We start from the raw sequence: 457,588 nt of genomic DNA on the forward strand, positions 1-457,588 counted from the left end.
ACTCGTCCATGCCGGCGCCGCGGGCGGGCATCACGGCATGCCCATCACGGTGGCCGACCGGCCGCAAGTGTTCCTCACCCTTACCGCCCCCAGCTACGGGGCCGTTCATGCGGCCACGCGCGGTGGCGACGGCAAGCGCGGCATGTGTCGGGATCATCACCGCATCGGTGGCTATCGCCGCTGCCCTCATGGAAAACCGTTGTGGTGCAGCACCGTCCATGATCATGGCGAAGGCCGTGTCGGTCAGCCGCTCTGTAGCGAGTGCTACGACTACGTCGGGCATGTGCTGTTCACCTGGCACCTACCTGAACTGTGGCGCCGCTTCACCATCACCCTGCGACGCGCCCTACACAAAGAACTGAAAGCCACAGGTGTGGATCCGGACGGGGTGCGGGTCAGCTTCATCAAAATCATTGAACTGCAAGTCCGCGCCATCCCGCACATCCACGCCCTGATCCGCCTCGATCCGCACGAGAACGGTGACGACCCGGATCAGACCGATTGGGAATCACCCACCAGTGCAACCAAACTTGCCGCCATCATCGAGCACGCGGCCCGCACCGTGACGCTCGCCCTGACCGATCCCACCACCGACAGCGCCGTGCGGAGGATCAGGTTCGGTACGCAGATCGACACCCAACCCCTCACCGCATCCTCGGCTCCCGAGAAAACGGGTTCGGCTGAGCAGAATTCAGGTATCGCCGGGTCACTGTCAGGGAGGCGGGTGGCGCGCTATCTCGCCAAGTACGTCACCAAGTCCCTGGCCGACCTCGGAATCAGCGCACGACGCCTCTCCACCGAAGCGATCGGCGACCTGGACGTGTCCGAGCATGTGCGTGCCATCCTGACCACCATCAGCGCGCTCGCCGACAAAGGACTCAGCGGGATCAGACGGTGGCTGCACACTCTCGGGTTCCGCGGTCACATCACCTCCAAGTCCCGCCGCTACTCCACCACCATGACCGCCCTACGGCAACGGCGCGCCACCTGGACCCGCGAACAACAATCGAAGAGCACTGCACAACACCCTGATCAGAGACCGTATAGGGGTTCCAGCGGCGCTGTTGACGATGACGATCTGGTCGCGTGGGAATTCGACCGCGCGGGGCACGCGAGCCTCGGCGAACGCACACTGATCATCAGCGCCTCACTACGCCGCATCCAGCAGCGTCATACCGCGCGCGAGGCAAGACAGCCCCGCCGTGGCGCTCCTGTCGAGGTGCTCGATGGTTAGCCCACAACCCCACACCGCCAAGAATGTCCGAGACGAAAGATCGTACAGCCGTGAAGAGTTCACCGAATGGCTCACGGAATCGTGCGAACGCCAACAGGTATCGGTTGCCGTCACCAACCCCACCGTGCTGGCTGACATCGCGATGTTGCTGCGGTAAACCACGAGTAGTCGATCCCGCCGAGCATGACGAAGCGCCTATATGGCACTGTTCTTCTCCTGGATGCAAGAACTCCAAGCTGAGTTGTGACGGGTGATGTCAACGCCAGCGCCGCGTGCGGGCGAACCACGGTTCGAGCCTTGACATCACCCGTCACGACCCGCACCGTCGCCTGCGACCAGAGAAGACGAGGGGACGGTTGTTGTTGTCGTCGATGTAGTGCTTTATCGATGGTCTCGGTCCGGCGGCGACATCAGGAGTCGTCGGGGAGAGTGGAAACCGACGTCGATCTGTGACGCTGGGCGTCAGCTGTTCTCGCCGCGAATCTGAGGGCGGTATATCCCTGGGAGACGACCTGCCGGCCGCACTATTGAGGGCAGTAAGTGCTGCGGTTCAGCCTGCGATGACTCGGCGCACGTCGCTGCTCGTCGAGCTGTTTGGTGCCCGATTCCGGGCATTGTCACTGCGAGCGGCTTCGGTGATCGGCACCTCACCTTCCGTCCCGTCCGCCGCCGTAGTCGGCGCGTAGACGTCGACTTCGGGGAAGCGGTGGCGTAGCCGCGTGATGAGGAACTGGGCCCGGTCGATGTCGCGGCGAAGCTCGGCGGTGACCGAGCGCATCTCTTGTGCCCGTGCCGGGTGGTGCCCGCAGGCCCCTTCACGCTCGGCGACCGCCAGCCTCCGTGTCATGTCGCGAAGCTGCTCGTTGATGGCGGTGATCAGCAGCGCGGCCTGAGCGACATTCGGATCGGTCATGAGGATTATCGTGTCACTTCTGCGGTGACCTGGTGTGCCAGCGGACTACCTTCGCCGGCCGTCTGAGGTTCATAGTTCTGTTGGTTGACGGCGATCGGACTGGACATGGATCCTGGTGGCCGATGATCGAGATTGCCGAGCAGACGGTGTTGGCCGAGGTTGAGCGCAGACTGATCCAGGAGTTTCCCGGGGTCACGTTGGCGGATGTTGATGCTGCGGTCCGTAAGGCTCACGCTCGGTTTGATGCGAGTCCGATTCGAGATTTCGTTCCGCTGTTCGTCGAGAAGCACGCGCGCAGCCATCTTGCACAGCATCACATGGCAACCAGCGCCTAATTCCGCTTGGGTCGAGTCGCCCCCTGCCGTCAAGACCGGGGGGCGGAGCCATGCGGACTCTGATCGCTTACACCTATTTAGCCCAGTTAACAGCAACGGCCGCGATACTCTGCCGGTTGACGTTGCCGTCAATCGGAAGGTGATCAGTGGCAGGGTTCGATGACAAGTTCCGCAGCGACCTTGCTGCGCATCTCGCGCGCTTCGCCGCTGCGCCGATCCTGTTCGCTGGGTCGGGGGTTTCGCGGCGATATCTCAACATGCCGGACTGGCAGTCACTGCTGGAAATGCTGGCAGGCATGACCGACCGTGAGTTCAGTTACTACAGGTCGACCGCCAGCGAAGACCTGCCGAAGATTGCCGAGCTACTCGTGGAGCCGCTCAAGGACAGGCTGTGGACTGCCAAGGAGAAGCCGCTGCGGAATAAGCACTCCGACAAGCTGATTCGACCCGACAGCGCGCTCAAGATCTATGTCGCCGAGGTTCTGAAGGACATAGGTTTAAAGAGTTCGATTCCCAGAGCGCTGAGGTCAGAGGTCGATGCACTGAGTAACGCCAAGGTCGACGCGATCATCACGACGAACTACGACCCGTTCCTTGAGACGGTCTTCCCCGACTATCGTGTGTTCGTCGGGCAGGATGAGCTTGTCTTCTCCGATCCGACTGGAATCGCCGAGATTTACAAGATCCACGGCAGTCTGGACGACCCGAACAGTTTAGTCATCACAGAGTCCGACTACGCAGTGTTTCGCGACCGCAACGCCTACCTCGCGGCGAAGCTCCTGACGTTCTTCGCCGAGCATCCGGTGATCTTCATCGGCTACAGCATGACCGACAGCAACGTCCAGTCGATCCTTGGAAGTCTTGCCAGTTGTCTCACCGACGAGCACATGTCGCGGTTGCAGGATCGGTTGCTGTTCGTGAACTGGCAGGAAGGTAGCCAGCATTCGATGGTGCCGACGGTTATTGGTGCCAATGCCCACAACGTGCCCGTTCGCGCGATCACCGTGCCCGACTTCCAGGCGATCTTCGATGTCCTAGCCGCTCTCGATCAGAAGATTCCGAGGCGGACCCTGCGCCAGATCAAGGAGAAACTGTACAAGCTCGTACTCGACAGTGAGGCTCAGGACAGGCTCCTGCACGTGACCGACCTCGACGCAGTTGTTGACGACGATGCAGAGTTCGTCGTCGGAGTGGGAGTTATTGCCGCGGTTCAGAAGCGTGGATACAAGATGGTCGCCCGCCAGGATCTCTGCCACGACGTGCTGCACGAGACAGCGGAATTCGATTCTGACTTCGTGGTGAAGATGACGCTGCCCGAGATGATGAGTCGTGCCGGCAATTTCCCGATGTACAAGTATCTGAGGGCGGCGGGGTATCTCGACACCAGCGGGCACATCAAGGACGACCAGGACATCTCACCAAAGTTGCTGAAACGCATTCAGGACACCAGCAACCTGCGGCCCAGCACCAGCATTATGCGCAAGGCGAAAACTCTTGCGCAGACACATAAGTCGCTCAAGGGGATGATCCAGTACTGCACGACCGATGAGGTGCTGGCACACTTCGGGGCGTTCGCGCACACCGCAATAGAGCCTCGGGTGCTCAAGAACTTCCTAATCGAATGTGAGAATGAATACACCGACGAGGACGGCAAAATGACCTCACAGTTCACGAAGGCGGTGTGCATCTACGACCTACTCAAGTACGGTCCCAAGGCGGACTGGACCGCTGCGTGAGTCCGATCTCGCCGGCTCCGGAGACCGTGACCATCTCCCATGGTTCTGCGGCAGTGGTGTCGTTGGGCTGGGAACTACAGCCGCGTAATTCCGCAGGTAGAGGGCCCGGTATCGACACTCCGACCTTCATGTGTGAAAATCGCACACATGGACCACGTAACGCTTGGACACCGTGTTGCCCGAGCGCGAGAAGACGCGGGCATCCCTCAGAGCAAACTCGCTGAGCTGGTCGACATGGAGCGCACGGCGCTGGTTCGTGCCGAGAAGGGCGAACGCAAACTCGCCATGACCGAGATGGTCGCCATCGCAGAGGCGCTGAGGCGTCCGCTCGCCTTCTTCGTCAACGAGCCGCTGCCAGCAGTGGTCAGCCGCCGGTCAGACAGCGCCCGACCCGATGAGACCTCGCGGGCCCTCGACGACGAGATCGAGTTGTTCGCCAGCGATACGCGGACGCTGCTCGACATGGGCCTGCTTCATCCCGTCAAGCGGGACCAGGAGGCACGTACCCCGCACACTCACCAGGATGCCGAGCAATTGGCGAGGCACGTCCGAGACCAGCTCGATATCGGCAATGAGCCCGTACACCACCTCGCGCACGTGTGCGAACGATTGGGGCTGTACACCTATGCGGCGTCGCTGGGCGAGAACGGACCTGACGGTGGGTGCGTTGAGGTCAGCCACGGCGTGGCGGTTGCCGTTGTCAACGGGCACGTTCGCTCTGGTCGACGGCGTATGACCCTCGCGCATGAACTCGGGCACTGGCTGTGTGGCGACGCCTATGACGGGTCACCAGGTGATGATCACGAGAAGATGATCATGTCATTCGCCATCCACTTCCTCGCTCCTCGTGCAGGAGTGGTAAAGGTCTGGAACGAACACAGCGAATGGAGCACCCGTGACCGTGCACTCGCTGTCGGAGCACAGTTTCGGCTGAGCTGGAAGGCGGCGGTCGGTCAGTTAAAGAACCTGGACCTCATTTCATATGAGGTGTTTCAGTCTCTACTGGACCATGAACCCCGCCACGGGGATTACGTTCGGCTGGAACTATCCTGGGACGACGAACCGAAATGCCCTTATCTTTCACCAGGGTTCGCCGCCGCATGTGTAGAGGGCTACACATCCGGTCGATTGACCGCCGCCAGGACAATCGAACTGCTTCGCGCAACGATGACCCGCGACGATCTTCCAGAGCGGGAAACGGAATCTCTCGCCAGCCTACGAACGCTGTTCGCGGTCGGTGGGGACTGACCCCGCCGCGCAATGGGTGATGGACACCAGCACATTCACCCATTTCTGCCGCGCCGGTCACAGCGGTGTCCTTGAGCGCTTGGCTCCTCAGGGCATCGTGCTGGTGCCGCGCGAGGTCGAAGTGGAGATCGACAAGGCAAGAAACCTCCATCCTGGTGTGCCTTCTGTGGATTCGGCAGCGTGGGCAGAGCGGATATTCATGAATGACGACGAACAATGGACAGCACTGCACGTCAAAGTGGTGCTTGGGGGCGGCACTGGTGAGCACATGGGCGAGTGCGCCGTCATCGCCTGTGCCAAACATCGTGGACTGGTTGCAGTTCTCGATGAACGCGCGGCAGTGGAACAAGCGAAACTGCGCCACATACCGTTCATCGATACGATGCGGCTGGTCGCGCAAGCTCACACCGAGATCTTCGACCGAGACCAAAACCAGACTATCGCTCTGATCGATGCCCTACTCGCCACAGATATGCGCCTGCCCGTGAGATCCGGCGCTGAGCTGTTCAGGTGACCCGGTTTCACACTGCCGGTCAGGTGTCACTCATGGCTGATCATGGCGCACCGGTCGCCAGGACTGATCTGCACAGTGCGCCCTCTGTGATCCGATGCTAAGTCGGCAGCGCCTGTCGCCGTTGACCAGGACGCCTGGCATGAACGACGAAATAGCAAGTCGGACACCAGCCGGATTGTCACACGGGTCCAATCTGGAACAGTTTGCGACAGTCGTGCCTGCGCGACAGAAGCGCGATCTACACACGCCAAACTGGCTGGACGCGGTTGATGTCGAGGCCGCGGGAGCCGGGGGTGCCGGGTGCGATGACGGCGTGGTCGAGTACTGATTTGATGATGGCTTGTTGGCGGTCGATGTCGAGGCCGTCCCATTGGCCGCGTAGCGCGTTGCCGGTGCCCACGAGGTCCACTATTGAGCTGGTGTCGGTGGCTTTTGCGATGTCGCGGCGGGTTTGGGTGATGCGGTTGGTGATGGGGTCGCGGGCAGCGATCCATTCCCGTGCGGTCACCGCGCCCTCGGCATAGAGTGCGGCGAGCTCGTCGAGGCGGGCCTGGTCGGCTTCTAGCTGCGCAGCGAGCGCGGCGACATCAGCGTCGACTCTGGCTTTCCCGTTCAGGGCGTCGGCGAGCTGCGGGGAGTCCAGTCGGGTCAGTACCGCGTCAGTCAACAGTTCTTCGACTGGTTGCGCGACCACGGTGAGTCGGCCGCAGCCGCCGTGGTCGGGGCCTTTGAGGCAGACGTAGCGGCGGACTCGGTTGGTTGGATTGTTGTGGCGGGCTTGGGAAAACAAGCGGTTCCCGCAGCGTCCGCAGCGCAGCATCCCAGACAGTAGGTAGGTGCGTGGGGCGCGGGTCTTGGTCACTGAGCGGGCAGTCATCCGGGCGAGGATGCGGTCCCGCTCGGCGGGGGTGATGATCGCCGGCCACGCCGCGGGACCGATCACCTCCCCGTGATGCTCGCGCAACCCGGCAATCCGTCCTGAGGCCAGGATGTGGCGGACGGTGGTGGTCTGCCACGACGTGGACGCGGGCGGGGCGATCCCGGTGTCGTTGAGCCAAATCGTCAACGATCGGATCGATGCCCCGGCCAGGTAGCGGTCCACCATCTCCCGAACGACTTTCGCTTCGTCGGGGCGGAGGGTGATTTTGTCGGGTTCGTAGCCGAACGGCCGCGCTGGGCCGTGCGGCAATCCTTGTTCGGCGTTCTGCAGCATTTTGCGGCGGATACGCGCGGATTTGCGGCCGGATTCTTTGGCGGCGAACGCGGCGAAAATCCGGGCCATGAACAACCCGTCATCGTTGCCGAGATCGATGTCGGCGGTCACGGTGGCGACATCGCGCACGCCCGCCACTTCACACAGGGTGACGAAGTCTTCCAACTCGACCGGGCGACGATGCAGACGGTCGAGGTTGTAGACGATCACCGCATCACGCGCACCGGATTTCAGGTCATCCAACATCCGGGCGTACTCGCGACGCGGCTTGCCCGAGTAGGCCGATACATCGTTGTCGACGTACTCATCGCCGACCTGCCAGCCCCGATCAGCGGCGAGCTTGCGGCAGTCCTCCAACTGACGTGCCACTCCCAGCCCGGTGCCCTCCACATCGGCGGAGATCCGGGCGTAGATCGCCGCCGACCGCACCCCGACGCGTTGACCGGGAGTTCTCGGTTTCGCCATGAGGGTAGTTTAGCGACATTTGAGCTTGTGCAGCTCGGTGGGCCCGCCGTCCTCCCAGTGCTGCAGGTGGTGGGCGTGCAGGCCGCGGGTGGCGCCGCAGCCGGGCACCACGCAGCAGCGGTCGCGGTGTTCCAGGGCGCGGCGCAGCCGCCGGCTGATCTGGCGGGTCTCCCGCCCGGTGCCGATGAGCTGTCCGTCGCGCTGAAACCAGGCTTCCCAGGTGGCATCGCAGGTCAGGTATTGGCGTTCGGCCGCCGACAGGAGTGGCCCCAGGTGCAGGGCGGCGGCGGGTTTGTCGAGGTCGAGGTGCACGATCACGGTGGTGTGCTGGGCGTGCGGGCGCCCAGTGGCTTCGGTGTCCCAGTCGGCCTTCACCAGACTCAAGAACGCCTCCAGGGTGTCCGGCAGCGGTGGCGCCTGCCCCGCATCCCGGTCGGCGTGGTCGCGTTTCCAGTCGCTTACCAGCGCATCCAGGTGCGCCTGCAGGGCGGTATCGACGATGGCGGCTTCAGCATGGGGCAGGGTGATGCGCCAGGTGGCCGTTTGCTCGTCGGAGGTCTTGGAGATCGCGCGCTGCGGACCCGGGCGGGGCTCGGGTTCGGGGCGGGGTTCGAGTTTGATCGCGGTGCGCAGCTGGGTGACCGTGGCCACGGCGGCCAGCTCGGCGTAGTGCTCATCGGAGCCCTCGGCGGCGCGTTCGGCGATCACCCCGACCTGATCCAGCGAGAGCCGACCGTCGCGCAGCCCGGCGGCACACTGCGGGAATTCCTCGAGGCGGTGCGCGACCGCCGCCAGGGTGTGTGCGTTGGCCGGTGACATCCCCGTGCGCCAGGCCACCAACGCCGAGACCGACCGTGCGCCGGTGGACCCCCACAGTTCGTCGCGCTCGATCTCGGCGACAATCGCCACGATCCGACCATCGATCGCATTACGCTGACCGGTCAACTCCGCCAACTCCTCAAACAACCCATCCAGGCGCTCAGCAGGAGTTACCGCCACGGCAGGCGATGCGCTCGAAGACATGACCCCAGCAAAGCAGTGAGGTCCGACAACCCGGCCGAGCCGCCAGGACGTCAGCGCGGGGAGACGAGCCCGTGGTCGTAGGCGTAGACGATCGCAGCGGCGCGGTCACGCAGGTCGAGCTTGCCGAAGATCCGCCCGATGTGACTTTTCACAGTGACGCCGGAGATGCAGAGTTGGTCGGCGATCTCGTTATTGGACAACCCTTTTCCGATCAGGGTCAGCACGTCGAGCTCGCGTGCGGTGAGTTCGCTGATGTCGCCGCCGACCGGCCCGGTTGCGGCCTTGCGGTAGGTGCTGAGCACGCGGGAAGTCACCGCGGGATCCAGGTAGCTGTCGCCGCGCGCGACGGCGCGCACCGCGCGGATCAACTCCTCGGCCGAGGAGTCCTTGAGCACGAAACCGGCCGCACCGGCGCGCAGCGCCCCGGAGAGCAGGTCGTCCTCGTTGAACGTGGTCAACGCCAGCACCGGCGGGGTACCGCCGAGTCGCCGGGTCGCCGCTATCCCGTCGACGCGGCGCATCCGCAGATCCATCACCACCACGTCGGGCCGGTACCGGGCCACCGCGTCGGGCACCTCGTCGCCGTCGGCGCATTCGGCGACAATCACGAAACCGTCCTTGCGGCGCAGGATTCGGCGCAGTCCGGAGCGCACCAGATCCTGATCGTCGACGAGCAGCACCCCGATCTCGGGGGGTTCTTCGATCATGAGAGCCGACACCAGCGCGGCCGCCAACCGGTGCTGCCCTCGTCGAGCGGGATCTCGGCGTTGACCGACCAGCCGCGCTCGGTCGGGCCGACATCGATTGCGCCGCCCAGCAATTCGACGCGCTGGCGCATGCCGCGCAGTCCCCGCCCTTCGGCCGGCCCCTCATCGGTCCGCCGGGCCGCAAGCTTGACCGGCAGCCGGCTGTCCACCGTCAACCGTACTGAGTGATCCGAAAAATCCAGCGCGACGAGTGATTCGGAATCGGCAGCATGCTTGGCGATGTTGGCCAGCGATTCCTGCGCGATTCGATACAACGCCAGACCCACCGCGGGCGACACGTGGTCGGGGGAGCCCTCGACGCGCAGCGTCACCTGCAAGCCGGCCCGCGCGAAATCGGCGACCAGGCCCCCGATGTCGTCCACCCCGGGCTCCGGCGCGGTGTACGCCGCCCGGGCGCCGGGCCCGCTGTCGAGCAGCCCGACGGTGCGGCGGATATCGGCCATCGCCTGCCGGCCCAGTCGCTCGGCCTGCTCGAGCGCTTCGACCGCATCGTCGAGTTCGGCAGGGTCGCGGTCGTGCTGCAGCGCCCGCCGCGCGCCCGTCACATGCAGCAGGGTGACCGACAACGAGTGGGCGATCACGTCGTGCACTTCGCGGGCGATGCGGCGCCGCTCGTCGGCCGCGGCGTGCTCGGCCAGTGCGTCGCGCGCCTCGAGCACCTCCGCCAGCAGCCGCCGGTGGGTGTACATCAGGAAGCCGATCAACCAGGCCCCGGCGATGAAGCCCAGGTATAGCGCGATGTTGTCGAGTCGGTGCAGGGCGGCGGCGGTGAGCAGCAGCGCCGCGGAGGACAGCGCGGCCAGCAGGCCGCCCACCGCGGCGCTCAGTGTGCCCACCGCGCCGACCGTCACCATCAGCAGCCCCGGTGCGAAATCACCGCGGATCGGAGTCGACGTGGCGAACAGCATGATCGCGGTCGTCGACGTCCATGCCGCCCACGTCGAGAGCGGGCTGAGCTTAAGATTGAAGAAGAAGAACACGATGGCCGGGGTCATCATGATGGCGAAAGCGGCCAGTTCGACGGGCAGGTCCGCGGCCGGCCGCTGCAGCATGGACAGCACGGCCCCGCACACCACGAGGGTGTCGATGACGATGATCGACGACCACGTGACGCCCACCGGCAGCAACTCGCTGCGCCGGTGGATTTGCTCCCGCACGTAGCCCGCCGCGGCATCCAACATTCGTCCCATCGTAGAAGACGGTGGGCGTCGGCCACATCATGCCGGGGTCGGTGCCGGTCTCCTACCGCGGTAGGAGACGAAGACCGTTCTCGGGCACGACGCGCGGCGGCGTTGGCGTTCCTAGCGTTTGAGTCATGACATGGACACTTCTGCACCAGCGCATGGCTCTGATGAACGAACTGATCGGCCTCGCCGCCAGCGATCCCGAAGCGGCATTGGCACAGCTTGCCCAACCCGACCGCGCAGCCGAGGTCGCCCGGCTGTTCGGCGATGAGGAGGGCCTGCTGTTGTCGCTGCGGCAACGCTGGGTGACGGCGCTGTCGGCGAAATTGGATCAGGCCGACTACGAGGGTATTTCGGCCGAGCAGGCCAGGGCCGACCTGGCCGCCGCGCGGCCGGGGCTGCGTGCGCTGCTCGACGCCGCGGGCCGCCGCTCGCTGCGGCTGCGCGCGCTGGCCGGCGGCGAGCAACGCGTGGTCGACCTCTTCCTGGGGTCGATGGTCGATCGGCTGACCGTTGCCTGACGACGGCGTCGACCCCGGCATCCTCGACCGGCTGCTGCACCGGCTCACCGGCCCGGCCGCCGTGCTGATCGTGGGAATCTGGGTGGTCGCCGCCGCCGCCGGTAACCTGCTTGTGCCACAACTGGAACGCGTGATCGACAATCACTCCCGGCCGTTCATGCCCGCTGCGGCGCCGAGCTCTGTCGCCGCCGCCCGCGCCGCGCAGCTGTTCGGGGAAACCCCCAGTAACAACTTCGTCTACGTCGTGCTGGAACGAGGCGGCGCCCTGACGCCGAAAGATCACGGCTTCTACGACGCGCTGACGTCGAGCCTCAAAGCCGATGCGCGGCATGTCTATTCGGTGACCGACCTGTGGTCGCAGCCGGCCACCGCCGCCGGCGCACAGAGTTCGGATGGTCACGCGGTGACCCTGATGGTGCGATTGGCCGGGATGCTGGGCACCTCCCAGGCGCGTGACTCGGTGAACTCGGTGCGTACCGCCGCCACCGCCCTGTCACCACCGGCGGGCCTGACCGTCCACGTCACCGGCCCCGGCGCCACCATCGTCGACGAGTTCGCCGCCATCGACCGGCAGATGCTCGGAATCACCGCCGCCACCGTCGTTCTGATCCTGGTGCTGCTGCTGGTGGTGTACCGCTCGCCGACCGCAGCGGCTATCCCGCTGATCTCGGTGGGGCTGGGGCTGGCGGTTGCCCGGTTCATCGTCGCGGCCCTGGGTTCGTCTGACAGCGTTGAGGTTTCGTTGTTCTCGGTAGCGCTGATGGCCGCGATGACACTCGGTGCGGGCACCGACTACGCGATCTTCCTGATCGGCCGCTATCACGAAGGCCGCCGCCGCGGCGTCCCGGCCACCCGCGCGCTGCTGCAGGCGTATCGCGCCGTCGCGCCGGTGGTGATCGGGTCGGCGCTGACGGTTTCGGCGGCACTGTCCTGCCTGGCCTTCGCACAGGTGGGAATGTTGCGAAGTGCCGGAATACCTTGTGCCATAGGCATTCTGGTGACTATGCTGGCGGCGCTGACGCTGACGCCGGCGCTGATGGGTCTGGCGATCCGGCGGGGATACCTCGAGCCCCGGCCGTCGGCGACGGCACGACGCTGGCGCCGTGTCGGGACATCGGTGGCCCGTTGGCCGGGACCGGTGCTGGTCACCGCGGGCACGTTGACCATGCTGGCGGCGCTGCCACTGGCGGGTATCGAGGTGGGCTGGGACGAGCCCGCGGCCACGCCCTCGGACACCGATTCGGGCCGCGGGTACGCTTCGGCCGGCCGGCACTTCCCGTCCGACGCGCTGCTGCCCGACGTCGTCACCATCCAGGCCGACCGCGACCTGCGCAACCCGGCCGCGCTGATCGCCGTCGAGCGGATCAGCCGCCAGATCATGGCGATCCCCGGCGTGCGGGCGGTGCAGTCCGCGACCCGGCCCGACGGCAAGGTACCCGAGCAGGCGACGCTGAGTTTCCAGGCCGGCGAACTGGGCCGCCGCTTCGGCGAGGCGGTCGACTCGCTGACCGCGCGGCTGGACCGCGTCTCCGAACTGGACCAAGCGCTGGCACAGACGCAGGCTGCGGTGAACCGCATCGGCGGCGGCCTGCGCGGCGGCAGCGCGGGCCTGGCCGACATGTCCTCGGCCGCAACGGATATGCGGGCCGGTGTGGACGGCGTGCAACGCACCGTGACCACGGTGTCCGGATACCTCGACCCGCTGCGTGACTTCGTCGCGCGAACCCCGGACTGCGCCGCGAACCCGTTGTGCGCGACCGTCGACCGGGTACTGGAACCCATTGACGGACTGCTGCAGACGTCGACCCGCATCGGCGACGGCGCGGCGAAGCTGACCCGCGGCTCGACCACCGCAGCCGACGCGCTGGCCGGGCTGCCGCAATCCGTTGCCGCGATGAACGACGCGCTGGGACAAGCCCGTTCGGCCACCCGCGAATTGCTCAGCCTGCGCGACTCGATCGGGCCGCAGCTGCGACAGCTGACCGACTACCTCAACGAGATCGACACCCAGTTCCAGGGCAGTGCTGCGGCGGGCTTCTTCCTGCCGCAGCGGGCGCTGTCCGACCCGCGATACCGCGAGGTGCTGAACAGGCTGGTCTCCCCGGACGGCCATGCCACCTTCCTGTTGGTGTACGGCGACGGCGGCGAATGGGGCGCCCCCGGAGCTGCGCGGGCGCAGCAGGTGCGAGCGGCGGTCCAGCAGGCCACCAAGGAGGGCACGCTGACTCCGACCGGGATCGACCTGGCCGGTGTCGGACCGGTGACCTCCGATCTGCAGCGCGCGGTGGGCCGCGACACCGCGCTGCTGGTCGCGGCGGCGCTGGCGCTGATCTTCCTGATCGTCACGACCATGCTGCGCAGCCCGGTGGCCGGTCTGGTGGTGGTGGGCACCGTCGTCGCCTCATTCGCATCGGCGCTGGGCGCCAGCGTGCTGATCTGGCAGTACCTGTTGCATCAGCCACTGCACTGGGCCGTCGCGCCCATCGCGTTCATCGCGCTGATCGCCGTCGGGGCCGACTACAACCTGCTGTTGGCGCTGCGCGTCAAGCACGAGGCGCCGGCCGGTCTGAAGACGGGCATCATCCGCGCGTTCGGCGGCACCGGTGGGGTGGTCACCACGGCGGGCATCGTCTTCGGGATCACCATGCTGGCGCTGTTGTCCAGCAGTGTGCTGTCGATCGCCCAAATCGGTACCACCGTTGCGGTCGGACTACTGATCGACACCTTGGTGGTACGAGCGTTCGTGGTGCCGTCCATCGTGGCCCTGCTCGGCCGCTGGTTCTGGTGGCCGGGCATCGTTGGACGTGCAGTGAAAGCAGTTTCACTGCAATCCAATTCGGAGCGACATCGCGCACGGTCATTGCTCAACACCACGTAGTCGCGGCGCCATCCGCCGCTATACCGATAGGGTCTGCCGGTCCGGTGTCTGGTGAGGTGCGGTAGTGGTTCGCAACGGCCGGGTGCGCACCCGTTGCGGCCACCAGAACCAGCGGCCCAGCAGCGCGGCGATCGCCGGTGTCATGAACGACCGCACGATCAGCGTGTCGAACAGCAGGCCCATCCCGACGGTGGTGCCGAACTGTGCGAGCATCACCAGCGCGCTGGCACCCATCGAGATCATGGTGAAGGCGAACACCAGTCCGGCCGAGGTGACGACCGCGCCGGTGCCGGCCATCGACCGGATGATGCCGGTCTTGATTCCGGCGTGGATCTCTTCCTTGAATCGGGACACCAGCAGCAGGTTGTAATCGGATCCGACCGCCAGCAGGATGATGACGGCCATCGCCATGATCATCCAGTGCAAGTCGAATCTCAGGATGTACTGCCAGATGAGTACCGATAGCCCGAACGACGCGCCGAGTGACAGCAGGACCGTCCCGACGATGACCGCCGCGGCAATGACGGCGCGAGTCAGGATCAGCATGACGATGAAGATCAGGATCAGCGCACCGATTCCGGCGATCAGCAGGTCGTAGGTGGAGCCCTCTTTCATATCCTTGGCGGTGGCCGCGGTGCCCGCGATGTAGATGCGGGCGTTTTCCAGCGGCGTTCCCTTGATGGCTTCGAACGCGGCGTTGCGTATCGCGTCGATATGGGCGATCCCTTCGGGGGTGGCCGGGTCACCGAGGTGAGAGATGATGAAGCGCACCGCTTTTCCGTCCGGTGAGATGAACATGTCCATGCCGCGTTTGAAGTCGGGATTGTCGAACACTTCCGGCGGCAGATAGAACGAGTCGTCGTTCTTGGACGTGTCGAAAGCCTGACCCATCGCGTTGCCGCCCTTGCCCGCGGCGGCCGCCTGCTGGTCCTGCATCCCGGCCATCGTGGAGTGCATCGACAGCATCATGGTGTGCATCGACTTCATCATCCCGACCATCGGCGTCATCAGTTTCAGCATCTCGGGCATGATGACGTCGAGCTTTTCCATCTGCGGCATCAGGTCGCCGATCTGTTCGCTGAGCTGGTCGATGCCGTCCAGAGCATCGAAGACCGACCGCATCGTCGCGCACACCGGGATGTCGAAACAGTGTTTCTCCCAATAGAAATAGCTACGGATCGGCCGGAAGAAATCGTCGAAGTCGGCGATCTTGTCGCGCAGGTCGTTCATCTCGGCCACCATGGTTTTCATCTGTCCGACCATGGTGTGCATGACGCCGGTCATCTCTTTCATGATCCCGAGCATGGTCTCCATGGTGGTGATCATGGTGGCCATCTGATCGGCCATCACCACCATCTGATCCATCTGCGACTGCATGTAGTCGCGCGTCAACTGCTGGCCCACGCTCTGCATGCCGATCTGATAGGGGATGGAGGTGTGGTCGATCGGGGTGCCCAGCGGACGAGTGATGGTTTGGACGCGGGCGATACCCGGAGTGTGAAAGACGTTGCGGGCAATGTGTTCGACGATCAGCATGTTGGCGGAATTGCGCAGATCCTGATCGGTCTGGACCATCATGATTTCCGGATTCATCCGGGCCTGGGAGAAGTGCCGGTCGGCGGCGTCGAACCCCTGCATCGCCTGGATGCTTCTGGGCATGTACTTGCGGTCGTTGTAGCTGGTCTTGTAGCCGGGCAGCGCGATCAATCCGATCAGCGCCAGCGCCAGGGTCGCCGCCAGGATCGGACCCGGCCAGCGGACCACGGCAGTGCCTACCCGACGCCAACCACGTGTCCGAGCAGCACGTTTGGGCTCGAAGAGCCCGAATCGACTGCCGACCACCAGTGCCGCCGGTGCCATGGTCAGGGAGGCGAGCACCGCCACCGTGATGCCGATCGCCAGAGGAACGCCCAACGTCTGGAAATAGGGCAGCCGGGTGAAGTGCAGGCAGAACGTCGCGCCGGCGATCGTCAGTCCCGAGCCGAGGATGACGTGGGCGGTGCCGCGATACATTGTGTAGAAAGCGGTTTCGCGGTCTTCGCCGGCGCCGCGCGCCTCGTGGTAGCGGCCCAGGACGAAGATCGCGTAGTCGGTCCCGGCCGCGATACCCAGCATGGTCAGCAGGTTCACCGAGAACGTCGACAGCCCGATCACGTTGTAGTGCCCGAGGGCGGCCACTGCACCCCGTGCGACGGCGACTTCCAGGACCACCATCGCCAGGACGAGCAATACGGTGCGGACGGAGCGATAAACCATGAACAGGCTGAGCAGGATGACCACCATGGTGATCGCCGTGACGAGCTTCAGACTCTTGTCCCCGACCTTGTGCTGGTCGGCGGTCAGCGCGGTTGCGCCGGTGACGTAGATGTGTACGCCGGCCGGCGGTGGTGTGCTGGCGATGATATTGCGGACGGCCGCGATGGAGTCGTTGGCCCGTGCCTCGCCTTGGTTTCCGACCAGGTTGAGTTGTACGTAAGTGGCTTTGCCGTCGCCGCTTTGGGCTCCGGCCGCGGTCAGTGGGTCTCCCCAGAAATCCTGCACGTGCTCGATGTGGGCTTTGTCGGCCTTGAGCTTGCCGACCAGGTCGGCGTAGAAGCGGTGCGCCTCGTCGCCGAGCGGTTGGTCGCCTTCGAGCACGATCATCGCCGACGCGTCGGAGTTGGACTCGGCAAAGACGTGTCCGATGTGTTTCATGGCTGCCATCGAGGGCGCGTCGTCCGGGCTCAGTGACACCGAGTGTTCCTGGCCCACCTCCTCCAGGGAGGGCACCGCCACATTGAGCAGCACGGTCAGCGCCACCCATCCCAGCAGCAGCGGAATCGCGCACGGGTGGATGAAGCGGGGAATGAGCGGTCGGGCGCCGGTTGCGTTCATGCCGACTTCACCTGGCAGAAGGTGAACGCGTCCACGCCCTCAGCGGTCTTCTCGTCTTTGACCTTGTCGTCGACGGTGATCCGACAGGTGATGGTCTCGGAGTTACCCTGCGCCAACAGGATTGGGCTGGTAGCCGGCGCTGTGGTGGTGAGCGTGAGCGTCCAGGGGAGGGGCGCCTGTTTGATGCTTTGCGGATTCGCCGACAGGTCAAGGTAATTGATCGTGGCGACCGAGCCGGCCGGCCCGAACACTTCGTAGGTCACTCGCTTGGGGTTGAACGGCTTCGCGTCGTTGGCTATCCCCGATCCCTGGCGGGTGATCTCGTTGTCGGATCCGAAAACCCCGCGCATCCGGTAGACCACGAACACTCCGATCGCGAGCGATACCAGCACCACCCACATCAGCCAGTACCGGCTGAGCTTCCTCGCCATGCGAACCCTCGTTTCGATTGGTCCCGATCACTGTGTAGATCAATCAATTTCATGCTCAGCGGTGAGATAGGCCAAACACATCCGGGCGATCTCGTCGGCCCACTGCCGCCAGGTCAGGCCGTCGGGCCACCACGGTGATGCGGCAGCGCGGTGCGCCCCGGCCGCGATGACGCTGCGGAACGCGATGTCCAGCGCCGTATCTGGATCGGGGTGGCGGATCTGTTCGCGGTGGGCGGCGGCGGCGTCGAGGAACCGTCGCCGCAGCGCGTTGACGGTGCGCAGGCCGTCCTCCGGCGGATCGACCCGGTGACCACCGGCGAGCACCGCGGGAATGACTCGGCCACTTTCCTCGAGAGTTTCGCTCAGTGCGGCAGCGAACGCGTTGACGACACCCTGCAGGGACGGCGGCGCGGTGTCCAGGCCTTCGGCCACCGCCAGCTCGAGTCGTTCGGCGAGGTCTCGGCGGATCGCTTCGATCAGATCTTCCTTGCCGGCGAAGCGCCGGTAGACGCCGCCGACGGAGACTCCGGCGTGTTCGGCGACGCGGGCGATCGTGAACTCTTCGAATCCCTCGTTGACCAGCACCTCTTCGGCGGAGGCGAGTAGCCGTTGCAGCGCGGCCCGACTGCGCGCTTGCTGCGGTGGGCGGAATTGGGACTTCGCTTCCCCGGCTTCCCCGACCATTCGCGGCTTCCCCTCGGGTAAACATGGTGGCCAGTCCGCACGCGTGTCGGTGCAAAGGCCAAAAACGTTCGTATAACTGATATTCAGGCTGGCTTGCGGCGCGGTCCGACAACCAGCGACTGGCCCTTCCTAATGTGAATGCGAATATCGGTTCCGAATGTTAACACGCACGGGAAGGTCGTGGCGGGAATTGTGAAATCCGGCTGGGACAGCCGGTACAAGTCGGTCGGCAAGGTGCCGGTGACGAATTCAGCGACAGCTGAATCAGAGCCGTTGGATGGCTATATTTCTGGCCCGTTTGTGATCGTAGGCCGATTCGGCTGAGAAGCGATCAGCCGCGGGTGACCTTGCCAGCCTTGATGCACGAGGTGCAGACGTTGAGCCGCTGCTTGTTGCCGCCGGGGCGGGTCACGGCGTGCACGGTCTGGACGTTGGGGTCCCACCGGCGGCTGGTGCGCCGGTGGGAGTGCGACACCGACTTACCGAAGCCGGGGCCTTTCCCGCAGATATCGCACACAGCGGCCATGGTTCTAACTCCTCAAGTCTGTTGCTGGGGTCCGGCGACGCCCGTCGGGTCGGCCGGCCTGAGCCGGAAGTAGCCCGGGCTGACCCAGGCCGTCCCACAATACCGACTTCAGTAGGCATTATCCAAAACGGCCGGCGCCACCTCGACCGACGGTGACCAGTGCTGTCGGCCCGGCTGGATAGGCTTTCGGCTGGCTCACGGGCCGGCGGGCCCGAGGTTACGCTAGCGCGCATCGGGGCCTCGGAAATCGCCCGGTCAAGCGCGCTTGAGCACCGTCAAGCCCAGTCGAGCACGGCGGAGGAGGTGGGGTCGGGTTGGTCAACGAGGATCTGGGCCGGGATCGGGACCGGGACCGCCGGCTGGACGGCCCGGCCCTGCGGGACTGGGCGCACACCGTGGTGAGCGACCTGATCACCCACATCGACGAGATCAACCGGCTCAACGTGTTCCCCGTCGCCGACTCCGACACCGGTGCAAACATGCTGTTCACCATGCGTTCCGCGCTGGCCGAGGCCGATGCCGAAGCCAGCCGCGGCAGCCGGGACGTGGACCGGGTGGCGGCCGCGTTGTCGGCGGGCGCGCTCAACGGCGCCCGCGGCAACTCGGGGGTGATCCTGTCGCAGATCCTGCGCGGTCTGGCCGACGCGACGGCGCACGCGGCCGCCGGGGGCGCACTGGCGGCGATCGACGCGGAGACCCTGGCGGCCGCACTGTGGCGCGGCGTCGAACTGGTGGTCACCTCCATGGGCGGCGACGAGGTGCCGGGCACCATCGTCTCGGTGCTGCGGGCGGCCGCCGGTGCGGCCACCCAGCGTGCCGCCGACGGCGAAAGCCTGGGTCGCACCGTCGTCGCTGCCTGCGACGCCGCGGTGGTGGCGCTGGAGAAGACCACCGAGCAACTCGACGTCCTGGCCGACGCCGGCGTGGTGGACGCCGGGGGGCGGGGCCTGTTGGTCCTGCTGGATTCGCTGTGTTCGACGATCACCGGCGCAGCGCCCGCCCGGCCGGTCTACGAGCCGGCACCGCGATCGGCGGCCGTCGGTGGGGCGGTCCGCCGCCGGGCGCCGCAGTTCGAGGTGATGTACCAGCTGACCGGTGCCGACGAGGCCGCGGCGGACACCCTGCGGGAGAGGCTGGCGGAGTTGGGTGACTCGGTGGCCATCGCCGCCGCGCCGCCGGACAGTCACTCCGTGCACGTCCACACCGACGACGCCGGCGCCGCCATCCAGGCCGGCATCGCCGCCGGCCAGTTGAGCCGGATCGTCGTCTCGGCGCTCAGTTCGGGGGCCACCGGCCTACCCGCAGGCAGCTGGACCCGCGAACGTGCGGTGGTTGCCGTCGTCGACGGCGACGGGGCCGAGGCGTTGTTCGCCGGAGAGGGCGCCTGCGTGCTGCGGCCGGCCCCGGAGGATCCCGGTGCGGGCATCAGCGCCCACCAACTGGTGCGCGCCGTCGTCGACAGCGGCGCCGCGCAGGTCATCGTGCTGCCCAACGGCTACGTAGCGGCCGAGGAGCTGGTGGCGGGATGTACCGCGGCGATCGGCTGGGGTGTAGACGTGGTGCCGGTGCCCACGGGTTCGATGGTGCAGGGGCTGGCCGCGCTGGCCGTGCACGATCCCGGCCGCCAAGCCGTCGACGACGGCTACACCATGGCCCGTGCCGCCGGGGCGGCCCGGCACGGATCGGTCCGGCTGGCCACCGAGAACGCGCTGACCTGGGCCGGGCCCTGCAAGGCAGGGGACGGGCTGGGCATCGCCGGGGACGAGGTGCTGATCGTGGCCGGCGACGTCGCCGCGGCGGCGATCGGCCTGCTCGATCTGCTGATGGCGTCCGGCGGGGATCTGATCACCGTGCTGGTCGGCACCGGTCTCGGCGACCAGCAGGCCGCTGTCATCGAGGAGGTGCTGGAACGGCACATGCACGACCACCACCCCGGCAGTGAGCTGGTGGTCTACCGCACCGGCCACCGCGGCGACGTGCTGCTGATCGGGGTGGAGTAGTGGTCTGCCTCGACGATCGTCTCGACCTCGCCATCGGCGGCAAATCCGCCGATCGGCTCGACGAGGTGTTCGGCATCCGCACCGTCGGCGACCTGCTGCGGCACTACCCGCGCAGCTACGTGGAGGGCGCCCAGGTGCGGGGCGCCGCGGACGAACGCCCCGAGGCCGGCCAGCACATCACCATCGTCGACGTCATCTCGGACGCGGTGACCAAGGAGATGAAGAACAACAAGACGAAGAATGACGACCCGAGACAGAAGCGCAAGCCGCAGAAATTTCATCGCATCACCGTCGGTACCGGCCGCAACAAGGTGACGGCCACATTCTTCAACGCAGGCTGGATCAGCACCCAGCTCACTCCCAAGACCAGGGTGATGCTGTCCGGCGAGGTTGGCTACTTCAACGGGGTCATGCAGCTCACCCATCCGGCCTTCCTCATCCTCGACTCGCCGGACGGCAAGAACCACGGCACCAGATCGCTGCGCAACATCGCCGACGCATCGCAGGCCGTCAGCGGCGAGTTGGCGATGGAGGAGTTCGAGCGGAGCTTCTACCCGATCTATCCGGCCAGCACGAAACTGCAGACCTGGGACATCTTCCGCTGTGTGCGCCAGGCGCTGGCCGTGCTGGATCCGGTGCCAGATCCGCTGCCCGCGGATCTGCTTGCCGCGCATGGGCTTATCTCCGAGGACGAAGCGTTGCGCGCGATTCATCTCTCCGAGGACAAGTCCCTGCGCGAGCGTGCCCGGCAGCGGTTGACCTTCGACGAGGCCGTCGGGCTGCAGTGGGCGCTGGTGGCCCGCCGGCACGGCGAGCTGTCCGAATCGGGCCCGCCGGCACCACCTCGCGCCGACGGCCTGGCAGCGGAGTTACTGGCACGGTTGCCTTTCGAGCTGACCGCGGGGCAGCGGGAGGTGCTGGACGTGCTGTCCGGTGAGATGGCGTCCACCCGCCCGCTGAACCGGCTGCTGCAGGGCGAGGTCGGGTCGGGCAAGACCATCGTGGCGTTGCTGGCCATGTTGCAGATGGTCGACGCCGGCTACCAGTGCGCGCTGCTGGCTCCCACGGAAGTTCTTGCCGCACAACATCTTCTGTCGACCAGCGCAATGCTGGGGCCGTTGGCGATGGGCGGTCAGCTGGGTGGTGCGGAAAACGCCACCCGGGTGTCGCTGCTCACCGGGTCCATGACGGCGGCGCAGAAGAAGCAGGCGCGGGCCGAGATCGCGAGCGGGCAGGCCGGCATCGTCATCGGCACTCACGCGCTGCTGCAGGAATCGGTGGAGTTCCACAAGCTGGGCATGGTGGTGGTCGACGAACAGCACCGCTTCGGTGTCGAGCAGCGAGATCAGTTGCGCGCCAAAGCCCCTGCCGGTATCACCCCGCATCTGCTGGTGATGACCGCGACGCCGATACCGCGCACCGTCGCGCTCACCGTGTACGGCGACCTGGAGATCGCGACGCTGCGGGAGCTGCCCCGGGGGCGGCAGCCGATCACCACCCGGGTGATCCTGGTCAAGGACAAGCCGGCCTGGCTGGACCGGGCCTGGCAGCGGATCCGGGAAGAGGTCGCCGCGGGGCACCAGGCCTACGTGGTGGCGCCCCGCATCGACGAGGACGACGAGTCCTTCCAAGCCGAAGACGGTGGCCGGCAGACGACAACCGCCGTAGGCATGTTCGCGCGGCTGCAGCGCGCAGAGTTGGCGGGGTTGCGGCTGGGCCTCATGCACGGTCGGCTCTCGGCAGACGAGAAGGAGGCCGTCATGACCGCCTTCCGCGCCGGCGACCTCGACGTGCTGGTGTGCACCACGGTGATCGAGGTGGGCGTGGACGTACCCAACGCCACCGTCATGTTGGTGCTCGACGCCGACCGGTTCGGCATCAGCCAGCTGCACCAGCTGCGCGGCCGCATCGGCCGCGGCAAGGACGCCGGCCTGTGCCTGCTGGCCAGCTGGACCTCGCCGGGATCGGTTGCGGCGCAACGACTCAACGACGTAGCCGGCACGCTGGACGGATTCAAGCTGGCCAACCTGGATCTCAAAGAACGCAAGGAAGGAGACGTGCTGGGCCGCAACCAGTCCGGTCGCCCGATCACGCTGCGCCTGCTGTCGCTGGCCGAGCACGAGGCCTACATCGTGGCCGCCCGCGACTTCTGCGTCGCCGCCTACGCCGCGAACCCCGCCGACGCCGGACTGGTCTCGCTGGCAGCGCGTTTCACCGACACCGATCAGATCGAGTACCTGGACAAGTCATGACGCGCAAGGTGCTGCTGTGGCTGGCGGCGGTGGCCGCGCTGGCGCTGGTGGTCGCGTACCAGACGCTGGGATCCGCCGCGTCCCGGCACGCCGACGAATTCGCCGCGCGCGCCGACGTGCCGACCGTGCAGCCCGGCGAGGACGTGCTGGCCGGCATCGCAGTGGTGCCGTTGCGGGTTCGCCGGTACGACTACCTGCGGGTCGCATACGGCCCGGCGTGGGACGACGACAACGACGCCCCGCTGGGCCACAACGGCTGCGACACCCGCGACGACATCCTCAACCGCGACCTGGTGGACATCACCCATGTGTTCACCAAGCGGTGCCCCGACGCGGTGGCCACCGGGACCCTGCACGACCCGTACACCAACACCGTCGTCGCCTTCCAGCGCGGCGCCAAAGTGGGCGAAGCGGTGCAGATCGACCACATCGTCCCGCTGTCCTACGCCTGGGACATGGGCGCCTACGCGTGGCCGGCCGCCGAGCGTAAGCGCTTCGCCAACGACCCGGCCAACCTCCTGGCCGTGCAGGGGCAGGCCAATCAGGACAAGGGCGATTCGCCGCCGGCGCAGTGGATGCCGCCCAATGCGGCGTTTGCGTGCCAGTACGGCATGCAGTTCATCGCGGTACTGCGCGGTTACGGGTTGCCGGTGGATCTGCCGTCCAGCGTGGTGTTGCGTCAGGCCGCGGCCACCTGCCCCGCCGGCTGACCCCGCCGGCCGGCCCCCGTCCGGCCGACCGTCCGGCCGTGAGTGAATTCAACGACGTGACGCGCCGGTGGGGCGTCGCGCCGTTCACCGTCGGCGAGGACAGATCGGCGGAAAAAAATCAGGCTCCGGCGTAGGTGTCCGGGTCCGGACGGAACCGGGTGCCGTCGTCCAGCCCGTTCAACGCGTCCATGTGCTCGGTGGCCAGTTCGAATCCGAACACGTCCAGATTGCTGGCGATGTGCTCGGGCTTGGCCGACCGGAAAACAACCGAATTGCCCAGCTGCACGTTCCACCGCAACAACACCTGAGACGGTGTCTTGCCGTACTCGGCCGCGATCGAGGTGACCGTCGGGTTGTCGTTCAGCTTGCCCAGGGCCAGCGGCGTGTAGGACTGCGTCACCACCTCGTGCTCGGCATTCGAGCCGCGCAGCTCCTGCTGGTTGAGCAGCGGGTGCAGCTCGATCTGGTTGACGGCCGGCGTGACGAACGTCAGGTCGATGACCATCGACAAATGCTCGGCGGTGAAGTTGGAGACCCCGATCGAGCGGGCGTGCTCGTTGCCGCGGGACTGGATGAGCCCGCCGAAGGAGTCCACATATTTGCCCAGCGATGCGGCCGGCCAGTGAATCAGGTAGAGGTCGACGTAGTCCAGGCCGAGCCGTTCCAGGCTGCGCAGGCAGGCGTCCTGCGAGCTCTGGAAACCCTGTTCGGCGGTGGCCAGCTTGGTGGTGACGAACAACTCGGCGCGCGGAATGCCCGAGGCCGCGATCGCGCGGCCCACCGCAGCCTCGTTGCCGTAGGCGGCCGCGGTGTCGATGAGCCGGCAGCCCACCTCCAGCGCCGCGGACACCGCGCGTTCGGTCTCGTCCTCCGACAGCTCCGCGGTACCAAGACCGAGCACCGGCATGGTGTTCTCGTCATTGAGGGCTATCGAGGGGATCGAAGCGGCGCCCGACTCGCCAGTCAACGTCATCACCTACCTATTGAATTCGAACCTATGAAAATTGACGGTTTTTCAGATCTAGACCAAGACGGCGTTGCACTGGTGGCCGACTCGGGCACCACATACTACCGAGTTGAATACGCCACCTAACCAATGCGTCGCTACGTGTCCGTACAGTTGTCGCGGGGTACGGGACCCGAGGGCGGGTAAGCCAATTTTCGAGGGAGTGGCCGATGACCAAGAGTCTGCCAGGCGCGCCGGACCTCCATCCGGGAGCTACCGGCGAACAGAACGGCTGGATAGGTCGGGTGCAGCACACCGTCACCGCCGCGGGCGTCAAGGTCATCCCGTGGATTCCGGTCGGTGCCAAGCGGCTGCTGACCCGCGGTCGCTCGGTCATCATCGACGGCAACACCCTGGACCCGACCCTGCAGCTGATGCTGACCGGGTTGCGGGCCGTCGGCGTCGACGGCCTCGTGGTCGACGACGACGTCGCTGCCTCGCGGGCATTCATGCGCCAAAGCATGGCCGACATGCCGGGTCCGCAGATTCACGTCGAGGTCGAAGACATCACGCTGCCCGGTCCGGCCGGGGCTATCCCGGCGCGGCACTACCGCCCGCCGTCGGACGCGCCGACCCCGCTGCTGGTCTTCTACCACGGCGGTGGCTTCGCCCTCGGCGACCTGGACACCCACGACGGCCTGTGCCGGCTGACCTGTCGCGACGCGGGCATCCACGTCCTGTCGGTCGACTATCGGCTGGCACCGGAGCATGCGGCGCCGGCCGCGATCGACGACGTCTACGCCGCGTTCCGGTGGGCCTGGGAGCACGCCGAACAACTCGGCGCCATCCCCGGGCGGGTGGCGGTGGGCGGGGACAGCGCCGGCGGCAATCTGGCCGCCGTGGTCAGCCAGCTGGCCCGGGACAACGGCGAACCTGCCCCGGTGCTGCAGTGGCTGATCTATCCGCGGACCGATTTCACCGCGCAGACCCGCTCGCTGAGCCTGTTCGCGCGCGGCTTCCTGCTGACCAGACGCGACATCGACTGGTTCACCGCGCAGTACCTGCGCAACTCCGGCATCGACCCGACGGATCCGCGGGTATCGCCGGCGCGGGCCGAGTCGCTGTCCGGGCTGGCGCCCGCGTTGATCGCGGTCGCCGGATTCGACCCGCTGCGAGACGAGGGTCAGGACTACGCCGCCGCGTTGCGTGCCGCCGGAACCCCGGTGGACCTGCGCTACCTGGGTTCGCTGACGCACGGCTTCGCCAACCTGTTCCAGCTCGGCGGTGACAGTTCCGCGGCCACGACGGAACTGATCTCGGCGCTGCGAGCACACCTGAGCCGGTCCTGACCTGTGCCGGCAGCCGCGTCGGTACTCTAGAAGCGCCCGCTCAGCGGGTGCCGCCAACGAACGTGAGGAACCTGTGGCCGACAAACCAAAGCGCCCCGCGCGACTCGACCTGAAGTCCGCCGACGGCAAATCCGGCCGCCTCATCCAGATCGCCGGCACCGCGATCGTGGTGATCTTCGCGGTGGCCCTGGTCTCCTACATCGTCATCTCCAAGCAGCACAAAAACGGGCCGGTCGACGCCAACGGCGCCGTCGTCGTCACCTCGAGCAAGCTGGTCACCGACAACGGCAAACCCAAGGCCGAGATCCAGTTTTTCGAAGACTTCCTGTGCCCGGCGTGCGGCAACTTCGAGCGCAGCTTCGGGCCCACCGTCTCCAAGCTGATTGACATCGGCGCGATCGCCGCCGACTACACCATGGTCACCATCCTGGACAGTGCGCACACCCAGAACTATTCGTCGCGGGCGGCCGCGGCCGGCTACTGCGTCGCCGACGAGTCCATCGAAGCGTTCCGCCGGTTCCATGAGGCGCTGTACAGCCAGGACATCCAGCCGTCCGAGACGGGCACGAAGTTCCCCGACAACGCGCGGTTGATCGAGATCGCCCGCCAGGCCGGCGTGTCGGGCAAGGTGCCGGACTGCATCAACAGCGGCAAGTACATCTCCAAGGTGACCGGTTTGGCGGCCGCCAACAACATTCAGGGAACGCCGACGGTCAGGATCAACGGCACCGAGTACCAATGGTCGACGCCGGCGGCGCTGGTCGACAAGATCAAGGGAATCGTCGGCAACGTTCCCGGTATCGACGAGGTCGCCGCGGCGGCGAAATCCTGAGGACCGTGTCCGAAGAACCAGCCGCACCAGCTGAGGTAACCGGTGGGCCGGCGCTTTTCGTGCCCGTGCTCAGCGCGTGGTGGGTGCTGATCGGCGGTGTGATCGGGTTGATCGCCTCGGTCACGCTGACGATCGAGAAGATCGAGCTGCTGCGCAATTCTTCGTACGTGCCGTCCTGCAACATCAACCCGATCCTGTCGTGCGGTTCGGTGATGGTGACACCGCAGGCTTCGCTGCTGGGTTTCCCCAACCCGCTGCTGGGCATCGCGGGATTCACCGTCGTAGTGGTTACCGGGGTACTGGCCGTCGCGAAAGTATCGCTGCCGCAATGGTATTGGAGTGGACTGGCGGCCGGGCTGCTGGTCGGCACGGGCCTGGTGCACTGGCTGATCTTCCAGAGTCTGTACCGCATCGGGGCGCTGTGCCCCTATTGCATGGTGGTCTGGGCGGTCACCGTGACGTTGCTGGTGGTGGTGCTGTCGATCCTGGCGCGTCCGCGCGCCGACTCGGGTGCCGTGCCGCGGTTGCTTTTCGGCTGGCGGTGGTCACTGGTGACGTTCTGGTTCACCGCCGTGTTCCTGCTGATCATGGTCCGGTTCTGGAATTATTGGTCGACGCTCATCTGAGTTAGGGTCGGGCGTGATCTCCAAAGTGTTGGTGGCCAACCGCGGCGAAATCGCGATCCGCGCCTTCCGCGCCGCCTACGAACTGGGTGTCGGCACCGTCGCCGTCTACTCCTACGAGGACCGCAATTCGCTGCACCGCTTGAAGGCTGACGAGTCCTATCAGATCGGCGAGCCGGGACATCCGGTGCGGGCCTACCTGTCGGTCGACGCGATCGTCGAGACAGCGCAGCGTTGCGGTGCGGACGCGGTCTACCCCGGTTACGGATTCCTTTCGGAGAACCCGCAATTGGCCGCTGCGTGCGCAGCGGCGGGCATCACCTTCGTGGGGCCGGACGCCGAGGTGCTCAAGCTGACGGGCAACAAGTCGCGGGCGATCGAGGCGGCGCGGGAGGCGGGCCTGCCGGTACTGCAGTCCTGCGCGCCGTCGGCCGCGGTGGCCGATCTGGTGGCGGCTGCCGACGATATGCGATTTCCCTTGTTCGTCAAGGCGGTTGCCGGTGGCGGCGGCCGCGGGATGCGCCGGGTGACCGAAAAGTCCGCGCTGCCAGAGGCGGTCGAGGCCGCCAGCCGCGAAGCCGAGTCGGCGTTCGGCGACCCGACGGTCTATCTGGAGCAGGCGGTGCTGCGCCCGCGCCATATCGAGGTGCAGATCCTGGCGGACACCCAGGGCAACGTGATCCATCTCTACGAGCGCGACTGCAGCGTGCAGCGCCGCCACCAGAAGGTGATCGAGCTGGCGCCGGCGCCGAACCTGCCGGACGAGCTGCGCGCGAAGATGTGCGCGGACGCGGTCGCGTTCGCCCGGCACATCGGATACAGCTGTGCGGGCACGGTCGAGTTCCTGCTGGACGAGAACGGCGAGTACGTCTTCATCGAGATGAACCCGCGAATTCAGGTGGAGCACACCGTCACCGAGGAGATCACCGACGTCGACCTGGTATCCAGCCAGTTGCGGATCGCGGCCGGTGAGACGTTGCAGGACCTGGGGCTGACCCAGGACGGCGTCCGTCCGCACGGCGCGGCGCTGCAGTGCCGCATCACCACCGAGGATCCGGCCAACGGATTCCGTCCCGACACCGGCCGGATCAGCGCGCTGCGCACCCCCGGCGGGGCCGGCATCCGGTTGGACGGCAGCACCAACCTGGGCGCGGAGATCAGTGCGCACTTCGACTCCATGCTGGTCAAGCTGACCTGTCGTGGCCGCGATTTCAAGACTGCGGTCAACCGTGCCCGACGGGCCATGGCGGAGTTCAGGATTCGCGGGGTATCGACGAATATTCCGTTCCTGCAAGCGGTTCTGGATGATCCCGATTTCCAGGCCGGCCGGATCACCACGTCGTTCATCGACGAGCGGCCCCGGCTGCTGACTGCCCGCACGTCGGCCGACCGCGGCACCAAGATCCTGAACTATCTGGCCGACGTCACCGTCAACCAGCCGCACGGCGCCCGGCCGTCGAAGGTGTACCCGCAGAACAAGTTGCCCGAGATCGATCGGGAGGCCGAACCGCCGCACGGGTCGCGACAGCGGCTGCTGGAACTGGGTCCGGAGGGGTTCGCGCGCTGGCTGCGCGAGTCAAAAGCGGTGGGCGTGACGGACACGACGTTCCGCGATGCCCACCAGTCGTTGCTCGCGACCCGGGTGCGCACCAGCGGGCTGATGATGGTGGCGCCGCACCTGGCGCGCACGGTGCCGCAGCTGTTGTCGGTGGAGTGCTGGGGCGGCGCGACTTACGATGTGGCGCTGCGGTTCCTGAAGGAGGACCCGTGGGAGCGGCTGGCCGCGCTGCGCGAGGCGATCCCCAACATCTGCCTGCAGATGCTGCTGCGGGGCCGCAACACGGTGGGTTACACGCCGTATCCGGAGATCGTCACGTCGTCGTTCATCGAGGAGGCGACGGCCACCGGCATCGACATCTTCCGGATTTTCGACGCGCTCAACAACCTGGACTCGATGCGTCCGGCCATCGACGCCGTGCGCGAAACCGGTTCTGCGATAGCCGAAGTCGCGATGTGCTATACCGGCGACCTGTCCGACCCGGGCGAGCGGCTCTATACGCTCGACTACTACCTGCGGTTGGCCGAGTCGATAGTGGCGGCCGGTGCGCACGTGCTGGCGATCAAGGACATGGCCGGGCTGCTGCGCGCGCCGGCGGCGCACACCCTGGTTTCGGCGTTGCGCAGTCGCTTCGACCTGCCTATCCACGTGCACACCCACGACACCCCGGGCGGGCAACTGGGCAGCTATGTGGCCGCCTGGCAGGCCGGCGCCGACGCGGTCGACGGGGCCGCGGCGCCGATGGCCGGGACCACCAGCCAGCCGGCGCTGAGTTCGATCGTGGCGGCCGCGGCGCACACCGACTACGACACCGGACTGTCGCTGTCGGCGGTATGCGCGCTGGAGCCGTACTGGGAGGCGTTGCGAAAGGTGTACGCGCCCTTCGAATCCGGGCTTCCCGGCCCGACCGGGCGGGTGTATCGTCACGAGATCCCGGGCGGGCAGCTGTCGAATCTGCGCCAGCAGGCGATCGCGCTGGGGCTCGGTGACCGGTTCGAGGAGATCGAGGAGGCCTACGCGGGCGCTGACCGGGTGCTGGGCCGACTGATCAAGGTCACCCCGTCGTCGAAGGTGGTCGGCGACCTGGCGTTGGCGCTGGTCGGCTCGGGGCTTACGGCCGACGAATTCGCCTCCGATCCAGCCCGATTCGACATCCCGGATTCGGTGCTGGGCTTTCTGCGCGGTGAGCTGGGCGACCCGGCAGGCGGGTGGCCGGAGCCGCTGCGGTCGCGGGCGCTGGAAGGGCGCGCGTCGGCCAAGCCGGCCCCGGAGTTGACCGCCGACGACCGGGCCGCGCTGTCGGTGCCCGGCCCCGACCGCCAGGCGACCCTCAACCGGCTTCTGTTTCCCGGCCCGACAAAGGAATTCGAAGACCATCGGGAACTCTATGGCGACACCTCCCAGTTGTCGGCCAACCAGTTCTTCTACGGCCTGCGGCAGGGCGAAGAGCATCGGGTGAAGCTGGAACGCGGGGTGGAGCTGCTGATCGGGCTGGAAGCCATCTCCGAACCCGACGAGCGTGGCATGCGGACGGTGATGTGCATCATCAACGGCCAGCTGCGACCGGTGCTGGTGCGCGACCGCGGCATTGCCAGCGCGGTGCCGGCCGCCGAGAAGGCCGATCGCGGCAACGCCGGGCACGTCGCCGCTCCGTTCGCCGGGGTGGTCACCGTCTCGGTATCCGAAGGGGACAAGGTCAGTGCGGGGGAGACCATCGCCACCATCGAGGCGATGAAGATGGAGGCGCCGATCACCGCGCCCGACGACGGCACGGTGGAACGGGTGGCCGTGTCGAGCACCGCGCAGGTGGAGGGCGGCGACCTGCTGCTGGTGCTGAGTTCGTCCGGTCGGTGACTCTTGACCCGCATCATCGGTGGCGTAGCGCGGGGCAGACGCCTGGTCGTGCCGCCGCGGGGGACGAGACCGACCACCGACCGGGTCCGCGAGTCCCTGTTCAACATCCTGACCGCACGCATCGACCTGACCGGTCTGGCGGTGCTGGACCTCTACGCCGGATCGGGTGCGCTCGGATTGGAAGCCTTGTCGCGCGGCGCGGCGTCGGGGCTGTTCGTGGAAGCCGACGCCCGGACCGCGGCCGTGCTGGCGCGCAATATCGACGCGGTGGGCCTGCCCGGTGCGACGGTGCGTCGAGGTGCGGTGGCGGCCGTGCTCGCGGCTGAGCCGCGGTCGCCGGTGGACCTGGTGCTTGCCGATCCGCCTTATGAAGTGGAGACCTCCGACGTCAACGCCGTGTTGTCGGCGCTGCACGACTGGACCAGGGAGGGAACGGTGGCGGTGGTGGAACGCGGCGTCGGCAGTGCGCCGCTGACCTGGCCGGAGGGCTGGGCGGTATGGCCGGAACGGGTTTACGGCGACACCCGGTTGGAGCTGGCCGAGCGGGTCTGAGCCGGCGTGTAGCGTCATCTCCCATGAGTGGCGCGGTATGCCCGGGGTCGTTCGACCCGGTCACGTTGGGTCACATCGACGTTTTCGAGCGCGCCGCGGCCCAGTTCGACGAGGTGGTGGTGGCCATCCTGGTCAATCCCGCCAAGAAGGGCATGTTCGACCTGGACGAGCGGATCGCGATGATCGAGGAGTCCACGGTCCACCTGCCGAACCTGCGGGTCGAGGCCGGTCAGGGCCTGGTGGTCGACTTCGTCCGCTCGCAGGGGATGAACGCGATCGTCAAGGGTCTGCGCACCGGCACCGACTTCGAGTACGAGCTGCAGATGGCGCAGATGAACAAGCACGTCGCCGGCGTCGACACGTTCTTCGTGGCGACCGCACCGGAGTATTCGTTCGTGTCGTCGTCGCTGGCCAAGGAGGTCGCCATGCTCGGTGGCGATGTGACCGCACTGCTGCCCGAGCCGGTGAACCGCCGGCTGCGGGAGCGGATCAATCGGTGAGCTGCAGGTAGTTGTCCGGGTCGACGGTGGCCTCGCCGGACCATCGGTAGGCGGTCAGTTTTCCATCCTTGGCCGCGCTGAAGTCCACGCACGCGCAGTGCTGGGTCCAGTCGCGCAGCTGCTTCGGGTCACCCTTGCGCCAGTAGTGGCCGAAGAACACCGGCACGGTGTCGGTGTAGACGTACGAACGCTCGTCGGCCGCCACCTCTATGTCGGGCAGCGTGGGATACGGCTCGTCGGTGTCGGTGGTCAAACCCGTTGCCATTTCCGCTATTTCGCGCAGTGTCGCGGCAGTGGCGTCCCACCAGCGGATCCTCGCTTGGCGGCGAACATGGCCGTCTTTGTCTTTGAACGGCGGTTGGCCGTGTTTCACCAGGCTGATCTCCGGACCCTTGAGCAGGATCTCGACCGCCGTGAACAGTTCGTCACCGGGCGTCGAGGATCGCACGAACTGATCCAGCGAGTTGAACCGATCCGAACCTAGTTGGCTTTCAACGTATTTCATGGACACTTCATGCCAGCACGCGTGAACCACCCGGATGTCGCCGAGGTCGAGCCACAGCGGCAGCGTGGCGAACCAGTCCAGGTAGTAGGTGCGCTGCCCGTCGGTGAGCTGGTCGAGAAACTCCCGGTGCTGGTTGGTGTTCTTCTCGTTCTGCGGGCGTAAGTATTTCCCGCTGCCGGAAGGATATTCGATGGAGTAGCAGATCGCGTTGAACTCGTGGTTGCCCATCACGACCTGCGCGCTACCGGCCTCGACCATCGCCTTGACGATCTGCAGCACGCGCAGTTGCTCGGTCCCGCGATCGACCAGGTCGCCGACGAAGATCGCCTGGCGCTCCGGATGCAGGTAGGCGCCATCGCCGGCCCGATAGTCGAGCTTGGCCAGTAGCCGCTCCAATTGGCCGGCACAGCCGTGGATGTCGCCGATGATGTCGTAACCCTGCATGAACCGATCTTCGCACCTGGGTTCGGCTGGCCTAGGACCGACACCGTCGCTCTCGCGCAGGTCCGATACCTGTTGGCGCACAACATCGTTAGGCCGCTGTTGCGGGTGTTCACCGCGCGGATAGGTGGCAACCGACGGTCGCGGCGCTGCTCGAGGTCTAGCGCGGTCTTCATCACGTGGGTTACGGTCCCTCTGTGGCGGAGACCGTGCTGATCACCGGGGCCTTCGGCCTGGTCGGTTCCGAGGTTGTCCGGCGATTCGCGCTCGACGGTTGGCGGGTGGTTGCGACCGCTCATCGCACCGTGGCCGCGCTGCCTGCCGGCGCGGAACCCGTGCAGGTCGATCTGACCGACGCCGACCAGGTTCAACGGGTGGTCGCCGAGGTTTCCTCGGACGTCATCGTTCACCTCGCCGCAGTCATCCCGCCGCTGATCTATTACAACGGTCGCCTCGGCCGCCGGGTGAACGTCGACGCCACCGCCGCACTACTGCAGGCCGCGGAACGATTACCGAATCCGCCGCGATTCGTGCATGCGTCCAGCGGTTCGGTGTACGGGTCGCGAAACCCTCATCGGCATCCCGAACCGGTCACCGCGGACACGCCCACGCGTCCGTGCGAGCTGTACGGCGGTCAGAAACTGGAAGCCGAACAACTGGTGCGGGCGTCGAACCTGGACTGGGTGATGATGCGCCTCGGCGGTGTGCTCAGCGTCGACCTCTCGGCCACCCCGTTCACCAAGGACACCCTGTATTTCGGCAGCGCCATGCCAGCCGACGGCCGGGTGCATTGCATCGATAGCCGGGACGTGGCAACCGCTTTCGCGGCGGCCACGGAAGCCGATGTGGTTGGGGAGACGCTGTTGATCGCCGGCGACGATTCGCACCGGCTGCTGCAGGGCGGGATCGGCTCAGCCCTGGCGGCCGCACACGGAATGCCCGGCGCGATGCCGGCCGGTCTGCCGGGGAACCCGGACAGCGACGACGACTGGTATCCCAACGACTGGATGGACACCGCCCGCGCGCAGCAGTTGCTGAAATTCCAGCACTATTCGTGGCCCGACATGCTCGCCGAGATACGGGATCGGGCCGGCTGGATGCGCTACCCGCGGCGGGTCATCGCACCCATGGCGCATCAGTTCGTCAAACGTCAAGGGGCATATCGCAAGTCGCCCAGAACGCACGCGGACGTGTGGGGTGCGCTACGAGCCAGGTTCGGTGAGGTGGCGGTCGACACGGCTGGCGCCGAATAGCTCGTCGGGTCAGTCAGAAGACGATTGTCTGATTGTCATGCACGATGACGCGGTCCTGACAGTGCCATAGCACCGCACGCGAGAGCACGGCGCGTTCGACGTCGGCCCCGAGCCGCACCAGGTCGTCGACGGTATGAGTGTGGTTCACGCGCACCACATCCTGCTCGATGATCGGGCCTTCGTCGAGCACCTCGGTGACGTAGTGGGCGGTCGCACCGATCAGTTTCACGCCGCGCTCGCGGGCCCGCTTGTAGGGCGCCGCACCGATGAAGGCCGGCAGGAACGAGTGGTGGATGTTGATCAGCGGGCACCCGACGGCGTCGAGGAACTCCGGGGTGAGGATTTGCATGTAGCGGGCCAGTACCACCAAATCGACGTTGCCGGTGAGTAATTGGAGCTGACGTTGCTCGGCCTCGGCGCGGGTGTCGCGGGTCGCGGGGATGTGGATGAACGGCACTCCGAACGGGCGGACGCGTTCGGCGAGGTCGGGATGGTTGGCGATGACCATCGCGATCGACATCTGCAGTTCGCCGCGACGATTGCGCCACAACAGGTCCAACAGGCAGTGGTCGTCCTTGGAGGCCATGATGGCGACCCGCTTGGGTTTGGCGGCCTCGGTGAACCGGTAGTCCATGGCGAACCTGTCGGCGACCGCAGTGGCGAATTCGTTTTCCAGTCCGTCGAGCGCGGCGGTCAGCCCGGGCAGGTGAAAGATGGCCCGCTGCAAGAAGGTTCCGTCTTCGGGGGCGGTGGAATGCTGGTCCAGGGAGATGATGTTGGCGCCGGCCTGAGTCAGGAAGGTGCTGACAGCGGCGATGATCCCGGGGTGGTCGTCGCAGCGCAGCAGCAGCCGCCCGATGTCGGCGGGCGGCGGGGGGCCGGCGGGCCGCTGGGCGAAGCTGCCCGCCTCGTTCGGCGTCGCGGTATTCGCGATTAGGAGCTCCTTCTGCAAGGCCGTTGCGGAAAATTCGCTGGCCAGGATATAACGGCCCACCGCCGAACGGTGGGCATCGCCGACAACCTCGCGATGATGCAGCGGTTGGGCGTGCTGGGCTGAAGCTACTCGGGCTCGTCGTCTTCGGCGGGTGGGTAGCGGCGTTCGGGGTGGTGGAAGGTGTTGATGCGGGGTTGGCCGTGGTCGAGGTGGGTGGGGGGTAGCCATTGGGTGAGGCCGCGGCTGGTGGTGTGGGTGGTCCAGCCGTGTTCGGCGAGGCGGTTGTGGATGCCGCAGGCCAGGGCGAGGTTGGTGATGTGGGTGCTGTGGCAGGTTTGCCAGGCGGTGAGGTGATGGACCTGGCAGTGGTAGGCCGGGGTGGTGCAGCCGGGGCGGGTGCAACCGCGATCGCGGGCATACAGGATCAGCCGCTGTGCCGGGTTGGCCAGCCGCTTGGTGTGGTAGAGCGCCAGCGGTGTGGCGCCGTCGAACAGGGCGAGGTAGGGGTGCGCGGCGCCCGACCAGCGGATCACATCGGACATCGGCACTAAACTGCCGCCGCCGGTGCGGGCTGTGCCGGTGCCGGCTTCCAATTCGGTCAGGGTGGTGGTGACGATCAGGGTGACCGGCAACCCGTTATGGTGGCCGAGTTTGCCGCAGGCCAGCAGCGCCAGCAGCCCGGCCTGCAGCCCATCGTGCTGACGCTGAGCCGTGGTGCGGGTGTCGCGGCGGACCGCCTCGGGGTCGGGCTCGCCCTCGTCGATGTGGGGCAGGTGGTCGTCGGGGTTGGCGATGCCGGGGGCGGCCAGTTTGGCCCAGGCGGCTTGCAGGGCGGCGCGCAGCGCGGGGGTGATCCAGCCGGTGAGTTTGGACATGCCGTCGGGGTCTTGTTTGCCCAGACTCAGGCCGCGCTTGCGGGCGCGTTCGTCGTCGGAGAATTCCCCGTCGGGGTGCAGGTAGGTCAGTAGTGCGGTGGCGTAGTCGGCGACCTCGTCGGGGCGGGTGCTGGCGGCTTGGTCGGCCAGGTCGGCTTCGGCGTGTTCGCGGGTACCGGCGTCGACGTCGGCGGGCAGGTGTGTGAAGAAGTCGCGGATCTCCGCCACGTGCTCACTGCCGATGCGGCCGCGGCGTTGGGCGGCGGCGGTGGCTTCCAGCTTCGGGGGCAGCGGCTCCCCCGTCAGCGACATCCGGGGACCGAGGTCGGCGGCGTCGGCGATGCGCCGGCTGGCCTGGGCGCGGGTGATGCGCAGCCGGTCGGCCAGCGTATTGCGCAGGGTGTCGCCCAGCTCCTCTTTGGTGGCGGTGCCCAACTGGTTGAGCAGCTGATGCTGCGGCACCGGCAACCGCCGCGCCACCGTCTCCAAGCGCTCCAGGATCGCCATCCGCTCCGGGGTGGTGAGTACCTCAAAGCTCGACTCGCACAACCGCTCGACGGCCGCATCGCACGCGTCGAGGACCTCGACGATCTCCGCACGCGTGCTGGCTGTCATGCCTCGGATTCTACGAACACCCACCGACAACCCGGGGCCAGCAAGGACGCCGAAGACAAAGCCAGGCAAGAACTTTCGAGAATGGAACCCAACGCGACCTCGGTGCGTCTAATCCCTTGGGACCGCTATACGGTCAAGAATTTCCGTACCCCGTCAGTAGCACTCGTGCCCACTGTGCTCGGCATCCGGGGAGCCGCCCATCATTTTCAGCATCGGTAGTCCACCGCTGGTGAAGAACCGCACAACCAACACCGCCGCAACAACCAGAAAGGCGATGTTCAACCACGTCGTGTAGTTCCACGAGATCCCGGCCGACATGACCATCGCATTGCGCTGACTCGGTATGAGACCGGCTGCGCCGAAAGCCAATTCGACTACGTAACCGGCCACCACCATCGCGGCGTAGAACGTAGCCAGCAGGGTCAGCATCATCCGGGTGCCGTAGTACTTACGGTAGATGTTCAGGATCGGCAGGATCAGCAGGTCGGCGAAGATGAACGCGATGACCCCGCCGAAGCTGATCCCGCCGTTCCACAGCACCGCGGCCAACGGCACATTGCCAATCGAGCAGACGAACGACACGATCGCCACGAACGGCCCGACGAGCGGTCCCCAAATCGCTGACCAGGTCGGATGATTCGTCAAAAAGAAGTTCTGCCAAAAGGTTTCGGGCACCCACGCCGCGATCGCGCCCGCAATGAACAGACCGATGACCAGATCGCGCAGGATCGCGAGCCACTCCATCACGAAGACGTGCGACACCGAGGTGAGCCCCTGTCCCGAAAACAGGCGGCGCCAGAAGGAACCCTCACCCTTGATCGACATGTCCATTGCCGCATGGCCTTCCATGGATCCGGCGATACCCTTGTCGGCCTGCTCGCGGGCGGCTTCGACGAGCCGCGAGCGCACGAAGATCCGAAACAACACGGCGAGCACGAGGATCATCAGCGGTCCGCCCACGAACTCGGCGGCGGTGAACTGCCAGCCCATCAGCAGCGCCAGGATGATGCCCAGCTCAATCACGAGGTTCGTCGAACCGATCTCGAAGGCCATCGCGGCAGTGAAGTTCGCGCCCTTGCGGAACAGCGATCGGGCCAGGGCGACCGCGGCGTACGAGCAGGACGACGATGCTGCGCCCAGGCCGGCCGCCACCGCCAGGGTCCGCGGCCGGTCGTCGCCCAGCAGCGCCACGATGGTCGAACGACGCACCACCGCCTGGACCACCGCCGAGAGGGCGAAGCCGAGGATCAGCGCCCAGAGGATCTCCCACGTCATCGAACCGGTGAGCGCCAACGCGTGGCCGACCGCCGATAACACCTTGTCCATCGCGGGAACCTCCGCCCGGTCGGCAACGGGACATCAGCAACCTATACCCCATAGGGGTATAGGTCAAGCGGGCCGGGTGAGAGTCGCGCGACGGGGATCAGCGAGCCCTGATGCGCTTGCTCCCAGCTGCGCCATTGCCCAGTCCACCCGCCCGCGTGCTGCGCGGCGGGTGGAGCTTGTCGACGATGCGCCGCCGACACGCCGGCGGCGATAGGCTGGTAGCAAACCACGTGCTTGCGAGTGGTCTGCGGGACCGCAACCGAAATTCGAGCCCGACACACCGGCGTCACCACCGCCGTCACAGACGTAACACCAGGCACACTGGTAACAACCAGGATTGTTTGCAGGACGCCAGGAGGGTGTGGCCGTGTACCGAGTCTTTGAAGCGCTCGACGAATTGAGCGCCATCGTCGAAGAAGCCCGTGGCGTGCCGATGACGGCGGGCTGCGTGGTGCCTCGCGGCGATGTGCTGGAGCTGATCGACGACATCAAGGACGCCATCCCCGGCGAACTCGACGACGCCCAGGACGTGCTGGACGCCCGCGATTCGATGCTGCACGACGCCAAGTCGCATGCCGACTCGATGGTGTCGTCGGCCACCACCGAGGCCGAGTCGATGATCAACCACGCCCGCGCCGAGGCCGACCGGCTACTGTCCGACGCCAAGGCCCAGGCCGACCGGATGGTCAGCGAAGCGCGCCAGCACAGCGAGCGGATGGTCGGGGAGGCGCGCGAGGAAGCCATCCGGATCGCCGCGTCGGCCAAGCGCGAGTACGAGGCCAGTATCAGCCGCGCGAAGTCCGAATGCGACCGGCTGATCGAGAACGGCAACCTCTCCTATGAGAAGGCCGTGCAGGAAGGCATCAAGGAGCAGCAGCGCCTGGTGTCGCAGAATGAGGTGGTCCAGGCTGCGCACGCCGAATCCACCCGTCTGATCGACACCGCGCACGCCGAAGCCGACCGGCTGCGCGGCGAATGCGACATCTACGTCGACAACAAGCTCGCCGAATTCGAGGAGTTCCTCAACGGCACCCTGCGTTCGGTCGGGCGCGGTCGTCACCAACTGCGCACCGCGGCCGGCACGCACGACTACGTGACGCGGTAGGCCGCGTACATCCACGCATGTCGTGGAGCCCTCGGCCGGGAGCCGTAGGATTCCGGTATGGCCAAGCGGCACAGCCAGACCACCCATCGACCCGCAACCGGGCCGATGGCGATCGATATCGCCCGGTTGGGCCGACGCCCCGGCGGCACGTTCACGGTGCGCCAGACCGTGGACAGTCCATTGCGCATCGGTGTGGAGCTGATCGCGATCCAGTCCGGCGCACCGCTCGAGCTGGATCTGCGGCTGGAATCGGTGTCCGAAGGTGTGCTGGTGACCGGGACGGTGGCCGCGCCGACCGCCGGCGAGTGCTCCCGCTGCCTGTCGCCGATCGAAGGACGGGTGCAGGTCGGGCTGACCGAGCTGTTCGCCTACCCGGACAGTGCCACCGAGGCGACCACTGAAGAAGACGAGGTGGGCCACGTCGTCGACCAGAGGATCGACCTCGAGCAACCGATCATCGACGCGGTAGGCCTGGAACTGCCGTTCTCTCCGGTGTGCTCGCCCGACTGCCCGGGTCTATGCCCGCAGTGTGGGGTGTCGCTGGCCGCCGAACCCGGCCACCACCACGACCAGATCGACCCGAGGTGGGCCAAGCTGGCCGCGATGCTGCCCCCGCCGGAAGGCGAACAACGGTGAGTCCGTCGCCGCAGCCGCTGCTCGATGCGCTCGGTGTCGACTTGCCCGACGAACTGCTCTCGCTGGCGCTGACCCACCGCAGCTACGCCTACGAGAACGGCGGTCTGCCCACCAACGAACGGCTGGAATTTCTGGGGGACGCGGTGCTGGGGCTGACCATCACCGACGAGCTCTACCACCGCCATCCCGACCGCTCCGAAGGGGACCTGGCCAAACTGCGGGCCAGCGTGGTCAACACCCAGGCGCTCGCCGACGTCGCCCGCAACCTCACGGAGCAAGGGCTGGGCGTCTACGTGCTGCTGGGCCGCGGCGAGGCCAACACCGGCGGTGCCGACAAGGCCAGCATCCTGGCCGACAGCATGGAATCGCTGCTGGGCGCGATCTACCTGCATCACGGCATCGAGGTGGCGCGCGAGGCGATCCTGCGGTTGTTCGGTCCGTTGCTGGACGCGGCCCCGACCCTTGGTGCGGGGCTGGACTGGAAGACCAGTCTGCAGGAGCTCACCGCGGCGCGCGCGCTGGGCACGCCGTCGTACCAGGTCACGTCGACCGGGCCGGATCACGATAAGGAATTCACCGCGGTCGTGCTGGTGATGGAAACCGAGTACGGGTCGGGGATGGGCCGTTCCAAGAAAGAAGCCGAGCAGAAGGCGGCATCGGCCGCCTACAAGGCGCTCGAGGCGGCCGAGGTGCTCGGTTCGGCGGGGAAATCGACCGCCTGATGACCCGCTGGACCCGCGGCCCCCGCCGGGCGCCGGCCCGGCCGCGCCGCCGACTGTGAACTTTCCGCCTGCCGTGCGGCGGGTCGCGTCGCAGGCTTCACGCTCGGCACTGAAGGGGGCCCGCTGAATGCCCGAGCTGCCCGAAGTCGAGGTGGTGCGGCGCGGACTGCAGGCGCACGTCGTCGACAAGGCGATCACCGCGGTCCGCGTCCACCATCCCCGTGCGGTGCGCCGCCACGAGGCCGGCCCGGCCGATCTGACCGCGCGGTTGCTCGACGCCCGGATCACCGGGACCGATCGGCGCGGCAAGTACCTGTGGCTGCTGCTGGACAAGCCCGCCGACCCCGACATGGCCCTGGTCGTCCACCTCGGCATGAGCGGGCAGATGTTGCTGGGCAAGGTGCCGCGCGCCGAGCACGTGCGCATTTCGGCGCTGCTCGACGACGGCACCGTGCTCAGCTTCGCCGACCAGCGGACCTTCGGCGGGTGGCTGCTGGCCGACCTGGTCGAGGTGGACGGCAGCGTGCTGCCGGCGCCCGTGGCGCATCTCGCGCGTGATCCGCTGGACCCTCGGTTCGACGCCGAATCGGTGGTGAAAGTGTTGCGGCGCAAGCATTCCGAGATCAAGCGCCAGCTACTGGACCAGCAGGTGGTCTCGGGCATCGGCAACATCTACGCCGACGAGGCACTGTGGCGGGCCAGGGTCAACGGCGCGCGGGTGGCCGACACGCTGTCCCGTCGTCAGCTCACCGCGGTATTGGACGCCGCCGCCGAGGTGATGCGCGAAGCACTGGCCAAGGGCGGCACGTCGTTCGATTCGCTGTATGTCAACGTCAACGGCGAGTCGGGTTACTTCGACCGGTCGCTGGACGCGTACGGTCGCGAAGGCGAACCCTGTCGTCGCTGCGGGACGGTGATGCGCCGCGAGAAGTTCATGAACCGGTCGTCGTTCTACTGTCCGAAATGCCAGCCCCGGCCGCGTCGGTAGATCGATAGAAAGGGAACCATGACCGAACTCTGGGTCGAACGCACCGGCACCCGGCGCTACACCGGACACAGCTCGCGGGGAGCGCAGGTCCTGATCGGCAGCGAGGACGTCGAGGGCGTGTTCGCCCCGGGCGAGTTGCTCAAGATCGCGCTGGCCGCCTGCAGCGGGATGTCCAGTGACCAGCCGCTGGCCCGCCGGCTCGGCGACGAATACCGCGCGACCGTCCGGGTGTCCGGGGTGGCCGACCGCGAGCAGGAGCGCTATCCGCTGCTCGAGGAGACGCTGGAACTGGACCTGTCCGGCCTGAGCGCGCAGGACAAGCAACGCGTGCTCACCGTCGTGGAACGGGCCGTCGACGCGGTGTGCACGGTCGGTCGAACGCTGAAATCGGGCACCACGGTCAACTTCGAGGTCGCCGATGTCGGCGCCTGACCAGGTGCGGTTGACCGCGTGGGTGCACGGACGTGTCCAGGGTGTCGGTTTCCGCTGGTGGACCCGGTGCCGGGCGCTGGAACAGGGGCTGACCGGATATGCGGCCAACCAGGCCGACGGGCGGGTGCTGGTGGTCGCCCACGGTCCGCGGCCGGCAGCCGAGCGGCTGCTGGAGCTGCTGCGCGGCGGCGGCACACCGGGCCGGGTGGATAAGGTTGTCGCCGACTGGTCCGAGCCCACGGAGCAGTTCAGCGGATTCGTCGAGCGGTAATCTGGCCCCTCGTGTACCTCAAGAGTCTGACGCTGAAGGGCTTCAAGTCCTTCGCCGCGCCGACGACTCTGCGCTTCGAACCGGGCATCACCGCCGTCGTCGGGCCCAACGGATCGGGTAAGTCCAACGTGGTCGACGCCCTGGCCTGGGTGATGGGCGAGCAGGGCGCCAAGACGCTGCGGGGCGGCAAGATGGAGGACGTCATCTTCGCCGGCACGTCCTCGCGCGCGCCGTTGGGCCGCGCCGAGGTCACCGTCACCATCGACAACTCCGACAATGCGCTGCCGATCGACTACTCCGAGGTCTCGATCACCCGCCGGATGTTCCGCGACGGTGCCAGCGAGTACGAAATCAACGGCAGCAGTTGCCGTTTGATGGATGTGCAGGAGTTGTTGAGCGACTCGGGCATCGGCCGCGAGATGCACGTGATCGTCGGGCAGGGCAAGCTCGACGAGATCCTGCAGTCGCGCCCCGAGGACCGCCGCGCGTTCATCGAGGAAGCCGCGGGCGTGCTCAAGCACCGCAAGCGCAAGGAAAAGGCGCTGCGCAAGCTCGACGCGATGGCGGCCAACCTGGCCCGGCTGACCGACCTGACCACCGAGTTGCGCCGGCAGCTCAAACCGCTGGGCCGCCAGGCCGAGGTGGCGCGTCGTGCCCAGACCATCCAGGCCGACCTGCGCGACGCCCGGCTGCGGCTGGCCGCCGACGACCTGGTCAGCCGTCGTACCGAGCGGCAGGCGATCTTCGACGCCGAGACCACCATGCGCCGCGACCACGACGAGGCCGCCGCCCGGCTGGCGGTGGCCGCGGAGGAGCTGGCCGTCCACGAACAGGCGCTGGCCGAGCTCTCGCAGCGTGGCGAGGCGATCCAGCAGACCTGGTTTCGGCTGTCGGCGCTGGCCGAGCGGGTCGGCGCGACGGTGCGGATCGCCACCGAACGTGCCCAGCACCTCGACACCGAGCCGCTGCGCGCCAGCGACACCGACCCCGACGCGCTGGAGGCCGAGGCCGACGAGATCGCCTCGTTCGAGCGTCAGTTGCTCGAGGAACTGGCGGAGGCGGGCACCCGGCTGGATGCCGCCCGCGCCGAGTTGGCCGAATGGGAACGCCGTGCCGTCGAGGCCGAAAAGGCCCACCTGGCGGCCGTGCGGGCCGAAGCCGACCGGCGCGAAGGGCTGGCGCGGCTGGCCGGGCAGGTCGAGACCATGCGTGCGCGCGTCGAGTCGATCGACGACAGCGTCGCGCGGCTCACCGAGCGCATCGAAGAGGCCGCCGCCCGCGCCCAGCAGACCCGCGCGGAGTTCGAGGGCGTGCAGAGCCGCGTCGGCGAACTCGACCAGGGCGAGGTCGGCCTCGACGAGCATCACGAACGGACGATGACGGCGTTGCGGCAGGCCGAGACGCGGCTGGCCGAGCTGCAGGCCGCCGAACGCGGCGCCGAACGTCAGGTGGCGTCGCTGCGGGCCCGCATCGATGCGCTGTCGGTGAGCCTGGAACGCAAGGACGGCGCGGCCTGGATCGCCGAACATCACAGTGGTGCAGGGATTTCGGGTTCGGTAGCGCAGTTGGTCAAGGTGCGCTCCGGGTACGAGGCGGCGCTGGCCGCGGCGCTGGGTTCGGCCGCCGACGCGCTGGCCGCCGACAGCCTGGGTGCTGCCCGCAGCGCGGTCGCCGCGCTCAAGCACGCCGACGGCGGCCGGGCCGCCCTGGTGCTCAGCGACTGGCCCGCGCCAGCTGACGCGCCGCATCCGGTCGCGCTGCCCGACGGGGCGGCGTGGGCGCTGGACCTGATCGAGGCGCCGCCGCGGCTGCGCGGCGCGATGGTCGCCATGCTGTCCGGGGTCGTGGTGGTCGACGACCTGGGTGCGGCGCTGGACCTGGTAGCCAATAGGCCGCAGCTGCGCGCGGTCACCCTGGACGGCGACCTGGTGGGCGCCGGTCGGCTCAGCGGAGGATCCGACCGCAAGTTGTCCACGCTGGAGGTCGCGTCCGAGATCGACAAGGCGCGCGACGAACTCGCCGCCGCCGAGGAACAGGTCGCGCAGCTCAGCGCCGCACTGTCCGGCGCGCAGGCCGAGCAGACCGCCCGCCAGGACGCCGCCGAGCATGCACTGGCCGCGCTCAACGAGTCCGACACTGCGATCTCGGCGATGTACGACCAGCTCGGCCGGCTGGGCCAGGACGCCCGGGCCGCCGAGGACGAGTGGAACAAGTTGCTGCGCCAGCGCGAGGAGTTGGAGACCGGGCGCGCCCGCACCGTGGCGGAAGTCGTCGAACTCGAGACCCGGTTGCGCAACGCGCAGCAGATCGAGCTGGTCAGCGAGGCCGAGGCCAACCCGGCCGAAGCCCGGCAGGCGATCGCCGCCGCGGCCGACAACGCGCGCAGCTTCGAGGTGGAGGCCCGGCTGGCGGTGCGCACCGCCGAGGAGCGGGCCAACGCGGTGCGCGGGCGCGCCGATTCGCTGCGCCGTGCCGCCGCGGCCGAACGCGAGGCCCGGGTGCGGGCCGAGCAGGCGCGCGCCGCCCGGGTGCGCGCCGCCGGGATAGCCGCCGCGGTCGCGGAATCCGGGCGGCTGCTGGCGGCGCGGCTCAACGGGGTGGTGGATGCGGCGGCGCGCCGCCGCGATCAGCTGGCCGCCGAACGTCAGCAGCGGTCGGTCGCGCTGGCCGCGGTGCGCGAGGAGACCAACACCTTGAGCGCGCGGGTGGCCGCCCTCACCGATTCGCTGCATCGCGACGAGGTTGCCAACGCGCAGGCGGCGATGCGCATCGAACAACTCGAGCAGATGGTGCTCGAGCAGTTCGGGATGGCGCCGGCCGACCTGATCGCCGAGTACGGCCCCGACGTCCCGCTGCCGCCCACCGACCTGGAGATCGCCGAGTTCGAGCAGGCCCGCGAACGGGGTGAACAGGTGGTCGCACCCGCGTCGATGCCGTTCGATCGCACCACCCAGGAACGGCGCGCGAAACGGGCCGAGCGGGAACTCGCCGAGCTCGGCCGGGTTAACCCGCTAGCCCTCGAAGAGTTTGCTGCGCTGGAAGAACGCTACAACTTCCTGTCCACCCAGCTCGAGGACGTCAAGGCCGCCCGCAAGGATCTGCTGGACGTCGTCGCCGAGGTCGACGCGCGCATCCTGCAGGTGTTCAGCGACGCATTTTTCGACGTGGAACGCGAATTCCAGACGGTGTTCACCGCGCTGTTCCCCGGCGGCGAAGGCCGGTTGCGGCTGACCCAGCCCGACGACATGCTCACCACCGGGATCGAGGTGGAGGCGCGCCCGCCGGGCAAAAAGGTCACCCGGCTTTCTTTGCTGTCTGGCGGCGAGAAGGCGCTGACGGCGGTGGCGATGCTGGTCGCGATCTTCCGCGCCCGGCCCTCGCCGTTCTACATCATGGACGAGGTGGAAGCCGCGCTGGACGACACCAACCTGCGCCGGCTGATCAGCTTGTTCGAGATGCTGCGGGATCGCTCGCAGCTGATCATCATCACCCATCAAAAGCCCACCATGGAGGTTGCCGACGCGCTCTACGGCGTGACGATGCAGGGCGACGGCATCACCGCCGTCATCTCGCAACGCATCCGCGGCCAGCAGGTGGATCGGCTGGGCGCGGCAGCGGGCTGAGTCACTTCGGCCCGCCGCGGGTACTGGTGGCGTTGCGCGGGTACAAGGTGGCCTTGAGGGTGAACCGAGGGCGTTGCGGGTGAAGGCAGGGCGTCGACTGTGTACCGGCGGCGGGACTGCAACGATTTTCCCGCCCGGACTGCACCGCCGACGCCCAGGTTTCACACTCAACGGCCGGGCTGCACGCTCGTCGTCCGGGATGCGCGGGAGAGGCGCGCCGATGGGCGATCCCCGCTGACGCTGTCCCGGCAAGCCGTCGCTGACCCCGCCCGCTGATCCCCCCTCAACCCGCCGAGTGCCGGATGCCCCCCGGCTGGAAGGATTGTCAGCGTGTCCGAAGGTCTGTGGATCGCCATCGCGGTCGTTGCCGCCCTGCTCATCATCGTGGCGCTGGTCGTGGGACTGGTCCGCTACCGCAGACGCCAGATCAGCCTGGCCAAACCGCACACCGAGGCCATCGACCGCTCCGGCGGTTACACCGCCTCCTCCGGCATCACGTTCAGCCAGACACCCACCCTGGACGCCACCGGGCTGCCCGCCGTCGGCGACGACGCGACCATTCCGCGGGACGCACCCAAGCGGCCGATCTCCGAGGTCCAGCTGCCCGCCGTCGAGCCCGACATCGAGGTGCCGCCCACCGCGCCGCCGGAGGTGCCGGCGGTGCCGGAGGTGCCGGACACCCCCGAGGGCCTGGACATCCTCGAGGTCCTCGAGCCGGAGACACCCGAGCCGCCCCAGCCCGAGAAACCCGAGAAGCCCGAGAAGCCCGAGAAGCCCGAGAAACCCGAGGCGGCCCAAACCCAGCCCGAGGCGCCCGCGGTCGAGGAGATCGCGCCGACCGAGGGACGGCTGGAACGCCTGCGCGGCCGGCTGGCCCGCTCGCAGAACGCGCTCGGGCGCAGCATGCTGGGCCTGCTCGGCGGCGGCGACCTGGACGAGGACTCCTGGCAGGACGTCGAGGACACCCTGCTGGTCGCCGATCTGGGACCGGTGGTTACCGAGTCGGTGGTCACCCAGCTACGCGCCCGGCTGGCCAGCGGCAACGTGCGCACCGAGGCCGACGCCCGCGCGGTGCTGCGCGACGTGCTGATCAAAGAGCTGCACCCGGACATGGACCGCTCCATCCGTGCGCTACCGCACGCCGACCACCCGTCGGTGCTGCTGGTCGTCGGCGTCAACGGCACCGGGAAGACCACCACCGTCGGCAAGCTGGCCCGGGTGCTGGTGGCCGACGGCCGCCGCGTGGTACTGGGGGCCGCCGACACCTTCCGGGCCGCGGCCGCCGACCAGCTGCAAACCTGGGCGTCTCGGGTCGGCGCGGAAGTGGTCCGCGGCGCCGAGGGCGCCGACCCGGCCTCGGTGGCGTTCGACGCCGTCGACAAGGGCATCGCCGCCGGCGCCGACGTCGTCCTGATCGACACCGCCGGCCGGCTGCACACCAAGGTTGGCCTGATGGACGAGCTGGGCAAGGTCAAGCGGGTGGTCACCCGCCGCGCCGCCGTGGACGAGGTGCTGCTGGTGCTCGACGCCACGATCGGCCAGAACGGACTCGCCCAGGCCAAGGTGTTCGCCGAAGTCGTCGACATCACCGGCGCGGTGCTGACCAAGCTGGACGGAACGGCCAAGGGCGGCATCGTGTTCCGGGTCCAACAGGAACTCGGGGTACCGGTGAAGCTGGTCGGACTGGGTGAGGGCCCCGACGATCTGGCGCCCTTCGAGCCGGCCGCATTCGTCGACGCCCTGCTCGGTTAGCACTTCTTACACACCAGTTTCTACGTTAATTTCCACGAAACATCGCTGCCCCATCCGCGCAACAACTTATGCGCATGGTTCTGGATCAGGTCACCAGTCAATCCATCTGGGGCCCTCCCGACGCTGACTGGAGGTGATAGCGAGTGAGTTTCCCGATGATGGGCCAGCCCAATACGGGCGATACCGCCTGGATGCTGGCGAGTTCCGCGCTCGTTTTGTTGATGACGCCGGGCTTGGCGTTCTTCTACGGCGGCATGGTGCGTGCCAAGAGCGTGCTCAACATGATCATGATGAGCATCAGCGCAATGGGCGTCGTCACCGTGCTGTGGGTGCTCTACGGCTACTCCATGGCATTCGGCACCGACACCGGCAACGTCGTCGGCAGCCCGACCGAATACTGGGGACTGAAGGGTCTCATCGGCGGCAATGCGGTCGCGGCCGATCCGACCAAGACCCCGCCCGTCTCGGCGACGGATATCCCGCTGGCCGGCACCCTGCCCGCCACCGTCTTCGTCGCCTTCCAGCTGATGTTCGCGATCATCACCGTCGCCCTGATCTCGGGCGCGGTCGCCGACCGCCTCAAGTTCAGCGCCTGGATGGTGTTCTCCGGCCTGTGGGCCACCCTGGTCTACTTCCCGGTCGCGCACTGGGTGTTCGCCTTCGACGGCTTCGCCTCGGAGAAGGGTGGCTGGATCGCCAACAAACTTCATGCGATCGACTTCGCCGGCGGCACCGCGGTGCACATCAACGCCGGTGTGGCCGGCCTGGTGCTGGCGATCGTGCTGGGCAAGCGCAAAGGCTGGCCCACCACGCTGTTCCGCCCGCACAACCTGCCGTTCGTGATGCTCGGCGCCGGACTGCTGTGGTTCGGCTGGTACGGGTTCAACGCCGGTTCGGCCACCAGCTCCAACGGTGCCGCCGGGTCGACCTTCATCGCCACCACGGTCGCGACGGCCGCGGCGATGCTGGGCTGGCTGCTCACCGAGCGCATCCGCGACGGGCACGCGACGACGCTGGGCGCGGCGTCGGGCATCGTCGCCGGGCTGGTCGCGATCACGCCGTCCTGCTCGTCGGTCAACGTGCTGGGAGCGCTGGTGATCGGCGTGGTCGCCGGGGTGCTGTGCGCGCTGGCGGTCGGGCTGAAGTTCAAGCTCGGCTTCGACGACTCGCTCGACGTGGTAGGTGTGCACCTGGTCGGCGGTCTGGCCGGCACGCTGATGGTCGGCCTGCTGGCCGCGCCGGAGAGCGTCGCGATCAACGGCGTCACAGGTGTGTCGAAGGGCCTGTTCTACGGCGGTGGTTTCGATCAGCTGGAACGCCAGGCGGTCGGTGCGTTTGCTGTTCTGGCCTACTCGGGCATCGTCACGCTGATCCTGGCCCTTATCCTGAAGTACACCATCGGGTTGCGTTTGGGTGCAGAGCAGGAATCGACCGGCATCGACGAGGCCGAGCACGCTGAGAGTGGCTACGACTTCGCAGTTGCCAGCGGTTCGGTTCTGCCCCGCGCCAGCCTGCCGGACACCCCGAACGGCCTCGACGCGCGTTTGGCCGAGAAAGTGGAGGCGGAATAGAAATGAAGCTGATCACCGCGATCGTCAAGCCGTTCACCCTCGACGACGTCAAGACCAGCCTGGAGGACGCCGGTGTCCTGGGCATGACGGTCAGCGAGATCCAGGGCTACGGGCGACAGAAGGGCCACACCGAGGTCTACCGGGGTGCGGAGTACTCGGTCGACTTCGTGCCGAAGGTCCGGATCGAGGTCGTCGTCGACGACTCCATCGTCGACAAGGTCGTGGACAGCATCGTCCGGGCCGCACGGACCGGCAAGATCGGCGACGGCAAGGTCTGGGTCAGCCCGGTGGACACCATCGTGCGGGTCCGCACCGGCGAACGCGGTCCCGACGCGTTGTGACGATGCAGCCAAGACGGGCCGGGCGGGTGTGACACCCGACCCGCCGGGAACCTCGGAATCGGAAGTAACGCAAGCAGGAAGCGCCGTCGCGGCAGTCGATCTGGCTGCCGCGCGGCGCGAACTGCTGTCTGGCGACCTCACCGGCATGGCGCCCGCCGAGCTGCGCAAAGCGGTGCTGGACCTGCACGAAACCTGGCTGACCCGCAAAGCCGCCGAGATCGGTATCACCGGCGACAGCGGCTTTGCGCTGGTGGGTGTCGGCGGCCTGGGCCGGCGTGAACTGCTGCCGTATTCGGACCTGGACCTGGTGTTGCTGCACGACGGCAAACCTGCCGACGTGCTGGGCCCGGTTGCTGACAAGCTCTGGTACCCGCTGTGGGACGCCAACGTCCGGCTCGACCACAGCGTGCGGACCGTCAGCGAGGCGCTGAGCACCGCCAATGCCGACATGACGGCCGCCCTGGGCATGCTGGAGGCCCGCCACATCGCCGGCGAGGAGCGGTTGTCGGCCGAACTGATCGACGGCGTGCGACGGCAGTGGCGCACCGGAATCCGTTCCCGCATGGACGAACTCGTGGAGATGACGCACGCCCGCTGGCTGCGCCTGGGCCGCATCGCGCATCGCGCCGAGCCGGACCTGAAGTCGGGTCGCGGCGGCCTGCGCGACGTCCAGATGATCAACGCGCTGGCGCTGGCCCAGCTCATCGACAGACACAGCATGTCGCGGGCCGACAACCCGGCCGGGTCGCTGGACGACGCCTATCTGACCCTGCTCGACGTGCGCACCGAGCTGCATGTGGTGTCGCGCCGCGGCCGCGACCAGGTGCTGGCGCAATTCGCCGACGAGATCAGCGCCGCGCTGGGCGTCGGCGACCGTTTCGACCTGGCCCGCATGCTGTCCAGCGCCGGCCGCACCATCGCCTACCACGCTGTCACCGGCCTGCGCACCGCCGCCAACGCCCTGCCGAAGCGGGGGCTGGCCGCGCTGGTGCGCCGGCCCAAGCGGCGACCGCTGGACGAGGGTGTGGTCGAGTACGCCGGTGAGATCGTGCTGGCCCGCGAAGCCCAGCCCGAACACGACCCCGGCCTGGTGCTGCGGGTGGCGGCGGCCTCGGCCGACACCGGCGTGCCGATCGGCGCGGCGACGCTGAGCCGGCTGGCCGACACCGCGCCCCCGTTGCCGACGCCGTGGCCGCGCGAGGCGCTGGACGACCTGCTGGTGGTGCTGCTGGCCGGACCCACCGCCCTACAGACCATCGAAGCCCTCGACCGCACCGGGTTGTGGGGCCAGCTGCTCCCGGAGTGGGATTCGATCCGGGACCTGCCGCCGCGCGACGTGTCGCACAAGTGGACGGTGGACCGCCACGTGGTGGAGTGCGCGGTCAATGCCGCGCCGCTGACCACCAACGTGGCCCGCCCGGACCTGCTGGCGCTCGGCGCGCTGCTGCACGACATCGGCAAGGGCAGGGGCGTGGACCACTGTGTGCTCGGCGCCGATTTGGTGGTCCCGATCGGCGAGCGGCTGGGCCTGCCGCCCGCCGACATCAACACCTTGTCCCAGATGGTCCGGCACCACCTGCTGCTGCCCATCACCGCTACCCGTAGCGACCTGAACGATCCCAAGACCATCACGGCCGTCTCCGAGGCGCTGGGCGGGGATCCGCAACTGCTCGAGCTGATGCACGCCCTGTCCGAGGCCGACTCGAAGGCCACCGGGCCCGGGGTGTGGAGCGACTGGAAGGCCTCCCTGGTCGCCGATCTGGTGCGACGCTGCCGGCTGGAGATGGCCGGCGAACCGCTGCCGCAAGCCGAACCGACTGCGCCGCACTACCTTTCGCTCGCGGCGCAGCGAGGCGTGCATGTCGAGATCAACGCGGGGGACGGCGAGCGCCTGCACGCGGTGATGGTCGCGCCGGACGAGCGCGGACTGGTCTCCAAGGCCGCTGCGGTACTGGCGCTGAACTCGCTGCGCGTGCATTCGGCGTCGGTCAATGTGCACGAAGGCGTCGCGATCACCGAGTTCGTGGTGTCGCCGCTGTTCGGCTCGCCGCCGGCGGCAGACCTGTTGCGGCAAGCCTTTGTGGGTGCCCTGCGCGGTGACGTCGACGTGCTCTCGGCGGTGGAGAAACGCGATGTCGAGGCCACCAGTTCGGCGACCGCCCGCGCCGGTGAAGTACAGGTCGGGGTGCCGGTGACGCGCTCGACGGCGCCGCCGCGCATCCTGTGGCTGGACACCGACACCCCGGGCCAACTGATCCTGGAAGTGCGCGCGATGGACCGGGTGGGCCTGCTCGCACTGTTGACCGGGGCGCTGGAGCGGGCGCACACCGACATCGTCTGGGCGAAGGTCAACACCTTCGGCTCGACGGCGGCCGACGTGTTCTGCGTGACGGTCCCGCCCGAGGTCAATGCGCGCGCCGCGGTGGAGAGGAACCTGCTGGAGGTGTTGGGCGCCCCGGCTGTGGTGATGGTCGACGAGCCGGTGGGGGAGTAGGGCTCCCCGCCCCGACCCCCTTTGCCCCGCCCCGACTGTGGACTTCACGACGGGACACGCCCCGGTGGAGCGTCGGCAGTTTCACACTGGGGGGCGCGGTCGGGCGGGGGTCAGGACTGCTCGGCGTTGAGCCGCCGCACCGCGTCGATGCGCTCCTTGAGCTGATCTCGCGTCGCGGCCGCGATCGGCGGGCCGCCGCAGCGGCGGCGCAGCTCGTTGTGGATCCAGCCGTGCGGCTTGCCGGTGCGGTGATGCGCGATCGACACCAGCGCGTTGAGCTCGCGGCGCAGCTCGCGCAGCTGCCCGTGGGTGGTGATCGGCACGGCCGCTCCCTGCCCGGTCGCGGCTCGCTTCTGCAGCTGCTCGTCCTGGCGGCGGTGCAGCAGCGCCCGCATCTGTTCGGCGTCGAGCAATCCGGGGATGCCCAGGTAGTCGGCCTCTTCGTCGCTGCCGGCGGGGGTGGCGGTGCCGAACGACGAACCGTCGAAGATGACCTGATCCAGCTCGGCATCGGCGCCCAGTGAGACGAAACCCTTGTCGGGTTCGCCCGGCTCGTTCTGCTCCTTGACGGCCGGATCGTCGAGCAGCGGATCCTCGAGCGATTCGCGGTGCGGTTTGCCCAGCACGTGGTCGCGCTGGGCCTCCAGCTCGCTGGCCAACTGCAACAGATTGGGCACCGACGGCAGGAAGATGCTGGCCGTCTCCCCGGGCCGGCGGGAGCGCACGAACCGCCCGATGGCCTGGGCGAAGAACAACGGGGTCGACGCGCTGGTGGCGTAGATGCCGACCGAGAGCCGCGGCACGTCCACCCCCTCGGAGACCATGCGCACCGCGACCAGCCACCGGCTGGTGCCGGCGGAGAACTCGCTGATGCGGGCCGACGATTTCGGGTCGTCGGACAGCACCACGGTCGGGTCTTCACCGGTCAGCTTTTTCAGCAGCGCGGCGTAGGCGCGGGCCGCGGTCTGGTCGGAGGCGATGATCATGCCGCCCGCGTCCGGGACGTGCTCGCGCAGCTGGCGCAACCGGCGATCGGCCGCGGTGATGACCGCCGGCATCCACTCGCCGGCCGGATCCAGCGCGGTGCGCCACGCCCGGGCCGTCTGCTCGGCCGACAGCGGCTCACCCAGCCGGGCCTCGTGCTCTTCGCCCGCGCTGTCCCGCCACCGCGCCTGCCCGGAATAGGCCATGAACACCACAGGGCGGACCACGCCGTCGGCCAGCGCCTCGGCGTAGCCGTAGGTATGGTCGGCCCGCGAGCGCAGCACGCCCTCGGCGTCGGGCTCGTACTCGACGTAGGGAATGGGGCAGTCGTCGCTGCGGAACGGCGTGCCGGTCAGCGCAAGCCGGCGGGTGGCGTCGCTGAACGCCTCGCGGATGGCGTCACCCCAGGTCTTGGCGTCCCCGCCGTGGTGGATCTCGTCGAAGACGACCAGCGTCTTGCGCTGCTCGGTGCGCACCCGGTGCAGTGTCGGGTGCGCGGCCACCTGCGCGTAGGTGACGACCACCCCGTGGAACTCCGGCGAGGTCTGCGGGTTGGAGTTGGAGAACTTCGGGTCCAGCGACAGCCCCTGCCGGGACGCGGCCTGCGCCCACTGGATCTTCAGGTGCTCGGTGGGGACGACGACGGTGAGTTGCTCGACGGCCCGATGGGCGATCAGCTCACCGGCGATGCGCAGTGCGAACGCCGTCTTGCCCGACCCGGGGGTGGCGACGGCCAGGAAGTCGCGTGGCTCGGTGCCCAGGTACTTGACCAACGCGCGACGCTGCCAGCCGCGCAATGCTCGCGTCGTGTCAGCGGGGAAGTGCCCGACCGGCTGCAACGACAACAGTTCCCCCATAACTGGCTGAGCTGAGGCACCATGCGTGGTCGGTGCTGGGCTGTAAAACATAGCATGGCAACGCTTTTCGGGCGCGCTCGCGAGGTCAGCTTAGCGCGGCGCGTCGCGAGATTCGAGCCAAGACCGGATACGTGCGGCGACGTCGGGCCACCCGGGTTCGAGCATCATGTTGTGGCCCATGTCGAAGAATTCCGGCTCGGTCCGGTAGGCGCGCGCGGTGGCCCGGACGTCCCCGGTGCTGACGAAGCCGTCGTGCTCGGCGCCGAGCACCAGCATCGGCGTCGTAATCAGCTTGGTCTTGACGCCACGAATCATCGGGTCGACGGCCGCCGCGCGCAGGCTCTCGGGTCCGGCTTGCGATCGGCACGATTCGACGATCGCCGCTGGCGTCTGGGCACAGAACAGGTAGTCGCGCGCCAGTTGCGGGGTGTCGACGAATTCCAGCAGTGTGCCACCGGTGAAGCCCCGGATCGCGATCAGCGGGTGCTTGCGCCAGACGCGCGTGGCCAGCCGCAGATAGCCCTTCGGCGGCACCGACCCCACCAGCACCGCCCCCGGCGCGCGATGGGTCTCCAGGTAGCGCTGCACGGTGAAACCGCCCAGGGAGTGCCCGATCAGTACCGGCTGGCCACCGAGGATGTCCACGGCCGTCCCGACGTCGTCGATGTAGTCGGCCATCGAGCAGCGGTTCAGTGGCTTGGCGGTGGCGCTGGCGCCGTGTCCGCGCAAGCTCATCGCCACGGCCCGGTAGCCCGCATCGGCGAAGTAGTTCAGAAAATTCTCCCAGCACCACGCGCCGTGCCAGCCGCCGTGCACGAACAGCAGCGGCTGGGCGTCCGGGGAGCCTTTCTCGATCATCTCCAGCATCAGGGTGCGTCCGTTTCCCTTCCCTTTATCAATCGCTTGCCGGTCCGTCGTTCTTTTCCAGTCCGTCGTTGCCGTCGCAGAAGATGCAGGGATCGCCGCGCTCGCTGCCGTAATCGGCGTACTGCGCGACGGTGCCGACGACGGCTGCTGCGGTGGCGGGATCGAGCGCCGGCTCGTCGGCGAGCCTGTCGGCCCACTTCAGCGAGCCGATGCCGGCGATCAACGGGGCCGGATGGTCGGGATCGCCGGTGACGTCGCCGACGGCGGTCCCGTCGATGAACAGCGTGTAGAGGTCGTGTGCGGGAAAGTCGTAGTTGACTCGCAGCACCCACCACTGCCCAGATTGTCGCGCCGCATACGGGAAGTACCGGTACCCCGTCCGCATCCAGCGAGGCCGCGCGTGCAGGTCGACCCCGGACGTGTCCGGCATCTGCGAATGATAAATCCGGCTGCTTGCTGGCGGTGACGAAACAGCGGCGCGCAATGCCGGGAATCTGCAACCGGGGCGCTGGGCTGTCGCGGACGATCGCGGCCGTAAAACCGTGTAACCCGGCCGGCGCTGGGTGCTGCGAGTTCGCGACGGCAGATCGCGCCCGGCGGCGCCGGACCCACGGCAGCCATTAGGCTGGCCCACGTGTTTGAATCGCTGTCCGACCGGTTGACCGGTGCCCTGGCGGGGCTGCGCGGCAAGGGCCGCCTCACCGACGCCGATATCGAGGCCACCACCCGCGAAATCCGGCTCGCGCTGCTGGAAGCCGACGTCTCGCTGCCCGTGGTGCGGGCGTTCGTCGCCCGTATCAAGGAACGCGCCCGCGGTCACGAGGTGTCCGGCGCGCTAAACCCCGCGCAGCAGGTGGTCAAGATCGTCAACGAGGAGCTGATCGGCATCCTCGGCGGGCAGACCCGCGAGCTGCACTACGCCAAGAACCCGCCGACGGTGATCATGCTCGCCGGCCTACAGGGCTCCGGCAAGACGACGCTGGCCGGCAAGCTCGCCTACCGGCTCAAGAACCAGGGGCACACGCCGCTGCTGGTGGCCTGTGACCTGCAGCGGCCGGCCGCGGTCAACCAGCTGCAGGTCGTTGGGCAGCGCGCCGGAGTACCGGTGTTCGCGCCGCACCCCGGCGCCTCACCAGAGTCCGGCCCGGGCGACCCGGTCGCCGTCGCGGCCGCCGGCATCGCCGAGGCCAAGGCCAAGCACTTCGACTTCGTCATCGTCGACACCGCGGGGCGCCTGGGCATCGACGAGGAGCTGATGGCGCAGGCCGCCGCCATCCGCGACGCCGTCGACCCCGACGAAGTGCTGTTCGTCCTGGACGCGATGATCGGCCAGGACGCGGTCGCCACCGCCCAGGCGTTCGGCGACGGCGTCGGCTTCACCGGCGTGGTACTGACCAAGCTGGACGGCGACGCCCGCGGTGGCGCCGCGCTGTCGGTGCGTGAAGTCACCGGTGTGCCAATCCTTTTCGCCTCCACCGGGGAGAAGTTCGAAGACTTCGACGTCTTCCACCCGGACCGGATGGCCAGCCGCATTTTGGGCATGGGCGACGTGCTGAGCCTGATCGAACAGGCCGAGCAGGTCTTCGACGCCCAGCAGGCCGAGGCGGCCGCCGCCAAGATCGGGGCCGGCGAGCTCACCCTGGAGGACTTCCTCGAGCAGATGCTCGCGGTGCGCAAGATGGGCCCGATCGGCAACCTGCTGGGCATGCTGCCCGGTGGCGCGCAGATGAAGGACGCGCTGGCCGAGGTCGACGACAAGTCGCTGGACCGGATCCAGGCCATCATCCGCGGCATGACCCCGCAGGAGCGCGCCGACCCGAAGATCATCAACGCCTCCCGCCGGTTGCGCATCGCCAACGGCTCCGGCGTCACCGTCTCCGAGGTCAACCAGCTGGTGGACCGCTTCTTCGAGGCCCGCAAGATGATGTCGTCGATGCTCGGCGGCATGGGCATCCCCGGGATGGGCCGCAAGTCGGCGACGCGGAAGTCCAAGAGCGCCAAGGGAAAGAAGGGCAAGAAGGGGGCGCGCGGCCCGACGCCGCCGAAGGTCAGGAGTCCGTTCGGCGCCGGGATGCCGGGCATGCCGGCGGGCTTCCCGGATCTGTCCCAGATGCCGGAGGGCCTCAACGAATTGCCGCCCGGCCTGGCCGATTTCGACCTGTCCAAGCTCAAGTTCCCCGGGCAGAAATAGCCGCGCCGTGCGTTTGCACGTGCGCGGGCTGAGCCTGCCCGGTGAGGTCGCCACCGACCTGTGGATCGTCGATGGCCGCCTCAGCACCGAACCGGTGGCGGGCGCCGACACCGTCTTCGACACGGGCTGGATTCTGCCCGGGCTGGTCGACGCGCACTGTCACGTCGGGCTCGGTAAGGACGGCGGCGTCGAACTCGACGAGGCGATCGCCCAGGCCGAGGCCGAACGGGAGGCCGGCGCGCTGCTGCTGCGGGACTGCGGCTCGCCGATCGACACCCGTAGCCTCGACCACCATGCGGACCTGCCCCGGATCATCCGCGCCGGACGGCACCTGGCCAGGCCCAAGCGCTACATCCCCGGGTTGGCCGCGGACCTCGAGGACGAGTCGCAACTTCCGGATGCGGTGGCCGAGCAGGCTCGCCGCGGCGACGGCTGGGTCAAGCTGGTCGGCGACTGGATCGATCGGGGGATAGGCGATCTCGCGCCGCTGTGGTCCGACGACGTCCTCAAGGCCGCCATCGACGCCGCGCACGCCAACGGTGCCCGGGTCACCGCCCACGTCTTCGGCGAGGACGCGCTGCCCGGCCTGATCAAGGCGGGCATCGACTGCATCGAGCACGGCACCGGGCTGACCGACGACACCATCGCACTCATGGTCGAGCACGGCACCGCGCTGGTGCCCACGCTGATCAACGTGGAGAACTTCCCGGGCATCGCCGACGCGGCGACGCGTTACCCGACCTACGCGGCGCACATGCGCGACCTGTACGAGCGCGCCTATCCGCGGGTGGCGGCGGCGCATGAGGCCGGGGTGCCGGTGTACGCCGGCACGGATGCCGGCGGCATGATCGCGCATGGGCGGATCGCCGACGAGGTCGAAGCCCTCAAGGGCATTGGCATGACCGGCGACGAAGCGCTGGGCGCGGCGTGCTGGGACGCCAGGCGGTGGCTGGGCCGGCCGGGTCTGGACCATGGGGCGTCGGCTGACCTGTTGTGCTACGCCGAGGACCCGCGGCGCGGACCGGCGGTGCTGAACCGTCCCGACCTGGTGATTTTGCGCGGGAGGGTGTTCCGACCCGGCTGACCTCCGGGCCAGATGAAAGATTGCGAGTGATCGCTATCTATGTTAGGTTCACGGTCAGCCCGCGACCCTGGAGGACCTGTGACCTACGACGTGATCATCCGCGACGGACTGTGGTTCGACGGCACCGGCGCCCAACCGCAGACCCGCACCCTGGGCATCCGGGACGGGGTGGTGGCCACCGTCTCGGCCAGCCCGCTCGATGAGACCGGCTGCCCCGAGGTCATCGACGCGGCCGGCAAGTGGATCGCGCCCGGCTTCATCGACGTGCACACCCACTACGACGCCGAGATCCTGCTCGACCCGGGGTTGCGCGAGTCGGTTCGGCACGGCGTCACCACGCTGCTGCTGGGCAACTGCTCGCTGTCGACGGTCTACGCCGACTCGCAGGACGCCGCCGACCTGTTCAGCCGGGTCGAGGCGGTGCCGCGCAACTTCGTGCTCGGCGCACTCGAAGACAACCGCACCTGGTCCACACCGCAGGAGTACATCGAGGCCATCGACGCACTGCCACTCGGCCCGAATATCAGCTCGATGCTTGGTCATTCGGACCTGCGCACCGCGGTGCTGGGCCTCGACCGCGCCACCGACGCCGCGGTGCGTCCCAGCGACGCCGAGCTGGAAAAGATGGCGCGACTACTCGACGACGCACTGGAAGCCGGAATGCTGGGCATGTCCGGCATGGACGCGCCGATCGACAAGCTCGACGGGGAGCGCTTCCGCTCGCGCGCGCTGCCGTCGACCTTCGCGACCTGGCGCGAACGCCGGCGGCTGATCGAGGTGCTGCGCAAGCGTGGCCGGATCCTGCAGAGCGCCCCCAACGTCAACAGCCCGCTGTCCCCCCTCATGTTCTTCCTCACCAGTAGTCGAATCCTGAACCGCCGCAAGGGTGTTCGAATGAGCATGCTGGTATCGGCGGACGCCAAGTCGATGCCGTTGGCAGTACACGTGTTCGGGCGCGGCACCCGCCTGCTGAACAAGGTGCTCGCATCCAGTGTGCGGTTCCAGCACCTGCCGGTTCCGTTCGAGTTGTATTCCGACGGAATCGATCTGCCGGTGTTCGAGGAGTTCGGTGCGGGCACGGCGGCCCTGCACCTGCGTGACCAGCTGCAGCGCAACGAACTGCTGGCCGACGAGGCGTACCGCCGCCGCTTCCGGCGCCAATTCGACCGCAAGAAGCTCGGCCCGTCTTTGTGGCACCGCGATTTCCACGACGCGGTTATCGTGGAGTGCCCGGATAAGTCGTTGGTAGGCAAGAGCTTTGGTGCCATCGCCGACGAGCGTGGGCTGCACCCGCTGGACGCGTTCCTGGACATCCTGGTCGAGAACGGCGAGCGCAACGTGCGCTGGACCACCACCGTCGCCAACCACCGGCCCAAGCTGCTGGACAAACTGGCCGCCGACCCGAGCGTGCACATGGGCTTCTCCGACGCCGGGGCGCACCTGCGCAATATGGCCTTCTACAACTTCGCTCTGCGACTGCTCAAGCGGACCCGGGACGCTGAACGGGCAGGCGCCCCGTTCCTGAGCGTGCAGCGGGCGATCTACCGGCTGACCGCCGAGGTGGCCGAGTGGTTCGGCATCGACGCCGGCACGCTGCGCGAGGGTGACCGGGCAGACTTCGTGGTGATCGACCCCGCGCACCTAGACGACTCGGTGGACAGCTACAACGAAGCCGCGGTGCCCTTCTACGGCGGGCTGCGCCGCATGGTCAACCGCAACGACGCCACGGTGGTCGCCACCGGGGTGGGCGGTGTCGTGGTCTTCCGCGGCGGCGAGTTCCGCGACGGCTACGGTTCGACCGTGAAGTCCGGCCGTTACCTGCGCGCGGGTGCCCGGCACGCCGTGAGCGTGCCGGCCTGAGATGGCCAGGACCCAGCAGCAGCGCCGCGAGGAGACTGTCGGGCGGCTCCTGCAGGCCTGCATCGACACCATCGTCGAGGTCGGCTACGCGCGGGCTTCGGCGGCGGTGATCACCAAGCGCGCCGGGGTGTCGGTGGGCGCGCTGTTCCGCCACTTCGACACCATGGGCGACTTCATGGCCGCCACCGCGTCCGAGGTGTTGCGCCGTCAGATCGAGACGTTCACCAAGCAGGTCGCCGAGATACCCGCCGACCGGCCCGCGCTGCAGTCGGCGCTGACGATTCTGCGGGACATCACCGCCGGCCCGGCCAACGCCGTGCTCTACGAGCTGCTGATCGCCGCCCGTACCGATGAGAAGCTGAAAGTCACTCTGCAACACGAGCTTTGGCAATACCGGTCGAAGATGTACGACGCCGCGCGGGAGATGCCCGGGGCGGATTCGTTCCCCGACGACACATTCCCGGTCGTGGTGGCGTTGCTGACCAATGTCTTCGACGGTGCCGCCGTGGTGGAAGGCGTACTGCCGCAGCCCGAGATCGCCGAGCGGCGCATTCCGGTGCTGGCCGGATTGCTGGGCGCGGCGTGGCCGCGCGATTCCTAGAGCGAGCCGATACCCGGCTGCGAACCCTGCGCGAAACCCCAGTCGAACAAGTTGCCCGCCTGGTCCCAGTACGTCGGGCCACCCGCCCTGACCAGGCCGTACATCATCGAGATCACCAGCCGCCGGCCGCCTCGGGCAGCCGCTCCCACGAACGTCTTGCGGGCGGCGTCGGTGAAGCCGGTCTTGCCGCCGATCGCACCCGGATAGCGGGACAGCAACTCGTCCTGGTTGAGGATCGGTTGATCGCCGTTGTCGCCGGGAAACATCGCCGACGGCTCGGCGGTGATGTGGGCGAACGTCGGGTTGGCCATCGCCGCGCGGAAGATGACCGCAAGGTCGTGCGCCGTCGACGCACCGGGGCCGTCGGGCCCGTCCAGTCCGGACGGGGTCGACGCGTGGGTGTTGTTCGCGCCCAGCGAGGCGGCCTTGGCGTTCATCTTGCTCACCGCGGCGCCCTGGCCGCCCAGCATGTGGGCCAGGGTGTTGGCGGCGTCGTTGCCCGACACCAGCAGCAGGCCGTCCAGCAGTTGGCGCGCGGTGTAGCTGCGGCCCGCCTTGACCCCGACGCAGTTACATTCGACGGCGGTGTCGGCGGCGTCGGCGACCACCGAGGAATTCAGGTCCAGCTCGTCGAGCACCACCAGCGCCAGCAACACCTTGATGGTGCTCGCGGGCGGATGCGCGACGTTCTGGTCACGGCCGGCCAGCACCTGTCCGGTGTCCATGTCGGCGACGATCCAGGTCTGCGCCGGGCCGTCCGGGACCGGCACCGATCCCGCCGCCTGCTGCACATCGGTGTCGGCTGCCGCGCCGGGCGCCGCGACCAGCGGGATCGTGAGCAGCGCGGCGGCTGCGGCGATGAGCTTTCGCATGGGCGCAGAGTTTAACGCCGCAGCCTGCGGGTCGGCTATTCCGCGATACCGCTGCGGTGTTGAATCGAGGCATGTTGAGCCTGGCAGAGATTTCCGACCGCCTCGAGATCCAGCAGCTGCTCGTCGACTATTCGACCGCGATCGACCAGCGCCGGTTCGATGACCTGGACCAGATCTTCACCCCGGACGCCTTCATCGACTACACGGCGCTGGGCGGCATCGCCGGTCAGTATCCCGACGTCAAGAAGTGGCTGTCGGAGGTGCTGCCGAACTTCCCGGTGTACGCGCACATGCTGGGCAACTTCTCGGTCCGCGTCGACGGCGACACGGCATCCTCGCGGGTGATCTGCTTCAACCCGATGGTGCTCGGCGGCGACAAGGAACAGATCCTGTTCTGCGGGCTCTGGTACGACGACGAGTTCGTGCGTACCGCGGCCGGCTGGCGGATGACCCGCCGGGTGGAGACCAAGACCTTCCAGAAAGTCATGTAGACCAGCGGCGACCGGCGGTAGCGTGGACGCTCATGAAGCACCGCATCGCCGGGGCGGCCGCGGCTGCCGTGCTGATGGCCGGCGGGCTCATCGCCGTGGCACCGCCGGCGCACGCCGGCTGCGTGTACGGCGGACCCGGCATCCTCGGCAAGTGCGACGGGCCTGTTCAGCCCGATGGCACCTGGCAACGTTGCGTGGCCTTCGCCAAGTGGGTGCCCAACGGGGCCAGTTCCTATGTGATGCCCGATCAGCACTGCGACGTGATGGGTCCGGATCAGCGCCCGGGCGATCCCGCGTTCGCCGACCCGCCGGCACATATCGACGACTGAGCGCCGGGTGGCTTTTCCCCTCGCGAGCGGCCCCATATGTACGGTAAAACGCCCCCACAACCGCCATTTCGAGGCCTGTGGCGTAAGGGCGAATTTCGTTCGCCGGGCCTCGATCTGGCACAATGGGCCGCTGTCCGGCCCGCGATCACGATCGCCCGTCGGTCACACACGCGAGGCAAAACCGGACCCGGGCATCCCGCCCCGGTCGCTGAATTGCAGCGTGACACACACAGGAGTTCCACTATGGCTGTCAAGATCAAGCTCACCCGGCTTGGCAAAATCCGCAATCCCCAGTACCGCATCGCCGTCGCCGACGCGCGCACCCGCCGCGACGGCCGCTCCATCGAGGTCATCGGCCGCTACCACCCCAAGGAAGACCCGAGCCTGATCGAGATCGACTCCGAGCGCGCGCAGTACTGGCTGTCGGTGGGCGCCCAGCCCACCGAGCCCGTCCTCAAGCTGCTCAAGATCACCGGCGACTGGCAGAAATTCAAGGGCCTGCCCGGCGCCGAGGGCCGCCTGAAGGTCAAGCCGGCCAAGCCCAGCAAGCTCGAACTGTTCAACGCCGCGCTGGCTGCCGCCGACGGCGGCCCCACCACCGAGGCCACCAAGCCGAAGAAGAAGGCGGCACCGAAGAAGGCGGCCAAGGGCGACTCCGAAGAGGCCGCCGCCGAGGCCACCCAGGCCGCTGAGCCCGCTGCCGAGGCCGCCGCAAGCGGCGCCGAGTCGACCGAAAGCTGACGGGCACCATGAGCACCGTTGTGGTCGACGCCGTCGAGCACTTGGTCCGGGGCATCGTCGACAATCCCGACGACGTGCGGGTCGACCTGGTGACCAGCCGCCGCGGCCGGACCGTCGAGGTACACGTGCACCCCGACGACCTGGGCAAGGTCATCGGTCGCGGGGGACGCACCGCCACCGCGCTGCGCACCCTGGTCGCCGGCATCGGCGGCCGCGGTATCCGCGTCGACGTGGTGGACACCGACCAGTAACGCTCGCATGGAGCTGATCGTCGGGCGGGTGGCCAAGGCCCACGGCATCGCCGGCGAACTCGTCGTCGACATCCGCACCGACGACCCCGACGCCCGGTTCGCGCCGGGCGCCACGTTGCGCGCGCGCAAGCCGCGCGACGGGAGCCCGGCGCGCAGCTACGTTGTCGAGGGCGTCCGCCCGCACGGCGCCCGGCTGCTGGTCCGGCTGACCGGCGTGACCGACCGGGACGGCGCCGACGCACTGCGCGGCGCCCTGTTCGTGATCGACTCCGACGAGCTGCCCCCGATCGACGAGCCGGACACCTATTACGACCACCAGTTGGAAGGACTTAGGGTATCGACCACGGCGGGCCGGCAGGTCGGCGTCGTCACCGAGGTGCTGCACACTCCGGGCGGGGAGTTGCTGGCCGTCAAGGGCGACTCCGGCGAGGTACTGGTGCCGTTCGTCGGCGCAATCGTCACCTCGGTGTCGCTGGACGACGGCACCCTGCTGATCGAGCCACCCGACGGTCTGTTGGATCTGGACGGTTAGCCGTGCGCAGCCCATGAAGATAGACGTGATCACGATCTTCCCGGCTTTTCTGGATCCGTTGCGACAATCGTTGCCGGGCAAGGCGATTGCCTCCGGTCTGGTCGATTTGCAGGTGCACGACCTGCGGCGGTGGACGCACGACGTGCACCACTCGGTGGACGACACGCCCTACGGGGGCGGTCCGGGCATGGTGATGCGGGCACCGGTGTGGGGCGACGCGCTCGACGAGATCTGTTCGGCCAAAACATTATTGGTGGTTCCGACGCCGGCGGGCCGGCTGTTCGACCAGGCCACCGCGCGACGCTGGAGCGCCGAAGGTCACCTGGTGTTCGCCTGCGGCCGCTACGAGGGCATCGACCAGCGGGTGATCGAGGACTCGGCGCGCCGGATGCGCGTCGAGGAGGTGTCGATCGGCGACTACGTGTTGCCCGGCGGCGAGTCCGCGGCGGTGGTGATGATCGAGGCGGTGTTGCGGCTGCTGACCGGTGTGCTGGGCAATCCCGCGTCACACCAACATGATTCGCATTCACCGGCCCTGGACGGATTGCTGGAGGGGCCGAGTTACACGCGGCCGGCGAGCTGGCGTGGCCTGGACGTCCCGCAGGTCCTGTTGTCGGGTGACCACGCGAAGATCGCTGCGTGGCGCCGCGAGGTGTCGCTGCAGCGCACCCGGGAACGCCGCCCGGAGCTGCTGCAGTAACAGCTCAGATGCGGCCGGTGGGGAAGATGGTCCGCACGGCCTGGGTGATGGTCTCGCGCGCGGTCGCGTCGTCGGAGGGCTGCAGCGACTCGATGACCATGATGTAGCGGCGGTCGGCGCCGATCACGCCGGTGGACAGGTGCATCCAGTCAGCCCCGATGCAGCACATCCAACCCTGTTTGACCGCAACGGGTTCGGCGTAGAGCCCCTCGGGGATGCCGAACCGCTGCGGGTAGCCGTCGATCCCGGTGGGGGTGGACTGCGCCAGGTCGTCGACGATCAGGCGGGAACGATCGCGGGGAAGACCACCCGATCCGTCGAGCAGCCCCTCGTAGTAGTGGATCAGGTCTTCGGCTGAGCTGATGGTGTTCCACCACCGCCCGTCGCTGGGGGGCGCGGTCGAGGTCAGCCCGTACCGGCCGGCGACCCGCGTGATGATCGCGTCGCCGCCGTCCTCACCCCAGAATCGCTCGGCGGCGCCGTCGTCGGACGACTGCAGCATCACGTCGAGGGCCTGATGGTCGTCGGCGGACAGCACGGCCTGACCCTCGGCCTCCCGCAGCAGCAGTTCGTCGGCGATGAACAGTTTCGCCACCGATGCGGTGGCGATGATCTGGTTGTTGCCGTTGGAGACCAGTTGGTGGGTGGCGCGGTCCAGGATGGCCACCGCCAGTGTCGCGCCGGCCGCCGCGGCCTGCTCGGTGGCCCGCTGGACCCGCTCCTGCACTCCGGCCAGGCTGCTGACCTGCCGAGTCGGTACGGGCATCGGGGCGCCGTTCGGCGTGATCGACCGGAGTAGCAACTCGACCAGCTGCGGCTGCGGCTGTTGCTGCTGCTCGGCGGGCCGCTGCTCGGCGGGGTTGGTGGCCTTGGCGTGCACCGTCGCCTCGCAACCCGCGACCACCGCCATCGCCACGGCGGCCACCGCGGAGAGCATGGTCAGCGGTCGGGCTCGCATCGGCTCTCCTTCCGGCATCCGGTTCGGCGCTGGGCAGGCCGCGGCCTGTTGGGTGCGGGGGCGGTTCGAACCCCGTTCATATGTACCACTTGCAGGCGGTTTAGGGCGGGCGTGAACCACCACAGATTCCTGTGATTTTCGCTGCACGCGGACCATCTGGCACAATTGAGCGGTTGTCTCCAGCGGTCGTTGGCCGGCTTCCTGCCTGCCGCCTGTTGCGAGATGCGACTCTTGAGCCCGTACCCATCGGCTTGGTGACCGCCGCACAGTCCTGTGCGGGGGTTATCGGACCGCGAACCTTGAGGAAGTGTCTTTCCAATGAACAGGCTGGACTTCGTCGACCAGGCGTCGCTGCGCGACGACATCCCCGCCTTCAACCCGGGCGACACGATCAACGTGCACGTCAAGGTTATCGAGGGCGCCAAGGAACGCATCCAGGTGTTCAAGGGTGTGGTGATCCGCCGGTCCGGTGGTGGCGTCCGCGAGACGTTCACCGTGCGCAAGGAGAGCTACGGCGTCGGCGTCGAGCGGACCTTCCCGGTGCACTCGCCGAACATCGACCACATCGAGGTGGTGACCCGTGGCGATGTGCGCCGCGCCAAGCTCTACTACCTGCGTGAACTCCGTGGCAAGAAGGCCAAGATCAAGGAGAAGCGCTGATCCCGGAGCGGGTGCGGGCGCGCCGTGCGGCCCGCGTGGCCGTGTCGCATACGCAACCCGTGAGCTGGCTACGCTGATCTCGTGACTGACACCGAAGACTCTCCGTCGGAAGACTCTTCTGCGGAGGTTTCTGCTGCGGAGGCTGCTCAGTCGGAGCCGACTGCGGCCCGCGACGCTGACACACCGGCCGAGGATCCCAAACCGGAGCCGGAGCAGGCCAAGAAGCGCTCGGCGACGCGGGAACTGGCCTGGCTGGCCGTCATCGCGATCGGGATCTACTACGTCATGCTGACGTACGTCGCGCGCCCCTACCTGATCCCGTCGGAGTCGATGGAGAGCACCCTGCACGGCTGCCCCACCTGTGTGGGCGACCGCATTCTGGTCGACAAACTGACCTACCGGTTCAGCTCACCCGAGCCCGGTGACGTCGTCGTGTTCAAGGGGCCGCCGTCGTGGAACACCGGGTACAAGTCGATCCGCTCGCACAACACCGTGGTGCGCTGGATCCAGAACGCGCTGTCGTTTCTGGGATTTGTGCCTCCCGACGAGAACGACCTGGTCAAGCGCGTTATTGCGGTCGGTGGACAGACCGTGCAGTGCCGGGCCGACACCGGGCTGACGGTCAACGGCAAACGGTTGCAGGAGCCTTACCTGGACCCCAACGTCATCAAGGTCGACCAGACCGCCTACCCGCCGGCCTGCCTGGGCAACGAGTTCGGCCCCGTCACGGTGCCGGCCGGACGCCTGTGGGTGATGGGCGACAACCGGACCCACTCGGCGGACTCCCGCGCGCACTGCCCGATGCGCTGCACGGGGGACTCGACGGCCGGGACGGTGCCGGTCGCCAACGTCATCGGCAAGGCCCGGTTCATCGTGTGGCCGCCGTCGCGATGGGGTGGTGTGGGTTCGGTGAACCCCCAGCAGGGTCAGTGATCGTGGCCTCGATATGAACCGGGCTGCGAACCGGTCCTGGCCGCCGCGCACGGTGATCCGCAAGTCCGCCGGTCTGCGCACGCTGGAGTCCGCCCTGTACCGCAACGGCCTGGGCCCGGTGGCCGGGGTGGACGAGGTGGGCCGCGGCGCGTGCGCCGGGCCACTGGTGGTGGCGGCCTGCGTGCTCGGCCCGGGCCGGTTGGAAAGCCTTGCCGCCCTTGATGATTCGAAGAAGTTGACGGAGAAGGTGCGGGAACAGTTGTTCCCGGTGATCCGTCGCTACGCGCTGGCCTACCACGTGGTGTTCATCTCCTCGACCGAGGTGGATCGCCGTGGCGTGCACGTGGCCAACATCGAGGGCATGCGGCGCGCGGTGGCCGGCCTGTCGGTGCGGCCCGGATATGTGCTGAGCGACGGATTCCGGGTGCCCGGCCTGGCGGTCCCGTCCCTGCCGGTGATCAGTGGCGACGCCGCGGCGGCCTGTATCGCCGCGGCCAGTGTGCTGGCCAAGGTCAGCCGGGACCGGTTGATGGTCGCCATGGACGCCGAGCATCCCGGCTACGGCTTCGCCGAGCACAAGGGATACAGCACGCCCGCACACAGCCGCGCCCTGGCCGAGTTGGGTCCGTGCCCGCAGCACCGCTACTCGTTCATCAACGTGCGGAGGCTGGCGAACGGGACGCTGGTCGGGTCCGGAGGTCCGGGCGCGCGCGTCGATTACGAGTGCGGAAAGATGGGGCAAAGGTTCGAGGATGAAGGACGTCTGAGCAGATGAGCGCTGAGGATCTCGAGAAGTACGAAACCGAGATGGAGCTCTCGCTGTACCGCGAATACAAAGACATCGTCGGTCAGTTCAGCTACGTCGTGGAAACCGAGCGCCGGTTCTACCTGGCCAACAGCGTCGAGATGGTGCCCCGCAACGCCGACGGCGAGGTGTACTTCGAGCTGCGCCTGGCCGATGCCTGGGTGTGGGACATGTACCGTCCGGCCCGGTTCGTCAAGCAGGTGCGGGTGGTGACGTTCAAGGACGTCAACATCGAGGAAGTGGAGAAGCCCGAACTGCGGCTGCCCGAGTAGCCGCCGCGTCGGCTAGGAACTCTCCTCGGAGGTTTCCAGCACGCCCCTGGTGTCGATGACGCGGCGGGCCACGTCGGCGAGCTTGATGTTGAGGCTCTGCGAGTGGCGCCGCAGCAGATCGAACGCCTCGTCCTCGGTCATCTCGTGCAGCATCATCAGCATGCCGACCGCTTTGCCGATCTCGCGGTTGCTCAACAGCCCCCGCCGCAGGCTGGATGCGTCCTCGCCGTGCGCGATCGCGTTGATGGCCACGCTGGCGAAGGACGCCAGCACCGCCGCCCGCCCTGCGGATTCGGAGTCGAACACGTTGGGTTGCTCGCTGAACAGGTTCAGCGCGGCGCCCTTGCGTTTGTCGATCAGCAGCCGGAACCCCATCGCCCCGCGCACCGGGGTGTCGGCGAGCAGCTTGGCGGCGAACTTCGGCCACTGCGTCGGGGTGCGCAGGTCGGATTCGATCTGGGGCGTCTCTTCCTCGATTGCGTCGATGCACGGGCCGTCGCCGGCGCGACGTTCCAGCTCGTCGACGCGGTGGGCCAGGCTACTGCTGGCACCCACGGTGACATACCGGTCACCGCGTTTGATCATCAGGCTGGCGTGATCACACCCCGGGACCACCAGGGTCGCGGCCACACAGATCGCGGCGTACATCTGGTTGGCGTCCGAGCCCTGGTAGATGATCTCGGCCAGGGCGGCGAACACCGTCGCCGGATCGGCGGTGAGTGGGCCCGGAGACGGGTTCTCGGGTTCGTTGGCCACGTCGTTGCCTCCCTTCGGCGCTGCGTTCTGGCCGTACCTTAGTCCGGCCGTCATCGCGGTCACACACCGACGGCGCGTTCGAGATCTTTCAGCGACGTGTCCAGATGGCTGAGCATGCGTTGCAGGTGGGGCACGCTTCCCCGGGCCCCGACCAAGCCGAAATCGAGATTATCGGCGTTGTTGGTCACCGTGATGTTCATCGCCTGCCCGTCCAGGGTGATCGACAACGGGTAGTTGCCGACCATCTGCGCGCCCCGCCAATACATTTTCTCTTTGGATCCCGGCACGTTGGAGATCACGATGTTGAACGGTGGCGGCGCGGTGCGGATGAATCCCGGGATCAGCCCCAGGAACAGCCCGCCGGTCAGGAAAGCGGACAACGCCAGCTGCTGAACCTGCGGGAGTTGGTTGAACAACTGCTTCTGTTCGGTCATCGACGAGTTGATCCCGCGAAGACGCTGGCCCGCGTCCTCGACGTCGGTGTTGAGGTTGCACAACACGGTCCCCACCGAGTTGCCGCTGCCTTCGGTGCCCTCTTTGCGCAGACTCACCGGAACCATCGCGATCAGCGGCGCGTCCGGCAGCGCGTTCTGCTCAATCAGGTAGGTGCGCAATGCGCCCGCGGACATCGCCAGCACGACGTCGTTGAAGCTGACGTCCGCGGCCTTCTTCACCTCGAAGATGCGTTCCAGCGGCCACGACTGCGCCGCTATGCGCCTGGCCCCGCCGATCCGGACATTGAACATGGACTTGGGCGCCCGGAACGGGAAGGTGAGCTGTTGTTCGAGCAGCGCCGCGCGTGCCAAGGACAACGTCGACGGAGCCAAGCCCGCCGCCGACCCGAGCGCGCTGGTCAGCGACCGCAGCGCCGAGGAGTCGCCATCCCGGTCCGGCTTGTGCCGCGGTTTGAGCTCCCACGGCACCCGGATTTCGTCGTCGTTCGGGTCGGCGGTGAACGCGCGCTGCATCAGGCGCATCGCGGAGACACCATCCATCAGCGAGTGGTGAAACTTGGTGTAGACCGCGTAGCGCCCGTCGCTGAGGCCCTCCACCAGGTGCGCTTCCCACAGCGGGCGGTGCCGGTCAAGGAGGCTGCCATGCCAGCGTGAGCAGACTTCGAGCAGCTCACGCACCCGGCCCGGGCGTGGCAGCGCCGACCGGCGGAAGTGATAATCCAGTTCGACGTCACGGTCGATCGCCCAGGCGAGGTTGGTCACCGGACCCACGAACGCCGGGTGCTTGCGGAACGTCGGCTGGATGTCGGTACGGCTGAGCATCGACTCGTACGCCTCGGTCACGAAGTCCTCGTCGGCGCCCTCGGGTGGCTGGAACAGTTGCAAGCTGCCCACGTGCATCGGGTGCTCACGGGATTCACCTAGCAGAAACATCGAGTCGGCAGGCGCGATCAACTTCATGTACTTACCCCTCTGCCCGAAATCAGACCCGCAAATGGCCGCGGTAGTAATAGCCAACTGTGGCGTCTCGCACACATTTGGTGACTTATCTCGTCGAAGCGTTTGGTAGTCGCCGGCGTCGGGAAGCTGACCGGGGGTGGGGCTAACTGTCGCGGTCACCGGGCCGACGGGCGAGATCGGGATCTCGGCCGTCACCGCCCTGGAACGCGAACCGGCCGTCGAGCGGATTCTCGGGATGGCCCGGCGGCCGTTCGATCCGCTGCGACAGGGTTGGGCCAAAACGGTGTATCGGCGCGGCGACATCCTGGACCGCGGCACGGTCGAGGGTTTGGTGGCTCACGCCGACGTGGTGATCCACCTGGCCTTTACCCATGCCGATTCGCCCGAGGACAGCGAACGGGCCAACCTGCAGGGGACCCGCAACGTCTTTGAGGCCGCGGTCGCCGCGGCGGCATCCTCGGAGCGTGCGCGTCGGCTGGTCTACGTCTCTTCGGCCGATGCCTACGGCTACCGCGCGGGCAACCCCGCGCTGCTGACCGAGGACGTGCCGGCGCGCGGTTCCGGCGGCCACCATTATTCGACGCAGAAGTCGTTGTCGGAGGCGGTGCTCGCCGAGGTGACTGCCGGGTCCGGGCTGCAGGTGTTCGTGCTGCGCCCGTGTATCGTCGCCGGTCCGGCCGCTCCGGCGCTGGCCGCGGCGATGCCCTGGAACCAGCTGCCCGCCCCGCTGCGCGCGGTGTCGCGGCTGGTGCCTGCGCTCAAGCCGGTGGTGTGCGATTCGGGACTTCCGCTGCAACTGGTGCATCACGACGATGTCGCCTCGGCCATTGCGCTGGCCGCGGTCAGTCCCGCACCGCCCGGGGCTTACAACATCGCCGGCAACGGGGTGGTGACGGTCAGCGACGTCGCGGTGGCGCTGGGCGGGCGGCCGGTCAGGATGCCCGCGGCCGCCGCCACGGCTGCCTCGGCCATCGCGCATCTGCCGTACGTGCCGTCCCTGCTGCACTGGCTGCACGTCACCCGGACTTCGGTGGTGGTGGACACCACCCGGGCCAAGCGGCACCTGGGCTGGCGTCCGACATACACCTCCGCGGAGACCCTGGCGGCGCTGGCGGCCGGGGGTGTGCCGCCACGCCCGGTAATCTGACGGCCGTGATAACCGCGCCAGCCGAACGGCTCCTGTGGGGCACGTAACGGCGCGCCGCCGGGTCCGGCATCTGGCCGCCGACCACGCCGGCGACCGGCCCGAGGCCCTGGCCGTCGAGGAGCCGCTGGAAATCCGGGTCAACGGTGCGCCGGTCATGGTGACCATGCGAACGCCGGGCTCGGATATCGAACTGGCGCAAGGGTTTCTGCTCACCGAGGGGGTCATCGTCCGGCGGGCCGACGTGCAGACCATTCGCTACTGCGAGGGCCGCGACACCGACGGGGTCAACAACTACAACGTGCTCGACGTGACGTTGGCGCCCGGCGTCGCGCCGCCGAGTCTGGATGTGACCCGCAACTTCTACACCACGTCGTCGTGCGGGGTCTGCGGCAAGGCGTCGCTGGACGCGGTCCGGCTGCTCAGTCTCTACGCGCCCGGCGACGACCCGGTCACCGTGGGCGTCGCCGTCCTGCAAGCGCTGCCGGACCAAATGCGGAGCGCGCAAAAGGTTTTCGCGGCTACCGGCGGGTTGCACGCGGCCGGGTTGTTCGGAGCGGACGGGACCATGCTGGCCGTGCGCGAGGACATCGGTCGGCACAACGCGGTCGACAAGGTGATCGGCTGGGCGCTGGAACACGAGCAGGTTCCGCTGACCGGCTCGGTGCTGCTGGTCAGCGGTCGGGCCTCGTTCGAGCTGACCCAGAAGGCGTTGATGGCCGGGATCCCGGTGCTGGCCGCCGTGTCGGCGCCGTCGTCGCTGGCCGTGTCGCTGGCCGAGGAGTCGGGGATCACCCTGGTGGGGTTCCTGCGCGAGGACTCGATGAACGTCTACGCCCGCGTGGACCGGGTCACGCGCTGACCCGCCGCGGGCCTGTGGATGAAGCATTGACTGGGGATAACCAACCGCCGGCCAGGCCATTCGGGGCGCAGCCGCGCCGCCGGTGTCGGGGCGGGCTGGCAGCTTGGCTGCATGACGACGTTGACGCGGGCCCAGCTGGGGGCGCTGGGCGAACAACTGGCTGTTGACCATCTGAGCTCGCTCGGCTTGGCGATCCTGCACCGCAACTGGCGCTGCCGCTACGGTGAACTCGATGTGATCGCCTGCGACACATCAAGTCGCACTGCGATTTTCGTGGAGGTCAAGACACGCACCGGCGACGGCTTCGGCGGCGTGGAGCAGGCCGTTACCGAGGCGAAGGTGCGTCGGCTGCGCCGGCTGGCCGGGCTGTGGCTGGCCGGTCAGGACGAAAGCTGGGCGGCACTGCGCATCGACGTGATCGGGGTGCGGATCGGGCGGCGCCCGGTCCCCGAACTCACCCACCTCAAGAGCGTCGGCTGATGGCGCTCGGGCGTGCGTTCTCGGTGGCCATCCAGGGACTCGACGGGCACCTCGTGGAGATCGAAGCGGACATCACCTCGGGGCTGCCCGGAGTGCATCTGGTGGGTCTGCCCGACGCGGCGCTGCAGGAGTCGCGCGACCGGGTCCGCGCCGCCGTCACCAACAGCGGCGACAGCTGGCCGATGTCGCGGCTGACCCTGGCGCTGTCTCCGGCCACGCTGCCGAAGGTCGGGTCGGTCTACGACATCGCGCTGGCGGCCGCGGTGCTCTCGGCGCAGCGCAAGAAGCCCTGGCACCGGTTGGAAAAGACCGTCCTGTTGGGGGAGTTGTCCCTGGACGGGCGGGTGCGGCCGGTGCGCGGGGTGCTGCCCGCGGTGCTGGCGGCCAAGCGTGAGGGGTGGCCCCTGGTCGTCGTCCCGACCGCCAACCTCGCCGAGGCCGGTCTGGTCGACGGCATCGACGTCGCCGGTGTGCGCACCCTGGGGCAGCTGCGGAACTGGCTGGACGGCTCCGTCCGGCTGGACGAGCCGGGCCCTACCGCGGACGCCGTGGCCGAGCCGGTGGTGGACATGGCCGACATCGTCGGGCAGTCGCAGGCCCGCTACGCCGTCGAGGTCGCCGCGGCCGGGGCACACCACCTGTTGCTGACCGGGCCGCCTGGGGTCGGCAAAACCATGCTGGCGCAACGTCTTCCGGGGTTGCTGCCGCCGCTGACGCACAGCGAGGCGCTGGAGGTCACCGCGGTCCATTCGGTGGCGGGTCTGCTGTCCGCAGACACGCCGCTGATCACCCGCCCGCCGTTCGTGGCGCCGCACCACAGCTCCAGCGTGGCCGCACTGATCGGCGGCGGGACGGGTATCGCCCGCCCCGGCGCGGTCAGCCGGGCCCACCGCGGGGTGCTGTTCCTCGACGAATGCGCCGAAATCGGCGGGCACACGCTGGATGCGCTGCGCACCACCCTGGAGGACGGCGAGATCCGCCTGGCCCGCCGCGACGGGGTGGCGTGTTACCCGGCCCGGTTCCAGCTGGTGATGGCGGCGAACCTGTGTCCGTGTGCCCCGGCCGACCCGCAGGATTGTGCGTGTCCCGCCGCGGTGCGGCGGCGCTACCTGAGCAAGCTGTCGGGTCCGCTGCTGGACCGGGTCGACCTACGGGTGCAGATGCACGTGGTGCGGGCCGGTGCGTTCGCGGTGGCGGACGGCGAGTCCACCGCGCAGGTGCGCCACCGGGTGGCCCAGGCCCGGCAGGCCGCGGCCCAACGCTGGGGACCGTACGGCTTCAGCACCAACGGCGAAGTCAGCGGCGCCCTGTTGCGGCGCAGGTTCCGCCTCGGCGCCGCCGCGATGGAACCGCTGCGCAAAGCCGTGGAGCGCGGCATCCTCAGCATCCGCGGGCTCGATCGCACGCTGCGGGTCGCCTGGACGGTGAGCGACCTGGCCGGCCGCACCTCCCCAGGGGTCGCGGAAGTCGCTGCGGCACTGAGCTTTCGGCAGTCGGGAGCGGCACGATGAGCGCCGCCGACCGGCGACTGGCGTGGGCCTACCTGTCGCGGGTAGCCGAGCCGCCCTGCGCGGAACTGGCCGCGCTGGTGGACGCGGTGGGGCCGCAGGAGGCCGCCGACCGCATCCGGGGCGGTGCGGTCGACGACGATCTGGCCCGCCACACCGAGGCGCGCCGCCGCATCGAGCAGGCCGAGGCCGATCTGCGGCTCCTGGACAGCCGTGGCGGGAGATTGATCACCCCCGACGACGCGGAGTGGCCGGTGCTGGCCTTCGCCGCTTTCGGCAACACCGCGGTGCGCCCGCGCGGCGGGCCGCCGCCGGTGTTGTGGGCGCTGGGCCCGGCCAGGCTGGACGAGGTGTCCTACCGGTCGGCTGCCATCGTCGGCACCCGGGCCGCCACCAGCTACGGCGAGCACGTCGCGGCGGACCTGGCGGCGGGGCTGGCCGAACGTGACGTCGCGGTGGTCTCCGGCGGGGCCTTCGGCATCGACGGCGCGGCACATCGGGCGACGCTGGCGGCGGACGGGACCACCATGGCGGTGCTGGCCGGCGGAATCGACGTCCCCTACCCGGCCGGGCATTCCTCGTTGCTGCACCGAATCGGCCGGACCGGCCTTTTGGTCACCGAATATCCGCCGGGGGTGCGGCCGGCCCGGCACCGGTTTCTGACCCGCAACCGGCTGGTGGCCGCGGTGGCCGGCGCGGTGGTGGTGGTCGAGGCGGGCCTGCGCAGCGGCGCCGCCAACACCGCGGCCTGGGCGCGGGCACTGGGCCGGGTGGTGGCCGCGGTGCCCGGACCGGTGACCTCGTCGGCGTCGGCGGGGTGTCACGTGCTGCTGCGCGACGGCGCCGAATTGGTCACGCGTGCCGACGACGTCGTCGAACTCGTCGGGCACATCGGCGAACTGGCCGAGGACGAGCTGCGACCCGCTACCGCGCTGGACGGGCTCGGCGACGCCGAGCGGCGGGTACATGACGCGTTGCCGGGTCGCGGCGCCGCCACCGTCGACGAGATCGCCGTCGCGTCCGGGCTGGCGCCCGAGCAGGTGCTGGGGCCGCTGGCGTTGTTGGAAGTAGGCGGGCTGGTGGAGTGTGAGGACGGGTGCTGGCGCATCGCTCGACGCCGTAGTGAACGACCACGGCTCGTATAGTCGAGTGGGATCGGGGTTCTGACAGGAGGATTCAGTGGCAGGTCGGCCTCTGCAGGCGTTCAAGGTGGTCGGTACCGAGCAGCTCACGCCGCACATGATCAGGGTGGTGCTGGGTAGCGACAACTTCGACACCTTCGTCCCCAGCAAGTTCACCGACTCCTACGTCAAGTTGGTGTTCGTCGCCGACGGCATCGACGTCGCGGCGCTGCCGGAGCCGCTGACGCTGGACAGCTTCGCCGAACTGCCGCCCGAGCAGCGGCCCGCGGTGCGCACCCTGACCGTTCGCCGCGTCGACGAGCAGGCCGGGCAGATCACCCTGGATATCGCCATCCATGGCGAGCACGGCGTGGCCGGCCCGTGGGCCGCGTCGGCCCAACCGGGCCAACCGGTCTACCTGATGGGACCCGGCGGCGCCTACACCCCCGACCCGGCCGCCGACTGGCACCTGCTGGCCGGCGACGAGTCGGCGATCCCGGCCATCGCAGCGGCCCTCGAGGCACTGCCCGACACCGCGGTCGGCAAGGTGTTCATCGAGGTCGCCGGACCCGAGGACGAGATACCGCTGCGCGCCCCGGAGTCGGTCGAGGTGAACTGGGTGTACCGGGGTGGCCGTGCCGACCTGGTGCCCGAAGACCGGGCCGGTGATCACGCGCCGCTGATCGAGGCGGTCACCACCGCATTCTGGCTACCCGGCCAGGTGCAGGTGTTCATCCACGGCGAGGCCCAGGCCGTCATGCACAACCTGCGGCCCTACATCCGCAAGGAGCGCGGCGTCCCCGCCCAGTGGGCGTCGTCGATCTCGGGTTACTGGCGCCGCGGCCGCACCGAAGAGTCGTTCCGGCAGTGGAAGAAGGAACTCGCCGACCAGGAGGCCGGGTCCCGGTAGTGCCGGGCTGAGATCGGCGACGCCGTTCTGAATGCCATTCTGAACGCATGGCATTCGCGGATTACCAATTCGAGATCTACCTGCAGGGCCTATCCGGGGTGACGCCGGAGCTGCCGATGGCCTACGCGGAGCTGGAGGCGCGGGCCGCGACGGCGATGCCGCCCTCGGTGTGGTCTTACGTCGTCGGCGGCGCCGGTGACGAACGCACCCAGCGGGCCAACCGCGATGCCTTCGACCGCTGGGGCCTGATGCCGCGCATGTTCGTCGGCGCCGCCGACCGCGACCTGTCGGTGGAGCTGTTCGGGCTGAAGCTGCCCTCGCCGCTGTTCATGGCCCCGATCGGGGTGATCGGGCTGTGCGCCCAGGACGGACACGGCGACCTGGCCACCGCCCGCGCGGCGGCACGTACCGGTGTCCCGATGATGGTCTCCACGCTGACCGCCGATCCGCTGGAGGACGTCGCCGCGCAATTCGGGGACACCCCCGGGTTCTTCCAGCTCTACACACCCAAGGACCGCGACCTGGCGGCCAGCCTGGTGGGGCGCGCCGAAGCGGCCGGCTACAAAGCGATCGTCGTCACCCTGGACACCTGGATCCCCGGCTGGCGCCCTCGTGACCTGAGCACCGCCAACTTCCCGCAGCTGCGCGGCCACTGCCTGAGCAACTACACCAGCGACCCGGTCTTCCGGGCAGGCCTTGCCAAACCGCCTGAAGAAGACCCGCAGGCCGCCGTGCTGCGCTGGGTGCAGCTGTTCGGTGCCCCGTTGACCTGGGCCGACCTGCCCTGGCTGCGCTCGCTGACCGATCTGCCGCTGCTCATCAAGGGCATCTGCCACCCCGACGACGCCCGGCGCGCCAGAGACGGCGGCGTCGACGGCATCTACTGCTCCACCCACGGCGGGCGGCAGGCCAACGGCGGCCTGCCCGCCCTGGACTGTCTGCCGGGGGTGGTGGAGGCGGCCGACGGGCTGCCGGTGCTGTTCGACTCCGGCATCCGCAGCGGCGCCGACGTGGTCAAGGCGCTGGCCCTGGGCGCGACCGCGGTCGGTGTCGGCCGCCCCTATGCCTACGGCCTGGCGCTGGGCGGCGTGGGCGGCGTCGTGCACGTGCTGCGCATGCTGCTGGCCGAGGCCGACCTGATCATGGCAGTCGACGGCTATCCGGCGCGCAAAGATCTCACCCCGGACACACTGCGGCGCGTCACCTGAACCAGCGCCGCGCGATCTGCCAGCGTGGGGGAGTGCCGGTGACCGCTGAGGTGATCCTCGAGGAGTTCGACGAGTACCTGCACCTGCAGTGCGGCCGCTCGGCGCACACCCGCCGGGCGTATCTGGGCGACGTGCGCTCGCTGCTGGATTTTCTGGCCGACCGCGGCGCCGACCTGCAGGCGCTGAGCCTGCCGGTACTGCGGGCCTGGCTGGCCGGCGCGGCCGGCGCCGGCGCCGCCCGCACCACGCTGGCCCGGCGCACCTCGTCGATCAAGGCGTTCACCGCGTGGGCGGTCCGGCGGGGTTTGCTGTCCACCGACCCGGCCGCGCGGCTGCAGGTACCCAAAGCCCACCGGACACTGCCGGCGGTGCTGCGCCAGGACCAGGCGCTGGCCGCCATGACGGCCGCGAAATCCGGCGCCGAGCAGGGCGATCCGCTGGCGCTGCGGGACCGGCTGATCGTGGAGCTGCTGTACGCCACCGGCATCCGGGTCAGCGAACTGTGCGGCCTGGACGTCGACGACGTCGACACCACACATCGGCTGGTGCGGGTGCTGGGCAAAGGCAACAAGCAGCGCAGTGCGCCGTTCGGGCAGCCGGCCGCCGAGGCGCTGCGCGCCTGGCTGTCCGACGGCCGCCCGGCGCTGATCACCGCCGAGTCCGGGCCGGCGCTGTTGCTGGGGGCGCGCGGCCGGCGCCTGGACGTGCGGCAGGCTCGCACGGTGGTGCATCAGACCGTCGCCGCGGTCGACGGCGCGCCCGACATGGGACCGCACGGGCTGCGCCACAGCGCCGCCACCCACCTGCTCGAGGGCGGCGCCGACCTGCGGGTGGTCCAGGAACTGCTCGGCCATTCGAGCCTGGCCACCACCCAGCTCTACACCCACGTGGCAGTCTCCCGGCTGCGGGCGGTGCACGACCAGGCCCATCCGCGCGCGTGACGCCGGGCCGCGGCTGCCGCGGGACCGCGCTGGACGGTGACACCGCATCCCGGGCCCGCTCGCGACTGCGCGGGGTGTGGTGCGAGTGGCTTGAGCCGCACCGGCGTCGACTCCAGCAGGCCCAACGGGTCGACGTAGTCGGCGCGCGCCGCCGGACCCCACATCGCGCCCCAGTGCAGGCAGGCCGCGGCCGGGCAGCCGGCGTGCCCTGCCTGCAGCGCACCCAGCGTCGCCCCTGCCGTTACGAACTGACCGGCCCGCACGACCGCGCGCACCGGCTCGTAGCTGGTGTGCAGCCCGCCCGGATGGGCCAGCGACACCACCGGCCGGCCCGCCAGCAGCCCGGCGAACACCACCGTCGCGTCGCCGGCGGCATAGACCGGCTGTCCCGGATGCCCGGCCAGATCGACTCCGCGGTGCCCGGCCAGCCAGCGTTGCGACGGCGGGTCGAAGCCACGCAGCACCGCCGGTGCCGGCCGTAGCGGCCAGCCCAGCCGACCGCCGGCGGCGTCCGCCGGCGGCGCGTTGAGCAGCACCCAGCCCAGCAGCAGCACCAGCAACACCCATCGCACCTGCTCAGTGCACCGCTACGGCGAACGTCCGGCCAGTCACCAGCCGACGGCTGTGGACGAGGGGAAAAGCACCCGCCGATTCCGTGTAAACTGCTCCACGCAGCTCGCATCAGCGGGCTGACTTCGCGCGTCTGCACCGCGACCCAGTAGTTCAGGGATCCGCATCAGCATGCCGAGCGGTCCCGCCCCAGGGCGGGTTCGGCACCGCAGCAGACGCCAGGGCCCGGCTTCACCCGACGCCGGGCGGCAACCGAATGGTGGTGGCCCGCTGCCGGCTTCTTAGTCGTGCCAGCCGATCACCGCCGCGACACACGAAAGCTGGGCACAGTCATGGCTGTTGTGACCATGAAGCAGCTGCTGGACAGCGGCACCCACTTCGGGCATCAGACCCGTCGCTGGAATCCCAAGATGAAGCGGTTCATCTTCACCGACCGCAATGGCATCTACATCATCGACCTGCAGCAGACGCTGACCTTCATCGACCGGGCGTACGAGTTCGTCAAGGAGACCGTCGCCCACGGTGGCACGGTGCTGTTCGTCGGCACCAAGAAGCAGGCGCAGGAGTCCGTCGCCGCCGAGGCGACCCGCGTCGGCATGCCGTACGTGAACCAGCGCTGGCTGGGCGGCATGCTCACCAACTTCTCCACCGTGCACAAGCGGCTGCAGCGCCTCAAGGAGCTCGAGGCGATGGAGCAGACCGGTGGCTTCGAGGGCCGCACCAAAAAAGAGATCCTCGGGCTGACCCGCGAGAAGAACAAACTGGAGCGGTCCCTGGGCGGGATCAGGGACATGGCCAAGGTGCCGTCGGCGGTGTGGGTCGTCGACACCAACAAGGAGCACATCGCCGTCGGTGAGGCGCGCAAGCTGGGCATCCCGGTCATCGCGATTCTGGACACCAACTGCGACCCCGACGAGGTCGACTACCCGATCCCGGGCAACGACGACGCGATCCGCTCGGCCGCGCTGCTGACCAAGGTGATCGCCTCCGCGGTGGCCGAGGGCCTGCAGGCCCGCGCCGGCCTGGGTCGCGGCGACGGCAAGCCGGAGGCCGAGACGGCCGAGCCGCTGCCCGAGTGGGAGCAGGAACTACTGGCCGGCGCCGCCCCGCCGGACGGTCCGGCCGCGGCCGAATCAACCACAGAAGCATCCTAGGAAAGGCTGAGCATTGGCGAACTTCACCGCTGCCGACGTCAAGCGACTTCGGGAGCTGACCGGTGCAGGGATGCTCGACTGCAAGAACGCGCTGGCCGATTCGGACGGCGACTTCGACAAGGCGGTCGAGGCGCTGCGGATCAAGGGCGCCAAGGACGTCGGCAAGCGGGCCGAGCGGGCGACGGCCGAGGGCCTGGTCGCCGCCAAGGACGGCGCCCTGGTCGAGCTGAACTCCGAGACCGACTTCGTCGCGAAGAACGCGGAGTTCCAGGAGCTGGCGAACCAGATCGTCGCGGCTGCCGCGGCGTCCAAGGCCACCGACATCGAGGCCCTCAAAGCCGCGAGCGCCGGTGACAAGACGGTCGAAGAGGCCATCGCCGCGCTCTCGGCCAAGATCGGCGAGAAGCTGGAACTGCGTCGCGTCGCCAATTTCGACGGGACCGTCGAGACCTACCTGCACAAGCGGGCGGCCGACCTGCCGCCGGCGGTGGGCGTGCTGGTCGAGTACACCGGCGACGGCGCCTCGGCCAAAGAGGCCGCGCATGCGGTGGCGTTGCAGATCGCCGCGCTCAAGGCGCGCTACCTGTCCCGCGACGACGTGCCCGAGGACGTGGTGGCCAGCGAGCGCCGCATCGCCGAGGAGACCGCCAAAGCCGAGGGCAAGCCGGAGCAGGCGCTGCCCAAGATCGTCGAGGGCCGGCTCAACGGCTTCTTCAAGGACGCGGTGCTGCTCGAGCAGCCGTCGGTGTCCGACAGCAAGAAGACCGTCAAGGCGCTGCTCGACGAGGCCGGCGTGACGGTGACCCGGTTCGTGCGTTTCGAGGTCGGACAGGCCTGAGCCGTCCCGGGGTCCGCGTACCCGCGTATCCGGTGGCGACGCCGGATTGACGGCTGAGAGCTCAGTCGGAGCCGAGTGTTTCCAGCATCCGCTTGAACTCGCGCTGCTGCGGCTCGGTCAATTTGGCCAGAGTCCGTGCGTCGGCGGCGTGCACGACTGCCTCCGCGCGCTTGAGCAGGGCTCGGCCCTGGCTGGTCAATGCGGCCGGCAGCGCGCGCCCGGAGGACACCGACGCGGGCCGCGACACCGCGCCGATGTCTTCCAGGCTGCGCAGCACCGTGTTCATTGCCTGGGGCGTGACGGCGGCGCGCCGGGCCAGCTCCGCGCTGGACGAGCCCGGTGACCGGGACAGGATGCGCAGGCAGACGAACTCCGGCAGCGTCAAGCCGAGCGGTGCCAGCGCCGCGGTCGCCCCGGGCCGCAATACGGACATCACCCGGTACAGCAAATAGCCCAGCGGGGCGTCCTGGGCCTGTTCTCCCTGACTCATATCAAGGATATTGACATATAGTGCGGCCGGACGTTGCCGAACGAGGTGTTGAACGCGCTGACCGTGGGGCGGAACATCTACGAGATAATCCAGTTCCGAATGCTGGCAGAACCTTTCACCGCCCACCGTCGGCAACGAGTGGACACCCGGTCCAATCGAGAACCGCTGCAATGGTATTGGGCCGCGGCGGGGGCGGAGTACGGTAAGCCCGTCGATGTTCTTGTCCGACTGGCCTATTGGGCGATTCGTTGGGAACATCTGCCGGTGTCCGCTTGCGGGACAGCGGCGTACGGTGGAATGTACTGGCGCTGAACTGTTTCTAATGGTGAGAAAGTGGCGCGAGTTGATCGGCGAATAAGATTGTGGCGCAGATCAATTTCGCCGTGTTCGCGCAGCTAGGCAGCCTGCACAAGGCAATTGGCCTACTCGGCTGTCGTTTGAGGCTGTGGCCGTTGGGTAAGCGATGAATGCGCGGTTGGCTCGCTTCAATGCTGCCGACTGCTTTAGAACGACACCAACGGAAAGGAATTCAGCGTGAAGTTCACCAAAACGACTGCGAAGACGGCCCTCGGTGCTGCCGGGATTGCCGCGATCAGCCTCTTCGGGGCGGCATCGGCTTCGGCGGCTCCCACCATTGTCGAGGGGCTCGGAACCCCGGAGACGCTGGTTGACGGCGCAATGTCGACTGACTACACGGTCAGCGGCCTGCAGCCCGCCAATGTCACCATCCCGGGTTACACCCCGGCCGGCCAGCTGTGGCAGGCCGACGTGCACGTGAAGGCCAACTCCGGCGTCGTGACACCGGTGGTGTCCAACTTCAACGCCAGCGCCGGTGAGCAGAGCTACCGCGTGATCAGCGCTCCGGCCGCCCCGCAGGGCCTCAGCCCCGCGCCGATCGCCCAGGGTGGCACCGCGACCGGGAAGATCTACTTCGACGTGACCGGTGCGCCTCCGACCCGAGTCGCCTACAACGACGGTGCACAGGACGTGTTGGTCTGGGAGAGCAGTGCGGCCGGTAACCCCGCGCCGAACTCGATTCCGGGTCAGACCGCTCCGGGTCAGACCATGCCGGGCCAGACGGCCCCGGGCCAGACCATGCCGGGTCAGACGGCCCCGGGTCAGACCATGCCGGGCCAGACGGCTCCGGGTCAGACCATGCCGGGCCAGACGACCCCGGGTCAGACCAACGCGGTTCCTGGCGCCGACCAGGAGCCTGAGGTGGCACCCAACTCGCCGGTGCACAGCAGCTAATCGCAGCTAGCCTGCCTCCCCGCGCCACGGCCATGGCGCGGGGAGGTTTGCGTTTGACAGGAGCGATCTGGGTACCCGGTCGGTATGACTCAAATTGACCACCGTCCCCCCGAAGTCCAAGACCAAGCGCAGCAGCACGCCGAGCGGGCCCGGGAGGCCATGGCCGAAAAGCGCGAGAAGCTGGACGGCGGCGTCAGTGGCTGGGTGGCGGAGCGGGCCGGGCAATGGGACCTCGACGGGCAGAGCGAGGCCACCATGCACCGGCAGAAGTTCTTCTGGAACGCGCTGGTCGACTACTGGTTCCGAATGGAGATCGACGGCTGGGAGAACGTCGGACCGGCACCGGTGTTGTTGATCGGCATCCACTCCGGCGCCCCATTCGTCTGGGACGCGTGGACCGTCGGGTTGCAGTGGTGGCGACGGTTCGGTCCGGACCGCCCGTTGCACGGCACGGCCCACGACGCGCTGATGGCGATTCCCGGCATCGGCCGGTACTTCCGCGCGATGGGTGTGTTACCGGCGGCTCCCGACGCGATCGCGACGGCACTGGCCGAGGGCCGCGACGTGGCGCTGTGGCCCGGCGGTGAAGTGGATTCGCTGCGCCCCTGGGCAGAACGCGATCGGGCCACCCTGGCCGGACGCAAGGGGTTTGTGAAGATGGCGATCCGCGCCGGAGTGCCGATCGTGCCGATCGCCACCGTGGGCGGCGCCGACGCGATGCCGGTGCTGATCCGTGGCGATCGCCTGTCACGGGCCCTTCGGCTGGATAAGGTGCTGCGGCTCAAGGTATTTCCGTTGGCCATCTCGCTGCCGTGGGGTATCGCGCCGGCCGCGCTGCCGCAGCTGCCGCTGCCTGCCAAGATCCGGACCCGGTTCATGCCCGCGGTCGAAATCGACCCCGATCCCGCCCGCGCCGAGGACGACGACTACATCGACGCCAAGTACCACGAGGTGGAGGACAGCATCCAGCAGGGCATGGATGCGCTGGCCCGCAAACGCGCGCTGCCCGTCTTCGGATAGCGTCCTGAACGGATTATCGTGTCAACGAATCGGGTTGCCGCACACCGGTTTCCGATACCCATGCCGGACTGAGCACCGGCTCTGAGACGATCCAGCGCGGTTGCGGCGGCGTCACCGCCATGTAACCCACACCGCGCACGGTGTCCACCATCGACTCGTGCCGCGGACCCAGTTTGGCGCGCAGCCGGCGCACGTGCACGTCAACGGTTCGGACCCGGCCGTTGCTGTCGTAGCCCCACACCTCGTGCATCAGCCGGGTGCGGCTGAACGCCCGACCCGCATGCTGGACAAGGAAATTGAGCAGCTTGAACTCGGTCAGCGTCAGGCCCAGGTCGGCGCCGTCCAGCGACGCGGTGTAACTGGCCGGGTGCAGAACGAGGTCACCGAACTGCAGCGTGCTGCCGACGGCGTTGCGCCTGCGGGTGATCGCCAACCGCAACCGAGCCTGGAGTTCGGCCGCCCCGGCGGCGGGTAGCAGCACGTCGTCGAAGTTCCAGTCGACGTCGACGGCCACGAAGTCGGCCGGCGCCACGACCGCCACCACCGCCAACCCGGGCGCGCTGGCGGTGAGCCGCCGGCAGGTGGTGCGGGCTGCCACCAGGTCGGTTCGGGCGTCGATGATCGCTACGTCGGCACCGCTGACCGCGCCGTCGGCGCCGTCCCTCAGGGGTGCGCTGCGCACCGTCAGCGCGAACGAATCCAGCTCCAGCACGGATTCGAAATCGGCCGCATCGGTAAGCAGTAGAACGTCCAACCGCCATCTCCAAACCTTATGAGGGTGATGCCCGCATAACCCCACCCGTCGCCGCGTCCGTGCAGCCACTCCCGCGGCCCCGGCGCAGCGCTGGATACCCCACCCGGAGGGCGATTATTCCAATAATTTGTTACCGCCGGTACTGCCAATGTCGGGCCGGAGATATTCGATGGGCCCGGCCCGTTGACACGGACCGGGCCCATCCTTCCACCAAGTCTTACTGGTTGGCCTTCTGGCGCTGCTCGGCGACGTCTGCCGCGGCGCGGGCCGCTTCGGCCTGGGCTTCCTTCTTGGCGGCGTCGCGCTGTGCCTCCGCCTTGTCCTGCTGCGCTTCGCCCTCGTTGATCAGGTCTCCGTCGCCGGTCACCGTTCCGATGGCTTCCTTGGCCTTGCCCTTGACGTCCTCGACGACACCCTTGACCGCTTCCACGGGTCCCGAGTTGCTGTCCGCCATGAGTTCCTCCTCAGTTAACCGCGATGGATGGGGCGCTCAGATTGACTGAGCCCGACCGAAGAAACGGCCGGCGCGGCATCGAGCGGTGCGATCCTTCTCCTCAAGACCGCGGCCTCGCCGCCGCGGACAGCGGATTCCCAAACCCGGGAATCACCAAACCTGCCGGAGGCTCACACCGACCCCGCCCACGTCAGAGCGCGGCGATGAGGCAGGATGAGGGCGGCCGTTTCCGGGTATTTGCCATGATGGCCCCGGGCGGACGGGAATGGCCGGGGAGACACCTGTCATACGAGGAGACTGATGGCGGAGTCCGACATCGCCGGTTCGGCGGCTCCGGGGCCGAACGCAACCAGCGGCGCGGTGACGGGATCGCCGTCGAAGTACTCCCGGGTGCTGCTCAAGCTTGGTGGCGAGATGTTCGGTGGCGGCCAGGTCGGGCTGGACCCCGACGTCGTCGCACTGGTGGCCAGGCAGATCGCCGAGGTGGTCCGCGACGGCGTGCAGGTGGCCGTAGTGATCGGTGGCGGCAACTTCTTCCGCGGCGCCCAGCTGCAGCAACGCGGCATGGAGCGCACCCGGTCGGACTACATGGGCATGCTCGGCACCGTGATGAACAGCCTGGCGCTGCAGGATTTCCTGGAAAAGGAAGGTATCGCCACCCGGGTCCAGACGGCGATCACGATGGGGCAGGTGGCCGAGCCGTACCTGCCGCTGCGGGCGGTGCGCCACCTGGAAAAAGGGCGGGTGGTGATCTTCGGCGCCGGCATGGGTCTGCCGTACTTCTCCACCGACACCACCGCGGCGCAGCGGGCCTTGGAGATCGGCGCCGACGTGGTCCTGATGGCCAAGGCGGTCGACGGCGTGTTTGCCGAGGATCCGCGGGAGAACCCGGACGCCGAATTGCTGACCGCGATCAGCCACCGGGAAGTCATCGACCGCGGCTTGCGGGTGGCCGACGCTACCGCGTTCAGCCTGTGTATGGACAATGGCATGCCGATCCTGGTGTTCAACCTGCTGACCGACGGAAATATCGCTCGGGCGGTCGCGGGTGAGAAGATCGGGACGCTGGTCACCACCTGAGGGGGATTGGCGCAGATGATTCGCGCTGGCGACGATGCAGAGCGTAGCGATGAGGAGGAGTGGCGCAGATGATTCGCGCTGGCGACGATGCAGAGCGTAGCGATGAGGAGGAGTGGCGCAATGATTGACGAAGCTCTGTTCGACGCCGAGGAGAAGATGGAGAAGGCGGTGTCGGTGGCCAGGGACGACCTGTCGACGATCCGCACCGGTCGCGCCAACCCGGGCATGTTCTCCCGGATCGTCATCGACTATTACGGTGCGACCACCCCGATCACGCAGCTGGCCAGCATCAACGTCCCCGAGGCGCGCATGGTCGTCATCAAGCCCTACGAGGCGGGCCAGCTCGGGGCCATCGAGACGGCGATCCGCAACTCTGACCTGGGCGTCAACCCCACCAACGACGGCACCATCATCCGGGTGGCCATCCCGCAGCTCACCGAGGAGCGCCGCCGCGATCTGGTCAAGCAGGCCAAGGCCAAGGGTGAGGACGCACGGGTTTCGGTGCGCAACATCCGCCGCAAGGCGATGGAGGAGCTGCACCGCATCCGCAAGGACGGCGAAGCCGGTGAGGACGAGGTGAGCCGGGCCGAGAAGGATCTGGAGAAAGCCACCCACCAGTACGTCGCGCAGATCGACGAGTTGGTCAAACACAAAGAGGGCGAGCTGCTCGAGGTCTAGCGGCCGACAGCAGCCGAGTCCATTGAAGTCCGTGGCCACCACCGACGCCGAAGCCGGCAGCCCGTCCGAGGAGCCGGTCGAGACGCTGCCGGGCGAGTCGGCGTCGCCGGCCGAACAGAAGCCGCCGGCCGAGACCGGAAAGAAACCGGGCAAGAAGAAGTCTCGCGCCGGACGGAACCTGCCGGCCGCCATCGCGGTCGGTGTCACCATCGGCGCCGTCCTGATCGCGACGCTGCTGTGGTTTCCGCGGTTCTGGGTGGCACTCTGCGCCGGGGCGATTCTGCTGGCCAGTCACGAGGTGGTGCGCCGGCTGCGCGAGGCCGGCTATCTGATCCCGGTGATCCCGCTGCTGGTCGGCGGGCAGGTGACGGTGTGGCTGACCTGGCCGTACGGCGCCGAGGGGGCGGCGGCCGGGTTCGGCGGCGTGGTGGTGGTCTGCATGATCTGGCGGTTGTTCATGCAGGACAACCGCGAAGCCGACAACGTCGAGGGCGCACCGCCGCCGAGCAATTACCTGCGCGACGTGTCGGCGACCGTCTTCCTGTGCGCCTGGGTGCCGCTGTTCGGCTCGTTCGCCGCGATGCTGGTCTACGACCCGCAGCACGGGCCGGCGCGGGTGTTCTGCATGATGATCGCGGTGGTGTGCTCCGACACCGGCGGCTACGCGATCGGTGCGTTGTTCGGCAAGCATCCGATGGTGCCCAAGATCAGCCCGAAGAAGTCGTGGGAGGGTTTCGCCGGCTCGCTGGTCTTCGGCATCACCGCGACCATCCTGACCGCGACGTTCCTGGCCGGCCAGCCGCCGTGGGTGGGCGCCCTGCTCGGTCTGCTCTTCGTGCTCACCACCACCCTCGGTGACCTGATCGAGTCGCAGGTGAAGCGCGATCTGGGCATCAAGGACATGGGCCGGTTGCTGCCCGGCCACGGCGGTCTGATGGATCGGCTGGACGGCATCCTGCCGTCATCGGTGGCCGCGTGGGCGGTTCTGACGCTGTTGCCCTGATACTGGACTGGTCATGGTCCAGCAGTTGGTGTTCGAGGAGCCGCCGCGGCGCGGCTCGATTCGGCGACCGCCGCGCCACCTGGCCGACCTCGACGCGGCCGGCCGCGCGGCCGCGGTCGCCGAGTTGGGGTTGCCGGCGTTTCGGGCCAAGCAGCTGGCCAACCAGTACTTCGGGCGACTGATCGCCGATCCCCGCCAGATGACTGACCTGCCGGCGGCGGTGCGCGAGCAGGTCGCCACGAGCATCTTCCCGACGCTGCTGACGCCAGTGCGCGAGGTCACCTGCGACGCCGGTGAAACCCGGAAAACGTTGTGGCGCTGCGTCGACGGCGCCACCGTCGAGTCGGTGCTGATGCGTTATCCGCAGCGCAACACGGTGTGCATCTCCTCGCAGGCCGGCTGCGGCATGGCCTGCCCGTTCTGTGCCACCGGTCAGGGCGGGCTGACCCGTAACCTGTCCACCGCCGAGATCCTCGAGCAGGTGCGTGCCGCGGCCGTGGCGCTGCGCGACGGCTTCGGCCCGGATCCCCAGCGGCTGTCCAATGTGGTGTTCATGGGGATGGGCGAGCCGCTGGCCAACTACGCCCGGGTGGTGGCGGCGGTGCGCGGCATCATTCAGGCGCCGCCGTCTGGGTTCGGGATTTCGGCGCGTTCGGTGACGGTGTCGACGGTGGGTCTGGCCCCGGCGATACGAAAGCTGGCCGACGAACGGCTCGGCGTGACGCTGGCGTTGTCGTTGCACACCCCCGACGACGAATTGCGGGACACCCTGGTTCCGGTCAACAACAGATGGAAGGTCAGCGAGGTGCTGGACGCCGCCCGCTACTACGCCGAGGTGACCGGCCGTCGGGTGTCCATCGAGTACGCGCTGATCCGGGACGTCAACGACCAGCCGTGGCGGGCCGACCTGCTGGGCAAGCGGCTGCACCGCGCGCTGGGTCCGCTGGTACACGTCAACCTCATTCCGCTCAACCCGACGCCGGGCAGCCAATGGGACGCCAGCCCCAAACCGGTAGAGCGTGAGTTTGTCAAACGTGTTCGCGCACAAGGTGTTTCGTGTACTGTGCGGGACACCCGCGGTCGGGAGATCAGTGCGGCGTGTGGGCAGCTGGCCGCCGAAGGTTGAGCGCTTGGTGAACCACGGGTGTGGGTAAACCGTGACTCCAGGCAACCGCCTAACGAAAAGGTCCCATCATGATTCGTCGTCTCTTGCGCCCGGTCAAGCTGCCGGTCGCCGCTCTTGTCGCCCTGATCCTGCTCACCGGTGTCGTCTCGGCGCCCCGCGCCCTCGCCGCCGACGACCGCCTGAACTTCACTGGAACCACCCTGTCCGGTGCCCCGTTCGACGGCGCCAGTCTGCAGGGCAAGCCCGCGGTGTTGTGGTTCTGGACGCCGTTCTGCCCGTTCTGCAACGCCGAGGCGCCGGCGCTGGCCCAGGTCGCCGCCGCTCACCCCGCGGTGAGTTTCGTCGGCATCGCGGCGCACTCCGACGTCGGGCAGATGCAGGGCTTCGTCTCCAAGTATGGCCTGAACTTCACCAACCTCAACGACGCCGACGGCGCGATCTGGGCCCGTTACGGGGTGCCCTGGCAGCCGGCGTGGGTGTTCTACCGCCCGGACGGCTCGTCGACGTTCGTCAACAACACCACCTCGGCGATGTCCCAGCAGGAGTTGTCCGGCCGGGTCGCCGCGCTGACGTCGTGACCGGGTGAACCAGTCTCTGATCGGCTTGGCTTTCGCCGCCGGACTGGTGGCCGCGGTCAACCCGTGCGGGTTTGCGATGCTGCCCGCCTACCTGGTGCTGGTGGTGCGCGGCGCCGGTGCGACCAGGACGCCGCTGGTCGCGGTCGGGCGGGCGCTGGCCGCCACGCTGGGCATGGCGCTCGGTTTCGTGACGGTGTTCGGCGTGTTCGGCGCGCTGACCATCTCGGCGGCCGCCACCGTGCAGCGCTACCTGCCGTACGCGACGGTGCTGGTCGGCGTCGTGTTGATCGGGCTCGGCGGTTGGCTGTTGGCGGGCCGCGAACTCGTCTCCGTCCGGCCGCTGGGGCCGCGCTGGGCGCCAACCATGCGGCTGGGTTCGATGTACGGCTACGGGATCAGCTATGCGCTGGCATCGCTGTCGTGCACCGTCGGCCCGTTTCTGGCGGTTACCGGCGCCGCGCTGCGGACGGGTTCGGCGCTGGCCGGCGCGGCGGTCTACGCCGCCTACGTCGGGGGTTTGACCCTGGTGGTCGGGGCGCTGGCGGTCGGGGTGGCGACCGCGAGTTCGGCGCTGCTGGGCCGGCTGCGGCGGGTGCTGCCGTTCGTCAACCGGGTGGGCGGCGGGTTGCTGGTGGTGGTGGGGCTCTACGTCGGCTACTACGGGCTCTACGAGGTGCGACTGTTCACCGCGAACGGAAATCCCGACGACGCGGTGATCGCCGCCGCGGGCCGGGTGCAGGGTCAGCTGGCGGGCTGGGTGCACCAGCACGGGGCGTGGCCGTGGCTGGCCGGGGTGGTGCTGGTGGCGGTCGGCGCGCTGGCCGCGGTGCGGTACCGGCGACATCGTCGTGACACCATCCCACTTGCAGATGACACCACAATGGTGTCATCATGACGTTATGGATTTGCAGCCATACGTCGACGTCGTCCGTCACGAACTCACGCTGGCGGCCGCCGCCGCCGGGCCCGATGCGCAGCAACTGGCCGAGCGGCTGAGCGCACCGCTGGACTCGGCGCTGCGGCTGGCGCTGTTGGAAGCGCTGTCCTCGGCCACCGAGGAGATCAGCGGCGAGTTGGGATCCGGTTCCGTCGAGGTCCGGCTGCGCGGCCGCGACCCCGAATTCGTCGTCGACGTGCCCGACGACTCAGCCGAACCGGCAGAGCCGCTCGTCTACGACGAGGACGGCGGCGCCACCTGGCGGATCACGCTGCGGCTGCCGGAGGGGCTGCGCGCGCCCGTGGAGGCGGCGGCCCGGCGCGACGGCACCTCGCTCAACGGCTGGCTGGTGCGAGTCGCCGCCAAAGCAAGCCAGGGACCAAATCACCACGCGCGCAAGAACTCTCACCGGGTAACCGGCTGGGTGCGCTGAACCGCCATCGAAGGAGATCGCCAATGCCGACATTCGCCACGCCCGAGCCGATCAGCGTTCGCGTCACGGTCGGTGCGGGATCGGTGCGCCTGGTCGCCGCCGACCGCGCCGACACCGTCGTCCAGGTTCGCCCGCACGACCAGACCCGGGAATCCGACGTCCGCGCGGCCGAGCAACTCCGCGTAGATCTGCGCGACGAGCGCAAACTGACGGTGGCCGCGGCCAAGCGAGGTATGCCCCGCACCGGGGCCGTCGAGATCGAGATCGAGCTGCCGTCGCAGTCTCGCATCCATGCCGAGTTGGGCTCGGCGTCCCTGCGCGCCGAAGGGGAGTTCGCCGACGTCCGCATCAGTGCGGCCGGCGGCGACGCCGAGATCGACACCGTGACCGGACGGATCAAGGCCGCCAGCTCGTCCGGCTCGGTCACCGTGCGTTCGGTCGTGGGGTACGCCTCGCTGGCCACGGCGTCGGGCACGCTGCGGGTGCACGACCTCGACGGCGACGTGAAGTTCTCCTCCGCCAGCGGTTCGGTGTCCGTCGACACCTTGCGCGGCAACCTCAAGGCACGCACCGCCTCGGGCTCGGTGATCGTCGAAGCCGCGGTGCGCGGCAGCGTCTCGGCCCACACCGGCAGCGGCGCGGTCGCGGTCGGCGTTCCCGACGGCACCGCGGTGCGGATGGACATCGTCGCCGGGTCGGGCGCCGTCACCAACCACTTACAGCCGGCGGACGGCCCCGAACCCGACGACGAAACCCTGGCACTGCACGTGCGCACCGGTTCGGGCGAGGTCCATCTGCACCGGGACCCGGCGGGCGAGCTGACCCGGCAGTCCGCTACCTGAGCCAGCCGCGGCGGCGGCCCCAGATGTCGCGCACCAGGATGAACAGCACCAGCGCGGCGAAGCCGACGCAGAAGATGTCCTCGACGTGGCCCACGTGGTTGCCGCGCAGAAACGCCAGCAGCAGAACGAAGATGAACGCGCCGACGCCGTACCAGGTGCGGTAGTTGATCCTGCTCCAGCCCCACCGCGCGGACGGCACCTCAGCTTCGTCGACGCCGGCGAACGGCTCCACCTCAGTACTGGCCACGGCGATCCCTCCGGTCGGACTGGACTTGAGACCCTGACATTCTGGCACAGGCCGTCCGCCGCAGGGCAGGTCCTATGACGGCGGCATCAGCACCGTGTCGATCATGTAGACCGTTGCATTGGCCGTCGTGACCCCGCCGCACACCAAGCCGGCGTTGTTGACCCGGATGTTGTTGCCCTGCCCGGTGACGGTCAGGTTGGCGCCCTGCAGCGTCTTGTGGGTGCCGGCGACCATGTTCGGGCTGGTCTGGCCCGGCACCACGTGGTAGGTCAGGATGCTGGTCAGCAGGCCCGAGTCGGTCTTGAGCTGATCCACGGTGGCCGGCGGCAGCTTGTTGAAGGCGGCGTCGGTGGGCGCGAACACCGTGTACTGACCGCTGTTGAGGGTGTCGACCAGGTTCACCTGCGGGTTGAGCTGGCCCGACAACGCCGCCGTCAGCATGGTCAGCATCGGGTTGTTCGCCGCGGCCTCGGTGACGGGCACCCCGGACATGCCCTGCACCGACGCCGGACCCGACGGATTCATCGCCGCATAGTTCGCGCAGCCCGGACCCACCAGGTCACCGGCCGCGGCGGTCGGGGCGACGGCCACCGCGCCTGCCGCCAGTGCAGCCGCGAAAAGTGTTGTCGCCGTTGATTTTTGCAATTTCATTGTGCTCCTCCTTGTGCGTGCCGGGATGGCTGGTGCCACCCCGCTGACATCCCGTCAGTGATTCGGAGCGGGCCGGGTGCCGGACGGCAATTCAGCCGAAAGTGAAGGAGAAGACCTGCAGTCCCTTGCTGGGCCGCACCTCGACGGTGGCCGACGTCTGCTGGTCGTCGGCGACGATCTGGCGGTTGTTCGGGGGCCCGCTCACCGGCATCGTCGTGGATGTCCCGTCGCGGGTCACGGTGAGGGTGCCGGTGCCGCCGACGACGACGAAGACGTTCTTGGCGTGGTAGTTCAGCTTGATGGCCGAGTCGTCGCCGTCGGCGGTGGCGCCCTGGTGGTCCAGCGTCCAGCGGCCGCGCAACGCGAAGCGGTCCGGCGCCAGGGTCGGCGGATACTCGAAGGTCGCCGACCCCTCGTCGTAGTGCCCGCCGCCGCCGTAGTTGTCCGCTTTGCCGACGGCGAAGTAGGTCTCGGACGTCAGCAGGCCGGTCGGGGTGAGGTCGGGCGCGTCCACCGGCGGCGGCAGGGCGACGCCCGGTTTGGCATCGGCCAGGAGTTGCCGGATCAGCCGTTCGGTGACGTCGTACTCGCCCTCGCCGAACTTGACGTGCCGGACCGTGCCGTCGGCGTCGATCAGGTACTCGGCCGGCCAGTACATGTTCTGATAGTTCGTCCAGGTCGAGAAGCTGTTGTCCAGCGCGACCGGGTATTTGATGCCCAGGTCCGCGGCACCCTTGGCGACGTTCTGCGGCACCTTCTCGAACGCGTATTCCGGTGTGTGCACCCCGATGACCACCAGGCCGTCGTCCCGGTAGGCCTCATACCAGCCGACGACGTGCGGGATGGCCCGCTGGCAGTTGATGCACGAGTACGCCCAGAAGTCGACGAGCACCACCTTGCCGCGCAACGAACTCAGCGTCACGGGTGCACCGCCGGGTGTGTTCAGCCACCCGGTGATCCCCTTGAGATCAGGTGCGGGCCCGCAGTCCTGCAGTCGGGTGTCGACATTGCTGCAGCCGGACAGTCGGGCGTTGGGATCCCTCGGTCGATGCCCGAGGCCGTCCCGCAGTGCGGTCGAGTCGCCGACGCTGCGTTGCAGCGAGCCGGTGTAGTCGGGAATGGCCCGCTGCAGCGCGGCCGGTAGGTCGAACACCAGCGCCACCGCCAGCAGCAGCGCCACGATGCCGGCGACCACCCGGATTTCGCGCTGACGCCGCCGAAACGCGTTCACCCGCTGGGCGATCCGCTGACCGGCCAGCGCGAAGAACAGCAACGGCAGCGCGTTGCCGAGCGCGAACGCGGCGGTGAGCACCACGGTCGGGGCGCCGATGTGTGCGGTCGCGCCGGCCACCACGATCGCGGCCAGCACCGGCCCCGCGCACGGGACGTAGAGCACCCCCAGCGCCAGGCCCAGACCGAAGCCGTTGCCCCGCAAGGAGATCTGGCGCTGCGGCAGGCGGGCGAACGGCTTCTCCAGCACCTGTTCGAACCGCGGGAAGATCAGTCCGAGGCCGATCGCCACCAGCGCGGCCAGCGCGACCCAGCGGATCGCGTCCTGCGGCAGGTGCAGCGCCGACAGCAGCGCCGAGCCGATCAGGGTGACCACGCTGAAGCTGAGCACCAGACCGCCGATCACCCGATAGGGGCGCAGCGTTTCCGACCGGGTCGGCCGGGTGGTCACCGTGACGCCGCTTCCCGATTCGGGTTCGGCGACGGTTCGGTTCGCGCCGGAGAGCAGGATCACCGGCAGCACCGGCAGGATGCATGGCGATATTCCGGTGACCACGCCGCCGAGGAAGCCGACCAGCGCAAGAGTCCACATGTCAGATATTCGTCACGATGCCGGGTCCGGTTTGGTTCATGCGGGCACTGACGTACCCAGGCGGCACAATGGACGGGTGACATTTTCCGGTGGCGGGTCCGCTGCGGGCCGGGTGCGGGTGTTGGTGCTGGGCAGCACCGGGTCGATCGGCACCCAGGCGCTGGAGGTGATCGCCGCCAATCCGGATCGCTTCGAAATCGTCGGGCTGGCGGCCGGCGGCGGCAACCTGGACACGCTGCTGCGCCAGCGCGCCGAGACCGGGGTGAGCAACATCGCAGTCGCCGACATAGCCGCCGCGCAGCGGGCCGGCGACATCCGGTTCCAGGGTCCCGACGCCGTCACCCGGCTGGTGCAGGAGACCGACGCCGACGTCGTGCTCAACGCGCTGGTCGGAGCGCTGGGCCTGCGTCCCACCCTGGCCGCGCTGGAAACCGGGGCCCGGCTGGCGCTGGCCAACAAGGAATCCCTGGTCGCCGGCGGGCCACTGGTGCTGGCCGCGGCGCGACCCGGCCAGATCGTGCCGGTCGACTCCGAGCACTCCGCGCTGGCCCAGTGCCTGCGCGGCGGCACCCCCAACGAAGTCGCCAGGCTGGTGCTCACCGCCTCCGGCGGGCCGTTCCGCGGGTGGTCGGCCGCCGACCTGCAGGACGTGACCCCCGAACAGGCCGGCGCCCACCCCACCTGGTCGATGGGCCCGATGAACACGCTGAACTCCGCGTCACTGGTCAACAAGGGCCTGGAACTGATCGAGACGCACCTGCTGTTCGGCGTCCCCTACGACCGCATCGACGTCGTTGTGCATCCGCAGTCGATTGTTCATTCGATGGTCACCTTCACCGACGGGTCGACCATTGCCCAGGCCAGCCCCCCTGATATGAAGCTACCCATCTCGCTGGCGCTGGGCTGGCCGCACCGGGTGCCCGGCGCGGCCGCCTGCTGCGACTTCGCCACCGCCTCGACCTGGGAATTCGAGCCACTGGATAGCGAGGTCTTCCCGGCTGTCGAGCTGGCCCGCCACGCCGGTGAGACCGGCGGGTGCATGACCGCGGTCTACAACGCCGCCAACGAGGAAGCCGCGGCCGCGTTCCTGGCCGGGCGGCTCTCGTTCCCCGGGATCGTCGCCACCATCGCCGACGTGCTGCACGCCGCAGATCAATGGGCCCCGCAATTGGGCCACCCACCGGCTACCGTGGATGACGTACTCGATGCCCAGCGCTGGGCCCGTGAGCGAGCGCAACATGCGATCGAGGCAGCCGGCGTGAGAAAGGTCGTAACAGGCTGATGATGTTCGTTATCGGCATAGTGCTGTTCGCACTGGCCATCCTCATCTCGGTCGCCCTGCACGAGTGCGGCCACATGTGGGCCGCCCGCGCCACCGGCATGAAAGTGCGCCGCTACTTCGTCGGCTTCGGCCCCACCCTGTGGTCCACCCGGCGCGGCGAGACCGAGTACGGCATCAAGGGCATCCCCGCCGGCGGGTTCTGCGACATCGCCGGCATGACCCCCGCCGAGGACCTCGCGCCCGACGAGCAGGACCGCGCCATGTTCAAGCAGAAGACATGGAAGCGGGTGGCGGTGCTGTTCGCCGGTCCCGGCATGAACTTCGTCATCTGCCTGGTGCTGATGTATGTCATCGCGGTGATCTGGGGACTGCCCAACCTGCACCCGTCCGACAAGGCGATCGTCGGTGTAACCGGTTGTGTGGCAGCCGATATCGACAAGAACAAGCAGGGTCCGTGCGAGGGCCAGGGGCCCGCGGCGCTGGCCGGGATCCGGCCCGGCGACGTGGTGGTCAAGGTCGGTGACACCCCGGTGTCCACCTTCGCGCAGCTGGCCGCAGCGGTGCGCACCCTGCACGGCACGGTGCCCGTCGTCGTCGAACGGGACGGCCGTCAGGTCACCACCAACGTGACGATCCAGCAAACCCAGCGCTACGACCCCACCGCGAAGGACAAGGACCACCTGGCCACCGTCGGTGCCATCGGGGTGGGCCCGCCCCGCAACGAGCCCACCCGCTACAACGTGCTGACCGCGATACCCGGCACCGTCGTCTTCGCCGGCCAGCTGACCGTCGAGGTCGGCAAGTCGCTGGCTGCGATTCCCACCAAGGTCGGCGCTCTGGTCAACGCGATCGGCGGCGGCGAGCGCGACAAGGACACCCCGATGAGCGTGGTCGGTGCCAGCATCGTCGGCGGCGACACCGTCAACCACGGCTTGTGGGTGGCATTCTGGTTCTTTTTGGCCCAGCTGAACCTGGTGCTGGGCGCGATCAACCTGCTGCCGCTGTTGCCGTTCGACGGCGGCCACATCGCGGTCGCGGTGTACGAGAAGATCCGCAACTCGATCCGGTCGGCGCGGGGCAAGGTGGCCGCCGCCCCGGTGGACTACTACAAGCTGATGCCGGCCACGTACGTGGTGCTGCTCTTCGTGGTGGGCTACATGCTGCTGACCGTCACCGCCGACGTGGTCAACCCGATCCGCATCTTCCAGTAACGAGAGAAGGCGAAGTTCAACGTGTCCATTGGCCTGGGAATGCCGGCACCCCCGGCGCCCACGCTGGCCCCCCGGCGGAAAACGCGTCAGTTGATGGTGCGCGACGTCGGGGTGGGTAGTGATTATCCGATTGCGGTGCAGTCGATGTGCACCACCAAGACGCACGACGTCAACAGCACCCTGCAGCAGATCGCCGAGCTGACCGCGGCCGGTTGCGACATCGTCCGGGTCGCCTGCCCGCGCCAGGAGGACGCCGACGCACTGGCCGAGATCGCCAAGCACAGCCAGATCCCGGTGATCGCCGACATCCACTTCCAGCCGAAGTACATCTTCGCGGCCATCGACGCCGGCTGCGCGGCCGTGCGGGTGAATCCGGGAAACATCAAGGAGTTCGACGGGCGGGTCGGCGAAGTCGCCAAAGCCGCCGGCGCGGCGGGCATCCCGATCCGGATCGGCGTCAACGCCGGATCCCTGGACAAGCGGTTCATGGAGAAGTACGGCAAAGCCACCCCCGAAGCGCTGGTCGAGTCGGCGTTGTGGGAAGCCTCGCTGTTCGAGGAGCACGGCTTCGGCAACATCAAGATCAGCGTCAAGCACAACGACCCGGTGGTCATGGTCGCCGCCTACGAGCAGCTGGCCGCCCAGTGCGACTACCCGCTGCACCTGGGCGTCACCGAGGCAGGTCCGGCCTTCCAGGGCACCATCAAGTCGGCCGTCGCGTTCGGCGCGTTGTTGTCGCGGGGGATCGGCGACACCATCCGGGTGTCGCTGTCGGCTCCACCGGTCGAGGAAGTCAAGGTCGGCACCCAGATCCTGGAGTCGCTCAACCTGCGGCCCCGCGGGCTGGAAATCGTGTCCTGCCCGTCCTGCGGACGCGCCCAGGTCGACGTGTACACGCTGGCCAACGAGGTGAGCGCCGGACTTGACGGCCTGGACGTGCCGCTGCGGGTGGCGGTAATGGGGTGCGTGGTCAACGGACCCGGGGAGGCCCGCGAAGCCGACCTGGGCGTGGCGTCCGGCAACGGCAAGGGGCAGATTTTCGTCAAGGGCGAGGTGATCAAGACGGTGCCCGAGTCGCAGATCGTCGAGACGCTGATCGAGGAAGCGATGCGCCTGGCCGAGCAAATGGTTGACGAATCGGAAAAAGATCCGGGGACGGCAGCGAGCGGTTCGCCTATTGTGACCGTAAGCTGATGAGGGCCTGACTCACCGGCCCTCGATCGCAATACGGGTTCGCACCACAGAGAGTTATGAGATGTCGGCTCCGCCCATCTTGCGCCTGGTTGGCGAGAGACGGGTGTCCGTGGTGCGCGACGCCGCCGCGGTCTGGCGGGTGCTGAACGAGAATCCGGTCGAGTCCTGCATGGTGGCCGCACGGGTCGCGGATTACGGCGTCGAGCCGAATGCGATCGGCGGAGAACTGTGGACCCGCGGCGGCGTGGACGAGTCGCTGTGCTTCGCCGGGGCGAACCTGATCCCGTTGCGGGGCAACCTGATCGACCTGAACGCGTTCGCCGACGAGGCCAAGAGCACGGCGCGCCGCTGCTCGTCGCTGGTCGGCCGGGCCGACCTGGTGCTGCCGATGTGGCAGCGGCTCGAATCCGCCTGGGGTCCCGCGCGCGACGTGCGCGACAACCAGCCGCTGATGGCGATCAACAGCCACCCGAACTGCACGCTGGACACCGAGGTGCGGCAGGTGCGGCCCGAGGAGCTGGATGCCTATCTGGTCGCCGCCGTCGACATGTTCATCGGCGAGGTCGGGGTTGATCCCCGGCTCGGTGACGGCGGTCGTGGCTACCGTCGCCGGGTGGCCAGCCTGATCGCGGCGGGGCGGGCGTGGGCCCGCTTCGAGCAGGGGCAGGTGGTCTTCAAGGCCGAGGTGGGCTCGCAGTCTCCGTCGGTCGGTCAGATCCAGGGCGTCTGGGTGCATCCTGAGCGACGTGGGCTGGGGCTGGGCACCGCGGGCACCGCGACGCTGGCCGCGGTGATCGTCGGCAGCGGGCGCATCGCCAGCCTCTACGTGAACAGTTTCAACACCGTGGCCCGGGCGGCCTACGCGCGGATCGGGTTCAAAGAGGTCGGCACCTTCGCGACGGTCCTGCTGGACTGAGGCTTCGCTTGGCCTTCCAGCCCGCGAGTGCGACCACACCGTGAAATCCGGGGCGGAATTCGGCAACCAAGTGGCCCGCGCGGCGAGGCGCACAGGCATAACGGTTCGGTCTCGGTGTGTCGGCACCGATGTCACGGCTGAAGTTCTTAACATCAGCATCGATGGTCACTAGAGCAACATTAGCCCCAGTTGTCACATGCCTGCTCGTCGCGCTGGTGGTGCTGCCCGGCTGCACACCCAAGCCCGAGGGGCCGAGTCCGGCGGCACAGAAGTTCCTGGCCGCGCTGTCGGTCGGCGACACCGCGACCGCCGCGCAGCTCAGCAACAACCCCAACGAGGCCCGCGAAGCGCTGAACGCGGCGTGGGCCGGCCTGCAGGCCAGCCACCTGGACGCTCAGGTGCTCAGCGCGAAGTACGCCGAGGACACCGGTACCGTCACCTACCGGTTCACCTGGCATCTGCCCAAGAACCGCACCTGGACCTATGACGGGCAACTGAAGATGGCCCGCGACGAGGGACGCTGGCAGGTCCGCTGGACTCCCAACGGGCTGCACCCCAAGCTCGGCGAGCACCAGACCTTCGCGCTGCGCGCCGAGCAGCCGCGGCGCGCCTCGGTCAACGAGCTCGGCGGCAGCGACGTGTTGGCACCCGGCTACCTGTACAACTACTCGCTGGACGCCACCCAGGCCGGACCCGAGCTGATCAACACCGCGCACGCGGTGATCGACGCCCTGCACCCGTTCAACGACCAGCTCAACGACCCGCAGCTGCTCGCCGAAACGGCCAGCTCCGGTACCCAGCCCGTGGACCTGGTCACGCTGCTGCCCGACGACAACAACCGGGTGTTCCCGGCGATCGGCACGTTGCCCGGTGTCGTCGTGACGCCGCGACCCGAACTGCTACCCACCGATCCGCACTTCGCGCCCGCGGTGATGGCCGAAGTGAAGAAGGCGGTGGTCGACCAGCTCGACGGTCAGGCCGGCTGGCGCATCGTCAGCACCAACCAGAACGGCGTCGACGTCGCGGTGTTGCACGAGGTCGAAGGCGCGCCGGCGCCCTCGGTGTCCATCACGCTGGACCGGGCCGTGCAGAACGCCGCCCAACACGCGGTGGACACCCGCGGCGGCAAGGCGATGCTGGTGGTGATCAAGCCATCGACCGGGGAGATCCTGGCGATCGCGCAGAACGGCGGCGCCAACGCCGAGGGGCTGCTGGCCACGACCGGCCTCTACCCGCCGGGATCGACGTTCAAGATGATCACTGCCGGCGCAGCCGTCGACCGCGACATGGCCACCCCGAACACCATGATGGGCTGCCCCGGTCACCTGGACATCGGCCACCGCACGATTCCGAACTACGGCGGCTTCGACCTCGGCGTGGTGCCGCTGTCGCGGGCGTTCGCCAGTTCCTGCAACACCACGTTCGCCGAGCTGAGCAGCAAGCTGCCGCCACGCGGGCTGACCCAGGCCGCCAGCCGCTACGGCATCGGGCTGGACTACCAGGTGGAGGGGATCACCACGGTGACCGGCTCGGTGCCGCCCACGGTGGATCTGACCGAGCGCACCGAGGACGGTTTCGGCCAGGGCCGGGTGCTGGCCAGCCCGTTCGGCATGGCCCTGGTGGCCGCCACGGTCGCCGCCGGCAAGACCCCGGTGCCGCAGCTGATCGCCGGTCGTCCGACGACGGTGAACGGCGACAACACCCCGATCACCCCGAAAATGGTCGAGGCGCTGCGGCCGATGATGCGGCTGGTGGTCACCAATGGCACCGCCAAGGAGATCGCCGGCTGCGGCGAGGTCTACGGCAAGACCGGTGAGGCCGAGTTCCCGGGCGGATCGCACTCCTGGTTCGCCGGGTACCGCGGCGACCTGGCGTTCGCGGCGCTGATCGTCGGTGGCGGCAGCTCGGAGTATGCGGTCCGGATGACCAAGGTGATGTTCGACTCGCTACCGGCTGGCTACCTGGCTTGACGGTAAGTTTGCGAGGGTGGGCGCCGAACTTCAGAGCACGCCGTGACCGACGGGGACATGGCGTTGCGGGTGTCCGACGCCGACCGCAACGGCACCATGCGCCGCCTGCACAACGCCCTGGCGCTCGGGCTGATCGACCTCGACGAGTTCGAGCAGCGGTCCCGGCAGGTGTCCTATGCGCGCACCCGTAACGAACTGGACAGCCTGGTCGGCGACCTCCCCGGGCCGGGTGCCGTCGTCACCTCGGCCACCGACCGGGTGGAGCTGCGCGGCTGGGCGGGCTCGCTCAAGCGGCACGGCGAGTGGACGGTGCCGACCCGGCTGTCGCTGGTGCGACGGTTCGGCTCGATCGACCTCGACCTCACCAAGGCCCGGTTCGCCGGGCCCGTCGTCGTCATCGAGATCGACATGAAGTTCGGCAACCTGGATCTGCGGTTGCCCGAGGGTGCCAGCGCCTCCATCGACAACGTCGAGGCCTATGTGGGCACCGCCGTGGATCGGCGTAAAGACCCACCGGCGGAAGGCAATCCGCACGTCGTGTTGTCCGGTCAGTTGGTGTTCGGTTCGGTGATCATCCGCGGTCCGCGGCGGGCGTTGCTGCGTCGTCCCAAATTGTTCTGAGACCCGACGCGCTGATTAGACTGGCGGTCATGCCCACGCGTACCGCGCTTTCCCCCGGCGTGCTGTCCCCGACGCTGCCGGTGCCGAAGTGGATCGCTCGTCCGGAATACGTCGGCAAGGACACCGCCAAAGAGGGCACCGAACCGTGGGTGCAGGAGCCCGAGGTGATCGAGAAGATGCGCGTCGCCGGACAGATCGCCGCCCGCGCACTTCAGGAGGCCGGCAAGGCCGTCGCCCCCGGCGTCACCACCGACCAGCTTGACCGCATCGCGCACGAGTACATGGTCGACAACGGCGCGTATCCGTCGACGCTGGGCTACAAGCATTTCCCGAAGTCGTGCTGCACGTCGCTGAACGAGGTCATCTGCCACGGCATTCCCGACTCGACGGTGATCGAGGACGGCGACATCGTCAACATCGACGTCACCGCGTACATCAACGGTGTGCACGGCGACACCAACGCGACCTTCCTGGCCGGCGACGTCTCCGAGGAGCACCGGCTGCTCGTCGAACGCACCCACGAGGCGACCATGCGGGCGATCAAGGCCGTCAAGCCGGGCCGGGCGTTGTCGGTGGTCGGCCGGGTCATCGAATCCTACGCAAATCGGTTCGGGTACAACGTGGTTCGCGACTTCACCGGCCACGGCATCGGCACCACCTTCCACAATGGGCTGGTGGTCCTGCATTACGACCAGCCGGCCGTCGAGACGGTGATCCAGCCGGGCATGACGTTCACCATCGAGCCGATGATCAACCTGGGCGGCCTGGACTACGAGATCTGGGACGACGGCTGGACCGTGGTCACCAAGGACCGCAAGTGGACCGCGCAGTTCGAGCACACCCTGTTGGTCACCGACACCGGCGCCGAGATCCTCACCCTGCCGTGATTATCCGGGCTGCCGGCCGCGGTGGTTTCCGGTAATTTGCGAGGGTGTCCCCGATGATGACCACCCTGGACGGTTTCGCCGTCCCGGTCGGTGTTGCCGGCCCGCAGAACGGCACGGTCGTGGTGATACTGGCCGCCGAACAACGCGCGCCGGCAGCGTATGACGCGGTCTGCGAACGGCTGCACAACGCGTCACTGCGCACCGTGGTCATCGGCGCCGACCCGAGACTGACGCCCAAATCGGTGATCGGCATCCTGGACTCGCTGGGCATCTCGTGGGCGGTGGTGGTCGGCGACCGCGACGGCGCCGAACTGGCCTGGGAACTCGCGGCGACCAGACTGGGCCGCTTCGTGGGGCTGGTCGTCATCGACCGCGTCCATCCCCGGCTGTCCAAGGCCGGCGACGAGAACTGTCCGCCGGTCGAGATCGCCACCACCGTGCTGGTGAGTTCGCCGGCGCTGCGCGACGCCGCCCGCGCCGGCCAGCGGCTGGTCTTCGGCGACTACCGGGTGGTGGACATGCTCGGCCGGCGCAACGCCACCGAGTCGACCGCGCAGCTGGCCACCGAGATCATTCTGCGCACTAGCGGTTGGTAGCGGTCGTCGACATGTTGTCCGAGGCCGAACTGGCGGCACTGGTCGCCGACGGTGACATCGACACCGTCATCGTGGCGTTCACCGACATGCAGGGCCGGCTGGTGGGCAAGCGGGTGGCGGGTCGCTTCTTCGTCGACGAGGTGGCCGGTCACGGCGCCGAATGTTGCAGCTACCTGCTGGCCGTCGACGTCGACATGAACACGGTGCCCGGCTATGCCATGTCGAGTTGGGAAACCGGCTACGGCGACATGGTGATGACCCCGGACGTGGCCACGCTGCGGCTGGTCCCGTGGTTGCCCGGGACGGCGCTGGTGATCGCCGACCTGTCCTGGGCCGACGGGAGCCCCGTCACCGCCGCGCCGCGGGCGGTGTTGCGCCGCCAACTCGACCGGCTCAGCGGGCGGGGTCTGGTCGCCGACGTCGCCACCGAACTCGAGTTCATCGTGTTCGAGCAGTCCTACCGGCAGGCCTGGGCGGACGGCTACCGCGGCCTGACGCCGGCCAGCGACTACAACATCGACTACGCGATCCTGGCATCGACGCGCATGGAGCCGCTGCTGCGCGACATCAGGCTGGGCATGGCGGGCGCTGGTCTGCGCGTGGAGGCCGTCAAAGGCGAATGCAACAACGGCCAGCAGGAACTCGGCTTCCGCTACGACGAGGCGCTGGTCACCTGCGACAACCACGCGGTTTACAAGAACGGCGCCAAGGAGATCGCCGACCGGCACGGCAAGAGCCTGACGTTCATGGCGAAATACGATGAGCGCGAAGGTAACAGCTGTCACATCCACCTGTCGCTGCGTGACGCGCAAGGTCCGCTATTCGCCGAAGCCGATGCGCCGCACGGCATGTCGGCCTTGTTTCGCCACTTCGTCGCCGGCCTGCTGACGTCGCTGCGTGAGCTGACGTTGTTTTACGCCCCGAACATCAACTCCTACAAGCGATTCGCCGATGGCAGCTTCGCCCCTACCGCGGTGGCCTGGGGGCTGGACAACCGCACCTGCGCGCTGCGGGTGGTCGGGCACGGACCCGGCATGCGGGTCGAATGCCGGGTCCCCGGCGGCGACGTCAACCAGTATCTGGCCGTCGCGGCGCTGATCGCGGGCGGCCTGTACGGTATCGAACAGGGCCTGGAACTCGGCGAGCCCTACACCGGGAATGCCTACCAGGCAACCGATGTCGAGCGGCTACCCGCCACCCTGGGCGAGGCCGCCGGGATTTTCGGGGCATCTGAGCTGGCCCGGTCCGCTTTCGGCGACGACGTGGTCGACCACTATCTGAACAACGCATGCGTGGAAGTGGCGGCGTTCAACGCGGCGGTCACCGATTGGGAGAGGAAGCGTGGTTTTGAACGGCTCTGACCCCGGTGGCGACCCGCTGCGTCCGGCTGCGCCGCACTTGCGATCGCCACGGGAGCCTGATGGTGGCGACCCGCTGCGTCCGGCTGCGCCGCACTTGCGATCGCCACGGGAGCCTGATGGTGGCGACCCGCTGCGTCCGGCTGCGCCGCACTTGCGATCGCCACGGAGCCGTCCGGTCGTGGGGCTGACGACGTATCTGGAGCAGATCCAGAGCGGCACTTGGGATGTCCCCGCCGCCTACCTGCCGTCGGACTACTTCGAAGGCGTGGTGCTGGCCGGCGGCGTCCCGGTACTGCTGCCCCCGCAGCCGGTGGCCGCCGACACCGTCGAGGGACTGCTCGACAGCTTGCACGCCCTGGTGATCACCGGTGGCTACGACCTGGACCCGGCCGCCTACAGCCAAGAGGCGCACCCCAGCACCGACCAGCCGCGCACCGATCGCGACGCCTGGGAGTTCGCGCTGCTGCGGGGGGCGTTAGACCGGGGCCTGCCGGTACTGGGCATCTGCCGTGGTGCGCAGCTGCTCAACGTCGCGTTCGGCGGCACCCTGCACCAGCATCTGCCCGAGGTCATCGGGCATTCCGGGCACCGGGCCGGCGGCGGCGTGTTCAGCCGGCTGCCGGTGCGCACGGTGGCGGGCACCCGGCTGGCCGCGCTGATCGGCGAGGGCATCGACGTGCCGTGCTACCACCACCAGGCCATCGACAAGGTGGGCGACGGGCTGGTCGTCGGGGCGTGGGACATCGACGGTGTGGTGGAGGCCGTGGAGTTGCCCGGCGACGCGTTCGCCGTTGCGGTGCAATGGCATCCAGAACAGTCGCTGGACGACTTGCGGTTGTTCACCGCCTTGATCGACGCCGCGAGATCGTACGCGGCCCGATGACCGCCGCCGAGCTGATCAACCCCGCCACCGAGGAGGTGCTGCGCACCGTCGAGCATGCCGACGTCGCCGCCGTCGACGACGCGGTGGCCCGCGCGCGGGCGGCGCAGCAGCGCTGGGCGGCACTGGCCCCGGCCGAACGCGCGGCCGGGCTGCGGGCTTTCGCGGCCGCCGTCGACGCCCACGTCGACGAACTGGCCGCGCTGGAGGTGGCCAACTCGGGGCACCCCATCGCGTCGGCGGAATGGGAGGCCGGCAACGTCCGCGACGTGCTGCAGTTCTACGCCGGCAGCCCGGAACGGTTGTCCGGCAAGCAGATTCCGGTGGCCGGCGGCATCGACATCACGTTCCACGAGCCGCTGGGCGTGGTCGGAGTGATCACGCCCTGGAACTTCCCGATGGTGATCGCGACCTGGGGGATCGCGCCGGCACTGGCCGCCGGCAACGCGGTGCTGGTCAAACCCGCCGAGTGGACACCGCTGACCACGCTGCGCCTCGGTGAGCTGGCCGCCGAGGCCGGCCTGGAACCCGACCTGCTGCAGGTGCTGCCCGGCCGCGGCGCGGTGGTGGGGGAGCGTTTCGTGACCCACCCGGGAGTGCGCAAGGTGGTGTTCACCGGGTCCACCGACGTCGGCAAGCGGGTGATGTCGGGGGCGGCGGCACACGTCAAGCGGGTGACGCTGGAACTGGGCGGCAAGAGCGCCAACATCGTCTTCGCCGACTGCGATCTGGAGCGTGCGGCGGCGACCGCGCCGGCCGGGGTGTTCGACAACGCCGGCCAGGACTGCTGTGCCCGCAGCCGGATTCTGGTGCAGCGCAGCGTCTATGACCGATTCATGGAGTTGCTCGAACCCGCCATCAAGGCGGTCGCGGTGGGCGATCCCGGGTCCCGGGACACCGAAATGGGCCCGCTGGTCTCCCGCGCGCACCGCGACAAGGTCGCCTCCTACGTGCCCGACGACGCCCCGGTCGCCTTCCGCGGCGCCGCTCCCGAGGGTCCCGGATTCTGGTTTCCGCCAACGGTTCTCACCCCGGCGCGCACCGACCGCAGCGTCACCGAAGAGATATTCGGGCCGGTGGTCACCGTGCTGGCCTTCGACGACGAGCACGATGCGATCACGCTGGCCAACGACACCGAGTACGGCCTGTCCGGGTCGATCTGGACCGACGACCTGTCCCGTGCGCTGCGGGTGTCGCGTGCAGTGGAATCGGGCAACCTGTCGGTGAATTCGCACTCCTCGGTGCGGTTCAACACCCCGTTCGGCGGGTTCAAGCAGTCCGGGCTGGGCCGCGAGCTCGGCCCGGACGCGCCGCTGCACTTCACCGAGACCAAGAACGTCTTCATCGCGATCAAGGAGGAGCAGTGATCGACCTGACCCAGCGGCTGGCCGGCCGGGTGGCCGTCATCACCGGCGGTGCCAGCGGCATCGGCCTGGCCGCGGCGCGTCGGCTGCACGCCGAGGGCGCCACGGTGGTGATCGGCGACATCGACGCCGACGCGGGCGGCGCGGTCGCCGAGCAGCTCTCCGGTTTGTATGTGCCCGTTGATGTTTCCGACGAAGACTCGGTGAACAAACTGTTCGACTCCGCGGCGCACGCCTGCGGCTCGCTGGACATCGCCTTCAACAACGCCGGTATCTCGCCGCCCGAGGACGACGTGATCGAGAACACCGAACTGGCGGCATGGCAACACGTCCAGGACGTGAACTTGAAGTCGGTGTACCTGTGTTGCCGGGCGGCGTTGCGGCACATGGTGCCGGCCGGCAAGGGTTCGATCATCAACACGGCATCCTTTGTCGCGGTGCTGGGTTCGGCGACCTCGCAGATCTCCTACACCGCCTCCAAGGGTGGGGTGCTGGCGATGTCGCGCGAACTCGGGGTGCAGTTCGCCCGCCAGGGCATCCGGGTCAACGCGCTGTGCCCCGGGCCGGTGAACACACCGCTGCTGGCTGAGTTGTTCGCCAAGGATCCCGAGCGGGCCGCCCGCCGGTTGATCCACGTGCCGCTGGGCCGGTTCGCCGAGCCCGACGAAATCGCCGCCGCCGTAGCCTTTCTCGCCAGCGACGACGCCTCCTTCGTGACCGCGTCGACGTTCCTGGTCGACGGCGGTATCAGCTCGGCCTACGTCACCCCCCTGTAGTGCGCAGGGCGGAGACGAACAGGTGCGTCGGGGAGGCGCCGTCCAGGCCCGGCACCGGCGCGCGGCCATAGCGGACCATCAGCTCCTCGGACGGCGTCGCCGTCACCTCCCAGCCGTGGCGGCGCAACCAGTCGCCGACGTCCTCGCGTTCTTCGAAGTACCACAGCTCGTCGGTGCTGGGCACCACCAGCTTGGAATCGGTACGGGCCAGCAACTCGCGGATCCGGTCCATCCGCTCGCGGCGCTGTGCCCGGCCTTCGGGGTCGGCGAACTGCGGGCCCAGACCCTCCACGGCCAGCCGGCTACCGGGGGCGGCCAGGGAATGGATACGTTCGAACAACAGGTCCTGTGCCGCCGCCGGCAGATACATCAACAGCCCCTCGACCGACCACGCGCTCGGCAATGACGGATCAAATCCGCTGTCCCGCAACGCCTTAGGCCAGTCCTGGCGCAGATCGACCGCGACGGCGACCCGGTTGGCCCGCGGTTGCGCGCCGTGCTCGAGCAGCGTCGCGGCCTTGAAGTCCAGCACCTTGTCCTGGTCCAGCTCGTAGACCGTGGTGCCGTCCGGCCACGGCAACCGCCACGACCGGGCGTCCAGACCCGCGGCCAGGATCACCGCCTGACGGATGCCCGCGTCGGCGGCCTCGACGAAGCTGGTGTCGAAAAACTTTGTCCGCGTGGCGAAATAATCGACCAGTGCGCGCATCCGCGCCGGCATGTCGGGTTCGGCCTCGACCACCTCGGCGGGCAGTTCGGGAGCGCCGTACCAGTTCCACACGCCGTCGCCGACGGTGTCGAGGAAGATCCGCGCGTACGGGTCGTCGATCAGCGGGTCGTCGCTTTCGGTGTCGGCCGCGCGCGCCGCGGCCACGCCAAGTGCCGTCGCGCCGACGCTTTCGGTGATTTCCCAGGTGTCATCATCGGTTCTCGCCACGGCTGCACCCTACGTGAACCGGTCATGGGCAAGAATTGCGGTCAATGGACTCCCAAGCAGACTCCGAGACCCACGAGCAGCCCGAACCGGTATCGCGGCGACCGCACATCGTGCGGCTCGCCGTTTTCGCGGCCTTTCTCGCCGTGATGTTCTATCTGCTGGCCGTGCGGCACCTGGTCGACATCCAGGACGTGCGCCGCGTGGTCGCGGCGGCCGGTCCGGCGGCGCCGCTGGCCTACATCGTGGTGTCGGCGGTGCTCGGCGCGATCTTTGTGCCGGGACCCATCCTGGCCGCCAGCAGCGGGTTGCTGTTCGGGCCGCTGCTGGGCGTGTTCGTGACGCTGGGGGCGACGGTGGGCACCGCGGTGGTCGCGAGCCTGCTCGGCCGGCGAGCCGGCCGGGACAGCGCCCGCGCGCTGCTGGGGGCTGCTCGCACCGAGCGGCTCGACGCGATGATCGAACGCGGCGGCCTGTGGGCTGTGGTCGGTCAGCGTTTCGTTCCCGGCTTGTCCGACGCGCTGGCGTCCTACGCCTTCGGGGCGTTCGGGGTTCCGTTGTGGCAGATGGCCGTCGGCGCCTTCATCGGTTCGGTGCCACGGGCTTTCGTCTACACCGCGCTGGGCGCGTCGATCGGCGACAAGTCGCCGGTGTTGGCGTATGCGGCCATCGGCGTGTGGTGCGTGACCGCGGTGGTGGGCGTGGTGGTGGCGCGCCGCGGGTTCCGGCACTGGCGCGCGCACCGGGTCGAGGCCGGGGAGAACGGTGAACTCTCGGATTGACGGCTCGGGCGGGTTGGGTCGCGTCGCCGACCTGGTACCCGGCCGAGGCCGCCGCGCACGGCCTAGCCGATGGCGATCAATGGGATCGCCAGCTCCGCTTCGGTCGCCGCGCCGTGAAAGCCGATGAGCCGGGCCGTCTCCGGTGGTTCGTGGCCGGTGGCCAGAATCGCCGCGTCGCCGGTGCAGGTCACCACCACGTCGCCGATGCGGGGCAGATTGCGCGGCGACACGGTGCCGAACATCCCGGAGCCGACGGCCTCGTCGCGGGTGCGCACGTCGGCGCGGCCGGCCAGCAACTCGGCCCAGGTGGCCACCACGTCGGCGGTCGCGCCGGGATCGGTGTGCAGGTAACGCACCCGAGGCTCGCCGGCGACCACCCGCACTCCGGCCGTCAGCCGCGGGTCGGCGTCCATGTCGATACGGGCGTCCGGGGGCACGTTGAGGCCGCCGTGGTCGGCGGTCATCAGCAGGGCCGCGCCGCCGGGCAGCGCATCGACCACCCGGGACAGCAGCGTATCCACCCGCGCCGCCGCATCATGCCAGTGCGGCGACCCGATACCGAACACGTGCGCGGCGGTGTCCAGGTCGGCGGTGTAGCCGTACACCAGCCCCGGTTCGGCGCGCAGCTGATCGGTCAGCCGGCCCGGGTAGTCGTCGTCGGCGCGGGCGGCGACGAATTGCGCACCGCCGTAAGCGGCTTCGGTCAGCCCGCTGCCGATGAACCACTCCGGCAGCACGGCGCGGGCACTGATACCGGCGTCGTGGAGCCGCCGGAACCACGTCGGCAGTGGTTGCCACTGTGCGGGCGGCGGGTCGTCGCGCCACCGGATGTGGTTGAGCACCCGGTCGGCACCGGGGACGGTGAGGGTGAAGCCCAGGACGCCGTGCTCGCCGGGCTGCGCGCCGGTGCCCAGCGACACCAGGCTGGTCGGCGTGGTGGACGGAAACGTGCAGTCCAGCCGCTGCAGCCGGCCGGCGCGGCCGGTCAGCACCGACGCCAGCAGCGGCGCGTCGTCGAGCAGGTCGGCAAGCAGGTGCCAACCCAGACCGTCCACCAGTACGACGCAGATGCGGTCGACGCGTCCCGTCCAGTCGGCGAGCCCGAGCGTGTCGGCTACCCCCGCCACCCCGAGCAGGGCGGCCACGCTGGGCAGCACGTCACAGATGGAACCGGGCACGCGGTCAGTCTGGCACGGAATCAGACGTGTGCCAGTCGTCGGCTGGTGAGCAGCAGCTGGCGCCGGGTGCTGTCCTCGAGCGCACGCACCTCCGTCGGCGCCAGCCGCCCGCACAACCGCGACCAGTGCACCGCGACGTCCTCGCCGGGGGAGACGTCGGGCACCGCGCAGTAGCCGTCGGTCCACAACTCGAGCCGCCGCGGTGCCGGATCGGACAGCGTCAGCGCGCGGCCGTCCCAGACCAGCCGCCGGCAGCTGACTTCGACGACGTCGTCGGTCCGGGAAAGCACTGTGCCCCAACTGATCCGGCAGTTGTCGAGCACATAGAGCGGATGCTCGACGGCGGTGGGGCCGCCGCGTCCCAGAAACCTCGACCAGGGGTACACGCCGAACACGTGGAAGCAATGATTTCCGGCCGCTTCGCAGGCCAGCTCGGGCGTCAGGTGCGACCAGTAATGTCCCGCCCGCGGTCCGATGATGGCCAGCAGTTCGTCGTAGAACTGCTCGGGAGCCAGGTTCGCACCCACCCCGCCACCGAGCCAGTACGACTGCACCAGCCGGTGATCAAGCGGGTCGGCGATACCGGTCAATTGCGCCAGCACGCGCAGATACGGCCAGGCGCCGGAGAACGTGCGGGCCGCGGCCCGCACGTCGTCCTCCGAACCGTCCCGCAAGGTGGCGCCCAGCGGGGGACCGCAGAAGCCGAGGGCGTTCGGGGCATAGGCATACCGCGCGAACATCTCGGCGCCCTCGGTCATCTCGACCGCTAGCCGGCGCTCAGCCCGGCCGCCGGGCCGGCGTCACCCCGACCCATCAGCTCCAGCCCGGCCATCGCCTGCTCGGCTCCGGCCCGATCGGTCTTCTCCACCACGAAACCCATGTGGATGATCACCCAGTCGCCGGCCGAGAACGTCTCTTCGGGCAACATGGCGACGTTGACTCGGCGTTGCTCACCGATCACGTCGACCAGGGCCAGTTGGCCTTCGTAGCCCTCCAGCATCCTGATCACTCGCCCCGGGATACCCAGACACATGGGTCAGTGCCCCTCCGGTGCTGAACACCGCAGTGCCGCAACGATTTTGCGAACCGCGTTGACCGCCCGGGGGACGGCGGCGGCCACCGGTCCGGTCAGGCCCATGCCCTCATCGACGCTGCCGGCTTCACACCCGACGATCACCGTGTACGGCGGGCTGCCTCCCAGCGCCCGCACACTGGCGAACACCGTCTGCGGATCCATGCTGTGTGCGTCCAAGCCGACGGCACCGCCGTCGGCGTCGTGGTCGGCCTGAAAGACGTGCAGGGCACCGGGATTGCCGCGGTTGGGTATCGCGTCGATCAGGACCAGGCTGTCCCATTCGTCGAGCAGGTCGTAAGCCAGGTGCATGCCGCCGATCCCGTAGTCGACCACCCGCACGTCGGACCCGTGCTGCGGCATCGCCGGGTGCCGCACCACCTCCGAGCCGAACCCGTCGTCGCCGAGGAAGATGTTGCCGATCCCGGCTACCAGAATGCGCGTCGCCATAATCCTGCCTGGATGCGCCTCACATGCGCCGAAGGCGTAGATAGCGTTTGGCATCGGGCAAGGAGGCGACGCCGATCACCACCGCCACCACCAACACCACCGCGATGAGGACGGCGAAAATCCGACCTAGGACATCCATGGCACATTCCTTTCGACTTGTTCGGCGCCTGATTGTTCGGCGACCGGCTCGATCTCGTCGGGGGAGAAGTACAGGTAGCGCCCGTACCAGTCGTGCAACTCGGCGGCCGGATCGTCTTCGACCACCACGCCGACGTGCCTGTTGCCCTCGACGTCTTCGTGCACCGACGCGACCCGCGCGGTCTTGCCGGCGACGAAGATGTCCTGTGCGTCGGCGTTGCGCCGCGGCCGCAACACCACCCGGCTGCCGCGGGCCACCCGGGTGCCGTTCACCAGCACGGCGTCGATCTCAGGGCGAACCGCGTTGTCGGCCCGCGGATCCCACCAGTCGACACCTTCGGGGATCTCGGGGATCAACCCCGATGCGGTGTGCGGGTCGCGCAGCACCCCGTGCAGGCGGGCCATCGCCTCGGGCGACATGGCGTCGCAGTGGTCGATGAGCTGCGCGGCCCGCGGATCGGTGGCGCGCGCCTGCGCCTTCTCCTCGTCGGTCATGGTCATCACCCGCAGCGTCAGGATCTCGTCGATCTCCGTGCAGTCGTACAGCGCGGTGCTGCTCTGTTCGGCCACTTCCGGGTGGTCGTAGAGGATGATCGGCGACACCAGCAGGATGTCGTGCGCCCCGGGCGGCCCGGCCAGCACCGGGAAACACCGGTGCTGGCTGCAGCGTGCGGCCGCATCGGCGGCGCCGGGCGGCGGCTCCAACAGCGAAACGAACGCCCCGTCAACGACTTCGGCGATGAGGTGGCTGCCGATCATGGACCGGGCGGTGGCGTCGTCCTTATCCGACGCCGTCGCACCGGTATTGGCCAGCCGCAACGAGATTCGCAGCAGCTCCCCGTCGGGTTCGGCGCGCAGCGTCAATTCGCCGCGGATCTCCTGGCGTTGCCGGACCAGGCGCCCGCCCGCGACGGGTTCGACGTCCGTTCCCGCTGGCGCCAGGACCGGCAGCGTCAGTGGAAATTCGTCGAATCGCAGTGATCTGAAAGCTATTTCGCACTCCACCGCTTCGTCCCAGGTCAGCCACAAGCCCGACGGCGTGGTCAACTCGTCGGCGGGTTCGAAGCCGGTCGGGGTCTGGCGCTGAGCCTGGCGGCGCTGCAGCTGCAGGAACCGCACCACCACGGTGAGTGCCTGTCCCGACTCGACCAGGAACTGCGTCGCCAGCGAGTCGTCTTCGCCGAGCCCGGCGTCGGCCGCTCCGGGTGGGCCCAGAACGCCGAATTGCCAACGTGATCGGTTCTTGCTAGACGTCCCGCGGTAGGGGTACAGCAGGTAGCCCTCGTAGAGCACCGCGTCGGCGACGGCGCGGGCGCGGTCCCAACCCGCGCTCATGGCGCCACCTCGCGCTGCGCCGACTCGGTCAGCAGCGTGCTCACCGCGTGATCGAGGTCGAGCATCCCGCGGGCCGACTTGTAGCCGGCCAGCGCGCAGACGGTTTCGTGACGCAGCCGCACCCAACCGGTGTTGGGGTAGTGCAGCGCGATCAGATCGTGCCAGACCCGGATCGGCATGTCGTAGCGGTCCTCGCAGTCCCAGGACACCTGCTGCACCGAGAATCCGCGTTCGGATTTGACGAAAATCGTTCCGCTGAACAGGAATTGGAGGGGAAGCGCACCATCGCTCAACGCATGCAGGTACTTGGCGGCGGTGACCTCGAAGTCGTAGGTGCAGTCCAGCGGCAGCGCCACCGTGGTGGTGCCGGCGAAGCCGGGAACCATTGCGCTGCAATGCTGCCACAGGAAAGTTCGCTGGGTGGTGGCCCACCGGTCTCGGGTGCCGAACAGGTCGGTCAAACCGGCGGCCTCGGCGTCGGTGTAGTTGCGGCGCAGCGGTTCGATCCGGACCTGGCAGCGCAGTGCGATGGCGTGCACCGGGTCGTCCGGGTCGGCGCAGACGCCGACGCGTGCCGTCAGCACCGGGGTGACGGCGTACGGTTCGGGCGTCACGTCGAGCACCGCGAAGCTCACGTCGATCGGCTGCTCGGTCATCGCGGCACCTCCCGCGCCCGCCCGGCGACCCGGGCGAAGAAGTCGTCGATGAACTGCCGCGCCTGCTGGCCGCCGTCGAACCCGCGCCACAACATCCGCAGCCGCCCGACGAACTCGTAACAGGCGTCGATCGGCACCAGAAACGTCTGCGGCGCGCCGCCGTCTGGACCGTCCGGGTTGTCGGGGACCCGCACCAGCAGCGCCTCCACGTCGTCGGCCAGTATCTGCACCCGGGGGTCGGCGGCTCGGATCGAATTCCACAGCTCCAAATCCAGCTCGGACTCGCACGCACCGGCCGGGCCGGGATAGAACGCGACCGTGCGGCCCAGGTCGGAGTTGGTGAAGAAGAACGCCACGCCGACCGGGATCTGCAGCGCCTCCCAGGCCCGGCGGTCCAGCGCGAACCGCGGAAACACCAGATACCGATCGGGAACGGCGCGGTAGCGCAACGCGGCGTGCGGGTCGGTGAACAGCAGATAACAGGCGCGGCACACGCACATCAGTTGCCGCCCCGCCACATTCACCACATGCTGGTGCTCGTCGGCGATCGACTCGGCGCACATCTCGCAACGTTCACCGGCGGGCTGCGGCTGCCGCCGGTTGGTGATGCGGGTCAGGACGTCGTACGGGCCGGTCACGCCGGCGCCCCCAACACCGGCAGCGCCACCGACAGCACCCCGTCGCGGGGCAGCAGCGGCAACGGCTCGAGATGCGCCCCATCCGGTCCAACGCCCGCCCGTACGACATCGAATTCCGTTGTGCAACGCGGACATTGCAGTGAGTTGCCGGTCAACCGCGCGCCGGCCAGCGAGTCGAGGCAGACCGGGCAATGGTCGCGGTAGGCCAGCGTCCGCTCGCCGACCCGGCAGGCCAGCACGCCGACTCCGGCGATCCAGAAACCCGCCACCTCGCCGGCGGCCAACAAGGCCAGCTCCGGCGCCGGCTGCCACGAGCCGCTCGAATGCACCCGCGACAGCAGCGATTCCGCCGCGATGACATGGGTGGGCGCGGTCGTCACCACCTCGATCGTGGCGATCTCCGGAGCGGCGGCGCGGACCGCGTCCTCGACGGCCAATTCCAGCGTCACCGCCGACGACGGGCACGATTTGCAGCTGCCCTGGAACGCCAGCCGCACGGTACTTTCTCCCGGTCCTTCGCCGGGAACGATCTCCAGCAGATCCACGTCGCCGCCGTGCGAACCGAGGTAGGGCCGCACTCGGTCCAGCGCGTCGCTCACCCGGCGGTGCAGGTCATGCGGATGCAAACCGTGCACCAGGAGCAGGCTGGCCACCAGGTCGTCGGTGGCCAGCCGCTCGGCTAAATCGGGACCGGCTTGGGCAAGAATCCGTTCGAGCGCGGCCCCGTAGAGCCCGACCACCTCGCGGACCAACTGCGCGGCCCGTTCGTAAGTCGCCGTCCCGCCGGCCGCGCAGGAATCCAGCAGGGTCTGGATCCGATCGCCCGCGGTGCGCCACTGCGCGTCATCTGCTGAAGCCTGCGGGCGATCCGGCCGAGTCATACCGGGCTCTACTCCCCGACCGGCGACTGGGTCGGCGTGTGCAGTCTGTCCAGGGTCTTCCCCTTGCCCAGGTACATGTGCACGCCGCAGGGCAGACACGGGTCGAAGCTGCGCACCGTGCGCATCACGTCGATGCCCTTGAAGTTCTCCCGGTCGTTCTCCTCGAAGATGGGCTGACCCTGCACCGCGTCCTCGTAGGGCCCCGGAGTGCCGAAGCTGTCCCGCGGGTTGGCGTTCCACGGAGTCGGCGGGTAGGGGTGATAGTTGGCGATCTTGCCGTCCCGGATCACCAGGTGGTGGCTGAGCACGCCGCGCACCGCTTCGGTGAACCCGCAGCCGATGCCCTCGTCGGGGACTTCGAATTTCTCCCACGTCTTGGTACGCCCGGCGCGGATCTCTTCCAGCGCCTTCTCCGCGAAGTACAGCGCGCAGGCCGCCGCGTAGGCCTGGAAGTAGGTGCGGGCCCGATCGCGCTCGATGGTGTTGCTGCCGAACTTGGGCACCTTCCACTCGAACTCCACCGGACCCTTGAGTGCGGTCTTGGGCAGGTTGATCTGGACGCTGTTGCCGGTGGCCTTGACGTAGCCGATGTCGACCAGTCCGGCCAGCGCGGTCGCCCACAGCCGGGCCAGCGGGCCGCCGCCGGTATCCAATGCCAGGTGGTCCTTGCCGTCGAACCAGCGCGGCGACATCACCCAGCTGTACTTGCCGCCGTCCATCTCGCGCTTCTGCGGATGGGGGTTGGTGTGCTGGTTCCACGGGTGCCGGCGATCCACCGGGTTGCCCAGCGGGTCGCGGTGCACGAACATCTCCTGATCGGTCCAGTCGTCGTAATACGAACTGCCCAAAAGGATCCGGATGCCGAGGTTGATGTCGACCAGCGAGTGGGTGACCAGCTTGCCGTCCACGACCACACCCGGGGTGACGTACATGGCGTTGCCCCAGCGTTCCATGTCCTTGTAGGCGAAGTTGCACACCTCGGGGTCCTGGAACGAACCCCAGCAGCCCAGCAGGGTGCGACGCAGGCCGACCTTCTCGTAGCCGGGCAGGGCGTCGTAGAAGAAGTCGAACAGGTCATCGTGCATCGGCACAACCTTTTTCATGAACTCGACGTAGCGCATCAGCCGGGTCATGTAGTCGGTCATCAACTGGATGGTCGCCACGGTGCCGACGCCGCCGGGGTACAGCGTGGACGGGTGTACGTGGCGGCCCTCCATCAGGCAGAACATCTCACGCGTCCAGCGGCTGACTTGCAAAGCCTCCCGGTAGAACTCGCCGCTGAACGGATTCAGCGAGCGCATGATGTCGGCGATCGTCTTGTAGCCGTGCGCGTCGGCGTGCGGGGCAGCGGTCTTCTCAGCCTTGGCCAGCACGCCGGGGTTGGTCTCGGCGACCATCTTCTCGCAGAAGTCCACGCCGACCAGATTCTCCTGAAAGATGTTGTGGTCGAACATGTATTCTGCGGCCTCGCCCAGGTTGACGATCCATTCGCCGAGGTGCGGCGGCTTCACACCGTAGGCCATGTTCTGCGCGTAGCAGGAGCAGGTGGCGTGGTTGTCGCCGCAGATGCCGCAGATCCGGCTGGTGATGAAGTGGGCGTCGCGCGGGTCCTTGCCTTTCATGAAGATCGAGTAGCCGCGGAAGATCGACGAGGTGCTGTGGCATTCCACGACTTCCCGGTTCTCGAAGTCGATCTTGGTGTAAATGCCAAGGCTGCCAACAATTCTGGTGATGGGGTCCCACGCCATCTCGACGAGTTGACCGGGCTCCCGCTTGGATGTCGACGGCTCGGGGATGATGGTTGTCATAGCGAATACTGCTCTCCGCCGCATACGGCTTTGAAGGGGAAAAGCACGGGGCACCTACCAGGTGCGGCGCGCTCCGGTGGTCAGTTCGGTGCCCTTGTGCCGCCAGCGCGGCTCCTTGTCGAGGGTGTGCTCGGTGATGTGCCGCAAGCCGCGGATCACCGAGCCGTACAGACCAGACGTGGTGCTCGACAGTTTGCCGCCCGGCGGTTCGTCCATGAACGGCATGAACTTGTCCGGGAAGCCCGGCATGGTGCAGCCGATGCAGATGCCGCCGACATTCGGGCAGCCGCCGATGCCGTTGATCCAGCCGCGCTTGGGTACGTTGCACTTCACCACCGGACCCCAACAGCCCAGTTTGACAATGCATTTCGGTGACCCGTACTCGGTGGCGAAGTCGCCCTGCTCGTAGTAGCCGGCCCGGTCGCAGCCCTCGTGCACGGTGTTGCCGAACAACCACTTGGGGCGCAGCGCATCGTCGAGCGGGATCATCGGCGCCTGACCGGTCGCCATGTAGAGCAGGTAGGTCAGCGTCTCGGAGAGGTTGTCCGGGTGGATCGGGCAGCCCGGCACGCAGACAATCGGGATGCCGGCCTTGCTCTTCCAGTCCCAGCCGAGGTAGTCGGGCACGCCCATGGCGCCGGTCGGATTGCCCGCCATGGCGTGGATGCCGCCGTAGGTGGCGCAGGTGCCCACCGCGACTATCGCGGTGGCCTTGGGTGCGAGCCGGTCCAGCCATTCGCTGGTGGTCATGGGCTGGCCGGTGGCCGGGTCGTTACCGAACCCGCACCAGTAGCCCTCGGCCTTGATCCGCTCGTTGGGGATGGAGCCTTCGACGACGAGCACGAACGGTTCCAGTTCGCCGCGGTCGGCTTTGAAGAACCACTCGAGGAAGTCGTCGGCGCCCCCGGTTGGTCCGCACTCGAAGTCGATCAGCGGCCAGTGCACGGCGACTTGTGGGAGCCCGGGCAGGGCCCCGAGGGCGATTTCCTCGACGCTGGGCTGGGTGGCGGCAGTCAACGCCACCGAGTCGCCGTCACAACTGAGACCAGCGTTGATCCACAACACATGGATCAATGTTTGTTCTGCTTTGACTGCCGCTTCTGTTGGCATGCTGCAGCTTTCCGGGGCCCGGGCGGTGGCCCCTGCGCCGCCGGAGTCGACCGTCGGCCCACTTGCGCGGCGCTGTTTTTGGGTCTACCCCCGCGGCTTGGCGTTGTCAACGGCTGCCGCGTGAAATTCGGTGGGAGGTAGGGGGATTCCAATTGCGAACGGTTTGCAGGTGAATCCCGCTCGCTGCGAAGCTATTTCACGTCACGTCGAGCGATGTCACCAAGAATTCGTTGCCGCGCACCACCTCGACGTCGGGACTGTCGCACGCCGGACACCAGATCGACCACGCCGAGGTAATCTCCGACTGCTCTCCGCAGGCCCGGCAGCGCACTTCAGCGCTCACGAGTTCCAGTTCCAGCTCCGCGTCGGGCATGGCCTCCCAATCCCGGACGAGCGTCCAGCAGAACGACAGCGAATCCGGCACCACCTGCCGCAGCGCCCCCACCCGCACCCGGACCACCTCGACGTGCCGTCCGTCGGCGTGGGACCTGACCACACCGGCGATCGCCTGACACAGCGACAGCTCATGCACCGGCGGTCACCCGAGTCCCGGAATGCCCATGGGCACCGTTCTACACCGCTCTGCCCGCTCTACACTGCCGAGTCGGGACCGGTAGCGCTTATTCGGGATTGGTTTCGGCGCCCCATCTTTCTTCGATGCGCCCGTACCGCCAGACCAGCAACGCCACGGCCCAGGTGAGAACGAACATCGCGACGACGACGAACCCGACGGTGTTCAGGTTGAGCCCGGCCAGCCAGTCCCAGAACGGACCGTGCCAGCGCAGTTGGTCGGCGAACAGGCCGAGCAGCTCCACCGTCCCGATCAGCAGGGCGACGGCCACCGACAGCGTGGTCACGGCGATGTTGTAGTAGATCTTGCGGATCGGGTTGGAGAAGGCCCAGCCGTAGGCGAAGTTCATGAACGAGCCGTCGATGGTGTCCAACAGGCACATGCCGGCAGCGAACAGCACCGGCAGGCACAGGATGGCGTACCACGGCAGCCCGGAGGCCGCGCTGGTTCCGGCCAGCACCAGCAACGCGACTTCGGTGGCGGTGTCGAATCCCAACCCGAACAGCAGTCCGACCGGATACATGTGCCAGGACTTGGTGATCGACCTGGTGAAGCGGCCCAATAAGCGGTTGACCAGTCCGCGGTTTTCCAGCTGGCGTTCGAGTTCGCTTTCGCTGTAGTGGCCGCGACGCAATTTCGCGAACACCCGCACGATGCCCACCAGGACGACGACGTTGAGCAGCGCGATCAGGTACAGGAACACGCCCGAGACGCTGGTGCCGATCAGCCCGGTGTAATGGTGCAGCCGCGACGAGTCGTCCTCGACCGGGCCGGAGATTGCCCGCACTCCCGCCGCCAGCAGCAGTGCCAACACGAACACCACGGTGGAGTGGCCGAGGGAGAAGAAGAATCCGACTGCCAGTGGGCGCTGCCCGTCGCCCATCAGCTTGCGGGTGGTGTTGTCGATGGCGGCGATGTGGTCGGCGTCGAAAGCGTGCCGCAGGCCCAGGGTGTATGCGGTAAGCCCGATGCCTATGCCAAATGCCTTGCCGTCCAACCTCAAATGGGCCGGCTCGACCACTATAACCAGGGTGACCCAGCCGATCAGGTGCAGCGCGGTGATCACCGCGAGCATCAGTGCCAACCGCCTCCACTCCGCCGTCGACAAGGCGTCGCGTAGGCGGGACCGGTCGAGCAGGCCGCTGGCCATCCGGGTCCTTCCCACGAGCGAGAGACGCACCGACTGTAGGTTCGCCGACAAGCTGAGTGCAAGTGACTTGCAAGTACTGATCCGTCTGCTGGCCGCGCGCGCTGGCAATCCCGGGCCGTCGGCGCGACACTGGGCGGGTGACCACCGAATCGGCGGGATTGGACCCGGCGGCCGCCGAACGCCTGGGTGAATTCCTCCGTGCCCGCGGGTTGCGGCGGATGCCGTCACGAATTCAGGTGCTGGCGGTGCTCGAACCGTTCAACGGGCATCTGTCGGTGGCCGAGATCCGCGAGCGGCTGCCGGCCCACTTGGCCGGGGGAACCCCGCTGCCCGACCTGGCGACCATCTACCGCACGGTGACCATGCTGGTGGACCAGGGTGTCCTGCATGCGCTGACCCTCGACGGCGGCGTCACCACCTACGGGATGGCCACCGCCCCGCATCATCATGCGGTGTGCACCCGGTGCGGCTCGATCATCGAGGTGCCGGCCCGTCAGCTCAGTTCGGCGCTGGAGCATGCGATGGCGGGCAGTTCCTTCGCGCTCTCGGAGCGGGCCGGTCTGACGCTGCACGGTCTGTGCCCGCAGTGTCAGGGCAAGGATCGTCCGGCGCGGCCCTAGCAGGATTGGTGGCCGCGGGAATTGGCGGTTCGGATGACGTCCCCGTCAAATAATGACAAACTGCACGTCGTTAGTGCTGGGGATTATTCCCGGGGAGCGGGAGACGGGTCGGGGGCGAGTCGATGGCATACCTGGGTGTGCACCCGGACTTGTTGGCAACGGCCACAACCGATTTGGTGGATATTCGAACGGCTCTCGGCCAGGCCGGTGCCGCCGCGGGGGTCCGGACGACCAGCCTGGCGGCGGCGGCCGCCGACGAGGTCTCGACGGCTATCGCGGCGCTGTTCGGCTCATACGGCCAGGATTTTCAGGGGATCTTCGCCCAGATCACGGCATTCCACGACGCCTTCGCGCAAAAGCTGGCCACCGGTGGGCTCGCCTACGCCGAGGCCGAAACCGCCAACGCCGTGCGGGCGCAGCTGGACTCCGTGGTAGCTCCGATCCGGTCGTTGTGGGGTGGTGCTGCGAGCACGTCATCGGCGGGGTCGCTGGTGTCGGCGCTGGCCGGAACGGGCCCCGCGCTCGTGGATCCCGTCGCGCTGGTGATGGGCGGCAGTGGCATGCCCACACCTACGCAGGCCTACATCGACGTCGTGCTGAAGTACGTCGCCTTTCCCTACACCAGCTCCCGGGGCGTGTTCACACCTGAGGGTCTGTATCCGCTCACCGGCCTGGGTACCCTGACCCTCAACGAGTCGGTGGCGCGTGGCGTGTCGCTGCTGAATTCTGCTATAGCACAACAGATTACGGCTGGTAACAACGTCACGGTGGTGGGTTATTCGCAGAGCGCCATCATCAACTCGTTCGAGTTGCACAACCTGCTCGCGGCGGGAAGCCCCTACCAGAGTCAGATCACCTTCACCCTGTTGGGCAACCCGGTGAATCCCAACGGGGGTTTCCTGTCGCGCTTCCCCGGCCTGAGCCTGCCGAGCATCGGCCTGGATTTCTACGGTGCGACGCCGTCGAACACGCCGTACCCCACCAATGTGATCACGCTGCAGTACGACGGTTACGCCGATTTCCCGCGGTATCCGATCAATTTCCTCGCGGACCTGAATGCGGCCGCGGGCATTCTGTTCGTCCACGGCGCGTACGCCGGGCTCGACCCGAGCAACCTGCCGGGCTTCGCGCACCTGGTCCAGCTGCCGGTCTCTTCGAGCGACGTGGCGACCAATTACTACATGATCACCTACCCGAACCTGCCGCTGCTCGAGCCGCTGCGCGCGATCCCGATCATCGGCAACCCGTTGGCGGATCTGGTGCAACCGGACCTGACGTACCTGGTCAACTGGGGTTACGGCGACCCCCACTACGGCTACTCGACCGGGTTTGCCGATGTGCCAACCGGATTCGGGCTGTTGCCGGCGATCAATCCGATCAGCTTCGCCGGCGATCTGGTGTCGGGGGCCGGGCAGGGTGCCGCGGCATTCGTCAACGACATCACCTTTGGGCAGTTCTCGCCGTTGTTGTCGCCGTTGCTGCCGTCGATGGCCGGCGTCGCGCAAACACCAAGCGCGCTGGCCTCCGTCACGCCGCCCACGCTGACGATCCCGTCGGGGACTTCGGTGTTCGACAGCATGCAGGCGGCTGCCGTCACCGGTGTGCCGGTGCTGACTCCGTTGGTGGATCTGGCTGCGGCGGCTTTCATCTCGGTTCCGCAGTACGACCTCGCGCTGTTCGCGGACGGAATGCAGCAGTTGTTCGCCGGCGATCCGATGGGGTTGGTCAACGCGATCGGAAACCCGATTGCGGCCACTACCGGCGTGTGGACGATTCTCGGCCTCTGGGCGCTTTCGTCGATCCTCTAGCGCCGGCCGCGGTCGCGTTGTCAGGGGTCGCTGTTCACTCAGCGCAGTCCCGGGTCGCCGCGGCAACCCTTAGGCACGCGACAACACTTGTGTAGTGGCGGTTTTCCGGCTCTTCGTAATTCAGAGTGCATCGACCAGTGAGTGCAAGGCGCCACTGTGTAGCAGTGAGCGCCATCGGTAGTGGGTGAGATTTCGGAAGCCAAGGGCGTTGCGGCGCAGGGCTTCCAGGCGGCCGTTGATGGCCTCGGTGGGCCCGTTAGAGGCGCGGTGGTCGAAGAACGCCAGGATGTCGGCGCGGCGGCGGTGCAGGGTACGGCCGAGTTGGGCCAGTTCGGCGAGGATCGCGGGGACGCCGCGGCGTAACGAGTTGATGATCGCGGTCATCATGGTCTTGGCGCGGCGTCGGTCGGGGTGGCTGTAGGCGGCGATGATGCGCTGATAGACGCTCCAGGTCACCATGACCCCGAGATGATCGTCATCGGCGAACACCGCTTCCAATCGTGCCCGTTGCCGGGCGCTTGGCAACGGCACCCGGGTGCGCAGGGAGCGGCGTACTCCGTAGAGCGGATCGCCGGTGCGACCCCGGTGCCCGCAGGTCAGCTGCTGGATGCGTTGGCGGCACAGATCCAACTTCAGGCCCGCCAGCGCGACGACGTGGAACGGATCCATGACCGCGGTGGCGTCGGGCAGTTCCTCGGTGGCGGCGGTCTGTAGCCGCCGAAGCCGTCCATGGCGATGACCTCGACCTGCTCGCGAAACGCCGGCAGCTGATCGGCCAGCCAAGCCTTCAGTGCTGCAGCGGAGCGCCCTTCGACAAGGTCAAGCAGCCGTGCTGGCCCGGTGCCGTCGCGGACCGGGGTGAGGTCGATGATCAACGTGACGAACCCTGCGGTGCCGCGTCGCCGTGGAGCCAGCGGTGCTCATCGACCCCGATGACCCGCACACCGTCAAGCCGATCGGGTCCGGCCGCGGCGATCACAGCCGCAACGGTGCGCACGGCGATCGTGCTGACGGTATGCCAGGACACCCGAGTTCGCCTGCGATCGCCGAAATGGTCGTGCGGTCGATCATTAACCGCCGCAATACATATCGGGCACACCGACGGGTCGTCGACGAGCGTGGGGCGGCAAGTTTGTCGAGGTTCTGGTTGAACACCGCCCGCCCGCACTGTGGTGTGAGACAACGGTAGCGCGGGATTGCGACCCTGAGCACCAGGAGGGCAGCCGGCCACCGGCAGATCGGTCAACGGCCGCACGACCGTGTCGCGATAGCGGCCGTCGTGGCCACAGTCCGGGCAGCGGGGATCACGGGCCACCGGCGTGCAAAAGATCGTGGTCTGCTTCTCGTCGACTGCGGCGTCAGTGATCGTCACCCCCAACTCGATGGTGCGCATGATCGTGTCGGCAACAACAGACGGCGAGCAGGCAGTAGCCTCAGGCACGGGTTCCCTCGGTGTGGTGGTTGTGGCAGGTGTAGGAACCCGAATCGTCACCCGCCGAGGGCCCACCTCAGCTCACCGACACGACAACATTCCCGGCAATCCGCCGATCACCGACGCACTCTCGTTCACGAAGAGCCCGAAAACGTCGTACTTGACAAGAAGTGTGTGGATCAATCCCTGGTGACATGAGATCGATCCGGAAATCTACGTGGGCACCTTTTTTGACCCAGTTGAACCATTCATTTTCCATTTATTTGTAAGTGGGGTCATTGAAATGTTCAGCTTGTCGGGCGATGGCAGCCAGGGTTTTGGCGTTGCGCAGCGACACCCCGGTGCGCCAGGGCGCCAACGCCGCGATCGAGCGCCGCCGGTGGCCCCCCGCAGCCCCTCACGCTCGATCTCAGCCACGATCTGCACCACCCGCCCATCGATGGCATTGCGCTGCCCGGTCAGCTCCGCCAACTCCTCAAACAACGCCTCCGAACGCTGCGCAGGCGAAACCGCCGCAGGCTCAGCAAGGGTGGACGAAGACATAACCCCATCAAAACAGCGGGCACCGACAACCCCGCCGAGCCGCGCTCACCACGCCTTTCCAGCTCGCCGGGTAATCACAGGCATCCCAGCCCCAACAAGGCGTTTTCGACCACCTCGGGCAGCGCCGGGTGGATCCAGTACTGGCCGCGGGCCATCTCCGGGGCCGTCAACCCGAAGCTCATCGCCTGGATCAGCGGCTGAATCAGCGCCGAGGCCTGATACCCCATGAAGTGCGCGCCGAGCAGCTGACCGGTGCCGCGGTCGGCGATCAGCTTGACGATGCCGGTGGTGTCCTCCATCGCCCAGCCGTATGCGACGTCGCCGTAGTCCTGGATCTTCACCGTCACATCGAATCCTTGTGCGACGGCTTGGTTTTCGGTCAGCCCGACACTGGCCAACTGAGGATCGGTGAACACCGCCGACGGCACGAACCGGTGGTCGGTGACAGCCATCGACTTGGTGTCGTCCCAGTCGCACAATAGATTTCGTTGCACCACCCGTGCCTCATGGTTGGCGACGTGCTTGAGCTGGTACGGCGACGAAACGTCGCCCAACGCGAAAACCCCACGGGCCGTGGTTCTCTGATATTTGTCGACCATCACCCGGCCGTTCTCGACGGCCACCCCGGCCTGCTCGGCGTCCAGCCGGTCGCCGTTGGCCACCCGTCCCGTCGCCACCAGCAGTGCGTCGGCGTCGAGGGTCGAGCCATCGTCCAGCGTCAGCGACACTCCGGCAGACGGGCCGCCGCGGTTGCGGGCGGCGACGACATTGCGGTGCGTCCGCAGCTCCCACTTACCCGCGGCGATGCGGGTGAACCGCTCGCAGATGGTGTCGTCACAGTGCCGCAGCAGGCAACCGCCCCGGATCACCAACGTCACCCGGGTGCCGAGCGCGGAGAACACATGCGCGAATTCCGCTGCGATGAAGCCACTTCCGACGATCACCAGATGCTCGGGCAGCTCGGGAACCCGCATGATGGTGTCGCTGGTGTGGTACCGGGCACCGGATTTGGCGATGGCCGCCGGAATCGTCGGCCGTGAACCGGCCGCGATCACCACCTGCTCGGCGGTGAACTCGTCGCCGGCCTCGGTGCGCAACAGATAGCGCCCATCGGCCTGGACCGGCCCGAAACGGGTGTGCCGATCGTAGACGTCGACGTTCTTCGCCGAACGCCGGTACTCTTCGCCCCCGGCCGCGATCGGGTCGATGCGCCCGAATACCCGCGACACGATGTCGCCCCAGCGCACCCCGTCGATGTGCGCGTCCACCCCGTAGCGCGCCGCACCACGGATCGTCTTGGCCACCTCGGCGGCGTAGACGAACATCTTGGTCGGGATGCAACCCACGTTGAGGCAGGTGCCGCCGAAGATGTCCTGCTCGCAGATCGCCACCCGTTTAGTGGCGTAGCGTTCGTCGACAATGCTGTTGCCCGAACCGGTTCCGATAATGGCCAGGTCGTAGGTCTCCATTGAATCAGCCTTTCCCCGACGGTGCCGAGGCGCCGGTGTCGTTCAGTTCGTCCAGGTAGTCGTCGAGCCAGCGGTCGAGATGGTGGTAGGCCAGCTTGCGTGGCTGCGGCAGCGACAAGAACACGTCGTGTTTGGCGTCCGGCACCGGAATGATGTTGCTGCGGTTGCCGATACACCCCGCCCAGCGGGCGATCTGACGAACGTCGAGAACCGCGTCGCCCTGTTGCAGCGCGGCCGGCCCGGCGTTCTCGTCCACAGTGTGGTCCGAACGCAGTATCAGGTTCGGCACGCCGACGTCGAGTCCCCGGTGCAGTCGGGCCTGGCCGCGACGCACGGCGTGCAGCCAGCCGAAGGTAACCGGGAAGCCGCCCAGCGGTTTCCACTGCAGGTTGTATTCGAACTCGCCGTGATAGTCGCGGTGCAGGCTGGAGCCGTAACCACCGGTGCCGCTGGCCCGCGCGACACCTCTGCTGCGCACCCGGGACAGCGCGGCGATGGTGGCCGAGGTGACGCCGAGCCGCAGTACCGCGGGGCCGTGCAGGTCCAGAAACGGGCTGTTGAGGACCAGCCCGTCGATGCCGGTCGGCGCGAGCAGGCGCCGCTGGCGCAGCCGGTCCAGCCACAGCGACACGATCAGCCCGCCCGCCGAATGCCCGTACATCAGCACGCTGACCCGCGGGGAGCCTTCCCGGATCAGGGCGATCGCGCGGTTCAGCTCGTCGTCGTACTGGGTGAGTTTGGTGGTGAAGTGGGGCGTCTGTTCCGGCTGCCGTGAGCGGCCGCACTTCCGCAGGTCCAGGGCGTAGAACCCGAAGCCGCGGCCGGCGAAGTGATCGGCCAGCTCGGTCTGGAAGAAGTAGTCGGTGTAGCCGTGGATCGCCAGCACCGCGCGATCACCGGCCGGCTGGTCGCCACGGCGCACCAAAGTGGCCACGACATCGCCCTCACCGTCGGGGTCGGGTCCCAACGGGATCGTGTACTGCCAGTACCCGGGGAGGACGTCGGGCATCCAGCCAGTCACGAGGGCCAGCTTAAAGCGTGGTCGCCGGGACGCGGCCATCGACGGGCGCCCACGCCCCAGAAGTCGTGACGGCCCAGCCGCTCGCGATAGCCTGGGACCGGCGCAGGCCGGCAAGGAAGGATCAGGGACCCGGTGGCAGAGCGATCCACGACCGACGTCGTGTTGGTGGGCGCCGGAATCATGAGCGCCACCCTGGGCGCGTTGCTGCGGCGGCTGGAACCGGACTGGTCGGTCACCGTGATCGAACGGCTCGACGCCGTCGGCGCGGAAAGCAGCAGTCCGTGGAACAACGCCGGCACCGGTCACGCGGGCCTGTGCGAGCTGAACTACACCCCGCAGCGGCCCGACGGCTCGATCGACATCACCAAAGCGGTGCTGGTCAACGAGCAGTTCCAGGTCACCCGGCAGTTCTGGGCGTACGCCGTCGAGAACGGCATGCTGACCGACGTCCGCGGGTTTCTGCGGCCTGTGCCCCACGTGAGTTTCGTGCGCGGCGCCGACGGCGTCGACTATCTGCGTCGGCGGTGCGCGGCGCTGGCGCACAACCCGTTGTTCGCCGCTACCGAGATGATCGACGATCCCGACGAGTTCGCGCGCCGGTTGCCGTTCATGGCCGCCGGGCGGGACTTCGCCGAACCCGTCGCCTTGAACTGGGCCGCCGACGGCACCGACGTCGACTTCGGTGCGCTGACCCGGCAACTCCTCGGCTACTGCGTGAGCACCGGCGCCACGGTCCTGTTCGGTCACCAGGTCAGCCGGCTGTCGCGAAAGTCCGACGGCAGCTGGACGTTGACGGTCGTTAACCGCCGCACCGGCGAAAAGCGGAAGCTGAACACCAGATTCGTGTTCGTCGGTGCGGGTGGCGATGCGCTGCCGCTGTTGCAGAAGGCGGGGATCGAGGAGATCAAGGGTTTCGCCGGCTTTCCGATCGGCGGCCGTTTCCTGCGTACCGCCGAACCCGCGCTGACCACGGCGCACCGGGCCAAGGTGTACGGCCGCCCAGCTGCAGGTGCGCCGCCGCTGGGTGCGTTGCATCTGGACCTGCGGTACGTCAACGGCAAACCGTGGCTGGTGTTCGGGCCGTATGCCGGCTGGTCGCCGAAGTTCTTGAAGCACGGGCATTTCAGCGACCTGCCCCGCTCGATTCGGCCCGGCAACCTGTCGTCGGTGCTCGGCGTCGGGGTCACCGAGACGAAACTGCTCAACTACCTGCTCGGTCAGCTACGCCTGCCCGAGCCGGGCCGGATCCGCCAGCTGCGCCAATTCGCGCCCAGCGCAACGGGTTCCGACTGGCAGCTGACGGTGGCCGGACAACGGGTGCAGGTGATCCGGCCGAACCGGCGCCGCGGCGGCGTGCTGGAATTCGGCACCACCATCGTCGGCGCCGCCGACCACAGCATCGTCGGATTACTCGGCGGATCGCCGGGTGCCTCGACCGCGGTACCCGCAATGCTGGAAGTGCTGGAGAATTACTTCCCGGGTAGCTACCAATCCTGGCTGCCCACCCTCAAAGAGATCGTGCCGTCGCTGGGCGCGCAACTGTCCCGCGAGCCGGCGCTGTATGAGGAGTTGAGGTCGTGGACGGCGCGGGCACTGCAGTTGGGAGAGCGCCGTTGACTGAAGCTTTGCGCCGGATGTGGTCCAAAGACCTGGACGCCCCAACGCTTTACGAGCTGCTCAAGCTGCGGGTGGAGGTGTTCGTGGTCGAGCAGGCGTGTCCCTATCCCGAGCTGGACGGTCGCGACCTGCTCGCCGAGACCCGGCATTTCTGGCTGGAAACCTCACCAGGAGAAGTGATCTGCACGCTGCGGCTGATGGAGGAACACCCCGGCGGCGAGAAGGCGTTCCGCCTGGGCCGGCTGTGCACCAAACGCAGCGCTCGCGGGCAGGGCCACACCACCCGGCTATTGCGCGCCGCCCTGGCCGAAGTGGGCGACTACCCGTGCCGGGTCGACGCGCAGACCTACCTGGCCGACATGTGGGCCAAACACGGGTTCGTGCGCGACGGCGACGAATTCATCGACGGCGGCATCCCGCACGTCCCGATGCTGCGACCCGCTTCCGGCCCCGCGGTGGGGGCGCAGCGGTGAAGCCCTACCCGTTCAGCGCGATCGTCGGGCACGAGCAGTTGCGGCTGGCCCTGCTGCTCTGCGCGGTGCGTCCGGAGATCGGCGGGGCGCTGATCCGCGGCGAGAAGGGCACCGCGAAGTCGACGGCGGTGCGCGGTCTGGCCGCGTTGTTGTCGGCGGCCACCGGCTCGGACGGTGCCGGGCTGGTCGAAATGCCTTTGGGCGCAACCGAAGACCGGGTAGTGGGGTCGCTGGACCTGCAGCGGGTGCTGCGTGACGGCGAACATGCCTTCGCGCCGGGTCTACTTGCCCGAGCGCACGGGGGCGTGCTCTACGTCGATGAGGTCAACCTGCTGCACGACCACCTCGTCGACATTCTGCTCGATGCCGCCGCGATGGGCCGGGTGCATGTCGAACGGGACGGTATCTCGCACACCCACGAGGCCCGCTTCGTGTTGATCGGAACAATGAATCCCGAAGAGGGCGAACTGCGTCCGCAGTTGCTGGACCGGTTCGGCCTCACCGTCGACGTGCAGGCATCGCGCGACGTCGACGTGCGGGTGGAGGTGATCCGGCAGCGGATGGCCTACGAGGCCGACCCGGACGCGTTCGCGCAACGCTACGCCGACGCCGATGCCGAGCTTGCCCGCCGGATAGCTGCCGCACGGGCGGTGGTCGACGATGTGGTGTTGCCGGACAACGAGTTACGGCGTATCGCGGCGCTGTGCGCAGCATTCGACGTTGACGGGATGCGGGCGGATCTGGTGGTGGCCCGGACTGCGACCGCACACGCGGCCTGGCGCGGCGCGCACACCGTGGCGGAACAGGACATCCGGGTGGCCGCCGAGCTCGCGTTGCCGCATCGCCGTCGCCGCGACCCCTTCGACGACCACGGCATCGATCGCGACCAACTGGACGAGGCGCTGGCCAAGGCCGCCGAATCCCAAGCCGAATCCCCGGGCGCCCCCGAGCCGGACCCCGACCCGCCCGGCGGCGGCCGGTCGGCGGATGGCGCCGCAGACACCGAGGCGCCACCACAACGACCCCCCGCCCCGCAACCGCCGCGCCCCAGCGCAGCGCCGTCGCAGGTGTTCCGCACCCGGGCGCTGACCGTCCCCGGCGTCGGCGAAGGCGCGCCCGGCCGGCGATCCCGCGCCCGCAACGCCTCCGGCAGCGTGGTCGCCGCCGCCGACCCCGCCGCGCCGGACGCCCACGGCCTGCACCTGTTTGCCACCCTGCTGTCCGCGGCCGAGCATGCGTCCGGGGCCGGCCGGCTCCGGCTGGGCCCGGGCGACGTGCGACGCGCCGTGCGGGTGGGCCGCGAGGGCAACCTGGTGATCTTCGTCGTCGACGCATCCGGGTCGATGGCGGCCCGCGACCGAATGGCCGCCGTCGGCGGCGCCACCCTGTCGCTGCTGCGCGATGCCTACCAGCGGCGCGACAAGGTCGCGGTCATCACCTTCCGCCAGCACGGCGCCACCGTGCTGCTGCCGCCGACCTCGTCGGCGCACATCGCCGGGCGGCGGCTGGCCCGATTCGACACCGGGGGCCGGACCCCGCTGGCCGAAGGTCTGCTGGCGGCGCGAGAACTCGTGCTGCGCGAGCGGGTGCGCGACCGGGCCCGGCGACCGCTGGTGGTGGTGCTCACCGACGGCCGCGCCACCGCGGGCCCGGACCCGTTGGGCCGCACCAGGATCGCGGCAGCGCGGCTGGCTGCCGAGGGCACCGCCGCGGTAGTGGTCGACTGCGAGACATCCTTTGTGCGGCTTGGCCTGGCCCCTGCTCTGGCCCGCCAGCTGGGTGCGCCGGTCATCCGGCTCGAGCAGCTGCACGCCGACCACCTGACCCGCGCCGTACGCAGCGTCGCATAAGCGCAAACAGGTAATCGACTATGCCACAGGGTAATCCGATCGAAGTACCCGACGACGGCCTGACCACCCGGGCGCGGCGGCACACCCCCGTGCTGGCCGTGCACACCGGCGACGGAAAAGGCAAGTCGACAGCCGCATTCGGAATGGCGTTGCGGGCCTGGAACGCCGGCCTGAACGTCGCGGTCTTCCAATTCGTGAAGAGCGCGAAGTGGAAGGTGGGGGAGGAAGCGGCGTTTGCGCACCTCGGCCGGTTGCACGACGAACACCACGTCGGCGGTGCGGTGGAATGGCACAAGATGGGCGCCGGCTGGTCCTGGACACGCAAAGCCGGCAGCGAGGTCGATCATGCGGCGGCCGCCGCCGGCGGCTGGGCGGAGATCGCGCGTCGGCTGGCCGCCGGACAACACGACTTCTACGTGCTCGACGAGTTCACCTACCCGCTGAAGTGGGGCTGGATCGACGTCGACGCCGTGGTCAGCGCTTTGACCGCCCGGCCCGGCCATCAACACGTGGTGATCACCGGGCGCGACGCTCCGCCGCGCCTGATCGAGGCCGCCGACCTGGTGACCGAGATGACCAAGGTCAAGCACCCGATGGACGCCGGCCGCAAGGGGCAGAAAGGCATCGAGTGGTGACCGCGGCCCCGACACCGGCCGTCGTCATCGCCGCGCCGGCTTCCGGCAGCGGAAAGACCACTGTCGCAACGGGTTTGATCGGGGCGCTGAACCGGTCCGGTCACCGGGTGGCGCCGTTCAAGGTGGGCCCGGACTTCATCGACCCCGGCTATCACGCGATGGCCGCCGGGCGCCCCGGGCGCAACCTGGACCCGCTGCTGGTGGGGGAGCGGCTGATCGGCCCGCTGTACCGGCACGGCACCGTAGGCGCCGACGTCGCGGTGATCGAAGGTGTGATGGGACTGTTCGACGGACGGATCGATTCGGACGCAGCGGGCCCGGCAGCGGGTTCGACCGCGCACGTCGCGGGTCTGCTGGGCGCTCCGGTGATCCTGGTGGTCGACGCGCGGGGTCAGAGTCACAGTATTGCCGCTCTGTTGCACGGCTTTTCGACGTTCGATCCGCACACTCGGGTCCGCGGCGTCATCCTCAACCGGGTCGGCACCGACGGGCACGAACAGGTATTGCGGCAGGCGTGCGAGCAGGCCGGCGTCCCAGTGCTGGGCGCCATTCCGCGCGCCGCCGAATTAGAGCTTCCGACAAGATATCTGGGACTGGTGACGGCGATCGAGTACGGCCGGCACGCCCGGCGGGCGGTCGAGGCGATGACCGATCTGGTGGGCCGGCACGTCGATCTGGCCGCCGTGCTGGCCGCCGCCTCGTGCCGTGTCGAGGACCCGGCGTGGGATCCGGCGGCCGCGGTGGGCCCGCCGATCGCACGGCGCGCCATGGTCGCGGTGGCGTCGGGCAAGGCGTTCAGCTTCGGCTACCCCGAGCATGCCGAGCTGTTGCGGGCGGCCGGCGCCCAGATCGCCGAGTTCGATCCGCTGTCCGATCTGCTGCCCGACGGGGCGGGTGCCGTGCTGCTGCCGGGCGGATTCCCCGAGCAGTTCGCCGCCGAGCTGTCCGCCAACGCCGGCCTGCGCCGCCAGATCGGCGAGCTGGCCGCGGCCGGAGCCCCCGTGCACGCCGAATGCGCCGGGCTGATCTATCTGGTGTCCGACGTGGACGGGCACCCGATGTGTGGCGTGCTGGCCGGATCGGCGCAATTCACCCAGCGGCTCACCCTCGGCTACCGCGACGCGGTCGCGCTGGCCGACTCGCCACTGCACACCCTCGGCGAGCGGGTGGTGGGGCACGAATTCCACCGAACCGCAATCACTTTCGCCCGCTCCTACCAGCCCGCCTGGGCGTATCGCCAGGCAGGGCGGGGCCGGCCCGGTGGCGAAGGTGCCGTGCACCATGGCGTGCACGCGTCGTATCTGCACACCCACGCGGCGGCCATACCCGGGGCGGTGGCCCGGTTCGTCGCCCACGCCGGCGCACTGAGCCCGCGAACGTAACGGCCGCGACTGTCGCCGCGTAACGGCACCGCGAAATTCAGCACCGCAATCCGCGGCGCGGTCGCACCCGCAATCGCACCCGCAGTCATACTCGCGGCCGAACGCCCCCGGCGGCCGAACATTAAGCTTGCCCGGTGACCGAGAGCCCCTACCTCGCGGGACTGCGACTGGCCGGCCGCAAAGTCGTCGTCGTCGGCGGGGGCAGCGTCGCGCAGCGCCGGTTACCGCTGCTGATCGCCAGCGGCGCCGACGTGCACGTCGTCTCGCGCAGCGCCACCCGCTCCGTGGAGGCGATGGAAGGCATCACCCTGTCGGTGCGCGAGTACCGCGACGGCGATCTGCAAGACGCCTGGTATGCACTCGCAGCCACCAATGATCCGCAGGTCAACGCCGCCGTGGTGGCCGAGGCCGAACGCCGGCGGATTTTCTGCGTGCGGGCCGACATCGCCGTGGAGGGCACCGCGGTCACCCCGGCAACGTTCAGTTACGCGGGCCTTTCGGTGGGAGTGCTGGCCGGCGGCGAGCATCGCCGTTCGGCGGCCATCCGCTCGGCCATCCGTGAGGCGCTGCAGCAGGGGCTCATCAGCACCGAAAACTCCGGCATCGAGAACTCCGACACCGAGCCCGGCCGGGTGGCGCTGGTCGGGGGCGGCCCGGGCGACCCGGAACTGATCACGGTGCGCGGTCGCCGGCTGCTCGCCCAAGCCGACGTGGTGGTCACAGACCGGCTCGCGCCGGCCGAGCTGCTTGCCGAGCTCGGCCCGCACGTCGAGATCATCGACGCGGCCAAGATCCCCTACGGCCGGGCCATGGCCCAGGACGCCATCAACGCCGTCCTGATCGAGCGGGCCCGGGCCGGGAAGTTCGTCGTGCGACTCAAAGGCGGGGATCCGTTCGTCTTCGCCCGGGGATTCGAGGAGGTGCAGGCGTGCGCCGAGGCCGGGATTCCGGTGACCGTGGTGCCAGGTGTGACAAGTGCCATAGCAGTACCGGCCGCGGCGGGTGTTCCGGTCACGCACCGGGCCGTAAATCACGAATTTGTGGTGGTCAGCGGGCACCTGGCGCCCGACCATCCCGAATCGTTAGTGAATTGGGATGCTTTGGCAGCAATGACCGGAACGATCGTGTTGCTGATGGCGGTGGAACGCGTCGAACTCTTCGCCGCGGCGTTGCTGAAAGGCGGCCGACCTGCGCAAACACCCGTCTTGGTGGTGCAGCACGGCACCACGGCGGCACAGCTGACGCTGCGGGCGACATTGGCGGACACGCCGGAGAAAATCCGTGCGGAAGGCATCCGACCTCCCGCGATCATCGTTATCGGCCCCGTCGTAGGCCTGCAAATGGCCTCCGGGCCGGCTGGGGTTTAAACAATTCTTAAGATTACTGTAAGGTAACCCGCTATGACGGCTCTCAACGAATCCGAGCGGACAGTCCACACTTGGACTGATGGACGCTCAGAACGTTCGGCCCAGGAGCGTCCCACGCGATCGGTGGAGACCGCTTTGCAGCGCATGAGCAGGTATTACCCGACATGGCTGCCGTCGCGCCGGTTCATCGCCGCGGTCATCGCGATCGGCGGGATGCAGCTGCTGGCAACGATGGACAGCACCGTCGCGATCGTGGCGCTTCCTAAGATCCAGAACGAGCTCAGCCTGTCCGACGCGGGCCGGAGCTGGGTGATCACCGCCTACGTGCTGACCTTCGGCGGGCTGATGCTGCTCGGCGGTCGCCTCGGCGACACCATCGGCCGCAAACGAACGTTCATCGTCGGCGTCGCGCTGTTCACCATCTCCTCGGTGCTGTGCGCGGTCGCCTGGGACGAGGCGACCATGGTCATCGCCCGGCTGTCCCAAGGCGTGGGGTCGGCGATCGCATCTCCCACCGGACTGGCCCTGGTGGCGACCACATTCCCCAAGGGCCCGGCGCGTAACTTCGCCACCGCGGTGTTCGCCGCCATGACGGCGATCGGCTCGGTGATGGGCCTGGTCGTCGGTGGCTTCCTGACCGAATACTCCTGGCGGCTGGCGTTCCTGGTGAACGTGCCGATCGGGCTGGTGATGATCTACCTGGCCCGCACCGCGCTGCGAGAGACCAACCGGGAGCGGATGAAGCTCGACGCCACCGGCGCCATGCTGGCCACGCTGGCGTGCACCGCGGCCGTCTTTGCCTTCTCGATCGGCCCGGAGAAGGGCTGGATCTCGGTCACCACCATCGGCTCCGGCCTGGTCGCCGGGGCGGCTGCCATCGCGTTCGCCATCGTCGAGCGCAAGGCCGAGAACCCGGTCATCCCGTTCGAGCTGTTCCGTGACCGCAACCGGCTGGTCACCTTCGTGGCCATCCTGCTGGCCGGCGGTGTCATGTTCAGCCTCACCGTCTGCATCGGCCTGTACGTGCAGGACATCCTCGGCTACAGCGCGCTGCGGGCGGGCATCGGCTTCATCCCGTTCGTCATCGCGATGGGCATCGGTCTGGGCATCTCCTCGCAGCTGGTGTCCCGGTTCTCGCCGCGGGTGCTGACGATCGGCGGCGGCTGGCTGCTACTGGGCGCCATGATCTACGGCTCGATGTTCATGCACCGCGGCGTGCCGTACTTCCCGAACCTGGTGATGCCGATCGTCGTCGGCGGCATCGGGATCGGTATGGTCGTCGTGCCGCTGACCCTGTCGGCCATCGCCGGCGTCGGATTCGACCAGATCGGACCGGTTTCGGCGCTGACGCTGATGCTGCAGAGCCTGGGTGGCCCGCTGGTGCTGGCCGTCATCCAGGCCGTGATCACCTCCCGCACCCTGTTCCTGGGCGGCACCACCGGCCCGGTGAAGTTCATGAACGACGCGCAGTTGCGGGCGCTCGACCACGGCTACACCTACGGGCTGCTGTGGGTGGCCGGCGCGGCCGTCATCGTGGGCTGTGCGGCGCTGTTCATCGGGTACACGCCCGAGCAGGTCGCGCACGCGCAGGAAGTCAAGGAAGCGATGGACGCCGGGGAGCTTTGATCCTCCTAAGCTTGGCCGCATTGCCAGGCCGGTGGCCGGGTAGCTGCTGAGTCTCCGGCCGCCCACTCCCATCGACACGCAGGGAAGGCCGCAAAGCGACCACCGCCGTTCTCCGCGCTTATAGCAGGTGAAGCCTGGGCTTTGAGTGTGAAGCCTCGGCTTTCGGTGTGAAGCCTGGGCGGGAATTCTGCAAAAAAGCCGCCCTGCCTTCACACTCAACGCCCTAACGTCACACTCAACGCCCTAACGTCACACTCAACGCCCTGACTTCACACCCAAAGCCCTGCGTTCACACCCAACGCCCTGCCTTCAACGCAAACCGCCTGGCGCAGCCACCAGCTGACTCCTCGGCGGCCCGTCCCTGGCCACCAAGCTAGGCTTGCCGCCTGTGATCACCCGGATGTCCGAGCTGTTCCTGCGCACGCTGCGCGACGACCCCGCCGACGCCGAAGTGCCCAGCCACAAACTGCTGATCCGCGCCGGGTACGTCCGACCCGTCGCGCCGGGCATGTACAGCTGGCTGCCGCTGGGCCTGAGAGTGCTGCGCAACATCGAACGCGTCGTCCGCGAGGAGATGAACGCCATCGGGGGCCAGGAGATCCTGCTGCCGGCGCTGCTGCCCCGCGCGCCCTACGAAACCACCAACCGCTGGACCGAGTACGGCGACGGCGTGTTCCGGGTCAAGGACCGGCGCGGCAACGACTACCTGCTGGGCCCCACCCACGAAGAGATTTTCACCCTGACCGTCAAGGGCGAGTACAGCTCCTACAAGGACTTCCCGCTCACGCTGTACCAAATCCAGACCAAGTTCCGCGACGAGGCCCGCCCCCGGGCCGGGATCCTGCGCGGCCGCGAATTCGTGATGAAGGACTCCTACTCCTTCGACATCGACGCCGCCGGGCTCAAAGCGTCCTATCACGCCCACCGCGAGGCCTACCAGCGCATCTTCGACCGGCTGCAGGTGCGCTACGTCGTCGTATCGGCGGTCTCCGGCGCGATGGGCGGCAGTGCCTCCGAGGAATTTTTGGCCGAGAGCCCGATCGGCGAGGACACTTTCGTCCGCTGCCCGGAATCCGGATACGCCGCCAATGTCGAAGCCGTCGTCACCGCCCGCCCGGAGAGCCGGCCCACCGACGGATTGCCCGAGGCGCAGGTCCACGACACCGGCGACACCCCGACCATCGCCACCCTGGTCGACTGGGCCAACGCGGCGCTGGACCGCACCGTCACCGCCGCCGACACCCTGAAGAACGTCCTGGTCAAGGTTCGCCAGCCGGGCGGGGAGTGGGAGCTGCTGGCCATCGGCGTCCCAGGCGACCGCGAGGTTGACGACAAGCGGCTGGCCGCCGCGCTGGAACCCGCCGAGTACGCGCTGCTCGACGACGCCGACTTCGCCCGGCACCCATTCCTGGTAAAGGGCTACATCGGCCCGAAAGCGTTGCGGGAGAACAAGGTTCGCTTCCTCGTCGACCCCCGGGTGGTGGACGGCAGCAGCTGGATCACCGGCGCCGACGAACCCGGCCGCCACGTCGTCGGCCTGGTCGCCGGGCGCGACTTCACCGCCGACGGCACCATCGAGGCCGCCGAGGTACGCGAAGGCGATCCCTCGCCGGACGGCGCCGGGCCGTTGGTCATGGCGCGCGGCATCGAGATCGGGCACATCTTCCAGCTCGGCCGCAAATACGCCGACGCGTTCACCGCCGACGTGCTCGGCGAGGACGGCAAGCCGGTCCGGCTGACCATGGGCTCCTACGGCATCGGGGTGTCCCGGCTGGTCGCCGTCGTGGCCGAACAGCACCACGACGAACTCGGGCTGCGCTGGCCGTCGTCGATAGCGCCGTTCGACGTGCATCTGGTGATCGCCAACAAAGACCCCGAGGCTCGGCTGGGCGCGGAGAAGCTGGCCGCCGAACTGGACAAAGTCGGTGTCGAGGTCCTGCTCGACGACCGTCAGGCATCCCCCGGGGTGAAGTTCAGGGACGCCGAACTGCTCGGCATGCCCTGGGTGGTCGTGGTCGGCCGGGGCTGGGCGGACGGCCGGGTGGAGCTGCGCGACCGGTTCGCCGGACAGACCACCGAACTGGGCGTCGGCGACTCCCTGGCCACCGACCTCGTCGCCGCCATGAGCCGCTGACCTACTCCGAGCCGCCCGGGAACGACGTGGTGATGGGCCAGCCGCCCAGCACCTTGTTCCAGCGGGCGGCCAGCACCGCGCTCTGGGTCAGCGCGGTGGAGGCGAACGCGCGGTCCTCGGCGGTGTCGGCGTGCTCCACGACCGCCCGCCACGCCGTGGCGCCGTCGTTTTCCATCCGCGCCGCCAGCCGGGCCGCTTCCGAGGGGCTGGCTACCGGCGAGGGCAGCTGGTAGCCGGCCGCGGCCACCGGCACGCTGGCCTTGCGTGCGGTCAGCATCGCGATCACATCGTCGCGCCGCTGCCGGTGCTGGTTGAGCGCCTCCACCACCAGATCGTTGACGCTGGGCGGCGACATCGCCGACACGATGCCGTAGCCGTAGATGGTGGCGTGTTCGACGGCGAGCGCCTCGCCCAGCGCCGCCACGTCCGCGTCCTTTCCCGCCGGCGCCCGCTTCGGGCCGGTCATATCGACGGTCCCCCCGGTACCAGGGCGACGGTGGCCGACGCGGTGCACGACGCTGCGATCGATCCGAGCAGCCCGGCCCGGTAGCCCGACGAGCTCGCCACCAGTCGGTTGGCGTCCTCGGCCGACTTGCGCAGCGAGTCGATGACGTCCGAGACGGCCGGTGGCGGGGGTGGCGGTGCCTCCGGCTCGCCCGCCGGGCTGGCGCTGCTGCTGCTACTGCTCGTCTCGCTCGTCGAGGAGACCAGCTTGCCCGCGGCGCGGGCGATCTCGGTGGACAGCGCCCGGGCATGCGCGGCGCGCTGGGTGGCGACCACGCTCAACGCGGCCGCAATCTGGGGCGGGCTGCCTACGGCTCCGGCGGCCGCGCTGGCCAGCGCGCTGTCGTGCCGGGCCTGTTCCAGCGGACCCAGCAACTCCTCGACGACGGGCGGCTTGGGCGCCGACTCGCCGCAGGCGGTGATCACCCCGAGCGCGGCGAGTGCCGCACCGCCGGCCAGCACACCCCGCCGACTGATCACCGGCACTGCTCTGGACACGCCCCACATCCTGCCATCACCTCACCGTGGCCGACGTCACGGCAACCGGCGGACACATCGGCAGTCGGGGGCAGGCGTAGCCCGTCGGGCCCGACGACGTGATCAAGGCGTCATTGCTCATTCCTGGCGTATCGTTGTGAGCTGGCCGCAAGTCTGGGTGGCGACCCCGCCGGGGGACCGTCGAACGACCACAACTCAAGATCAGGAGCTCGCCGTGACCATCGGGCTACCTTCGCAGGAGCAGGTGATCGAGCTGCTCAGCGCTGAGTTCGCGCGCGCCGGTTACGAGATCGAAGACGTGGTCATCGACAGCCGCTGCCGTCCGCCGCGCATCACCGTGGTCGCCGACGGCGATCAGGCCCTGGATCTGGACACCATCGCGGAGCTGTCCCGCTCGGCGTCGAACCTGCTGGACGGCCTGGACGGCCTCGACGGGTCGGCCGGCGCGAACCGCGGCGGGACGGACACCTACATCCTCGAGGTCAGCTCTCCGGGTGTGGAGCGTCCGTTGACCAGCGAAAAGCACTTCCGCCGGGCGCGCGGGCGCAAAGTGGACGTCACGCTGGCAGACGGATCGCGGTTGACGGGCCGGGTCGGCCCGATGAGGGACGACTCGGTGGCTCTGGTGGTGCGCGCCGGACGAGACCTGGCGATACGCGAAGTCCCGCTCGCCGAGATCGTCAAAGCTGTTGTGCAGGTTGAATTTTCGCCGCCGGCACAAGCCGAGCTGGAATTGGCGCAGGGGATGGAGGGCGGAACGTGAACATCGACATGGCCGCGCTGCACGCGATCGAAGTGGACCGGGGTATCTCGGTCAACGAACTGCTCGAGACGATCAAGTCCGCGCTGCTCACCGCGTACCGGCACACCCAGGGCCACCAGACCGAGGCGCGTATCGAGATCGACCGTAAGAGCGGTGTGGTGCGGGTGATCGCCTGCGAGACCGACGACGAAGGCAACCTGATCAGCGAGTGGGACGACACCCCGGAGGGTTTCGGCCGCATCGCCGCCACCACCGCGCGCCAGGTGATGCTGCAGCGTTTCCGGGACGCCGAGAACGAGCGCACCTTCGGTGAGTTCTCCACCCGGGAGGGCGAAATCGTCGCCGGGGTCATCCAGCGCGACAGCCGGGCCAACGCCCGCGGGCTGGTGGTGGTGCGGATGGGCACCGAGGCCAAGGCCTCCGAGGGCGTCATCCCAGCCGCCGAGCAGGTCCCCGGCGAAAGTTACGAACACGGCAACCGGGTGCGCTGCTATGTCGTCGGCGTGAGCCGCGGCGCCCGCGAGCCGGTGATCACGCTGTCGCGCACCCACCCCAACCTGGTGCGCAAGCTGTTCTCGCTGGAAGTGCCCGAGATCGCCGACGGATCGGTCGAGATCGTCGCGGTGGCCCGCGAGGCCGGCCATCGCTCCAAGATCGCGGTGAAGTCCAACGTCGCGGGCTTGAACGCCAAGGGCGCCTGCATCGGTCCGATGGGTCAGCGGGTCCGCAACGTGATGAGCGAGCTGTCCGGGGAGAAGATCGACATCATCGACTTCGACGAAGACCCGGCCCGCTTCGTGGCCAACGCGCTGTCGCCGGCCAAGGTCGTCTCGGTGCAGGTGATCGACCAGACCGCCCGGGCCGCGCGCGTGGTGGTGCCCGACTTCCAGCTGTCCCTGGCGATCGGCAAGGAAGGACAGAACGCCAGGCTGGCGGCCCGGCTGACCGGCTGGCGCATCGACATCCGCGGTGACTCGCCGGGTCCGTCCGGAGACCAGCCGGAGCAGGGGGCCAGTCACGGAATGGCGCACGAGCACTAATCGGCCGGGCCGCGGACCACTGCTGCCCGCCGGGTGGTTCGGAGCAGTACTTCGGTGACGCTAGACTGAGCCGTGATCCAGCGCGAGCCTCCGGCATCAGCGCACGGACGTCCCGATAAGCCCAGTGGACCGGTGCGGACGTGCGTCGGATGCCGGAAGCGAGAGTTGGCCGTCGAACTGCTGCGCGTAGTGGCTCGGTCGGACGGGAATGGCGGGTACGCCGTGATCGTTGACCAGGCTGCCAGCCTGCCGGGGCGAGGTGCATGGCTGCATCCCGACCCGCAGTGCGTACAACTGGCGATTCGGCGGCGAGCTTTCACCCGAGCGCTGCGCATCACCGGTTCGCCGGACACATCCGCGGTGGTCGAGCAGTTCAGCTCGTCCCACCGGGCAACAGAACAGGTAGCAACGAACATGAGCACACCGTGAAGTCCCGATGACCATGCGTCATAGCTAATAACCGAGGCGCGGCCCACCACTGTCGCCTCATAGACAGGAGATGTAGTGGCAGGTAAGGCCCGCGTACACGAGTTGGCAAAGGAACTCGGTGTCACCAGCAAGGAAGTGCTCGCCCGGCTTAATGAACAGGGCGAATTCGTCAAGTCCGCGTCGTCGACGGTGGAGGCGCCGGTAGCCCGGCGGCTACGCGAGTCGTTCGGCGGCGGCAAGGCGGCACCCGCGAAGGGCGCCGCGCAAAGCCCGGCGGCCAAGGCACCCGACAAGGTCGCGGCCGGCGCGAAGCCGTCGGACGCCGCCCTGGACCGGGCGCTGGACAAGGCGGTCGGCAACGGGACGACGTCACCCGCCGTCGCCAAGCCGGCAGACCCCAGCCGCGCGGCCCGTCCGGCCGCTGCGGCCTCGGCAGCTCCGGCAGCTCCGGCAGCTCCGGCCGCCTCCACCGCGGCGGCCACCCCAGCTGCTCCGACGGCTCCGGTGGCCAAGCCCACCGCGCCGGCCCCGCCGACCCCGGGCCCGCAAGCTCCGGCTCCGGGTCAGCCGCCCAGCCCGCAGGCACCGCAGCCGGGCATGACACCCGGCCCCCGGCCCGGACCCGCGCCCAAGCCGGGCGTTCGCACCCCGCGCGTCGGCAACAACCCGTTCTCGTCGGCGCAGCCCGTCGATCGGCCCATTCCGCGGCCGCATCCGCAGGCTCCGCGACCCGGTGCGCCCCGTCCGGGTGCACCGCGCCCAGGCGGTGCCTCGCCCGGCAGCATGCCCCCGCGTCCCGGTGGTGCCGGCGGTCCCCGTCCGCCGCGTACCGGTGCGCCCCGCCCCGGCGGCGCCCGTCCCGGGCCCAGTGGCGGTCGGTCCGACGGCGGCGGCGGTAACTACCGCGGCGGTGGTGGCGTCGGCGCCGCTCCCGGCGGCGGTGGCGGCTTCCGCGGCCGTCCCGGTGGCGGTGGCCCCGGCGGCGGTGGCGGCGGCGGTGGCCGTCCGGGCCAGCGTGGCGGTGCGGCCGGTGCATTCGGCCGTCCCGGCGGCGCGCCCCGGCGTGGCCGCAAGTCCAAGCGGGCCAAACGCGCCGAGTACGAGAACATGCAGGCCCCGGTCGTCGGAGGGGTGCGGCTGCCGCACGGCAACGGCGAGACCATCCGGCTGGCCCGCGGCGCCTCGCTGAGCGACTTCGCCGACAAGATCAACGCCAACCCGGCCGCGCTGGTGCAGGCGCTGTTCAACCTCGGGGAGATGGTCACCGCCACCCAATCGGTGGGCGACGAGACCCTCGAGCTGCTGGGCAGCGAGATGAACTATGTGGTCCAGGTGGTCAGCCCGGAGGACGAGGACCGCGAACTGCTGGAGTCCTTCGACCTCACCTACGGCGAGGACGAGGGCGGCGAGGAGGAACTCGAACAGCGTCCGCCGGTCGTCACCGTGATGGGTCACGTCGACCACGGCAAGACCCGCCTGCTGGACACCATCCGTAAGGCCAACGTCCGCGAGGGCGAGGCCGGCGGCATCACCCAGCACATCGGCGCCTACCAGGTCAGCGTCGAGCACGACGGCAACGAGCGACTGATCACCTTCATCGACACCCCGGGTCACGAGGCGTTCACCGCCATGCGTGCCCGCGGCGCCAAGGCCACCGACATCGCCATCCTGGTGGTCGCGGCCGACGACGGTGTGATGCCGCAGACGGTGGAGGCCATCAACCACGCGCAGGCGGCCGACGTGCCGATCGTGGTGGCGGTCAACAAGATCGACAAGGAGGGCGCCGACCCGGCCAAGATCCGCGGTCAGCTCACCGAGTACGGCCTGGTCGCCGAGGAGTTCGGCGGCGAGACCATGTTCGTCGACATCTCGGCCAAGCAGGGCACCAACATCGAGGCGCTCGAGGAGGCGGTGCTGCTGACCGCCGACGCCGCCCTGGACCTGCGGGCCAACCCCGACATGGAAGCCCAGGGTGTGGCCATCGAGGCGCACCTGGACCGTGGCCGTGGCCCGGTGGCCACCGTGCTGGTGCAGCGCGGCACGCTGCGGGTGGGCGACTCGGTGGTCGCCGGCGACGCCTACGGCCGGGTTCGCCGGATGGTCGACGAACACGGCGACGACGTCGAGGAGGCGCTGCCGTCGCGTCCGGTGCAGGTCATCGGCTTCACGTCGGTGCCCGGCGCCGGTGACAACTTCCTGGTCGTCGACGAAGACCGCATCGCCCGCCAGATCGCCGACCGGCGCAGCGCCCGCAAGCGCAACGCGCTGGCCGCCCGCAGCCGTAAGCGGATCAGCCTGGAGGACCTGGACTCGGCGCTGAAGGAAACCAGCCAGCTGAACCTGATCCTCAAGGGCGACAACGCGGGTACCGTCGAGGCGCTGGAAGAGGCCCTGATGGGGATCGAGGTCGACGACGAGGTCGCCCTGCGGGTCATCGACCGCGGTGTCGGTGGCATCACCGAGACCAACGTGAACCTGGCGTCGGCGTCGGACGCGATCATCATCGGCTTCAACGTGCGGGCCGAGGGCAAGGCGACCGAGCTGGCCAACCGCGAGGGTGTGGAGATCCGCTACTACTCGGTGATCTACCAGGCGATCGACGAGATCGAGAAGGCCCTGCGCGGCATGCTCAAGCCGATCTACGAGGAGAACCAGCTCGGTCGCGCCGAGATCCGCGCGATCTTCCGGTCCTCCAAGGTCGGCATCATCGCCGGCTGCATGATCACCTCCGGGGTGGTGCGCCGCAACGCCAAGGCGCGGTTGCTGCGGGACAACATCGTGGTCACCGAGAACCTGTCGATCAACTCGCTGCGCCGGGAGAAGGACGACGTCACCGAGGTTCGCGAGGGCTTCGAATGCGGTCTGACCCTGGGTTATTCGGACATCAAGGAAGGCGACATCATCGAGTCGTTCGAGTTGGTGGAGAAGCAACGTGGGTAGGAGTCTGCGTCATGGCTGACCCCGCCCGGGCGCGCCGGCTGGCCAAGCGGATCTTCACCATCGTCGCCTCGGCGATCGAGTACGAGATCAAGGATCCGGGCCTGGCCGGGGTGACCATCGTCGACGCCAAGGTCACCAACGACCTGCACGACGCGACCCTGTACTACACGGTGATGGGTCCCACGCTCGACGACGAGCCGGACTACGAGGCAGCGGCCGCGGCGCTGGAGCGGGCCAGGGGCGTACTGCGCACCAAGGTCGGAGCCGGCACCGGGGTACGCTTCACGCCCACCTTGACGTTCATCCGGGACACCACGGCCGATTCGGTGAACCGGATGGAAGAGTTGCTGGCTCGCGCCCGCGCGGCGGATGCTGATCTGGCGCGGGTGCGGGTGGGTGCGAAGCCGGCCGGGGAGGCCGACCCGTACCGTGACAGTGGGACGGCGGCCGAACCGTCGACCGCCGGGGGACTTGGCAGTGCGAGTGGGCTCGAAGCTGAGGACACCGATGACGACAACCGATCGCAAGATCGACCTGAAGACTGAGCTGACCAGCATGCCGCGCCCTGAGGGGGCGCGCGTCGACGCCGTCGGCGCCGCCCAGTTGTTGTCGGATGCCGGTACGGTCGCGGTGATCTGTCACGTCCATCCGGACGCCGACACCATCGGGGCCGGCCTGGCGCTGGCCGCGGTGCTCGACCGGTGCGACAAGCGCGTCGAGGTCAGCTTCGCCGCGCCGGACGAGCTGCCCGAGTCGCTGCGCTCGCTGCCCGGCGGTCACTTGCTGGTCAGCCCTGGCCAGCTGCACCGCGACGTCGACCTGGTGGTGACGGTCGACGTGCCCAGCCCGCACCGCCTCGGCAGCCTGCGTGAGCTGGCCGGACCCGGCCAGCAGCTGCTGGTGATCGATCACCACGCCTCCAACGGCATGTTCGGCACCGCGAACTTCGTCGACCTGACCGCGGATTCGACCACGATGATGATCGCCGAGATCCTCGACGTGTGGGGCAAGCCGATCGACATCGACGTAGCGCACTGCATCTATGCGGGGCTGACCACCGACACCGGGTCGTTCCGCTGGGCCAGCGCCCGCGCCCTGCGGTTGGCCGCCCGGCTGGTCGACCTCGGGGTGGACAACGCGTCCATCAGCCGGTCATTGATGGACAGCCACCCCTTCGCCTGGCTGCCGATGCTGTCCCGGGTGCTGGGCTCGGCCGAGTTGTGTCCCGACGCGGTCGGGGGCCGCGGCCTGGTCTACGCCGTGGTCGATCACCAGGAATGGCTCAACTCCCGCTCCGAGGAAGTCGAGAGCGTGGTGGACATCGTGCGCACCACCCAGCAGGCCGAGGTCGCCGCGGTGTTCAAAGAGGTCCAGCCGCGGCAGTGGTCGGTGTCGATGCGCGCCAAGAACGTCGACCTGGCTACCGTGGCGTCCGGGTTCGGCGGCGGCGGCCACCGGTTGGCCGCCGGCTACTCGACCAGCGGTTCCATCGAGGACGCCGTCGCGTCGCTGTGTGCCGCGTTGGGCTGAGCGATGACGGCACCGGCCGGCGGCGGTGCCAGTGGCCGGCGGATCGCCGCGCTGGCCCTGCCCGCCCTGGGGGTGCTGGCCGCCGAGCCGCTCTACCTGTTGTTCGACACCGCAGTGGTCGGTCGGCTCGGCGCGGTGTCGCTGGCGGGTCTGGCCATCGGCAGCCTGGTGCTGGGCCTGGTCGGATCCGGATCGACATTTCTGTCGTACGGGACGACCGCGCGCTCGGCGCGCCAGTTCGGAGCCGGCGACCGTGCGGCTGCCGTCCACGAAGGGGTGCAGGCCACCTGGATCGCCGTGGCCCTGGGCGTCGTGACCATCGCCGCGGTCCAGGTCGTTGCGGTGCCGGCGGTGTCGGCGATCGCGGGCAGCGCCGCGGTCGCGACGGCCGCCCTGCCCTGGCTGCGGATCGCGATCCTGGGCGTGCCGGCCATCCTGGTCTCGCTGGCCGGAAACGGGTGGATGCGCGGCGTGCAGGACACGGTGCGGCCGCTGCGCCACGTGGTGGCCGGATTCGCGTTGTCGGCGCTGCTGTGCCCGCTGCTGGTGTACGGCTGGCTGGGCTTGCCCCGGCTGGGGTTGGTCGGGTCGGCGGTGGCCAACCTGGCCGGCCAGTGGCTGGCGGCATTGTTGTTCGCCGGCGCGCTGCTGGCCGAGCGGGTGGCGCTGCGGCCGGACCGGCCGGTGCTGCGCAACCAGCTGGTGATGGCCCGGGACCTGATCGTGCGGACGCTGGCTTTCCAGGTCTGCTACGTCTCGGCGGCCGCGGTGGCAGCCCGGTTCGGCGCCGCCGCGCTGGCGGCGCATCAGATTGTGCTGCAGCTGTGGACGTTTCTGGCGCTGGTCCTGGATTCGTTGGCCATCGCGGCACAGTCGCTGGTGGGCGCCGCTTTAGGGGCCGGCGACGTCGCGCACGCGAAATGGGTGGCGCGGCGGGTGACGTGGTTCTCGCTGCTGGCCGCCGCGATCCTGGCGGTTGGGCTGGGGGCGGGGTCGGCGGTGCTGCCGGGACTGTTCACCGACGACGCATCGGTGCTTTCGGCGATCGGTGTGCCGTGGTGGTTCCTGGTGGCCCAAATGCCGGTCGCCGGAATAGTTTTCGCGTTGGACGGGGTGTTGCTAGGCGCCGGTGACGCCGCGTTCATGCGCACCGCGACGGCGACCAGCGCGCTGCTGGGCTACCTGCCGCTGATCTGGTTGTCGTTGGCTTTCGGGTGGGGGCTGGCCGGCATCTGGTCGGGGCTGAGCCTGTTCATGGTGCTGCGGTTGATGTTCGGCGGGTGGCGGGCGCTGTCGGGTCGCTGGGCGCGGTAGCGTCTGCGTTCCCGGCCCGCTCCCGCGGCCCCCCCGCCCCGCCCCGCGGCCCCCCGCCCCGCGAGCGTCACGCCAGCGTGTCTCGCGTCGCCGGGCGCTGCGCTGGCGTGACGTTCGGCGGTAACGGCCCGGCGGGTAGGCGAGCGATACACTGCGCCGGTGACGACCCCACGTCCACGGCTCCGGTCGCGTCGGGACTACGCACTGTTCGTGGTGTTGGTGGGCCCCAACCTGGCCTTGTTGTCGTTGTTCATCTACCGGCCGTTGGCCGACAACATCCGACTGTCGTTCTTCGACTGGAACATCTCCGACCCGCGGGCGCAGTTCGTCGGGTTTTCCAACTACGCCGAGTGGTTCACCCGCGCGGACACGGCCCAGATTCTGCTCAACACCGTGGTGTTCACCGTGGCCGCGGTGGTCGGTTCGATGGTGTTGGGGCTGGCCCTGGCCATGCTGCTCGACCAACCGCTGCGCGGACGAAACCTGGTGCGCTCCACGGTGTTCGCGCCGTTCGTCATCTCCGGCGCGGCCGTTGGCCTGGCCGCCCAGTTCGTCTTCGACCCGCATTTCGGTCTGATCCAGGACCTGCTGCACCGCATCGGGGCCGGGGTGCCCGATTTCTACCAGGATGCGCACTGGGCGATGTTCATGGTGACCGTCACCTATGTCTGGAAGAACCTCGGCTACACCTTCGTCATCTATCTGGCCGCGCTGCAGGGGGTGCGCCGAGATCTGTTGGAAGCGGCCGAGATCGACGGCGCCGGCCGCTGGACCACGTTTCGCCGGGTATTGCTGCCGCAGCTGCGTCCCACCACCTTCTTCCTGTCCATCACCGTGCTGATCAATTCGCTGCAGGTGTTCGACGTGATCAACGTGATGACCCGTGGCGGCCCGGAGGGCACCGGCACCACCACGATGGTCTTCCAGGTGTACGTGGAGACCTTCCGCAACTTCCGCGCCGGTTACGGAGCCACCGTGGCCACGATCATGTTCCTGGTGTTGCTGGCCATCACCTACTACCAGGTACGCGTGATGGATCGCGAGCAGCGACAATGACTTCCGATGCGCTCCGGCCCGCTCGCCTGCTCGGCTACGCGGCGATGCTGCTGGTGATCCTGTTGATCGCCGGTCCGCTGACGTTCGTGTTCTTCACGTCGTTCAAGCAGCAGCCCGACATCTATTCCCAACCCACCACCTGGTGGCCGCCGCACTGGTATCCGCAGAACTACCGGACCGCCACCCATCAGATCCCGTTCTGGACATACCTGCGCAACTCGGTGATCATCACAACCGTTCTGGCGCTGGTGAAGTTCGTGCTCGGCGTGCTCAGCGCGTTCGGCCTGGTTTTCGTGCGGTTCCCGGGGCGCAACGCGGTGTTCCTGTTGATCATCGCCGCGCTGATGGTGCCCAACCAGATCACCGTGATCTCCAATTACGCGCTGATTTCACAGCTGGGGCTGCGCAACACCTTCCCGGGCATCATCCTGCCGCTGGCCGGTGTCGCGTTCGGAACGTTCTTGATGCGCAACCACTTTCTGTCGCTGCCCGCCGAGGTCATCGAGGCGGCCCGGATGGACGGCGCGCGGTGGTGGCAGCTGCTGCTGCGGGTGGTGTTGCCGATGTCGGGACCCACCATGGTCGCCTTCGGCATCATCACCGTGGTCAACGAGTGGAACGAATACCTGTGGCCCTTCCTGATGTCCGACGACGAATCGGTGGCCCCGCTGCCGGTCGGCCTGACCTTCCTGCAGCAGGCCGAGGGCGTGACCAACTGGGGTCCGGTGATGGCGGTGACCCTGCTGGCGATGCTGCCGATCCTGCTCATCTTCGTCGCCCTGCAACGCCAGATGATCAAGGGCCTGACCTCGGGCGCGGTGAAGGGGTGAGCATGGTTGCACCAGAAACCTTGAGCCGCAGAAGGTTTCTGTCGCTGACCGCGGCCGCCGGGATGACTGCCGGCTGCGCGGCGATGGGCGGACCCAGGCCCGTCAAGTCCGGCAGCGGCCCAATCGCGTTCTGGTCCAACCACCCCGGCCTGTCGACCGCGGTGGAGAAAGAGCTGATCAACCGCTTTCAAGCGGAGTTTCCGGGGTTGCAGGTCAAGTTGATCGACGCGGGCAAGGACTACGACGAGGTGGCGCAGAAGTTCAACGCCGCCGTCATCGGCGCCGACGTGCCCGATGTCGTCGTGCTGGACGACATCTGGTGGTTCCATTTCGCACTCAGCGGGGTGATAGCCCCACTCGATGACCTGTTTCGGCAAGTAGGGGTTCAGACCTCGGACTATGTCGACTCGCTGTTGGCCGACTACGCGTTCGACGGCCACCACTACGCGCTGCCCTACGCGCGCTCCACGCCGCTGTTCTACTACAACAAAGCCAGGTGGGAACAGGCCGGCTTGCCCGACCGCGGCCCCAGTTCCTGGAAGGAGTTCGACGACTGGGGCCCGCGGCTGCAAAGGGTGGTGGGACAACGCAATTGGGCACACGGCTGGGCCAATTCGGAGGGCATCTCCTGGACCTTCGAGGGGCCCAACTGGGCGTTCGGTGGCGCATATTCGGACAAGTGGGAGCTGAGGTTCACCGACCCGCAGACCATCGCGGCGGGCACGTTCCTACACGACTCGATTCATGTCAAGCGTTATGCGGCCGTCGCCAACAACATCGCCAACGAGTTCGCCACCGGCATCCTGGCCTCGACGGTGGCGTCGACGGGCGCGCTGGTCGGCATCACCGCGCAGGCCCGATTCGACTTCGGGGTGGCGCCGTTGCCCACCGGCCCCGGCGGTGCGCCCGCCTGCCCGACGGGTGGGGCCGGGCTGGCGATCCCGGCGAATCTGTCTGAGGAGCGAAAACGCAACGCGGTCAAGTTCATTGCCTACCTCACCAACCCGCAGAACACCGCCTATTTCAGTCAGCGCACCGGATACCTGGCGGTGCGCAAGTCAGCGGTGGACGATCCCAGCCAGCAGCAGTATCTGGCCGACAATCCGCGCGCCCGGGTGGCGTTCGACCAACTCCCGAACACCCGACCGCAGGACTACGCCCGGGTGTTCCTGCCAGGTGCCGACCGCGTCATCTCGGCCGGGCTGGAGTCCATCGGGCTGCGGGGAGCCGACGTGCGCTCGACCTTCACCGACATCCAGCGACAATTGCAGGTCATCTACGACCGGCAGATCAAACGGAAGCTGCCCGACCGTGGCTAGCGTGCAGTACCGCGCCGTCACGCACCGCTATCCGGGCGCCGAAGCCCCGTCGGTGGACCGGCTTGATCTCGACATCGCCGACGGCGAGTTCCTGGTGCTGGTCGGCCCGTCCGGTTGCGGCAAATCCACCACGCTGCGGATGCTGGCCGGCCTGGAACCCGTTGCAAGTGGCAGCATTACGATCGGCGACGTCGATGTCACCGCGCTGCCGGCGCGGGCCCGCGACGTGGCGATGGTGTTCCAGAACTACGCGCTGTACCCGAACATGACGGTGGCCGGCAACATGGGTTTCGCACTGCGCAACGCCGGAGTGTCGCGCGCCGACACCAAGCGGCGCGTCGAAGAAGTCGCCGCGATGCTGGAGCTGACCGAACTGCTGGACCGCAAGCCGTCGAAACTGTCCGGCGGGCAACGTCAGCGGGTCGCGATGGGTCGGGCCATCGTGCGCCGGCCGCGGGTGTTCTGCATGGACGAGCCGTTGTCCAACCTGGACGCCAAACTGCGGGTCAGCACCCGCTCGCAAATCTCGGGCCTGCAGCGCCGTTTGGGCACCACCACCGTCTACGTCACCCACGACCAGGTGGAGGCGATGACGATGGGGGACCGGGTTGCCGTGCTCAAAGACGTTGTGCTGCAACAGGTCGACACGCCGCGCGCGCTGTACGACGATCCGGTGAACACCTTCGTCGCGACATTCATCGGGGCCCCGTCGATGAACCTGCTGGAGGTCGCAGTGGCCGACGGGACGGTGCGCTCCGCCGGCTTGGGCATCCCGGTGCCACGGGGCGCATCCGAGCGGGTGCTGATGGGTGTCCGACCGGAGTCCTGGGATGTCACGCCCGCGGGCACACCGGGTGCGCTGTCCGTGCACGTCGAACTGGTCGAGGAACTCGGCTTCGAATCGTTCGTCTACGCAACGCCATTGGGCAACGAAACCGGCAACCAGCGCATCGTGTTCCGCACCGACCGCCGCACCGCGGTCGGCGTGGGGGAGACCCTGGCGATCGTGCCGCACCCGCACGAGGTGTGCTTCTTCGACAGCGAGACGACGCACCGCATCGGCTAGGCCGCGGTCACCTACCGGCGGGCAGACCGGCCATCCACACGCCCACCGAGACGCCGTAGGTCACGAGGACGATTCCCAGACCCGCGGCCGGCCAGATCCACATAGGAGACCGCCGGGCCGCCGCCACGGCGATTCCGGTACCGGCCAGCAGCAGGGCGACCACGACCCCGCCGCCCGCGACGGCCGCCGCGGTAAGTGTCTGGTGCACAAAGTGATCGACTTGCGGACTGTCGCAGTTGTCACTACAGATCGGCATCATCAACCACAGCATCAGCGCCGCCGCGGAAACGACCGCTACCGCCGAGGCCACCGCCTGCGCAATCGACAGCACCACCGTCGCCCCGACATCCGTGCTGCTGCGCCGCGGCGGCGGCCAGTAGCCCGGCTGCTGCGGGTGCATGCGATCAGCGCACCTGCGAACGTCCGCGCTGCAGCACCGCGGCGCGGTTCGCGGCGATGTCGTCGCCGCTGGTTTTGAACTGCCGGGCCGCTGCGGCTTCCAGCCACAGGCCGCCGCCGATCTGCGCGTCGTCGATGTGGTGGTAGGAGGCGAGCAGCGCGCGCACCGCGTCCTGGTTGTTGCCGACGATGGAGGCCGCGACCTGACGAGCGGTTGGCAGCAGCTGGTCGTGCGGGACCACCTCGGTGACCAGGCCCGCGCGCAGCGCGTCGGCGGCCGAGATGTAGTCGCCGGTCATGCTCATCCGGCGGGCCAGGCCCACGCCCACCTTCTGCGGCAATCGCACGCTCAGGCCCCAGGTGGGCAGCAGACCGACCCTGGCGTGGGTGTCGGCAAACCGCGCCTGCTCGGAAGCGATCAGGATGTCGCAGTACAGCGCCAGCTCGAGCCCGCCGGTGACGGCGGCGCCGTTGATCGCGCCGATCACCGGTTTGGTCAGGGCCGGCCAGCGCGGGGAGATGTCCGGCAGCGCCGTCTGATCGCCGAGTTCCTTCAGGTCCAGCCCGGCGCAGAACACCGGGTCGGCGCCGGTGACGATGACGACGTCGACGCCGTCGTCGGTCTCGGCGTCGGCCAGGGCGCCGAAGAACTGGTCGCGTAGTGCCGCGGACAGGGCGTTGCGGGACTGCGGACGGTTCAGGGTCAGGGTGCGCACTCGTGCGTCGGTCTCGATCAGCAGGATGTCGTCGGTCATGGCCTTCACCGTAGCCGTCGCCCGGGTGCGCATCTGGCGACGGCAGCTGGCCGAGCACGTCGGCACCATCGGCAACCCCCGTCCACACACCTTCGCGTAGTTGCCGCCCCGGCTTATGGTGGACGCCATGTGCCGCAACATCACCGAACTGCGCGGACTCGAACCGCCGGCCACCGCCCAGGAGATCGCCGCGGCCGCGCGGCAGTACGTGCGCAAGGTCAGCGGCATCACGCACCAGTCGGCGGCCAACGCCGAGGCGTTCGAAGCCGCCGTCGCCGAGGTCACCGCGACCACGGCGCGGTTGCTCGAGGCGCTTCCGGCCCGACGGCAACCGCCCCGGACCGTACCGCCGCTGCGCCGCCCCGAGGTGGTGGCCCGGCTCGCCAGGTCACAGTGACGCCCGCCCTGAAGGAGTGGAGCGCGGCCGTGCACGCGCTGCTCGACGGGCGCCAGACCGTCCTGCTGCGCAAGGGCGGCATCGGTGAGAAGCGTTTCGAAGTCGCCGCGCAGGATTTCCTGCTGTTCCCGACCGTGGCGCACAGCCATGCCGCGCGGGTCCGGCCGGAGCATCGGGGTTTGCTCGGGCCGGCGGCGCAGGACAGCGACGACGAACACGTGACGGTGCGTGCCGCTGCGAAAGTCGTTGCCGCAGTTGAGGTCAACCGGCTGGAAGGACTCAGCCAGATCGAGGATCTGCACATCTGGACCGCCGATTCGGTGCGCGCCGACCGGCTGGACTTTCGGCCCCGGCACAAACTCGCGGTGCTGGTGGTCTCGGCCCTACCGCTGGCCGAGCCGGTGCGGCTGCCCCGGACTCCCGAATACCGGGGTTGTACCAGCTGGGTAGAGCTGCCGGTGCGGCCGAGCCTGGCGGCGCCGGTGCACACCGAGGAGGCGTTAGCCGGCGTCGTCGCCCGCGTCCGCCGGGCGGTCAGCTGATCCGCGCCCGACCGGCAGCAGCAGGCGGGATTCGCCGAAGTGCACCGAATGCGTCGCCGGCTTGTGCTGCCGCGCGGTCAGCATCGGCTCCTCGGTGCCCAGGTTGCGCGCATAGCGGGGGAACCAGCTGCCGGTGATCAGCACTCGGACGCGTGAGCCGGCCGCGAAGCGGTGCGCAACGGCGTCCAGTTCGATGCGGACCCGGTGCGTGCCCGGCTCCAGCGGCCCGAGTCGCCGGTAGCCGTCGCTGAGGTTGCGGGACCTGCCCTTCGCGTCGACCTCGCTGACCCGGACGAACAGGTCGACGTTGGGGTTGTCGGCGCTGTGCTCCAACTCGATGACCGGGTTGCCGTACACGAACAGGTCGTGGGTGAGGGTGGCCCCGGTGAAGCTGAGCACGTCGTCGCGCATGGCGAGTTTGGTGTCGTCGCGGTAGCCGCCTTTCGGGGAGAGCAGCGGCCCGCCGATCGTCGGCGTGGGGTGGGCGGGGTCGTAGTGGAAATTGGCCGGCCGGGTCTTGGTGGTCGGCGGCTGGTCACCCAGGTGGCCGTAGGGCTGCAGGTAGAGCGCGTGTTCGGTGGTGGCTGGGGGCCAGTCCGCCAGGTGACGCCAGCCCTGCCCGGTGACGAAGATGTGCGCCGGGGACGGCCGGCGCGGCGCCGTGGCGCCGCCCAGGTGGGTATCGAGCCAGTCCAGGGTTTCCCGGGTACAGGTCGCCAGACCCTTGGTGAGCATCTGGGTGTGTGTCCAGGGACCGATCGTCAGTCCCACCTCGATGCCCCGGTCGCGCAGGTGCCGGTATTGCTGCAGCGTCTGCCGCAGAAAAATGTCCTGCCAACCGCTGAGCAGCAGCACCGGGACGTTGACGCGGTCCAGTGCGTCGGGGAAGCGCAGCTGGTCCCAGAACGGGTCGCCGTGGTGGGTGTCCACCCACGATTCGAACCAGGGCGCACCCTCGCCGAGCAGCGCACGGGCCGATTTGCCCATCGGCACCTCGGCGAGTGCGCGCGCCACTTTGCGGGGCCCGCTCAGCTGGCGGATGCCCGCTCGCAGCAGGCCGGGCTCCTCCTGGCGGGCCACCATCGCGCTCCAGCCCAGAAAGTCGTTGACGGCGAATGTGCCGGTGCCCCAAACGGATTCACGGAAGTCGTGCGGCCCCACCGTGATGACGGCGGTGGCCAGCTCCGGCGGCGGATCCTGAAGCAGAGCCCATTGGGTGAAGCCGAGATAGGACAGGCCGATGGTGGCGAAACTGCCGGTGAACCAGGGCTGCTCGCGCAGCCACTGCACCGTGTCGGCCCCGTCAGCGGCTTCGTTGACCATCGGTTCGAACTGGCCTGCGGATCCGAACGTGCCCCGCACGCTCTGCAGCACCACGTGGTAGCCGCGGGCCGCGTACAACCGGGCGAAGGCCAGCGAGAACGGGAACCGGCGGCCGTAGGGGCCGCGGGTGAGCAAGGTGCCGGCGGGCTTGGGCGTCAGCGGCGCATAGTGGTCGGCGACCAGGTGCACACCGTCGCGCATCGGTACCTGAACATGGTGCCTGGTGTAGCGCGTCGTGGCCCGGGGCAGGTGCAATGCCCTGCCCAGCGCGCCCAGGGCGACGCGGCCGCTCACTCCGGCTGCGCGGTCACGCAGCTTCAGGTCGTCGTGCTCGGTCGATGTGGTACTCACTTTTCCCACACTAGGGAAGGGCCGAAAGGCGCGTCGGGCGGGCTAGAACTTGTACATGGGTGCCAGCTCGTTGGCCCGCTGCAGGTTGGTGGACGGGCAGTCGACGTCGGGCTCGGAGTAGACCGTGGAGTAGAACAGCGACTGCTGGATCACCCCGTAGCTCGTCTTGAACGTCACCATGCAGGAGATGTACCAGTAGCTGTTGTGATACGTCGGCTTGAGCACCCAGTACTGCGCGGCGCGATGCCCCTGGACGGTGGTCTCGATGGCGTCCGGCGGCAACGTCTGAGCGTAGGTGCGCCAGACGATCGGCTCGACCGCCAGCTGGTAGTTCCCGGCGTCGAACTGGCAGCGCAGCCCTTCCTGGGGCTCCGGCGGGGTGAAGGCCAGGCCCAGCCGCTGCACGGCGTCGAACGGGATGTCGGTGCACGGGTCGAACGGGCTGGGATTCTGGGTCTCCACGATCGGGCTCTTCATCGTGGTTTCCATCGGCTGGGCCGTCGACCGCAATTCGACTACGCCTCGGTGTCCGGGAACCGGGCCGTGCTGCCAGCCCGCCACTCCCACCACGACGGCTGTGACCAGCGCACCGAACGCTGCGGCCAGACGCACCTTGGCGAACACGACACCCCCTGCTGTTGGCGGCCCTATTGCCGGGAGTGTACAAGTCGCGTCCGCGCAGTCACAGCGAAAACTGGAACTCGTTCTAGCCCCGCTCCGCCAGGCGGCAAATCGTGTCATCGGCGCCGGGTCGTTAGGGTGGTTAATCGTGACAGGGCATGAAGCGACCGGACAGCCGACGCTGTGGGCTGTCTCGGATCTGCACACCGGTCACATGGGCAACAAGCCGGTGACCGAGTCGCTGCACCCGTCGTCGCCGGACGACTGGCTGATTGTCTGCGGTGACGTCGCCGAACGCACCGACGAGATCCGCTGGGCGCTGGACCTGCTGCGGCGCCGCTTCGCCAAGGTGATCTGGGTGCCGGGCAACCACGAGCTGTGGACCACCAACCGTGATCCCATGCAGATCTTCGGCCGCTCCCGCTACGACTACCTGGTCAACATGTGCGACGAGATGGGCGTGATCACCCCCGAGCACCCGTGGCCGGTGTGGACCGAACGGGGTGGGCCGGCCACCATCGTGCCGATGTTCCTGCTCTACGACTACAGCTTCCTGCCACCCGGGGCGGCCAGCAAAGCCGAGGGCATGGCCATCGCAAAAGAACGCAACGTGGTCTGCACCGACGAGTTCCTGCTCTCCTGCGAGCCGTATCCCACCCGGGACGCCTGGTGCCGCGAGCGCGTCGCGAAAACCAGAGCTCGTCTGGAACAGCTGGACTGGATGCAGCCCACCGTCCTGGTCAACCATTTCCCGCTGGTGCGCGACCCCTGCGACGCGCTGTTCTACCCCGAGTTCTCGCTGTGGTGCGGCACCACCAAGACCGCCGACTGGCACACCCGCTACAACGCGGTCTGCTCGGTCTACGGCCATCTGCACATTCCCCGCACCACCTGGCACGACGACGTGCGCTTCGAGGAGGTGTCGGTCGGTTACCCGCGGGAGTGGCGGCGCCGCAAGCCCTACAGCTGGCTGCGGCAGGTGCTGCCCGACCCGCAGTACGCGCCGGGCTACCTCAACGACTTCGGCGGTCACTTCGTGATCACCCCGGAGATGAAGGCACAGGCCACCCAGTTCCGGGAAAAACTGCGGCAGCGGCAGAACCGGTGACGGCCGGCATGCTGGTGTCGGCGCTGCTGCCCGGCACCCTGATCGACGACATGGCTTACGCCGAGCTGTATTCCGATCCGCCCGGGCTGCAACCGATGCCCGAAGAGGAGCCGTTGATCGCCAAGTCGGTGGCCAAGCGGCGCAGCGAATTCATCACCGTGCGGCACTGCGCCCGGATCGCGCTCGGTGAGCTGGGTGTCGAGCCGGTGCCAATCCTCAAGGGAGACAAGGGCGAACCCCGCTGGCCCGACGGGATCGTGGGCAGCCTCACGCACTGCACCGGTTACCGTGGTGCGGTCGTGGGACGCAGCGAAGGGGTCCGCTCGGTGGGGATCGACGCCGAGCCGCACGATGTGCTGCCCAACGGTGTGCTGGACGCGATCAGCCTGCCCGCCGAGCGCAGCGAGATTCCGCGGGCACTGCCGGCCGGCCTGCACTGGGATCGAATCCTGTTCTGCGCCAAGGAGGCAACCTACAAGGCGTGGTTTCCGCTGACCAAGCGGTGGCTGGGGTTCGAGGATGCGCACATCACCTTCTCGGCGGATTCGGAATCGGCGGGCCGTTTCGTGTCCCGCATCCTGATCGACCCGGCCGCCGTGTCGGGTCCGCCGCTGACGTCGTTGGCCGGGCGGTGGTCGGTGCAGCGCGACCTGGTGCTCACCGCGATCGTGCTGTGAGCGGTCTCGGGCCGGGACTGGTGGTCGTTGACAAGCCCGCCGGGATGACCAGCCATGACGTGGTGGGCCGGTGCCGGCGGATCTTCGGCACCCGCCGGGTGGGTCACGCCGGCACGCTGGATCCGATGGCCACCGGGGTGCTGGTGATCGGTATCGAGCGGGCCACCAAGGTCCTCGGCTTGTTGACCGCGACGTCGAAGTCGTACGCGGCGACCATCCGGCTGGGTCAGACCACCTCCACCGAGGACGCCGAAGGTGAACTGCTGCAGTCGGTTTCAGCTGCGCACCTCACCGAGGAGGCGATCGAGACGGCGGTCGGCGGGCTGCGTGGCGACATCAGCCAGGTGCCGTCGGCGGTCAGCGCGATCAAGGTCGCCGGCCGGCGGGCCTATCAGCTGGCCCGTGCCGGTGAGGTGGTCGAGCTGGCGGCAAGGCCGGTGCGCATCGACCGGTTCGAGGTGTTGGCGGTGCGGCGGTCGGACGGGCTGGTCGACCTGGACGTGCGGGTGGATTGCTCGTCGGGCACCTACATTCGCGCGCTGGCCCGCGACCTCGGCGATGCGCTGGGAGTGGGTGGACATCTGACGTCGCTGCGGCGCACCCGGGTCGGCCGCTTCGACCTGAACCACGCGGTGACACTCGACGAGCTGGCCGAGCGCCCGCGGCTGAGCCTCAGTCTGGACGAGGCCTGCCTGCTGATGTTCCCGCGTCGCGAACTCACCGCCGAGGAAGCCGATGCCGCGGCCAACGGCCGGGCTCTGGCTGTGGCGGGTATCGACGGTGTGTACGCGGCCTGCGCCGCCGGCGATCGGGTGATCGCGCTGCTGCGGGACGAGGGGTCTCGCACCCGATCGGTGGTGGTAGTCCGCCCGGCGACGATGCAGTCCGGTACGGACTGAGGAGGAGCCGGGCAATCCGATTCCGCCCGGCGACCCTCTAACCACCCGCGGGGCCCGCGAGCGTAACGTCACTGCGAAATCCGCCCTTGAATTTTCGCGGTGGCGTTCACTCGCGAGGCCGGGCCCACGGAAGGGGACAAAGTTGTCCAGCAAGGTGTCCAACAAGTCAGCCAACAGGGTCTACGTCGTCGGCGTGGGCATGACGAAGTTCGAGAAGCCGGGTCGCCGCGAAGGCTGGGACTACCCGCAGATGGCCAAGGAATCGGGCACCAAGGCGCTCGAAGATGCCGGGGTCGACTACAGCGAGATCGAGCAGGGTTACGTCGGCTACGTGGCCGGCGATTCCACCAGCGGCCAGCGTGCTCTCTACGAGCTGGGCATGACGGGCATTCCGATCGTCAACGTCAACAACAACTGCTCGACCGGGTCCACCGCGCTGTACCTCGGCGCCCAAGCCATCCGCGGCGGCCTGGCCGACTGCGTGCTGGCGCTGGGCTTCGAGAAGATGCAGCCCGGGTCGCTTCAGGTCGGATCCCAGGACCGCGAGTCGCCGCTGGGTAAGCACGTCCAGGCGCTGGCCGCCATCGAGGAGTTCGCATTCCCGGTGGCGCCGTGGATGTTCGGGGCGGCCGGACGTGAGCACATGAAGAAGTACGGCACCACCGCCGAGCATTTCGCGAAGATCGGCTACAAGAACCACAAGCACTCGGTCAACAACCCGTATGCACAGTTCCAGGAGGAGTACTCGCTCGAGGACATCCTGGGCGCCAAGATGATCTCCGACCCGCTGACCAAACTGCAGTGCTCACCGACCTCGGACGGCTCGGCGGCGGTGGTGCTGGCCAGCGAGGAGTACGTGGCCAAGCACAATCTGGCCGGACAGGCCGTCGAGATCGTCGGACAGGCGATGACCACCGACTTCGAGTCGACCTTCGACGGCAGCGCCGCCAACATCATCGGCTACGACATGAATGTGCAAGCCGCTCAACGTGTCTACGACCAGTCCGGGCTGGGCCCGGACGACTTCCAGGTGATCGAGCTGCACGACTGCTTCTCGGCCAACGAGCTGCTGCTGTACGAGGCGCTGGGCCTGTGCGGCGAGGGCGAGGCGGCCAAGCTGATCGACGACAACCAGACCACCTACGGCGGACGCTGGGTGGTCAACCCCTCGGGCGGGCTGATCTCCAAGGGTCATCCACTGGGGGCGACCGGTCTGGCGCAGTGCTCGGAGCTCACCTGGCAGCTGCGCGGCACCGCCGACAAGCGCCAGGTCGACAACGTCACGGCCGCGCTGCAACACAACATCGGCCTCGGCGGTGCCGCCGTCGTCACCGCCTACCAGCGCGCCGAGCGCTGAACCATGTTCGAGTGGTCCGAAACCGACCTGATGGTGCGCGACACCGTGCGCCAGTTCATCGACAAGGAGATCCGGCCGAATCTCGACGCGCTGGAGACCGGTGAGCTATCGCCGTACCCGATCGCGCGAAAGTTGTTCAGCCAGTTCGGCCTTGACGCGCTGGCCGCCGAGTCGGTGAAGAAGATGCTGGAACGCGAGCGCGCCAAGCAGAACGGCGAGCAGCTCGAAAAGGGCGGCGGCTCAGACGCGCTCGGCGGCATGGGAGGCGCGCAGGGGTCGATGGCGGCGGTGCTGATCTCCGAACTCGCCGGGGTCAGCATCGGGTTGCTCTCCACCGCGTCGGTGAGCCTGGGCCTGGGCGCGGCTACCATCATGAGCCGCGGCACCCTGGCGCAGAAGGAACGCTGGCTGCCCGACCTGATGACGCTGAAAAAGATTGCGGCGTGGGCGATCACCGAACCCGACTCAGGCTCGGATGCGTTCGGCGGGATGAAGACCTACGTCAAGCGCGACGGGCAGGACTATATCCTCAACGGGCAGAAGACGTTCATCACCAACGGCCCCTACGCCGACGTGCTGGTCGTCTACGCCAAGCTGGACGAGGGCGACCCTTCGATAGCGAAGCGGAACCGCCCGGTGCTGGTCTTCGTCCTCGACGCCGGCATGGAGGGCCTGACTCAGGGCAAGCCGTTCAAGAAGATGGGCATGATGTCGTCGCCGACGGGCGAGTTGTTCTTCGACAACGTCCGGCTGAGCCCGGACCGGCTGCTCGGGGAGAACGAGCAGCACGACGACGGCGACGGCCGCGACAGCGCCCGCGCCAACTTCTCCACCGAACGCATCGGCATCGCGATGATGGCACTGGGCATCATCAACGAATGTCACCGGCTCAGTGTGGATTACGCGAAGAGTCGCACCCTGTGGGGCAAGAACATCGGGCAGTTCCAGCTGATCCAGCTGAAGCTGGCCAAGATGGAGATCGCCCGAATGAACGTGCAGAACATGGTATTTCACACCATCGAGCGTCAACAGGCCGGTAAACCGCTGACGTTGGCCGAGGCGTCGGCGATCAAGCTGTACTCCTCGGAGGCGGCCACCGATGTCGCGATGGAGGCGGTGCAATTGTTCGGCGGCAACGGCTATATGGCCGAATATCGGGTGGAACAGCTTGCCCGCGACGCGAAGTCGCTGATGATCTACGCCGGCAGCAACGAGGTGCAGGTGACGCACATCGCCAAGGGGTTGCTGAGCAACTAGCCGCGCGAGCGTAACGAAGCCGCGAAACTCGCCCCGCCGCCGATCGCGGCCCCGCCGCCCTCGGACCGGGCTTTGAGCAGAGTCAGGCAACCACCCAGATCGCGCACGCCGCCGGGCTGCCCAGGTCCACCGTCGTCGCGCCGTCGTCCGACTCGACCGCCACCGAGACCATCCCGGCGAACTCGCGTCGGGTCAGCACCCGCAGCCGCGAGTCCAGGTTGATCCCGACGCTGTCGAAATACCGCAGCATCTGCGGGTCGGCGTCGGAGATGCGCGCCACCGTCCCGGTGTCGCCGTCGCCGCAGTCCCACAGTTGCCGCGCCGGCGGTGTCGGGACCTGACCGTCGGTGGCCGGAATGGGGTCGCCGTGCGGGTCGCGCTGCGGGAATCCGAGCTTGGCGTCGATGCGGGCCATCAGCCGATCGGACACCGCGTGCTCGAGCACCTCGGCCTCGTCGTGCACCTCGTCCCAGCCGTAGCCGAGTTCGTTGACCAGAAAGGTTTCCAACAGCCGGTGCCGGCGCACCATCGCTAGCGCCGCGCGCCGGCCGGATTCGGTCAGGGTGACCGCGCCGTACTTGGCGTGATCGACCAGGCCCTGCTCGGCGAGCTTGCGGATGGACTCCGAGGCGGTGCTGGCCGACACCCCGAGCTTCTCGGCCAGCATCTTGGTGCTGACCCTTTCCCGGGACCATTCCTGGGCAGTCCAGATGACTTTCAGATAGTCCTGGGCAACCGCGGTGAGTCCACCAGGCTCGTCGTCCGCCCTCACATGCCAAATCTTAGGCAACCCACGCCTAATCCGTTGCCCTGAGATTGCCGGGACGCCAAGCGGGACGATTAGGCTTGCGGTCGTGCAGCGGTGGCGCGGCCAGGACGAGATCCCAACTGACTGGGGTCGATGCGTGCTGACCATAGGGGTTTTCGACGGTGTGCACCGTGGGCACGCCGAGTTGATCGCGCATGCGGTGAAAGCGGCCCGCGCCCGCGGAGTGCCGTCGGTGCTGATGACATTCGACCCGCACCCGATGGAGGTCGTGTATCCGGGCAGTCATCCGGCGCAACTGACCACGCTGACCCGGCGTGCGGAGCTCGTCGAGGAACTCGGTATCGACGTCTTCCTGGTGATGCCGTTCACCACCGACTTCATGAAGCTCACCCCCGAGCGGTACGTGCATGAGCTGCTGGTGGAGAACCTGCACGTGGTGGAAGTCGTGGTGGGCGAGAACTTCACCTTCGGCAAGAAGGCGGCCGGCAACGTCGAGACGCTGCGCCGGGCCGGCGAGCGGTTCGGTTTCGCGGTGGAGTCGATGTCGCTGCTGTCCGAACATCACAGCAACGAGAACGTGACCTTCTCGTCCACCTATATCCGGTCCTGCGTGGACGCCGGCGACGTGATGGCGGCCACCGAAGCGCTGGGTCGTCCGCACCGCGTCGAGGGAGTGGTGGTCCGCGGTTACGGCAGAGGCTCCGAGCTGGGCTATCCCACCGCGAACGTGGCGCCGCCGATGTATTCGGCCATTCCCGCTGACGGTGTGTACGCCGCCTGGTTCACCGTGCTGGGGCACGGGCCGTCGACCGGCACGGTGATCCCGGGGGAGCGATACCAGAGTGCGGTGTCGGTCGGCACCAACCCGACGTTCTCCGGGCGCACCCGCACTGTCGAGGCTTTCGTCCTGGACACCGAGGCCGACCTCTACGGCCAGCATGTGGCGCTGGACTTCGTCGCCCGAATCCGCGGCCAGCAGCGGTTCGACTCGATCGACGAGCTGGTCGCCGAGATCGCCGGCGACACCGAGTGCACCCGCAAGCTGCTGAGCTGACGGGTCTCGTCCAGCCTGCACGCGCGGAACCGGACCTGATAACCCTGCTAAACTGCCCGACGACATCGGCGTGTGCTGCGGTTCGCGGTGGCCGCGCCGGAAAATCCTGATCGCGGACCTATTGATGGAGATGTTTTCGTGGCGCTTACCGCCGAGCAGAAAAAAGAAATTCTGAAGTCCTACGGGCTGCACGAGACCGATACCGGGTCTCCGGAGGCGCAGATCGCGCTGCTGACCAAGCGGATCGCGGACCTGACCGAGCACCTGAAGGTGCACAAGCACGACCACCACTCGCGTCGTGGCCTGTTGCTGCTGGTGGGCCGGCGTAAGCGCCTGGTGAAGTACCTGACCCAGATCGACGTGGAGCGCTACCGCTCGCTGATCGAACGGCTCGGTCTGCGCCGCTGACCCTGGGCGCTCTGCGCGCCCTGATCACCGGGGCCGTCCTGGCCACGATCGGCGGCGCATTGACGGGATGTTCGGTGCGGCCCAGCGGGCCCGACCTCGCCGACGTCAAAGTGGGGGACTGTCTCAAACTCGCCGGCACACCCGACCGCCCGCAGGCGACCAAGGCAACGTGCGGCAGTCCTGAGTCCAATTTCAAGGTCGTCGCCCTGGTCAAGGGTGGTGACCGGGCGAAATGTCCGACCGACGTCGACTCGTCCTACTCCACGCACAACGCGCTCAGCGGCTCGGACTCCACCCTGTGCCTGGACGTCGACTGGGTGATCGGCGGTTGCATGAGCGTGGACCCGCACCACACCGTCGATCCGGTCCGCGTCGACTGCGGCGACAGCGCGGCACCGCATCGGCAGCGTGCCACCGAGATCCTCACCGACCTCGACCCCCCGGTCGGGGTCGACCAGTGCGGCAGCGGTTTGGGCTACACCTACGCGCAGCGGCGGTTCGCCGTGTGTGTCGAAAATGTCAACGCCGGACCCCGGACCTGACCCCCCGACCTAGAGGTTTGCTCAATCCGCCGCGTAGGCCGGTGTAGAGTGAGGGCGTTCTGGGCCCCTTAGGCCCGGACGACATGGTGCGGTTCACGCAGATCCGCGGGTTCCGTTCCAGCGAGTCACCACGCATTCGCCAGAGCTGCTCAGTCTGCATCGGGCGGTCTTCGGTAGTGGCTGCCGGGCTCCCCGGATCTGGGGCAGGTCGGCCGCTTCGATCGATGGCCGTAGCCGCATCCGGACTTCGCTGGTTCTAGAAGGGCGCCTTCGCGCGTGACGACGCGAAACAGCTGAATAAACCAGAGAGGCCGCACCGACGTCATGTCTGCGACTGAAATTGAAGAAGGCGTTTTCGAGGCAACCGCCACCATCGACAACGGGAGCTTCGGCACCCGCACCATCCGCTTCGAGACGGGCCGCCTGGCCCAGCAGGCCGCCGGCGCGGTGGTCGCTTACCTCGACGAAGAGAACATGCTGCTGTCGGCGACCACCGCCAGCAAGAACCCCAAGGAACATTTCGACTTCTTCCCGTTGACGGTCGACGTCGAAGAGCGGATGTACGCCGCCGGCCGCATCCCCGGCTCGTTCTTCCGCCGTGAGGGCCGCCCGTCCACCGACGCGATCCTGACCTGCCGGCTCATCGACCGGCCGCTGCGTCCGTCGTTCGTCGACGGCCTGCGCAACGAGATCCAGGTCGTGGTGACGATCCTGAGCCTGGACCCCAACGACCTGTACGACGTGCTGGCGATCAACGCCGCGTCGGCTTCCACCCAGATCAGCGGCCTGCCGTTCTCCGGCCCCATCGGCGGGGTGCGGGTCGCCCTGATCGACGGCACATGGGTCGCGTTCCCCACCGTGGAGCAGCTCGAGGGCGCCGTGTTCGACATGGTGGTGGCCGGCCGCGTAGTCGGCGGTGACGCCGAAAAGGACGTGGCGATCATGATGGTGGAGGCCGAGGCCACCGACAAGGTCATCGAACTGGTCGAAGGTGGCGCGCAGGCGCCGACGGAGACCGTGGTCGCCGAGGGCCTGGAGGCCGCCAAGCCGTTCATCGCCACGCTGTGCGCCGCGCAGCAGGAACTGGCCGACGCAGCCGCGAAGCCCACCGGCGACTTCCCGGTCTTCCCGCCTTACGAGGAAGACGTGTACTACTCAGTGGCCACCGTGGCCACCGACGAGCTGGCCGCCGCGCTCAGTATCGGCGGCAAGGCCGAGCGGGACGCGCGCACCGACGAGATCAAGGCCCAGGTGCTCGAGCGGCTGGCCGGCACGTACGAGGGCCGCGAGAAAGAGATCAGCGCCGCGTTCCGGTCGCTGACCAAGAAGCTGGTCCGCCAGCGCATCCTGACCGACCACTTCCGCATCGACGGCCGCGGGATCACCGACATCCGTGCGCTGTCGGCCGAGGTCGCAGTGGTGCCCCGGGCGCACGGCAGCGCGTTGTTCGAGCGCGGGGAAACCCAGATCCTGGGGGTGACCACCCTGGACATGGTGAAGATGGCCCAGCAGATCGACTCGCTGGGGCCGGAAACCTCCAAGCGGTACATGCACCACTACAACTTCCCGCCGTTCTCCACCGGTGAGACGGGCCGCGTCGGTTCGCCCAAGCGGCGCGAGATCGGCCACGGCGCGCTCGCCGAGCGGGCGCTGATCCCGGTGCTGCCCCCGGTCGAGGAGTTCCCCTACGCGATTCGCCAGGTGTCCGAGGCGTTGGGCTCCAACGGCTCGACGTCGATGGGATCGGTGTGCGCGTCCACCCTGGCGCTGCTCAACGCCGGTGTGCCGCTGAAGGCGCCGGTGGCCGGCATCGCGATGGGCCTGGTCTCCGACGAGGTGGACGGCGAAACCCGGTACGTCACCCTGACCGACATCCTGGGTGCCGAGGACGCGTTCGGCGACATGGACTTCAAGTGCGCCGGCACCAAGGACTTCGTCACCGCGCTGCAGCTGGACACCAAGCTGGACGGCATTCCCTCGCAGGTGCTGGCGTCCGCGCTGGCCCAGGCCAAGGACGCCCGGGTGACCATCCTCGAGGTGATGGCCGAGGCCATCGACGGCCCCGACGAGATGAGCCCGTTCGCGCCCCGGGTGACCACCATCAAGGTCCCGGTGGACAAGATCGGCGAGGTCATCGGGCCCAAGGGCAAGGTCATCAACGCCATCACCGAGGAGACCGGGGCGCAGATCTCCATCGAGGACGACGGCACCGTGTTCGTCGGCGCCACCGACGGCCCGTCCGCGCAGGCGGCGATCGACCGGATCAACGCGATCGCCAACCCGCAGCTGCCGACCGTGGGGGAGCGGTTCCTCGGAACCGTGGTCAAGACCACCGATTTCGGCGCGTTCGTGTCGCTGCTGCCCGGCCGCGACGGCCTGGTCCACATCTCCAAGCTGGGCCGCGGCAAGCGCATCGCGAAGGTCGAGGACGTGGTCAACGTCGGCGACAAGCTGCGCGTGGAGATCGCCGACATCGACAAGCGCGGCAAGATCTCGCTGGTCCTGGTGGCCGAAGACGACGCGGCGGCCCCCGCCGAGGCCGCGCCGGCCGAGCCCGCCGCGACGGCCGGCAGCTGATCTGACGGGTGGCAACCAACGCTGAGCCCGCCGGGGCGCTCCGACCTGGCGGCGTGCGTCGTAGCACGCTGCCAGGCGGCCTGCGGGTGGTCACCGAACACCTGCCCGCCGTGCGTTCCGCGTCGGTCGGCGTCTGGGTCGGCGTCGGGTCCCGCGACGAAGGCGCCACAGTGGCCGGGGCGGCGCACTTCCTCGAGCATCTGCTGTTCAAGTCGACGCCGACGCGTACTGCCGTCGACATCGCCCAGGCGGTGGACGCCGTCGGCGGCGAGCTCAACGCCTTCACCGCCAAAGAGCACACCTGTTATTACGCGCATGTGCTGGACAGTGACCTGGAGCTGGCCGTTGACCTGGTTGCCGACGTGGTGCTCAACGGCCGCTGCGCGGTCGAGGACGTCGAACTGGAACGCGACGTGGTGCTCGAGGAGATCGCGATGCGCGACGACGACCCCGAGGACGCGCTGACCGACACGTTCATGACGGCGCTGTTCGGCGACCATCCGGTGGGCCGGCCGGTGATCGGCAGCGCGCAGTCGGTGTCGGCGATGACGCGCTCGCAGTTGCATTCGTTCCACGTGCGCCGCTACACCCCGGAGCGGATGGTGGTGGCCGTCGCCGGCAACGTCGAGCACGACGAAGTGGTGCGCCTGGTGCGCGAGCACTTCGGATCGCGGCTGGTTCGCGGGCGCCGCCCGGCGGCTCCGCGCAAGGGTGCCGGCCGGGTCAACGGTCGTCCCACCTTGCTGCTGAGCAACCGCGACGCCGAGCAGACCCATCTGTCGCTCGGCCTGCGTACCCCCGGCCGCGGCTGGCAGCACCGCTGGGCGCTGGCGGTGTTGCACACCGCGCTTGGCGGGGGGCTCAGTTCCCGGCTGTTCCAGGAGATCCGCGAGACCCGCGGGCTGGCGTACTCGGTGTATTCGGCGCTGGACCTGTTCGCCGACAGCGGGGCACTGTCGGTGTACGCCGCGTGTCTGCCGGAGCGCTTCGCCGACGTCATGAAGGTGACCAGCGCGGTGCTGGAATCGGTTGCGCGAGATGGGATCACCGAATCCGAGTGCCGGATCGCCAAGGGGTCGCTGCGGGGCGGTCTGGTGCTGGGTCTGGAGGATTCCGGGTCCCGGATGAGCCGGATCGGCCGCAGCGAGCTCAACTACGGTGCGCACCGCAGCATCGAGCACACCCTGAGGCAGATCGACAGGGTCACTCTCGACGAGGTCAACGCGGTGGCGCGGCGCCTGCTCGGCAATCCCTACGGCGCCGCGGTGGTGGGCCCGTACCGGTCGAAACGCTCGCTGCCACAACAACTTCGCGCGATGGTAGGTTAGCCCGGTGGTATTGGGCTTCTGGGATATCGCGGCGCCCATCGTGGGTGCGCCGATGGCCGGTGGCCCGGGGACCCCGGCGCTGGCCGCCGCGGTGTCGAATGCCGGTGGGCTGGGTTTCGTCGCGGGCGGCTACCTGAGTGCGGACCAGTTCGCCGCCGATATCGCTGCCGCGCGTGCGGCCACCACCGGGCCGATCGGGGCCAACCTGTTCGTGCCCCAGCCCAGCGTCGCCGACTGGCTGCAATTGGAGTACTACGCCGAAGAACTCGAAGAGGTGGCCGACCATTACCACGTCGAAGTCGGGCACCCGGTGCACGGTGACGACGACGACTGGGAACGCAAGCTCGACGTGGTGGCCGACGTGCGCCCGGAGATGGTGTCGTTCACCTTCGGGGCGCCGCCGCCTGACGTGGTCCGGCGGCTCAGTGCGCTGGGACTGTTGGTGTCGGTGACGGTGACGTCGGTCTACGAGGCCGGGGTGGCGGTCGCGGCGGGTGCGGACAACCTGGTGGTGCAGGGTCCGGCCGCGGGTGGGCATCGCGGCACGTTCGCCCCCGACATGGAGCCGGGTGCCGAGTCGCTGCATCAGCTGCTCGACAAGATCGGCAGCGCGTATGACGTGCCGTTGATCGCGGCGGGCGGGCTGGGCACCGTCGAGCAGATCGCGGCGGTGTTGCGCCGAGGCGCGGTCGCCGCGCAGGTCGGCACCGCGCTGCTGCTCGCCGACGAGGCCGGCACCAATCCGGCGCACCGGGTTGCGCTGAAGAATCCACTGTTCGACGCCACCGTGGTCACCCGGGCGTTCTCCGGCCGCTATGCGCGCGGGCTGGCCAACAACTTCACCCGGTTGCTTGATCACGTTGCCCCACTTGGCTATCCCGAGGTCAACCAGATGACCAAGCCGATCCGGGCGGCGGCGGTTGAGCAGGAGGACCCGCACGGCACCAACCTGTGGGCCGGGGAGGCCTACCGGGAGGCGCAGGCGGGTCCGGCAGCCGACATCGTCACGGCCTTGGCGCCCTACATCCGGTAGGGCACCCACACGGCAGGCCGGGTCAGTTCAGCAGGCTGGCCGGGTCGGTGAACGGCAGGTCGAGGTCGTGGGCCACGTGGTCGGCCAGCAGCGCCCCAGCGTGCGTCGAAAGGCCTTTGGCCAGAGCGGGATCCGAGCGGCAGGCCGCACGCCAGCCCTGGTCGGCGAGTTTGAGCAGGTACGGCATGGTGGCGTTCGTCAGCGCATACGTCGACGTCTTGGGAACCGCGCTGGGCATGTTGGCCACGCAGTAGAACAGGGTGTCGTGCACCGCGAACGTCGGTTCGTCGTGGGTGGTGGGCCGCGAGTCCTCGAAGCAGCCACCCTGGTCGATCGAGATGTCCACCAGCACCGCACCCGGCTTCATCTGTGCGACAAGAGAATTCGGAATCAAACTGGGCGCCTTCGCGCCGGGCACCAGCACCGCCCCGATCACCAGGTCGGCACGTTTGACCGCGCCCACCAGCTCGTAGGTCGACGAGTAGCGGGTGCCGATGCGACCGGCGAACTCCGCGTCCAACAGCCGCAGTTTGCCGAGGCTGACGTCGAGAACCATGACCGAAGCGCCCATGCCGCTGGCGACTCGGGCCGCGTTGTATCCGGCGGTGCCGCCGCCGATCACGACGACGTCGGCCGGCTTCACCCCGGGCACCCCGCCCATCAGGGCGCCGCGACCGCCCTGGGTCCGCATCAGGTGATACGAGCCGACCTGCGCGGAGAGCCGGCCGGCGACCTCGCTCATCGGGGCCAGCAACGGCAGTGCACCGTCGGCGGTCTGCACCGTCTCGTAGGCGATAGACGTTGCGCCCGAAGCCAATAGCGCATCGGTGCACGAACGGGAGGCGGCCAGATGCAGGTAGGTGAACAGGATCTGTCCGGAACGCAGGTAGCCGTATTCGGCCGGCAGCGGCTCTTTGACCTTGAGCACCAGTTCGGCCTCGGCCCAGACCTGCTCGGCGGTGTCGGTCAGCTGCGCGCCGGCCGCCTTGAACTTTTCGTCGGCGATGGCCGACCCTTCTCCCGCGCCGGCCTGGACCAGCACCTCGTGGCCCCGTTGGGTCAGGGTGGCCACGCCGGCGGGGGTGATGGCGACCCGGAATTCGTTGTTCTTGGTCTCGGTCGGGATTCCTACACGCATGTTCGGGCCTCCTGCCGAGTTCGGTTCCGGGGATACTTCGATTGTCAGAAAATTCCGCGGTCAGCGCTATTCGGGGCATCGGCGCGGCGCTGATCGGCGCCCGGGTTTGTCCGCTGAGGTGCTGGTTATGATTTTTCGATGACCGCGCCTTCCGCCACCGCCACCGTGCAGATCGACGCGAGCCCCGAGGCGGTGTACGGCTTGATCACCGACCTGCCGACGCTGGCTTCGCTGGCCGAGGAAGCCGTGAAGATGGAGCTGCGCAAGGGTGCGGCCGTCACCGAGGGTGCGGTGTTCGTCGGTCACAACGAGAACGGCGGCAAGCGCTGGACCACCAAGTGCACGGTCACCGATGCCGATCCCGGCCGTGCTTTCGCGTTCGACGTGCGTGCCGCGATGCTTCCGATCGCCCGCTGGAAATACGACATCGAGGCCGCCGCGGACGGCGGCTGCCGGGTGACCGAGAGCACCTGGGATCAGCGTCCCGGGTGGTTCCGCAAGGTCGCCGGGCTGCTCACCGGCGTCCCAGATCGCGACGCGGAAAACGCCAAGAACATCGGGCTCACGTTGCAGCGGCTCAAGCAGCGCGCCGAACAAAGGTAGTACCGCGGGTATCGCATACTCCCGCGCTTCAGTAAACTACCTGGCGGTTCGGTAGACGCGAGGCGCGAGGCGCGGGGCACGAGGCGCGATGCAAGGGGGCCTTGATGAGCACAGTCGACGACAGGGCGGTGGGTCCGCATTCGTCGGACACTGCCGATCATGAGCGGCTCGTTCTCGAAGCGCGCAACGTCGACTTCGACTGGACGAAGCTGCCGTTTCACTACGTGCCCAACGAGCCGCTGGCCACCCACGTGCTCAACGTCCTGCACCTGCTGCTGCCGGCCGGCGAGGAGTTCTTCGTCGAGGTGTTCAAGAAGACGCTGCCGCTGATCAGAGACGACCAGCTGCGCTTGGACGTCCAGGGTTTCATCGGCCAGGAGTCCATGCACTCCCAGGCGCACTCCGGGGTGCTCGCCCACTTCGACGCCCAGGGCATCGACGTGACGCCGTTCACCGACCAGGTCCGGTGGCTGTTTCAGACTCTGCTGGGGGAGAAGCCGTGGCGCAGCACCCGGCGGCAGCACAGTTGGCTGCTCGAACAGGTGGCGATGATCGCGGCGATCGAGCACTACACCGCCGTGCTGGGCGAATGGGTGCTGGACTCGCCGGCTCTGGACGCCGCGGGCGCCGACCCGGTGATGCTGGACATGCTGCGCTGGCACGGGGCCGAGGAAGTCGAGCACAAGGCGGTCGCGTTCGACACGATGAAGCACCTGCGGGCCGGTTACTGGCGACAGGTGCGGGCGCAGCTGGTGGTGGGGCCGGTGTTGCTGCTGTTGTGGATTCGCGGGGTGCGGTTCATGTTCTCCGTCGACCCGTACGTGCCGCCGGGCAGCAGGGCGAGCTGGCGCGGCTACCTGCGGGCGGCCCGCCGCGGACTGGTGCCCGGCCCGCTCCGGCTGATCCGCGTCGTAGGGTCCTACTATCGGCCGAACTTCCACCCCTCGGAGCTGGGTGGGCTGCAGCGGGCTGTCGACTACCTGGCGGTGTCACCGGCGGCCCGGGCGTCGCACTGACCATGAGGACGGTCTGATGACGACGATCCGCGCCTCCGACGGTGTCTGCCTGGCAGTGCACCGCTACGGCGAATCGGACCCGAAGCTGCCGACGGTGCTGGCGGTGCACGGCTACCCCGACAACCACCGGATCTGGGATGGCGTGGCCCGGCAGCTGGCCGGTCGGTGCAACGTGTTCGCCTACGACGTTCGCGGCGCTGGTGAATCCTCTTGTCCAACAAGCAGGTCCGGGTACCGGCTGACGCAGTTGGTGTCCGACATGGGCGCGGTGATCGACAGTCTGGACGCTGACCGGGTACATCTGCTGGGGCACGACTGGGGTTCGGTGCAAGGCTGGGCGGCGATCACCGACGCTTCGCTGGCCGGCCGGATCGCCTCGTTCACGTCGATCTCGGGTCCGCACCTGCCGTATGCGGGCAGGTTCGTGCGTTCGGCGCGCACGCCGCGGGCCGCGCTGTCGGTCGCCCGGCAGGTGTTGTGCTCGGCGTATCTCGCGTTCCTGCTGTGCCCGGGGGTGCCGGAGCTGGCTTTCCGGTCCGGAATCGCAGTGAAAGTCGTTGCGGCGCTGGAACGTATCGGGCAGTCAGGCGGTATCCGCGGCCATGCGCCGCGCGGGATCGCCGACTACGTCAACGGATTGGAGCTCTACCGGGCCAATCTGCCCGGGCCCCTGCTGTCGCCCGGTCCGGCGCCGGCGCAGACCCCGGTCGCGGTCCAGGTGCTGGTGCCACGGAAAGACATCTTCATCACTCCCGCGCTGCAGCGGTACCTCGGCGCCATTCCGCGGCGCGGCAGGGTCGTTCCGGTCGAGGGCGGGCACTGGGCGGTGACGTCGCACCCCCGGGAGATCGCCCGTCTGACCGCTGACTGGGTCGACCAGGTGTCGGCCGGGTTCGAGCCGTCAGACGAGGCGGCGAACGAGGCCGCGGATACGGCCGGGAATGCGGCCACGGATGTCGCCGCGGACCTTCCGAAATGACCGAGCCGCAGAGCATTTGGGCCAGCAGGCCGCCCGACCTGTACGGCCGGCGGGATCGGGACCGGTTCCTGACGGCGCTGTGCGGTCTGCGTTCGATGATCGGCGGGTTGTCGGCGGCGTCGCGGTGGACCCCGTCGCGGGTGCGGCCGGTGCGGCGTACCCACCACGCGACTGTCGTGGGACGTGAACTCGTCGCGCCCGACGTGGTGGCCCTCACCCTCGCCGATCCGCATGGCGGGTTGCTGCCGTCGTGGACGCCAGGCGGGCATATCGACGTGCAGCTGCCGTCCGGTCGGCGCCGGCAGTATTCGCTGTGCGGACCGCCGGGCCGGCGCACCGAGTACCGCATCGCGGTGCGGCGCATCGCCGACGGCGGCGGCGGTTCCATCGAAATGCACGAGGCCTACGACGTCGGTGACACCTTGGTGTTCGAAGGCCCGCGCAACGCGTTCTATCTGGGCTCGGCCGAGGGTGAGGTGCAGTTCGTGATCGGCGGCATCGGTGTCACGCCGATCCTGCCGATGCTGCGGGTGGCCGCGCAGCGCGGAACCGATTGGCGCGCAATCTATGCCGGGCGCAGCCGGGAGTACATGCCCTTTCTCGACGAGGTGCTGGCCGTTGCGCCGGAGCGGGTGACGGTGTGGGCCGACGACGAGCGCGGCGGCACCGCATCTGTCGAGGAGCTGTTGGCCGGGGCCGGTCCGGCGACGGCGGTGTACGTCTGCGGGCCCGCCGCCATGCTCGAAGCGGTGCGGGTGGCCCGCGACGGGTACGCCGACGCGCCGCTGCACTACGAGCGGTTCAGTCCGCCGCCGGTGGTGGACGGGACACCCTTCGAACTGGAACTCGCGCGATCCCGCGAAGTGGTGTCCGTTCCGGCGAATCGCTCTGCGCTGCAGGTGATGCTGGACCGCGACCCCACCACCCCCTACTCCTGCCGGCAGGGCTTCTGCGGCACCTGCAGGGTCAAAGTGCTTGCCGGACAAGTCGATCACCGCGGCCGCGCCGCCGAGGCCGACGGCGAAATGCTGGTGTGCGTGTCGCGGTCCGCCGGCGGCCGGATCGTCATAGACGCCTAACAGACCCCGCGCGTAGCAGACCCGCGCCTAGAACACCCCCGCGTCGGTCAGGACATCGGCGTACGTCGCAAGGTCAGCGGCGAACAGCGCGGGCTGTTCGAAGGCGGCGAAGTGGCCGCCGCGGTCCTGCACCGAGTAGTGAACGAGGTTGTAGCGCGCCTCGGCCCAGGCCCGTGGCGTCTGCATCAGCTCGAAGGGGTACACGGCGTATCCGGTGGGCACGTCGACGCGACCGGTCCAGTCGTCCAGCGCGCTGGTGCCGGCGCGCGCCGCTTCGCAGTAGAGTCGCGCGGCCGAGGTCGCGGTGTTCGTGAGCCAGTAGAACATCAGGTTGTCGATCAGCCGATCCATGCTGATCGGCATGCCCTCCCGGGTGTCACACCAGGCGTGAAACTTCTCGAGAATCCAACCCGCCAAGCCCAGCGGTGAGTCGTCGAGCCCGAAACCCAGCGAATGCGGGCGCGTCGACTGCAATTGCAGGTAGGCGGTGCCGTCCTTGGTTCGTTCGCTACTGGCCACGAGTGCGGCGAGTTCGGATTCGGTGATGCGCGACAACAGTTCCTGATCGCTCTGGTCCGGCGGCGCGAACAGCATGTTGGTGTGAATCGCGGCCACGCGGTGCGCGTAGTGCTCACCGAGATAGCGGGTCACCAGCGCGCCCCAGTCGCCGCCCTGGGCCACGTAACGTTGGTAGCCCAGCTGGCCCATCACGTCGTCGACCGCCGCGGCGATGCGGGCTACGTCGACTCCCCGTTCGCGGGTGGGCCCGGAGAACCCGTAGCCGGGCATCGATACGGCCACCACATGAAAGCGCTTCCGCAGCAACGGAAGCACGTCGAGGAACTCGACGACCGAGCCCGGCCAGCCGTGCGTGATCGCCAGCGGAACGGCTTGCGGATGATCCGATTTCGCATGCAGAAAATGCACGTGTTGACCTGCCGCTTCGGTGCGGAAGGAGCCGGCGGCATTGACCTCGGCCTCGGTGGCCCGCCAGTCGTAGCGGTGCAGCCAATGCTCGACCACTTTTCTCAGGAACGTCTGCTCGGTGCCGTAATCCCAGCCGGCCCCGTCGATTTCGGCCGGCCAGCGCGCCGCGCTGAGGCGCCGACGCAGGTCGTCGAGGTCTGCTTCCGGGACGTCGAGAACGTAGGGTTGCACGCGAATGTGGTCCGCGGTCATGTCCGCGCCGATCGATACAGCCGGTAACCCACATGCGGCACGCTCACGCCGGGCAGTGGTTTCCAGCTGAACGTGCGGTCGTCCACATCGAACCCCTTCTTTTCGTAGAAATCTCGTGCCTTGCGGTTCTTCTCGGCGCACCACAGGATCATGTCGTTGTCCGGATACTGCTCGAGCGCCTTGCCCAGCAGTTCGCTCCCGACACCGGCGCGTTGACTTTTCTCCACCACATAGAGCGCGTCGATCTGAATGAGGTTGGGATTGGACAGGTCTGGGCCGAGGAGCATCATCCCGAGCAGTTGGCCCCTGGACTCGGCCATCCACATGCCCCAACCACCACGCTTCAGGGTCGTCGGATAGGAGGTCTCGACCCAGATCTTGGGGGTGACGATCATGTCCAGCACGTGCGGGGCGACGATGCCGTCCCACGACTGCCGCCACACCGGGTAGTGCATCGCCGCTACCCGCGCGTAGTCCTTCGGCTTGGCTTCGCGGATCCGGATCTCGCTGGATCTCACGTGGGCACCTCCGTTGGCTGCGGCTGGCATGGTCGATCACCCAGCCTAGAGCTGTGCTCCGGGGCCGGGGTGTTGTTGTGGGGTGCTCACGGTCCGGCGCGTTCGTCGTCGTTGTCGCGCAGCATCCGTTCCGGATGGTGATAGGAGTTGGTGCGAGGCTGGTTGCGGTCGAGGTGGGAGGGCGGTGTCCAGGCGGTGCGATTATCGCGCCGTTTGCTGGTTGTCCAGCCGCGGTTGAGCAGTTTGTGGTTGGGTCCGCAGGTCAGGGTCATCCTGTCGACGTCGGTGCGGCCGCCGGCGGCCCATTCGTCGATGTGGTGGACCTCGCATTTGTCGGCGGGGACGTCGCAGCCGGGGAAGGTGCAGCCGCGCTCGGCGGCGAACAGGGTCAGCCGTTGGTCGGCGGTGGCGATGCGCCGGCTGCGGCCCAGGTAGAGCGGCCGGTTGGAGTGGTCGTCGAAAACGGCGAGGTAGTGCAACGCTTTGCGGCTCATCCGGATTAGATCGCGCATGGGCAGTTGGACCCCGGAGGCGGTGATGCCGTGCCCGGCGGCGTCGGTGAGTTCGCGCAGCGTGGTGGAGACCACGACGGTCACGGGCAGTCCGTGGTGCTGGCCCAGGGCGGGATCGCCCAGCTGGCGTGCCACCAGGTAATTCAGGGCGTCGTGCTGGCGTTGGCGGGGGGTGCGGGTGTCGGCGGCGGCGGCCTGCTCGGTGGGCTCGGCGTCCACACACGGGTTTGTATCGGCAGGATTGGCCATCCCGGGGGCGGCGAATTTGGCCAGCCACGCATCGAAGTTGGCCCTCAGTTCCGGGGTGGCGATCAGGGTGCCTTCGCTCATCCCGTCGGCGCCTTGCGGTTTCCAGGTGAAGCCGCGCTTGCGGGCACGATCGTGCTCGGAGAACTCGCCGTCGGGATTGAGGTGGCAGGCCATCCGCTTGGCCAGCTTGTCGAGTTGGTCGGGACGCAGCTGCCTGGCCTGGGACGCCAAGGTTTCCTCGGCTTCTTCGACGACGTCGGAGGGAAGATCTTGAGGCAGCTCATCGACGAACTTCTGAATCACCTTCAAGTGTTCAGCATCGAGCATGCCGTTGCGCCACTGTTGGGCGGTGGCGGGCAGTACGGGCGGCAACTGCTCGCCGGTCATCGTGACCCGAGGGGCCAGCTGCGCGGCGTCGCGGATGCGGCGGCGGGCTTCGGCGTAGCTGAGGCGACACCAGTCGGCGATGACTTGGTGGGGCGCGCCGCCGAGCCTGGAGATTTCCTCCTGGGCCAGGGTGTAGATGATGTCGTGGCTGGTCACCGCCTGACGCCGGCGCGAGGTTTCCAACCGCTCCAAAGCGCGCAACCGGACCACCGGGTCCAAAGCGGCGAAGTCGAGCTCGCGCAGCGCGGCGACGGCGGCGTCGAGGGCCTCCAAGCGGGCCGCGACGTCGGCCGGAGCAGCGATCGCACACATGTTCGAATTCTATCGCGAAATCGGTAAGCGGCGGTCGGGCGCGAGCCGACACTGTGGATAAACCGCCAACTGTGAATAAGTCGATCATTCGGTCCGGGCCCGCTTGCGGGCGACGCATACCGACCGGTCCCAGCCAAGATCGCGAACAGTAGGCTGCAAGCCATGCGGGTAGGCGTGCTGGGGTCCAAGGGCAAGGTCGGCGCGACGATGGTGGGTGCCGTCGAGGCGGCCGACGATCTGACGCTGTCGGCCGCGGTAGACGCGGGCGACGAGCTGAGCCTGCTGACCGAGGGTGGCACGCAGGTCGTCATCGACTTCACCCATCCCGATGTCGTGATGGACAATCTGAAGTTCCTGATAGACAACGGAATTCATGCCGTCGTGGGGACGACGGGTTTCACCAGCGAGCGCCTGGAGCAGGTGCAGGAGTGGCTTGCCGCCAAGCCCGGCACCTGCGTGCTCATCGCGCCGAACTTCGCCATCGGAGCGGTGCTGTCGATGCATTTCGCCAAGCAGGCCGCCCCGTATTTCGACTCGGTGGAGGTCATCGAGTTGCATCACCCGCACAAGGCCGACGCGCCTTCGGGTACCGCCACGCGCACCGCCAAGCTGATCGCCGAAGCGCGAAAAGACTTGCCCCCCAACCCGGACGCCACCAGCACCAGCCTGCCCGGGGCACGCGGTGCCGACGTCGACGGCATTCCGGTGCATGCGGTGCGGCTGGCCGGGCTGGTCGCCCATCAAGAGATCCTGTTCGGCACCGAGGGTGAGACGCTGACCATTCGCCACGACAGCCTGGATCGCACGTCCTTCGTGCCCGGCGTCCTGTTGGCGGTACGCCGCATCACCGAACGCCCCGGCCTGACCATCGGCATTGAGCCCCTGCTCGACCTGCAATGACGGACGCCGCACGCACGGTGCGCACCCAGGCGCTCATCGCCTTCATGTGCGTCGCGATGCTGGCCTACTTCGTGTTGCTCGGCCGCGCCGCGTTGATAATGATCGGTTCGGGGCGCCCCGCCGCCGTGGCTCTGGGGGTTGCGGTGCTGGTGATGCCGTTCCTGGGGCTCTGGGCGATGGTCGCCACCCTGCGCGCCGGCTTCACGCACCAGAAGCTGGCCCGGCTGATCGCCGAGGACGAAATGGAACTCGACGTCAGTGCGCTACCGCGACGAGCATCCGGTCGCATCCAACGCGACGCCGCGGACGCGCTGTTCGCCTCGGTGCGAACAGAGTTGGAAGAAGATCCGGACAACTGGCGTCGCTGGTACCGCCTGGCGCGCGCCTACGACTATGCGGGGGACCGCAGGCGGGCCCGCGAGGCGATGAAAACGGCCGTTCAGATGCAGGCACACCAATGACGAAGACACTCTTGGTGATTCATCACACGCCGTCGCCGCACTGCCAGGAGATGTTCGAAGCGGTCATCGCCGGGGCCACCGACCCCGACATCGAGGGTGTGGAAGTCTGCCGACGGCCCGCCCTCACCGTCTCGCCGGTCGAGATGCTGGAAGCCGACGGGTATGTGCTGGGCACCCCGGCCAACCTGGGTTACGTATCGGGCGCTCTCAAGCATGCCTTCGACCAAAGCTATTACCAGATAATGGATTCGACGCGTGGGCGGCCCTTCGGGTTGTGGCTGCACGGGAATGAGGGCACCGAGGGAGCCGTGCGTGCCGTGGACGGGATCACCGCCGGGCTCGGTTGGGTCAAGGCGACCGATTACGTCGTTGTCTCGGGAAAGCCGACCAAGGCCGACCTCGAGGCGTGCTGGAACCTCGGAGCCACGGTCGCAGCGACGCTGATGGATTGACTCCGCGGCCACAGCAGCTTGAGGCGTTGATATGGCGCCAAAGCCGCTCAGGGCGAAGGTGTTTCGCCGGCTTCCCGTGGCCGCACTCGCTGCGCACCCGGACGGGTGAACAGCGATCGCGGCGCTGGCTGCGGCGACGCAGTGGGCTGGACGCGATTCATCGCGCTGCGAAAAGGCGATCCCACCTCAGCGCGCGCGGCTGCCTCCGTTGGGTGGAGTGAGGCCGGGTGGGATTGCTCGTGGGGTCCGTGAATCCGGTCAATCTGATACCCGAAGTCGTTGCCGGGCGCAATCGGTGCCGACGGGTCCCCGAGCGCGGCGCGCATTGCCGCCAGGTCGGAGCCGGTGCTGCTGATCTGGCTCAGGGAATAGCTGCTGGGCGGCAGATCCACCGGCGGCGGCCACGTCGGGCCCGATCCCTTGGCGGTGTCGTCCGGCGGGGCGCCCTTGCTGGCGTTGTCGTCGGCGGGCGGGATCGGCACATCAGGCGGACGGTAGTGACCGGGCGCCCCGGGCACCCCGGGCCCGTTGGCGGGCGCCCCGGTCGGCGAAGGCCCGTTGGCGGGCGCCCCGGTCGGCGGAGCCGCATTCGGCTGCCAAGCAACCGATGTCGGCGCCGGCGCTGCGCCGGTCGCCGACTCCAGGAACTGCCGCCAGGCCTGCAGGTAGCCGAACAGTTGCTGGCTGTAGTCAGCCGGCGCTGGTGGCACCGCAGCGCTGGACGGCATAGAAGGCATGGGCGGCCCGTAAGGCACGAACGGCGCAGCCGCCGGCATGGGCGGGGCGACCGGGAACCCCGACCCGGCCGTCATCGCCGTCCACTGCTCCAGAAGCTGTCGCCCGGTCTGCAGATAGTTGAGCAACTGCTGGTTGAAGTCGTTGAAAGGCATGGACATTGGTGGACCTCCCGCGAAGGTAGGGGACAGGGGAAACGGGACTGGCGAGTCCAGCGGATGCGGCAGTGACTGCTGGCAGAGTTTCGAGTCGAGCGTGCGTAGCGCACGGGTTTCGGCGGGCTCGCGGTTTTCGATGTCGAACACGTAGCAGTAGTCGCCGGCCGAGGTCGGCAGCCGAATCGGACTCGACAGGCCTTGATCGAGGAAGCCGAACGGAAACTTCCAGTCCAGAGTGGTCTTGTCTCGGCGATCGACACCGCCTGACTCGACCCAGATGTAATGGTCGAGAATGGCATTCACGGCGTGGCGTCCCGACTCGCACGCGGCCTCCATCGAGGTGACCCGGGTGAACGTCTTGTTCCAGGTGCCCGCGAAGACCACCGAATTGTTGTGCACTTGATAGCCGCCGTGGCGGGCCTGCCAGACGTTGCGTTGCTGAAGATCTTCGAGCCACCAGTCCTCGGACGGTGCGCTGCTCCACGACGATCCGTGCGGGTTCCACGGGTCGCTGCCGGGGCGATTGTTCCAGTCGCCGACGATGGGAACCAGGTACGGTGACTCGTTGCGGACCACGCGGCCCCGGCCCTGTCCGGGCCCGTCAGCCATGATCAGACTTCGATCGAGCGCGTACCACACGGGCCACGGCATCGCCTCTTCCCCGACGGATCCGGCGCAACTGGTGAGTGCGCAAACGATCTGTCGCCATACCTCCGCGGCGATTTCGTCGGCCGTGCAGTCGCGAGCCGCCTTGCCCCGGCCGAACTCGTCGACGAGATGACTGGAGGGAGTGTTGAAATCTGCGATGTCGACCGACAGCACGGAGACGTGTCCGTCGCGGTCCAGACTTGGCCGCTTCTCCCAGAATCCGGTCTGGTTGATCGACGACAGCGCCCACTCTGTGCCGCTGAACAGCATATGTCCGCGGAGTAACTGAAATTCCGTGTCGAAGTAGTACTGGATGCCGCACAGCGTTTGGAACCGATCCCACGGCACCCGCCCCATTTGATCCATCGAGTAGGGATCCCGTCGCTGGCGCGGCCGGGTTGTCTCAGGCTGCAGGGGACCCTCAGGTGGGGGAGGGATGGTGGCGTAACCGTCCAGCCTCGCCACGGTGCCGCCGGTGCCCGCTGCGCGCAGCGCGGTGGTGACATATTCGGCTGCCGGGGCGTCGACGGCGACGACGATGTAGTCCGGAGTCACCTGCGTACCGTCGGCGAACGTGACCCCGGCACGGGGCCGCAGATGGGGTGGCTGACTCGAATGAAAGGCCGGCGGGTCGAGGCGGGTCACCTTGTTGTGGACGAAGCCGACGCCGAGCGAGACCAGGTGGCGGTACCAGTGGTCCAACCACGATTCGGTGGTGGGACCGTTGAGCACGCCGTCGGCCTTGTTGTCGCGGCGGTCCATGCTCAGATACAGCTGCAGATACGTGCTGAGGTTGGTGCGCGCGTCGCCCCACTGCGAGTCGAGGGCGACCAGGATCCTTGGCATGTGGCGCAACAGCGCATCGCAAGGGGGCGTGTAAAAGAACTGGTTGATCCCCGTCGTCCGGTCGTGCCCGACCAAGAAGTCGTAGGCCGACATGTTCTGCAGTTCCCGGGCGCGACGCAACGGACTGGTGGCGAGGTAGCGCAGCATCCTCAGCTGAAAGGTGGTGATATCGCCGGGTGTGAAGCTCAATGTCGCGAACTGGCTGAGGATTCCGAGAAATTCGGCGAAGCTGCGTGGTAGTTCGCTGGGAAAGACGAGCGACGGCTGGCCCTGCACCGTCGTGCCCTTGGTGACCACCCGCCGGACGTTGTCGTAGACAGTGCGTGAAGTTGCCGTCCAGCGGGCCGTCCCGTCGGCCGTCTGGGTGAGCTGATAGACCGGAGTGCGTTGGAACAGGTCCCAGATGTGCAGGTAGTAAGCCGGGAAGAAGCGGAAGCCATGTTCACCGGCAGCCGCTCGCCCCGGATCACGGGGCTGACCCCGACGGCCCGGGAAGGGGCGCAGCTCAGCTTGGCTTCCGTCGTGCGTGCCCACCGTCGAATACTGCGAGGCGGCCAGCCCGCCGAGCTTGACCGGAGGGTAAGTTCCGGGCGGCTCGGTCCCCAACCCGTTGCGTTCATCGCGCCGTGCCTCGTACACCGTGACGACGAAGCCGCGCTCGGCGAGCTCATGCGCCGCGGTGAGTCCGGCGATGCCCGCCCCCAGCACCGCCACCGTGGGACGTGGTTTGCGTGACGCCGGTGTCGTTATGCACTCGCTCATGGCGCCCCCGCGCGAAGCTCAGTCAGCAGTACGGGCAGCGAGGGCGCCCGGACCGCGGCATGGACGTATGCCCGCAGCGAGTCGTGAGCACGCTGGACGTCATCGAGGGAACCGTGAACGCACACCGCCCCCGCTTCCACGGCCTCACCCAGCCCGACCCGCGCATCGAGCAGATCGAGGATCGCGACTCGCGAGGTGGCGATCCGGGCATCGCCCGGCTGCGCCGCACCTTCGGACACTCGAAGCCGATCACCGCCGCGCAGTGTGAACACCTCACCGTCGACGTCGATTTGTACCACCAGCGGGCCGAGCTCGCTGACCAGCAAGCGGTAGCTGTCGGGCACCTCGTTCTCCAGGTGCTCGACCGAACGCCGCAATAGCGACGAAACCCGTTCAGCCATGTAGGAACTCGAATACACCGGTACCGGCGAAGTCGATGTTTTCGCCGTTGATCGTTCCGCTGGCTCGGGCGCTACCGTCTGTTTCGCAGAGCACGGTCGATCGATCGAGACATACTTCGCTCGGCTGCGCCAGGCGGGCATAACAGCGCGAACGGAACTCGATGTGCACCGTATCGGCGCCCCGGGTTGCGGTGACGTCGAGGCGCTCCGGGACGCTTGGCACCTCGCCGTCGAGCAGCAACCGCATTTGGGGCGGCAAGGTGCAGTCGGCCGCGCGGCTGAGCAGACCGTCCGAGCGCGTCTGCACCGCCGCGTGCCGAAACGTCGCGGCAGGCTCGTCGTGATGCCACACGTAGAGCGCACGCGACAGGCAGCGCAGCCGACTGCGGTCGGTCATCTGCACTACTACCATCGACCACGGGTTGCCGGGTTCGGTCGGCAAAACGGTGCCCCACGTCCAGCCGAAGTCGTCGCCCCACCAGAAGCGGCCCCAGTTGTGGTCGTGATAGGCAAGGTCGTTTTCCATCCGGTACTCCCGGCCGGCGATACGTAGCCATCCGTCGGCGCGCAGCCGAGGTACGAAGAGCCAGCTGATTCGGCCGTCTCCCACCGGTTCGTTACGAACCACGACTGGCCTGCACCCGGAGGTGAAGTGCAGTTCGCCGCGAATCCCCTTGTCGGGCAGGTCGATTGACACGCGATAGCCGTCGGGTAGCACGGAGACCCGGCTGTCGCCGATGGTGAGTTCACCCAGATCGGCCGAGACGTTCAGCGCGCGCTCGTCGAACCGCTCGATGGCCCCCGTCCAATTCTCGTCGCGCGCGATCACGATCGCGCGTGGCGTAAGGCGGACTTCATCTGTCCCGAACGCTTCATTGGTGAGGCTGAAGTTGATCAACAGCCGCAACCCCCGACCGTGGACCACGAAGTGGTGCCACTCCTTGAAACCCGCCGGCCGGGCGGTGGCCAGCACCGGGGCGCGGAGGAAGTCGCTGCGCGCGAGCAGGGCACTCATCGCAGCCACCGCGTGCTCGGTGCGACGGGCAGCGTTGCGTCGGCTGTCATGTTCTGCTGTGCGGCAACTGGATTGGCGAGCCGCTCGATCCCCGCACCGATACTTGCCACCCCGAGCAGGACATGCACGAAGTCGTCTGCTTCGCAGGGACTTTCAGGTCGGCGGCCGACGTCGTCGGCCAAGGTGTGAACCACCCGGGCCAGCCCGGCGATGCCGACCAGGTAGCCGATGAACTCGCTCTGGTCGGCGAGCGCTTCGCGGGGATCGGTGAGCGTCATGCGAACCCCTCGGGCCGCAGCCGAGCCAGGACGGAATCGTCGAGCCCACGCCCGATCAAAGCGTCGGCCAGCAGGTCTGCCCAGGCGTTCGGGACGCCGCTGGGCGCGGTGGGACCGTCCAAAATGTTGAGGCTCACCATCTCCCAGACGCGTCGCAGGTTCTCCACTGCTTCGGAGGCGACCAGCGCGTCGCGCAGCCGCGTCCCACGGGGGGTGCGTGCATAGCGGCGGCCTTCGGCAACAAGGAGATCGTGCATGCGTCGGGCGGCCGCGGGATTGCCCAGGACGGCACGACGCAGCCCGACGAGGACGTCGAAGACGGTTCGCTCCGTCCCGTCGGCCTCATCCGGAGGGGCCGGACGCAACTGCGGGGTCTGTTGTTCGATCAGGTCGAGGGTGAGTTCGCGGATCCGCTCGAGTTCCGCGAGCATGCCGATCAAGCCTTCGGGGTTCATCGGGTCCGCCCGTGCACGTAGTCGACCAGGTCGGCGAGCACGTCGCGGTGGCGGCTGCGCGGCAACCAATTCAGGGTGGCAAGAACTTTGGCCGCCTCCCGTGCCTGCCGGGCGGCGATGTCGCGGGCGTGCTTGAGTGAACCGACGCGGTGCATCAATTCGTAAAGCCACCGAATGTCGTTGAGGGTCTTGGGCTCTGAGGGATGCTGCCCCTGCAGCCGGGCCTCGATCTCGGCCCGGCCCGACTGGGACAGTTGCCCGCGAGCGGCGAGCCGGTCCAGCAGCTCGCTCAGCCCCAACTCGTCGTCCGGGCTCGGACGGCGCTTGGCCAGAATCCGCACGGCCTGATCCCGGTCGTTGGGCTCGGCAGTGCGCAAGGCGTGCAACAACATCAGCGTCCGCTTGCCCTCCCACAGGTCGCCGCCGATCTCCTTGCCGTATTCCTGCGGGTCCGCCCGCAGGTTCAGCAGGTCGTCGGTGATCTGGAAGGCCGCGCCGAGATGTCGGCCGAGGGACTCCAGCGGCGCCAACCGCTCGGCTCCCGCGCCGGCGGCGATCGCGCCGGCCTGTAGCGGCGTAATGAAGGAGTACCAGCTGGTTTTCAGTTCCACCATGTTCAGGTAGTCGGCGTCGTCGAGCCGCCAGGCGTTGGACCGGACCCATTCGAGTTCCACGGCCTGGCCGTCCACGGTCAGCCGGGTCATTTTCGCGATGGCACGCAGGATGCGTAGCGCGGGCCCGAGGCCGATGCGCTCGACGTTGTCCAGCAGCGGCTGCAGCGACATCGACAGCATGGCGTCGCCGACGTTGACCGCAATCGGCACGCCGTGGTCGACGTGCAGCGTGGGTTTGCCGCGCCGCCACCAAGATTCGTCCTCGATGTCATCGTGGATGAGGAACGCATTGTGATAGAGCTCCAGCGTCGCGGCGGTCGGCAGTATCGCCTCGAGGTGGCCACCGAGCCCGAGGCAGGTGGCAATGCTCAGTGCCGGCCGCAGCGCTTTTCCGCCACGCATCGGGTAGTCGAGGATCATTTCGTGCAGACCGCTCGAGTGAGCGTCACCGGGACCGTAGAGCCGCTTGATCTCGCCGAAGCAAGCGTCCTTGCATACAGCGAGATAATCCTCGAGCGGGCTGAGCGCCGTCGGTACCGGCCGCGCGTCAGGCAGCGTGGCTGTCATCAGACGGTGAAGGCAACGAGGCCGCCTTCATCCTTCACCCTGGTGGCGTATGCGATGCGGACTCTCAATTCGATTGTGTTAGCGGCCACTTCGCCGACGACTTCCAGGCTGGGAGGAATGCTGACGGCGATGTCCACCGCTTCTTCACCCGCCGACGCGTCCGCTGCGCCTGCGGGCGCAATTCGCTGGCGCCGTCCCAGCAGCCACCCGCGGACATCGGGGTCGGTCGCGAGCGTGTCAACCCGCTGCAGGGAGTTGACGTTCGCCGGAGGTAGCAGCACGTCCGTTCCGGCGTAACCGTTCGCGATCGTGCTCGCGGCGAGCGCCATCACCCCGAACGTGTCGGTGACCAGACACGACGGGGCACGGTATCCGTTGTTCTCTACCTGCGCGCGGGCCGCGATCAGCGCAATCAGGAGATCCGATGCGGTAATTCCGCCGACCACCTGCTTGGGTGTCGTCCCCGTCAGCAGCGCCGGGAATACGGCGGTGTCGAAATCTGCGGCAAGCTGGACGGTGCTGGCGATCACGTTCGCCAGCAATGTGTCGGCAGTCGGGGCGACAACCTCGGCCAGCGTCAGCGTGAATGAAACGACGTGCGCTGGGGTGAGCGACAACAGGTTGATCGGCGGGGTCAAGTTGTCTTGGGACACCGCCGTCTGGCTGGGGTCGCCGGTGTCCCAGTGCGGGATGGCCTGCCAGGCGACGCTGGTCTGCTCGAAAGTCTCTCGGACTGTTTGGTTGGCCAGGGCCAACCGCTCCGCACTCAGATACATGTCTGACACTCCTTGCCGGCCCCGACTGTCGTTCAAATCATGGCAGACAGAATCAACGTGTGCGCAATTAAATTGCCGAGGTTCAAAAGTGAAGTAGTGCGCTACTTGGTCATCAGGGCTATTTCTTGACCAGGGGTCAGCTCACCGCGTGCCACCGCGTCGCAGTGCGCCAGATGCAGCGGTGCTACGGGATCCTCGGGCAACAACTCGCGGCATCGTTCGAAAGCGGCGCGCGCCCCCTCGACGTCGCCCGCGTCGAACAATGCGAAGGCCTCGTCGAACGCGGGTTGCGCCGCGCGCTTTGCGGCCCGCAGGGGAGCCGAATCCTCTTCGTACACTTCGTAAATCGTCACCGGTCGACGTCGGTTGACCACCATCACGCGCTCCATGCGCCGGATGTCGAATTGCTCGGACGACGAGAGGCGCTGATAGGTGCGGTCGGAGATGAGCAACGCCGAGCCGTAACGCTTGTTGGTGCTCTCGATACGTGCGGCGAGGTTCACCGCGTCGCCGATGATGGTGAGCACCATCCGGTTCACCCCACCGACGAGCCCGACCGCCACCGCGCCTGTGTTGATGCCGATGCCCGCCCGCAGCTCCTCGGAGCCGAGTGCTGTGCGTTCCTGGTTGTGCTCGCGCAGCGAGCGCAGCATGGCCAATCCCGCGCGGATGCCGTCGGACTCGGACTCGAACACGGCGACGATCTCGTCCCCGCGCACGTCTTGAATCATGCCGTGGTAGCTGATGATCGGCAGCTCGACAGCCCGCAGGAAGCCCATCGCCAGGTTGCCCGCCTCGGCGACGTCCATGTCCTCGATCATGGTCGTATAACCCCGGATATCGCTGATGAGCACGGTCATCTCGCGTTCCACCCGGTAGCCGCTGCGGACGCGGCGAAGGTCGTCGATGTCGAGGATGCGCAGCAGTTCATTGGGCACAAACCGGGATTGCACGTCGATCAGGGACTGTCGGTGCTCGTCGGCGGCCCGCAGGCGTGCCTCGAGCTGGAAGTTCCACAGGGGCGCGGCGGCCTGGGCGCTTAAGAAGGCGACCGCCTGTTCGTGGTCGGCGGTGAAGCTTCCGCCGGATTCGTCCTGCTCGGCGTAAATGACGCCGATTATTTTGTCCTGCAACGTGATCGGAACGACGAGCACGGACGGGCCCGGATGCTGTTGACCGCGTCCCGGTGACCGGCCACCCGGTTGGGCGGGCTCGGCGGCGACGATCATGGGGGAGCCGGTGCCCATCGCGCGGCGCACGATGTCGGCGTCGTAGGGCACTTCGGTCCAGGGGCCGTCCACGATCGAGATGTCGCCGTGTTCGTGGATGGCGCGGACCGACAGATTCTCCGCTGCACCGGTGAGGAACAGGACGCGGCGCGCACCGGTCGTGTCCGCCACCGAGCCCAGAATGATGTTGGCCAAGCCGTCCGGGGTCCGGGCGCCCGACAGCGCGTGCAGCAGCTGATGGGCGCCAACCGGGTCGATCCCGGCCGCATCCGTCTTGAGATCGCGTCTGAGCAGCCAGGGATGTTCCCGCGCCAGCCAGTCGGTACGCACCTTGAAACCCAGGTTCAGCCAGCGCTGATAGGCCGATCGCAGCATATGGTCGCGCAGCGTCGTCCGGCTGGTGTCGGCATAGAGGGCGGCCGCCTCCTCCTGGGCTCGCGCACTGATCATCGGCAGCTGATTTTTCTCGGCGAGCTCGATCGCCCTGTGCAGGTGGCGCTCGGCCTTGGCGTGTTGCCCCCGCGCTCGCGCCCATGCGCCCCGGATCAGGGCATAGGGCGCTGCGTAGTTTTCCGGTGCCTCCGTCGCCCACTTGCGGTGCGACGCCAGCGTCTGGCGGACGAAACGCGCCGTCGAGCGATCCCGAGGCGCGCACCGGATCATGCTGAGCGCGGCGATGAGGTGGACAAGTTCTGACACCGCGGTGCCGGCCAGACCCCCGAGGTGCTCGATTGCCTCCGGGGTGGCGGCGACCGCGCCGGCGTGGTCCCCGCACCAGAAGTGCAGGCCCTGCTTCATGGCTGCGGCGACACTCAGCGACACCTCGTCGCCCTCCCGTCGGGCGGCTGGCAGCACCTCTCGCTCGTCGTATCCGCTTTCGCCGGCGAGGAGGACGGGATCGGCGCTGCGGCCCATCAGGTTGAGGCAGAACTGGTGCATGGCCTGGCATAGCGAGCTGTGCACCGGCTGGGAACGGATGTGCGGGATCAGGGAGCTGGCGATTGCGTCGATCTCCGCGAGCGGACGACCGACGCAGAACGACTGCGAGAGCAGGACGGCGACCAGGCTTGCAGCGCTCTCCTGGTCGCCCTGGTCGAGCGCCTCCTCGATGGCGTCGCGAAGCTCGCTCAGGCCGTCGCGGAGCGGGTGGCGCCAGTGCTGGATGAAGTCCAGGTGCATGAACAACGTCTGCGGCCGCGCGTCCCGGAATTCCGGTCGCTCGGCAAGCATCATGCCGACCTCGCCGAAGCGCTGGCTGCCGGCATGGTCACCGAGCAGTACGAGCACAATCCCGTAACCGCCGATCACCACCGGCGAGGAGGGTGTGTGGCCGTGGGCCAACATCAGATCGAGTTGCTTGCGTACCAGCAAGGGCAACAGGTTGGGCCGGACGAGCACCGACAACCTGCACAGTTCGGCGAGAATCGGCTGGATTTCGATGACCCGCCGGTCCGCACAGTGCGGCAGGTCCAGCAGTCGCTCGCTACTCCAGCGGCTCATCGTCAGTCGCATCCGGACGATCGCATTGCCCATCCGCGGCTTGCCCGCCTCGCTGGGGATCTTTTCGCCGAGTTCGTCGAGGGCTTGCAGCCCGATTTCGAGCGCCTCCTGCAGGCGGTTCTCCGCGACCCGGCCCTTGAGCCGTAGATAGGCCAGGCGCGCGCGGTCCGGCGGTTCGTACAGCATCTGCTCGGCCTCGTCGAGCAGCGCATTGAGCACCGGTATGTCACCAACCAGCAGTGCGGCCTCGGCGGCGTCGAGCTGCAGCTCCCGGGTCAGCGCGAAGTGGGCGGCCCAACGTTGCCCGCCAAGCAGATCCAGAGCATTACGGCAATACCCGAGGGCCAACGGGAACGAAGCCTGCGCCCGGGCCTTGCGCGCCGCCCGCCGCACCACCTCGACGAAACCGGTGCGTTCGACCTCGTCGGCCAACCCCAGCCCGCCGATCCCGACGTGGCGCGCGGCCTCGAACACCCGATCGTCCCCGAGCGTGACCAGTCGCCGCCCGATACGCAGGTGCACGGCGCGCATCTGATCGGCGGACATCCCGGCGCGCGCTGCCTCGGCTACCCGGTCGTGGCTGAACCGGTAGCGGGCGTCGCGGCTGATCGCGTTGGTAATCCGCTGGCCACCGCCGTCGAGGGCCTCGACCAAACGAAGCTCGAGGCACACCCACAGCGCGTGGGCCACGACGTCGGGAGACCGCGCGGCCGCTGCCGTCGCGTCGTCGAGGTCGAACTCGGTGCCGATACACGACAACGAACTCAACACCTCCCGGTCGGTCGGGCGGAGCTGATCGAGGTAGCGCCCCAGGAACTCCGCGGCGGTGGCGGAGACCTCGATCGAGCTGAGTACGCGCAGATCCCAACTCGGGCGGCCGCCCGGGCCGGCCGGGTTGAGCGCGCCTTCGCGTTGCGCCCGATAGAACAGCTGACGCAGCTGCAGCGGGTTGCCGCCGGTCCGATGGTGGAACTCCGCTGCCACGTCGCGCATCTCCACGCTGCGACCGCACACCTCGGCGAGCAGCTCCTCGACATCATCGGCGGCCAGCGGTTCGAGCTCGATCGTCTTCAGGCTCTGCGCTCTGATGCCCGCCGCGGTCGCATCGAACGCACCCGAGCGGTACGCACCGACGACCAGGACGTTGCGCAGCGACACCGTCAAGAGTTCGGCCAGCAGCAGCAGTGTGTCCCGATCGGCCCACTGCAGGTCGTCGATCGCCAGGACCACCGGCCGATAGGACGCCGTGGCGGACAACAGCCGAATGGCGGCGCGGTGCAATTGGCGGCGCGAGTCCGCCGCATCGAGGTCGACTTCGTCCGAGGGGCCGCCCAGCACCGCCGCCAGGTCGGGCACGAGTTCGCCGAGAATGCCCGCAAACCCCGACATCTCGCTGACCAGATCGGCGCGCCAGTGCTCGCATTCGGGCGGCCCGGTGACCTGCATGCTGCGCACCAGCGAGCCGAGCGCGTCCGACAGCGCCGCGTAGGGGGCGGCGGCGCCGTCCCGGCACCTGCCGTACGCGAACACGCAGCCACGTTCGGACACCTCGACGCCGAAGGCCTGCATGAGCGTCGACTTGCCGACTCCCGGTGTCCCGCTGAGCAGCAGGCACTCACCGCCGACACGTCCCGCCGTTTCCACCGCGGCCCGAAGTTCGGCGAACTCCTGCTGCCGGTTGATCAGCCGGCCGTCGAGGTCGAGCACCGGGGTCGTCACGGCGCAGGGCACACCGGGGTGGGCGCTGCCGGCCGGACTGCGCAGTACGGGAAAGGGGTCCGGAAAAGGAGTAGCGGTGTTAAGTGAATGCGCATGGCCGGTTCCCCTCCAAGGGAATGTCCACCCGTCGTAGTGACCGTCCGCCCGCCACCCGAGACGTGCGGATCCGGTCGCGGCTGATGGAGCGTCAGCATAACCCAAACGCCGCACCCGGGCCGAGGTCTGGCAGCCCGGTGGCGTTTCGGCTAAGTGAACATCGGTTTGAATGCCTCGGCGGGCTGCGCCAGGGCCAGCGCCGAACTGGTGCCGATCGGCCCGTGCTGGTCGAACAGGATCGCGCTGCCGGTGGCCACTCCGGCGGCTGCGTAATGACTCTGGGCGGCCAACCCGACGTACTCGCCCTCCGGCAGTCGGCTTGCGGTGACCGTGTAGTCGGCATTGATGTACCGCAAACCCCCTGTGCCCCAATGGGTTAGCGAGCTTGTCACATCCCCGACGAACGCCAGCCGGGTGAACGGGGTCAACGGAAAGCCCTCCACCAACGGACGGAAAAGCCTTGTCCAGGCGAATTTCTGGGAGTGTGTCTGCTCCCACTCGCCGGCCGCGATACCCGGGCTGCCTGCCGAAGTGGCGCCGTACCCCCAGATGTGGAACGGCATGTCGTCCGGAAAACCCGCCGAGCCGGCCGGAAGGGGCGGCATCTGCACTGCTGCCGACCAGACTTCGCCCTCGGGATGGTCGCCGCGGCGCAGAAACAGCGCGCTGGCCCGCGCCACGGTCTTCCCGTTCTGCACCAGCGTGCCGTCGACGAGCCTGAGACGACGACCTGCGCGCTGCACCGAGGTATGAATCTGCACCGGCTCGAGCAGCGCCGGCCGCAGTAGGTCCACGGTGAGCCGGGCGGGCTGAAAATCCGCGTCGATACCGGATTGTTCGATACCGGATTGTTCGATTCCCCAACCCAACAGACCGCCGACGATCTGACCGCCCATCGTCGCGCCCCAGGGACCCCGCGTCATCTCACCGGGCAGGTAGAACTCGCCGTCGACCGTGAAGAACGCGTCGAGTGCGGGCGTGGAGTCGGCGGTCGTCATCGAGGACAGACTAACCGGCGATTCAGGACGTAAGTCCCTGGCCATCGGTCCCCGATGCCAGCAGGCTGAACACATGCCCACCTACCGAAATCCACACGTCCGGGACGCGGTCCGACAACTCAACAAGCGGGTGACCAACCCGCTCAGCATGGCCTTGGCGGGCCGCCGCTATTGGTATGCGTCGGTGATCCGGCATACCGGCCGCAACTCGGGACGGCGATACCAGACTCCGGTTGTCGTCATCACGACGCCGGACAAGATCCTGGTGCCGCTGCCCTACGGCACCGGTGTCGACTGGCTGCGCAACGTGCTCGCCGCCGGATCGGCGACCGTAGTGACCAAGGGGCGCACCGTCGAGGTCGTGCAGCCGCGCGTCATCGACGCCGCCACCGCCGAGCCGCAGCTGCCGGGGTGGTGGCGCTGGATCACGCGCACCGTCGACGTCGACAACTTCCTCGAAGCCGATTTGCAGACCTGATCTGCTGCGCCGATCTGGACCATGGGCCACGCGGCTCCTACGGTGTGAGAGGCATGCTCGATCGGGCGGCGGAAGGAGCCACGGCCATGGCGGAAATCGTCGAGATCCCCCGGGACGGCAACCCTTTCCCGCGGACGGGGGTTTCCTTCGGCCGCAACGGCGTTCCGCACTATGACGACATCCCGGCCACCCTGCTGGACATGCTCGCCGAGCACGTGGACGCGCGCCCGGACAGCGAGGCCGTCGTCGAACTGGGCGGGCAGCGATTGACTTACCGGCAGTTGTGGGACCGTGCGGCGCGGGTGGCCGGCGGTCTGCGGGCGGCCGGGCTCAAAGCCGGTGACCGGGTGGCGATTCGCCATCATGCGGGGGTCAATTGGGTGCTGGCTTTCTGGGGCACGGTGCTGGCCGGAGGCATTGCGGTGGCGGTCAATACGCGTTCGGCTCAGCCCGAGGTGGACTTCGTCCTGGCCGACGCGGGAGCGCACGTCGACCTGGCGCCGGATGCGCCGCTGCCGGACGGGCGGCCCTACGTGACCGAGCGGGCGCAAAGCACCGACGTCGCCGCGCTCTTCTACACCTCCGGCACCACCGGGCATCCCAAAGGCGTACCGACCACGCACCAGGCCTTTGTCACCAATACCGAGAACGCGGTGCGGTGCCTGCGGCAACCCCGGGACATCGCCGAAGCGCTGCGCACCCTCATTTCGGTGCCCTTGTTTCATGTGACGGGTTGCAACTCACAGCTTCTGGCGGCGCACCGGCTCGGCGGCGCGGCGGTGATCATGCCCGTTCTCAACCTCGACGAGTTGGTGAGCGCATTGAGCGCCGAGCGCATTTCGGTGATGGTGACCGTTCCCGCGATCTACGCACTGTTGTTGCGGCACAAAGGTTTCGCCGCCGCCGACGTTTCCGGTGTCCGCTGGGCGGGCTACGGTGGCGCCCCGATCGCGCCCAGCTTGGTGCAGTCGGTGCAGGTCGCGTTCCCGTCAGCCCAAGTGTTCAACGGGTACGGCATGACCGAGAGCGCGTCCCTGATGACCGTGCTACCCGACGCGGACGCGGTCGAGCACGCGGACTCGGTCGGATATGCCGTTCCCTCAGTCGATCTCGGTGTGATCCCGATGGGCGGCGACTCCGCTGACTCCGGTGACCTGGTCGGAGAACTCGTGACCCGGGGCGCCAATGTCACCGCCGGTTACTGGAACCGTCCGGACGCCACCGCCGCGACGATTGTCGACGGATGGTTGCACACCGGCGACGTGGTGCGTGTCGATGCCGCCGGCCGCGTGCACATCGTTGATCGGCTCAAGGACATCATCAACCGGGGCGGCGAAAACGTCTCCAGTGTCGAGGTGGAAGCGGTGCTGCTTTCGGCTCCCGGGGTGGCCGATGCGTGTGTGCTCGCGGTGCCCGACGAGGTGATGGGCGAGAAGGTGGGGGCGGTGCTGGTCGGAGAACAACTGGATGTGACGGCGGTGCTCGAGCACTGCCGCACGCAACTGGCCGACTTCAAGATTCCGCAATACGTCTCGGTGGCGACCACGCCGCTGCCGCGCAACGCCGGCGGAAAACTACTCAAAGGCGCGCTGCGCGAACAGGTCCGGTGGGGGCCGGCGCTGCGCTGAGCCGTCCCGCAGGCCGCCCCGACCATCGGGATACTCAGCGCGCCGGGCTTGGCCATGGCGGCAGAGGCGGGCCCGGATACGCCGGGTCGCGATACGGTTTGCAGCCCGTCGTGCTGCGCAAAGTCGCCGCGTGAGCTGCTTGTAAACGGTGGCTATGACGGACTCCCGGGAAAATGACAAGAGTCGGGTTCTATGAATTCCGTATGTCTGCTAACCGGTCGAATCCCGTCTTCACGAGGCTCTGACCAGCCACGATACAACGACGGCGGCCGCACCCGTGCGGATGCGGGGTATCGGCGATTCAGGGAGCATGCAGAGAAATACGGAGTCAACTCGACCGGCTTACTGCGACCGGTCTGGCAACGAGTGGGGGGTTCGCCGAGCGCACGCGTACCGGCGGTGAGCTTGATCGGACAAACGGCCTGTTGGGCGGGAGCGCCGGTACCACGGCCCGCCGGAGAACGGATACAGATTGGATTTCGGGGCACTGCCTCCAGAGGTCAACTCGGCGCTGATGTACGCCGGCGCCGGGGCGGCGCCGATGCTGGCGGCCGGGGCGGCGTGGAACGGTGTGGCCGCCGAGTTGAGCGCCGCCGCGTCCGATTTCGAGGCGGTGATAACCAGGCTGACCACCGAGGAATGGCTGAGTCCGGCAGCGCGGGCGATGGCCGCTGCGGCGCAGCCCTTCTCGGTCTGGCTGAGCTGCACCGCTGACTGCCTGGCGTTCGCCGGGGAACAGGCCCGGGCGTCGGCGGCCGCTTTCGAGACCGCGTTCCGGGCGACGGTGCCGCCGGCCGAGGTCGCCGCCAACAGGGCGCGGTTGACGCAACTTACGGCGACCAACACATTCGGGCAGAACGTGTCGGCCATCGCGGCCGCCGAGGCGCGCTATGGCGAGATGTGGGCGCAGGACGCCGCGGCCATGTACGGGTACGCCGCGTCCTCGGCGGCGGCAGGGCGACTGGATGCGCTGCGCAGCCCGTCGGCGGTGGCCGACCCCGCCGCCGCGCCCGCGCAGCAGACCGCCCTGGCGCATCTGGTCGACAGCGGCCCGAACGCCGTACTGAGTCTGGCTGCGCCGGCCGCCTCGACCTCGCCGGCAGCGGTGGGCGGGATCGGGGGGATCATCGGGCTGCTTGCCTGGATCGACGGCATCGACCATCCGATCTTCGAGGTCGTCAACCACGTCAAGGCCGTTTACGCCGACTTCGGTGCCAATTTCTCGAACATCGCCATGCCGGCCAACGACGACGACGACGATTTCGCCGATATCGCCGCAGCGAAGGTTGCGGCGAGGGCCCGGCTGGGTGCGCCCGCGGTGCCGGCGGGTGCGACACCGGTGGTGGCCGCCTCGGGTGCGGCGTCCTCGGTCGGTCGCCTGTCGGTGCCGACGGGGTGGTACGTCGCGGCGCCGGCCCGGGCCGGCGAACCGACGTCGGTCGGCACCGGCTGGGCGGTTCCCGGCGCGGACGATCCGATGGACGTGCTGCCGGGCGCACCCGCCGTCGTCGTGGACGGCGCCCGACCGGTGTCGGGGCCGCGTTACGGCGTGCGGCCGACGGTGATGCCCAAGCACGGCGTCGTCTGATCTGGCCCGTACGCTAAGCGCTATGCGGCCGGCAGCGCGCGAACGCGAAACCACTCTGCTGATTGCCAATCGCGGCGAGATCGCTCTCCGAATCATCCGCACCGCAACCGAACTGGGCATGAGTACGGTCGCTGTCTACGCGGACGACGACGCCGACAGCCCGCACGTACACGCCGCCGACGAGGCGATCAACCTGCCGGGCAACGGTGTCGCGGCCTACCTCGACCAGACCGCGGTGCTGGTGGCCGCGAAATCGGCCGGCGCCGCGCTGATCCACCCGGGCTACGGGTTCCTCAGCGAGAGCGCGCAATTCGCCCGGACCTGCGCGAACGCCGGGTTCGTGTTCGTGGGTCCGGCGGCGGAGTCATTGGAGTGCTTCGGCGACAAGTCCGCCGCCCGCGGCGCCGCGGTCACCGCCGGCGTACCGGTGCTGGCGGCCACCGACGGACCGGCCAGCGTGGACGAGGTGCGCGCCTTCTTCGCCGTCCAGGACGGCGGCATCATCATCAAGGCGCTGGCCGGGGGAGGCGGGCGGGGCATGCGCCGGGTGGACAGCGCCGACCAGGTTGACGATGCCTACCGGCAGTGCGCCGCCGAAGCCCGACTCGGCTTCGGTGAGTCGGCGGTTTTCGCCGAAGCGCTGCTCGACGACGCCCGGCACATCGAGGTGCAGATCGTGGCCGCGCCGGACGGGGAGCGGATGCGGGCTATTGCGCTCGGCGATCGCGACTGCAGTGTCCAGCGGCGTTATCAGAAGGTCATCGAAGTCGCTCCCGCGCAACAGCTTTCCGACGAGTTGCGGCGCGCACTGCACGGTGCCGCAGCCCGGTTGTGCGCCCAGGTGGGTCTCCGCGGCCTGGCAACCGTGGAGTTCCTGGTTCGCGGTTCCGAATTCGTCTTCTTGGAGGTGAACCCGCGGATTCAGGTCGAACACACCGTCACCGAAGAAGTCACCGGCACCGACCTGATCGCAGTGCAGTTGGCGATTGCCCGGGGTGCGGGCTACGGGCAGCTGAGCCTGCCGGCCGGAATCACCTCGGACGGAACCGAAGTGATCGGTCAGCCGATAAAGCCGCACGGCATCGCCGTCCAGGCGCGGGTCAACATGGAAACGTTCGCTCCCGACGGATCCGTCCTGCCCACGTCGGGAACCCTCAACGTATTCTCGCCGCCCACTGGCCCGGGGGTGCGGGTGGACACCTACGGTCGTCCGGGCCTGACCCCGAGTCCTAGGTACGATTCGCTGCTGGCCAAGGTCGTCACCCATGTGCGGGGCGCGTCATTTGCCGCCGCAGTCCGCAAAATGCACACCGCGCTGGGCGAATTCAGTATCGAGGGTGTCGGCACCAACCTGGAGTTACTGCGAGAGCTGCTGTCCGACAGCGACTTCCAGTCAGGTGTGGTGACCACGAGTTTTCTGGACAGCCGGCTTCCCGGGCTGGCCGCCGCGGCCACGTCGCACCAGCGCCGGCAGCAGGCCCACGTCGAGCTCTACCCGGGGGAGGAAGCGTTGCGGGCACAGCTCGCCGGCACGGTTATCGAGGTCGCGCCCGAGGGCACCAACGTCGAGGCCGGCGGGCAGCTGGTGGTGCTCGAAGCGATGAAGATGCAGCACGTGCTGGTTGCTCCGGGCGCCCTGCGCACCACCCGCAACCTGGTCATGCCCGGCCAAGTCGTCGGGACCGGCGACCCGCTGGTGGTCTACACCCGCACCGGATCCGAGTCCAACGACGAAAACACTTCGGGTTCAATCGATCTCGATGCATCTCGCGCCGATCTGGACGAGGTGCGGCGGCGCCACCTGATCACCCTGGACGAAGGCCGACAGGCGGCGGTCGCCAAGCGGCACCAGCGGGGCCGTCGCACCGCCCGGGAGAACATCGCCGACCTGGTCGACCCCGGCAGCTTCGTCGAGTACGGCGCGCTGGCGATCGCAGCGCAGCGCAGCCGCCGCTCCGAAGAGGACCTGATCGCCAACACCCCGGCCGACGGCCTGGTCGCCGGCCTGGCCACCATCGGGGCGCACCGGTTCGGGCGCGATGCTGCCGAGGCGGTGGTGGTGTCCTACGACTACACCGTGTTGGCCGGTACCCAGGGCATGCGCAACCACGCCAAGACCGACCGGGTTTTCGACCTCGCCGTCCGGAAGCGGCTGCCGGTGGTGCTGTTTGCCGAGGGTGGGGGCGGGCGGCCCGGCGACACCGACGTCGGCGGTCATGCCGGCCTGGACGTGCCGACGTTCGCGGCGCTGGCGGGCTTGTCCGGTCGGGTGCCGTTGGTCTCGATCGTCTCGGGGCGGTGCTTTGCCGGAAACGCCGCGTTGGCCGGGGTGTGCGACGTGATCATCGCGACACCGGACGCCAACATCGGGATGGGCGGCCCGGCGATGATCGAGGGCGGCGGGCTGGGGGTGTATCCGCCGGAGGCGATCGGTCCGATCGATGTGCAACGGCGCAACGGCGTGGTGAGCCTGGTGGCGCGCGACGAAGCCCACGCGGTGGCCTTGGCCAAGCAGTACCTGTCCTATTTCCAGGGCTCGCTCGGAAGCTGGGAGGAGCCCGATCCCCGGCTGGCTCGGCATGTGGTGCCGGAGAACCGGTTGCGCGCCTACGACGTGCACCGGGCGATCGAGTCGATCGTCGACGTCGGCTCGATGCTGGAGCTGCGACCCGATTACGGGGTAGGCATTGTCACCGCGCTGGTACGGGTGGAGGGCGAGGCGTACGGGCTGATCGCCAACAGCAGCCACCATTTGGGTGGGGCGATCGACGCCGAGGCCGCCGACAAGGCGGGGGACTTCCTGGCGCTGTGCGAATCGTTCCGTCTGCCGGTGGTGTCGCTGTGCGACACACCAGGATTCATGGTCGGGCCTGAGACGGAGAAAGAGGCGGCGGTCCGCCGGTTCGGCCGGATGTTCATCGTCGGTGCACAATTGACCGTCCCGTTCGGAATGATCATCTTGCGCAAGGGATATGGCCTGGGTGCAATGGCGATGGCCGGTGGCTCGTTCCACGCGCCGCAGTTCACCGTCGCATGGCCGACCGGCGAGATCGGCGGCATGGGTTTGGAAGGTGCTGTGCGGCTTGGCTTCAGCAAGGAGCTGGCGGCCGCCGCGGACGACGCCGCACGACAAGCGTTGTTCGACAGGCTGGTTGCCGCCGCCTACGAGCACGGCAAGGCGTTACGCGCTGCCACGACTTTCGAACTCGACGATGTGATTGACCCGGCAGAGTCCCGGACCTGGATCACCAGGCTGCCGGGACACTGACGGGTTGTGGATAACGGGGTAGTGGTGTTTTGCGTGGGAACCGAATCAGCCGTGGCCGGTGCCGCAACCGACGCCCGGAAGACAGCCTTCGCCGCCCGGCACGCCACCCGGACCGGCGAACTGGCCGCCGCTGCCGCAGATTCCGCCTACGCAGCCCTGGCCGCCGGGTCCGCCGCCGGGGCCTTGGTTGACACCGCCCGAGCCGCAGTTTCCGTTGGCGTCGCAGCCGCTGCCACCCGGGTCAAGGGGTGCGAAATGCGTGATGCCGGTGCTGGGAGAGCCCGGCACGGTCGCGGCAACGTCTGCAGAGGCCATTGGCGCCGCGGCAATCGCTGTAGCGACAGCCCCGGCCACCACCAGTGGTTTCATAAAATTCAATTTCGATAACATGCATCTCGCATACCACGTGTGCGCGCATTCAAACCTTGCCCCAAAAAGTCTTTCACCACTTTTTACAGACAGCAGGCTGACATCATGACCTCACTCGATCTGACCGGCCGCACCGCCATCGTCACCGGCGCCTCACGCGGCATCGGGCTGGCGATATCGCAGCAACTCGCCGAAGCGGGCGCCAACGTGGTGCTCACCGCACGCAAACAGGAGGCCGCCGAGCAGGCTGCCGCCCAGGTCGGTGAGCGGGCGCTGGGCGTCGGTGCGCACGCGGTGGACGAGGACGCGGCGCGGCGCTGCGTCGAGCTCACGGTGGAACGGTTCGGACGGGTGGACATCCTGATCAACAACGCGGGCACCAACCCGGCGTTCGGACCGCTGATCGAGCAGGATCATGCGCGGTTCGCGAAGATCTTCGACGTCAACCTGTGGGCGCCGCTGCTGTGGACATCGCTGGTCGTGAAATCGGGAATGGGCGAGCACGGCGGTGCGATCGTCAACACCGCTTCCATCGGCGGCCTGCACCAGTCGCCGGGGATGGGCATGTACAACGCTACGAAAGCCGCGCTGATTCACGTGACCAAGCAACTGGCCCTGGAACTTTCACCGCGTATCCGGGTCAATGCCATTGCCCCGGGCGTGGTGCGCACCAGGCTCGCCGAGGCGCTGTGGAAAGGCAACGAGGATCCGCTCGCCAAATCCATTGCGGTGGGCCGCATCGGTGAGCCCGTCGACGTGGCAGGTGCGGTCGCGTTCCTGGTGTCGGACGCGGCGAGCTGGATCACCGGCGAAACGATGGTGATCGACGGCGGCCTGCTGCTCGGCCCCGCGGGCGGTTTTCAGTCCCGGTAAGTGACGCTCAACGCAGCGCCGAGGCGAACGTCTCCGCCATCGCCGCCCAGTGCCGCTCGGCGGCCGCGGCGTCGTAGGGCGCATTGTCGGGCACCGCGAACCCGTGCCCGGCCTGGTACCACTCGATGGTGTGCCGGACCCCGGCCGCGGTCAGTGCTTTGCCCAGCTGCTCGGCGTGATCGGCGGTGAACGACGGGTCGTTCTCGGCGCCGCCCACGTAGATCACCGCGTTCATCCGGTCGGCCAGCAGGTGCGGGCTGTCCTCGTTGTCGCTCACCAGGCCGCCGCCGTGGAACGACGCCGCCGCGGCGACCCGCTGTGGAAGGCGCCCGGCCAGCAGCACCGAGATACGTCCGCCCATGCAGTAGCCGCAGACGCCGAACCGCTCGCCGGTGACCTCGGGGCGCCCGGCCAGGTAGTCGAAGAGCGCCTCGGCGTCGCGGGTGATCCGGTCCGGCGTCAGGGTACCCATCATGAACATGATCCGGGCTCGCTCGTCGGCGTCACCGAACACGGTCGCCATGTCAAACGGGGCCCAGTCGCCCTCCCGGTAGTACACATCGGGAAGCAGTACCGCGTAACCGAATCCGGCCAGCTTGGCCGCCATCTCGTCGAACGTGTCCCGCACGCCGCCGGCGTCGGGGATCATGACCACCCCGGGCCAGGGGCCCGTCCCGTCCGGGGTGAACAGTGCGACGTCGCAGCTGCCGTCGGGGGTGGTGACGCTGTCGGTGATTTTCGGCATGCCCTTCGTTCTACTCCGCCCCGTTCCCGCTCAGCCTTGCTACCCCGCGAATAAAACCGCACCGTCAAACCAGCGCCCGGAAAATCGCAGTCAGTTCCCACTAGCGGTGCCAAGCGCGACTAAGCTGGCCGGGTGCCGATCGCGACGCCGTACGAAGACCTGCTGCGCTTGGTTCTGGACACGGGAACGGCGAAATCCGACCGCACCGGCACCGGCACCCGCAGCCTTTTCGGCCGGCAGATCCGGTATGACCTGTCGGCCGGATTCCCACTGCTGACCACCAAGAAGGTTCATCTCAAGTCCGTGGTGTATGAACTGCTGTGGTTCTTGCGCGGTGACTCCAACATCGGCTGGCTACACGAGCACGGTGTCACCATCTGGGACGAATGGGCCAGTGAGACAGGCGAACTGGGGCCGATCTACGGGGTGCAGTGGCGGTCCTGGCCGACCCCGAGCGGTGAACACATCGACCAGATCAGCGCCGCGCTGGAGCTGCTGCGCACCGACCCGGACTCGCGGCGCATCATCGTGTCGGCCTGGAACGTCGGCGACATCCCGCAGATGGCGCTGCCGCCGTGCCACGCGTTCTTCCAGTTCTACGTCGCCGACGGACGCCTGAGCTGCCAGCTTTACCAGCGCAGCGCCGACCTGTTCCTCGGGGTGCCGTTCAACATCGCCAGCTACGCGCTGCTCACCCACATGATGGCCGCCCAAGCCGGCCTGGAGGTGGGGGAGTTCGTCTGGACCGGTGGTGACTGTCACATCTACGACAACCACGTCGAGCAGGTGACGTTGCAACTCAGCCGAGAGCCCCGGCCATACCCGAAACTGGTTCTGGCGCATCGAGATTCGATCTTCGAATACCGCTACGAGGACGTCGTGGTGGAGAACTACGACCCGCACCCGGCGATCAAAGCCCCAGTAGCTGTATGACGGGCCTGGTGTGGGCCCAGTCGACGTCCGGGGTGATCGGGCGCGCCGGTGACATCCCCTGGCGGGTGCCCGAGGACATGGCCCACTTCAAGCAAATCACGCTGGGACACACGGTGGTGATGGGGCGACGCACCTGGCAATCGCTGCCGGCGCGGAACCGGCCGCTGCCGGGCCGCCGTAACGTGGTGCTGACCCGGCAGCGGGATTTCGTCGCCGACGGCGCCGAGGTGGCGGGATCCCTCGACGAAGCGCTCACCGACCCGGACGACACCTGGGTGATCGGTGGCGGAGAGATCTACCTGCTGGCGCTGCCGCGGGCGACGCGCTGCGAGGTCACCGAAGTCGACGTGGTGCTGCCACGTGACGACGGCGACATCGTCGCCCCGCTGCTGGACGAGACGTGGCAGGGTGAGGTCGGGCAATGGCGGGTCAGTCGCTCGGGGTTGCGCTACCGGTTCCACAGCTACTCTCGAGCGTGAGGGGCGTGGCCGCGCCCGCTCGACGAAATGCCAGGCGTTTCACAAGGGGGAATTCGCAGTGAGAACCGAACCGGGGAAGACGTTCCCGCGCATGTTCCGGGGTTACGACCCGGCCGCGGTGGACGCTCGCATCGAGATGCTGACCGCCAAGGAGCAGCTGCTGCGCGACGACGTGGAGAGCCTGCGGGCCAGGTTGAAGGAGTCCGCCGACGAGGCCGCCGCGCTGCGCGCAGAGGTCGCCCTGCTCGCCGACACCTCGCCGTCGCCGCATGCGGTTCAGCATCGGATGGCCAAGATGATGCGCCGCGCGGTCGACGAAATCGCCGAGATGCAGGCCGAAGCACGCGCCGAGGCGGACGCGTTGATCGAATCCGCGCGGGCCGACATCGCCGACGAGCAGCGCCGGCACGAAGAACAGTTGGCCAACATGCACGCACAGCGCGAAGCCTTGGCAGCCGAATGCGAGGAAACCAGGAAAAACCTGGCCGCGGAGCTGGCCAAGATGCGGGCCGACACCCAATCGACGATCGAGCGGGAGACCCAGCAGGCTCAGCAGGAGCGGGAGCGACTCATGGAGCAGGCGCGGCGCGCGGTGGAGGAGGCCGCCGAGCGGCGCATCCGGATCCTGGAGCAACTCGCGGAGGTCTACCGCGATCTGGATTCGATTCCACCGGCGTTGGAAGCCGCCTACGGCGAACGCGACCGGGAGTCGGGCGCGGTGACGCCGTTGGATCAGAAAAGAAGGACCGGCTAGCCTCGCGGTCGCGGAAGGCCGGCAGGCCGGTATTCTCGGCCCGTGGCGCTGCGGACTCCCAGGCTGACCGCCGCCCAAGCCCGGCGGATAGCCGTTGCGGCTCAAGGGTTTAGCCAGCCGCAGCCGGCCGGTTCGATATCCCGGGCGCACCTGCGGCGGCTGATTTCGCGAATCCAGGTGCTGCAGTTGGACTCCGTGTCGGTGGCGGTGCGGGCGCACTACGCGCCGGTGTTCAGCCGGTTGGGGCCCTACGACCGCAACGTGCTCGACGAAGCGGCCTGGGGTCCGGCCCGCAATCGGCTGTTCGCCGAGTACTGGGCGCACGAGGCCGCGCTGATGGCCGTCGACGATTGGCCGCTGCTGCGCTGGCGGATGCGTCAGTACCGGCACGGCCGGTGGGGCACCCACATCGTCAAGGCCAATCCGCAGCTGGCCGACGACATCGTCGCCGCGGTGACCGAGCTCGGACCCAGCACGGCCGGGCAGATCGAGGCCTACCTGGAAGCCGAACCGCGCGGCGCCACGGGGCCGTGGTGGGGGCGCAGCGACACCAAGTGGGTGGCCGAGGCGCTGTTCGCCGCCGGTGTGCTCACCACGGCCACCCGGGTCGGCTTTGCCCGGCACTACGACCTGGTGGAGCGGGTACTACCGGCGCCCGTGCTGGCTCGGCAGGTCGACGACGACGAGGCGGTACGCGAGCTCGTGCTGCGCGCGGCCACCGCGTTGGGGGTGGGCACCGAGGCGGACATCCGCGACTACTTCCGGCTCTCCGCGCAGCAGACCAGGCCGGCGGTGGCCGAGTTGGTGGCCGGCGGTGCTCTCGAACGCGTCGACGTCGAGGGGTGGCCGCCGGCCTACCTGCGCCCCCGAACCGTGCCGCGCGTCGATCGCGGGACCGCGCTGCTGTGCCCGTTCGACCCGCTGATCTTCTTCCGGCCCCGGGTGGAGCGGCTGTTCGGCTTTCATTACCGCATCGAGATCTACACACCCGCGGCCAAACGCCGCTACGGGTACTACGTATGGCCTTTCCTGCTGGACGGCCGACTGGTGGCGCGAGTCGATCTCAAATCCGACCGGGTTGCCGACGAGCTGCAAGTGGTGGGGGCGTTCGGCGAAGCCGGGATCGACCGGCGCCGGGTTGCGTCGGCGCTGACCGGGGAGCTGGAGTCGATGGCCTCGTGGCTCGGCCTGGGCCGCGTCGGCGTGAACGACCGGGGGGACCTGGCGGCGGATCTGCGCAGCGCCGTGATCAAGCGGGCCGGCTGATGGACGGCAGGCTGGGGCATCACCTGGAGTTCCGCGTCGGGCAGGCGTTGCCGGCGATGACGGCCGACGGGTGTTTTCCGGTCTACGGTGCCAACGGCGTCATCGGGCGCACGAGAGAGTCCAATGCCCGTGGCCCGATGATCGTGGTGGGCCGCGTCGGCTCGTGCTGCGGCAGCGTGCAGTACTGCCCCGGCGATGCGTGGGTCAGCGACAACGCGATGGTCTGCCGCGCCAAAAACCCGGCAGAGACGCGATACTGGTACTACCATCTGAAAAGCTTTGAGCTCAACAGGTTTCGCGCCGGTTCTGGTCAACCGGTGCTCAACCACCGCGTGTTGGGCAGCGTCCCGATCAGCGCGGCGGACCCTGCGGAGCGGCAACCGATCGCTGGTCTGCTGGCCGCCCTCGACGACAAGATTGCCGTCAACTGTCGGGTCGTCGAATCCGCCGAAGCGTTGATGACGACGCTGGCCGGGAGAGTCGCCGAGTACACGACACTGGCGAATGTGGCGCAAAGGTCTTCTGCGAGCATCCAACCCGGCAAGCTGGCGGACAATGTCGCGCTCTACAGCTTCCCGGCATTCGACCATGACCAACGTCCAATCATGTTGGATGCCAATGTGATCAGAAGCGTGAAATTCTTGGTCGAGCACCCGTGTGTGTTGTTCGCCAAACTGAATCCCGGCACCCCGCGGATCTGGAATATCCCGCGCCCGGGTGCCGAACCAGGTCTGGCCAGCAGTGAATTCGTGGTGCTGCGGCCGATCGGAGTGGACACTTCGGTGTTGTGGTCGGCACTTCGGCAGCCGGAGGTGTCGTCGGTGCTTGCCCGGCTGGCTGCGGGGATGACGGGCAGCCGACAACGCATCCGGCCGCGCGAACTGCTCGATGTCCGGGTGCGTGACGTGCGCTGTCTGGATTCCGGGTCGGCGGCGACGATCACCACGCTCGGCGCGGTCTGTGAGCAGCGTCGCGCCGAATCCGCCGCGTTGGCGGCGATGCGCGACCGGCTGCTTCCGTTGCTGATCAGCGGCGCCGTGCGGGCAAGGGACCACTTCGTCGCGACTTCTGCCCCCGATACCGGAGACTAGGAGGCCGCATCGATGCCGCCTCACAGACAGCCTGAGCCTTCGACCATGAGGGAACTCAAGGACACGCTGTGGAAGGCCGCGGACAAGCTGCGCGGATCGCTGTCGGCCAGCCACTACAAAGACGTGATCCTCGGTCTGGTGTTTCTGAAGTACCTCTCGGACGCGCTCGACGAGCCCGGAGTGTTCGTGGTGCCTCCGGCCGCGCGATGGAAGTTCCTGGCGGACAACGCTGCTGAGGGCCGGCCCGGCAAGAACATCGGTCAGCTCGTCGACGAGGCGATGGACGCCGTGATGATGGCCAACCCGACGCTGGGCGGGACGCTGCCACGTGTGTACAACCGCTACGACATCGACCAGCGCCGGCTCGGCGAGCTGATCGGCCTGTTCGACAGCGCCCGGTTCAGCCGGCAGGGTGCGCACCGAGCCCGCGACCTGATGGGGGAGGTCTACGAGTATTTTCTGGGCAATTTCGCTCGCGCCGAAGGCAAACGGGGCGGCGAGTTCTTCACGCCACCCAGCGTGGTGAAGGTGATTGTGGAGGTGCTCGAACCCGCCGGCGGCCGGGTCTATGACCCGTGCTGCGGGTCGGGCGGCATGTTCGTGCAGACCGAGAAATTCATCGCCGACCACCACGCGGACGCGAAAAGCATTGCGATCTATGGCCAGGAGAGCATCGAGGAAACCTGGCGGATGGCCAGGATGAACCTGGCCATCCACGGGATCGATCACGCCGGGTTGGGCCGGAGGTGGGGTGACACGCTCGCGCACGATCAGCACACCGACGTCAAAATGGACTACGTGCTGGCCAATCCGCCGTTCAACATCAAGGACTGGACCCGTCACGAGGCCGACCCGCGCTGGCGGTTCGGCGTGCCGCCGGCCAACAACGCCAACTTCGCGTGGATCCAGCACATCCTGTCCAAGCTCGCGCCGGCGGGCAAGGCCGGGGTGGTAATGGCCAACGGCTCGATGTCGTCGAAATCGAACGGACAGGGCGACATTCGGGCGCGGATCGTGGATGCCGATTTGGTGTCGTGCATGGTTGCGCTGCCGACACAGTTGTTCCGTAGTACCGCAATCCCGGTGTGCCTGTGGTTCTTTGCCAAGGACAAGACGGCAGGTGAGCAAGGTTGCGTCGACCGTTCCGGTCAGGTGCTTTTCATCGATGCCCGCGAGTTGGGTTCCCTGGTGGACCGAACCGAGCGCGCACTGAGCGACGACGACATCGCTCGGATCGGTGACACCTACCACGAGTGGCGGGGTACGCCTTCGGCAGCTGCGAAAGGCATTACCTACAAGGATGTTCCGGGGTTCTGTAGGTCGGTGACACTGGCGGAGATCAAGGCCGCGGACTATGCATTGACCCCTGGTCGGTATGTCGGCGCGGCCGCGGCCCAGGACGATGGGGAGCCGATGGGTCAGAAGATCGCGCGCTTGAGGACGGAATTGCTGGCGGCGTTGGACGAGTCGGCACGGTTGGACAATGTGGTCCGAGAGCAGCTGGAGCGGATCGATTCGGGGCCTAGAAATCCTTTGCGGCCCTTACGCTGATCCTTTTCGTCGACCAGTCGCAGGCCGGGTGAGGTCGTTTGCCGTTAAGTTCCCAGCCGGCCTGGTGCGCGATGATGAGGGGCATTGACGGCGCAACAGAAGTCAGTGCAATGGTCCGTCCGGCTAGAGAAGCGGTTCTGCGACGTGTGCGGGACGCCCGTCACGCGACGACAGCGGACAGGCGAACACAAGCAAGTCACCGTCTTGTTTGCCGACGTTGTCGGTTCGGTGAGGCTCGCTGTGTCGTGCCCTCCGGGCGTGATCAATTCGAGGTGGCATGGCGCGTCGAGGTAGCTCGGTGCGTAACCCGCCCTACCGGCCAAGAAACTGTCAGCCTCCCGGCTGCGTGCAAAGGTGCGCGAAGCGATGAAGACGACCGATGGTGCGGCATCGGTGGCGACGGGCTTCGCTGCTACCGCGGGACGACCCACGGCGCTGACCTCGTGGAGCAAGTTGTGCCTGGCCGACGCAGTAATTGACCGAACCGGTGCAGCGCGATACCGGCAGTGGCCGCGCGGGCTAAGGTGAGCGCCGTGGCCGAGACCGCGCCGCTACGCGTGCAACTGATCGCCAAGACCGACTTCCTGGCGCCCCCCGACGTCCCCTGGACCACGGACAGCCCTGACGTGCAAGGGGGCTCCGCACTGGTCGAGTTCGCCGGTCGCGCCTGCTATCAGAGCTGGTCCAAACCCAATCCTCGGACCGCGACCAACGCCGGCTACATCAAGCACATCATCGACGTCGGGCATTTTTCGGTGCTCGAGCACGCCAGCGTCTCGTTCTACATCACCGGCGTCTCCCGCTCCTGCACCCACGAACTGATCCGGCACCGGCATTTCTCCTATTCGCAGCTCTCGCAGCGCTACGTGCCCGAATACGAGTCCCAGGTCGTGGTCCCGCCCGGCATGGAGGACGACCCCGAGCTGCGGGAGATCCTGACGGCGGCCGCAGACGCCAGCCGCGCCACCTACACCGAGCTGCTGACCAAGCTGGAAGCCAAGTTCGCTGACCAACCCAACGCGGTGTTGCGGCGCAAACAAGCCCGCCAGGCCGCCCGCGCGGTACTGCCGAACGCCACCGAAACTCGGATCGTCGTGACCGGCAACTATCGGGCCTGGCGGCACTTCATCGCCATGCGGGCCAGCGAGCACGCCGACGTCGAGATCCGGCGGCTGGCTATCGCCTGCCTGCGCCAGCTGGTCGACGTCGCGCCTGCGGTTTTCGCCGACTTCGAGATCACCAGGCTCGCGGACGGCACGGAAGTCGCCACGAGTCCTTTCGCGACCGAAGCCTGAGGCCGCGTAGCGGGGGAAGGCGTAGGGAGCAATCGGGTTGTGTGACCGAAGCCTGAGGCCGCAGGTCTGACCCCCTAGGCGGTTCAGCGCTAAAATAGCGCTGTGGCGACCATACAGATCCGGGAAATCCCCGAGGATGCCTACCTGGTCATCCGAAATCGTGCCCGCGCCGCGGGGCGATCGCTGCAGTCGTACATGCGCGACTGGGTGGTCGATTTCGCCAACCGCCCCACTCCGGCTGAGGCGCTGGAAGAAATGGCGGCGGCACGGAAGGCGGGCGATACTCCGGCCGCCACAACGGAATCCATCCTCGCCGATTTGGCCGAAGACCGGCGGTGAAGGACTTTGTCATCGATGCGTCGGCATTAGTGCTGAGCCTGGTCGGTAAGACCGCCGCAGCGGACGCGTTGCGGCAGCGGCTGCCTCAGATGCGCCGACATGCGCCGCACCTGATCGACGCGGAGGTGGGAAATGTGCTGCGCCGTCACGAGCGGGCCGGGCTCATAAGCGCCAGAGAAGCTGAAACGGCGCTGCGGATGCTCGATGCACTGGTAGACAACCGCTACCCACATGCCGGGATGTTGGCTCGCCGAGCGTGGGAAATGCGGCACCACGTCAGCTTCTACGACGAGCTTTATGCAGCCCTTGCCGGACATCTTGACATCCCGCTACTCACTGCGGATGCCCGCCTCGATCGCGCGGCAGGCCTGGCATGTCGCGTCGAAGTGGTCGGATGAACCGCCGGACCGTCCGCGGCGATACCAATCGGCTTGCCGTAGCCAGGTAATCTGGTCAACCGTGAGCACCGTCGGATTCGATGCCCCAGCGCGGCTGGGAACCTTGCTGACCGCGATGGTGACACCATTCGACGCCGACGGCGCCCTGGACGCCAAGACCGCGGCCCGGGTGGCCACGCACCTGGTGGATCAGGGGTGCGACGGGCTGGTGGTCTCGGGCACCACCGGTGAGTCGCCGACCACCACCGACGACGAGAAGCGCGAACTGCTGCGGGTCGTTCTCGACGCGGTGGGGGACCGGGCCCGGATCATCGCCGGTGCAGGCACCTACGACACCGCGCACAGCATCAAACTGGCCAAGGCAGCGGCGCAAGAGGGCGCGCACGGACTCTTGGTGGTCACTCCGTACTACTCGCGGCCGCCGCAGAGCGGGCTGCGGGCCCATTTCACCGCCGTCGCCGACGCCACCGACCTGCCGGTCGTGCTCTACGACATTCCGCCGCGCTCGATCGTGCCGATCGAGCCCGACACCCTGCGCGCGCTGGCGGCCCACCCCAATATCGTCGCGGTCAAAGACGCCAAGGCCGACCTGCACGGCGGCGGGCAGATCATCGCCGAAACCGGTCTGGCCTACTACTCCGGCGACGACGCGCTCAACCTGCCCTGGCTGGCCATGGGCGCCACCGGCTTCATCAGCGTGATCTCCCATCTGGCCGCGGGTCAGCTACGAGAATTGTTGTCCGCCTTCAATTCCGGCGACATCGCCACCGCCCGCAAAATCAACGTCGCGCTGGGTCCGTTGTGCAACGCGATGGCAAGGCTGGGCGGAGTCACGCTGTCCAAGGCCGGTCTGCGGTTACAGGGCATCGACGCCGGCGGCCCACGGTTGCCCCAGGTCGCCGCCACCCCCGAGCAACTCGACGCGCTGGCCGCGGACATGCGCGCGGCGTCCGTTCTCAGGTGAGCTGGCAGTGAACGAAGAACTCGCCCCACCAGGTCCCCTGCCCGCGGGCGGGCTGCGGGTCACAGCGCTCGGTGGGATCAGCGAAATCGGCCGCAACATGACGGTTTTCGAGCATCTCGGCCGGCTGCTCATCATCGATTGCGGGGTGATGTTCCCCACCCACGACGAGCCCGGCGTCGACCTGATCCTGCCCGACCTGCGTCACATCGAAGACCGCCTCGACGACATCGAGGCGCTGGTGCTCACCCACGCGCACGAGGACCACATCGGGGCGATCCCGTTCCTGCTCAAGCTGCGTCCCGACATCCCGGTCGTCGGCTCCAGATTCACCCTGGCGCTGGTTGCCGCCAAATGCCGGGAGCACCGGATCAAGCCGGTGTTCGTCGAGGTCAAGGAGGGGCAGAGCAGCCGGCACGGCGTGTTCGAATGCGAGTACTTCGCGGTCAACCACTCCATTCCCGACGCGCTGGCGATCGCCGTCTACACCGGTGCGGGCACCGTGCTGCACACCGGCGACATCAAACTCGACCAACTGCCGCTGGATGGCCGACCCACCGATCTGCCCGGCATGTCACGCCTCGGCGACGCCGGCGTCGATCTGTTCCTGTGCGACTCGACCAACGCCGAGCACCCCGGCGTCGGGCCGTCGGAAAGTGAGATCGGCCCGACTTTGCACCGGTTGATCCGCGGCGCCGACGGGCGGGTGATCGTGGCATGCTTCGCCTCCAACGTCGACCGGGTGCAGCAGATCATCGATGCCGCAGTGGCTTTGGGCCGCCGGGTTTCGTTCGTGGGCCGATCGATGGTGCGCAACATGGCCATTGCGCGTGAGTTGGGCTTCCTGCGGGTCGCCGACACCGACCTGGTCGACATCGCGGCGGCCGAGATGTTGCCACCCGACCAGGTGGTCCTGGTCACCACCGGTACCCAGGGTGAACCGATGGCGGCGCTGTCGCGGATGTCGCGCGGCGAGCATCGCAGCATCACCCTGACATCGGGGGACCTGATCGTGTTGTCCTCGTCGCTGATTCCGGGTAACGAGGAGGCGGTCTACGGCGTCATCGACGCGCTGGCCAAAATCGGGGCTCGTGTCGTCACCAACGCCCAAGCGCGCGTGCATGTTTCGGGCCATGCTTACGCCGGGGAACTGCTCTTCCTGTACAACGGGGTGCGGCCGCGTCACGTCATGCCGGTGCACGGAACCTGGCGGCACCTGCGAGCCAACGCCAAGCTGGCCGCCAGCACCGGCGTGCCCCAGGAGTCGATCCTGTTGGCGGAGAACGGCGTCAGCGTCGACCTGGTCGCCGGCAAAGCCGTGGTGGCCGGCGCGGTTCCGGTCGGCAAGATGTTCGTCGACGGCTTGATCACCGGCGACGTCGGCGAGATCACGCTGGGGGAGCGGCTGATTCTGACCGAGGGTTTCGTCGCGGTGACCGTCGTGGTCAAGCGCGGCACCGCAAAGCCGGTGGTGCCGCCGCATCTGCATTCGCGCGGGTTCTCCGAAGATCCGAAAGCGCTTGAGCCGGTGGTGCGTAAGGTCGAAGCGGAGCTGGAATCGCTGGCGGCCAACAACGTCGTCGACCCGATCCGGATCGCGCAGGGTGTGCGCCGCACGGTGGGCAAGTGGGTGGGCGAGACGTATCGCCGTCAACCCATGATCGTGCCGACCGTCCTGGAGGTTTAGGTCTTCTCGGCGTATGCCGACCATTCGATCTGGGAAGTCGCCAGTTTGCGCCCGGTGGGCGCGACGTAGCGCTCGCTGAGTTCGTCGGGCCCGAGTTGCTCCACCAGTCGCCAGCCGTATTCGTTCAAGAACTGCGCGACTTCGTCGGGATCAAGACCGAAGTGCCACAACTTCTTTCGTCCACGGACCGACCGGTACAAGGTGCGGGTTCCGTATCGGTTGGTGCCGTCGATGAAGTCGCGACGGACGTAGGTGAACACCAGGCGGCTGCCCGGTGCCGTCGGGCGCAGCCCCTCCAACGTGGTGCGTACCGCTTGCTCGGTGAGGTATTGGGTGACTCCCTCCCAGATGAAGAACGCCCGGTAGTCGGGGAGGTAGCCGTGCTCGGCCAGTGCGGTCAGCAGGTCGTCGCGTTCGAAGTTCAACGCCACCAACCGAACCGAGAGTGGCAGTTCGCCCAGCACCCGTCGTACCGTTTTGGCCTTGCGGGCGATGTTGACCGGCAGGTCCACCTCGAAGACAGGCTTGCGGACCTGGCGGTTCAACCGGTACGCCTGGGTGTCCAGGCCGGCGCCGAGGATCACCACCGCGTCGATATCGTCGAGAGCCTCGGCGAGTTTGTCGCCGATAAATCGTTTGCGGCAAGCGATATTGGCCCATAGCCCGCGGCCGGTCCACTCCGAGGCGCGGATCAGCGCGCCGCGGACTGTCGGCCAGTGTGTCGTGGCGACGAGCAGGCGCATCGGTATCGGCAGAAACAGTTCGGCGAGATCATCGTCGATCAGCCTGCGATCGGCCGACTCGTTCTGCTCGACGGCGGCCAGCACCATCGGCCCGAATGCGGTGCGCGCGGCGGGGTTTCGGGACATACGCCTACCTCTTGTTCACCGAACCCGCGTCAACCGGCAGCGTGACCCCGGTGATGTAGCGGGCCTGGTCGGACACCAGCCAAGCTACCGCGTTGGCGATGTCGTCGGGCTGCAGAATCTGCACCGGCAGTGCATTGGTCATTCCCGGGGCCGAACCCGATTCGGCGACCATGTCGGCCAGCCACTGGCGGATGAACTTGTTGTTGATCATCGGTGTGTCGACCCCGGACGGATGCACCGAGTTGACCCGAATGTCATGTTTGGCAAGCAGATTGGCGTACAAGCGCATCAGTCCGACCATCCCGTGTTTGGCGGCGGCATAGCCGATGGAGCCGGCGTCGGCGCTGCCGACGCCGGCCAGTCCGGCGGCCGAGCTGATCAGCACGATCGAACCTCCGTCGCCGTGCGCGACCAGAGCAGGAATCGCGACGTCGACGGTGTGGTAGGCGCCAGTGAGGTTCACGTCGATGACATCGCGCCAGCCGTCTGCGGACTGCATCGGCGCGATACCGGCATTGGCTATCACGATGTCGAGCCGGCCGAACTCGTCCAGACCTTCTTGCAGCGCCGCCGCCAGCGCGTCGCGGTCCCGGACGTCGGCTTGGCGGGCCACGATGCGCGCACCGGTGTCCTCGACCTGCTTGACGGTGACGGCCAGATCCTCGGCGGTGCCCAGCGGGTAGGGGACGCTGTCGATCTGGCCGCACAGGTCGACCGCGATCACGTCGGCGCCGTCGGCGGCCAACCGGACCGCGTAGGCACGGCCCTGGCCGCGCGCGGCGCCGGTGACGAAGGCGACCTTGCCTTCGAGCGCGCGACTCATCAGGAGCGCAGTTGGCCCTTGTCGGGGTCTCCAGCGGGAAGCGGCTGCAACATCTTGATGTCGGGAGCCCCGGCCAGGTGATCGCCGACGGCGGCGAACATCTTGCCGATCGCGGGGGCGGTGCTGTGGGTCTTGAGCGCCTCCTCGTCGGCCCACTGCTCGACGAAGACGAAGGTCTCACCGGTCTGGTGCAGCGAGTACAGCTGGCAGCCGGGCTCTTCGTGCACCTCGCCGGCGGCGCCGGTGAGAATGTCGCGGACGGTGTCGACCGATTCAGGCTTGACGGTCATGGTGGCGACGACGACGACGGGCATGGTGAGCCTCCTGGCGACTTTGGCGGGTTCAGGCGTGAACTTTCGGTGGTGCGCCGCGGCACAACCGCGGCCGGTTGTCACCCTACTCACACCGGTCAGGTCACGAGGCGGGCACATCGCGGCGACGCGGTCGTTACCAGTGTGGCGGATGGTGCAGATGTTGTTTTTGCGACTAGGCTTGCGATCATGGCAAGTAAGACCGTCGCTGGCTCCGGAACCCGAACGAGCAGGTCAAAGGGTTCTCCGCGGACCGGAGCCCGAGGTGGGCGAGCCGCAGCAGCTGGCACATCGCAGGCCAAGCGTGCAGCCCGGCCGGCCAAACGCCCGACCCGGGCCGCCAAGCGTCCCGCCCGCCCAGCCAAGCGCCGCAATCAGTCGCTCCTGGTGCTGGCGGGAATCGCCGGGGGCCGGGCGGCCCGCGCCACCTGGATGATGGCCGCCCGAGGCACCGGCACCGCCGCACGGTCGATCGGCCAGGCTCGCAACATCGAACCCGGCCACCGACGCGACGGCATCGCGCTGGTGCTGCTCGGTCTGGCCGTCATCGTCGCCGCCAGCTCGTGGTTCGGCGCCGCCCGGCCGGTCGGCGCGTGGGTGGACGCCGGATTGCGCACCTTCATCGGTTCGGCGGTCGTGCTGCTGCCGCTACTGGCCGCCGCCGCGGCGATCGTGCTGATGCGCACCGAACCCAACCCCGACGCGCGGCCGCGGCTGATCCTGGGATCCAGCCTGATCGCCCTGTCTTTCCTCGGGCTGCGCCACCTGTGGTCGGGATCGCCCGAGGATCCCGAAATGCGCCGGCGGGCGGCCGGCTTCATCGGCTTCGCCATCGGTGGTCCGCTCTCGGACGGGCTGACGCCGTGGATCGCGGCCCCGCTGCTGTTCATCGGCGCGTTGTTCGGGCTGCTGCTGCTGACGGGCATCACCATCCGCGAAGTGCCCGACGCCCTGCGCAGCATGTTCGGCACCCGGATGTTCCAGCGCGACTACGACGACTACGACGACTTTGCCGCAGACGACTTCGCCGGCGACGACGCGGACACCGTCGAAGTGACGCCGGCCGAGGACTTCTCCGACGGCTACTACGACCAGTCCCTCGACGACGTCCCCAAGGCGTGGCCGTCGGCGCAAGCCCCGCAGACCCCGGGTCCCGAAGTCCAGGAGCCCGAAGACTCAGTCGATTCCGAGGCTCCGACGGAGCCCGTCCTCGGGCGGTCGCGGCGGCGCGGCGGCAAAGCCGAAAAGCGGGGCGATCAAGCGCTCGACCGCGTCGTCGAGGGCCCCTACACGCTGCCGTCGCTGGATCTGCTGGTGGCCGGGGATCCGCCGAAGAAGCGCAGCGCCGCCAATACGCACATGGCCAGCGCCATCGGCGAGGTGCTCACCCAGTTCAAGGTCGACGCCGCCGTCACCGGATGCACCCGCGGTCCCACGGTCACCCGCTACGAGGTCGAACTCGGACCCGGCGTCAAGGTGGAGAAGATCACCGCGCTGCAAAAGAACATCGCCTACGCGGTGGCCACCGAGAGCGTGCGCATGCTGGCCCCCATCCCGGGCAAGTCCGCGGTCGGCATCGAGGTCCCCAACACCGACCGCGAAATGGTGCGGCTCGCCGACGTACTCACCGCGCCGTCCACCCGCCGCGACCACCACCCGCTGGTGATCGGGCTGGGCAAAGACATCGAAGGCGACTTCATCTCGGCCAACCTGGCCAAGATGCCGCACCTGCTGGTCGCCGGCTCCACCGGATCCGGCAAATCCAGCTTCGTCAACTCCATGCTGGTGTCGCTGCTGACCCGGGCCACCCCCGAAGAGGTCAGGATGATCCTGATCGACCCCAAAATGGTGGAACTCACGCCCTATGAAGGCATTCCGCACCTGATCACGCCGATCATCACCCAGCCCAAGAAGGCCGCCGCCGCGCTGGCGTGGCTGGTCGAGGAGATGGAGCAGCGCTACCAGGACATGCAGGCCTCCCGGGTGCGGCACATCGACGACTTCAACGCCAAGGTGCGCTCCGGGGACATCACCACGCCGCTGGGCAGCCAGCGTGAATACCGCCCGTACCCCTATGTGCTGGCCATTGTCGACGAGCTGGCCGACCTGATGATGACCGCACCGCGCGACGTCGAGGACGCGATCGTGCGGATCACGCAGAAGGCCCGCGCCGCCGGCATCCACCTGGTGCTGGCCACCCAGCGGCCCTCGGTGGACGTCGTCACCGGGCTGATCAAGACCAACGTGCCGTCCCGGCTGGCGTTCGCCACGTCGTCGCTCACCGACAGCCGGGTGATCCTGGACCAGGCCGGCGCGGAAAAGCTGATCGGGATGGGCGACGGCCTGTTCCTGCCGATGGGGGCGAGCAAGCCGATCCGGCTGCAGGGCGCCTACATCACCGACGAGGAGATCCAGGCCGTCGTCGCCGCCTGCAAGGACCAGGCCGAGCCGGAATACACCGACGGCGTGACCGCCGCGAAACCGACCGGGGAACGCGCCGACGTCGACCCCGACATCGGCGACGACATGGATGTCTTCCTGCAGGCGGTGGAGTTGGTGGTGTCCAGCCAGTTCGGCTCGACCTCGATGCTGCAGCGCAAGTTGCGGGTGGGCTTCGCCAAGGCGGGCCGGCTGATGGACCTGATGGAGACCCGCGGCATCGTCGGGCCTTCGGAGGGCTCCAAAGCGCGCGAGGTGCTGGTCAAGCCCGACGAGTTGGCCGGGACGCTGGCGCTGATCCGCGGCGGGGCGAACGCCGACGGCGGCGACGCCGAGTAGCTGCTCGCATGGCTACAGGACCAGCAGCATCCGGGAATTACCCAGCGTGTTGGGTTTGACGTAACTCAGATCCAGGAATTCGGCCACGCCGATGTCGTAGGAGCGGCACATCTCCTCGAACACCTCGGCGGTGACCGGGGTGCCCTCGATCTCGGTGAAACCGTGCCTGGCGAAGAACTCGGTCTCGAAGGTCAACACGAACAGTCGCTGCAGCTCCAGCTCCCGGGCTACCTCGAGCAGCCTGTTGACGATCGCGTGGCCGATGCCGTGGCCGGTCATCGCCGGATCGACCGCGACGGTCCGGATCTCGCCCAAGTCCGCCCAAAACACGTGCAGTGCCCCGCAACCGACGACCTTGCCCTCGATTTCCGGGTGCTCGGCGACCCAGAACTCCTGGACGGACTCGTAAAGCGTGACGAGATTCTTTTCCAGCAGGATTCGGCCCGAATAGGTGTCGACGAGATGCTTGATGGCGGGAACGTCGGAAGTCCGCGCCCGCCGGACCACCGGCTGGTTGTCCCGTCGACTTTGGGTCACGTGCAAACAGTATCGACGTCAGCCACCACATGAGCTGGTCAGCCGTTATTCTGTTGCCGTGTCGGGGCAGCCGCAGACAGGTCAGATCGAAGGCCGTGCCCGCATCGCGAATCTCGCCAACATCCTGACTCTGACCCGGCTGCTGCTCGTCCCGATCTTCCTCTATGCCCTGTTCTACGGCGACGGCCACCACACCTACGCGCGGATCGTGGCGTGGGCGATCTTCGCCGTCGCCTGCATCACCGACCGGTTCGACGGACTGCTGGCCCGCAACTACGGCATGGCGACCGAGTTCGGCGCATTCGTCGACCCGATCGCCGACAAGATTCTGATCGGGTCGGCGCTGATCAGCCTGTCGATGCTGGGTGAGTTGCCGTGGTGGGTGACGGTGGTCATCATGGCCCGGGAGGTGGCCATCACCGCGTTGCGGCTGGCCGTCATCCGGCGCGGCGTTATCCCGGCCAGCTGGGGCGGCAAACTGAAGACGGTCGTCCAAGCGGTGGCGATCGGGTTGTTCGTACTGCCGCTCGCGGGTCTGCTGCACACCGCCGCGCAGGTGGTGATGGGGCTGGCGATCGTGCTGACGCTGGTCACCGGCATCGACTACGTGGCGTCGACGGTGCGAGAAATCCGCCACACCAAGCGGTCCGGTTAGATTTCTGTCGTTTTCCTGGGAACCAACGCGGCCCCGGTTGGCGTTGTCCTAAAGTCCCATGCTTTTTAGGGGCACGATCGTGACTGGATTCTGACCGGATGGAGGAGAGCGCGATGACGTCACTGGTGCGCGAGGTCATTGGCGACGTGCTGCGGGGGGCCCGGACATCTCAGGGCCGGACGCTGCGCGAGGTGTCCGATTCGGCGCGGGTAAGCCTCGGGTATCTGTCGGAAGTCGAGCGCGGTCGCAAGGAACCCTCCAGCGAGCTGCTCAACTCGATCTGCGACGCGCTGCAAGTCCCGTTGTCGCAGGTGCTCATCGACGCCGGCGAGCGGATGGCCGGTGAGGAGCGCAGCAGCGCACGCCTCGACGCCGGGGCCGCCACCATCGATGTCAGCACCAAAGTCGTCATTCCGCCGGTGGTCGCGCTGGCCGTCGCCTGATTGCCGGCCGAACACCTCGTCATTTTGGTCCCACCATGGGTGGGTAGATGCGGGTTGACCCACTAAATTGAGCGTCAGGGGTAGCGTTGCGGCCCAACCAGCACATAAGAAGCGAAGGCGGAGCTCACTGATGGCCAATCCGTTCGTCAAGGCGTGGAAATACCTGATGGCGCTGTTCAACTCGAAGATCGACGAGCACGCCGACCCCAAAGTGCAGATCCAGCAGGCCATCGAGGAAGCCCAGCGCACCCACCAGGCGCTAACCCAGCAGGCCGCGCAGGTCATCGGCAATCAGCGTCAGCTTGAGATGCGGCTCAACCGGCAGCTGGCCGACATCGAGAAGTTGCAGGTCAACGTGCGTCAGGCGCTGACGCTGGCCGACCAGGCCACTGCCGCCGGAGATGCCGCCAAGGCCACCGAGTACAACAACGCCGCAGAGGCCTTCGCCGCGCAGCTGGTCACCGCCGAGCAGTCCGTCGAAGACCTCAAAACCCTGCACGACCAGGCTTTGCAAGCCGCGGGCCAGGCCAAGAAGGCGGTTGAACGCAACGCGATGGTGCTGCAGCAGAAGATCGCCGAGCGCACCAAGCTGCTCAGCCAGCTCGAGCAGGCCAAGATGCAGGAGCAGGTCAGCGCGTCGCTGCGGTCAATGAGCGAGCTCGCCGCGCCGGGCAACACCCCCAGCCTCGACGAGGTGCGCGACAAGATTGAACGCCGATACGCCAACGCGATCGGATCCGCCGAACTCGCCCAGAACTCCGTGCAGGGCCGCATGCTCGAAGTCGAACAGGCCGGCGTCCAGATGGCCGGGCACTCGCGGCTCGAGCAGATCCGCGCCTCGATGCGCGGCGACGCACTGCCGGCCGGGGGGACGCCTGCACCCGGCGTGAACACCACCACGCCCGCCACCGGGGCCGCCGGACCTGTTCCTGAGCAGCCCTACGGTCAGCAATAGGCGTGACGTCCGAGATGTCTGCGAAGTCGAATCCACATCCGCGGTGGCGGGCGCTGCTGCAGCGCGGATTCGATACCGTTGCCGACTTGACCGGCCTGGTCGCCCAGAAGATCAACGCGGTCGCCGATCCGCGCGCCCGGATGCTGCGCCGCCGCCGCCGCGCGCTGCGCTGGGCCTGGATCTTCACCTTCGGGTGCCTGTTCTGGGCGGCGGTGACGGCGGGACTGGCAGCCTGGGGCTGGTTCGCGCTGCTGCTGCAGATCACCGGAGCGATCGCGGTCTTGATGGTGATTCCCGCGACCCTGCTGTTCTTCCGCTACCACTGGTTGAAGGCCGAGCCGCTGCCATCGCCGCGGCTGAGCAACATCCGGCGGCTGCCGGCGCCGGGGTCGGCCGCTCGGCCGGCGATGTACGCGCTGGGGGCCTCCGAACGCGGGTTCTATTCGCTGCTAGGCGTGATCGAACGCGGCGCCCTGCTACCGGCCGACGAGATCGCCGAGTTGACTGCCGCGGCCAACCGGACGTCAGCGGCGATGGCCGCCACCGCGACGCAGGTGGTGTCGATGGAACGGGCCGCGCACAACTCCGACCCGTCGCGGGAGTACCTGGTGCCGACCATCAACGCCTACACCGCTCAGCTGGGCGCGGGCGTTCGTCAGTACAACGAAATGGTCACTGCGGCAGCGCAATTGGTGTCGGCGGCAAACGGGGAGGGCGCGGGCGGCGCGATTCAACAGCGCTACCGCGACGAGCTGGTCGACGTGACCGATCGGTTGATGAGCTGGGCGCAGGCGTTCGACGAGCTCGGTGGGTTGCCGAGGGCAATGTAGGCCTGACCGCGCTGCAGCGGAGGCGAACTACCGCCCGTTCTGACCGCTGGAGCCGAGTAGTAGCCCGCCGGCGCCACCGGGACCGACTGCGCCGCGCGTCCCGCTAGCGGCGGCAGTCCCGCCGTTGCCGCCGTTGCCGATCAGCCAGGCGTCGCCGCCGCTGCCGCCATCACCGCCCTTGCGGGGCGCACCAGCCAGCGTTTGACCGCCGTTCCCGCCGTTGCCGGCATCGCCGATCAGCCCGGCCTTGCCGCCGTTTCCGCCGTTTCCGCCGTCGCCGCCGATGCCGCTTCCGCCGGTGCCGCCGGCCCCGCCGCTACCGTAGACCGGTCCGGCATTTCCGCCGGTCCCCCCAGGCCCGCAGTACTGACCCAAGCCGCCGGCGCCGCCTGCGCCGCCGGAGCCGATCAGCGCGCCGGTGCCGCCGGCGCCGCCCTGGCCGCCGGTGCCGGCAGCCATGATCTGCACGAATTGTTCATGGAACGCCGACGCCTGCGCGCTGAGGGCCTGGTACGCCTGGCCGTGGGTTCCGAACAACGATGCGATGGCGGCCGACACCTCATCGGCGCCTGCGGCCAGGACCGCGACGGTGGGGGCTGACGCGGCGGCACCCGCCGCATCCACCGACGCGCCGATGCTGGCCAAGTCCGCTGCAGCTGCCGTTATTAACTCTGGCGTCACGACTACAAATGACATTTTGGGCCTCCCCAATTTGCCATGGCCTATCGGTCATGCGCATTACGAGGCTCCGAGCCTGCCCTCGAACCTCGTCAGCGTCATCGTAAGTCGATCGCGGCGCGGTGATTTTTAGGTTTTTCACCGAACAACGTCAAATTTCGCTCAGAAATTTGCCATTTGCCACGTGCCGCGGCATGTGCCGTTTGCTGTGGACGTGGCTTGCCCTAAAGCGTCGGGCGCAGCGACGGGATCACCATGCCGGCCACGCCACGCAGCGTCGCCTTGAGCATGTCGAAGACGTCGAAGTAGTCCCGCCAGAGCGTGATCCGCCCGTCGCGCACCTCGAACACCCCGCACACCCAGAACTGGATTCGCAGCGGCCCGAAGACCAGCACGTCGGTGCGTTCGGTGAGCACCGCGTCGCCGTCGGCGGCCACCCGGTGGAACTTCACCTCGAAACCCATCCGGCCCTGCATCTTGCGGAACAGCTTCACCACGCGGCGACCACCGCGGATCGTCGAAAACCCGACGTTCTCGTAGACGAGGTTGTCGTCAAGGGCGGCGTCCAGGGTCTCGAAATCCTGATCCTGCAGCGCATACAAGAATCCCTCGACCGTGCGGATGTTGTCGTTGGTGGTGGTCTGAGTCAGCTCGGTCATGGTTGCCAGCGTAGGCGAGTGCGGTTGTGGCAGGGTAGGGCCGATGCGCGTCGCCGTGGTAGCCGGGCCCGATCCCGGGCACTCGTTTCCCGCGATCGCGCTGTGCCGGCGCTTATCCGCGGCCGGAGACACGCCCACGCTGTTCACCGGGGTCGAGTGGCTGGAGGCCGCCCGCGCGGTCGGGGTCGACGCCGTCGAACTGGACGGTCTGGTGGCCGTCGACGAGGACGTCGATGCCGGCGCCAGGATTCACCGGCGAGCGGCGCGGATGGCGGAGCTCGTCGCGCCGACGCTGCGCGAGCTGGCTCCCGACCTGGTGGTCTCCGACGTCATCACCGCCGGCGGTGGCATGGCCGCCGAACTGCTGGGCATCCCGTGGGTCGAGCTGAGCCCGCATCCGCTGTACCTCCCGTCGAAGGGGTTGCCGCCGATCGGCAGCGGTCTGGCGCCTGGGACCGGGGTGCGGGGACGGCTGCGCGACACCGTGATGCGAGCGCTGACGACACGCTCGGTGCGTGCGGGTCAGCGCCAGCGTGCCGCCGTGCGGGTGGACATCGGTTTACCGGCCGACGATCCGGGGCCGCTGCGGCGGCTGATCGCCACGCTGCCGGCGTTGGAGGTGCCTCGCCCGGATTGGCCGGACGAGGCCGTCGTGGTGGGACCGCTGCATTTCGAGCCGACCGAACAGGTGCTGGAGATTCCGCCCGGCTCCGGGCCGGTAGTGATGGTAGCCCCTTCCACCGCGGCGACGGGCACCATCGGGCTGGCGGAGCTCGCCCTGGAAAGCCTGATACCGGGCGACACTTTGCCCGAGGGTTCGCGGCTGGTGGTGTCGCGGCTCGGTGGTGCGGACCTGGCGCCGCCGCCCTGGGCTGTGGTGGGGTTGGGCCGGCAGGACGAGCTGTTGACCCACGCCGATGTGGTGATCGGGGGCGGCGGTCACGGCCTGGTGGCCAAGGCCTTGCTCGCCGGGGTGCCGCTGGTGGTGGTACCCGGCGGTGGCGATCAGTGGGAGATGGCGAACCGGGTGGTGCGGCAGGGCAGCGGGCGGCTGATTCGCCCACTGACCGCCGAGGCGCTGGTATCAGCGGTCGGCGACGTGCTGGGGTCGCCCGGGTATCGCGAGGCCGCCCGGCGGGCCGCCGACAGCATTGCGCAGGTGGCCGACCCGGTGCGGGTGTGCCACGAAGCGCTTGCTTTGGCCGGGTGACCGGCTGGGTATCTTGGCTGGCGTGCGGCTGACGGAGTTCAACGAGCGGGTGGTGCTGCGCTTTGGCGCCGCCTACGGCGCATCGGTGCTGGTCGACCACGTTTTGACCGGGTTCGGCGGGCGCACGGCCGCGCAGGCGATCGAGGACGGCGTCGAGCCGCGTGAGGTGTGGCGGGCGCTGTGCGCGGACTTCGACGTCCCGCGCGACCAGTGGTGATGTTGCTCCCTTTTCGCCGAACGTCACGCTGGCGCACACTTCGACGCCGAACGTCACGCTGGCGCCCAACTCCCTGCCTTTCCGCCGAACGTCACGCTGGCGCAGACTTCGACGCCGAACGTCACGCTGGCGTGACTCTCGGCGGGGAACTCAAGCCGTCAAAGCCCGCAGTCGCCGCATTTGCCACCGCCAGGCACGCGGTAGTAGAGACAGCAGCTGTTGCGCCGGAAGCCCAGATCGGGGCCGACGAGTTCGCCGGTTCCGGCCAGTTCGCCGATATCCAGCAGGGCGGCAGTGGTGCGGGTGATCGGCCCCCGGAGATCGGGCCGCGCCGCGAGCAGCATTCGCGCGGTTCCGGTGAGCGCCGAGGCGATGTTGCCGGAGCGCAGGCCAGGTGCCAGATTGACCCGCAGGCCGGCGGCAAACCGCTCCATGTGGTCCTGCACGACGACGCAATACAAGAGTTCGGGATCGGGTGGAACGGTTTCGCCGACGGGTTCGGGCAGCCGCAGTTGGGCGCTGTCGTCGGCGCGCTGCAGGTCGGTCAGGTCGGGCAGCACGCCGTGGGCCAGCACACAGGCCAACACGAGTGACCACAGCCGAGCGGCGTGGGCCAGGTGCACCAGCGAAGCGCCGATTCGCGGCTCGGAGCTGGCCAGGCGCGTGTTGGTGACATCGATCAGATCGGTGAAGCCGTCGGTGTAGGACGTGGTGACGGGATGCCAGCCCGTGGGGTCGCCGCCCACTTTCACGGCGAAAAATCCTCCATAGGTGGAGATCTCGGCGAGTTCGGCGGCGATGTCCATGGGTTTCCGGGTGCCTTTCCGGCGAAATCGCCCTATGCGGCGTGTCGAAAGTGGAGTCGAACAGGTGTTCGGCTAGTGTGTTGGCATTCGGAGATCTCGACTTGTCGGTGGCCCTCTCTAGTGTCACAGCCAACCGACCAATACCGGTCACCGAACACCGACTACAGGAGAGGCACCATGGCACAAGCCCCTGACCGCGAGAAGGCTCTCGAACTGGCGATGGCCCAGATCGAGAAGAGTTACGGCAAAGGCTCGGTGATGCGCCTCGGCGACGAGGTGCGTCAGCCGATTTCAGTCATCCCGACGGGGTCCATCGCGCTGGACGTCGCGCTGGGCATCGGCGGCCTGCCCCGTGGCCGGGTCATCGAGATCTACGGCCCGGAGTCCTCGGGTAAGACCACCGTGGCACTGCACGCGGTGGCCAACGCCCAGGCAGCCGGCGGCGTCGCGGCGTTTATCGACGCCGAGCATGCGCTGGACCCGGATTACGCCAAGAAGCTCGGCGTCGACACCGATTCGCTGTTGGTCAGCCAGCCGGACACGGGGGAGCAGGCACTTGAGATCGCCGACATGCTGATCCGTTCGGGTGCGCTGGACATCCTGGTCATCGACTCGGTGGCGGCACTGGTGCCGCGCGCGGAGCTCGAAGGCGAGATGGGTGACAGCCACGTCGGGCTGCAGGCCCGGCTGATGAGTCAGGCGCTGCGGAAAATGACTGGTGCGCTTAACAATTCGGGCACCACGGCGATCTTCATCAACCAGCTGCGCGAAAAAATCGGAGTCATGTTCGGGAGTCCTGAGACGACCACCGGCGGCAAGGCGCTGAAGTTCTACGCGTCGGTGCGTATGGACGTGCGGCGGATCGAGACGCTCAAGGACGGCACCAACGCGGTCGGCAACCGCACCCGCGTCAAGATCGTCAAGAACAAGGTGTCACCGCCGTTCAAACAGGCCGAGTTCGACATCCTCTACGGCAGGGGTATCAGCAGGGAAGGTTCGCTGATCGACATGGGAGTGGATCAGGGCTTCATCCGCAAAGCCGGGGCCTGGTTCACCTACGAGGGCGAACAGCTCGGCCAGGGCAAGGAGAACGCCCGCAACTTCCTGATGGAGAACAGCGAAGTGGCCAACGAGATCGAGAAGAAGATCAAGGAAAAGCTCGGCATTGGTGCAGTGGTGACCGATGACAGCGTCCTGCCCGCCCCCGTCGACTTCTGAGTCGTCTCGCCGCGAAGAGCAGGCGCGGGCATTGTGCCTGCGCCTGCTCACCGCGCGAGCACGTACCAGGGCCGAATTGGCCGGCCAACTGGCCAAGAAGGGCTATCCCGACGAGGTCAGCCACCGGGTACTCGACCGGCTGGCCGCCGTCGGGCTGGTTGACGATGCGGACTTCGCCGAGCAGTGGGTGCGGTCGCGGCGGGCGAACGCGGGTAAGAGCAAACGCGCGTTGGCTGCTGAGCTGCGTACCAAGGGCGTGGACAACGAGGTGATCACCGGGGTGCTCGGCGGGATCGATGCCGGTGCCGAGCGGGCGCAAGCCGAGCAGCTGATACGGACTCGGCTGCGCCGGGAGGTGCTGGGTGGCGACGACGACATCAAGGTGACTCGCCGGCTGGTCGGGCTGCTGGCCCGCCGCGGGTACAGCCAGACCGTCGCGTGCGAGGTGGTGCTGGCCGAGTTGGCCGCCGAACGGGAGCGTCGGCGGGTCTAGCCGACCCGGCTGCGGGGGCTGCCGTGAGCTGCGGGTTCCTCCGGTCAGCGGCGGTCCCCGTACCATTACCCCGTGACTTCGACGGTGGTACCAGGCGTTGCGGGCGCGGCGAGTGACGCCGTTTCCGCAGCGTCGGCGCGGACCTACCAGGTGCGTACCTACGGCTGCCAGATGAACGTCCACGACTCCGAGCGACTGGCGGGCCTGCTCGAGGCGGCCGGCTACCAGCGCGCGGCCGACGAGGCCGAGGCCGACATCGTCGTGTTCAACACCTGCGCCGTCCGGGAGAACGCCGACAACAAGCTCTACGGCAACCTCAGTCACCTGGCGCCACGCAAGCGCAGCAACCCCGACATGCAGATCGCCGTCGGCGGGTGCCTGGCGCAGAAGGACCGCGACGTTGTGCTGCACAAGGCGCCGTGGGTCGACGTCGTCTTCGGCACTCACAACATCGGCTCGCTGCCCACCCTGCTGGAACGCGCCCGGCACAACAACGCGGCACAGGTGGAGATCGCCGAGGCCCTGCAGGAGTTTCCGTCTTCGCTGCCGAGTGCTCGCGAATCGGCTTATGCCGCTTGGGTTTCCATCTCCGTGGGCTGCAATAACAGCTGCACGTTCTGCATCGTCCCGTCGTTGCGGGGCAAAGAGGTCGATCGCAGTCCCGCCGACATTCTGGCCGAGGTGCGCTCACTGGTGGACGACGGCGTCCTGGAAATCACCCTGCTGGGTCAGAACGTCAACGCCTACGGCGTCTCTTTCGCCGACCCCGCGATACCCCGCGACCGCGGCGCCTTCGCCGAACTGCTCAAGGCCTGCGGCGACATCGACGGCCTGGAGCGGGTCCGGTTCACGTCACCGCACCCCGCCGAGTTCACCGACGACGTGATCGAGGCGATGGCGCAGACACCGAATGTCTGCCCGGCGCTGCACATGCCGCTGCAGTCCGGATCGGATCGGATCCTGCGCGCGATGCGCCGTTCCTACCGCGCCGAGCGTTACCTCGGCATCATCGAACGGGTCCGGGCGGCGATGCCGCATGCCGCCATCACCACCGACCTGATCGTCGGATTTCCCGGCGAGACCGAGGAGGACTTCCAGGCCACCCTCGACGTCGTGGCCCGGGCTCGATTCGCGGCGGCATTCACCTTCCAGTACTCGCAGCGCCCCGGCACCCCCGCCGCTGAACTCCCGGATCAGCTACCGAAAGCCGTTGTGCAGGAACGCTATCTGCGTCTCGTCGACCTGCAGGAGCGGATCTCCCTCGAGCACAACCGCGCCCTGGTCGGCCAAACCGTCGAACTTCTGGTCGCCACCGGGGAGGGACGCAAGGACGCCAGCACGGCACGCATGACGGGCCGGGCGCGCGACGGCAGGCTGGTCCACTTCGCCACCAGCGACCGGACCCAGGCGGTCGACTCGACCGGGCGCGTGTCGGGAACCGACCAGGTGCGCCCCGGTGACATCGTTACCGTGCGAGTTACCGACGCCGCACCGCACCACCTTATTGCCGATGCCGGCGTCCTGAGCCATCGCCGCACCCGCGCCGGAGACGCGCACGCCGCGGGCCGCAAACCGAGCAGCGGGGTCGGCCTCGGCATGCCCGCGGTCGGGTTGCCGCTCGCCCCGGCCCAACCGGCCGGATGCGGTCAACCCGGCTTCGGTCGATGAGCAGATGAACGGAGACACAGACGTGGCGGATTTCGACGCCTACCGGTCCGAGATCGAGGACGCCGAGCGGCGTGTGGCACGTGAAATCGATCCTGGTGCAAGGGCTTTGGTCGTGGCGATCTTGGTGTTCGTATTGGTGAGCTCGTTCGTCCTGCCGCACACCGGAAGCGTCCGCGGCTGGGATTTGCTGTTCAACACCCACGGCGCCGCCCAGGCGGTGGTCGCGCTGCCGTTGCGGGTTTTCGAGTGGCTGGCGCTGGTGTTCGGGATCGGCTTCTCCACGCTGGCGTTGCTGACCCGGCGCTGGGCGGTGGCGTGGGTGGCACTGGCGGGCTCGGCGCTGGCCAGCGGCGCCGGCATGCTGGCCGTCTGGTCGCGCCAGACTGTGCCGCTCGGCCACCCCGGCCCGGGCATCGGCCTGTTCGTCTCCTGGATCACCGTGATCCTGCTGACCTTCCACTGGGCCCGCGTGGTGTGGCAGCGCACCATCGTGCAACTGGCCGCCGAGCAGGAACGGCGCCGCGTCGTCAGCGAGCTGGAGTCCAACACCGTCCTGGGCCGTCCGCCCGCGGAGCCGACCGACCCCGAAAGCCCCGAGCCCGACGAACGCTAGGACCTGCGGGTCAGCGCCTTGGCCGCGGCGTCGGCCCACTGCTGCCACTGCTCGGCGTTGGCCCTGGCCTGATCGGCTTCTTTGGTCTTGCCCGCCGCCTCGGCCTTGGCCGCCTGCTGTTCGTACTGCTCGGCGCGGGCCCGGAACTGCTCGGCGCGGGCCTGCGCCTGCGGGTCCGCCCAGTCCGACTCGCCTGCGTCACGCACCTTCTTCTCGATCGCCCGCAGCCGCCGCTCCAGATCGGCGGACCGCTCCCGCGGCACCTTGCCGATCGCATCCCATTTGTCGGCGATCGCGCGCAGCGCGGCGCGCGCGGCGTCGTGATTGCTGGTGTCGATCTTCTCCGCTTCGGCCAGCAGGGCCTCTTTGGCGGCGGCATTGGCCCGCTGCTCGGCGTCCTTTTCCGCGGTGACGGCGTTGCGGGCCTTGAAGAACGTGTCTTGAGCGGCCTTGAACCGGCGCCACAGCGCGTCGTCGACGTCCTTGCTGGCGCGTCCCGCCGCCTTCCACTCGGTCAGCAGCTTGCGGAACTCGGCGCTGGTGGCCGCCCAGTCCGTCGAGTCGGACAGCGCTTCGGCGCGCTCACAGAGCCGCTCCTTGGCCGCACGGATGCCCGAGCGCTCCCGGTCCAGTTCGGCGAAGTGGGAACCGCGCCGCCGGTTGAAGGTCTCCCGCGCGGTGGAGTAGCGCTTCCACAACGCGTCGTCGACCTTGCGGTCCAGCCCGCTGATCGTCTTCCACTCATCGAGGATGGCCCGCAGCCGGTCGCCGGCGACTTTCCAGTGCGTCGAGTTGGTGGCCAGCTCCTCCGCCTCGGCGGCCAGCGCCTCCTTGCGGGCGGTCTGGGCGATCCGATGCTCTTCGCGCCTGGACCGGTGCGCCGTGACGTACACGTCGATGCGCGCCTGGATATCGTCCAGCCGGCGGGCGATCGCGTCCACGTCGCCGAGCACCGCAGCCGTGGGCAACGTCTCGGCCAGTGCGGCGGCGTGGGCGCTGATCTTGCGGGGATCCCCGGTGCCGGACACCAGCCGCTCTTCCATCAGCGAGACTTCGGTGCTCAGGTCGTCGAAACGCCGCCCGAAATGGGAAAACGCGGCTTCGGGGTCACCGGCTTGCCAGGAGCCGACAACACGCTCGCCGGACGCGGTGATCAGCCATACGGTGCCGTCGTCGTCGACCCGCCCGAACTTGTGCGGATCGCTGGGCGGGTGCTTGGACACGTGGTGGGTGACCGTGGGTCGGGTACCCGGCGCCGGACCGGGCCGGGGCCCGGGACCTGGGCGCGGGCCGGGTACCGGCCTGGCGGATGTTTCACTGATCGACCCTGCTGAGTCGTTGCCGCTGGGCTGGTCACCCGTCATTGCGCTCGTCACCTATCCTTCTCCGTCACGCGGTCGAGATCCCGCGCAGCTGCCGCGCGAAGCGGCACCCAAGACGACCGGCAGCTCTGGTGCTCTGCCGACCGGTTCCCCACCAGTATTCAAGCAGTTTGGCAGGCGGTACGCGGCCACCTTTGGGCACCGATGCTTTTTCCCGCCGTGACAGGGTGCGTAACGAATCGGTTCCCGTTGGATTGCACCCGGCGGGGACTGCTCGCGGCCGGGTACCGTAACGAGGGGACGTCGGCGGGCGCGGAGCATTCTCACAGCCGCCACATAACCGGCTCTGGGCGGAGCTGAAGTTTCGCTGGCAAGGCTCTGGGGCGAGGTAACCGTCGGGAGGTTTCCAAGGGCGCGAAACGGATTGGCGACCGGCCGCAGCACTGTTCAGTGTCTCTGCAGAGCCATACAGTATTGGTTGAACTGCCAGCGAATATCAGGTGTCCGTAGACCTGACGGGGGGACGCTGGCGGCGAAGTTGGGAATGAGGGTCACCCATGTCAATGGTTGCGATCGCCGGGATCATCGCCCTGTTCGCGGCGCTGGCCTCGGCGACGGGCGACGTGATCCGCCAGCGCTCGGCGCACGAGATCACCGACGAGCAGGTCGGCCATCTCAAGCTGTTCGGCATGTCCCTGCGTGACGCGCGCTGGTGGACGGGCGGTCTGTGCGCCATCCTCAACTACAGCCTGCAGGCGGTGGCGCTGATCTGGGCGTCGGTGATGCTGGTGACGGCGCTGCAGGTGACGGCCCTGCTGTTCGCTCTGCCGATCTACTCGCGCCTGACCCACCACCGCATCACCCGGTCGGAGTGGATCTGGGCGAGTGTGCTGGCCGCGTCTCTGGCGGTGGTCATCTCAGTCGGTGACCCGACGGCCGGACATGACCGGGCACCGCTGTCGACGTGGCTGATCGTGGCCGTGGTGATGGGTCCGCTGTTGGTGTCCTGTGTGATCGCGGCAAAGGTGTGGTCGGGCCGCCCGCAGGCAGCGGTGCTGCTGGCCTTCGTCGCGGGTTCCTCGCTGGCCTTGTTCGCCGTGCTGACCAAAGGCGTCGTCGACGTGCTGCACACGCGGGGTTTCTTGGCCGCGATCAGCGCGCCGGAATTCATCCCGTGGCTGGTGATGATGCTGTGCGGGATGATTTTCCAGCAGTCGGCGTTCCGCGCCGGCGTGCTGACGGCATCGCTGCCGACGATGACGGTGGCCAAGCCGGTGGTGGCCACGGTGCTGGGTATCACGGTCCTGGGGGAGACGCTGCGGGCCGACGGCTTCGAGTGGGTCGGCCTGGGTGCGGCCGTCGCCATGGTGATCGCCGCGACGGTGGCGCTGGCTCGCGGCGAGGCCGCCACGATCGAGGCCGAGGCCGAAGCCGAAGCTGAAGCCCCCACCGCCCCGGCCCGACCCGCCGCTCCCGTCATCGCGGCCGAGGAGCCGGCGTGGGGGCCGACGACTGGGTGACGTCCAGCTAGTTTGGTGGCGTGCTGAGCGCGATCGCGATCGTCCCTTCCGCGCCGGTGCTGGTCCCGGACCTGGCTGGGGCGGCCGCCGCCGAGACGAGTGAGCTGCGGACGGCGGTACTGGCCGCGGCCGCGGTGTTGCCGGCCCGGTGGATCGCCGTGGGCATTGCGGGCACCGACGCCACCCTGGGCCCGGAGTGCGCCGGAACCTTCGCGGGATTCGGCGTCGACGTACCCGTGGCTCTCGCGCCGGGAAGCCGCCAGCCGACCGACCTGCCGTTGTGCGCGCTGCTGGCTGGGTGGGTCCGCGGCCGGGCCCGACCTGACGGCAGCGTGCAGGTCCGGGCGTATGCCGCCGACCGGGACCCCGCCGGCGCGCTCGCGTGCGGGCGCCGGTTGCGTATTGAGATCGACGGCGAATCCGAGCCGATCGGTGTGCTGGTCGTCGCCGACGGCGTGAACACCCTGACCCCGAGCGCGCCCGGCGGCTACGACCCCAGCGGCGCCCCTCCGCAGCTGGTCCTCGACGATGCGCTCGCCGCCGGTGACATCGGCGCCCTGGCCCGGCTGCCGGACCGGGTCCTGGGTCGGGTCGCCTTCCAGGTGCTGGCCGGTCTGGCCGAACCCGGACCGCGGTCGGCCAAGGAGCTCTACCGGGGGGCGCCCTACGGGGTGGGCTACTTCGCCGGTGTCTGGCAACCATGAGACCGCTGGCGATCATCGGCCCGACCGGCACCGGCAAATCGCAACTTGCGCTCGACGTCGTGGACCGGTTGGGCGGCGCGGCGGAGATCGTCAACGCCGACGCGATGCAGCTCTACCGCGGCATGGACATCGGGACCGCCAAGTTGCCGGTCGCCCAGCGCCGCGGCATCCCGCACCACCAGCTCGACGTCCTCGACGTCACCGAAACCGCCACCGTTGCCCGCTATCAGCAGGCGGCCGTCGCCGACATCGAGGCGATCCGGGCCCGGGCGGCCGTCCCGGTCGTGGTCGGCGGGTCGATGCTCTACATCCAATCCCTGCTGGACGACTGGTCCTTCCCGGCGACCGATCCGGCCGTACGCGCCCGCTGGGAACAACGGCTGGCCGAGATCGGGGTGGCCCGGCTGCACGACGAACTGGCCCGCCGGGATCCCGTCGCGGCCGCGGCGATTCTGCCCACCGACGGCCGGCGCACGGTGCGGGCGCTGGAGGTAATCGAGCTCACCGGGCAGCCGTTCGCCGCGTCCGCGCCGCGCATCGGTGTCCCCCGGTGGAACACCGCGATCGTTGGGTTGGATTGTGACACAACGATTCTCGACGAACGCCTGGCGCGGCGCACCGAGCTGATGTTCACCGAAGGGTTGGTCGACGAGGTGCGGACGCTACTCGGTCGCGGCCTGCGCGACGGCGTCACCGCCGCCCGCGCGCTGGGTTACGCGCAAGTCATCGAGGCACTGGACGCCGGCGGAACCGCCGAACTACTCGACGACGCGCAGCAGCAGACCTTTTTCGGCACCAGGCGCTATGTGCGACGGCAACGATCGTGGTTTCGCCGCGACCACCGCGTGCATTGGATCGATGCGACCGCGGCCGACGCGGTCGATCAAACGCTGCGGGCCTGGCAACGCTCAGGCTGAGTTCGTAGGCTGATCCGGTGTTCTTCGCCAAGGGTCACGGCACCCAGAACGACTTCGTGCTGCTGCCCGACGTCGATTGCCGGGTGGGGTTGCCCGCCGCCAAGGTCGCCGCGTTGTGCGACCGGCGCCGCGGCCTGGGCGCCGACGGTGTGCTGCGGGTCACCACCGCCGGGGCCGCGCAGGCCGCCGGCGTGCTCGATCGGCTGCCCGATGGCGTGTGCCCCGGCGACTGGTACATGGATTACCGCAACGCCGACGGCTCGACCGCGCAGATGTGCGGCAACGGCGTGCGGGTGTTCGCCCACTACCTGCGTGCCAGCGGGCTGGAGACGCGCGACGAGTTCGTGGTCGGCTCCCTGGCCGGACCCCGGCCGGTGACCCTGCACCACGTCGACCAGACCAACGCCGACGTCACCGTCGACATGGGCAAGGCGAATGTGCTCGGCCGCGGCGAAGCTACGGTCGGCGGCAGGCGATTCGCCGGAGTGGCGGTCGACGTGGGCAACCCGCACCTGGCGTGCGTCGATCCGCAACTGACCGCCACCGCGCTGGCCGCCCTGGACGTCGCGGCGCCGGTCACCTTCGATACCGCGCAATTCCCCGAAGGTGTCAACGTCGAGGTTCTCACCGCCCCCGCCGACGGCATGGTCACCATGCGCGTCCACGAACGTGGTGTCGGCGAGACCCGGTCGTGCGGCACCGGAACGGTCGCGGCCGCCGTCGCGGCGCTGGCATCCGAGGGTGCGCAGACCGGAACCCTGACCGTGCGCGTTCCCGGCGGCGACGTCGTCGTCACCGTCACCGAGGCCACCAGCTTCCTGCGCGGGCCGTCGGTGCTGGTGGCCCGCGGCGAGCTCGACGACGCCTGGTGGGACTCACCGGCCTGATATTCAGGTGCATCGCCGCCCGCGACGTGCCACCATCGAAAGCGCTTATGAATTATCCAGATTCGCCCGAAACGGGCATTCCAGAACCCAGCCTCGGTGAGCTCGCGCTCGAAGATCGATCCGCGCTGCGCCGCGTCGCCGGGCTGTCGACCGAACTCACCGACGTCTCCGAAGTCGAATACCGGCAGCTGCGCCTGGAGCGGGTGGTGCTGGTCGGCGTGTGGACCGAGGGGACCTCAGCCGACAACCAGGCCAGTATGGAGGAGCTGGCGGCGCTGGCCGAAACCGCTGGCTCCGAGGTCCTCGAAGGCCTCATTCAGCGCCGCGACCGCCCCGACCCGTCCACCTATATCGGCTCCGGCAAGGCCCAGGAGCTGCGCGAAGTGGTGATCGCCACCGGCGCCGACACGGTGATCTGCGACGGCGAGCTGTCCCCGGCCCAGCTGACGGCGCTGGAGAAGGCCGTCAAGGTCAAGGTCATCGACCGCACCGCGTTGATCCTGGACATCTTCGCCCAGCACGCCACCAGCCGGGAGGGCAAGGCACAGGTAGCGCTGGCGCAGATGGAATACATGCTGCCGCGCCTGCGCGGCTGGGGTGAGTCGATGTCGCGGCAGGCCGGCGGTCGCGCCGGTGGCAGCGGTGGTGGGGTGGGCCTGCGCGGCCCGGGTGAAACCAAGATCGAGACCGATCGGCGCCGCATCCGCGAGCGGATGTCCAAGCTGCGCCGCGACATCAAGGCGATGAAGCAGGTGCGCGACACCCAGCGCAGTCGCCGGCTGCACGCCGACATGGCGTCGATCGCCATCGTCGGGTACACCAACGCCGGCAAGTCGAGCCTGCTCAACGCGCTGACCGGGGCGGGAGTGCTGGTCCAGGACGCGCTGTTCGCCACGCTGGAGCCCACGACGCGGCGCGCCGAGTTCGAGGACGGCCGGCCGTACGTGCTCACCGACACCGTCGGGTTCGTGCGGCACTTGCCCACCCAGTTGGTCGAGGCGTTTCGGTCCACTCTGGAGGAGGTGGTGGACGCGGACCTGCTGGTGCACGTCGTCGACGGCTCCGACGTCAACCCGCTGGCCCAGATCAGCGCGGTTCGGCAGGTGATCTCCGAGGTCATCGCCGACCACGACACCGCGGCGCCACCGGAGTTGGTGGTGGTGAACAAGGTGGACGCGGCAAGCGGCCTGATGCTGGCCAAGTTGCGTCACGAACTGCCCGGCGCCGTCTTCGTCTCCGCGCGCACCGGGGAGGGGATCGACGCGCTGCGTGTTCGGATGGCCGAACTCGTGGGTCCGACCGACGCCGCGGTGGACGTGGTGATCCCCTACGAGCGCGGTGACCTGGTCGCCCGGCTGCATGCCGAGGGTCGGGTGCAGCAGGCGGAGCATCAGGCGGACGGCACGCGGATCAAGGCCCGGGTGCCGGCGGCTCTGGCCGCCACCCTGCACGATTTCGGTCGGGGGGCCTGACCGCTGCGATCAGCCGTCGGGGCGTCCGGCCACGCCTGCCGCCGACCAACCGCCCGGTTGGTATATGTTGGTGGCAGGTCTGCCAAATTTTCGCTACCCGGAGGTCGCACGCATGAGCGGTGCCGTCAAATACCAGCGCACGCTTTTCGAACCCGAGCACGACTTGTTCCGCGAGTCCTACCGGGCCTTTCTGGACCGCCATGTCGCGCCTCATCACGAGGAATGGGAGAAAGCCAAGATCGTCGACCGCGGCGTATGGCTGGAGGCCGGCAAACAGGGCTTCCTCGGGATGGCCGTCCCGGAGGAGTACGGCGGCGGCGGCAATCCGGATTTTCGCTACAACACCATCGTCACCGAGGAGACCACCGCCGGACGCTACAGCGGCATCGGGTTCGGTCTGCACAACGACGTCGTGGCGCCCTACCTGCTGAAGTTGACCAACGAAGAGCAGAAGCAGCGCTGGCTGCCCAAGTTCTGCACCGGCGAACTGATCACCGCGATCGCGATGACCGAGCCGGGTACCGGCAGTGACCTGCAGGGCATCAAGACCAGGGCGGTCAAGCAGGGCGACCACTACGTCCTGAACGGTTCGAAGACGTTCATCACCAACGGCATCAACTCCGACCTGGTCATCGTGGTCGCCCAGACCGACCCCGAGAAGGGTGCGCAGGGCTTCAGCCTGCTGGTGGTCGAGCGCGGCATGGAGGGTTTCGAGCGGGGCCGCCACCTGGACAAGATCGGTTTGGACGCCCAGGACACCGCGGAGCTGTCGTTCACCGATGTGCACGTGCCCGTCGAGAACCTGCTCGGCGAGGAGGGCCTCGGCTTCATCTACCTGATGCAGAACCTGCCCCAGGAGCGGATCAACATCGCGGTGATGGCGGCCACCGCCATGGAAACCGTGCTCGAACAGACGCTGCAGTACACCAAGGAACGCAAGGCGTTCGGCAAGCCGATCGGCAGTTTCCAGAACAGCCGGTTCCTGCTGGCCGAGTTGGCCACCGAGGCGACCGTGGTGCGCATCATGGTCGACCAGTTCCTGGCGCTGCACCTGGAAGGCAAGCTGACGGCCGAGCAGGCCGCGATGGCTAAGTGGTACTCGACCGAGAAGCAGGTCCAGCTGATCGACCGGTGCCTACAGCTGCACGGCGGGTACGGCTACATGCGCGAATACCCGGTCGCCCGGGCGTATCTCGATGCTCGGGTGCAGACGATCTACGGCGGCACCACCGAGATCATGAAAGAGATCATCGGCCGCGGCCTAGGCGTCTGACCTCCGCCCAGGCATCGGCAAAGTCCCCTCGCCACCCCAGCTCGCCCGGGAGTTCCGCACGCCGCGTGTTCGCGACACGAGCGCGGCACGGCATCATTTCGACATCGGCTCGGTATCCGTTTCCGTAATATCTACAATTTGACTTCGCATTTCTCGTTCGCAAGAGCAAAGTAATGCGAGCCCGGCGACGATGCGGACCGTTGCGGGGAAACGGCCCACGGCGGTGAATCCGCCGGCTCGCCAGGTGGGCAGGGCATCGGCTGGGAGGCTTGGTGAACGGGCAGAGAGGTCAATTGAGCAGGCTGTTCGGGCGGGCGTTACTCGGCTTGGCGGCTACTGCGCTGGCCGTCACGCTGATGGCGCCGACCGTCTCGGCGTCCCCGATCGGCGATGCCGAGGCGGCCATGATGGCCGCTTGGGAGAAAGCCGGCGGCGACACGTCGACGCTGGGAGCCCGCAAAGGCGACGTATATCCCGTCGGGGACGGATTCGCACTGGAATTCGACGGCGGCAAGATGTTCTACACGCCGGCCACCGGCGCCAAATACATGTTCGGACCGATCCTGGCCAAGTACGAGGCGCTGGGCGGTCCGGCAGGCAGCGATCTGGGTTTCCCGACCATCAACGAGGTTCCCGGCCTGGCCGGACCCGACAGCCGGGTCAGCACCTTCGCCGCCAGCGACAACCCGGTGATCTTCTGGACCCCCGACCACGGCGCGTTCGTGGTTCGCGGCGCGCTCAACGCGGCGTGGGACAAGTTGGGCAGTTCGGGCGGCGTGCTGGGCGCCCCGATCGGTGACGAAACCTACGACGGCGAGGTGACCTCCCAGAAGTTCACCGGTGGCGAGGTGTCCTGGAACCGCAAGACCAAGGAGTTCACCACCAATCCCGCGACCCTGGCCGAGCAGCTCAAGGGCCTGCAGGTAGCGATCGACCCCACGGCAGCCATCAACATGTCCTGGCGCGCCGCCGGCGGAGCGAACGGCCCATTGGGCGCCAAGAAGGGCGGTCAATATCCGATCGGCGGCGACGGGATCGTCCAGGACTTCAACGGCGGCAAGATTTTCTTCAGCCCGGCCACCGGAGCCAATGCGGTCGAAGGGCCGATTCTGCAGAAGTACGAGGCGGTCGGGGGACCGGTCAGCAGCGACCTGGGTTTTCCCACCGCCAATGAGGCCGACGGCGGCATCACGCCCGCCAGCCGGATCGCGACATTCTCCGCCGCCGACAAGCCGGTGATCTTCTGGACGCCCGATCACGGCGCGTTCGTGGTGCGCGGTGCCATGAAGGCCGCGTGGGACAAGCTCAAGGGCCCCACCGGGAAACTCGGCGCCCCCGTTGGGGACCAGACCATGGACGGCGACGTGGTGTCGCAGAAGTTCACCGGCGGCAAGATCTCGTGGAACCGCGCCAAGAACGCCTTCAGCACCGATCCGTCGAACTTGGCGCCGTTGCTGTCCGGCCTGCAGGTCGCGGGGCAGAACCAGCCGAGTAACTCCGCGTCCCCGCCGCCGGCTAAGAAGTTCACCTTCCACTGGTGGTGGCTGGTCGCGGCCGTACCGGTGCTGCTGCTCCTGCTGATGTTCGTATTGGTGTTGGTGGGCATGCGCCGTCGCCGCGCCGCCGGCCAGGTTGTACCCGAGTACGAACGAGAACCGGAACTCGATGTGGGCGCCGGCTACGAGCCCCGCGCCGACGTGCCCTGGGGGCACGACGACATCGACTACGGTTCCGAGCGATTCCCGCCCGTCGACGAGCAGTTCGAGGAGCATGCCGACTCCGGTCCGGCCGGGCGGGTCAGCTGGTCCCGGGGCGGGCTGGTCGGCGGCGCGGAGCCCGGCCGGGACGTCGGCGGCGACATCGATCGCGACGTTGCCGACGCTGAGCCGCGCCTCGACGACGAGTATGACGACGAATTCGCCGAATATGCGGCTGTGGGCGACGAGGGTTACGAGTCGGGGGAGCTCGCGGAGTTCGGCGACGACGAGGATCCCGACGCGGTGGGCACCACTCCGATTCCGATCGTGACGCGCAGTGCCTCCGGCGAGTTGATCGTGGAGGAACCGGCGGCCGCCGAGCCCGTCACGCCGGAAGTTTTCGAAACCGACGTCATGGTGCCGCAGACGCACTTGCCCGGCATCGGCGTGCCGGAAGTGGATGCGCTGGAAAGCGATGTGCCGGAGAGCTTCCCGGACGATGAGTACCTGAACGACTTCTACGCCGACGCCGAACCCGCCGATACTGAATCGGCTGCTGCCGAATCCGCTTTCGCCGAACACGCTTTCGCCGAAAACGCAGCTGCGGAGTCCGCCTACACCGAATCCACATATGCCGAAACCGACGAGACCGAACCCGCCGACGAGGAGTCGCCGGACTTCGCGTCTCCGCCGGAGGCCGCCCCCGTCCCCGAGGTTCGGACGGGCCGGCATGCAGCTGCGGAGCCAGCCGGGTACACCGCGGAGGCCGATACGCCGTATGCGGCTGCGCCGCGGGCCGAGGCGCCGGTGGCAGTGCCCGCGGGCAGCGCCGCAGTGCGTCCCACCATCCATCTGCCGCTTGACGATGACCCGTATCGCGCGCCGGACGGCTATCCGATCAAGGCCAGCGCCCGGTTCGGCCTGTACTACACGCCCAGCAGCGTGCTGTACCACGACACCTTGGCCGAAATCTGGTTCGCCACCGAGGACGCTGCCCGAGCCAATGGCTTCGTGCGAGCTGATTAAGCGCTCGCGCCGGCGCCGGGTTAGACCTTGCGGATAACGGTGACGACTTTGCCGAGCACGATCGCGTCGTTACCGGGAATGGGATCGAACGCGGGGTTGTGCGGCATCAGCCACACCTGACCGCCGGCCCGCTTGAACGTCTTCACGGTCGCTTCGCCGTCGATCATGGCGGCCACGATGTCACCGTTGTCGGCGACGTTCTGCTGACGCACGACCACCCAGTCGCCGTCGCAGATCGCGGCTTCGACCATCGATTCACCGACAACCTTGAGCAGGAACAGCGTCCCTTCCCCGACCAGCTCGCGCGGCAGCGGGAAGACGTCCTCGACGGCCTCTTCGGCGAGGATAGGACCGCCTGCGGCGATCCGTCCGAGAACGGGGACGAAGGTGGGTTCTGGTAATGCGTCGGAACCGGCAACGTCGGTAACCGGCGGTGTCACTGCGTCATCGGCGCCGCGCACGTCAACCGCGCGCGGTCGGTTCGGGTCGCGGCGTAGGTAACCTTTGCGCTCCAGGGTGCGCAGCTGATGTGCTACTGACGACGTCGACGTCAGGCCCACCGCGTCACCGATCTCGCGGATGCTCGGCGGATACCCGCGGGTGGTCACCGAGGAGCGGATTACTTCCAGGATGGTGCGCTGCCGCTCAGTCAGCGCGTTGTCGACCGCGTGCAAGCCCGAGGTGTCGTTGCTGTCGCTCATGGCTCCGAATGTAACCGCATCCGCGTCAAGAATCAAACATGTGTTCGACCGGCGCGTCGGGGTCCGGATCGGGCGCGTCGATCTGCGCAAATTCGTCGAATCACAAGTGTGTAACTTACCGATGGATCGGGTATTTAACAGTCACCAGCTGGTTGCACCGACTAAACCCTGTCGGTGGTGTGCTCTACCGTTTTGCTCGTGCGACACGCCTCGCTCAAATGTTCGGATATCGAACACATGAGCGACTAGTGTCGAACACACGAGCGATATGTAGTCGACCGGAGGGAACGGCATGACACTCATCTACGCGGGTCCGCACCGCAACGGCAGCACGCAGAGCCCGCTGAACAGGCCTGTCAACAGGCCCGCCAGTGAGTCTCCCTCCTATCGGGCGGGGCGCAACCGGTCGGTCCGGCCGGGGCCGGCCCCGACCCGCCGGTGCGCCGATGCAGTACTACGGCACCGGCGTCGTTCGGTCCACCGCCACGCACCACCGCCGGCCGGTCAGCGTGCGGACGACGATCGGCCTGGCTCTCCTCGCCGGGGTCATCACCGTCTGGCTGGGGCTGATGGCGAACTTCGGCAGCATCATCAACGGTGACTCGGCCGAGTCGACGAGCAAGATGCCTGCCGCATTGGCCGTGGTGCGAGTCGAGCCGGGGGAGTCTTTGCAGGACCTGGCCGCCCGGGTCGCTCCCGGCGCGCCCGTTCACGACGTCGTCGAACGCATCCGCGACCTGAACGCGCTGGACTCGGGGTCAGTCTCGGCGGGGCAGACACTGATCGCGCCGGTCGGCTGACGTCCATCGCCGCCGCAGCTTGAATAGGTAAGCGCACCAGCGCTTTTCCACTACCAGAGATCGAGGAGGATCTACTCCTAGCGTGCGCATTGGCCCGGCTGAGCGGCGCACGGGTACTCTCGGGGTGTTCTGCGGACCCCGTAACGTCAGCGCGGCGAAGGAGCGGCCATGCATTGCCCGTTCTGCCGGCATCCCGACTCCCGAGTGATCGACTCCCGGGAAACCGACGAAGGCCAGGCAATTCGTCGTCGTCGATCCTGTCCGGAGTGCGGACGCCGGTTCACCACCGTGGAAACCGCGGTGCTCGCGGTAGTCAAGCGCAGCGGCGTCACCGAGCCGTTCAGCCGCGAGAAAGTCATCAGCGGTGTTCGGCGGGCCTGCCAGGGGCGCCAGGTGGACGATGACGCCTTGAACCTGCTGGCTCAGCAGGTGGAAGATGCCGTGCGGGCCGCCGGGCCGGAGGTGCCCAGTAACGAGGTTGGCCTGGCCATCCTGGGTCCGCTGCGCGACCTCGACGAGGTGGCCTACCTGCGCTTCGCCTCGGTGTACCGATCCTTCTCGTCCGCAGACGATTTCGAGCGCGAGATCGAGGCACTGCGGGCTCACCGTAACGTGTCGGCGCCCAACTGAGCAGGCATCGGTGACGCCGGAACTGCACCCCGAACTGGCCGAGCTGGCCCCGCTGCTGGGTACTTGGGCGGGAAAGGGTTCCGGTGAGTATCCGACGATCGAACCCTTCGAATATCTCGAAGAGGTGGTGTTCTCCCACGTCGGCAAGCCATTCCTGATCTACGGGCAAAAGACCAGGGCGGTCACCGACGGGAAGCCGCTGCACGCCGAAACGGGCTATCTGCGGGTGCCGCAACGCGGTCACCTCGAGCTGGTGCTGGCGCATCCCAGCGGTGTCACCGAGATCGAGGTCGGTAACTACTCGGTCAGCGGTGACGTCATCGAAATGGAGACGGTCACCTCCGATATCGGTCTGACGCCGACAGCCAAACACGTAACCGCCCTTGGGCGTTCCCTGCGAATCGACGGCGACCAGTTGTCCTATTCGCTGCGCATGGGTGCGGTCGGTCAACCCGTGCAGCATCATCTGTCGGCCGTGCTACACCGCAAATCCTGACCGGCGTGCGCGTCAATCGATCTGTCGCACAGTGTCTTCGGTGACGCGGCCGGCGATCCGGACCCATGTTCGCGGACTCCAGCGGGTTTCGATCACCGATCCGTTGCCCTGCGTGATCACCAGATCCCTGCTCAGGTAGTCGGTCAGCCGCATGGCCGCCGAACCGGTTGCCTGGTCCTCGGCCACTCCCAGGTTGGCGGCGAACATCCGGGCCCGGACAGCCCCGGCGGACCGGTCGGCCCAGGCCCAGAGGTAGTGCGCGACATCGTCGGAGTAGTCGGCGGGATCGGCGGACACGACCGCGTCCGGTGACTCCAGATCGTGGATGGCGAAGTCGGGTGCCCACTCCGCGGGTGCCTCGATGGCGGTGCGATCGTCCTCGTAGCTCACCTGCACCAGGCCGGCCGGCACCTGCAGAGTGTTGACCGGCAATCCGCGTTCGCGTAACCACCACGACGCGCCGACGGTCGGGTGGCCGGCGAAGGGCAGCTCGATTAGCGGTGTGTAGATGGTGGCCTGAGCCGAAGTGGAATCGGCGGTCGGCATCTCGACGAAAACCGTTTCGCTGTAACCTAATTCGGTTGCGACGCGCTGCCGTTCGGTGGCATCGACCACGTCGGCGTCCACCACCCCCAACGGGTTGCCGAACCTGCCGTCGGAGTCGGTGAAGACCCGCAGCACGGTCACGTCGACGGTCATGAAGCTTCTGACCTAGGTTGCGCTGCGCTCGTCGGCTCCCATGGCGTTGAGCACCGCGACTCGGGTGTCGGCAGGCCCGGTGATCGTGCGCTCGCCGCCACCGGAGCGAAGCAGTTCCCGCAGCGCGGCCTGGTCGTATTCGGGGGGCACGGTGCTGTCGATGAATCGCTGCACGACGTCGAGGAACCGGGCCGGGTCGTCGTGGAAGGGGAAATGGCCGGCGTCGGAGAATATCTCGATCCGAGAGCCGGGCATCGCGGCGTGGGCCATGTAGGCGTGCTGGACGGGGATCACGGAATCCTTTTCGCCCCAGACGATCTGCACCGGGATGGCTTCGGTCAGATAACATCGGTCCAGCATTGTGACGATCTGTCCGCGCCAGTCCACCACCGCTCGCAGCGTGCGGGTGAACGCCGACGAGGCGGTCGGCTCGGGCAGGTCGTTCAGGATCCGCAACATGTTGGGCAGATCGCGGCCGATGGCCGTCGAACCCAGCGCGCGGCCGGCCAGCTGGCCGAGCAACTGAACCGCCGGCAGCACCATCGGCAGCCGCAACAGCGCCAAGGCTTCAGCGCCCATCGGCAGCGACGCGAACCGCAGCGCGATGTTGACGTCCTTGGTGACGCCCCCGGCGCCCACCAGGATCAGCCGGTCGACCAAATGTGGAAACTGGTAAGCGAATTGCATCGCCACACCGCCGCCCAGAGAGTGCCCGACGATGGTCACCCGCTCGATGTCGAGCACGCTGAGCAGGTCGCGCATGCCGTTGGCGTAGGCAGCGGCCGAGTAGTCGGCGCGCGGCTTGTCGGACTTGCCGTGCCCCAACAGGTCCGGGGCGATCACGGTGAAGCGCTGAGCCAGTTTGGCGTGGATCGGCGCCCAGGTCGTCGAATTGTCGCCGATGCCGTGGATCAGCAGGATCGCCGGACCGGACCCCGCTATCCGGAAGGCCCGCTTGTAGCCGTGGATGGTGCGGTACTGCAGCGACGGGGATGTCACTTCCCGCACCGGGCGAAGATTGCGCGTCCGCTCGGGCATGTCGCCAACCTCGTTGTCGTCAGGACGTCACGCAGCGTTAGCCCGTGTCGTCGTCGTCACGCTTCTTCTCGGCCTGCTGAGCCAGAAAACGCTCGAACTCTGCTCCGAGTTCATCTCCGCTAGGCAGGTCCTCGTCTCGCGTCAGCAAGGACCTGTTTTCCTGAGCGTCGATGAACGCATCGTACTGGCGCTCGAGTGCCGTCACCACTTGAGCGACTTCCGCGCTCGCCCGAACCTGTTCGTCGATTTTGGCCCGGATCTCGGCGGCCGCCTCGGCCAGCGCCGTCAGCGGCAGTTCCAGAGAGCCCGTCTTGGCGACCTGCTCGAGCAATGCCTGCGCTGCCGCGGGATAGTCGGTCTGGGTCAGGTAGTGCGGGACGTGGACGGTGAATCCGACGACCTCGTGGCCGTGCTGGGCCAAGCGGTATTCGAGCAGGTTGGCCGCGCTTCCGGGGACCTGGATCTCGGAGATCCACGGTTGAAAGTCGCCGATGAGGTCCGGGTTGTTGGAGTGTGCGGTCATCGTGACGGGCCGGGTGTGCGGGACGGCCATCGGGACGGTGCCCAGACCGATGGTCCGTCGCACACCGAGCCGCTCGGACAGCAGCCGCACCGCGGTGATGAAGCGTTCCCATTTCAGGTCCGGCTCCATGCCGGCCAGCAGCAGGAACGGGGTGCCGACGCTGTCGCGCAGCGCGTACAGACTGAGCTCGGGGTCGTCGTATTTGGTGAAATGGTCGGTCTTGAACGTCATCAGCGGCCGGCGGGAGCGGTAGTCCAGCAGTTCGTCGATCGCAAAGGACGCCACCAGCTCGGTGTCCAGGGCCGCTTTGAGGTGCGCGGCGGCCAACCGGATCGCATGGCCGGCGTCGGAGAAGCCCTCCAGTGCGTGTACCAGCACCGGTCCGCGGCCGTCGGACGCCGACAGTTGAGGCGCCGGGAACTCCAGCTCATACATGCCGGATTGCCCGGGCTGGTATTCCTGCGCCTGCCCGGGCGTGTGGTCGGACCGTGCTTCATCCTCGTACATGGGTGGAGCCTCCTCTCGGGGGTCTCAAGGCGTATCCAGGGTGCCCCAAACAGTCTCTCTCAATCGCTGGTGGAACGTGCGATTGCGTCAGCGGAATTTGCTGACACTCGTATCAACGCATCAGGGCGAATTTCTATTCGCTTGCTGCGTTCAGCGCAGGAACTGGCTGAGGGCGCGCATCTTGTTCGTGACATCCAGGGCGGCGACCTTGTAGGCCTCGGAGAACGTCGGGTAGTTGAACACCGCGTCGACCAGGTAGTCGACGGTTCCGCCGCATCCCATGACGGCCTGCCCGATGTGGACCATCTCGGTGGCGCTGGTGCCGAAGATGTGCGCTCCGAGCAGCGTGCGGTCGCGGGTGGACACCAGCAGCTTGAGCATGCCGTAGGAGTCGCCGGCGATCTGTCCGCGGGCGAGTTCCCGGTAGCGGCACACTCCCACTTCGTAGGGGATCGAGTTTTTGGTGAGCTCCACCTCGGTGGCTCCGACGTAGGAGATCTCCGGGATGGAGTAGATGCCGATCGGCTGCAGCGCGGTGATGCCGTCGGTCGATTCGCCGAAGGCGTGGTAGGCGGCCAACCGGCCCTGGTCCATTGAGGTCGCCGCCAGCGCCGGGAATCCGATGACGTCGCCGACGGCGTAGATGTGTTCGACTTTCGTCTGGAACTGGTCGTCGACGAAAATCCTGCCGCGATTGTCGGTTTCCAGGCCCGCGTTCTCCAGGCCGAGGTTCGCGGTCTGGCCTTCGCGCCCGGCGGAGTACATGACGGTCTCGGCGGGAATCTGCTTGCCGCTGCCCAGCGTGGTGACGGTGCCCGCGGCGCCGACGTCCACCGCGGTCACCTCCTCGCCGAACCGGAAGGTCACCGCAAGGTCGCGCAGGTGGAACTTGAGCGCTTCGACGATCTCCGGATCGCAGAAATCGAGCATGGTGTCGCGTTTTTCCACCACCGTCACCTTGGTGCCCAAGGCGGCGAACATCGACGCGTACTCGATCCCGATCACCCCGGCGCCCACCACGACCATCGACGCCGGCAGCGATTTCAGGTCCAGGATGCCGTCGGAGTCCAGCACGCGGCGCTCGTCGAACTCGACTCCGGACGGTCGCGCCGGTTTGGTGCCGGTGGCGATGACGATGTAGTCGCCGCTGACCGTCACACGCTCACCCTGGGAGTCTTCCTCCACCAGGATGGTGTGCGGGTCGACGAACCGGCCGTGGCCCAGGACCAGGTCGATGCGGTTGCGCATCAGCTGTGAACGCACTACGTCGACCTGCTTGCCGATCACATGCTGAGTGCGGGCCAGCAGGTCGGCCGGGGTGATCTTGTCCTTCACGCGGTAGCTCGCGCCGTACAGTTCGCGCTGGCTCATTCCGGTCAGGTAGACGACCGCCTCGCGCAGGGTTTTCGACGGGATGGTGCCGGTGTTCACGCAGACCCCGCCGACCATCCGGCCACGCTCCACGATCGCGACCGACTTGCCCAACTTGGCCGCGGCGATGGCGGCCTTCTGTCCGCCTGGCCCTGATCCGATAACGACCAGGTCGTATTCGCGCATGGAAGTCATGAGATAGACGATAAGGCCCACAGTCGCGACTTTCTCCACAAGCGGGCGCCGAATCACGTTGTGCGAGCACCAACTGACGGTGCCGGTCGTCAGCGTGGTCGTCATGACGAAGCATCGAAACGACTTTGAACTGAACCGCCCCGGCTCGTTGATCGCCGCGCTGCCCGCCATCCTCGGCTTCGTGCCGGAGAAATCGCTGGTCTTGGTGTCGTTGGAGCGCGGTGGATTGGGCGCGGTGATGCGAGCCGACCTGGACGAGGGCCTGATCGACCGGGTGGACCAACTGGCCCAGGTTGCCGCCGGCGCCGAGCCGGAAGCCGCGATCGTAGTGATCGTCGATGCCGAGGGTGCGCACTGTTCGGTGTGCAACGAGGAGTATCGGCGGCTGTGCGAAGCGCTCAACGATGCCCTTGCCCGGTACGACATCGAGTTGTACGCGGCGCATGTGGTCGACGAGATTGCGCGCGGCGGGCGCTGGCACTGTGTTGACGACTGCGGTGCCCACGGGGGGGTCGATGATCCGTCGGCGTCACCGCTGGCCGCGGCGGCGGTGCTGGACGGCCGCCGCCTCTATCCCCGGCGTGCCGACCTGCAGGCGGTGATCGCGCAGGACCCGCTACGTGCGGCCGCGCTGGCACCGGCGGTCGAGAAGGCGGCCAAGGTACGGGAGAAGGCGCGCCGGGCAGACGCCGCGGGCTGTTGCCGTAACGACGTTGAGAACGTCTTGGCGGTCGCTGCCCGCTTCATGGACGGCCAATCGTTGTCGGATGCCGAAGTGGCTCGGCTGGGCTGTGCCCTGACCGATACCCAGGTGCGCGACACGCTCTACGCCCTAGCCGTCGCCGAGAGCGCCGACGCGGCGGAGTCGTTGTGGTCGGTGCTGGCGCGGCAGCTGCCACAGCCGTGGCGGGTGGAGGCCCTGGTGCTGCTGGCGTTCAGCGCCTACGTCCGCGGCGACGGACCGCTGGCGGGGGGTGTCGCTGGAGGCCGCGCTGCGCTGCGACCCGGATCATCGGATGGCGGGGATGCTGGATACGGCGTTGCAATCGGGGTTGCGGCCCAACGAGATTCGGCGCCTGGCCAACACCGGGTATCAACTGGCCGAGCAGCTCGGAGTGCGCATGCCGCCGCGGCAGAAATACCGCCGGCGCGCCGGTTAGGGGACTGGCGGGTGGATCAGACCTTTTCGACTTTCACGGCGTGGGCCATCTCATGCGGCAGGGTGACGTTCTCGTGACCGGGGATCACGATGGTCACCCCGCCGCCGGGGCTGGTCTCCACCGTGACGCGCGCGTTGGGCACCACACCGGCGTCCTTGAGCCTGGTGATCAGGTCGATGTCGCCCTGGACGTGTTCGGTGAGCTGGCGGACGACGACGGCGACCGGTGCCCCGCCCGGCAATTCGGTCAGGCGGACCAGGTCGGCGTCCGCGGCGCGGGACTCCGGGCCGACGCCGAGGTCCAACAGACCCGGGATCGGATTGCCGAACGGGGAGGTGGTCGGATTGTCGAGCACCTTGACCAGCCTGCGCTCGACGTCCTCGCTCATCACGTGCTCCCACCGGCATGCTTCGGCGTGCACTTCCTCCCACGGCAGCCCGATCACGTCGACCAGCAGGCGCTCGGCGAGGCGGTGCTTGCGCATCACCGCGATGGCCAGTGCGCGGCCCTTGTCGGTGAGCTCGAGGTGACGGTCACCTGCCACGCGGAGGAGCCCGTCGCGTTCCATCCGCGAGACGGTCTGGCTGACGGTGGGCCCGCTCTGTTCGAGGCGTTCGGCGATCCGGGCACGCAGCGGCGTCACGCCCTCTTCTTCGAGGTCGTAGATCGTTCGCAGGTACATCTCGGTGGTATCAACCAAGTCGTTCATTTAGCATCCTCCGTTGCCGCCGAGTCTACTTCGCCAGCCGCGCGAGTGGTTCGTGCAAAACGCCCCACCGCAGCAGTATGCCCGCCGCGCAACCGCGGCGGGCACACCGTCTCCGATAAAGCTTGCCAAACTACATCGGCTGCTCCGACATTGGCCTCAGCTGGCGTAGGACCGCAACCGATCAGCCCGCTCGCCGTGGCGCAACTTGCACATGACATCGCGCTCGATCTGCCGCACCCGTTCCCGGGACAGTCCGAACAGCTTTCCGATCTGATCCAGGGTGCGCGGCTGGCCGTCGTCCAGGCCGAAGCGCAGGCGGATCACCTGGTGCTCACGCTCGTCGAGAGTGGCCAGCACGCTGCGGATGTCGGTGTGCAGCAACTCGGCGATGACCGCGTTCTCCGCCGACATAGCCTCGGCGTCCTCGATGAAATCACCGAGCGGGGCCTCCTCTTCGGAGCCGACCGGCATGTCCAGGCTGACCGGGTCGCGACTGTGCTCGAGCAGATCGTTGATCTTCTCGACCGGAATCCCGGACTCGGTGGCGAGCTCCTCGTCGGTGGCCTCGCGCCCCAGGTTCTGGTGCATCTCACGCTTGATCCGGGCCAGCTTGTTGACCTGCTCCACCAGATGCACCGGCAGCCGAATGGTGCGGCTCTGGTCGGCCATGCCCCGGGTGATGGCCTGACGGATCCACCAGGTCGCGTACGTGGAGAACTTGAAACCCTTTGTGTAGTCGAACTTTTCCATCGCGCGGATCAGACCCAGGTTGCCTTCCTGGATGAGATCCAGCAGCGGCATGCCGCGGCCGGTGTAGCGCTTGGCCAGCGAAACCACCAGGCGCAGGTTCGCTTCCAGCAGATGACGGCGTGCGGCCTCACCATCGCGCACCACCGCGGCCAGGTCGCGTTTCCGATTCTCGCCGAGGCGCTTTCGGGTTTCCAGCAGATGCTCGGCGTAAAGGCCGGCCTCGATGCGCTTGGCCAGTTCGACTTCGTCAGCGGCGTTGAGCAACGCCGTCTTGCCGATGCCGTTCAGATATACGCGAACGAGGTCAGCTGCTGGGCTCTGAGCATCCAGATCGCCGTCAATGCGGCTTGTGGTCGCCCTCTTTGTGGCATCGGCCATTGCGCCCTCCCGGTTGGCTTGACTTGTAAGTGGTTAACGAGAAGCCCGGTCGCAGAGTTCCCACGAGGTTGCGATCTCACACGCTGTGACGTGCAGAAATACAGAGGTGACCTGAGAATGTGCTGAGAAGTGAGGCGAGTGGACCGGTTAGTCGGAACTGTCCGGGTCGATCGTCTGCCATTCCGCCTGCGCCGGGCGTCGCGGCTCGAGCGCCGGCCGCTCCGCGGTCGGGAACAACGGCGTCCGCCCCCGACCGTCGTCGAAGCGTCGCGGTTCTTCGGCGCTGCGCGGCGGGCGGTCGTTGGCGATCAGCACCGCCATCCACGGCAACGGTATGGAGGCCGCCACGATCAACATGCAGATGAGCCCGTTGTGCCAGGCGCCGTAAGCGAACGCGGCCAGCAGCAGTGCGGGGATCCGGAATGCCATCAAAGTCAGGTATTTACGCACCCGCGCCCGATGCTGCTCCTCGTAGGAGGTGGCAGCAGCAGTGATCAGTACTGGTTTGCCCTCTTCGTCGAAACCCAGCTGCGGGCCGCGCTTCATCCCTCCACTGTTGCACACCTGAGCATGTTGTGGTTCCCCGGTGTCAGGCGGCAGGTCAGGATGCACAATGTTAGGCATGGAGACCCAGACGATTGAGCGCACCGACGCCGATGAACGCGCCGATGACGGGACCGGCAGCGACACTCCGAAATACTTCCACTACGTCAAGAAGGACAAGATCGCCGAGAGCGCGGTGATGGGCAATCACGTTGTCGCGTTGTGCGGAGAGGTTTTTCCGGTGACCAAGGCCGCCAAGCCGGGCTCGCCGGTCTGCCCCGACTGCAAACAGATCTACGACCGGCTCAAGAAGGGCTGATCACGTCTTCGGCTGCGCGGGCGCGGGATCTGGACTCGCTTTCGGGGTCGGAGGCGCCGGATCCTCCCTGCCGGACAGGGCCGCGGTCCGGCCGACCAACCATTTGCGGAGACGGTGTGCGTGCGTCGCAGGCGCCGGCCATTCCTCCTGGATGGCGGCGTTGAGTTCGGCGCCGATCATGATCGAGAAGCCACCGAAGAAGGCGAACAACAGGAACGCGATCGGTGTGGCGAGCGCGCCGTAGGTGTAACCGGTGCTGCCGATCCATCTCAGGTAGAGCCGCAGGCCAAGGGTGGCCACCAGGAACACCACAGTGGCCAGCACTGTGCCCGGTATCAGCCGATGCGTCGGCAGCGGGACCGGCAGCGCCACCCGGTACAGGACGGTCACCCCGGCCATCAGGCCGAGAATCAGCGCCGGGTAGTAGCCGTAGTGCAGCAGGTTCTGCAGGCCGATCGGGATGTGTTCGCTGACCTTGCGGGGTCCGACCACCGCCACCGGTGCGGTCGCCACCACGAAAATCAGCATCATGATGTACAGGAACAGCGCGAAGAACCGCTGCCGGACCGGATGGCGCAACGGCGTCTGGTCGTGAGCGTCAACGATGGCGTCCACGAACGAGGAGATCGCCGATGACCCCGCCCACAGCGAGATCAGGAAGCCCAGGGATGCCACCTCGCCGCCGGCGGTGGCGGTGATGTCCCGGATCGTAGGCTCGATGATCTCGTTGACCACGTTGGGGGAGAAGAAGTTTCGGGCCGTCGACAGAATGCTCTTGGTGATGGACGACAACGTGTCCGCACCGAACAGCGGAGCCACCCACGCCAGCGTCCCCAGTATCCCCAGCAGCAGCGGTGGCGTGGAAAGGCAGGTCCAAAAACCCGCTTCGGCTGACTCGGAGAAAATCGAGTCGTCCCAGGCTTTGGACAGAGTCCTTTTGCTGAGGTGCCAAACGTGATGGCGGGAAGGCTTAGGAGCTTGCGCGACGGTCATCCCGTCCAGCATTACTCACGAAGACCCGCCACGCTGCATTGGCCCCGGGCGAGTTCGGCGGCAATTACTGGCCGCTGACCTCCAGGACGGCCGCCAGCTCCGCCAACTTCGCTTCGTGCTTGTTGGCGTGGTGCTGGCAGAAGAGGAGCTCAGCACCCGAAGGCAGCTTGGCGCGGACCCGAGCGGCGGCACCGCAGCGGTCGCAGCGGTCCGCGCGAGTGAGCTCGGGACTGGTCAGAGTTGCGTTCATGGCTCCTCCGTTCTGGCGATAAATTCACTCTGTCAGACGTTCGGAGTTTTTGCCTTGTTCCCCGACCGTTATTGGGTGTGTCGTTTCTCACGAATATTTGCCCAAATTTGGGGCAGGGTAATCCTCGTGTTACAAACCCCGGAAATGTTGGTGCGGTTGTGCTCTGAGCAGGAGTGGGCCGACGCCCGCCGCGCCGGCTCGATCAGTCCCGAAGCCCCCGGTTCGGGTGCGGAGACCTTCGTGCATCTGTCGACGCCTCAGCAGGTGCACCTGCCGGCGAACCGCCTCTACGCGGGTCGCCGGGACATGGTGCTGCTGTACATCGATGCCGCGGCGTTGGTCGCACCGGTGCGGTGGGAGCCGGGGGTGCCGGGCGACCCCGAGTCGATGCTGTTTCCGCATCTGTACGGCGCGCTGCCGGTGAGTGCGGTGGTCGAAGCGGTGGCCTATCCGCCGGCCGCTGACGGTTCGTTCCCGCCCGTGCAGACGTAGGCCACCGTCGCGCCAACCTAGACAAGAGCACTTCCGATGCGGCGCAGAGCATCTCGTGTCTGAGCCGGCAAGACGTGCTGGCGGGCGCCTGGCAGGGGCCACAGTATCGATGCGGCGGCCGGGAGTCGCCCCTAGTCCAGGTAGTCCCTCAGCACCTGCGAACGGCTCGGGTGACGCAGCTTCGACATCGTCTTGGACTCGATCTGGCGGATGCGCTCCCGGGTGACCCCGTACACCTGACCGATCTCGTCCAGCGTGCGGGGCTGACCGTCGGTAAGCCCGAAACGCAGCCGCACCACGCCGGCTTCGCGCTCCGAGAGCGTGTCCAGCACCGACTGCAGCTGATCTTGCAGCAGGGTGAAGGAAACGGCATCGACGGCGACAACAGCTTCGCTGTCCTCGATGAAATCGCCCAGCTGGCTGTCGCCCTCGTCGCCGATGGTCTGGTCCAGCGAGATGGGTTCCCGGGCGTATTGCTGGATCTCCAGCACCTTCTCCGGGGTGATGTCCATTTCCTTGGCCAACTCTTCGGGAGTCGGCTCGCGGCCCAGGTCCTGCAGCAGCTCGCGCTGGATCCGGCCCAGCTTGTTGATCACCTCGACCATGTGCACCGGGATGCGGATGGTGCGGGCCTGGTCGGCCATGGCCCGGGTGATGGCCTGGCGAATCCACCAGGTGGCGTAGGTGGAGAACTTGTAGCCCTTGGTGTAGTCGAACTTCTCCACCGCGCGGATCAGGCCCAGGTTGCCTTCCTGAATGAGGTCCAGGAACGCCATGCCACGGCCGGTGTAGCGCTTGGCCAGCGACACCACCAGCCGCAGGTTGGCTTCCAGCAGATGGTTTTTCGCGCGGTCACCGTCGCGGCAGATCCACATCATGTCGCGGCGCTGCGCGGCGGGCAGCTTCTCGCCACGATCGCTCAGCTCCACCATCAGCTGGGTGGCGTACAGGCCGGCCTCAATCCGCTTGGCCAGCTCAACCTCTTCCTCGGCGTTGAGCAGCGCCACCTTGCCGATCTGCTTCAGGTAGGCGCGAACCGAGTCGGCCGACGCGGTGAGCTCGGCGTCCTTACGCGCTTGTCGCAGGGCCTCGGACTCGTCTTCGTCCCAGACGAAGTCCCCGGACGCCTTGTCCTTCTCGGTGGGCTCGGTGATTTCCTCTTCGTCCTCGGCGGCAGCCTCGTCGGCCACCCCGGACGGGGTCACCTCGCCGTCCTCGACGTCACCTGTCTCGAGGTCGGCGTCGACGGCCACGTCTTCCTCGAGGTCGTCGAGGGCAAGATCGGCAGCATCGATTTCGAGATCCTCGCCGGGCTCGACGTCGATGTCGGTGTCGATCTCCACGGCTGCGTCCAGAGCGACGTCGCCGCCGACCGAGGCGTCGTCTGCCGGCTTTGCCGCGCGCGACGAGGGGGCCTTGGCCGCCTTGGCGCGGGTCTTCTTCGGAGCCTCGCCGGGCGCCTCGTCGTGCTCGGTCTCGGCGGTCTTCGTTGCCCGCTTCGCAGGGGCGGTGCCGTGGGCGGCCTTGGCCGCCGTGCGCTTGGCTGGAGACTTCGTGGCGGTGCGCTTCACCGGCTCATCGGTCGCCGGAGTTACCTTCGTCGCTGCCACATACACCCCTTCGGTTGGACGCACTTCCGGTGGGTCTGGGCATGGTTGACCGAAAGTGTCTGTTATGTCGAATGTCGGCGTTTGATATCAGCGTGAGTATCGCGCGCTATCGGTTTGGGCGGCCGCCGACGACCATTGTAACTTCACCGCCCACGCGTACCGGTCGAGCGGCGAAAATTCAGTGCGTCACGTCTTGGGTCGACGCCATTGCCGCCCCCACGATTCCGGCGGCGTTCTGCAGGGTGGCGGGCACCACCGGGGTGCGGTTCTCGAGCAGATGTACCCACTTGTCGGCCTTGCGGCTGATCCCGCCGCCGGCGATGAACAGGTCGGGCCAGATCGCATTCTCGATGGCGACCAGCACCTTGGTCACCTGCTTGGCCCACTTCTCGTAGCTCCACCCGTTCTTTTCCTTGACCGACGACGCGGCCCGGTGTTCGGCCTCCTTGCCGCCGACCTCGAGGTGGCCGAACTCGGTGTTGGGGATCAGCTTTCCGTTGTGTATCACTGCCGAACCGATGCCGGTTCCGAAGGTGAGCAGCACGACCAGACCCTCGTGGCCCCGGCCCGCGCCGTAACGCTCTTCGGCCAGCCCGGCCGCGTCGGCGTCGTTGAGGATGGTGACTTCCTGGCCGTTGAGTGCGGTGCTGATGATGTCGCGGGCGTTGGTCCCGATCCAGGCTTTGTCGACGTTGGCCGCCGTCTGCACGATTCCGTGCGTGACCACCCCGGGATAGGTCACGCCCAGCGGGCCCGTCCAACCGAAACCGTTGACGACCTCGGCGATGGTCTTGGCGACGGCCGCGGGCGTGGCCGGCTGGGGGGTGAGCAGTTTGATCCGGTCGCCGATCATCTGTCCGGTTTCCAGGTCGACGATCGCGCCCTTGATGCCGCTGCCGCCGACGTCGATGCCGAATCCTCGGCGCTGCGGCGGGTGACCGGTCGGTGTGTCCGACGGATCGGGCCCCGGGACGCTGCTGGTCATCGCGATCTCCTCGATGAGACTTGGTGGTGCGCCCACCATAGCGACCTTGCGGGGGTGCGGTGGTGAGGCGGGATGGGCCCGTTGGGAAGTCAGCACTTGTGATGCGATAGACCGGTGACCCCACTGGATAACGAGCCCGCGAAGTTGCGGGCGGTGGCCGAACAGCTCGCGGCCGAGGCGGCGGCGTTCGTGCGCCGCCGGCGGGTCGAGGTGTTCGGCGATGCCACTCGAGCCGGATCCACCTCCGAGGTCGACGCCGTCCGCGCCAAGACCACGCCCACCGATCCGGTCACCGTGGTCGACACCGACACCGAAAACCTGCTCCGCGACCGGTTGGGTCAGCTTCGGCCCGGCGATCCGATCCTGGGCGAGGAGGGCGGTGGCCCGCTCCAGGACACCGGCGGTGCGCCGGCCGGGGCCGCAGCGGTCACCTGGGTGCTCGATCCGATCGACGGCACCGTGAACTTCGTCTACGGGCTACCCGCCTACTCGGTGTCGGTCGGCGCGCAGGTCGACGGCGCGTCGGTCGCGGGCGCGGTGGCCGATGTCGTTGCGGGGCGGGTGTATTCGGCGGCGGTTGGGTGCGGGGCGCACGTCACCGACCAGCACGGGACGCAACGGCTGCGCTGTACCGACGTCGACGATCTGTCAATGGCGTTGTTGGGCACCGGTTTCGGGTATTTGCCGGCGCGCCGCCGCCGGCAGGCGGCGCTGCTGGCCCAGCTGCTGCCGGTGGTCCGCGACGTGCGGCGCATCGGGTCGGCCGCGCTGGACTTGTGCATGGTCGCGGCGGGTCAGCTGGACGCGTTCTACGAGCACGGTTTACAGGTGTGGGATCAGGCCGCGGGTGCGCTGATCGCCGCCGAGGCCGGCGCCCGGGTGGTCTTACCGGGGCCCGATGTCCGCGGCGCCGGACTCGTGGTGGCGGCCGCACCCGGCATCGGCGACGCCTTGCTGGCGGCCCTCGATGACGCCGGCGGGCTGGAGCCGCTGGATTGACCTGATTGACGCGGTCAGCAGCTGGTGGAGTGGATCTTCGCCAGCAGTGTGTGATCGGCCGGTTCGGTGGCGCCGGGCCGCAGGGTGGCCAGCACGGCGTCGATGTCGTCGTTGTGTGCCAGCGAATTGAAGTCGGTGCCCAGGGCGAGGTCGACGGAGTCGTCGCCGCGGTTATCGCGGAACAGTTCGGTGCACGGCGCGACCAGCCACAACGCGGCCGCAGTGGCCTGCCCGGCGGTGCCGAACCGGATCTGGCCCTGGCAGGTCAGGCGGGTACCGGCGTAGATCGGGTCGTTGCTGGCGGTCGGCTGCGCGAAGCCCAGATCCTGCAGCGCCCCCGCGACGTCGCCGGCCTGGCCGCCGCGGCCGCTGGCGTTGAGGACGCGGACTTTGGTGTCGCTGAGTTTGGCGGGCGCCACGTCGATCATGTCCGATCGTGACACCGGCTCACCCAGCTTGGCGGGGGGCGCGGTGCCGACAGGCTCCGGCGGTGGGTTGCACACGGCGACCTCGCGGACGTCGGCCGGGCGGGTCAGCGCCACCGTCCACACCACGCCGGTGACCACGATCAGGAAGATCACCACGATGATCGCGGGGCGGGGGTTGCGGCGCCGGAACGGCCGACCGTGCTTGTCGAAGGCGGTACCCTCGGTGATGTGTGCAACCACAGGTGCACTCTAATCGCACCGTGACAGCGCCGTTTGAGGCCGCGTACAGCGGGCAAACACCCCCATGTGACACAAATCACACCCGATTCGCCGGCAATACGGGCACGAATCATTTGGTGCAGGCGTTCGACGCTGGTACAAAGCGTTGCTTGATCTTTTGCGGGTAATGATGCTTTGAGGGGATAGGACGGGGAAGAGGATGCCTACCGACTACGACGCTCCACGGCGTACCGAGACCGACGACGTCTCGGAAGACTCACTGGAGGAGCTCAAAGCACGACGGAACGAGGCCGCCTCGGCGGTGGTGGACGTCGACGAATCCGAATCCGCCGAGTCTTTCGAACTGCCCGGCGCGGATCTGTCCGGTGAAGAGCTGTCCGTGCGGGTGATTCCCAAGCAGGCTGACGAGTTCACCTGCTCGAGTTGCTTCCTGGTGCAGCACCGCAGCCGCCTGGCCAGCGAGAAGAACGGCCTGATGATCTGTACCGACTGTGCGGCCTGACGGCGGCAGTCAGCTTCTGAGCGCCGACAACACCCGCTGCGGGTGACGGCAACTCACCAACCAGTACGGCGTCGGGTCGTCCGGATCGTCGAGGACCAGCAGCACCATCGGGCCCACCCAGGCCCGATGCACCACGAAGGCTGCCGGATCCAGTTGCCGGCCCAGCGCCGCCGATTTCGCGGAACGGACTATCTCGGCGGACCGGCAGACCACGCTGACCGGCAGATGTGCCTCGCCCGCCCACAGTTCGACCCCGTCGGCGCCGTCGCTGACCCGGATCTCCACCCGCCCGAGCCACAGCAGCACCCCGGCCGCGACCGCGAACAGAACGCCGTAGGGCAACCAGTCCGGCAGCGCCCGCACTCCCACGTTGACTTCGGCCGCGATCAGCGCCGCCAATCCGAAACCCAATGGCCACCACCACCAGGGCACCCACAGCCGCTCGCGATACCGCAAGCTGTGCTGCGCGATGTCGCGCGTATCGGACACGCGGTCAAGGGTAATCTGTGCCCCCGTGTCGACCAGTCTGGCCATCGTCCGTCTCGATCCGGGGCTGCCCCTGCCCAGCCGCGCGCACGAAGGCGACGCCGGGGTGGATCTATTCAGCTCCGAGGATCTGGAACTGGCACCCGGGCACCGGGCCCTGGTCGGTACCGGCGTAGCCGTCGCCATCCCGTTCGGCATGGTCGGATTGGTGCATCCCCGCTCGGGATTGGCGTCCCGGGTCGGACTTTCCATTGTCAACAGCCCGGGAACCATCGATGCGGGCTATCGTGGCGAAATCAAGGTCGCGCTGATCAACCTGGACCCCGCCACGCCGATCGTGGTGCACCGTGGCGACCGCATCGCGCAGCTGTTGGTGCAACGCGTCGAGTTGGTGGACCTGGTCGAGGTCTCGTCGTTCGACGAGGCCGGGCTGGCCGAGACATCCCGCGGCGAAGGCGGTCATGGGTCCTCCGGTGGACACGCGAGTTTGTGAGACCGGGGATGCGGACCGAGGCGAGGAAAAGGGGTGGCGCTGATGCCGGCATTCGGTAGACGCACACGCAAGGACGACAGCGCTGCGGACGAACACCCGGACACGCCCGTCGACCCGCCGGCGCCGCCGGACGGTGACGACGACGGCGGCGGGGAACTCGAGGGCCCGTTCGACATTGAGGACTTCGACGATCCCGCCGTGGCCGAGTTGGCCCGGCTGGACCTGGGCTCGGTGCTGATCCCGATGCCCTCCGCGGGGCAGGTGCAGGTCGAGCTGACCGAGACGGGGGTGCCCAGCGCCGTCTGGGTGGTGACACCCAACGGTCGGTTCACCATCGCGGCCTACGCGGCGCCCAAGAGCCCCGGGCTGTGGCGCGAAGTGGCGGGCGAGCTCGCCGAATCGCTGCGCAAGGATTCGGCCAAAGTCTCGATCAAGGACGGCCCGTGGGGTCGGGAAGTGATCGGCACCGCCTCCGGAGTGGTTCGCTTCATCGGGGTGGACGGCTACCGCTGGATGATCAGGTGCGTGGTCAACGGGCCGCACGAAACCATCGACGCGCTGACCCAAGAGGCGCGGGAAGCGTTGGCGGACACCGTGGTTCGCCGCGGGGACACCCCGCTGCCGGTGCGCACGCCGTTGGCGGTGCAGCTGCCCGAGCCGATGGTCGAGCAACTGCGGGAGGCGGCGGCCGCGCAGCAGGCCGCCGAACAGGCGGCCGCGCAAGGCGACGCGCCGCAACCGGCGAACGAGCCGGTGGCCCGTCGCAGCGCCGACGGCTCGGCCATGCAGCAGTTGCGCAGCACCATTACCGGCGGCTAGCCGCCTCGCTGAGCGCGGCCAGGCAGGCCGCTCCCAAGGCGGCCGTATCGGCGCCCATATCCACCAGGGTCACCGTGCGCAGCGCCGCCTGCGGTGCAGCGGTCACCCAGTCGACGGCCACCTGCAGCGGGTGAATCGGATCGTCCACCGCGGCCACCACACCCAGCGGCGGGAGCAGCCGGCTCAGCTCGGCGAGTCGCGGCGCTGCGTACGACGCCGCCTCTTCCATCGCCTCGGGCAGTTTGGGCCATTGCGCCCGCCACGACCGGGCGAGCTCGTCGGCCAGCCAGGACGGGCTCGATGCCCGCATCTGCGCCGTCGTCGCCTCGAGCCCGTCGCGGCGCAGTTGTGACGCGGTGTAGCGCGCGGCGTGCGCGGCCGGCGCCGCGGTGGGGTCGCCGAGCCAGGGCGGCAGCGCGGCCAGCACCGCGATCGTGCGGTCGGGATGAGCCAGTGCCCAGGTAGCGGCGACGGCCGCACCGATCGAGACGCCGCCGACGACAACCGGGCCGTGGCGCGCCGCGTCGTCCAGTGCCGCGCGGTAGCCCTCGATCAATCGGCCGGGGTTTGGCGCAGGTGTGATCAACACCGCACCGAAATCCTCTAACGGACCCGAAAATGCCCGGTAGACGTAGTTATCGTCGGACCCGGTCCCCGGTAACAACACGGTGGTGACACCGCGTAAATCGACAGCCACCTCCTCATACTGCCCGGTAGCTCGAAGCGCTCGAATATCGGTGGTTTCGCCGATGTGGCGGATGGGAACCAACAGGTCTACGGTGACCGTTGCAGTGATGGAATGCGGTTAGCTATCGAGCGTTCACAACGACGTCGAGTTTGTCAGGAGTGGCCATGGGGGCCCAAGGGTATCTACGCCGGCTCACCCGTCGGTTGACGGAAGACCCGGAGCAACGCGACGTCGAAGAACTCTCCGACGAGGTCCTCAATACCGGTGCGCAGCGCGCCATCGACTGCGAGCGCGGCCAGGAGGTCACCATGGTGGGCACGCTGCGCAGCGTCGAGACTAACGGCAAAGGGTGTTCCGGTGGAGTCCGCGCCGAACTGTTCGACGGTAGTGACACCGTGACGCTGGTGTGGCTGGGCCAACGGCGCATCCCCGGCATCGACTCGGGTCGCACGCTGCGCGTGCGCGGACGCCTGGGCAAGCTGGAGAACGGCACCAAAGCCATCTACAACCCGCACTACGAAATTCAGCGGTGAGCGGGCGGTCTATCGGGCCCGCACCGGACTCTGGTGAGCGCTAACCGGGGCGAGCGGCTGCTGGCGCAGGCGGGTGGCGTCAGCGGCCTGATCTACTCTTCGCTGCCGGTGGCGATGTTCGTCATCGTGTCCAGCGCCGCCGGTCTGATGCCCGCGATCGGCGCCGCGCTGGGGACTGCCGCCGTGGTCATGGTGTGGCGACTGGTGCGCCGGCAATCCGTGCAGCCGGCGGTGTCGGGCTTCTTCGGCGTCGCCGTCTGCGCATTGATCGCCTACCTGGTCGGACAGTCCAAGGGCTATTTCCTGCTCGGCATCTGGACATCGCTGCTGTGGGCGGTCGTCTTCGGAGTCTCGATCGTGGTGCGCCGGCCGCTGGTGGGCTACCTGTGGAGCTGGGCCGGCGGGCGGGACAACAGTTGGCGTCAGGTGCCGCGGGCGGTGTACGCATTCGATCTCGCGACTTTGTGCTGGGCCCTGGTGTTCGCGGCGCGGTTCGCAGTCCAGGGCCACCTGTACGAGCTGGGCAGGACCGGCCTGTTGGGCGCGGCCCGGATCGCGATGGGCTGGCCGCTGACTGGGCTGGCGGCGCTGGTGACCTACGCCGCGATCAAGGCCGTCATGCGCGCCACCGGTGCCGGGGCCAGCGCTGCCGACCACGAGGCGATCGGCGCCGACGACGAGGCCGTCCTCGATTAATCCGCGGTCGGCGGCAGCAGCAGCGAGCGCAGGTCTTCTTCGGCCTCGGTGACCGCGACGAAGAGCAACTCGTCGCCGCCTTCGAGCGGTTCGTCGCCGTCGGGCACGATGACCCGCGGTCCACGCAGAATCGTCACCAGCGAGACATCGCGGGGCAGTTGCAGCTTGCGTACCGGTTTGCCGCCCCACGGGGTGTCGTCGGGCAGCGTGATCTCGACCAGATTGGCTTGGCCCTTGCGGAATTCCATCAGCCGGACCAGATCGCCGACGGCGACCGCTTCCTCGATAAGCGAGGCCAGCATGCGCGGCGTGGACACCGCCACGTCGACTCCCCAGGCATCGGTGAACAGCCATTCGTTGCGCGGGTCGTTGACCCGGGCCACCACCCGCGGCACCGCGAACTCGGTCTTGGCGAGCAGGCTGAGCACGACGTTGACCTTGTCGTCACCGGTGGCCGCGACGACGACGTCGAACTCCTCGAGGTGCATCTGCTCGAGCAGGCTCAATTCGCAGGCGTCGCCCAGCAGCCAGTGCGCGGCCGGGATGGCGTCGGTGTCGAGATGATCGGGGTTGCGCTCGATCAACGTCACGTCATGGGAGTTCGCCACGAGTTCGCGGGCCACCGAGCGGCCGACGGCGCCGGCCCCCGCTATAGCGACTTTCATTTGTCGATGTCCTCGCTGGGCGGCAGCGCCGCGATGGCCAGGGCTTCGGCGACGCGGCCGGATATCGCGGCGACATAGACCTGATCGCCGTTCTGCAGGACCGTCTTGGGTTCCGGCAGGATGCCGGTTCCGAACCGGATCAGAAACGCGATCCGCGCTCCGGTGGCCTGCTCGAGATCGGTGGCGCGGTACCCGACCCAATCCTCGTGCAGGACCACCTGAGCGACGGCGACGGTACCGGTCGGATCTCGCCACTTGGCGGTCTCGGTTTCCTGCGTCAAGGCGTTGAGCAGTCGATCGGTGGTCCACGGCACGGTGGCGATCGTGGGGATCCCCAGGCGCTCGTAGACCTCGGCGCGCTTGGCGTCGTAGATGCGGGCCACGACGCGCCGCACGCCGAAGGTTTCGCGGGCCAGCCGGGCCGAGATGATGTTGGAGTTGTCGCCCGAGGACACCGCGGCGAAGGCGTCGGCCTCTTCGATGCCGGCTCGCAACAGCACATCCCGGTCGAACCCCTGACCGAGCACCCGGTCCCCGGCGAACTCGGGACTGAGCCGGTTGAAAGCGGAACTGTCCCGGTCGATCACCGCGACGTCATGGCCGATCCGCGACAGCCCATCGGCCACCGAGGAACCGACCCGGCCGCACCCCATCACAACCACCCGCAATTGGACGTCCTTTCGGTCGGGTCCTGCGCGTCGCAAGCAAACGCTACCGGCAACGCCACGTGGGCTTACTCTTGGCTCTCGTGTCCAAACTTTCAACCGCTGCACGCCGATTGCTCATCGGCGAGAAGATTCGCAGCGACCGGCTGAGCCACACGCTGCTCCCGAAGCGCATCGCGCTGCCGGTGTTCGCCTCCGATGCGTTGTCCTCGGTGGCCTATGCACCGGAAGAGATCTTTCTGATGCTCTCGGTCGGCGGCTTGGCGGCCTACTCGATGTCGCCGTGGATCGGGCTGGCGGTGGCCGCGGTCATGCTGGTGGTGGTCGCCAGTTACCGGCAGAACGTGCATGCCTACCCGTCCGGTGGTGGCGACTACGAGGTGGTCACCACCAACCTCGGTGCCAACGCGGGCCTCACGGTGGCCAGTGCCCTGATGGTGGATTACGTTCTCACCGTGGCGGTTTCGACGGCCTCGGCGATGTCGAACATCGGCTCGGCGGTCCCGCTCGTGGCCCATCACAAGGTGTCGTTCTGTGTAGCGGCCATCCTGCTGGTGACGGCGATGAACCTGCGCGGCGTGCGCGAGTCCGGGGTGGCGTTCGCCATCCCGACCTACGCCTTCATCATCGGTATGGCCGGCATGCTGGGTTGGGGACTGTTCCGGATCTTCGTGCTGGGAAATCCGCTGCGCGCGGAGTCGGCGGGCTTCCAGATGCACTCCGAACACGGCAAGATCGTCGGGTTCGCGCTGGTATTCCTGATGGCCCGGGCGTTTTCGTCCGGTTGTGCGGCGCTGACCGGTGTCGAGGCGATCAGCAACGGTGTCCCCGCCTTCGAGAAGCCCAAGTCCAAGAACGCGGCCACCACCTTGCTGATGCTGGGCACGATAGCGGTGGCCCTGCTGATGGGAATCATCGTGCTGGCCAAGAAGATCGGGGTGCAGCTGGTCAGCGACCCGCTGGTGCAGCTCGCCGGTGCCCGGGAGGCGGGCTACTTCCAGAAGACCCTGGTGGCTCAGCTGGCCCAAACGGTGTTCGGCAGCTTCCACCTCGGGTTCGTGCTGATCACCGCAGTCACCGCACTCATCCTGGTGCTGGCGGCCAACACCGCGTTCAACGGCTTTCCGGTACTGGGTTCGGTGCTGGCCCAGCACAGCTATCTACCTCGCCAGCTGCACACCCGCGGCGACCGGCTGGCCTTCTCCAACGGCATCGTGTTCCTCTCCGCGGCGGCCCTGCTGGCGATAGTCGCCTTCCGTGCCGAGTTGAGCGCGCTGATTCAGCTCTACATCGTCGGGGTCTTCATTTCCTTCACGCTGAGCCAGATCGGCATGGTGCGGCACTGGACCAGGCTGCTGCGCACCGAGTCCGACCCGGCGGCGCGCCGACGCATGATGCGGTCGCGGATCGTCAACACCATCGGCTTCATCGCCACCGGCGCGGTGCTGCTGGTGGTGATGGTGACGAAGTTTCTGGCCGGGGCCTGGATCGCCCTCGTCGCAATGGGCCTGCTGTTCGTGTTGATGAAGGCGATCCGGCGGCACTACGACGGCGTCAGCCGGGAATTGGCCGAGCGGGCCGCCGCGCACGGCAACGAGATCGTGCTGCCCAGCCGCAACCACGCGCTGGTGCTGGTGTCCAAACTGCACCTACCGACGTTGCGGGCGATCGCTTACGCGCGAGCGACCCGGCCCGACGTGCTCGAGGCGCTCACCGTCAGCGTCGACGACGGCGAGACGCGGGAACTCAAGCGCGAGTGGGAGGAAAGCGACATCAGCGTCCCGCTGAAGGTGATTGCTTCGCCCTACCGCGAAATCACCCGTCCGATCCTCGACTACGTAAAGCGGGTGAGCAAGGAGTCACCTCGCACGGTGGTGACGGTGTTCATCCCGGAGTATGTGGTGGGCCGTTGGTGGGAGCAGTTGCTGCACAATCAGAGCGCGCTGCGGCTCAAGGGCCGATTGCTGTTCATGCCGGGGGTGATGGTGACGTCGGTGCCCTGGCAGCTGACTTCGTCGGAGCGGGTCAAGGCGCTGCGGCCGCACGCGGCACCCGGCGACGCGCGGCGGGGCATTTTCGATTGAAACCCGAATCAGCTTGCGGGGAAGTGACTTTGGTCACCGGGGCACCGGCCAATGGCGGCAGCTGCATTGCGCATCACGACGGGCGGGTGGTCTTCGTCCGCTACGCGCTACCGGGGGAGCGGGTGCGCGCCCGGGTCACCGCCGACCGCGGATCCTATTGGCACGCAGACGTTCTCGAGGTGATCGAGCCGTCGGCGGACCGTATCGAATCGCTGTGCCCGATCGCCGGAGTGCACGGCGCGGGATGCTGTGACCTGGCGTTCGCGCGGCCGTCGGCGGTCCGAGCGGTCAAGTCGGCGGTGGTGGCAAACCAACTCGAACGGCTCGGCGGTCACATCTGGTCCGGGCAGGCGGAGCCGCTCTCGGATGCGGGGCCGACGGGGTGGCGCACCCGGGTGCGCCTCGAGGTCGGCGCCGACGGCCGGCCCGGATTCCACCGCTACCACAGCGGCGACCTGGTGACCGACCTGCGGTGCGGGCAGCTGCCGAACGGGATGCTCGACGGGCTCGACACCGTGCGCTGGCCGGCGGGGGTGCAGCTGCAGGTGGCCGTAGACGACACCGGTGAGCGGCATGTGGTCAGCACGTCCAAGCAAGGCAAACGGCACGTCGCCAAGGTCGTCGAGGGCGACTATCACGCTGTGCAGCGGGTCGGATCGCGCCACTGGCGCATTCCGGTGACAGCGTTCTGGCAGGCGCACCGCGACGCCGCGCGGGTGTACAGCGCGTTGCTGGCCGAGTGGGCGCAACCCGCCTCGGGCGCGACCGCCTGGGACCTGTACGGAGGTGCGGGTGTATTCGCGGCGGTGCTCGCCGACGCGGTGGGCGAGACGGGCCGGGTGCTCACCGTCGACACCTCACGGGGGTCGTCGGGTGCGGCGCGGGCGGCCCTGGCCGATCTCCCGCAGGTCGACGTTGTCACCGATTCGGTACGACGGGTGCTGTCCGCGCAGCGCGGCGGCGCCGAGGTGGCGGTGCTGGACCCGCCCCGGTCGGGGGCCGGACGCGAGGTGATCGACCAACTGGCCGCCGCCGAAGTGCCGCGAATAGTCCATATCGGTTGTGAGGCAGCATCTTTCGCCCGTGATATCGGCCTGTACCGAGGCCATGGTTACGCCGTGGAGCAGATCCGGGTGTTCGACGCGTTCCCGCTGACCCACCATGTGGAGTGCGTAGCGCTGCTGACCCGGCGGCCGGCGGACGGTCAGCACCCGTGAACGAGACCCTCCGCTACGCGCTGATCGTTCTGCTCTCGAGTGCTGTCGGACTGGCTGCGGTACTGGCGAATCGCCTCACCGAGAAGGTCAAGGTGCCGGTCGCGGTGCTGGTGCTGGTCGGTGCCGCCGCCGCGGTGCACGCCGTGCCCGCGATCCAGTCGCCGTCCGAGCGGACGGTGGAGCGGATCATCACCGTCGCCCTGGTGTTGGTGTTGTTCGACGGCGGCATGCACATCGGCGTCAAACGCTTCCGTGCCGCGGCGGTGCCCATCCTGTCCGTCGGCGTGCTGGGAACCGGCTTCGTCGCCGCCGGCGCGGCGCTGCTGCTGCACTATGCGTGCGGGATCGACTGGTACCTCGCGGTGCTGGTGGCCACCGCGGTGGCTCCCACCGATCCCGCCGTCGTCTTCTCCGTGCTGGGCAAACGCGAGATCGCCGGTCGCAGCAGCACCATCTTGGAGGGTGAGTCCGGGATGAACGACCCGGTCGGCATCTCCCTGATGGCCGGCTTGATCGCCGCCGGCGGTCTCAGCGTGGCCGGATTCGTCAGCGTCGGAACCCAATTCGCCCTGCAGATGGGGATAGGGCTGGCCGTCGGGTTGATCGGGGGCCGCGCCCTGCTGATGTTCATGCGCCGCGTCGCCCTACCCAGCGAGGGTCTGTACCCGCTGCGAACCCTGGCGTGCTGCCTGATGCTGTACGGCATCGCCACGCTCGCACACGGTTCGGGATTCCTGGCGGTGTTCGTCGCCGGCATCGTGATCGGCGACGCCCGCGCACCGTACAAGCCGGAGATCAAGCGTTTCCACGCCGCCTTGTCCGGGCTGGCCGAGATCGTCGCCTTCGCCGTTCTAGGGCTGACGGTCGACCTGCGCGTGCTCACCCATCCGGAGGTGTGGATTCCCGGCCTCGTCCTCGGCGTGGCCCTGAGCGCGGCAATACGACCGCTGGCTGCCGGTGCCTGCCTGGTTCGGGTGCAACTGAAGCGGAACGAGCGCGCCTTCATCCTCTTCGCCGGCCTCAAAGGAGCCGTGCCGATCCTGCTGGGCGAGCTGCTGCGGGCCGCGCACATCGCCGACGCCGAACGCCTGTACGGCATCGTGGTCGTCGTTGTCATCTTCTCGGTGTTGGTGCAGGGCAGCTTGGTGCCCGGTGCCGCGAAGCTGTTGCGCTTGCCCATGCGTACCGTGCAGACGCAGCCGTGGGAGATAGGTGTGCGGCTCGCCGACGAACCGCACGGGGTTCACCGGTTCAGCGTTGCCTCCGGCTCGGCGGCTCAGGGTTGCACGGTCGAGGAGCTCAGTGACCGGGTCGGCGACATCTGGGTCAGCATCGTCGTCCGCGCCACCGGCCTGGTGGCGGTGCGCGGCGACACCGAACTTCAGGCCGGCGACGAGGTGGTCATACTGGCCGATCCCGAACTGCGCGACAGCCTCGCCGCACTGTTCGCGAAAGCGTAAGGGAGCATCGGTCGCGCTCCCGGCCGCACTTGCGCGCGCTGCGTAGACTGACGTGATGCTGGAACAGATCCGCGGGCCTGCTGATCTGCAGCACCTTTCCCAACAGCAGCTACGCGACCTGGCGCACGAGATCCGCGAGTTCCTGATCCATAAGGTGGCTGCCACCGGGGGGCACCTGGGGCCGAACCTCGGCGTCGTCGAGCTGACTTTGGCGCTGCACCGGGTGTTCGACTCGCCGCACGACCCGATCATCTTCGACACCGGCCACCAGGCCTACGTCCACAAGATGCTGACCGGGCGGGCCCAGGATTTCGAGAGCCTGCGCAAGAAGGGCGGCTTGTCCGGCTATCCGTGCCGGGCCGAAAGCGAGCACGACTGGGTCGAGTCCAGCCACGCCAGCGCGGCGCTGTCGTACGCCGACGGATTGGCCAAGGCGTTCGAGCTGACCGGGCACCGCAACCGGCATGTCGTCGCCGTCGTCGGCGACGGCGCGCTCACCGGCGGCATGTGCTGGGAGGCGCTGAACAACATCGCCGCCTCCAACCGGCCGGTGATCATCGTCGTCAACGACAACGGGCGCAGCTACGCACCGACCATCGGCGGTGTCGCCGACCACCTGGCCAAGCTGCGGCTGCAGCCGGCCTACGAACAGCTGCTCGAGCGTGGCCGCAACGCGATGCGGTCGGTTCCGCTGGTCGGTGAGGTCGCCTACCACTTCATGCACAGCGTCAAGGCCGGCATCAAGGACTCGCTGGCGCCGCAACTGCTGTTCACCGACCTCGGCCTGAAGTACGTCGGCCCGGTCGACGGCCACGACGAGCGGGCGGTGGAGGTCGCGCTGCGCAGTGCCCGCGGCTTCGGCGGACCGGTGATCGTGCACGTCGTCACCCGCAAAGGCATGGGTTACGGGCCCGCCGAGGCCGACGAGGCCGAGCAGATGCACTCGACCGGCCCGCTGGACCCGCTCACCGGGCGCTCCACCAAGGTGGCCGGTCCGGGCTGGACCGCGACTTTCGCCGAGACGCTGATCGCCATCGCTCATCGGCGCCGTGACATCGTGGCCATCACCGCGGCGATGCCCGGTCCCACCGGGCTGTCCGCGTTCGGGAATGCGTTCCCGGACCGGCTGTTCGACGTCGGCATCGCCGAGCAGCACGCAATGACGTCGGCTGCCGGTCTGGCGATGGGCGGCATGCACCCGGTGGTGGCCATCTATTCGACGTTCCTGAACCGGGCATTCGACCAGATCATGATGGACGTGGCCCTGCACAAGCTGCCGGTCACCATGGTGCTCGACCGGGCCGGCGTCACCGGCAACGACGGCGCCAGCCACAACGGCATGTGGGATCTGTCGATCCTCGGTGTCGTGCCCGGCATGCGGGTGGCCGCACCCCGCGACGCGACCCGACTGCGCGAGGAACTGGCCGAGGCGCTGGACGTCGACGACGGGCCGACAGCGATCCGTTTCCCCAAAGGCGATGTCGGCGAAGACATTCCGGCTGTCGAGCGGCGCGGGGTCGTGGACGTGCTCGCAGTGCCCGCGGCCGGATTGCACAAGGATGTGTTGCTGGTCGCGGTGGGTGCGTTCGCCGCCATGGCCCTGGGCGTTGCCAAGCGCCTGCACCGGCAGGGGATCGGTGTGACGGTGATCGATCCGCGCTGGGTGCTTCCGGTGCCCGAGCTGTTGGGCGAATTAGCTTTGGAACACAAGCTTTTGGTGACGATGGAGGATAACGGACTGGCCGGCGGTATCGGCTCAGCGGTGTCGGCGGCGCTGCGCCGTGCCGAGATCGATGTGCCCTGCCGCGATGTCGGGCTGCCGCAGAACTTCTACGAGCACGCGTCCCGCGGCGAGGTGCTTGCCGAGCTGGGGCTCACCGATCAGGATGTGGCCCGCCGGATCACGGGTTGGGTTGCGGCCCTGGGAAGTTCGGTTGTCGACTCCGAGGTGCACGAGCACCTGGATTGACGTCGCCTGCCGCGGCACACTCGTCGACGGTGACGGGGAACGCCACCGCCGCGGCCAGCGCCGGCACCACCAGTTCGCGCTGCCAGTCCCGCGCCTGTCCGGCGCGCAGATACTCGTCGGTGATCGCCACCGGATCGGTCGTGCCCGGCGCCAGTCGCGGCGCGAGGATCTCCCACTCCCAGCACAGCCTCCGCACCAGATCGGGCGCGACCAGGTTCTCCGCCGGAATATGCACCCGCTCGGACAACTCCGCCAGCACCGCCCGCGCCGCCTCCAGTCGGGCGGCCGCGTCGGGTTTGCGCCGGCTCCACCGCGCCGGCGGCGGCGGGCCGCTGGCGGCCTCGTTGACCTCCGGCGGGTCCGGGTTCTGCCGCGCAGCCTCGAGCGCCGAGAGCCACATCGAGGCGCTGCGCCGCTGGTTGCGCCCGCCGAACACGGGCAATTCGACCAGTTCGTCGACGGTCTTGGGGTCGGTGAGCGCGGCGTCGATGATGGCCGAATCCGGCAGGATGCGGCGCGGTGCGATGTCGCGGCGCTGGGCGATGCGGTCCCGGGTCGTCCACAACTCCCGCACGGCGGCCAGTGCGCGGCGATCGTGCACTTTGTGGATGCCGGACGTGCGCCGCCAGCGGTCGCGGCGGGTGATCGGCGCGGCCCGGTCCTCGAAGGTCCGCAGGTATTCGAATTCCTGTGCGGCCCAATCGGTTTTGCCCTGCTCGGTCAGGATCTCGGCGATCGCCGCGCGCAGCTCGATGAGCAGTTCCACGTCCAGTGCGGCGTAGTTGAGCCACGCGGCGGGCAGCGGCCGTTTGGACCAGTCGGCCGCGCCGTGGCCCTTGGCCAGTCCCCGGCCCAGCAGCCGCTCGACCATGGTCGCCAGGTTCACCCGGTCGAAGCCGGCCAGGCGGCCGGCGAGTTCGGTGTCGTACAGCGCCGGCGGTCGCAGGCCCACCTCGGCCAGGCACGGCAGGTCCTGGTCAGCCGAATGCAGGATCCATTCGTCCTGCCCGAGCACCTCGGCCACCGGTCGCAGCACGGTAGCGGGATCGCCGCCGTGGCTGACCGGGTCGATCAGCACGGTGCCGGCGCCGGACCGCCGGATCTGGATCAGGTAGGCCCGGTTGGAATACCGGAAACCCGAGGCCCGTTCGGCGTCCACGGCGAACGGGCCGTGTCCGCGGTCCAACTTCGCCGCGGCCGCGGCGATGTCGCGGACCGTGACGGAAAGGGCCGGCATCCCGTCGGCCGGGTGCAGTAGCGGAGTGGCCGCGGGGTCGGTGCTGTCCGACGGATCCGGCTCCGTAGGAGACGAACTCATATCAGGCGCGTGACCGCGAGTTCAGGTCGGTGACACCGGCCGGCGGCAGGCCCGCCGCGTGCTCGAGAACGTCGCAGAACGCGGCGACATGGCTGCCCACCGCAGGGGTGGTGGCCGTCCACGACGCACGCAACTCCAGCTGATGTGCGCGCGGCGGACCGGAGATGTCGCCGTATCGCACCGAGGTGGTCGCGGTGACCGTTCCACCGAGCGCGGTCATGTGCTCGGTGTGCGCATCGAGCGCCTCGGACAACCAGCTCCAGGCGACCTCCGGCAGCAGCGGGTCGATGGCCTCGTGCGAGTCCAGGTCGGCCTGGATGTAGGCGACCAGGCGGATGGTGCCGTCCCAGGCGTCGGAGCCGTCCGGGTCATACAGCAGGATCAGCCGGCCGAACGCGTCACCTTCGGAGCGCTCGGGGACGATGTCGAGGTCGGGGTGCTTCACTTCGGCGCCCAGCGCGTAGCTGAAGGGCGCCAGCCGCTGCGGCGGCCGGATGGGGCCCAGCTCGATTTCCGGCCGCACGCTGACAGCGTTCATCGCCGCGACTGCCTCGCGGAACGGTGCGGGCTCGACGGCTGAAGTCATCGGCTTCGACGGTAGACCTATCGTCCAGCCCGCGAAATCAGGCGCGCCGAACCGTGCTCAGCTCTGCGGACCGGTGTCGAACCGGGCGGGACGCTTCTCACGGTGCGCGGCCAGACCCTCGCGCACATCCGGTCCGGCGAAGCCGATGAATTCCAGGCCGAGCGACGCTTCGAAGGCGGGCGCGAACATGCGGTACCAGTGGTTGAGGCTGTGCTTGGTCCAGCGGATCGCATTCTGTGCCCCGTCGGCCAGATTCTCCGCCAGCCGCGTCGCGGTGGACAGCACGTCGTCGTCGTCGACGCAGGTTGAGACCAGGCCGATGCGCTCGGCTTCTTCGCCGGACAGCGGTTCGCAGGTGAGCAGGTAGTACTTGGCCTTGGCCATGCCCGCCAGCAGCGGCCAGCAGATCGCGGCGTGGTCACCGGCGGCCACCCCCAGCTTGGTGTGCCCGTCGATGATCTTCGCCGAGCGGCCCGCCACCGAGATGTCGGCCAGCAACGCCACCACCAGCCCCGCGCCGACGGCCGGGCCGGTGATCGCCGACACCACCGGCTTGTCGAAGTTGACCAGGTTGAGCACCAGGTCGCGGGCCTCACGCATGATGCGCAGCCGCCCCTCGTAGTCGTTCATGGACTCGTCGATCAGGTCGAAGCTGCCGCCGGAGGAGAACGCCTTGCCTTCGCCGCGCACCAATACCGCCCGCACGTCGGGGTCGCGGTTGATGACCGGCCAGATGTCGGCGATATCGCGGTGCATCTGCGGGCCGACCGAATTGAGTCCGGGCGCGTCGAGGACCAGGTTCAGCAGGCCGTCGCGGTTGGATTCGCAGCGCAGGCTGGGGAAGTCGTCGTAGGTGACTGGCATTGCCGTGATGCTACGGGACCCGCGCGTGGCAGCATTGGAGCCGATGAACACCAGTGCGCGCACCCGCCGCGATCTTCCGCAGTCGCCCTACCTGGCCGCGGTGGCCGGCCGCAAACCCAGCCGCATCCCGGTCTGGTTCATGCGCCAGGCCGGCCGCTCGCTGCCCGAGTACCGGGCGCTGCGCGAACGGCACAGCATGCTGGCGGCCTGCTTCGAGCCCGAGGTGGCCTGCGAGATCACCCTGCAGCCGATCCGCCGGTACCAGACCGACGCGGCGATCCTGTTCTCCGACATCGTCGTACCGTTGCGCGCCGCGGGCATCGACCTGGACATCGTTGCTGACGTCGGGCCGGTGATCGCCGACCCGATCCGCACCGCCGCCGATATCGCAGCGATGAAACCCCTGGAACGGCAAGCGATTCAGCCGATCCTGGATGCAGTGGGTTTGTTGGTCGCCGGGTTGGGCGACGTCCCGCTGATCGGGTTCGCCGGGGCGCCGTTCACCTTGGCGTCCTACCTGGTCGAGGGCGGGCCGAGTCGTCACCACGCCCGCACCAAGGCGATGATGCTGGCCGAGCCGGCGAGCTGGCACGCGTTGATGACCAAGCTGACGGATCTCACCGTGGAGTTTCTGCGCGGCCAGATCGACGCCGGGGTGGACGCGATCCAGCTGTTCGACTCGTGGGCGGGGACGCTGTCGCTGGCCGACTACCGCCAGTACGTGCTGCCGCACAGCTCCCGGGTGTTCGCCACGCTGGCCGAACACGGCGTGCCGATGACGCACTTCGGGGTCGGCACCGCCGAGCTGCTGGGTGCGATGTCGGAGGCGGTGCAGCCCGGGCGGGCCAGGGTGGTGGGAGTGGACTGGCGGACCTCGCTGGCCGACGCCGCGGCCCGGGTCGTGCCCGGCACCGCGCTGCAGGGCAACCTCGACCCGGTGGTGGTGCTGGCGGGCTGGGCGGTGGCCGAGCGTGCCGCCCGAGCCGTGGTCGACGACGGACGCCGGGCCGTCGATGCGGGTGCGGCCGGTCATGTCTTCAACCTCGGTCACGGCGTGCTGCCCGAGACCGACCCCGGTGTGCTGACCGAGCTGGTGTCGCTGGTCCACTCGCTATGAGCTCGTATTGCGTTGTAGGCGGCGGTATTTCGGGTTTGGTGGCTGCCTACCGGCTTCGAATGGCGTTGGGCGGCGACGCCGAGATCACACTGTTCGAGCCCGCCGACCGGCTCGGCGGGATCCTGCGCACCGAGCAGGTCGGGGGACAGCCCATGGACCTGGGTGCCGAAGCGTTCGTGCTGCGCCGGCCCGAGGTGCCGGCGCTGCTGGCCGAACTGGGCCTGTCCGACCGTCAGCGCGCCACTACCGGTGTGCGACCGCTGATCTACAGCGGAGGCCGGCTGCACTCGATGCCGGCAGACACGATCGCCGGCATTCCGTCGTCGGCCGCGTCGGTGGCCGACCTGGTCGACGATGCCACGATCGCGCGCATACAGGCCGAACCGCAGCGGGCGCTGAACTGGACACCCGGCAGCGACCCGGCTGCCGCCGACCTGGTGTCCGACCGGTTCGGTGCCCAGGTGGTGGCCCGGCTGCTGGACCCGCTGCTGGGCGGGGTGTATGCGGGTTCGGCGGCAACCATCGGGCTGCGTGCCGCCGCGCCGGCCGTCGCCGCAGCCCTCGATCGCGGCGCCAGCAGCCTCACCGACGCCGTCCTCGGCGTGTTGTCGCAGGTCACCGACGGGCCGGTGTTCGGGTCGCTGCGTGGCGGCTACCAGGTGCTGCTCGACGAGCTCGTCGCGCGCAGCCAGGTGCGGTGGGTGCGCGCCAGGATCGACGCACTCGAACCGGGCTGGATGTTGCGCGATGAGACCGGGGAGCAGTGGCACGCCGACGCGGTGGTGCTGGCGGTGCCGGCGGCGCAGGTCGCGCGCCTGGTGGCGAGCGTGGCCCCGGACACCGCAGCGGCGGCAGCCCGGATCGTCACCGCTTCCTCGGCGGTGGTGGCGCTGGCGGTGCCGGCCGACACACCGTTTCCGCAGAGCTCGGGGGTGCTGGTGGCCACCGGGGAACCGTTGCACGCCAAGGCGATCACGCTGTCGTCGCGCAAATGGGGCTTGTCCGGAGATGTCGCGCAGCTGCGGCTGTCCTTCGGCCGGTTCGGTGACGAGGTGGCGGTCCGGACCGGCGACGACGAACTGGTGGCCTGGTCCTTGAGCGATCTCGCCGACGTTTTCGGTCTTGCGGTCGAGGTGCTCGACGTGCGTGTGCAGCGCTGGATCGACGCCATGCCGCAGTACGGGCCGGGTCACGCCGGGCTGGTCGCCGGGCTGCGCGCCGGACTGCCCCCGACGCTGGCCGTGGCGGGCAGCTACCTGGACGGAATCGGGGTACCGGCCTGCGTCGCGGCGGCGGGCAGGGCGGCCACCAGTGTCGTCGAAGCGCGGGGAACGCAAGTGGCACGATAGGTGCCATGTCACGCCTGGACTTCGACGCCCTCAACGCAACCATCCGCTACCTGATGTTCTCGGTGTTCTCCGTGCGGGCCGGGGAACTCGGCGATCAGCGGGACGCCATCGTCGACGAGACCGCCACGTTCCTCAAGCAACAGGAGGACCGCGGCGTCGTGGTGCGCGGTGTCTACGACGTCGCCGGGCTGCGCGCGGACGCGGACTTCATGATCTGGACCCACGCCGAGCGGGTGGAGGCCCTGCAGGCCACCTACGCGGACTTCCGGCGCACCACCACGCTGGGCCGGGCCAGCAACCCGGTGTGGAGCAGCGTGGCGCTGCACCGTCCGGCCGAGTTCAACAAGAGCCACATTCCGGCGTTCCTGGCCGGTGAGGACCCCGGCAACTACATCTGCGTGTACCCGTTCGTGCGGTCCTACGAGTGGTATCTGCTGCCCGACGAGGAGCGCCGCCGCATGCTCGCCGAGCACGGCATGGCGGCACGGGAGTACAAGGATGTGCGGGCCAACACGGTGCCGGCTTTCGCGTTGGGTGACTACGAGTGGATCCTGGCGTTCGAGGCGCCCGAACTGGATCGCATCGTGGACCTGATGCGCGAACTGCGCGCGACCGATGCCCGCCGGCACACCCGGGAGGAGACGCCGTTCTTCACCGGTCCGCGGGTCGGGGTCGAGCAGTTGGTGAACGCGCTGCCGTGACCACCTTTGACCCCAACGACCCGACTCGGTTCGAAGAGAGCTACCGCAACGAGCAGGTGGTGCGTGGCCTGCCCGCCGCCACACCGTGGGATATCGGTGGCCCGCAGCCGGTGGTGCAGCAACTGGTGGCGCTGGGCGCCGTCACGGGCGAGGTGCTCGACCCGGGAACGGGGCCGGGCCACCACGCTATTTACTATGCCTCGCAAGGGCTTTCGGCTACAGGTATAGACGGTTCACCGACCGCGATCGAGCGTGCGCGGCAGAACGCGGCGAAGGCCGGGGTTTCGGTGGACTTCCGGGTTGCCGACGCCACCAAGCTCGACGGTTTCGACGGCAGGTCCGACACCGTCGTGGATTGCGCGTTCTACCACACGTTCAGCACCGCGCCGGAGTTGCAGCGGTCCTACGCGCGGGCGCTGCACCGCGCGACCAAGCCGGGTGCGCGGCTGTACATGTTCGAGTTCGGCGCCCACGACGTCAACGGGTTCAAGATGCTGAGATCGTTGTCGGAGAACGCTTTTCGCGATGTGTTGCCGGACGCCGGCTGGGAGATCGGCTATTTGGGGCCCACGACGTACCGGGTCAACATCAGCGCGGATTCCATCGAGCTCATGGCGGCGCGCAATCCCGACATGGCCGCGGAAGCGCAGCAGATGCTGGCGCGGTACCGGGCGATCGAGCCGTGGCTGGACGACGGGCTGGTGCACGCACCGTTCTGGGAAGTGCACGCGACACGCGTCTGAGCCGGCGCCGACTGTGAACTCGGCGACCGCGACACGCCGCGGTGCTGTCTCGCAGGATTCACGCTCGACGGAGAGGCGGCGAGCCGGGGAGAGGCGGGCCGGTCAGGAACCGTCGGGGACCAGGCGCAGCGAGACCGAGTTGATGCAGTAGCGCTGGTCGGTCGGGGTGGGATAACCCTCGCCGGAGAACACGTGCCCCAAATGGCTGTGGCAGTTCGCGCACAAAACCTCGGTGCGGGTCATGCCCATCGAGGTGTCCGAGCGCAGGATCACCGCGTCGGAGGAGGACGGGTCGTAGAACGACGGCCAGCCGCAATGTGACTCGAATTTCTCTGTGCTGCGGAACAATTCGGCGCCGCAGGCGCGGCACTGGTAGATGCCCTGGGTCTTGGTGTCGGTGTACTCACCGGTGAAGGGGCGTTCGGTGCCGGCGCGGCGCAGCACGTCGAACTCCTGCGGGTTGAGCTTCTTGCGCCACTCGTCGTCGGAGAGCTCGAGTTTCGGACGTCCGATATCGGTCATGCTTCCACGCTAGCGCGCGGCGCCCGGTCGACTTTCAGCCAAGCCGGGTCGATGCCGTCTTCCAGCCGGTTTTCGGCCTTGGCGTCCAGATACCGGAAGTAGAGCACGGTGAACGTCACGATCAGCAGCAGCGACCACCCGTAGGTGATCTTCAGGTACTCCAGCGCCCGGCCCCACCGCATCCAGTTGAACAACAGCCAGCGGTCCAGCGTCATGAACCCGTAGATCGCCAGCCACGCCGGCCAGTTCCGGATCACCGAATTGGGCAGCACCACCGTCATCAGGAACGGGAACAGCATCATCGAGTAGTAGCCCTGGGCCAGCGACATCGCCAGCCACGACCACAGCAGCAGCACCCCCGAAGAGGTGGTGAACCAGAACAGCGGGTCGCGGGTGCGGTAGTAGCGGTAGAGCAGCCACAGCGCGGCGATCGCGATCAGGGTGAACAGCAGCCGCAGCGCGACGATCAGCCAGGTGGGCAGGCCGAAGTAGAGACCGTTGCCCTGGATGGAGCTGTTGAAGTAGTCGCGGGTGCCCAGGATGTAGGGCAGCGTCCGTTTGAAGAAGTCCATGGAGTGCGGCACCAGCGGCAGGGCGGCCAGGTTGATCGCCGCCGGCACCACCAGCGCGGTCACCCACGCCCGCCACTGGCGGTTCAGCAGCGGCAACAACAGCAGCGGACCGAGCAGCGGTTTGAGGGTGAGCGTCAGCCCGATGGCGAGCCCGGCCCACCACTGGTGGCTGACCTTGCCGTCCATCAGCCACCGCAGGAACAGGATCTCGGCCAACAGCACGCAACCGTTGATGTTGGTGAAAACCAGAGTGTTGGTCACCGTCTCGGTGCAGAACATGGCCAGGATCAGCGCGGGCGCGGCAACCGAGGACAGCGTGAAGTTGAACATCCGCAGCAGCAGGTAGGCGGCCAACAGGATCGCCACGGTGTTGATCGAGATGAACAGGTAGCGCGACGGCGCGAACGGCAGGTACCCGAACGGCGCCATCAGCAGCGTGCCGCCCGGCGGGTACAGGTAGTGCGGGTCGACGTAGTCGAAGTGCTCGTTGTACATGTCCAGGCCGTGCCGGAAATTGTCCACGGCACGGTAGACGGGTTTGAAGTCGTCGGTGATGTTGCCGTTGGTGGTGAGCACGATGCTGCGGTGCAGTACCGACAGGATGGCCGCCGGCCAGAGCACCGATCTCAGGATCGCTGTCGTGCTCCTGGGGCCGGGGCGAAACGCCGCCTGTACTGCGCCGCGCAAGCCGGTCGAGTCAGCTGCCGTCACCTGCGCAAAGTATCAGGCCGCGCGGCTGAGGTGTCAGGCAGTCTCGGGCGCGGTGCGTCGCATTTTCAGGCGGGACAATAAGTGTCGGTTCCGGGGAGTTTGCCCTCGTCGAGATATCCGATCAGCGGCGGAACCGCGCAGGGCGAATAGATGCTGGCGCCGTGGCCGATGCCCTGCCACATCACCCGCTTGCTGGCCGCGTTGGCGTTGATGATGGTGGCTGCCGTCGCGGCGACCCCTTCGTTGCCGGCGATCGGGTCGTTCTGAACGCCGAGCAGCAGCACGTCGACCTTGAGTTGCTTGGGCGCCTGCGGTGTCGACCCGGTGGGCCAGTGCACGCACTTGGCCAGATTGAGCGCCGCTACCGTGCCGAACTGCGGATACAGCTTGGCCCAGGCGACCACCAATTCGCGGATCCGGTCCGGGGTGGGCCGGTTCACCGCGTCGCTGCAGGCATTGACGAACTGGCCGTCGGTGTGCTGCAGGCTTTCGGCGCGGTTGATCAGATTGGTGAGCTGGTTCATGTCACCGGTGCGGGCGGCGGCCAGCGCGGTGGCCAGGTTCGTGGTGTTGGCGACACGGTGCCCGGCCGGGAAACCCAGGGCGGTGGTGATGGCGTTGGTGAGCGACGCTACCGAGGTGCGGCCCAGCCCCTGGCCGCTGCGGGCGGTGGCCAACAGCTGGCTGACTGCGCCTTTCGGGTCGGGTCCCAGCGGGCAGTTGACGGCGGCGCATTGCGCGGCGAACGCGTCGAGCGCAGCCTGCTGGCCTTTCACCTGTTGCTCGGCGGCCGCTTCGGCGCTGGCGCCCAGCGCGACCGGCGAGTCCAGGATCAGGCGAGCGACCTTGTCCGGGCGCGACCCGGCGTAGGTCAGCGCCACCTGGGCGCCGTTGCCGACACCGACCAGCGCCACTGCCGGCACGTCCCAGAGGTTGCGCAGCCGCTCGATGTCGGACGCCGCGTGGTTGTTGTCGTAGGCCGAGTCGCCGGGCGCGATCGCGTCGGTGCAGTTGGTGGTGGCGGTGTTGGAGACCTCGGAGAGGTTGGCTACCGGGTCGTCGCCGACCTGGAACTGGGCCTGGTCGCGCATCTCGTCGCGGTCTTGACGATCGCGGCAGTCGATCGGGCTGGACATGCCGATGCCGCGACGGTCGATCGCGACGATCGGGTGGCTGCGCAGCACGTCGGCGCCGGCGTGGGTCAGCCAGACCGGCAGTTGGGTGGATGACGCGATGTCGGAGCCGGTGGTGAATACCAGGGGCCCGGCGTTGCCGGGCGTCTGGGCCGAGCGGGCGCGGACCACGCCGATGCTCACCGATCCCGATCCGCCGTTGAGCGGGTCGAGGTCGGCGTCGAAGGTGGCGCACTCGAGCTTGACCCCGGGCGCCCCGGGAACGCCGGCGTCGGCATTGACCTTGCCCGTGCAGTCGCGCCACGCAAGGTCGTTCTTGGGTGCCGCGATCGGCGCCGGACCGCTGGGCGGCGGTGTGGTGTTGGGAACGCCCTGCGGCCGGGCGCCGGAGCTGGTGGCGAAGCGGGGATCGGCGCCGAAGATCGGGATGCAGCCGGCCAGCAGCGTGCTCGCCGCCACCAGGGCGGTGGCCAAGATGAGGTGCCGACGCATGCCGACCACAGTAGCCGGGCCCGTCACTCAGCCCTGACGTAGCGCGTGTACAGGTACCCGGTGTCGTCGGTCAGGACGTGGGCACAACGCATCCGGGTCTGCAGCTGGCCGGCTCCCGCGGCGATGCGGTGGGCCGCCCCGCCGACGACGACGGGCGCGATGGTCAGGCACAGCTCGTCGAGCAGGTCGGCGTCGATGAACGCGCCGAGCAGCGTGGGGCCGCCCTCGGTGAGTACCCGGCCCAGGCCGCGGGCCCGCAGCCTGGCCAGCATGGTGGCGACGTCCAGCTCGGCTGAGTTCTGGGCGGAGCAGTCGACGACGTCGTCGACCAGACCGGTGAGTTGGCGGGCGGCGTCGTCGGCGGCCGCGGTGCAGGTCAGTATCAGCGGTCGCACCTCGGTGCGGGTGAAGACCGGCAGGTCGCGGTCCAGGCGGCCGGTCTTGGTGACGATGGCCAGCTGCGGGATCTCGCTTTGTCCGCGGGCTTGGCGCTGCTGGCGGGCGGGGACGCTGACGTGCGCGCCCGAGTAGCTCTCTGAGCGCACCGTGCCCGCGCCGACTACGACGACGTCGGCCAGCCCGCGCAGCACGACGAAGACGGCCCGGTCACCGGGGCTGCCCAGCTGACCGCTGAGACCGTCGACGGTGGCGCCGCCGTCCAGGCTGGTGATGAAATTGGCTCGCACCCAGGCCCGGCCGGGGGGGTAGGCGTAGAGCTGGGGCAGTTCGTCGTGCCCGACTTCACGCTGGTAGCCCAGCAGCGTCAGCGATGTTTCGGCGGCCAGGCCGGCGGCGGTATCGGCCTCGAAGTCGGGCATGGGTTCGATTGCAGCACGTCGTTACAGTTCCAGCATGGACGGGGCCGGATCGGGGCAGGTTGCGCGCTTGGTCGACCGGCATCCGTCGGTGTCACCGGAGCGGCTGATCGGGCAGTTGCGGCCACCGCCGACGTTCGCCGAGGTGAGCTTCGCGACGTACCGGCCCGACCCTGCCGAACCCACCCAGGCCGCCGCCGTCGAGTCGTGCCGGGAGTTCTGCCGCCAGGCGGTGCAACGCCGGGCAGGGCGCCGGAAATTGCTCGGGCGCCGCGAGCCGCTGCCCGGTGTCGGGTTGTACCTGGACGGCGGGTTCGGCGTGGGCAAGACCCACCTGCTGGCCTCGGCGTACTACCAACTGCCCGAGGGGCAGCCCAAGGCGTTCGCCACGTTCGGCGAATTGACGCAACTGGCCGGTGTTTTCGGTTTCGCCGAATGCATCGAGCTGCTTTCCGATTACACCGCGGTGTGCATCGACGAGTTCGAGTTGGACGACCCGGGCAACACGACGCTGGTCTCGCGGCTGCTCTCGTCGCTGGTGCAGCGGGGCGTCTCGGTGGCGGCCACCTCGAACACGCTGCCCGAGCAGCTCGGCGAGGGCCGGTTCGCCGCTCAGGATTTTTTTCGCGAAATCAATACGCTGGCAAGCATTTTCACTACCGCTCGGATCGAGGGTCCCGACTATCGGCATCGCGATCTACCGCCGGCTCCGACGCCGTTGTCCGACGACGAGGTTTTGGTACGGGCCGCCGCCGTGCCCGGGGCTACGCTCGATGATTTCGACGAGCTGTGCGCGCACCTGGCCACCATGCACCCGTCGCGGTACCTGACCCTGATCGAGGGAGTGACGGCGATGTTCGTCACCGGGGTACACGTTCTGGACGATCAGAATGTGGCCCTGCGATTGGTGGCCCTGACCGACCGGCTGTACGACGCGGGCATTCCGGTGGTGGCTTCCGGTGCCAAGCTGGACAGCATATTCAGCGAGGAGATGTTGGCCGGCGGATTCCGCAAGAAGTACCTGCGGGCCACGTCGCGGTTGCTGGCGCTCACTGCGGGTCGAGCTCCCGGACCATGACGTGGTCGTCTTCGACGAACTCACCCATCTGAAAAGTCTTGGCGCCGTTGATGGTAAAACCGAATTTCGCGTAAAACCGCACTGCGCGTTCGTTTTTCTCATTGGTACCGAGCCACATGCAGCGCGCCCCCCACGCGGTGGCCTCGGCCAGCGCGGCTTCCATCAACGCCGCCGCCACGCCCGTGCGGTGAAACTCAGGCAGCAGATACATCTTCGACAGCTCCACGGCGGGCCGTACCGGGACGGCGCGCTGGATGTTGTCATCGTCGGGCACACCGCGAATCAGCATGGCGTATCCCACGATCCGGTCGCCGTCGCGGGCCACGAAGAGGGCCCGGTCCGGGTCGCTCAGGTACGTGGTGAAGCAGGCCGCCGAAAGGTTGGTGTCGACGAACGCGGCGATGTCTCGCGGGCGTGACCACGGCGGGCACGCCAGCGGGAAGGTGCGTGCGGCGACCGCGGCCAGTTCGCCGGCGTCGCCCGGTCGAGCGAGTTCTATTCTCAGCTCACAGGTTCCATTGCGCTAGGTGCTCGCCGGTCTTGCGGTCCAGCAGGACCACCACCGACACCGGGTCTCGGTAGGCGTCCCAGTACACCCCGCCCCGCACCACGGCGCCCTGCGGCGCGTTGCCCAGGGCGGCGTCCAGCCAGTCGGGCGCGTCGCACGGGCGGGGCTTGTAGGCATCGGCGAACTGGGTGACGCCGTCGAAGCTGAAGTTGGTCGCCATGATGTAGGGGTTGGGCACCCGGACCGCCCGCACCACCACGTCGGCGCGGGCAACCGTGCTGTCGGGGAAGCTTTTCACCGGCACGCCGCTGCGCGTGTAGCCGAATCCGGGCGGCGGGTCGACCGGTACCACGCTGGTGACGGTGACGTCGGCGACGTAGCTGCCGGTGTCCACCCGAAGGGTGTCGCCGAGGTGACCGATCGGCGCATCGCCGGCGTGGGCGCGGGGCAGGGCGGCGTCGAAAGGCAGCAGGCCCGCGCCGGTGAGCACGAACGCGCACAGGATCATCAGCCAGCGCTGCATTTTCGCCTCCTGGGCTACCGTTCTGCGGACCTTCGCATGATTGCACACGCGGCGATGCCGGGGGAGTGGTCGGCCGGCTCAGGCTTTGGCGGGACCGCCCGCGGTGAGCGACTCCAGGGCGTCGACGAGATCGGTTTCGACGCGGCTCTTGTCGACGCCGGCCTGGTGCAGCGGGCCGGTCCCGTGCTCGAGTTCGAGCAGTGCGAGCAGCAGGTGTTCGGTGCCGATGTAGTTGTGGCCCAACCGAAGTGCCTCGCGGAAGGTGAGTTCGAGGGCCTTGCGGGCCGGGCCGTTGAACGGGATCATCGCCGGGACTTCGGCGGCTGGTTCCGGCAGTTGGATCGAGGCGCGCAGGGTGTCGGTGTCGATCTGCTGCAGGCGTAGCAACACTGTGGCCAGCGCGGCCGGATCGCTGAGCATGCCGAGCAGCAGATGCTCGGGGGTGATCTCGCTGTTGCCGGCGTCGTGGGCGGCGTTCTGGGCGGCGACCACCGCGCCACGGGCCCGCGGGGTGAACCGCCCGAAGCCCTGCTCGAGATCAAGGACGGCCGATTCGGTTTTGGGGACGAACCGCTTCTGGGCGGCTTGCTTGGTGACGCCCATGCTCTTACCGATGTCGGTCCAGGAGGCACCCGATCGGCGGGCCTGGTCGACGAAATGCCCGATCAGGTGGTCGGCGATCTCGCTCAGGTGCTCGGCGGCCAGGACGGCGTCGGACAGTTGGTCCAGTGCGTCGCTGTGCGCTTTCTTGATGGCGTCGATCATTTCGTCGAGGCGGACAGGGTAGGCGATTTGGGTCGGTTCGGCCATGTCGTCAACTCTAGGTTGACGTAGGCGGCGTCGTCAACCAACGGTTGACGTTCGGGTCGGCCCCGCGGGTGGTCGTTCAACGTTCATTTCGTATTCGCCGCACGAGATGCGCGCTGACTGCGAGTGCAGCAGAATCTCGAGGTCATGAAGCGTTTGTTGGCGTTGACCGGTTTCCTGGCCGCGGTGGGCTGCTGCGCGGTGCCCGCGCACGCCGACGCCGGCCAGGACCAAGCGTTCCTGGTCTCACTCGGAGCCGCCGGGATCACCTTCAAGGACCCCGCGAGCGCGATAACCGCCGGCAAGACGGTCTGCGAACTGGCGAACCAGGGGAAGCCCGGAGTCGAGGTCGTCGGCATCATCCAGGGCGCGAACCCGGGACTGTCGCAGGACAACGCCGCACGGTTCACCGCGATTGCGGCACATGTCTACTGCCCCTCCCAGCTGCCACCCGCGGGCAGTTCGTAGTACCCGGCCGGCGCATGGTGACCCGACGGTAGCCTGACGTTCGAGCTGCGTCCCGCGCATGGGCGCTACGTTGCTGCCGGTGGGAGGTTGGGTTGAGAGCAGGCTTGGCCGCCACGACGGCGTTGGCGAGCGTGGGTTTGCTGGGCTGGGCGGGGATGCGGGCGCTGGTAGCTCGGATCGAGCGCAACCCCGACCCGTATTCGCGCGCACAGTTGCTCGCCCAACCGCAGGGCGAGGAGTCGACGATCACCCGTCCGGACGGCACCGTGTTGCGGGCCCTGGCCGCGGGCGACGGGCCGACGGTGGTTTTCGTGCACGGCTACACCGCAGACGTTCTGGAATGGAATCTCGTGTGGGATGCCTTGTTGGCCAAGGGTTTCCGTTTGGTCGCCTTTGACCAGCGGGGCCACGGCCGGTCCACGCTGGGCTCCGAGGGCATCGGCTCGCAGGTGATGGCGGCCGACATCGCTGCCGTCCTGGATCATTTCGACGTCGAAGACGCCGTGCTCGTCGGGCACTCGATGGGCGGGTTCGTGACGATTCGCGCGCTGCTGGACTTCCCCTCGGTGTCCGGGCGGCTGCGTGGCGTGGTGCTGTTCGCCACCTGGGCCGGCCGGGTTCTGGAGGGAGCGCCGCAGAACCGGTTGCAGATCCCGCTGATGGAACACGGTGTGATTCAACAGCTTTTGCGCAGCCGTACCGTTGGTGTGCTGCTGGGTGCCGCGCAGTGCGGGTCGCGGCCCTCGCCGGCGATGATCTCGGTGTTCCTCGAGTTTTTCCGTCGGCATCTCGAGGAGCACGGGCCACTGGCACCCATCGTGCGCGCGTTCTCCCAGGAGGATCGTTATCCGAGGCTGGGGGAGATCACCGTGCCCACGGTGGTGATGGTGGGGACTGCTGACCGCACCACGCCGCCCAGCCACTCCCGGCGGCTGACCGAAGGCATACCTGGTGCCCGATTGGTCAGCGTGCCCGACGCGGGCCACCTGCTGAACTGGGAAGCCGCCGACGAACTGGTCGAGGTCGTCGAATCGTTGTCGGCGCGGGCTGGTTTGTGCTCGACGGAGTGGGGTAGCTGTAGGGGAAACCAACGGACGGAGAAGCCGTGACCACCGCAGAACAGCCGCCACCGGAAGGCGACAAACAACCGCCGCAAGCCGCGTCCGCCGACGAACCCGACGAGGCATCTGGTGCGGCCGAGCATGGCTCGGAGGGTGAACACACGTCCGACGAGTGAGTCGGCATGGTGGGGGCGCGGTCGCGCCGTCATTCGTTTGTATAGCTAACATATGCGCCGGGGGCTGGGCGGATGAGCGAGGCGAATGAGGCGTAGATGGTTGACAGCCCCATCGTGACCAACCCGGCGGCCGAACCGGCCGAGACCGAGATTCGTCGGCTCCGCTGGGACAGCGATCACCCGCACTACAAGTGGGTCGCACTGTCGAACACCACGATGGGCATGCTGCTCGCGGTGATCAACTCGTCGATCGTGCTGATCTCCCTGCCGGCCATCTTCCGCGGGATCGGGCTGGACCCCCTCGCCCCGGCCAATATCGGTTACCTGCTGTGGATGCTGATGGGCTACCTGGTCGCCACCGCGGTCCTGGTGGTACTGGCCGGCCGGCTCGGCGACGTGTTCGGCCGGGTGCGCGTCTACAACCTGGGCTTCGCGGTGTTCACCGTCGCGGCGATCGCATTGTCGTTCGACCCCTTCCACTTCGGCGGCGGCGCAGTGTGGCTGATCGGCTGGCGGGTGGTGCAAGGTGTCGGCGGCGCCATCCTGATGGCGTTGTCGGCGGCCATTCTCACCGATGCATTCCCCAGCAATCAGCGCGGCATGGCCCTTGGCTTCAATATGGTCGCGGCGGTGGCGGGATCGTTCATCGGCCTGCTGCTCGGCGGCGTGCTCTCCGAATGGGACTGGCGCGCGATCTTCTGGGTCGGCGTGCCGATCGGGGTGCTGGGCACCATCTGGGGAGTGCGCTCACTGCACGAGATCTCCTCCCGCACAGCCGAATCGGTGGACTGGCTGGGTACCGTGACATTCGGTGTCGGGTTGACGGTGGTGCTCACCGCCATCACCTACGGCATCCAGCCCTACGGGGGGCACGCCACCGGGTGGACGAACCCGTGGGTGCTGGGCTCGGTGGCCTTCGGCCTGCTGCTGCTGGGCGCGTTCTGCGTCATCGAATTGCGGGTGTCGCAGCCGATGATGGACGTCCGGCTGTTTCGATCCGCCGCGTTCGGGATGGGCAACCTGGCCAACCTGATGTCGTCGGTCGGTCGCGGTGGGTTGCAGTTCATGCTCATCATCTGGCTGCAGGGCATCTGGTTGCCGCTGCACGGATACAGCTTCGAGTCGACGCCGCTGTGGTCGGGTATCTATCTGCTGCCGACGACGTTCGGGTTCCTGATCGGGGCGCCGTTGGCGGGCCGGCTGTCCGACCGGTACGGCGCCCGGCCGCCGAGTGTCGCCGGCATGTTGCTGATGGCCGCCACGTTCGTCGGGCTGGTGATGATTCCGGTGAACTTCGACTATTGGCTGTTTGCACTGCTGGTCTTCCTCAACGGATTAGGCGGCGGGATCTTCGCCGCGCCCAACACCGCCGTCATCATGTCGAGCGCGCCGGCGGGGGCGCGCGGAGCCGCGTCCGGTGTGCGGGCCACGTTCTTCAACGCGGGCTCGGCGCTGTCGATCGGCGTCTTCTTCTCGCTGATGATCGTCGGGCTGTCGAACAAGCTGCCGCAGGCCTTGAGCGGCGGGCTGCAGGCCCAGGGTGTGTCGGCCGCCGTGGCGCACGACGTTGCCGGGCTGCCGCCGGTGGGCAGTCTTTTCGCGGCGTTTCTGGGCTACAACCCGATCGCGAAATTGCTTGCGCCCTCTGGTGCGTTGCAGCAGCCCGGCGTCAACACCGAGGTGCTCACCGGCAAATCCTTTTTCCCGCAACTGATTTCGGGTCCGTTTCACGCCGGGCTGGTGGTGGTGTTCGTGGCCGCCGCGGTGATGATGGTGATCGGGGCGCTGGCGTCGCTGGCCGGTGCGGGGCGGTACGCGGATGAGGATGTGGTGGCGGGATTCAGTACCGCGGATTGAGCCGTATCGTCCGGTGATCTCGCGGAGGCCTACCGGGGCTCCCCGGGTCGGGCATCCTTCAGCCGCTGTTCCCTTCTTGGGCATCACGTATGACGCTCCGACAAGGCATTATTACGCTCGTGACAATTGACGGGTCGGGGATATGAGTGTGACGAAAACCCGTGCCTTCACCGGCCCCGGTCCGATATTGCGTCCTACCCGCAGCCCGCTCGCCGACCTGACGGTCTTTCTCGGCGCCGTGGTGCTCTTGTGGATGATTTTGCGGGTCGGCGGCGGCATGACCGTGCCCTGGGAAGTCGCGGGTGCGCCCTCGTCGCTGTCGACCAGCCCTTCCCAACTGCCGTACTTCGCGGCGCGATCGTTGCTGCGCATGTTCGCCGCACTGGGTCTGTCGCTGATCTTCACGTTCTTCTACGCCACTGCGGCAGCGCGCTCGCGCCGCGCGGAGAAGGTGCTGATTCCGCTGCTGGACATCTTGCAGTCCATCCCGGTGCTGGGCTTTCTCGCGATCACCATCACCGGGTTCATCGCGCTGTTCCCCGGCTCGCTGCTGGGCTTGGAGTCGGCTTCGATCTTTGCGATCTTCACCTCGCAAGCGTGGAACATGACGTTCGCGTTCTATCAATCGCTGATCGCCCAGCCGCATGATCTGGACGAGGCGTCCCGGTTGCTGCGGTTGTCGCGATGGCAACGCTTCTGGCGGGTCGACCTGCCCAGCGGCATGATCCCGTTGGTCTGGAACGGCATGATGAGTTTCGGCGGGGGCTGGTTCTTCCTGACCGCGTCGGAAGCCTTGAGCGTCAACAACCACAAGTTCGCGCTGCCGGGGATCGGTGCCTACGTCGCCGCTGCCAGCGCCGAGGGAAATCTGGCGCGGGTTCTCCTGGCCATCGCCACCATGATCGTGGTGGTCATCGGGGTCAATGCGCTGTTCTGGCGGCCGCTGACGGCGTGGGCCGAGCGATTCCGCATCGAAGAGTCCACGGCCGTGGAAGCGCCGCGCAGCGTCACGCTGGACATCCTGCGGCGCTCGCGCATTCCTCGGGTGATCAGTCGTCCACTCGGAGGACTGATCTACCCGATCGACCGGGCCACCGCGGTGTTCGGAACGACCGGGCACGCGCTGAAGACATCGGAGGTGCGTCGTCGCATCGGGGACGCCGTCTTCGTCCTCGCACTGGCCGGCGCACTGGGCTACGGCGCCTTCCGGGTCGTCGAGTACATCGCCCACAGTGCGGGCTTCGCCGAGTTCGGGCACGCGGCACTGCTCGGATTGGCCACCTTCGCCCGGGTGGTCGCCGTGGTCGTCATCTCGACACTGATCTGGGTGCCCGTCGGTGTGTGGATCGGCATGAACCCCAAGGTGACTCGCCTCGCCCAGCCGGTGGTGCAGGTGCTGGCCTCGTTCCCGGCGAATTTCCTGTTCCCGTTGTTCACCGCGGTGCTGCTGGTCACCGGGATCAGCATCAACTGGGGCGGCATCCTGCTGATGGCGCTCGGCACGCAGTGGTACATCCTGTTCAACGTCATCGCCGGCGCCAGCGCAATTCCGAACGAACTCCGGGACGCCTCGGCCAGCCTGCGGCTGCCGACGTTGCTGCGGTGGCGCACCCTGATACTGCCCGGCATCTTCGGCAGCTACGTCACCGGCGGCATCACCGCCGCCGGCGGCGCGTGGAACGCCTCGATCGTCGCCGAAATCGTGCAGTACCACGACACGACGCTGTCCGCCGTCGGTCTCGGTTCCTACATCACGCACGCCACCGCGGTCGGGGATTCGCCACGCCTGCTGATCGGCGTGATCGCGATGAGTCTGTATGTCGTGACCATGAATGTCGTGCTCTGGCAACCGCTTTACCGCTTGTCCGAGCGGCGATTCTCCCTGTCCTGATCCGCTGGTTTTAGAGAGGTTCCCATGACGCGAGACGACGTGATCATCGATCTCGACCACGCCTGCAAGAGTTTCCGCAAACCCAACGGCGGCACGCTGCTGGTTTTGGACGACATCAACGTCGATGTCCGCGAGGGCGAGGTGGTGGCGTTGCTCGGTCGGTCCGGCTGCGGCAAATCCACATTGCTGCGGATCATGGCGGGACTGGTCGCGCCCAGTGACGGCGCGGTGCGGTATCGCAACGCCGAACTCGTCGGCGCGAACCCGGGTACCGCGATGGTGTTCCAGAACTTCGCGTTGATGCCGTGGCTGACGGTGCAGAAGAACGTCGAACTCGGACTGGCGGCGCGCAAAGTCGCCCCGGCCGAGCGGGGTAAGCGCGCGTTGGAGGCCATCGACCTGATCGGGCTCGACGGTTTCGAATCCGCTTATCCCAAAGAACTTTCCGGCGGTATGCGGCAACGCGTCGGATTTGCCCGGGCGTTGGTGCTGCAGCCCGATCTGCTGCTGATGGACGAGCCGTTCTCCGCCCTCGATGTGCTGACCGCGGAGAACCTGCGCAACGAGCTGATGTCGCTGTGGGCCGGGCAGGATTTTCCGACGAAGGCAATCTGCTTGGTCACGCACAACATCGAAGAAGCGATCATCCTGGCGGACCGCATCATCGTGCTGGGCAGCAATCCCGGTCGCGTCGTCGCCGAATTGCCGATCAATTTGGAGCGTCCGCGAGATCGGCATGCCCCGGCGTTCCAAGCTCTGGTCGACGAACTCTACGGGCTGCTCACCGGCACCGGGCCGACCACCGCCCTCGGCGAACCCGCCGCCGCGACACCGGCAACCCATCCGTTGCCGAAGGCCACCGTCGGGGGACTGGCCGGATTGGTCGAGATAGTCCACGGCAAGGGCGGGCGAGTCGGCATCGCGGACATCGTCGCCGACCTCGGCATCGACGCCAAGGCGCTGTTCCCCTTGATCGATGCCGCGGCGTTGTTGGATTTTGTGCGCGTCAGTGGTGTGGAGATCGAACTCACTTCGGCGGGAAGGGATTTCACCACCGCCGACATTCAGGTGAGCAAACAGGTCTTCGCCCAGCAGGCCCGCACCCGCGCTCCCTTGGTGCGCACCATCTGCAACGCGCTGCAGGACTGTCAGGGCAGCAGTCTGCGGGCCAGTTTCTTCCTCGACATCTTGCAACAGGGATTCAACCAGCAGGATGCGCAGGAGCAGCTCGACATCGCCGTCGGCTGGGGGCGCTACGCGGAGCTGTTCGACTACGACATCCACACCGATTTGTTCACGCTGGAAGCCGGCGCCTCCGATGGCTCGGCGCTCGGCGCGGCTACCGGCTGAATGGCGTTGTCGCACTGGTGGTTAACGCGCTATAGGCTGAGTTGTCCTGGTGTCTAATGCTGTACCCGGTTCGATGCCGCGGCGGCGCAAGCGTAAGGCTGAATAGGGCCTTGGCCCGGGTGGTCAAGCGCTCGGGGCGCGTGCTCGTCGGCGTCGCCGATCCCGAGACGATGGCGAAGTTACCGTTCACCGGCCACGGCTTCGGCACTTATGGGGGCCGAGCCCGAAATCTCCTCCGGGAGAGCTTGTTTGGCTGCATCTTCCGGGGTGGGGCCCGAGGGTGGCGTTCGGTGAATCGTGGTGACGAGATCGTGCAAGAAGCCGGTGATGGTGGCGCGCTCGGGGGCGGTCAGCGCCGCGAAGGTGCGTATCAGATCGTTGTTCAGGTCGTCGTACAGCTGCGTCAATTCACGCACGGTGTCTTCAGTGATGGCCAGCAACGATGAACGCGCGTCGTGGGGGTTGCGGTATCGGTTGACCCTGCCGTCACGTTCGAGCCGGGTCAGAATCGCTGCCAGTGTGGTGGGGGTGATGCCGGTCTTGTCTGCGATCGCGGTGGGAGTTGCTGGTCCGTGAGCATGCAATACGTCGAGCACGCTGAGGTCTCGTGGGTTGAGTCGCGAGGCTTTCGCGACACGTTCGGTGACGATCTCAAATCCGATGCGCAGATCTTGCAGTGCCCTCAGTATCCCGGCGAAGTCGTCCGGTGACGGTGTCATCGCGGCGTTGTCGGTGCTATTGCTTGATGGATATGCGCCGTAGCGGTGTCCAGTTCGGCGACCATGGCGGCCGCCAGATCTGCGCGAGCGGTGTAACCCTGTGTCGGGTGGTCAACATCCAGCCGATAGGCCGAGACCGACGGCCGGTCGATTAACCGTCCCGGCCGCATGATCGTCCAGGAGATGTCGTCGGACTCCCGGAGAAACTCCTCCATCCGGCGCATGTCTGCATACAGCGTTCGCCCTAACACGTTGCGCAGCAACGGAAAGACGATGTGGTCGGGGATGAAACCGAAACCGGGTGGCGGTGGGTAGGTCAGCCCCGAGCTGACCACGACCAACCGGTTGCCCCGGCCACCGGTGCGCAGCGCGTCGACAATCCGTTGCGTGCCTGCCGAATACACCGATACCGGGTGCCGGGTGTAGGAGGCGCCGAGTGCCGATAGCACCGCGTCGGCACCTTCCACCGCCTCCGGTACACCGGCGCCGCTGATCGCGTCGGCCTTCACCTGGGTGAGTTGAGTGCTGGATAGATCCGGCAGCGGATCGGGCCGGCGGCTCACCGCCCGTACCCGGTGACCGGCTCGCAGCGCCTCGCGGCATATCCAGACACCGGTCGGTCCTGCGGCTCCGAAAACCGTGACGTCCACGAGAATTATCCTCCTTGCTCGCAGCGGTGGACCCGGCGCGCGAAGACCGGCAGGGCGCGGGCGTCAACGGTTTTCAACGGACCGACAACACGGCTACGGAAGCTGGGGCGTAGTAACTGATCGGCCATGAACCGCACCACCGGACCGGGGATGCTCGCGTAGTTCATGACGACGTAGCCACAAGGATCGTCGAAGGCCAGAAGCGTGGAGTTATCCACGCCCAGCACCTGTCCATACCAATCGGAGATCCCGGACCACACCCGGGCAACCTCCGCCGAAGTTCTCGAAGATGCGAAGTGGTTCAACAGGATTGGTCCGTCGAGGCTGTCGGTTTGTCCGGACCGCTCCACATTGCGTGCCAGAGTCATCAACGAAGGCTCGCCCAGATCCAATCCGTCCAGTACCGGCCGGGCCGCCTCGATCGCCTCGTCGCTGCCATCGATCAACAGCGCGACGTCGAAGCGCGGTGTGCCAGGGAGTGGGACGACGAACGTCGATTCCAGCAGTCGTACGTGGCCCATCCCGGGTACTGATTCGAGCTGTGTGAGACCGGTCCCGATGGCGTCGAGTTTGCGTTGCCGCGCCAGGCTGGGTGCCACGAAAGGGCCGATCTGCCGCAGATGCACGTTCCAGGCGGCGTAGAGGAATCGCCCCGGTACCGGGTCCGTGCGTTTCACCTGCGAACTCCGATCGAAAGTCAGCCGCTTGAGATTTACTACGATAATCGTAGCACTTGGGGGCCCGGCTGGGCACGTAGGCAGGAGTCGAGCACCCGCGTGGGCAACCTCGCCGGATCGTCGCCGGGGGCGGCCCAGGTTTCGGGTGATTCCGATGGAGTCGAGGTGAAATCCGGCGGAGCATCGTTGAGTGGACCTGAGCGCAGTTTCGACGGCAGCGTAAGCGCCGAGAACCCCGCCTACGTCACCATCACCAACGAACGAGGAGAAGTCGAAACCGTGAAAGTCACCAGCGTGCACGTCAAAACGGTGCCTGGCGAATGAAGCTCGAACGCCCCACCCACGTGCGGAAGTCAAACCGGTCGTCCGGGTGGCTGAGCGAGTTCACCGAGGAGATCCCGGGCCAGATCGCTGCGGGTATCAATCGCCTCGGCGACGGCGAATACACCATCTACTCGATCTACCCATTGCCGCCTGATGCGGCCTACGACGAGACCATCTACCCCGATGAGTGGGTCCAAACCACCGGGATTGCCCCGGATAGACTCACCGTAGAAATCCGGCGTCTCGACTCCGACGGCTTTTATCGCGTCTACACCATCGGACACCCGACCACCGAAACCGATTCCGAGGCAACCGAACCCATCCGCAACGGCGACAACAGTTACCTCGTTCGGCCCGCTGAAGTTCTCAGTGCCACCGAGGCCATCGACCTGTTCCAGCATTTCTACGACCACCATGGGGTGCCGTCTGGCTGGGAACTTCGCGAACAACCCGAGTTCACCATGGCTGCGGACGCGAGCGCTACCGCAGCAACCAAACCCGGAGCTGGCATTTCTCGGGACACGCCAGCTTCCTCACCCGCAACCACCACATCCCGCACCGCACCGAAGAAAGAACCGGCGCACGACAAACTTGAGAGCCGCCGCCAGACCCGCTCCAGCTAGCCGACACCCACCCCGGATGTCCTACGACCTCTTCGCCTTCGACCCGGACACAGCGCCCAGGGACGCCGAACTGCTGGCATGGTATGCGCGACAAGCCAAATGGTCCGAACAGCACTCCTACACCGACCCTGCGGTAACCACCCCACGACTGCAGGCGTTCTACCGCGACCTCATCAAAATCTTCCCGCCCATGAACGGGCCCGACGCACCGCTTCCGACGGCGACGCCGACACCGACTACGCCATCGGCCACAACATCCTCTACGTCGCCTTCCGCTGGTCCAAGGCCGACCACGCCCGCGAGGTATTTATCGAGCGAGGTATGGCGCACGGCGTCGGAGTCTGCGAAATCAGCGAGACTCCGGTACTCGTCAGTCGTCCTGCAGCACAGGCAACCACTCAAAACAGGGCCACCGCATCACAGACAGCGACCAGTAGCCATTCCATCGCCGGAATCGCCAGCCGAGCGGCGGAGACCACCGCTTCAATGGGCAACGTTGAATCCTGTTGCTTCTCAGTGCAATCCCTGCTTCACCCGGCCAGCGTCAAGCACGTCTCCGCGCCCTGTCCCGCGTGCGGAGCCGCCACCGCTTACCGCCGCGACTCCGCCGGCGAACTCGTCCGCGTTCCAGCACTACAGATCGTCACCGAGACCGGCTGCACCTGCCAGGTCTGCCGACACACCTGGGGCCCGGGCCTGTTCATGCACCTGGCGCGGGTACTCGGATTCGGTGCGCCCACGGGCGTACTCGAATAACCCAAAAAGTTACCCCGCGCGGCGCGCGGGCCGAATTTGGGGCTAACGGGGAGTCAGAATAGTCGCTCTTGTTGGCGTGTTGGTGGTCGTCTCTTCGGTTTGGAAGCCTCGGGATGATTTGGGTTCTCGGATGCTGTACGACGGACTTCATCAAGGCGGCGTTTCAGGTCCACTCGCCTGAATGATGTTCGCGTGCAGGTGAATAGCGCGGGGCCAGGTATAGCAATCAACCCGGTGATGTGTCGCCACTGGCTCATCACGATCTCAAGTTGACCCCACTTGGTCGCACCGTCGGTGCCGGTGAGTGCGACAAGTCTGAGACCGTGATCCTGGATCAGCTGAAGCAGACTCAGGTGGTCAAGGATGTTGCTATCGCGAGTAATTGCTATCCAATGCTGCTTAGCGACAAGTGGAATCCACTGACGATCCTTCCATCTTGGTTCGGGCACAATGCATTTCGGCCTCACGCGATTGTGTATTACAGCGCCAGGGTCGCCAGGGAGTGGACAAATGACCTTCGCCAACCCGAGAATGTCTGCGTCGAAATAGAACTGAACTTCCGACTTCTTGCGAGCCATCACTGCAGGCCTCGACCCCTATGCGGCGTTTCGTTCCTGCTCAAATGCAATAGCTAATCGGACATCACGGACGGGTAAGTCGAAGTCCTCGGCGATCTCGGATGCGGAAGCTCCTGACTCTGAGTACTCGAAGATAACCGCGGTGCTAATACCGTCCACTGACGGTTGACCGGATCGCTGCTCGGGGTCGATCACCACAGGGGACTTTGAGCCCGCAGGCCGCCACGCGTCGACGACGCCGCCGGCGAATTCGACACGATCGAGAAAGTACTGTCCTGGCGCAAGCAAGAGGGGTTGCTCACCAACCGGGGCGAACAACCAAAACTCGCGTGGGAGATCCACATATTCCTGGGCTTCAATGACAAGCTTTTTGCCCGCCATCCAGGGGCGCTCGTGCGCAAGCGGGTACGCCACTCCGAACTTGTCGCGGAGGTACTTGATAAATTGTCGGACCTCGTCCAGCGGCACACTCTTCTTGCGGTATTGGCTGAGCAGACCTGCCTCCACGAACTCCGCCCAGGTCACAACCTTCTTGCCTGTGGGCCGATCCCGGATCACAGGTTCATAGGTCCGACCGCGGTAGGACTTACCTTCAAGCCAATAATGCAGCGTTGGCTGCGGCACGCAGAGCAACCGAGCCGCGGCAGCCTCGGTGTACATATCGCGCTCGAGTATCGACACGGGGCCCATTCCGCGATTGTGGCACGGGGAGCCGAGCTCTCGTTACTGGAGATCCACTGGACAGCAACGTCAGCCACGGGTACCAATCGGGAGGACTGTTGCGGCAGGAAATATCAGCTGTGCAGAATTGCACACCTGAACCCGACGACGTTGACGCGCTGGCCGAGGAATTGATCAACAGCGACCTGGAACGCTGCCCTAACGAGCAGTTGCCGCCGCTGCCTGAGAACTAACAGCACGCGGATCCCGCCGAGTACTTACGGACCCTGATACCGGACGCGTCTGCGTGCCCGGGGCGACAATCCGTCGATGATGGAATTCGCCGGCCTAGTCGGCGCCGGCTCGGGCTCCCTGAGGGTGTTGCTGCAGCGTTCGATCAGTTCCGCGACGTGCGCCTCGGTCATCCGCCAGGTCCGTCCGATCTTGTACCCGCGCGCTTCTCCTCGGTTCAGCCGGTCGGCAAGCCAGCGGCGTCCATCTTTCAGCTCTGCAGGCAGGATCATCGCGGCAACCTGCTCAAGGCTGTAGGTCCTGAATGCGGCGGCATCAGATATCTGATCCGGCCCGTGCGGAAGTGCATCGGAGGGTTCGTCCACGCTGGGCCACGCTACCTCCGTCGACAACGGGGGCCACGTTGCATACCTGCCCCCGTCCACATCGTCACCCTTGCCGTTGTCAGCAATCTGGCACGGCCTCACCCAGCGCGGCGTAGAGCCTCTCGATCGACTGCGCATCTTTCGTGGCCAGTACGAACGCCCGAACAAGCCGCGCCCGCAGATCTCGTCGGCGCTTGCTCAGCACCTGAGCGTTGTACACCCGCAGACAGTCCACGCAATCCCCGTCACGCCAAGACATTCCAGTGTCTAGATCCTCGTATTCATCGGCGCGCACCGGGGCCGGCGCCAGATACTCAGGCTTGAGCCGTTCCGCCCGAGCCAGCGTGTGGTCACCAAGCAGCTGATGGGTGCCCCCGCACAGCGTGGCCACCTGCCGCTGGCCCGCCTGCCGAGCGGCGGCCTCGTCGCTGACCCGCCACAGGTGGCGCAGGTTCGGATTCTGCGGAAACGCGGCGCGGTACTCCGGGCGCAGCCGTTCGAGGTCGGTCAGTTGCTCCATTTGCGTGCGAGGCGCATCGCCGAGCGCCAGGGCCTGTTCGCGCTCGTCGCTGTCCCGATACGAGCACGAGTGCGGGATCAGAAGCGCGTGCCTGGTGACGACCGCGCAGTGCGAGCACTTGAGCGAGCCGACCCACCGCCGCCGCCACCTGTCGAGTGGGTCAAAGGGTCCGCGTTCTGCTTTGGCCTGTTTGTAGGTACGCAGCTGGCCGCACTGGCAGCACAACGCCTGCTTGACCGCCGGCGGGGGCGTGGGGTTCGCCGCCGCGGTACGACGGCGGTGCGGCCATTCGGCTTCGCGGACGCTATTGCGGGTCACACACGGCCTGCCCGGCTGAGCACCGCAGAACGGGCACCCGTGGGCGAGGGCTGGGTGAGATTCAGTCGCGGTCATCGCGTCACCCACCCGTCGATCCGGTCAGCGGTAGCCACCACCGCCGCCGCCAACTCCCGGGCCTCAGCGGTGGTGAACTGATGCTCGCCGACCATCACCAGCGGCGGCTCCGGGTCACGGTCATCGTGACGACGGTGACCATCACCGACCCTGCCGTCCGGGAACTGGATAGCCGACCCGGTGACCAAGCAGTCCGCGACGGCGACGTCCGGCGTCCAAACGACGCGGTACTGGTGATCCCAATCTGCCCACGTGCTCAGTGTGTACGCGCCGGGGGCTGGGGGAGTGGTGGGTGTGGCACTGCTGCTAGCTCCCGTCTGTCGGGTTGCTAGCGCGGTAATTGTGTGGCCCACATTTGGCCCATATCGACCGATGCTGGTCTGAGAAACTCGGTCAGACCTGCGTGAAACCTGGTGCGCGATACTGGGATTGAAGTTGGCTGGCTGCGGTTTCTCGATCTGATGTCTGACCTGCAAAGAAGTCCTCTGATCAGGCGACACTCGGGACAGTATCGCGTGACATGAAATGACGCAAGCGGACACGGCGGTACAGTGATTGGGCACGTATCGGGCACGAGCGCGATACATTTCCGCGATACTGGACACTCGGAGAGCCCATGGCAGCCACCCGCGACAAACGGTCCTTCGCCACCATCCGCAAGCTGCCATCGGGCCGCTACCAAGTCCGTTACACCGGCCCTGACGGGATCCGCCGGCCAGCACCGAACACTTTCGCCGCCCGCATCGACGCCGAGGCCTACGTCGTCGCCAAGCGCCGAGACATCGACCGCAAGGTCTGGGACGCCACCGACGACGACCGCCCCGACCCTGTCACCTTCGGCGCCTACGCCGCCGGCTGGCTCGACGGCCGCCAAGTCGCCGGCCGCCCCATCAAGGCCCGCACTCGCGAGCACTACACCAAGATTCTCGATGACCACCTGTTGCCCACCTTCGGCAACCGGCAGGTGTCCTCGATCAAGCCGAAGGACGTCCGCGACTGGTACACCGCGACCCTGGCCGATCGGCCAACGCTGCGCAGCCATGCCTACTCGCTGCTGCGCACCATCATGGGAAGCGCGGTTACAGACGAGCTGCTCGACGCGAACCCGTGTCGGATCACCGGCGCAGGCCGCTCCAAGCGCGTGCACAAGATCCGGCCCGCATCGATCGACGAACTCGCCACCGTCACGGCTGCGATGCCCGAACGGCTGCAACTGATGGTGATGCTGGCGTCCTGGTGCGCGTTGCGGTTCGGCGAGACCGTCGAGCTCCGCCGCGGCGACATCGACTTGTCGGCTGAGGTGATCAGGATTCGACGCGCAGCCGTCCGGACTCAGGGGGAGTACGCCGTGACGACGCCGAAGTCCGACGCCGGCGTACGGGACGTCGCGATCCCGCCGCACATCATTCCGCAAATCGAGACGCATCTATCGAAATATGTTGGTGGAAAACATGATTCGCTGATCTTCGCGAACGAGTCAGGCGGGCACCTGCAGCCATCGACGCTGTACCGGCACTGGTATAAAGCGCGTGGAGCCGCGGGCCGCAAGGATCTCCGCTGGCACGACCTGCGCCACTCCGGCGCGGTGCTCGCGGCGGCGACCGGAGCCAGCCTCGCCGAACTCATGGCCCGCCTCGGCCACTCCACACCACAGGCCGCAATGCGCTATCAGCACGCCGCCCAGGGCCGCGACCGCCAGATCGCCGCTCTGCTCTCGAAGATCGCCGAGAACGGAGGTATGCCGTGACAGACACTCACCGGTACGAAGGTCTATGGCCGGGCATGGCGGAATGGTGGATAGAGCACCTCGATGAAATCCCGTTGGTGATCGTCCGTTGTGGGTACGGAAAACCGAAGTGTCGCAGGCCGATTGGTGAAGTGAAGTCGACCGGCCAAGGCCGCTACCTAGCGATGAGCAAGAACGAGCACCCCGAGCCGATCGTGGATTGGTATCCGCTGGCAGCGCCCACGGTCGCAGAGCTCGAGGCTGAGATCGCTGAGCGTGAGAGTCAAATTCTGAGATACGTCGGCACTGGTGCCGATCGCAAGATCGTCTTTCGGCGTCGGCCGAATCTGCCCCGCGCCGTTGCTCCGATCGAGTGCCTAGGCTTCTACTCGTGCCGCGATCATGGTGAAGTCACAATCGACAAAGTCCAGCTGGCCGCTCTGGTCGCAGACACACCGGGCGTTAAGCAGACATTTTGGGCGCATGCTGATTTAGACTGACACAACTAGTCCGGAGCGGTGCGCGAAACCCCTGCGAGGGGAACACGGTTGGGCTGCCGAAACAAGTCAAGGAGCTTGTTTCGACATGTCCGCGAAACGTCACCTCGCCCTCAACGACGCTGCCGAATATCTCGGCGTCAACCCGCGCACCATCCGCCGATACATCGCCGACGGCCGACTCACCGGCTACCGCGTTGGGCCCAGGCTCATCAAGGTCGACGCCGATGAACTCGACGCCCTTCTGCAGCCGATCGGGCGCGCATGAGGAACCTACGAAGGAGCCGCCTCACTGCCCGGGAGGCGGCTCCGTCAGAATCCACGGCAGCGGATCGCCCCCAGCATAACGGCGTGGCCGCGTGGAAACGGCGACGCGCTGCCCGCCGACGCGTCGCACCACTCGACTGCGGATGCCCAGATCCGTGGCCGTGCACATGCTCTCGGCCGCCGCTGTCAAACAAGATGATCGATGCGGGCCGCGATGCCGCTCTGCATCTCCTCAGGGCCGGCCAAGTGCCGCTTCTCAAAATCGAAGTGCTGCAATCGCTTTACCGACGCGGCGGTAACGAACGTCAACTCGCCGAGCTGTTGTTCGAAGCGAGCGGCGGCGAGATCGCATGACCGAGGACGACCTACTCGCTCGAGGTCGGGAGATCGCCGAGCGGCTACGGTTCGACGCCGTCGAGGCGTCCGCCGTGATTGTTCTCGATCAGGACGTCGACCCGGCGCCGTCGCCCGAGTATGGCGTCAGCGGCGCCGAGTTCGTGCTGGACACGCCGGCCGGCATTCCCGCGATCTGGGGCCGCGACAACTCGGTGCTGTGGTCGGCCGGTGAGGCGTTCATGCTGGCCGGCGGCCAAGGCCTCGGTAAGACGACGCTGGCCCTGGCGTTGGTGCGTGAACTCCTCGGCCTCGGATCCGGTCGCTTGCTCGGTCTGCCCGTCAGCACCGACGTGGGCCGAGTGCTCTACCTCGCGATGGACCGCCCACACCAGATCGCGCGGGCCGCGGGCCGGATCTTCGGAGAGGCCGACCGCCAAGTGCTGGCCGAGCGGCTCCACGTGTGGCGCGGCCCGCCGACACGCGACCTCGCCGCCAACCCGGGCACGCTCGCCCGCATGGTCGACTACTACCGCGCAGGGGTTGTGGTCGTCGACTCCCTCAAGGACGCGGCCGTGAGCCTCAGCGAGGACCGCGTTGGCGCGCAATGGAACCGGGCACGACAAACCGTGCTGGCCCAAGGGTGTCAGATGATGGAGTTGCACCACACCAAGAAACGCAACCCCCTCACACCACGCGGCGCCCCGTCGGTGGACGACGTCTACGGCTCAACATGGCTGACGTCGGGCTGCGGATCGGTCGTGTTGCTCGGCGGCGAACCCGGCGACCCGATCGTCAGCTTCCGGCACGTGAAGCAACCTGCTGATGAGGTCGGCCCCTACCGGCTTCTGCACGACCAGACCAGCGGGCAGATGACCGTCGATCACGCGGTCGATCTTGTCGCGCTCGTGCGCGCGTCAGGAGTCGACGGGCTGACGGCCAAGGGCGCCGCGCAGGCCATCACGGAGAAGACGACACCCTCGCGGGCCGACGTCGAGAAAGCCCGCCGCAAGCTCGACCAGCTGGCCGCGGCAGGGGTGTTGGTGCGCATCGAAGGCAGTCGCGGCGGTGGCGAGACGCGTCAGAGCACCGCGTGGTTCCTGGCTGAGAACCAATCACGCCCCATTCACGAAATCGGCAAAACCGCTGGTAGAGACGTCACGCCGCCTTTCCCCGATTCCGAGTATCACGCATCGATCACACCCATCACAAAGAACGGAGCAGTGCAAGAAGAGAAGTCACGCGAGCAATCACGGCAATCACGGCAATAGCAATCACGTTCCTACCCCCTCTCTTATAGAGAGGGGGGGTAGGGGAAACGATGAAAGGGACAAACCCCATGAGCCAGAACACAGACCCCACGTCAACCGCGCACACATCGCTGCCCGAGATGCTCGCCGCCCTGGCCGCCGCCCTCCCACCGCTACCCGGCGCCCGATGCCTCGGACAGTGGGAACTGTTCGACGCCACCAGCACCCCCTGGCGGAAACGGAAACCACCAGCAGCCGTCCGACAAGCCCGTCACGACGCCCTCGACGCCTGCGCTCAATGCCCGGCGCTGATGGCCTGCCGCGACTGGCTCGACAACCTCACACCAGACCAACAACCCCACGGCGTCGTCGCCGGCCGCATCATCCGCCCACCCGCCACCCCAACCGCCGCCGACCGAAAGACGCAGCGGGCAGAACGCTTCGCCGCGCTACACCAGAAAGGCCTGAGCTACCGCGCGATCGCCACAGCAACCGGCAGCAGCGCGGGCACCGTCCGCCGAGCACTCAACGAAAGGCAACCCACCGCATGACCGAACGCCAACCCCAACTGCAGATGCTCGACATCCAGATCGAACCAAACCACCAGGCGATCGGCGCGCAACTCGCACTCGGCCTACTCGACGCAAACCCCAAGCACGTCCACCGGGCACTCACCCGCGCCGCAGTCGCAGGACTGGACGCCACCCTGGCCATCCTCACCGTGCAGACCCGCAACCTGGTCGTCGCACTGATGCTGCTGCAGGGCTCGGACGCCACACGCGCAGCACTCCAACGCACCCTCATCGACGCCGACCTCGACGCGGACCCCGACAACAGCGACGGCCAGCTCTATGCATAACCGAGCATGCATATCCACGCCCAGCAAACCTGGTCGTTGCGCAACCTCCGCTGCAGCAAACAAGCCAGCGGCAAAACCGCAGGTCAGGGGTAAGGGGGTCCGCATCGCTCTGACCAGCACAAACGCCCCGCGGCCCGGTGGTGCGGCTGTTTTTTGCACAAAAGTGCTGGTGGGGGGGTTATTTGGGCCAGGGGGTGCCGTTTTGCAGCAAACCCTCTGCCTAGCGGAGCAAAATCCAACCCTGCTACAGCAAACCTTTAGCCGAAAATGGTGGATAAATTGAGGAGTTTTATGCACAGGACGTTGCATGAACGCGGGCCGGAGGCGGCAAAGTGATCCTGCCGGGGTACCGCGACGTTGAGCGCGGATTGCGGCTGGCGTTGGCCCGGCGCCGTGGCGATGACGACGTGCTGCCGCTGCTGGCCGCGGAGTGCGAGACCGCGGAGGACGTCGATCGGCTCATCTTGGCCCAGGCCGCCGCGCTGAATCATGTGCTCGATCGGGGGCTCGAGGATCCGGAGAAGTTCCTGGCAAATTGGATCGCGCTCGTGCGCCGGCTTGCCGACGACGAGGAGAATGCGCCGCATTGTCAGGGCGGCGACGTATGATCGGGGGGTCTCTTTCTGTGGGGATGTGGTGGGGGCGTCAGCCCGTCCGCCCCCGGGGTCGGTCCGTACAGCCGGCGCCCGGAGTGGCCAGCGGTCAAGCCCTCATCCATCGTCGCGGGGGGATAAGCCTTGGCCTTGACCAGCGGTACACGGGTCCGTCCTCCGGGGACCAGCCCAATCCGTCCGTCCTCCAAGCGAATCCACTTCAGTGCGCGCATTTCGCGCGCGGATTTGCGTCGAGGAGGCGCTGACAGATGAACCAATTTCGGGACCAACTGCGCAAGAGAGTCCATGACCTCGCGCAGAAGGCAATCGACGAGGGCCGCGATTTCACCCCCTCCGAGAAGAAGATCGTCGATGACGCGTTGGCGGCGTTGAAGGCCTACGACGCGGGTGCCGCGAAGACTTCGGACATCATGGGCCAGCTCGACGCGATGGCGGCTGAGGCCGGCGGCGATTGCGGCGGCACGGGTGGCAAGTTCCTGTCGTTCGGCAAGTCCTGGTCGGCCAAGGCGGCGTCGGGCCTCGGGCAGAAGGGGCTTGCGACCGGAAGCCCGGTGTTCGTCGACACCGAACTCACGGCCACGCCGATCCCGATGAACCGGCCCGCGACGTCGCTGCTGAACATCCTGCCGGTGAAGAAGCACGGCCAGCCCGCCTACCGGTATTTGAGGCAGTCGGTGAGGAGCAACGCGGCGGCCGTCGTCGCCGAGGGCGCGGTCAAGCCGACATCGACGTACACCATCGTGCCGATCGACGGCTCGCTGTCTGTCATCGCGCACCTGAGCGAAGGTGTCCCAAGGTACTGGTTCGTCGATGCCACCGAGTTGAAGACCTTCGTCGAGCACGAACTCGCCTACGGTATCCAGACCGCCGTGGAATCGAAGGTGCTGGCCGATATCAACGGCACCAGCGGCATTCAGACGCAGGCCTACGCCACCAGCCCCCTGGTCACGTTGCGCAAGTCCCTGACGAAGCTCGAGGCCCTCGGGTTCAGCCCCGCTGGCATCGTGCTCCACCCGCTCGACTGGGAAAGCGTTGAGCTTCAGGTGGCCTCCACCAACGCGATCGAGCACATGAGCCTGCCGTACGACGCGGCGAGTCGAAGACTGTTCGGCGTCCCGGTCGTCGTGGCCAACGTCGAGGCATCGGGCACGGGGCACGTCCTGGCCACAGGTGCCGTGGGCGTCGACACCGACACCAGCGGCGTGGCGCTGCAGTGGTCGGAGGTGAGCAACGCCACGGACTTCTCAACCAACACCGTTCGTGCTCGCTGTGAAGGCCGGTTCGGAACGTCGGTCTACCAGCCCCTCGGTGTCGTCAAGGCCACCCTGACGTCTTCGTAGGAGTCTCGTCATGCCATCTGCTCCGCCGCGCGTGTGTGGGCGGTGCCCGGCTGCCCGCGCCTGGTCGACGTCGTCGACCACATCGTCCCGTTGGCGGAGCTGCCGAAGGGCGACTCACGCCGCTACGACCCGTCGAATTTCCAAAGCCTTTGCCGCAAGCATCATTCCGAGAAAACGGCACAGGATAGCCGGCGGGGTAAGACCCGTCTGAGAGGCTGAAAACGGCATGTCGGACCGAGTAACTATGGATGAAATCGCATGAGCGACACCACAATTGGCTATGCTGTCCTTCAGATCATCCCCAGCCTTAAGGGTGTTTCGGAGGCGATCGAGAAGCAGATCGCGGGCCAGGTTATTCCGGTCACGGTTGAGCCGAAGTGGCCGGATTCTGGGTCGAGTGAGGCGAAGAAGCTCGACCAGTCGGTGCGCGATGCGGTCAAGAAGAAGCCGCTGGAAGTTCCGGTTGAGCCGAAGGTCGAGCCGGCGAAGGTTGAGAAGTCGGTCGCCGATGCGGTCAAGAAGTCGAAGCCGCCGCAGGTCCGGATTGAGACGAAGATCGACCCCGGCCCGGTCAAGAGGCAGGCGCAGGAGGCCAGTCAGGGTGTCGGCCAGGTGTTGCGCGACACGATCAACGAGGCGCTGCAGGACGCGGCCGATGACATGGATATGCCGGTCGATGAGCTGAAAAGGAAAATCGGCGAGAAAATCGGCGGCGCGATCGGCGAGACGATCGGAAAGGCGATCGGCAACAGCCCTGTGGGCGAGTGGCTGCGCAAAGTTGCGGACAATGTGACTCCGGCCGCCGAAGGCGTACGGGGTATGGCCGACGCTCTAGCCCGTATTAGGCAAGGGGACGCCAGCGGAGGGCTGCAGGGCGTGGCTAACGCCATAACCCAGATGGCGCCGGTCGCAAAGCAACTGGGTATCGACATCTCATCGTGGCCGCAGCCGCTCTCTGAAGCCGCCCAGAAAGCTGGGGAACTGCAAGGGAACTTCGTCAGAGCCAAAGCGGGAGTCCAGGATTTTGCCGGGCAGATCGAGGGCGTCACTCCCGGTATCGCCGCGAATTTGGCGAAGTGGGCAGGCCCGATCTCGGCAATTGTTCTCGCGCTGCACGAGGCGCAGCCTGCACTGGACCACCTGTCCGACTTGTTAAGCAACGATCCTGCTCGGTTCGACGCCGCAAACCGGTGGAAGGGGAACCCGCAGAATCTGCCGCCGACGCAGCGCAGCGTTGAGGACAACCCGCCGCCGGTGCCGGGCGTCAATCCGAGCAAGGGCTCACAGAGCCTGTACGACATTCCGGTCAGTCAAGGAGGACTAGGCCCCGAACTCCCCGGCCGCGCGTCGGGCGGCATGGCCGATGTTCTCAACGGGATGATCCGCGGCCCGGGCACTGGAACGTCGGACAGTATCCTCGGATTGCCGGCGACGGTGCGGGTGTCCAACGGCGAGTTCCTCACCAACGCTGAGGACACCGCGAAGAATCTCCCGCTGCTGCAAATGGTCAATGCTGGTGTGCCGCTGTGGGATTGGCTTAAGTCGCTGCCGGGTTTCGACTCGGGTGGCCTGGTCGCCGGTTCAGCGCAGCTCCGCAAGATCATCGCGGAACGTTTCGGGATCGCCGACATCGGCGGCTACCGGCCCGCCGACAAGTACGGCGAGCATTCCACCGGCCGTGCCCTGGACGTGATGGTCGGCAACGACAAAGCCAAGGGCGACGCTGTCAAGGACTTCGCGCTCGCGAATGCTGCTGCGATCGACCTGAAATGGGTGATCTGGCGGCAGCATCTCTACTATCCGGGCGGCGGCGGCTACGACATGGAAGACCGCGGCTCACCGACGCAGAACCACATGGACCACGTCCACATCTTCTCGGGCCCGGGCATCACCGGCGGCCTCCTCGGGGCTCTGCAAGGCTCGGGTGGCGCGACCAGGCCCGGCCAAGGTCGAGGTGATGATGCGGCCACCCCGGCGGGGCTCAAGGACGCGTCCACCGGCGCCGCGGCCGGCGCAACCCCGGCGTCGTCTGGGGCGGGCGGTTCGTCGGGCGGGTTCGCGCTGCCGACGTCGTTCAGCGACATGGCCGGATTCGGGCTCAGCAGCCTCGGCCAAGGTGTCGGCGCGACCCAAAGCGGTACCGACCTCAGTGTTTTCGGTCAAGCAGCTGGCGCCGCGGTGTCCGGCCAGGTAGGGGCGGCGCTTGACGCGTTCGGTGTCCCCAGCTCGCCCGGCTGGCTGCAGGGCATCTCGAAGTTCGTCAGCGGCATCTCGATCGGAGGTTCCGGCGGCGGTGGAGGTGGTGGTGCGACCCCGGCGTCGATGGTGCAGCCCGCGGCCCTCACCCCGGCCCCGGCCGCGGGGGCGGCGGACAGTGTGCACAGTGTCGGCGCTGCCCCGCGCCCTGGACCGCAAACGGTTTTCAACATCCAAACTGCCCGCGTCGAAGACGCGTTCGTCGTCGCGCAGCGCAAAGAAAGAGAACGGGCCGCAAGGAAAGTGGAGTGGGCGTGGGCGTGATGGCGGCCCCGAGCAGTTCGGATGCCCGGGGCCGCTCGTGTTCGTTGCGATCAGGCGGTCAGCCGCTCCATCTCATCAGCAGCCGCGACTAGGGCAACAGCCAACTGACGCGCATCAGTAATCGTGAGCGCCCCGCCGTCCTCCAGGCCGAAGACCGTCAGGTGCGGTCCATCAACGGCGCCGGTCTCGTCCTGCAAGCCATCGATATCGACCGACAAGCGGCCGGCGGCGTAGGTGGCCCACCGCACCGGCCGGCACTGGCGGCCGGTCTGCTTATCGATGCTGTTCCATCCGTCGACTGACTTGGCGCCAGCGGGTGGATGGATACGGGCAGAGAGTTCGGCATCGCGCTCGTTGGTAGCGATGTAGTCGCGCGCTTCGCCGACCAGCCATTCGCGGTAGGCGTCGGGAGTGCAGTCCCCGCCGCGGCGTTCCCATTCCTCAAGGTCAGCGACCTGCTCCGGCGTGAGCCGGCGTACGAGATCGCGCCATGTCTGGGTGGGGGATTCGGGAGTGGTGGTGTTGGTCATGGTGTGCACTTTGCCCGAATGGTCCGACAACCGACCCGCGCCGCAGGCGGCCGTGTGGGTGCCGATGCCATCGCAGCAGGCGTGGTAAGTCGAGTCGACGGGATAGTTGGTGGTCATGGGCAAACCCCTCTCGTGTGGTGATCGAGAAGGCAGCCGGCGCATCTGTTGGGCACATCATGGGCACGAGGCCGGATCGGAAATCTAAAAATGATGTCTGACCTGCGGTGATGCTGGTGCGCGATACTGGGATTGAACCAGTGACCTCTTCCGTGTCAGGGAAGCGCTCTCCCGCTGAGCTAATCGCGCTGGGAGCAAAAATTGGAGGTGGAGACGGGAATCGAACCCGTGTGCACGGCTTTGCAGGCCGTTGCCTCACCACTCGGCCACTCCACCGCTGGGGTTGATGCCACTTGCACCGAGCGGATGACGGGATTCGAACCCGCGACCCTCACCTTGGCAAGGTGATGCGCTACCAACTGCGCTACATCCGCGCGCAACGGGCGAGATCGTCGCCCGGTGCGAAGCACGACGATAGTCCAGTGTGCGAGCGCACACAAATTCCTTGGTCCGCGCCGTGTCGCGATGCTCGCCACACCCTTCGCCATACCCTTCCGGACCACCTGGCCCGCCCGGCCGGTACGACGGTCGTGCTAGTGTTCGACGTCGTTCGCCTCTCGGCGCCGGTCCCGTGGCTCAGTGGAAGAGCGTCCGCTTCACACGCGGAAGGTCGCTGGTTCGATCCCAGCCGGGACCACCCTCGTAACCCGTTGCAGCGCGCCCGGCGTTACCAGTTGCAGTAATTCGCCCGGGCAATGTCGATCATCGACGAGACTTGGCCGAACGTGACGCCCCTGCCGTCCAGGTTCGCGTGCACCTCTTGGGCGATCCGGTCCGGCGACCAGCCCCAGTACAGGTCGTCGCAGATCAAATGACCCATCCCGACGACGGCATTGTCGTGTTCGGGTCCCCACGCGAAACCGGCAGCGCGAAGCTGAGCAAGGTACGCGTCGTCAACCGGGGAGGCGCCGGCCGTCGCGGTGCCGCTGAACACGGCAGCCGCGACCAGAATGGGCAGTCCCAGCATCCAGCGCGGTAGTGGCATCTGACGCGGTTCCTTTCGGCGCGTGGTCGCTGACGGCGTCAGTCTGTGTGTTCGAAGCGGCATCCGCATGACGTAAGGCGAAATCCAGACGAACAAAATTCAAAGAATGACGTGGCGCCGACGCCGGTTGACGATGCCGGCCTGGCGCGAAGTACGATCCCGCTCGGCGCCGCTCGTCGGCGGCAGAAGGGGAGGCGACGATGTCGGTCACGGTGATTCTCGAGTTGCGATTCAAGCCCGAGTCGGTATCGGCGGGCCGCGAGCTGATGGGCCGCGCCCTGCAGGACACCCGCGCGTTCGGAGGAAATCTGCAGACCGACGTGTGGATCGACGAGGACGACGAGGCGCACTGGCTGATCTACGAAGTCTGGGAGTCGGTGGATCACGACGAGGCGTACCGCCGTTTCCGGGCCGGCGAGGGCCGTCTGACGCAGCTTCCTCCGCTGCTGGCGGCGCCGCCGGTCAAGACCCGGTACACGGCCAGCGACGTGTAGCGGAAGGCGGCCGGCGATGAGCTTCTCCGAAGGAATCGGAACGCTGAAACTCGAATGCCCGCAAACCCATCCCGTCGGCCGGATCCTGCGCGAGAGCGCGCATCAGTCGGTCCAGTACGACCCCGGGGCTGCGGTTGGGCCACGCCGGTTCTGGCCGGGCGACGGCGAGCACGTGCAGTTCGTCGCGCACTGCAGGTTCTGCGACCGGCCGGTCGGCGACGCCACCGCGACCCTGCAGGCCAAATTCACCGAGCTCCTCGGCGACGTCTCCGAAACCTATCGGACCACCACACTGCCGTACCTCTAGAAACTATTGCAGGTGCACACTCTGGTCGCGCATATTGAGTTCATATCAATCGCCTATCCAAGACCATTGTTGCGATTCCTGGTTTTCGCCGCGAAACATCGAATCATCAAGGTGCACAAGGGTATTAGCGCGGTTGTGATTTGTCGGTGATTGGCGTTGCCGGCAATCCGAACCTTTACTCGGCACTTGTCCAATACCCTCTGGTTGGATTCGCCCATGCTGATATCGCTGAATCCTTATTGATTTCGTAGGGTTCTTGAGGAAACGTCTACAAACACGCACGTAACGCGTTTTTCAAGGTCCCTACTAGCACGGAGTTCTGATGACGCTAACCCGCAGGCACCCGCTGGGCGTCCTCGTCGCGGTTGTGGCCGGCCTCGCCGCTGTCACTTCTCTCGGCGTGTTCGCACCACGGGCTCAGGCCTTCTACGTCAAGTACCACGAGACCATTACGCGCAATGCTCTGCCCGGCGACCAGGTCAGTCAGCTGGCGGTCAACCAGATCCTCATCGGCCCGCCGCCCGGCGGTGGCGCGATGGGCAGTGACGCCTACGCCACCGACGAGTTCCGCCACCTGGACAACTCGATCAACCCGGTCGACATCTGCAACCGGGCGAAGCAGGCCTGGGACACCTTCTCGCCCATAGTCCTGAGCGGATCGGTGCTCAACGGCAACACCGAGGCCGACGGGCCCGGCGCCCGGGCCGCGTTCGGCGCCCTGCTGCACACCCAACAGGACTTCTACGCGCACTCCAACTGGGTCGACGAGAATGTCGCGATCGGCCAACTGGACCGGATCGCCCCGCAGATCTTCCCGACCTGCAACCCGGCCGACTTCCCCGCCGACCTGCACACCGGCTACTACAGCATCGACTTCGCGCAGCAGTTCCCCTTGGAGGGCTGCCCGGCCGGCGGGCCGCCGCCCGGCTTCCAGGAGTGCCACAGCACTTTGAACAAGGACGGCCCACACACCCCGCGCGGCGCCCAGCTGGTCCCGGGCACCAACATGACGATGTATGACCTCGCGGCCAAGCTGGCCACCCAGGCCAGCACCACCCTCTACACCCAGGTGCGCGACTGGGTCGCCGACACCAACGGCCAGAACGCCGCGGTGCAGCTGTTCCAGCAGGGCGGCCCGCTGCCGTCTTTGAAGAACCTGCCCAACCTGCCGCAGATCCCCTACACCGGCAGCTGAACGACCAAGTCAGCGGCTGCTCGGGCCGACAACGCCTGAGCGGCCGCTGATTTCGGCTCTACGGCCCGCTCGTCTAGGGTTTCCCGGTGTCGGTTTCCCACATGGTGCTGATCGGGCTGGCCGGTCTGGGTGCCGGTGCGATCAACGCGCTCGTTGGCTCAGGCACCTTGATCACCTTCCCGACGCTGGTCGCGCTCGGCTATCCGCCGGTCACGGCCACCATGTCCAACGCCGTCGGTCTGGTCGCCGGGGGAGTGTCGGGCACCTGGGGATACCGCGCCGAACTGCGCGGCCAGGGGGACCGGCTGCGCTGGCAGATCCCCGCATCGCTGACCGGCGCCATGCTGGGCGCCTACCTGCTGCTGCACCTGCCCGAGAATGTGTTCACCCGGATCGTGCCAGTGCTGCTGATCTCGGCGCTGATCCTGGTGGTGCTCGGCCCGCGGATCCAGTCCTGGTCGAGCCGACGGGCCCAGCAGGCCGGACGTTCGGCGCATCACGTCAGCCCCGCGCGGATGGCGACGCTGGTGGTGGGCACCTTCGCGGTCGGCGTCTACGGCGGCTATTTCACTGCAGCGCAAGGCATTCTGCTGGTCGGCGTGATGGGTGCGCTGCTCCCCGAATCCGTACAGCGTATGAACGCCGCCAAGAACCTGCTCACGCTGATGGTGAATATCGTTGCCGCGGTTGGCTACACGCTGGTCGCCTGGGATCGCATCAGCTGGCCGGTCGCCGGTTTGATCGCGGTGGGTTCGCTGATCGGCGGATTGTTCGGGGCCCGCTACGGACGTCGGCTCTCGCCAAACGCGTTGCGCGCCAGCATCGTGGTGGTCGGGCTGATCGGCCTGTACCGGCTGCTCACCCTGTGAAGATTCAGCTGACGGTGGTGGCGGTGGCCTGCTCGACGACGTCCATCACCTCTTGGCGACGGCGCCAGGCCCGCAGCTGCCGCATCGCCCCGTTGCCGTCCCTGCTCAGCCGGTCGAGCTCGTCGACAACCTGGCCGTAAGCGTCCAACGCATCCAGCGCCGGACGCACGCGTCGCACCAGCGCGGCCAACTGATCGCGGGTCGGCACGGCGCCCTGACCGGCCACCAAATCCAGTGTGTTGCCGTCCAATCCGTCGTGTGCGGCCTTCCAGTACGCGGCCCGCAACACCCCCGGCGGCGGTTGCACGACGGCGCGGTCACGCTCGTCGACGGCCGTCATCACCGCGGCCCGGATCAAGGTGGCCAGCAACACCGTCTCGGCGACCGTGGCCGGCACGTCGGCGACGCGGACCTCGACGGTCGGGAAGTCCGCTGACGGTCGTACGTCCCAATAGACCATGCCGGCATCCAGCAGCACCCCGGAGTCGACGAACATCCGCACCGTGCGGTCGTAGTCGTCGGGCGAGTCGAAGTACGGCGGTGCACCGGCCACCGGCCAGCGCCGCCACAGCACGCTGCGCCAGCTCGCGTAGCCGGTGTCGGCGTTACGGTAGATCGCCGAATTCGCCGACAAAGCAAGCAATGTCGGCAACCACGGTCGCAGCCAGTTGCCGGCGTGGACGGCCGCCGCCCGGTCGGGCACCTGCACGTGCACATGGCACCCGCAGATACCCTGCTCGTGCGCGACCATCCCGAATCGCTCGCCGATCCGCCGGTACCGCGGGGTGTCGGTGACCGGGAATTCGTGCGGGGTGACCGGCGGCAGACCCAGTGCGAGCAACCGGACCCCGGCAGCTTCGGCTGCCTCAGCCGCGGTGCGGCGCAACCTGGTGAGCTGCTCCCGCAGTTCCCCGGCGGAGTCGACGACGGGCGAGGTGGTCTCGACCTGGCAGCTACTCAGCTCGAGCTGCAATTCGACTCCGCGGCGTTCGGCCTCGACGGCCACCGCCCGGTTCCGCGGCGCCGGCTCGCCGGTGTCCGGGTCGACGAGCAGGAATTCCTCCTCCACACCCACAGTCGGGAGGTTGTCCGAGGGGCGTCCAGAGCTCATGCCCGCAAGCTACCCGGGCAACGGCGGCACAAACCTGCCGGGCAGCGCCGAGCCGAATTACTTTGACTATCTTTGCGATTTCCCTGTAGGAAGCCGTGCACTTCGGGACAATTGCCAGGATGCGCAAGGAAGGAGCGATCTGACGGTGTCGAGTCCCCGCCTGCACCACCACGACTACGTCCTGGATTCCGCCGAGGACTTGGTCGCCCAGGACGGTATCGAAGCCGTGACGATTCGCGCGCTCACCAAAGTCACCGGTGTGTCCAACGGCGGGATCTACCGGGCATTCGAGTCGCGTGGAGGATTGCTCGGCCGCGTGTGGATACGCGCGGAACGCCGCTTCCTGGACCTGCTGACGAGCCTGGTCGACGAGGCCAGGGACGCACCCGGCAGTGCGCCGATCGATGCGGTACATGCCGCTGCGGAGACTTCGCTGCTGTACCCGAAGATGTTTCCGGGATCCTCTGCTTGCCTGATGACCGTTCGGCGCGCCGACGTGGTGAGTCAGCCGATGCCGCCTGCGGTCGCCGAACAGTTGCGGGCGCTGGATAACGAACTCGCCGCCGTGATGGCGAAGCTGGCCGAAAACCTCTGGGGGCGAAGCGATGTCAGCGCCGTCGACTTGATCGCCACCTGCATCATCGACCTGCCCAAGTGGATCGGGCTGCGCGGGCACCAACACGGCATGCCGGTGGTGCGTAACTACCTGCGCGCGGCGGTGCGATCCGTGCTCGAGGTGGGGCCGCCGCCGGCGGAGGCTGGCCACGAACTGGTTGCGAACGGCGCGCGCTGCGGTGGGGCGGCTTGATCGCCTACTGCAGCCGGACTGGCTAGCGGCCAGTCAGGGCGGCGTCCACCGACGGGTAGATCGGTAGCAGCGAATCCAGCCCGCAGGCCTGCACAATTCGCGCGACGATCGGCGCGCGGCTCACCAGGCGCAGCTCGACACCGCGCTCGTGGCACTGTTCGGCGGCCTCGACCAGCACCGCGTACGCGCAACAGGCCATGAAGTCGACCTCGGTGACGTCGACGACGAACGGACCCGGCGCAGTGGCGGTGGTGGCCGCTTCGGTCACCAGGCGGTGCCAGGTGCGCTCGTTGCAGGCGTCGATCTCGCCGCCGGCGTGGATCACTACGGCCTGACCGCTGCGGTCGGTGGTCGCGCGCAGCGTGCTGCGCGGATCTCCGAGTTCGCACACCAGCCGTGTGCTCAAGGTCAGGTGAGTGGAAAAGGTTTCTGCAATAGCCAGGCTCATCGTGCACTCCTAATCGACTGGCGCCGGAATTAGCGCCGCGATGGATTGCCCGTCCTGCGGTCTGAAGACAGACAGAAGATCGCCCTGTGGATCTCAGTTGTATAACAAGACAGGGCGGTCTGTCTATACGTCGGAGCTGTGATTACGCTGAGACAAGTTATGCCATCCCTCGACGCCACGGGTCCTTCCGTGCCTGCCATCCCCGCCCGCGAACGCATACTGGGCGCCGCCTACGAGTTGTTCAGCCGACGCGGCATTCGCGCGGTGGGCACCGACGAAGTCATCGAGCGTGCCGGGGTCGCCAAAGCCACCCTCTACCGCCACTTCGCGACGAAGAACGCGCTGGTACTGGCGGTATTGGAGCGTCGCGAACAACTCTGGACCCACGGCCTGGTCGAGGAGCAGTCGGCGCTGCGGGGCAGCACGGCCGAAGATCAGTTGCTGGCCATCTTCGACGTCCTGCACGACTGGTTCCAGAACCGCGACGGCTACGAGGGGTGCTCCTTCATCAACGTGCTGCTGGAGTTGGGCCCCGATCACCCCGCCGGGCAGGCCAGCGTCGCCCACATCGACAACGTCCGGGCGATCGTACGGGAGCGCGCGGCGGCCGCCGGACTCCGGGATTTGGAGGATTTCGCCTGGTCGTGGCAGATCCTGATGAAGGGGGCCATCATCCTCGCCGCCGTCGGCGACGCACAGGCGGCCCGTCGTGCCCAGGCGATGGCCAGCGACCTGATCGAACGGCACCGGTGAATCAGGACGCCGCGGCAGCGTCCGTCTTGCGCTGGTGTTCTTCCTCGAGTTCGGCGATGGCGCGCGAGGTACGCTCGCGCATCAGGATCGCGGCGGTAACGCCGCAGATCAGGGCGATAACCAGCGCGACCCAGGAAAACCGCGACATGTACTTCTCGGCGGCCTCGCCGGCGAAGTAGACCAGCGCGGTGGTGCCGCCGGCCCAGCAGATGCCGCCGGAGACGTTGGCCGCCAGGAAGCGGGGATAGGGCATTTTCAGCGCGCCGGCCAGCGGGCCGGCGAAGATGCGCAACAGCGCGATGAACCGGCCGAAGAACACCGCGCGTACCCCCCACCGGTTGAAGGTGCGTTCGGCCAACATCACGTGCCCGGGTCCGAAGTGCTTGGGGAAGCGGCGCCCGAGCCGGTCGAACAGCGGCATCCCGAACCGGCGGCCTATCGAATAGCCGATCGAGTCGCCGATGACCGCGCCGATCACCGCGGCGGCGCCGACACCGATCGGGTTGACCGCCAGTTCGTGGTGCGACGACATCAGCGCGGCGGTGACCAGGACGATCTCCCCAGGTAACGGGATGCCCAGGCTCTCCAACCCGACCACACCACCGACCACCAGATAGACCGCGAGCGGTGGTATCGAATCCAGCAGGGCGTGGGCATCCATGGGTAAAGGATGCCTGACCGGCGGTAGTTCCGTCGGCGCAACGGGATCAAAGTTTGTGCTGCCGATACCCTCGCAGACGTCGCGACCTCACACGGCGCAGGAGATGCCATGGAATTCAACCTCGCCCAAGTGTTTTCGGCGGTGGCGGCCGCCAACCCGGACCGCGTGGCAATCGTGTTCGGCGACCGGCGTTTAACCTTCGCCCAGACCGACGAACGCGCCCGCCGTTTCGCCCGGGCGCTGCACGGCTGGGGATTGGGCGCACACCGGGAACGTCGCCAGTTGGCCCCGCACGAATCCGGCCAGAGCCACCTCGGCATCTACCTGGCCAACTGCAACGAGTTCCTGGAGGCGATGATCGGTGCCTACCAGGCCCGGGTGGCGCCGTTCAACGTGAACTACCGCTACGTCGCCGACGAACTGGTCTACCTGATCGGCAACGCGGGCGCCGACGCCCTGCTTTACCAGGCACGTTTTGCGCCGACGCTCGCCGACGCACTGACCGCGATGCACCGACGGCCGCGGCTGATCCACGTCGACGACGAATCCGGCCACGACCCGCTACCGGGCGCGGTGCGCTACGAGGAACTGCTGGCATCGGTCTCCGACGAGCCGCTGACCGACGTGGTGCCGTCTCCGGACGACCTGTACATGCTCTACACCGGCGGAACCACCGGCCTGCCCAAGGCGGTGCTGTGGCGTCAGCACGACATCTACATGAATGCCATGGGCGGACGCACCTTCGGTTCGGGCGAATCGGTGGCCAGTCTCGCCGAGATCGTGGAGCGGTCCCGGCCGGACGGACCCGGCTCGATGACGGCGGCACCGCTGATGCACGGCGCGGCGCAGTGGGCGGCATTCGTCAACCTGTGTGGCGGGCGGCCGTTCGTAATGGCCCCGACGACCACCCACCTCGATCCGGCCGAAGTCTGGACGATCGCGAGCCGCGAACGGGTGGTGTCGTTGTCGATCGTCGGCGACGCCTTCGGCCGGCCGCTGCTCGACGAACTCGAAGCCGGTTCCTACGACCTGTCCGGCCTGTGGGTGCTGGTCACCGGCGGGGCCGCGCTGAGCGCACCCCTCAAGCAGCGGTTCGTGGAGTTGCTACCGCAGTTGACCATCCTGGACGCGGGCGGGTCCTCGGAGTCCGGCGCACAGATGGGCCAGGTTTCCAGTCGCAACCAGAGCGGGTCGGGACGGTTCGCGCCGAATCCGGGCGCGGTGGTCGTCAGCGAGGATCTGACGCGGATCCTGACCCCCGGCGACGACGAGATCGGCTGGCTGGCCCAGCAGGGCCCGATCCCGCTGGGGTACCTCGGCGACCCGCAGAAGACGGCGCGCACCTTTCCCGTCATCGAGGGGATCCGGCACTCGGTGCCCGGTGATCGGGCGCGCTGGGCAGCCGACGGGGGAATCGAACTGCTGGGCCGGGATTCGGTCACCATCAACTCCGGCGGCGAGAAGATTTTCGCCGAGGAGGTCGAGGCCGCGATTCACGAGCACCCGGCCGTGTATGACGTCGTCGTCACCGGCCGCCCCAGCGAGCGGTGGGGCAGCGAGGTCGTCGCACTGGTGCAGCCGGCAGCCGACGCGCAGACCGACCGAAAAGCGTTGGCCGACAGCATCATCGCCGAGGCGTCCCGGCATATCGCCCGCTACAAGCTGCCCAAAGAGGTGATCTTCTGCACCGAGGTGCAGCGCTCACCGTCCGGTAAGGCCGACTACCGGTGGGCTAAACAGCAAGTCACGCAGAACCTTTGACGTTCTGACGCGGGTTCTGGGGTCGCAGGAAGACGTCGTTGAGCGTCACGGTGTGCAACCCGCGGGACCGGATGATGTCGACCAGTTGCCCGTAAACGTGGGTGACCGGAGGATGATTGAGGTGGCCGATCACGATGTTCTGGGCGACGAAGCTCCGATACGCCATCCTGACGATGTCGGCCTCGGGCAGCAGTGCCGAATCCCGCAGGTCGCCCGACCACAGCGTCGGAGCCCGGTAGCCCAGGTCGGCGGCAACCGCGTCGACCATCGCGTTGTGCCGGCCGTAGGGAGGCCGGTAGTACGGCGTGGCGTCCACGCCGTAGGTATTCCGCAGGAAGGCATCGGTGCTCTTGAGTTCTTCTGCGACCTGGCTTTTCGACAGCGTGGTCAGGTCAGGGTGTGTCCAGGTGTGGTTGCCCAGCTGGATCTGACCCGAATCGACGAGCGGTCGCAGCAGCGCGGCGTTCTCCGTCCACGACCGGTAGCTGGCGGTGACGAAATAGGTCAGGCGCACGCCGGTGTCTTTGGCGAACTGGGTGTAGAGCCGCACCACCTCGGAGTTGGAACCGTCATCGACGGTCCACGCCAGCAGATTGCCGTTGCCGGGCAACGTTTTCACTGCGCCGCCGCCGGGCAACTCGACACGCGATCCGGGGTCCGGGGACGGTGACAGCGGCCGCAGATCGGCACGGGCCTGCGGGTACCGGGAGAGTCCGCCGACCGCCACCGTTGCCGCCAACGCAATGAGGAGTCGCCGCCGGTCGAACTCGCCCACGTGACTTCTCCTGAATCTGCGGCAGATTGCTGATCAGGCTAAGGCCGGTACGGCGGCGCTCGGCGAAGGCTCGTGCAGTGTCGCCGGACTCTATATGAAGCTGTGATGTTCGGGCACAGGCTAATTGAAGAATCCGGACTGGTCGTCGCCGTTGTTCCAGCCGCCCGAGCTGCCGGTGCCCGAAACGTTCACGCCCGAGCTGTAGACGCCAGGGTTGGATATCCCGGCGACGTGGTCGCCGGAGTTGAAGAAACCCGCGCTGCCGAGCCCGGTGTTGTTGAAGCCCGCGAGGCCTCTGCCGTCGGTGTTGAAGAAACCCGATGTCTGGCCGTCCGAAGCCGTCGACACATTGTAGAAGCCGGACGTGGCGCTGCCCGTGTTGAAGAAACCGGACACATAGGTGCCGGAGGTACCGAAACCCGAACTGACCGCCCCTACCGGAGTGTCCGAGTGGCCGATTCCGGTAATGAAGTTGCCGGAGTTGAATATTCCGGTATTGACGCTGCCCGAATTGAACATCCCCGTGTCGAAGTAGCCCGAGTTGAAGAAGCCGGTGTTGTTGCCGAGGTAGGAGTAGTAGTCCCCGAAGTAACCACTGTTGAACGCGCCGGTGCTGCCGGATGTGGAGTTCCCGAACCCGACGTTGCCGAAGAACGCATTTCCGGCGCCCATATTTTGACTGCCGGCGTTACCGCTGCCGAAGTTGTAGTCACCGCCGTTGCTGAAGCCGGTGTTCACCGACCCCGCGTTCCAGAAGCCGGTGTTGGTGCTGCCGGCGTTTCCGAAACCGTGGTTGCCGTTTCCGGAGTTGAAGAAGCCAACGTTGTTGTCGCCCGAATTGAAGAAGCCAATGTTGTTGTTGCCCGTGTTGCCGAACCCGAAGTTTCCTACGCCCGTATTGAGCGCACCGATACCTACCTGGTTGTCGCCGGTGAGCCCGAAGCCGACGTTGTTGTTGCCGTGATTGCCGAAGCCGACGTTCCACAGCCCTTTGTTGCCGAACCCGACATTGTTATCGCCGGTGTTGCCGCTACCCAGGTTGAACGAGCCGGTATTGCCGCTGCCGAAATTGGTGTTGCCGAGATTTCCGAACCCTCGGTTGTTGTCGCCCCAGTTTCCGCTGCCGAGGTTGCCGTTGTTGGAGGAACCGGAGAACTGGTCCCAGTGCCCGTTGCCGCTGCCGAAGTTGAGGTTGCCGACATTCCCGTTGCCCAGGTTGGTGAAGCCGGCGTTGCCGCTGCCGAAGTTCAGGTTGCCCCAGTTGCCGCTGCCCAGGTTGGCATTACCGAGGTTTCCGCTGCCCAGGTTCGCGTTGCCGTCGTTGCCGCTGCCGAAGTTGGCATTGCCCCAGTTGCCGCTGCCGAAATTCTGGTTGCCGAGGTTTCCGATGCCCAGATTCCAGGCGCCGGTGTTGCCGATGCTGGTGTTCAAGGTGGCCAGGCCGGCCAGCGCGTCCTGCCAGGAGGTCAGGGCCGTCGCCGCCGCCGACGCCCCGCCGTGATAGCCGACCAGCGCCGCCACGTCGGCGGCCCAGAACTGCTCGTAGATGCTCTCCGCTGCGGCGATCGCCGGTGCGTTCTGGCCGAACAGGTTCGACACCACCAGCTGCACAAACGCATTGCGGTTGGCGGCCACCGCCAGCGGATGAATCGTCGCCTGCTGCGCCGCCTCGAAGGCGCTCGCCACGGCCTCGGCCTGGCCGGCCGCTCCCGCCGCGCGAGCCGCCGCGGCACTGAGAAAACTCGTGTACGGCGCCGCCGCGTTGGACATGGCGGCCGCTGCCTGCCCCTGCCACGCCTGCCCCAGTCCCGAGGTCACCGACGCAAAGGACTCGGCGGCGGTGCCCAGCTCGTCGGCCAGACCCGACCAGGCGGCGGCGGCAGCCAGCATCGGCGCTGAACCGGCGCCCACGAACATCCGCAGCGAGTTGACTTCCGGAGGCAGCGTGAAGAAACTCATGGCTCAGTCCTTTCGAGGTTGCCATCAGCCGCCTGTTCGGCCGGACGCAAAAGCGCGCCGCGTTGCCTACCAGTCATGATTCCCCGACCACCCGGCAACGCGACGCTGCGCAAACGGTAGCCGGGTTTTGCGGACAATATGCCGTTTTGACGAGAACTGTTGCAGTGGCCACCATGTCGGGCACCCCGCAGCTCGGGCGATAGGCTCGACGAATGCGGAATGAGCCGCCGCAGTACCCGATCGAGTCGGTGGACAACGCGCTGAAGCTGCTGTTGCTGCTGGGTGAGCAACCGCAGATCCGGCTCAGCGAGGCGACCCGGTACCTGGGGGTGGCCTCGTCCACCGCCCACCGACTGCTGGCGATGCTGGCATATCGCGGATTCGTCCGTCAGGACCCAGCCACCAAGGCGTACCTGCCCGGCCCGGCGCTGACCAGCGTGGCCTTCGCCATTTTCGGGCGGATCGACATTCAGCGGGCCGCGCTGCCGGTGATGCGGGAGCTAAGCGAGCGGTTGGGGGAGTCCATCCACGTCGGGATGCTCGATGGTGCCGAGGTGCGTTTCGTGGCGGCGATCGAGGGGCCCAGGGCGGTGCGGGTGGCCTCCCGGCTGGGCCGCACCATGGCGGCGCACTGTACCTCGACGGGCAAGGTGCTGTTGGCTCAGCTACCGGAAACTGAACTGCGCCAATTGCTTCCGGACGAGTCGTTGGCCACCATCACTTCTCGGTCGATCGGCAGCCGCAGCCGGCTGGAAGCCGAGCTGTCCCGCATCCGCGCGCAGGGTTACGCCACCAACCGCGAGGAGAGCGAGGAAGGCGTCGCCTCGGTTGCGGTGCCGATACCGACGCGGGCTCCGGGGCTGCTGCTGGCGCTGAATGCCGCGGCGCCGCAGAACCGGTTGCCGGCCAAGCAATATCCGGCAGTGGCGGCCGCACTTGTCAAGGCCGCCAAGCAGATCGGCGATCAGCTCGGTTGATCGCGCAACCGTGCGACCTCGTGCCGCCAGGCTGATTCGACGTTGAAACCGGAGCCCAGGTCCGGCAAGTCGTCCCAGTCCTCGTCGGCGATATCGTGCAGGGTTCCGCCGGCGGCGCGCACCCGCAGCGACATGCGGGCGAGTTCGTTGAGGCCGATCGCCTGCAGCACGGCCTCTTCGACGGTGCCGGCGGTGCTGGTGATGCCGTGTCCGCGGCAGATCACCACCGAGGCGTCGCCCATCGCCGTCACCATCTGCCGGCCCAGGCGCGCATTGCGGATCAGTACTGCGCGTTCGTACACGGGGACGCCGCCACGGGCCAGTCGGGCGCCCGGGATGTCGTACGCCCCGTAGATGGGGCGCAGGGTGATGCCGGCCAGGTCCGCGGCCACCACCTCCGGCGGGTGCAGGTGCGCGACGGCCCGATGCCGCGGGTCGGCCCGCATCGTCTCGGTGTGGATCGGCAGTTCGTTGGGCACCCGGTAGCCGTCGAGTTCGCCTGCGGCACCGGGGTTTCCGTCGAAGGTCACCAGCCGGATGTCGTCGGGCCGGGTGTAGGCCACTCCGGTGTCGGTGTCGCTGCGGCACCGGATCAGCAGCCGCTCGTCGTCCACCCGCAGGCTCAGATGCCCCAGCATGCCGTCGACCAGGCCGCGGGCCGCTGCGACCCGGCAGGCCTGGGCGAGCAACGAGCGCTGCTGTTCAAGCAAGCCGGAAACCCCCGTCGGGGTGCACGGTCTCGCCGGTGACGCCGCGGGACCGGTCGGAGGCCAGGAACACATAACTCCACGCGTGATCCTCGCCGGACAGTGCGACATGCAGCGGGGTGCGGGCGGCCAGATCGGTTGCGCGATCCGGAGAGTCGTCCAGGCGCACCTCGTCGAGGCCCAGACTGGCCAGCCCGCGCAGGTCGGTGTTCAAGGTTCCGCCGGGTGCGACGCCATTGACCCGCACTTGCGGCGCCAGTTCGTACGCCAGCGCCGTCACCAGCCCGCGCACCGCGAACTTGGACGACACGTACAGCACGCCGCCGCGACCCGGATAGTAGGCGGACGTGGACTCGGTCAGCACGATCGAGGGTCCCGTTCCTTCGCGCAACCGGGGCAGCGCCGCCTGGACCGACTGCAGGTGGCTGAGCACGTTGGTGCGGAACATCTCGTCGAACGCGGGGGACAGCGCCGCGGAGCCGATGTCGGAGAGCTTGCGGTAGAAGTCGAACACCCCGACGCAGTTCACCAGGGTGTCCAGGCCGCCGTAGCGGTCCACCGTCGCGGCAACAGCACGCTCGTTGGCCTCGCGGGTGACGGCGTCACCCTCGATCACCGCAACGTCGGGAAGCTCCTCGCGCAGCCGTGCGCACTTGTCCCGATCACGTTCCAGCACAGCAATTTCCGCGCCCTCGGCAAGGAACGCGTCGAGCACCGCCCGGCCGATTCCGGAGCCCGCCCCCACGACCAGGGCGCGCTTTGCCTCGAGCCAGCCGGTCATGGTTGCGGGTCGTCCGGCAACAACGGGGTCTGCGCGCTTCCCACCATGGCCGCCAGCGTACGGGGATTTTGCCAGGTCAATGCCTCGACTTCTAGGGCGTCCAGGGTGATCTGCCGCCCACTTCGCGGCGCGATGATCAGCAGCCGCGACCCATTGCGGGTGTCCACCCGCTGCACCGTCACCTCGGTGAATTCGTTTGCGACGGTGATGGGCTCGCCGACCGGGTTCACAGGAACACCGCCAGGTTCTGCATCCGCAGCACCGACTCGTCGGCAAAGATGTTGCGGCGGGCCAGCTTCCAGCCGTGATCGCACCGCCGCAGCACATCCTTGCGGCCGCAGGACAACAATGCGCTCTCGTTGACGTCGCCGCGGCTGCGGAACAGCAGTTCGGCGGATTCGACGAGCAACTCGGTGGGATCGTCGCATTCGAAGGTTCGCACGTTGGTGATGAAGTGCCGCAGCCGCGACGGCGGGTCCTCGGCCCAGGCGTGCTCGGTGCCCATCCGCGCCACCCGGTGACTCAGCGAGTACTTGTCTTCGTCGAAATGGTCCATCCCGGGCGAGGTGTCGAATCCGGCGCCGCGCGCGGTGGTGACCCGCACCGGCATCACGTAGCGGATGTCGTCGGTCATGGTGTCCAGCCACGCCTCGTACTGCTGGGCATCCAGCAGGTAGGCCTCGTCGACCAGGAACTGGTGCGCCTCCAGGTGGCGAATATCGTTGAACGGCAACGGCTTCTTCATGCCGACTCCAGTTGCTGCGCCCACAGTTTGAGCAGCTCGCGTTGGTTGTATTCGTTGTAGCCGACCTGCGCGCGTCCGGGCCCGTGGAAGGACTCCGGCGACAGTTCGGCGATGACGGGGCTGTCGTCTTCGAGCAGGCCCATCCGGCTGTTGAGCAGCAACCGACGGGCCATCGCGCCGCCCGCGGTGGTGGTCAGCGAGACCCAGTTCTCCACGTCGTCCTGCTCGAACATGCCGGTGGACCCGAAGCACATCAGATACGCCTTGTAGGAGTCCTTTTTGAACTGCTCGGGTGCCGCGGCGTCCACCGCGAACCACGAGTACACCTCGGTTTCGTTCTCGCTGATCGGTTGCCACTGCCGGATCGAGATGAACGGCAGCACCTGGTCGCTGCCGGGCAGTTTCGGCCAGTTGTGCACGAAGCTCAGATTGGGAAAGCAGGTGGCCGCCGAGAACATGAAGCCGTCGTCGGCGACCACCTGTTGCTGACGTGGCGACCAGACCTGTTTGATCCGGTCGATCATCTCGTCGGGGTAGCCGACGTAGCGCATGCGTTCCTCGAAGCCGCCCGGCGGCAGCTTGTAGGTGGTGCCGCCGCCGCGGTGCGCCCAGTAGGTGGCGCCGTCTTTGCGTTTCTGCGCCTTGGGTTCCCGGAACAGCCCGATCTCGACGATCGAGGCGTGGGTGTGCGGGGTGTGGTACATGTCGCCGGAGAAGTTCTCGGCGCCGATCTTCCAGTTCGCCTTGATCCGCCACCGTTGCGGCCCGCGCACTTCCAGGCCCCGGTCGCTCTGCTTGCTGTAAAAATCCAGATAGAACGCGAAGTCGCCGAGGAAGTCGGTCAGCGGCGGGGCCTGCGCATCGAGGCTGACGAACATCAGCCCGTTGTAGGTCGCGAAACTCGGTGCGGGCAATAGAGATTGGCCCTTAGCGAAGCCGGCGTCGCCGCCGTAGGCCTCGCGGTGGAACGGCAGACCGGTGAGCCGGCCGTCGTTGCGGTAGGTCCAACCGTGATACGGGCAGCGGAAATTGGAGGCGTTGCCCATTTCGGCACGGCACACCTGCATGCCGCGGTGCAGGCACATATTGAACAGGGCGCGGATCCGGCCGTGCGAGTCGCGGGTGATGATGAACGAATCGTCAAGTACCCGGCGCACCACGTAGTCGCCGTCGTGCGGGATCTCCGATTCGTGCCCGACGAACATCCAGGCACGGCTGAACAACCGTTCCTTCTCCAGCGCGAAGATCTCTTTGTCGTTGTAGATGTGCGCGGGGATCATGCCGCGGCGGACATGTTCGAACACGGCTGTCACCGCGACCCCCTTCTGTCTGCTCTACAGAGAATATCTCCGAACAGTAGAGAAGTGAGAACCGTGCCGCTTGGCCGGACAGGTCAGCCGTTGGCTCCGGTTGCGCCCTGGGCGCCGAAGCTGCCCACATCGCCGGGATCGCCGGACGCTCCGGGGGTCTTGGCCGCGCTAAGTGAACCCGTTGCGGCGCCACCCGCGGCTGCTGCGCCCGGGCTCCCCGCCGCGCCCCCGTGACCACCGATCCCGCCCGTCCCGCCGGAGCCACTGGCGCCCGCGTAGCCCAGCAGACCGCCGGCTCCCGCGCTTCCGGCCGCGCCGCCGTTGCCGCCGACCCCGCCGGTGCCGCCGTCGCCTCCGGTGCCACCGTCGCCGCCGACGCCGCCGTTGGCAATGAGAGGAGTGGCATTGCCGGTCACGGCGGCGCCGCCACCGGCACCGCCAACGCCGCCGGTACCGCCGCTGCCGCCGACCCCGCCTACACCACCGATGCCACCGTTTCCTGCGTCGCCGCCGATACCCACGAGGAACCCGCCGCGGCCACCGTTACCGCCGTCGCCGCCGAGACCGCCGGTCGCGCCAGCGCCGCCCGTCCCCCCGGTGCCGCCGGTGCCACCGTTGCCGCCGGTCGCGACCCCATTCGCGAACTGGTTGTTGAAGCTGACGCTCGCGGCGCCTCCCGCACCGCCGCCGCCGCCCGCCGCGCCCGTGCCACCGCTCCCACCGACGCCGCCGGCGCCGCCCTGGCCGCCCGCGCCGCCGTTGCCGAACAGCAGGCCGGCATTCCCGCCGGAACCGCCGTGACCGCCGACACCGCCCGCATTGAGCGCCGAGGCGTCGGCGCCGGAGCCGCCCATGCCCCCGTCGCCGCCGCGGCCGCCCGTCCCGGAGTAATTCTGGACGTTGTTGCCGGAGGAGGTGGCGCTGCCGCCGCTGCCCCCCGCGCCGCCGGTCTGCCCCAGCGTCCCGTCTGTGCCGGTGCCGCCGCCGGTGCCGGTGACACCCGTGGTGCCGGTGGCGTTGGTGCCCGCGGTGCCGGCGGCCGCCGTTCCGCCGCCGGGCGTGGTGACGCCCGTCCCGGCCAGCCCGGTACCGCCCTGGCCGCCCGCGCCGCCGTTGCCGAACAGCAGGCCGCCGCCCCCGCTTCCGCCGGTTCCCGCCAAGCCACCGTTGAAGCCCGCCATCGCCGCGCCGCCGTTTCCGCCGGTGCCGCCGTTGCCGTAGAGCCAGCCGGCGGTACCCCCGGCGCCACCGGCTGCGCCGTAGCCGCCGTTGCCCCCGCGGCCGCCGTTGCCGATCAGCCCGGCGTTGCCGCCGCGACCGCCGGCCAGCCCGGAAGCGCCGGTCTGGGTGTAGCCGGTGCCGCCGTTGCCCCACAACAGGCCGCCGTTGCCGCCGTTGGGATTGGCGGCGGTGCCGTTGGTGCCGTCACCGACGAGCAGGACGCCGAACAGTTCGAAGTGGGGGTTGGCGATCAGGCCGGCCAGGTTGGTGGCCTCGGCGCTGGCGTAGGACGACGCGCTCGTCGACAGGGTCTGCAGGAACTGGTTGTGGAAGGCCGCGGCCTGGCTGCTGACCGCCTGGAAGGACTGCGCGTGGGCATTGAACAGCGCCGCGATGGCCTCCGATATCTCGTCGGCACCGGCCGCGGCGACCGACGTCGTCGCACCCCCTACAGCCGACCTGGCTGCGTCGATCGACGAGGCGATGTTGCCCAAATCCCCGACTGCCGCGTTCACCAACTCCGGAGCGGCGACTACATATGACATCGCGATTCCAATCCCTGTGTTTGCCGGCGAGGCGGAATTTAGCATCGGCCGCTCCCGCGGCAGCGGCCATTCGGCGCAGTCGCTACCGAATGCGGATAATTCCGGTCGCAATCCGTACAAACAGCCCCCGGATGCGCGGAAGCAGTCAACGCAGTCACCACACTGTTGTTGTGTGACAAGGGCTTCAGCGCCTCGGCGGGGTCGGCGTGCAGGCCGCCGACGGCCGCTGCGGTGCGGGGCGGGCGACGGGTCGCAGCGGATTGCGGGGAGCTGCCGAGTCGGTTTCGCCGGCGTGGGCCTGAGATCTTTGCCACGCCGATTGAGCGCGGCGCGCGCAGGACGGCCTGCCGCGAAGCGAGATCCGGCCCGAGTAGCGTCACGCTTCGTGAACGCCGCACCGCAGCGCGTCGCTTCGCAAGCCGACATCAGCGCGGAGATCGCTGCCGCCGAACTACTGGCCGCCCAGCAGGAGCGCGGGCGCGTGCCGCAAACTCAGCCGCGGCTGGATTACCCGCCCTACCGCAGCAGCGTGCTGCGACACCCGGACCACCCCCTGCTCGTCGTCGATCCCGACGAAATCGAACGCTGTGCACCGTGCTTCGGCCACCAGGACATCGACCCCCTCGACGCCGACCTGACCGCCGGGCACCCGGGTGAACCGATCGGGGAGCGCCTCATCGTCACCGGACGGGTACTCGACTCAGCCGGCCGTCCGGTGGTGGGTCAGCTGGTCGAGATCTGGCAGGCCAACGCCGCGGGCCGATACCGTCACCAGCGCGACCAGCACCCGGCCCCGCTGGACCCGAACTTCACCGGCGCCGGCCGGTGCCTGACCGGACCCGACGGCTCCTACCGATTCAAGACCGTCAAACCCGGCCCCTACCCGTGGCGCAACCATCACAACGCCTGGCGACCCGCCCACATCCACTTCTCGGTTTTCGGCACCGCCTTCACCCAACGACTGGTGACCCAGATGTACTTTCCCGGCGACCCGCTGGCCGGCCTGGACCCGATCCTCTCGTCGGTCGTCGATCCCGTTGCGCGGCAACGGCTTATCGCGCGCTACGACCACGACGTGACCGAGCCCGAATATGCCACGGGCTACCGGTGGGACATCGTGCTGGGTCGCGGGGACGCCCATGATGCCCAGGAATGAGTGCACGCCGGGCCAGACGGTAGGTCCGTTCTTCGGCATCGGACTGCCGTTCCCGCGCGACAGCGAACTGGTGTGCGCGGAGTTTCCCGGCGCGGTCGAGCTGCGCGGGACGGTCTTCGACGGCGCAGGCGTCGCGGTGCCCGATGCGCTCGTGGAGCTTTGGCAGCCGGACAGTGCCGGCCGCATCCCGCGGGCTTCGGGGTCGCTGCGCCGCGACGGTTGGACATTCACCGGTTGGGGCCGCGCGGCAACCGACGGCGAAGGCCGGTACGCGTTCAGCACGGTAGTTCCCGGCCCGACGGCCGCCGGACGGTCGCCGTATTTCGCCGTTACCGTGTTCGCTCGGGGGCTGCTGCATCGGCTGTTCACCCGCGCCTACCTGCCCGGCGCGACTCCGGACACCGACCCGGTGTTGTCCGCCGTGCCCCCGCAGCGCCGCACCGGCTTGCTGTGCATCGACGAAAGCTGTTCGGGGCGAACGATATTCCGTTTCGACATTCATCTACAGGGGCCGGACGAAACGGTGTTCCTGGCCTACTGCGACGAGTCGCGATGACCAATCTGCTGTGGCCCGGCGACGAGCGTGCCGGCGAGCTCATGACCGATCCGGCGCTGCTTCGGGCGATGGTGGCGGTCGAGTCCGCCTGGCTCGGCGCCCTGGTCCAAGCCGGGCTGGCTCCGGTCGGCAGGACCGACCTGGGCGAGCTACTGGCGGAGGACGACACCGAGCCGTTGGCACGCGGCGCCGAAGCCGGCGGAAACCCGGTGCTCGACCTGGTTGCCCTGCTGCGGCGACGCGCCAACCCCGCGCTGGCCCCGTACCTACACCGCGGCCTCACCAGTCAGGACGTGCTGGACACCGCGATCATGCTGGCGCTCAGTGCCGTCGCACAACAAGTCAAAGCGCAACTCGCCGAACAGATCTCAGCGCTCTCGGCACTGGCCGGCGCGCACCGGGCCACGCCGATGGTGGCGCGCACCCTGACCCAGCAGGCGGCGCCCACCACGTTCGGCGTCAAGGTCGCGGGCTGGCTGGACGGGATCGTCGACGCCTACACCAGGCTGCGGACGCTCGCCACCCCGGCCCAGTTCGGCGGCGCCGTCGGAACCTACGCCGCCACCGTCGAACTGGTGACACTGCGCACCGGGACCGCAGATCCCGCGGTGAGCGCCGAACACGTAGCGCGCAGCGCAGCAACCGCTTTGGGCTTGGACTTCCGTGCACCGTGGCACACCAACCGCGCGCCCATCACCGCGTTCGGCGATGCGCTGGTCGCGTGCACCGACAGCTGGGGACGCGTCGCCTCCGACGTGGTCACGCTGGCCCGCCCGGAGATCGGGGAGCTGAGCGAACCCGCGGGGCGCGGCGGATCGTCGTCGATGCCGCACAAACACAACCCGGTGCTCGCCATCCTGATTCGGCGTGCCGCGATCGCGGCGCCGCCGCTGGCCGCCACCCTGCACACCGCCGCCGCGCTGGCCAACGACGAACGCCCCGACGGCGCCTGGCATGCGGAATGGGACACACTGCGCACCCTGGCACGCCGCACGGTGGTCGCCGGTTCGCAATGCAGTGAACTGGTGGCCGGCCTGGTTGTGCACACCGATGCGATGGCCGAGAACCTGGCCGGGGCCGACGTTCTCGGCGAGCAACGGGCCATCGCCGAGTTGACCGGCGAGCCGCCGTCGTCCAGTTATCTCGGCGCGGCCGGCAGACTGACCGAAGCGAGCCTGCAGCGGGCCCGGCGGACGCTGGACGGGTGAACCACGCACAGGAGTCTTTTCGGATATTCACAGCTAGCAAACCTTCCCAGCCACGCTCGGAACCGGAACCCTGACACGGGGGTCGAACTGCGGAGGGGCTTGCCTTCACAGGCAGGTAAGGAGCGGCCGATGAATGCCTACGACGTGCTCAGAGAGCACCACGCCATGCTCAAAGCACTGGGCCGCAAGGTCAGCGCTGCGCCGTTGACCAGCCCCGAGCGGCACGAACTGTTCGACGAGATACTGCTCGAACTCGACATCCACTTCCGCATCGAGGACGAGCTCTACTACCCGGCGCTGTCCGCGGCGGGCGAATGGATCGCGATAGCCCACAAGCACCGCCAGGTGGTCGACCAGCTGGGCCGGCTGATGCGCACCCCGCAGTCCGCCCCGGGTCATCTGGAAGCGTGGGCAGCCTTCGTCACGGTCCTGGAAGCCCACGCCGACGGTGAGGAACGCGACATGATTCCGGCCCCGCCGCCGGTGCGGATCAGCGACGCCGACCTCGAGGCACTGGGCGACAAGATGGCCGCGCACATGACGGCGTTACGCGGCTCGGCTCTCTACGAACTTCGCACCAGGGGAAAGATCGAACTGCTCAGGGCGATGTAGCCGCGCGCTCACAGCCCGGTTCGTCTGCGTCAGAAGCGAATCCGTTGCCGGCGCGATCCAGCAGCGCGGCCACGTCGTCGTCGGTGACAGGGGCGAAGTCGCGGTAACCCTGGGCGACCGCGAAGTGCGGAACCGGCGGCTGAGCCCAGACCACCTCGTCGGCGTACTCGGCCAGCTGGTCGGCGACCTCGGCGGCCACGATCGGAACCGCCAGGACCACCGTGCGAGCCCCTTGGGCCCGTGCCACCTGGCAGGCCGCCTGCGCGGTTGCTCCGGTCGCGACGCCGTCGTCGACGATCAGCGCGACGCGTCCCTTCAGCGAAATCCGCCCGTGGCTCCCACGGAACCGCTGCCCCTGCCGGATCAGGTCCTCCCATTCCCGGTTTTCCACGTCGTCCATCTCGCGATACGTCAGACCGGCCCGCTGGATGACGGCGTCGTTGTTGATCCGCACCCCCCGTTCCCCGACCGCGCCGAAGGCAAGGTCGGGGTGGCCGGGGACCGCGAGCCGTCGCGCCAGGAGCACGTCGAACGGCAACCGCAACTCGCGTGCCACTTCGAAGGCCACCGCGACCCCGCCCCGCGGTAGCCCCAGCACCACCGCGTCTTCGTCGCGCAAGTGGCTCAGTAGGGGCGCGAGCCGACGCCCGGCCTCGGCGCGATCGGCGTATCGCTGCATGACTTCAGTGTGGGTTCTGCGCGGAGTCGCGGCTAGGGGCGGAAGCCACTTCTTGCGGTGACGAACATCCCGTATCCGGTAGCCGTCACCGGCGGGCCAGCGTGTCGACCGCGGGATAGCGCAGCAGCGCGGCGACGCCGTCCGCGGGTTGCATCCGCTCGTCCGTGCGCACTACGTCGGCCCCCACTGCGATTGCGGCGAACGGGAGTGCCTCGTCCGCCCGTACCACGCCCTCGACGGCTTCGCCCAGCTCCGACAAGGTGTCGGCATCCGGTGCGAGCGTGGTGCGCTCCCGACCGCGGACCACCGTGGCGTCACCCAGCGCCCCGACGATCAGGGTCTGCACGTCTTGGTCCCGCAGTGCCGCGCACACCGCAGCCAGCCCGTCGGTGGCCAAGCCGGCGGGCCCGATGCCGGCTTGGAATCGCTCGGCGACAGCGCTTAGCTCGGCATCTCTCAACCGGGCGAACTCGCCGGCGGTCAACTCACGGATCTCCTGGGTGTCGAAGTGATCCCGTCGCGCGCCGGCATGCAACTGCGACACACGCCTGGCGACGCGTTGCGGAAGCGCCGAAACGACGTCGCTGCGCGAGCGCACCTCCCCGGAGACGAACACCACCTCGGGGTCGGCTTCGTCAAACAGGTGGGTGAGGTGGTCGGCGACGGCGCGGCAGTTCATCCGCACCGCCTCCTCGGTGGTGTGCTGCAGGTCCCCGTAGCCTTTCCAGCCCGCGCTGGAGGGCCGGTGGACCGGATATCCGCCACCGTCGATGCTCGCCGACGTGACCGTCTCGCCCTTGCAGAGCGCGACGTCGGCGCCGTTGCGGTCGACCGCGGCGAACACGTAGGTCGGGCGGCGCATCTCCAGTTCGATCAGCGGCAGCAGATACGGGTATTCCGAAAACCGCACCTCGATCGACGGGGGCGGACTGAGCAGTTGCTCGTTGACCAACACCCGGTCGGCCGTTGCCACGATCGCCCGCCCGCGCCGGCCGACCGGCGGCCGCGCGTTGCGCACCGCATCACCGACTTTGCCGATGAGTTCGGCTGCGGCGCCCAGTCTTTCCAGTTCCGCGCGAATGTCGTGCCACTTCACCTCGAGTTGCTCGGCGGAATCCGACGCGTCCCGTGAATCGTCGAAATATATTGAGGCGTAAGGACCGTCCGCCTTAACCAACCAGCGCAATCGCTCTACTCGCATTGCTGTTCCTCCTGCTCCCGTGGTCTCAAACTCATCAGATATCGGGCGCGCGGGCGCGGGTAGGGACCAAAGTCCCACCCGCGTCGGCATTGGTCAGCGGCCGGCCGGCACCCTGGCGAGATCGGTTGCAGCCAAGGACCATCGACCCTGTCGCGGTGCACCCGGGCCCGCCCATACTGAGGTCGTGGCGATAAAGAGAGGACCGATGCGGGTCGGGGCGGCATTGGCGTTGCTGTATGCGGCGCGCCGGTACTACCTCAACTGGGGCACTACCAAGGCCGAGGCGCAGGCCAGGATGCCCGGCGACGAGCTGGTGGCAGATCCTGCCGTACAGACGACCGAGGCGATCAGTATCGACGTACCGGCAGCGCAAGTATGGCCCTGGCTCATTCCGGAGCAGGTGAATCCCGACTGGCCGCACCTGGAGGTCGGGGACGTCATCCAGGTGACGCCCGAGGGCTGGCTGGGGATCGACGGCGGGGTGAAACTGACCGTCGCGAAGATTGTGCCGGAGGAATGCCTGGTACTCACGGCCGGCCGGACCGACCGCACCGGGGTGTGGTCGATGCACCTGCAGCCGCACTGGGAGGACAGCGTCCGGTTGCTGGTGCGGGTGCGGCTCGCGCTGCGTCACCCCGGCGAGGTGGCCGCGCTGGAGTTGGCCCGCCCGGCGATCGCGCTGGGCACCCGCCGGCTGCTGCGCGGCATCAAAGAACGGGCCGAACGGGCCGCGATGACGCACGAGGACGGCTGACCGTGCACGATGAGATTCCGCTGGGACGGGTAGCCGGGTTCCAGGTGAAGGTCCACTGGAGCGTGTTGGTTGTCTTGTGGCTGTTCACCTGGAGTCTCGCCACGACACTGCCGGGCACCGTCAAAGGTTATGCGCACCTGGTCTATTGGATCGCCGGCGGATGTGGCGCGGTGGTGTTGCTGGCCTCGCTGCTGGGTCACGAGCTGGCGCACGCTGTCGTCGCGCGCCGGTGCGGGGTGGCTGTCGGGGGCGTGACGCTCTGGTTGTTCGGGGGAGTGACCACGCTGAGCGGCGAAGCGAAAACCCCCAAGGACGACTTCCGGATCGCCTTCGCGGGCCCGGCCACCAGCCTGCTGCTGTCGGCCACCTTCGGAATGCTGGCCGTCGGCGCGGCCGGCATAAGGGTTGCCTCCGTGGTGGTCGCGGTGCTGTGGTGGCTCGCCGTGGTCAACCTGTTGCTGGGCCTGTTCAACCTGCTGCCCGGCGCGCCGCTGGACGGCGGCCGCCTGGTTCGGGCCCTGTTGTGGCGCCGCCACGGTGATCTGGCGCGGGCGGGGATCGGGGCGGCGCGGGCCGGACGGATGCTCGCCTTCGTCTTGATCACCTTGGGACTGGCCGAGTTTTTGGTAGGGGGCATGATCGGGGGCGTCTGGCTCGCGTTCATCGGCTGGTTCATCTTCTCGGCCGCGCGCGACGAGGAGAACCGGATCTCGACCCGGCAACTCTTCGCCGGGGTGCGCGTCGGCGACGCGATGACGGCGCAGCCACACACCGCGCCCGCCTGGATATCCGTCGAGGACTTCATCGAGCACTATGTGCTGGGCGATCGCCACTCGGCTTATCCGGTGATCAATCGGGACGGAGCGATCGTCGGGCTGGTCACCTTGGCGCAGCTGCGCGAGGTCGCGCCCGACCGGCGTGCCGGCACCATGGTCGGCGACATCGCGCTCGCCCTGGCCGAGGTGCCCACCGCGGCGCCCGGGGAACCGTTGACCGACTTGCTGGCGCGGATGGCGCCGGTCGGCCGGCGCAGCCGGGCACTGGTGCTCGACAACGGCGCCGTGGTGGGGATCCTCACGCCCAGCGACATCGTGCGATTGCACGACGTCTACCGGCTGGCTTCAGCGCGGCTTGTGAGCGACGATCGCGACCGCGGTTAGGCGTTCGCGGTGCTTGCGAAACGTGTTGCGCATCATCAGGACTCGCTTACGCGCCTCGGGCTGGGTCAGTACGTTTTTGGCGAAGCGCAGGGCACCGAGCAGGCCCTCGTCGGAAACGATGCGCCGCGGCTGCAGTAGTGCCATCGGCGCGGTGGCGACGTTGTCGACCACCAGCCCGTGCCCGGCCAGCAGTTGCGACCACTCGGCGATGGTCAGCGGCCGCGCGTTGACCTTGATGGCGCGGGCCAGTGACTGGCGCACCTCGGTGCTGATCTCCTCGGGCACGTCGTCAGGTGTCAACGCGAGTTCGTGGATCGCGTAGCGTCCGCCGGGCCGCAGCACCCGCGCGGCCTCGGCCACGATGGCGTGCTTGGCCGAATCGCCTTGCATGGTCAGCATTGCCTCGCCGACGACCACGTCGGCACTGGCGTCGGGCAATCCGGTTTCGGCGGCGTCGGTGACCCGGACTTCCCCTTTCCCCCCGAGGACGCCGCGAACGTGGCTGGCGGCATCGGGGTCGCCTTCGGCGCCGACGTAGGACTTCGGGTTGCGGGCGACGATCTCGGCTGCGGTGCGGCCCAGGCCGGGCGCTAGTTCGAGCACGTCGGCGCCGGCGATATCGGCGCGGGCCAGCAGCGTGCGGGTGAGCTCGACCCCGCCGGGCCGCAGTACCCGCTTGCCGAGCCGGGCCAGCAGCCAGTGCCCTTGCACGTGTTCGTCGTCGCGTTGCGAAGAGGGAAGCCGGTTTTCCTTCTCGGTCATCAGGCTGCCCGCCGGGCCGGTGGCCGAAGCACGAGCGCCTGGCGGCGGTGCACGGTGAGGCGACGCAGTCCCTTGGGGCCGGCGTTGCATTGTCGACGGGAACGACGTGGCAGCCAGAGCAATGCGCCAGGGTGCATGTCGATGATGCCCTCCTCGGTTGAAGGCCGCCCGTTGCCGGACAGCACCTGGATCAATACGTCGAGATCCCGCATGCGTGTCGATTCTGCCTTCCGGTGGCGACGCGATGACATCGGCATCCAGGCCGTTGGCGCGGACCCTGCGTATTTACAACACATATTGTGTAAACTCTAGCGGATGGCCTACATGATCGGGAAACCCTGCATCGACGTGCTGGACCGAGGCTGCGTCGAAGAGTGTCCGGTCGATTGCATCTACGAAGAGGGCCGGGCGCCCTACATCCATCCCGAATGATGATGGACTGCGACGCCTGCGAACCGGTGTGTCCGGTGGAGGCGATCCACCACGAAGACCACCTGCCTGATGACCTGCACCCTCATCTGGCGGACAATGAAGCGTTCTGCAACGAAACCCTGCCCGGTCGCGACGCGCCGCTGGGTTCGCCGCGTGGCGCCGCCAAGGTCGGTCCGCTCGGTGTGGACGCGCCGTTGGTCGCCAGCCGACCCAAGGCTGACAAGTCGCGAAGGGGCGCAGTGCCAGTGAGTGAGAAAGCCGGACCGGGCGAGGACGCCGGCCGCCGCCGTGCGGTATTGCGGGTACTGCGCGCGTCGCCAAACCCGTTGAGCATCCTGAACATCGCCGAGGAGTTGGGTGTGCATCCCAACACCGTGCGCTTTCACCTCGAAAGCCTGGTGCGCGACGGCCAGGTGCAGCAGGTCCAGCCTGCGCGACGCGGCCCGGGCCGCCCGCCGCTGATGTTCGCCGCGGTGCGGCAGATGGACCGCGGCGGGACGCGGCACTACCGGCTGCTCGCTGAGATCCTCACCAACGGGATTGCCGCAGAAGAGGATTCGAGTGGGCGGGCGCTGGCCGCAGGACGTGAGTGGGGCAAGCGGCTCGAAGCGCCCCCCGTCACCAGCGTGGCGGACTCGATCGATCATCTGGTCGATCTGCTGGACGGGCTGGGCTTCGCGCCCGAGCGCAGGGAAGCCGAAGGCAAGACGCAGGTGGGCTTGCGGCACTGCCCGTTCCTGGAGCTCGCCGAAACCCGGTCCACCGTGGTGTGTCCGGTTCACCTGGGGCTCATGCGCGGGGCACTCGAGACCTGGGCGGCGCCGGTGACCGTCGAGCGGCTCGAGGCGTTCGTCGAACCGGATCTGTGCCTGGCCCATCTGCAGGGGGTGCCGGCGTGAGCGCCGCGCAAGCCGTCGAAACCGCGGTCACCTTCGTGTGGCTGGGCATGGTGCTGGCCATCTCTTTCGTGGAAGCCCCGCTGAAGTTCCGGGCGCCCAACGTGACGCTGCAGATCGGGTTGGGCATCGGACGCCTGGTCTTTCGTGCCCTCAACACCATCGAGGTCGGCTTCGCCCTGGTGCTGTTGGCCTATCTGGTCGCCGGGCCGACGCCGGGGCGAATCCTGGTGGCATACGCGACGGCCGGTGTCGCGCTGGCCATTCAGCTGGTCGCGGTGCGGCCCCGGTTGACGCGCCGCTCGGATCAGGTGCTGGCCGGCGCGGCGGGACCCCGGTCGCGCGCTCACTACGTCTACGTCGCATTCGAGTTGGTCAAAGTGGTTGCATTGCTGGTGGCGGGCATACTGCTGCTGAGCCTTTGAAAGGACGCACCGATGGAATCCATTTCGTTGAACAGCCTGGCATCCGAGAAATTGGCTGAGGCGGGCAAGTCGCACAGCGGCCGGGCCGCCCACACCATTCACGGCGGACACACCCACGAACTGCGCCAGACGGTGCTGGCCCTGCTCGCCGGGCACGAACTCGCCGAGCACGACAGCCCGGGCGAGGCGACACTGCAGGTGTTGCAGGGCCACGTGCGCCTCACCGCCGGCGACGACGCCTGGGACGGAAGGTCGGGCGATTACGTAGCGATCCCGCCGGTTCGGCACGCGCTGCTGGCCGTGCAGGATTCGGTGGTGATGTTGACGGTGCTGAAGTCCCAGCCGGGCGCGTCGCACTAGTCGAGGATGCTCGCCACAGCCTGGTCGCGCGACTTCGGCCTGCGGGTACCGATCGTCAACGCCCCGATGGGCGGCGTAGCCGGCGGGCGGCTGGCCGCCGCGGTCACCGCAGCCGGTGGACTGGGCATGATCGGGATGGGCAGCACCGCCACCAGGGCGGCGCTTGCCCGCGAGATGCGTTTTGTCAGTGGGCGATTCGGGATCGGGCTGGTCGACTGGGTGATGCGCGACCAGCCCGGGCTGCTCGACGACGCGGTGGCCGCAGGACCGGCCCTGTTATCGGTCAGCTTCGGCACCGACTGGTCCTGGGTCGGGCCGGCCCATGCGGCCGGAATCGCTACTGCGACACAGGTTTACGACGTGACCGGGGCCCGAAGGGCGACCGACGCCGGGGTCGACATCCTGGTGGCCCGGGGCGCCGAGGGCGGGGGCCACGGCGAGATGCGACTGGGCACACTGCCGTTGCTGGACGCGGTGCTCGACCAGGTGAGCGTGCCGGTACTGGCCGGGGGCGCGATCGCCTCGCCCCGCAGTCTGGCCGCTGTGCTGGCGGCCGGCGCCGCCGGGGCCTGGGTGGGCACTCGGCTGGCGGCCTGCCCGGAGGCGCTGACCGCCGATTCGGGCCGCGCGGCACTGATCGGGGCGGCCGGCACCGATACTCGCGTCACCCGGGACTTCGACATCGCTGCCGGACTGCCCTGGCCGGAGCGGTTTCCGGCCCGGGTGCTGGCCGACTCGGTGGCGGCGAACGACTCGCGGACCGCGCCGGTGGACGCGGGACAAGGCGTGGGGATGATTCGCGAAGCGGCACCGGCGGGCAAAGTCATCGAGGAGATGTGCGCGGCTGCAGAGAGTTTGCTGGCCGGTTGGTGCCCCTAACACGGGGGACGTGATCCACGCCCCATTCACGGGCTTGAAGTGACCAAAATCCGGGTCCTCGTCCCACCGGCGCGAGCCTGCGCGGTGTTAGCGTCGGAGCTATGACAGTAGCCGGTGAACAACGTCGTACCCGCGGCCGCAAGGTGCGTCGGGCCATCGGCGAGGTGGCACGGCCGTTTGCCCACACCGGTCGCTACCTGTCCAGTTCGTGGCGCGACTACCGCAACTCCGGCGCCGACTCCGACGCCCTCGATGTCCCCGACCTGCCGATCGCACGGCCTACGATTGCGTTGGCGGCGCAAGCATTTCGCGACGAGGTGGTGTTGGCGGGTCTGAAGGTGCGCCGCCCGGTCAGCCGACCCGCCGCCTTCCGGCGCATCAACGACGAGGTGGTCGAGGCGCTCGAGTTCTACCGAACCAGAGGGTGGCTGGAGGAGCCCAAGGGTTATTTCGTTGAGCCGCCAGCGCTTACGGACGTGCAGGTCAAGGATGGACGGGACTGCCAGCGGCTGTCGTTCGACAGCGGCTACGCGCCGCATCCCGGCGAACCCGGCGCCGAACGGTGGCTGGGCTACACCGCGTTGCGGCGCGAATACGCAGTGCTGCTACGCCATCCCGAGCCGCGGCCCTGGCTGATCTGCGTGCACGGCACCGAAATGGGCCGCCCGGGAATCGATCTCAGGATTTTCCGGGCCCGCAAGCTGCACGAAGAGCTCGGCTTGAACGTGGTGCTGCCGGTGCTGCCCATGCACGGCCGGCGGGCCCGCGGGTTGCCCAAGGGCGCGGTGTTCCCGGGTGAAGACGTGATGGACGACGTGCATGCCACCGCACAAGCCGTCTGGGACATCCGGCGTTTGCTGACTTGGGTGCGTGCCCAGGAGCCCGAGTCGCCGATCGGGCTGAACAGCATGTCGCTGGGTGGCTACATCGCCGCGTTGGTGGCCAGCCTGGACAGCGGGTTGACCAGTGCAATTCTCGGGGTGCCGGTGGCCAACCTCGTCGAGTTGCTGAGCCGCCATTCGGGTTTGCGCGCCGGCGATCCGCGCCGCGACACGATGAAGCTGGCCGAGCCCATCGGCGAGATGATGTCACCGCTCTCGCTCACCCCGCTGGTGCCGATGCGGGGGCGCTTCGTCTACGCCGGAGTCGCCGATCAGGTGGTCAACCCGCGCGAGCAGGTGATCCGGCTGTGGGAGCACTGGGGCAAACCCGAGATCTACTGGTATCGCGGCGGACACGCCGGCTTCATCCGGTCACGCCCGGTGCAGGTGTTCATCCAGGACGCGCTGCAGCAGTCGGGCCTGCTCGACGGGTACCCCCCGCTCACTCAGCGCCCGGCGTCCTAACTGTCACACGCCGCGCAGATACCGCTTGGCGATCACCCGCTGGGCCACCGCGACGAACGGCTTGCCGAGCCTGCTCCACCAGGTCGCCGGGCGGGAGAAGGCTGACACCTGCGCGTACACCGCGGTGGTGTCCGGGTCGTAGCAAACCACGAAGCGTTCCTCGCCCGATTCCGGGTGACCGGGCAGGGTGCCGTAGGCGAACCCGCGAATGTCGGGTTCCTCGACCACGTAGACCACCCGGCACGGCGCCCGCAGCACGCCCAGCACCGTCACCACCACCACCGAGGAGACGCAGACCGTCTCGGTGCTGGCCTGCACCCGCAACCCGGCGCCGCGCTGCATGCCCCAGTGCATGAGGGACTTGGCAGCCTGTTCGAAACGATCCCGTCCCGTCCCGATCTGGGCCGACACGTCGAGGTGGCCGTACCCCGCGGGCAGTTGGCCGGCAGCCGTCGCACCCACCTCCGGATAGGTCAGTTGCTGCTCGGCGAGCGTGTGCAGGTCCACCAAGTCAGCTTGCCACGCGTACGGTCGGGAACGTGACCGCCCAAGCTTCCGGGACATTCACCCTCGGCAACGACCTGACCGTCAACCGGCTCGGCTTCGGCGCGATGCGCCTGACCGGCGACGGGGTGTGGGGCCCGCCCGCCGACCGCGACGAATGCGTGCGCGTGCTGCGGCGCGCGGTCGAACTCGGGGTGAACTTCATCGACACCGCGGACTCCTACGGCCCCTACGTGTCCGAGGAGATCATCCGCGAGGCGCTGCATCCCTACCCCGACCTGGTGATCGCCACCAAGGCCGGCCTGCTGCGCACCGGGCCGAATGTCTGGGTGCCACTGGGCAATCCGAGCTACCTGCGCCAGGAATGCGAGATGAGCCTGCGCCGGTTGGCCGTCGACACCATCGACCTGTTCCAGCTGCACCGCATCGACGCGAATGTCCCGTTGGCCGACCAGCTGGGGGAGCTCGTCGCCCTGCAGAACGAGGGCAAGATCCGCCACATCGGTCTCTCCGAGATCGACGTCGACCAACTCGAGGCCGCCCGCCAGATCGCCCCGATCGTGTCCGTGCAGAACATGTACAACGTGACCAGCCGCAAGGCCGAGCCGCTGGTGGACGCCGCGACCACCCAGAACATCGGGTTCATCCCGTGGTTCCCGCTGGCCGGCGGACCGCTGGCGGCGCCGGGCGGCCCGCTGCAGCAGGTCGCCGCCGCGCACGACGCGACGCCGTCGCAGGTGGCGCTGGCATGGCTGCTCAAGCGGTCACCGGTGATGCTGCCCATCCCGGGAACCTCGAAGGTGGCGCACCTGGAGGAGAACGTCGCCGCCGCCGACATCGAGCTGTCCGACGAGGAGTTCGAGACGCTGTCGGTGGCCGGCGCGGCCCAGTAGCCCGGCGGCTCACCCTGGGGCACACCGCATACGGTGTCCTGATGGCAGCCGCAGATCAGCGACACCCCGGCGGGGGCTTCAACCCGCCCGAGCCCACCCACAAGGGCGGCCCCGACTACGGCCGATTCATCGACGCGGTGCGCAGACTGCAGGACCACGCCCGCGCCGTGGACGCGCCCGACGAGGTCATCAGCCAGGCAGCCGACCGGCTCGAGGAACTCTCGGCGCTGCTGGCTCCCTACGACGCCGACGAGTGGCACTCGCCGTCAGGGCGGCGGATGGACCTGCCGATGCGTGGCAACCTGCTGACGGTGCCGATGGAGGCCCGCAAGACCGCGGACGGCCGGATCGAGGGCTGGGCCCGGTTTTCGCGGTTTCATCTGGGCCGCAACGGCGCCGTGCACGGCGGTTCGCTGGGCATGTTGTTCGACAGTGTGCTCGGCCTGACCGGCGCGTGGCTGTCCGGCAGCCGCCGGCAGCGCACCGCCTACCTCAAGATCGACTACCGCAATATCGTGCCGATCGAAAAAGAGCTGCAATTCGAGGCGGGCATCGACCGCGACGAGGGCCGCAAGATCTTCGTGTCCGGCCGGCTGCGCGACGGTGACACGCTGCTGACCGAAGCCGACGCGCTGTTCGTGCGGCTCAAGCCCGGACAGCCCTGAGCATTCCGACGAGCGGCCGCAGAATGCCGTCGAAAGCGGGCCGCGAGCGTGCATATGGGGACGCTGGCGGCTTGCGTGCCGTGCGGGGGTGCCCGGGTCTGCCGGTTCAGCTAAGAAATCGGTAATTTGCCCGATTTCCCCGGCCCGGCCGTCGTTCGACGATAGGAGCGAAGGGCAGCCGTGGGGGCCGCCGCGATTCGGGCGAGGTCGGGCAAATGTCTTTTCTATCGGTGACGCCGCAGTTGGTGGCGACGGCTGAAACGGACCTGGCGGGTATCGGGACGCGGCTGGGTGAGGCCAACGCCGCGGCGGTGACCCAGACGACGGGGTTGTTGGCTGCGGGTACCGACGAGGTGTCGGCCGCGGTCGCGTCGCTGTTTTCCGGATATGGACAGGCCTACCAGGGGCTCAGTTCCCAGGTGGCCGCCTTTCACGACCGGTTCGCGCAGTTGCTGGGTGCGGCCGGCGGGGCATATGCGCAGGCGGAGGCCGCCGGTGCTGATCCGTTGCAGCTGGTGGAGAACGTGATCAACGCGCCCACCCAGGCGCTGCTGGGGCGACCGCTGATCGGCGACGGCGCCAACGGCACCGCGGGAACCGGCGCCAACGGCGGTGCCGGCGGGATCCTGGTCGGCAACGGCGGCGCCGGCGGATCGGGCGCGCTGGGACAGGCCGGCGGTAACGGCGGCGCGGCGGGGCTGTTCGGTAACGGCGGGCCGGGCGGGCTGGGCGGCGCCGGTGCGGCCGGCGGCACCGGCGGCAGCGGCGGCTGGCTGTTCGGCAACGGCGGGGTCGGCGGCCAGGGCGGCGCCGGGGTGTCGGGGATCAACGGGGGTATCGCCGGGCACGGCGGCAGCGGCGGCAACGCCATCCTGTTCGGCACCGGCGGCGCGGGCGGGCCGGGCGGCACCGGCATGATCGGCGCCAACGGCGTCAACTCCGAGGTCAGCGCTGTCGCCGCCACACTCGGAGCAAATGGTGTGTACGGAACCACGAGCCTCGCCGGTGCCACCGCAACCGGGGGAACCGGCGGACCCGGCGCCGACGCGGGACTTGCCGCCACCGGCGGCACGGGCGGAACCGGCGGGTTCGCGCTGGCGGCCGGGGGTGGTGACGGGACGGCTCTGGGCGGTAATGGCGGTCCCGGCGGTGCCGGTGGAAACGGGGGCACCGGCGGTTTAGGCGGCACCGCTCAATTCGTCGGCATCGCTTCGGGCGCCGCGTATGCAGGCGCCGGCGGCACTGGTGCCCTCGGATCAGCGCCCGGCGGGGCGGGTGGCTGGGGCGGACCTGGTGGTACGGCCTACTTCGGTCAGTTCGCGTACGGGGGAGCCGGTGGCGGCGGCGGTACCGGCGGCACGGGGGCGGCCGGAAGCGCCGGCGGTATCGGAGGTGCAGGGGGAGCCGGCGGCCACGGTGGTCTGCTGGTCGGCGACGGAGGTGCCGGTGGTGCCGGTGGCACCGGCGGCTTGGGTGGTACCGGTGCCGGCGGCGGTCAGGGCGGTGCCGGCGGTGGCGGGGGACTCGGTGACCAGGGCTCCTTCCGGTCTTCCGGTGGCAATGGCGGTGACGGAGGCCTGGGCGGTACCGGCGGCGACGGCGGTCAGGGCGGCGTCGGTGGCAATGGCGGTGCCGGCGGCGCCGCGGGTCTGATCGGCAACGGCGGTGCGGGTGGTGCCGCCGGTTCCGGAGGCGCGGGGGGCGCCGGTGGCGTCGGCGGATTCGGTGGTGGCGGCGGTCAGGGCGGGTCGGGCGAGCAGGCCAGCAACATCAACGTCGGCGGCAACGGCGGTAACGGCGGTGACGGCGGTAACGGCGGGACCGGAGGAACCGGCGGCGGCAGCGGACTCGGGGCTGCGGGTGGCGCCGGTGGGACGTTGTTCGGCCAGCAGGGCAGCAGCAGCGGCTGGAGCCAGGGTGGGTCCGGCGGTAGCGGCGGGGGCGGCGGCGGCTACGGGAGCGGCGGCAGCTACGGCACCGGTTCCACGACGAACGGTAGCAACGGCCTCAACGGCTACAACGGCTACACGGGCAACCACGGCCAGGACGGCTAGCTGTTGACCCGGCCACGCACGTGCGCGGCGGCCTGGGTCCGGTTGCGCACACCGAGTTTCGCCAGGATCGAGCTGACGTGACATCCGGTTGTCTTCGGGCTGATATGCAGTGCGGCGGCGATCTGAATGTTGCTTTGCCCCAACGCAATCAGATCCAGTACCTCGCGTTCCCGGCGAGACAACCCGTCCGGGTCGGCCAACGTCTCGGTGTGGCGACCGCGCCGGGAAAGACCTCGTACCTCAGCCAGCCGCTGCTGTGCGCGACGCGTCGCGGCCCGCGCGCCGAGACGCCGGAACGTGGTCAAGGCCGATTCGACCGCGGCGAGGTCCCCGCCCAGTTGAGCGATCGCCGCCTCATAGGGGCAGCCGCGCTGCGTCCACTGCTGCGCGGCGGCACGCCAATCACCGGCGATCTCCAACTGGACCGGTGTGAGTGGGGGCTCGACGGCCACGGAGATCGACTGGGGGCCGGGCATTAGCATCCACCGGCGCAATTGCCAGGTCAGCGACGGATCGCGGTCCATGCCGGCATCAATCAGGGCCTCGCGCGCCTCGCGTTGTGCGGTGTCGTCGTCACCGGCCAGCCACGCGGATTCCGCGCGGGCAGCGGCAATCGGGAACAACCGGAGCTGCTCGGGCTCGGAGCTGGCCGCGATTTCGTCGAGCAGCGCGCCGACAGCCGGATGCCCGCGGCGGGCGCGAATCAGCGCCAGCACCAGGCGCGGCAGGATACGGTGCAACGCCGGCAGTCCCCGGCGGGCGAGCAGGGACTCGGCGCACGCACTCGCCCGGGCCCACTCGCCGCGATGCAGGTCGACGAGCGCACTGACGCCCAGATTGAAAGCCTCGAACGTGACCAGGTTGCGTTCACGGCAGTAGGAAAGCGATTCGGCGATGTAACGCTCGGCGCGCTCCAGGTCGTACTGCCGCGCCGCCGCCCAGCAGATATCCGATCCGAGCAGTCCGGCGTGCTCGCCACGAGCGTCGGAAAGCATGGCCTCGCGCCAAGCCGATTCCAATTCCTCCCAACCGGTTTCCGATTGCAGCACCCTGGCCAGCGCGGCGTAGCCGCGGGCGCGGACGACGACGGCGTGGTCGCCGAGTTGGGTGCCCAGAGTGATGGCCTGGTCGGCGTACGCGGTGGCCGACTGCTCGAATCGGAGCACTCCTATCTCGGCGAGATTCACCAATGACCAGGCCAGCTGCGGGCAGGGACCGGATTCCTGCAACAGCCGCAGTGATTCCCGTCCGGCATCGGTGGCTTCGGTGACGCGGCCGATGCCGTACAGCTCGTGCGACAGCCAGCGCAGGTTTTGCGCTTCACCCAGCGTGTCCCCGGCCGAGCGGCACAGCCTGATGGCCTCGCGCCACGACGACACGGCCGGCTCACCCAGCCCGCACAGATGGCTGGCGAAAGCGTGCTGTTCCAGCCAGTGCACCTTCTCGTCGTCGGTGGTCTGGCCGTGCCGCAGCGTCAATTCATACAGTTCGGCGGCCTCGCGATGCGCCCCCAGCATGGCGGCATGCTCGGCCGCGGCGGGACCATACCGGATGACGGCGTCGTGATCGTCGGCGTGGTCGGCATGAAAAACCAACGCTGCCAAAGTGTTCTGCTCGATCGGCGGCTCGCTGAGTGCTCGCAGCGCACGGGCGTGCAAATCCTTGCGCAGGTAATCGGGCAGGCGCTGCAACGTGGCATGCCGGGCCAACTCGTGACGAAAACGAACCGCATCGTATTTCGCGACGAGCACTCCCGCGTCCAGGCATTCACTCAATGCGAGCGTGGCTTGCGGACACACCTCGCGCACCAAATCCACCTCGGCGAGCGGCCCGCAGACCGCCACCGCTTGCGCGGTCAGTCGCGCCTGCTTCGACAGCCGGGCCAGCCGGCCCCACACCGCCTCGAATATGCTGCGCGGCAACAGATCACACTCCAGCGCTGCGGCACCGCCCGCCAGCACCTCGGTGAGGTAAAACGGGTTTCCCCCGGTGAGGTCGTAGAGGTGCTCGACGTCGGCGCCGGTGTGGGCGGCCAGCGCGGCCACCGCCTCGCGGCTCAGCGGCTTCAGCCCGATCCGGCTGACCGTGGGGCAGCCGGCCAGATCACCCAGCGCCAGCGCCAGCGGGTGCCGGTGATCGAGCTCGTCGTCGCGGTAGGAGACCACCAGCAGCAGCGGCAACGACTCGACGCGCCGGGTGAGGAATCGCATTAGATCCAACGTCGCCCCGTCGGCCCAGTGCGCATCCTCGATCACCCACACCCGGCGCCGACCGTCCCGCAGGACGGTCAGTAGCCGCCGGTAGAGGGCGCCGGAGTCGCGGGATTCGATCGCGGCAGACAGGGTTGCGGCCGCCGCTGCCCCGAACCCGGGCAGCGCGTCGAACAGCGGGCCCAACGGGGGCGGTGCTGCCAGCGGGTCGCACCAGCCCGTCAACACCTGAATCGAGTCGTCCAGCCCGCCGGTGAACCGGTTGAGCAGCGCCGTCTTGCCCACGCCGGCTTCCCCGCGCAACAGCACCACCCGACCCGAACCGCTCTGGGCGGATCGCGCCGACGCGCCGAGCTCGTTGAGTGCGGCGCAGCGCTCGAGCAGACACACCATATTCACGTCCCCAACCCCGCCGGCCCGACGGCGAAGGCGGCAGTGTGCGCTTCGAGGGCCGGTCCGTCCCAGAGGTCCGGGCTGTCGAAGTCCTGTGAATCAGCCGGGGTGCGGGCTGCGGTCGGTGACTCGCGCCGCGGGCTGCGGGAGTCCGGGCCGACCGCCCCCCGATAGCATGGTCGCGACCGTTTCGACACGTCCCGTCGCACAGCATTGGAGACCAGCCCGATGAGCGCCCCAATCCGGGTCCCTGCCGGCACCACCGCGGCTGCCGCGGTCGGCGAGGCGGGACTGCCGCGGCGCGGGACACCGGATGCCGTGGTGGTGGTGCGCGACGCCGAGGGCAAGTTGCGCGACCTGAGTTGGGTGCCCGAGGTCGACGTGGAGGTGACCCCCGTCGCGGCCGACACCGAGGAAGGTCGCAGCGTGATCCGGCACTCCGCCGCCCACGTGTTGGCCCAAGCCGTCCAGGACTTGTTCCCGCACGCCAAGCTGGGCATCGGCCCGCCCATCACCGACGGCTTCTACTACGACTTCGCCGTCAGTGAGCCGTTCACGCCCGAGGATCTGGAGAAGCTGGAAAAGCGGATGCGCCAGATCGTCAAGGAGGGCCAGCTCTTCGACCGGCGGGTGTATGCCTCCAAAGACCAGGCCCGCCAGGAGCTGGCCGACGAGCCGTTCAAGCTCGAACTCGTCGACGACAAATCCGGGGACCCGGATGTAATGGAAGTCGGGGGCGACGAGCTGACCGCCTACGACAACCTCAATCCTCGTACCCGCGAACGGGTTTGGGGCGACCTGTGCCGCGGGCCGCACATCCCCACCACCAAGCACATCCCGGCGTTCAAGCTCACCCGCAGCTCGGCCGCCTACTGGCGCGGCGACCAGCGCAACGCCAGCCTGCAACGTATCTACGGCACCGCGTGGGAGTCGCAGGAGGCCCTGGACCGGCACCTGGAGTTGCTGGCCGAGGCGCAGCGCCGCGACCACCGCAAGCTGGGGGTGGAGCTGGACCTGTTCAGCTTCCCCGACGAAATCGGTTCCGGACTGGCCGTTTTCCACCCCAAGGGCGGCATCGTGCGCCGCGAGCTGGAGGAGTACTCGCGGCAGAAGCACGAGCAGGCGGGCTACGAGTTCGTCAACACCCCGCACATCACCAAAGAGCAGCTCTACGTCACCTCGGGGCACCTGGAGTGGTACGCCGAGGGCATGTACCCGCCGATGCAGATCGACGCCGAGTACAACGAGGACGGCTCGGTGCGCAAGCCCGGCCAGAATTATTACCTCAAGCCGATGAACTGCCCGATGCACCATCTGATCTACCGGTCGCGTGGGCGTTCCTACCGCGAACTTCCGTTGCGGCTCTTCGAGTTCGGCAGCGTCTACCGGTTGGAGAAGTCGGGGGTGATCCACGGCCTGACCCGGGTGCGCGGCATGACCCAGGACGACGCCCACATCTACTGCACCCGCGAGCAGATGCGCGACGAGCTGACCTCGGTGCTGCGCTTCGTGCTCGACCTGCTGGCCGACTACGGCCTGGACGACTACTACCTGGAGCTGTCCACCAAGGACCCGGAGAAGTATGTGGGCTCCGACGAGGTGTGGGATGAGGCCACCGAGGTGCTGCGCGAGGTCGGTGAGGCGTCCGGGCTGCAGCTGGTTCCCGACCCGGGTGGCGCGGCGTTCTACGGGCCGAAGATCTCGGTGCAGGTCAAAGATGCGCTGGGCCGCAGCTGGCAGATGTCGACGTTGCAGGTCGACTTCAACATGCCGGAGCGCTTCGAGCTGGAATACACCGCCGCGGACGGCAGCCGACAGCGTCCGGTGCTGATCCACCGCGCGCTGTTCGGGTCGATCGAGCGGTTCTTCGGCATCCTCACCGAGCACTACGCGGGTGCGTTCCCGGCGTGGCTGGCGCCGATCCAGGTGGTGGGCATCCCGGTTGCCGACGAGCACCTGGACTATTTGAAAGATGTTGCCGCACAATTGAAGTCGCATGGTGTGCGGGTAGAGGTGGACGGCAGTGACGATCGGATGGCCAAGAAGATCGTCAACCACACCAACCAGAAGGTGCCGTTCATGCTGCTGGCCGGCGACCGCGACGTGCAGGCCGGCGCCGTCAGCTTCCGCTTCGCCGACCGCACCCAGATCAACGGGGTGCCGCGCGACGCCGCGGTGGCGGCCATCGCGGACTGGATCGCTCGTCGTGAAAACTCTTTTCCCACAGCGGAATTGGTGAAAGTTGGCGCTGGTGGGTGACTGTGGCTGACGACGACACGATCCTCGACCGCGGCGTCGGCGAGCGCGACCATCTACAGCGGTTGTGGACCCCCTACCGGATGAACTACCTCGCCGAGGGTCCGCTCAAGCGCGACGATGCCAACCCGTCGCAGCCGTTCACCGACATCCCGCAGATGTCCGACGAAGACGGTCTGGTGGTGGCGCGCGGCGAACTCGTCTACGCCGTGCTCAACCTCTATCCGTACAACCCGGGTCACCTGATGGTGGTGCCCTACCGGCGGGTCGCCGAGCTCGAAGACCTCACCGAAGCCGAGAGCGCCGAAGTGATGGCGTTCACCCAGAAGGCGATTCGGGTCATCAAGAACGTCTCGCGTCCACACGGTTTCAACGTCGGCATCAATCTGGGCACCTCGGCGGGCGGGTCGCTGGCCGAGCACCTGCACGTGCATGTGGTGCCGCGCTGGGGCGGGGACGCGAACTTCATCACCATCATCGGCGGCTCCAAGGTGATACCGCAGTTGCTGCGCGAAACCCGCCGTCTGCTGTCCGAGGAGTGGGCCCGACAGTCATGAGCAAGTTGCCGTTCCTGTCCCGCGCGTTCTTCGCCCGACTCACCGACCCGGTCGCGCGGACGGCCCTGCGGGTCGGCCTGACACCGGACGTCGTCACCGTCATCGGCACCATCGGCTCGGCGGCTGGGGCGCTGATCCTGTTCCCGATGGGCAAGTTGTTCGCCGGCGGCTGCGTGGTGTGGTTCTTCACCCTGTTCGACATGGCCGACGGGGCGATGGCCCGCGAGCGCGGCTTCGGCACCCGGTTCGGTGCGGTCCTGGACGCCACGTGCGACCGTCTCGGTGACGGCGCGGTGTTCTGCGGGCTGCTGTGGTGGATCGCGTTCCACAAGCACGACGAACCGTTGGCCGTGGCGACACTGATCTGCCTGGTCACCTCGCAGGTGATCTCCTACATCAAGGCCCGCGCCGAAGCCAGTGGACTGCGTGGCGACGGCGGGTTCATCGAACGCCCCGAACGGCTGATCATCGTGCTGGTCGGGGCCGGGGTGTCCGACTTTCCGTTCGTGCCGTGGCCGCCGGCGCTGCCGGTGGCGATGTGGCTGCTGGCGGTGCTGAGCCTGGTCACCTGCGCGCAGCGGTTGCACGCGGTGCGAACCTCACCCGGCGCCGTCGACCATCTGGCCCTGCCCGGAAAGAGCGAGCCGTGATCCCGCCGTCGATGAAACTCAGAGTGCCCGGCCGGCGGCCCCGCGAAGTTCTCACCGGCACCGCCACCGACTGGGCCTACGCCAGCGGCTGGATGGCGGTGCGCGCGCTACCGGAATTCGCCGCGCGCAACGCCTTCGACGCCGGCGCCCGCTACGCGGCACGCCGCGGCGGACCGTTGCAGCTGCGCAAGAACCTGGCGCGGGTCCTGGGTGTCAAACCCGCCGCGGTACCGGATTCGTTGATGCGCGAATCTCTGGCTTCATACGCCCGGTATTGGCGGGAGGCCTTCCGGCTGCCGACGATGGATCTGCGCGCGTTGACCGAGCGGCTGGACAGCTGCACCGGAGGACAGGACAACCTCAACGGTGCGCTGGCCCAGGGGCGCGGCGTGGTGCTGGCGCTGCCGCACAGCGGCAACTGGGACATGAACGGGGTGTGGCTGGCGCAAACCTACGGCACCTTCGCCACGGTCGCCGAGCGCCTCAAACCGGAGTCGCTGTACCGGCGCTTCATCGACTACCGCGAAGGCCTGGGCTTCGAGGTGATACCCCACTCCGGTGGCGAGCGGCCCGCTTTCGAAGTGCTGGCCGAGCGGCTGCGGGACAACCAGATCGTGGCGCTGATGGCCGAGCGCGACCTCACCCGCACCGGCGTCGAGGTCGACTTCTTCGGCGAACCCACCCGGATGCCGGCCGGGCCGGCCAAGCTCGCGATCGCGACTGGGGCCGCGCTGCTACCGTCGCACTGCTGGTTCGAGGGTGACAGCTGGGCCTGCAACATGCAGACGCCGCTGGATACCAGCAGCGGCGACGTCAGAGCCATCACCCAGGCCCTGGCCGACGAGTTCGCGCGCAATATCGCCGCCCATCCCGCAGACTGGCACATGCTGCAACCGCAGTGGTTGGCCGATCTGTCCGACGACCGTCGGGCGTGGTTGAAGGACGGCTGATGCGGATCGGGATGGTCTGCCCCTACTCGTTCGACGTGCCGGGCGGGGTCCAGTCGCATGTGCTGCAACTGGCCGAGGTGATGCGCTCCCGCGGGCACGACGTCAGCGTGCTGGCGCCGTCGTCGTCGGAAAGCGAGCTGCCCGACTACGTCGTCTCGGCCGGCCGGGCCGTCCCCATTCCCTACAACGGATCGGTGGCGCGGCTGCGGTTCGGCCCGGCCACCTACCGCAAGGTCAAGAAGTGGCTCTCCGACGGCGATTTCGACGTGCTGCACCTGCACGAGCCGAGCGCCCCCAGCTTGTCGCTGCTGGCGTTGAACATCGCCGAAGGCCCGATCGTGGCGACCTTCCACACCTCAGCCACCAAATCGGTGGCGCTGTCGGTGCTGGGCGGGATGTTGCGGCCCCGGTTTGAGAAGATCGTCGGCCGCATCGCGGTGTCCGATCTGGCGCGGCGCTGGCAGATGGAATCGCTGGGATCCGACGCGGTCGAGATCCCCAACGGCGTCGACGTCGACTTCTACGCCTCGGCGCCGATGATGGACGGCTATCCGCGGCCCGGTAAGACGGTGCTGTTCCTGGGGCGTTTCGACGAGCCACGCAAGGGCATGTCGACACTGCTGGAGGCGATGCCGACGGTGATCGAACGATTCCCCGACGTGCAGTTGTTGATCGTCGGCCGCGGCGATGATGACGAACTACGTTCGCAGGCAAGCGAGTTCGTCGAACACATCCGGATCTTGGGACAGGTGGACGACGACGGCAAGGCCTCGGCGATGTGCAGCGCCGACGTCTACTGTGCGCCCAACACCGGGGGTGAGAGCTTCGGGATCGTGCTGGTGGAGGCGATGGCCGCGGGCACCGCGGTGGTGGCCAGCGACCTGGACGCGTTCCGGCGGGTGCTGGAGGACGGCGAGGTCGGGCGGCTGGTGCCGGTCGACGACGCGACCGCGCTGGCCGAAGCGCTGATCACGGTGCTGGACGACGACGCACTGCGGAAGCGCTACGTGGTCGCCGCGCGGGAGGCGGTCCGGCGCTACGACTGGTCGGTGGTGGCCAGCCAGATCATGCGGGTCTACGAAACGGTGGCCGGGGCCGGCGTCAAGGTGCAGGTGGCCAGCTGATGGCGTGGCTGATCGCCGCGTTTGTCCTGCTGTTCGTGGTGCTGGTCGCCTTCGCGGCCTGGGGGTATCAGCGGGCGAACCGATTGAACCGGCTGCATGTGCGCTACGACCTGTCCTGGCAGGTACTGGACGGGGCGTTGGCCCGGCGCGCGGTGGTGGCCCGCGCGATCGCGATCGACGCGTACGGCAACGCGCCCGAGGGCAGACGGTTGGCGGCGCTGGCCGACGCCGCCGAGCGGGCGCCCCGCAGTGCACGCGAGACCGCGGAGAACGAACTCTCCGCGGCGCTGGCGATGGTGGATCCGGCGTCGGTGCCGGCCGGGCTGCTGGCCGAGCTGGCCGACGCCGAGGCCCGGGTACTGCTGGCCCGCAGGTTCCACAACGACGCGGTGCGAGACACCCTGGTGCTGGCCGAGCGGCGGATGGTGCGGTTGTTCCATCTGGGTGGAAGGGCGCCGCTGCCAACGTATTTCGAGATCGCCGAACGGCCGCACGCACAGGCGCACGCCCATCACGAGCTCAACCACCGCACCTCGGCGCGGGTGGTGCTGCTCGACGAATCCGGTGCCGTGCTGTTGCTGTGCGGCTCGGATCCCGCGATCGCCAATGCTCCCCGGTGGTGGTTCACCGTCGGCGGTGAAGTGCGGCCGGGGGAGCGGCTGGCCGAGACGGCCGCTCGGGAGCTGGCCGAGGAAACCGGGCTGCACGTGTCGCCGGCGGAGCTGTACGGGCCGATCTGGCGGCGCGACGAGGTATTCGAGTTCAACGGCTCGATGATCGACAGCGAAGAGTTCTACCTGGTGCATCGCACCCGGCGGTTCGAGCCCACGTTGGACGGACGCACCGAGCTGGAGCGCAGCTATATCCACGGTGCCCGGTGGTGTACGGCCCAGGACATTGCCGCACTGAACGCGGCTGGCGAGCGGGTTTACCCCCGCCAACTCGGCGAATTGCTGGCCGCCGCCAATGACGTGGCGGACAGCTCGACCGGCAGCGATACCGTTGTGCTGCAGTCGATTCGATAGTGGTTCGTGCCCCGCTAGAAGGGTGGTGGTTCGTCGTCGGGACTGGGTGGGGTGCATGCGGCGTAGTGCCAGTAGTCGGTGTCGGGGTTGTAGGCGGGGGTGGGGTCGGGGAGGCCGGCTGCGTGGCGGGTTTGGCGGTTGTGGCGGCGTTCGGCGGCTACGCGTGCGGCGTGGTGTTGGGCGCGGGTGCGGCGCCGGCGGGGCATCATGGTGTTGCGTTCGGCGCAGTAGTCCGCTGGGGTTTCGGTTTCGGGGCTGGGCATCCCGCCCACGGCCGCGCACAGGCTGGGGAACAGCAGGGCGCTGCCCGGGGTGCTGACGTGGACCTCACCGGCCGGGGAGGTCAGGATCAGGGTGCCGTCAGCGAGTTGTTTTTCCCGCCAGCCCCAGAACGATTTCACCAAATGATGTGTGCGGCAATAGCATTTGAGGTTGCCGGCGTGGGTGGGACCACCCTGGGCATACGGGATGGTGTGATCGACATCGCAGCGGCTGGCCGGCACCTCGCAGCCCGGCCAGCGACACGTCAAGTCCCGGCACCGCACGAAATCCGCCAGCGCAGCCGACGGCCGGTAACCGGGCTCGGGGGGCCGGTAGCCGGGATGGATCAACGGCACCTGCCGGGCACCCGCAGCGAGTTCGGCCAGCACTTCGGGGGTGATCAACCCGCCGGCTTCGAGCAGCGAGGCCGGGGTGGTGCCGGCGCCGGCCAGGGTGGCCTGCTCGGCGATCACATGAATGACCACCGCCGCGGTGGGGGTGCGCTGCCCGGCGGTGCACTCGGTGCGCCCGCAGCGACAGCCCAGCCGATCCGCCCCGGCCCCTAGCGCGCCCAGGGCATCGGCGCGGCGCTGGGCGGTGGTGCGCGGGTCGTGCGGGCACACCGTGGCCGCCAACGCGGTCAGCCGCGCGTCCAACGCGCGGGCATCCGGGGTGAACAACCCACCCTCGAGGTAGGTGATGCCCTCGTGGTCCTCGCTGAAGCAGACCTCGCGCTGCACGGCGCGGTCCTGGCGGCGGCGCACCGCATCCGCGTCGAGCCCGGCCACGATCGCATCGACCTTGCCCGCCAACCGGCCCGCGGTCAGCGAGGGCCAACGGGTCAAGTTGGCCGCGACCAACCCATCCACCCGCGCCAGCACCTCGGCATCGGTGATCAGATCCGTGCGCGAGACCACCGTGGCGAACGCGCAGAAATCGATGTCCCCGGCGCAGAACAACGCCGCCACTTTCGGCACCCGCTCGCGCATCGCGCGCGCCCAGCGCAGCTTGGTCTGCGCGCGGCGCTGACTGATCCGCAACCCCGCCGCCACCTCGGCGGCCACCGCCTCCATGGTGTCGATGGCCCACTGCTCGGTCTCCGCCGAGCGCGCCAACCGGTCTGCGAACAACCCGCCGATGGCCACCAACTGCGCGGCCACCGCCTGATTCTCCACCCGCGTAGCCGCACAAATCCCCGCCAACCAGCCCCGCGTCTGCTCGGTGTGGCCGACCAACGCCTCACGGTGATCCATCACACCGTCCATATAGGCGCGAAACCGCGCCAACTGCGCCTCCGACTCGGCACTCCCCGAGATCCGTTCGAACATGTGTTCGATACTACCACGTCCACCGCCTCTGGAACGGCCCGTCTCCGTTCTCGCTCAACGCAGCAGCCCGAGATCACCCAGCGCGTCGCTGAACCCCTGCACCGCGCCCTGCCCGAGCTGCGAGAGCACCACCGCCGGATCGACCTGCGGGAACAGCGCGAACGGCGTCGCCACGTCCTGGAAGCCGGTGCGGTCGTAGCCCAGCTCGACCAGCACCCGCAGATCGGGCTGGATCAGGTCGGCCAGCGGGTTCCCCAGCACCGGCAGGGCGCGTAGCGGCGCCAACAGCGGCAGATCGTGGGTGGGGATCAGGATGTAGGTGGTCAGGCTGCCCGGCGACACCGGCTGCACTATTCCCGACGCCAGCTGGGCGGCCGTCAGACTGTACGAAGGGTGGATGAGCGCGAAACCCAGCAGCGCGTTGGCCGTCGCGAACACGTTCAGCGGGTACTTCGGGAAGTCGGCGGCGCCGTCGTACTGGATCGCGTAATCGACGGTGGGGTAGGCGTTGGCCGGCGTCGCGCCGTTGAACGTGAAGCCGATGAACGGAATCGAAAAGCCTGGCAGTCGCGCCAGCAGGCCACCGTTGGGGCGGTCGGGGTTGGCGGTCAGGACGAAGGACAGCTCGTCGGTGCCCGGACGCACGCCGGCGGGCAGCGACTGCAGGTAACGCATCTCCATCGAGGCCACCACGGAACTCTGCGACAGCCCGTAGACGATGGTGTGCTGTCCCGCGGCGTGCAGGTCCATGATCGCGCTATTCAGGTATTGCACGCCCGCGGCCACCGATGCGTCCAGGGTCAGGCTGGTGGGCCCGGTGAGCGGAAACAGCTTGGACGGCGTCACCAGGAACTGGGCCGCATACGTCGGATGGTTCGGGCCGATGAAACTCTCGGCCATCGGGATCAGGCCCTTCCAGGGCAGCGGGCTGAGGCCGGTTCCGCCCATGATCAGCGCGGTGGTCGTCGGGGTGCCGGTACCCATCTGGCCTTCGTCGATGATCCGGACGCCGACGTTGCCGTCGCCGGGCAGCCCGATGCCGACAAGTCCGTTACCGATGTTGCCGATCCCGATGTTGAAGTCGCCGCGGTTGGAAACGCCGATGTTGCCGTTACCGGTGTTGCCGAAGCCGATGTTGTCGACGCCGGTGTTGCCGCTACCGAGGTTGAACGTGCCGTGCTGCCAGTCGATGGTGAGTGCGGGCAGTCCCGTCGCGGCGTAGGCCCGGGCGAGCTGGGTGACCACCTCCGACGCGGCGGCGTGGTAGCCGGCCATGACCGCCACGTCGGCGGCCCACATCTGCTCGTAGGCGGCCTCGGCGGCCGCGATCGCGGGTGCGTTCTGGCCGAGCAGGTTGGTCGCCACCAGCGACACCAGGGCAGAGCGGTTGGTGGCCACCGCTGCCGGATGCACGATGTTCGTTTGCGCCGCCTCGAACGCATCCGCTGCCGTTCGTGCCTGCGCAGCCGCTCGCTCGGCCTGCGTCGCTGCCGTCGTCAACCAGGCCAGATAGGGGGCGGCGGCGCGGGTCATCGCCTGCATAGCCGGGCCCTGCCAGGACCCATCGGCCAATCCCGCGGTGACCGAGGCGAACGAGCGGGCCGCGGCATCCAACTCCACGGCCAGGCCGTCCCAGGAAGCGGCCGCGCCCAGCAACGGACCCGGGCCCGCGCCGGCGAAGATGCGCGTCGAATTGAGTTCCGGCGGCAACACGGTGAAGTTCATCGCAACCGTCCAGGCGTCGAGCAGCAAAGCGACCTTATGCCAGGTCCGGCAGGTGTGCAGCAGAACAGCGGGAAGTTCGATTTGCCGGTGACCACTAGACTGAACCCCGGAATCCAGAGCCGAGGAGCGTAGTGAACACCCAGCAGAACGGGGCCCAGACCGGAACCGCCCGCGTCAAACGCGGCATGGCCGAGATGCTCAAGGGCGGCGTCATCATGGACGTCGTCACCCCTGAGCAGGCCCGCATCGCCGAAGGAGCGGGCGCGGTGGCCGTCATGGCGCTGGAGCGGGTGCCCGCCGACATCCGCGCCCAGGGCGGCGTCTCGCGGATGAGTGACCCCGACATGATCGAGGGCATCATCGAGGCGGTCACCATCCCGGTGATGGCTAAGGCCCGCATCGGGCACTTCGTCGAGGCGCAGATCCTGCAGAGCCTCGGCGTGGACTACATCGACGAGTCTGAGGTGCTGACTCCGGCCGACTACACCCACCACATCGACAAGTGGAAGTTCACCGTGCCGTTCGTGTGCGGGGCCACCAACCTGGGCGAGGCGTTGCGGCGCATCGCCGAAGGCGCGGCGATGATCCGCTCCAAGGGCGAAGCCGGCACCGGCGATGTGTCCAACGCCACCACGCACATGCGCGCCATCGGCGGCGAGATCCGCCGGCTGACGTCGCTGTCGGAGGACGAATTGTTTGTTGCGGCAAAGGAATTGCAGGCCCCCTACGACCTGGTTGTCGAGGTGGCTCGGGCCGGAAAGTTGCCGGTGACACTGTTCACCGCCGGCGGCATCGCCACGCCCGCCGATGCGGCGATGATGATGCAGCTCGGTGCCGAGGGGGTGTTCGTCGGATCGGGCATCTTCAAGTCCGGCGATCCGGCGCAACGCGCCGCCGCGATCGTCAAGGCCACCACGTTCTACGACGACCCCGACGTGCTGGCCAAGGTGTCGCGCGGGCTGGGCGAGGCGATGGTCGGTATCAACGTCGAGGAGATCGCGGAGCCGCACCGCCTCGCACAGCGCGGCTGGTAAGAACATTCCGTGGCGATCGAACAGATCCTCGATCTCGAGCAACTCGAGGTCAACATCTATCGCGGACGTGTGTTCAGCCCGGACTCGGGCCATTTCCAGCGCACGTTCGGCGGCCATGTGGCCGGTCAGTCGCTGGTGTCGGCGGTGCGCACGGTCGAGCCCGGCTTCCTGGTGCACTCGCTGCACGGCTACTTCATCCGGCCCGGCGACGCCAAGGCGCCCACCGTGTTCATCGTCGAACGCATCCGCGACGGCGGCTCGTTCTGCACCCGGCGGGTCAACGCCATCCAGCACGGGCAAACCATCTTCTCCATGTCGGCGTCGTTCCAGACCGATCAGGAGGGCATCAACCACCAGGACGCCATGCCGTCCGCGCCACCGCCGGACGGCCTGCCGGAACTGAGTTCGATGAAGGTGTTCGACGACGCCGGATTCAAGCAGTTCGAGGAGTGGGACATCTGCATCGTGCCGCGGGAGCAACTGCAGCCGGGCCCGGGCAAGGCCTCGACCCAGCAGGTGTGGTTCCGGCACCGCGACCCGCTGCCCGACGACCCGGTGCTGCACATCTGCGCGCTGGCCTACATGAGCGACCTCACGCTGCTGGGATCGGCCCAGGTCACCCACCTCGACGAGCGCGAGCATCTGCAGGTGGCGTCCCTGGATCACGCGATGTGGTTCATGCGCATGTTCCGCGCCGACGAGTGGTTGCTCTACGACCAGTCCTCGCCGTCGGCCTGCGGTGGCCGCGCGCTGTGCCAGGGCAAGATCTTCAACCAGTCCGGCGAAATGGTCGCGGCCGTCATGCAGGAAGGCTTGACCCGCTTCCCGCGTGACTACCAGTTGAATCCCCGGTGACGGCACCCAGGATCGGGGTACTCGCGCTGCAGGGCGATTCCCGCGAACACCTAGCCGCGCTACGCGAGGCCGGTGCCGAGGCCACGACGGTGCGCCGGCGCACCGAACTCGATGCGGTGGACGGTCTGGTGATCCCGGGTGGCGAATCGACGGCGATGAGTCACCTGCTGCGCGACTTCGACCTGCTCGAGCCGTTGCGCAACCGGTTGGCCGACGGACTGCCGGCCTACGGCGCGTGTGCCGGGATGATCCTGCTGGCCAGCGAGATTCTGGACGCCGGCAGCAAGGGCCGCGAAGCGCTGCCGCTGAACGGCATCGATATGACAGTGCGGCGCAACGCTTTTGGACGACAGGTCGATTCTTTCGAAGGTGACATCCCGTTCGAGGGGCTGGATTCGCCGGTGCGTGCGGTGTTCATCCGGGCGCCGTGGGTGGAACGGGTCGGCCCCGAGGTGCGGGTGCTGGCCCGAGCGGCCGGCCACATCGTCGCCGTGCGGCAGGACAAGGTATTGGCCACTGCGTTTCACCCCGAGATGACCGGTGACCGTCGGGTGCACCGGCTGTTCGTCGACATCGTCCGCGGGCGGGTCTAGGGCCCGTAATCGGGTAGCCGGATGTTCTCCGCGGCCACGCCACCGAACCTTCGGCCGAGGTGCTCGACGCTGGCCCGCACGGCGGGCTGCGCGACGGCACGCGCACCGGCATGCAGCATCCGGATACCCGCCCGGGTGCGGGGGTTGGCCCGGCGCAGCACCGCCGGCCGCACGTTTTGCGCGGCGCTGACATGCGGGCGCATGAAGTTTTCGTATCTGGACAGCGCCGCGGGGACGTCGTCGGTGCCTTATGCAGTGAGCGCAACGAGCCGTTGGTTGCGCGCGTCGATCTCCTCCTGAGTGGCCGGGACCAGGACGTCGCCGCCCGGGCCCGCGGTGCCCTGCGCATAGGTGACGTGCGGAAGCTGGTCGCGCTCGTATTGCCGGAACGCCGCCGCCACGTCGTCGCGGTGCTCGCGCAGCGCTTCGGCCAGCAGCCAGGCCCCGGTCATGGCCAGGCTGGTGCCGCGACCGGACAGGGGAGACGCGCAATACGCGGAGTCGCCGACCAGCACCACCCGGCCGCGGTGCCACGACGGCATGTGAATCTGGCTCACCGAATCGAAATAGAGCTCGGGGTCGCGGCACGCCGCATCGAGTAGCTCGGGAATCTTCCACTCGGCGTGGCCGGCGAAGGCGTCGCGCAGAATCTGCTGCTGCGCGGCCGGGTCGTGATAGTCGTAGTCGATCCATGGTGCCCGAAACATGAAGACCGCCAGCGCTTTATCGCGGTAGGTGGCTATTCCTGCCATCCGGCCGGGGTAGTTGTACATCGCTGAATGGCGCTCTTGCCGGATATGTCCGGGCAGGTCGGCCAGTGCCACGTAGAGCCCGAGGTGTCGCAGGAATCGCTCTTTGGGTCCGAAGGTGAGCCGGCGGGTGGCCGAGTGCATTCCGTCGGCGCCGACCACCACGTCGTAGCGCTGCCGCTCACCGGAGGCGAACTGCACGTCGACGCCGTCCCCGTCGTCGTGCAGCGCGGTGATCGACTCGCCGAAGCGCAACTCGGTGGTCGGGCTCAAGGCGGTGCGCAGCACGTGGGCGAGGTCCTCGCGCGGGATCTCGGTGTCGTCCGGGCAGTCGTTGAACTCGGTGTCGGGCAGTTCGGCGAGCAGGTCGCCGTTGCGGTCCACGAACTGCACGCGCTCGCTCATGTCCACCCGTCGGGCCCGGATGCCGTCGAGCACGCCCATCTCGGAGGCCACGGCGATGGCCTCGCCGCGGATGTCGATCGGGGAGCCGTTGACCCGCAGGTGGTAGGCGCGTTCGACGATGGTGACGTCGTGTTCGGCCAGGGTGATGCCACAGCTCAAGCCGGCCATTCCCGCGCCGGAGATCAGAATCCGCATCGCAGACCCCCTTCGTATAAGATACAAATCGTATCTAACCCACGCTAGCTCGATCGATTAGGAAACGCAATGTCTCTTAAGGGGGGCGAAGTTCCGCAGCGCCGGCGCGGCGAGGTGCTGGAGAAGGCGCTGCTCGACGCGGCGTGGGCCGAGCTGACCGAACGTGGCTACGACGACCTGACCATCGACGCCGTGGCCAACCGCGCCGGCACCAGCCGGGCGGTGCTCTACCGGCGCTGGCCGGGTAAGCAGGACCTGCTGTTGGCCGCCCTGATCCATCAGGTGAAATCCGACGTGGTGGCCGCACCCGACACCGGCAGCCTGCGTGGGGACATGCTGGCGTTGCTGCGCCGGGCCAACGAGGTGCGGTCTCGGCTGGCCACCCTGGTGTTCACCCGGCTGGGCGGCTACTACCGGGAGGCCGGCACCAACCTCGCCGAACTCTCCGCTTACGTGCAGGGCGGCCGCGAGACCGTCCTCGAGGAAGTCCTGGCGCAAGCCGTCGCGCGCGGCGAGATCCGGCCGGGCCAGGTCAGCGCACGAGTCGCACGGGTGCCCGTCGAACTGTTCCGCTATCAGTTGATGGCCACGCTGCAACCGGTTCCCGATCGTGAGCTCGAATCGATCGTCGACGAGGTGTTCATGCCGTTGGTGAGGCTCGGCGCAACCGCCACGTAGACTCGCTACGCGAACTTTTCACAGGGAAAGAGGTAGTCAGACCGATGAGCGGCCATTCCAAGTGGGCCACCACCAAGCACCAGAAGGCCGTCAAAGACGCGCGCCGCGGCAAGGAATTCGCGCGGCTGATCAAGAATATCGAGGTCGCCGCCCGGACCGGCGGCGGTGACCCAGCCGGTAACCCCACGCTCTACGACGCCATCCAGAAGGCCAAGAAGACCTCGGTACCCAACGACAACATCGAGCGGGCGCGCAAGCGCGGCGCCGGCGAGGAAGCCGGCGGCGCCGACTACCAAACCATCATGTACGAGGGCTACGGCCCGAACGGGGTGGCGGTGCTGATCGAGTGCCTGACCGACAACCGCAACCGCGCGGCCGGCGAGGTCCGGGTGGCGGTGACCCGCAACGGCGGCAACATGGCAGATCCGGGCTCGGTGTCCTACCTGTTCACCCGCAAGGGTGTGGTGACCCTGGAGAAGAACGGCCTGAGCGAGGACGACGTGCTGACCGCGGTCCTGGACGCCGGCGCCGAGGACGTCAACGATCTCGGTGACAGCTTTGAAATCATCTCGGAACCAACGGATCTGGTCGCCGTCCGGACCGCGTTGCAGGATGCCGGGATCGACTACGAATCCGCCGAGGCCAGCTTCCAGCCCTCGGTCAGCGTCCCGGTCGACGTGGAGGGGGCCCGCAAGGTGTTCAAACTCGTCGACGCGCTCGAAGACAGCGACGACGTGCAGAACGTGTGGACCAACGTCGATCTGTCCGACGAGGTGCTCGCCGCACTCGACGAGGGCTGACCTTAGGGTTGCCACCGGCTGACGGTGTGGACCACCGTCCCGCCGCCGGCGGATCGGCGGGGGTACAGGTGCCAGGTCTGCCATCGCCAGCCGGGGCCGTCGGGTTCGGCGGTAAGCGCGGTCAGCGCGGCATCGTCGCCGGGGAATACCCCACCGAGCCAACCGGTTTCGTGGGCGCACCGGTCGCGCAGTTCCTTCGCCAGGGCGCGGAAGGTGCCCTCGGAGTGCGCCTCGGTCAGTGATTCGAGGATGTAGCCGGGCGCCTCGGACTGCCCGGGCAGGTCGCCGTCGACCGCGCACGACACCTGTTCGGAGAAGCGTCGCGAGCCGTGCTCGACGGTCACGACGTGCGAGGCGCCCAACACCCCCAGTAGCAGCGTGCTGCCCCCGGGATGTGCCAGCCGAGAAGTGGCGAGCGGCTGTGGTGGTGGACCGTTGAGCGCCAGTGCCAGCCGGGCCCCGGAGACGTCGGCAGGGGTGACGGCAAGCTGATGGAGCGGCACCGGCCTTAACCTACTCATCGGTGCGTGTCCCTGCGCAGAGTTGTCGGACCTGGCCGCTAAGCTATCGAACAGCTGTTCGGAAACGACATGGGGAGCTGCGGTGCGGGTGATGGGCGTCGATCCCGGGTTGACGCGGTGCGGGTTGTCGCTGGTGGAGAGCGGGCGTGGCCGGCAGATCACCGCCCTCGACGTCGACGTGGTGCGCACTCCGTCGGATGTGCCGCTGCACCGCCGGCTGCTGGCCATCAGCGACGCGGTGGACCAATGGCTGGACACCCACCACCCGGACGTGCTGGCGATCGAGCGGGTGTTCTCCCAGTTGAACGTCTCCACGGCGATGGGTACCGCGCAGGCCGGCGGGGTGATCGCCCTGGCGGCCGCCAAGCGTGACATCGACGTGCACTTCCACACCCCCAGCGAGGTCAAAGCCGCGGTCACCGGCAACGGCGCCGCCGACAAGGCGCAGGTCACCGCGATGGTCACCAGAATCCTTGCGCTGCAAGCCAAACCGACCCCGGCTGACGCCGCCGACGCGCTGGCGCTGGCCATCTGTCACTGCTGGCGGGCGCCGATGCTGGCCCGGATGGCCGCCGCCGAAGCGCAGGCCGCCCAGCAGCGCGACAAGTACCTGGCGAAACTGAAGGCCGCCCGATGATCGCCTCGGTGCGCGGCGAGGTTCTCGATGTGGCGCTCGATCATGCCGTCATCGAGGCGGCCGGCGTCGGGTATCGGGTGAACGCGACTCCGTCGACGCTGGCCACGCTGCGTACCGGCACCGAGGCTCGGCTGATCACCGCGATGATCGTGCGCGAGGACTCGATGACGCTGTACGGGTTCGGTGACGTCGAGACCCGTGATCTGTTCCACACGCTGCTGTCGGTGTCCGGGGTGGGCCCGCGGCTGGCGATGGCGACCCTGGCCGTGCACGATGCGCCGGCCCTGCGGCAGGCGCTGGCGGACGGCGACGTCACCGCGCTGACCCGGGTGCCCGGCATCGGCAAGCGCGGTGCGGAGCGGATGATCCTGGAACTGCGCGACAAGATCGGTGCGGTGGCCGGTGCGGGCGCCGCACCCGCGGTCAACGGCCACGCGGTGCGGGGTCCGGTGGTCGAGGCGCTGGTCGGTCTCGGTTTTGCCGCCAAGCAGGCCGAGGAGGCCACCGATAAGGTGCTGGCCGCCGATCACGACGCCACGACCTCGACGGCGCTGCGGGCCGCGCTGTCGTTGCTGGGGAAGAAATGAGCGACGGCTTCGACGAATTCGGCGAGCGCGATGTCTCGCCGTTCCTGGCGGTCGGCGAGGGCGACATCGACGGCAGCCTGCGGCCGCGTTCGCTGCGCGAGTTCATCGGTCAGGCCCGGGTCCGCGAACAGCTGCAACTCGTCATCGAGGGCGCCAAGAACCGCGGCGGCACCCCCGACCACATCCTGCTGTCGGGTCCGCCGGGGCTGGGCAAGACCTCGCTGGCGATGATCATCGCCGCCGAGCTCGGCTCGTCGCTGCGGGTGACGTCCGGGCCCGCCCTGGAACGCGCCGGCGACCTGGCCGCGATGCTGTCCAACCTGGTCGAACACGACGTGCTGTTCATCGACGAGATTCATCGCATCGCCCGGCCCGCCGAGGAGATGCTGTACCTGGCGATGGAGGACTTCCGCGTCGACGTCGTGGTCGGCAAGGGGCCCGGGGCCACCTCGATACCGCTGGAAGTCGCGCCGTTCACTCTGGTCGGCGCCACCACCCGGTCCGGTGCGCTGACCGGGCCGCTGCGCGACCGGTTCGGCTTCACCGCGCACATGGACTTCTACGAGCCCGCCGAATTGGAGCGCGTGCTGGCCCGTTCGGCCGGAATCCTGGGCATCGAACTCGGTGCCGAAGCCGGCGCCGAGATTGCGCGGCGCTCCCGCGGCACCCCGCGCATCGCCAACCGGCTGCTGCGCCGGGTCCGCGACTACGCCGAGGTCCGCGCCGACGGCGTCATCACCCGCGACGTCGCCAAGTTCGCGCTGGCGGTCTACGACGTCGACGAGCTCGGTCTGGACCGGCTGGACCGCGCGGTGCTGACGGCACTCACCCGCAGCTTCGGGGGCGGGCCGGTGGGGGTGTCGACGCTGGCGGTGGCGGTGGGGAGGAGGCCGCCACCGTGGAAGAGGTATGCGAACCATTCCTGGTGCGCGCCGGCATGGTTGCGCGCACACCGCGCGGCCGGGTGGCCACCGCGCTGGCCTGGACGCACCTCGGCATGACGCCACCGGTCGGCGTGAGCCAGCCGGGACTGTTCGAATAGGTGGGCATGCTTCAAGGCTTCGGGGCGCGGGTACCCACCTCGGTACCTATCGAGGAGATGCCATGAAACACATCGAGGACCGCCCCGTCCGCGGACGTATCCCACGCTCGCGTGGCGCGGTGACCGGATTGCTTTTAGTGCTGCTGGGCCTGTGGGGTGCACTGATCCCGTTCGTCGGGCCCAACTTCGACTTCGCCTACACCCCGGGCCAGTCCTGGACTGCCGCCCGCGGCTGGCTGGAAGTGCTGCCTGGCGTGGCCACCGCAGTTGGTGGACTGCTGCTGATCGCCTCCCGCAGTCGCGCCGGCGGGATGCTCGGCGGCTGGCTGGCCGCTCTGGGCGGCGCCTGGTTCGTGGTGGGCGGTGCGTTCGCGCCGCTGCTGGGCATCGGCTCGGTCGGCGACCCGGTTGCCGCGACCGAGCGCAAGCGGGCGGTGCTGCAGATCGCGTACTTCTCCGGTCTGGGTGTGCTGATCGCCTTCCTGGCCGGTGCCGCGGTAGCTCGCCTGGCCGTCCGGCTGGCGCGTGATGTCCGGCCGGTGGCGCAGCCGGTCGAGGCGGTGCCGTCGCAGCAGTACAGCGGCTTGGTCGAGCCCGACCGCGACGCGCAGCAGACCGACGTGTTGACCACCCCCCGCGAGCAGTACGCGCCGGCCGGCGAGGCCGAGCCGAAGCGCGGGCTGTTCCGGCGGCACCGCACCCCGGTCGCGCATCAGTAGCACGCACGGCACAAGAAAGCCGGTCGCCCGCAGGCGACCGGCTTTCTTCGCGTCTACTTACAGCAACCCGAGCAGCTGCAGATCGGTGATGTACTTGACGATCACCGCCGGCGTGACATGCGGAATGTCCTTGTCGGGGCCGATCTTGGCTTCCTGCACTGCCGCCCGGAACCGGTCGGTCGGGGCCATCGAGCCGTTGATCGGCTTGTCGGGCCGCTGGTAGTTGTGCAGCAGCGGCAGCAACGAGTACTGGCGCTGACGCTCAGGCAGGGCCCGCAGCGACGTCTCGAACCGCTGCAACCACTCCTGGTAGTCGTCGATCCGGTCGATCGCATACCCCGCGTCCACCAGCCAGTCGATGTACTCGTCCAGGCCGATGCCGTCGTCGTAGGGGTTCATCACGTGGTACGTCTGGAACCCGATGTCGGGCACCTGCGCACCCAGCGTCGAGATCGAGTCGGCGATGAACTCTACCGGCAGCCCGTCGTAGTGGGCACGCTGCCGGTTGCCGTCAGCGTCCAGCTCGTAGAACGACTTCGGCGCGATGCCGGAGGCGACCACGCTGAGCATGGTCCGGGTGAACATGTCCGGCAGGTTCAGCTGACCCGCGTAGCTGGTGTCGGCCAGGATCATGTCGCAGCGGAACACCGCGACAGGTAGCCCGCACAAGTCGTGCGCCTCGCGCAGCAGCACCTCGCCGGCCCACTTGCTGTTGCCATAGCCGTTGGCGTAGCTGTCGTCGATCTTGCGGGTTGCGCTCATCACCCGGACGTCGGCGTCCTCGACGAACTTGCCCGGGGCGATCTGGTCCCCGACCCCGATCGTCGACACGTAGGTGTAGGGCTTCTGCTTGCCGGTCAGCGCGACCCGGATCAGCTCGGCGGTGCCCAGAGCGTTCGGCCCGAACAGTTCGCTGTACGGCAGCACGTGGTTGACCAGCGCGGCCGGGTCGACGATCAGGTCGACGGTGTCGGCCAGCCGCTGCCAGGTCGCGGCGTCCAGGCCCAGGTTGGCCTCGCCCTTGTCGCCGGCGATCACCTCGAGGTGATCGGCCGCCAGCTCCTGGTAGTGGGCGAGCAGCTTGGGGTCACCACTGTCGAACGTCTTGTCCAGACGCGCGCGAGCGTCCGCATCGGACTTGGCCCGCACCAGGCAGATGACCTTGCCGTCCACCAGATCCATCCGCTCCAGCCAGTCCAGCGCCAGGTAGCGGCCCAAGAATCCGGTGGCACCGGTCAGCAACACGGTGCGGACTTCGGCGGCCGGCCCGGGCAGGTTCGGTGCCGCGGCCAGGGTCGCCGCGTCGATGAACTTGTCCAGGGTCAGGTCGCTGGCATGCACCTCGGTGGCGCCCTTGCCGTGTACGGAAGCGAAGGTGGGCCGCTTGGATCCGCCCTGCTCGGCCTCGATGTAGGCGGCGATGGCGGCCAGGTCGTTGGCCGGGCTGACGATCACGCCGACCGGCACCTCGACGTCGAAGATCTCGTTCAGCAGGTTGCCGAACGTCAACGCCGACAACGAGTCCCCGCCGAGGTCGGTGAAGTGCGCGTCGGGGGACACCTCGGCGCTGGCGGCGCCCAGCAGGGCGACCGCAGCCCGGGTGACGGTGGTCAGTACCGGCGCGTCCTTGCCGGTGCGGCGAAGTTCGCTCAGCTCGTTGGCCTGGCCGGCGGCCAGGTCGGCGTAGAGCTGTTCCAGCCGCTCGCCGTAGTGCGCCTTGAGCTTGGGCCAGGCCAGTTTGCGGATGCCGGTCAGCAGGCCGTTCTCCAGGGTGAAAGGCGTGGTTTCGATGATGAAGTCGCGCGGCACCTCGTAGGACTGCAGGTTGGCCTCGCGGGCCACGTTCTGCAGCGAGTCGGCGATCAGCGGCTTCAACTCATCGACCGAGTACCGGGACAGGGCATCTTCGGTCGGCACCACCACCGCCAGCAGATACGGGTGGGCACTGTTGCCGTAGACGTAGATCTGCCGGACCAGCGGGCTGTTGCCGAATGCCGCCTCCAACTTGGCGACGGTGACGAACTCGCCCTGCGCCAGCTTGAGCACGTTGTTGCGGCGGTCGACGTAGACGACGTGGTTCGGCGCGACCTCGGCGACGACGTCGCCGGTGCGGTAGTAGCCGTCCTCGTCGAACACGTTCGCGGTGATCTCCGGGCGCTTGTAGTAGCCCGGGAACATGTTCTCGGTCTTGAGCAGCAGCTCACCCCGCGGGTAGGGCCGGTCGGTGTTGAAGTAGCCCAGGTCCGGCACGTCGACCAGCTTGTAGTCGATGACCGGGGGACGCTGCACCTCGCCGTCGAACAGCACCATGCCGGCTTCGGTGGAGCCGTAGCCGTCCAGCAGGTGCATCTCCAGCAGGGACTCGACCCAGGTCTTGAGTTCGGGGGAGGTGGGGGCCGAACCGGTCATCGCGAAGATGAACCGGCCACCCAGCAGGTGCTCGCGCTGTTCGACCAGCACCTCGGCTTCGACGGTCGCGCGGTCCGCCGAGCCGTCGGCCAGGCGGCGGTCGACCTCACTGAGGTATTCGGCGTACAACGTCTCCCAGATGCGCGGCACGAAGTTCATCTCGGTGGGCCGCACCAGGGCCAGGTCTTCCAGCAGCGTGGACAGGTCGCTCTTGGCGGCGAAGTACGCGGTACCGCCGTTGCCGAGGGTGCCGTAGAGGATGCCGCGGCCCATCACGTGGCTCATCGGCATGAAGTTCAGCGTGATCGACGCGGCCGTCGGGCCGAACCAGTTCTTGGCCGACCGGCGGAACATCTTGGCGACGTTGTACTGCGGGTACATGGCCCCCTTCGGGGCGCCGGTGCTGCCCGAGGTGTAGATGAGCAGCGCCAGCGCGTCCTCGGCCACTTCCGCGAGCGGGTTGGCCGGCAGCGTCCGGCCCCGTTCGATGAGTTCGGCCAGGGATTCGACCACGACGTTGGTGGCGGCGAGCGCATCGGCGGCGTTCGCCACGGCCTCGCGCTGGTCGTCGACCTCGGGGTGGTAGTCGAAGACGACGAGCTTGGCCGGCGCGAAGCCGGCGGAGATCAACGCGACGGCGTCGGAGAGTTGGTTGACGCTGGCCGCCATCAGGATGGGCTCGGTCTCGGCGACGATCGGCTGCAACCCGGCGATCGACGCGCTGGTCTGCAGCGGCACCGAGACGGCGCCGATGCTGCCCAGCGCCATGTCGATGGTGGTGTAGTCGACGCTGGTGAAGCCCAGGACGCAGACCCGGTCGCCGATCTGCACGGAATCGGCGGTCAGGGCGCGGCCGACCGCGTCGATTCGTTCGCCGAGTTCGCGGTAGGTGATGGTGTCGAAGTGGGGGAGCAGTGCGAGTTCGGTGCGCCCGGTGGCTTGGCTGGTGACGAATTCGACGGCACGCTGGCCCAGCGCGGGCCGGTCCGCGTAGCCGGTCAGGACGGTCTGCAGCACCTGCGGCAGCCGCTTGCCGGGCTGTTCGAGCGCTGCGGCGACGGCGGGGTCAGGCTGGGCTGCGGCGAATTGCGGGTCGTTGGCTATGAGTTCTTCGGCGCGGCGGGCTATCCGTTCTTCGTTGGTGATGTTCGACATGGCAATCCTCTTTGACAGAAAAAATTTGAAGGCTATTTGCGCGACGTTGCGCTGACTACAAGAACGTTAGCAAAACTAACATTATTTCTCAATGACGCCCGCCGCGAACCGATTGTGAGTTGGGGCACCGGGTGCGGACATCCGTCGACCCGTCACAGTTCGGCGAGTAAGCCCGTCAGCACCTCGACGCCTTCGGTCAGCAACTCGTCGCTGATGGTCAGCGGTGGCAGCAGTCGGATGATGTTGCCGAACATGCCGCAGGTCAGCACGACCACGCCGGCGGCGTGTGCCGCGGTGGCCAGCTTCGAAGTCAGCTCGGGATCGGGATCGGAACTGCCGGGCTTCACCAGTTCGACGGCGATCATGGCGCCGCGGCCCCGCACATCGCCGATCCGCTCGTCGCCGGCCTGCGCCCGCAACAGTGGTTCGGTGATCAGGCGTTCGATTTCCTGCGCGCGCTCGATCAGCCCGTCGGACTCGATGGTCGCGATGGTGGCCAGCGCGGCTGCGCACGCGACCGGGTTGCCGCCGAAGGTGCCGCCGAGGCCCCCGGCGTGGGAGGCGTCCAGGATCTCGGCGCGGCCGGTGATCGCCGACAACGGCAAGCCGTCGGCGATGCCTTTGGCGGTGACGATTACATCCGGCTCGATCTCCTCGTGTTCACAGGCGAACATCGCGCCGGTGCGCGCGAACCCGGTCTGCACCTCGTCGGCGATGAACACCACGTCGTTCTCTCGGCACCACCGCAGTAGGGCGGGCAGGAATCCCTCGGCCGGCACGATGAACCCGCCCTCGCCCTGGATCGGCTCGATGATGACCGCGGCCAGGTTCTTGGCACCGACCTGCTTGTCCATCACCGCGATGGCGCGTTCGGCCGCCTTGTCGCCGTCGGTGGCGAGGTCCTTGTTCACCAGGCCGTCGCGGTACGGGTAGGACATCGGCGCCCGGTAGATCTCGGGCGCGAACGGTCCGAACCCGCTCTTGTACGGCATGGATTTGGCGGTCAGCGCCATCGCCATGTTGGTGCGGCCGTGGTAGGCGTGGTTGAACGCGACGACGGCGGGTTTGCCGGTGTGGGCACGCGCCACCTTGACGGCGTTCTCGACGGCCTCGGCGCCGGAATTGAACAGCACCGAGCGCTTCTCTCCGGCCCCCGGGGTGATCCGGTTGAGTTCTTCAGCGACCGCGACGTAACCCTCGTACGGCGTCACCATGAAGCAGGTGTGCGTGAATTCGGCGACCTGCGCGCGCACCGCCTCGACGACGGCCGGCGCGGAGTTGCCGATCGTGGTGACCGCGATGCCCGAACCCAGGTCGATTAGGCGGTTGCCGTCGACGTCTTCGAGGATGCCGCCGCCGGCGCGCGCCACGAATACCGGCAGGGTGACGGCCACGCTCTGGGACACCGCGACCGTCCGGCGCTTGTTCAATTCCAGCGATGCGGGACCCGGGATTTCGGTGACCAGATGACGGCTCTGCTCGAGGCTGGCCACGGACCCCTCCTTCCGCGGCGCGCCGGTCACGTCGCGATTCAAAGCCTAACCGTTGGTAGGTCAGCACGGCGGCGGGACGATGCCGGTCGGTTTGCGACCTGCGGGAATGGCAGACTGGGGCCACCGGACCCGTTCCCGAACAAGTAGAAAGCGTTTTGATGGAGAGTTTTGTCCTGTTCCTGCCGTTCCTGCTCATCATGGGCGGCTTCATGTATTTCGCGTCTCGGCGTCAGCGCAAGGCGATGCAAGCGACCATCGACCTGCACGAGTCGCTGCAGCCGGGAGATCGGGTGCACACCACGTCCGGGCTGGAGGGCACCATCGTCGGCCTCACCGAGGACGACGTCGAACTCGAGATCGCTCCCGGGGTGGTGACCACCTGGATGAAGCTGGCGATCCGGGACAAGATTCTGCCGGATGACGACTCCGACGAGATCGCTGCCGAGGCGCTCGACGAGGACACCGACGACGAAGCGCCGGTGATCAAGGACTCCTGATCGCAGTCCGCACGCCGCGTCCGTGACGCGGGCCCGAATGCGGCACGTAGTCTTTCCGGAGGCTCCCACAGGGCAAGAACCGATTCGCAAGGAGATAGAAGGAACGTGGCATCGTCTTCGGCGCCGGTGCATCCTGCCCGCTACCTGTCGGTGTTCCTGGTCATGCTCATCGGCGTCTACCTGCTGGTGTTCCTCACCGGGGACAAGAAGCCGCACCCGAAGCTGGGCATCGACCTGCAGGGCGGCACCCGGGTGACGCTGACCGCGCGCACCCCCGACGGCAAGCGCCCCAGCGCGGAATCGCTGGCGCAGGCACAGCAGATCATCAGCTCGCGGGTCAACGGGCTCGGTGTCTCCGGCTCGGAGGTGGTCGTCGACGGCGACAACCTGGTCATCACGGTGCCCGGCAACGACGGCAACGAGGCCCGCAACCTGGGGCAGACCGCTCGGCTCTACATTCGCCCGGTGCTGAGCTCGCAGCCCGCCCAGAAGGCGCCGCCCGAGGAAGCCCAGCCCGCCGAACAGCAGCCTGCTCCCGCTGCTCCCGCGCCCGGTGCTCCGGCGCCTCAGCCGGGGGCGCCGCAATCGGGTCCGCCGGCGCCTCAGCCGGGGGCGCCGCGGGGGCAGCCGCGACCGTACCCGCAGGATCCCGCCCCGAGCCCGTCGCCGGCGCCGGCTCCCGCGCCCGCCCCGGCGTCCAGCCCGGCACCGCAACCGCCCGCCGAAGCGCCCGCACCGCCCGATCCGCGCAAGGATCTGGCCGAGCGCATCGCGCAGGAGAAGAAGTGGCGGCAGAGCACCAGCCAGTACATCCAGATGATCGCGCTGCAATTCCAGGCCACCCGCTGCGACAAAGACGACATCCTGGCCGGAAACGACGACCCGAATCTGCCCCTGGTCACCTGCTCGACCGACCACAAAACCGCCTACCTGTTGGCGCCGTCGATCATCAGCGGTGACCAGATTCAGGACGCCAGCTCGGGAATGGACCAGCGCAGCCTGGGCTACGTGGTGGACCTGCAGTTCAAGAGCGCGGCAGCAAACGTGTGGGCGGACTACACCGCCGCCCACGTCGGCACCGCGACCGCCTTCACCCTGGACTCCCAGGTCGTCAGTGCGCCGTCGATCCGGGAGGCCATCCCCGGGGGGCGGACCCAGATCAGCGGCGGTGAGCCGCCGTTCAGCGCGGCGACCGCCAAACAGCTCGCCAACGTCCTCAAGTACGGCTCACTGCCACTGTCCTTCGAGTCGTCGGAGGCGCAGACCGTCTCGGCGACACTGGGATTGACCTCGCTGCGCGCCGGGCTGATCGCCGGTGCGATCGGGCTGGCGCTGGTCCTGCTGTACTCGCTGCTCTACTACCGGGTGCTGGGACTGCTCACGGCCCTGTCGCTAATTGCTTCCGGCGCAATGGTTTTCGCGATCCTGGTATTGCTGGGGCGCTACATCAACTACACCCTGGACCTGGCCGGCATCGCGGGTCTGATCATCGGTATCGGCACCACCGCCGACTCCTTCGTGGTGTTCTTCGAGCGCATCAAAGACGAGATCCGCGAAGGCCGTTCGTACCGCTCGGCGGTACCGCGTGGTTGGGGTCGCGCCCGCAAGACGATCGTGTCCGGCAACGCGGTCACCTTCCTGGCCGCGGCGGTGCTCTACATCCTGGCGATCGGGCAGGTCAAGGGATTCGCCTTCACGCTGGGCCTGACCACCATCCTCGACCTCGTGGTGGTGTTCCTGGTGACCTGGCCGCTGGTCTACCTCTCCACCCGATCGTCGACGCTGGCCAAACCGGCCTACAACGGGCTCGGGGCAGTCCAGCAGGTGGCGCGGGAACGACGGGCCGCCTCCGCGGGAGCACGTTCGGGCGCCGCCAAGACGGGACGGGGATAACCCATGGTATCCAAACCCAAAGCCAGTGTCGGGACCAAGAAGGCCACGTCCACAAAGGCGGCAGCCGACGCTGAGGCAACCACCGTCGCCGTCGAACTGACCGACAGCGGCGCGGACCCCGCCGCCGGGCCCAAACACAGCTTCCTGTCCCGGCTCTACACCGGGACGGGTGCGTTCGAGGTGGTCGGCCGCCGCAAACTCTGGTACGGCGTCAGCGGTGCGATCATGGCGATCGCGGTGCTGGCCATCCTGATCCGGGGCTTCACATTCGGCATCGACTTCAAGGGCGGCACCACGGTGTCGATGCCCTCCGACGGCGTCCACGGCACCGTCCAGGTCACCCAGGTGCAGGACGTGTTCAAGAACGCGATCGGCAAGGACCCGGAATCGGTGGTCACCGTCGGCAAGGGTTCGTCGGCCACGGTGCAGATCCGCTCGGAACACCTGACCAACGAGCAGACCGAGAAGCTGCGTAACGCCCTGTTCGACGCGTTCGGTCCCAAAGGCTCCGACCACAAGCCCAACAAGAACGCGATCAGCGACGCGGCGGTGTCCTCCACCTGGGGCGGCCAGATCACCAAGAAGGCGATCATCGCCCTGGCGGTGTTCCTGGCGCTGGTCGCCGTCTACATCACCGTGCGCTACGAGCGCTACATGACGATCGCCGCGCTGGCGGCCATGGTCTTCGACATCACCGTCACCGCCGGTGTGTATGCGCTGGTTGGTTTCGAAGTCACCCCGGCGACGGTGATCGGGTTGCTGACCATTCTGGGCTTTTCGATCTATGACACGGTCATCGTGTTCGACAAGGTCGAGGAGAACACCCAGGGCTTCCAGCACACCACCCGCCGCACCTTCGCCGAGCAGGCGAACCTGGCCGTCAACCAGACCTTCATGCGCTCGATCAACACCAGCCTGATCTCGGTGCTTCCGGTGTTGGCGTTGATGGTGGTGGCGGTGTGGCTGCTCGGTGTCGGCACACTCAAGGACCTGGCGCTGGTCCAGTTGATCGGCATCATCGTCGGCACCTATTCGTCGATCTTCTTCGCCACACCGCTGCTGGTCACCCTGCGGGAACGCACCGAACTGGTGCGCACCCACACCAAGCGGGTGCTGCGGCGGCGCGGCCCGGTGACGACTCCGGAAAAGACGACCCCGCAGAAGACGACCCCGGAGAAGGCGACCGCCGAGAACCCGTCGGCGCAACCGTCCGACGACGACGCCACCGAAGAGGTCACCGCGGCCAAGGCCGTCGAGCTCACCAAGCCGACGGCGACGAGCAGCAAGCCGGCCCCCGGTGCGCGGCCGATACGTCCCACCGGCACCCGGCGTCCCACCGGCAAGCGAAACGTCGGTAAGCGGTAGCCGCATGGCCACCCGGTGTCGCTTGCGAAAAGCCTTGGTGGCCACCGGTGTTGCTGCTTTGCTGGCGGCATCGGGCCTGACCGCGTGTTCGGGCAGCGCCGCCAACCAGATCGACTACGTGGTCGACGGCGCGCTGTCCACCTACAACACCAACACCTCCATCGGTTTCGCCTCCGCCGGCGCGCAGGCGTTCGCCCGCACGCTGACCGGATTCGGCTACCACGGACCCGAGGGGCAGGTGGTCGCCGACCACGACTTCGGCACCATCTCGGTGGTGGGCGGGTCGCCGCTGGTGCTCGACTACCAGATCGCCGACAACGCCGTCTACTCCGACGGCAAGCCAGTGACCTGCGACGATCTGGTGCTGGCCTGGGCGGCCCAATCCGGACGCTTCGCCGGGTTCGACGCGGCGACGCAGGCCGGCTACGTCGATATCGCCAACGTCGAGTGCACGCCCGGCCAGAAGAAGGCCCGTGTGTCGTTCATCCCGGACCGCGGTGTCGTCGACTACACCCAACTGTTCACCGCCACCTCGATGATGCCGTCGCACGTCATCTCCGACACGCTGGGCACCGACATCACCACCGCGCTGCAGAACAACAAGGTGTCGGTGGTGGAACAGGTTGCGCGACTGTGGAATTCGACCTGGGACCTGCGACCCGGTGTCGACGCCAAGCACTTCCCCTCGTCCGGTCCGTACAAGATCGAGCGGGTCCTGGACGGCGGCGCGGTGGTGCTGGTGGCCAACGACAAATGGTGGGGCGCCAAGCCGATCACCAAGCGGATCACGGTATGGCCGCAGGGCGGCGACATCCAGGACCGGGTCAACAACCGCCGGGTCGACGTGGTCGACGTGGCGGCCGGATCGTCGGGAGCGCTGGCCACCCCGGACGGCTATCAGAGCGCCGACTCCCCGTCGGGGGGCATCGAGCAGCTGATCTTCGCCCCGCAGGGCGCGCTGGCTGCGGTGCCCGCCCGTCGCGCGTTCGCCTTCTGCACGCCCCGCGATGCGATCGCCCGCGACGCCGGTGTGCCGATAGCCAACTCGCGACTGTCCCCGGCGACCGAGGACGCCCTGGCCGCGGCCGACGGCACCAACGAGGCCGCCCCGTTCGGCAAGGCCGACCCGAAAGCCGCCCGCGATGCACTGCGCGGTGCCCCCCTGACGGTGCGGATCGGCTACCGCGGCCCCAACGCCCGGCTGGCGGCCACCGTCGGGTCCATCGCCGCGTCGTGCGCACCCGCCGGCATCACCGTGACGAACGTGACGCTGGACACCTCGGGACCGCAGGCGCTGCGGGACTCGAAGATCGACGTGCTGCTGGCCAGCACCGGCGGAGCCCCCGGCAGCGGTTCCACCGGGTCGTCGGCGATGGACGCCTACGCGCTGCACGGCGGCAACGGAAACAACCTGTCCGGTTACGCCAACCCGCAGATCGACGGGATCATCGGTGCGCTGGCGGTCTCGGCCGACCCGGCCGAGCGGGCCCGGCTGCTCGCCGAAGGCGCACCCATCCTGTGGGGCGACATGCCGACGTTGCCGCTGTACCGGCAGCAGCGCACCTTGTTGATGTCGAAGAAGATGTTCGCCGTGGGCCGCAACCCCACCCGGTGGGGTGCGGGCTGGAACATGGACCGATGGGCGCTGGTCCAGTGAGTCGCGGCGAAACGGCCGACGTCGCGGCCATGATCGACGCGATGACCCGCAAGGTCGCCGACTTCCCCGAGCCGGGCGTGCAGTTCAAGGACCTCACCCCGGTGTTCGCCGACCGGGTGGCGATGGCCGCCATCACCGAGGCGCTGGCCGAGGTGGCCGCCGGAGCGGACCTGGTGGCCGGCATCGACTCGCGCGGCTTCCTGCTTGCCGCCGCCGTCGCCACCCGGCTGCGCACCGGGGTGCTGGCCATCCGCAAGGGGGGCAAGCTGCCGCCCCCGGTGCTCAGCGAGGACTATCAGCGCGAATACGGCGCGGCCACCATCGAAATCCCCGCCGACGGAATCGAGTTGGCCGGTCGAAGCGTTGTGATCATCGACGACGTGCTGGCCACCGGGGGCAGTGTCGGCGCTGCGCGGCGGCTGCTGGAACGCAGCGGCGCTGAAGTTCCCGGTGCGGCGGTGGTCATCGAGCTTCCCGCGCTGGGCGGCCGCCAGGCGGTGGCGCCGCTGCCGGTGCACAGCCTCAGCCGCGCTTGACTTCCGCTTTTCGCCGCGAACCTAACCTGGTGGCGATTTGCGGCCCGCAGTTTCTCAGTGTCGTTACGCTCGCGAACGACAGATATCCTCTAAGACGGAGGTGACCAACGTGGCGGACGAACAGAGCACGCTGCAAGCTGCCGCGCCCCCCACCGAACCGCTGCCGGTCACCGAGGTACCCGAGCCGCCGGCCGAACCACTCAAGACCACCAGCAGCGCGTCCCGTCGGGTCCGGGCTCGGCTGGCCCGGCGGATGACAGCGCGCAGCAGCGCCATCAACCCCGTGCTCGAGCCGCTGGTGGCGGTGCACCGCGAGGTCTACCCGAAGGCCGACCTGTCGATACTGCAGCGTGCCTACGAAGTCGCCGATCAGCGGCACGCCAGCCAGATGCGGCACTCCGGGGACCCCTACATCACCCACCCCCTGGCCGTCGCCAACATCCTGGCCGAGCTGGGCATGGACACCACCACGCTGGTGGCCGCGCTGCTGCACGACACCGTCGAAGACACCGGCTACACCATCGAGGCGCTGTCCGAGGAGTTCGGCGAGGAGGTCGGCCACCTTGTCGACGGGGTGACCAAGCTGGACCGCGTGGTGCTGGGCAGCGCCGCCGAGGGCGAGACCATCCGCAAGATGATCACCGCGATGGCCCGGGACCCGCGGGTGTTGGTGATCAAGGTGGCCGACCGGCTGCACAACATGCGCACCATGCGATTCCTGCCCCCGGAGAAGCAGGCCCGCAAAGCCCGCGAGACGCTGGAAGTCATTGCGCCCCTTGCCCACCGGCTCGGTATGGCCAGTGTCAAATGGGAGCTGGAGGACTTGGCCTTCGCCATCCTGCATCCCAAGAAGTACGAGGAGATCGTGCGGCTGGTCGCCGGCCGCGCCCCGTCCCGCGACACCTACCTGGCCAAGGTGCGCGCCGAGATCACCTCGACGCTGAGCGCCTCGAAGATCAAGGCGACGGTGGAGAGCCGGCCAAAGCACTACTGGTCGATCTACCAGAAGATGATCGTCAAGGGCCGCGACTTCGACGACATCCACGACCTGGTCGGAATCCGCATCCTGTGCGACGAGATCCGGGACTGCTATGCCGCTGTGGGCGTAGTGCATTCGCTGTGGCAGCCGATGGCCGGACGTTTCAAGGACTACATCGCCCAGCCCCGCTACGGCGTGTACCAGTCGCTGCACACCACGGTCGTCGGGCCCGAGGGCAAGCCGCTGGAGGTGCAGATCCGCACCCGCGACATGCACCACACCGCAGAATTCGGTATCGCCGCGCACTGGCGCTACAAAGAAACCAAGGGGCGCAACGGAGTTCCGCATCCCAACACCGCCGCCGAGATCGACGACATGGCCTGGATGCGTCAGCTCCTCGACTGGCAGCGGGAAGCCGCCGACCCCGGCGAATTCCTGGAGTCGTTGCGTTACGACCTTGCGGTACAAGAGATCTTCGTGTTCTCCCCGAAGGGCGACGTGTTCACGCTGCCGGCCGGTTCCACGCCGGTGGACTTCGCCTACGCCGTGCACACCGAGGTCGGCCACCGCTGCATCGGCGCCCGGGTCAACGGCCGCCTGGTGGCGTTGGAACGCAAACTCGAAAACGGAGAAGTCGTCGAGGTTTTCACCTCCAAGGCGCTCAACGCCGGGCCGTCGCGGGACTGGCAACAGTTCGTGGTGTCGCCGCGGGCCAAGACCAAGATCCGGCAGTGGTTCGCCAAGGAACGCCGGGAAGAGGCGCTCGAGGCCGGCAAAGAGGCCATCTCCCGCGAGGTCCGCCGCGGCGGACTTCCGTTGCAGCGCTTGGTCAATGGCGGGTCGATGGCCGCGGTGGCCAACGAGCTGCACTACACCGACGTGTCGGCCATGTACACCGCGATCGGGGAGGGGCATGTCTCGGCGCGGCACGTGGTGCAGCGACTGCTGGCCGAACTCGGCGGCATCGACCAGGCCGAGGAGGAACTGGCCGAACGGTCCACGCCGGCGACCATGCCGCGGCGCCCGCGCAGCACCGAGGACGTCGGCGTGTCGGTCCCCGGCGCCCCGGGCGTGCTGACCAAGCTGGCCAAGTGCTGCACACCGGTGCCGGGCGATCAGATCATGGGCTTCGTCACCCGCGGCGGCGGGGTCAGCGTGCACCGCACCGACTGCACCAACGCCGCATCCCTGCAGCAGCAGGCCGAGCGCATCATCGAGGTGTTGTGGGCGCCGTCGCCGTCGTCGGTGTTCCTGGTGGCGATCCAGGTGGAGGCCCTCGACCGGCACCGGCTGCTGTCGGACGTGACAAGGGTGCTGGCCGACGAGAAGGTGAACATCCTGTCGGCGTCGGTCACCACCTCCGGTGACCGGGTGGCGATCAGCCGGTTCACCTTCGAGATGGGCGACCCCAAGCACCTGGGGCATCTGCTGAACGTGGTGCGCAACGTCGAGGGCGTCTACGACGTGTACCGGGTGACGTCCGCGTCCTGAGGCTTCCTCACGCGCTTACGGCGTTTCGGTCGGCTCCGTTGTGACGGTGGTCGTCACCGTCGTCGGCTCCGGGGTGTCGGACGTTTCGGGGGACTCGCTGCTGGTCACGCTGGTCGGGCTGGTCGTAGTGACCGGTGTCGGCTTGTCCGGGGGCGTGTCGTCGCCGCCGGCGAAGAACGCCACCGCCGCAGCCACCAGGACCAGCGTCAAGCCCGAGCCGGCGACGGTCGCGATCAGCGCGGCGCGACTGCCCGCCTTGACCGGCGCGGGTGAGCCGCCCGGCGGTGTGTCCGGCGGCGGCGGGGGTAGCGCAGGCAACGTCAACGCGGCCCCGCCCAGCGCCGCCCGGGCAGCGTCGGCGAGTTCGGTCACCGTCTGATACCGCGCGTCCGGATCCTTGGCCAGCGCCCGCGCGACCACCGCGTCGAAGGCCGGCGGCACGTCGGGGCACACGGCCGTCGGGCGCGGCGGAGGGGTGTAGAGGTGCGCGGAGATCAGCTCTTCGTACGAGTCTCCGGGAAACGGCCGGACGCCGGTCAGGCACTCGTAGAGCACACAGCCCAGGCCGTACACGTCGGCGCGGGAATCCGTTATGCCCCTGAATCTTTCGGGTGCCAGGTAGGCCAGGGTGCCCATCGTCTGCCCGGTGTTGGTCAGCGCCGTGTCGGTGCTGGCCCGGGCCAGCCCGAAGTCGATCAGGTAGACGAAATCCCGGGCATGGGCGACCAAAATGTTGGACGGCTTGACGTCGCGGTGCACCAGTCCGGCGTGGTGCGCGCTCTCCAGGGCCGCCGCCGTCTGATCGATGATCGCCACCGTCTGCGCCGGTGTCAGCCGGCCGCCCTTCTCGGCGATGAACTTCACCAGGTCGCGGCCGTCGACCAGACGCATGTCCACATACAGGCGCCCGTCGATTTCGCCGAAGCTGTGGATGGGCACCACGTGCGGATCGCTCAGGCTGGCCGCGGTGCGGGCCTCGCGGCGGAACCGGTGCTGAAACTCCTTGTCTTCGATCAGGTGCGGGGGCAGCAACTTGATGGCCACGACGCGGTCGGTCTGGGTGTCGTACGCGCGGTAGACCTGACCCATGCCGCCGCGCCCCAGCAACCCCTGCAACTGGTAGCGACCGAATGAGCTCTCGGTCACGAGCCTCCTCCCAGTCAGCCGCGGGTGTAGGGCTAGTCGAGCAACAGCGACGTGATCGTCACGTCCTGGGCAGGCGGTCCGTCTGGGCCGCCGCCGGCCACACCCCCTGCGGCGATTTTGTCCAGGGTAGCCAGCCCGTCGTCCTGGATCTTGCCGAAGACCGTGTATTCCGGCGGCAGCGCCGAGTCGCGGTAGACCAGGAAGAATTGGCTGCTGTTGGTGTCGGGTCCGGCGTTGGCCATGGCCAGCGTGCCGCGCGGATAGATCACCGGCTGCTTGAGCTTGGGATCGTTGGCCGGGAACTGGTTGGTGGGGTACTCGTTGGCGAATTGGTAACCCGGGCCGCCGGTGCCGTCGCCCTTGGGGTCGCCGCACTGCAGCACCGACAGCGACGGCGACGTCGTCAACCGGTGGCACTTGGTGTCCTTGAAGAAGTTCTGGTTGGCCAGGCTGGCGAAACTATTGACCGTGCACGGGGATTCGTTGTTGGCCAGCATCAGGCCGACCTTGCCCTGGCTCGTCATCATGCTGGCGCTGATCTGAGCGGGCTCGGTCGGGACCTTGCCGGTGCGCGGCGGCTTCGCCGGCTTGGCGGCCGGCGCGGCCTTGTCCGCGGGGTACTGGCAGTTGGCGCCCAGGTTGGCCGGGGCCTTGAACGGCGGCATCGGCACGGCGCCGCTGAGGTCGACGGGCGGCAGGTTGGTGGCGGCCGACCCGGACGTCGCGCTGCTGGGCGTGGTCGACGCCGACGGCTTGCCTTTGTGATCGTCCTTGCTGACGACGATGGCGACCACCACCGCCGCAACGACGGCCACCGCGGCGACCGCGGCGCCGGCGATCGTCAGGATGCGTCGCCGCTTGGCCTGCTGGGCGCGGCGTTCCTGCTGTCGCTCGAGTTTGCGCTTGGCGGCTTCGCGTCGCTGCTTGTTCGTTGGCACGGCCGCTATCTTTGCACGGCTGCGGGGATGGGAAACTGAGCACCGTGTTGATCACCGGATTTCCTGCCGGACTGCTGCAGTGCAATTGCTACGTACTGGCCGAGCGGCCGGGCGCCGACGCCATCATCGTCGACCCCGGCCAGCGTGCTTTCGGCCAGCTGCGCCGCATCCTGGACAAGAATCGGCTGACCCCGGCCGCGGTGCTGATCACCCACGGCCACATCGACCACATCTGGTCCGCGCAGAAGGTGTCCGACACGTTCGGCTGCCCCACCTACATCCATCCGGAAGACCGGTTCATGCTCGCCGACCCGATCTACGGGTTCGGTCCGCGGGCGGCGCAACTGGTCGCCGGCGCATTCTTCCGCGAGCCCAAGCAGGTGGTTGAGCTGGACCGCGACGGCGACAAGATCGACCTCGGTGGGATTTCGGTCAACGTCGATCACACCCCGGGGCACACCCGCGGGTCGGTGTGCTTCCGGGTGGTTGCCGACACGGACCGGGTGTTCACCGGCGACACGTTGTTCGAGCGGTCCATCGGTCGCACCGACCTGTTCGGCGGCAGCGGGCGGGACCTGCTGCGTTCGATCGTCGACAAACTGCTGGTGCTCGACGACAAGACCGTGGTCCTGCCGGGCCACGGCAACCCGACCACCATCGGCGCCGAGCGCCGCTTCAACCCGTTCCTCGAAGGTTTGAGCCCGTGACCGAATTCGTGGCACCCAAGGGGGTGCCGGACTACTTCCCGCCGGACTCCGCTGATTTTGTGGCGGTGCGCGACGGGCTGCTCGGGTCGGCCCGGCGTGCCGGATACGGCCACATCGAGCTGCCGATCTTCGAGGACACCGCGCTGTTCGCCCGCGGCGTGGGCGAATCCACCGATGTGGTGTCCAAGGAGATGTACACCTTCGCCGACCGCGGCGACCGCTCGGTGACGTTGCGGCCCGAGGGCACCGCCGGGGTGGTGCGCGCGGTCATCGAGCACGGTCTGGACCGCGGCGGGCTGCCGGTGAAATTGGCCTACGCGGGGCCGTTCTTCCGCTACGAGCGCCCACAGGCCGGGCGCTACCGGCAGCTGCAGCAGGTGGGTGTCGAGGCGATCGGCGTCGACGACCCGGCACTGGACGCTGAGGTGATCGCCGTGGCCGACGCCGGCTTCCGGTCGCTGGGGCTGGACGGGTTCCGGCTGGAGATCACCTCGCTGGGCGACGACAGTTGCCGGCCCCAGTATCGGGAACTGTTGCAGGACTTCCTGTTCGGGCTGGACCTGGATGAGGAGACCCGGCGCCGCGCGGAGATCAACCCGCTGCGGGTGTTGGATGACAAGCGTCCCGCGGTCAAGGCGATGACGGCGGACGCGCCGGTGTTGCTCGATCACCTCTCCGATGCGGCCAAGGCGCACTTCGACACCGTGCTGTCGCACCTGGATGCCCTCGGGGTGCCCTACGTGGTGAACCCGCGCATGGTGCGCGGCCTGGACTACTACACCAAGACCACTTTCGAGTTCGTGCACGACGGGCTGGGGGCGCAGTCCGGCATCGGCGGCGGCGGCCGCTACGACGGGCTGATGCGCCAGTTGGGTGGACAGGACCTGTCCGGCATCGGGTTCGGGCTCGGCGTGGACCGCACGCTGCTGGCGCTGCGGGCCGAGGGCAAGAGCGTGGGGTCGACGGCGCGCTGCGAGGTGTTCGGAGTGCCGCTGAGCGAGGCGGCCAAGCTGCGGCTGGCGGTGCTGGCCGGCGAACTGCGGGCCGCCGGCGTGCGCGTCGACCTGGCCTATGGCGACCGGGGGCTCAAGGGCGCGATGCGCGCGGCCGATCGCTCCGGCGCGCGGTTTGCGCTGGTGGCGGGGGATCGGGATCTGGACGCCGGCACGGTCGGGGTGAAGGACCTCGCGTCGGGGGAGCAGGTGTCGGTGCCGGTGGACGCGGTGGTCGCCGAGGTGCTGTCGCGCCTGACCTGACGCGCGCTGCTTGCGCCGCAGCGCTTCTCCCGCGAGCGTCCTGCCCCCTACTCAAGCCAGCCGTCCTGTCCCGTCTCCCGCGGGCCGTCCTGCCTCGAGCGTCCTCATATGTACGGTAAGTCGGCCTCGCGAACGGCATTTTGGGGCCCGTCGCGGCGAAGGGCGAAGGGCGAACGGCGAAGGACGCGAAGGCAGGGGCGCCGGCGGTCCGGGGCCGCCCTCTTGACGCGACTATCGAACAATTGTTCGAATAGGGGTATGCGCTGGGCCGGCCAAACGATAGCTGTCAACGGTTCCCCCGTCGATTCTCCGCAGGACGACGGCGCGCTGCCCGGCCTGCAGCGGATCGGCTTCGTCCGCAGCGTGCGAGTGCCGCAGTTCGAGGGCATGACGTTCCACGAGGTGCTGTGCAAGTCCGCGCTGAACAAGGTGCCCAATGCGGCCGCCCTGCCCTTCCGGTACACCGTCAACGGCTACCGTGGCTGCTCGCACGCCTGCCGCTACTGCTTTGCCCGCCCCACCCACGAATACCTGGACTTCGACTCCGGTGCCGACTTCGACACCCAGGTCGTGGTCAAGACCAACGTCGCCGAGGTACTGCGCCGCGAACTCGCAAGACCGTCGTGGCAGCGCGAAACCGTCGCACTGGGCACCAACACCGACCCCTACCAGCGCGCCGAGGGGCGGTACGCGCTGATGCCCGGCATCATCACCGCTCTCGCAGCCTCCGGGACACCACTGTCGATCCTGACCAAGGGAACGCTGCTGCGCCGCGACCTCAAGCTGATCACCGAAGCGGCCCAACAGGTTCCGGTGTCGGTGTCGGTATCGCTGGCGGTAGGTGATGCCGAACTGCACCGCGACGTCGAGCCGGGTACGCCCACGCCGCAGGCACGGCTGGCGCTGATCTCCGCGATTCGCGAGGCCAATCTGGCCTGCCACGTGATGGTGGCGCCGGTGCTGCCGCACCTCACCGATTCGGTCGAGCACCTCGATGACCTGCTGGGCCGGATCGCGGCCGCCGGCGCGACCGGCGTGACGGTTTTCGGTCTGCATCTGCGCGGCTCGACCCGCCAATGGTTCATGTCCTGGCTGGCCCGCGCGCATCCCGAACTGGTAAGCCGCTATCGCGAGTTGTACCGCCGCAGCGCATATCTGCCGCAGACCTACCGCGACATGCTGCGCGACCGCGCCCGGCCGTTGGCGGCGAAGTACCGGCTAAGCGGCGACCACCGGCTGACGACGCCGGCCGTAGTAGCAACGACAATGCCCGGGCCCGTCCAACAGACCCTGTTTTAACCGCGGGGCTTGGTCAAAGTGAACTGATCCACCGCCCGCGTCGCGCCGTAGGGTCCCGTCACCACGTGGTACGTCGCCTTGATCGACGTCGACCCGCCGGAAACGCCCGGGTCGACGTCGAAAGCCACGAAACCGTACGGATTGTCGCGGTCCCGAAACGCCGACCACGGCGCATCCTCCATCACGTAGATCGGCGGCTTTCGCCCGACGGCAGGATCGAATTCCCCCACCCCCGTGATCACCTGGCACCGCAGGTCGGGGAAGAACAGCCCATTGGTCGGTCGCGACGTGCCGCCCCCGCCGATGACGACGTGCACCGTTCCCCGGGTGACGTCGATGACGTCGCTGCGGGTGTCGACGGGGATCGGCGTGCGGGTGTCGGTGCCCATCGTGCCGCGCAACGGATGGGACCGCTCGTAGTGGTGCTCGTGTCCGCACAGCACCAGATCGACGTGGTACTGGTCGAACAGCGGCAGCCATTCCTGGCGGATCCCCAGGTCGGCGCCGTTGCCCTTGGCGGTCGAGATCGCCGTCTGGTGCATGCAGATCACCACCCAGTCGATCCCGGGATCTCGCCGAGCCGCGTCCAGTTCGGCTGCAAGCCAACGCTTTTGCGCGCCACCGGAATAGCCGTGAATGTAGGAGTTGCCGCCGTCCTGATAGGCGATGTCGTCATTGTTCAGGCTGATCACGCGCACCGAGCCGGCGGTGAACGAATACCACAGTCCGCGTAGTTCGGCGTCGGCGCCGGAATCGGGCACCGTGAAGTACGTCTGGTAGGCGCCGTAACCGACTGGGCCGTTGCCTAATTCGTTCTCGTGGTTGCCCGCCGCGGGCATCCACGGCCGGTGCCGGGCCGAGCGGGAGTTGTTGACGAACCAGTCCGACCAGGTGCGGATCCGGTCGTGGGCCAAGTTGGCGTAACACAGGTCGCCGTTGACCAGGTTGAACAGCGGCGCCATCCGTTCGATGGCCGCGGTGGTGTCGCCGGCCGCGGGGGAGCCGATGTTGTCGCTGATGTAGGTCCCGTCGGACAACCGGCCCAGGGCAGGCGTCGACTGGTCACCGAAACTGGTGAAGCGGAACGGTTTTCGGCCGGACGGTGCGGTCCTGATGGAGCCGAGTTCGGGCGTGGCGCCGTCGTGCACGGCGGCATAGATGTAGTCGGTATCGGGGGTCAGGCCGGTGAGCCGAGCATGGTTGACGCGAACTTCGTTGCCCGACTTGGCATCCCGATACGTGCGGGTTTCGGCGGCCACGCCGGTACCCAGGCCGCCGGTGGGCGTGCCCAACAGCACGCGCGGGTTGTGTACCGCATCCGTGCTGTGCCAGGAGACCACTACTTCGGTGGCGGCGTCGCGGCCGAACTGCAGATGCAGACCACCCACCGGCGGGGCGCCGGTGCGGTCGGGCCGAACCCAGACCCCCGGTGATTTCGACCAGAGCAGCGCGGCGCCGCCCACCCCGGCGCCGGCCCCGAGCACCGCCGCCGCTGCCCCGGTACCCAGCAGCGCGCGCCGGCTGACGCCAGCTTGTTCCGGGTCGTCGGTCATGGCTGCTTCATACCGCAACCGGGTGAACACCGACGTAACTAGGTGCGGGTAACGAATCCGGTAGCGTTTCCGATATGACGAACGTGCGAAAAAGCGTGAGCGCGGTTGCGGCAGCGTCTGCGGCGACGATCGCCGTGGCCTTCGCAGTGCTGCAGATGCCGGCGACCGCGCACGCGGACGGTCACCAGGTCACCTACACCGTTACCGCCACCGGCGAACTGACCGGCAACGTGCGCTACATCACCACCGATCCGCCCAGCCAGGCGGCTTTCGACGCGAACTCGTCGCAGTTTCTGACCACCGTGCCGGTGTCGTTCAGCCCCGGCACGCCGCTGGTGTACACCGCGACCCTGACCAACCCCAACCAGTGGGCGTTCGTCAACGCCAGCGGCGGCTGCCACTGGCCCAACTGCGGGTCGGGCACTCCCGAACTGCACTGCGAAATCGCCGTCGACGGCCAGGTAGTGGTGAATCAAACCGCGACCACCGGCGTGACCTGCTCGACGCGGCCCTGGTAGCCGTTTTCAGCGACGGTGTTTCGGCGTGGATGACCACGACGACCTCGGCCGGCCGGGTCCCCTGCTCAACGGCAGCCACCCGTTGGGCGCTTGACGCGCTGACGGCCGGGCGCCGCAGGGAGTTGCGAAGATGCTCGGTTAAACCCGGCTAACCCAAGTCGTTGGTGGCGAAGGTGTCGCACTTGTTGGGGTCGCCGCTCTGGTAGCCGATGGTGAACCACTTCTGGCGTTGCGCCGAGGATCCGTGCGTCCAGGACTCGGGGTTGACGCGGCCGTTCACCTCCGCCTGGATGCGGTCGTCACCCACCGACGCCGCCGCCGACAACGCGTCAGAAATGTCCTTGTCGCTCAACGGCTCCAGGAACGGCCGTCCGGTGCTGTCCTGCTTGACCGTCGAGGCGTAGTGGGCCCACACCCCGGCGTAGCAGTCGGCCTGCAGTTCGGTGCGCACACCGTTTCCCTGCGAGCCCTGTGCCCCCTGCTGGGCGCGGCCGAGGGTGTGCTGCAGGTTCTGCACGTGGTGGCCGTACTCATGGGCCACCACGTATTCCTGGGCGAAAGGCCCACCGCTGGAACCGAATCGGTCGACCAGCACCGAGAAGAAGTCGGTGTCGAAGTACGCCGTCTTGTCCACCGGGCAGTAGAACGGTCCGACTTCGGTGCTGGCCGGCCCGCATCCGGTGCTGACCGTGCCGCTGAACAGCCGCATTTTCGGTTTGGTGTAGCTGGGCATCAGCTGCTTCCACACCGCGTCCAGTGAATTGCCGGTGGCCACCACCCGGCACTGCACGTACTTGTTGGCGTCGGCACCGGTCTTGCACTTGTTTAGGTCGAATCCGGGCGCCACGTCGCCGCCGGTGTCCATCGGCTGCTGGCTGATGATCCCGCCGGGGTCGACGCCGAGCAGCATGGCGACCACCACGATCAGCAGGCCGCCGATGCCGCCACCGATGGCGATCGGCCCCATCCCGCCACCGCCGCCGGAGGAGGACGCGGAGCTGGTATCGATCTGCATACCCTCGTTGAAGGTCATCGCGCCCTCCGTTAGATCAGTCAGCCGGGTCTTCGACCCGTGCAAACCAGCTTTGCATACCTACCCCCGGTGCGTGCCAGCGATTCCGGTGCGGGGTCAGTCCTCATACCCGTTCGGCTGCACGGGCAAGCCCGTGGCTGAACTGCCGGTAGAGCCGTTTGATGAGCAATCGGGTCGGCAATCCCGTTCCTGTCAGCGCCGTGTTCCACGTTCCCGACCATTGAATGTGGGTTCCGCCGTTGGGTGTTGGGGTGAGGTCGACGTTCGCGCGGTAGTTGCGCAATGGCAGACCAGAAACCAGGGCGTAGCCGAAGCGGCGTTGCGGGATGAGCTCGGCGACTTGTTCGTGAGTGACGAATCTGATGCCGGCGCGGCGGAACCGGAATCGACGAATGGCGCCCACGCTTTCGCCGCCCTCTTGGCCCTCGCGCTCCAGTGTCATGGAGTCGAGATTGATCCATCTGGGCCAGTTCGCGCCGTCGGTGAGCAGGTTGTAGACCGTTGCCGCCGGCGCAGCGCTGTGTGCTGACGCCGTGGCGTGATGCAGGGGTGGGTATTCTCTCGTCATTGGAGTGAGTCCCATTTCCGTTGTCGTGGTGTCGTCGTCAGCTTGGGGGGCGTATATGAATGCCGGTGAGGTGGCTGCTGCGAAACCGCCGACGACGAGGACGCGCCGGATGCAGCGGGGCCGACGTGAGTTGGCGTTGGTCGCGCTTCGGCAGTACGAGGAGAAGGGTTTCGCGCAGACCACGGTGGAGGAGATTGCCGAGGCCGCGGATTATGCTCCCAGCACGTTTTTCCGGCACTTCGGCACCAAGGAAAACGCGGTCTTCTTCGATATCGACGAGCGGATGAACTCCTATCGCGCGCTGATGGCGCAGTCCACGTCGCCCGGTGGTTCGGGTTGGGCGCGAGTGCGTGAAGTCTTGCTGGACAACGCCGTGTACTGGGCTGAGTCCGATCCCGAATTTGCGTTGGCGCGAACGCGTTTGTGTCATAAGGAACCGGCGCTGTATACGCGCTATCTGCACTACTGCGATCAGGTCGAGACGATTGTGCGTCGCGTTCTGGCTGCTGACCGTGGCACCGATCCCGACGACGATATCGAAGCCGGAGTGCTGGCGGGCGCCGCCGTGGCGGCCTTCCGCACCGCTCTGCGGGTTTGGCTGGGCGAGGGTGGTCGGGTGGTCGACCATCTCCAGGCCGGCCTCGACGCACTGCAAGCTGGGATCCCGTCGACTGGTAGCGGTTAGGTTCACGCTGCAGCCGGATGGCCTGCCAGACGAAGATGGGGGAGATGAACTCGAGCGCCAGCAACGCGCCGAACAGCATCTGGACGTAGGCCAGCGGAGTGCTGATTCGCTTGAGTTGCCCACTGATCGCCATGCTGCACGTGCAGACCAGCGCGCCGGCAAGGCTCACCAGAATCAGACCGGCGCGCTTCTGGGCGGCGTGGTCGCGGAAGAACGCCACCACCTCCTCGGGGGTGCGACTGGGCGACGGCGGCGGAATGAAGTGGCCCAGGACCCAGAAACCGAGGAAGAACACCGCCATCAAGGCGGGCCCGGTCCAGGTAAGCATGCGCTGGACCGACAGGTCGAGCCGATTCCTCGCGCCGGTTTCATCGAGTATGCAAGCCCTCCGCAGCTCGTGCTAGTAACGCTCTTGACAGGAGTCACTCTCATAGAACACCATGCTCTCAGTGGTCCAGATCACAAGAGCGAAAGGCGTGAGGTTGAGTTCAAAGACGGTGAAGTTCGGTCTGTTCGGCAACGAATTCCCGCCGATGGAGGCGGCTCTGGAATCGTTCAAACGAGCTGAGGCGCAGGGTTGGGAGTTCCTCGATCTGCCCGACCAGATCATGTCGACGCACCCGCAAGGGATGCTCACCCCGCCGGTGCCGGCCGCCGATCCTTCGGCGCCGACGAGTTTCTACGCCGACGCGTGGTTCGGCTCGATGGAGATGTGCGCCGCCGCGGCGGTTCTGACCCAGGACATCGAGATCCTGTTGGCGGTGATCGATCCGCTGCGGCGCAGCCCAGCGGTGATGGCCCAGGAAATGATGACGCTGCAGCATATGTCCAAGGGCCGCATGACGTTTGCGATCGGCGCCGGCGAGGAGAAGCAGTTCAAGCCGTTCGGCGAGGTGCGCAGCAAGCCGTTCTCGCGGCTGGAAGAGGCCGCGGCGATCTGGAAGACATTGTGGGAATCCGGCGCTGCACCGGTGTCGCGGGACTCGGAGTTCTGGCCGCTGCGCGATGCCATCTTCCCGATCCCGATGTGGGAAGGTGGCCCACCGCAGCTGCTGTTCGTCGGCGGCGGGCCGCGGATCCAGCGCTTGGCCGGCACGGTCGGCAACGGCTGGCTGACATTTCTGCCCGGTGGCGCCGGCAACGACTACGCCTGGCTCGCCGACTACATCGGCGGGATCAAAGCTTTCGCCGAGAAAGAGGGCCGCGATCCTGAGGCGTTGCGGTTCAACGCCCAGGTGATCACAGTCCTCGCCGAAGACGACAAAACAGCGTGGGAGCTGGCACGTCAGCCCAACCCGGGCTGGATTGCGATCACGTGCGCCAGCATCGATTCGAGCAAGACCTGGGAAAAGTGGGGCTTCGAGAATCCGCTCGGCGACTTCAACTGGGCTCAGGACATCAACCCGATGCTGGCCAGTCCCCAGCGGGTCGCCGAGATGACGGCGAAGATTCCGGATCAGGTCACCGATTTCGCGCTGGTGTGGGGAGGGCCGGAACGCGTTGCCGGTCGTGTTCAGGAGATGATCGACGCGGGGATCAACGAGGTCAGCTTCTTCAATATGGCCGCCAGCGCTGATCCCGAATACGGGGCCCACTGGAGCCATCAGATCTCGCAGGTGATCAAACTTCTTGGCGGCGAAGGGCTTTCATGAGCACCGCGGTTGACGGCAAGGTCGCGCTGGTCACGGGGGGTGCGTCCGGGATCGGCCGAGCCACCGTGCTGCGTCTGCTGGAGGCGGGTGCCAAGGTCCTGATCGCGGACATCGATCTGCCCGCCGCCCAATCGCTAGCCGAAACTACCTGCGCGGCAACAGCATTGCATTGCGATGTCAGCGAACCGGCTGACGTTCAGGCCGCGGTCGAGGCGACCGTCGAGGCGTTCGGCGGCCTTGACGTGTTGATCAACAACGCGGGGGTCAGTTCCGCCGGCGGTTTGATCGTCGATGCGTCTGCCGAGGATCTGCAGCGGACATTGGCCGTCAACATCGCCGGTCCGTACTACGGGATCAAGTACGCGGCCCCGCGCATCGCCGAACGCGGCGGCGGTGCCATCCTGATCACCGCGTCCACCGCGGGGTTGCGCGGCATGCCCGCGATGGCCGGCTATGCGGCGTCCAAAGCCGCGCTGATCAACCTCACCCAGTCCGCAGCGCTCGAGCTACGGCCCCTGGGCATCAGGGTGAACTGTGTGCTGCCCGGCATCATCGAGACGCCGATGCTCGACGGCATCAAAGCCATCTACGAGTCCGTTGCGCCGATGCCGATTGCCGACGTGGTGGCCGCCAAGCAGGGGCGTGTCGGCGTTCCCGACGACATCGCCCGCGCGTTGGTGTACCTCGCAAGCGGGGAGGCCGAGTTCGTATCGGGTGTCGCCTTGCCCGTCGATAACGCCATGTCGGTAAGTCTGTTCTGAAGGTTGGCGGTTCCCCAAGATCGGAGGTCCTGATGACGCAGGCCAAGTCGACATCTTCGAAGACGTCCCCGTCATCTCTGCCGGCTCAGCCCAACGCCGAATCGAAGCCGATCTGGTGGTTCGCCGCGTTGGGGGCACTGCTGCTGGTGATAGCCGCGCAGGGATGGCTGCGCTGGTTCGCCTCCGACGACTTCGGCCGGCCCATACCGTCGGGGCCGGACCACTACCCGTACCTGTGGTACCTGCGGGCACTGGAGATCGCCAGTGCCGCCTCAACGGTCTACCTGTGCTGGCGGTTCCTGATCAAACCCTGGATCAGGGACGGCAAGGTCTCCTTCGACGGCAAGCTCGTCATCGGCATGATGATCGGCTACTTCTGGGAGCCGATGGTGAACTTCTACAACTACACCTTCGCCATGAACGCCCACAGCATCAGCTGGGGCACCTGGGCGAATTACATTCCCGGATTCCGCTATCCCGGGCAGGCTCATTTTCCCGACGGACTGCTCTACGCCCTGCCGCAATACGTCTACTCCGGGGTGCTGCTGTCCCTGATCGGAGCCTGGTGGTTGCGTTTCTCGGAGCGCAAATTCCCACAGCTGGGCCAGATCTCGCGATGGGTCGCACTGTTCTTCCTGCTGGCCGGCATCTGGATGCCATTCGAGTTCGCCCTGTTCATCATTCCGCAGGTGTGGATCTATCAGGGCGTGGTGGGGAGCCTGAGTTTGTTCGCGGGAACCGTCTACCAGTTCCCGCTTTACGAGGGATTCATCATGGCGCTGTTCGGTTGCGGGGTCACGTTTTTGCGCGTCACGCGCAACGATCGCGGCGAGACGTTTGTCGAAACGGGTCTGCAGTCCATCAACCCGCGGTGGCGCAACAAGGTGTCCACGCTGGCGGTAACCGGCGTGGTGTGCCTGTGGACCGGCGTGTCCTACTTCGGACCCTGGACCTGGCTGCAGGTGCAAAACGACTCCACCGCGGTGAATTCGCCGTCGTACCTGCGATCCGGAATCTGCGGTGGCGGTACGGATATGGCGTGTCCCGACCGATCCGTTCCGATCCCCAGCAGAACCTCCATCCGCATCGGTCCCGCAGATCCACGGTTACCGCAAAGTGTCCGCGACGCGCAGGGGAATTGACCGCCCCAGCACACCACCGGCCTATCGCTGCGGGGCGGCGGCGAACCGGGTGTCGGTGTAAGCGCGCAGATTGCGCAGGAACCAGCGCAACCCCAGGTTCAGCAGCGGCCCGAACAGCACCATGCCCAGGCCGGCGCCGCGGGCCGGCTGCTGGGCCATGGTCCAGGTCAGTCGGCAGCCGCCGGGAATGACCTGCACCCGGTAGTCCTCGGCGAACGCGGCGACTGCCTTCGTCGAGCACGAGTTGAACCGAAAAGCCATGTGGGTGAACGGTTCCCAGGCGATGAACTCCTCGTCGCCGACGATGCCGCCGCGCATCTCCACGACGCGGGTGGTGCCCACGCCGCGCGGCTCCGGGCTGGTCCAGGTGACCTTGGTGATCGCCTTCGCCCAACGCGGCCACGCTTCGGCGTCGCCCAGCACCTCGAACAACTGCTCGGGCGTGATGGCCAGGTCCACGCTGTTGCGGAAGCGGTATTTGGCGTTGTCGACGAAGCTCAGGTCGACGCGTTCGCAGGGATGCATGCCGTGCACCTTAGCCGGGGCCTTCGCTGGCCGCGGCCAGCAGCGGCACGATCACGTCGCTGATCGGGGTGGGCAGGCCGTGGGCGCGGGCCTTGCGGATGATCACGCCGTTGCGCAGGTCCCATTCCAGCGGCCGGTGGTGTTCCCGATCGGTCAGTATCGAGGTCGTCATGTCCTCGGGAACCACCCGGAACGAATCGACGATCCGTGCGACGACGTCGTCGCCCAGCCGGGCGCCCTCGGCGCGCGCCACCGCCACACACTCGGCCACATACCGCCGCGACAGGTCGGCCACGTCGTCGCGGCGGAACATCCCCGACCGGCGCCCGGTCAGCACCATCAGTCCGGCCAGCGCGTTGAGCAGCAGTTTGCGCCAGATCACGGTGGTGAAGTCGGGGTCGCAGTCCACCCGGCAGCCGGCCCCGCGCAGCAGGTCGGCCAGCGCCTCCGCCGCCGGCCCGGTGGGCAGCACCAGCGCGGCCTCGCCACGCAACCGCACCCACCCGTCGGGCTGGGTCTCCGCCGAGTACCACACGCTGCCGGGAACCACGGTCGACGACGGGCACAGCGGCTGCACCTGCTCGAGCTGTTCGACGCCGTTCTGCAGCACGGCCACCACCGTGCGCTCGTCGCACAACCGGGCCAGCCAGCCTGCCGCGGCTGCGTTCTGGGTGGCTTTGACCGCCAGGATCAGCACGTCGACCGGTCCGCCGACGTCAGCGGGGTCGGTGTGCACCGGTCCGGGCACCACGATGGGGTCACCGGCCAAGACTTCGGGGTCGGGCCGCAGTTCGATGATCGCGCGCGGAGTGTGGCCGCACAGCAGCACCGGGTGCCCGGCGCGGTGCAGCAGGGCGGCGACCGTCGTACCGACAGCGCCGGGACCCACGAGTGCGATGGAGGTTGGAATACAGGCAAAAGTACCGTGTCAAACCCGCCCTTTAGACTGGGCAGTCATCCAATTCAGGTCTTAAGGAGTCTTTGTGCTGCGCAGCCACGCCGCCGGTTCGCTACGGGACAGCGACGCCGGGCAACAGGTGACGTTGGCCGGCTGGGTGGCCCGCCGCCGCGACCACGGTGGTGTCATCTTCATCGATCTGCGTGACGCGTCCGGCGTCGCCCAGGTGGTGTTCCGCGAAGCCGATGTGCTGGCCCAGGCGCACCGGTTGCGCTCGGAGTTCTGCGTCGCGGTCACCGGGGTGGTCGAGATCCGCCCGGAAGGTAATGCCAACCCCGAGATCGCCACCGGTGACATCGAAGTCAACGCCACCGCGCTGACCGTGCTGGGCGAGTCCGCGCCGCTGCCGTTCCAGCTGGACGAGCCGGCGGGGGAGGAGCTGCGGCTGAAGTACCGCTACCTGGATCTGCGCCGCGATGGCCCGGCCGCGGCAATTCGGTTGCGCTCCAAGGTGAATGCCGCGGCCCGCGAGGTGCTGGCCCGGCACGACTTCGTCGAGATCGAGACGCCGACCATCACCCGCTCCACGCCGGAAGGTGCGCGCGACTTCCTGGTGCCGGCCCGGTTGCGGCCGGGCACGTTCTACGCGCTGCCGCAGAGCCCGCAGCTGTTCAAGCAGCTGTTGATGGTGGCCGGCATGGAACGCTACTACCAGATCGCCCGCTGCTACCGCGACGAAGACTTCCGCGCCGACCGCCAGCCCGAGTTCACCCAGCTCGATATGGAGCTCAGCTTCGTCGACGTCGACGACGTCATCGCGATCTCCGAGGAGATCCTGTCCGCGTTGTGGGCGTTGATCGGCTACCAGATCCCCACCCCGATCCCGCGGATGACCTACGCCGACGCCATGCGCCGGTTCGGCTCCGACAAGCCGGACCTGCGCTTCGGGCTGGAGCTCGTCGAGTGCACGAAGTTCTTCAAAGACACCACCTTCCGGGTGTTCCAGGCGCCCTACGTCGGCGCGGTGGTAATGCCCGGCGGCGCGTCCCAGCCGCGCCGCACCCTGGACGGCTGGCAGGAGTGGGCCAAGCAGCGTGGGCACCGCGGGCTGGCCTACGTGCTGGTCGGCGACGACGGCACGCTGAGCGGTCCGGTTGCCAAGAACCTGACCGACGCCGAACGCGACGGCCTGGCCGGCCACGTCGGAGCCAACCCCGGCGACTGCATCTTCTTCTCCGCCGGCCCGGTCAAGGGATCCCGGGCGCTGTTGGGCGCGGCGCGCTCGGAGATCGCGCACCGGTTGGACTTGATCGAGCCCGGCAGCTGGGCGTTCGTCTGGATCGTCGACCCGCCCTTGTTCGAGCCGGCCGACGACGCCGTGGAGGCCGGTGACGTGGCCGTCGGCTCGGGAGCGTGGACCGCGGTCCACCACGCGTTCACCGCACCGAAGGCCGAACAGCAGGACCGCATCGAATCCGATCCCGGCGCGGTGCTGGCCGACGCCTACGACATCGTCTGCAACGGCAACGAGATCGGCGGCGGCTCGATCCGTATCCACCGCCGCGACGTCCAGGAGCGGGTGTTCGAGGTGATGGGCATCGGCCCGGACGAGGCGCAGGAAAAATTCGGTTTCCTGTTGGAGGCCTTCACTTTTGGCGCACCGCCGCACGGCGGCATCGCATTCGGCTGGGACCGGATCAACGCGCTGCTGTCCGGCGTCGACTCGATCCGCGAGGTGATCGCGTTCCCCAAGACCGGCGGCGGCGTCGACCCGCTGACCGACGCGCCGGCGCCCATCACCGCCCAGCAGCGCAAGGAGTCCGGAATAGATTTCAAGCCCAAGCCGCTGGACGGGGTATGACGCAACTGCCGGACGACCCGAAGGCGATGGCCGAGATGGCCAAGGCGATGAACAAAGACATCATCGCCGAGTTCCGTGCCAACCAGGGAAAGGTGGGTGGCCAGTTCGCGGGCGCCGACCTGTTGTTGCTGCACACCACGGGCGCCAAGTCCGGCGAACAGCGGACCTCACCGCTGGCCTACTTCGACATCGACGGCAAGCTGATCATCATCGGGTCCTTCGCGGGTGCCCCCGTCAACCCGGCCTGGGTGCACAACCTGCGGGCCAACCCCGCCGCGCGGGTCGAAGTCGGCACCGACGCCTTCGACGTGACCGCGCGGGAACTGCCGCCCGCCGAGCGTGACGAACTCTTCTCGCGGCTGGTGGCCGAAGCGCCAGGCTTTGGTGAATATCAGGCCAAGACCAGCCGGGTGATTCCATTGTTCGAACTGCAGCGCGGCTGAGCGCTCCTCGATTCTGCGGCGCGAACGGGTAGCAGCGCCCGCGTCGCATATTTCACACCCGGTGCGGTAAGCAGACGTCATGAGCACTTCGCTGCTGACCGGCGCCGCCGGCGAGGGCGTGGCCGCCGCGCACCGGCTGCGCGCCGCGCTGTGGCCGATCACCCAAACCTCCGTGGTCGCCGCACTGGCGTGGTACCTGACCCACGACCTGCTGCGTCACCAGCAACCGTTCTTCGCGCCGATCTCGGCGGTGGTGTGCATGTCGGCCAGCAACGTGCTGCGAGCGCGGCGTGCCACCCAGATGATGGTCGGCGTCGCGCTGGGTATCGCGGTGGGCGGTGCGGTGGAAGGCTTTCTCGGGGCCGGTCGCATCGCGATCGGCGTGGCGGTGTTCGTGGCGCTGTCGGTCGCGGTGCTGATCGGGCGCGGCGCCATGGGGCAGGGCTTGATGTTCGTCAACCAAACGGCGGTCTCGGCGATCCTGGTGCTGGTGTTCGCCCACAGCGGCGTGGTGGTGACCGAACGGCTCTTCGACTCCCTGATCGGCGGCAGCCTGGCCCTGCTGTTCGCGATCGTGTTCTTTCCGGCCGACCCGCACCGCCTGATCGCCGACGCGCGCACCGGGGTGTTGGCGGCCGCGCACCAGGCCCTCGAGCAAGCTGCGGGCATGCTGAGCGACCCGGGTAGTCGTGATCCCGACTGGCCGCGAGACGTCTCGGATCAGCTGCACGCGCAGGTCGGTGTGTTGATCGAAGCGCGCGCTACGGCCGACTTGACGGTGCGCCGCGCGCCGCGGCGCTGGGCGTCCCGCGCCACCATTCGGCGCATCGACGCGCAGGCTGCGCAGCTGGGCCTGTTCGCCGGCTGCGTCCTGCATCTGGTTCGCTCGGTGACCCGTCCGGTCGGCCGGGACGTCTCCCCGGCCATGCGCGCCGCGATTGCGGAGTTGATTGCCGCGACCGCGCTGGCCGACGCCGATCCCGCGGCGGCGGCCACGCACATCGCCGCCGCCCGCCGCCACGCCGGCGAGCTGCACACAACGGCGCGGGACAGCACCGAAGTGGTGCTCGCCGACGTCGTCGCGGGCTGCGCCGACGACCTGCAGGCCGTTACGACGACTTGGCCAGAAACTCCTTGACCAGCCGTCGCGGCGCCTGCGTCAACCAAGCCTCGGTGAGCAACTCCTCGAGCTCGAAGAACCCGATTTCGGCCAGCTTGACCAGCACGGCCGGGTAGCCGTCGAAATGCGGGGTGGTGAAGAAAATCCTCGGCTCGTCGGCGATCAGCGCGAACTTCACCCCCTCGTCGGGGACCCGTATTGCAAGGATGTCGCCTTCCGGTGGCTGCGCACCGGTGCTCGTCAGGGCCTCGATGTCGGACCTGCGCAACGGGCGCTCCCAGGCCAGCAACTTCTTGCCGACCCGCCAGTCGTGCTGCGACTGCTCGGTGACCAGCGGCAGCTCGGCGGCGATGCGCGCGACGTCGTCCCAGGTGGCCACGCCTACGATTGTGCGCCCGATCAGCCCAGCCAGGCCAGCAATTTGTCGTACACCGCCGGATGGTTGAGCAAATCGAAATGATTCAGCCCGCTCAGGGTCAGCCCGTGCTCGGGCTCGAACGGAATCCTGCGGTCCCGCCCGCGCCCGGCCGCACTGCTGGGTCGCACCAAATGGTCGCCGACCAGCAGGCCGACCGCGCGCGGCGCCGCGGTGGTGGAGACGAAGTGGTAGACCGCATGCGGCAGGAACGGCACCTCCTGGCAGCGGTCCCGCAGAAACTCGTCCGGGTCGGCATCCCGCCAGTCCTCGTCGAGCAGCGCGCCATACCGCAGATCTTTCACACCGTCACTGCGGGTGTTGAGAAACCGTGCCACGGCCCGGGTTTCGGGCAGCTTGGCCAGCGCCCAGGCTGCGGCGTTGACACCCTTTTCCAGCTCCGCGCCCAGGTGGGGCGAACCGAGGCACACCACGTTGCGCACGGCCGCGGTCCAGTCGTGTTCGCGCTCAGTGCCGTAATGGCAGGCGCTGCGTGCCACCAGGCCGCCCATCGAATGGCCGACCAGGACCAGTTCCCGCACCGGCACCGGCCACAGCGCGTGCATTTCGTTCAGCAGGCCGGCCAGCGCCTGGCCGTTCGCCGAGATGTGCAGGCCGCTGTTGTAGCGCAGGTACACGGGGGTGTAGCCGAGGTCCTTGCGCAGCCGCTTGCCGTACGGGCGCAGCGGTTCGCCGGTGCGCGGCTCGCGCCACCAGGACCGTTCGGTCATGCACCAGCCGTGGGTGAAGACGACGACCCGGCCGGTCGCCGTCGGGAACGCCTGCCGAAGGGAATCGGGGGTCAGTGCCACCGGCTGCCCCTTGCGCCGGATCTGCATGTTCAGTGCGAAGCCGTTGTTGCGGTTGGTCATCTCGTCGCCGTAGATGCCGTTGAGCGCGGCGAGGGCCCCGGCGACCCGCGGGCGGGCCTGCACCGTCGGGTCGTCGTCGTTGCTGATGGTTTCGGCGGCCAGCGCGCCGGCGCCGTAGAGGGAACCCCGGACCGCGGCGTCGACCAGCGTGTACACCGTCGATGCGGCGCCGTCGTGAATGGCCTGCACCGGTTTGGCCGCCGGGCCGATCGAGTCGAAGACGCGGCTGGCGATGCCGTGGTGCATGTCGCGGACGAATGTGGTCAGCACCCGGGTGCCTTCCCCGGCCAGATCGGCCAGCGACCGGATTTCGTGTCCCTGCACGAGTCGACTCCTTCCCGTGTGACTACTCAGTGACGACGTGTTGGCAATCAGGGTTCCCCGTAGCCGCCGGAATAGTCGGGCATGTGATGTGATCTGAGGGCCCAGGGTGATCACGCACAGGGGAGACGCCAGTTGCCGTATGCCGAGCTGTCCGGCCTGACCAGCCCCGCGGACGCCAAACGCTATCGGGTCACGCACCGCACCGAATACCGGTACTCCGACGTCGTGACCAGCTCGTACGGGCGCGGGTTCCTCACCCCGCGCGACTCGTTGCGCCAGCGTTGCGTGGCGCACCGACTGGACATCAACCCCACCCCGTCGGACAGCTCCACCAGCCGCGACACCTACGGCAACATCAGCTCCTACTTCCACGTCACCGAGCCGCACCGCGCGCTGACCGTCACCAGCGATTCGATCGTCGACGTGGCCCCACCGCATCCGGGCCTCTACAGCAGCGGCCCGGCACTGCAACCGTGGGAGGCCGCGCGGCCGGCCGGGACAGCCGGCGCGTTGGCTGTCGACTTCACCCTGGACCTCACCCCGCCGGAGATCACCGACGAGGTCCGCGCGTACGCCGCCCCCAGCTTTGAACCCGGACGCCCGCTGGTCGAGGTGCTGCGGGACCTCTCGTCGCGCATCTTCGGCGACTTCACCTACCGGTCCGGATCGACCACCGTTTCCACCCGCGTCAACGAGGTTCTGATTGCCCGCGAGGGGGTATGTCAAGACTTCGCGAGGCTGGCGATCGCCTGCCTGCGAGCCAACGGTCTGGCGGCCTGCTACGTGTCCGGGTATCTGGCCACCGACCCACCACCGGGGAAGGATCGAATGATAGGCATTGACGCGACCCACGCTTGGGCGTCGGTGTGGACGCCGCAACAGCCCGGCCAATTCGAGTGGCTGGGGCTGGATCCCACCAACGACGCCTTGGTCGACGAGCGCTACATCATCGTCGGCCGCGGACGCGACTACGCGGATGTGCCCCCGCTGCGCGGCATCATCTACACGAATTCCGAGCGCAGCGTAATCGACGTCGGTGTCGACGTCGTCCCATTCGAAGGTGATGAACTACATGCGTGATTTCAGCTGCCCCAACTGTGGCCAGCGCCTGACATTCGAGAACTCGGCCTGCCTGAACTGCGGCAGCGCGCTGGGCTTTTCGCTGGATCAGATGGCGTTGCTGGTGATCGCCAAGCAAGAGGAGGACAGCGACCACGCCGGTGCGGTCGCGGCCGCCGAATACCAGTTGTGCGCCAATCTGTATGTGGCCGAATGCAACTGGCTGGTTCCGGTGGATCCGCCAGGCACCCTGTGCGAGTCGTGCGCGTTGACAATCGAGCGCCCGCACGACGGCGACACGGTCGGTCTGGCGGAGTTCGCCCGCGCCGAAGCGGCCAAGCGGCGACTGGTCGCCGAGTTGCACGAGATGAAGCTACCGATCATCGGGCGTGACCAGGACCCGGACTACGGGCTGGCTTTCCGGCTGCTGTCCAGTGCGCACGAGAACGTCATCACCGGCCACGAAAACGGGGTTATCACACTGGATTTGGCCGAGGGCGACGACGTGCACCGCGAACAGTTGCGGGTGGAGATGGAGGAGCCGTACCGCACCCTGCTCGGGCACTTCCGCCACGAGGTCGGGCACTACTACTTCTACCGCCTGATCAGGACACCTGAGTATCTGCAGCGGTTCAACGAGCTGTTCGGCGATCCCGACGCCGACTATCAGGCCGCGCTGGACCGTCACTACAGCGAAGGTGCCCCGGATGGTTGGGAGGAAACCTACGTCTCGTCCTATGCGACCATGCACCCCGCGGAGGACTGGGCCGAGACGTTCGCCCACTACCTGCACATCCGCGACACCCTGGACACCTCGGCGTCGTGCGGTCTGGCCCCGGCGGCCGCCACGTTCGACCGGCCGCCGTTGGGCCCCAGCGCATTTCCCACCATTATCGAGATGTGGCTGCCGTTGTCATGGTCGCTGAACATGGTGAACCGGTCCATGGGGCACGACGACCTCTACCCGTTCGTGCTGCCGCCGGCGGTGCTGGACAAGATGCAGTTCGTCCACACCGTGATCGACGAGGTGACATCGCAGAACTAGCTACGCGGGCAGCGTGCGCCGTTCGTCGGGGCCACCCCACAGCGGCTGCATGCCGCCGGGCAGGGCGAGCTGCGTGGCGGTGATGGTGTCGGCCAGCTCGCGCAGCGCGGCGTGCACCCACTCCAGCAGCTCGGCCAGCTCTGCCCGCTGCCCGTCGGTGATCTCTTCCAGCTCAACGGGATCCGCGCGGCGCAGCCGGGTGCCGATCTCGTCCACGATCCGCTCGGGACGCGACGAGCCGGACGAGCCGGGCAGGTTCTTGAGGTGCGCCCGCAACTGCTCGAGTTGGTACAACAGCGAGCGCGGGTTCTGCGGGTCGAACAGCATCAGCTCGGTCACCGCGGCCACGCTGATCTTGCCCAGGTTGCGCCGGCGGTAGATGACCGACGACTCGCAGGCCTCCAGAGTGGCCTCGACGATCGATTGCTCGGCGACGGTGCCCCGGACCTTGGTGAGTGTGTCGGTCAGCAGCGCGGTCAGCCACAGCCCCCGCTCGATCCGCTTGCCGATGTCCATCATCGTCCAGCCGACGTCGCGCACCATCGACTCGCCGGCCACCCCGGCCAGCGTCAGCATCCCGGCGAGCGCCTGGGACTGGGCGGCGGCCAGCAGCGCGTCGGCTTCGGCCAGCGACTGCGGCGGATCCGACCGAAGGCCAACCGCGCGTTCGACATTGGCCAGCACCATCCAGGTGTCGTTGGACAACTGGTCGCGCACCGCGCGGGCGGCCAGCGCCAGACCCTCCACCGACTGGATCAACGATCCCGGCCGGCCCGACTCCACCGTCATCGCCCACAGCATCGAGGGAGCCACGGCGATCATCTCGGCGGGGTCGTACTCGTCGGCGCCGCCCGCCCCGGTGTCGGTTCCGGTGATGCGTCCGAGCGCGGCCATCAGCGCCGGCACGCACTCGCTCTCCTCGGTGTGCTGGTGGTGCCGGTAGACGTGGTAGCGCTCCCGCGCAACGATCAGCAGTCGCGCCATGTCCTCGGCCCGCTCGCCGTAGCGTCCTATCCAGAACATGTCCGAGAGCACCCGCGGCGAGCTGACGGCCCAGGTGCCCGCACCCGTCTTGACGGGCCGCGGCGCCGACGGCAGGGTCACCGTCTCGGCGATGGCACGCTCCGTCGGTCGCACCCAGATATCCTTGGCGGCAACCGTTTTCAAGGTGTATGCGGCCGGGCCGGGCGCCACCACGTAGCCCAGGCCGCCGATCATGGGTGCGTAGCCGCTGCGCTGGGCCACGGTGAACAACCGCATCCCGACACCCGCGGAGGACAGCACGCCGGCGTGGTCGGTGGGCGCCGAGGAGAACGTCGGCGGCTCCTGCCCGGTCCACCGCCACGGCGCCGCCTCGATACGGGCGGTCAGCTCGCTGAGCTGAGCGGACGAAAGTGTCGGTCCGACAAGGGTTTCCCCGCCGTCCACCGGTCGGATCAACAGCCGCGACAGGTTGGCCAGCAGGTGCGAGAGTTCAGCGGGGATGCCGCCCCAGAACACCTGCGCCGAAGCCAGCAGCGGCTCCTCGCCGAGCAGCCGCTCGGCCAGATCCGGCAGAAAACGAAGCAGCCCAGGGCTTTCCAGAATTCCGCTGCCCAGTGTGTTGACCACCGTGACAGTGCCGCGGTGCAGCGTCTCCACCAGCCCGACCACCCCGAGCCGGGAGTCGGCACGCAGATCCAGCGGGTCGGCGTACAGCGCGTCGACGCGGCGCAGTACCACGTCGACCCGCTTGAGTGTGCCCAGGGAACGCATCCACAGTTTCCCGTCGCGCACCACCAGATCGGCGCTCTCCACCAGCGGGAAACCCAGCAGCGTGGCCAGATAGGCCTGGTCGAACGCGGTCTCGGAGTAGATGCCCGGGCTGAGCACCACCACTACCGGGTCCTGCACCACATCGGGTGCGGCGTCGATCAGCGCCAGCCGCAGCGCCTGAGCGAACGGGGTGTTGGCCCGCGGCGCGATCCGTTCGTACAGATCGGGAATCGCGTGCGCCAGTACCCGCCGGTCGGCCAGCGCGTATCCGGCGCCGGAGGGGGCCTGGGTCCAGTCGGCGTTGATCTGGAAGGTGCCGTCGGCCCGCCGGCTCACATCGCAGCCGTGCATGAACAGCTGGTGGTGGCCGGGCACCTTGATCCCGGTGGCGGGCCGCACGTATCCGGGATGGGCGAACACCAGCTGCGGCGGCAGCAGTCCCTCGGTGAGCAGATGGCGCGGCCCGTACAGGTCCGCGAGCGCCGCGTCGAGCAGCCGGGCGCGCTGCACCAGCCCCGCTTCCAGCAACTCCCAGTCGGCGGCCGAGACCACCAGCGGCAGCGTGTCCAGGTGCCACAGTCCCGGCTCCGGGCCGTGCCCCGGGGACACGTCGCGCGCGTCCTGGGTGTCCGCGACCCCGGTGTAGGTGATGCCGTCGTGGTCGATCAGGCTGTGCACCACTGAGCGCAGCCGGTCCAGCCCGGCCCGGCCGCGTTCGGCGATCGCGTCGGCGAGTTCGTGCCATCCCGGCCGCACGTTGCCGTCGGAGTCGACGAACTCGTCGTAGCCGACGCCGGGACCCTCGCGCAGATCGAACAGTGCTTCCTGGGCGCGGGCGGTGCGATATCCGGCCAGCAGCCGGTCGCCGTCGTAGTGCCTGCTCTCGAACCCGGCCAAGCTCTCCTGGTGCCCGGCGAACGCCGAAGACCCGCTCATGCTCATGCCGACTGCCATAGGTGTGTCAAATTCCCGTGCCGTGTCCCGAACGCCACTACTGCTGCACGGTACGCACGCGTCGCAGGTCGAGGATGCCCGGCGCGCCGATGTCGGTGTACAACCGCGCCTGCTTCTCCCGGATACCGGCCAGGTCGAGCTTGCCCGGGGTGAACCCGGTCGCCTCGAACCGCCGCGACCGGCGCGACTCGGCCTCCACCGCGTTGACCGGCGGCTCATCGTAGGCGCGGCCGCCAGGGTGGACGACGTGGTAGGTGCAGCCACCGCGGGACGTCCCGGTGGTCAGGTCGATCAGCTCGAATTGCAGCGGCGTGTCGATGGAGATGGTCGGGTGCAGGGCGCTGGGCGGTTGCCACGCCTTGAACCGCACCCCACCGACGTGAATGTCGGGGTTGTCGGTGGCCAGCAACGGGACCGGGTAGCCGTTGCAGGTCACCGTGTAGCGGTGCCGGTCGGCGCCGATGACGCGGACCTGGACCCGCTCCACCGAGGAGTCGACGTAGCGGGCGGTCCCGGTGGCCGTGGACTCCTCGCCCAGGGTGTTCCACGGCTCGATCGCCCCGCGCAGCTCGATTTCCACGCCGTCGAACACCGCGGTGCCGATGCGCGGGAAGCGGAACTCGGTGAACGGGTCCAGCCAGCTCGTCTCGAACGCGATGCCGTGCGCGCGCAGGTCGGCCGCGACGTCGGCGATGTCGTGAATCAGGAAGTGCGGCAACAGATATCGTCCGTGCAGGTTTTCGCCGTGCCGGATCAGCGGGGCGCGCAGCGGCTCATCCCAGAACCAGGCCACCAGCGAGCGCACCAACAGCGACTGCACCATCGCCATCCGCAGATGCGGGGGCATCTCGAACCCGCGCAGCTCCAGCAGGCCCAGCCGGCCGCGGGGGCCCTCGGGGCTGTAGAGCTTGTCGATGCAGAACTCGGCGCGGTGGGTGTTGCCGGTGATGTCGGTGAGCAGGTGGCGCAGCGCGCGGTCGGTCACCCACGGCTTGGCGTTGCTCTTCGGCCCCCCGCCGCCGAGCCGGGCGATCTCGGCGAAGGCGATCTCCAGCTCGTAGAGAGCCTCGGCGCGGCCCTCGTCGACGCGCGGCGCCTGCGAGGTGGTGCCGACGAATCGGCCGGCGAACAGGTAGGACAGCGACGGGTGCCGCTGCCAATACGTCAACAGCGACACCAGCAGGTCGGGGCGGCGCAGCAGCGGCGAGTCGGCCGGGGTGACGCCGCCCAGTGTGATGTGGTTGCCGCCGCCGGTACCGCCGTGCGTGCCGTCCACGTCGAACGATTCGGTGGACAACCGGGCCAGGCGGGCTTGCTCGTAGAGCGTCTCGAGTTGTTGGCGCTGTTCGTCGAAACTGGCGGTCGGGGCGACGTTGACTTCGATGACGCCGGGGTCGGGGGTGACCGTCGTCGATATCAGCCGCGGGTCCGTCGGTGGCCCGTACCCCTCGATCACTACCGGGGTGTCGGCCTTGGCCACCGCCATCTCCACCCGGCTGACCAGGTCGATGAAGTCTTCCAGCGCCGCGGTGGGCGGCAGGAAGATGTAGAGCAACCCGTCGCGGACCTCGGCGACCAGCGCGGTCGTCGGCGCGCCCTGCGGGTCCACCAGCACCGCCGTCTCGCCGGCCGCGGCGGGCTCGGGTACCGGCAGCTGCCCCGGGCTGACCGGGTCGGCGTCGAACGGTGTCGGCGGCGGGCGCCAGCTGATCGAATCCAGCGGCAGCCGCAGGCCGGCCGGCGAGTCGCCCTCGGTGAGCACCAGCCGGCCGCGGCGCAGCCGCCAGTTCGCGCTGGCCCAGCCGGAGCCGTCCTCGCGACGATGGATCGGAAGCACGAATGCCACCGGGGTCGTGATGGTTTCGTCCAGGCTGGCGAGCAGGGCGGCGGCGTCGTGGCCGCTTTCCGGGGCCAGGTCGTCGGCGGGATCGACCGGGTCGCCGACCGGCAACCGCACCGCGGAGGCCAGCCGCGCCAGCGGGTCCTCGTAGGCCGGGCGCACCTGAGACAGCGGCAGCCCCAGACCTTCGGCGACGGTGGCAAGCACGTCGTTGGCCACCGACGTTTCGACAGGGTCCGGCAATTCCGGGGCCCAGGGGTCGGCCAGCAACGCTTCGTTGGCCCACAGCGGGCGCCCGTCGGCACGCCAGTACAGCCCGATCTGCCAGCGCGGCAACGGCTCACCCGGGTACCACTTGCCCTGACTGCGCTGCACCAGTCCCTGCGGCGCCCACTGCGCCTTGAGTCTGGCGGCCAGCGCGGAGGCCAGCCGCCGTTTGTGCGGCCCGTCGGCGGCGGTGCGCCATTCCGGGTCGACCTGGTTGTCCACCGACACGAACGTGGGCTCGCCGCCGATGGTCAGCCGGACGTCGCCGGCGGCCAGTCGCTCGTCGACCTGGTGACCGACGGTGCAGATGGTCTGCCACGCGTCGTCGGTGTAGGGCAGCGTGACCCGCGGATCCTCGTGGACGCGGGTGACGGTGTTGGAGAACTCCATCACCGACGAGCACGGCTCGGTGCTGCCGGTGATGGGTGCCGCCGACGACGGGTGCGGGGTCGCCGCCAGCGGAATGTGGCCCTCGCCGGCGAACAGCCCCGACGTCGGGTCCAGCCCGATCCAGCCCGCGCCGGGGATGTACACCTCGGTCCAGGCGTGCAGGTCGGTGAAGTCCGCGGCCGGTCCCGACGGGCCGTCCAGGGCCTCCACGTCGGAGGCCAGCTGCACCAGGTAGCCCGACACGAACCGGGCGGCCAGGCCGAGCTGGCGCAGGATCGACACCATCAGCCACGCCGAGTCGCGGCACGAACCCACCCCACTGCGCAGCGTGTAGTCCGGGGTCTGCACGCCGGGCTCCATCCGCAGGCTGTAGGTGACGTCGGCGTTGATCGCGTGGTTGAGCGCGACGAGGAAGTCGATGGTGCGGGTGCCCGGGGGGACGGCGAAGTTGCGCACCCAGGCCTGCACGAGTTCGCCTGGCCCGGACCCGTCGTGCTCCTCGTCGACGGGCCGCATGAACGGTTCCAGGTCGGCGGCCAGGGCTTTGGGGTAGACGAGCCCCTCCGCCGGCCACGTTTCGGCCCAGTCCTCGATGAAGAAGTCGAACGGGTTGATCACCTTGAGATCGGCGATCAGCCCGACGGTGATGGTGAGCTCGCGGGTGGGTTTCGGGAAGACCAGCCGCGCCAGGAAGTTGCCCAGCGCGTCCTGCTGCCAGTTGATGAAGTGCTCGGCCGGTTCGACCCGCAGCGAATACGCCTCGATCGGGGTGCGCGAATGCGGCGCCGGACGCAACCGCACGATGTGCGGATACACCTGGACCAGCTTGTCAAAGGTGTAACTGGTGCGGTGCTCCAGTGCAACTTTGATGCTCATAACCGCTGATCCCATCACAAGTGACTGCCGCCCGCAGCGCGCGCCGTTTCCGGCTTGTGCTGCGGGCGGCAGTCTTTCGTTAATCAGGCCGTTGCGTGTGAACGACCTGTTTCGCAGGTTTTACCAGTACTTACGAATACTGCGGACCCGGATACTGGCCCGGTGGCGGCCCCGGTGGCAGTCCAGCCTGCTCCAACGGGGCGACGTAACCGCCCGTCAGTTTGCGGTAGGCATAGGTCTGGATCAGGAAGGCGACCGGGATGGCCACGATCAATCCGACACCGCAAGCGAATTCGCCGACCAGCATGACCGCGATCTGAACGAGCCAGGTCAGCAGACTGGGGCCGACGTTGGCCCGGGTCAACGCAATGCTGGCTTTGATCGAATCAACCGGCGACAAAGACCGGTCCACCGCGAACTGCAGGGCGAACATCGTGAGGAAGCTGAAGATCAACCCCGGGATGTAGCACAGGATGCTGCCGATCGACGTGCCCACCATCACCAGCAACGCGGTGAGGAGGACTGGTCCGAAGTTGCGGGGTTTGAGGAACGACGCGACGGTCACCGGCTTACCGTCGGCGACGTCGAGGCTGCCCGAGATGAAGCTCGCCTGCATATAGAAGCTGACGACGGCGAGCAACAGGCCCAGCAGCAGCCCCAGGATCAGCGAACCCGCGCCGAGGCTGGCGTCGGTTTGGTAGGCGCCGGTGTTGGGGTCATAGGTGGTGGTGCTGGCATTCATCATCCCCGCGATCAATGACGTGTAGAGGATGGCGAAGAGGATGCCGAGACCGACGACGAAGATGACGCCCGCAACGGCCAGCGCCGCGGCGTTCTTGGTGAACTTGCCCCACGCCCAGCTGAAGGCCTCGCCGACGCTGAACGACGCGCCGGGGCCGCCGGCCGGGGCCCCGTAACCCGGCGGCGGGTAGCCGGCCGGCGGCGCGCTCGGTGCGCCGTAGCCGGGTGGCGGGGGCGGCGGGCCGCCGTAGCCGCCGGGAGCCTGGTAGCCGCCCGGCGGCCCCTGCGGCGGTGGGGGAGGCGTGTAGCTCGGCGGTGGGGCAGGCGTGTAGCTCGGCGGTGGAGGTGGCGGTGCGCCGTAACCCCCTCCGGGCGGCGGTGCGCCGTGGCGCGGCGGGGGCGGGTAGCCCTGCGGATCGGACGGATTGCCTGGATATTCTGGCGGCTGGCTCATTGCAGTCCTAGTTGCCTCGTAGTTCGCTCTGGTCGATCGGGGCTTAACTTTGTTCCATCGGCGCAAACGGGAACTTAGCAAACCTGGGCCCGAATCGCGCGCATTGGTTGGCTATCCGCACTGCGTGGTAAGCCTGAATCCGTGTCCGACGGTCTGTTCGACCTTCCCGCGGAACCGGTGACGTCCGGCCGGGGCGGAATGGCCGCTCCGGGTGCGGTGGGCGCCCCGGCGGGAGCCTCGGCGCCGCTGGCGGTGCGGATGCGTCCGGCGACGCTGGACGAAGTCGTCGGGCAGGACCATCTGCTGGCGCCCGGGTCGCCGCTGCGGCGCTTGGCCGAGGGATCCGGGGTGGCCTCGGCCATCCTGTACGGGCCGCCGGGAAGCGGCAAGACCACGCTGGCGGCGCTGATCTCACACGCCACCGGCCGCCGGTTCGAAGCGCTCTCGGCGCTGTCGGCCGGCGTCAAAGAGGTGCGGGCGGTGATCGACCAGGCGCGCCGCAGCCTGCTCTCCGGTGAGCAGACGGTGTTGTTCATCGACGAGGTGCACCGTTTCTCCAAGACGCAGCAGGACGCGCTGCTGGCCGCGGTGGAGAACCGGGTGGTGCTGCTGGTGGCGGCGACTACCGAGAACCCGTCTTTCTCGGTGGTGGCGCCGCTGCTGTCGCGGTCGCTGATCCTGCAGTTGCGGCCGCTGACCCCCGACGACATCCGCACCGTCGTGCAGCGTGCCATCGACGACCCGCGCGGGCTGGGCGGCAAGATGGCGGTCGATGCCGCCGCCGTCGAGCTGCTGGTGCAGTTGGCGGCCGGCGATGCCCGCCGCGCGCTGACCGCGCTGGAGGTGGCGTCGGAAACGGCGGGAACGGCGGGAACGGCCACCGTCACCGTCGAGACCATCGAACAGTCCCTGGACCGGGCCGCGGTGCGCTACGACCGCGACGGCGACCAGCACTACGACGTCGTCAGCGCGTTCATCAAGTCGGTGCGCGGCTCGGATGTGGACGCGGCACTGCACTATCTGGCCAGGATGCTCGTCGCCGGCGAAGATCCGCGGTTCATCGCGCGCCGGCTGATGATCCTGGCCAGCGAGGACATCGGCATGGCGGACCCGACCGCGCTGCTGGTGGCCGTGGCCGCGGCGCAGACGGTGGCGCTGATCGGTATGCCCGAGGCGCAGCTGACGTTGGCGCATGCCACCGTTCACCTGGCGACCGCGCCGAAGTCCAATGCCGTGACGACGGCGCTGGGCGCGGCCATCGGCGACGTCAAAGCCGGCAAGGCCGGGCTGGTGCCGGCGCATCTGCGCGACGGGCACTACTCCGGTGCGGCGGCGCTGGGCAACGCGCAGGGCTACAAGTACTCCCACGACGCCCCGGATGGTGTTGTGGCGCAACAGTATCCGCCGGACGAGTTGGTGGGCGTGGACTACTATCGGCCTACCGGTCGGGGTGCCGAACGGGAGATGGCCGGCCGGTTGGACCGGTTGCGCGCGATCATCCGCGGGAAGAAGCGCTAGCGGATCAACCCCATCCGCCGAGCGTCACGCCAGCGTGACGGTGGGCACCGACCGTTGCGCCAGCGTGACGCTCGGCGCCAAACGCAGCCGTCAGACAACTCGGGCACGCTCGGCGCCAAACGCAGCCGTCAGACCAGCTCGGGCACCCGCAGCCGGGCGATCGCCAGCTCGAATTCGCCGACGTCGTCCTGGTCGATCCCGAGGTCCCGCAGGATCGCGGTGCGCAACGAGCGCGCCGCCTCGCTGCTGCGTTCCATCGCTTCGCGGCTGTCGTAGGTCACCGACACCACCGCCCGCGCCGAGGCGCGGTCGATCATCAGGCTGGCGCTGCAGAACCCGTCGAACTCTTCGACGGCCGGCAGCACCGCCAGCTTGTAGAAGTCGAGCGCCTGGTCGAACCGCTCCGGGCGGGCCTTGAGCCAGGTGGCCCGCACGCAGGCGCCCAGGCCGGACCGGTGGTCGCGGTGCAGCATCGCGATGTCCCACTGGTCCACCACCGCGCTGCCGCCGAAGATCTTGACGGCCCGGCTGCGGATCGGCCAGACTCGCTCGGCGCTGGCGCGCATCGCGTCCTGGTTCTCCCAGGCGCTGGTCGCCACACACCGCGCCGACTCCCGGTCCACCAGCAGCGACATGCCCAGGCATCCGTCGATCTGCTGCAGAGCGGGCAACACCACCTCGCGCATATGGGCCACACCCATGTTGAGCAGCGAAGGTTGGGCCTGGATGGTGGTAGAGCGTGCGTACACGGTCGTGCCTTTCTGCCGGCTGCGGTGGTGCACCAACCACCTTCCTCCGACCCCGCGGGTGTGGCAACCGTCACACTGTCGATTGGCAGTGCGCGGATGCCGAGCCGTAGGCTTGACCGGGTGCATACCGACGTGCTTGATGTGGACACCGCGCGTCGCCGCATCGTCGATCTGACCGAGGCGGTGCGCAGCTTCTGCGGTAGCCACGAGGACGGTTTGTGCAACGTCTTCGTCCCGCATGCCACCGCCGGGGTGGCGATCATCGAGACCGGTGCCGGCTCCGACGACGACCTGGTCGACACGCTGGAGCGGCTGTTGCCGCGCGACGGCCGTTACCGGCATGCGCACGGCTCCCCGGGCCACGGCGCCGACCACGTGTTGCCGGCCATCGTCTCGCCGTCGGTGACGGTGCCGGTCCATGGCGGCGAGCCGCTGCTGGGCACCTGGCAGAGCGTGGTGCTGGTCGACCTGAACCGGGACAACCCGCGGCGGTCGGTCCGGTTGAGCTTCGTCGAAGGCTGAATGGAAGGCTAAGCGGGGCCGAATTGCGTATTCGGTCGCAGAGCGCGGCGAATAGGCTGATGGTCGACCCCGTAAAGAAGCAAGGAAGAAGAAGAGTGCAGACACACGAGATCAGGAAGCGTTTCCTTGATCATTTCGTGAAGGCAGGCCACACCGAAGTGCCCAGTGCCTCGGTGATACTCGACGACCCCAACCTGTTGTTCGTCAACGCCGGCATGGTGCAGTTCGTGCCGTTCTTCCTGGGTCAGCGCACCCCGCCCTACGCCACCGCGACCAGCATCCAGAAATGCATCCGCACGCCGGACATCGACGAGGTCGGCATCACCACCCGGCACAACACGTTCTTCCAGATGGCCGGCAATTTCAGTTTCGGCGACTACTTCAAGCGTGGTGCCATCGAACTGGCCTGGGCGCTGCTGACCAACCCGGTTACCGACGGCGGGTACGGGCTGGATCCCGAAAAACTTTGGGCCACAGTCTATCTCGACGACGATGAGGCGGCGGGGCTGTGGCAGGAGGTCGCCGGCCTGCCGGCCGAGCGGATCCAGCGCCGCGGCATGGCCGACAACTACTGGTCGATGGGCATCCCGGGTCCGTGCGGGCCGTCGTCGGAGATCTACTACGACCGCGGCCCGGAGTTCGGCGTCGACGGCGGCCCGATCGCCAACGAGGACCGCTACCTCGAGGTCTGGAACCTGGTGTTCATGCAGAACGAGCGCGGCGAGGGCACCACGAAGGAGGACTACGAGATCCTCGGGCCGTTGCCGCGCAAGAACATCGACACCGGCATGGGTGTAGAGCGCATCGCGCTGGTGCTGCAGAACGTGCACAACGTCTACGAGACCGACCTGCTGCGCCCGGTGATCGATCTGGTGGCCAGCCGCGCACCGCGCGGATACGACGTCGGCAATCACGCCGACGACGTCCGCTACCGCATCATCGCCGACCACAGCCGCACCGCCGCCATCCTGATCGGCGACGGTGTCAGCCCCGGCAACGACGGTCGCGGGTATGTGCTGCGGAGGCTGTTGCGAAGGGTCATCCGCTCGGCCAAGCTGCTGGGCATCGACACCCCGATCGTCGGGGACCTGATGGCCACGGTGCGCGACGCGATGGGTCCCTCCTACCCCGAACTGGTCAGCGACTTCGACCGGATCAACCGGATCGCCGTCGCCGAGGAGACCGCGTTCAACCGCACCCTGGCGTCCGGGTCCAAGCTTTTCGACGACGTGGCCGGCGCCACCAAATCGGCCGGCGCCACCGTGGTTTCCGGCTCGGACGCCTTCACCCTGCACGACACCTACGGCTTCCCGATCGAGCTCACCCTGGAGATGGCCGCCGAGTCGGGCCTGACCGTCGACGAGGCCGGGTTCCGGGAGCTGATGGCCGAGCAGCGGCAGCGTGCCAAGGCCGACGCCGCTGCCCGCAAACACGCCCACGCCGACCTGTCCGCCTACCGCGAACTGGTCGACGCCGGCCCCACCGAGTTCACCGGTTTCGACGAATTGACCTCTGAGGCAAGGATTCTGGGGATCTTCATCGACGGCCGGCGGGTCCCGGTGGTCTCGCACGCCGAAAGCGCCGAGGCGGACCGCGTCGAGCTGATCCTGGATCGCACGCCGCTGTACGCGGAGTCGGGCGGGCAGATCGCCGACGCCGGCACGATCACCGGCACCGGGGCGGGCGGCAGCGCCAAGGCCGCCGTCACCGACGTGCAGAAGATCGCCAAAACCGTTCACGTGCACCGGGTCAACGTCGAATCCGGCGAGTTCGTCGAGGGCGACACCGTGGTCGCCGCGGTGGACCCCGGCTGGCGCAAGGGCGCCACCCAGGGCCACTCCGGCACCCACATGGTGCACGCGGCGCTGCGACAAGTTCTGGGCCCCAACGCCGTTCAGGCCGGGTCGCTGAACCGCCCGGGGTATCTGCGGTTCGACTTCAACTGGCAGGGCCCGCTGTCCGAAGCGCAGCGCACCGAGATCGAACAGGTCACCAACGAGGCCGTGCAGGCCGACTTCGAGGTGCACACCTTCGTCGAGCAGCTCGAGAAGGCCAAGGCGATGGGTGCGATGGCGCTGTTCGGCGAGGCCTACCCGGAGCGGGTGCGGGTGGTCGAGATGGGCGGCCCGTTCTCCCTGGAGCTGTGCGGCGGCACCCACGTGCACAACACCGCGCAGATCGGTCCGGTGACCATCCTGGGGGAGTCGTCGATCGGTTCGGGAGTGCGCCGGGTGGAGGCCTACGTGGGGCTGGAGTCGTTCCGGCACCTGGCCAAGGAACGTGCGCTGATGGCCGGGCTGGCGTCGTCGCTGAAAGTGCCCTCCGAGGAGGTGCCGGCCCGGGTGGCCGGCCTGGTGGAGCGGCTCAAGGCCGCCGAGAAGGAACTCGAGAAGGCCAGACTGGCCAGCGCGCGGGCGGCTGCGACAAACGCCGCCGCGGGGGCCGAGCGGATCGGTAACGTCCGGGTGGTGGCGCAGCGGATGGCGGCCGGGATGACCGGAGCGGACCTGCGCACCCTGGTCGGCGACGTGCGCGGCAAGCTGGGTGCCGACCCGGCCGTGGTGGCGCTGATCGCCGAGGGTGACGGCGCGACGGTGCCGTATGCGGTCGCTGTCAATACCGCCGCCCAGGACCTGGGCCTGAGCGCCAATGATCTGGTCAAGCAGTTGGCTCAGGCGGTAGATGGTCGCGGCGGCGGCAAGCCCGACCTGGCGCAGGGTTCGGGAAAGAACCCGGCCGGCATCGACGCCGCCCTGGCCGCGCTGCGCGCGCAGATCGCAGTGATAGCGCGGGTCGGTTGAGTGACGGGTGCAGCTGACCCCCGACGAGGACGCCGCATCGGCGTGGACGTCGGCACCGTGCGCATCGGGGTGGCCGTCAGCGATCCCGACGGCATTCTGGCGACCCCGGTGGAGACGGTCCGCCGCGAGCGGTCCGGCCGGCACCTGCGTCGGCTGGGCGCGCTGGTTTCCGAGTACGAGGCCGTCGAGGTGATCGTGGGGCTGCCGCGGACGTTGGGTGACCGCATCGGATCGTCGGCGCAGGATGCGATCGAGCTGGCGGACCTGCTGGCGCAGCGCATCGCGCCGGTGCCGGTCCGGCTGGCCGACGAGCGGTTGACCACGGTCGCCGCGCAGCGGTCGCTGCGCGAGGCAGGGGTGCGGGCCAGGCAGCAGCGCTCGGTGATCGACCAGGCGGCCGCGGTGGGGATTCTGCAGGGCTGGCTCGACCAGCAGCGTGCTCGGGCAGCCGACCCCGCCGAGCAGGCATCCGATGTCTGACTTGGACGAAGGCCGGGCCGAGCGCCGGGCCGAACCGGTCGCCGTCGGTGGCGGCGGCCCGCGCCGGACCCGGGCGCAGCGCAAGCACGCCCAGCGCATCCGTCGCCGCCGCCGTGTTGCCGGCGGTATCGCGGCCGGTCTGCTGGTCGCGGTCGTGGTGGCCGCGGTGTTGCTGGGCGGCAAGTTGTGGCATCTGTTCTCAAGCTCGGACAACGACTACGCCGGTAACGGCAAGCGCGACATCGTGATCCAGGTCCAGGCCGGCGACTCGACCACCGCGGTGGGAGAGACGCTGCTGCAGCGCGGCGTGGTGCGCACCGTGCGGGCGTTCGTCGACGCCGCCCACGGCAACGCCGCGATCTCCTCGATCCAGCCGGGCTACTACCGGATGCGCACCGAGATCCCGGCGGCCAACGCGGTGGCCCGGCTGGCGGACCCCGGTAGCCGGGTGGGCAGGTTGGTCATCCCGGAGGGTCGTCAGCTCGACGACACCACCGACATGAAGACCAACAAGACCACGCCGGGCATCCTCACCCTGATCTCGCGGGCCACCTGCGTCGACCTCGACGGCAACCAGCGATGCATCGCGGTGGCCGACCTGCGCACCGCGGCGAGCAAAAGCACACCAGCGGCGCTGTCGGTGCCGGATTGGGCGATGGAGCGGGTGCGCGAACTCGGCGACGACCACCGCCGGCTGGAGGGCTTGATCGCGCCGGGGACCTTCAACATCGACCCGGCCGCCTCCGCCGAGACGACGCTGGCCAACCTGGTCAGCGCCGGCGCGGTGGAGTATCTGACCTCGGGGTTGCTGGACACCGCCAAGTCGCTGGGCCTATCGCCGTACGACATCCTGGCGGTGGCCTCGCTGGTGCAGCAGGAAGCCAACGCGCAGGACTTCGCGAAGGTGGCGCAGGTCATCTACAACCGGCTGCACGAGCACCGCCGGCTCGAGTTGGACTCCACGGTGAACTATCCGCTGGATCGCCGCGAGGTGGCCACCACCGACGCCGACCGCGCGCAGCACACCCCGTGGAATACCTACATGGTCGAAGGGCTGCCGCGCACGGCGATCTGCTCGCCCGGCGTGGAGGCACTGCGGGCCGCCGAGCATCCCGCACCGGGGGACTGGCTGTACTTCGTCACCATCGACGCCCAGGGGACCACCTTGTTCACCCGGGACTACCAGCAGCATCTGGCGAACATCGAACTGGCCAAGCGCAACGGTGTCCTCGATTCCGCGCGATGAGCGTAGCCGCGCGGAGCGCGGCGGCGAAGAGGGCAATTCGATTCCGCGCGCTGAGATCCGCAAGGCGGGCGTGCTGGGCTCGCCGATCGCGCATTCCCGCTCGCCGCAACTGCATTTGGCCGCCTACCGCGCCCTGGGCCTGACCGGCTGGACCTACGACCGCATCGAGTGCGACGCCGCCGCGCTGCCGGGAGTGGTCGGCGGGTTCGGGCCGGAATGGGTCGGGGTGTCGGTGACCATGCCGGGCAAGTTCGCCGCGCTGCGCTTCGCCGACGAGCGCACCCCGCGCGCCGAGCAGGTCGGGTCCGCCAACACCTTGGTCCGCACCGCGCGCGGCTGGCGGGCCGACAACACCGACGTCGACGGCGTCGCGGGCGCACTGGGGTCGGTTACCGGACACGCGGTGGTGGTGGGGTCGGGCGGCACTGCGCCGGCAGCCGTGGTGGGGTTGGCTCAGCTGGGCGTCGAAGGCATCACCGTGGTGGCGCGCGATCCCGAGAAGGCCGCCCGGTTGGTGGAACTGGGGGCGCAAGTGGGCGTCGCGACCCGCTGCTGCGGCCTGGACGACCCCGCCCTGGCCGAGCGGGTGGCTTCGGCGGCGGTGCTGGTCAGCACCATCCCGGCCGACGTGGCGGCGCGCTACGCCGATACCTTCGCCACCGTGCCGGTGCTGCTGGACGCCATCTACGACCCGTGGCCGACGCCGCTGGCTGCCGCGGTGCAGGCCGTCGGCGGGCGCGTGATCAGCGGCCTGCAGATGTTGCTGCATCAGGCGTTCTCGCAGGTGGAGCAGTTCACCGGGCTGCCCGCCCCGCGCGAGGCGATGACTTGCGCGCTGGCCGAATTGCTCTAGCGTGCCGCTGCATGCGGATCGCGTGCGTGGTCGTGGTGCTGGCCTGGCTGGCGGTGTTGAGCGGCTGTGACATCCGCCACCGCCGGCTGCCCAACCTGTTGACGCTGCCCGGCGCGTTGGTGATCCTGGCAGGCGCCGGGCTGGCCGGGCGCGGGGTGGCGGCGCTGCTCGGTGCGGCGGCGCTGACCACGCTGTATCTCGCGGTGCATCTGGTGGCGCCGGCGGCGATGGGTGCCGGCGACGTCAAGCTGGCCACCGGGCTGGGCGCGCTGACCGGCTGCTTCGGCGTCGACGTGTGGTTCCTGGCGGCGCTGGCCGCGCCGCTGTGCACGGTGGTGATCGCGGCGGTCGCCCGCGCGCGCAGCGTGCCGCACGGCCCGTCGATGTGCCTGGCCAGCGGCCTGGCACTCGCGCTCACTCAGCTGACTCTGCTGCGTTGACTCTGCGCCTACGGCGCTGCCCACTCGAACTTCTTCGCCACAGCCGCAGAGTCAAGGGCGGAGAATCTTCATGGGAAGATGTTCGGGTGTTGCGCTGGATAACTGCCGGGGAATCCCATGGCCGGGCGTTGGTGGCCATGGTCGAGGGCATGGTCGCCGGCGTCGAGGTCACCTCCACCGAAATCGCCGACGAGCTGGCCCGACGCCGGCTGGGCTACGGCCGCGGCGCCCGGATGAAGTTCGAGCGCGACGCGGTCACCATGCTGTCCGGGGTGCGGCACGGTGTGACGCTCGGCGGTCCGATCGCCATCGAGATCGGCAACACCGAGTGGCCCAAGTGGGAAACGGTGATGGCGCCGGACCCCGTCGACCCGGCCGAGTTGGCGAACAGCGCCCGCAACGAACCGCTGACCCGGCCGCGGCCCGGACACGCCGACTACGCGGGCATGCTCAAGTACGGCTTCGACGACGCCCGCCCGGTCCTGGAGCGGGCCAGCGCCCGCGAGACCGCCGCCCGGGTGGCGGCCGGAACCGTGGCGCGGGCGTTCCTGCGGCAGGCACTCGGCGTCGAGGTGCTCTCGCACGTCATCTCGATCGGGGCTTCCACCCCTTACGACGGTCCGCCGCCGCGGGCCGAGGACCTCGCCAAGATCGACGCCAGCCCGGTCCGCGCCTTCGACGAGCAGGCCGAACAGTCGATGATCGCCGAGATCGAGGCGGCCAAGAAGGACGGCGACACCCTGGGCGGCGTGGTCGAGGTCGTCGCGTTGGGCCTGCCGATCGGGCTGGGTTCCTTCACCAGCGGCGACAACCGGCTGGACAGCCAACTGGCCGCCGCGGTGATGGGCATCCAGGCGATCAAGGGTGTCGAGATCGGCGACGGGTTCGAGACCGCGCGCCGCCGCGGCAGCCGCGCCCACGACGAGATGTATCCCGGGCCCGACGGTGTGGTGCGCTCCACCAACCGGGCCGGTGGCCTGGAAGGCGGGATGACCAACGGCCAGCCGCTGCGAGTCCGGGCGGCGATGAAGCCGATCTCCACCGTGCCGCGGGCGCTGGCCACCGTCGACATGGCCACCGGCGACGAGGCGGTGGCCATCCACCAGCGCTCCGACGTGTGCGCGGTGCCGGCCGCCGGCGTCGTGGTCGAGACCATGGTGGCTCTGGTGCTGGCCCGGGCGGCGCTGGAGAAGTTCGGCGGCGACTCGCTGGCCGAGACCCGCCGCAACATCGAGGCCTACCAGCGTTCGGTCGCCGACCGGGAGGCGCCGGCCGCGCGGGCGTCCGGGAGCTAGCCGGGATGGCTCCCAAAGCGGTACTCGTGGGCTTGCCGGGTTCCGGCAAGTCGACCATCGGGCGCCGGCTGGCCAAGGCGCTCGGGGTGAGCATGCTGGACACCGACGCCGCCATCGAGGAGAAGACCGGGCGCAGCATCGCCGACATCTTCGCCACCGACGGCGAGCAGGAGTTCCGTCGCATCGAGGAGGAGGTGATCCGCGCGGCCCTGGCCGACCACGACGGGGTGTTGTCGCTGGGCGGCGGCGCGATCACCAGCCCCGGGGTGCGCGCCGCACTGGCCGGTCACACCGTGGTCTATCTGGAGATCAGCGCCGCCGAGGGCGTGCGGCGCACCGGTGGCAGCACGGTGCGGCCGCTGCTGGCCGGGCCCGACCGTGCCGAGAAGTTCCGTGAGCTGATGGCCACCCGCATCCCGTTGTACCGCCGGGTCGCGACCATCCGGGTCGACACCAACCGGCGCAACCCCGGCGCGGTCGTGCGTTACATCGTGTCCCGGTTGCAGACTCAAGTAGAGGCCGCCAAATGACAGAGAACAGTTCGCCGGTCACCATCGAGGTGGCCGTCGACCCGCCATACCCCGTGGTGATCGGCTCGGGGCTGCTCGACGAGCTGCAGCAACTGCTCGCCGGGCGCCACAAGGTCGCCATCCTGCACCAGCCGGTGCTGACCGACACCGCCGAGCGGATGCGAATCCGCTTGGCCGACAACGGAATCGACGCGCACCGCATCGAAATCCCGGACGCCGAAGCCGGCAAAGAACTGCCGGTGGTCGGGTTCATCTGGGAAGTGTTGGGCCGCATCGGAATCGGCCGCAAGGACGCCCTGGTCAGCCTGGGTGGCGGGGCGGCCACCGACGTCGCCGGGTTTGCGGCGGCCACCTGGCTGCGCGGTGTGTCGATCGTGCACGTGCCCACCACCCTGCTCGGCATGGTCGACGCCGCCGTCGGGGGCAAGACCGGTATCAACACCGAGGCGGGCAAGAACCTGGTCGGCGCTTTTCACCAGCCGCTGGCCGTGCTGGTCGACTTATCCACCCTGAAGACGTTGCCGCACAACGAGATCGTCGCGGGCATGGCCGAGGTGGTGAAGGCTGGATTCATCGCCGACCCGGTGATCCTGGATCTCATCGAAGCCGACCCGCAGGCAGCGCTGGACCCCGAGGGCAAGGTGCTGCCCGAGCTGGTCCGCCGTGCCATCGCGGTCAAGGCCGAGGTGGTGGCCGCCGACGAAAAGGAATCCGAACTTCGCGAAATCCTGAACTACGGCCACACTTTGGCCCACGCGATCGAACGCCGGGAGCGCTACCGGTGGCGGCACGGGGCGGCGGTGTCGGTGGGCCTGGTGTTCGCCGCCGAACTGGCCCGGCTGACCGGCCGCCTCGACGACGAGACCGCAGCCCGGCACCGCGACATCCTGACTTCGCTGGGTCTGCCGGTCAGCTACGACGCCGACGCGCTGCCGCAGCTGATCGAATTCATGGCCGGGGACAAGAAGACCCGCGCCGGGGTGCTGCGTTTTGTGGTTCTCGACGGGCTGGCCAAACCGGGCCGGCTGGTGGGGCCCGACCCGGGCCTGCTGGTGACCGCGTACGCCGGGTTGTGCGCGCCATGACCGTGACCGTCAACGTGCTCAACGGGCCCAACCTGGGCCGGCTCGGCCGGCGCGAGCCCGCCGTCTACGGCAGCACCACTCACGACGAACTGGTCGCCCTGATCGAGCGCGAGGCCGCCGAGCTGGGCGTCAAAGTCGTTGTACGGCAAAGCGACAGCGAAGCCGAGCTGCTGGATTGGATCCACCGCGCCGCGGACGCTGCGGAGCCGGTGATACTCAACGCCGGCGGACTCACCCACACCTCGGTGGCGCTGCGCGACGCGTGCGCCGAGCTGCGCGCCCCGCTGATCGAGGTGCACATCTCCAATGTGCATGCGCGCGAAGAGTTTCGGCGGCATTCGTACCTCAGCCCGGTGGCCACCGGAGTGATCGTGGGCCTGGGTGTTCAGGGCTACCTGCTGGCGCTGCGCTACCTGGCCGGCGCGTAGGCGCCCCAGCGCTGTCCCGCCCATGGACTCGCGACTAAGCGGCCGAGCAAGAAATTCATCGAATGACGGTTGATATCACGAGGTTGTCGGCTTAATGCAGTTATCGGCGGTAAGCGAAAAGTTGCGAATGGCGAGGATGGCGCTTAACTAATGCCTCCGACCCATCAATGGAAACGCGCTCACGAACGTCTCAATGCTGATATTACTAAGGCGGCTAAGCGCAAGAATTTGCCATTCCGCAGCATCACTGACCTAATTAACACCAATGAACGCTACCCCAGCCTTATTCCTGTACTGATCGATTGGTTGAAGAATCTAGAGAACAAGAGTGGGCTGACTCAACCCACTGAGTTACATGATCTCCGTGATGGACTGTATAGGGCGTTGACCACGGTCGATGCGATGGGCACGGAGGCGGTATCGCTGTTATTCGACAGTTTCTATCTGCAGCCACCGGCGCCACCGATCATCTTGGCAACCATTGGTACGGCGCTCAGGTATATTGCTGCCCCCGCCGATTATGTACGCATGCGCCAAGTCGCGACGGATCGTTCGTTAAGTTTCGGACGAGCGCCGCTGATCGAGTGGCTGTTGCGGGCAGACCCGGATGACGCGCTTCCTTTGGCGGTCAGCGAGCTGGATGATCCGTCAGTTCGCCCCTACATACTCCGGTCGCTACGTGCGATCAAACACCTGCCAGCCTCCTTGCGGTCAGTGATCGAACCGTACCTGGATGATCCAGACAGCGAAGTTCGCCTTCAAGCGAAGCGGACGCTGGCGAAACTGGCAAGAGATTGACCTGAGCATTGATCGGACAGCGCATGCCCCTGTAGAAGTTGGCGGCTCGGATGTAGGTCGCCAAATAAAGACCCAACAGGTCCTCGGACCATGGGCCGCGCAGTATCCCGGTATGGCAACTAGTCTTTGCGCAGATCCGGCTTGGCGGTGGGCTTGGTGTGGTCGGCGTCGGTGCGAATGACCTCGGTCTTCGCGTCGCTGTCGTGGGTGGGGATGAATTCGGTTTTGGCTTCGCTGTCGCCGGTGCGGATGACCTCGGTCTTGGGGTCGTCCTCGTGGGTGCGGATGACCTCGGTCTTGGCGTCATCGTCGTGGGTGCGGATCACCTCGGTGCGCGAGTCCTGCTCGCGTTCCATCGTGGCGACCGGCGAGGTGCGCTCCTCGGTGGCTGCGGCCGTCGGGATCTCCCCGGTCGGGCTGTCGTCGGCGCGCACCGCGGAGAACACGTCGGTATCGGCGCGGTCGGTGCCACCGCGCGAGGCGTCGCGCTTCTCGGGCGCGGGCGCGTTGCGGTCCACCCGCCACCGGCCGATCGACACACCGACGATCGCGAACAGGAAGACCAGCAGGGCGGTGAACGCCGCGAACGTCGTCAGCTCGTTGAGCAACCCACCGGTGTAGATCGCCTTATAGAACAGCGCGATGATCCACGCGACCAGGCCACTGACCACGCCGGCCACCAGTCCGCCCAGCAGCCACACCATGGCCAGGTCGTCGCGACGGTCCGGGTCCGGGTGGGCTTTGGCATCGGCGCGACCGTCGAACGTGCCCCAGACCGCAGCACAGATGATGAAGATGGTCAGCAACACGATGCTGATCAGCGCGGACTGCGTCTGCCAGGCGTTAATCAGCGCCCCCTGCACCAGTCGGAGCACGACCATTCCGACTGCGAAAATCAATCCACGCACCATCCACTTGTTCATGGGCAAACAGCGTAGCGAGTACGGTCAAGGGTCGTGACACATTCTCAGCGTCGACACAACCTCAAATCCAAGATCGGTGCCGCCGGACTAGACGCGATGCTGGTCACCGACCTGATCAATGTGCGGTATCTGTCCGGTTTCAGCGGCTCCAACGGCGCGTTGCTGGTGTTTGCCGACGACCGAGAGGCGGTGCTGGCCACCGACGGCCGGTACCGTACCCAGGCAGCGCAGCAGGCACCCGATCTGGAGGTGGCCATCGAGCGCGCGGTCGGTCGTTATCTGGCCGGCCGGGCCGGGCAGGACGGCGTGACCAAACTGGGCTTCGAGAGTCACGTCGTGACCGTCGACGGCTTCGACGCGCTGGCGGGCGAACTTGACGGGCGGGCGACCGAATTGGTCCGGGCATCGGGCACGGTCGAAGCGCTGCGGGAGGTCAAGGACGATGGTGAGCTGGCGTTGCTGCGCCTGGCGTGCGAGGCGGCCGACGCCGCGCTGGCCGATCTGGTGGAGCGGGGCGGGCTGCGGCCGGGCCGCACCGAGCGCGAGGTGAGCCGCGAGCTGGAGAACCTGATGCTCGACCACGGCGCCGACGCGATCTCGTTCGAGACCATCGTTGCCGCCGGGCCCAATTCGGCGATCCCGCACCACCGCCCCACCGACGCGGTGCTGGCCGCGGGTGATTTCGTCAAGATCGACTTCGGCGCCCTGGTTGCCGGCTACCACTCCGACATGACCCGTACCTTCATCCTGGAAAAGGCGGCCGACTGGCAGCTAGAGATCTACCAGCTGGTCGCCGACGCGCAACGCGCCGGTCGCGAAGCGCTGCATCCGGGCGCCGAGTTGCGTGACGTGGACGGTGCGGCGCGCCAGCTGATCGCCGACGCCGGCTACGGGGAAAACTTCGGCCACGGACTGGGGCATGGAGTTGGCCTGCAGATCCACGAAGCGCCGGGCATCGGGGCCACGTCCGCCGGAACCCTGCTGGCGGGTTCGGTCGTGACGGTGGAGCCCGGCGTCTACCTCCCCGGCCGCGGCGGTGTCCGCATCGAGGACACCCTGGTGGTTCCCGCGGACGCGCCACGCGACGCAGGTCACGGCGCGTCCGGTCCGGAGTTGCTCACCCGGTTCCCAAAGGAACTGATTACATTGCAGCTCTGAGATCTGGGCCGCCCCACTAGGTAAAGCCGTGATAGCTGGGCACACACCGCCGAGCACGCTTAGCGGCGACTGAAACCTGGGAAGTTCCTGGCAACTTCGGAGGGCTTGTCCGCTGCCCGATACGCTCAATGCCTGCGCTTCATCACAACCGAGTCTGTTCACGACAGATTATCGACCGCTCCATCACAGATTGTTTCAGTACCCGCGTCGTCGGAGGTGTGAGATGTCGTTTGTGTTTGCGGCCCCGGAATTCGTCACGGCTGCTGCCTCGGATGTGGCGAGTATCGGTTCGACAGTCAATTGTGCCGGTGCGGCGGCGGCGACCGCGACGACGCAAGTGCTGCCCGCGGGTTGCGATGAGGTATCGGCAGCCGTCGCCGCCCTATTCGGGGCGCACGGGCAGGCGTATCAGGCGATGAGCGCGCAGGTAACGGCCTTTAACAAGCAGTTTGCCTGGTTGATGAACTCCGGAGCGGGTGAATATGCGACCTCCGAAGCCGCGGGGGCGGCCTCTCTGCAGACTCTGCAGCAAGATCTGTTGGGGTTCATCAACTTGCCCACCAATCTGTTGCTTGGACGCCCCCTGATCGGCGACGGCGCCAGCGGCGCCCCGGGAACCGGGGCGGACGGCGCACCAGGCGGATTATTGATCGGCAACGGAGGTGCCGGTGGCTCCGGCGGCGGCACCCATCTCAACGGCGGTAACGGTGGCGCCGGGGGCCTGTTCGGCAACGGCGGGGCCGGGGGAGCAGGTGGCGGATTGCTCGGCAACGGTGGGGCGGGCGGGTCTGCCGGTCTGTTCGGCAACGGCGGGACCGGCGGCCAGGGTGCCCCGGGCCACAACGGAGGGGCAGGCGGGGCAGGCGGGCTGTTCGGCATCGGTGGCGCCGGGGGCGCCGGCGGTAGCGCGATAGCCATTGCCGGGGCGGGCGGCGCCGGCGGTTCGGCCGGGCTGTTCGGCACGGGTGGCGTTGGCGGCATCGGCGGGAGCGCGACCTCAGGTCCTGGCGGCGCCGGGGGCGCCGGCGGTAGCGGCGGCATTTTCGCTGGCACCGGCGGGGCCGGCGGCGCAGGAGGGTTCACCGGACAGTTCGGGGTCGCCGGCGGAGCAGGGGGTGTCGGCGGCACCGGTGGCCTGCTGTTCGGTAACGGAGGGGACGGCGGGGTCGGCGGCTTCGCCCCCGACGCAGCTACCGGCGGTGCGGGCGGCAACGGCGGGGCCGGGGGCATGCTGGCCGGCTGGGGTGGTAGTGGCGGCGGCGGCGGATTCGGCGGCCAGGCCGGAGGTAATGGCGGTGCCGGCGGCAAGGCCGGGTTGATCGGTGATGGCGGGACCGGCGGGGGTGGTGGCGGCGGAGCGGTGGGCGGCGACGGGGGCCACGGTGGCGACGCCGATTTGATCGGCAACGGCGGGGCCGGCGGCAACGCAGGTATCAACATATTCGGCGTCAGCCCCGGTGTTGGCGGAATCGGCGGTGCCGGCGGGTTGTTGCTCGGCTTGAACGGGGCGACCGGGCTGGCGTAGCCGGCGTCATCACCCGGTCCCGAGGTCTCTCATCGAAGGTCGGGGGTGAGTTCGGCGGGTTAGCGTTGCCCTTTTACGCGGGTAAGCTCAGGCCGATGCCCACCCTCCTCGCACCCTCACGGGTAGAGGTTTACGCTCCACCGGCAGAACGTGATGGTGCTGCTGTGGGTATGGGCATGCCCTGGGGATCCCTGCCTAGAAGGCACGTAGACCCGTCACCATCCCGTAGCAGATCGGAGATCTAGAACATCGTGGCGAGCACTGCTGACTTCAAGAACGGACTTGTCCTGGTCATCGACGGGCAGCTGTGGACCATCACCGAGTTCCAGCACGTCAAGCCCGGCAAGGGGCCCGCGTTCGTGCGCACCAAGCTCAAGAACGTGCTGTCCGGCAAGGTCGTCGACAAGACCTACAACGCCGGGGTGAAGGTTGACACCGCCACCGTCGACCGCCGCGACACCACCTACCTGTACCGCGACGGCTCGGACTTCGTGTTCATGGACAGCCAGGACTACGAACAGCACGCGCTGCCCGAGTCGCTGGTCGGCGACGCCGCGCGGTTCCTGCTGGAGGGCCTGCCGGTGCAAGTGGCGTTCCACAACGGCGCCCCGCTGTACATCGAGCTGCCGGTCTCGGTCGAGATGGTGGTGTCGCACACCGAGCCCGGTCTGCAGGGCGACCGGTCCAGCGCGGGCACCAAGCCCGCCACCGTCGAGACGGGCGCGGAGATCCAGGTGCCGCTGTTCATCAACGCCGGCGACAAGCTGAAGGTGGACACCCGCGACGGCAGTTACCTGGGCCGGGTCAACGCCTGAGCATGCCGGACGGGGAACGCAAGCCGGACAAACCGGCGCCGAAATCGACGCGTCCGGTCAAAGGGCGCCACCAGGCGCGTAAACGCGCCGTCGACCTGCTGTTCGAGGCCGAGGCGCGGGGCCTGAGCCCCGCCGAGATGGTCGACGTTCGCACCGAGCTGGCCGCGGCCAACCCCGATGTCGCCCAGCTGCACCCGTACACGATTGCGGTGGCCCGCGGTGTCGCCGAGCACGCCGCCCACATCGACGAGCTGATCAGCGCGCACCTGCAGGCCTGGACGCTGGACCGGTTGCCGGCCGTGGATCGTGCGGTGCTGCGCGTCGCGGTGTGGGAGTTGCTGTACGCCGAGGACGTGCCCGAGCCGGTCGCCGTCGACGAGGCCGTCGAGCTGGCCAAGGAGCTGTCCACCGACGAATCGCCGGGCTTCGTCAACGGCGTGCTGGGCCAGGTCATGCTGGTGACGCCGCAGATCAGGGCGGCCGCCCAGGCGGTGCGGGGGCAGTCCTCGTGACCCGGCTGGAGCTGCGAGTCGTGCTGTCGGTGCTGGCAGCGGCGACGGTGGTGGTGGGCGCGGTGGTGAGCGCTGCGTTCGGCTGGACCATCGTGGCCTCGGTGCTGGCGATCTTCGCCCTGGGCGTGGGCGCCTGGGTGTATCACGCGGTCGAGCGCCTGATCCTGGCGCGCCGGATCAGCACGGTCCGTAGCGCGGCCAAGCCCCTGCAGCCGTTGCTGCCGGTGATGGCCGCCATCATGGGCCTGACCCAGGCGGTGGTGCGCTCGCTCACCGACGTCACCGATCTGCCGGCAAAGCGCTGGGAACTGCCGCAGTTGCCGTTGCTGAAACGGATGGAGAACCCGCTCGGCAACCGCGCCAACCGTGAGATCGTGGACGACGAGCTAGACGGCTGAACCTGCGGGAGCGCGTCCGATGATCACCTTGGACCGGCTGGTCAACGTCCTGGGTGGCTACGGCGTCCGGCTGCGCTGGTCGTCGGTGCCGCGCTCCACCGAGCTGCGCAGCGTGGTGATCCACGAAGCGGGCCCGGCCAGTCCCGGGTTCGGCGACCTGCTGCTGGCAATCGATGCGGCCTCGTCGGCCGAAGCGATGCAATGGGCGGCCGCGGCGCACGCCGTCGTCGTGCTTACCCGGGACCTCGACGAGCCCATTGACGACGGCTGGGCCGGTGCGGTGCTGGTGCTCGACCAAGCCGTGTCGTGGAGTGAGGTCGCCGCCGTGGTCTATGGGCTGGTGCTCGAGGGCCGCGAAACCGAGTCCGGGCGCGGTCCCACCGACCTGTTCGCGTTGGCCGACAGCCTGGCCGATGCGACCGGCGCGGCGGTGACGATCGAAGATCCGTTGCTGCGGGTGCTGGCGTATTCGCGGCGGCACAACGCCGATTCGGCCCGGGTGGCCACCATTCTGGAGCGGCAGGCGCCGGCCGAGCTGCGCGCACTGTTCGAGGCGCGGGGTGTGCTCGCGCACCTCGCGGCCCGCGACGAGCCGCTGTTCATCGACCCGGCACCCGAACACGGACTGGTGGGTCGGATGGTCGTGGCAGCCCGCTCCGGCCGGGAGATCCTGGGCTCGGTGTGGGTGGCCTGCCCGGCTCCGTTGAGCGGTGCCCAGCGCACCGCGCTGGCCGAGGGCGCCCACACCGTGGCGCTGCACCTGTTGCGCTCCCGGGCCAGCGCGGACCTGGAACGCCAGGTCGAATCCGATCTGGTGATCCGGTTGCTGGAGGGCACCATCGACGCCGCGACGGTGGTGAGCAGGCTGGGACTGCCGCCCGGCCCGCTCCGGGTGATCGCGCTGCACGCCACGATCGGGGCGTCCCGCGATGCCGCGCTGCTGCTGGCGTTCGACCGTGCCACCACCGGGTTCGGCTGGTCGCGACCGGGACGAAGCGCGTTGATCCGCAACACCATCTACACACTGCTGCCCGGCGAACAGGCCGACGGCGCGCGGCGCTGGATCAGCGGGCTGCGGGCCGCGCTGCCCGCGGACGCGGTGGTGTCGGCCGGCATCAGCGCGCCGGCCGAGCCGGCCGACCTGGTCGCCGCCCGTCAGGAGGCTGACGAGTGCCTGGCGCTGCAGGAGGCCGCAGCGCCGGGATCGGCGCCGCCGGTGTACGACGAGTCCTGGGACGAGGTGCTGCTGCAACGGCTGCGGACCGCCGCGCGGGCGGGCCGGTCGCCGGAGCGGGGCCCGGTGGTGGAGCTGCGGGCGCACGACCGCGCTCACGGCACCGAATACGTAGCCACGCTGCGGGCGTGGCTGGAGGCCCAGGGCGACCCGGCCGGGGCGGGTGAGCGACTCGGCGTCCACGAGAACACGGTGCGTTACCGGCTGCGGAAGATGGCCGAGATCACCGCGCTGCAGCTGGACGACGCCCGCAAGCGGTTGGCGATGACGATCGAGCTGGCGGCGACCGACCCCGATTGAGGCTGTCCCAGCCCGACAAATCCGGTAGCCCGATTTGTCCCGTCACGGCAATGCTTGCCGGGCCGGCCGACGCCACCATGGAATTGTGAGATCACCTTTCGCCCTGCTGCTGGTGCTGGTGGCCGCGTCGGCCGCGATGATCACCGGCGTCGGCGTCTACGACGTCCGCGCCGACTTCTATGCCGAGCAGGCGCAGAACCGTCGCCAGGTCATCGCGACTGTCGTGGGTGAGGCGCCGCGGCACCGGGACCTGGACAGCCCGCTGGCCACCGTGCCGGCCCGCTGGTCTGCCGGCGGTGCCGAACGCAGTGGCGCCGTCGTCGCCAACCGAACCGCGAAAACCGGTGACGTCGTACATATTTGGGTCGACGACGCCGGCCAGGCGGTGCACCCGTCCAACACCACCGCGGTCGACGAGGCGGTGATGGCCGCGCTCGGGGTCGGCGTGGCGGTATTTATCGCCGGGGTGTCGGTGCTGGGAATCGCGCGGTTCGCACTCGCCGGCCTGCAGCACCGGGACTGACTGTGCCGGTGTGTTGTCGGGACGCGACAACTGCCGGGAGCGCAGTTGTCCGGATCGGGCAAGCCGCCGGCCGCCACCGCCACCACCATGGGAATTGTCAGGTCAGAACATTCGGAGGTGTGTCATGGTGGTCGACAGCGAGCGGGTCGACGGCGGGCCGCGGTCGGCGATCGTCGTCGGTGCGGGCATCGTCGGGTTGTCGACGGCGTGGTTCCTGCAGGAGCGCGGGGTCGACGTCACGGTGGTCGACGGAGGCTACGTCGGCGCCGGTGCCTCGGGTGGCAACGCCGGCTGGATCGCGCCCGGCCTGATCGTGCCGCTGAACTCGCCTGCGGTGTTGCGTCTCGGGTTGCGATCGCTGCTCGATCCGCTTGCGCCGCTGCATCTTCCGACCCGACCGGATCCCAGGCTGGCGAAGTTCTTGCTGCAGTTCGCGGCCGACTGCCGGCGTGCGCCGCGGATGCGCGCCCTGCGGGCCAACGTGCCGCTGAACGAAGAATGCATCGAGGCGTTCGAGGTGCTCGTCGGCAACGGCGTCGACGTGCCGGTCACCGACGCGCCGGTGACCGCGGTCTTCCGCACCGCCGCGCGGGCGCAGCACCTGCTGACCGAGCTACGCGAACTCGAAAACGCCGGGCAGACAATCGATGTCACTTCCCTGGCGGGAGCCGAACTGCGCGAGCAGGTGCCGCTGGCGGCGGACGCGGTCACTGCCGGGCTCAACGTCAACGGGCAGCGCTTCGTCGACCCGGGCCGGTTCGTCGAGGCGCTGTGCCGTTCGGTGATCGAGCGGGGTGCGACCACCCGCAGGCTGCACATCGACGGCATCGGCACGTCGCGCACCGGTGTCGCGGTGCTGCCGAGCAGAGGCCTCGCACTCGAGGCGGACGTCGTCGTGCTGGCCACCGGCGCGCTGCTGTCGCGGCTGGCCGGCCGCCGGATGCGGGTGCCGGTGCGGGCCGGGCGCGGCTACTCGTTCACCGTGCCGGTCGACCGGCCGATCCCCGGTCCTATCTACCTGCCCGACGCGCGGGTGGCCTGCACGCCGTACCGCGGGCAGCTGCGCGTGGCAGGGACCATGGAATTCCGCGGCCCGCACGAAGCCGGCCGGCCCGAACGCGTGGACGCGATCGTCGCCTCGGTGCGCCCGTTGCTGGACGGCGTGCGCTGGGAGGAACGCAGCGACCTCTGGGTGGGGGCCCGCCCGGTCACCCCGGACGGCCGGCCGGTGATCGGCGAGGTCGGGCCGGGCGTCTATGTGGCCGGCGGGCACGGCATGTGGGGATTCGCGCACGGACCGGTCACCGGCCGGCTGCTGGCCGAGCAGATCACCACCGGCAAACAACCGCAGGAACTTCGCGAATTCGACCCGCTGCGCAAGGTGGGCCGCTAGAAACTTGGCCGGCACCGGCCGTCGAGTCGTCAGGGACGGTTGCCCGTCGGGCCCGTCCCTGACGACAACCCCTGGCAACCAACGAATCTGAAGTGAGGAGCAGCCAATGACCGGGCGGGCATGGATTTCCAGGCAGGCGTACGAACGGCTGCAGCAGCGACTGTCCTCGTTGCGCAAACAGTCGGCGTCGGGCCCCGATCCCGACGACGCGCAACTGCAGATCCAGCGGATCCACGACCTCATGCTCACCACCGTCGCCGGTGACGACCCACCCGACGACGGCATTGCCGAACCGGGCATGGTGGTGACCGTCCGCTTCGAGGACAGCGGTGACGTCGAGACGTTCCTGCTGGGGGTGCGCGGCGCCGAGCACGGCGACATCGAGGTCTACTCGACCCGGTCTCCGTTGGGTGCCGCGATCGTGGGCGCAGCACCTGACGAGCAGCGGACTTACCGCTTGCCCAGCGGTGAACAGTTGACTGTCACCCTGCTCGCCGCCGTTCCGTATGGCGTGCATGAGGCCGAACTCCCGGCCTGAAATCGCCGCCCCGGCGGCAGATGTCGCTTGCCAACCGGTGCCGAACGGTTCCGATCCCGCCCCGCCGACCTCTACTGTGGCATGGGATCAGCTGCAACCGCTGGCGGAAGACAGGTGACGAAATGAACCCAGACAGCGCCCCCAAGCGACGACTTCGAGTCTCCGCGCTGGCCGCGGTGGCCAACCCGTCGTACACGCGCATCGACACGTGGAACCTGCTCGACGACGCCTGCCGTCATCTCGCCGAGGTCGACCTGGCGGGCTTGGACAAGACCCACGACCTGGCCAAGGTGAAGCGGCTGATGGACCGCATCGCCGCCTACGAGCGGTACTGGCTGTATCCGGGGGCGGCGAACCTGGCGACCTTCCGCGCTCATCTGGAGATGTTGTCCACGGTGCGGCTCACCGAGGAGGTGTCGCAGGCCGTGCGGCTGCTGTCCGAATACGGTGACCGCACTGCGCTTTTCGACATCACCGCACCACTGGCCGACCAGGAGCTGGTGGCGCAGGCCAAGCAGCAGCAGTTCTACACGGTGCTGCTGGCCGACGACTCGCCGCACAACTCGCCGGACTCGCTGGCCGAGAGCCTGCGAGCGTTGCGCAACCCGGCCGACGACATCCAGTTCGAGATTCTGGTGGCTCCCAGTGTCGAAGACGCGATCACCGCGGTGGCGCTCAACGGCGAGATTCAGGCCGCGATCATCCGCCACGACCTGCCGCTGCGCTCGCGTGACCGGGTGCCGCTGATGAACACGCTGCTGGGCGCCAACGACGACGTCCCGGTGTCCGACCGCGCGCACGACTGGGTCGAATGCGGCGAGTGGATCCGCGAGCTGCGTCCGCACATCGACCTGTACCTGCTGACCGACGAGTCGATCGCGGCGGGCAACGAGGACGAACCCGACGTCTACGACCGCACCTTCTACCGCCTCAACGACGTCACCGATTTGCACAGCACGGTCATCGCCGGTCTGCGAAACCGGTTCTCCACACCGTTTTTCGATGCGTTGCGGGCCTACGCGGCCGCGCCGGTCGGTCAGTTCCACGCACTGCCCGTCGCGCGCGGCGCGTCTATCTTCAACTCCAAGTCACTGCAGGACATGGGCGAGTTCTACGGCCGCAACATCTTCATGGCCGAGACGTCCACCACCTCCGGTGGGCTCGATTCACTGCTCGACCCGCACGGCAACATCAAGAAAGCGATGGACAAGGCGGCGATCACCTGGAACGCCAACCACACCTACTTCGTCACCAACGGGACCTCCACCGCCAACAAGATCGTGGTGCAGTCGCTGACCCGCCCGGGCGACATCGTGCTGATCGACCGCAACTGCCACAAGTCACACCACTACGGCCTGGTGCTGGCCGGTGCCTACCCGCTGTATCTGGACGCCTATCCGCTGCCGCAGTTCGCCATCTACGGAGCGGTGCCGCTGAGCACCATCAAGAAGGCGCTGCTGGACCTCGAGGAGGCCGGGCAGCTGGACAAGGTGCGGATGCTGCTGCTCACCAACTGCATCTTCGACGGGGTCGTCTACAACCCGCGGCAGGTGATGGAGGAGGTGCTGGCGATCAAGCCGGACATCTGCTTTCTGTGGGACGAGGCGTGGTACGCGTTCGCCACCGCCGTGCCGTGGGCCCGGCAGCGGACGGCGATGGTGTCGGCCGAACACCTCGAGCAGCGCCTGGCCTCCCCGGAATACCGTGCGGAGTACCGCAAGTGGCAGGCCTCGATGCAAGGAGTGCCCCGCTCGGAGTGGGTCGATCGCAAGCTGTTGCCGGATCCCGATCGGGCCCGGGTGCGGGTGTATGCGACGCACTCCACGCACAAGTCGCTGTCGGCGTTCCGGCAGGCGTCGATGATCCACGTCCGCGACCAGGACTTCAACGCTCGCGCCCGCGACGCGTTCGGCGAGGCGTTCCTCACGCACACCTCCACCTCGCCGAACCAGCAGCTGCTGGCCTCACTTGACCTGGCTCGTCGCCAGGTCGACATCGAGGGGTTCCAGCTGGTCCGCCAGGTCTACGACATGGCCCTGGTGTTCCGGCACCGGGTCCGTAAAGACCGGTTGATCAGCAAGTGGTTCCGCATCCTCGACGAATCCGACCTGGTTCCGCAGGAGTACCGGGCGTCGGTCAGCTCGTACCGGGAGGTCCGGCAGGGCGCCCTGGACGAGTGGAACGAGGCCTGGCGGTCCGACCAGTTCGTGCTGGATCCCACCCGGGTCACGCTGTTCCTGGGCAACACCGGAATGAACGGTTACGACTTCCGCGAGAAGATCCTGATGGACCGGTTCGGTATCCAGATCAACAAGACGTCGATCAACAGCGTGCTGCTGATCTTCACCATCGGCGTTACCTGGTCGAGCGTGCATCACCTGCTCGACGTGTTGCGCCGGGTGGCCATCGACTTCGACCGGGAGAAGAAGGCCGCCAGCACCGCCGACTGGGCGCTGCACGAGCGCCGGGTCGAGGAGATCACCGAGGATCTGCCGCATCTGCCCGACTTCAGCGAGTTCGACGTCGCGTTCCGGCCGGAGGGGGCGACCAGCTATGGCGACACCCGCTCGGCGTTCTACGCCGGCTACGAGGAATCCGACCGTGAATACGTGCAGATCGGTACCGCCGGGCGTCGGCTCGCCGAGGGAAAGACGTTGGTGTCCACCACGTTTGTGGTGCCCTACCCGCCGGGTTTCCCGGTGCTGGTGCCGGGGCAGGTGGTCTCCAAGGAGATCATCTACTTCCTGGCTCAGCTCGACGTGAAGGAAATCCACGGCTACAACCACGATCTGGGATTGTCGGTGTTCACCCAGGAGGCGCTGGCCCGGCTGGAGGCCAAGCGCAGCGCGGTGACCAGCGCCAGTAGCAACGGCAACGGGTCCGGTCCGGCCACCGGAGCCGAACAGACGCTGGTGGCCAACGAGCACACCGTTCCGGTGAACTGAGTCGGGGCTGCTTCGGCCGTCCGCCTCGCCGTCGGCGGCTGCCGAGCGGGAATCCGGCGACGGCACAGCGGCGTGTCGCGTCGTGTGATTCCCAGTCGGCGCGCCTGCGCGCGGGCGCGCGGCCGTTACGCTCACCGGGATCGGAAGTTGCCGCGGACGCCTCGGGTGGCGCAATAGCCCACTGATCCGCGGTTTTCGCTGGTCGCAGCCGACCGGCCCGAACCGTGGCCTGGCGCATTGGTCGGTGCCGCCACCGACCCGCTCCGAGTGTCCAGAATGGGCCGCTGACCTGCATTAGCGTGACGGCGTGGCCGAAGCAGTACCGATCCAGGGAGCCCGGGCCGACCGGGCCCGGCGCACCGCCGACGTGTTGCGTCAGCAGATCCACGCCGGCGCCTACGCCGACGGCTTGCCGGCGGAGAGCGAACTGGCCGCCGAATTCCTGGTGTCGCGCAACACCATTCGCGAGGCGCTCGGCGTACTGAAGAACGAAGGGCTGATCGAACGCGGACCCAAAGTGGGAACCCATGTCGCGCAACGGAAGTACGCGCACGGCCTGGATGCGCTGCTGGGGCTCAAGGAAACCTTCAGGAACGACGGCGAAGTGCGCAACGAAGTCCGCGTCGCGATGTCGGTGGTGGCCCCGCCGTCGGTGGCCCACCGACTGCGGCTGGAACCCGGCGCGCAGGCGGTGTTCGTCGAACGGTTGCGTTTCCTGGGCAATCTGCCGCTCAGCCTCGACCTGACCTACCTGGCGCCCGATATCGGCGCCGAGGTACTCAAGCATCGGCTGGAGACCGACGACATCTTCGCGCTCATCGAGCAGGTCAGCGGCCAGGTTCTGGGTTCGGCGACGCTGGCGCTGGAAGCCATTCCCGCCGACGCCCATTCGGCGGCCACCCTGCAGGTGCCCGACGGGGCGCCGCTGCTCATGCTCGAGCGGCTCACCAGCCTCGACGACGGCCGGCCGGTCGACCTGGAGTACATCCGGATGCGCGGTGACCGAATCACCATGCGCGGCAATCTGATTAGGAGCAAGCCTTGACACTGGTCAGCAACAACCGCGCCGACGTGCCGGTCACCATCGACGAGTCGCTGTGCATCGACGGTTGCACGCTGTGCGTCGAGGTCTGCCCGCTGGACGCGCTGGCGATCAACCCCGACACCGGCAAAGCGTTCATGCACGTCGACGAATGCTGGTACTGCGGGCCGTGCGCGGCCCGCTGTCCGACCGGCGCCGTCACCGTCAACATGCCCTATCTACTCCGCTAGGACCGACCATGAAACTCCGCGCCGCCCTTATGTCGGTGGTGATCGTGGCGGCGACCCTGAGTTCGGGCTGCTCATTGGAGTCGATGGCCGATTCCGCCGGGGTGGTCAACGTCGTCGTCGGCTACCAGTCCAAGACCATCAACACCGTCACCGCCGGCACCTTGCTGCGCGCCCAGGGCTACCTGGAGCACCGGCTGGCCGACATCACCGCCCGCACCGGAACCCGATACGCGGTGCGCTGGCAGGACTACGACACCGGCGCCCCGATCACCGCGCAGATGCTGGCCGAGAAGATCGACATCGGCTCGATGGGGGACTACCCCCTGCTGATCAACGGTTCCAAGACGCAGGCCAACCCCCGCGCGCGTACCGAGCTGGTCTCGGTCACCGGGTACAACCCCAAGGGCGCACTGAACATGGTTGTGGTGAAGCCTGATTCGGCTGCCACCACGCTTGCCGATTTGTCCGGCACGAAGGTGTCGGCCTCGGTGGGTTCGGCCGGCCACGGCACCTTGGTGCGAGCCCTGGCCAAGGACAACGTATCCGGAGTCGACGTGCTCAACCAGCAGCCGCAGGTGGGTGCCTCGGCCCTGGAATCCGGTCAGGTGCAAGCGCTTTCACAGTTCGTCGCGTGGCCGGGGCTGCTGGTCTACCAGAACAAGGGCAAATTGCTCTACGACGGGGCCGAACTGGATGTGCCGACCCTGCACGGTGTGGTGGCGCGGCGGGCCTACGCCGGCGCCCACCCCGAAGTGCTGGCGGCGTTCCTGCAGGCGCAACTGGACGCCACCGACTTCCTCAACACCAGGCCGCTGGAGGCCGCCCGCATCGTCGCCGAGGCCAGCGGGCTGCCACAGGAAGTGGTGTACCTCTACAACGGGCCCGGCGGTACCTCCTTCGACGCCACGCTGAAGCCGTCGTTGGTGGAGGCGCTCAAAGGCGATGTCCCGTACCTGAAGTCGATCGGCGATTTCGCCGACGTCGACATCGACGGTTTCGTGCAGGAGGAGCCGCTGCGTGCGGTGTTCGGCGCGCGCGGACTGGATTACGCGGCGGTGCGCCGGCGCACCACCAACCCGTCGGCTCTTGGCGGGGATCCCGCGCTGGCCAGTGAACTGTGGCTGGACGGCGCCGCCGCGACGCAGCCGGTGGCCAGTCCGACCGCCCTGTTGCAGGCGGTCCGGGATGCGACCGCCCGCGGCGCGAAAGTGCGCGCCGCCTACGTGCCCGACGCCGAGCTGGGCACCCGCTGGTTCGCCGACAAGGCGGTCTGGGTGCGCGACGGTGCCGTCTACCGCCCGTTCGGCACGGTGGCCGGGGCGCGGCGTTACCTGGCCGCGCACCCGGGCGCGGTGACGGTGAATTATCAACAGGCACTGGGAGGTTCGCTATGACGGCCGAGTTGACCGACAGGGTGGTCGGGGCGGTCCCCGCCCCGGTCTTCGTGACGCTACGACGGACGCGCTCGCCGTGGCGGTCGCGGCTGCTGCGGCTGGCGTCGGTGCTCGCGGCGGTCGGGTTGTGGCAGCTGCTCACCGCCGGCAAGGTGCGGTTCTGGCTGCGGTTCGACACGCTGCCGACCGTCACCGAGATCACCCATGCGGCGAACCGCCGGCTGCAAACCTACGAGTACTGGCTGGATTTGGCGCAGTCCCTGCTGCGCATCCTGACCGGGTTCGGCATCGCCGCGGTGATCGGTGTCGCGACCGGGGTGCTGCTCGGGCGTTCGAAGTTGTTCGCCGACACCATCGGCCCGTTGACCGAGCTGGCCCGGCCCATCCCCGCTATCGCGATGGTGCCGGTGGCGATCCTGCTCTTTCCCACCGACGAAGCCGGGATCGTGTTCATCACGTTCCTGGCCGCCTTTTTCCCGATCATGGTCAGCACCCGTCACGCCGTGCGGGCGCTGCCCACGCTGTGGGAGGACTCGGTGCGCACCTTGGGCGGCCGGCGCTGGGAGGTGCTGACCCAGGTGGTGCTGCCCGGCATCCTGCCCGGCGTGTTCGGCGGCCTGTCGGTGGGCATGGGGGTGGCGTGGATCTGTGTGATCTCCGCGGAGATGATCTCCGGCCGGCTGGGGGTCGGATACCGCACCTGGCAGGACTACACGGTGCTGGCCTATCCGCAGGTGTTCGTCGGGATCATCACGATCGGCGTCCTCGGCTTCGTCACGGCCGCGGCAGTGGAACTTCTCGGCCGGCGGGTGACGCGCTGGCTACCGCGCGCGCAGGAGGAGCAAAGATGACCCCGACGAGCCACGCGATGAGCCTGGAACTCGATCGAGTTCGATTGTCCTACACCGGAGAACCGGTCATCGACGGGCTGAGCCTGGTGGTGCGTCCGGGTGAGATCCTGGTGCTCACCGGACCGTCGGGTTGCGGCAAGTCCACCGTGCTGCGGGCGGTGGCGGGGTTGCTGCGGCCCGACGCCGGCCGGGTGCTGGCCGACGGCGTCGAGGTCACCACCACCTCGGGTGACCGCGGCATGGTGTTTCAGGACAACGCGCTGTTGCCCTGGCGCAGTGTGCGATCCAACATCGAACTCGCGCTGCGGCTGCGTGGTGTGCCGCGGGCCGGGCGGCGTGCGCAGGCCGAAAGGTGGATCGCCGAACTCGGGCTCGGCGGCTTCGGCGACTACCTGCCCAAGAGCCTGTCCGGCGGCATGCGGCAGCGCGTCCAGCTGGCCCGAGGTCTGGCCGGCGCGCCGCGGGCGGTGATGATGGACGAGCCGTTCGGCGCGCTGGACACCCAAACCCGTTCCGCCATGCAGAGATTGCTGATCGACACCTGGAGTTCCCATCCCACCACCGTGGTGTTCGTCACCCACGACGTGGACGAGGCGCTGTTGCTGGGTGATCGAATCGCGGTGCTGGGCAAGGCCGGACAACCGCTGCGCGCGGTCATCGATGTGCCCGAGCCGCGCGTCGACACGCCCCGTCCGGCGCTGCGTGCCGAGATCATCGCCGCGCTCGATCATTCGGTGGTGGCGGCATGATGCAGATCCCGGACGTGCAACCGCAGGTGCGGCTGGATTGTGACGTGCTGGTGATCGGTGGCGGCACCGCGGGCACCATGGCGGCGCTGACCGCGGCCGAGCACGGCGCCCAGGTGCTGCTGTTGGAGAAGGCGCATGTGCGGCACTCGGGCGCGTTGGCGATGGGCATGGACGGGGTGAACAACGCCGTCATCCCCGGCAAGGCCGAACCGGAGGACTACGTCGCCGAGATCACCCGGGCCAACGACGGAATCGTCAACCAGCGCACCGTATATCAGACCGCCACCCGCGGCTTCGCCATGGTGCAGCGGCTGGAACGTTACGGGGTCAAGTTCGAAAAGGACTCCCATGGCGAGTATGCGGTGCGCCGGGTGCACCGCTCGGGCTCCTATGTGCTGCCGATGCCCGAGGGCAAGGACGTCAAGAAGGCCTTGTACCGGGTGCTGCGGCAGCGCTCCATGCGGGAGAAGATCCGCATCGAGAACCGCCTGATGCCGGTCCGGGTCCTGGTCGCCGACGGCCGGGCCGTCGGCGCCGCCGCGTTGCACACCCGCACCGGCGAATTCGTCGCCGTCGGCGCCAAGGCGGTGATCCTGGCGACGGGTGCGTGCGGCCGGCTGGGTCTGCCCGCCTCGGGGTATTTGTACGGCACCTACGAGAACCCGACCAACGCCGGGGACGGCTACTCGATGGCCTATCACGCCGGCGCCGAGCTGTCCGGCATCGAGTGCTTCCAGGTCAACCCGCTGATCAAGGACTACAACGGCCCGGCCTGCGCGTACGTGGCCAACCCGTTCGGCGGGTACCAGGTCAACGCCGACGGAGAACGGTTCGTCGACTCCGACTACTGGTCGGGGCAGATGATGGCCGAGGTGAAATCCGAGATCGACTCCGCCCGCGGACCCATCTACCTGAAGGTGTCACACCTGCCCGACGAGACGCTGACCGCGCTGGAGAACATCCTGCACACCACCGAACGGCCCACCCGCGGCACGTTCCACGCGAACCGCGGCCACGACTACCGCACCCACGACATCGAGATGCATATCTCAGAAATCGGTTTGTGCAGTGGGCATTCCGCATCCGGGGTGTGGGTCGACGAGCATGCCCGCACCACGGTGCCGGGCCTGTACGCCGCCGGTGACCTGGCGTGCGTGCCGCACAACTACATGATCGGGGCGTTCGTCTTCGGCGATCTGGCCGGTGCCGATGCTGCCTCGTCCGTTTTGGAAGTTGCTGCACCACAACAACTCCCGTCCGAACAATTGCGAGAGGCGCACGAGTTGATCTACCGCCCGTTGCGCCATCCGGACGGGCCGCCGCAACCGCAGGTGGAGTACAAGCTGCGGCGCTTCGTCAACGACTATGTGGCGCCGCCGAAGTCGGCGGCCAAGCTGTCCATCGCGGTGCGCACCTTCGAGCGGATGCGCGACGAGATCGCCGCCATGGGTGCGCGCACCCCGCACGAGCTGATGCGCGCCGTCGAGGTGTCATTCATCCGCGACTGCGCCGAGATGGCCGCCCGGTCCTCGCTGACCCGGACCGAATCACGCTGGGGCCTCTACCATGACCGCGCCGACCTGCCCGGCCGCGACGACAGCCAGTGGGGCTATCACCTCAACCTGTGCAAGGGTCCCGGCGGGGACATGCTGTTCCGCAAGCGGCCGGTGGCGCCGTATTTCGTGTCGGTGCCCGAACTCGACGGCCTGCCGCCGGCCGACCAGCGGGAGCTCGACGTGCAGGAGCCCGCGCTGGTCGGCGGGCAGGCGCCGGCGACCACCCGGTCGCGGATCACCGCGGCGCCCGCGGTGGAGCCGCCCTCGCCGCGCATCGCCGCGGTGCTGGCGCTCGACGAGCCCACCACCGAAACGCTTGCCGACTACCTCACCGACCCCGATCCCGGGGTGCGGCGCACCGCGGTGGCCACGCTGACCGAGCACACGCCCGACGGCTACGGACCAGCGCTGCTGGCCGCGCTGGACGACGCCGACGCTTCGGTGCGCCGCACCGCCGCCGAGGGAGTCCGGGAGCTGGTCGAGGTGCTGCCCGACCCGGCGCAGGCCCGTGGTCACCTGGATTCGCCCGACCGGGTGGTGCGGGCGGCCGCAGTCTATCTGTTGGCCGCGCGGCGCGCCGGTGAGCCGGACTTGTACCGCCGGGCCCTCGCCGACGACGATCACCGGGTGCGCATCGAGGCGGTGCACGCACTGGTGTCGGTGGACGACGCCGCCGGGGTGATCGCCGCCACCGGCGACGAGAACCGCGAGGTCCGCATCGCCGCGGCCGCCGGCCTGGCGACGCTGCGCGACTGCCCCGACACCGGCCGGGCCGCAGGCCGGCTGATCGCCGACCCCGACCCGCTGGTGCGCGCCGCGGCCTTGACCGCCATCGGCAAAATCGGTTGTAGCACAGAAGATTTGGGGCAGGTCGAGCAGGCCCTGCGGGCACCGGCCTGGCAGGTCCGCGAAGGCGCGGCGCGGGCCCTGGCGGGGGCCGGCGCCGAGTTCGCGGTGCCGCGGCTGGCAGATGCATTGGGCGACGCGCATCTGGACGTCCGAAAAGCGGCCGTGCTCAGCCTGACTCGCTGGTCCGACCAGAGCGCCGCCCGGCATGCGCTGGGTATCGCGCTGAAGGACAACGACGCCGACGTGCGCGCCTACGCCCGGTTGGCGCTGGACATGGCCGGATAGTCGGACAGCATCGCCGGTGACTCGGCCATGGCTCCAGCCTCAAAGCTTTCCCTACAGCCCCAGCGCGCGGTAGGTGTGCCGGACGAACCGCGGTTGGGCGGTGCGCAGCCGGGCCAGGGTCGGGTTGCCCGCTACCGCGGCGGCGGCGTTGACGGTCAGGTCGGGGCAGTACTGGATCAGGTACATCAGGATCAGGTCCGCGCTGGGGTCGGCCTGCCACCACGTCCCGTAGGCGCCCGGCCAGCTGAACGTGCCCACGCCGCCGGGCCCGAACAGCGGGGTGGCCTTGGCCGGATCGGTCACCACCGACAGGTTCAGCCCGAACCCGCGGCCCACCCAATACGGCGAGCCGAGGAAGTGGTGCCGCTTCTGCTCCTCGGTCAGCCGGTCGGTGCGCATCAACCGCACCGATTCCGGGGACAGCACCCGCACGCCGTCGATTGACCCGTCGCCGAGCAGCATCCGGATGAACCGCAGGTAGTCGTCGGCGGTGGACCACAGCCCGCCGCCGGCGTTGCAGAACGACGGCGGCTTGACCTGCGGTGGTCCCATCACGTCGTGACGCAACTGGTCGTTTTCGTCGTGCCGGTACATGGTGGCCGCGCGGGAGCGCGCCCCGGGCGCTACGAAGAACCCAGTGTCGGGCATGCCCACCGGACCGAGCACGCGCTCGTCGAAAACCTCGTAGAGCGGCTTGCCCTCGATGCGGGACAGAATGACGCCCAGCACGTCGATGGCGTGGCTGTAGGTCACCTTTTCACCGGGTTGGTGGACCAGCGGCAGCGCGGCGAGTTCGGCGAGCCAGACGTCGGAACCCTGGTTGAACGGCAGTCGTAGGTAGGACCGGCCGATCGGGCCGCCCACCGAGAACCCGTAGGCCAGCCCGCTGGTGTGGGTGAGCAGATCCTCGATCAGGATCGGCCGCCGGGCGGGATGCGTTCGGTCCAGCGGGCCGTGTGGGTCGTCGAGCACCCTGGGATCGGCGAGTTCCGGTGCCCACCGCGCGACCGGATCGCGCAGAGTCAGTTTGCCCTCGTCGACCAGGCTCATCACGGCCGCCACGGTGACGGGTTTGGTCATCGAGGCGATACGAAACAGCGTGTCGCGCTGCATCGGTAGCCCCGCCTCGACATCGCGGTAGCCGATTTCGTTGACTTGCAACACTTCTCCACGCTGCCAGACCACCGTCACCGCTCCGGAGAGCAGACCGGCGTCACAGACCTCGCGGATGGTTGCCTGATTGCCGTCGAGATTCACCCGGGTAGGTTAGCCGCCCGGTCCGTCGAGGCGACGCGCGCGCCGACAAATTGGCGGCTCCGCAAAGAGCGCGCCGGGCGGCCCTCGGGCCGGTCAGTTACTTCTGCGAAACCGTTTGCACCATCGCAGCCGCATGTTACTGTCGCGCTCTCCGGCAATTGTGATCTGGGGAACACGCTGTGAGGGCGGCGACGTGCTGTTGACGGTGTCGTCGCCGGTGAACCAGGGTGCGGGGTGTGCAGTCACCGAGACCCGCGACCATGGCCGGTGCCTGGGTTTCCAGGCTCCGGCATACCGTACGACGAGGGCGGCGGCCCGCCGCTCGCTACCACTGGTTGGTTAACTCAGCAAAGGCTGGCCATGAATGGCTTGATCTCACAAGCGCAAATTTCCCAACGACGTGTTTCCTGCCGATCCTGGACCCGGCCGTCAGTCGCGATTGTGTTCGCCGCGGCCGTTGTCGCGACGGTCATCACCGGATGTGGAAACAAGAATTCGACCGCCACGTCCTCGACATCGGCGACTTCCGGATCCGCGGCCTCATCGGCGACCTCCGGGGCCAGCTCCGGTTCGTCGGCGGCTCCCTCGCCGGAGGCGCAGCAGTTGCTGCAGGACAGCTCCAAGGCCACCACCGGGTTGCACTCTCTGCACGTGAACCTGCAGACCGCCGACATCAACACCTTGCCGATGGAGTCGGTCAACGCCGACGTCACCAACCAGCCGCAGGAACTCGGGGGGCAAGCCGTCGGTGACGCCATGATCCGGCTGCAACCACAGGCACCCGCGGTGCCCAAGCAGTTCGTGGTCACCAAGAAGACGATGTACACCAAGGACGACACCGGAAAGTACACCTCGGCCGGGCCGGCGGACAAGATCTACGACCCCGGTGTGGTGCTGGACAAGGACAGGGGAATCGGCTCCGTGATCGCCAAGGTCCAGAGTCCGCAGATCGCCGGTAACGAGAACATCGACGGGGTGGCCACCATCAAGGTGACCGGGACGATCGACCCGGCTGTCGTCGACCCGCTGGTGCCGCAGATCGGCAAGGACGCCAAGGGTCCGCTGCCGATCACCCTCTACATCGTCGACGCGAAGGCGCCGGGCGCTCCGGGCAATCCGCCGAGTGCCTACCTGGTGCGGATGGTGCTCGACAAGGACAAGGGTCACGTCACCATCACGCTGTCCAATTGGGGAGCGCCGGTGACCATCCCCAACCCGCAGGGATAACGGGCTCGTTCGGGTAGGGAACCGACCCGGATGTGCGGCACTGCATTGCGGCCGCCGGACTCCGGGTCGGTTCTCGTCCGCAGTTCGTCTCCAGTGATGCGCAGGATCCCAGCGTGCAGCCATTGAGAATTCTCCAAGGCTCCATCAAGGCCGAGCTTGCACTATTTGGGCCAACTCGCCGGAAAGCCCGGCGCGCAGCCGATTTCACTCGACCAGACCTGGAGGACCAGCAATGACCAACGACGTCCCGGAGGTTCAGGAGCGCGGGACCGACCCGCGCCCCGGTCCTCCGCCGGGCGGGGGACCCCCGGTGTTGCCCGATGTCTGGGTGTACAACGGGCGGGCCTACGACCTGAGCGACTGGATCGACAAGCATCCCGGGGGTGCCTTCTTCATCGGGCGCACCAAGAACCGTGACATCACAGCGATCATCGCGTCCTATCACCGCGATCCGACGGTGGTCGAACGCATTCTGGAGCGCCGCTACTCGCTGGGCCGGGAAGCCACTCCGCGCGACATCCATCCCAAGCACAACGCCCCGCCGTTTTTGTTCAAACCAGACTTCGACAGCCGGCGCGACACCCCGCACTACCGGTTCGACAACCAAGAAGACCTGATGCACCGGGTCAAGGCGCGGCTGACCGAGCCGGCGCTGGCGGCGCGAATCAAGTTGATGGACCGGCTTTTCAACGTTGTCGCCGTGCTGTTGGCGATCGGCTACTTCGGTGTGCAGGGGCTGCGCCTGGTCGAGCCGCGGTGGATGCCGTTGTGGGCCTTTGTGTTTGCGATGGTCGTGTTGCGCAGTTCGCTAGTCGGCTACGGCCACTACGCTCTGCACCGTGCGCAGCGCGGCCTGAACCGGGTGTTCGTCAACTCCTTCGACCTCAATTACATCGCGCTGGCGCTGGTGGTCGCCGACGGTCACACGCTGCTGCACCACCCGTACACCCAGAGCGCGGTGGACATCAAGAAGAACGTGTTCACCATGATGATGGGGTTGCCCAGGCTGTATCGGGTGCCCGTGCACACGGTCCACAAGCTCGGCCACACGGTGACGGGCATGGCGGTGCGGATCGCCGACGTCTGGAACATGACCCGCAAGGTGGGAGTCGAAGAGGGCTACGGCAGCTGGCGCAACGCGTTACCGCACTTCCTCGGGTCGTCCGGGGTGCGGTTGCTGCTGGTGACCGAGATGGTGGTGTTCCTGGCCGTCGGCGACTTCTGGGCCTGGGCATTGCAATTCGTCGCGACGCTGTGGGTCAGCACCTTCATGGTGGTGGCCAGTCACGAGTTCGAGGACCAGGACTCGGCAACCGAAGCAGCAGGGGAGGATTGGGGGGTCGACCAGCTCGAGCACGCCCACGATCTGAAGGTGATCGGCAACCGCTACGTCGACTGCTTCCTGTCGGCCGGCCTGAGCTCGCACCGCGTGCACCACGTATTGCCGTTCCAGCGAAGCGGTTTCGCCAACATCGTGACTGAGGACGTGTTGCGCGAAGAGTCGGCGAGGTCCGGAGTGGAATGGTTGCCGCCGAAGAGTTTCCTCACCGATCGGCTGCCCACGCTCTGCTGCACTTACCTGTTGTCGCCGTCGCGTCCGGCCCGGGAACGCAACTGGGGTCTGCTGCGTGAGCACCTCTCGCCCACGGCGTTCAAGGACAGCGTCAACTACGTGGTCGCCGGCTTCGTCGGAATCGGGTCGGTATGAGCACCCGGGAGGGCGGTGTGGTGTTGCCCGCCGAAGAAGTCGACGAGATCGGCCTGGCGCAGCTGCCGCCGGCGCCGCCTACCACGGTCGCGGTCATCGAAGGCATCGCGACGGGCGGGCCGCAGCGCACGGTCGGGCAGGCCGACGCCGCCGCGCGGGTCGCCGAGCTTTTCGACGATCCCGAACAGCGGCAACGGATTCCGCGGATATACCAGAAGACGCGGATCGACACCCGCCAGATGGCGGTGGACCCGCTGAACCCCGAATTCGGCGCATTCCGGCGTGACCCTGCGACGATCCGGGACCGGATGAACATGTTTTTCGACCACGCGGTTCCGCTGGCGGTGGACGTGAGCAGACGAGCGTTGGCCGACTTACCCTACGGGGCCGACGAGATCGGGTTGCTGGTGTTCGTCACCAGCACCGGGTTCATCGCGCCGGGTGTCGACGTCGCGGTTGTCAAGGAACTCGGCTTGTCGCGGTCCATTTCGCGGGTGGTGGTCAACTTCATGGGTTGTGCCGCCGCGATGAACGCCGTGCGCATCGCTGCCACCTACGTGCGGGCCCATCCGAGCATGAAGGCGCTGGTGGTGTGCATCGAATTATGTTCGGTGAATGCAGTTTTCGCCGACGATATCAACGACGTGGTGATCCACAGCCTGTTCGGTGACGGTTGTGGCGCGCTGGTGATCGGCGCCAGCCAGGTGCGACAGCTGCTTCCGCAGGGCAGCGTGGTGATCCGCAGCAGCTTCACCCAACTGCTCGACGGCGCCGAGGACGGCATCGTGCTCGGCGTCAACCACAACGGCATCACCTGCGAGTTGTCGGAGAACCTGCCCGACTACATCTATCGCGGTGTCGAACCCGTGGTGGCAGAAGTGTTGCGGGACAACGGGTTGGCTAAGTCCGACATCGATCTGTGGGCGATCCATCCCGGCGGCCCCAAGATCATCGAGCAGTCGGTGCGTTCCTTGGGCATCGCCGCCGAACGCGCGGCGCAGAGCTGGGAGGTGCTGGCCAGGTTCGGCAACATGCTCAGCGTGTCGCTGATCTTCGTGCTGGAATCGATGGTGCGGCAAGCGGAATCGGCCAAACCTATCTCCACGGGCGTGGCGTTCGCGTTCGCGCCGGGCGTCACCGTGGAAGGCATCCTGTTCGACATCATCCGGGAGTCCTCGATATGAGCACCGCTGTGAACCGCGTGCCGTACCGGTCGTTGATGAGCGACAACACGCGATGGGACGCTCTGGAACTGCGGCCCGGCGACATCATCATCACCACGCCGTCGAAATGCGGCATGACCTGGATGCAGCGGTTGGTCTCCCTGCTGGTGTTCGACGGTCCGGATCTGCCGGGGCCGTTGTCGACGGTGTCGCCGTGGTTCGATCAGACGATCCGGCCGGTCCAGGAGGTTGCCGCGGTGCTGGAGGCGCAGCGGCACCGGCGCTTCATCAAGACGCACACCCCGCTGGACGGCCTCGTCCTTGACGACCGGGTGACGTATATCTGCGTCGGCCGCGATCCGCGCGATGCCGCGGTGTCGATGCTGCACCAGACCACCAACATGGACCGGGACCGGGTGCGTGAGCTGTATGACGCCGCGGCCCCGGCGACCGGCCGCCCGGGCCGGCCGGATCGGGTGCCCGAGCCCGGGCACGGGCCGCGTGGGCCGGTGGCGGAATTCCGCGACTGGATGGAAGGCCCGGCGCACCCGCCGCCGGGGGTCGGCTTGGCGCCGCCCCGGGGCATCGGCACGCTGGCCAACATCCTCGACCAGTTCGGAAAGTCCTGGGAACGCCGCCACGCGCCCAACGTCGCGCTGTTCCACTATGCGGACTTGCAGGCCGACCTGGTGGGCGAGCTGCTTCTGCTGGCGTCGACGCTGGGCATCGACCTCACCCGTGAGCGCGCGCAGGAGTTGGCCGCGTATGCCTCGCTGGATGCGATGCGTTCGCGGGCCAGCGAGATCGCGCCGAATACCACCGACGGCATCTGGCGCAGCGACGAACGCTTCTTCCGGCGCGGCGGGAGCGGGGAGTGGCAGCAGTACTTCGGTTTCCACGAAACGCGCCGCTACAACCACCGCATCAACCAGTTGGCGCCGCCGGATCTGCTGGCTTGGGCGCACGAGGGACGCCGGGGGTGTGACCCCACCGGCTAGCGGGCCGTTTTCCAGCTGGTCAGGTGTCTTCGTGCCGAGCGTTCGACTTGAGCACAGTTGGAGTGTTATCCACGGTTTTGGCTTCCGGGCCGCGCTGGGACCGGTTCGACCCGCCGAACAGCGATAGCATTCGAACATGTGTTCGGTTGCTGCTCCGGCCGACGTCGCGGCCCGCTTGGAGGCCCTCGACGCCGCCGTCGCCGCCCTGCGCGAGCTCGACTTCGCCGCGTTGGACCCGGTGCTCCGGCTGCGCGCTTTGGACCAGTTGGAAACCTCGCGCCGGCGTCAGGCGGTGACCAGCCACGACATCGTTCACACGCTCGCCCAGGAGGAAATCTCCAGGCTCGGCGGCGCGCCCCACCAGGTCATCGCCGACTGGTGTCGCCTCAGTTACGCCGAAGCCCGCCGCCGCATCCGCGACGCCGCCCAGCTGGCCCCTCGGGTCACGATGACCGGCGAGCAGTTGCCGCCCGTACTTCCCGCCACCGCCCAGCAGTGGCGCGACGGCATGCTCGATGCTGAACACTTGAAGGTGATTCAGAAGTTCGTCGATGAGCTGCCTCAAGATCTTCCCTCCGACGTCGTCGAAGAAGCCGAGGAAACCTTGGCGTCCCAGGCCAGGCAGCTGCGTCCCGACCAACTCGACAAGCTGGCCAAGCGGATGGCCTGCCACCTCAATCCCGACGGCGAGTTCTCCGAGCACGATCGTGCCCGCAAGCGCGGCTTCACCTGGAAACCGCAAGGCGCCGACGGGATGAGCGAAGGCACCCTGATCGCCACCCCGGAACTGAGGGCCAACCTCGATGCGTGGCTGGCCAAATTCGCCGCACCCGGGATGGCCAATCCCGCCGATACAAACCCATGTGTCGACGCCGAGCCCACCGAGCAGGCCGCCGCCGACACCCGCACCCCCCGCCAACGCCAACACGACGCCCTGAATTACCTGGTGCAGAGCCAACCGGGCGATCCCGCCCTGGGCCAGCACCACGGACTGCCCGTGACCGTCGTGGTCTCCACCACGCTGCGCGAACTCACCGACGCCGCCGGGCACGGCATCACCGCCTCCGGGGTCCAACTGCCCATCCGCGATCTCATCCGGATGAGCCGCAAAGCGTTGCACTACCTCGCCGTTTTCGACGACCACTCCAACCGCCCGCTCTACCTGGGCCGCAGCCGGCGCATCGCCACCGCCGACCAACGGCTGACCCTGTTCGCCGCCGAGCGCGGATGCACCTTCCCCGGCTGCGACGTCCCCGCCGACAAATGCGAGGTCCACCACATCGACGAATGGGCCGCCGGCGGCCGCACCGACGTCGACAGGATGACCCTGACCTGCGGACCCAACCACAAACTGCTCAACCGCGGCTGGACAACCAGCAAACGGCACGATAACCGCACCGCCTGGACACCGCCCTCCCACCTCGACCGCAACCAGCCTCGCACCAACTCCTATCACCATCCGGAACGGATGCTGCGCGACAACGACGACGAACGCGCCGGACCGTGAACACCCCACAACAACACCCCGGCCCCGGAGCACAGCTCTAGGCTGGGTGACCGACCATGCCAGCCGCAGCCAACGGAGGTGCCCACGTGAGATCCAGCCAGACCCGGACACCTCCGGTCAGACACGCGCTAGTCGCATAACGGTTTCAGTTGAGCAAAGCTACTGTGGCTCACCCGCGATGTGAGGGCCGATTTCGCCGGTCCCGCTATAGTGTTGGACCCTATGACCGGACTTCGCCGCTACGAGAAGCGCTGGCGCACAGCGCTTCACGTGGTTTTGTCGGCCTGTGTCGTTGCCCTGCTCGGGATCGGCGCCGCCCCGGCAGCTCACGCGGCCGCGGTCACGGCGACGTTGTCGGTGTCATCGACGTGGCAGACCGGTTTCATCGGGCACTTCACCGTTACCAACGCGAGCATGGCGCCGCTGTCCGACTGGCGGCTCGAGTTCGATATGCCGGTGGGACAGTCGGTTTCGCACACCTGGAACAGCACCATCGCCCAATCTGGTACCCACTTCGTGATCAGCCCGGCGAACTGGAACCGCATCATTGCGCCCGGCGGCACAGCGACCGGTGGTATGCGAGGCGTGCTGACCGGTACTTACTCGCCACCGGTGAACTGCCGGATCAACGGGCAGCCCTGCGGTTAGCCGCGACGCGCATCAAGTGTCAGTCGACACCGTGCAGTGTCGCCGCGCATTGCGTGGCGGCGGTGCCGGCCAACCGCCCGAGTTCGCAGTAGGCGGCGAACTGGCCCTCGGTGAACCACTGATCGGACGTCGGGTCGTGTGGAAACACGGCGTTCTCCTTGGCCGCGGCATAGGTGAGCAACCAGTCCGGACAGTCGCGCCACAGAACAGCCTTGGCGAATATCAAGGTTCCTTTATCGCCCTTCACGCCCGCCACCTTCGGGTAAGTGATCGTTCCTTTCGCGACGAGGCCACGGGTCACCCGGGAGTTCAGGGCCGCCAGTGACGGGTTGTCGGTGAAGTCCCGGCCGGAACCGGGGGCAAGGTTGCCCACCCCGAACTGGCCGTCCTCGTCGAGGATTATGTCTACGCCGAGTTCGTATTTCGCCAGGCGGATCGCGTCACTGAGGCCGCTGAGCAGTGGCGGGGCGTCGCCGCCGCCATCGATGCAATAGATCAACCGGCATCGCCGCCGCAGCGCCTCCACCAGTCCCAGGTTTTCGTAGTGACCACCGTCGGTCACCTGCACGAGCCGTGCGTCTCGGTTGTTGATCCCGAACAACTCGCGGTAGAAGTAACCGGCGCCGCGAATCGTCGGCAACGACTGCGGCCACCATCTCGTGTCCGCGTGGTGATCAGACTTGCCTGCCGCGGCGTGATCGAGGGAATCGCGGAGGTTGGCGACGAAGCGGGGATTGGGCAGCCAGGTTCCCAGCCGGGCACCTGAGACGGCCAAGAGTTTCTGAAAACCCTTGTTCTGCCGGCCCATTGCCGATGCGAACGCGGCCCCACTGATCGCCACCGCTGCCTGCACGGTCATGTCGCGTCGCAGTCGTGGGGTTGCCGCGTGCCAGAGTTCTTCTGTTTTCAGCCAACCCAGCTGCGGCCCGCCAATGTGCTTGGCGCCGAGGACGAATGACACCGCGTTGAGTCCCGGCGCCGGTTTGCCTTCCCCGCTGATCGCGGCAGCCGCGGCGAACACGAACTCCGGTCGCTTGCCAACGGTCACTTCGCCGTAGTCGTGCAGCCACGTCGGTTCCCTGGCCGGATACGGCGCGGCCAACGCCGTGGCGGAACCCCGGGGTACCTCGCGCCGGACGGCAAACGCGCTGGCCAACCGTCGCCGGTAGAAGGGGTGCAGGCTGAGCGACGTCACATCGGCAAAGCCGAGAAAACCTACTGTGAGCACCAGGCCGAGCAGCCACAGCTCCTGGTAGCGGATGCCGCCGATGGCGCCGTGCCGGGGCAGAGTGACCTGGTAAAAGATTCCGGCCGCGAAGCTGCCCAGCACCATCAGCCACACGGCGGCCAGGGCGGCCAGCGTCGCCAGCACGATCAGGATCGCGAAGACGCCGGGTGGAAACAACGACTTCCATCGCCCAGTGCTGGGCGCGGTAGCAGGCAGATTTCCTCTTTTCTTCCACGCGATTGCGACGATCGCGGCGAGGTATTGCAGGCCAACCACCCCGGTGAGAAACCCGGTCGCCTTCTGGGCGGATTGAGCGTGTCCGTCTTTATCGATATCGATCGCCGAGGCACACAGGTGCATCAATTCCGGCATGGCCACGGTGATGGCGAAAATGAGCAGACCGAACATCGCGCATCCGAGTGCCCACCTCGTCATTTTGATGCGCCAGGCCTCACGTTTTTCACTGACGCACTCGATCACCAGTGCGAGCATCGTGAAAACGACTGCGCACGATGCGAAGAATCCGATTGCCCACCACGGGTAGACATGGTTCGTCAGTGCCAGGAAATAATCGTCGGGATAACTGCTCAACTCCTGCGGTTTCAGCGGGTCGCCCACTGGGACGAAGGCGGCGATCGGGAAGCGGGGGTTCGCCAGCAGGTACCCCAGTAAGGATCCGACGATGACCGGGACCGCCAGCAAGGTGACCAACGACGCCAATAGATTCTTCAGCACCTGAGCAAACGCACTCAACAGTGCACTGGGAGAATCGGCGATATAGCTGGAGTGTCGCCGCATGTGGTCGAATTCGGCGGATCCTTCGCCGAATCGCTGGGACAACAGTGACTTACCGGATTCGGCCGGCCGTTCCGAGTCCGGCTGCACCGCAAGTAGCCGCGCCCCCGCGGTGTATCCGCCGCCCGACACCGAGATGATGTAGTCGACAGAGTCCAGCAGCTTTGGCTGCCCCTCGGTATTTCTGGGCGGTCGCTGCGTTTGCGTATCGGCGGCGTCGGCGTCCAGTTCGACGGGATAGTCGGCGCGCGCGAAGACCTGAGTTGCGCCCATCGCGACGCACGCGGACCGAACGCCGCCGCCGGACAGGCAAATCGCTATCGGAAGATCCTTGTCATCCCGATCGCCGTTGTCGGGCTGAGCTGTGGCGCCGGGCACGTGATACGCCTTCGCCCAGGTCGTCTCCGCCGTGGTGAGGGACGCCGGGACGGCGGACTTACCCTCGTCCGCCAGTACCTTGTGCCACCAGTGCGTCTCTTTGCCCAGCCGTGTCCGAAGCCACGCCCAACCCCAGCGCAGCAGCGCGCCGCAGGCGCCGGGCACACTGAGCACAGCGAGCAGGGCGGCGCACCATTTGATCGTTGCCGCAGCCGCAGCGGCCGTGGCCAGGGCCGTTCGCTCGGGCCAGGTGTAGGTCGAGAGGTACAGCAGCACGTCCTCGGTCGCGTCGGCGACAAGTGTCACCAACACTGCCGCGCGCGCATAGTTCGCAAAGGCGCGGCCGGTGCTCGAGATGGCGAACGCACGGAGCAGCACCACAAATGCGCCGAGCACCAGACCGTAGCCGGCGATGAACCCGATATCTGCGAACAAGGCGTCGTCGAGACCGGCGGGCACCGGATTTCTGTCGCCGAAGGTATAGCGTTCCAGCCCCGCAGGCGAGGCTTCCTTTCGGCATATAACCAGTAATGCAGCGCCCACGATCGTCACCAGCGGGGTGCTGCGCAGCAATAGCCGCTGCGTCGACGGCGTCATCCGGCAACTTCGCCGGTAGTGGCGGATGGCTGGCTTTCCTCCGATGGAGCACTCGACATCGCCCACCCCCGCGGCTTTGCTAGTTGTGTCAGGAAATCGTATGCCCCGCGAGTTCGGACGTCGATACTCGAAATCTGATGGCGAAAACGGTGCGCAACAGGCTCGAGATTTGTTGGAAGGCAGTGCCTTCCACGCCGGATGCGAGCGGAGTCCACGGCGGGCGCCGCGGTCGCGAAGCCCGCGCCTCGCCCGCTGATCTGCTGTGGCGCATGTGACTGCTGCGACGAAAGCGGTTGCCGTGGAACACCGATGGACGTGCATATGCATCGGAGCCCGCACGTGCCGTGCCCGTGCTCCGGGCGTGCCCATGCTAGGCTGCCCCGCAGTCGACATCCTTTAACGGACCGTCCAGAGAGGCGGAGAAGGAGGTCAAGCGCTCGCATGTGTGCTGCCCGGGAATCGCGAGAGTTGATGTCAGCGGCCGACGTCGGTCGCACCATCTCTCGCATGGCGCATCAGATCATCGAGAAGACCGCCCTGGACAATCCTGATTCGACGCGGGTGGTGTTGCTCGGCATCCCGACCCGTGGTGTCACTTTGGCCAATCGGCTGGCCGCCAACATCGCCGAATACAGCGGCGTCGACGTCGGCCACGGCTCCCTGGACATCACGCTCTACCGCGACGACCTGATGATCAAGCCGCCGCGACCGCTGGAAGCGACTTCGATCCCGGCCGGCGGCATCGACGATGCGCTGGTGATCCTGGTCGACGACGTGCTGTATTCCGGGCGCTCCACCCGCTCGGCCCTGGACGCGCTGCGCGACGTGGGCCGCCCCCGCGCCGTGCAGCTTGCGGTCCTGGTCGACCGCGGCCACCGCGAACTTCCGGTTCGGGCCGACTACGTCGGCAAGAACGTGCCTACTTCACGCAGCGAGAGCGTGCACGTGCAATTCAGCGAGCACGACGGCAAAGACGGGGTGGTGATAACCCGATGACGCCCGCGCCGGTGACGATGCAGAGCGAAGCGATGAGGAGGAGCGGCGCCAATGACGGCCGCGCCGGTGACGATGCAGAGCGAAGCGATGAGGAGGAGCGGCGCCGATGAGTCCTAGGCATCTGTTGGCCGCCGGCGACTTGAGCCGCGACGAGGCGACCGCCATCCTCGACGACGCCGACCGGTTCGCCCAAGCGCTGGTCGGCCGCGACGTCAAGAAGCTGCCGACGCTGCGCGGACGCACCGTGATCACCATGTTCTACGAAAACTCCACCCGTACCAGGGTGTCCTTCGAGGTCGCCGGCAAATGGATGAGTGCCGACGTGGTGAACGTCAGCGCGTCCGGTTCCTCGGTGGGCAAGGGTGAGTCGTTGCGCGACACCGCGCTGACGCTGCGGGCGGCCGGCGCCGACGCGCTGATCATCCGTCACCCGGCCTCCGGTGCCGCGCAGCTGCTGGCGGATTGGACGGCCGGTGCCCGCGACCCGGCCAGTTCGGGGGGCCCCTCGGTGATCAACGCCGGCGACGGCACCCACGAGCACCCCACCCAGGCGCTGCTGGACGCTCTGACCATCCGGCAGCGTCTCGGCGGCATCGAAGGCCGCCGCATCGTGATCGTGGGCGACATCCTGCACAGCCGGGTGGCGCGCTCCAACGTGATGCTGTTGCACACGCTGGGCGCGGAGGTGGTCTTGGTGGCGCCGCCGACCCTGTTGCCGCGCGGCCTCGAAAGCTGGCCGGTCACGGTGTCCCACGACTTCGACGCCGAACTGCCCGCCGCCGACGGCGTGTTGATGTTGCGGGTGCAGGCCGAGCGGATGAACGGCGGCTTCTTCCCCTCCACCCGGGAGTACTCGACCCTGTACGGGTTGTCGGCCCGCCGCCAGGCGCTGCTGCCCGGCCACGCCGTGGTGCTGCACCCGGGTCCGATGCTGCGCGGCATGGAGATTTCTTCGTCCGTGGCCGATTCGTCGCAATCGGCTGTGCTGCAACAGGTTTCCAATGGGGTGCATGTGCGGATGGCGGTGCTGTTCCATGTGCTGGTGGGTGCGGAAGAGGTCGCGGCATGAGTGTGCTGATCCGAGGCGTCCGGCTCTACGGAGAGGGTGATCCGGTCGACGTCCTGGTCGACGATGCGCAGATCGCCGAAATCGGTACGGGACTCGCAGAGTCCGGAGGACTCGACAGGGCCTCAGTCGTCATCGACGCTACCGGCCAGATCCTGCTGCCGGGCTTCGTGGACCTGCACACCCACTTGCGCGAACCGGGCCGCGAATACGCCGAGGACATCGAAACCGGTTCGGCGGCAGCCGCTCTGGGTGGCTACACGGCGGTGTTCGCGATGGCCAATACCGACCCGGTGGCCGACAGCCCGGTGGTCACCGATCACGTCTGGCATCGCGGCCAGCAGGTCGGCCTGGTCGACGTGCACCCGGTCGGCGCGGTCACCGTCGGACTGGCCGGCAAGGAACTCACCGAGATGGGGATGATGGCCGCGGGCGCGGCGCAGGTGCGGATGTTCTCCGACGACGGCATCTGCGTGCACGACCCGCTGGTGATGCGCCGCGCGCTGGAATACGCCACCGGCCTCGGTGTGCTGATCGCCCAGCACGCCGAAGAACCCCGGCTGACCGTCGGCGCCGTCGCCCACGAAGGGCCGGCGGCCGCCCGGCTGGGACTGGCCGGCTGGCCGCGGGCGGCCGAGGACTCCATCGTCGCCCGGGACGCCATCCTGGCGCGCGACGCCGGTGCCCGCGTGCACATCTGCCACGCTTCCACCGCGGGCACCGTCGAGATACTGAAATGGGCTAAGGGGCAAGGTATTTCGATCACCGCCGAGGTCACCCCGCACCATCTGCTGCTTGACGACAGCCGCCTGGCCGGTTACGACGGGCGCAACCGGGTCAACCCGCCGCTGCGCGAAGCCTCCGACGCGGTCGCGCTGCGCCAGGCGCTGGCGGACGGGATCATCGACTGCGTGGCAACCGACCATGCCCCACACGCCGAGCACGAGAAGTGCGTCGAATTCTCCGCAGCGCGCCCCGGCATGCTCGGCCTGCAGACCGCGTTGTCGGTAGTGGTGGCCACCATGGTGCAGCCCGGCCTGTTGAACTGGCGCGATGTGGCGCGAGTGATGAGCGAGAACCCGGCGCGCATCGTCGGCCTGCCCGACCAGGGCCGCCCGCTGCAGGTGGGGGAACCGGCCAACCTCACCGTGGTCGATCCCGAGGCCAGTTGGACGGTCGCCGGCGACGAACTGGCCAGCCGCTCGGCCAACACTCCCTACGAGTCGATGACATTGCCGGCCGCCGTGACGGCGACGCTGCTGCGCGGGAAGGTGACTGCGCGGGATGGGAAGTGTCCGGCATGAACTCCGGCACTCTGGTGGGCACGCTGATCTTCGCGGCGGTGCTGGTGGTGGTGCTGGCCGTAGTGATCCAGCTGATGATGCGCGGCTGGCGGCGCCGCGCCGAACGGCAGGTGGAGCTGATCGGCGACCTGCCCCCCCTGCCCGACGAAGTGGGCGCCGCCTCGATCACCACCCCGGGTCTGTATGTGGGGTGCACGTTGTCGCCGGCCTGGAACGACCGGGTGGCGGTCGGCGACCTCGGGTACCGCAGCAAGGCGGTGTTGACCCGTTACCCCGGCGGGATTTTGGTGGAACGCATTGGCGGGCAACCGATTTGGATCCCGAAGGAATCGATAGTGGACATCCGGACCGAGCGCGGGGTCGCCGGCAAGGTGGCGGCCCGCAGCGGGCTGCTGGCAATCCGGTGGCGGCTGCCGTCGGGCACCGTGATCGACACCGGGTTCCGGGCGAACAACCGCGACGAGTACGCCAAATGGCTGCAGGAGGGCGCATGACCCGCGGGCCACGCGCGCGAATGCAGCCACACGGTGAAATTCTCGCCCAGAAATCGCAGCCAGGTCCCACTCGCGGGCAAGAAAGGAGTGGCGGATGACGAAGGCGCAACTGGTGCTCGAGGACGGCCGGATCTTCACCGGCACCGCGTTCGGAGCAATCGGACAGACGCTGGGGGAGGCGGTGTTCAGCACCGGCATGTCCGGCTATCAGGAAACGCTGACCGACCCCAGCTACCACCGCCAGATCGTCGTGGCCACCGCCCCGCAGATCGGCAACACCGGCTGGAACGACGAGGACGGCGAGAGTCGCGGCGACAAGATCTGGGTCGCCGGCTACGCGGTGCGCGACCCGTCGCCGCGGGCGTCCAACTGGCGGGCCACCGGCACCCTCGAGGCCGAACTGGTGCGTCAGCGCGTCGTCGGGATCGCCGCCATCGACACTCGGGCGGTGGTGCGTCACCTGCGCAGCCGCGGCTCGATGAAAGCCGGTGTGTTCTCCGGCGCGGCGCTGGCCGACCCCGAGGAACTTCTCCAGCGGGTGCGCGCGCAGCGGCCGATGCTGGGTGCCGACCTGGCCAACGAGGTCAGCACACCCGAAATCTACACAGTCGAACCCGAAGGTGCGCAGCGGTTTAACGTCGTCGCCCTGGATCTCGGCATCAAGACGAACACGCCGCGCAATTTCGCCCGCCGCGGAATACGTAGCCACGTGCTGCCCGCGTCGGCGACCTTCGCCCAGATCGCCGACCTCAAGCCCGACGGTGTCTTCCTGTCCAACGGACCCGGCGACCCGGCCACCGCCGACCACACCGTGGCGCTCACCCGCGAAGTGCTCGAAGCCGGAATCCCGTTGTTCGGAATCTGTTTCGGTAACCAGATCTTGGGCCGGGCGCTGGGGCTGGGCACCTACAAGATGGTGTTCGGCCACCGCGGGATCAACATCCCGGTGATCGACCACGCCACCGGCCGGGTCGCGGTGACCGCGCAGAACCACGGCTTCGCGCTGGAGGGGGAGGCGGGTCAAACCTTCGACACCCCGTTCGGCCCGGCCGTGGTGAGCCACACCTGCGCCAACGACGGCGTGGTCGAAGGCGTCAAACTCATTGATGGACGGGCTTTTTCGGTGCAGTACCACCCCGAGTCCGCCGCCGGGCCGCACGATGCGGAATATCTGTTCGACCAGTTCGTCGACTTGATGGAGGGACGCCAATGAGCTCGAGCGCGCCCGAATGTACGCCGGCACGCCGTAATCGGTGTGCATATGGGGCCGCTCGCGGCGTCCGGGAAGGAAACAGCTAGTGCCGAGGCGCACTGACCTCAACCATGTGCTGGTGATCGGCTCCGGCCCGATCGTCATCGGCCAGGCCTGCGAGTTCGACTACTCCGGCACCCAGGCCTGCCGGGTGCTGCGGGCCGAAGGGCTGCAGGTCAGCCTGGTCAACTCCAACCCGGCCACCATCATGACCGACCCCGAGTTCGCCGACCACACCTACGTCGAGCCCATCACCCCGGCGTTCGTCGAGAAGGTCATCGCCCAGCAGGCCGAGCGCGGGAACAAGATCGACGCCCTGCTGGCCACCCTGGGTGGGCAGACCGCGCTGAACACCGCGGTCGCGCTCTACGAGAACGGCGCCCTGGAGAAGTACGGTGTCGAGCTGATCGGCGCCGACTTCGAGGCCATCCAGCGCGGCGAGGACCGGCAGCGGTTCAAGGACATCGTCACCAAGGTCGGTGGCGAATCCGCGCGCAGCCGAGTGTGTTTCACCATGGACGAAGTCCGCGAGACGGTTGACGAGCTGGGCCTGCCGGTGGTGGTACGGCCCAGTTTCACGATGGGCGGGCTGGGTTCGGGCATGGCCCGATCCGTCGACGAGGTGGAGCGGATGGCCGGGGCCGGGCTGGCCGCCAGCCCCAGCGCCAACGTGCTGATCGAGGAGTCGATCTACGGCTGGAAGGAATTCGAGCTCGAGCTGATGCGCGACGGCAACGACAACGTCGTGGTGGTGTGCTCGATCGAGAACGTCGACCCGATGGGCGTGCACACCGGCGACTCGGTCACCGTCGCGCCGGCGATGACGCTGACCGACCGCGAGTACCAGAAAATGCGCGACCTGGGCATCGCCATCCTGCGCGAGGTCGGGGTGGACACCGGCGGCTGCAACATCCAGTTCGCCGTCAACCCCGACGACGGACGGCTCATCGTCATCGAGATGAACCCGCGGGTGTCGCGGTCCAGTGCGCTGGCGTCCAAGGCCACCGGTTTCCCGATCGCCAAGATCGCCGCCAAGCTGGCCATCGGCTACACCCTGGACGAGATCGTCAACGACATCACCAAGGAAACCCCGGCCTGCTTCGAACCGACGCTGGACTACGTGGTCGTCAAGGCCCCCCGCTTCGCGTTCGAGAAGTTCCCCGGCGCCGACCCCACCCTGACCACCACGATGAAATCCGTCGGTGAGGCGATGTCGTTGGGCCGCAACTTCGTCGAGGCCCTCGGCAAGGTGATGCGGTCGCTGGAGGCCACCCGCGCCGGGTTCTGGACCAAGCCGGACACCGAAGGCTCGCTGGAAGACGCGCTGACCCGGCTGCAGACCCCCACCGAGGGGCGCCTCTACGACATCGAATTGGCGCTGCGCCTGGGCGGTTCGGTGGAGCAGGTGGCTAAGGCCAGCGGTGTCGACCCGTGGTTCGTGGCCCAGATCGACGAGCTGGTGGCGTTGCGCGCCGAGCTCGTCGACGCGCCGGTGCTGGACGCCGACCTGCTGCGCCACGCCAAGCACAGCGGGCTGTCGGATCGTCAGATCGCCTCGCTGCGACCGGAATTGGCCGGCGAGGACGGGGTGCGCTCGCTGCGCGCGCGGCTGAACATCCACCCGGTGTACAAGACCGTCGACACCTGCGCCGCCGAGTTCGAGGCCAAGACGCCCTATCACTACAGCAGCTACGAACTCGACCCGTCAGCCGAGACCGAGGTCGCCCCGCAGACCGACAAGCCCAAGGTCCTGATCCTGGGCTCGGGCCCGAACCGGATCGGGCAGGGCATCGAGTTCGACTACAGCTGCGTGCATGCGGCAACCACGTTGAGCCAGGCCGGTTTCGAGACCGTGATGGTCAACTGCAACCCGGAGACGGTGTCCACCGACTACGACACCGCGGACCGGCTGTACTTCGAGCCGCTGACGTTCGAGGACGTCCTGGAGGTGTTCCACGCCGAGGAGCAGTCCGGCGCGGGGGGCCCCGGCGTCGCGGGTGTCATCGTGCAACTCGGCGGCCAGACCCCGCTGGGGCTGGCGCAGCGGCTCGCCGACGCCGGCGTTCCGATCGTCGGCACCCAACCGGCGGCCATCGACCTGGCCGAGGACCGCGGCGCGTTTGGCGACGTGCTCACCGCCGCCGGTCTGCCCGCGCCCAAGTACGGCACTGCGACCACCTTCGACCAGGCCCGCCGGATCGCCGCCGACATCGGCTATCCGGTGCTGGTGCGGCCGTCCTACGTGCTGGGCGGCCGCGGCATGGAGATCGTCTACGACGAGGAGACCCTGCGCGGCTACATCACCCGCGCCACCGAGCTCTCACCCGAGCACCCGGTGCTCGTCGACCGCTTCCTGGAGGACGCGGTCGAGATCGACGTCGACGCGCTCTGCGACGGCACCGAGGTCTACATCGGCGGGATCATGGAGCACATCGAAGAGGCCGGCATCCACTCCGGAGACTCGGCCTGCGCGTTGCCGCCGGTCACCCTGGGCCGCAGCGACGTCGAGAAGGTCCGCCAGGCGACCGAGGCGATCGCGCACGGCATCGGCGTGGTCGGCCTGCTCAACGTGCAGTATGCGCTCAAGGACGACGTGCTCTACGTGTTGGAGGCCAACCCCAGGGCGAGCCGGACGGTGCCCTTCGTATCCAAGGCCACCGCCGTGCCGCTGGCCAAGGCCTGCGCCCGGGTCATGCTGGGCGCCAGCATTGCCCAGCTGCGCCGGGAGGGAATGCTGGCCGAGTCCGGGGACGGCGCCAGCGCGGCGCCCTACGCCCCAATCGCGGTCAAGGAAGCGGTGTTGCCGTTCAACCGCTTCCGTCGCGCCGACGGCGCGGCCATCGACTCGCTGCTGGGTCCGGAGATGAAGTCGACGGGCGAGGTGATGGGCATCGACCGCGACTTCGGGACCGCGTTCGCCAAGAGTCAAACCGCCGCGTACGGCTCGCTGCCGGCGCAGGGCACGGTGTTCGTCTCGGTCGCCAACCGGGACAAGCGCTCCCTGGTGTTCCCGGTGAAACGACTGGCGGACTTGGGTTTCCGTGTTCTGGCCACCGAAGGCACCGCGGAAATGTTGCGCCGCAACGGAATTCCGTGCGACGAAGTGCGAAAGCATTTCGAGTCTCCGCAGCAGGGCCGCCCGGCGATGTCGGCCATCGACGCGATCCGCGCCGGTGACGTCGACATGGTGATCAATACGCCGTTCGGCAACTCCGGCCCGCGCATCGACGGCTATGAGATCCGCTCGGCGGCGGTGGCCGTCAACATCCCGTGCATTACGACGGTCCAGGGCGCCTCGGCGGCCGTGCAGGGCATCGAGGCGGGAATTCGCGGCGACATCGGGGTGCTGTCCCTGCAGGAGCTGCACCGCAACCTCGGCGCCCGGAACGGCGGCCAGTGAGCAGCTTCGGGGTCCGGCTGGCTGCGGCCAAAGCGCAGTCCGGGCCGTTGTGTCTGGGTATCGATCCGCATCCGGAGTTGCTGCGGGCCTGGGAGCTGCCGGCCACCGCCGACGGGCTGGCAGCGTTCTGCGACGTGTGCGTGCAGGCTTACGAAGGCTTCGCGGTGGTCAAGCCGCAGGTGGCGTTCTTCGAGGCCTACGGCTCAGCGGGCTTCGCGGTGCTCGAACGCACCATCGCCGCCCTGCGGGCCGCCGGCGTGCTGGTGCTGGCCGACGCCAAGCGGGGTGACATCGGGACCACGATGGCCGCCTACGCCGCGGCCTGGGCCGGTGATTCGCCGCTGTCCGCCGACGCGGTGACGGCCTCGCCCTATCTGGGGTTCGGCTCGCTGCGCCCGTTGATCGAGGTCGCCACGGCCAACGACCGCGGGGTGTTCGTGCTCGCCACCACCTCCAACCCGGAGGGTGCGACCGTCCAGCGCGCCGACGTCGGCGGCCGCACGGTGGCGCAGATGATCGTCGACCACGTCGCGGCGGCCAATCAGTCGGCGACCGGCGGGACACAGCCCGGATCGTTCGGCGTGGTGGTCGGTGCGACGGCGCTCGAACCGCCGGACCTGAGCGCACTGGGCGGGCCGGTACTGGTGCCCGGCGTCGGCGCCCAGGGCGGCCGTGCCGAGGCCCTGGCGGGGCTGGGCGGCGCCGAGTCGCACCAACTGTTGCCCGCGGTCTCCCGGGAGGTGCTGCGGGCCGGGCCGGCCGTGGCGGACGTGCGGGCGGCCGCCGAACGCATGCGCGATGCGGTCGCCTACCTCGCGCAGCGCTGAGCTTCGCCCGGACGACCATGGTCGCGCGACACGCGCGGCGTCGCACCAAAATGCGTGATTCGTGGCACCGGGCTGCCGCGTCGCTTCGCCGCCGGCCGAGGTGCCGGCGGGCCACGCTGGCCGGCGAAGTCCACCGCACCGGCTGAAACTGCAGGTCAAGACCGAAATTCGGCGACCGATACCGGGTTCGGCGAGGTCATCGCGACGGGCCGCCCGTCGCACCCGGCCCGCGGTCTGGACGCCGACGGGCGGGGCGCTCGGGCGTGTCGGCGAGGGACCCGAGCTGGACAAATGACCGCCAAACCGGGGGGTCGGGTTAGATTTCGTCAGACAGCGTGAGTACGGTCGTCTGCGCTGGCTGAAGTACCCGGCCGAGACAAAGTAGATCGACAGATATCCCCAAGATATCGATGAGAGACGGAGGAATCGTGGCCCTTCCCCAGTTGACCGACGAGCAGCGCGCGGCAGCGTTGGAGAAGGCTGCTGCCGCACGTCGAGCGCGAGCAGAGCTCAAGGATCGGCTCAAGCGCGGCGGCACCAACCTCACCCAGGTACTCAAGGACGCCGAGACGGACGAAGTCCTGGGCAAGATGAAGGTGTCTGCGCTGCTGGAGGCCTTGCCGAAGGTGGGCAAGGTCAAGGCGCAGGAAATCATGACCGAGCTGGAGATCGCCCCGACCCGCCGCCTGCGCGGCCTCGGCGACCGTCAGCGCAAGGCCCTGTTGGAGAAGTTCGGCTCGTAGTCGAGTCGAACGAACGACGTCGGTTCACCGACCGGGGAGCGCCGGTGAGCGCTGGCGGGGGACCGGACGCAGGACGCGTGGTCGTGCTGTCCGGTCCCTCCGCGGTCGGCAAGTCGACAGTGGTTCGGTGTCTGCGCGAGCGGATCCCGGACCTGCATTTCAGCGTCTCGGCCACGACGCGGGCACCGCGGCCGGGCGAGGTCGACGGCGTCGACTACCACTTCGTCAGCCCCGCTGAATTCCAGCGCCTCATCGACGAGGGCGAACTGCTGGAATGGGCAGAGATCCACGGTGGTTTGCACCGGTCCGGCACCCTCGCCCAGCCGGTCCGGGCGGCGACCGCGGCCGGCTATCCGGTGTTGATCGAGGTCGACCTGGCCGGTGCCCGGGCCGTCAAGAAGGCGATGCCCGAGGCGCTCACGGTGTTCCTGGCGCCGCCCAGCTGGGCGGATTTGGAGGCCAGGCTGGTAGGCCGGGGCACCGAAACCGCCGACGTCATCGCCCGCCGGCTGGCCACCGCGCGCATCGAATTGGCCGCTCAGGATGACTTCGACGTCGTGGTGGTGAACAGTCGATTAGAGTCTGCGTGCGCCGAATTGGTATCCTTGCTGGTGGATTCTGCCCCTGGCCCTGCGTAAAGCAGCACAGACACAGCGCACGCCAGCGGAGACCTACCGGAAAAACGACCTTCCAACCATGTCGCTCTACGCCGCCAGGAGATTTTCTACGTGACTATTCCGCAGTCCGACGCGTCGTTGGCAACCGTCTCCGCGGTGGATCAGTTCGATCCCGCGGCCGGCGGAGCCAGCGCCTACGACACCCCGCTGGGCATCACCAACCCGCCCATCGACGAGTTGCTGGACCGCGTCTCGAGCAAGTACGCGCTGGTGATCTACGCGGCCAAGCGGGCCCGGCAGATCAACGACTACTACAACCAGCTCGGCGAAGGCATCCTGGAGTACGTCGGGCCGCTGGTCGAGCCCGGGTTGCAGGAGAAGCCGTTGTCGATCGCGTTGCGCGAAATCCACGCCGACCTGCTCGAACACACCGAGGGCGAGTAACAGGCCGGCGCGCGGTGGAGAGCAAGCGGATCATCGTCGGCGTTGCCGGCGGTATCGCGGCCTACAAGGCCTGCACCGTTGTCCGTCAGCTCACCGAATCCGGCCACCGCGTCCGGGTCATTCCCACCGAGGCCGCGCTGCGTTTCGTCGGCGCCGCCACCTTCGAGGCCCTCTCCGGTGAACCCGTCGAGACCGGCGTGTTCCAGGACGTTCCGGCCGTCCCGCACGTCCGCCTCGGTCAGCAGGCCGACCTGGTGGTGGTCGCGCCGGCCACCGCTGACCTGCTGGCCCGCGCCGTGGCCGGGCGCGCCGACGATCTGCTGACGGCGACGCTGCTCACCGCACGCTGCCCGGTGCTGTTCGCGCCCGCCATGCACACCGAGATGTGGCTGCACCCGGCCACCGTCGACAACGTCGCCACCCTGCGCCGACGCGGTGCGGTGGTGCTCGAGCCCGCCTCCGGTCGGCTCACCGGCGCCGACAGCGGCGCCGGCCGGCTGCCGGAGGCCGAGGAGATCACCACGCTCGCCCAACTGCTGCTGGAGCGCCCCGAGGCGTTGCCGTACGACCTGGCGGGCTGCCGGGTACTGGTGACCGCGGGCGGCACCCGCGAAGCGATCGACCCGGTGCGGTTCGTCGGCAACCGCAGTTCGGGCAAACAAGGTTACGCGGTCGCGCGGGTCGCCGCCCAG

437 protein-coding genes, 4 tRNA genes and 11 pseudogenes (2 of these 452 cut by a window edge) are annotated in these 457,588 nt (G+C 68.0%); 296 read left to right on the forward strand and 156 right to left on the reverse strand.

Annotated features, from left to right (window positions below):
• Both MKCMC460_RS10410 and MKCMC460_RS10415 read left to right on the forward strand, forming a co-directional pair.
• Positions 1-1,234 carry the 3' portion of a replication initiator gene (locus MKCMC460_RS10410; RefSeq protein ID WP_095931933.1) on the forward strand. 308 nt of this gene lie to the left of the window's left edge, so only the last 1,234 of its 1,542 coding nucleotides appear in the window; its start codon lies beyond the left edge, outside the window; the stop codon is at positions 1,232-1,234.
• On the forward strand, positions 1,227-1,391 hold the full coding sequence (locus MKCMC460_RS10415; RefSeq protein ID WP_023870421.1) for a hypothetical protein: 165 nt from the start codon (positions 1,227-1,229) through the stop codon (positions 1,389-1,391). Before MKCMC460_RS10410 ends, MKCMC460_RS10415 begins: the two co-directional genes overlap by 8 nt.
• A gap of 393 nt (positions 1,392-1,784) precedes the next feature.
• Here the strand turns inward: MKCMC460_RS10415 and MKCMC460_RS10420 are convergent, their stop codons facing one another.
• Positions 1,785-2,147, reverse strand: coding sequence for a hypothetical protein (locus MKCMC460_RS10420; protein WP_023870420.1), 363 nt, complete (start codon positions 2,145-2,147; stop codon positions 1,785-1,787).
• Positions 2,148-2,278: 131 nt separating this feature from the next.
• On the opposite strand from MKCMC460_RS10420, the gene MKCMC460_RS10425 reads away from it, so the two are divergent.
• From MKCMC460_RS10425 to MKCMC460_RS10440, 4 genes are all read left to right on the forward strand, one after another.
• Entirely contained in the window at positions 2,279-2,482 is a 204-nt protein-coding gene (locus MKCMC460_RS10425; RefSeq protein WP_078336429.1) for a three-helix bundle dimerization domain-containing protein, read from the forward strand.
• Positions 2,483-2,628: 146 nt separating this feature from the next.
• Complete coding sequence (locus tag MKCMC460_RS10430) at positions 2,629-4,218, forward strand: SIR2 family protein (protein WP_023870418.1); 1,590 nt, start codon at positions 2,629-2,631, stop codon at positions 4,216-4,218.
• A gap of 147 nt (positions 4,219-4,365) precedes the next feature.
• Positions 4,366-5,466 carry a helix-turn-helix domain-containing protein gene (locus tag MKCMC460_RS10435; protein ID WP_023870417.1) on the forward strand — a complete coding sequence of 367 codons (1,101 nt, stop codon included), beginning with the start codon at positions 4,366-4,368 and terminating at the stop codon, positions 5,464-5,466.
• A gap of 19 nt (positions 5,467-5,485) precedes the next feature.
• Positions 5,486-5,980: a hypothetical protein gene (locus MKCMC460_RS10440; protein WP_023870416.1), complete on the forward strand. Its 495-nt coding sequence runs from the start codon at positions 5,486-5,488 to the stop codon at positions 5,978-5,980.
• A 238-nt stretch (positions 5,981-6,218) separates the two neighbouring features.
• On the opposite strand, the gene MKCMC460_RS10445 is transcribed toward MKCMC460_RS10440, so the two are convergent.
• From MKCMC460_RS10445 to MKCMC460_RS10460, 4 genes and pseudogenes are all read right to left on the reverse strand, one after another.
• A complete protein-coding gene (locus MKCMC460_RS10445) occupies positions 6,219-7,658 on the reverse strand; it encodes a recombinase family protein (RefSeq protein WP_023870415.1) in 1,440 nt (479 codons plus the stop codon).
• Between the two features lie 21 nt (positions 7,659-7,679).
• A pseudogene (locus MKCMC460_RS10450) lies at positions 7,680-8,681 on the reverse strand (DUF222 domain-containing protein); the annotation flags it as partial.
• A gap of 50 nt (positions 8,682-8,731) precedes the next feature.
• The gene (locus MKCMC460_RS10455) at positions 8,732-9,388 is read right to left on the reverse strand and encodes a response regulator transcription factor (protein WP_238305665.1); all 657 of its coding nucleotides are present in this window, start codon (positions 9,386-9,388) and stop codon (positions 8,732-8,734) included.
• Positions 9,385-10,629, reverse strand: coding sequence for a sensor histidine kinase (locus MKCMC460_RS10460; protein WP_236976641.1), 1,245 nt, complete (start codon positions 10,627-10,629; stop codon positions 9,385-9,387). The genes MKCMC460_RS10455 and MKCMC460_RS10460 overlap by 4 nt, the downstream gene beginning before the upstream one ends.
• Before the next feature lie 134 nt (positions 10,630-10,763).
• On the opposite strand from MKCMC460_RS10460, the gene MKCMC460_RS10465 reads away from it, so the two are divergent.
• Both MKCMC460_RS10465 and MKCMC460_RS10470 read left to right on the forward strand, forming a co-directional pair.
• Positions 10,764-11,153 carry a hypothetical protein gene (locus tag MKCMC460_RS10465; RefSeq protein WP_236976639.1) on the forward strand — a complete coding sequence of 130 codons (390 nt, stop codon included), beginning with the start codon at positions 10,764-10,766 and terminating at the stop codon, positions 11,151-11,153.
• Positions 11,154-11,172: 19 nt separating this feature from the next.
• A complete protein-coding gene (locus MKCMC460_RS10470; protein WP_309297867.1) occupies positions 11,173-14,031 on the forward strand; it encodes an RND family transporter in 2,859 nt (952 codons plus the stop codon).
• Between the two features lie 18 nt (positions 14,032-14,049).
• Here the strand turns inward: MKCMC460_RS10470 and MKCMC460_RS10475 are convergent, their stop codons facing one another.
• The 4 genes from MKCMC460_RS10475 to rpmB form a co-directional block, all read right to left on the reverse strand.
• Positions 14,050-16,905, reverse strand: coding sequence for an RND family transporter (locus MKCMC460_RS10475; RefSeq protein WP_236976637.1), 2,856 nt, complete (start codon positions 16,903-16,905; stop codon positions 14,050-14,052).
• On the reverse strand, positions 16,902-17,336 hold the full coding sequence (locus tag MKCMC460_RS10480; RefSeq protein ID WP_236976635.1) for an MmpS family transport accessory protein: 435 nt from the start codon (positions 17,334-17,336) through the stop codon (positions 16,902-16,904). The genes MKCMC460_RS10475 and MKCMC460_RS10480 overlap by 4 nt, the downstream gene beginning before the upstream one ends.
• A 39-nt stretch (positions 17,337-17,375) precedes the next feature.
• Positions 17,376-18,020: a TetR/AcrR family transcriptional regulator gene (locus tag MKCMC460_RS10485; RefSeq protein WP_236976633.1), complete on the reverse strand. Its 645-nt coding sequence runs from the start codon at positions 18,018-18,020 to the stop codon at positions 17,376-17,378.
• A gap of 331 nt (positions 18,021-18,351) precedes the next feature.
• Positions 18,352-18,546, reverse strand: a complete 195-nt coding sequence (gene rpmB / locus MKCMC460_RS10490) for a 50S ribosomal protein L28 (protein ID WP_236976632.1) — start codon at positions 18,544-18,546, stop codon at positions 18,352-18,354.
• 359 nt (positions 18,547-18,905) lie between these two features.
• On the opposite strand from rpmB, the gene MKCMC460_RS10495 reads away from it, so the two are divergent.
• Genes MKCMC460_RS10495 through MKCMC460_RS10505 form a run of 3 tightly spaced genes read left to right on the forward strand, consistent with a single transcriptional unit; the run spans position 18,906 to position 23,508 of the window.
• On the forward strand, positions 18,906-20,546 hold the full coding sequence (locus tag MKCMC460_RS10495) for a DAK2 domain-containing protein (RefSeq protein WP_236984271.1): 1,641 nt from the start codon (positions 18,906-18,908) through the stop codon (positions 20,544-20,546).
• Positions 20,546-22,798 (forward strand): ATP-dependent DNA helicase RecG, encoded by a 2,253-nt coding sequence (gene recG, locus MKCMC460_RS10500; protein WP_236976631.1) that lies wholly within the window; start codon positions 20,546-20,548, stop codon positions 22,796-22,798. Before MKCMC460_RS10495 ends, recG begins: the two co-directional genes overlap by 1 nt.
• Positions 22,795-23,508: an HNH endonuclease family protein gene (locus tag MKCMC460_RS10505; protein WP_236976630.1), complete on the forward strand. Its 714-nt coding sequence runs from the start codon at positions 22,795-22,797 to the stop codon at positions 23,506-23,508. Before recG ends, MKCMC460_RS10505 begins: the two co-directional genes overlap by 4 nt.
• Before the next feature lie 118 nt (positions 23,509-23,626).
• Here the strand turns inward: MKCMC460_RS10505 and MKCMC460_RS10510 are convergent, their stop codons facing one another.
• Entirely contained in the window at positions 23,627-24,475 is an 849-nt protein-coding gene (locus MKCMC460_RS10510) for an aldo/keto reductase (protein ID WP_236984269.1), read from the reverse strand.
• Between the two features lie 209 nt (positions 24,476-24,684).
• On the opposite strand from MKCMC460_RS10510, the gene MKCMC460_RS10515 reads away from it, so the two are divergent.
• The 6 genes from MKCMC460_RS10515 (at position 24,685) to coaD (ending at position 31,722) form a co-directional block, all read left to right on the forward strand.
• Positions 24,685-25,803 carry an alpha/beta hydrolase gene (locus tag MKCMC460_RS10515; protein ID WP_238305669.1) on the forward strand — a complete coding sequence of 373 codons (1,119 nt, stop codon included), beginning with the start codon at positions 24,685-24,687 and terminating at the stop codon, positions 25,801-25,803.
• Between the two features lie 73 nt (positions 25,804-25,876).
• Positions 25,877-26,635: a DsbA family protein gene (locus MKCMC460_RS10520; RefSeq protein ID WP_236976629.1), complete on the forward strand. Its 759-nt coding sequence runs from the start codon at positions 25,877-25,879 to the stop codon at positions 26,633-26,635.
• A 5-nt stretch (positions 26,636-26,640) separates the two neighbouring features.
• Positions 26,641-27,261, forward strand: coding sequence for a vitamin K epoxide reductase family protein (locus tag MKCMC460_RS10525; protein WP_236976628.1), 621 nt, complete (start codon positions 26,641-26,643; stop codon positions 27,259-27,261).
• Positions 27,262-27,274: 13 nt separating this feature from the next.
• Positions 27,275-30,670, forward strand: coding sequence for a pyruvate carboxylase (locus MKCMC460_RS10530; RefSeq protein ID WP_238305672.1), 3,396 nt, complete (start codon positions 27,275-27,277; stop codon positions 30,668-30,670).
• A gap of 3 nt (positions 30,671-30,673) precedes the next feature.
• Positions 30,674-31,222 (forward strand): 16S rRNA (guanine(966)-N(2))-methyltransferase RsmD, encoded by a 549-nt coding sequence (gene rsmD, locus MKCMC460_RS10535; protein ID WP_236976627.1) that lies wholly within the window; start codon positions 30,674-30,676, stop codon positions 31,220-31,222.
• Positions 31,223-31,245: 23 nt separating this feature from the next.
• On the forward strand, positions 31,246-31,722 hold the full coding sequence (gene coaD, locus MKCMC460_RS10540; RefSeq protein ID WP_236976626.1) for a pantetheine-phosphate adenylyltransferase: 477 nt from the start codon (positions 31,246-31,248) through the stop codon (positions 31,720-31,722).
• Here the strand turns inward: coaD and MKCMC460_RS10545 are convergent.
• Positions 31,712-32,671 carry a metallophosphoesterase gene (locus MKCMC460_RS10545; protein ID WP_236976625.1) on the reverse strand — a complete coding sequence of 320 codons (960 nt, stop codon included), beginning with the start codon at positions 32,669-32,671 and terminating at the stop codon, positions 31,712-31,714. The genes coaD and MKCMC460_RS10545 overlap by 11 nt on opposite strands.
• Positions 32,672-32,865: 194 nt before the next feature.
• Between MKCMC460_RS10545 and MKCMC460_RS10550 the strand changes: the two genes are divergently transcribed.
• Positions 32,866-33,921, forward strand: coding sequence for an NAD(P)-dependent oxidoreductase (locus MKCMC460_RS10550; RefSeq protein WP_236976623.1), 1,056 nt, complete (start codon positions 32,866-32,868; stop codon positions 33,919-33,921).
• Positions 33,922-33,934: 13 nt separating this feature from the next.
• Here the strand turns inward: MKCMC460_RS10550 and purU are convergent, their stop codons facing one another.
• The 3 genes from purU to MKCMC460_RS10565 form a co-directional block, all read right to left on the reverse strand.
• Positions 33,935-34,855, reverse strand: coding sequence for a formyltetrahydrofolate deformylase (gene purU / locus MKCMC460_RS10555; RefSeq protein WP_370653163.1), 921 nt, complete (start codon positions 34,853-34,855; stop codon positions 33,935-33,937).
• A gap of 125 nt (positions 34,856-34,980) precedes the next feature.
• Entirely contained in the window at positions 34,981-36,345 is a 1,365-nt protein-coding gene (locus tag MKCMC460_RS10560; RefSeq protein WP_238305674.1) for an HNH endonuclease signature motif containing protein, read from the reverse strand.
• Positions 36,346-36,498: 153 nt separating this feature from the next.
• Entirely contained in the window at positions 36,499-37,671 is a 1,173-nt protein-coding gene (locus tag MKCMC460_RS10565; RefSeq protein WP_236976621.1) for a permease, read from the reverse strand.
• 367 nt (positions 37,672-38,038) lie between these two features.
• On the opposite strand from MKCMC460_RS10565, the gene sepIVA reads away from it, so the two are divergent.
• The 11 genes from sepIVA (at position 38,039) to MKCMC460_RS10620 (ending at position 51,606) form a co-directional block, all read left to right on the forward strand.
• Positions 38,039-38,776: a cell division protein SepIVA gene (sepIVA, locus tag MKCMC460_RS10570; protein WP_236976619.1), complete on the forward strand. Its 738-nt coding sequence runs from the start codon at positions 38,039-38,041 to the stop codon at positions 38,774-38,776.
• Between the two features lie 57 nt (positions 38,777-38,833).
• Entirely contained in the window at positions 38,834-39,412 is a 579-nt protein-coding gene (locus tag MKCMC460_RS10575; RefSeq protein WP_236976618.1) for a DUF177 domain-containing protein, read from the forward strand.
• A complete protein-coding gene (gene rnc / locus MKCMC460_RS10580; RefSeq protein ID WP_236976617.1) occupies positions 39,409-40,134 on the forward strand; it encodes a ribonuclease III in 726 nt (241 codons plus the stop codon). Before MKCMC460_RS10575 ends, rnc begins: the two co-directional genes overlap by 4 nt.
• 127 nt (positions 40,135-40,261) lie before the next feature.
• A complete protein-coding gene (mutM, locus tag MKCMC460_RS10585; RefSeq protein WP_236976616.1) occupies positions 40,262-41,122 on the forward strand; it encodes a DNA-formamidopyrimidine glycosylase in 861 nt (286 codons plus the stop codon).
• Between the two features lie 18 nt (positions 41,123-41,140).
• A complete protein-coding gene (locus MKCMC460_RS10590; protein WP_238305676.1) occupies positions 41,141-41,554 on the forward strand; it encodes an OsmC family protein in 414 nt (137 codons plus the stop codon).
• Positions 41,541-41,825 carry an acylphosphatase gene (locus MKCMC460_RS10595; RefSeq protein WP_236976614.1) on the forward strand — a complete coding sequence of 95 codons (285 nt, stop codon included), beginning with the start codon at positions 41,541-41,543 and terminating at the stop codon, positions 41,823-41,825. Before MKCMC460_RS10590 ends, MKCMC460_RS10595 begins: the two co-directional genes overlap by 14 nt.
• 11 nt (positions 41,826-41,836) lie before the next feature.
• Complete coding sequence (gene smc / locus MKCMC460_RS10600; RefSeq protein ID WP_238305678.1) at positions 41,837-45,448, forward strand: chromosome segregation protein SMC; 3,612 nt, start codon at positions 41,837-41,839, stop codon at positions 45,446-45,448.
• 330 nt (positions 45,449-45,778) lie between these two features.
• Positions 45,779-47,200: a signal recognition particle-docking protein FtsY gene (gene ftsY / locus MKCMC460_RS10605; protein ID WP_236976612.1), complete on the forward strand. Its 1,422-nt coding sequence runs from the start codon at positions 45,779-45,781 to the stop codon at positions 47,198-47,200.
• A 155-nt stretch (positions 47,201-47,355) separates the two neighbouring features.
• Positions 47,356-48,771 carry an ammonium transporter gene (locus tag MKCMC460_RS10610; protein WP_236984265.1) on the forward strand — a complete coding sequence of 472 codons (1,416 nt, stop codon included), beginning with the start codon at positions 47,356-47,358 and terminating at the stop codon, positions 48,769-48,771.
• Positions 48,772-48,773: 2 nt separating this feature from the next.
• Entirely contained in the window at positions 48,774-49,112 is a 339-nt protein-coding gene (glnB, locus tag MKCMC460_RS10615) for a nitrogen regulatory protein P-II (protein ID WP_036354580.1), read from the forward strand.
• 28 nt (positions 49,113-49,140) lie between these two features.
• Positions 49,141-51,606 carry a [protein-PII] uridylyltransferase gene (locus MKCMC460_RS10620; RefSeq protein WP_238305680.1) on the forward strand — a complete coding sequence of 822 codons (2,466 nt, stop codon included), beginning with the start codon at positions 49,141-49,143 and terminating at the stop codon, positions 51,604-51,606.
• A 110-nt stretch (positions 51,607-51,716) separates the two neighbouring features.
• Here the strand turns inward: MKCMC460_RS10620 and MKCMC460_RS10625 are convergent, their stop codons facing one another.
• The 3 genes from MKCMC460_RS10625 to MKCMC460_RS10635 form a co-directional block, all read right to left on the reverse strand.
• A complete protein-coding gene (locus MKCMC460_RS10625; RefSeq protein WP_236976610.1) occupies positions 51,717-53,447 on the reverse strand; it encodes a DEAD/DEAH box helicase in 1,731 nt (576 codons plus the stop codon).
• Positions 53,448-53,537: 90 nt separating this feature from the next.
• The gene (locus MKCMC460_RS10630; RefSeq protein ID WP_236976608.1) at positions 53,538-54,314 is read right to left on the reverse strand and encodes an alpha/beta hydrolase; all 777 of its coding nucleotides are present in this window, start codon (positions 54,312-54,314) and stop codon (positions 53,538-53,540) included.
• Between the two features lie 28 nt (positions 54,315-54,342).
• The gene (locus MKCMC460_RS10635) at positions 54,343-54,744 is read right to left on the reverse strand and encodes a hypothetical protein (protein ID WP_236976607.1); all 402 of its coding nucleotides are present in this window, start codon (positions 54,742-54,744) and stop codon (positions 54,343-54,345) included.
• A 204-nt stretch (positions 54,745-54,948) separates the two neighbouring features.
• Between MKCMC460_RS10635 and ffh the strand changes: the two genes are divergently transcribed.
• The 4 genes from ffh to MKCMC460_RS10655 are packed head-to-tail and all read left to right on the forward strand — an operon-like array spanning position 54,949 to position 60,050.
• Positions 54,949-56,505, forward strand: a complete 1,557-nt coding sequence (ffh, locus tag MKCMC460_RS10640) for a signal recognition particle protein (protein ID WP_238305682.1) — start codon at positions 54,949-54,951, stop codon at positions 56,503-56,505.
• Positions 56,465-57,589, forward strand: coding sequence for an amidohydrolase family protein (locus MKCMC460_RS10645; RefSeq protein WP_236984263.1), 1,125 nt, complete (start codon positions 56,465-56,467; stop codon positions 57,587-57,589). Before ffh ends, MKCMC460_RS10645 begins: the two co-directional genes overlap by 41 nt.
• A 39-nt stretch (positions 57,590-57,628) precedes the next feature.
• Entirely contained in the window at positions 57,629-59,449 is a 1,821-nt protein-coding gene (locus MKCMC460_RS10650; protein WP_238305683.1) for an amidohydrolase family protein, read from the forward strand.
• Between the two features lies 1 nt (position 59,450).
• Positions 59,451-60,050, forward strand: a complete 600-nt coding sequence (locus MKCMC460_RS10655) for a TetR/AcrR family transcriptional regulator (RefSeq protein ID WP_236976605.1) — start codon at positions 59,451-59,453, stop codon at positions 60,048-60,050.
• On the opposite strand, the gene MKCMC460_RS10660 is transcribed toward MKCMC460_RS10655, so the two are convergent.
• A complete protein-coding gene (locus MKCMC460_RS10660; RefSeq protein ID WP_236976604.1) occupies positions 60,047-60,922 on the reverse strand; it encodes a D-alanyl-D-alanine carboxypeptidase family protein in 876 nt (291 codons plus the stop codon). The genes MKCMC460_RS10655 and MKCMC460_RS10660 overlap by 4 nt on opposite strands.
• A gap of 71 nt (positions 60,923-60,993) precedes the next feature.
• Here MKCMC460_RS10660 and MKCMC460_RS10665 point away from each other — a divergent pair, with 71 nt between their 5' ends.
• The 6 genes from MKCMC460_RS10665 to trmD all read left to right on the forward strand — a co-directional run bounded on the left by MKCMC460_RS10665 (position 60,994) and on the right by trmD (position 63,966).
• The gene (locus MKCMC460_RS10665; RefSeq protein ID WP_236976603.1) at positions 60,994-61,413 is read left to right on the forward strand and encodes a nuclear transport factor 2 family protein; all 420 of its coding nucleotides are present in this window, start codon (positions 60,994-60,996) and stop codon (positions 61,411-61,413) included.
• A 32-nt stretch (positions 61,414-61,445) separates the two neighbouring features.
• A complete protein-coding gene (locus MKCMC460_RS10670) occupies positions 61,446-61,742 on the forward strand; it encodes a hypothetical protein (RefSeq protein ID WP_236976602.1) in 297 nt (98 codons plus the stop codon).
• Between the two features lie 243 nt (positions 61,743-61,985).
• Complete coding sequence (rpsP, locus tag MKCMC460_RS10675) at positions 61,986-62,483, forward strand: 30S ribosomal protein S16 (RefSeq protein WP_236976599.1); 498 nt, start codon at positions 61,986-61,988, stop codon at positions 62,481-62,483.
• Between the two features lie 8 nt (positions 62,484-62,491).
• Positions 62,492-62,734, forward strand: a complete 243-nt coding sequence (locus MKCMC460_RS10680; protein ID WP_036354608.1) for an RNA-binding protein — start codon at positions 62,492-62,494, stop codon at positions 62,732-62,734.
• A gap of 7 nt (positions 62,735-62,741) precedes the next feature.
• Positions 62,742-63,266 (forward strand): ribosome maturation factor RimM, encoded by a 525-nt coding sequence (gene rimM, locus MKCMC460_RS10685; protein ID WP_236976596.1) that lies wholly within the window; start codon positions 62,742-62,744, stop codon positions 63,264-63,266.
• A 13-nt stretch (positions 63,267-63,279) separates the two neighbouring features.
• Entirely contained in the window at positions 63,280-63,966 is a 687-nt protein-coding gene (trmD, locus tag MKCMC460_RS10690) for a tRNA (guanosine(37)-N1)-methyltransferase TrmD (protein ID WP_236976594.1), read from the forward strand.
• A gap of 4 nt (positions 63,967-63,970) precedes the next feature.
• On the opposite strand, the gene MKCMC460_RS10695 is transcribed toward trmD, so the two are convergent.
• On the reverse strand, positions 63,971-64,924 hold the full coding sequence (locus MKCMC460_RS10695; RefSeq protein ID WP_236976592.1) for a hypothetical protein: 954 nt from the start codon (positions 64,922-64,924) through the stop codon (positions 63,971-63,973).
• A 318-nt stretch (positions 64,925-65,242) separates the two neighbouring features.
• Here MKCMC460_RS10695 and rplS point away from each other — a divergent pair, with 318 nt between their 5' ends.
• From rplS to MKCMC460_RS10715, 4 genes are all read left to right on the forward strand, one after another.
• Positions 65,243-65,584 (forward strand): 50S ribosomal protein L19, encoded by a 342-nt coding sequence (gene rplS / locus MKCMC460_RS10700; protein ID WP_236976590.1) that lies wholly within the window; start codon positions 65,243-65,245, stop codon positions 65,582-65,584.
• 81 nt (positions 65,585-65,665) lie between these two features.
• Positions 65,666-66,517, forward strand: coding sequence for a signal peptidase I (lepB, locus tag MKCMC460_RS10705; protein ID WP_238305684.1), 852 nt, complete (start codon positions 65,666-65,668; stop codon positions 66,515-66,517).
• A 13-nt stretch (positions 66,518-66,530) separates the two neighbouring features.
• Entirely contained in the window at positions 66,531-67,292 is a 762-nt protein-coding gene (locus MKCMC460_RS10710) for a ribonuclease HII (protein ID WP_236976588.1), read from the forward strand.
• Positions 67,289-67,594, forward strand: coding sequence for a DUF2469 domain-containing protein (locus MKCMC460_RS10715; RefSeq protein ID WP_012393608.1), 306 nt, complete (start codon positions 67,289-67,291; stop codon positions 67,592-67,594). The genes MKCMC460_RS10710 and MKCMC460_RS10715 overlap by 4 nt, the downstream gene beginning before the upstream one ends.
• Before the next feature lie 12 nt (positions 67,595-67,606).
• Here the strand turns inward: MKCMC460_RS10715 and MKCMC460_RS10720 are convergent, their stop codons facing one another.
• Positions 67,607-68,404: an ANTAR domain-containing protein gene (locus MKCMC460_RS10720; RefSeq protein WP_370653105.1), complete on the reverse strand. Its 798-nt coding sequence runs from the start codon at positions 68,402-68,404 to the stop codon at positions 67,607-67,609.
• 5 nt (positions 68,405-68,409) lie between these two features.
• Positions 68,410-69,765, reverse strand: a complete 1,356-nt coding sequence (locus MKCMC460_RS10725; RefSeq protein WP_236976584.1) for a wax ester/triacylglycerol synthase family O-acyltransferase — start codon at positions 69,763-69,765, stop codon at positions 68,410-68,412.
• Between the two features lie 136 nt (positions 69,766-69,901).
• Here MKCMC460_RS10725 and MKCMC460_RS10730 point away from each other — a divergent pair, with 136 nt between their 5' ends.
• The 8 genes from MKCMC460_RS10730 to MKCMC460_RS10765 all read left to right on the forward strand — a co-directional run bounded on the left by MKCMC460_RS10730 (position 69,902) and on the right by MKCMC460_RS10765 (position 77,939).
• Positions 69,902-70,912, forward strand: a complete 1,011-nt coding sequence (locus MKCMC460_RS10730) for an NAD-dependent epimerase/dehydratase family protein (protein WP_236976582.1) — start codon at positions 69,902-69,904, stop codon at positions 70,910-70,912.
• Between the two features lie 34 nt (positions 70,913-70,946).
• Positions 70,947-71,771, forward strand: coding sequence for a formate dehydrogenase accessory sulfurtransferase FdhD (gene fdhD / locus MKCMC460_RS10735; RefSeq protein WP_236976580.1), 825 nt, complete (start codon positions 70,947-70,949; stop codon positions 71,769-71,771).
• 111 nt (positions 71,772-71,882) lie between these two features.
• Positions 71,883-72,251 (forward strand): YraN family protein, encoded by a 369-nt coding sequence (locus tag MKCMC460_RS10740; RefSeq protein ID WP_236976578.1) that lies wholly within the window; start codon positions 71,883-71,885, stop codon positions 72,249-72,251.
• Positions 72,251-73,762: a YifB family Mg chelatase-like AAA ATPase gene (locus tag MKCMC460_RS10745; RefSeq protein ID WP_238305685.1), complete on the forward strand. Its 1,512-nt coding sequence runs from the start codon at positions 72,251-72,253 to the stop codon at positions 73,760-73,762. Before MKCMC460_RS10740 ends, MKCMC460_RS10745 begins: the two co-directional genes overlap by 1 nt.
• Positions 73,759-74,904: a DNA-processing protein DprA gene (dprA, locus tag MKCMC460_RS10750; protein WP_236976576.1), complete on the forward strand. Its 1,146-nt coding sequence runs from the start codon at positions 73,759-73,761 to the stop codon at positions 74,902-74,904. Before MKCMC460_RS10745 ends, dprA begins: the two co-directional genes overlap by 4 nt.
• 34 nt (positions 74,905-74,938) lie before the next feature.
• Positions 74,939-75,790: a siderophore-interacting protein gene (locus MKCMC460_RS10755; protein ID WP_236976574.1), complete on the forward strand. Its 852-nt coding sequence runs from the start codon at positions 74,939-74,941 to the stop codon at positions 75,788-75,790.
• Positions 75,791-75,837: 47 nt separating this feature from the next.
• The gene (locus tag MKCMC460_RS10760) at positions 75,838-76,998 is read left to right on the forward strand and encodes an alpha-hydroxy-acid oxidizing protein (protein ID WP_236976572.1); all 1,161 of its coding nucleotides are present in this window, start codon (positions 75,838-75,840) and stop codon (positions 76,996-76,998) included.
• A 38-nt stretch (positions 76,999-77,036) separates the two neighbouring features.
• A complete protein-coding gene (locus MKCMC460_RS10765; protein ID WP_370653106.1) occupies positions 77,037-77,939 on the forward strand; it encodes a tyrosine recombinase XerC in 903 nt (300 codons plus the stop codon).
• Here MKCMC460_RS10765 and MKCMC460_RS10770 read toward each other — a convergent pair.
• A complete protein-coding gene (locus MKCMC460_RS10770) occupies positions 77,876-78,511 on the reverse strand; it encodes a M23 family metallopeptidase (RefSeq protein WP_236976569.1) in 636 nt (211 codons plus the stop codon). The genes MKCMC460_RS10765 and MKCMC460_RS10770 overlap by 64 nt on opposite strands.
• 330 nt (positions 78,512-78,841) lie before the next feature.
• Between MKCMC460_RS10770 and rpsB the strand changes: the two genes are divergently transcribed.
• Together rpsB and tsf are read left to right on the forward strand one after the other, a co-directional pair.
• On the forward strand, positions 78,842-79,663 hold the full coding sequence (gene rpsB, locus MKCMC460_RS10775; RefSeq protein WP_236976568.1) for a 30S ribosomal protein S2: 822 nt from the start codon (positions 78,842-78,844) through the stop codon (positions 79,661-79,663).
• Positions 79,664-79,676: 13 nt separating this feature from the next.
• Positions 79,677-80,501, forward strand: a complete 825-nt coding sequence (gene tsf, locus MKCMC460_RS10780; protein ID WP_236976567.1) for a translation elongation factor Ts — start codon at positions 79,677-79,679, stop codon at positions 80,499-80,501.
• A gap of 61 nt (positions 80,502-80,562) precedes the next feature.
• On the opposite strand, the gene MKCMC460_RS10785 is transcribed toward tsf, so the two are convergent.
• A complete protein-coding gene (locus MKCMC460_RS10785; protein WP_236976566.1) occupies positions 80,563-80,991 on the reverse strand; it encodes a MarR family winged helix-turn-helix transcriptional regulator in 429 nt (142 codons plus the stop codon).
• 534 nt (positions 80,992-81,525) lie between these two features.
• Here MKCMC460_RS10785 and MKCMC460_RS10790 point away from each other — a divergent pair.
• On the forward strand, positions 81,526-82,242 hold the full coding sequence (locus tag MKCMC460_RS10790; RefSeq protein ID WP_370653107.1) for a DUF1942 domain-containing protein: 717 nt from the start codon (positions 81,526-81,528) through the stop codon (positions 82,240-82,242).
• 84 nt (positions 82,243-82,326) lie between these two features.
• Complete coding sequence (locus MKCMC460_RS10795; RefSeq protein ID WP_236976565.1) at positions 82,327-83,262, forward strand: lysophospholipid acyltransferase family protein; 936 nt, start codon at positions 82,327-82,329, stop codon at positions 83,260-83,262.
• Positions 83,263-83,275: 13 nt separating this feature from the next.
• On the opposite strand, the gene MKCMC460_RS10800 is transcribed toward MKCMC460_RS10795, so the two are convergent.
• Both MKCMC460_RS10800 and MKCMC460_RS10805 read right to left on the reverse strand, forming a co-directional pair.
• Positions 83,276-84,016, reverse strand: a complete 741-nt coding sequence (locus MKCMC460_RS10800; protein ID WP_236976564.1) for a response regulator transcription factor — start codon at positions 84,014-84,016, stop codon at positions 83,276-83,278.
• Between the two features lie 217 nt (positions 84,017-84,233).
• Positions 84,234-84,470 (reverse strand): CsbD family protein, encoded by a 237-nt coding sequence (locus MKCMC460_RS10805; protein ID WP_236976563.1) that lies wholly within the window; start codon positions 84,468-84,470, stop codon positions 84,234-84,236.
• Positions 84,471-84,770: 300 nt separating this feature from the next.
• Here MKCMC460_RS10805 and pyrH point away from each other — a divergent pair, with 300 nt between their 5' ends.
• From pyrH to MKCMC460_RS10845, 8 genes are all read left to right on the forward strand, one after another.
• Complete coding sequence (gene pyrH / locus MKCMC460_RS10810; protein ID WP_236976561.1) at positions 84,771-85,550, forward strand: UMP kinase; 780 nt, start codon at positions 84,771-84,773, stop codon at positions 85,548-85,550.
• 120 nt (positions 85,551-85,670) lie between these two features.
• Entirely contained in the window at positions 85,671-86,228 is a 558-nt protein-coding gene (frr, locus tag MKCMC460_RS10815) for a ribosome recycling factor (RefSeq protein ID WP_236976559.1), read from the forward strand.
• A gap of 31 nt (positions 86,229-86,259) precedes the next feature.
• Positions 86,260-87,231, forward strand: a complete 972-nt coding sequence (locus MKCMC460_RS10820; RefSeq protein ID WP_238305686.1) for a phosphatidate cytidylyltransferase — start codon at positions 86,260-86,262, stop codon at positions 87,229-87,231.
• Between the two features lie 13 nt (positions 87,232-87,244).
• Complete coding sequence (rlmN, locus tag MKCMC460_RS10825; protein ID WP_236976558.1) at positions 87,245-88,357, forward strand: 23S rRNA (adenine(2503)-C(2))-methyltransferase RlmN; 1,113 nt, start codon at positions 87,245-87,247, stop codon at positions 88,355-88,357.
• A gap of 68 nt (positions 88,358-88,425) precedes the next feature.
• Positions 88,426-88,935 carry a redoxin domain-containing protein gene (locus MKCMC460_RS10830; protein WP_236976557.1) on the forward strand — a complete coding sequence of 170 codons (510 nt, stop codon included), beginning with the start codon at positions 88,426-88,428 and terminating at the stop codon, positions 88,933-88,935.
• A gap of 4 nt (positions 88,936-88,939) precedes the next feature.
• A complete protein-coding gene (locus MKCMC460_RS10835; RefSeq protein WP_238305687.1) occupies positions 88,940-89,830 on the forward strand; it encodes a cytochrome c biogenesis CcdA family protein in 891 nt (296 codons plus the stop codon).
• Between the two features lie 4 nt (positions 89,831-89,834).
• Positions 89,835-90,305 carry a histidine kinase gene (locus MKCMC460_RS10840; protein WP_236976556.1) on the forward strand — a complete coding sequence of 157 codons (471 nt, stop codon included), beginning with the start codon at positions 89,835-89,837 and terminating at the stop codon, positions 90,303-90,305.
• A gap of 23 nt (positions 90,306-90,328) precedes the next feature.
• Positions 90,329-91,147, forward strand: coding sequence for a DUF4097 family beta strand repeat-containing protein (locus MKCMC460_RS10845; protein WP_236976555.1), 819 nt, complete (start codon positions 90,329-90,331; stop codon positions 91,145-91,147).
• On the opposite strand, the gene MKCMC460_RS10850 is transcribed toward MKCMC460_RS10845, so the two are convergent.
• From MKCMC460_RS10850 to MKCMC460_RS10860, 3 genes are all read right to left on the reverse strand, one after another.
• Entirely contained in the window at positions 91,140-91,394 is a 255-nt protein-coding gene (locus MKCMC460_RS10850; RefSeq protein ID WP_236976554.1) for a DUF2631 domain-containing protein, read from the reverse strand. The two genes, MKCMC460_RS10845 and MKCMC460_RS10850, sit on opposite strands and share 8 nt — an antisense overlap.
• 72 nt (positions 91,395-91,466) lie before the next feature.
• Entirely contained in the window at positions 91,467-92,045 is a 579-nt protein-coding gene (locus MKCMC460_RS10855) for a fasciclin domain-containing protein (RefSeq protein ID WP_238305688.1), read from the reverse strand.
• 91 nt (positions 92,046-92,136) lie between these two features.
• Positions 92,137-93,867 carry a cytochrome c biogenesis protein DipZ gene (locus tag MKCMC460_RS10860; RefSeq protein WP_236976553.1) on the reverse strand — a complete coding sequence of 577 codons (1,731 nt, stop codon included), beginning with the start codon at positions 93,865-93,867 and terminating at the stop codon, positions 92,137-92,139.
• A gap of 76 nt (positions 93,868-93,943) precedes the next feature.
• On the opposite strand from MKCMC460_RS10860, the gene dxr reads away from it, so the two are divergent.
• The 12 genes from dxr (at position 93,944) to MKCMC460_RS10920 (ending at position 106,925) form a co-directional block, all read left to right on the forward strand.
• Complete coding sequence (dxr, locus tag MKCMC460_RS10865) at positions 93,944-95,149, forward strand: 1-deoxy-D-xylulose-5-phosphate reductoisomerase (RefSeq protein WP_236976552.1); 1,206 nt, start codon at positions 93,944-93,946, stop codon at positions 95,147-95,149.
• Positions 95,149-96,360 (forward strand): RIP metalloprotease, encoded by a 1,212-nt coding sequence (locus tag MKCMC460_RS10870; RefSeq protein ID WP_238305690.1) that lies wholly within the window; start codon positions 95,149-95,151, stop codon positions 96,358-96,360. The genes dxr and MKCMC460_RS10870 overlap by 1 nt, the downstream gene beginning before the upstream one ends.
• Positions 96,361-96,381: 21 nt before the next feature.
• Positions 96,382-97,554, forward strand: a complete 1,173-nt coding sequence (gene ispG / locus MKCMC460_RS10875; RefSeq protein WP_236976549.1) for a flavodoxin-dependent (E)-4-hydroxy-3-methylbut-2-enyl-diphosphate synthase — start codon at positions 96,382-96,384, stop codon at positions 97,552-97,554.
• 61 nt (positions 97,555-97,615) lie between these two features.
• The gene (locus MKCMC460_RS10880; RefSeq protein WP_238305692.1) at positions 97,616-98,470 is read left to right on the forward strand and encodes a GNAT family N-acetyltransferase; all 855 of its coding nucleotides are present in this window, start codon (positions 97,616-97,618) and stop codon (positions 98,468-98,470) included.
• A 161-nt stretch (positions 98,471-98,631) separates the two neighbouring features.
• Entirely contained in the window at positions 98,632-100,440 is a 1,809-nt protein-coding gene (locus tag MKCMC460_RS10885; protein WP_236976546.1) for a penicillin-binding transpeptidase domain-containing protein, read from the forward strand.
• 57 nt (positions 100,441-100,497) lie between these two features.
• Complete coding sequence (locus tag MKCMC460_RS10890; RefSeq protein ID WP_236984259.1) at positions 100,498-101,061, forward strand: DUF1707 domain-containing protein; 564 nt, start codon at positions 100,498-100,500, stop codon at positions 101,059-101,061.
• 29 nt (positions 101,062-101,090) lie between these two features.
• A complete protein-coding gene (map, locus tag MKCMC460_RS10895) occupies positions 101,091-101,948 on the forward strand; it encodes a type I methionyl aminopeptidase (RefSeq protein WP_236976545.1) in 858 nt (285 codons plus the stop codon).
• 53 nt (positions 101,949-102,001) lie between these two features.
• Positions 102,002-102,544: an alpha/beta hydrolase gene (locus tag MKCMC460_RS10900; protein ID WP_236976544.1), complete on the forward strand. Its 543-nt coding sequence runs from the start codon at positions 102,002-102,004 to the stop codon at positions 102,542-102,544.
• Between the two features lie 11 nt (positions 102,545-102,555).
• Positions 102,556-103,905 carry a glutamine synthetase family protein gene (locus MKCMC460_RS10905; RefSeq protein WP_236976543.1) on the forward strand — a complete coding sequence of 450 codons (1,350 nt, stop codon included), beginning with the start codon at positions 102,556-102,558 and terminating at the stop codon, positions 103,903-103,905.
• Positions 103,886-104,788: a gamma-glutamyl-gamma-aminobutyrate hydrolase family protein gene (locus tag MKCMC460_RS10910; RefSeq protein ID WP_236976542.1), complete on the forward strand. Its 903-nt coding sequence runs from the start codon at positions 103,886-103,888 to the stop codon at positions 104,786-104,788. Before MKCMC460_RS10905 ends, MKCMC460_RS10910 begins: the two co-directional genes overlap by 20 nt.
• Positions 104,785-106,152, forward strand: coding sequence for an aldehyde dehydrogenase (locus MKCMC460_RS10915; protein ID WP_236976541.1), 1,368 nt, complete (start codon positions 104,785-104,787; stop codon positions 106,150-106,152). Before MKCMC460_RS10910 ends, MKCMC460_RS10915 begins: the two co-directional genes overlap by 4 nt.
• The gene (locus tag MKCMC460_RS10920) at positions 106,149-106,925 is read left to right on the forward strand and encodes a 3-oxoacyl-ACP reductase (RefSeq protein WP_238305695.1); all 777 of its coding nucleotides are present in this window, start codon (positions 106,149-106,151) and stop codon (positions 106,923-106,925) included. Before MKCMC460_RS10915 ends, MKCMC460_RS10920 begins: the two co-directional genes overlap by 4 nt.
• On the opposite strand, the gene MKCMC460_RS10925 is transcribed toward MKCMC460_RS10920, so the two are convergent.
• Complete coding sequence (locus MKCMC460_RS10925; RefSeq protein ID WP_238305696.1) at positions 106,912-107,862, reverse strand: class I SAM-dependent methyltransferase; 951 nt, start codon at positions 107,860-107,862, stop codon at positions 106,912-106,914. The two genes, MKCMC460_RS10920 and MKCMC460_RS10925, sit on opposite strands and share 14 nt — an antisense overlap.
• Positions 107,863-107,906: 44 nt before the next feature.
• Here MKCMC460_RS10925 and MKCMC460_RS10930 point away from each other — a divergent pair, with 44 nt between their 5' ends.
• Positions 107,907-108,641: a TVP38/TMEM64 family protein gene (locus tag MKCMC460_RS10930; protein ID WP_236976538.1), complete on the forward strand. Its 735-nt coding sequence runs from the start codon at positions 107,907-107,909 to the stop codon at positions 108,639-108,641.
• 62 nt (positions 108,642-108,703) lie between these two features.
• Here the strand turns inward: MKCMC460_RS10930 and MKCMC460_RS10935 are convergent, their stop codons facing one another.
• From MKCMC460_RS10935 to MKCMC460_RS10990, 12 genes are all read right to left on the reverse strand, one after another.
• Positions 108,704-109,819: an alkaline phosphatase family protein gene (locus MKCMC460_RS10935; protein WP_236976536.1), complete on the reverse strand. Its 1,116-nt coding sequence runs from the start codon at positions 109,817-109,819 to the stop codon at positions 108,704-108,706.
• A 20-nt stretch (positions 109,820-109,839) separates the two neighbouring features.
• Positions 109,840-110,577, reverse strand: coding sequence for a DUF6390 family protein (locus MKCMC460_RS10940; RefSeq protein ID WP_238305697.1), 738 nt, complete (start codon positions 110,575-110,577; stop codon positions 109,840-109,842).
• An 8-nt stretch (positions 110,578-110,585) separates the two neighbouring features.
• Positions 110,586-110,852 (reverse strand): HypC/HybG/HupF family hydrogenase formation chaperone, encoded by a 267-nt coding sequence (locus MKCMC460_RS10945; protein WP_236976534.1) that lies wholly within the window; start codon positions 110,850-110,852, stop codon positions 110,586-110,588.
• Between the two features lie 3 nt (positions 110,853-110,855).
• Positions 110,856-111,341 carry a hydrogenase maturation protease gene (locus MKCMC460_RS10950; RefSeq protein ID WP_238305698.1) on the reverse strand — a complete coding sequence of 162 codons (486 nt, stop codon included), beginning with the start codon at positions 111,339-111,341 and terminating at the stop codon, positions 110,856-110,858.
• A 126-nt stretch (positions 111,342-111,467) separates the two neighbouring features.
• On the reverse strand, positions 111,468-112,814 hold the full coding sequence (locus MKCMC460_RS10955; protein WP_236976532.1) for a hypothetical protein: 1,347 nt from the start codon (positions 112,812-112,814) through the stop codon (positions 111,468-111,470).
• A complete protein-coding gene (locus MKCMC460_RS10960) occupies positions 112,811-113,470 on the reverse strand; it encodes a DUF6084 family protein (protein ID WP_236976530.1) in 660 nt (219 codons plus the stop codon). The genes MKCMC460_RS10955 and MKCMC460_RS10960 overlap by 4 nt, the downstream gene beginning before the upstream one ends.
• Positions 113,467-114,108, reverse strand: coding sequence for a DUF5947 family protein (locus MKCMC460_RS10965; protein WP_236976528.1), 642 nt, complete (start codon positions 114,106-114,108; stop codon positions 113,467-113,469). The genes MKCMC460_RS10960 and MKCMC460_RS10965 overlap by 4 nt, the downstream gene beginning before the upstream one ends.
• A complete protein-coding gene (locus MKCMC460_RS10970) occupies positions 114,105-114,989 on the reverse strand; it encodes a NifU family protein (protein ID WP_236976526.1) in 885 nt (294 codons plus the stop codon). Before MKCMC460_RS10970 ends, MKCMC460_RS10965 begins: the two co-directional genes overlap by 4 nt.
• Positions 114,990-114,997: 8 nt before the next feature.
• Positions 114,998-116,797: a nickel-dependent hydrogenase large subunit gene (locus MKCMC460_RS10975; RefSeq protein WP_236976524.1), complete on the reverse strand. Its 1,800-nt coding sequence runs from the start codon at positions 116,795-116,797 to the stop codon at positions 114,998-115,000.
• A 54-nt stretch (positions 116,798-116,851) separates the two neighbouring features.
• Positions 116,852-117,907, reverse strand: coding sequence for a hydrogenase expression protein HypE (locus MKCMC460_RS10980; RefSeq protein WP_236976523.1), 1,056 nt, complete (start codon positions 117,905-117,907; stop codon positions 116,852-116,854).
• Between the two features lie 196 nt (positions 117,908-118,103).
• Positions 118,104-118,439 carry a hydrogenase maturation nickel metallochaperone HypA gene (locus MKCMC460_RS10985; protein ID WP_236976521.1) on the reverse strand — a complete coding sequence of 112 codons (336 nt, stop codon included), beginning with the start codon at positions 118,437-118,439 and terminating at the stop codon, positions 118,104-118,106.
• Between the two features lie 88 nt (positions 118,440-118,527).
• Positions 118,528-119,628: a HoxN/HupN/NixA family nickel/cobalt transporter gene (locus MKCMC460_RS10990; RefSeq protein ID WP_236984257.1), complete on the reverse strand. Its 1,101-nt coding sequence runs from the start codon at positions 119,626-119,628 to the stop codon at positions 118,528-118,530.
• A gap of 137 nt (positions 119,629-119,765) precedes the next feature.
• Between MKCMC460_RS10990 and MKCMC460_RS10995 the strand changes: the two genes are divergently transcribed.
• Positions 119,766-120,248 (forward strand): Fur family transcriptional regulator, encoded by a 483-nt coding sequence (locus MKCMC460_RS10995; RefSeq protein ID WP_236976519.1) that lies wholly within the window; start codon positions 119,766-119,768, stop codon positions 120,246-120,248.
• Between the two features lie 122 nt (positions 120,249-120,370).
• Positions 120,371-122,056, forward strand: coding sequence for a PE-PPE domain-containing protein (locus MKCMC460_RS11000; RefSeq protein WP_236976517.1), 1,686 nt, complete (start codon positions 120,371-120,373; stop codon positions 122,054-122,056).
• Between the two features lie 120 nt (positions 122,057-122,176).
• On the opposite strand, the pseudogene MKCMC460_RS11005 reads toward MKCMC460_RS11000, so the two are convergent.
• From MKCMC460_RS11005 to MKCMC460_RS11020, 4 genes and pseudogenes are all read right to left on the reverse strand, one after another.
• Positions 122,177-123,449 (reverse strand): annotated as a pseudogene (locus MKCMC460_RS11005) (ISL3 family transposase).
• 319 nt (positions 123,450-123,768) lie between these two features.
• A pseudogene (locus tag MKCMC460_RS11010) lies at positions 123,769-124,031 on the reverse strand (DUF222 domain-containing protein); the annotation flags it as partial.
• Positions 124,032-124,105: 74 nt separating this feature from the next.
• Positions 124,106-125,500 carry a mycothione reductase gene (gene mtr, locus MKCMC460_RS11015; RefSeq protein ID WP_236976515.1) on the reverse strand — a complete coding sequence of 465 codons (1,395 nt, stop codon included), beginning with the start codon at positions 125,498-125,500 and terminating at the stop codon, positions 124,106-124,108.
• Between the two features lie 4 nt (positions 125,501-125,504).
• Positions 125,505-126,521: an alpha/beta hydrolase gene (locus tag MKCMC460_RS11020; protein WP_236976513.1), complete on the reverse strand. Its 1,017-nt coding sequence runs from the start codon at positions 126,519-126,521 to the stop codon at positions 125,505-125,507.
• Positions 126,522-126,653: 132 nt separating this feature from the next.
• On the opposite strand from MKCMC460_RS11020, the gene mqo reads away from it, so the two are divergent.
• From mqo to MKCMC460_RS11060, 8 genes and pseudogenes are all read left to right on the forward strand, one after another.
• Positions 126,654-128,138 (forward strand): malate dehydrogenase (quinone), encoded by a 1,485-nt coding sequence (gene mqo, locus MKCMC460_RS11025; RefSeq protein ID WP_236976511.1) that lies wholly within the window; start codon positions 126,654-126,656, stop codon positions 128,136-128,138.
• Positions 128,135-128,611: a GNAT family N-acetyltransferase gene (locus MKCMC460_RS11030; protein WP_236976509.1), complete on the forward strand. Its 477-nt coding sequence runs from the start codon at positions 128,135-128,137 to the stop codon at positions 128,609-128,611. Before mqo ends, MKCMC460_RS11030 begins: the two co-directional genes overlap by 4 nt.
• The gene (locus tag MKCMC460_RS11035) at positions 128,608-130,461 is read left to right on the forward strand and encodes a magnesium chelatase subunit D family protein (protein ID WP_238305699.1); all 1,854 of its coding nucleotides are present in this window, start codon (positions 128,608-128,610) and stop codon (positions 130,459-130,461) included. The genes MKCMC460_RS11030 and MKCMC460_RS11035 overlap by 4 nt, the downstream gene beginning before the upstream one ends.
• A 20-nt stretch (positions 130,462-130,481) precedes the next feature.
• A complete protein-coding gene (gene cobO / locus MKCMC460_RS11040) occupies positions 130,482-131,096 on the forward strand; it encodes a cob(I)yrinic acid a,c-diamide adenosyltransferase (RefSeq protein WP_236976507.1) in 615 nt (204 codons plus the stop codon).
• Entirely contained in the window at positions 131,093-132,478 is a 1,386-nt protein-coding gene (locus tag MKCMC460_RS11045) for a cobyrinate a,c-diamide synthase (RefSeq protein WP_236976505.1), read from the forward strand. The genes cobO and MKCMC460_RS11045 overlap by 4 nt, the downstream gene beginning before the upstream one ends.
• Before the next feature lie 134 nt (positions 132,479-132,612).
• Positions 132,613-133,856 (forward strand): annotated as a pseudogene (gene cobA / locus MKCMC460_RS11050) (uroporphyrinogen-III C-methyltransferase).
• Between the two features lie 22 nt (positions 133,857-133,878).
• On the forward strand, positions 133,879-135,471 hold the full coding sequence (locus MKCMC460_RS11055; protein WP_236976503.1) for an MFS transporter: 1,593 nt from the start codon (positions 133,879-133,881) through the stop codon (positions 135,469-135,471).
• 388 nt (positions 135,472-135,859) lie between these two features.
• Positions 135,860-137,605, forward strand: coding sequence for a proline--tRNA ligase (locus MKCMC460_RS11060; RefSeq protein ID WP_238305700.1), 1,746 nt, complete (start codon positions 135,860-135,862; stop codon positions 137,603-137,605).
• 1 nt (position 137,606) lies between these two features.
• Here MKCMC460_RS11060 and MKCMC460_RS11065 read toward each other — a convergent pair whose 3' ends face one another.
• Both MKCMC460_RS11065 and MKCMC460_RS11070 read right to left on the reverse strand, forming a co-directional pair.
• A complete protein-coding gene (locus tag MKCMC460_RS11065) occupies positions 137,607-138,071 on the reverse strand; it encodes a ferritin-like domain-containing protein (protein ID WP_236976501.1) in 465 nt (154 codons plus the stop codon).
• Positions 138,068-138,607 carry a twin-arginine translocation signal domain-containing protein gene (locus MKCMC460_RS11070; protein WP_238305701.1) on the reverse strand — a complete coding sequence of 180 codons (540 nt, stop codon included), beginning with the start codon at positions 138,605-138,607 and terminating at the stop codon, positions 138,068-138,070. Before MKCMC460_RS11070 ends, MKCMC460_RS11065 begins: the two co-directional genes overlap by 4 nt.
• A gap of 214 nt (positions 138,608-138,821) precedes the next feature.
• Between MKCMC460_RS11070 and rimP the strand changes: the two genes are divergently transcribed.
• From rimP to MKCMC460_RS11125, 11 genes are all read left to right on the forward strand, one after another.
• Positions 138,822-139,370, forward strand: coding sequence for a ribosome maturation factor RimP (rimP, locus tag MKCMC460_RS11075; protein ID WP_236976498.1), 549 nt, complete (start codon positions 138,822-138,824; stop codon positions 139,368-139,370).
• Complete coding sequence (nusA, locus tag MKCMC460_RS11080; RefSeq protein WP_236976497.1) at positions 139,367-140,410, forward strand: transcription termination factor NusA; 1,044 nt, start codon at positions 139,367-139,369, stop codon at positions 140,408-140,410. The genes rimP and nusA overlap by 4 nt, the downstream gene beginning before the upstream one ends.
• 165 nt (positions 140,411-140,575) lie before the next feature.
• Positions 140,576-140,839, forward strand: a complete 264-nt coding sequence (locus tag MKCMC460_RS11085) for a YlxR family protein (protein ID WP_370653109.1) — start codon at positions 140,576-140,578, stop codon at positions 140,837-140,839.
• Positions 140,840-140,914: 75 nt separating this feature from the next.
• Positions 140,915-143,779, forward strand: coding sequence for a translation initiation factor IF-2 (gene infB, locus MKCMC460_RS11090; protein ID WP_238305703.1), 2,865 nt, complete (start codon positions 140,915-140,917; stop codon positions 143,777-143,779).
• Positions 143,780-143,790: 11 nt separating this feature from the next.
• Positions 143,791-144,324 (forward strand): 30S ribosome-binding factor RbfA, encoded by a 534-nt coding sequence (gene rbfA / locus MKCMC460_RS11095; protein ID WP_236976494.1) that lies wholly within the window; start codon positions 143,791-143,793, stop codon positions 144,322-144,324.
• Complete coding sequence (locus MKCMC460_RS11100; protein ID WP_236976493.1) at positions 144,287-145,309, forward strand: bifunctional oligoribonuclease/PAP phosphatase NrnA; 1,023 nt, start codon at positions 144,287-144,289, stop codon at positions 145,307-145,309. The genes rbfA and MKCMC460_RS11100 overlap by 38 nt, the downstream gene beginning before the upstream one ends.
• A gap of 3 nt (positions 145,310-145,312) precedes the next feature.
• The gene (locus tag MKCMC460_RS11105; protein WP_236976492.1) at positions 145,313-146,623 is read left to right on the forward strand and encodes an MATE family efflux transporter; all 1,311 of its coding nucleotides are present in this window, start codon (positions 145,313-145,315) and stop codon (positions 146,621-146,623) included.
• 159 nt (positions 146,624-146,782) lie between these two features.
• Positions 146,783-147,679, forward strand: a complete 897-nt coding sequence (locus MKCMC460_RS11110) for a carbohydrate ABC transporter permease (protein WP_236976490.1) — start codon at positions 146,783-146,785, stop codon at positions 147,677-147,679.
• A complete protein-coding gene (locus MKCMC460_RS11115) occupies positions 147,676-148,509 on the forward strand; it encodes a carbohydrate ABC transporter permease (protein ID WP_238305705.1) in 834 nt (277 codons plus the stop codon). Before MKCMC460_RS11110 ends, MKCMC460_RS11115 begins: the two co-directional genes overlap by 4 nt.
• Positions 148,510-148,511: 2 nt before the next feature.
• The gene (locus MKCMC460_RS11120; protein WP_236976488.1) at positions 148,512-149,828 is read left to right on the forward strand and encodes an ABC transporter substrate-binding protein; all 1,317 of its coding nucleotides are present in this window, start codon (positions 148,512-148,514) and stop codon (positions 149,826-149,828) included.
• On the forward strand, positions 149,821-150,894 hold the full coding sequence (locus MKCMC460_RS11125; protein ID WP_236976487.1) for an ABC transporter ATP-binding protein: 1,074 nt from the start codon (positions 149,821-149,823) through the stop codon (positions 150,892-150,894). Before MKCMC460_RS11120 ends, MKCMC460_RS11125 begins: the two co-directional genes overlap by 8 nt.
• A gap of 7 nt (positions 150,895-150,901) precedes the next feature.
• Here the strand turns inward: MKCMC460_RS11125 and MKCMC460_RS11130 are convergent, their stop codons facing one another.
• Positions 150,902-151,294: a hypothetical protein gene (locus MKCMC460_RS11130; RefSeq protein WP_236976486.1), complete on the reverse strand. Its 393-nt coding sequence runs from the start codon at positions 151,292-151,294 to the stop codon at positions 150,902-150,904.
• 4 nt (positions 151,295-151,298) lie between these two features.
• On the reverse strand, positions 151,299-152,048 hold the full coding sequence (locus MKCMC460_RS11135; protein WP_236976485.1) for an enoyl-CoA hydratase: 750 nt from the start codon (positions 152,046-152,048) through the stop codon (positions 151,299-151,301).
• Between the two features lie 127 nt (positions 152,049-152,175).
• Here MKCMC460_RS11135 and MKCMC460_RS11140 point away from each other — a divergent pair, with 127 nt between their 5' ends.
• Both MKCMC460_RS11140 and MKCMC460_RS11145 read left to right on the forward strand, forming a co-directional pair.
• Positions 152,176-152,445, forward strand: a complete 270-nt coding sequence (locus MKCMC460_RS11140; protein WP_236976484.1) for a DUF2277 family protein — start codon at positions 152,176-152,178, stop codon at positions 152,443-152,445.
• Positions 152,442-152,987, forward strand: a complete 546-nt coding sequence (locus MKCMC460_RS11145) for a DUF1802 family protein (protein ID WP_236976483.1) — start codon at positions 152,442-152,444, stop codon at positions 152,985-152,987. Before MKCMC460_RS11140 ends, MKCMC460_RS11145 begins: the two co-directional genes overlap by 4 nt.
• Here MKCMC460_RS11145 and MKCMC460_RS11150 read toward each other — a convergent pair.
• Together MKCMC460_RS11150 and MKCMC460_RS11155 are read right to left on the reverse strand one after the other, a co-directional pair.
• Positions 152,946-154,661, reverse strand: a complete 1,716-nt coding sequence (locus MKCMC460_RS11150) for a CocE/NonD family hydrolase (protein ID WP_370653110.1) — start codon at positions 154,659-154,661, stop codon at positions 152,946-152,948. The two genes, MKCMC460_RS11145 and MKCMC460_RS11150, sit on opposite strands and share 42 nt — an antisense overlap.
• Before the next feature lie 42 nt (positions 154,662-154,703).
• Positions 154,704-155,285: a DUF3558 domain-containing protein gene (locus MKCMC460_RS11155; protein WP_238305707.1), complete on the reverse strand. Its 582-nt coding sequence runs from the start codon at positions 155,283-155,285 to the stop codon at positions 154,704-154,706.
• A gap of 145 nt (positions 155,286-155,430) precedes the next feature.
• Between MKCMC460_RS11155 and MKCMC460_RS11160 the strand changes: the two genes are divergently transcribed.
• The 5 genes from MKCMC460_RS11160 to MKCMC460_RS11180 all read left to right on the forward strand — a co-directional run bounded on the left by MKCMC460_RS11160 (position 155,431) and on the right by MKCMC460_RS11180 (position 160,580).
• The gene (locus MKCMC460_RS11160; protein WP_255730692.1) at positions 155,431-156,390 is read left to right on the forward strand and encodes a metallophosphoesterase; all 960 of its coding nucleotides are present in this window, start codon (positions 155,431-155,433) and stop codon (positions 156,388-156,390) included.
• Positions 156,387-157,067: a 4'-phosphopantetheinyl transferase gene (locus tag MKCMC460_RS11165; RefSeq protein ID WP_236976482.1), complete on the forward strand. Its 681-nt coding sequence runs from the start codon at positions 156,387-156,389 to the stop codon at positions 157,065-157,067. Before MKCMC460_RS11160 ends, MKCMC460_RS11165 begins: the two co-directional genes overlap by 4 nt.
• Positions 157,064-157,966, forward strand: coding sequence for a tRNA pseudouridine(55) synthase TruB (gene truB, locus MKCMC460_RS11170; RefSeq protein WP_236976481.1), 903 nt, complete (start codon positions 157,064-157,066; stop codon positions 157,964-157,966). The genes MKCMC460_RS11165 and truB overlap by 4 nt, the downstream gene beginning before the upstream one ends.
• Positions 157,967-158,120: 154 nt before the next feature.
• Positions 158,121-159,323, forward strand: coding sequence for a lipid-transfer protein (locus tag MKCMC460_RS11175; protein WP_255731315.1), 1,203 nt, complete (start codon positions 158,121-158,123; stop codon positions 159,321-159,323).
• A gap of 3 nt (positions 159,324-159,326) precedes the next feature.
• Positions 159,327-160,580: an acyl-CoA dehydrogenase family protein gene (locus MKCMC460_RS11180; RefSeq protein ID WP_236976480.1), complete on the forward strand. Its 1,254-nt coding sequence runs from the start codon at positions 159,327-159,329 to the stop codon at positions 160,578-160,580.
• Positions 160,581-160,662: 82 nt separating this feature from the next.
• Here MKCMC460_RS11180 and mntR read toward each other — a convergent pair whose 3' ends face one another.
• A complete protein-coding gene (gene mntR / locus MKCMC460_RS11185) occupies positions 160,663-161,352 on the reverse strand; it encodes a manganese-binding transcriptional regulator MntR (RefSeq protein ID WP_236976479.1) in 690 nt (229 codons plus the stop codon).
• A gap of 82 nt (positions 161,353-161,434) precedes the next feature.
• Between mntR and MKCMC460_RS11190 the strand changes: the two genes are divergently transcribed.
• The 6 genes from MKCMC460_RS11190 (at position 161,435) to MKCMC460_RS11215 (ending at position 168,291) form a co-directional block, all read left to right on the forward strand.
• Complete coding sequence (locus MKCMC460_RS11190) at positions 161,435-162,403, forward strand: bifunctional riboflavin kinase/FAD synthetase (RefSeq protein ID WP_236976478.1); 969 nt, start codon at positions 161,435-161,437, stop codon at positions 162,401-162,403.
• A gap of 138 nt (positions 162,404-162,541) precedes the next feature.
• Positions 162,542-162,811 (forward strand): 30S ribosomal protein S15, encoded by a 270-nt coding sequence (gene rpsO, locus MKCMC460_RS11195; RefSeq protein WP_180917911.1) that lies wholly within the window; start codon positions 162,542-162,544, stop codon positions 162,809-162,811.
• Positions 162,812-162,831: 20 nt separating this feature from the next.
• Entirely contained in the window at positions 162,832-163,353 is a 522-nt protein-coding gene (locus tag MKCMC460_RS11200) for a hypothetical protein (RefSeq protein WP_370653164.1), read from the forward strand.
• Positions 163,354-163,677: 324 nt separating this feature from the next.
• On the forward strand, positions 163,678-165,930 hold the full coding sequence (locus MKCMC460_RS11205) for a polyribonucleotide nucleotidyltransferase (protein ID WP_236976477.1): 2,253 nt from the start codon (positions 163,678-163,680) through the stop codon (positions 165,928-165,930).
• A gap of 8 nt (positions 165,931-165,938) precedes the next feature.
• Entirely contained in the window at positions 165,939-167,258 is a 1,320-nt protein-coding gene (locus MKCMC460_RS11210; RefSeq protein WP_236976476.1) for a pitrilysin family protein, read from the forward strand.
• Positions 167,259-167,262: 4 nt separating this feature from the next.
• The gene (locus MKCMC460_RS11215) at positions 167,263-168,291 is read left to right on the forward strand and encodes a nitronate monooxygenase (RefSeq protein ID WP_236976475.1); all 1,029 of its coding nucleotides are present in this window, start codon (positions 167,263-167,265) and stop codon (positions 168,289-168,291) included.
• A 22-nt stretch (positions 168,292-168,313) separates the two neighbouring features.
• Here the strand turns inward: MKCMC460_RS11215 and ald are convergent, their stop codons facing one another.
• Positions 168,314-169,429 carry an alanine dehydrogenase gene (gene ald / locus MKCMC460_RS11220; RefSeq protein ID WP_236976474.1) on the reverse strand — a complete coding sequence of 372 codons (1,116 nt, stop codon included), beginning with the start codon at positions 169,427-169,429 and terminating at the stop codon, positions 168,314-168,316.
• A gap of 138 nt (positions 169,430-169,567) precedes the next feature.
• Here ald and MKCMC460_RS11225 point away from each other — a divergent pair, with 138 nt between their 5' ends.
• The 4 genes from MKCMC460_RS11225 to MKCMC460_RS11240 all read left to right on the forward strand — a co-directional run bounded on the left by MKCMC460_RS11225 (position 169,568) and on the right by MKCMC460_RS11240 (position 173,106).
• Positions 169,568-170,032 (forward strand): SRPBCC family protein, encoded by a 465-nt coding sequence (locus MKCMC460_RS11225; RefSeq protein ID WP_236976473.1) that lies wholly within the window; start codon positions 169,568-169,570, stop codon positions 170,030-170,032.
• Positions 170,033-170,136: 104 nt separating this feature from the next.
• Positions 170,137-171,048, forward strand: a complete 912-nt coding sequence (locus MKCMC460_RS11230) for a metal-dependent hydrolase (protein WP_236976472.1) — start codon at positions 170,137-170,139, stop codon at positions 171,046-171,048.
• A gap of 16 nt (positions 171,049-171,064) precedes the next feature.
• Positions 171,065-172,027 (forward strand): alpha/beta fold hydrolase, encoded by a 963-nt coding sequence (locus tag MKCMC460_RS11235; RefSeq protein WP_289624926.1) that lies wholly within the window; start codon positions 171,065-171,067, stop codon positions 172,025-172,027.
• Entirely contained in the window at positions 172,024-173,106 is a 1,083-nt protein-coding gene (locus MKCMC460_RS11240) for a PDR/VanB family oxidoreductase (protein WP_236976471.1), read from the forward strand. Before MKCMC460_RS11235 ends, MKCMC460_RS11240 begins: the two co-directional genes overlap by 4 nt.
• 27 nt (positions 173,107-173,133) lie before the next feature.
• Here MKCMC460_RS11240 and MKCMC460_RS11245 read toward each other — a convergent pair whose 3' ends face one another.
• The 3 genes from MKCMC460_RS11245 to MKCMC460_RS11255 all read right to left on the reverse strand — a co-directional run bounded on the left by MKCMC460_RS11245 (position 173,134) and on the right by MKCMC460_RS11255 (position 176,263).
• Positions 173,134-174,285: an epoxide hydrolase family protein gene (locus tag MKCMC460_RS11245; RefSeq protein ID WP_236976470.1), complete on the reverse strand. Its 1,152-nt coding sequence runs from the start codon at positions 174,283-174,285 to the stop codon at positions 173,134-173,136.
• On the reverse strand, positions 174,282-174,803 hold the full coding sequence (locus tag MKCMC460_RS11250) for a GNAT family N-acetyltransferase (RefSeq protein ID WP_236976469.1): 522 nt from the start codon (positions 174,801-174,803) through the stop codon (positions 174,282-174,284). Before MKCMC460_RS11250 ends, MKCMC460_RS11245 begins: the two co-directional genes overlap by 4 nt.
• An 86-nt stretch (positions 174,804-174,889) precedes the next feature.
• Positions 174,890-176,263, reverse strand: a complete 1,374-nt coding sequence (locus MKCMC460_RS11255) for an HNH endonuclease signature motif containing protein (RefSeq protein ID WP_238305709.1) — start codon at positions 176,261-176,263, stop codon at positions 174,890-174,892.
• Between the two features lie 162 nt (positions 176,264-176,425).
• On the opposite strand from MKCMC460_RS11255, the gene dapB reads away from it, so the two are divergent.
• From dapB to MKCMC460_RS11270, 3 genes are read left to right on the forward strand one after another with little or no spacing between them, the layout of a single operon-like run.
• Positions 176,426-177,163, forward strand: coding sequence for a 4-hydroxy-tetrahydrodipicolinate reductase (gene dapB, locus MKCMC460_RS11260; RefSeq protein ID WP_238305710.1), 738 nt, complete (start codon positions 176,426-176,428; stop codon positions 177,161-177,163).
• A complete protein-coding gene (locus MKCMC460_RS11265) occupies positions 177,160-177,624 on the forward strand; it encodes a hypothetical protein (RefSeq protein ID WP_236976466.1) in 465 nt (154 codons plus the stop codon). Before dapB ends, MKCMC460_RS11265 begins: the two co-directional genes overlap by 4 nt.
• Complete coding sequence (locus MKCMC460_RS11270) at positions 177,621-178,076, forward strand: flavodoxin family protein (RefSeq protein WP_238305713.1); 456 nt, start codon at positions 177,621-177,623, stop codon at positions 178,074-178,076. The genes MKCMC460_RS11265 and MKCMC460_RS11270 overlap by 4 nt, the downstream gene beginning before the upstream one ends.
• A gap of 47 nt (positions 178,077-178,123) precedes the next feature.
• Here the strand turns inward: MKCMC460_RS11270 and MKCMC460_RS11275 are convergent, their stop codons facing one another.
• The 9 genes from MKCMC460_RS11275 to MKCMC460_RS11315 form a co-directional block, all read right to left on the reverse strand.
• Entirely contained in the window at positions 178,124-181,225 is a 3,102-nt protein-coding gene (locus tag MKCMC460_RS11275) for an FAD-dependent oxidoreductase (protein ID WP_238305715.1), read from the reverse strand.
• Positions 181,222-181,626, reverse strand: coding sequence for an SCP-2 sterol transfer family protein (locus MKCMC460_RS11280; RefSeq protein ID WP_238305717.1), 405 nt, complete (start codon positions 181,624-181,626; stop codon positions 181,222-181,224). The genes MKCMC460_RS11275 and MKCMC460_RS11280 overlap by 4 nt, the downstream gene beginning before the upstream one ends.
• Positions 181,619-182,641, reverse strand: a complete 1,023-nt coding sequence (locus tag MKCMC460_RS11285) for a hypothetical protein (protein WP_238305718.1) — start codon at positions 182,639-182,641, stop codon at positions 181,619-181,621. Before MKCMC460_RS11285 ends, MKCMC460_RS11280 begins: the two co-directional genes overlap by 8 nt.
• Entirely contained in the window at positions 182,638-182,919 is a 282-nt protein-coding gene (locus MKCMC460_RS11290; RefSeq protein WP_238305719.1) for a hypothetical protein, read from the reverse strand. Before MKCMC460_RS11290 ends, MKCMC460_RS11285 begins: the two co-directional genes overlap by 4 nt.
• Complete coding sequence (locus MKCMC460_RS11295) at positions 182,916-183,374, reverse strand: hypothetical protein (protein ID WP_236976460.1); 459 nt, start codon at positions 183,372-183,374, stop codon at positions 182,916-182,918. Before MKCMC460_RS11295 ends, MKCMC460_RS11290 begins: the two co-directional genes overlap by 4 nt.
• A complete protein-coding gene (locus tag MKCMC460_RS11300; protein WP_238305991.1) occupies positions 183,371-184,558 on the reverse strand; it encodes a polyprenyl synthetase family protein in 1,188 nt (395 codons plus the stop codon). Before MKCMC460_RS11300 ends, MKCMC460_RS11295 begins: the two co-directional genes overlap by 4 nt.
• Positions 184,555-185,331 (reverse strand): hypothetical protein, encoded by a 777-nt coding sequence (locus MKCMC460_RS11305; RefSeq protein ID WP_238305722.1) that lies wholly within the window; start codon positions 185,329-185,331, stop codon positions 184,555-184,557. The genes MKCMC460_RS11300 and MKCMC460_RS11305 overlap by 4 nt, the downstream gene beginning before the upstream one ends.
• A 101-nt stretch (positions 185,332-185,432) precedes the next feature.
• Positions 185,433-189,767 carry an AAA family ATPase gene (locus MKCMC460_RS11310; protein ID WP_238305992.1) on the reverse strand — a complete coding sequence of 1,445 codons (4,335 nt, stop codon included), beginning with the start codon at positions 189,765-189,767 and terminating at the stop codon, positions 185,433-185,435.
• 257 nt (positions 189,768-190,024) lie between these two features.
• The gene (locus MKCMC460_RS11315; protein WP_236976458.1) at positions 190,025-190,873 is read right to left on the reverse strand and encodes a thioesterase family protein; all 849 of its coding nucleotides are present in this window, start codon (positions 190,871-190,873) and stop codon (positions 190,025-190,027) included.
• 73 nt (positions 190,874-190,946) lie between these two features.
• On the opposite strand from MKCMC460_RS11315, the gene MKCMC460_RS11320 reads away from it, so the two are divergent.
• From MKCMC460_RS11320 to MKCMC460_RS11335, 4 genes are all read left to right on the forward strand, one after another.
• Positions 190,947-191,351 carry a nitroreductase gene (locus tag MKCMC460_RS11320; protein ID WP_236976457.1) on the forward strand — a complete coding sequence of 135 codons (405 nt, stop codon included), beginning with the start codon at positions 190,947-190,949 and terminating at the stop codon, positions 191,349-191,351.
• 95 nt (positions 191,352-191,446) lie between these two features.
• Positions 191,447-192,979, forward strand: coding sequence for a class I adenylate-forming enzyme family protein (locus MKCMC460_RS11325; RefSeq protein WP_370653165.1), 1,533 nt, complete (start codon positions 191,447-191,449; stop codon positions 192,977-192,979).
• A 472-nt stretch (positions 192,980-193,451) separates the two neighbouring features.
• Complete coding sequence (locus MKCMC460_RS11330) at positions 193,452-194,567, forward strand: PPE family protein (RefSeq protein WP_238305724.1); 1,116 nt, start codon at positions 193,452-193,454, stop codon at positions 194,565-194,567.
• 22 nt (positions 194,568-194,589) lie between these two features.
• Positions 194,590-197,835 carry a carboxyl transferase domain-containing protein gene (locus tag MKCMC460_RS11335; RefSeq protein WP_238305727.1) on the forward strand — a complete coding sequence of 1,082 codons (3,246 nt, stop codon included), beginning with the start codon at positions 194,590-194,592 and terminating at the stop codon, positions 197,833-197,835.
• Between the two features lie 45 nt (positions 197,836-197,880).
• Here MKCMC460_RS11335 and MKCMC460_RS11340 read toward each other — a convergent pair whose 3' ends face one another.
• The gene (locus MKCMC460_RS11340) at positions 197,881-198,204 is read right to left on the reverse strand and encodes a PE-PGRS family protein (protein WP_236976454.1); all 324 of its coding nucleotides are present in this window, start codon (positions 198,202-198,204) and stop codon (positions 197,881-197,883) included.
• A 105-nt stretch (positions 198,205-198,309) separates the two neighbouring features.
• On the opposite strand from MKCMC460_RS11340, the gene MKCMC460_RS11345 reads away from it, so the two are divergent.
• Complete coding sequence (locus tag MKCMC460_RS11345) at positions 198,310-199,077, forward strand: SDR family oxidoreductase (RefSeq protein ID WP_236976453.1); 768 nt, start codon at positions 198,310-198,312, stop codon at positions 199,075-199,077.
• A gap of 7 nt (positions 199,078-199,084) precedes the next feature.
• Here MKCMC460_RS11345 and MKCMC460_RS11350 read toward each other — a convergent pair whose 3' ends face one another.
• Complete coding sequence (locus MKCMC460_RS11350) at positions 199,085-199,822, reverse strand: dienelactone hydrolase family protein (RefSeq protein ID WP_236976452.1); 738 nt, start codon at positions 199,820-199,822, stop codon at positions 199,085-199,087.
• Positions 199,823-199,954: 132 nt separating this feature from the next.
• Between MKCMC460_RS11350 and MKCMC460_RS11355 the strand changes: the two genes are divergently transcribed.
• The 12 genes and pseudogenes from MKCMC460_RS11355 (at position 199,955) to MKCMC460_RS11410 (ending at position 210,576) form a co-directional block, all read left to right on the forward strand.
• A complete protein-coding gene (locus MKCMC460_RS11355; RefSeq protein ID WP_238305729.1) occupies positions 199,955-200,755 on the forward strand; it encodes a thymidylate synthase in 801 nt (266 codons plus the stop codon).
• Positions 200,752-201,234, forward strand: a complete 483-nt coding sequence (locus tag MKCMC460_RS11360) for a dihydrofolate reductase (RefSeq protein ID WP_236976450.1) — start codon at positions 200,752-200,754, stop codon at positions 201,232-201,234. The genes MKCMC460_RS11355 and MKCMC460_RS11360 overlap by 4 nt, the downstream gene beginning before the upstream one ends.
• Positions 201,235-201,292: 58 nt before the next feature.
• Entirely contained in the window at positions 201,293-201,988 is a 696-nt protein-coding gene (locus MKCMC460_RS11365) for a cell division protein DivIVA (protein WP_236976448.1), read from the forward strand.
• A 48-nt stretch (positions 201,989-202,036) separates the two neighbouring features.
• Complete coding sequence (locus MKCMC460_RS11370; RefSeq protein ID WP_238305993.1) at positions 202,037-203,254, forward strand: winged helix-turn-helix domain-containing protein; 1,218 nt, start codon at positions 202,037-202,039, stop codon at positions 203,252-203,254.
• The gene (locus tag MKCMC460_RS11375; RefSeq protein ID WP_238305731.1) at positions 203,254-204,345 is read left to right on the forward strand and encodes a restriction endonuclease subunit S; all 1,092 of its coding nucleotides are present in this window, start codon (positions 203,254-203,256) and stop codon (positions 204,343-204,345) included. Before MKCMC460_RS11370 ends, MKCMC460_RS11375 begins: the two co-directional genes overlap by 1 nt.
• Positions 204,346-204,357: 12 nt before the next feature.
• A complete protein-coding gene (locus tag MKCMC460_RS11380; protein ID WP_236976445.1) occupies positions 204,358-205,896 on the forward strand; it encodes a type I restriction-modification system subunit M in 1,539 nt (512 codons plus the stop codon).
• A 239-nt stretch (positions 205,897-206,135) separates the two neighbouring features.
• Positions 206,136-206,375, forward strand: a pseudogene (locus MKCMC460_RS11385) (glycosyltransferase); the annotation flags it as partial.
• A 54-nt stretch (positions 206,376-206,429) separates the two neighbouring features.
• Positions 206,430-207,191 carry an FAD-dependent thymidylate synthase gene (gene thyX, locus MKCMC460_RS11390; RefSeq protein ID WP_236976444.1) on the forward strand — a complete coding sequence of 254 codons (762 nt, stop codon included), beginning with the start codon at positions 206,430-206,432 and terminating at the stop codon, positions 207,189-207,191.
• A 102-nt stretch (positions 207,192-207,293) separates the two neighbouring features.
• Positions 207,294-207,530 (forward strand): BrnA antitoxin family protein, encoded by a 237-nt coding sequence (locus tag MKCMC460_RS11395; RefSeq protein ID WP_236976443.1) that lies wholly within the window; start codon positions 207,294-207,296, stop codon positions 207,528-207,530.
• Positions 207,527-207,928 carry a type II toxin-antitoxin system VapC family toxin gene (locus tag MKCMC460_RS11400; RefSeq protein WP_236976442.1) on the forward strand — a complete coding sequence of 134 codons (402 nt, stop codon included), beginning with the start codon at positions 207,527-207,529 and terminating at the stop codon, positions 207,926-207,928. Before MKCMC460_RS11395 ends, MKCMC460_RS11400 begins: the two co-directional genes overlap by 4 nt.
• A gap of 61 nt (positions 207,929-207,989) precedes the next feature.
• Complete coding sequence (gene dapA, locus MKCMC460_RS11405) at positions 207,990-208,892, forward strand: 4-hydroxy-tetrahydrodipicolinate synthase (RefSeq protein WP_236976441.1); 903 nt, start codon at positions 207,990-207,992, stop codon at positions 208,890-208,892.
• A 7-nt stretch (positions 208,893-208,899) separates the two neighbouring features.
• Entirely contained in the window at positions 208,900-210,576 is a 1,677-nt protein-coding gene (locus MKCMC460_RS11410) for a ribonuclease J (protein WP_236976439.1), read from the forward strand.
• Here the strand turns inward: MKCMC460_RS11410 and MKCMC460_RS11415 are convergent.
• Genes MKCMC460_RS11415 through MKCMC460_RS11425 form a run of 3 tightly spaced genes read right to left on the reverse strand, consistent with a single transcriptional unit; the run spans position 210,573 to position 212,582 of the window.
• The gene (locus MKCMC460_RS11415) at positions 210,573-211,445 is read right to left on the reverse strand and encodes an SAM-dependent methyltransferase (RefSeq protein WP_236976437.1); all 873 of its coding nucleotides are present in this window, start codon (positions 211,443-211,445) and stop codon (positions 210,573-210,575) included. The genes MKCMC460_RS11410 and MKCMC460_RS11415 overlap by 4 nt on opposite strands.
• A 4-nt stretch (positions 211,446-211,449) precedes the next feature.
• A complete protein-coding gene (locus MKCMC460_RS11420) occupies positions 211,450-212,268 on the reverse strand; it encodes a mycofactocin-coupled SDR family oxidoreductase (protein ID WP_289624923.1) in 819 nt (272 codons plus the stop codon).
• On the reverse strand, positions 212,268-212,582 hold the full coding sequence (locus tag MKCMC460_RS11425; protein ID WP_236976435.1) for a putative quinol monooxygenase: 315 nt from the start codon (positions 212,580-212,582) through the stop codon (positions 212,268-212,270). Before MKCMC460_RS11425 ends, MKCMC460_RS11420 begins: the two co-directional genes overlap by 1 nt.
• Before the next feature lie 186 nt (positions 212,583-212,768).
• On the opposite strand from MKCMC460_RS11425, the gene MKCMC460_RS11430 reads away from it, so the two are divergent.
• Positions 212,769-215,357 (forward strand): DNA translocase FtsK, encoded by a 2,589-nt coding sequence (locus MKCMC460_RS11430; protein WP_236976433.1) that lies wholly within the window; start codon positions 212,769-212,771, stop codon positions 215,355-215,357.
• A 12-nt stretch (positions 215,358-215,369) separates the two neighbouring features.
• Here the strand turns inward: MKCMC460_RS11430 and MKCMC460_RS11435 are convergent, their stop codons facing one another.
• Positions 215,370-215,894: an amino-acid N-acetyltransferase gene (locus tag MKCMC460_RS11435; RefSeq protein ID WP_236976431.1), complete on the reverse strand. Its 525-nt coding sequence runs from the start codon at positions 215,892-215,894 to the stop codon at positions 215,370-215,372.
• A gap of 58 nt (positions 215,895-215,952) precedes the next feature.
• On the opposite strand from MKCMC460_RS11435, the gene pgsA (MKCMC460_RS11440) reads away from it, so the two are divergent.
• From pgsA (MKCMC460_RS11440) to MKCMC460_RS11455, 4 genes are all read left to right on the forward strand, one after another.
• Positions 215,953-216,549, forward strand: a complete 597-nt coding sequence (gene pgsA, locus MKCMC460_RS11440; RefSeq protein ID WP_238305733.1) for a CDP-diacylglycerol--glycerol-3-phosphate 3-phosphatidyltransferase — start codon at positions 215,953-215,955, stop codon at positions 216,547-216,549.
• Positions 216,550-216,662: 113 nt separating this feature from the next.
• Positions 216,663-216,992 (forward strand): transcriptional regulator ClgR, encoded by a 330-nt coding sequence (gene clgR / locus MKCMC460_RS11445; protein WP_236976429.1) that lies wholly within the window; start codon positions 216,663-216,665, stop codon positions 216,990-216,992.
• Positions 216,993-217,122: 130 nt separating this feature from the next.
• Positions 217,123-217,947 (forward strand): phage shock protein PspA, encoded by an 825-nt coding sequence (gene pspA, locus MKCMC460_RS11450; protein WP_236976427.1) that lies wholly within the window; start codon positions 217,123-217,125, stop codon positions 217,945-217,947.
• Between the two features lie 14 nt (positions 217,948-217,961).
• Positions 217,962-218,777 (forward strand): hypothetical protein, encoded by an 816-nt coding sequence (locus MKCMC460_RS11455; protein ID WP_236976425.1) that lies wholly within the window; start codon positions 217,962-217,964, stop codon positions 218,775-218,777.
• A 33-nt stretch (positions 218,778-218,810) separates the two neighbouring features.
• Here the strand turns inward: MKCMC460_RS11455 and MKCMC460_RS31530 are convergent.
• Positions 218,811-219,473, reverse strand: a pseudogene (locus MKCMC460_RS31530) (PE family protein); the annotation flags it as partial.
• Positions 219,474-219,679: 206 nt separating this feature from the next.
• Positions 219,680-220,114, reverse strand: a complete 435-nt coding sequence (locus tag MKCMC460_RS11465) for a limonene-1,2-epoxide hydrolase family protein (protein WP_236976423.1) — start codon at positions 220,112-220,114, stop codon at positions 219,680-219,682.
• Between the two features lie 43 nt (positions 220,115-220,157).
• Here MKCMC460_RS11465 and MKCMC460_RS11470 point away from each other — a divergent pair, with 43 nt between their 5' ends.
• Positions 220,158-221,324: a glycosyltransferase gene (locus tag MKCMC460_RS11470; protein ID WP_236976420.1), complete on the forward strand. Its 1,167-nt coding sequence runs from the start codon at positions 220,158-220,160 to the stop codon at positions 221,322-221,324.
• Positions 221,325-221,334: 10 nt separating this feature from the next.
• The gene (locus MKCMC460_RS11475; RefSeq protein ID WP_236984248.1) at positions 221,335-221,541 is read left to right on the forward strand and encodes a DUF3046 domain-containing protein; all 207 of its coding nucleotides are present in this window, start codon (positions 221,335-221,337) and stop codon (positions 221,539-221,541) included.
• Between the two features lie 158 nt (positions 221,542-221,699).
• Here the strand turns inward: MKCMC460_RS11475 and MKCMC460_RS11480 are convergent, their stop codons facing one another.
• The gene (locus tag MKCMC460_RS11480) at positions 221,700-222,347 is read right to left on the reverse strand and encodes a (2Fe-2S)-binding protein (protein ID WP_236976418.1); all 648 of its coding nucleotides are present in this window, start codon (positions 222,345-222,347) and stop codon (positions 221,700-221,702) included.
• A gap of 177 nt (positions 222,348-222,524) precedes the next feature.
• Here MKCMC460_RS11480 and recA point away from each other — a divergent pair, with 177 nt between their 5' ends.
• The 4 genes from recA to MKCMC460_RS11500 all read left to right on the forward strand — a co-directional run bounded on the left by recA (position 222,525) and on the right by MKCMC460_RS11500 (position 226,339).
• The gene (gene recA, locus MKCMC460_RS11485; protein ID WP_236976416.1) at positions 222,525-223,565 is read left to right on the forward strand and encodes a recombinase RecA; all 1,041 of its coding nucleotides are present in this window, start codon (positions 222,525-222,527) and stop codon (positions 223,563-223,565) included.
• Positions 223,531-224,058, forward strand: coding sequence for a recombination regulator RecX (gene recX / locus MKCMC460_RS11490; RefSeq protein WP_236976414.1), 528 nt, complete (start codon positions 223,531-223,533; stop codon positions 224,056-224,058). Before recA ends, recX begins: the two co-directional genes overlap by 35 nt.
• Before the next feature lie 72 nt (positions 224,059-224,130).
• Positions 224,131-225,726 (forward strand): tRNA (N6-isopentenyl adenosine(37)-C2)-methylthiotransferase MiaB, encoded by a 1,596-nt coding sequence (gene miaB, locus MKCMC460_RS11495; RefSeq protein ID WP_370653111.1) that lies wholly within the window; start codon positions 224,131-224,133, stop codon positions 225,724-225,726.
• Between the two features lie 4 nt (positions 225,727-225,730).
• Positions 225,731-226,339 carry a hypothetical protein gene (locus MKCMC460_RS11500; protein WP_236976413.1) on the forward strand — a complete coding sequence of 203 codons (609 nt, stop codon included), beginning with the start codon at positions 225,731-225,733 and terminating at the stop codon, positions 226,337-226,339.
• Here MKCMC460_RS11500 and MKCMC460_RS11505 read toward each other — a convergent pair.
• A complete protein-coding gene (locus MKCMC460_RS11505; RefSeq protein ID WP_236984244.1) occupies positions 226,336-227,703 on the reverse strand; it encodes a DUF349 domain-containing protein in 1,368 nt (455 codons plus the stop codon). The genes MKCMC460_RS11500 and MKCMC460_RS11505 overlap by 4 nt on opposite strands.
• A 515-nt stretch (positions 227,704-228,218) precedes the next feature.
• On the opposite strand from MKCMC460_RS11505, the gene MKCMC460_RS11510 reads away from it, so the two are divergent.
• From MKCMC460_RS11510 to MKCMC460_RS11540, 7 genes are all read left to right on the forward strand, one after another.
• The gene (locus MKCMC460_RS11510) at positions 228,219-229,181 is read left to right on the forward strand and encodes a DMT family transporter (protein WP_236976412.1); all 963 of its coding nucleotides are present in this window, start codon (positions 228,219-228,221) and stop codon (positions 229,179-229,181) included.
• A 20-nt stretch (positions 229,182-229,201) separates the two neighbouring features.
• Positions 229,202-229,885 carry a hypothetical protein gene (locus MKCMC460_RS11515; protein WP_238305735.1) on the forward strand — a complete coding sequence of 228 codons (684 nt, stop codon included), beginning with the start codon at positions 229,202-229,204 and terminating at the stop codon, positions 229,883-229,885.
• Positions 229,882-230,802: a tRNA (adenosine(37)-N6)-dimethylallyltransferase MiaA gene (miaA, locus tag MKCMC460_RS11520; protein WP_236976411.1), complete on the forward strand. Its 921-nt coding sequence runs from the start codon at positions 229,882-229,884 to the stop codon at positions 230,800-230,802. The genes MKCMC460_RS11515 and miaA overlap by 4 nt, the downstream gene beginning before the upstream one ends.
• A 17-nt stretch (positions 230,803-230,819) precedes the next feature.
• The gene (gene dapF, locus MKCMC460_RS11525; RefSeq protein ID WP_236976410.1) at positions 230,820-231,689 is read left to right on the forward strand and encodes a diaminopimelate epimerase; all 870 of its coding nucleotides are present in this window, start codon (positions 230,820-230,822) and stop codon (positions 231,687-231,689) included.
• Positions 231,690-231,736: 47 nt separating this feature from the next.
• Complete coding sequence (hflX, locus tag MKCMC460_RS11530; protein WP_238305737.1) at positions 231,737-233,161, forward strand: GTPase HflX; 1,425 nt, start codon at positions 231,737-231,739, stop codon at positions 233,159-233,161.
• Between the two features lie 112 nt (positions 233,162-233,273).
• Positions 233,274-234,434, forward strand: a complete 1,161-nt coding sequence (locus MKCMC460_RS11535; RefSeq protein WP_238305738.1) for an acyl-CoA dehydrogenase family protein — start codon at positions 233,274-233,276, stop codon at positions 234,432-234,434.
• A 272-nt stretch (positions 234,435-234,706) separates the two neighbouring features.
• Positions 234,707-237,157 carry an LGFP repeat-containing protein gene (locus tag MKCMC460_RS11540; RefSeq protein WP_238305740.1) on the forward strand — a complete coding sequence of 817 codons (2,451 nt, stop codon included), beginning with the start codon at positions 234,707-234,709 and terminating at the stop codon, positions 237,155-237,157.
• 20 nt (positions 237,158-237,177) lie between these two features.
• On the opposite strand, the gene lexA is transcribed toward MKCMC460_RS11540, so the two are convergent.
• Positions 237,178-237,858, reverse strand: a complete 681-nt coding sequence (gene lexA / locus MKCMC460_RS11545) for a transcriptional repressor LexA (protein ID WP_236976406.1) — start codon at positions 237,856-237,858, stop codon at positions 237,178-237,180.
• 446 nt (positions 237,859-238,304) lie between these two features.
• Here lexA and MKCMC460_RS11550 point away from each other — a divergent pair, with 446 nt between their 5' ends.
• The 3 genes from MKCMC460_RS11550 to MKCMC460_RS11560 all read left to right on the forward strand — a co-directional run bounded on the left by MKCMC460_RS11550 (position 238,305) and on the right by MKCMC460_RS11560 (position 239,784).
• Positions 238,305-238,658 (forward strand): LysM peptidoglycan-binding domain-containing protein, encoded by a 354-nt coding sequence (locus MKCMC460_RS11550; RefSeq protein WP_238305742.1) that lies wholly within the window; start codon positions 238,305-238,307, stop codon positions 238,656-238,658.
• A gap of 168 nt (positions 238,659-238,826) precedes the next feature.
• Complete coding sequence (nrdR, locus tag MKCMC460_RS11555; protein ID WP_236976404.1) at positions 238,827-239,288, forward strand: transcriptional regulator NrdR; 462 nt, start codon at positions 238,827-238,829, stop codon at positions 239,286-239,288.
• Between the two features lie 10 nt (positions 239,289-239,298).
• Complete coding sequence (locus MKCMC460_RS11560; RefSeq protein WP_236976403.1) at positions 239,299-239,784, forward strand: peroxynitrite isomerase; 486 nt, start codon at positions 239,299-239,301, stop codon at positions 239,782-239,784.
• A 12-nt stretch (positions 239,785-239,796) separates the two neighbouring features.
• On the opposite strand, the gene MKCMC460_RS11565 is transcribed toward MKCMC460_RS11560, so the two are convergent.
• The 4 genes from MKCMC460_RS11565 to sthA all read right to left on the reverse strand — a co-directional run bounded on the left by MKCMC460_RS11565 (position 239,797) and on the right by sthA (position 244,108).
• The gene (locus MKCMC460_RS11565) at positions 239,797-240,483 is read right to left on the reverse strand and encodes a PhzF family phenazine biosynthesis protein (RefSeq protein ID WP_238305744.1); all 687 of its coding nucleotides are present in this window, start codon (positions 240,481-240,483) and stop codon (positions 239,797-239,799) included.
• Between the two features lie 12 nt (positions 240,484-240,495).
• On the reverse strand, positions 240,496-241,521 hold the full coding sequence (locus MKCMC460_RS11570; RefSeq protein ID WP_238305745.1) for an alpha/beta fold hydrolase: 1,026 nt from the start codon (positions 241,519-241,521) through the stop codon (positions 240,496-240,498).
• Between the two features lie 37 nt (positions 241,522-241,558).
• A complete protein-coding gene (locus tag MKCMC460_RS11575) occupies positions 241,559-242,551 on the reverse strand; it encodes a proteasome assembly chaperone family protein (RefSeq protein WP_238305747.1) in 993 nt (330 codons plus the stop codon).
• 150 nt (positions 242,552-242,701) lie between these two features.
• Positions 242,702-244,108, reverse strand: a complete 1,407-nt coding sequence (sthA, locus tag MKCMC460_RS11580) for a Si-specific NAD(P)(+) transhydrogenase (RefSeq protein ID WP_236984242.1) — start codon at positions 244,106-244,108, stop codon at positions 242,702-242,704.
• Between the two features lie 112 nt (positions 244,109-244,220).
• On the opposite strand from sthA, the pseudogene MKCMC460_RS11585 reads away from it, so the two are divergent.
• Positions 244,221-245,277 (forward strand): annotated as a pseudogene (locus tag MKCMC460_RS11585) (DUF4192 domain-containing protein).
• Positions 245,278-245,293: 16 nt separating this feature from the next.
• On the opposite strand, the gene ideR reads toward MKCMC460_RS11585, so the two are convergent.
• The 3 genes from ideR to MKCMC460_RS11600 all read right to left on the reverse strand — a co-directional run bounded on the left by ideR (position 245,294) and on the right by MKCMC460_RS11600 (position 247,660).
• Entirely contained in the window at positions 245,294-245,986 is a 693-nt protein-coding gene (gene ideR, locus MKCMC460_RS11590; RefSeq protein ID WP_238305749.1) for an iron-dependent transcriptional regulator IdeR, read from the reverse strand.
• 156 nt (positions 245,987-246,142) lie between these two features.
• On the reverse strand, positions 246,143-247,114 hold the full coding sequence (gene sigB / locus MKCMC460_RS11595) for a sigma-70 family RNA polymerase sigma factor SigB (protein ID WP_236976400.1): 972 nt from the start codon (positions 247,112-247,114) through the stop codon (positions 246,143-246,145).
• A gap of 147 nt (positions 247,115-247,261) precedes the next feature.
• Complete coding sequence (locus MKCMC460_RS11600) at positions 247,262-247,660, reverse strand: DUF3099 domain-containing protein (RefSeq protein WP_370653112.1); 399 nt, start codon at positions 247,658-247,660, stop codon at positions 247,262-247,264.
• Positions 247,661-247,736: 76 nt separating this feature from the next.
• On the opposite strand from MKCMC460_RS11600, the gene MKCMC460_RS11605 reads away from it, so the two are divergent.
• Entirely contained in the window at positions 247,737-247,976 is a 240-nt protein-coding gene (locus MKCMC460_RS11605; RefSeq protein ID WP_180918064.1) for a DUF3039 domain-containing protein, read from the forward strand.
• Here the strand turns inward: MKCMC460_RS11605 and MKCMC460_RS11610 are convergent, their stop codons facing one another.
• Together MKCMC460_RS11610 and MKCMC460_RS11615 are read right to left on the reverse strand one after the other, a co-directional pair.
• Complete coding sequence (locus MKCMC460_RS11610; protein ID WP_236976396.1) at positions 247,977-248,969, reverse strand: YihY/virulence factor BrkB family protein; 993 nt, start codon at positions 248,967-248,969, stop codon at positions 247,977-247,979.
• Positions 248,970-249,033: 64 nt separating this feature from the next.
• Positions 249,034-249,219 carry a hypothetical protein gene (locus MKCMC460_RS11615; protein WP_055578419.1) on the reverse strand — a complete coding sequence of 62 codons (186 nt, stop codon included), beginning with the start codon at positions 249,217-249,219 and terminating at the stop codon, positions 249,034-249,036.
• A gap of 144 nt (positions 249,220-249,363) precedes the next feature.
• Between MKCMC460_RS11615 and MKCMC460_RS11620 the strand changes: the two genes are divergently transcribed.
• Positions 249,364-249,711 (forward strand): DUF952 domain-containing protein, encoded by a 348-nt coding sequence (locus tag MKCMC460_RS11620; RefSeq protein ID WP_236976395.1) that lies wholly within the window; start codon positions 249,364-249,366, stop codon positions 249,709-249,711.
• A gap of 131 nt (positions 249,712-249,842) precedes the next feature.
• Here the strand turns inward: MKCMC460_RS11620 and MKCMC460_RS11625 are convergent, their stop codons facing one another.
• Positions 249,843-251,327, reverse strand: a complete 1,485-nt coding sequence (locus tag MKCMC460_RS11625) for an RNA polymerase sigma factor (RefSeq protein WP_370653166.1) — start codon at positions 251,325-251,327, stop codon at positions 249,843-249,845.
• Positions 251,328-251,499: 172 nt separating this feature from the next.
• The gene (gene ppgK, locus MKCMC460_RS11630) at positions 251,500-252,306 is read right to left on the reverse strand and encodes a polyphosphate--glucose phosphotransferase (protein ID WP_236976393.1); all 807 of its coding nucleotides are present in this window, start codon (positions 252,304-252,306) and stop codon (positions 251,500-251,502) included.
• A gap of 114 nt (positions 252,307-252,420) precedes the next feature.
• On the opposite strand from ppgK, the gene MKCMC460_RS11635 reads away from it, so the two are divergent.
• Entirely contained in the window at positions 252,421-253,305 is an 885-nt protein-coding gene (locus MKCMC460_RS11635; protein WP_236976392.1) for an inositol monophosphatase family protein, read from the forward strand.
• A 14-nt stretch (positions 253,306-253,319) separates the two neighbouring features.
• Here MKCMC460_RS11635 and cei read toward each other — a convergent pair whose 3' ends face one another.
• Positions 253,320-253,973 (reverse strand): envelope integrity protein Cei, encoded by a 654-nt coding sequence (gene cei / locus MKCMC460_RS11640; RefSeq protein ID WP_236976391.1) that lies wholly within the window; start codon positions 253,971-253,973, stop codon positions 253,320-253,322.
• Between the two features lie 199 nt (positions 253,974-254,172).
• On the opposite strand from cei, the gene MKCMC460_RS11645 reads away from it, so the two are divergent.
• The gene (locus tag MKCMC460_RS11645) at positions 254,173-254,475 is read left to right on the forward strand and encodes a DUF4193 domain-containing protein (RefSeq protein ID WP_236976390.1); all 303 of its coding nucleotides are present in this window, start codon (positions 254,173-254,175) and stop codon (positions 254,473-254,475) included.
• 9 nt (positions 254,476-254,484) lie between these two features.
• Here MKCMC460_RS11645 and MKCMC460_RS11650 read toward each other — a convergent pair whose 3' ends face one another.
• A complete protein-coding gene (locus tag MKCMC460_RS11650; protein WP_236976389.1) occupies positions 254,485-254,964 on the reverse strand; it encodes a DUF3093 domain-containing protein in 480 nt (159 codons plus the stop codon).
• Between the two features lie 25 nt (positions 254,965-254,989).
• On the opposite strand from MKCMC460_RS11650, the gene dut reads away from it, so the two are divergent.
• Both dut and MKCMC460_RS11660 read left to right on the forward strand, forming a co-directional pair.
• On the forward strand, positions 254,990-255,454 hold the full coding sequence (dut, locus tag MKCMC460_RS11655) for a dUTP diphosphatase (RefSeq protein ID WP_236976388.1): 465 nt from the start codon (positions 254,990-254,992) through the stop codon (positions 255,452-255,454).
• 42 nt (positions 255,455-255,496) lie between these two features.
• A complete protein-coding gene (locus MKCMC460_RS11660; RefSeq protein ID WP_236976387.1) occupies positions 255,497-256,273 on the forward strand; it encodes a DUF3710 domain-containing protein in 777 nt (258 codons plus the stop codon).
• On the opposite strand, the gene MKCMC460_RS11665 is transcribed toward MKCMC460_RS11660, so the two are convergent.
• Complete coding sequence (locus tag MKCMC460_RS11665) at positions 256,260-256,970, reverse strand: alpha/beta fold hydrolase (protein WP_236976386.1); 711 nt, start codon at positions 256,968-256,970, stop codon at positions 256,260-256,262. The two genes, MKCMC460_RS11660 and MKCMC460_RS11665, sit on opposite strands and share 14 nt — an antisense overlap.
• A gap of 155 nt (positions 256,971-257,125) precedes the next feature.
• On the opposite strand from MKCMC460_RS11665, the gene MKCMC460_RS11670 reads away from it, so the two are divergent.
• Positions 257,126-257,494: an OB-fold nucleic acid binding domain-containing protein gene (locus MKCMC460_RS11670; RefSeq protein WP_236976385.1), complete on the forward strand. Its 369-nt coding sequence runs from the start codon at positions 257,126-257,128 to the stop codon at positions 257,492-257,494.
• A 33-nt stretch (positions 257,495-257,527) separates the two neighbouring features.
• Positions 257,528-258,190: a DUF3159 domain-containing protein gene (locus MKCMC460_RS11675; RefSeq protein WP_236976383.1), complete on the forward strand. Its 663-nt coding sequence runs from the start codon at positions 257,528-257,530 to the stop codon at positions 258,188-258,190.
• On the opposite strand, the gene MKCMC460_RS11680 is transcribed toward MKCMC460_RS11675, so the two are convergent.
• Positions 258,187-258,855: a TrkA family potassium uptake protein gene (locus MKCMC460_RS11680; RefSeq protein WP_236976381.1), complete on the reverse strand. Its 669-nt coding sequence runs from the start codon at positions 258,853-258,855 to the stop codon at positions 258,187-258,189. The two genes, MKCMC460_RS11675 and MKCMC460_RS11680, sit on opposite strands and share 4 nt — an antisense overlap.
• Entirely contained in the window at positions 258,852-259,523 is a 672-nt protein-coding gene (locus tag MKCMC460_RS11685; protein WP_236976380.1) for a TrkA family potassium uptake protein, read from the reverse strand. The genes MKCMC460_RS11680 and MKCMC460_RS11685 overlap by 4 nt, the downstream gene beginning before the upstream one ends.
• 80 nt (positions 259,524-259,603) lie before the next feature.
• Between MKCMC460_RS11685 and MKCMC460_RS11690 the strand changes: the two genes are divergently transcribed.
• The 4 genes from MKCMC460_RS11690 to dxs are packed head-to-tail and all read left to right on the forward strand — an operon-like array spanning position 259,604 to position 266,250.
• The gene (locus MKCMC460_RS11690; RefSeq protein ID WP_236976379.1) at positions 259,604-261,604 is read left to right on the forward strand and encodes an APC family permease; all 2,001 of its coding nucleotides are present in this window, start codon (positions 259,604-259,606) and stop codon (positions 261,602-261,604) included.
• Positions 261,601-262,821 (forward strand): class I SAM-dependent RNA methyltransferase, encoded by a 1,221-nt coding sequence (locus MKCMC460_RS11695; protein ID WP_238305752.1) that lies wholly within the window; start codon positions 261,601-261,603, stop codon positions 262,819-262,821. Before MKCMC460_RS11690 ends, MKCMC460_RS11695 begins: the two co-directional genes overlap by 4 nt.
• Positions 262,818-264,281: a cation:proton antiporter gene (locus MKCMC460_RS11700; protein ID WP_238305754.1), complete on the forward strand. Its 1,464-nt coding sequence runs from the start codon at positions 262,818-262,820 to the stop codon at positions 264,279-264,281. The genes MKCMC460_RS11695 and MKCMC460_RS11700 overlap by 4 nt, the downstream gene beginning before the upstream one ends.
• A gap of 55 nt (positions 264,282-264,336) precedes the next feature.
• The gene (dxs, locus tag MKCMC460_RS11705) at positions 264,337-266,250 is read left to right on the forward strand and encodes a 1-deoxy-D-xylulose-5-phosphate synthase (RefSeq protein WP_236976376.1); all 1,914 of its coding nucleotides are present in this window, start codon (positions 264,337-264,339) and stop codon (positions 266,248-266,250) included.
• Here dxs and MKCMC460_RS11710 read toward each other — a convergent pair.
• Genes MKCMC460_RS11710 through MKCMC460_RS11720 form a run of 3 tightly spaced genes read right to left on the reverse strand, consistent with a single transcriptional unit; the run spans position 266,183 to position 269,018 of the window.
• A complete protein-coding gene (locus MKCMC460_RS11710) occupies positions 266,183-267,568 on the reverse strand; it encodes a ribonuclease D (RefSeq protein ID WP_236976375.1) in 1,386 nt (461 codons plus the stop codon). The genes dxs and MKCMC460_RS11710 overlap by 68 nt on opposite strands.
• 1 nt (position 267,569) lies before the next feature.
• The gene (locus tag MKCMC460_RS11715; RefSeq protein WP_236976374.1) at positions 267,570-268,154 is read right to left on the reverse strand and encodes a DUF3000 domain-containing protein; all 585 of its coding nucleotides are present in this window, start codon (positions 268,152-268,154) and stop codon (positions 267,570-267,572) included.
• Positions 268,155-268,211: 57 nt separating this feature from the next.
• Complete coding sequence (locus MKCMC460_RS11720; RefSeq protein ID WP_236976372.1) at positions 268,212-269,018, reverse strand: enoyl-CoA hydratase/isomerase family protein; 807 nt, start codon at positions 269,016-269,018, stop codon at positions 268,212-268,214.
• 43 nt (positions 269,019-269,061) lie between these two features.
• Between MKCMC460_RS11720 and hemE the strand changes: the two genes are divergently transcribed.
• The 4 genes from hemE to MKCMC460_RS11740 are packed head-to-tail and all read left to right on the forward strand — an operon-like array spanning position 269,062 to position 272,928.
• On the forward strand, positions 269,062-270,135 hold the full coding sequence (hemE, locus tag MKCMC460_RS11725) for a uroporphyrinogen decarboxylase (protein WP_236976370.1): 1,074 nt from the start codon (positions 269,062-269,064) through the stop codon (positions 270,133-270,135).
• Positions 270,132-271,484, forward strand: coding sequence for a protoporphyrinogen oxidase (locus tag MKCMC460_RS11730; RefSeq protein WP_238305755.1), 1,353 nt, complete (start codon positions 270,132-270,134; stop codon positions 271,482-271,484). Before hemE ends, MKCMC460_RS11730 begins: the two co-directional genes overlap by 4 nt.
• A 5-nt stretch (positions 271,485-271,489) precedes the next feature.
• Positions 271,490-272,185 carry a hydrogen peroxide-dependent heme synthase gene (gene hemQ, locus MKCMC460_RS11735; protein ID WP_236976368.1) on the forward strand — a complete coding sequence of 232 codons (696 nt, stop codon included), beginning with the start codon at positions 271,490-271,492 and terminating at the stop codon, positions 272,183-272,185.
• Complete coding sequence (locus MKCMC460_RS11740; protein ID WP_236976366.1) at positions 272,182-272,928, forward strand: class I SAM-dependent methyltransferase; 747 nt, start codon at positions 272,182-272,184, stop codon at positions 272,926-272,928. The genes hemQ and MKCMC460_RS11740 overlap by 4 nt, the downstream gene beginning before the upstream one ends.
• A 102-nt stretch (positions 272,929-273,030) precedes the next feature.
• Here MKCMC460_RS11740 and msrB read toward each other — a convergent pair whose 3' ends face one another.
• The 4 genes from msrB to MKCMC460_RS11760 form a co-directional block, all read right to left on the reverse strand.
• Entirely contained in the window at positions 273,031-273,450 is a 420-nt protein-coding gene (msrB, locus tag MKCMC460_RS11745; protein ID WP_370653113.1) for a peptide-methionine (R)-S-oxide reductase MsrB, read from the reverse strand.
• Entirely contained in the window at positions 273,447-274,733 is a 1,287-nt protein-coding gene (gene aftC, locus MKCMC460_RS11750; protein WP_289624917.1) for an arabinofuranan 3-O-arabinosyltransferase, read from the reverse strand. The genes msrB and aftC overlap by 4 nt, the downstream gene beginning before the upstream one ends.
• A gap of 65 nt (positions 274,734-274,798) precedes the next feature.
• Positions 274,799-276,358, reverse strand: a complete 1,560-nt coding sequence (locus MKCMC460_RS11755) for an alpha/beta hydrolase (RefSeq protein ID WP_238305757.1) — start codon at positions 276,356-276,358, stop codon at positions 274,799-274,801.
• A gap of 23 nt (positions 276,359-276,381) precedes the next feature.
• Positions 276,382-277,176, reverse strand: coding sequence for a pyrimidine reductase family protein (locus MKCMC460_RS11760; RefSeq protein WP_236976364.1), 795 nt, complete (start codon positions 277,174-277,176; stop codon positions 276,382-276,384).
• On the opposite strand from MKCMC460_RS11760, the gene zapE reads away from it, so the two are divergent.
• Entirely contained in the window at positions 277,175-278,251 is a 1,077-nt protein-coding gene (gene zapE / locus MKCMC460_RS11765; protein ID WP_236976362.1) for a cell division protein ZapE, read from the forward strand. The two genes, MKCMC460_RS11760 and zapE, sit on opposite strands and share 2 nt — an antisense overlap.
• On the opposite strand, the gene MKCMC460_RS11770 is transcribed toward zapE, so the two are convergent.
• The 3 genes from MKCMC460_RS11770 to MKCMC460_RS11780 form a co-directional block, all read right to left on the reverse strand.
• Positions 278,223-278,756 carry a GNAT family N-acetyltransferase gene (locus tag MKCMC460_RS11770; protein ID WP_236984236.1) on the reverse strand — a complete coding sequence of 178 codons (534 nt, stop codon included), beginning with the start codon at positions 278,754-278,756 and terminating at the stop codon, positions 278,223-278,225. The genes zapE and MKCMC460_RS11770 overlap by 29 nt on opposite strands.
• Before the next feature lies 1 nt (position 278,757).
• A complete protein-coding gene (locus MKCMC460_RS11775) occupies positions 278,758-279,282 on the reverse strand; it encodes a hypothetical protein (protein ID WP_236976360.1) in 525 nt (174 codons plus the stop codon).
• Between the two features lie 78 nt (positions 279,283-279,360).
• Positions 279,361-280,092, reverse strand: a complete 732-nt coding sequence (locus tag MKCMC460_RS11780) for a Clp protease N-terminal domain-containing protein (RefSeq protein WP_236976358.1) — start codon at positions 280,090-280,092, stop codon at positions 279,361-279,363.
• A gap of 144 nt (positions 280,093-280,236) precedes the next feature.
• Between MKCMC460_RS11780 and MKCMC460_RS11785 the strand changes: the two genes are divergently transcribed.
• The 6 genes from MKCMC460_RS11785 to MKCMC460_RS11805 all read left to right on the forward strand — a co-directional run bounded on the left by MKCMC460_RS11785 (position 280,237) and on the right by MKCMC460_RS11805 (position 286,892).
• Positions 280,237-280,557 carry a DUF732 domain-containing protein gene (locus MKCMC460_RS11785; RefSeq protein WP_236976356.1) on the forward strand — a complete coding sequence of 107 codons (321 nt, stop codon included), beginning with the start codon at positions 280,237-280,239 and terminating at the stop codon, positions 280,555-280,557.
• Between the two features lie 92 nt (positions 280,558-280,649).
• Complete coding sequence (locus MKCMC460_RS11790; RefSeq protein ID WP_236976354.1) at positions 280,650-281,666, forward strand: alpha/beta fold hydrolase; 1,017 nt, start codon at positions 280,650-280,652, stop codon at positions 281,664-281,666.
• Positions 281,663-281,794, forward strand: a complete 132-nt coding sequence (locus MKCMC460_RS31395) for a hypothetical protein (RefSeq protein WP_255730672.1) — start codon at positions 281,663-281,665, stop codon at positions 281,792-281,794. The genes MKCMC460_RS11790 and MKCMC460_RS31395 overlap by 4 nt, the downstream gene beginning before the upstream one ends.
• A gap of 96 nt (positions 281,795-281,890) precedes the next feature.
• Positions 281,891-283,651 (forward strand): MFS transporter, encoded by a 1,761-nt coding sequence (locus MKCMC460_RS11795; protein ID WP_236976352.1) that lies wholly within the window; start codon positions 281,891-281,893, stop codon positions 283,649-283,651.
• A gap of 142 nt (positions 283,652-283,793) precedes the next feature.
• Positions 283,794-285,542: an ABC transporter permease subunit gene (locus tag MKCMC460_RS11800; RefSeq protein WP_236976350.1), complete on the forward strand. Its 1,749-nt coding sequence runs from the start codon at positions 283,794-283,796 to the stop codon at positions 285,540-285,542.
• Between the two features lie 24 nt (positions 285,543-285,566).
• A complete protein-coding gene (locus MKCMC460_RS11805) occupies positions 285,567-286,892 on the forward strand; it encodes a nitrate/sulfonate/bicarbonate ABC transporter ATP-binding protein (protein ID WP_236976349.1) in 1,326 nt (441 codons plus the stop codon).
• 179 nt (positions 286,893-287,071) lie between these two features.
• Here MKCMC460_RS11805 and MKCMC460_RS11810 read toward each other — a convergent pair whose 3' ends face one another.
• The 3 genes from MKCMC460_RS11810 to MKCMC460_RS11820 are packed head-to-tail and all read right to left on the reverse strand — an operon-like array spanning position 287,072 to position 288,938.
• Complete coding sequence (locus MKCMC460_RS11810; protein WP_238305758.1) at positions 287,072-287,611, reverse strand: MarR family winged helix-turn-helix transcriptional regulator; 540 nt, start codon at positions 287,609-287,611, stop codon at positions 287,072-287,074.
• Positions 287,608-288,261 carry an NAD(P)-dependent oxidoreductase gene (locus tag MKCMC460_RS11815; RefSeq protein ID WP_236976347.1) on the reverse strand — a complete coding sequence of 218 codons (654 nt, stop codon included), beginning with the start codon at positions 288,259-288,261 and terminating at the stop codon, positions 287,608-287,610. The genes MKCMC460_RS11810 and MKCMC460_RS11815 overlap by 4 nt, the downstream gene beginning before the upstream one ends.
• A 5-nt stretch (positions 288,262-288,266) precedes the next feature.
• Positions 288,267-288,938 (reverse strand): hypothetical protein, encoded by a 672-nt coding sequence (locus tag MKCMC460_RS11820; RefSeq protein WP_236976346.1) that lies wholly within the window; start codon positions 288,936-288,938, stop codon positions 288,267-288,269.
• Between the two features lie 99 nt (positions 288,939-289,037).
• Here MKCMC460_RS11820 and MKCMC460_RS11825 point away from each other — a divergent pair, with 99 nt between their 5' ends.
• The 3 genes from MKCMC460_RS11825 to MKCMC460_RS11835 all read left to right on the forward strand — a co-directional run bounded on the left by MKCMC460_RS11825 (position 289,038) and on the right by MKCMC460_RS11835 (position 290,641).
• Positions 289,038-289,262, forward strand: a complete 225-nt coding sequence (locus MKCMC460_RS11825) for a hypothetical protein (RefSeq protein WP_236976345.1) — start codon at positions 289,038-289,040, stop codon at positions 289,260-289,262.
• Positions 289,259-289,885, forward strand: a complete 627-nt coding sequence (locus MKCMC460_RS11830) for a hypothetical protein (RefSeq protein WP_236976344.1) — start codon at positions 289,259-289,261, stop codon at positions 289,883-289,885. The genes MKCMC460_RS11825 and MKCMC460_RS11830 overlap by 4 nt, the downstream gene beginning before the upstream one ends.
• 516 nt (positions 289,886-290,401) lie before the next feature.
• Complete coding sequence (locus MKCMC460_RS11835; protein WP_238305759.1) at positions 290,402-290,641, forward strand: hypothetical protein; 240 nt, start codon at positions 290,402-290,404, stop codon at positions 290,639-290,641.
• A 596-nt stretch (positions 290,642-291,237) separates the two neighbouring features.
• On the opposite strand, the gene MKCMC460_RS11840 is transcribed toward MKCMC460_RS11835, so the two are convergent.
• The 4 genes from MKCMC460_RS11840 to MKCMC460_RS11855 form a co-directional block, all read right to left on the reverse strand.
• Positions 291,238-291,909 carry a DUF433 domain-containing protein gene (locus MKCMC460_RS11840; protein WP_238305760.1) on the reverse strand — a complete coding sequence of 224 codons (672 nt, stop codon included), beginning with the start codon at positions 291,907-291,909 and terminating at the stop codon, positions 291,238-291,240.
• A 248-nt stretch (positions 291,910-292,157) separates the two neighbouring features.
• Positions 292,158-292,496 (reverse strand): helix-turn-helix domain-containing protein, encoded by a 339-nt coding sequence (locus MKCMC460_RS11845; RefSeq protein ID WP_236976337.1) that lies wholly within the window; start codon positions 292,494-292,496, stop codon positions 292,158-292,160.
• A 79-nt stretch (positions 292,497-292,575) separates the two neighbouring features.
• Positions 292,576-293,334: a hypothetical protein gene (locus tag MKCMC460_RS11850; RefSeq protein ID WP_236976336.1), complete on the reverse strand. Its 759-nt coding sequence runs from the start codon at positions 293,332-293,334 to the stop codon at positions 292,576-292,578.
• Positions 293,335-293,405: 71 nt separating this feature from the next.
• Complete coding sequence (locus MKCMC460_RS11855) at positions 293,406-293,762, reverse strand: hypothetical protein (protein ID WP_238305762.1); 357 nt, start codon at positions 293,760-293,762, stop codon at positions 293,406-293,408.
• 263 nt (positions 293,763-294,025) lie between these two features.
• On the opposite strand from MKCMC460_RS11855, the gene MKCMC460_RS11860 reads away from it, so the two are divergent.
• The 11 genes from MKCMC460_RS11860 (at position 294,026) to MKCMC460_RS11910 (ending at position 302,815) form a co-directional block, all read left to right on the forward strand.
• Entirely contained in the window at positions 294,026-295,156 is a 1,131-nt protein-coding gene (locus tag MKCMC460_RS11860) for a site-specific integrase (RefSeq protein WP_236976334.1), read from the forward strand.
• Positions 295,153-295,635, forward strand: a complete 483-nt coding sequence (locus MKCMC460_RS11865) for a hypothetical protein (protein WP_236976333.1) — start codon at positions 295,153-295,155, stop codon at positions 295,633-295,635. Before MKCMC460_RS11860 ends, MKCMC460_RS11865 begins: the two co-directional genes overlap by 4 nt.
• 85 nt (positions 295,636-295,720) lie before the next feature.
• Positions 295,721-295,900 (forward strand): helix-turn-helix domain-containing protein, encoded by a 180-nt coding sequence (locus tag MKCMC460_RS11870; protein ID WP_236976332.1) that lies wholly within the window; start codon positions 295,721-295,723, stop codon positions 295,898-295,900.
• 194 nt (positions 295,901-296,094) lie between these two features.
• Complete coding sequence (locus MKCMC460_RS11875; RefSeq protein ID WP_236976330.1) at positions 296,095-296,253, forward strand: hypothetical protein; 159 nt, start codon at positions 296,095-296,097, stop codon at positions 296,251-296,253.
• Positions 296,250-297,503 carry an AAA family ATPase gene (locus MKCMC460_RS11880; RefSeq protein WP_238305764.1) on the forward strand — a complete coding sequence of 418 codons (1,254 nt, stop codon included), beginning with the start codon at positions 296,250-296,252 and terminating at the stop codon, positions 297,501-297,503. Before MKCMC460_RS11875 ends, MKCMC460_RS11880 begins: the two co-directional genes overlap by 4 nt.
• Before the next feature lie 68 nt (positions 297,504-297,571).
• Entirely contained in the window at positions 297,572-298,033 is a 462-nt protein-coding gene (locus MKCMC460_RS11885) for a helix-turn-helix domain-containing protein (RefSeq protein ID WP_236976327.1), read from the forward strand.
• Entirely contained in the window at positions 298,030-298,341 is a 312-nt protein-coding gene (locus MKCMC460_RS11890) for a hypothetical protein (protein ID WP_236976326.1), read from the forward strand. The genes MKCMC460_RS11885 and MKCMC460_RS11890 overlap by 4 nt, the downstream gene beginning before the upstream one ends.
• A gap of 332 nt (positions 298,342-298,673) precedes the next feature.
• The gene (locus MKCMC460_RS11895; protein WP_236976324.1) at positions 298,674-298,949 is read left to right on the forward strand and encodes a hypothetical protein; all 276 of its coding nucleotides are present in this window, start codon (positions 298,674-298,676) and stop codon (positions 298,947-298,949) included.
• A 254-nt stretch (positions 298,950-299,203) separates the two neighbouring features.
• Complete coding sequence (locus MKCMC460_RS11900; protein WP_236976323.1) at positions 299,204-300,295, forward strand: phage major capsid protein; 1,092 nt, start codon at positions 299,204-299,206, stop codon at positions 300,293-300,295.
• Positions 300,296-300,337: 42 nt separating this feature from the next.
• Positions 300,338-300,514, forward strand: coding sequence for an HNH endonuclease signature motif containing protein (locus MKCMC460_RS11905; protein WP_236984234.1), 177 nt, complete (start codon positions 300,338-300,340; stop codon positions 300,512-300,514).
• A 39-nt stretch (positions 300,515-300,553) separates the two neighbouring features.
• Positions 300,554-302,815, forward strand: a complete 2,262-nt coding sequence (locus MKCMC460_RS11910) for a hypothetical protein (RefSeq protein WP_236976322.1) — start codon at positions 300,554-300,556, stop codon at positions 302,813-302,815.
• A gap of 50 nt (positions 302,816-302,865) precedes the next feature.
• On the opposite strand, the gene MKCMC460_RS11915 is transcribed toward MKCMC460_RS11910, so the two are convergent.
• The 4 genes from MKCMC460_RS11915 to MKCMC460_RS11930 form a co-directional block, all read right to left on the reverse strand.
• Positions 302,866-303,462 carry a hypothetical protein gene (locus tag MKCMC460_RS11915; RefSeq protein ID WP_236976321.1) on the reverse strand — a complete coding sequence of 199 codons (597 nt, stop codon included), beginning with the start codon at positions 303,460-303,462 and terminating at the stop codon, positions 302,866-302,868.
• Positions 303,463-303,576: 114 nt separating this feature from the next.
• A tRNA-Val gene (locus MKCMC460_RS11920) sits at positions 303,577-303,651 on the reverse strand.
• Between the two features lie 13 nt (positions 303,652-303,664).
• Positions 303,665-303,738, reverse strand: a tRNA-Cys gene (locus MKCMC460_RS11925).
• Between the two features lie 25 nt (positions 303,739-303,763).
• Positions 303,764-303,836 (reverse strand) — tRNA-Gly (locus MKCMC460_RS11930).
• A gap of 191 nt (positions 303,837-304,027) precedes the next feature.
• Between MKCMC460_RS11930 and MKCMC460_RS11935 the strand changes: the two genes are divergently transcribed.
• Positions 304,028-304,099: transfer RNA gene (locus tag MKCMC460_RS11935), tRNA-Val, on the forward strand.
• Positions 304,100-304,129: 30 nt separating this feature from the next.
• On the opposite strand, the gene MKCMC460_RS11940 is transcribed toward MKCMC460_RS11935, so the two are convergent.
• Positions 304,130-304,447, reverse strand: a complete 318-nt coding sequence (locus MKCMC460_RS11940; protein ID WP_236976271.1) for a DUF732 domain-containing protein — start codon at positions 304,445-304,447, stop codon at positions 304,130-304,132.
• 200 nt (positions 304,448-304,647) lie between these two features.
• Here MKCMC460_RS11940 and MKCMC460_RS11945 point away from each other — a divergent pair, with 200 nt between their 5' ends.
• The 4 genes from MKCMC460_RS11945 (at position 304,648) to MKCMC460_RS11960 (ending at position 307,312) form a co-directional block, all read left to right on the forward strand.
• Complete coding sequence (locus MKCMC460_RS11945; RefSeq protein WP_236976269.1) at positions 304,648-304,941, forward strand: putative quinol monooxygenase; 294 nt, start codon at positions 304,648-304,650, stop codon at positions 304,939-304,941.
• A 16-nt stretch (positions 304,942-304,957) separates the two neighbouring features.
• Complete coding sequence (locus tag MKCMC460_RS11950) at positions 304,958-305,248, forward strand: hypothetical protein (protein ID WP_236976265.1); 291 nt, start codon at positions 304,958-304,960, stop codon at positions 305,246-305,248.
• 322 nt (positions 305,249-305,570) lie between these two features.
• A complete protein-coding gene (locus MKCMC460_RS11955; protein WP_238305765.1) occupies positions 305,571-306,443 on the forward strand; it encodes a hypothetical protein in 873 nt (290 codons plus the stop codon).
• Between the two features lie 86 nt (positions 306,444-306,529).
• Positions 306,530-307,312, forward strand: a complete 783-nt coding sequence (locus MKCMC460_RS11960) for a sulfite exporter TauE/SafE family protein (protein ID WP_236976262.1) — start codon at positions 306,530-306,532, stop codon at positions 307,310-307,312.
• 4 nt (positions 307,313-307,316) lie between these two features.
• Here the strand turns inward: MKCMC460_RS11960 and MKCMC460_RS11965 are convergent, their stop codons facing one another.
• The gene (locus MKCMC460_RS11965) at positions 307,317-308,423 is read right to left on the reverse strand and encodes a glutamate--cysteine ligase (protein WP_236976261.1); all 1,107 of its coding nucleotides are present in this window, start codon (positions 308,421-308,423) and stop codon (positions 307,317-307,319) included.
• A gap of 145 nt (positions 308,424-308,568) precedes the next feature.
• Between MKCMC460_RS11965 and MKCMC460_RS11970 the strand changes: the two genes are divergently transcribed.
• On the forward strand, positions 308,569-309,231 hold the full coding sequence (locus tag MKCMC460_RS11970; protein WP_236976260.1) for a TetR/AcrR family transcriptional regulator: 663 nt from the start codon (positions 308,569-308,571) through the stop codon (positions 309,229-309,231).
• A 22-nt stretch (positions 309,232-309,253) separates the two neighbouring features.
• On the opposite strand, the gene MKCMC460_RS11975 is transcribed toward MKCMC460_RS11970, so the two are convergent.
• Positions 309,254-309,679 carry an anti-sigma factor antagonist gene (locus MKCMC460_RS11975; RefSeq protein WP_236976259.1) on the reverse strand — a complete coding sequence of 142 codons (426 nt, stop codon included), beginning with the start codon at positions 309,677-309,679 and terminating at the stop codon, positions 309,254-309,256.
• Positions 309,680-309,838: 159 nt separating this feature from the next.
• Here MKCMC460_RS11975 and MKCMC460_RS11980 point away from each other — a divergent pair, with 159 nt between their 5' ends.
• The gene (locus tag MKCMC460_RS11980) at positions 309,839-310,432 is read left to right on the forward strand and encodes a TetR/AcrR family transcriptional regulator (protein WP_236976257.1); all 594 of its coding nucleotides are present in this window, start codon (positions 309,839-309,841) and stop codon (positions 310,430-310,432) included.
• A gap of 1 nt (position 310,433) precedes the next feature.
• Here MKCMC460_RS11980 and MKCMC460_RS11985 read toward each other — a convergent pair whose 3' ends face one another.
• Positions 310,434-311,093, reverse strand: coding sequence for a DedA family protein (locus tag MKCMC460_RS11985; protein WP_236976256.1), 660 nt, complete (start codon positions 311,091-311,093; stop codon positions 310,434-310,436).
• A 108-nt stretch (positions 311,094-311,201) separates the two neighbouring features.
• On the opposite strand from MKCMC460_RS11985, the gene MKCMC460_RS11990 reads away from it, so the two are divergent.
• On the forward strand, positions 311,202-312,854 hold the full coding sequence (locus MKCMC460_RS11990; protein ID WP_236976255.1) for an acyl-CoA synthetase: 1,653 nt from the start codon (positions 311,202-311,204) through the stop codon (positions 312,852-312,854).
• Here MKCMC460_RS11990 and MKCMC460_RS11995 read toward each other — a convergent pair.
• The 3 genes and pseudogenes from MKCMC460_RS11995 to MKCMC460_RS12000 form a co-directional block, all read right to left on the reverse strand.
• Positions 312,838-313,629 (reverse strand): polysaccharide deacetylase family protein, encoded by a 792-nt coding sequence (locus tag MKCMC460_RS11995; protein WP_236976254.1) that lies wholly within the window; start codon positions 313,627-313,629, stop codon positions 312,838-312,840. The two genes, MKCMC460_RS11990 and MKCMC460_RS11995, sit on opposite strands and share 17 nt — an antisense overlap.
• Positions 313,630-313,749: 120 nt before the next feature.
• Positions 313,750-314,301, reverse strand: a complete 552-nt coding sequence (locus MKCMC460_RS31765) for a hypothetical protein (RefSeq protein WP_370653167.1) — start codon at positions 314,299-314,301, stop codon at positions 313,750-313,752.
• Between the two features lie 18 nt (positions 314,302-314,319).
• Positions 314,320-315,588: pseudogene (locus MKCMC460_RS12000) on the reverse strand (PPE family protein); the annotation flags it as partial.
• A gap of 212 nt (positions 315,589-315,800) precedes the next feature.
• Here MKCMC460_RS12000 and MKCMC460_RS12005 point away from each other — a divergent pair.
• Entirely contained in the window at positions 315,801-316,565 is a 765-nt protein-coding gene (locus tag MKCMC460_RS12005; protein WP_236976248.1) for an IclR family transcriptional regulator, read from the forward strand.
• Here MKCMC460_RS12005 and MKCMC460_RS12010 read toward each other — a convergent pair.
• The 6 genes from MKCMC460_RS12010 to MKCMC460_RS12035 form a co-directional block, all read right to left on the reverse strand.
• The gene (locus tag MKCMC460_RS12010) at positions 316,553-317,275 is read right to left on the reverse strand and encodes a class II aldolase/adducin family protein (RefSeq protein WP_255730666.1); all 723 of its coding nucleotides are present in this window, start codon (positions 317,273-317,275) and stop codon (positions 316,553-316,555) included. The genes MKCMC460_RS12005 and MKCMC460_RS12010 overlap by 13 nt on opposite strands.
• A complete protein-coding gene (gene hcaB / locus MKCMC460_RS12015) occupies positions 317,268-318,053 on the reverse strand; it encodes a 3-(cis-5,6-dihydroxycyclohexa-1,3-dien-1-yl)propanoate dehydrogenase (RefSeq protein WP_236976245.1) in 786 nt (261 codons plus the stop codon). Before hcaB ends, MKCMC460_RS12010 begins: the two co-directional genes overlap by 8 nt.
• Complete coding sequence (locus tag MKCMC460_RS12020) at positions 318,050-318,283, reverse strand: dihydrodiol dehydrogenase (RefSeq protein ID WP_236976243.1); 234 nt, start codon at positions 318,281-318,283, stop codon at positions 318,050-318,052. The genes hcaB and MKCMC460_RS12020 overlap by 4 nt, the downstream gene beginning before the upstream one ends.
• Positions 318,280-318,798 carry a 3-phenylpropionate/cinnamic acid dioxygenase subunit beta gene (locus tag MKCMC460_RS12025; protein ID WP_236976241.1) on the reverse strand — a complete coding sequence of 173 codons (519 nt, stop codon included), beginning with the start codon at positions 318,796-318,798 and terminating at the stop codon, positions 318,280-318,282. The genes MKCMC460_RS12020 and MKCMC460_RS12025 overlap by 4 nt, the downstream gene beginning before the upstream one ends.
• Positions 318,795-320,078, reverse strand: coding sequence for an aromatic ring-hydroxylating dioxygenase subunit alpha (locus MKCMC460_RS12030; protein WP_236984230.1), 1,284 nt, complete (start codon positions 320,076-320,078; stop codon positions 318,795-318,797). Before MKCMC460_RS12030 ends, MKCMC460_RS12025 begins: the two co-directional genes overlap by 4 nt.
• Before the next feature lie 113 nt (positions 320,079-320,191).
• Positions 320,192-321,874 carry a PE family protein gene (locus tag MKCMC460_RS12035; RefSeq protein ID WP_238305767.1) on the reverse strand — a complete coding sequence of 561 codons (1,683 nt, stop codon included), beginning with the start codon at positions 321,872-321,874 and terminating at the stop codon, positions 320,192-320,194.
• 385 nt (positions 321,875-322,259) lie between these two features.
• On the opposite strand from MKCMC460_RS12035, the gene pcaH reads away from it, so the two are divergent.
• The 4 genes from pcaH to MKCMC460_RS12055 all read left to right on the forward strand — a co-directional run bounded on the left by pcaH (position 322,260) and on the right by MKCMC460_RS12055 (position 325,406).
• Positions 322,260-323,030, forward strand: coding sequence for a protocatechuate 3,4-dioxygenase subunit beta (pcaH, locus tag MKCMC460_RS12040; RefSeq protein ID WP_236976239.1), 771 nt, complete (start codon positions 322,260-322,262; stop codon positions 323,028-323,030).
• A complete protein-coding gene (gene pcaG, locus MKCMC460_RS12045; protein ID WP_236984228.1) occupies positions 323,017-323,586 on the forward strand; it encodes a protocatechuate 3,4-dioxygenase subunit alpha in 570 nt (189 codons plus the stop codon). Before pcaH ends, pcaG begins: the two co-directional genes overlap by 14 nt.
• The gene (locus MKCMC460_RS12050; protein ID WP_236976233.1) at positions 323,583-324,794 is read left to right on the forward strand and encodes a lyase family protein; all 1,212 of its coding nucleotides are present in this window, start codon (positions 323,583-323,585) and stop codon (positions 324,792-324,794) included. The genes pcaG and MKCMC460_RS12050 overlap by 4 nt, the downstream gene beginning before the upstream one ends.
• A gap of 129 nt (positions 324,795-324,923) precedes the next feature.
• Positions 324,924-325,406, forward strand: a complete 483-nt coding sequence (locus MKCMC460_RS12055) for a hemerythrin domain-containing protein (RefSeq protein ID WP_236976231.1) — start codon at positions 324,924-324,926, stop codon at positions 325,404-325,406.
• Here MKCMC460_RS12055 and MKCMC460_RS12060 read toward each other — a convergent pair.
• Both MKCMC460_RS12060 and MKCMC460_RS12065 read right to left on the reverse strand, forming a co-directional pair.
• Positions 325,393-326,085 (reverse strand): phosphoribosyltransferase, encoded by a 693-nt coding sequence (locus MKCMC460_RS12060; protein WP_238305769.1) that lies wholly within the window; start codon positions 326,083-326,085, stop codon positions 325,393-325,395. The genes MKCMC460_RS12055 and MKCMC460_RS12060 overlap by 14 nt on opposite strands.
• Before the next feature lie 85 nt (positions 326,086-326,170).
• Positions 326,171-327,286, reverse strand: coding sequence for a hypothetical protein (locus MKCMC460_RS12065; protein WP_236976225.1), 1,116 nt, complete (start codon positions 327,284-327,286; stop codon positions 326,171-326,173).
• A gap of 205 nt (positions 327,287-327,491) precedes the next feature.
• Here MKCMC460_RS12065 and MKCMC460_RS12070 point away from each other — a divergent pair, with 205 nt between their 5' ends.
• Complete coding sequence (locus tag MKCMC460_RS12070) at positions 327,492-328,040, forward strand: SRPBCC family protein (RefSeq protein ID WP_236984226.1); 549 nt, start codon at positions 327,492-327,494, stop codon at positions 328,038-328,040.
• A gap of 2 nt (positions 328,041-328,042) precedes the next feature.
• Positions 328,043-329,200, forward strand: a complete 1,158-nt coding sequence (locus MKCMC460_RS12075) for a site-2 protease family protein (protein WP_236976222.1) — start codon at positions 328,043-328,045, stop codon at positions 329,198-329,200.
• Here MKCMC460_RS12075 and MKCMC460_RS12080 read toward each other — a convergent pair.
• Both MKCMC460_RS12080 and MKCMC460_RS12085 read right to left on the reverse strand, forming a co-directional pair.
• Positions 329,162-329,962 carry a class I SAM-dependent methyltransferase gene (locus MKCMC460_RS12080; protein ID WP_236976220.1) on the reverse strand — a complete coding sequence of 267 codons (801 nt, stop codon included), beginning with the start codon at positions 329,960-329,962 and terminating at the stop codon, positions 329,162-329,164. The two genes, MKCMC460_RS12075 and MKCMC460_RS12080, sit on opposite strands and share 39 nt — an antisense overlap.
• Positions 329,962-330,174 (reverse strand): hypothetical protein, encoded by a 213-nt coding sequence (locus tag MKCMC460_RS12085; protein WP_236976218.1) that lies wholly within the window; start codon positions 330,172-330,174, stop codon positions 329,962-329,964. Before MKCMC460_RS12085 ends, MKCMC460_RS12080 begins: the two co-directional genes overlap by 1 nt.
• Before the next feature lie 103 nt (positions 330,175-330,277).
• On the opposite strand from MKCMC460_RS12085, the pseudogene fdxA reads away from it, so the two are divergent.
• From fdxA to MKCMC460_RS12115, 6 genes and pseudogenes are all read left to right on the forward strand, one after another.
• Positions 330,278-330,621 (forward strand): annotated as a pseudogene (gene fdxA / locus MKCMC460_RS12090) (ferredoxin); the annotation flags it as partial.
• A gap of 12 nt (positions 330,622-330,633) precedes the next feature.
• Entirely contained in the window at positions 330,634-331,293 is a 660-nt protein-coding gene (locus MKCMC460_RS12095; protein WP_236984225.1) for a metalloregulator ArsR/SmtB family transcription factor, read from the forward strand.
• On the forward strand, positions 331,290-331,715 hold the full coding sequence (locus MKCMC460_RS12100) for a hypothetical protein (protein ID WP_236976216.1): 426 nt from the start codon (positions 331,290-331,292) through the stop codon (positions 331,713-331,715). The genes MKCMC460_RS12095 and MKCMC460_RS12100 overlap by 4 nt, the downstream gene beginning before the upstream one ends.
• A 12-nt stretch (positions 331,716-331,727) precedes the next feature.
• A complete protein-coding gene (locus tag MKCMC460_RS12105) occupies positions 331,728-332,075 on the forward strand; it encodes a cupin domain-containing protein (RefSeq protein WP_236976214.1) in 348 nt (115 codons plus the stop codon).
• Between the two features lie 6 nt (positions 332,076-332,081).
• The gene (locus tag MKCMC460_RS12110; RefSeq protein WP_236976212.1) at positions 332,082-332,954 is read left to right on the forward strand and encodes a nitronate monooxygenase family protein; all 873 of its coding nucleotides are present in this window, start codon (positions 332,082-332,084) and stop codon (positions 332,952-332,954) included.
• Positions 332,955-333,055: 101 nt separating this feature from the next.
• Positions 333,056-334,300: a S9 family peptidase gene (locus tag MKCMC460_RS12115; RefSeq protein WP_236976210.1), complete on the forward strand. Its 1,245-nt coding sequence runs from the start codon at positions 333,056-333,058 to the stop codon at positions 334,298-334,300.
• Between the two features lie 3 nt (positions 334,301-334,303).
• Here MKCMC460_RS12115 and MKCMC460_RS12120 read toward each other — a convergent pair whose 3' ends face one another.
• Complete coding sequence (locus tag MKCMC460_RS12120; protein ID WP_236976209.1) at positions 334,304-334,807, reverse strand: DUF1990 family protein; 504 nt, start codon at positions 334,805-334,807, stop codon at positions 334,304-334,306.
• Between the two features lie 32 nt (positions 334,808-334,839).
• Between MKCMC460_RS12120 and MKCMC460_RS12125 the strand changes: the two genes are divergently transcribed.
• From MKCMC460_RS12125 to MKCMC460_RS12135, 3 genes are all read left to right on the forward strand, one after another.
• A complete protein-coding gene (locus tag MKCMC460_RS12125; protein WP_236976208.1) occupies positions 334,840-335,697 on the forward strand; it encodes an aldo/keto reductase in 858 nt (285 codons plus the stop codon).
• Positions 335,698-335,738: 41 nt separating this feature from the next.
• Positions 335,739-336,362: a PaaI family thioesterase gene (locus MKCMC460_RS12130; protein WP_370653115.1), complete on the forward strand. Its 624-nt coding sequence runs from the start codon at positions 335,739-335,741 to the stop codon at positions 336,360-336,362.
• Between the two features lie 215 nt (positions 336,363-336,577).
• Complete coding sequence (locus tag MKCMC460_RS12135) at positions 336,578-338,416, forward strand: PE family protein (RefSeq protein ID WP_238305770.1); 1,839 nt, start codon at positions 336,578-336,580, stop codon at positions 338,414-338,416.
• On the opposite strand, the gene MKCMC460_RS31535 is transcribed toward MKCMC460_RS12135, so the two are convergent.
• Complete coding sequence (locus MKCMC460_RS31535) at positions 338,413-341,019, reverse strand: LuxR family transcriptional regulator (RefSeq protein ID WP_289624928.1); 2,607 nt, start codon at positions 341,017-341,019, stop codon at positions 338,413-338,415. The two genes, MKCMC460_RS12135 and MKCMC460_RS31535, sit on opposite strands and share 4 nt — an antisense overlap.
• Before the next feature lie 228 nt (positions 341,020-341,247).
• On the opposite strand from MKCMC460_RS31535, the gene thrS reads away from it, so the two are divergent.
• From thrS to MKCMC460_RS12175, 6 genes are read left to right on the forward strand one after another with little or no spacing between them, the layout of a single operon-like run.
• Positions 341,248-343,278 (forward strand): threonine--tRNA ligase, encoded by a 2,031-nt coding sequence (thrS, locus tag MKCMC460_RS12150; RefSeq protein ID WP_238305771.1) that lies wholly within the window; start codon positions 341,248-341,250, stop codon positions 343,276-343,278.
• A 2-nt stretch (positions 343,279-343,280) separates the two neighbouring features.
• A complete protein-coding gene (locus MKCMC460_RS12155) occupies positions 343,281-343,832 on the forward strand; it encodes an HIT domain-containing protein (RefSeq protein ID WP_370653116.1) in 552 nt (183 codons plus the stop codon).
• Complete coding sequence (gene pgsA, locus MKCMC460_RS12160) at positions 343,829-344,482, forward strand: phosphatidylinositol phosphate synthase (protein ID WP_236976201.1); 654 nt, start codon at positions 343,829-343,831, stop codon at positions 344,480-344,482. Before MKCMC460_RS12155 ends, pgsA (MKCMC460_RS12160) begins: the two co-directional genes overlap by 4 nt.
• Positions 344,483-344,493: 11 nt before the next feature.
• Positions 344,494-345,432 (forward strand): phosphatidylinositol mannoside acyltransferase, encoded by a 939-nt coding sequence (locus MKCMC460_RS12165; protein WP_236976199.1) that lies wholly within the window; start codon positions 344,494-344,496, stop codon positions 345,430-345,432.
• Positions 345,432-346,556 carry a glycosyltransferase family 4 protein gene (locus MKCMC460_RS12170; protein ID WP_236976197.1) on the forward strand — a complete coding sequence of 375 codons (1,125 nt, stop codon included), beginning with the start codon at positions 345,432-345,434 and terminating at the stop codon, positions 346,554-346,556. The genes MKCMC460_RS12165 and MKCMC460_RS12170 overlap by 1 nt, the downstream gene beginning before the upstream one ends.
• Entirely contained in the window at positions 346,556-347,581 is a 1,026-nt protein-coding gene (locus tag MKCMC460_RS12175) for an NUDIX hydrolase (protein WP_236976195.1), read from the forward strand. Before MKCMC460_RS12170 ends, MKCMC460_RS12175 begins: the two co-directional genes overlap by 1 nt.
• Positions 347,582-347,595: 14 nt before the next feature.
• On the opposite strand, the gene MKCMC460_RS12180 is transcribed toward MKCMC460_RS12175, so the two are convergent.
• Positions 347,596-349,107 carry an HNH endonuclease signature motif containing protein gene (locus MKCMC460_RS12180; RefSeq protein ID WP_370653168.1) on the reverse strand — a complete coding sequence of 504 codons (1,512 nt, stop codon included), beginning with the start codon at positions 349,105-349,107 and terminating at the stop codon, positions 347,596-347,598.
• Between the two features lie 117 nt (positions 349,108-349,224).
• Positions 349,225-350,895, reverse strand: coding sequence for a PE-PPE domain-containing protein (locus tag MKCMC460_RS12185; RefSeq protein WP_236984221.1), 1,671 nt, complete (start codon positions 350,893-350,895; stop codon positions 349,225-349,227).
• Between the two features lie 131 nt (positions 350,896-351,026).
• Between MKCMC460_RS12185 and pdxS the strand changes: the two genes are divergently transcribed.
• From pdxS to pdxT, 3 genes are read left to right on the forward strand one after another with little or no spacing between them, the layout of a single operon-like run.
• On the forward strand, positions 351,027-351,929 hold the full coding sequence (gene pdxS / locus MKCMC460_RS12190) for a pyridoxal 5'-phosphate synthase lyase subunit PdxS (RefSeq protein WP_255730644.1): 903 nt from the start codon (positions 351,027-351,029) through the stop codon (positions 351,927-351,929).
• 9 nt (positions 351,930-351,938) lie between these two features.
• Positions 351,939-352,784: an acyl-CoA thioesterase II gene (gene tesB / locus MKCMC460_RS12195; RefSeq protein ID WP_236976194.1), complete on the forward strand. Its 846-nt coding sequence runs from the start codon at positions 351,939-351,941 to the stop codon at positions 352,782-352,784.
• A complete protein-coding gene (gene pdxT, locus MKCMC460_RS12200; protein ID WP_236976192.1) occupies positions 352,781-353,377 on the forward strand; it encodes a pyridoxal 5'-phosphate synthase glutaminase subunit PdxT in 597 nt (198 codons plus the stop codon). Before tesB ends, pdxT begins: the two co-directional genes overlap by 4 nt.
• Here the strand turns inward: pdxT and MKCMC460_RS12205 are convergent.
• Together MKCMC460_RS12205 and MKCMC460_RS12210 are read right to left on the reverse strand one after the other, a co-directional pair.
• Positions 353,374-353,580 carry a hypothetical protein gene (locus MKCMC460_RS12205; RefSeq protein WP_236976190.1) on the reverse strand — a complete coding sequence of 69 codons (207 nt, stop codon included), beginning with the start codon at positions 353,578-353,580 and terminating at the stop codon, positions 353,374-353,376. The two genes, pdxT and MKCMC460_RS12205, sit on opposite strands and share 4 nt — an antisense overlap.
• 45 nt (positions 353,581-353,625) lie before the next feature.
• Positions 353,626-354,726 carry an FAD-dependent monooxygenase gene (locus tag MKCMC460_RS12210; RefSeq protein WP_238305772.1) on the reverse strand — a complete coding sequence of 367 codons (1,101 nt, stop codon included), beginning with the start codon at positions 354,724-354,726 and terminating at the stop codon, positions 353,626-353,628.
• A 69-nt stretch (positions 354,727-354,795) separates the two neighbouring features.
• On the opposite strand from MKCMC460_RS12210, the gene MKCMC460_RS12215 reads away from it, so the two are divergent.
• Positions 354,796-355,404, forward strand: coding sequence for a TetR/AcrR family transcriptional regulator (locus tag MKCMC460_RS12215; RefSeq protein ID WP_236976186.1), 609 nt, complete (start codon positions 354,796-354,798; stop codon positions 355,402-355,404).
• A 44-nt stretch (positions 355,405-355,448) separates the two neighbouring features.
• On the forward strand, positions 355,449-356,204 hold the full coding sequence (locus tag MKCMC460_RS12220) for a YebC/PmpR family DNA-binding transcriptional regulator (RefSeq protein WP_236976185.1): 756 nt from the start codon (positions 355,449-355,451) through the stop codon (positions 356,202-356,204).
• Between the two features lie 2 nt (positions 356,205-356,206).
• On the opposite strand, the gene MKCMC460_RS12225 is transcribed toward MKCMC460_RS12220, so the two are convergent.
• Positions 356,207-356,707 (reverse strand): DUF2617 family protein, encoded by a 501-nt coding sequence (locus MKCMC460_RS12225; RefSeq protein ID WP_236976184.1) that lies wholly within the window; start codon positions 356,705-356,707, stop codon positions 356,207-356,209.
• A gap of 100 nt (positions 356,708-356,807) precedes the next feature.
• Here MKCMC460_RS12225 and ruvC point away from each other — a divergent pair, with 100 nt between their 5' ends.
• The 4 genes and pseudogenes from ruvC (at position 356,808) to MKCMC460_RS12245 (ending at position 359,710) form a co-directional block, all read left to right on the forward strand.
• Positions 356,808-357,362 carry a crossover junction endodeoxyribonuclease RuvC gene (gene ruvC, locus MKCMC460_RS12230; protein ID WP_236976183.1) on the forward strand — a complete coding sequence of 185 codons (555 nt, stop codon included), beginning with the start codon at positions 356,808-356,810 and terminating at the stop codon, positions 357,360-357,362.
• Complete coding sequence (gene ruvA / locus MKCMC460_RS12235; protein ID WP_236976182.1) at positions 357,359-357,949, forward strand: Holliday junction branch migration protein RuvA; 591 nt, start codon at positions 357,359-357,361, stop codon at positions 357,947-357,949. The genes ruvC and ruvA overlap by 4 nt, the downstream gene beginning before the upstream one ends.
• Positions 357,946-358,991: pseudogene (gene ruvB / locus MKCMC460_RS12240) on the forward strand (Holliday junction branch migration DNA helicase RuvB). Before ruvA ends, ruvB begins: the two are co-directional and overlap by 4 nt.
• A 62-nt stretch (positions 358,992-359,053) precedes the next feature.
• Complete coding sequence (locus tag MKCMC460_RS12245; RefSeq protein ID WP_236976181.1) at positions 359,054-359,710, forward strand: hypothetical protein; 657 nt, start codon at positions 359,054-359,056, stop codon at positions 359,708-359,710.
• A gap of 57 nt (positions 359,711-359,767) precedes the next feature.
• Here MKCMC460_RS12245 and car read toward each other — a convergent pair whose 3' ends face one another.
• Both car and gabT read right to left on the reverse strand, forming a co-directional pair.
• Positions 359,768-363,274 (reverse strand): carboxylic acid reductase, encoded by a 3,507-nt coding sequence (gene car, locus MKCMC460_RS12250; protein WP_238305774.1) that lies wholly within the window; start codon positions 363,272-363,274, stop codon positions 359,768-359,770.
• Between the two features lie 152 nt (positions 363,275-363,426).
• Positions 363,427-364,767, reverse strand: a complete 1,341-nt coding sequence (gene gabT, locus MKCMC460_RS12255) for a 4-aminobutyrate--2-oxoglutarate transaminase (RefSeq protein WP_238305775.1) — start codon at positions 364,765-364,767, stop codon at positions 363,427-363,429.
• A gap of 158 nt (positions 364,768-364,925) precedes the next feature.
• Between gabT and yajC the strand changes: the two genes are divergently transcribed.
• The 6 genes from yajC to MKCMC460_RS12285 all read left to right on the forward strand — a co-directional run bounded on the left by yajC (position 364,926) and on the right by MKCMC460_RS12285 (position 373,185).
• Positions 364,926-365,264 carry a preprotein translocase subunit YajC gene (gene yajC / locus MKCMC460_RS12260; RefSeq protein WP_236976179.1) on the forward strand — a complete coding sequence of 113 codons (339 nt, stop codon included), beginning with the start codon at positions 364,926-364,928 and terminating at the stop codon, positions 365,262-365,264.
• A gap of 105 nt (positions 365,265-365,369) precedes the next feature.
• On the forward strand, positions 365,370-367,157 hold the full coding sequence (gene secD, locus MKCMC460_RS12265; RefSeq protein ID WP_238305776.1) for a protein translocase subunit SecD: 1,788 nt from the start codon (positions 365,370-365,372) through the stop codon (positions 367,155-367,157).
• Positions 367,158-367,160: 3 nt separating this feature from the next.
• On the forward strand, positions 367,161-368,522 hold the full coding sequence (gene secF, locus MKCMC460_RS12270) for a protein translocase subunit SecF (protein ID WP_236976178.1): 1,362 nt from the start codon (positions 367,161-367,163) through the stop codon (positions 368,520-368,522).
• Between the two features lie 4 nt (positions 368,523-368,526).
• Positions 368,527-370,179, forward strand: a complete 1,653-nt coding sequence (locus MKCMC460_RS12275; RefSeq protein WP_238305777.1) for an ABC transporter substrate-binding protein — start codon at positions 368,527-368,529, stop codon at positions 370,177-370,179.
• 29 nt (positions 370,180-370,208) lie between these two features.
• Entirely contained in the window at positions 370,209-370,715 is a 507-nt protein-coding gene (locus tag MKCMC460_RS12280; RefSeq protein ID WP_370653169.1) for an adenine phosphoribosyltransferase, read from the forward strand.
• 109 nt (positions 370,716-370,824) lie between these two features.
• Positions 370,825-373,185 carry a bifunctional (p)ppGpp synthetase/guanosine-3',5'-bis(diphosphate) 3'-pyrophosphohydrolase gene (locus MKCMC460_RS12285; RefSeq protein ID WP_236976175.1) on the forward strand — a complete coding sequence of 787 codons (2,361 nt, stop codon included), beginning with the start codon at positions 370,825-370,827 and terminating at the stop codon, positions 373,183-373,185.
• A 15-nt stretch (positions 373,186-373,200) separates the two neighbouring features.
• Here the strand turns inward: MKCMC460_RS12285 and MKCMC460_RS12290 are convergent, their stop codons facing one another.
• On the reverse strand, positions 373,201-374,331 hold the full coding sequence (locus MKCMC460_RS12290) for a serine/threonine-protein kinase (protein ID WP_370653118.1): 1,131 nt from the start codon (positions 374,329-374,331) through the stop codon (positions 373,201-373,203).
• A 32-nt stretch (positions 374,332-374,363) separates the two neighbouring features.
• The gene (locus MKCMC460_RS12295; protein WP_236976174.1) at positions 374,364-375,269 is read right to left on the reverse strand and encodes a peptidylprolyl isomerase; all 906 of its coding nucleotides are present in this window, start codon (positions 375,267-375,269) and stop codon (positions 374,364-374,366) included.
• Positions 375,270-375,313: 44 nt separating this feature from the next.
• On the opposite strand from MKCMC460_RS12295, the gene MKCMC460_RS12300 reads away from it, so the two are divergent.
• From MKCMC460_RS12300 to MKCMC460_RS12310, 3 genes are all read left to right on the forward strand, one after another.
• Complete coding sequence (locus MKCMC460_RS12300; RefSeq protein WP_236976171.1) at positions 375,314-375,976, forward strand: MBL fold metallo-hydrolase; 663 nt, start codon at positions 375,314-375,316, stop codon at positions 375,974-375,976.
• A complete protein-coding gene (gene hisS, locus MKCMC460_RS12305; protein ID WP_236976169.1) occupies positions 375,973-377,232 on the forward strand; it encodes a histidine--tRNA ligase in 1,260 nt (419 codons plus the stop codon). Before MKCMC460_RS12300 ends, hisS begins: the two co-directional genes overlap by 4 nt.
• Before the next feature lie 258 nt (positions 377,233-377,490).
• Positions 377,491-378,531 carry an Rv2578c family radical SAM protein gene (locus MKCMC460_RS12310; protein WP_236976167.1) on the forward strand — a complete coding sequence of 347 codons (1,041 nt, stop codon included), beginning with the start codon at positions 377,491-377,493 and terminating at the stop codon, positions 378,529-378,531.
• Here MKCMC460_RS12310 and MKCMC460_RS12315 read toward each other — a convergent pair.
• A pseudogene (locus MKCMC460_RS12315) lies at positions 378,528-380,095 on the reverse strand (purple acid phosphatase family protein). The gene MKCMC460_RS12310 and the pseudogene MKCMC460_RS12315 sit on opposite strands and share 4 nt — an antisense overlap.
• Before the next feature lie 63 nt (positions 380,096-380,158).
• Here MKCMC460_RS12315 and MKCMC460_RS12320 point away from each other — a divergent pair.
• Positions 380,159-380,602, forward strand: a complete 444-nt coding sequence (locus tag MKCMC460_RS12320) for a hypothetical protein (protein WP_236976163.1) — start codon at positions 380,159-380,161, stop codon at positions 380,600-380,602.
• A gap of 148 nt (positions 380,603-380,750) precedes the next feature.
• On the opposite strand, the gene MKCMC460_RS12325 is transcribed toward MKCMC460_RS12320, so the two are convergent.
• Together MKCMC460_RS12325 and MKCMC460_RS12330 are read right to left on the reverse strand one after the other, a co-directional pair.
• Positions 380,751-381,635 carry a neutral zinc metallopeptidase gene (locus MKCMC460_RS12325; RefSeq protein WP_236976161.1) on the reverse strand — a complete coding sequence of 295 codons (885 nt, stop codon included), beginning with the start codon at positions 381,633-381,635 and terminating at the stop codon, positions 380,751-380,753.
• A 103-nt stretch (positions 381,636-381,738) separates the two neighbouring features.
• Positions 381,739-382,203, reverse strand: coding sequence for an SRPBCC family protein (locus tag MKCMC460_RS12330; RefSeq protein ID WP_236976159.1), 465 nt, complete (start codon positions 382,201-382,203; stop codon positions 381,739-381,741).
• A 109-nt stretch (positions 382,204-382,312) separates the two neighbouring features.
• Between MKCMC460_RS12330 and MKCMC460_RS12335 the strand changes: the two genes are divergently transcribed.
• The 4 genes from MKCMC460_RS12335 (at position 382,313) to MKCMC460_RS12350 (ending at position 386,443) form a co-directional block, all read left to right on the forward strand.
• Positions 382,313-382,888, forward strand: a complete 576-nt coding sequence (locus tag MKCMC460_RS12335; protein ID WP_236976156.1) for a TetR/AcrR family transcriptional regulator — start codon at positions 382,313-382,315, stop codon at positions 382,886-382,888.
• A gap of 482 nt (positions 382,889-383,370) precedes the next feature.
• Positions 383,371-384,540 (forward strand): LLM class flavin-dependent oxidoreductase, encoded by a 1,170-nt coding sequence (locus MKCMC460_RS12340; RefSeq protein WP_236976154.1) that lies wholly within the window; start codon positions 383,371-383,373, stop codon positions 384,538-384,540.
• Complete coding sequence (locus MKCMC460_RS12345; RefSeq protein WP_236976152.1) at positions 384,537-385,301, forward strand: SDR family NAD(P)-dependent oxidoreductase; 765 nt, start codon at positions 384,537-384,539, stop codon at positions 385,299-385,301. Before MKCMC460_RS12340 ends, MKCMC460_RS12345 begins: the two co-directional genes overlap by 4 nt.
• Positions 385,302-385,333: 32 nt before the next feature.
• Positions 385,334-386,443 (forward strand): spirocyclase AveC family protein, encoded by a 1,110-nt coding sequence (locus MKCMC460_RS12350; protein ID WP_236976150.1) that lies wholly within the window; start codon positions 385,334-385,336, stop codon positions 386,441-386,443.
• Between the two features lie 21 nt (positions 386,444-386,464).
• Here MKCMC460_RS12350 and MKCMC460_RS12355 read toward each other — a convergent pair whose 3' ends face one another.
• Together MKCMC460_RS12355 and MKCMC460_RS12360 are read right to left on the reverse strand one after the other, a co-directional pair.
• Positions 386,465-386,968: an SRPBCC family protein gene (locus tag MKCMC460_RS12355; RefSeq protein WP_236976148.1), complete on the reverse strand. Its 504-nt coding sequence runs from the start codon at positions 386,966-386,968 to the stop codon at positions 386,465-386,467.
• Positions 386,969-386,978: 10 nt separating this feature from the next.
• Positions 386,979-387,878: an oxidoreductase gene (locus MKCMC460_RS12360; protein ID WP_236984217.1), complete on the reverse strand. Its 900-nt coding sequence runs from the start codon at positions 387,876-387,878 to the stop codon at positions 386,979-386,981.
• 73 nt (positions 387,879-387,951) lie between these two features.
• Here MKCMC460_RS12360 and aspS point away from each other — a divergent pair, with 73 nt between their 5' ends.
• The 3 genes from aspS to MKCMC460_RS12375 all read left to right on the forward strand — a co-directional run bounded on the left by aspS (position 387,952) and on the right by MKCMC460_RS12375 (position 391,308).
• A complete protein-coding gene (gene aspS / locus MKCMC460_RS12365) occupies positions 387,952-389,727 on the forward strand; it encodes an aspartate--tRNA ligase (RefSeq protein ID WP_236976147.1) in 1,776 nt (591 codons plus the stop codon).
• Positions 389,724-390,170 (forward strand): nitroreductase family deazaflavin-dependent oxidoreductase, encoded by a 447-nt coding sequence (locus tag MKCMC460_RS12370; protein ID WP_236976146.1) that lies wholly within the window; start codon positions 389,724-389,726, stop codon positions 390,168-390,170. Before aspS ends, MKCMC460_RS12370 begins: the two co-directional genes overlap by 4 nt.
• A gap of 79 nt (positions 390,171-390,249) precedes the next feature.
• Positions 390,250-391,308, forward strand: coding sequence for an aromatic acid exporter family protein (locus MKCMC460_RS12375; protein WP_236976141.1), 1,059 nt, complete (start codon positions 390,250-390,252; stop codon positions 391,306-391,308).
• Here MKCMC460_RS12375 and MKCMC460_RS12380 read toward each other — a convergent pair.
• Entirely contained in the window at positions 391,280-391,669 is a 390-nt protein-coding gene (locus tag MKCMC460_RS12380) for an MmcQ/YjbR family DNA-binding protein (protein WP_236976139.1), read from the reverse strand. The two genes, MKCMC460_RS12375 and MKCMC460_RS12380, sit on opposite strands and share 29 nt — an antisense overlap.
• Positions 391,670-391,689: 20 nt before the next feature.
• Positions 391,690-392,901 carry an alpha/beta fold hydrolase gene (locus MKCMC460_RS12385; protein ID WP_236976137.1) on the reverse strand — a complete coding sequence of 404 codons (1,212 nt, stop codon included), beginning with the start codon at positions 392,899-392,901 and terminating at the stop codon, positions 391,690-391,692.
• 147 nt (positions 392,902-393,048) lie between these two features.
• On the opposite strand from MKCMC460_RS12385, the gene MKCMC460_RS12390 reads away from it, so the two are divergent.
• Both MKCMC460_RS12390 and MKCMC460_RS12395 read left to right on the forward strand, forming a co-directional pair.
• On the forward strand, positions 393,049-393,981 hold the full coding sequence (locus MKCMC460_RS12390; RefSeq protein WP_236984215.1) for a transglutaminase family protein: 933 nt from the start codon (positions 393,049-393,051) through the stop codon (positions 393,979-393,981).
• Entirely contained in the window at positions 393,974-395,005 is a 1,032-nt protein-coding gene (locus MKCMC460_RS12395; RefSeq protein WP_236976135.1) for a putative zinc-binding metallopeptidase, read from the forward strand. The genes MKCMC460_RS12390 and MKCMC460_RS12395 overlap by 8 nt, the downstream gene beginning before the upstream one ends.
• Here MKCMC460_RS12395 and MKCMC460_RS12400 read toward each other — a convergent pair whose 3' ends face one another.
• From MKCMC460_RS12400 to MKCMC460_RS12410, 3 genes are all read right to left on the reverse strand, one after another.
• On the reverse strand, positions 395,006-397,702 hold the full coding sequence (locus MKCMC460_RS12400; protein WP_370653119.1) for a circularly permuted type 2 ATP-grasp protein: 2,697 nt from the start codon (positions 397,700-397,702) through the stop codon (positions 395,006-395,008).
• 49 nt (positions 397,703-397,751) lie between these two features.
• Positions 397,752-401,087 (reverse strand): DUF2126 domain-containing protein, encoded by a 3,336-nt coding sequence (locus MKCMC460_RS12405; protein WP_236976133.1) that lies wholly within the window; start codon positions 401,085-401,087, stop codon positions 397,752-397,754.
• 130 nt (positions 401,088-401,217) lie between these two features.
• Positions 401,218-402,282 carry a hypothetical protein gene (locus MKCMC460_RS12410; RefSeq protein ID WP_238305778.1) on the reverse strand — a complete coding sequence of 355 codons (1,065 nt, stop codon included), beginning with the start codon at positions 402,280-402,282 and terminating at the stop codon, positions 401,218-401,220.
• A gap of 141 nt (positions 402,283-402,423) precedes the next feature.
• Between MKCMC460_RS12410 and MKCMC460_RS12415 the strand changes: the two genes are divergently transcribed.
• Positions 402,424-403,800: a replication-associated recombination protein A gene (locus MKCMC460_RS12415; RefSeq protein WP_370653120.1), complete on the forward strand. Its 1,377-nt coding sequence runs from the start codon at positions 402,424-402,426 to the stop codon at positions 403,798-403,800.
• Between the two features lie 128 nt (positions 403,801-403,928).
• Here MKCMC460_RS12415 and MKCMC460_RS12420 read toward each other — a convergent pair whose 3' ends face one another.
• Positions 403,929-404,549: a hypothetical protein gene (locus tag MKCMC460_RS12420; RefSeq protein ID WP_236976129.1), complete on the reverse strand. Its 621-nt coding sequence runs from the start codon at positions 404,547-404,549 to the stop codon at positions 403,929-403,931.
• A 132-nt stretch (positions 404,550-404,681) separates the two neighbouring features.
• On the opposite strand from MKCMC460_RS12420, the gene MKCMC460_RS12425 reads away from it, so the two are divergent.
• From MKCMC460_RS12425 to MKCMC460_RS12475, 11 genes are all read left to right on the forward strand, one after another.
• Positions 404,682-405,071, forward strand: coding sequence for a secondary thiamine-phosphate synthase enzyme YjbQ (locus tag MKCMC460_RS12425; protein WP_236984208.1), 390 nt, complete (start codon positions 404,682-404,684; stop codon positions 405,069-405,071).
• A gap of 95 nt (positions 405,072-405,166) precedes the next feature.
• Complete coding sequence (gene alaS, locus MKCMC460_RS12430; protein WP_236976127.1) at positions 405,167-407,872, forward strand: alanine--tRNA ligase; 2,706 nt, start codon at positions 405,167-405,169, stop codon at positions 407,870-407,872.
• Positions 407,873-408,352, forward strand: a complete 480-nt coding sequence (ruvX, locus tag MKCMC460_RS12435) for a Holliday junction resolvase RuvX (protein ID WP_236976125.1) — start codon at positions 407,873-407,875, stop codon at positions 408,350-408,352.
• Positions 408,345-409,598 (forward strand): endolytic transglycosylase MltG, encoded by a 1,254-nt coding sequence (mltG, locus tag MKCMC460_RS12440; RefSeq protein ID WP_236976123.1) that lies wholly within the window; start codon positions 408,345-408,347, stop codon positions 409,596-409,598. The genes ruvX and mltG overlap by 8 nt, the downstream gene beginning before the upstream one ends.
• Before the next feature lie 55 nt (positions 409,599-409,653).
• Positions 409,654-410,451, forward strand: a complete 798-nt coding sequence (locus tag MKCMC460_RS12445; RefSeq protein ID WP_236984206.1) for a shikimate dehydrogenase — start codon at positions 409,654-409,656, stop codon at positions 410,449-410,451.
• An 11-nt stretch (positions 410,452-410,462) separates the two neighbouring features.
• Positions 410,463-410,891 (forward strand): A24 family peptidase, encoded by a 429-nt coding sequence (locus tag MKCMC460_RS12450; protein WP_238305779.1) that lies wholly within the window; start codon positions 410,463-410,465, stop codon positions 410,889-410,891.
• An 86-nt stretch (positions 410,892-410,977) separates the two neighbouring features.
• A complete protein-coding gene (gene aroC / locus MKCMC460_RS12455) occupies positions 410,978-412,186 on the forward strand; it encodes a chorismate synthase (protein WP_236976121.1) in 1,209 nt (402 codons plus the stop codon).
• 5 nt (positions 412,187-412,191) lie between these two features.
• On the forward strand, positions 412,192-412,716 hold the full coding sequence (locus MKCMC460_RS12460; protein WP_236976115.1) for a shikimate kinase: 525 nt from the start codon (positions 412,192-412,194) through the stop codon (positions 412,714-412,716).
• Positions 412,713-413,801: a 3-dehydroquinate synthase gene (gene aroB / locus MKCMC460_RS12465; RefSeq protein WP_236976113.1), complete on the forward strand. Its 1,089-nt coding sequence runs from the start codon at positions 412,713-412,715 to the stop codon at positions 413,799-413,801. Before MKCMC460_RS12460 ends, aroB begins: the two co-directional genes overlap by 4 nt.
• A complete protein-coding gene (gene aroQ / locus MKCMC460_RS12470) occupies positions 413,798-414,229 on the forward strand; it encodes a type II 3-dehydroquinate dehydratase (protein ID WP_236976111.1) in 432 nt (143 codons plus the stop codon). Before aroB ends, aroQ begins: the two co-directional genes overlap by 4 nt.
• Positions 414,230-414,379: 150 nt before the next feature.
• Positions 414,380-415,027, forward strand: a complete 648-nt coding sequence (locus MKCMC460_RS12475; RefSeq protein ID WP_236976109.1) for a hypothetical protein — start codon at positions 414,380-414,382, stop codon at positions 415,025-415,027.
• Between the two features lie 119 nt (positions 415,028-415,146).
• Here MKCMC460_RS12475 and MKCMC460_RS12480 read toward each other — a convergent pair whose 3' ends face one another.
• Positions 415,147-415,950 carry a B-4DMT family transporter gene (locus MKCMC460_RS12480; RefSeq protein WP_236976107.1) on the reverse strand — a complete coding sequence of 268 codons (804 nt, stop codon included), beginning with the start codon at positions 415,948-415,950 and terminating at the stop codon, positions 415,147-415,149.
• Positions 415,951-415,983: 33 nt separating this feature from the next.
• Between MKCMC460_RS12480 and MKCMC460_RS12485 the strand changes: the two genes are divergently transcribed.
• From MKCMC460_RS12485 to MKCMC460_RS12560, 16 genes are all read left to right on the forward strand, one after another.
• Positions 415,984-417,108: a Xaa-Pro peptidase family protein gene (locus tag MKCMC460_RS12485; RefSeq protein WP_236976105.1), complete on the forward strand. Its 1,125-nt coding sequence runs from the start codon at positions 415,984-415,986 to the stop codon at positions 417,106-417,108.
• Between the two features lie 223 nt (positions 417,109-417,331).
• On the forward strand, positions 417,332-418,633 hold the full coding sequence (locus MKCMC460_RS12490; protein ID WP_238305780.1) for a PE family protein: 1,302 nt from the start codon (positions 417,332-417,334) through the stop codon (positions 418,631-418,633).
• A gap of 251 nt (positions 418,634-418,884) precedes the next feature.
• Entirely contained in the window at positions 418,885-419,448 is a 564-nt protein-coding gene (efp, locus tag MKCMC460_RS12495; RefSeq protein WP_236976101.1) for an elongation factor P, read from the forward strand.
• 2 nt (positions 419,449-419,450) lie between these two features.
• Entirely contained in the window at positions 419,451-419,960 is a 510-nt protein-coding gene (gene nusB, locus MKCMC460_RS12500) for a transcription antitermination factor NusB (protein ID WP_236976100.1), read from the forward strand.
• Positions 419,957-420,358: an antitermination protein NusB gene (locus MKCMC460_RS12505; protein WP_236976099.1), complete on the forward strand. Its 402-nt coding sequence runs from the start codon at positions 419,957-419,959 to the stop codon at positions 420,356-420,358. The genes nusB and MKCMC460_RS12505 overlap by 4 nt, the downstream gene beginning before the upstream one ends.
• Positions 420,359-420,377: 19 nt before the next feature.
• A complete protein-coding gene (locus MKCMC460_RS12510) occupies positions 420,378-421,892 on the forward strand; it encodes a CdaR family transcriptional regulator (RefSeq protein WP_236976098.1) in 1,515 nt (504 codons plus the stop codon).
• A gap of 85 nt (positions 421,893-421,977) precedes the next feature.
• The gene (locus tag MKCMC460_RS12515; protein WP_236976096.1) at positions 421,978-422,415 is read left to right on the forward strand and encodes a hypothetical protein; all 438 of its coding nucleotides are present in this window, start codon (positions 421,978-421,980) and stop codon (positions 422,413-422,415) included.
• 127 nt (positions 422,416-422,542) lie between these two features.
• Positions 422,543-423,808: an NAD(P)/FAD-dependent oxidoreductase gene (locus MKCMC460_RS12520; RefSeq protein ID WP_370653170.1), complete on the forward strand. Its 1,266-nt coding sequence runs from the start codon at positions 422,543-422,545 to the stop codon at positions 423,806-423,808.
• 106 nt (positions 423,809-423,914) lie between these two features.
• A complete protein-coding gene (locus MKCMC460_RS12525) occupies positions 423,915-424,346 on the forward strand; it encodes a GreA/GreB family elongation factor (RefSeq protein WP_236976086.1) in 432 nt (143 codons plus the stop codon).
• Between the two features lie 122 nt (positions 424,347-424,468).
• Positions 424,469-427,291 carry an aminotransferase class I/II-fold pyridoxal phosphate-dependent enzyme gene (locus MKCMC460_RS12530; protein ID WP_370653121.1) on the forward strand — a complete coding sequence of 941 codons (2,823 nt, stop codon included), beginning with the start codon at positions 424,469-424,471 and terminating at the stop codon, positions 427,289-427,291.
• A 307-nt stretch (positions 427,292-427,598) separates the two neighbouring features.
• Complete coding sequence (locus tag MKCMC460_RS12535) at positions 427,599-428,336, forward strand: GntR family transcriptional regulator (protein WP_236976084.1); 738 nt, start codon at positions 427,599-427,601, stop codon at positions 428,334-428,336.
• Positions 428,333-428,563 (forward strand): ferredoxin family protein, encoded by a 231-nt coding sequence (locus MKCMC460_RS12540; protein ID WP_236976082.1) that lies wholly within the window; start codon positions 428,333-428,335, stop codon positions 428,561-428,563. Before MKCMC460_RS12535 ends, MKCMC460_RS12540 begins: the two co-directional genes overlap by 4 nt.
• Before the next feature lie 8 nt (positions 428,564-428,571).
• On the forward strand, positions 428,572-429,957 hold the full coding sequence (locus tag MKCMC460_RS12545) for an ABC transporter substrate-binding protein (protein ID WP_236976080.1): 1,386 nt from the start codon (positions 428,572-428,574) through the stop codon (positions 429,955-429,957).
• Positions 429,954-430,808 (forward strand): ABC transporter permease, encoded by an 855-nt coding sequence (locus MKCMC460_RS12550; protein WP_236976074.1) that lies wholly within the window; start codon positions 429,954-429,956, stop codon positions 430,806-430,808. Before MKCMC460_RS12545 ends, MKCMC460_RS12550 begins: the two co-directional genes overlap by 4 nt.
• Positions 430,805-431,557 carry an ABC transporter ATP-binding protein gene (locus MKCMC460_RS12555; RefSeq protein ID WP_236976072.1) on the forward strand — a complete coding sequence of 251 codons (753 nt, stop codon included), beginning with the start codon at positions 430,805-430,807 and terminating at the stop codon, positions 431,555-431,557. Before MKCMC460_RS12550 ends, MKCMC460_RS12555 begins: the two co-directional genes overlap by 4 nt.
• Positions 431,554-434,247 (forward strand): fumarate reductase/succinate dehydrogenase flavoprotein subunit, encoded by a 2,694-nt coding sequence (locus MKCMC460_RS12560; protein WP_238305783.1) that lies wholly within the window; start codon positions 431,554-431,556, stop codon positions 434,245-434,247. The genes MKCMC460_RS12555 and MKCMC460_RS12560 overlap by 4 nt, the downstream gene beginning before the upstream one ends.
• A 51-nt stretch (positions 434,248-434,298) precedes the next feature.
• On the opposite strand, the gene MKCMC460_RS12565 is transcribed toward MKCMC460_RS12560, so the two are convergent.
• Both MKCMC460_RS12565 and MKCMC460_RS31540 read right to left on the reverse strand, forming a co-directional pair.
• A complete protein-coding gene (locus MKCMC460_RS12565; protein ID WP_236976070.1) occupies positions 434,299-435,504 on the reverse strand; it encodes a serine hydrolase in 1,206 nt (401 codons plus the stop codon).
• 344 nt (positions 435,505-435,848) lie between these two features.
• A complete protein-coding gene (locus tag MKCMC460_RS31540; RefSeq protein WP_289624953.1) occupies positions 435,849-436,133 on the reverse strand; it encodes a hypothetical protein in 285 nt (94 codons plus the stop codon).
• A gap of 22 nt (positions 436,134-436,155) precedes the next feature.
• On the opposite strand from MKCMC460_RS31540, the gene MKCMC460_RS12570 reads away from it, so the two are divergent.
• The 6 genes from MKCMC460_RS12570 (at position 436,156) to MKCMC460_RS12595 (ending at position 442,755) form a co-directional block, all read left to right on the forward strand.
• The gene (locus tag MKCMC460_RS12570) at positions 436,156-436,731 is read left to right on the forward strand and encodes an LppX_LprAFG lipoprotein (RefSeq protein WP_289624952.1); all 576 of its coding nucleotides are present in this window, start codon (positions 436,156-436,158) and stop codon (positions 436,729-436,731) included.
• Positions 436,732-436,963: 232 nt separating this feature from the next.
• Positions 436,964-438,439, forward strand: coding sequence for a cytochrome b5 domain-containing protein (locus MKCMC460_RS12575; protein WP_238305784.1), 1,476 nt, complete (start codon positions 436,964-436,966; stop codon positions 438,437-438,439).
• The gene (locus tag MKCMC460_RS12580) at positions 438,436-439,623 is read left to right on the forward strand and encodes a type III polyketide synthase (RefSeq protein ID WP_236976061.1); all 1,188 of its coding nucleotides are present in this window, start codon (positions 438,436-438,438) and stop codon (positions 439,621-439,623) included. Before MKCMC460_RS12575 ends, MKCMC460_RS12580 begins: the two co-directional genes overlap by 4 nt.
• A complete protein-coding gene (locus MKCMC460_RS12585) occupies positions 439,620-440,600 on the forward strand; it encodes a sulfotransferase domain-containing protein (protein ID WP_238305785.1) in 981 nt (326 codons plus the stop codon). Before MKCMC460_RS12580 ends, MKCMC460_RS12585 begins: the two co-directional genes overlap by 4 nt.
• Before the next feature lie 136 nt (positions 440,601-440,736).
• Positions 440,737-442,107: an HNH endonuclease signature motif containing protein gene (locus MKCMC460_RS12590; RefSeq protein WP_236976059.1), complete on the forward strand. Its 1,371-nt coding sequence runs from the start codon at positions 440,737-440,739 to the stop codon at positions 442,105-442,107.
• A 222-nt stretch (positions 442,108-442,329) separates the two neighbouring features.
• Positions 442,330-442,755: a cellulose-binding domain-containing protein gene (locus MKCMC460_RS12595; RefSeq protein WP_236976057.1), complete on the forward strand. Its 426-nt coding sequence runs from the start codon at positions 442,330-442,332 to the stop codon at positions 442,753-442,755.
• A 19-nt stretch (positions 442,756-442,774) separates the two neighbouring features.
• On the opposite strand, the gene MKCMC460_RS12600 is transcribed toward MKCMC460_RS12595, so the two are convergent.
• Positions 442,775-446,122: a hypothetical protein gene (locus tag MKCMC460_RS12600; RefSeq protein ID WP_238305786.1), complete on the reverse strand. Its 3,348-nt coding sequence runs from the start codon at positions 446,120-446,122 to the stop codon at positions 442,775-442,777.
• Positions 446,123-446,194: 72 nt separating this feature from the next.
• Here MKCMC460_RS12600 and pyrR point away from each other — a divergent pair, with 72 nt between their 5' ends.
• From pyrR to coaBC, 11 genes are all read left to right on the forward strand, one after another.
• Positions 446,195-446,749, forward strand: coding sequence for a bifunctional pyr operon transcriptional regulator/uracil phosphoribosyltransferase PyrR (gene pyrR / locus MKCMC460_RS12605; protein WP_236976053.1), 555 nt, complete (start codon positions 446,195-446,197; stop codon positions 446,747-446,749).
• A gap of 106 nt (positions 446,750-446,855) precedes the next feature.
• On the forward strand, positions 446,856-447,818 hold the full coding sequence (locus MKCMC460_RS12610) for an aspartate carbamoyltransferase catalytic subunit (RefSeq protein ID WP_236976052.1): 963 nt from the start codon (positions 446,856-446,858) through the stop codon (positions 447,816-447,818).
• Positions 447,815-449,119: a dihydroorotase gene (locus MKCMC460_RS12615; protein ID WP_236976049.1), complete on the forward strand. Its 1,305-nt coding sequence runs from the start codon at positions 447,815-447,817 to the stop codon at positions 449,117-449,119. Before MKCMC460_RS12610 ends, MKCMC460_RS12615 begins: the two co-directional genes overlap by 4 nt.
• Positions 449,116-449,613 (forward strand): transporter, encoded by a 498-nt coding sequence (locus MKCMC460_RS12620; RefSeq protein WP_236976047.1) that lies wholly within the window; start codon positions 449,116-449,118, stop codon positions 449,611-449,613. Before MKCMC460_RS12615 ends, MKCMC460_RS12620 begins: the two co-directional genes overlap by 4 nt.
• 94 nt (positions 449,614-449,707) lie before the next feature.
• Positions 449,708-450,826, forward strand: coding sequence for a glutamine-hydrolyzing carbamoyl-phosphate synthase small subunit (gene carA / locus MKCMC460_RS12625; RefSeq protein ID WP_236976045.1), 1,119 nt, complete (start codon positions 449,708-449,710; stop codon positions 450,824-450,826).
• An 85-nt stretch (positions 450,827-450,911) separates the two neighbouring features.
• Positions 450,912-454,265: a carbamoyl-phosphate synthase large subunit gene (gene carB, locus MKCMC460_RS12630; RefSeq protein WP_238305787.1), complete on the forward strand. Its 3,354-nt coding sequence runs from the start codon at positions 450,912-450,914 to the stop codon at positions 454,263-454,265.
• Positions 454,262-455,092 carry an orotidine-5'-phosphate decarboxylase gene (gene pyrF / locus MKCMC460_RS12635; protein WP_236976043.1) on the forward strand — a complete coding sequence of 277 codons (831 nt, stop codon included), beginning with the start codon at positions 454,262-454,264 and terminating at the stop codon, positions 455,090-455,092. Before carB ends, pyrF begins: the two co-directional genes overlap by 4 nt.
• A 428-nt stretch (positions 455,093-455,520) precedes the next feature.
• The gene (gene mihF, locus MKCMC460_RS12640) at positions 455,521-455,835 is read left to right on the forward strand and encodes an integration host factor, actinobacterial type (protein ID WP_007171927.1); all 315 of its coding nucleotides are present in this window, start codon (positions 455,521-455,523) and stop codon (positions 455,833-455,835) included.
• Between the two features lie 44 nt (positions 455,836-455,879).
• Positions 455,880-456,473: a guanylate kinase gene (gene gmk / locus MKCMC460_RS12645; RefSeq protein ID WP_236976040.1), complete on the forward strand. Its 594-nt coding sequence runs from the start codon at positions 455,880-455,882 to the stop codon at positions 456,471-456,473.
• A gap of 90 nt (positions 456,474-456,563) precedes the next feature.
• Positions 456,564-456,896, forward strand: a complete 333-nt coding sequence (gene rpoZ / locus MKCMC460_RS12650; protein ID WP_236976038.1) for a DNA-directed RNA polymerase subunit omega — start codon at positions 456,564-456,566, stop codon at positions 456,894-456,896.
• 14 nt (positions 456,897-456,910) lie between these two features.
• On the forward strand, positions 456,911-457,588 hold the 5' portion of the coding sequence (gene coaBC / locus MKCMC460_RS12655) for a bifunctional phosphopantothenoylcysteine decarboxylase/phosphopantothenate--cysteine ligase CoaBC (protein WP_236976036.1). 576 nt of this gene lie beyond the right edge of the window; only the first 678 of its 1,254 coding nucleotides appear in the window; its start codon is at positions 456,911-456,913; the stop codon falls past the right edge of the window.

It is taken from the genome of Mycobacterium sp. 20KCMC460 (assembly GCF_022179425.1).
Classification (GTDB): Bacteria; Actinomycetota; Actinomycetes; order Mycobacteriales; family Mycobacteriaceae; genus Mycobacterium; species Mycobacterium kiyosense.

Coding starts and splice junctions, on each gene's coding strand:
- MKCMC460_RS10415 (WP_023870421.1), top strand. CDS start 1,227: ATGGTTAGCCCACAACCCCACACCGCCAAGAATGTCCGAGACGAAAGA.
- MKCMC460_RS10420 (WP_023870420.1), bottom strand. CDS start 2,147: ATGACCGATCCGAATGTCGCTCAGGCCGCGCTGCTGATCACCGCCATC.
- MKCMC460_RS10435 (WP_023870417.1), top strand. CDS start 4,366: ATGGACCACGTAACGCTTGGACACCGTGTTGCCCGAGCGCGAGAAGAC.
- MKCMC460_RS10440 (WP_023870416.1), top strand. CDS start 5,486: ATGGACACCAGCACATTCACCCATTTCTGCCGCGCCGGTCACAGCGGT.
- MKCMC460_RS10445 (WP_023870415.1), bottom strand. CDS start 7,658: ATGGCGAAACCGAGAACTCCCGGTCAACGCGTCGGGGTGCGGTCGGCG.
- MKCMC460_RS10455 (WP_238305665.1), bottom strand. CDS start 9,388: ATGATCGAAGAACCCCCCGAGATCGGGGTGCTGCTCGTCGACGATCAG.
- MKCMC460_RS10460 (WP_236976641.1), bottom strand. CDS start 10,629: ATGTTGGATGCCGCGGCGGGCTACGTGCGGGAGCAAATCCACCGGCGC.
- MKCMC460_RS10465 (WP_236976639.1), top strand. CDS start 10,764: ATGACATGGACACTTCTGCACCAGCGCATGGCTCTGATGAACGAACTG.
- MKCMC460_RS10475 (WP_236976637.1), bottom strand. CDS start 16,905: ATGAACGCAACCGGCGCCCGACCGCTCATTCCCCGCTTCATCCACCCG.
- MKCMC460_RS10480 (WP_236976635.1), bottom strand. CDS start 17,336: ATGGCGAGGAAGCTCAGCCGGTACTGGCTGATGTGGGTGGTGCTGGTA.
- MKCMC460_RS10485 (WP_236976633.1), bottom strand. CDS start 18,020: ATGGTCGGGGAAGCCGGGGAAGCGAAGTCCCAATTCCGCCCACCGCAG.
- rpmB (WP_236976632.1), bottom strand. CDS start 18,546: ATGGCCGCTGTGTGCGATATCTGCGGGAAAGGCCCCGGCTTCGGTAAG.
- MKCMC460_RS10505 (WP_236976630.1), top strand. CDS start 22,795: ATGACGCGCAAGGTGCTGCTGTGGCTGGCGGCGGTGGCCGCGCTGGCG.
- MKCMC460_RS10515 (WP_238305669.1), top strand. CDS start 24,685: ATGACCAAGAGTCTGCCAGGCGCGCCGGACCTCCATCCGGGAGCTACC.
- coaD (WP_236976626.1), top strand. CDS start 31,246: ATGAGTGGCGCGGTATGCCCGGGGTCGTTCGACCCGGTCACGTTGGGT.
- MKCMC460_RS10545 (WP_236976625.1), bottom strand. CDS start 32,671: ATGCAGGGTTACGACATCATCGGCGACATCCACGGCTGTGCCGGCCAA.
- MKCMC460_RS10560 (WP_238305674.1), bottom strand. CDS start 36,345: ATGACAGCCAGCACGCGTGCGGAGATCGTCGAGGTCCTCGACGCGTGC.
- MKCMC460_RS10565 (WP_236976621.1), bottom strand. CDS start 37,671: ATGGACAAGGTGTTATCGGCGGTCGGCCACGCGTTGGCGCTCACCGGT.
- MKCMC460_RS10575 (WP_236976618.1), top strand. CDS start 38,834: ATGGCCAAGCGGCACAGCCAGACCACCCATCGACCCGCAACCGGGCCG.
- mutM (WP_236976616.1), top strand. CDS start 40,262: ATGCCCGAGCTGCCCGAAGTCGAGGTGGTGCGGCGCGGACTGCAGGCG.
- MKCMC460_RS10590 (WP_238305676.1), top strand. CDS start 41,141: ATGACCGAACTCTGGGTCGAACGCACCGGCACCCGGCGCTACACCGGA.
- MKCMC460_RS10595 (WP_236976614.1), top strand. CDS start 41,541: ATGTCGGCGCCTGACCAGGTGCGGTTGACCGCGTGGGTGCACGGACGT.
- MKCMC460_RS10610 (WP_236984265.1), top strand. CDS start 47,356: ATGATGGGCCAGCCCAATACGGGCGATACCGCCTGGATGCTGGCGAGT.
- glnB (WP_036354580.1), top strand. CDS start 48,774: ATGAAGCTGATCACCGCGATCGTCAAGCCGTTCACCCTCGACGACGTC.
- MKCMC460_RS10625 (WP_236976610.1), bottom strand. CDS start 53,447: ATGGGGGAACTGTTGTCGTTGCAGCCGGTCGGGCACTTCCCCGCTGAC.
- MKCMC460_RS10630 (WP_236976608.1), bottom strand. CDS start 54,314: ATGCTGGAGATGATCGAGAAAGGCTCCCCGGACGCCCAGCCGCTGCTG.
- MKCMC460_RS10635 (WP_236976607.1), bottom strand. CDS start 54,744: ATGCCGGACACGTCCGGGGTCGACCTGCACGCGCGGCCTCGCTGGATG.
- MKCMC460_RS10650 (WP_238305683.1), top strand. CDS start 57,629: ATGTTAGGTTCACGGTCAGCCCGCGACCCTGGAGGACCTGTGACCTAC.
- MKCMC460_RS10655 (WP_236976605.1), top strand. CDS start 59,451: ATGGCCAGGACCCAGCAGCAGCGCCGCGAGGAGACTGTCGGGCGGCTC.
- MKCMC460_RS10660 (WP_236976604.1), bottom strand. CDS start 60,922: ATGCGAAAGCTCATCGCCGCAGCCGCCGCGCTGCTCACGATCCCGCTG.
- MKCMC460_RS10665 (WP_236976603.1), top strand. CDS start 60,994: ATGTTGAGCCTGGCAGAGATTTCCGACCGCCTCGAGATCCAGCAGCTG.
- MKCMC460_RS10670 (WP_236976602.1), top strand. CDS start 61,446: ATGAAGCACCGCATCGCCGGGGCGGCCGCGGCTGCCGTGCTGATGGCC.
- rpsP (WP_236976599.1), top strand. CDS start 61,986: ATGGCTGTCAAGATCAAGCTCACCCGGCTTGGCAAAATCCGCAATCCC.
- MKCMC460_RS10680 (WP_036354608.1), top strand. CDS start 62,492: ATGAGCACCGTTGTGGTCGACGCCGTCGAGCACTTGGTCCGGGGCATC.
- rimM (WP_236976596.1), top strand. CDS start 62,742: ATGGAGCTGATCGTCGGGCGGGTGGCCAAGGCCCACGGCATCGCCGGC.
- trmD (WP_236976594.1), top strand. CDS start 63,280: ATGAAGATAGACGTGATCACGATCTTCCCGGCTTTTCTGGATCCGTTG.
- MKCMC460_RS10695 (WP_236976592.1), bottom strand. CDS start 64,924: ATGCGAGCCCGACCGCTGACCATGCTCTCCGCGGTGGCCGCCGTGGCG.
- rplS (WP_236976590.1), top strand. CDS start 65,243: ATGAACAGGCTGGACTTCGTCGACCAGGCGTCGCTGCGCGACGACATC.
- MKCMC460_RS10710 (WP_236976588.1), top strand. CDS start 66,531: ATGAACCGGGCTGCGAACCGGTCCTGGCCGCCGCGCACGGTGATCCGC.
- MKCMC460_RS10715 (WP_012393608.1), top strand. CDS start 67,289: ATGAGCGCTGAGGATCTCGAGAAGTACGAAACCGAGATGGAGCTCTCG.
- MKCMC460_RS10720 (WP_370653105.1), bottom strand. CDS start 68,404: ATGACGGCCGGACTAAGGTACGGCCAGAACGCAGCGCCGAAGGGAGGC.
- MKCMC460_RS10725 (WP_236976584.1), bottom strand. CDS start 69,765: ATGAAGTTGATCGCGCCTGCCGACTCGATGTTTCTGCTAGGTGAATCC.
- MKCMC460_RS10740 (WP_236976578.1), top strand. CDS start 71,883: ATGACGACGTTGACGCGGGCCCAGCTGGGGGCGCTGGGCGAACAACTG.
- MKCMC460_RS10745 (WP_238305685.1), top strand. CDS start 72,251: ATGGCGCTCGGGCGTGCGTTCTCGGTGGCCATCCAGGGACTCGACGGG.
- dprA (WP_236976576.1), top strand. CDS start 73,759: ATGAGCGCCGCCGACCGGCGACTGGCGTGGGCCTACCTGTCGCGGGTA.
- MKCMC460_RS10760 (WP_236976572.1), top strand. CDS start 75,838: ATGGCATTCGCGGATTACCAATTCGAGATCTACCTGCAGGGCCTATCC.
- rpsB (WP_236976568.1), top strand. CDS start 78,842: ATGGCTGTTGTGACCATGAAGCAGCTGCTGGACAGCGGCACCCACTTC.
- MKCMC460_RS10785 (WP_236976566.1), bottom strand. CDS start 80,991: ATGAGTCAGGGAGAACAGGCCCAGGACGCCCCGCTGGGCTATTTGCTG.
- MKCMC460_RS10795 (WP_236976565.1), top strand. CDS start 82,327: ATGACTCAAATTGACCACCGTCCCCCCGAAGTCCAAGACCAAGCGCAG.
- MKCMC460_RS10805 (WP_236976563.1), bottom strand. CDS start 84,470: ATGGCGGACAGCAACTCGGGACCCGTGGAAGCGGTCAAGGGTGTCGTC.
- pyrH (WP_236976561.1), top strand. CDS start 84,771: ATGGCGGAGTCCGACATCGCCGGTTCGGCGGCTCCGGGGCCGAACGCA.
- frr (WP_236976559.1), top strand. CDS start 85,671: ATGATTGACGAAGCTCTGTTCGACGCCGAGGAGAAGATGGAGAAGGCG.
- rlmN (WP_236976558.1), top strand. CDS start 87,245: ATGGTCCAGCAGTTGGTGTTCGAGGAGCCGCCGCGGCGCGGCTCGATT.
- MKCMC460_RS10830 (WP_236976557.1), top strand. CDS start 88,426: ATGATTCGTCGTCTCTTGCGCCCGGTCAAGCTGCCGGTCGCCGCTCTT.
- MKCMC460_RS10840 (WP_236976556.1), top strand. CDS start 89,835: ATGGATTTGCAGCCATACGTCGACGTCGTCCGTCACGAACTCACGCTG.
- MKCMC460_RS10845 (WP_236976555.1), top strand. CDS start 90,329: ATGCCGACATTCGCCACGCCCGAGCCGATCAGCGTTCGCGTCACGGTC.
- MKCMC460_RS10855 (WP_238305688.1), bottom strand. CDS start 92,045: ATGAAATTGCAAAAATCAACGGCGACAACACTTTTCGCGGCTGCACTG.
- MKCMC460_RS10860 (WP_236976553.1), bottom strand. CDS start 93,867: ATGTGGACTCTTGCGCTGGTCGGCTTCCTCGGCGGCGTGGTCACCGGA.
- MKCMC460_RS10870 (WP_238305690.1), top strand. CDS start 95,149: ATGATGTTCGTTATCGGCATAGTGCTGTTCGCACTGGCCATCCTCATC.
- MKCMC460_RS10880 (WP_238305692.1), top strand. CDS start 97,616: ATGTCGGCTCCGCCCATCTTGCGCCTGGTTGGCGAGAGACGGGTGTCC.
- MKCMC460_RS10885 (WP_236976546.1), top strand. CDS start 98,632: ATGGTCACTAGAGCAACATTAGCCCCAGTTGTCACATGCCTGCTCGTC.
- MKCMC460_RS10890 (WP_236984259.1), top strand. CDS start 100,498: ATGGCGTTGCGGGTGTCCGACGCCGACCGCAACGGCACCATGCGCCGC.
- map (WP_236976545.1), top strand. CDS start 101,091: ATGCCCACGCGTACCGCGCTTTCCCCCGGCGTGCTGTCCCCGACGCTG.
- MKCMC460_RS10900 (WP_236976544.1), top strand. CDS start 102,002: ATGATGACCACCCTGGACGGTTTCGCCGTCCCGGTCGGTGTTGCCGGC.
- MKCMC460_RS10905 (WP_236976543.1), top strand. CDS start 102,556: ATGTTGTCCGAGGCCGAACTGGCGGCACTGGTCGCCGACGGTGACATC.
- MKCMC460_RS10915 (WP_236976541.1), top strand. CDS start 104,785: ATGACCGCCGCCGAGCTGATCAACCCCGCCACCGAGGAGGTGCTGCGC.
- MKCMC460_RS10930 (WP_236976538.1), top strand. CDS start 107,907: ATGGACTCCCAAGCAGACTCCGAGACCCACGAGCAGCCCGAACCGGTA.
- MKCMC460_RS10940 (WP_238305697.1), bottom strand. CDS start 110,577: ATGACCGAGGGCGCCGAGATGTTCGCGCGGTATGCCTATGCCCCGAAC.
- MKCMC460_RS10945 (WP_236976534.1), bottom strand. CDS start 110,852: ATGTGTCTGGGTATCCCGGGGCGAGTGATCAGGATGCTGGAGGGCTAC.
- MKCMC460_RS10950 (WP_238305698.1), bottom strand. CDS start 111,341: ATGGCGACGCGCATTCTGGTAGCCGGGATCGGCAACATCTTCCTCGGC.
- MKCMC460_RS10955 (WP_236976532.1), bottom strand. CDS start 112,814: ATGAGCGCGGGTTGGGACCGCGCCCGCGCCGTCGCCGACGCGGTGCTC.
- MKCMC460_RS10960 (WP_236976530.1), bottom strand. CDS start 113,470: ATGACCGAGCAGCCGATCGACGTGAGCTTCGCGGTGCTCGACGTGACG.
- MKCMC460_RS10970 (WP_236976526.1), bottom strand. CDS start 114,989: ATGACTCGGCCGGATCGCCCGCAGGCTTCAGCAGATGACGCGCAGTGG.
- MKCMC460_RS10975 (WP_236976524.1), bottom strand. CDS start 116,797: ATGACAACCATCATCCCCGAGCCGTCGACATCCAAGCGGGAGCCCGGT.
- MKCMC460_RS10980 (WP_236976523.1), bottom strand. CDS start 117,907: ATGCCAACAGAAGCGGCAGTCAAAGCAGAACAAACATTGATCCATGTG.
- MKCMC460_RS10990 (WP_236984257.1), bottom strand. CDS start 119,628: ATGGCCAGCGGCCTGCTCGACCGGTCCCGCCTACGCGACGCCTTGTCG.
- MKCMC460_RS11000 (WP_236976517.1), top strand. CDS start 120,371: ATGGCATACCTGGGTGTGCACCCGGACTTGTTGGCAACGGCCACAACC.
- mtr (WP_236976515.1), bottom strand. CDS start 125,500: ATGGAGACCTACGACCTGGCCATTATCGGAACCGGTTCGGGCAACAGC.
- cobO (WP_236976507.1), top strand. CDS start 130,482: ATGCCACAGGGTAATCCGATCGAAGTACCCGACGACGGCCTGACCACC.
- MKCMC460_RS11055 (WP_236976503.1), top strand. CDS start 133,879: ATGACGGCTCTCAACGAATCCGAGCGGACAGTCCACACTTGGACTGAT.
- MKCMC460_RS11065 (WP_236976501.1), bottom strand. CDS start 138,071: ATGACCGGCCCGAAGCGGGCGCCGGCGGGAAAGGACGCGGACGTGGCG.
- rbfA (WP_236976494.1), top strand. CDS start 143,791: ATGGCTGACCCCGCCCGGGCGCGCCGGCTGGCCAAGCGGATCTTCACC.
- MKCMC460_RS11100 (WP_236976493.1), top strand. CDS start 144,287: ATGACGACAACCGATCGCAAGATCGACCTGAAGACTGAGCTGACCAGC.
- MKCMC460_RS11105 (WP_236976492.1), top strand. CDS start 145,313: ATGACGGCACCGGCCGGCGGCGGTGCCAGTGGCCGGCGGATCGCCGCG.
- MKCMC460_RS11115 (WP_238305705.1), top strand. CDS start 147,676: ATGACTTCCGATGCGCTCCGGCCCGCTCGCCTGCTCGGCTACGCGGCG.
- MKCMC460_RS11120 (WP_236976488.1), top strand. CDS start 148,512: ATGGTTGCACCAGAAACCTTGAGCCGCAGAAGGTTTCTGTCGCTGACC.
- MKCMC460_RS11130 (WP_236976486.1), bottom strand. CDS start 151,294: ATGCACCCGCAGCAGCCGGGCTACTGGCCGCCGCCGCGGCGCAGCAGC.
- MKCMC460_RS11135 (WP_236976485.1), bottom strand. CDS start 152,048: ATGACCGACGACATCCTGCTGATCGAGACCGACGCACGAGTGCGCACC.
- MKCMC460_RS11140 (WP_236976484.1), top strand. CDS start 152,176: ATGTGCCGCAACATCACCGAACTGCGCGGACTCGAACCGCCGGCCACC.
- MKCMC460_RS11180 (WP_236976480.1), top strand. CDS start 159,327: ATGTTCGAGTGGTCCGAAACCGACCTGATGGTGCGCGACACCGTGCGC.
- MKCMC460_RS11205 (WP_236976477.1), top strand. CDS start 163,678: ATGTCTGCGACTGAAATTGAAGAAGGCGTTTTCGAGGCAACCGCCACC.
- ald (WP_236976474.1), bottom strand. CDS start 169,429: ATGCGTGTAGGAATCCCGACCGAGACCAAGAACAACGAATTCCGGGTC.
- MKCMC460_RS11225 (WP_236976473.1), top strand. CDS start 169,568: ATGACCGCGCCTTCCGCCACCGCCACCGTGCAGATCGACGCGAGCCCC.
- MKCMC460_RS11230 (WP_236976472.1), top strand. CDS start 170,137: ATGAGCACAGTCGACGACAGGGCGGTGGGTCCGCATTCGTCGGACACT.
- MKCMC460_RS11235 (WP_289624926.1), top strand. CDS start 171,065: ATGACGACGATCCGCGCCTCCGACGGTGTCTGCCTGGCAGTGCACCGC.
- MKCMC460_RS11240 (WP_236976471.1), top strand. CDS start 172,024: ATGACCGAGCCGCAGAGCATTTGGGCCAGCAGGCCGCCCGACCTGTAC.
- MKCMC460_RS11245 (WP_236976470.1), bottom strand. CDS start 174,285: ATGACCGCGGACCACATTCGCGTGCAACCCTACGTTCTCGACGTCCCG.
- MKCMC460_RS11255 (WP_238305709.1), bottom strand. CDS start 176,263: ATGTGTGCGATCGCTGCTCCGGCCGACGTCGCGGCCCGCTTGGAGGCC.
- dapB (WP_238305710.1), top strand. CDS start 176,426: ATGCGGGTAGGCGTGCTGGGGTCCAAGGGCAAGGTCGGCGCGACGATG.
- MKCMC460_RS11265 (WP_236976466.1), top strand. CDS start 177,160: ATGACGGACGCCGCACGCACGGTGCGCACCCAGGCGCTCATCGCCTTC.
- MKCMC460_RS11270 (WP_238305713.1), top strand. CDS start 177,621: ATGACGAAGACACTCTTGGTGATTCATCACACGCCGTCGCCGCACTGC.
- MKCMC460_RS11275 (WP_238305715.1), bottom strand. CDS start 181,225: ATGAGCGAGTGCATAACGACACCGGCGTCACGCAAACCACGTCCCACG.
- MKCMC460_RS11280 (WP_238305717.1), bottom strand. CDS start 181,626: ATGGCTGAACGGGTTTCGTCGCTATTGCGGCGTTCGGTCGAGCACCTG.
- MKCMC460_RS11285 (WP_238305718.1), bottom strand. CDS start 182,641: ATGAGTGCCCTGCTCGCGCGCAGCGACTTCCTCCGCGCCCCGGTGCTG.
- MKCMC460_RS11290 (WP_238305719.1), bottom strand. CDS start 182,919: ATGACGCTCACCGATCCCCGCGAAGCGCTCGCCGACCAGAGCGAGTTC.
- MKCMC460_RS11295 (WP_236976460.1), bottom strand. CDS start 183,374: ATGAACCCCGAAGGCTTGATCGGCATGCTCGCGGAACTCGAGCGGATC.
- MKCMC460_RS11305 (WP_238305722.1), bottom strand. CDS start 185,331: ATGTATCTGAGTGCGGAGCGGTTGGCCCTGGCCAACCAAACAGTCCGA.
- MKCMC460_RS11315 (WP_236976458.1), bottom strand. CDS start 190,873: ATGACGACCGCCGACTCCACGCCCGCACTCGACGCGTTCTTCACGGTC.
- MKCMC460_RS11320 (WP_236976457.1), top strand. CDS start 190,947: ATGCCCACCTACCGAAATCCACACGTCCGGGACGCGGTCCGACAACTC.
- MKCMC460_RS11335 (WP_238305727.1), top strand. CDS start 194,590: ATGCGGCCGGCAGCGCGCGAACGCGAAACCACTCTGCTGATTGCCAAT.
- MKCMC460_RS11340 (WP_236976454.1), bottom strand. CDS start 198,204: ATGAAACCACTGGTGGTGGCCGGGGCTGTCGCTACAGCGATTGCCGCG.
- MKCMC460_RS11345 (WP_236976453.1), top strand. CDS start 198,310: ATGACCTCACTCGATCTGACCGGCCGCACCGCCATCGTCACCGGCGCC.
- MKCMC460_RS11350 (WP_236976452.1), bottom strand. CDS start 199,822: ATGCCGAAAATCACCGACAGCGTCACCACCCCCGACGGCAGCTGCGAC.
- MKCMC460_RS11360 (WP_236976450.1), top strand. CDS start 200,752: ATGACGGGCCTGGTGTGGGCCCAGTCGACGTCCGGGGTGATCGGGCGC.
- MKCMC460_RS11375 (WP_238305731.1), top strand. CDS start 203,254: ATGGACGGCAGGCTGGGGCATCACCTGGAGTTCCGCGTCGGGCAGGCG.
- MKCMC460_RS11380 (WP_236976445.1), top strand. CDS start 204,358: ATGCCGCCTCACAGACAGCCTGAGCCTTCGACCATGAGGGAACTCAAG.
- MKCMC460_RS11415 (WP_236976437.1), bottom strand. CDS start 211,445: ATGTCCCGAAACCCCGCCGCGCGCACCGCATTCGGGCCGATGGTGCTG.
- MKCMC460_RS11420 (WP_289624923.1), bottom strand. CDS start 212,268: ATGAGTCGCGCGCTCGAAGGCAAGGTCGCCTTCGTCACCGGCGCCGCG.
- MKCMC460_RS11425 (WP_236976435.1), bottom strand. CDS start 212,582: ATGCCCGTCGTCGTCGTCGCCACCATGACCGTCAAGCCTGAATCGGTC.
- MKCMC460_RS11430 (WP_236976433.1), top strand. CDS start 212,769: ATGGCAAGTAAGACCGTCGCTGGCTCCGGAACCCGAACGAGCAGGTCA.
- clgR (WP_236976429.1), top strand. CDS start 216,663: ATGACGTCACTGGTGCGCGAGGTCATTGGCGACGTGCTGCGGGGGGCC.
- pspA (WP_236976427.1), top strand. CDS start 217,123: ATGGCCAATCCGTTCGTCAAGGCGTGGAAATACCTGATGGCGCTGTTC.
- MKCMC460_RS11455 (WP_236976425.1), top strand. CDS start 217,962: ATGTCTGCGAAGTCGAATCCACATCCGCGGTGGCGGGCGCTGCTGCAG.
- MKCMC460_RS11465 (WP_236976423.1), bottom strand. CDS start 220,114: ATGACCGAGCTGACTCAGACCACCACCAACGACAACATCCGCACGGTC.
- MKCMC460_RS11470 (WP_236976420.1), top strand. CDS start 220,158: ATGCGCGTCGCCGTGGTAGCCGGGCCCGATCCCGGGCACTCGTTTCCC.
- MKCMC460_RS11480 (WP_236976418.1), bottom strand. CDS start 222,347: ATGGACATCGCCGCCGAACTCGCCGAGATCTCCACCTATGGAGGATTT.
- recA (WP_236976416.1), top strand. CDS start 222,525: ATGGCACAAGCCCCTGACCGCGAGAAGGCTCTCGAACTGGCGATGGCC.
- recX (WP_236976414.1), top strand. CDS start 223,531: ATGACAGCGTCCTGCCCGCCCCCGTCGACTTCTGAGTCGTCTCGCCGC.
- MKCMC460_RS11500 (WP_236976413.1), top strand. CDS start 225,731: ATGAACGGAGACACAGACGTGGCGGATTTCGACGCCTACCGGTCCGAG.
- MKCMC460_RS11505 (WP_236984244.1), bottom strand. CDS start 227,703: ATGACGGGTGACCAGCCCAGCGGCAACGACTCAGCAGGGTCGATCAGT.
- MKCMC460_RS11510 (WP_236976412.1), top strand. CDS start 228,219: ATGTCAATGGTTGCGATCGCCGGGATCATCGCCCTGTTCGCGGCGCTG.
- miaA (WP_236976411.1), top strand. CDS start 229,882: ATGAGACCGCTGGCGATCATCGGCCCGACCGGCACCGGCAAATCGCAA.
- hflX (WP_238305737.1), top strand. CDS start 231,737: ATGAATTATCCAGATTCGCCCGAAACGGGCATTCCAGAACCCAGCCTC.
- MKCMC460_RS11535 (WP_238305738.1), top strand. CDS start 233,274: ATGAGCGGTGCCGTCAAATACCAGCGCACGCTTTTCGAACCCGAGCAC.
- lexA (WP_236976406.1), bottom strand. CDS start 237,858: ATGAGCGACAGCAACGACACCTCGGGCTTGCACGCGGTCGACAACGCG.
- MKCMC460_RS11550 (WP_238305742.1), top strand. CDS start 238,305: ATGCAGTACTACGGCACCGGCGTCGTTCGGTCCACCGCCACGCACCAC.
- nrdR (WP_236976404.1), top strand. CDS start 238,827: ATGCATTGCCCGTTCTGCCGGCATCCCGACTCCCGAGTGATCGACTCC.
- MKCMC460_RS11565 (WP_238305744.1), bottom strand. CDS start 240,483: ATGACCGTCGACGTGACCGTGCTGCGGGTCTTCACCGACTCCGACGGC.
- MKCMC460_RS11570 (WP_238305745.1), bottom strand. CDS start 241,521: ATGCCCGAGCGGACGCGCAATCTTCGCCCGGTGCGGGAAGTGACATCC.
- MKCMC460_RS11575 (WP_238305747.1), bottom strand. CDS start 242,551: ATGTACGAGGATGAAGCACGGTCCGACCACACGCCCGGGCAGGCGCAG.
- sthA (WP_236984242.1), bottom strand. CDS start 244,108: ATGCGCGAATACGACCTGGTCGTTATCGGATCAGGGCCAGGCGGACAG.
- ideR (WP_238305749.1), bottom strand. CDS start 245,986: ATGAACGACTTGGTTGATACCACCGAGATGTACCTGCGAACGATCTAC.
- sigB (WP_236976400.1), bottom strand. CDS start 247,114: ATGGCCGATGCCACAAAGAGGGCGACCACAAGCCGCATTGACGGCGAT.
- MKCMC460_RS11600 (WP_370653112.1), bottom strand. CDS start 247,660: ATGAAGCGCGGCCCGCAGCTGGGTTTCGACGAAGAGGGCAAACCAGTA.
- MKCMC460_RS11605 (WP_180918064.1), top strand. CDS start 247,737: ATGGAGACCCAGACGATTGAGCGCACCGACGCCGATGAACGCGCCGAT.
- MKCMC460_RS11610 (WP_236976396.1), bottom strand. CDS start 248,969: ATGACCGTCGCGCAAGCTCCTAAGCCTTCCCGCCATCACGTTTGGCAC.
- MKCMC460_RS11615 (WP_055578419.1), bottom strand. CDS start 249,219: ATGAACGCAACTCTGACCAGTCCCGAGCTCACTCGCGCGGACCGCTGC.
- MKCMC460_RS11620 (WP_236976395.1), top strand. CDS start 249,364: ATGTTGGTGCGGTTGTGCTCTGAGCAGGAGTGGGCCGACGCCCGCCGC.
- ppgK (WP_236976393.1), bottom strand. CDS start 252,306: ATGACCAGCAGCGTCCCGGGGCCCGATCCGTCGGACACACCGACCGGT.
- MKCMC460_RS11645 (WP_236976390.1), top strand. CDS start 254,173: ATGCCTACCGACTACGACGCTCCACGGCGTACCGAGACCGACGACGTC.
- MKCMC460_RS11660 (WP_236976387.1), top strand. CDS start 255,497: ATGCCGGCATTCGGTAGACGCACACGCAAGGACGACAGCGCTGCGGAC.
- MKCMC460_RS11670 (WP_236976385.1), top strand. CDS start 257,126: ATGGGGGCCCAAGGGTATCTACGCCGGCTCACCCGTCGGTTGACGGAA.
- MKCMC460_RS11680 (WP_236976381.1), bottom strand. CDS start 258,855: ATGAAAGTCGCTATAGCGGGGGCCGGCGCCGTCGGCCGCTCGGTGGCC.
- dxs (WP_236976376.1), top strand. CDS start 264,337: ATGCTGGAACAGATCCGCGGGCCTGCTGATCTGCAGCACCTTTCCCAA.
- MKCMC460_RS11710 (WP_236976375.1), bottom strand. CDS start 267,568: ATGAGTTCGTCTCCTACGGAGCCGGATCCGTCGGACAGCACCGACCCC.
- MKCMC460_RS11715 (WP_236976374.1), bottom strand. CDS start 268,154: ATGACTTCAGCCGTCGAGCCCGCACCGTTCCGCGAGGCAGTCGCGGCG.
- MKCMC460_RS11720 (WP_236976372.1), bottom strand. CDS start 269,018: ATGCCAGTCACCTACGACGACTTCCCCAGCCTGCGCTGCGAATCCAAC.
- hemE (WP_236976370.1), top strand. CDS start 269,062: ATGAACACCAGTGCGCGCACCCGCCGCGATCTTCCGCAGTCGCCCTAC.
- MKCMC460_RS11730 (WP_238305755.1), top strand. CDS start 270,132: ATGAGCTCGTATTGCGTTGTAGGCGGCGGTATTTCGGGTTTGGTGGCT.
- hemQ (WP_236976368.1), top strand. CDS start 271,490: ATGTCACGCCTGGACTTCGACGCCCTCAACGCAACCATCCGCTACCTG.
- msrB (WP_370653113.1), bottom strand. CDS start 273,450: ATGACCGATATCGGACGTCCGAAACTCGAGCTCTCCGACGACGAGTGG.
- MKCMC460_RS11755 (WP_238305757.1), bottom strand. CDS start 276,358: ATGCGTCGGCACCTCATCTTGGCCACCGCCCTGGTGGCGGCGAGCACG.
- zapE (WP_236976362.1), top strand. CDS start 277,175: ATGGGTTCGATTGCAGCACGTCGTTACAGTTCCAGCATGGACGGGGCC.
- MKCMC460_RS11760 (WP_236976364.1), bottom strand. CDS start 277,176: ATGCCCGACTTCGAGGCCGATACCGCCGCCGGCCTGGCCGCCGAAACA.
- MKCMC460_RS11775 (WP_236976360.1), bottom strand. CDS start 279,282: ATGCAGCGCTGGCTGATGATCCTGTGCGCGTTCGTGCTCACCGGCGCG.
- MKCMC460_RS11780 (WP_236976358.1), bottom strand. CDS start 280,092: ATGGCCGAACCGACCCAAATCGCCTACCCTGTCCGCCTCGACGAAATG.
- MKCMC460_RS11785 (WP_236976356.1), top strand. CDS start 280,237: ATGAAGCGTTTGTTGGCGTTGACCGGTTTCCTGGCCGCGGTGGGCTGC.
- MKCMC460_RS11795 (WP_236976352.1), top strand. CDS start 281,891: ATGGTTGACAGCCCCATCGTGACCAACCCGGCGGCCGAACCGGCCGAG.
- MKCMC460_RS11800 (WP_236976350.1), top strand. CDS start 283,794: ATGAGTGTGACGAAAACCCGTGCCTTCACCGGCCCCGGTCCGATATTG.
- MKCMC460_RS11805 (WP_236976349.1), top strand. CDS start 285,567: ATGACGCGAGACGACGTGATCATCGATCTCGACCACGCCTGCAAGAGT.
- MKCMC460_RS11810 (WP_238305758.1), bottom strand. CDS start 287,611: ATGACACCGTCACCGGACGACTTCGCCGGGATACTGAGGGCACTGCAA.
- MKCMC460_RS11830 (WP_236976344.1), top strand. CDS start 289,259: ATGAAGCTCGAACGCCCCACCCACGTGCGGAAGTCAAACCGGTCGTCC.
- MKCMC460_RS11840 (WP_238305760.1), bottom strand. CDS start 291,909: ATGGGCCCCGTGTCGATACTCGAGCGCGATATGTACACCGAGGCTGCC.
- MKCMC460_RS11860 (WP_236976334.1), top strand. CDS start 294,026: ATGGCAGCCACCCGCGACAAACGGTCCTTCGCCACCATCCGCAAGCTG.
- MKCMC460_RS11870 (WP_236976332.1), top strand. CDS start 295,721: ATGTCCGCGAAACGTCACCTCGCCCTCAACGACGCTGCCGAATATCTC.
- MKCMC460_RS11875 (WP_236976330.1), top strand. CDS start 296,095: ATGATCGATGCGGGCCGCGATGCCGCTCTGCATCTCCTCAGGGCCGGC.
- MKCMC460_RS11880 (WP_238305764.1), top strand. CDS start 296,250: ATGACCGAGGACGACCTACTCGCTCGAGGTCGGGAGATCGCCGAGCGG.
- MKCMC460_RS11885 (WP_236976327.1), top strand. CDS start 297,572: ATGAGCCAGAACACAGACCCCACGTCAACCGCGCACACATCGCTGCCC.
- MKCMC460_RS11890 (WP_236976326.1), top strand. CDS start 298,030: ATGACCGAACGCCAACCCCAACTGCAGATGCTCGACATCCAGATCGAA.
- MKCMC460_RS11900 (WP_236976323.1), top strand. CDS start 299,204: ATGAACCAATTTCGGGACCAACTGCGCAAGAGAGTCCATGACCTCGCG.
- MKCMC460_RS11910 (WP_236976322.1), top strand. CDS start 300,554: ATGAGCGACACCACAATTGGCTATGCTGTCCTTCAGATCATCCCCAGC.
- MKCMC460_RS11915 (WP_236976321.1), bottom strand. CDS start 303,462: ATGACCACCAACTATCCCGTCGACTCGACTTACCACGCCTGCTGCGAT.
- MKCMC460_RS11940 (WP_236976271.1), bottom strand. CDS start 304,447: ATGCCACTACCGCGCTGGATGCTGGGACTGCCCATTCTGGTCGCGGCT.
- MKCMC460_RS11945 (WP_236976269.1), top strand. CDS start 304,648: ATGTCGGTCACGGTGATTCTCGAGTTGCGATTCAAGCCCGAGTCGGTA.
- MKCMC460_RS11950 (WP_236976265.1), top strand. CDS start 304,958: ATGAGCTTCTCCGAAGGAATCGGAACGCTGAAACTCGAATGCCCGCAA.
- MKCMC460_RS11955 (WP_238305765.1), top strand. CDS start 305,571: ATGACGCTAACCCGCAGGCACCCGCTGGGCGTCCTCGTCGCGGTTGTG.
- MKCMC460_RS11965 (WP_236976261.1), bottom strand. CDS start 308,423: ATGAGCTCTGGACGCCCCTCGGACAACCTCCCGACTGTGGGTGTGGAG.
- MKCMC460_RS11975 (WP_236976259.1), bottom strand. CDS start 309,679: ATGAGCCTGGCTATTGCAGAAACCTTTTCCACTCACCTGACCTTGAGC.
- MKCMC460_RS11980 (WP_236976257.1), top strand. CDS start 309,839: ATGCCATCCCTCGACGCCACGGGTCCTTCCGTGCCTGCCATCCCCGCC.
- MKCMC460_RS11985 (WP_236976256.1), bottom strand. CDS start 311,093: ATGGATGCCCACGCCCTGCTGGATTCGATACCACCGCTCGCGGTCTAT.
- MKCMC460_RS11990 (WP_236976255.1), top strand. CDS start 311,202: ATGGAATTCAACCTCGCCCAAGTGTTTTCGGCGGTGGCGGCCGCCAAC.
- MKCMC460_RS31765 (WP_370653167.1), bottom strand. CDS start 314,301: ATGGGCGCCGGAAATGCGTTCTTCGGCAACGTCGGGTTCGGGAACTCC.
- MKCMC460_RS12005 (WP_236976248.1), top strand. CDS start 315,801: ATGCGGAATGAGCCGCCGCAGTACCCGATCGAGTCGGTGGACAACGCG.
- hcaB (WP_236976245.1), bottom strand. CDS start 318,053: ATGACCGGCTGGCTCGAGGCAAAGCGCGCCCTGGTCGTGGGGGCGGGC.
- MKCMC460_RS12025 (WP_236976241.1), bottom strand. CDS start 318,798: ATGAAGAAGCCGTTGCCGTTCAACGATATTCGCCACCTGGAGGCGCAC.
- MKCMC460_RS12030 (WP_236984230.1), bottom strand. CDS start 320,078: ATGATCCCCGCGCACATCTACAACGACAAAGAGATCTTCGCGCTGGAG.
- MKCMC460_RS12035 (WP_238305767.1), bottom strand. CDS start 321,874: ATGTCATATGTAGTCGCCGCTCCGGAGTTGGTGAACGCGGCAGTCGGG.
- pcaG (WP_236984228.1), top strand. CDS start 323,017: ATGCCCAGGAATGAGTGCACGCCGGGCCAGACGGTAGGTCCGTTCTTC.
- MKCMC460_RS12050 (WP_236976233.1), top strand. CDS start 323,583: ATGACCAATCTGCTGTGGCCCGGCGACGAGCGTGCCGGCGAGCTCATG.
- MKCMC460_RS12055 (WP_236976231.1), top strand. CDS start 324,924: ATGAATGCCTACGACGTGCTCAGAGAGCACCACGCCATGCTCAAAGCA.
- MKCMC460_RS12060 (WP_238305769.1), bottom strand. CDS start 326,085: ATGCAGCGATACGCCGATCGCGCCGAGGCCGGGCGTCGGCTCGCGCCC.
- MKCMC460_RS12065 (WP_236976225.1), bottom strand. CDS start 327,286: ATGCGAGTAGAGCGATTGCGCTGGTTGGTTAAGGCGGACGGTCCTTAC.
- MKCMC460_RS12070 (WP_236984226.1), top strand. CDS start 327,492: ATGCGGGTCGGGGCGGCATTGGCGTTGCTGTATGCGGCGCGCCGGTAC.
- MKCMC460_RS12080 (WP_236976220.1), bottom strand. CDS start 329,962: ATGACCGAGAAGGAAAACCGGCTTCCCTCTTCGCAACGCGACGACGAA.
- MKCMC460_RS12085 (WP_236976218.1), bottom strand. CDS start 330,174: ATGCGGGATCTCGACGTATTGATCCAGGTGCTGTCCGGCAACGGGCGG.
- MKCMC460_RS12105 (WP_236976214.1), top strand. CDS start 331,728: ATGGAATCCATTTCGTTGAACAGCCTGGCATCCGAGAAATTGGCTGAG.
- MKCMC460_RS12110 (WP_236976212.1), top strand. CDS start 332,082: ATGCTCGCCACAGCCTGGTCGCGCGACTTCGGCCTGCGGGTACCGATC.
- MKCMC460_RS12115 (WP_236976210.1), top strand. CDS start 333,056: ATGACAGTAGCCGGTGAACAACGTCGTACCCGCGGCCGCAAGGTGCGT.
- MKCMC460_RS12130 (WP_370653115.1), top strand. CDS start 335,739: ATGGCAGCCGCAGATCAGCGACACCCCGGCGGGGGCTTCAACCCGCCC.
- MKCMC460_RS12135 (WP_238305770.1), top strand. CDS start 336,578: ATGTCTTTTCTATCGGTGACGCCGCAGTTGGTGGCGACGGCTGAAACG.
- MKCMC460_RS31535 (WP_289624928.1), bottom strand. CDS start 341,019: ATGGTGTGTCTGCTCGAGCGCTGCGCCGCACTCAACGAGCTCGGCGCG.
- thrS (WP_238305771.1), top strand. CDS start 341,248: ATGAGCGCCCCAATCCGGGTCCCTGCCGGCACCACCGCGGCTGCCGCG.
- pgsA (WP_236976201.1), top strand. CDS start 343,829: ATGAGCAAGTTGCCGTTCCTGTCCCGCGCGTTCTTCGCCCGACTCACC.
- MKCMC460_RS12165 (WP_236976199.1), top strand. CDS start 344,494: ATGAAACTCAGAGTGCCCGGCCGGCGGCCCCGCGAAGTTCTCACCGGC.
- MKCMC460_RS12170 (WP_236976197.1), top strand. CDS start 345,432: ATGCGGATCGGGATGGTCTGCCCCTACTCGTTCGACGTGCCGGGCGGG.
- MKCMC460_RS12175 (WP_236976195.1), top strand. CDS start 346,556: ATGGCGTGGCTGATCGCCGCGTTTGTCCTGCTGTTCGTGGTGCTGGTC.
- MKCMC460_RS12180 (WP_370653168.1), bottom strand. CDS start 349,107: ATGGACGGTGTGATGGATCACCGTGAGGCGTTGGTCGGCCACACCGAG.
- MKCMC460_RS12185 (WP_236984221.1), bottom strand. CDS start 350,895: ATGAACTTCACCGTGTTGCCGCCGGAACTCAATTCGACGCGCATCTTC.
- MKCMC460_RS12205 (WP_236976190.1), bottom strand. CDS start 353,580: ATGCGCCCGCATGTCAGCGCCGCGCAAAACGTGCGGCCGGCGGTGCTG.
- MKCMC460_RS12210 (WP_238305772.1), bottom strand. CDS start 354,726: ATGCGGATTCTGATCTCCGGCGCGGGAATGGCCGGCTTGAGCTGTGGC.
- MKCMC460_RS12215 (WP_236976186.1), top strand. CDS start 354,796: ATGTCTCTTAAGGGGGGCGAAGTTCCGCAGCGCCGGCGCGGCGAGGTG.
- MKCMC460_RS12220 (WP_236976185.1), top strand. CDS start 355,449: ATGAGCGGCCATTCCAAGTGGGCCACCACCAAGCACCAGAAGGCCGTC.
- ruvA (WP_236976182.1), top strand. CDS start 357,359: ATGATCGCCTCGGTGCGCGGCGAGGTTCTCGATGTGGCGCTCGATCAT.
- MKCMC460_RS12245 (WP_236976181.1), top strand. CDS start 359,054: ATGAAACACATCGAGGACCGCCCCGTCCGCGGACGTATCCCACGCTCG.
- car (WP_238305774.1), bottom strand. CDS start 363,274: ATGTCGAACATCACCAACGAAGAACGGATAGCCCGCCGCGCCGAAGAA.
- yajC (WP_236976179.1), top strand. CDS start 364,926: ATGGAGAGTTTTGTCCTGTTCCTGCCGTTCCTGCTCATCATGGGCGGC.
- secF (WP_236976178.1), top strand. CDS start 367,161: ATGGTATCCAAACCCAAAGCCAGTGTCGGGACCAAGAAGGCCACGTCC.
- MKCMC460_RS12275 (WP_238305777.1), top strand. CDS start 368,527: ATGGCCACCCGGTGTCGCTTGCGAAAAGCCTTGGTGGCCACCGGTGTT.
- MKCMC460_RS12280 (WP_370653169.1), top strand. CDS start 370,209: ATGATCGACGCGATGACCCGCAAGGTCGCCGACTTCCCCGAGCCGGGC.
- MKCMC460_RS12310 (WP_236976167.1), top strand. CDS start 377,491: ATGCGCTGGGCCGGCCAAACGATAGCTGTCAACGGTTCCCCCGTCGAT.
- MKCMC460_RS12320 (WP_236976163.1), top strand. CDS start 380,159: ATGACGAACGTGCGAAAAAGCGTGAGCGCGGTTGCGGCAGCGTCTGCG.
- MKCMC460_RS12325 (WP_236976161.1), bottom strand. CDS start 381,635: ATGACCTTCAACGAGGGTATGCAGATCGATACCAGCTCCGCGTCCTCC.
- MKCMC460_RS12330 (WP_236976159.1), bottom strand. CDS start 382,203: ATGACGAGAGAATACCCACCCCTGCATCACGCCACGGCGTCAGCACAC.
- MKCMC460_RS12335 (WP_236976156.1), top strand. CDS start 382,313: ATGCAGCGGGGCCGACGTGAGTTGGCGTTGGTCGCGCTTCGGCAGTAC.
- MKCMC460_RS12345 (WP_236976152.1), top strand. CDS start 384,537: ATGAGCACCGCGGTTGACGGCAAGGTCGCGCTGGTCACGGGGGGTGCG.
- MKCMC460_RS12350 (WP_236976150.1), top strand. CDS start 385,334: ATGACGCAGGCCAAGTCGACATCTTCGAAGACGTCCCCGTCATCTCTG.
- MKCMC460_RS12355 (WP_236976148.1), bottom strand. CDS start 386,968: ATGCATCCCTGCGAACGCGTCGACCTGAGCTTCGTCGACAACGCCAAA.
- MKCMC460_RS12370 (WP_236976146.1), top strand. CDS start 389,724: ATGACGCAACTGCCGGACGACCCGAAGGCGATGGCCGAGATGGCCAAG.
- MKCMC460_RS12375 (WP_236976141.1), top strand. CDS start 390,250: ATGAGCACTTCGCTGCTGACCGGCGCCGCCGGCGAGGGCGTGGCCGCC.
- MKCMC460_RS12395 (WP_236976135.1), top strand. CDS start 393,974: ATGCGTGATTTCAGCTGCCCCAACTGTGGCCAGCGCCTGACATTCGAG.
- MKCMC460_RS12400 (WP_370653119.1), bottom strand. CDS start 397,702: ATGAGCATGAGCGGGTCTTCGGCGTTCGCCGGGCACCAGGAGAGCTTG.
- MKCMC460_RS12405 (WP_236976133.1), bottom strand. CDS start 401,087: ATGAGCATCAAAGTTGCACTGGAGCACCGCACCAGTTACACCTTTGAC.
- MKCMC460_RS12410 (WP_238305778.1), bottom strand. CDS start 402,282: ATGAGCCAGCCGCCAGAATATCCAGGCAATCCGTCCGATCCGCAGGGC.
- mltG (WP_236976123.1), top strand. CDS start 408,345: ATGTCTGACTTGGACGAAGGCCGGGCCGAGCGCCGGGCCGAACCGGTC.
- MKCMC460_RS12450 (WP_238305779.1), top strand. CDS start 410,463: ATGCGGATCGCGTGCGTGGTCGTGGTGCTGGCCTGGCTGGCGGTGTTG.
- MKCMC460_RS12460 (WP_236976115.1), top strand. CDS start 412,192: ATGGCTCCCAAAGCGGTACTCGTGGGCTTGCCGGGTTCCGGCAAGTCG.
- aroB (WP_236976113.1), top strand. CDS start 412,713: ATGACAGAGAACAGTTCGCCGGTCACCATCGAGGTGGCCGTCGACCCG.
- aroQ (WP_236976111.1), top strand. CDS start 413,798: ATGACCGTGACCGTCAACGTGCTCAACGGGCCCAACCTGGGCCGGCTC.
- MKCMC460_RS12475 (WP_236976109.1), top strand. CDS start 414,380: ATGCCTCCGACCCATCAATGGAAACGCGCTCACGAACGTCTCAATGCT.
- MKCMC460_RS12480 (WP_236976107.1), bottom strand. CDS start 415,950: ATGAACAAGTGGATGGTGCGTGGATTGATTTTCGCAGTCGGAATGGTC.
- MKCMC460_RS12490 (WP_238305780.1), top strand. CDS start 417,332: ATGTCGTTTGTGTTTGCGGCCCCGGAATTCGTCACGGCTGCTGCCTCG.
- nusB (WP_236976100.1), top strand. CDS start 419,451: ATGCCGGACGGGGAACGCAAGCCGGACAAACCGGCGCCGAAATCGACG.
- MKCMC460_RS12510 (WP_236976098.1), top strand. CDS start 420,378: ATGATCACCTTGGACCGGCTGGTCAACGTCCTGGGTGGCTACGGCGTC.
- MKCMC460_RS12525 (WP_236976086.1), top strand. CDS start 423,915: ATGACCGGGCGGGCATGGATTTCCAGGCAGGCGTACGAACGGCTGCAG.
- MKCMC460_RS12530 (WP_370653121.1), top strand. CDS start 424,469: ATGAACCCAGACAGCGCCCCCAAGCGACGACTTCGAGTCTCCGCGCTG.
- MKCMC460_RS12545 (WP_236976080.1), top strand. CDS start 428,572: ATGAAACTCCGCGCCGCCCTTATGTCGGTGGTGATCGTGGCGGCGACC.
- MKCMC460_RS12550 (WP_236976074.1), top strand. CDS start 429,954: ATGACGGCCGAGTTGACCGACAGGGTGGTCGGGGCGGTCCCCGCCCCG.
- MKCMC460_RS12555 (WP_236976072.1), top strand. CDS start 430,805: ATGACCCCGACGAGCCACGCGATGAGCCTGGAACTCGATCGAGTTCGA.
- MKCMC460_RS12560 (WP_238305783.1), top strand. CDS start 431,554: ATGATGCAGATCCCGGACGTGCAACCGCAGGTGCGGCTGGATTGTGAC.
- MKCMC460_RS12575 (WP_238305784.1), top strand. CDS start 436,964: ATGACCAACGACGTCCCGGAGGTTCAGGAGCGCGGGACCGACCCGCGC.
- MKCMC460_RS12580 (WP_236976061.1), top strand. CDS start 438,436: ATGAGCACCCGGGAGGGCGGTGTGGTGTTGCCCGCCGAAGAAGTCGAC.
- MKCMC460_RS12585 (WP_238305785.1), top strand. CDS start 439,620: ATGAGCACCGCTGTGAACCGCGTGCCGTACCGGTCGTTGATGAGCGAC.
- MKCMC460_RS12590 (WP_236976059.1), top strand. CDS start 440,737: ATGTGTTCGGTTGCTGCTCCGGCCGACGTCGCGGCCCGCTTGGAGGCC.
- MKCMC460_RS12595 (WP_236976057.1), top strand. CDS start 442,330: ATGACCGGACTTCGCCGCTACGAGAAGCGCTGGCGCACAGCGCTTCAC.
- MKCMC460_RS12600 (WP_238305786.1), bottom strand. CDS start 446,122: ATGGGCACGCCCGGAGCACGGGCACGGCACGTGCGGGCTCCGATGCAT.
- pyrR (WP_236976053.1), top strand. CDS start 446,195: ATGTGTGCTGCCCGGGAATCGCGAGAGTTGATGTCAGCGGCCGACGTC.
- MKCMC460_RS12610 (WP_236976052.1), top strand. CDS start 446,856: ATGAGTCCTAGGCATCTGTTGGCCGCCGGCGACTTGAGCCGCGACGAG.
- MKCMC460_RS12615 (WP_236976049.1), top strand. CDS start 447,815: ATGAGTGTGCTGATCCGAGGCGTCCGGCTCTACGGAGAGGGTGATCCG.
- MKCMC460_RS12620 (WP_236976047.1), top strand. CDS start 449,116: ATGAACTCCGGCACTCTGGTGGGCACGCTGATCTTCGCGGCGGTGCTG.
- carA (WP_236976045.1), top strand. CDS start 449,708: ATGACGAAGGCGCAACTGGTGCTCGAGGACGGCCGGATCTTCACCGGC.